The organism is Bacillus cereus group sp. MYBK139-1, from assembly GCF_051916915.1.
Lineage (GTDB): Bacteria > Bacillota > Bacilli > Bacillales > Bacillaceae_G > Bacillus_A > Bacillus_A pacificus.
The window spans coordinates 171,168-632,540 of sequence record NZ_JBQAHO010000003.1 but is presented as its reverse complement, the minus strand read 5'-3'; the positions used below and the strand labels follow the sequence as shown (position 1 = coordinate 632,540).

The window sequence follows — 461,373 nt, the reverse complement described above, 5'->3', positions numbered from 1 at the left end:
TCTCTATTTTGCTTTGTGTGTGGCAGGGAATCGTAGCATTTTCATCGCATATAAGATTATGAGTAGAAACATAATTGCACCTATGAAGAAAATCCAAAAGTAATTTTGATTAAATAAAAGAAATCCACCTATAAGTGGCCCTGTGCCCATACCAAGATAGCGGATGAAGTTGTACATACCGATAGCAGTTGCGCGTTCTTGTATGAATTCTTCCGTTAATAAAGTAGTGTGAGTTGGCATAGAAAGTCCCATACTAAAACCGTACAATGATGTAACGATAATGATAAATGGGATATTGATGCTATATGTGAAAGAGAATAAAGTGACACATATAATATTGAAGAAACTAGTAATGAATAAAGTTTGCTTTGTTGTGAGGCGCTTTTGCAAAAACTTGTAGCAATAACTTCCTAACATAATAGAAAGGGACATCGGTACAAACATAAGACCAATTTCACTTGCAGTTAAGTGAAATAAATTTGTTAAAATGCTCGGTAAAAAAACGAGGAAGCAAAAGTAAATACAAAATTGAATAAAGCCAATAAGAGTAATAGAAAATCCAGTTTTATTTTTTAAGATAAACCAGTAATTCTTTTTTGATTGCGGTTGCTTACTTACAGTTGGTTTTGTTTCTGGAAGTAGTGAAATGTTTATCATTAATAAGAGAATGCCAAGTATAGATAAAAAGAGAAATACGGATACATGGCCGTTTATACTGCCGAGATAACCACCAATGAGGGGGCCAATCGCAGGTGCAAGAGCAAGTAACATTTGATAAAGGCTCATTGCTTCTCCTCGTTCTTTTCCTTCAAACAAATCACCAATAATCGTTGCTGAAACTACAGGTATAGCCGCTATTCCTATAGCTTGAACAGCTCTAAAAAAGAGAAATAAATAAATGTTTGCCGAAAAAGCACATCCGATTGAACCAATTGTACTAATGACTAAACTAGGGATAAGGACAGATTTTCTCCCTTTTGTATCAATTAAAGGTCCATATACGAGCTGCATAATTGCAAGAATGAATGTGAAAAGTGAAACTGTGACATTTACAAGATAAGGAGAAGTATGAAAAGAACCTTGAATCATGGGCAAGATAGGTGTGTAAATATTTTGAGCGAAGGAACCGAGTAAGGCACTAATACAGACAACATATAAAATGAAATGTAGTTTGGATTTTTTCATTGTGTTAACCTCCTTATTTTTAGTTTCCTCGGAAACTAAATTTATTTTAACATGTTTTTCTAACTTGTAAATATGAAAAAAATTTTTTAAAATGGTATATAGTTAAATCGTTTCTTTGGAAACTTAGGGGGCGAATAGATTGGATTATACAACGAAACAAATGGAAATACTTTCGGACATTCGTACACTTTTGCATAAAAGAGAAGAACATTTGAAAGGACAAAATGAGAAGTTTCTTCGTGAGACAGGTGTAAGTGGTATGTCTTTATCTGAGTTACATGTAATCGAGTGTATCGGGAAGAATGGTCTGATGAATGTAACGGCAATTACGATAGAAATGGGAATGACGAAGGGCGCAATCTCTAAAGTTTGTACAAAGTTGTTCCAAAAGAAATTCGTTGAGAAGATGCAAATGTTAGACAATCAAAAAGAAATTTTCTTCCGTTTAACAGAAAGCGGAAATGAAATATATAAAGCTCATGATAAATTGCATAAACAAGCTGAAGAAAAGTGGCTGTTACTCTTAGATAGATATACGAAAGAAGAACAAGATTTTATTCAAAGGTTTATAAAGGATGTCTCCAATCATTTGGAAATATAATTGGAAGAAAAAATTCCGTTTTCTCAAGTCTTTTAAATATAATTTCTGAAAGAACTCATATATAATAGAAACAGATACTTAACATGGTGAATAATTAAAGGGTCAATATATATAGAGGAGAGAGTAACATGCTTGAAAATACAGGGTTAGTATTAGAAGGCGGCGGTATGCGTGGTGTATATACGGGTGGGATATTAGAATACTTTATGGAACAAGATTTATATTTTCCATATGTAATCGGTGTATCAGCTGGTGCTTGTCATGCAGCGTCGTATCTTTCCAGACAAAGAAATAGAAATAAAACAGTAAATATTGATTATGCATCACATCCGAAATATTTATCGTATAAAAACTTATGGAGAAAACGTCAGCTATTTGATATGGATTTTATTTTTCATGAAATTCCAGAAAAGCATGTGCCGTTTGATTTTGAAACATACTTTAATAGCCCCGAGCGTTTCCTTGTAGGAACGACGGATTGTGAAACAGGGCAGTCTGTTTATTTTGAAAAAGAAGGAACGAATGACGATGCACTAAATTTATTACAAGCTTCTAGTTCATTACCTTTCATTGCACCAGTAGTAAATTATCGTGGTAAGCAATTATTAGATGGCGGGATTTCAGATCCAATTCCAGTTCGTAAAGCACAGGAAGATGGATTTAAAAAATCAGTCGTAATTTTAACAAGAAATCACGGTTACGCAAAGAAAAAATCAAGATTTGGGTGGATTGCTGCGAAGGCTTATAAAAAATATCCGAATCTTGTTAACACGATGCTAAATCGCTATGAAGTGTATAATGAAACACTTCACTACATTGAAAAAGAAGAACAAGCGGGTAATTTATTTGTTATTCGTCCAGAAGTACCGCTTCAAGTAGATCGTATGGAAAAAGATACAGCAAAACTACAAAATCTATATGAGCAAGGCTATGAAGATGCAAAGAGACAGTTTGCAGATTTAAAAGCGTTCTTGCAAAAATAAGTATTAGGCTGTGGAGAAGAAATTCTCTGCAGCCTTTTTATTATTGGTTTCAATGCTGAATGTTGGTTATACACGTTTTTAGATTATGGTATAATATGGATAAAAGTATGTGGAGAGGTGATACATATGGAAAATGTATATAAAGGGCTTAGACATACTGGATTTATTATGATGCTTATTTTTGGTGGGGTATTTTTACTGCGCTGGTTCATTCATGATGAAATGCTACTGGATCAGCTTATTGGATTTAGTGTAGGAATGGTAATGGTTGTTTCGTCAGTTTTCATTCAAAAGTATAGTAAAGAATTACAGGTAGAAGAGAAGTATTAAATGGTTATAAGCTCCTTCATATTTTGGAGGGACCGTTATAGTTTGAATGATTGTTATAAAAGAAAAGTAGAGCATCGGATTTCGATGCTCTACTTTTTTAATGTGGTAAGAAAATTAATTGATAAGCGAACAAGATTCCAAATACATACACAAGCGGGTGAACAGCACGGAACTTACCTTTTGCCACTTTCATAAGTGGGTATGAAATAAATCCAAGTGCGATACCTGTTGCGATACTTGATGTAAGTGGCATGCTTAAGATTACTAAGAATGCTGGGAATGCTTCATCAAATGCGTCCCAATCGATGTGGCGAACTGAACCCATCATAAGACTACCAACGATAATTAATGATGGTGCAGTAATAGCTGATACACCAGAAACGGCACTTACTAATGGTCCGAAGAATGCTGCTAGTGCGAATAAAACAGCTACTGTAACAGTTGTTAAACCAGTACGACCACCAGCTGCAACACCAGCAGATGATTCAATGTAAGCTGTTGATGGTGTTGTTCCGAACATAGAACCGATTGTTGCTGAGAATGAGTCAGATAGAAGAGCTCGTCCAGCTTTTGGAAGCTTTCCATCTTTCATAAATCCACCTTGTTGAGCAACGCCAAGTAATGTACCTGTTGTATCGAATAATGTAACAAGGAAGAATGAGAATACAACGCCGTATAATCCGTAGTTAATTACATCAGATACAGCAGTAATTGGATTTGAAACGATAATGCCTTCTGGTAAGCCAGGCATTGATGTAACACCGTTTGAGAATGATAATTGTCCCGTGAAGAAAGCGATAATACCAGTTAATAGCATACCGATAAATAGTGCGCCATTTACATTTAAAGACATAAGGACAATTGTAATTCCAAGTCCAGCTAATGCGAGTAGTACTGGAGCAGAGTGAAGATCACCCAGTCCAACTAAATTTGCTTCATTTTTTGTAACGATACCTGTTAAACGTAAACCGATAAAGGCGATGAAAAGGCCGATACCAGCAGTAATTGCATGTTTTAAGTTTTCAGGAATTGCTTCCATTAATTTTGTACGGAAAGATGTGAATGATAACAAAATTAAAATCATACCTGCTACGAATACAGCAGAGAATGCAATTGCGAAAGTCATGCCTTCATGAGCTTTTACAACAGAGTAAGAGAAGTAAGCATTTAATCCCATACCTGGTGCAATTGCGATTGGTAAGTTTGTAAAGATCGCCATAAATAATGTTCCGACAACAGCAGCGATAATTGTTGCTGTAAATGCTTGTTCAAATGGAACACCTGCATCCCCAAGGATAACTGGGTTTACGACAATGATATATGCCATTGTTAAGAAGGTAATAATACCTGCCATAATTTCAGTTTTAATAGAAGTTTTATGTTTTGAAAGGTTAAACATATAAACATCCTTTCTGTTTACGAATAATTTTCACAACAGTTATATATAATATTCGTTTTTTATCTATTTTGCAATAGTTTTGCATAAAAAGTTTACAACAATTCATATTTTGTGTCTTAAATTCGAATATTAATCGTAACTTGATGTGTGAATTTCAGTTTTTATTATGCACATTATAAGGAAAAGGAGTTGAAAGAAGCTATGCCACAGCAAAAAAACTTTATAACAATGCCAGCGCAACATCAAAATAAACAACCTGGTATTGAATCATTAATGAATCCTCTACCACAGTTTGAAGATCCAAATTATAAAGGTAGCGAAAAGTTAAAAGGAAAGAATGTATTAATTACAGGGGGAGATAGTGGAATTGGACGAGCTGTTTCTATCGCTTTTGCGAAAGAGGGAGCAAATATTGCGATTGCGTATTTAGATGAAGATGGAGATGCAAATGAGACGAAGCAACGTGTAGAACAAGAAGGTGTAAAGTGTGTGTTGTTACCAGGTGATTTAAGTGATGAACAGCATTGTAAAGATATTGTAGAAGAGACCGTCAAGCAGCTAGGGAGTTTACATGTTTTAGTAAATAATGTCGCGCAGCAATATCCGCAGCAAGGATTAGAGTATATTACAGCAGAACAGCTAGAAAAGACTTTTCGTATTAATATTTTTTCTTATTTTCACGTTGCGAAGGCTGCACTTTCTCATTTAAAGCAAGGAGATGTCATTATAAATACAGCGTCTATCGTTGCATACGAAGGAAATGAAACGTTAATTGATTATTCCGCAACGAAAGGGGCAATTGTTGCTTTCACAAGATCACTTTCTCAGTCATTAGTGCAAAAAGGGATTCGTGTAAATGGTGTTGCGCCAGGACCAATTTGGACACCACTTATTCCATCGAGCTTTGATGAGAAAAAAGTATCACAGTTTGGAAGCAATGTTCCGATGCAAAGACCTGGCCAACCATATGAATTAGCACCAGCATACGTATATTTAGCGTCTGATGATTCATCCTATGTTACCGGGCAAATGATACACGTAAATGGGGGCGTTATTGTAAATGGATAGTTTTCATTTATAAGAGCAAAGTAAAGTTAATTCCACTTATTATAGTGGCGCTAGGGGAGGGATATAGATGAAAAAATTATGTTTTGTCATACTATTATTTTTCATCCTACCGGTTAGTGCCTTTGCTAATACAGATCATCTAATATTAGTGAACCTTACGACAAACCAATTATCTTTTTTTGAAAATGGAAATTATACAAAAACATTCCCCGTAACAACTGGAAGAGATCGTACCCCTACACCTGAAGGTAATTTTTGTATTATAACTAAATTTAAAAATAAAGAATACCATCGGAAAAAAATAGCTGGTGGTGCACCGAATAACCCTCTTGGTACGAGATGGCTTGGACTAGATAAAAATGAATATGCGATTCATGGGACAAATCGGGAATGGACAATTGGAAGTAGGGAATCAAATGGCTGTATTCGTATGCATGACAGGGATATACAGTGGTTATATGACCGAGTTCAATTACAGACGAAAGTAATCATTTCTCGGTTTCATACGAGCCCGGAATATGAAGCGAATAAGCTTGGTTATCGTGTTGTGAGCTGGAATGGTCGTAAAGTAGAAGAAGAGCAAATTGGTATGCTTACGTTAGTAGATCGCGTGGATATATATTGGCAAGAACCGAATGGACAGCTAACGAAAGTGAAAATGGTATTGCCAAACGAAAGGTATGCAGTGTACTCAAAACGAAAAGATGGAATATATTATATAGGAAACAATTTGTATATAGTGGATGAAACAGGAGAAAAAATTCGTTATGAGCAAATCCCTTCTTCAGCTTTAAGTAATATATATAAACGGAAATATAATGTTCCGTAATAGGCTACCGTATGATAGACGGTAGCTTATTTCTACTTCGAGTTTAACTGCAACTATTGTATTTTGCTGAATATAATACAGTACAGATAGGGGGCGGTTACATTATGAAAAGTGAATTTGCGTTTAAAGTTTTCTTAGTAACGACCTGTTTATTTATTGTGTATTTATATGCGTTTCTCGTTTTTTCTTTTTATGTTCCATATGTTGATTTAATATTGTTCTTCGGATTTATTTGGGCGTTTGTTAAGGCGAGAGAAGGGGAGAAGAGTATATATCGGCGCATTACCTTATGCGGGACGGCCGTTCTCGTTATTTTATACTTTTTTATTATGCATGATTTTTGGAGGGGGATGTAAAAAAGCATACGATTAATCGTATGCTTTTTATGTTTAATATTTTGGCTTAAATGTATGACAACAAGTCTCTACACTTGTTGCTACAGAACTTTCTAGCGTCTCGTTCGTTAAAACTGCACTTGTATACGATTCATTTTCAGTTTGACCCGTTTCATCCGCATCTGGCTGAACGATAATCGCACTTGCTTGACAAAAGTTGCCTTGTCCCCAAAATGAACAATTGGAAACAGAACATCTTACTTCTGGCATAAAACCCCCTCCTTATACATTAGTTTGGAATTTTACGTCCATTTCATGTGTAGAAGGAGTTTCCTTTTCTCGTTATTTTTTCGTTTGTTCAAACCATTCTTTGAACTTTTCTTTTGATTGTTCTCCGCTAATACGGCTTACTTCTTTACCATCTTTAAAATGAATAATTGTCGGTGTTCCTTGGATATTGTATTTATCCCAAGGCTCGTTTAAATTTTCAATATCAATTACTTTCATATCAACATTTAAATCTTTCGCTAAAGGTACAACAATAGGAGAGACCTTTTGACAATGAACGCAAGAGGTTTGATAAAAATAAATCGTTTGTTCTTTTTTATCTTCTATATTTTTATTGAGATCCTCAAGAGAAATTTTATTTGAGTAGTAATCTTTTTCATTTGTCGATGCGTTTTTCTTTTCCATTTGTGCTACAGCAAACATTGCCGCAAATAAAACGATAATAATACCGCCAAATATAAGTATTTTTTTCATTCTTTCATCTCCTTATTTGTTTTTAATGACAATAAAGCTACAAACAGCGATTGTAATAAAGCCGATAAGTGCTAAAAACGGGATTGTCACAAAGCCGAACCAGTTTATGTATTCTCCCGTACATGGTACACGGCCGCAAGCTGCCCCGGCAGCTGAAAATGCTGCGATCTTTTGAATTGCATAGTGATATAAAGAAATACAAGCACCGATACTTGCGATTGGTAAAGAATAATTTGCGATGCGATAGTCTTTTTTTACTACAGCGATACCGAGCCATAAAACGAATGGATACATAAAAATACGTTGATACCAACAAAGGACACAAGGCTCAAATTTCATGATTTCGGAAAAGTATAGACTCCCTAGTGTAGCAATAAAAGAAGCTCCCCACGCGGTAAATAAAGCATATTCTTGCTTTTTTTCTCGTCCCATATTTTATACCTCTCTTATAATAGTTACATACTAAATTATAGTATGAAGTGGTACAGAAAAGAAAGAAAAAATATGTTTATCAATAAAAGTTTTATAAGGGGAAACTTTTATTGATATGAACATTTTAAAAAAGCGCTATTCTCCAGAAGAGAATAGCGCTATAGTTTACATTTGAATTTGCTCTACTTCTTCTATATGTGACTTTTGGGATGCGTGGTCAATATATTGAAATAGAAGCTGCAATTGTTTATCAACTTCTGGCAGTTCTTTACTGTATTGATAAGCGTGTAAAAAATGCTCAATACGCTTAGAAAATAATTGATCGTTCGTTTGAACCATGAGAACGAGTAATTTATCCCAATTACAGCAATACGTGTAATAGAGAGCTTTATCATAATCGTTATATGTTTGCACTGTGTACCCTCCTTACCGAGAGTTATATATAGTGTGTGATAAGTAAGGAGAAATACACTTGAAAGAATTTGTTAAGAAAAAAAGTGAATGAAAAAAACGAGGTGTGTCCTCGTTTTTTAAGCTTTTGGCATTGGCGTAGGTGTTGGTTTGCCATAGCCTTCTTTGTATTTATTATCGATATAGTTACGAATTTCAAGCGTTGTTTTTCCTTTTTGTTTCATGGAAGCAGATTCAACTGCGATTTCTAGGCAATTGACGCAAGTCGTTGCATGAGAATCCCAAACAACTTCACCATTCTTTTTAATTTCACGAATAAAACAATTTTTATTATTTTTATGTCCTACACTTTCACCGCAACCGCAGTAACATGGAATCCAATCTAATAGCTCTGCATTTTGTCCAGCGACAGTGTAGATGTCTTTCATTTGTGGATCAAGCTTGTCTAGGAATGTAGGAAGTGTGTCGATTCCTTTTGTTTTCTCTTGAATGTCAGCTTGCTGAGTGTGCGATGCGTGGTCATGTTCCTCTTTTTTTGATTCAGAAGATTTTTGGTCATTTGTACCAGTACTTCCGCATCCAGCAAGAATTAAGCTTAGTACTGCAAGTAAAGAAAATACATATTTTTTCATTCGCTTGTCCCCTTTACAAATGTATTAATCAAATTGTATCAGAGATTACGGTGTATCGGTTGAAGATTTTTTCGACTGATTTTTGAAGCGCCATCTTAGCGAATGGAATAGAAATAAAATTGGGATATAAGCGTATACAATATATAAACCAGCTTGAGATAGTACTGTGTTTAATGTGTTTATACTTTCACGGTTTGTGAAAAGTAGAGAAATTGAAAATATGATAAAAATAAAGAACGGTAATGTAAATGTAAACGAAATATGAAAGGAACGCTTCATCGTTTGGCATGATGACCAAATAGTTAAGCAAAGGTTTGGCAAAATAATTAAAAACCAAATAAAAATAATAATGTATTCAAAGCGTTGAATAAAAGGGACCTTAATAATTTTTAACATTGTTAAAGTAGGCCAAATAGTACGGTTTAATTGTCCTTCGCTATAATACATAAAGGATACGATGGCTAAAATTACATAAATTAAAGTGCTAAAAGCAATTCCTGCATGGGCCCATCTCTTTAAAGATTTTCCTTTTTCAATAAATGGATAGAAGATAAGAATTGTTTCAAAGCCGAGAAACTCTAATGCAGATTGTTTTGCAGATATAAGCATGTCAGTAGGTGAATGTGTAAAAATAGGTAAAATATTACGGAAATGAGCGTATTTCATTGGATAGATTAAAAAGAATACAACGAAAATAGGAAGAATGACTCCCCAAAAGCATATTCCAGTCACAGAACGAAATCCACCTTTTATAATGTAGTAAGTCACTAATAAAAACATAAGGGTAAGTTTCCATAATTTAATGGTAGGAAAAATCCAAACTTGTATGACTTCCATATATGTACGAAGAACAGTAAGGCAGAATAATAAGCAATAAAGAGTGAAAATGACAGAAAATATAGAGCCAATCCATTTCCCGAAAGTTGTTGTATGAATGCTAATTAAATCTCCATCTTTTTCTAACATTTTTAACATACAAAACAGCACAATATGAGTTGCAATTCCCGCAATAATAAGAGAAATCCAGGCATCATAGCCAGCATTTTTTAAAATTACACGTTGATATCCTAGAATTCCTATTCCGATTTGAAGAGAATGCAACAAAATAAATGCAAAATATGGAGAGACAGTCTTTGTTTTATTCATTGTATGCATTGCTTATTTCACCTCACTATTCCCCGATTCCAGATTGAACAATGTTAATATCTAAATTTACATCAATGTCTATATTTTGATACATATTTCGAATTTGTTTTATATTCCATTTTCTCGTATGACTTCTAATTTCATCACGTATTCCTAAAGGATCAATTTCCTTTTCTTGAAATTGTTTTATTAACCCTTCACAGTCTTTTTCAACATTTCGCTCAATTTGTTTTTTTATATAATTGATATTTCTTTTTTTTCTTAAATCAATCCAAGTAGGAGAGTTTTTAATTAATCCATCTAATTTTAAATTGATTTTTACTTTTGGTATGTCACCAGTTTGATCTATATCATATTTACTTTTCCCAGCTAAATCTTGTATGACAACCATACCTTTATGTTTATTCTTTTTTATCGCTGCTTCGTAACGTCCATTTTTCGTAGGATTAATAAGTAATTTTGTTAAAACAGAATGTCTTTTATCTGTATACATGACCACTTTATCGTCTTTTAAGAAAGCAAGTCCTTTGACAACGACGGAATGATTAGCGTCCGTTTTAATATATGGGACATAGGCATCACATACAGAAGAATAGTAATTATATAAAAAAACGTTCAATGAGGTTTGTGGAATGTTCTCATTTCGTATATTTTGCTCAAGTAAATCAACAATGGATAATGAACCATTTTGTTTTCCACGATTTAAAAGCTCTTCAGCTGATCCATCTACAATTGCTAGTTGTACATCACGCCCGATATTTGGATCACGTTGTAAGTTAGTAATAATTTCTCCCATTCCTCGTTCTCCTAGAGTTTTTCCGAATAGGACGACACGCATTTGACCTACAACAACATTGTGAGGAGATTTCGCATTTAATCGTGAAGCAATAGTTTCAAGTGAACGGGCAGATGTTGATTGGGTTTCTGGTTTAGACTTCACACCATGTGTATACTCTGGAAATAAGATAGTTCCTTGGAATCTTTTGTTTTTTGTGATGTCAAATCCAGCGACATGAATAATACGCTGCGTATCCACTATATACGTTTGTGTACAGCCAGTTTGTAGAAAAAAGAAGATCATGATAAGGTGCAATAAGAGTTTTTTCATTCACCATCACCATCACGTTTTTGCTTCGCTTTGCTTGGATTATAGCGCCATTTAGATTTTGGCCTAAGAAAAGAAGGTCTTTGTGCCGTTTGACTAAATGGTAATCTAAGAAAACCTTCTGCTGTACCTAAACCACGAAATGGATATAAAGGTAATAAATAAGGTGATCCAAGTGATTTTAATTTAATTAAATGAGCTAAAATAAATACAAATCCAACAATAAGCCCTAATCCTCCGAATGCGCCGGCTAAAAGAATAAGCGGAAAGCGTAACAAACGGATCGTAGAAGACATCTTTACAGTCGGTGTTGTGAAAGATGCAAGGGCAGATAAAGCAACTGCAATTAATAAAATCGTACTCGTTAAAGCTGCCTCAACGGATGCTTGACCAATTACAATTCCACCAACAATTCCAATCGTTTGCCCAACTTTTGTCGGTAAACGTGCTCCCGCTTCACGAAGCAATTCGATTGTAATTTCTAAGAAGAGTGCTTCTAGAATAGGCGGGAAAGGTACGTTCGCTCTCGAAAAAATAATAGGGCCTAATAAGTCGGCAGGAATCATTTGATAATGATAAGTTAAAGCCGCTGTATAAATAGCGGAGGAAAAAAGAGAAAATATAGCTCCGAAAAAACGAATAACACGAAAGAACGATCCAATCATCCACGGTAAATAATAGTCTTCTGGTGAAATGAAAAAATCTAGTAATGTTGTCGGTCCGGATAAAGCATAGGGGGAGCCATCTGTTAAAATTAAAACTTCCCCGCTAATTAATGCAAATATAGCTCGATCTAATCGTTCTGTAGGTAGTAGAACAGGAAAAGGTGAATTGCTATTATCACTAATAAATTGTTCAATCATAGTCGCATCAAATGGGACATCAAAATCAATATTTTCTAGTCTTTGTATTGCGATGTTGATAAATTGTTCATTTGTAACTCCTTCAATATAAGCAACTGCTACCTTCGTTTTTGACATAGATCCAACGATAATTTCTTTGAAAATGAGTTGCTCTGTTACGATATTTCGGCGTAATAAATGTATATTTGTATCAATATTCTCAACGAAACCAACTTTAGGACCGATTACACTATATTCATTTTCTGTATCGTTATATAACCGTTTTCCTAGAACAGTACTCTCTGCACGAATTAAAGCATATTGATCGGGATTCGAATTGTTTTTTAAACGTATTAATATATATCCACCTAATAATTTTTCGCGAATATCATCAATAGAAGGAGAGGTAATGATGTCTTCAATAGAGACAATATTATATAAATCAGAGATATTTTGAATGTGTTCTGCTTTCTTTTTTATAGGAGTTAAAATAAATTGTTTAATAATAAGTGCTTCCACGACAGATTTATAATAAAACAAGCATAATGTTTCATCTTCAAGTACGTTATAAGAGACAAAATCGCTAGATTCTTTCATGGTTTGTATAAATTCTGGAATAGAACAAATTGTTTTTGTATTAGTCTTTTTTGATTTCTTAGATGATAAACCGAACATTTTCTCACCCCTAACATATATCATTTCCTTGTGTTAGTTTTTGGGAAAGACGGGAATTTATACTTGAAAATTGAAAGTTCATAAAGAAAAGGAAGAGTATTGAAAAACTCTTCCTTTTTGGCGTATTAATTTGTTTTCTTTTCCTTAATAGACTTTACTAATTTAATCATTTCTGCTCGTATATCTTCTTTTTTTACGTTTAATTTTTCGGCAATTTGTTTCATATCCATTCCGTCTTTTTTCATTTTTAGCACATCATCAAGGGGAGTATTACTTTTTTGAGAGATGATTGTTAATACCGTGAGCTGACGTAATCCGATATTATATTCTTTCATTTTTTGTTTTAGCCCGTCTGGTGTAGATTTTTGCATATTTGCTAATTCTTGCAGTAGCGCCTTTTTCGTTTCTTTATTCATATGATGCTTTTTCAACTTACTTGGATCTACCCCGAAATGCTCAGCTGTTTTCTCCCAAGATTTATTTTGCTTATAGTAAGCTAAAACGTCCTTAATTTCTTTTTTACTCATTCTTGCAATGTGGGCAGCTCTCCAAATTTCATGTTTGTTATAGCCGAGTTTTTCGAGCGATTGCATTTCTTCTTCTGAAATTGGTTTATGATGATGCAATGTTACTTCTTTTGGCGTAGCAGCGAAAGTTGGGAAGACGGTTGTACCGAATAATAATGCTGCCATAGTCATACTTACTGCGATTTTTTTGTACATATAAACTCCTCCTAGATAGATGATGTGGAAAACTGTACACATATCATTTCCATAAAATGTGAAATACTTGTGAACAAATCAAGTTTTTTTATTCACAGTATGAAATGAAGTTTTTGGGAGTTTTCCAACATAAAACATTGATTAATAGTAAAAAACTAAGGTATAATCGAAATTGAAAATCAATATCAATAATAAACGTATACATATAGATAAAAATAAGGGAGAGAAAAATATGACTACATATACTTCCATCGCAAATGTGATTAAAGAAAGACGTTCTGTTCGTACATTTACAGATAAAGCAGTAGACAAAGAGTTGTTAATTGAACTATTAAACGACGCAACGTGGGCACCGAATCATAAACATCGTGAACCATGGAATTGTAAATTATACATTGGAGAAGGTCGTCAGAAATTAGTGGACGCAGTATTAAACTCTTTCACAGAAGAAGAAAGAGCGAAACGCGGTAAAATTTTATCAGATCGTTTCTTAAGCACACCTGCACAAATCGTTGTGTATATAAATGAAGATCCTCGTCAGATTCAACGCGACGAAGATTACGCTGCAACATGCGCATTTATGCAAAACTTCCAACTTCTTGCTTGGGAACGTGGATTAGGTTGTGTTTGGAAATCAGGCGGATTAAACTACAATCCATTATTTATAGAAGGACTTGGTTTAACAAGAGGTCAACGCATCGTTGGAATTCTTCACCTTGGCTATTTCGATAAAGCACCAGAAGGAAAAGCTCGTACACCGATTACAGAGAAGATGGAGATTATTGAAGGTTAATAGATGAGACATTCTCGTTTTTACGGGGGTGTCTTTTTATTATGCAATCAATCCTCATGAAAGCTTGTTCTCAATCATACACTTTCTTAAGGGAAAGTGTAAGGAGGGAAAATAATGAGAGCAAGTGACGATAAAGCACTGCAATATGCGATTGCGGAAATTACGGAAATTGCGACTGGATTTGGGCTTGATTTTTATCCGATGCGTTATGAAATATGTCCAGCGGAAATTATTTATACATTTGGTGCATATGGGATGCCGACGCGGTTTTCACATTGGAGTTTTGGGAAACAGTTTTTCAGAATGAAATTACAATACGATTTAGGTCTTAGTAAAATATACGAACTCGTTATTAACTCTGATCCATGTTATGCCTTTTTATTAGATACGAACTCGTTAATTCAAAATAAATTAATCGTAGCGCACGTGTTAGCGCACTGTGATTTCTTTAAAAATAATATTCGTTTTTCAAATACGAAGCGAGATATGGTAGAAAGTATGTCAGCGACAGCTGAACGGGTGAAAGCATATGAGCATAAGTACGGAAAAGAAGAGGTAGAAACATTTTTAGATGCCGTACTTGCCATTCAAGAGCATATTGATCCGTCGCTCATGCGTCCAAAACTTGCATGGAGTATTGATGATTTAGAAGAGGAAGAAGTAGAAAAGAAAAAGGTATCGCAATACGATGATTTATGGAATTTAGATGATCGCAATAAAAAGAGGGAACGCTCCAATGTACGTAAAAAGAAGAAAATCCCACCACAACCAGAGAAAGACTTACTCCTCTTTATTGAAGAATATAGCCGTGAGCTAGAAGATTGGCAGCGGGACATATTAACGATGATGCGTGAGGAAATGTTATATTTCTGGCCACAGCTTGAAACGAAGATCATGAACGAAGGCTGGGCATCATACTGGCACCAACGCATACTTCGCGAAATGGACTTAACATCGGATGAAGCAATTGAATTTGCGAAACTAAATGCAGGTGTCGTCCAGCCATCAAAAACGAGTATTAACCCATACTACCTCGGTATTAAAATGTTTGAAGATATTGAGGAGCGCTACAACAACCCTACAGAGGAAATGAAACGACGAGGCGTCAAACCAGGATCTGGTCGAGACAAAATCTTTGAAGTACGCGAAATCGAATGGGACGTATCGTTCTTAAGAAACTACTTAAATAAAGATCTCGTAATGAGAGAAGATATGTACTTATTCCAGCGCCAAGGAAAAGAATATAAGGTAATAGATAAAGAGTGGGAACATGTGCGTGATCAACTCGTAAATATGCGGACAAATGGTGGCTTCCCGTACTTAGTAGTAGAAGACGGGGACTACTTAAAGAATGGAGAATTGTATATTAAACATAGTTACGAAGGAATTGAGCTTGATTTAAAATACTTAGAAAAGGTATTACCATATCTTCATCAGCTATGGGGAAGAACGGTGCATATGGAGTCAATTGTGGAGAGTAAGGGCGTTGTGTTTTCTTATGATGGGAAGATGGTGCATCGGAAGTATGTGTGATGAAAAGACCGGACATAGAATGCTATGTCCGGTCTTTTTTATTTGGAAAAAGGTAAAATATGCTATTCTTAAACAAAAGGGAGTTACATAGAGAAATGGAGCGATTCAAATGAGCAGAATAGGGGTATGCAAGGTGGATATTACGCCGCCTATAGGGATTGATTTTGTCGGATACCATAGAGAGACAGGAATAAATAATATTGAAGAGCATATTTATGGGACGGTTTTTGTATTTGAAAAAGATGAAATGAAAACTGTGTTTATAAGTATTGATAATATTGGGATGTTAGTAGAAGATACGAATATGATTCGTGAGCAAGTAGCGAGTGAACTTCATGTGCCGTTTGAGCGAATAACGGTTGTTTATACTCATACGCATTCCGGTCCAGAGACGGTCGGTGATAATCCGCTCGTACAGTCGTATAAAACGATTTTAGTAAATAATGTGGTGCACGGTGCGGTTACTGCGAATAAAAACTTGGAGCGATGTGAAGTTGGCTGGGGGGTTACGACAGGTGATATTGGAGTAAACCGAAGAGAGAGAACATCTGATGGAAGAGCAAAGATGGGAACAAATATAGATGGTGTTGTAGATAAACGTATTGGCATGTTAGCAATAAGAGATGCTGAAACGAAGGAGTTATCTGGTATTGTAGTATTTTGTACGGCCCATCCGAATGTTTTAAAAGGTGATAGTGATGTATTATCAGCAGATTATCCTGGAATGACGAGAGAGATTCTTGAGAAAATCGTAAACTGCCCTGTTATGATTGTGCAAGGTGCTGCTGGTAATGTGAATGCGAAGTATAGAGGTTCAAAGGAAGCGTTAAAACAAATGGCTTACACGCTTAGTGGACATGTATTAACGATGTTACCAACAGTTACATATAGTCCGATTGTAAATGTAAGAACGATTTCGAGTACGATGCAAATGAAACTGCAGGATATCCCTGAAATTGATGAGATACGAAGCATGGCTCAATTAGCTGAGAAGCAGTGGGGCGTGAATACGGATGAATGGCTTACTATCGTTTTAGAGAAATATAAGCAAGGTATTCGGCAGTTACGTATTGATTTAGAAGTGCAACTGTTTCAAATTAATGATGGTATATTTTCTGGTATACCGATGGAACCTTTTTCAGAGACTGCGTTAGAAATGAAAGAGAGTCTTCAAAATGAACTAGCTTTCTTTGGTGGATATACGAACGGATATATTGGTTACTTACCAACGAAAGAAGAATTCGCATATGGTGGATATGAAGTGGAATTAAGCCCTGTAGTGTATGGACCGGTTACGAATTTATTGATGCCACTGGAGGAAAATACTGCGGAGCTGATTGTGAAGAAGGTTACGGGTTTATGTAATAAAGTAAACCTTTAATGAGACAGATTTTTGAACGCAGAGTAAAGAATATGACTAATTGTGTGATTTTGTTAAGTCAATGTAATTAATAATGATTATCATTATTAATTACATTGACTTCTAAAAAAAGAAAAACTAGAATTTATAAAGGGATCTTCAATTGTTCGCTATCATTTGTATAGGAGGTAAGTTATGTTGGATAGCTTTATTTCTATAAGATGTAGGTTGGCTCTTTATAGTTTTGGTGTTCTTTTTATCTTTTTTTGTACAGTATTTTTGGTGAATCAAAAGGTGTATGCAGAAGATGTACCATGGATATCAGTTTCAAATGAGGGAGAACGTGTACTTTTTCAAGAACACTCTTTGTATAGCAATGATCGAAGGGGAGAAAATCTTGTTTCGCTTTCATTTGAAGGGCGTAAACATGGTGGGGAAGATTGGGGATACTTATTAAGAGACAGTAATTTTAATTATCCATTCTCGTACGGGTGTAACAATAACAGCTACCCATACAGTAGGAAGTAGTTCTTGGAATTCTGGAAACCGGGTGACAGACGATGTTTTTAATAATCTTAAAAAATGGTCTGAATAAATATAATAAGTTTATATGGATTTTATGTTGTATATTGGTCATTATCATAATGTCTAGTTCTATAGCAAATAATGAAAAGAAGTTTAGTAAGATTGTTAATTCTGTAACTTTTCACGTGAAAAATAAAGAAAAACAGCCAATAAAAGATTTTGAAATTATACTTATGAAAGACGAATCACCTGAGCCGAGTAAAGAAATTGGGATTTCAATAGGGAAAACGGATGAAGAAGGGAAAGTTATTTGGAAGAATGTGAGGAAGGGAAATTATATCGTATTTTTACCAAATAGTGAGACGCAAATAGTTAGGGTTAATGATAGAGATGAAACGAGAGTAATAAATATATTATTGTAGAAAACGAATCCATTTTGAAAAAGAATAATCAAAATGGATTCGTTTTTATATGGAGTTTTTGTTTACCAGACAGGTCGTATATTTGATGATAATTTTCCTGTATTTTCTTTCGTAACGAATGTTGTTAAATCTTCTTTGAGCATTTGCATTCGTTCAGCACCTATGTTTTCAATCCATTGTTGCTCTATTTCAGCTACTATTTTTTCTTTTGCCTTCAATACTGACAAACCACGTTCGGTTAAAACAACGATTTTCCCTCTTTTATCAGTAGGATGTGTTTTGCGTGTAACGTAGCCACTCTTCTCAAGAGAATCCACCATTTTACTTACAGCTTGTTTTGAAACCCCTAAATATTCAGCTAGTTCTATACCCGTTGCTCCGTTAGGTAGAATGCGTTTGAACATAAAACCATGTGCTGGCCTAATATCTTCAAATCCCAATTCATTTAATTTGTCATGTAGTTCAGTAATTAATGTGCTAAATGATAATGATAAAAGCGATGTAAGATCTAACTCGTTAAATGTTTGATCCATGTATATAACCTCCGCATTTGTAGTCAATTAAGTTGACTATATATGACACTTATTGTACTATGCATAATATAGTCAATCAAATTGACTATATTACATTGTAGAACAAATAATGATTTATATAATATACAATCAATGGAGGTTTCACATGGTTAATATCGTAAAAATTAGAGGGAGTGTATTTGCACCGTATGCATTGCTGAAGCCTATTAAGGATGCTGCAACAGGAAGAATGTTTGAATACGCTGGAGATGCACGTGAATTTACACCGTACGCTGTAAATACAAAGCGTTCAAGATTGGAACAAGAAGTGATTGTTGATTTTTATAAAAGAGAAATTTTCACATATGCAGATGCTTGCATCGTTACTGTAAAAATTACAAATCCAGATGGCTCAATTGAGTATCAAAAGGGAGAAACAAGTACAGAAAACATCGCATGTACAAATATTGTATGGAGTGAAGATGAAGTTTCATTTGAAATGAGAGCAAGTGCAAGTAATCCGTTAAATGCGGCGGCACCCGCAGCTGATTATTTGTTGGCTATACGAGTTAATAAAAGTGGTACTTTGCATGTTGAAGGTGTACATGATGGTTTCCCTTGCTATGAATTTTATAAACAAGTAGATTTTGGTTTGTTTGAATCAATATATACACATGATTTCAGAGAAACAAATGATACTCCAGCAGCACTAGCTGGAGAAATGGAATATAACTTTAAAACGAAAATATAGCACCATTTTTATGAAGGAAGTAGCCAACATAAAAGAGAAAGGCTTTAATTATGTAGCTGAAATGGTGGATTTTTTATTAAATAATGCAGTATATAAAATTAGAATTATAGAGGTGTTTCTTATGACTAATATCGTAAAAATTAGAGCCAGTGTATTTATTCCAATGTCTTGGACTGAAGCTAAGAAGGATATGGAAACAGGACAAGTAATCCAATTTGAAGGTGATTCACGTGAATTTACACCACATGCGGTAAATACGATGCGCTCTAGAGTGGAGCAAGAGGTAGTAGTTGATTTTTATAAAGAAGAAGTGTTTTCATATGCGAATACGGGTATTACGACAGAGAAGATTACGAATCCAGATGGTTCGGTGAATAAAAGAAATGGAAAAGCGAGTACGGAAAATATTGTGTGTACTGATATCGTATGGAATTCCGGTGGTGTACAATTTAAAATGAGTGCGAGTGCAAGTAATCCATTAAATGTATATGCACCTCCTGTAGATTATGTATTAAATGTCTGTGTGAAAAAGGATGGTACTATCGATGTTCAAGGAGAGCATGATGGATTCCCTTGTTTTGAATTTTATAAGCAAGTAGATTTCGGTTCATTTGAAAAAATATATACACATGATTTTAGAGAAACTGGTGATACAGCTGCAGCACTAGGTGGAGAAATGGATTATAGTTTTAAAAAGAGTTTATAAGAAGTAAGATAATAATGCAGTGTAGTTGAGAAATGCAAAAGCCAATACAATCAGTGGCTTTTGCATTTTTACTATCCATTAGAAAGGTCCAAAAAACAAAACGCTTTACAATATACCCTTAAGGGTATATGATATTATACAAAGTTACAAAGTAATGTATAATATAGTTATAATTACGGAGGTGGTCTATAGTGGAATACAATCAAGATATGAAAAATAGATTAAAACGTATTGAAGGCCAAGTTCGTGGTGTGCTTCGTATGATGGAAGAAGGAAAAGATTGCCGAGAGGTTATTACACAGTTAACGGCATCTCGTTCTGCACTTGATCGTACAATTGGACTTGTTGTTGGAACAAATCTAGAGCAATGTTTACGTGAGCAGTTTGAAAGTGGTAATGGTTCAAATGAAGAGTTAATTAAAGAAGCTGTTCAATTACTTGTAAAAAGCCGATAATCTGTCAAACGTAAGAGTTGACAGATTTTCAAAAACATTTTAATATACCCATACAGGTATATGTATATAAATTGTGGAGGAATCGACTATGAGTATAAAAGTGAATATGAGTTTAGATTGTAAAGGATTGGCTTGTCCGATGCCGATTGTGAAAACAAAGAAGGCGATGAAAGGATTGACGTCAGGGCAGGTGATTGAGATTGAGGCAACAGATAAAGGGTCTACAGTAGACATACAAAGCTGGGCGAATAAAGTAGGACATCAATATATCGGGACGAAACAAGAGGGCGATGTTTTGAGGCATTACGTTAGAAAAGCACATGAACATGAATTGAATGAAGTAGCGAAGTATCCTCATACAATTACGAATACGGAGTTGGAAGAGATATTATTAAGTGATGAAGAGTGTATTATATTAGATGTTCGAGAAGCAGCGGAATTCGCTTTTGGTCATATACCATCGGCTGTTTCCGTGCCGTTAGGAGAGTTAGACAGTGCAGCTTTAGATCAGACGAAGCAAATTTATGTTGTTTGCCGAACTGGTAACCGTAGTGATGTAGCTTGCCACATGTTGAAAGAGAAAGGTTATGTAAATGTGAAGAATGTCATTCCAGGCATGTTAGAGTGGCAAGGGAATATAAAGCATTAAAATTTTTCAAATAAAAATATACCTATGGGGGTAATTAAATGAATGTTAAACCGTTACAAGCGAAAGATGTTGCAGAGAAAGTTTTATTCGGAGAGTTGTTTATTTTAGATGTTCGTAATGAGGCGGATTATGAAGATTGGAAAATTGAAGGAAAAGAAGTTACTTCAATGAATGTGCCGTACTTTGATTTATTAGAGGGTGTAGATCATATTGCAAGTGAATTGCCTAAAGATAAAGATGTTTTAGTAGTATGTGCAAAAGAAGGGTCTTCTATATTTGTGGCAGAGCAGTTAACAGAGGCTGGGTTAGAAAATATTTATTATTTAGCTGGTGGTATGAAGGCTTGGAGTGAATATGTAAAGCCTATAAAAGTTGGAGATTTAAAAAATGGCGGAAGTATGTATCAGTTTAACCGCCTTGGAAAAGGTTGTTTATCTTATATGGTCGTATCAAACGGTGAGGCAGCAGTTATTGATGCAGTAAGAACAGTTGATGCATATGAAGAATTCGCGAAAGAGCATGGCGTTACGATTAAGAATGTAATGGATACGCATTTACATGCAGACCATATTTCTGGAGGACGTAAGCTAGCGGAAAAAGTCGGTGGTACGTATTGGTTACCGCCAAAAGATGCGGAGGAAGTTGTTTTCTCATACGAACCGCTTGTTGAAGGAACTGTTATTACGGTGGGGGGTACTAAAATTGGAATTGATGCATTATACTCACCGGGGCATACGATTGGAAGTACATCATTTATTGTAGATGATTCCTATTTATTATCAGGCGATATTTTATTTGTAGATTCAATCGGGCGTCCAGATCTTGCTGGGAAGGCTGAAGATTGGGTAAGTGATTTACGTAATACTTTGTATAGCCGATATAAAGAGCTATCTCAAAATTTAGTTGTGTTACCAGCTCATTATTCAAAAGTAAGTGAAATGAACGAAAGTGGTATTGTTAGCGCAAAATTAAAAGATTTGTTTGCGAATAATGCAGGGTTAAATATTGAGGATGCGGTAGAGTTCCGTAAAACTGTAACAGAAAACTTACCACCTCAGCCAAATGCATATGAAGAAATCCGTCAAACCAATATGGGTAAAATTCACCCAAGTGTGGATAAAGAGCGTGAAATGGAGATTGGTCCAAATCGTTGTGCAGTGCACGAATAATGAAATAAATAAAAAATGGAGGAATAGATGATGAATGTAAAACAAGTATTAGATGCGACAGGTTTAGCATGTCCAATGCCGATTGTAAGAACGAAGAAAGCGATGGATACTTTACAAACGGGAGAAGTGTTAGAAGTACATGTAACGGATAAAGGGTCTATTAAGGATATTCCAGCATGGGCAAATAAAAGTGGTCATGACATTGTAAAGCATGTAGAAGAAGCCGATGTGCTGAAGTTTTGGATTAAGAAGGCGTAGTAGTTTTATAAATATAGAGAGGTTGGTTATATGAATACAATACTAAGTACGCTTTTCATTTTATTTGCTGTAGTAGTTGTTATGTCGCGTTTTTTACCAGTTAAAGGTGTTCAAAATATAAGTGGAAAACAATTAAAGAATATAGCGGGAAAAAAGGGGAAACAACTTATCGATGTTCGTACAGTAAGTGAATATAGAGGAAATCATATGAAAGGATTTCAAAATATCCCTTTAAATGAGTTAGCTAGTAGAGCAAGTCAGTTAGATAAAAATAAGGAAGTAATCGTTATTTGTCAGAGCGGGATGAGAAGTAAGCAAGCAGCAAAAGTATTAAAGAAATTAGGGTTTCAGCACGTTATCAATGTTTCAGGCGGGATGAATGGTTTGTGAGGAGGAAATGTAAAGTGAAAGAAATGACAGTAAAAGAATTGGAAGAAAAATTGTTACGTAAAGAAGAAGTAAATATCGTGGACGTACGTGAAGTAGAAGAAGTAGTTGAAGGGAAAATTCCAGAAGCGTGTAATATTCCACTAGGGCTGTTAGAATTTCGTATGCATGAGTTGGATAAAAAGAAAGAATATATTATCGTTTGTCGCTCTGGCGGGAGAAGTGCAAGAGCTGTTCAATTTTTAGAAGGTTACGGTTTTCGAGTGATTAATATGGTAGGTGGTATGTTAGCGTGGGAAGGGAAAGTAGAATAGGGTGAAACGATTTTTTATAACAATAAAAATACCCCTATAGGTAATTGGAGGGAAAACAACATGGAACAACAGAAGAAAATAACAATCGTTTTATTTAGCGGAGATTACGATAAAGCGATGGCTGCTTATATTATTGCAAATGGTGCAGCGGCGTATGATCAAGAGGTAACTATATTTCATACTTTTTGGGGATTAAATGCTTTAAGGAAAGATGAGCATGTGAAGGTAAAGAAAACTTTCATCGAAAAAGTATTTGGAAAGATGATGCCACGCGGTGCTGACAAGATGGGATTATCGAAAATGAATTTTGCCGGTATGGGGCCAAAGATGATTAAAGGTATTATGAAAAAACATAATGCGATGCCTTTACCAGATTTAATAGATTTGGCGAAAGAACAGGGGATTAAACTTGTAGCTTGTCAAATGACAGTAGATTTATTAGGGTTAAAAGAGGAAGAGATTATGGAAGGGGTAGAGTTTGCAGGAGTAGGAGCTTATTTAGCAGATGCTTCGGATGGGAATGTGAACTTATTCATTTAAATCACCTTCTTTTTAGAAGGCGGGGGATATAAGGTGAGTTTAGTCGTATTACTTTTTATAATTGGGTTTATAGGATCGTTTATATCAGGAATGGTTGGAATTGGCGGTGCGATTATTAATTATCCGATGATCTTATACATTCCGGTATTGCTAGGATTTACTGGCTATACTGCACATGAAGTAAGTGGTATTACAGCGGTGCAAGTATTCTTTGCAACTTTTGCAGGGGCATGGGCCTATCGGAAAAGTAATGAGATGGATAAAACGCTAGTTGTATATATGGGAGCTAGTATATTAATAGGAAGTTTCATAGGTAGTTTTGGTGCTAACATATTAGAGGAACATACGGTCAATGTTGTTTATGCAGCTTTAGCAACAATAGCTGCTATTATGATGTTCGTACCGAAACGAAATAATGGTGATGAAGTAAAATATAATAAATGGTTAGCAAGTTTATTAGCATTTATTGTAGGCGGAGCATCAGGCATTATAGGTGCTGGAGGTTCGTTCCTTTTAGTTCCGATTATGCTAGTTATTTTAAAATTGCCGATACGTACAACGATAGCAACATCTATTGCTATTACGTTTATTTCTTCAGTAGGGATTACAACTGGAAAAGTAATAACTGGGCAAGTAGTTGTAATTCCAGCTCTTATTGTTGCGATTGCAAGTATCTTTGCTGCACCGCTTGGGGCGCGAGTTGGGAAGAGGATCAATCAAAAAGCACTACAATATATGTTATCGATTTTGATTGTAGGAACTGCTGTTAAGATGTGGATTGATATGATATCGAAATAAAAGGATGGCGCTGCTTACAGCCCATCCTTTTATTTACGCCCAAATTACTTTCATTAAGTTTTTATATTCGTCATTTGCTAATTTATATAGCATTCTCGTATGTTCAAAGACAAGTGCTGGATTAAAGTTTGGTTCTGAGAATGCAAGAGATGTTGAAATGTCAATTGCATTTTGCTTGTTTAATGTGAATTTTGCAAATCGATAAGATGTGTTTAATTCATTAATAACATGCAAAATATCATTTGTTGCTGTTGCATCAGGTACGTGAGCAACATTGAAGCAGTATATATCTACAGTAGGATGTTCGTTTTGGAAAGCGGCGATCAGTTGAATTTTTGCACCAGCTTCTGTTTCTAATCCTACTGAAAAATGAACAGAACCATCATTTTCATCTATATTTTCTTCCATGAATATATCGTTTGACTTTAAGTAGTCTTTAAAATCTGAGATGTTATGTTTTACTGCAGCTTTCATATGTATGAGCCCCCTGATAATTGGAATAGATTGCTACTATTTATTATAATTTAAAAATATTAAAAAAGATAGTTAGAAAGTTCTGATTTTTGATTCTAACGGAATAAAAAGAAGCAGTACTCTACCTCCATAGAGAACTGCTTCTTTATTATTCATTGTCGTTAGACGATGTTTCTGTATCTTCATTGCTATTTTTATTTTTCACTTCATTGTTACTTGATTCGCGTTCACTTGAATTTTCAGACTTAGATTCTTTTGTTTTCTCTGTACTTATTTTTTTCGAATCAGAGTCTGTTTTTGTATATGCAGGTAATCCAAGATGAGTACGAAGATCGTTTGTAACTTTTGCTAATTCTTTTTTATCTGGATTGTAGTAATACGTTCGGCCGCCACCAGCAGATTGGCTACAAGTATCATCACCTTTTGCCATGTAGCAGTCTTCACCTTGAATTTGTAATTTTTCAATTTCTGAATCCGATCCGTACTTATAGAATGAAAGCATATCATCGAATGTTAAGTTTGTAACGAATTGTCCGTTAATATCATCAATGATGTTACCAACTTTTGTTACAGATCCAACGCTTGTTAGTTTCTTTAAAATTGCTTCAATAACGAGCTGTTGACGTTGTCCACGCATTGCATCACTATCGATGTGGCGTGTTCTAGCAAGAGCAAGAGCTTCTTCACTATTTAGCTTTTGAACACCTTTCTTCAGGTGAATTGCATCAGCATTATCATTACTATCTTGTTCCGTAAATTCAACTGGTACGTCAACTTCAATGCCGCCTAAATCGTCGACAATTTTCATAAATGATTTGAAGTTAAACTTTACAAAGTAATCAACAGGAACATTTAGTAATTTTTCAACTGCATCAATACTTGCTTGTGGTCCACCATCTTTTCCGTTTTTAGTAGAACCGTATGCATGAGCGTGTGTAATTTTATCTTTTTTCTTTTCCACTGGAATATACGTATATGTATCTCGTGGAATACTTAATAGTTTTACAGTTTTGCTATCTTTATTAAACGTTGCAAGTAATAGTGCATCCGTTCTTATAGCTTCACCATATTCTTTCCCACGGACATCGCTTTCATCGACACCCATTACTAAGACAGAGACATTGTTTGTAATAGGTTTTACAACTTTATCACGTAAATCAGATTTATCACCGCGTGCTAAATCGTGTGCGGCATTTCGAACAGCAGAAGATGCTTTATTTACTAAAAACCAAGTATAACCGCCACCTACTATTAAAAAGAATAGAATAACGCTTATAATAATTTTTGTTTTTTTCTTACTTTTTTTCGGTTTACTGCGTGTATTTTCTTGCAAAGATGGGTTTTGCTCCATTTCCTGTACTCCTTCATTTGGATTGAAATACGACACTCATATCCACTTATTATAATGAAATTTGACGAAAAAAAACATTACAAAACATTTACATTTCGTAAAAATTCAATTTATTTATAAAAAGTCAGATTTTTTATATTTTATTTTTGAGATGTAGAATAAGTATAAGTTGTTTTAGTGGAAATGAAAATATGTATTGTGAGAAAGTAATAGAGAAGTAAGATTTGTTGAAATATAGCCATGAAGAAATGAGTAGGTTTAATTATTTCTTCTATATAATAAAGAAGAAATTTACGGATAAAGGAGAGGGCATAATGAATCATACATCATTCCGAGCAATCGTTGTGAACGAAACAGAAAATAAGCAGTTTGTAAGAAGCGTTGTAGAGAGAGAAGTAAGTAGTTTACCTGAGGGAGACGTATTAATACAGGTTCATTATTCTTCATTAAATTATAAAGATGCTCTTTCAGCTACAGGTAATAAAGGTGTTACGAGAACATATCCTCATACGCCAGGAATTGATGCAGCAGGAGTGATTGTGAGTAGTGAAGATGCTACCATTAAGGTAGGAGATAAAGTCATTGTAACGGGATATGATTTAGGGATGAATACTTCTGGTGGTTTTGGAGAATATATTCGCGTGCCGGCATCTTGGATTGTCCCTTTACCAGAGGGAATGTCATTAAAGGAAAGTATGATGTACGGGACGGCAGGTTTTACAGCCGCTTTATCAGTATATAAGCTTATTAGAGCAGGAGTAACGCCTAGTATGGGCGATGTTTTAGTAACGGGTGCTACAGGCGGTGTAGGAAGTGTAGCTGTTAGTATTTTAAGTAAGTTAGGGTTTAGCGTAGTAGGAGCGACAGGAAAAATGGAAGAGGAACAGATGCTATTACGTCTAGGAGCGAAAAAAGTGATGCATCGCGCGGAATTGAATGATGAATCAGGAAGACCAATGTTAAAAGGAATATACGCCGGGGTTATCGATACTGTAGGTGGACATATGTTAGAAACAGCTTTAAAAACGGTAAAGTATGGCGGGTGCGTAACGACATGCGGTAATGTGGCAGGCCAGCAAGTACAAACAACGGTATATCCGTTTATTTTACGAGGTATCAGCCTGTTAGGGATAGATTCAGTGCAATGCCCAGTGGATGTGAGAAGAGATGTGTGGACGCTCCTAGCCAATGAATGGGGAAATAAAGAGTTGCGATCTTATACAGAAGAATGTGCATTAGAAGAATTAGATGAGAAGTTTACACTTATATTGCAAGGAAAGTTAAAAGGAAGAACGGTTGTAAATATGAAATGAAAAAAGAGACGCTCACGTTAGCGTCTCTTTCTTATTATAATGATTGTTTTAAATTGATTTTACCTTGTTCACCTAAAACACCATCAGCGATATTTACAGCGTGATCGCCAATACGCTCTAAGTTACTTACCATATCAACGAAGATGATACTTGCATCACCTGAACAGCTACGTTCGTTCAGACGTAATACGTGACGTTTACGAAGAACACGTTCCATTTGATCGATTTTACGTTCTTTTGCAATAACAGTTTGAGCTAGTTCAGTATCGAAGTTTGTTAAAGCTTCAACTGCGTCTTGTAATGTTGAAATCGTTAATTCAAGCATTTCATTTAGTTCAGTTAGTGCCTCGTCTGATAGGGAAACACGGTTTGAGATTTGGAAATCTACAAGTTCTACAAGGTTTTCTACATGATCACCGACACGTTCAATATCTCCAACAACACCTGCTAGAACTGAATGCTTCTCAGAGTCTGTCGGTGAAAGTGGTTTTTCTGATAGTAAAACTAAATACTCGGTAATCTTTTTATCTAAATTGTTAATAGCTCCTTCTAATTGAGTAGCCATGTCAGCGTGTTTTTTATCTTGTGTGTTTAAAAATTGGTTTGCTTCTTTCAATCCATGTAATGAAAACTCAGCCATACGAATAATTTCTTTTTGTGCTTCTGTTAAAGCAATAGCTGGAGATTGTTCAATAAAGATTGGATTTAAATGTTGCGGTTTGAAATCAATAGCAGCATCTTCACCACGAATAATTTTCGTTACAATCCATGCTAATACAGCGATGAATGGGAACTGAATGATTGTATTCGTTACGTTAAATGTTCCGTGTGCAAATGCAATTGTCATTTCTGGATTTAAGTTTAATGACGTTTGGAAATATTGAATTAAATTTGTAAAAGGTATTAATAAAATCGTAAAGATGATTGTACCGACAATATTAAAGATAACGTGAACCAATGCTGCACGTCTTGCAGCAATTGAAGTACCGATTGCTGCTAATACTGCTGTAATTGTTGTACCGATATTATCACCGAATAATACAGGAAGGGCAGCTTGTAAATCGATTGCACCTTGACCGAATAGTTCTTGTAAAATACCGATTGTTGCACTTGAACTTTGTACAATTAAAGTGAAGACTGTACCAACAACAATACCTAAAATTGGATTATCACTCATGCTAACTGTTAATTCTTGGAATGACTCTAAAGAACGAAGAGGCTTCATACCGGTGCTCATTAGTTCTAAACCGAAGAATAACATACCAAAACCGAATATAACTTGACCTAAAGAATGTACTTTTTTATTTTTAAAGAAGAATAGTAAGATAGCTCCAACTGCCATAATTGGAAGAGCATATTCTCCGATTTTAATTCCGATAATAAATGCAGTAACTGTCGTACCGATGTTCGCACCCATAATAACACCGATTGCTTGTCTTAATGTCATAAATCCAGCACTTACGAGTCCGACTGTTAAAGCGGTTGTTCCTGAACTTGATTGGATTAATACAGTAACTAACATACCTGCTAGTACACCCATTAGTGGGTTTGTTGTAAAGCGATCTAGAATATCGCGAAGACGATCTCCAGCAGCTTGTTGCAGTCCATCGCCCATGTATTTAATCCCGAATAAGAAAATACCTAATCCACCAATGAACTGGAAGATCATATCTTGAACATTATATTCCACGCATTCCACTCCTTAAATTTCATGTACGATGTAATTATTAACTGAACCTTGAGGCACTGTAAACGGTTTATCCGTAAAATTTACACTAAATTTACAAAGGGAAGAAAAGTTTACAATTCCTTAAAGAAATGGCTGTATTTTATTGGTTTTTATCTTGTATAAATCTTAATTTTGTAAAGAAATCACACTTTTTAGAATAGTATTGTTCGGTTGAATATGAAGGAAAGCGTCTGCGAGTTCATCGTATATTTTTTGATGAAAGTTAAAAAAATATGTAGGAAAATGCATGTAGTTTTATAACATCAAAAATACGAAAAAAAGCCACTGAAATTATCCAGCAGCTTTTTCTCTGTTTTTATTTCCATGCTTTTGTTTTTTTACACTTGTGATGTAAATGAACAGGAAAGCAATAAGTAGTAGAGAGGAATAACGATATACAGTTGCGTAGTTTGTAAAATGTGCAATGAATCCAAAAATAATTGCGCCAGCACCAATTCCTAGGTCAAATGCTGAGAAGAATGTAGCTGTTGCAACTCCTCGGCGGTGAGGTGCTACTCGGTCGATCATCCATGCTTGTAGAGCAGGTTGAATCGCTCCAAATCCACTTCCGTAGCATGCTGCCGCAATAATTAAACTTGGAATTGTAGTTGTATACGACAATAAAATAATACCTATAAACGTAATAATAACTCCTGGAATAATAACGAATGTATGACCTTTCGCATCATATAATTTTCCAGAAAACGGCCGAGTGACGGCGATTGCAAGTGCATTAAATAAGAAGAAGAGGCTTATATCAGCAATTCCGACTTCCGTAGCAAATAATGTAATAAAGCTCCCGATTCCTCCGTACATTAATGTAATACATAATATTAATAATGAAGGAAGTAAAGCTTTACGTTCAATAAATCCATCAAGGAAGGTACCAGATGTTTGCTGTGGTGATTGCGGCGATTTTTTGATTTGAAGTAGTTTCGTTAATATTAATGAAACAATTGTACAGGAAAGTGCACATAAAAAAAGAATCGTGAAGTTATATGTTTGCATAAGCCAAAGTCCGATAAGTGGACCGAGCGCCATTGCAATCGTTCCAGAAAGACCGAAATATCCCATGCCTTCACCACGGCGAGCTTGCGGAATTAAATCTGAAACGACAGTTCCATATGTAGTCGTTGTAATACCAAAACCAGCTCCGTGTAAAATTCGAACGGCAAGCAATAGGAAAACAGTTGAAGCGAAAAGGTAACTACCCATAGCGAGTAAACAAATAGCAGTACCGATCATTAAAATGATTTTTTTGCTAAATTTTTGCAAGGCATTTCCAGTTAGCGGTCTAACAAAAAGTGCCGCAACAGTAAACATGCCGACAACGAATCCGATATTGGAACTTGTACCTCCAATTTCTTTCACATAAACGGGTAAAGTAGGAATTAACATTTGAAATCCTAAAAACATACATAAGTTTGCTAGAATTAGCGCGACAAATTCTTTCGTCCATAACGGTTCTCGTTTTACGAGTATTGCTTCTCCCATGTATTCATCCCCTATATAAAAAATTTCTCTTTTCTTTCGAGTATATGTATTGGCCAATGTAACAGTCAAGGAAGGTGCCTTGAAAACGTACAACAATTTTCGAGGTAAAAAACTGACAAATTTGTGTAAAAGCTACACAACTATGAAAAAAAGTTGTAAAGTATAGATGTATAGACTTGTAGTTGTTATGAATGATAGAAATTATTTTTTCTTTAAAGAAAGCGGATTCAAAAAGTAGTGAATGAGAAGGGGATATATACTTTTTCACTACATATATTTGAAAAGGTTTACAAAACAATGAAGAAAGAGGCGTGTACATATGAGACGATTAGGTATTTCTATTTATCCAGAACATTCAACAGTAGAGAAAGATAAGGAATATTTAACATTAGCAAGTAAATACGGATTTACACGTGTATTCACATGCTTATTGTCTGTAGATGGAGAAAAAGAGAAAATTATAGAAGAGTTTAAAGAAACGATCTCTCATGCAAATGCATTAGGGTTCCAAGTATTAGTTGATATTAGTCCAGCTGTTTTTGAACAACTAGGTATTTCGTATAATGATTTATCATTCTTCCATGAACTAGGTGCGTACGGTATTCGTTTAGATGTTGGTTTCTCAGGATTAGAAGAATCAATTATGACTTACAATCCGTATGGCTTAAAAATTGAGATTAATATGAGTAACGGTACGAAGTATGTAGATAATATTATGAGCCATAGACCAAATCGTGAAAATTTAATTGGTTGCCATAATTTTTATCCGCATCGTTATTCTGGATTATCATACGATCATTTCATTAAATGCTCGAAACAATTTAAAGATTACGGTATGAGAACGGCTGCTTTTATTTCATCATTTGATGCAACATATGGACCTTGGCCCGTAACAGAAGGATTATGTACGTTAGAACAGCATCGTGAACTACCAATGACAACACAGGCGAAGCATTTATTTGCGACAGAATTAATTGATGATGTTATTATTGCGAACGCTTATGCATCAGAAGAAGAATTACAAGCACTAGGTGCATTAAATAAAGAGAAACAAACGTTTGATATAGAGTTATATGATACAACGACAGAATTAGAAAGAATTATCGTATTAGACGAACCTCATTTTTATCGCGGGGATGTATCTGAATATATGATTCGTTCGACACAAAGCCGTGTCAAATATAAAAAAGAAGAGTTTAAACCTCATAATACACGTGAAATTAAGCGTGGTGATCTTTTAATTGATAATGAGCAATATGGCCAATATAAAGGTGAATTGCAAATTGCATTAAAAGATATGGTGAATACAGGAAAAACAAATGTAGTTGGTCGAATTGTAGAAGAAGAGATTTTCTTACTAGACTATTTACAAGCATGGGATAAATTCGGATTTACATTAAAGAAATAGATAAATTAAAAAAGGAAAAAACTACTGACCTCAGCAGCTTTTTCCTTTTTATATATAAATTGCGAGAGGAAGAGCTATGACAAAGGTGCATCAGCGATTAGTTTCTATTTTAGAGGAGTTTTTAGAAGAGAAATCGATGTTAAATCGAGCTTTTTTAGCGAGCCGTTTACATGTATCAACGAAGACGATTCAAAAAGATATAAAATTATTAAATGATATATTGGAAGAAAACGGAGCGAAAATTGAATCACAGCGAGGAACTGGATACGAACTAGAAATTATACAAACAAAGCAGTTTGAAGAGTTTTGCGTGAGTCTATTTCAAAAACAGACAGAAAAAATCCCAACTTCTTATGAAGAAAGGGTAGCGTACATTCTGCAACGTATTTTAACGACTGAGGGATATGTGAAGCTTTCACAGTTAGCAGAGGAGATTTATGTAAGTAAATCGACTGTAAATTTAATTATGAAAGATGTGACAGATATATGTGGTCGCTATCAATTACAAATTGAAAAGAGACCATATTATGGTATACGTATTGTGGGAGAGGAGTTTCATATTCGTTCTTGTTTATCACAATACGGTTTACCGCGTTATGATCATACTCCGTTTCATGAGCAATTTGAGCAGAATGATACATACTTATCGTTACCTCATATACCGCTTATCCGTTCGGTTATATTAAAGTATATCGAAGGAGGAACGATATATTTATCAGATATAGAAATTGATAATTTAGTCATTCATATTGCAATTGCATTAAAGCGTTGTGAAGATCAACATTATATGAAAGGACTACATGTAGAGCAAGCTGAACTTATAATAAAGAAAGAATATACAATTGCGAAAGAGATTTTAGGGGATTTAGAGAAAGAGTTGCATCTTTCATTTCCAGAAGAAGAAGTTTTATATGTGACGATGCATTTATTAAGTACTGCTGTTACAACGAAAGATCGTTATGAAAATGTGGAAGAACTATTAGGAAAAGATCTATATGCATTCATGCAACATATTCTTTTTAAAGTAGCGGAAGAACGGAATCTTATTTTTTATTATGATGAAGAATTATTATTCGGGTTTGGTGTTCATTTAAAAACGTTATTAAACCGTTTGAAGTATAAGTTAAATACGAGAAATCCTCTTTTGGCAGAAGTGAAAAAGAATTATCCGTATGCTTTTGAAATTGCGGTTCTCGTTGGAGATATAATTGGTGAATACACGGGAGAATCGATTCCGGAAAGTGAAATTGGTTATATTGCGATTCACTTCGGCGGAGCGATGAGTCGTTTACAGGAACAGAATCAAAAGAAAAGATGTTTATTAGTTTGTGCGACTGGTCAAGGAAGTGCTCAACTATTGAAATATAAAATTCTATCACAGTTTCGAGATAAATTAGAGATTGTAGGGATTACAGGTTATTATCAATTGAAAGTAGAAGATCTCTACAAAGAAAAGATAGATTGTATTATTAGTACGATTCATATACCAAGTGGTTTACCTGTGCCCGTTATAAAAGTAAACTCAATATTTGATGATAAAGAGATTAAGTCAATTGGTCAGCAGTTATTTACGCATGTGAATAATAGTGTGCAGCAATATATGAAGGAAGATTTAATCTTTTTAAATCACAGTGCTTCTACAAAGGAAGAGGTTATCCAATTTTTATGTGAGAAAGCTGCTGAGAAAAATTATGTACCAGAAAGCTTTTATGACTCTGTTATGGAAAGAGAGAATACATCCCCTACAGCGGTTGGGAATTTAGTTGCGATTCCACATCCGATGCAGTTATTAAGTGAGAAAACATTTTTGATGTTTTGTACACTTGATAAAGCGGTTGACTGGGGAGATAAGAAAGTACAAGTTATTATTTTATTTAGTGTAAAGCGCAATAATAATGAAGATTTACAAAAGCTTTATGATTTTTTATATGATATTATGTCTAATCAAAATACGATAGAGAAATTAGCTCAGGCTGAAGTGATTGAAGATTTTCAAGAGATATTATTATCGTTATAAGAGAAGTATATAAAAACTTCCGTTACACAACGGAAGTTTTTTATGTTTAATTGTATGCGTTTTCATAATAAGATAACAATATAGAAAAAAGATGGTTTGGGGGAATTTAAAATGACTGATATGCAAACTCCATTTGCGTTAATTTTACATGGTGGCAACGCGAGAAGCGCGTCACTTGAAGCAATTGCTTTTGCAAGACAAGGGGATTTTGAGAATGCGAGTGAAAAGATGACACTTGCTAGGGAAGAAATTTCAGCAGCTCATCGTATTCAAACAGACTTAATTCAAGAAGAAGCAAGAGGAAATCATGCAGAAATCAGTTTACTGTTAGTGCATGCACAAGATCATTTAATGAATGCAATTACAGTGAAAGAACTTGCTGAAGAATTTATCACTCTTCATAAACGAATAGAAGAGAAAGTGACAGTATAAGATGTACATTTTATTATGTTGTGCAGCAGGCATGTCAACGAGTATGGTTGTAAGAAAAATGCAAGAAGAGGCAATGAAACAAGGGAAGGGTTATAAAATTAAAGCAGTTGATTCAGAACTTGTGAAACTGGAAATAAAAAATGCTGATGTTGTTTTAATTGGTCCGCAAGTGAAATATTTATTTCCAGCCGTAGAGTTTCTTGCAAATTCATACAATATACCAGTTGCGATTATAGACCAACGAGATTATGGCATGTGTGATGGTTTGAAAGTACTGAAACAAGCAGAACAATTAGTTTTAGCATAATTATATTTTTTTAAATATAAACATTATAATGTTATAACTTTATTTCATCCTTTCATAGAAAAGAGAAAGAGGAGGGGTTTTGATGAATGGTTTTATGAGTTTTATGGAACAAAAGATTATGCCAACAACACAAAAGATTGCCGGACAGCGACATTTATTAGCAATTCGAAACGGAGTTATTTCTACATTGCCGTTAACGATTGTCGGATCATTTTTCGTTATCTTTTTAAACTTACCAATTGATGCATATATGGAGTGGATTGCACCGTTTCGCCATATTTTAGATATTCCATTCCGATTTACAGTAGGACTAATGGCGTTATACGCAGCATTTGGGGTAGGGGCTTCACTCGCGAACTTTTATCAGCTCAATCAGTTAAGTGCAGGGTTATTATCTGTACTCGCCTTTTTACTAGCATCAGTTGAACCAATTCAAATTACGAAAGCCGTACCAGGTGTTATTGATGCAGGTAGATACATTTCAGTAGGAACATTAAGTGCAACATCTTTATTCGGCGCAATTGTTACAGCTTTAATTGCAGTAGAAATTTATCACTTTATGATTAAGCATAATATCTCGATTAAATTACCAGATAGTGTACCACCAGCAGTTTCAAATTCGTTTGCAGCATTAATTCCAACGTTAGCAGTTATTCTTTTATTCTGGGGCATTCGTTACGGTTTGAAATTTGATGTAAATACAACAATCACATATTTAATCGCGCCACTAAAATCAGTATTAGTAGGAAATAATTTATTCGGCGGTTTATTAACAGTATTCTTAATCGTATTCTTCTGGTCATTCGGTATACATGGGCCTGCGATTTTAGGACCGATCATTCGTCCAATGTGGGATTCAGCAATTCTTGAAAATATGGAAGTATTCACAGCTACAGGAAATGCACATCAATTACCAAACTTATTTACAGAGCAATTTATTCAATGGTTCGTATGGATCGGTGGATCAGGATCAACGTTAGCTTTAGTTATTATGTTTATGTTCTCTAAATCTAAGTTCTTAAAAGAGTTAGGTAGATTATCATTCGTGCCAGGCTTATTCAATATTAATGAACCAATTATTTTCGGGGCACCAATTGTAATGAACCCAATCTTAATTATTCCGTTCGTAATTACACCGTTAGTGACAACGACAGTATCATATTTCGCAGTTGTTTCAGGTATGATTCCGATGATGATGGCGAAATTGCCATTTACGATGTTAGCGCCAATTGCAGCGGTTATTAGTACGGACTGGACAATTATGGCTGGTGTACTTGTACTTGTTAACTTTGTTATCTCATTCGTTATTTACTATCCGTTCTTCAAAATGTATGAGAAACAACAATTAGCAGGAGAGGAGAAAGAAAAATGCTCGGAGCAATTATCATCTTAATTACATTTGTAGCGGGGCAGTGTATTGCACATTATTCAAAATGGGTACAAAGTAAATCTTTATTAGTTTTACTACTAGTATCAATTGTATTTATCGGTAGTTCAATGGGTGCCTATGTAATGCTAAGCTTACAATCACCGTACGTAATTATTGTACCAACGATTTTATGTGCAACATGTTTATCTGCAAAATATAGATTTACGAGCATGGCATTAATACAACGTGTGAAGGAGATGCAAAAGCATGGAGCGTAAATTAGGAATTTCACTTTATCCAGAGCATTCAACGAAGGAAAAAGATATGGCATACATTTCGGCAGCGGCACGCCACGGTTTTTCAAGAATATTCACATGCCTATTGTCTGTGAATCGTCCGAAAGAAGAAATTGTAGCTGAATTTAAAGAAATTATTCATCATGCAAAAGATAATAATATGGAAGTTATTTTAGATGTAGCTCCGGCTGTCTTTGATCAGCTTGGTATTAGTTATAGTGATCTATCATTTTTCGCAGAGTTAGGTGCAGACGGTATTCGATTAGATTTAGGGTTTGACGGATTAACTGAAGCGAAAATGACGAATAACCCGTATGGCTTAAAAATTGAGCTAAACGTAAGTAACGATATTGCGTACTTAGAAAATATTCTTTCGCATCAGGCAAATAAGTCAGCTTTAATTGGTTGTCATAACTTTTATCCGCAAAAATTTACTGGACTTCCATACGAATATTTCATTCGCTGTAGTGAACGCTTTAAAAAACATGGTATTCGCACGGCAGCGTTTATTACGTCACATGCAGCTAACATCGGTCCATGGGATATTAACGACGGATTATGTACATTAGAAGAGCATCGTAACTTACCGATTGAAGTACAAGCGAAACATTTATGGGCGACAGGGCTTATTGATGACGTTATTATCGGAAATGCTTATGCAAGTGAAGAAGAGTTAGAGAAACTAGGAAACTTAAATCGTTACATGTTACAGTTAAAGGTACACTTTGTAGACGAGGCGACTGAAGTAGAGAAGAGAGCCACGCTACAAGAATTACATGTAAGACGCGGCGATATAACAGAATATATGGTACGTTCTACAGAAGTACGTAAGAAATACAAAGACTATGACTTCCCGGTGCGCGAAAGTGTACGACAGGAAAGAGGGCAAGTTGTAATTGGAAACAATTCATTTGGTAAGTATAAAGGTGAACTACAAATCATTCTAAAAGAAATGCCGATAGATGAACGAAAAAATATTGTCGGTACAATTGCAGAAGAAGAGTTATTCTTACTAGATTATGTAGGAGCTTGGACGCAGTTTACTTGTGTGGAATAAGGAAGAGAAGGAGAGGATGCTGTGGCATCCTCTTTTTTCTGTTGAAATAGAATTGGACAGGAGTGAAGAAGAAAAATATGAGAATCATAAAAAAGTCAGCCTCAACAATGAGACTGACTTTTTTATACGAACTAGTTTAATACTTTAACTGTAACTGTTTTACGTCCCCAGCTACTTGATGAACCTTTATCTGGCATTAAAACGTCGATTTTATTACCTTTAATAGCTCCACCAGTATCACCAGCGATTGCTACTCCGTAACCTTCAACCCATACTTTTGAACCTAATGGAATGACACTTGGATCAACTGCAATAAGTTTCATGTTGGGATTAGCTGTTAAGTTATGACCTAAAGCTGATTTTACTTGGTCGCCTGCTTTATAACCATTTTCAAGTGGATCTGCTGTGTAAGCTGTTGCTACAACGCGTAACTCACGAGAAGATGATGGTGCACTTGTTTCAGTTTCTTTTGCAACAGGTTGTTGTGTAGCTGGTTTTTGAGCTTTAGCCGCTGCTTCAGCTTCTGCCTGAGCTTTAGCTGCCTCCTGAGCTTTAACTGCTGCTTGAGCTTTAGCTTCTGCCTGAGCTTTAGCTTCTGCCTGAGCTTTAGCTGCTTCACGAGCTTTAGCCGCTTCCTGAGCTTTAACTGCTGCTTGAGCTTCAGCTTCTGCCTGAGCTTTAGCTGCTTCACGAGCTTTAGCTGCTTCTTGAGCCTTAGCTTCTGCTTGAGCTTCAGCTGCTGCTTGAGCTTTAGCTTCTGCCTGAGCTTTAGCTGCTTCACGAGCTTTAGCTGCCTCTTGAGCTTTAGCCGCTGCTTGAGCTTCAGCTGCTTCGCGAGCTTTAGTTGCTTCCTCCGCTTTAGCTTTTGCTTGAGTTTCAGCTACTTCACGAGCTTTAGTTGTTGCCACGGCTTTAGCTGTATCTTGAACTGTAGTTGTTTTTTCAGCTTTAACTACTGGTTGAACTTTAACTGGAGCTTTACCTGTTAAGTAAGGAACGTGAACATAAGCTGTTTTTCCGTTATATTCAAATTGGATCCAACCATTTTCAACTTGGTGTGTTGTTTCGATTACGTCATCTTGTTTCAATTTACCAAGAATTTCTGAGTCTGTGTTTGCACCAGCACGTACGTTTAATATGTTAGCTGTTACGTAGTAAGTGTCTTTTGTGTAGTCAGCGCTAATGAAAGCCTCTTTACCACTATTTAATTTCACTTTTGACCATCCGTTTTCTGTATGTAAAACGTTAACTTTATATCCATCTAATAATTTTCCTACAACTTTTGATTCAGTAGTTGGGTTTTCTCGTACATTTAGTACATCAGTCGTTACGATTGTTTCTGCTTTAGCAGATGTTGTGAAAATCCCAAGACCAAAAACCGCTGCTGTTGCTATACCCATAAATTTTTTCATAATAGCCTCCATTGCATTTGTTTTCGTTGACCTCATTATAGCAACCATTATTTTCTTATTTGCGAAAAACATAGAATTACAAAGCTTTCGTAACGGCTCATTAATATTCTGTAATAATTCCAGTAATATCCTAAAAGCGCTTTCTTATAGTTTTTAGGGGAGGTTTGAGCATGCGATACATAAAATAAAGAGTATTTCAATTTCTAATAGATTAATATTGTTTCTATAGTGTTACATAGTTGTTTTGTAAACGTTACAAAAACGGCGCATTTTGTTGTTGGAGCAGGTAACTAGTTATGTAAAAATAACTATTTCAGTTGTGGAGAAATAGAAATAAGGTGAAATTTAATAAAAAATCGCTATAATTGTTACAAAATAAGTCGAGGTATGGAAAAAATTACACCTTGATTTTGGTTTATCACATAGTATTTTTGCAATAATAGGATTCTATAATAGCTTTAGTAGGTTGAAATAATTAAAAGTGTTGATAACGTGAAATATATATAATAGAAGAAACACGATTTAATAGATAAGGTGAAACTTTAATCAGTGGGGGGGTTCTTCATCCCCCACTGATTATTAGTTGAATTTTGAGGTGGGGGTCTTACTGCCCATTAAAGCGGGATAAATAAAAAACGCAGGAGTGTAAACTCCTACGTTTTTGTTTATTCATATCGTAAACATTCAATTGGATCCAGTTTTGCAGCTTTGTTAGCTGGCAGTAAACCGAATAGTATACCGATTAACATAGATAGGGCAACGGAGATAAGTCCTAGTTTTAGTGAAACGACAAGTGGCCATCCTGCAAACATTGCGACAATCCATGCGAAGAAGATTCCAAGCATAAATCCGACAAAACCACCTAGTGCTGTTAAAATACAAGCTTCGATTAAGAATTGCATTAATACTTTACCACGTGTTGCACCTAATGCTTTACGAATACCAATTTCACGTGTACGCTCTGTTACAGATACTAGCATAATGTTCATTACACCAATACCACCTACAAGTAAGGAAATAGCAGCAATACCACCGAATACGCTTTTTAATATACCTGTGAAGCTATCGATTTCTTTTAAGAATTCTTGTGGATCTGGTACTTCAAATTTACCTGAATGCTCTGGTTTTTTTGCTTCATTTAATGATTTTACAACTGCTTCTTGAACAGTTTCCTTATCTTGACCAGGAGCAATTTTCACAGTTACAGAGTCGTAGTTGTTTTTCCCGAATAGTACAGGCCAGTTTTCTGCTGAAATGACACCTTCTTTAAATGTCATGCCACCCATCATAGCCTTTACTGAATATACGCCAACTATTTTGTATGGTGTACCTTTTATATCTACATATAAGTTTGGTTCCCATGAAGAATATAATTTATCAAAAGCATCTGTATTTAATACAATTGTATGTTCAGGTCTGTCTAAATCAGCTGCTGTTAAAAATCTGCCGTGCTCAAGTTTGAATTTAGATGTATCTTCAAAATAATCACCTTTTGCACCGGTAATATCAAGATCTAATTCTTTTTTTTCTGCATATACTTTTTCTTTTCCTCTTACATCTGGATAAACATCTTGCACACCAGAAATTTTGGATATACTTTCATACATGCTTGAGGAAATTTTGCCGTCCATATCTGAGTAATCTTCTGTCTTATAATTTACAGAAAACTGATCTTTTTTTTCATTCCCGATTTGTTCGCGGAACTTTGCATTTGTTCCATCCCCAATCGAGATAATGGTAATGATGGCACTAACCCCAATAATAATACCTAACATCGTTAAAATAGAACGCATTTTATGAGCAAAGATAGAGGAAAGGGCCATGCGTATATTTTCACTCGTATTCAAAATTAACCTCTCCAATCTTGGACGATATTTCCGTCACGAATTACAATTTGACGTGCTGCAGCTTCCCCGATTTCACGATCATGGGTAATCATAATGATTGTTGAGCCTTGTTTGTTTAATTCGTAAAAGAGGTCCATAATTTGTGTACTTGTTTTCGTATCAAGTGCTCCCGTCGGTTCATCGGCTAAAATGAATTTTGGGTTATTTACGATTGCACGTGCAACAGCGACACGCTGCTTTTGTCCACCTGATAATTCGTTCGGTAAGTGAGTAGCGCGATCAGCTAAACCTACTTTTGTTAAAGCAGCTAATGAGCGCTCACGCCTTTCCTTTTTATCAACTCCAGCGTAAATAAGAGGTAGCTCTACATTTTGAAGTGCTGTAAGTCTCGGTAATAACATGAAGTTTTGGAATACGAATCCGATCTCCTTATTACGAACGCGTGCAAGTTCTGTTTCAGACATGTTTGAAATGTTTTGCCCAGCTAGTTCGTACGTACCTGTCGTCGGTTTATCTAAGCAACCGATAATGTTCATTAATGTTGATTTACCAGAACCAGAAGGTCCCATAATTGAAGTGAATTCTCCTTGGTTCAATGTTACGTCAATTCCGTGTAATATTTGAACGGACTCTGCACCATTTTGGAAGGATTTCGTGATGCCTTTTAAGTTAATCACTGGGCGACAACCTCCATACCATCTTTTAAGTCTTTTTCAGGTTTAGAGATAATTTCCTCTCCTTTTTTCACTCCAGAAACTTTTGCTTCGCTATCTGTTTCGAATTCAACAGTAACTGCTTGTTCTTTCGCTTTACCGTCTTTTACAACGAAGACAACATTTTTGTCACCTTTTTTCACGATGCTGCTTTTTGGAACAATTGTACCAGTTGCTTCGCCAGATTTACTCATTACATATACATGGAAGCCATTTTGTAATTCTTCACTATTATCTAATGTGACAGTGAATTGATAGTTAGAAACTGTTTTATTTTCATCCATACTCTTTAATGGTGTAGAACCAATTTCTGTTACTTTTCCTGTCCAAGTCTTACCAGCGACCGTTTTTGATGAAACAGTTACTTCTTGCCCAACTTTCATACTAGCAAGCTCATATTCAGAAAGTTGACCTTTTACTTTAAATGGGCCAGCGTGACGAAGTGTAATGCCGCTCATACCTGTTTTTTCATCAGCAATTTTTACGATATCATCAATTACGCCATCGGCAGGGCTCGTTACAGAAAGTGTGTTTACTTTCTCTTTTGCTGCTTTAATCATCTCATCAGCTTTTTCAACTTCAAATTTCTTCATTTCAAGTTGTGATTCTAATTGCTGTACTTCAATTTCTGATGCTTTTAATGCTTCAGCAGGAAGGCCTGCATTTTTATCTTTTTGTAATTTTTGTTTCGCAGCATCAATTTGCTTTTGGAACAATGTTACTTCTTTTTGTGCGATTTTCTTTTGCATTTCTGCTTCTGTTACACCTTGTTTCGCAGTAGGGTCATTATATTTAAAAAGGAGTTGCCCTTTTTTCACTTCATCACCTTTTTTTACAGCTAATTCATACGTACCTTTTGTTGGATCAAATGAAATTGTTTCAATTCCGTTTGGAATGACTTCACCGCCAAATTTTTGCGCGTTTTGGATTTGTTTTTCGGTTACTTTATATCCGCTATATGCCATTGCTACATCTGAACCGCCCCCAGCAAATGCAAAGTATGATCCAGCTGCAATTCCGATTGCTACTACACTAGTAATTAACACTTTATTTTTCTTTTTCATCTATTTATCACCTTTTCGTTCGTTTTAGTATCTACATTAAGTATAGAAGAGGTGAAGAATCTGACAAATCGTTTTAGCTTACAATAACCTTACAGTTTTGTAAGGTATGAATATGTAAATGTAAGGTAGAGCTTGTCCCAGTGTAAGCAAATGAATTGACTCGTCGTTTCTTTCTTACAATAATATTGTATGAAGGAGAGGAGGAAGGAAGATGGAAGCTTATTTTAGTGCGCATCCATTAAAACCGTTTATTCCCTACTCAAGGCAACATGCCATTATATTATTTATTCTGTTGGTGGGAATCGTTTTTTTATATCAATACCAAGATGTATTACGTCAAAATGAGTGGAATATAACGGTTCGATATGTGATTGCATTTTTATTTATAGGGAGTGAAATTGGACTGCATATGTGGGAGTGGAAAGCAGGGATTTTTGAGCTAGCCACTTCATTACCGTTTGAGTTATGTACGATTAGTTTGTTGTTAGCGTCAATTATGATCATAACGAAAAGTTACCGTATATATGAGATTGTATTTTTCACAGGAATTATTGGTGCATCACAAGCCATTTTAACGCCAAACTTGCAGTATGCTTTTCCGCATTTTCGTTTCATTGAATATTTTATCGCGCATATATTGCTCATTTGGGCGCCACTCTTTATGAATTGGGTGGAAGGATATCGTCCGACAGTACAATCTATTAAACGCACAATGATATTTTTAAACATATTGATTCCAATTGTTTCGTTTGTAAATTACAAAACGGGTGGTAATTATATGTTTTTAGCTCATAAGCCAGAAACAGCTTCATTACTTGATATGTTAGGACCACATCCTTACTATATTATTTCATTAGAACTCGCAGCGCTTATTGGATGTTCAATCTTATATATTCTCGTAAGAGTAAAACAGTGGTGAATGTAAAGAGGAAGTAGTCTCCTGATGCTAATAAAAGAATTCCTGGTAAGTTTTCATTGGATTTTTCATAAAAAGAGGAGCTTATTCAAAAAAATATTTTAAGTAATTTATTCTAAAGTGTTTTTTGATATGAAAATATAATTTGTAGTCTCTTTTTCAGTAGTTTTTCTATAACTTATATTATACATATATAATAATGTAAGTTATAGAAATATAGAATCAAGAAAAATGTTGTGAAGCAAATCTCTAAAAGTCTTGTGTAAGATTAATAGTTACTACTGGAATTAATCAAATCTGATTTTAAAAGAAAGAAGGAAAGATGTCTTCTCGGTAAAAAAAGACAGAATTTACAAAAAAAACAGAAAAATAGTTTACATTTTGAGGTTAAAAATGTATATTATTGTCAAAGGGGGTGAAAAAATGTCAAACTTATTAGCAAAATTATTTGGGGTCAATACAGAGCCTGAAAGAATTCCATACGAAGAGGGTTGTCAAAAATATGAACCTTGTACTACAACTAGTGGAATGTACCAACAATATCGCTTACTTCCTACAGGTAAAGTGGTGAGAAGTGGTTGCTGTACTGGAAAATAGAATGAGGATGAGCTAAGGAGTATTTCCTTAGCTCCTTATTTAATTAGAAAGAGTGAAGAGGTCAAATTTGATGAATATATATATATTATTATTTGTTATTTGGATAGTCTTACTAGGGTTATTAATATATAAACTTAATTTGTTAAGGCTTGAAGTATTGCGTTTACCCAAAATTAATCAAAAGAATAAGTATTTTCATCCGTTAATAGATAAAGAAATTAATGAATTTTTAGATGTCCCGGAAAATTATTCTTATTTTGAAGAATCTATCATTATGTTTACATCTGCACAATGTAAAATGTGCCATGATGAGTTAGAAAAAATATTGAAAAATAACCAACACTTAAAAAATAATTTAATACTATATGTTCAATGTGATGAAGAAAAAAAATACATGGATTTTATAAGAGAGTTTTATAAGAAATATAAAGTTAATATTTTACCATTGAGTATTAATCAACAAAAAAAACTTAGAATTAATGTTTTTCCATCATTTATTCAAATAAACTCAGAAGGTATTATACGAAGGGTTTCTCAAATTCATGATAAACCTATCTAATTATAGTGGGGATTTTATATGATATTAAAAAATCTTGCAAAATCGTTTAAATTCATTTGGGATTTTGGTAAGGGTTGGTTGATTTTTTCAGCTTTGTTGTCAATAATTTTAGGTTTAATACCTATAGTTACCATTTGGACAACAAAAGAATTAGTAAATAATGTTGCGAATCTAATTATGGCCAATGAAGTTACAAAAATGTCATATACAGTAACCTTTTCTTTATTAATTTTTCAATTTCTTTTACTTCTCATTGATTCACTAATTAAACATATTCAACAGTATTTAGATGAAAAGATGCGATTGACAATACATGAAGTATTAACAAAAAAAATATCATACCATTCCATTCAGGTTTCTTATTCAAATTTTGATGATCCGAGCTTTTATAATCATTTGAATCGAATTAAATCCAATGCTGGGAGTCACTTTTTATCACCAATTAATTCTATACTAGTAATCTTTCAATCTTTAATCACTATATCTTCTTTATTTTTCTTTTTATTGTCTATACATTGGAGTCTAGCTTTAATAAGTACTATCGGGGTATTGCCAACACTTCTGATTAAGTCTTACTTCGGGAATAAAAGTTTTCAATTAAACAAAAAGTTAATACCGATATTAAGAGAAACTAATTATATTGAGAATTTATTATTAAATAAAGAAACCGCAAAGGAAGTTCGAGTGTTTAATTTAGGAGAGTATTTATTAAATCGATGGCAACAAAAATATAGTGAGAACTGTAAGCATACATTATCTTTTATAAAAATAAAAAGTAAAGTTGAAATTTTTCTTGATGCTATTACGGCTCTTTCTTATTGTGCTGCTGCTGGAATTATTATTTGGTTAATAAAAAAGTCTTCAGTAAAAATTGGAGATTTTGTTTCTATTGGCCAAGCTGTACATAGCACTCAAAGTGCTTTAAATATGATATCTACTAATGTGGCTAAATTGTATGAAGATCAATTATATTTAGTAGACTATTTTAGTTTTTTAGAGAAAGATGATGAACAAAGTGATCATAAAGAGAGGAAATATTTATTCCCCAATAATCTAAAAAAGGGAATTGTATTTGAGAATGTGTCTTTTTCATATAATAACAATAGCAAGAAAATATTAGACGATATTTCGTTTACTGTTAACGTAGGTGAAAAAATCGCTATTGTGGGACATAATGGTTCAGGGAAAACGACTCTTATAAAATGTTTATTGGGATTGTACCCTATTACAAAGGGGAATATATTTTTTGATGATATATCAATAAATAAAATAAAGATAAAATCTCTAAAAGAACATATAACTGTAATTTTCCAAGACTTTGCACAATACTACTTCACTGTAAAGGAGAATATATCATTTGGAAATATAAAAAAGGTCAATGACGATAACCTTGTTAGAGAGGTGGCGATGAAAACCCAAATCGATAGTATGATTCAAAATTTACCTAATACATATGGAACATATTTAGGTAGATTTCTCAGAGAGGGTACAGAACTTTCAGGGGGACAGTGGCAAAAAATCGCTATTTCAAGGGCATTATTTAAAGGAAGTAATATTATGATATTGGATGAACCTACTGCTGCATTGGATCCGTTAGCAGAACAGGAAATATTTGAGCAGTTTAAGTCATTAACTATAGACAAAACTTCATTTTTCATTTCTCATAGGATGTCTGCTGCAAAATTAGCGGATAAAATAGTTGTTTTAGATGAGGGGAAATTAGTGGAGTTTGGGACACATGAGGAATTAATGGCTAAAGAAGGAGTCTATGCAAAGATGTTTATTACACAAGCTGAATTATATGAGGTGCAAGTAAAAGAGGTGATGGTATGAATGAAATTACCCTTTTTATTCGGTTAGTTATCGGTTTAATGCTTATATCATCTGCAATACAAACTATGTTAAATTTTAAAACTCATATTCTATTAGTTGAAAATTATAAGATTATACCTTTGAAATTTGTTAAGTTGTTTTCAATAATTGAATTGATTTTTAAAAGTATTTTTTCAGCCTTACTAATCATGGGTATTTTTCAGAAAGTATCTGCTAGTTTTATTATATTTTTATTGTTCATATATACCTTAGCAATTTTGATTAATTTGCTAAGGAAGCGAAAAAATATTTCTTGTGGATGTGGAGGAATAATTGGAAACCACAATCTTTCATGGTTTTTGATATTGCGCAACTTTATCTTAATAATGCTAACATTTTTTTTAACTTTAAAAAAGACGCCATTAGCTAGTATAGAAGCACTTATTTGGGAACAAAAGAGTTTTACAGAGATATTTAGCCAGACTGCTTTTTTAATAATCGTTATGTCTGTTATATTCATTATTACCATCATGATTGTAAACGCTCTATTTGTTGCTAGAAATTTAATGAATGAATTTTTAAGTATCGTTCAATTGGATCGGAAAGGGGGATAAGATATGTATATTTCAGATTATTTACTTTGGGTTTGTATGATCATTCAAATAGTCGTCTTTCTTATGTTAATTAGAGTGATTGTTGATTTTTTGAACAGGTTTAAAACACAAGTAGGAATTATTGAATTGGTTAAATCCACTGAAGAAGACAAAAAAGAATTATAAAAAGTTATGTTTCATTTTGCTCATCAAACAAATTGTCTGTTGAGTTTTTTTCTTGGGGAGGTGTTATAAATGATAAAGGCTGTTATTAAAAACACTTTGGAAGCTTTAATTCATTTTTTACTAGCTTTGCTTGGAATTATTTGTCTAGGGGCTCTTCCTGAAATGTTTAGAGGCTTAAGAATTGATGTCGGAAACTATTTAGAAGCATTGATTAATTTGATTATAAAATTAGTGCATCCATTATCTTTAACGTATGGCCCCTCTGGAGCTACTAGATCGCTGTTTCCACAAATTCTCATTATGTATAAAAATACAGCGATTATATTTATATGTTCATTTATAGTTTCACTTATTATTAGTTTTATTATTGTGTTTTTTATGCTTCAGTGTGAGTCAAGAGTTAAAGAAAAAATAAAGTCTGTTTTTTTATTTATAGAATCAATCCCAGATATTTTAGTTATTTTAAGTTTGCAAATTTTTGTTGTTTGGGTTTTTAAAATAACTGGAACTTTGGTTGTGAATATTGCAGCAGTTGCAGATAAACCTATTTTTCTATTACCCATCATTTCGCTTAGTATTCCAACCACAATTATGTTTATTAAATTACTGCTACTAAAATTTGAAGGGGAGCTTGAGAAAGATTATGTTTTATTTGCTAAAGCAAAAGGTTTGAACAAATTTCATATCTTAAAAATTCATGTGTTGCGAAATGTAGTCCTTAGTGTTTTATATTTTTCAAAAACAAACATTTGGTTTATGCTATCCAATTTATATATTATTGAGTGGATATATAATGCAATTGGAATTTTTATTTTCACAAAAATTCATTTTACTAATGAAATATTTACAGTAAGTTTAATTTTAATATATATACCGATTTTTATTGCATTTAAATTGTTCCATTATATAATTCCAAATCCGATGAAAGAGAGACTGTAAAATGTGGGATTATTTAAAAAAAGATAAAAAATTTATAATAAGTTTATTGTTCTTATTGTTCTTATTGATTTCTAGTATAGGAAATACTATTTTCAATAATGGTCATATTCGCCAAGTAACATTGCTATATGATGAAAAGGGACAAGTAAGTGCCCCACCATTTTCTCCATCTATTCAATTTTTATTTGGAACTGATCGAAAGGGATATGATCTTTTGAATTTAATTATTGAAGGTGCAAAATGGACTATCGGTGGATCAATTCTTATTGCAGTAATGCGAATTTTTATTGCGTTATTGATTGGTATACTTTTAGGTATGTATATTAAAAAATCTTTTAAAAATCTGGAAGCTTTTTTCGATGGATTCAGTACACTTCCGCTTGTCATGATGGCCTACTTTTTGCTGGAAAATATACTATCTTTTTCAAGTTCTACAAATCCATCTCCCTTTTATCAACGAGTATTATTTGAAATTTTTGTTTTAGTTATTTTAGCGGTTCCTACCTTATCTCTATATATTGCAAATGAAATAAGAAAGGTGCGTACAGAAGAGTTTATTGAAGCAGCGAATGTTTTAGGTGGAAGCAAATGGCATATATTAAAACGGCATATCTTACCTCATTTATACCCAATTGCAATCGTTATTTTTATGCAACAATTTATTCAAACGCTTATTGTATTATTACATTTAGGGCTTTTAGAGCTTTTTTTTGGGGGGACTATTAGGTCTATGGACGATTTTGACTCTGTTTCACATGAATGGTCTGGATTAATAGGAGTATACTTTCGGTCTTTAACTGTTACCCCATGGATACCGTTAATTCCTATACTTTTTTTTGGTTTAACCATTTTGTCTGGAAATCTAATTTTATCTAGTCTTCAAAAATCGATAGAATATTCGAGAATAAAAAGAAATCTGAAAGAAGTGGACTATGAAATAAGGAATGAAGAGAGTGACTTAACAAAAATAAAAAAGAAGGATCAATTTTCTTTTAAATATTTTGAATGATATAGGTGAAATGTTTTTATTTTATTATGCATTAAATTAGTATGGAATAAATATAAAATCATTCATGTAATTAAAACTCTTAAATGTAATACAGCATACAACTAATTGTTCAGAGGGTAATGTTCTTCATTTTAAGTTTTATGGTCAGCTTACACTCGAATATATTATTTAATGGAAAAGTTTATTGAAGTAGTAGTACAAAATAATAAGAGGCGAGCATCAAATTTCATGCTCGCCTCTTATTATTTTGTAGAAACTTCACCTTTAGCTTCTGTTTGCGGAGTATAGTAACCGATTATACCACCGATGATTGCTGGAATAATCCAGCCAATTCCTAAGTTATAAAAAGGAATGGTGTGTACGATATTCGCAATAAAACTTGGTATCATTTCCACATTATCAAGTGCGTGAATACAGCTAATAATGAATGCTGCGATCATTGCTCCGATGTAGACAGAAGGTTTACGTTTCGTATATTTATCAATAAATGATACGAAAATTAAAATGATTGTAATTGGATATAAAATAATTAATACAGGTAATGTAATTTTGATTAATAAACTTAAACCTAAGTTTGAAATCACGAAGCTAAAGATACAAACGTATAGTACAAGCTTTTTGTAAGAAACATTTGTAAGTACTGTTGCGAAATAGTTTGCAAATGCACTTACAACACCAATTGCTGTCGTTAAACAAGCGAAGATAATGGCGATACTTAATAAAACATTACCGCTTGTCCCAAAGAAGTGATACATAACAGTAGCTAATAGTTGACCACCGTTTTCGAATTGCCCTAAGTTTCCGTTTGAAGCTCCGATATAACCGAGTAAGAAGTAAACAATTGTTAAGAATAGAGCAGCGATGCTTCCGCAAATGATTGTATATTTTGCGATAGATTTCTTCTCTTGTATACCGTTTTGACGAATTGCATTTACAACGATTGTTGATAGTACGAGAGCACCGATTGCATCTAACGTTAAAAATCCTTCAAGAAATCCTTTGAAAAATGGAATTTCTTTATAGTCACCAACAGGTTCTGCAAACGTTCCTGGTGAAAGAATTGCTTTTGTTGCCATAATTGCAATAATTCCAAGTAAAATTGGCGTTAATATTTTTCCGATATGATCTACTAATTTTGATGGATTTAATGATAAGAAGTAGACGACTGTAAAGAAAATCGCACTAAAAACTAACATAGAGTACCATTGGTCTGGGAAAAGTGGTGCAATCCCAATTTCGTAAGATACAGATCCAGTTCGTGGAATAACAAATAGTGGGCCGATTGAAAGATAAATAATGATAGCGAATATTGCTGCGAATTTTGGATGAACACGGCTTGCTAACGTGTTAAAACTACCACCGGCAAGGGCAACAGCAACGATAGCTAGTAAAGATAAACCGACGTCTGTAATAATAAATCCTGTAATGGAGATCCACATGTTCTCTCCAGAAGAAAGTCCAAGGAGTGGCGGGAAAATCATATTACCAGCACCGAAGAAAACTGCGAATAGTAATAAACTAATCGAAAGTATTTGCGCTGGTTTTAAAGTTGTACGCATATAAAGAAAATCCTCCTACTGAGTGTTTTTGTCGAAAATTCAAACAATTTGTCGAGTAACTGTTATTATTTTAAAGGTCTGATGACTAGAAAGCAATAGGGAATTTTGAAAAAATTAAAAAATAATGCATTAAATCGAATAAATATACTATTTATATGTTTAATAGGAAGGATTTAACTTATAACGTAAAAAAACACATATCCCTAGGATACGTGTTTTAAAAAAATATTTTTTTATCACGTTCTTCTTTTAAAATTTCAACCGCTTCTCTGAAACGTTGTGAATGGACGATTTCTCGTTCACGTAAGAAGCGTAGGCTGTCATTTATATCTGGATCATCTGATAAGTTAATAAGCCATTGATATGTTGCGCGTGCTTTTTCTTCAGCCGCAATATCCTCGTATAGGTCGGCAATTGGATCGCCTTTAGCTTGTATATAGGTTGCAGTAAATGGAACACCAGCAGCGTTATGGTAGTGGAGTGCACTATCATGATCAGCGTAATGAGGGTCAAGACCAGCAGCTTTCATTTGTTCAGGAGTCGCATCTTTCGTCAGCTTATAAACCATTGTAGCAATCATTTCAAGGTGAGCAAATTCTTCTGTACCAATATCGGTAAGGAGACCAATGACTTTATCAGGAATTGTATAACGTTGATTTAAGTAACGGAGTGCAGCAGCTAATTCCCCATCTGCACCGCCATATTGCTCAATTAATAATTTTGCAAGTGCTGGATTACAAGTTCCTACTTTAACTGGGTATTGTAATTTTTTTTCATAAATCCACATAGTTTCTCTCCTTTATATTTGCCATGGCCAAGGACCTTTGCTCCATTCCCAAGGGGCATTAGAATAGCTGTTTCCAAACTGTTGGAGTGGCCCGTATTTTTCTTCCATCTTTTGTTTTAATACTCTTCGTTTATAGGAAAAGTCATTAAATTGATTAATAGCAGCAGTGTCATCTGGATGTGTATCTAAATAAAGAGTGAGTTCGACTAGTACAAAGTCTAGTTCTTGAAGCTCCAGTAACAGCTGATAATATTCTTCTGGTAGCGATTGAGTCACGTCAGTAGTCACCGCCCTTTTTTATAAGGATTTTCATAATAGTCATAAAAAACAGGCCATAAAGTTCCTTTTTGGAGTGCTTCTTTTGGCGTGAATTGCGGTAAGTTTGGCGGTTGAAAGCCTAAAAATAAATTAGGAGGAGTAGAATAATATTTTTTTCCGATAGGAGGACAAGGATCGAGAGGACTATGATAGGGCACAAATGATCTCATATATTTATTCACGAATAAACCTCCTTACATGTTCATTACTACGTATTGTATTCAGACATAATGAGCATTTATGACACATATAAAAAAGTAATAGGTACGGGGGGAATGAATGTGGAGACTGTGAAACAATTCATTGTATTGGAAGTGAAAAACTTAAAGGAAACGTTGTATTTTTACGAAGGGATTTTAGGAATTAAACCTAGTTTAGAAAGACCGCAATTAGATATAACAGGGGTTTGGTATGATTCTGATTCAAAGAGAATTAGTTTTGTCATGAATCGCGTGTTAGGTGGACGGGAAAAAAGTGTTACAGATTCATGTGAGGATTTAACGTTTACGATTTCTAACATAGAGAAATTGAAAAAGAAGCTAGCGTTTTATGAAATTTTATATACAGAAAATGAATGTGCGAGGAGTATTGTAGTACAAGACCCAGATGGATATAAACTTCAAGTAGTAGAGAAGGGTGAATAAACGGAGGGGATTTAGTGGAGAGAAATTATGAAGAAAGTGCATTGTTTGAGCATCAATTTTGGCTAAAGGTACTTACTGATCATGCGCAGTTTTTACTTGATGCGTTAGCGCCGAAGGAAACAGAGGATATAAAGAAAGCTACTTACTTTGTTGAAACATTTACGAATCTGTTAAATAAAGTTCGGAATGTAAATCTGATGGCATTCTCAAAAGAGGCTGAACAAGCAGCTAAGGAAATACGAATGTTTAAATTAAATATTATACAGAAACAGTTGGAAGGAAAAATTACAATTCATTTTACGCCAACTTTTATCAATCATATGGTAAATGAAGTAGAGGAGTATATAACGGTTTTAGAGTTTTTAAAGAAAGGGGAAGTTCCGCCTGTTTTTCATGAACTGCACTATCATCTCGTTTGGTTAACGGATGCGGCTGGTCATGCGGGTTCTATTTCTGGTGGGCTAGATCTTGTTGAAAAAAGATTAAAAGAGAAAAGTGAAGAATTTACGAAGCATTTTGAACAATTTTACTTAAAGGCGGTTGAGATGACTGGATATTTACGAACGGAGCTTCATCATTTTCCAGCATTAAAGAAGTTTACAAAAGATGTTTCACTTGAATTGAAATTATTTTCACATTTTTTACATGAAGTTGAAGAATTGGAGTTATCAAATGAAGTATTAAGTACATTATCAGCTAGAATGGCAGACCATATGGCAAGAGAGGAATGTTATTACTTATTAAAATTGGCTCAATCGTCTGGACTTGAAATGCCAAAATGTAATCCGCTTTAAAGAAAAAGAGGTCAATTTTATTTGGCCTCTTTTTCTGTTTTATTGTCTCTTTTTATTTTTGCTTGTTCAATACTTGCCTGTAATGTCTCCATAATATTGATGATGTTTGGAGCAGGAGAGATTGTTTCCGTTTTTTCCTGTTGTTCAATTTTATTTTCGATTAATTCGGTAAGAGCTTCTTTATACTCATCTGTATACATTTCTTGTTCAAAAGGATTTGTAAGATGATGGATTAAATTCATTGCTGCGGTGAGTTCTTGTTTTTGAATCGGATAATTTTCGTTACTTGGTAAGTTAGGTGTATTTGTTATATCGCGAATTTCATTAGGGTAGTGAATAGTTTGCAACATAAGTCCATCTTCAAAGTTACGGATAATAGCTAAATGTTGTTTTTTTCTAATAGCAATATGAATAAGCCCAAGTTTATTTGTACGTTCAAGAGCTTCTTTTAATAACAAATATGATTTTTCATGTCCTGGGGTAGGGCCTATAAAATAAGAGCGGTCATAAAGAACAGAATCGATTTCGTCATTTTGGACAAAAGATATAATACGAATGGATCGTGGTTCGTGAGCTTTTTGCAACGCAGCTAATTCTTTTTCATCCATAATAATGTATTTATGAGGTGCATATTCATAGGCTTTTACAATATCTTTATCATCAATGTCTTCATCCGTACAATCAGGAGCGAATTTTTTATATTTAATAGGTGTTAAGCATTCTTTATGGAGACTTAAAAATTTTATATCGTTTTCTTCTACGGCGCTATATAGTTTAATTCCTATATTTAATAGTCCAAGTGAAAGCGCACCTTTCCATACTGTATGCAAATGAAGCCTCTCCTTTCATTCAAAAATGATTATGTATATTATGAGATAGTAAGAAATTTCCTATACGTTTTTTGTTTTTTACGGAAGGGCTTGGGATATAAAATATATTGACAAGCCCTCCAAAATATTTTAATGTGATTGTATAAAATTGTGTATATAAAGGGGAGTAACTTATTACAGTAAAGTCGTCATTACAGGGAGAAACCCTCGGCTTTATTGGCAACGTTTCGTTGTTAGTGAGACCTTTACCAGCAATGGTAAAGGCCCCTTATTGTCTTTTTTAGGACCCTTACCATATTTGGTAGGGGCCTTTTTGTATACAAAGAGAGGAGAAATAAAAATGAAAAAACTGATTAGTAGATTAAGAGTTGTATTTCATGTTCGCCGATTTGTTCCATTCCTATTTGACTTTTTTACTTCAAAAGAGGTTTCAATAAAGAAGAAAATCTTATCCATTGCTTTTTTAGTTGGTTATGCAGCGATGCCGCTTGATTTAATTCCAGACTTCTTACCGTTCATCGGTATTTTAGATGATATTGGGATTGTGTTATTTATTTTGAACCGAATTGTAAAAATGGCCCCAGTTCAATTACAAGAAAAGCATAACGTAAATGTAGGATAGGAGTTAAAATATGGAGCAAATTATTTTAGATATAATCGAGTTTTTAAAGCAGTTTTCTTATTTTGGAGTTGTATTGGCTTTAACGTTTGAATTTATTCCAGCAGAAGTCGTTTTGCCTATGGTTGGATATTGGGTGTACGAGGGTGATATGAATTTTTGGCTAGCTGTATTAGCTGGAACGCTTGGCGGAACGACAGGACCGTTAACATTATATGCACTCGGTTATTACGGTGGTCGTCCTCTATTAATAAAGTACGGGAAATACTTCTTTATTAAAGAAGAACAAATTCAAAAAGCAGATGATTTCTTTGAGAAATATGGACCAGTTGTAGCATTTGTTGGACGCTTTGTACCGGGAGTTCGAACGCTTATTTCTGTTCCTTGTGGTATGGCGAAAATGAACATATGGAAATTTAGTATTTATACATTTGTAGCAATGTTCCCGCTAACGACTTTATATGTCTATTTTGGAATGAAATTAGGTCCGCATTGGGAAAAGGCTGCGGATGTTGTTGGACAATATATGCTACCTATATTAGGAGGCGTTATTCTTATCGTGGCTAGTATCTTTGTCTATAAATATATGAAAAAAAGAAACAAAACGGAATCTATCTAGTCATATGAATATTTTTTGAAAATAGATGAATAGTACAGGCAAAAGACTCTAAAGGACATACACATATAGGGAATAAAAAAGAGAGAGGGGAAACAACTATGTCTTGTGAGTGCTCAGGGGCAGCGTTAACTTGCTGTCCAGATAAAAATTATGTGCAAGATAAAGTGTGTAGTCCGTGGTCAGGAACCGTAGTAGCGACTGCTATTACGAATGTGCTGTATAACAATAATATTAATCAAAATGTAATTGGAACAGGATTTGTTCGATATGATGTAGGACCAGCAGCAATAACATTAACAGTTCTTGACTCAGCTGGTAATACACTTGATACTCAAACATTAAATCCAGGAACTAGTATTGCTTTTACGTATCGTCGTTTTGAAACAATTGAGGTAACTTTACCAGCCGCAACAGCTGGAACATATCAAGGTGAATTTTGTATCACGACGCGTTATCCACTTTCATAGAAGAATAGGAGAGGGCTAAAATGGGGAATTCTAGTTTATCTTGTTGCTCCAATAATACGCTTGTACAAGATCAAGTATGTATAGATTGGTCCGCTACTGGTGCGGTAACGGAAACGGTGTATACGAATAATATTACGCAAGATTTATACGCATCAGGTTATGTGAAATATGATGTAGGTACAGCTCCAATTACGGTGAATTTTTTAGTAGGAGCGACAGTGGTGAATACAATTACTGTACAACCACAAAGTAGTGGATCCTTTACAGTAAGGTACTTTACTACAATTCAAATCGTAACGACAGGAACGGGAGTAAGCCAAGGACAATTATGTTTAACGGTACGTTATCCAATTTCATAAGAAAAAGCATACCAAAATGGTATGCTTTTTCTTATAGTTTGTAAGTTGAGGTCATAAATCATTTTAAAAGCAAAATGAGAATTGACAACAATATTTTCCTTCTATATACCGAATTGGATTATTTGGGAGATTAATAATTGCCACAGATTGTAATGATTGACCTGTATATGACATTGTGTTGCCAGGATAGACAGTGAAAGTATTTGTCACCTGTCCAATAATTTGAACCGTAACCGCTTCAGTACTACTAGTGCTATTATACACAGAAATATTACCCGATATTTTAAGTACACCATCTCCTTCCCATAAGATTAATGTAGAACCTTCAGAAGGCGGTGGAATTTCTTTTGTTATAAAAAAATTACCAGCGAATTCATTGTTGACTAATTCACAAGATGGTGGGTCAGGGGGAGTAGGTGGATCATAGGGAGGGCAAATGATAGATAAAGGGGCATAACAGCCGATATTTTTTTTACAAGCCATTAATAGCTCCTCCCTTCATAGTTTCTTTTTATTACTATTAAATGTTGCAAAACGATAGTTGTGTTAATAAAGGGGCAAAAAATTTCAGGAAAGTTTGTTTAATAGGCGTCCAACTCATAATCATGAATAAGAGTCTGTTAGACAAAAGATGGTTGTATAAGATAATACAAATAATGTTGGATGTTACAGTAAATTGACTGTATATTTACAAAAATTAAATAAATTTTATTTGTAATTTATATGAAGTTAATATGTGTTCAGTACAATAATCATTGTAATTAATTGATTATATGAGGAGGATTCATGTGGAAAGAACAGCTTTACGAAAAGTAAAAGGACTTATTGGATTATTAATGGTTTTTGTATTAGCGTTCGTATCATTTCCGTGGAGTACATCAGTTAAAGCGGAAGAGAAAAAGCAAGAAAAGGCACCGAGTGAGAAGAAGATAGTTTTTCCAGTTGTAAGTGATGTACATATTAAGAATAGTGGAACGGATGATACGTTTCGCTGGAAACGAGCAATCGAGCAACTGAATACACTTGCACCTAAACAAGATGCGTTTGTAATTGTGGGAGATTTTACTGATTCAGGATCGGTACAACAATACGATCGTTTCATGCAAGTGTATAATGAAAATGCAAATAAAGATGCCGTGCGAATGAATTCTCTTGGTAACCATGATTATTGGAACGGTTTATCTGTAGAGGGCGCACAGAAGCGTTTCTTAGAAAAAACAGGAATGGAATCGATTTACTATCACAAAGTGGTGAAAGGTTACCATTTCCTTGTTATGTCTCCGGAAGATGGGACAACTCATGGATATTATTCAGACAAGCAAATTAATTGGTTAAAAGAAGAAATGGCAAAGGCACAAAAAGATGATCCAGAAAAACCAATTTTCGTATTTTTACACCAACATATTAAAGATACAGTATATGGTAGCCAAGAGTGGGGAACAAAAGATAGTGCAAAAATTAACGAGGTGTTGAAAGCATATCCACAGGTTATTACGTTTTCAGGTCATTCACATTATCCGTTAGATGATCCAAGATCGATTCATCAAAAAGACTTTACATCAGTTGGTACATCTTCAGTAAGTTATATGGAAGTTGAAGGTGGTAAAGTACAAGGGAATATCCCACCAGGAGCTAGTACATTAAGCCAAGGGTTATTAGTAGAAGTAGACGATAAAGAGGTAACGATTAATCGCCGTGATTTCCATACAAATTCTTGGACAGGCGAGCCTTGGAAAATTAAATTACCAGCAAAGAAAGAAACATTTACACATGTAGAAGATCGTGATAAAGAAAAGCCTTACTTTGTAAAGGATGCAAAGCTTGCGGTATCAAATGTAACAGAAAATGCAGCAACAGTAACATTCCCACAAGCGCTGGATAACCTTCTTGTTCATTCTTATCGCGTACAAGCTAGAGATAAGCAAACGGGAGAAATAAAGAACAAATTGTTGGCATTCTCAGAGTTTTATCGTGATCCAGTGCCGAAAGAGCTCACATTTACACTGGCAGGGTTAGATGGTGGGAAAACATATACACTTGAAGTAGTTGCGATTGATTCATTTGGCAATGAAAGTGTACAACCATTAACGGCGGAAATTACTACGAAAAAAGATAATATTGACCCGAATGTGAAAGTACCAAAGGCTGATGTTTTCGATGTAAACTTTGCAGATGGTACATTTAAAGACAATTCACCATTTGGTACAAAAGGTGATGTGAAGGGCAATGTGACTATTGAATATGATAAAGCATTGAAAAAGAATGTTATGAAGCTAAACGGAAAAGCAAACACATTTGGATACCTTCCATTTTCAGCAGCACAAAAAGAGAAAGTTGTAAATACGTTTACGTTAGAAACAGTATTTTCAATGAATGAAATTCGCGGACAAGGTATTTTGCAAAATACAGAGAGTGGCGGAATCGGTTTTGAATCTACAGGAAGTGGCTATGTTGAATTATGGGCTCACATTGGTGGCAGTTATAAACGTGTTGGTGTTCAATTAGAAGCAAACAAAACATATCACTTAACAGGAACGTATAACGGAAGTGAAGTAGCTATTTATGTAGATGGTAAAAAAGTAAATAGCCAACCGGCTACAGGAAAAGTGTATCATCCAAATGTACCATTTGCACTTGGAGCGGATCCTGATAGCAATGGAAATGGTGGTATTCCGTTAAATGGACAAATCGCGCTTGCGAAATTATATAGTAAAGCGTTAAGTTCTTCAGAAGTATTAGCAGCTTACAATGAGTTTTCTAACCGTACGAAGTTAGAGCAAGTAAATGCGTTATTTGAAGAACTTGGAAAAGTAAAAGAAGTGTTAGCTGGTACGTATGAGTTTGGGGATAAGCCAGGTCAATATTCAAAGGAAGCATTTCAAGAATTAGAGAAAAGCTATAATAATGCAAAACAAGTGTTTGAAAATGTAGCGAGTACGGGAGAACAAATTGTTCAAGCATATAATGAATTAAAAACTGCAAATCAAACATTTATACAATCTAAAGTAGTAGAACAACCGAAAACATTGAAAGAAAAATTACAAATGAATATTGAATCTGCAAAAGCAGTAGTGAAAAAAGCGCAAGCTGCAAATGTAACGGACGGTTCAGTGAAATCATTGAGTCAAAAAATTACAGTGGCAGAATCTGTGTTAAAAGATGCGAAAGTAAAGGATGCACAGGTAGAAATGATGAATCGTACATTAGAGTATGCGATTTCACTAGTTGAAAAAAGCATAAACAAATAAGAGAGAAGAGAAAGAAGCTTATCATGATAGGCTTCTTTTTTGTTATACTAAAAGTAGCATAGAATGAAGGAGCGAATAATTTGGAAGAGAAAAAGTTAAAAAGAATTCTTGAATATGTATGGATCGCGGTTGTGCTCCTTGTAGGATATTATTTCTTAAAAGAAAAAAGTATATGGGTTTTATTTTTAATGACGTTTTTATTAGCGGGTTTAGGCACGTTATTTATTAATTTCTTCTTTGATAGTTTAAATGCATGGAAGAAGAAAAAGAAGGGAACGAAGTAAAGGAGGGAATATATGCAAAAGTGGAAGCTCATATATCAGGTGATTATTTTCTTAGTGCTTGTAGGTATTGGAATTATTAAATACGCAACGCTAATAGGGAATTGGGCATCGTTTACAGCTTGCATCGGCATATTTTTCATTTTACAATCGTTAACGAAAAAATATAATAGCACAGAAAGATAGCTCGCCGTTTTATTGGCGAGCTATTTTGTTATGCTTTTTTCTGTTCATCGTTTGCTTTTTCAGTAGCTAAATGACTATGTTTTCTAGAGTAGAAGAAATAGAAGCATAAACCGACTATAAGCCAAGCTATAAAGCTAATCCATGTCGTTTTAGATAAATTAGCCATCAAATATAAACAGCAAAGAATCGCGACAACTGGTAGTACAGGTACGAAAGGTGTGCGGAATCCGCGTTTTAAGTCAGGGTGTGTTTTTCGTAAAATAAGTACTGCGCAGCAAACGAATGTGAAGGCTGTTAATGTGCCGATATTTACTAAATTCGCTAATACGTGCAGATCTAAAAGTCCTGCTAATAAAGCGGCAACAACACCAGTAATCCACGTATTTAATAAAGGGATTTTCACTCTTTTATTTACACGTGCTAACGCTTTTGGAAGTAGGCCATCGCGGCTCATCGCATATGAAACGCGAACTTGTCCATACATAACGACTAAGAGAACGGTTGTCATTCCAGTCATCGCTCCAACAGCGAGTAGTCCTGCAATCGTATCTTCCCCAACGAAATGCAAGGCAAACGCAACTGGATCAGAAACATCTAATTGTGTATACGGAACCATACCTGTTAAAACGAAAGATACAATCATGTATAAAACAGTACAAATAAGAAGGGAACCGATAATGCCAATTGGTAAATCACGCTGTGGTTTTTTCGTTTCTTCCGCAGCGGTTGCGATTGCATCAAAGCCTAAGAAGGCGAAGAATACAGTAGCAGCTCCAGTAATAATACCGTCGTATCCGAATGGGATGAATGGTGTCCAATTTTCAGGTTTTACATATTTTGCACCTGCTACGATAAAGGCGATAATAACTGCTAACTTGATCAGAACCATAATATTATTAATGCGTGCGCTTTCACGTATACCAAAACTTAAAAGACCGGTAATGATGAGTAAAATACAAACAGCTGGTAAATCAATGAGACCACCTTTTCCTACGCCAGGTGCCGAGGCGATTATGGCGGGCAGATGGATGTTAAATCCTTGTAGTAAAGACTGTAAATAACCAGACCAACCGACAGCTACTGCTGCGACTGCCAGTAAATATTCGAGCATTAAACACCATCCGACGATGAAGGCGACGACTTCCCCGACTGTCATGTATGCGTAAGTATACACACTTCCTGAGACAGGAATAGAAGAAGCAAATTCGGCATAACAAAAGGCTACACAAGCACAAGTAAATGCAGCAATAAGAAATGATAACATAATACCAGGACCAGAATGTTTCGCTGCAACAATACCTGTTAATACAAAAATCCCTGTGCCAATTACGGCGCCAATTCCTAAAAACGTTAAATCAAGTGCGGTTAATGTTCTTTGTAGTTGTCGTGGTGATTCAGTAGTAATCGCCTTTTTTCGTAATAATGATTTCACTTTGGACTCTCCCCCCCGTTTTTCATTTCCATAACTGCGAATGTAGTATGAGCCCACTAGAAAAGAGTATGTAAGGAAATCGAGGTACAGTTATGGTGCGTAGTTTTTTAAAATTGCTGGATTAATCTTAATATAATTCAGAATATTTTGTCAAATAAAAATATGACAAATAAAATGCGGATGAATAGGAGAAACTACTTGCAGGGATGGACGAGGGTTAACGACCCACTGATTAAAGTTAAAGTAGGAGAAGATGCTATGTTATTTTATTTTGAACTTGTCGTCATTTTACTTTGTACGAAATTAGCTGGTGATATTAGCGTAAGGCTTGGCCAGCCTTCTGTACTTGGTAAATTAATTATCGGTATTATTATCGGTCCAGCTGTACTTGGTATTATAAATAGTTCTGAACTGATTGATGAGCTGAGTGAGATTGGTGTTTTACTCCTTATGTTTATGGCTGGACTTGAAACAGATTTAGAAGAACTAAATCGGAATTTGAAATCATCATTTGCAGTAGCAGCTGGTGGAATTATTTTTCCTTTCATCGGTGGTTATGTAACAGGATTGCTGTTTGGACTAATACAATCTCATGCAATTTTTTTAGGGTTATTACTTTGCGCAACGTCAGTTAGTATTACAGTGCAAACGCTAAGAGATTTAGGAAAAATGAATACGAGAGAAAGTACAACGATTTTAGGTGCTGCCGTATTTGACGATGTGATCGTCGTTATTTTATTAGCGTTTGTTATGAGTTTTTTAGGAACGCAAGATGTGAATATAACACTTGTTATCGTAAAGAAAATTATTTTCTTCGTCAGCATCGTTTTTATCGCATGGAAAGTTGTTCCGTGGATTATGAAAATGCTTGTACCACTTCGTGTAACAGAAGCTCTAATTAGTGCAGCTCTTATTATTTGTTTCTCTTTTTCGTATTATAGTGAAATGATGGGGATTGCAGGTATTATTGGCGCATTTGCAGCCGGAATTGCCATTTCTCAAACAGAGTATAAGCACGAAGTAGAACATAAAATTGAACCGATTGCGTATGCGATATTTGTGCCAGTGTTCTTCGTAAGTATTGGAATGGAAATTACATTTCAAGGTATTGGAAGCCAGCTCTGGTTCATTATCATTATGACGCTTATTGCGATTTTCACAAAGTTAATTGGATCAGGTTTAGGAGCAAGGCTAACAGGATTCAACCTTCAATCTTCTATTAGTATCGGAGCTGGGATGGTATCACGTGGTGAAGTAGCGCTTATCATCGCAGCGAATGGACTTACGGCAAATTTATTAGCGAAAGAAAATTTCACAGCGATTGTTATTGTCGTTATATTGACGACGATTATTACGCCGCCGCTTTTGAAGAAGTATTTCGTATAGTGAGGAAGGGCTTATCTGACGTGGATAAGCTCTTTTTTTATCCCATTAAAGTCCGATTGGTGAGAGCTGATAATCAGTGGGGGATGAAGAAAACCCCCACTGATTAAAGTTTCACTTTATTGGAAAAAGCAATAGTCATATAGCGTGAATGGGTTGTAATTATGGTAAAATCTACGTATATGATAAGTCGAGGGGAGAAAATGTGTGAAGATTACGAAGGAGAAGGTTATCGGTGTAATCGTACTTATTGCCGTATGTATACCATTTACTGCATGGAAAGAATCAAAAGTGAAAGATTTTCCGGTTTCTATTTTCTCGGAAGAAGCAGATGGTGAGTACGACCAGAAGCTGAAATATACTGCTTTTTTACCTGATGTTGCGATTTGGATGAAAGGTTGGGAAAAGAAGTGGACAGAAGGGGAAAGAACTGTTTATCAAAAAGGGAATCGCATTGTAAATGTGTTTCATCCTCCTGGCGATAATGGTTTTTACTTTCTTGAAGCAAGAGAAAATAAGTAAACGCAACCGTAAGAAGTGGAGGTTAAATAGTGAAAGCTTCAACGTTACTATTTAAAATTGAAAGTAATATGGATCAATTTTCACCAGCTGAAAAGAAGGTTGCCATGTACATAACGGAGAATGCAGAGATTGTTCCGAACTTAACGACGAAAGAAGTGTCAACGAATGCAGGCGCAAGTGAGGCGAGTGTTGTTCGCTTTTGTAAGTCGATCGGAATCGGAAGTTTTAAAGCATTTAAAATCGCGCTCGTTCGCGAATTAACGATTGCTGATTATAATATTAACGATTTTTCAGTGATGAATACGGAAGATGGACCGTACGACTTGTTTAATAAAGTTACGTATGTGAATAAAGCTGCAATTGAGGCGAGCGTGACGGCGATAGATAAAAAAGAACTTGAAAAAGCTGCAGATCGTATTGTAAATGCCGATAAAATTATCTTTTACGGAGTAGGCGGATCAGCTACTCCGGCGATGGACGGAGCTTATAAATTTACAAGGCTCGGATTTACAGCGATGATGCTATCTGATTTTCATATGATGTTGCCGCTTGTGACGAATTTAAAAGAAGGCGATATATTTGTGGCAATTTCAACATCTGGTCGTACGAAAGATGTACTTGAAATGGCGCAATATGCGAAGAGACAAGGTGCAACAGTTATTGCGATTACGAAGCTTGATCAATCATCACCGTTATATAAAGAGGCAGACATTCGTCTTTGTATGCCAGATGTAGAACAAGATCATCGTATTGCAAGTATTGCTTCAAGAATGACGCAATTGAACATGATAGATGCTCTATATGTGATTACCTTTAATCGTATTGGTAATAAAGTGCTGGATCAATTTATGGAAACAAGAGAAGAAGCTTTGCGATTACGGAAGCTAAAATGAGAAGATGGGGAAACCCATCTTTTTTTGCATACGGACGGACATAAATTCGTCATGAAAAGAAATTAAATTTCATAAAATAATAAAGTAATATTGATTTTAAATTTCTTAAAGTTATAATTAAATTATGAAATTAAATTTCAAAGTAGGTGGGAATATGTTAGAAAATTTATCGACAGAACACCGTAATGAAAAGACGATGAATTTAGATGAGATGAGCATAAAAGAAATTCTGCAAAGTATGAATGAAGAAGATCGTACTGTTGCGTTAGCAGTTGAAAATGAAATAGAGCAGATTGAAAAAGTTGTGCAGACTGTTATTAAATCTTTCGAAGAAGAGGGCCGATTAATTTACATTGGGGCTGGTACAAGTGGCCGTTTAGGTATTTTGGACGCAGTGGAATGTCCGCCGACATTTGGCACAGATGATAAAATGGTGCAAGGATTTATAGCAGGTGGATTGAAAGCGTTTACCAAAGCGGTAGAAGGTGCAGAAGACCGTGAAGAGTTAGCAGAAGAAGATTTAAAAAGTATTGGATTAAATGAGAAAGATACAGTGATTGGAATTGCAGCAAGTGGTCGAACTCCTTATGTTATTGGTGGCTTGAAGTACGCGAATCGTATAGGAGCGAGTACAGCGAGTATCTCCTGTAATAAAAATGCTGAAATAAGTAAATATGCAAAACTAAATGTGGAAGTAGAAACAGGCGCAGAAATTTTAACAGGCTCAACGCGTTTGAAGGCTGGTACAGCGCAAAAATTAGTACTCAATATGATTTCAACAGCATCTATGATTGGTGTAGGGAAAGTATATAAAAACTTAATGGTAGATGTGCAATCTACAAATGAAAAATTAGTAGAACGATCAAAACGAATTATTGTGGAAGCAACAGGTGTTAGTTATGAAGTAGCAGCGGAGTATTATGAAAAAGCAGAACGTAACGTGAAAGCTGCGATTGTTATGGTGTTGTTGCAGTGTGAGTATGGGGAAGCACTGCAGAAATTAAAAGAAGCGAAAGGGTTTGTGAAAAAGGCACTATAAAATAATAGGGAGGGGGATTCTATTATGAAGAAAGAAGAGAGAATGGCCAGAGAAATTTCAGAGCAACTTGGGGGAGTAAAGAATATTCGTGGCATTGCTCATTGTATGACGAGACTACGGTTAACGCTTCATGATGAAAGTAAAGTGAACATGGACCTTTTGAAAAAAGTTGAAGGGGTTATGGGCGTTATTGAAGATGAGACGCTTCAAGTTGTTGTTGGTCCGGGAACAGTAAATAAAGTAGCAGCTGAGATGGAAGGTTTAACAGGACTCCGAATTGGTGAAGTGGCAGATCATCACCTTGAAGATCTTGGGCAAGAGATGAAGTCAGAGATGAAGAAGAAAAATAATACACCGGTGAAAAACTTTTTAAGAAAAATAGGAAGTATTTTCATTCCATTAATTCCGGGTCTTGTTGCATCAGGTATTATAAACGGGGTCGCTAACTTTGCGAAAAATGCAGGTGCTGATCCGAATGCAACGTGGCTACAAATGTTGCTACTCATTGGCGGCGGTATCTTTACATTCTTAGGCATTTTAGTCGGCTGGAATACAGCGAAAGAGTTTGGCGGGACACCGGTTCTTGGGGCAATTGCTGGTATTTTAATTTTTAACCCGGCGATGGCGACTGTAAAATTATTCGGTGAAGCGCTCGTACCCGGACGGGGTGGATTGTTTGCCGTTATTTTTGCAGCGTGGCTTATGGTTGTAGTGGAAAAACAAGTTCGAAAAGCTGTGCCAAATGCAGTTGATATTATCGTGACACCGCTTATTACTGTGTTAGTCGTAAGTATCGTAACGATGTTAGCCATTCAGCCGGTAGCAGGTTTCTTATCTGAAGGAATTACAAGCGGCATTAATGGTATTTTAAATATTGGCGGCGCGTTTGCGGGAGCAGTGCTTGCTGGAACATTTTTACCGCTCGTTATGGTCGGATTACATCACGGTTTAACACCAATTCATATGGAATTTATTAATCAAACTCATGTAACACCTTTATTACCAGTACTAGCAATGGCAGGTGCTGGGCAAGTAGGAGCAGCGATTGCCATCTATGTAAAAACAAAAAATAAACGACTTCGTAACGTAATTAAAGGTGCATTACCAGTTGGATTTTTAGGAATTGGCGAACCGTTATTATACGGGGTTACATTACCACTTGGAAAACCGTTTCTTACAGCTTGTTTAGGGGCAGCTGTCGGTGGTGCATTCCAAGCAGTTATGAAAACAGCTGCACTCGGAATTGGTGTATCAGGATTATCATTAATTCCGTTAATTGCTGATAATAAATATTTACTATATTTCCTTGGATTAGTAGTGGCATATACTTTCGGATTCATCTTTACGTACTTCTTCGGATTTAAAGAAGAAATGGCAGAAAACATATAGAGAAAGGGATTCCTTTCTCTTTTTCTATTCATGGAAAGGGAGATTCATATGCTAGGAGTATCAATTTATCTTTCAAAAGAGCGAGTAAAGAAACAAGAAGAATGGCTAAAAGTAGCGAAGGAAAACGGGTTTTCATCTATTTTTACATCACTTCATATACCAGAAGATGACCCTGGTACATATAAAGAGCTAATTCAAATACTTGGGAAGCAGGCTCTTGAAAATGAAATGGAGTTAATGGTCGATGTTTCTCCAAAATCGTTACACCATTTAGAAATGACATACGAAAATGTGGAAGAGTTAGTAGAGTGGGGCATTACTGGTTTACGAATGGACTATGGCATCACGCCGAAAGAAATCGCGCGCGTATCCCATAAAATGAAAGTAGCCTTAAATGCGAGTACGATTACAGATTCATTGTGGAAAGAGTTAATCACTGAAAAAATACGGGTAGAGAATGTAGAAGCGTGGCATAATTTTTACCCGCGCCCAGAAACAGGACTAGCAAAGTCCTTCTTACAAAAACAAAATGAATACTTACATGAGTGCGGAATAAAAACGATGGCATTTATTCCAGGGGATGGGGAGAAACGAGGCCCGTTATATGAAGGCTTACCAACGTTAGAAAAGCACCGCAATATGCGCCCGCTTGAAGCGTACTTAGAACTTGTACAAGCTTGTGGTGTCGATAAAGTGTTAATTGGGGATATAAGCGGAAGTGTAGAAAGTGTACAAGAGATAGCGAGTGCGAGTAGAGGGATTATTCCGTTGCGGTACAAATCGTTTATAACTGATAAAGAAGTATTAAAAATGGTAGAGCAAGTGCATACGAATCGATTAGATCCAGCTCGTGATGTCATTCGCTCAGTAGAATCGCGAGAAGAGCATAAAGTGATTTTACAGCCTATGCATACAATTGCAAGAAAGAAAGGCAGCATTACAATTGATAATGAATTGTACGGTAGATATGCTGGAGAGATGCAAGTTGCTATACATGATTTGCCTGCAGATGAGAAAATGAACGTTGTTGGCATGGTTGTAGAAGAGGATATATCTTTATTGCCGTATGTTGGTGCTGGAAAAATGTTTCAACTTTTTTGTGTAATAGAATAAAAGCTTGAATTAGCGCTATTTTGTAAGAAAACATTATCCGTAAAAGGGATAATGTTTTTTGTTTTCTTTAAAAAAGTATTTGACGAATGAAATGAAATACCGTATTGTTTTGACTTGTAAATAAAAGTTCACCATAACAAAACAAAAAGGAGAGAAAAAAATGAATCAATATATTGGGAATTTAATTATTCGTATCGTGTTAGGAGTAACGTTCTTTGCACATGGTTTAGCGAAGTTTCAATCAGGTATCGATAACGTAGCAGGATGGTTTACAAGCATTGGCTTACCAGGCGGTCTTGCATATGGCGTAGCAACAGTTGAATTAGTTGGTGGTATATTATTAATTATCGGTTTAGGCGTACGATATGTAGGATTGCTATTCGCTCTTATTTTAGCTGGAGCTATCGTAAAGGTAAATGGAGCAGCAGGTTTATTAGGAGATGGAAAGAATCCAGGATATGAATTAGATCTTGCATTATTATCAATGGGTGCGTATTTATTCGTTGTAAAAGCAGAAGGATATGTAGATCGTTTCTTAAAAGAGAAAGTAATGAAAACGAAGTAAACTTATTTATAAATTATTGACTTGAATCATTATTGTAACTATAATGATTACAACGCGTAGAGTAAGAATACAACAATTTAAATATTTTTTTACACGCAGTGTAACAGTTGTAGTTACACTGTGTGTAAAAAATAAATAAAACGGGAGGAAGTAACATGCCTAAAGCAAATTTAGAAATTATTCGAAGTACATATGAAGGATCAGCTTCTTCGAATGCAAAACATTTAGCAGAAGCTCTCTCTGAAAAAGTAGAATGGACGGAGGCAGAAGGGTTCCCGTACGGGGGAACTTATATCGGTGTAGAAGCAATAATGGAAAATGTATTTAGCCGATTAGGATCAGAATGGAATGATTATAAAGCGAGTGTAAATATGTACCATGAAGTAAGCGGAAAAGATGTGATTATTGCTGAAGGTATGTATTCAGGAGTTTATAAAGACACGGGAAAATCATTTGAGGCAGAATTTGTTCATGTATGGCAACTTGAGAACGGTAAAATTGTGAAGTTTAAGCAGTATGTAGATAGTCATCTTGTTAGGGAAGCGATGAAGAGTTAATGCTTTTTAAATGGATCGTAAGTATATGCATTACAATTATAGTAATTTTCTCGTCTATAGTTGGCGGAAAGAAATTGCTTGCATATGTGGAAAAAGAAAATAAAAATATTCAAACCCAGCAAGCGGCAAACGAAAAAGAGAAGAAAGTTGCAGAAGAATCTCCACAAGTTAGTGAAGGTGAAATTATTTCTACTATGCACAAAATGGTACACCAAAAGGTAAAATCCTCTGAAAAATGGGGATTTGTAGAAATGACAAACAAGGAAATTTCTAATGTGAAAAGAGATATTGAAAATAGTAAAGGTTTTCAATATAAAATGAAGTTATTTTCTATTATAAATAGATGGGAAAAAGGAGATTTTTCTCAAACTGTTGAGGAGCACAACTTTTTATGGAGCCTTCAAGGTGGAGATACTGGCAAGGCAACAGAACGTTTATCACCAGAAGAGGAAAAGCAGTATATAAAAGAAATGAAGAATAAATAAAAACATCGCCAACTCAGATGACGATGTTTTTTCATTACGAATGTTTTCGTATTAAAGCTCCAGTTGGCTGAACAGTAACTGTTTTGAAATGAGAAAATAAATAACATCCTGTTACAACGATCATTGTCCCTACAATTTGTATCCATGTTAGTTCTTCACCGAGGAACAGGAATGCTAAAATAGCGGTAAAAATTGGATTAAAGTTTAGAAAAATACCAGATGTAGTTGCTCCTAATTTTTGTACGCCAACATTCCAAAATACCATACAAAGAACTGTGGAAATGAGTCCTGTATATAAAAGTGATGTTATAAAAGAAGTGTTGATATTTGTAACAGTGAAGCTTCCAGTGTTAAATGGCAGTAATAAAATAACGCCGAAAATACCAGAGTATAATGTGGCCATGAGTGGTGTCGTTGTTTTTGTTGCCCATTTACTACAAACAGAATAGATTCCCCAAATGCAAACAGCCGCAATCATCCATAAGTCACCACTATTAAAATGTAGTGAAAATAAAAGTGCAAGGTTACCTTTTAATAGGACGAGGATCACCCCGAAGAATGAAAGAATCATAGATAAAATTTGAAGTGTATTTACTTTTTCTTTTAGAAATAAGACAGAAAATAATGCGATTGAAATTGCGTTTAATGTAGAAATAAGCCCTACATTTGTTGCGGATGTTTTTTCTAATGCTAAAAATTGAAAGATGTTAAAAAGAGCGACCCCTGAAATCCCCATGAGTATTAACGGAAGTATCGCCGCGCGTGGTGGAATGATTTTCTTTTCTTTAAACCATACCATCGGTAATAAACAAACAATCGCAATCATCCATCTTAAACTTGTAAGTGTCATTGGAGATGCGTGATCAACGAGTGATTTTCCAACGACAAAGTTTCCTCCCCATAATAAGCTCGTTAGTAATAGTAAAAAGACATAAAAATAAGGCATATTAAAATCCCCTTTGTTGTAATCAATGTGAATTTTAAATAATTTTAGCATTTTTCTTCTGTATGTAATATATTCTTTTGTATAATGAACAAAAGTCGATAAAATATTTTGTTTTAAATAGTGTTTTAGAAATGATGTTCAGTTTTATATAAGTTGTAAGGTGTTTTTTCGAATAATCATCGGTAAGAAAAAGGGGGAATTGTAATGGAGTCGTCAGTTATTAAAGTGTTGGATGATTTGGACGTACAAATTTTAGATATATTGCAGAAGGAGTCACAAGTAAGTAATGCAGAGCTTGCACGACGCGTTAATTTATCACCAGCTGCAATGCATGCAAGAATTAAAAGGTTAGATGGAGAAGGATTCATTGATAAGCAAGTAGCTATTTTAAACCAAGAAAAGCTTGGTTTTGATTTGTTATGCTTCATTTTTATGAGTACGAATATTCATCAATCGGATAAACTTGAAGTGCTGGAAAAAGAATTAGAAGCGATGCCTGAAGTGTTAGAATGTCACTGCTTAACAGGAGAGTATGATTATTTATTAAAGGTTGCAAATCGTGATCGTAAAGAATTAGAGAAGTTTATTAGAAAGCTAAATAAGCTTGGTATTACAAAGATACAGACGAGTTTAGCACTTCGTGAAATTAAATATTCGACCGTATTACCGATACGAAATGAGGGACCGAGCATCGATTAGATCGCTTGGTTTTTTGTTTGTATAAAGTGATTGACGAGACGAAAAGAGAGATGTATTATTATATAAAATTATGTATTAAAATTCACTTTAAGTTATAAATATTAATATCGGGGACAAGGGGATAGAATATGAAAATCTGTAATGCGGTTACGAGTGATGTGAAAGAAATTTATAATCTCATTGAGATTTACGCAAAAGAGGGAGTGGTTTTACCGCGTTCTCTTTTATCTCTCTATCAATATTTACAATGTTTATATGTTATGAAAGAAGAGGGGGAAATCATCGGAGTTGCTGGTTTACATGTATTAGGAGAGGACCTTGCAGAAGTACGATCGTTAGTCGTTTCGCATACATATGCAGGAAAAGGGATTGGACGTATGTTAGTAAACCATGTAATAAATGAGGCAGCGAAAATAAAAGTGAGTAGAGTTATTTCTTTAACATATGAAACGGAATTTTTTCAAAAGTGCGGGTTTGATTTTGTGAATAGAGATGCTTTGCCAGAGAAAGTATGGATTGATTGTAGGCATTGTCCAAAGGTTGATTATTGTGATGAGGTGGCGATGATTCGGTATGTTGGGTGAATTTTTCAGACAGAAAAAATCCCACTATTATTTACGTAATAGTGGGCATCTGTGTTTTAGGGGAAATTAAGAACTTGAATTCGTTTTTCTTACTGCAAACTTAAAAATGGGGTTTTTAAGTTCATAGTTATAAGTAGAACCATCGACAAGCCCTACAACTTTATCGCTATCGTAAAGATCGAGCATAAATTGTGCCATTTGTTTTGCAGTGTGGAATTTCGGTACAACATTATCGTATTGGAATTCATCAATATCAAATGAACGCTTTGCAAATTCTGTTTCAGTTGCAGCTGGAGCTAAAACTTTTGCTTGCAGTTTTGCGCCTTGTTCCCTCAATTCGTGAGACAACCCTTCTGTAAATGCACTTACGTAGAATTTCGTAGCACAGTACGTAACAGCGTTAGCAACAATCGTGTATCCACCGCCCGATGAAACGTTAATAAGCTGTGTTCCATCAACCATGGAATAATCTCGAACGAAAAGAGAAGAAAGTATCGTTAGTGCTTCTATATTGACATGCAACATCTTCTCTATTTTATTTAAATTTTGTTTGGCAATTGAAGCGAAATTACCAAAACCTGCGTTGTTAATCCACGTTTCAATTTGAAAAGTTTGTAGGCTTTCATAAAGCTTATAAACATTTTCTGTGATGGACAAATCCGTTCTTCGAATGACAACATCCAATTCTGGATTCATTTCGTTAATTTTTAATTTTAATCTGTCTAATTCTTCTTGTCTTCTAGCTACAAGTATTAAGTTCTTTCCGCGAGATGCAAAGGCTAAAGCTGCTTCATAACCGATTCCAGAACTTGCACCAGTAATAACAGTGTATTTCATATAAAATCCCCCTAAGTTCAAATGAATTTATTATAGTTAGATTTTATTTGTTAGAGTATACTCTAAGTCAAATGTTTTTTTATAAATTTGATAAGGTCGTAAAATATATGAGGGTAAGTATGTGGAGGGAGTTAGAGTATGTACACAATTAGCGAGGTGGCTAAATTAATAGGAGTAAGCACTCATACATTACGTTATTATGAAAAGGAAAATATATTAATTGCAAATCGTAATACAAATGGAAATAGAGTGTATGATGAATCACATATAACATGGTTGCAGTTTGTAATGAAATTAAAACAAACGCAAATGCCAATAGCGAAAATAAGGGAATACGCCAGGTTATATTTAGAAGGAGAGCATACAACTGAAGCCCGTTTACAGCTCCTAGAAGATCATAGGAAATCTATTCAAGATCAAAGAGAAAACTTAGTAATTACAGAGAAGATGCTTGAGAATAAAATTATTGCATACAAGGCCTCTTTGGAAAATAAATAGAAAACAAAATCCGCTCCTTAGTTATAGGATAAACATGGATTTGATCTCATAGTGTGTTGGCAAATAAAAAAGAGCAGCTAGCAAAAGCTAACTGCTCTATTCAAGGGATCTCTCCAAGGGGGAGTGGAGAAAATATTATGTTACTAGCAGTATTGACAGATTATTAGGAAATATACAAATCTGATGAAAGAAATTTTAAATAAACTTTCGGCATTGACAGTTTTTAAAATATTCATGTACAATATATATGAATGACATTCAGTCATTTCCTGTGAAAGCGTGTAGTTAGTTTGGAAACGGAACAAATATAAATGGTAAATGAGGATGATAGTTGTTTATATAATAGTAGTGATGAAGGAGTATATTTTTTTAAAACAAAAATGACTGATAGTCAGTCATAAGAGGTGAGAGGTATGAAGAATAGAGCTTGGTTATATGTCATATTAACATGCATCTTTGAAATTTTTTGGGTGTTTGGTTTTAATACGGCCGATACTTGGTGGCATTGGATTATTATTTTAGGCGTTATCGCTGTTGATTTTCACTTCCTTTCTAAAGCGTGTGAACATCTTGCAACAGGGACTGTATATGCCATTTTTGCCGGAGCTGGTACGGTAGGTACTTTCTTAATGGATGTATTCCTTTTCGGCGGAAGTTTTAGTGTAGGGAAATTATTCTTTATCGTGATGGTTGTAGCCGGCGTTATCGGTTTAAAACTAGCTGATAATAAAGAAGAAACTATGGAAGGAGCTGCTTAAGGATGGGTTGGTTTTTCGTATTTTGTGCTGCAATTAGTGAAATAGTCGGTGTGATCGGTCTAAAAATGTATAGTAAAGATAAAACGTTAGCAAATGGTGCACTTTATATAGGTGGGTTTGCTACATCCTTCGCATTCTTGTATACATCTTTCTTATTTTTACAAGTAAGTGTCGCGTATGCAGTTTGGATTGGTATCGGAACAGCAGGTGCCGTTTTATTAAACATGTTCTTGTTTGGTGAGTCGAAAAGTAAAGCACGTATCATTAGTGTAGCTCTTATTGTATGTGGAGTGACAGGGTTAAAGGCTCTTTCTTAAAGGTATTTGGTGTTTTTATCTCCTAATTTTTGGTTAGGAGATTTTATTATGAAAAAAATGATTTCCTCGCAAAGTTCACTATCATTGACAGTACAATCGATTATCTTATAAAATGAGTGACAGTCATTCAATACGCGTGTGAAAGGGTTTAGATGATGAATAAAAAAGAGAAAATTGTCTATGCAGCTATTGAAGTGTTTCAGGAAAAGGGCGTTGAAAAAACGAAGATTTCTGATATCGTGAAATTGGCTGGCATTGCACAAGGAACTTTCTATTTATATTTTCCTTCTAAGTTATCTGTTATGCCTGCAATAGCAGAAGTGATGGTTGAGAAGATGATCCTTGCAGTGAAAGAAAAAGTGCAAAATGATGCGCCTTTTTCAAATAAAGTTACGCAAGTAATAGATGCGGTGTTTCACTTCATAGCGGAATATCGTGAAATACAAGCTTTAATGTATGCAGGTCTTGCATCTACGGAACATATAAAAGAATGGGAAGCTGTGTATGAGCCTCTTTATATGTGGCTAAGTGAATTTTTAAGTGGGGCGAAAGAAGCTGGTGAAATTCGTGATTCGGTTCACGCAGAGCGAACAGCGAAGTTATTTATCGCTCTAGTTGAATCAGCAGCAGAACAAGTATATTTATATGATCATAAAGATGATGAGCAAGTTGAGCTACAAAAGGCAGAAGTACTAGATTTTTTAACACATGCATTACATATAAAGAAATAGTGAGATGAACCTGTCTGAGAAGGTAGGTTCATTTTTGAGGAAAACTGAATGATAGTCATTCACCTAATGCGTATGTATGTGTGGAAGGATACAGTGAAATTCTAACGAGTAGGGGCATCTCTACTCATGATTAGCCCACAAATAGCAGGATAAAGAAAAAGCTTCTTGGGCATTATTTTTTTGAGGGGAGCTTACGGGAAGAGGTGTTGAAAGTGAAGAAACCGATAAAAGAACAAAAGATGGTATTGGTCATTCTTTTGAGTAATATATTTATCGCTTTTTTAGGGATTGGATTAATCATTCCGGTTATGCCGTCCTTTATGAATGATATGGGTTTAACAGGTAAGACGATGGGATATCTCGTTGCAGTGTTTGCAATGGCTCAGCTTATTGCTTCACCTATTACAGGCCGATGGGTCGATCTTTACGGTAGGAAGAAAATGATCATCATTGGATTATTTATTTTTGGTGTTTCAGAGCTTCTTTTTGGATTAGGAACAGATGTATGGATGCTATATGCAGCGAGGGTGTTAGGCGGAATTAGTGCTGCGTTTATTATGCCTGGTGTTACTGCATATGTTGCGGATATTACATCTATGCAGGAACGTCCAAAGGCGATGGGATATTTATCTGCTGCTATTAGTACCGGCTTTATTATAGGTCCTGGAATCGGCGGATTTATTGCAGAATACGGTATACGTGTGCCGTTTTTCGTTGCAGCAGCAATTGCTTTTATAGCATGTGTAATTTCGATCTTTATTTTAAAAGAACCGTTAACGAAAGAGGAGCTTGCAGAGATTTCTTCTAATACGAAAGAATCAAGCTTTATTGGTGATTTAAAGAAATCATTACATCCAATGTATGCAATCGCATTTATTATCGTATTTGTACTTGCGTTTGGTTTATCAGCGTATGAAACTGTGTTTAGTCTGTTTTCTGATCATAAGTTTGGATTTACACCGAAAGATATTGCAGCAATTATTACAATTAGTTCAATCTTTGGGGTAGTTGTGCAAGTATTTATGTTTGGTAAATTGGTTGATATATTCGGTGAAAAAGTGTTAATTCAAATATGTTTAATTGTAGGTGCAGTATTAGCGTTCGTTTCAACTGTAGTCTTTAATTATTGGATTGTACTTCTCGTTACGTGCTTCATTTTCCTTGCATTTGATTTACTTCGTCCAGCTTTAACGACGTTTTTATCAAAAGCAGCTGGAAAAGAGCAAGGGTTCGTTGCTGGTATGAATTCGACTTATACGAGCTTAGGAAATATCGCAGGACCAGCGATGGGCGGAATATTATTTGATATGAATATTCATTATCCATATGCCTTTTCAGGAGTTGTTTTAATAGTTGGTCTTGCTATTACATTTATGTGGAGAGAGAAACAGTTGGCTGAAAGTTTTGCGAAGTAATAAAACCCCTTACGACGGTAAGGGGTTTTTGTTTTATAAGCTTAATCCAAACCGTTTTAATTCAATAAATATCCCCTCTAATTGCTTTCCTTTATCCGTTAATGTGTACTCTACACGAGGCGGAACTTCTGGATATACTTTTCTCGTTATAATGCCTTGAGACTCTAATTCTTTTAGTCGAAGCGATAATGTTTTTGGACTAATACCATCCATTGATTTTTGTAAATCACTAAAGCGTAATGTTCCTTCGATAAGAAGATCACGAATGATTAAAAATGTCCATTTCGTACGAATTACATCAAGCGTTTTAGCGATAGGACAAGGTATGCCAGGTAAACCTTTCGTTAATTCAACTGAATCTATATTGTTCATGGAACTAGCCTCCATAAAATTTTTTTGGCTGAATTTTCTTTATAGTATCACATAACTATACTTTTGGTAACTATATGAAAAAAATATCACTACTTCCATAAAGGAAGTTAGTGCATATACAATAGCAATACGAAATACAAAGGGTTTAGATGAGGAGGAGGTGATTTTCATGGGGATAAAAAAGTTGTTTAGATTCCTTAGTTTGTTTGTTGTTTGTATTGTACTTGTAGCATGCGGCGTGGAAGAAAAAACGGAAGTCCAGTTATTAAAAGAAATGCCAAAGCCAAAAGCGATGACAATTGATCCCTCATTAAGTCAAAAGGAGGCGACCGAAATGGTTCATGCAGCGCAGCGTTTTTATGCATTTTGGGATACAGGTAAAGAGGAGCTTATTCCGCAGACTGTTACTGAAAATTTTTTCGATCATACATTGCCGAAAGGGCGACCACAAGGCACGGAAGGATTAAAATTTGCGGCGCAAAATTTTCGTAAAATCGTTCCTAATATACATTGCGAAATTGAAGATTTATTAGTCGTTGGTGATAAAGTAACAGCTCGTCTTTCTTTTACAGGAACGCATAACGATAAAAAAATCGATTTTTTTGCAATTGATATTTTACATGTAAAAGACGGAAAGATTACAGAAGACTGGCATTTAGAAGATAATCTTACGCTGAAACAACAACTTGGGTTAATAGCTGAGGAGTAAATTATATAGGGGAGAGAAAAGTGATGAAAAATATATTTATTATAAATGGACATGAAAAATACGGTACGAAAGAAGGACGATTAAATAAAACGTTAGTTGATTATATGGTAACGGTATTAAGTGAGAAGCATCATGTGAAAACAACAACGATTCAAGATGGCTATAGTATTAAAGAAGAACAAGAGAAGTTTTTATGGGCTGATGTGGTGATTTATCAAACGCCAATTTATTGGTTTAGTGTACCGGGCTTATTTAAAACGTATATGGATGAAGTGTATGAATACGGTTTGTTCTTTAAAGGTGCAGATGAATATGGAACAGGTGGTTTATTAACAGAGAAAGAGTATATGTTCTCTACAACTTGGAATGCACCTGAAAATTCTTTTGGAGATAAGACGAAGTTCTTTGAAGGGGAAAGTCTAGAATCAACGCTTAGTCATTTACACCGCGTGCAGAAGTTTCTTGGTATGAGCCCGTTAAAGAGCTTTGCTTGTTATGATGTGGTGAAGAATCCGGATATTGAGCAGTATTTATTGAACTTGAAAGATCATTTAGATGGAGTAATTAAATAATAGTTTATACTTGTATGTGAAGAAGGTACTACTAAGGATGTAGTACCTTCTCCTTTTATAAAAACTCATACTTTAATACGTAGATGGCTGTATCCATAACTTCGCAAAATTTGCCCAGCCGAATGAATCAATTGTTACATTTTTTAAAGCAGAAGGATATGTTTTTCTTTTTAAAACGTGATAATTAAATAAAATGATTTGTTCTGTTTGTAAAAATTCTTCGATCTCATACATGAGCTCATAGCGCTTCTCTTTATTTTCTTCTAATAAAAAGGTATCAAGTAAGCAGTTAATTTGTTTTTCATAGTGCGGGTCCATGAACCGATTTACGAAGCAACTTTTATTTTTAAATACATTTAAGAATGCAAGTTCATGATCGGCAGCAAATACTTCTCCCATGAAAATAATATCGGCATGTTGATCGATAGAACGGTTCATATAATCTGAAACGAGAAAGGGGTGAAGCTCTACTTGTATACCTAAACTTTCACATCGTTCTTTTAGGAAATATGCATCATTTGCACTATCTTTAAATGCGAAGAAATAAATGTGTATCGTTTCTCCATTATAGGTGCTCTTCTTTAAATACTCTTTCGCTTTTTTTAAAGAGTAGGACCTTGTAGGACTTTTGCGGCTTCTTTCAGGGAAAAAGCTTGATGCAGCAATTGTCCGTCTGCCTTCTATGCTACGAAGTATCGTTTCAACGTCATATAGTTCTCTCCAAGCCTTTCGAAAGTAAATGTCGTGATGAGGACCAGGTTTTGTAAAGTTGAAGCCAGCATAAATACAACCTATTTCTTCTATTTGTATATTGTGTCTTTCATTTTTCTCTTCATTTGGTAGTTCATAATCAGCATCGATTTGTACATGATCAGGAATACCCCAAAATTCAATACGGTCTAATAAAGCGCGCTCTTTAAAATAATGAGTGAACGCTTCGAGCACGATATTATCTTCAGAGTAATGAGCAAGTTTGAAAGGTCCAGTACCTATGTAATGATGATTTTGGATACTCACATCACGCGGTAAAATTGCTAATTGTATGGAACTTACATAGTGTAAGAAAAATAAATTTGGTTTTGCTAAATGAAATCGAATTTGCAGTGGTGATGGCGTTTCAATTTGAACAATTTCTTCTGTTAACCATTCAAAAGGAGAGTGAACTTCTTTTAGTCTTTCAAATGAAAATTGTACATCTTTAGAAGTTAAAACTGTTTCGTTATGAAAATGAATGTCCTTTCGTAAATAAAAAGTCCACGTCAGCCCGTCTTCACTTAATTCCCACGTATGCGCAATGTGTGGCTCCATTTTTTCCGTAACATCGTTATAAACGACTAACGTATCAAAAATTTGACTTGTAAGATGGCTTTCTGTAGTTACAGCCACAAAAGCTGGATCTAAGGGGAATATCTTTCTCGATATAGGAATCTTTAATATGTCGTACATATCATTTGAAGGTTCGTATCCAAAATGATGATGTAGTTTATTTTCTATCTTTTTTTGAAGTGCAAGGGGTAGGGGTTCTTTTAAAAGAAGAAAGATATCTTTTAATTTTTCTTGCGCTAACAGTTCATCTGTATAGGACTCAATCGCTTCTACGAAATTATGTATAAATAGAATTTCCGTTTTATTCCCGCGGCCTCGCCCTGGAGTCCAGCTAATTAATTGCTCCTCGCTCATTTTCTTTAATAAAATCTTTACGTTTTTCGTACTGCAATATAAAGCATCCGCTAATTCTTGTAAGCTATTTCGCATATGCTGTTGATCTTGTGCATGTAGTCTTAGTCTAATGTAATAGTCCATAATTTTCATATATACACTTCCTTCTATCATAAAAGGGGAAACTCTTTAGAATATTCTAACCTTTTTCTTCCTTTTTTTCAAAGTAAAATAAATAAGCATAAGGAGGGGGAAACAATGGGATTTTGGAGTATGCATCGAAATATAAAGATTAGAATTATAACTTCGTTTTTAACACGTACTGTGTCCACGATGATTTTTCCATTTATGGCGATTTATTTTTCAATAAAGTTAGGTAGTGCGATTGCTGGTGCGTTACTACTTATTAATGTCATAGCTTCGTTAGTAATTGGTTTATACGGTGGATATGTTGGAGACCGGCTTGGTCGTAAAAAGGTGATGATTATCGGTCAAAGTATACAAGTCATTTCCATTGCTTGTATGGGAGTTGCGAATTCGGATTATGTAGATTCACCTTGGTTAACATTTATCTTTATGCTAGTGAATAGTTTAGGATCTGGACTTATGAATCCTGCGACAGAGGCGATGTTAATTGATGTGAGTACACCTGAGAATCGAAAAGTGATGTACAGTATTAACTACTGGGCAATTAATTTATCCATTGCGATTGGAGCGATATTTGGAGGGCTATTATTTGAAAACTATAGATTACAATTGTTTATCGTATTAACAGTAGTTGCAATTATTACTTTATATGTGATGGCTGTATATATGGAAGAGGTGTATGTAGCTAGAAAAACAGTAGAAAAGAAAAATGTATTAAAAGATATGGCAGATAGTTATAAAGTCGTAATGAAAGATAGAGCGTTTTTAATTTTTTGTGCAGCAAGTATATGTACGTTATCGTTAGAGTTTCAAGTTAATAATTATTTAGGGGTACGTTTGCAGCAGGAATTTGATACGGTGCACTTTTTCTTTGGGAATGGTGTTACGTTTGATTTAACAGGTATTCGAATGATGAGCTGGATTTCAGCAGAGAATACAATTTTAGTTGTGTTATGTTCGGCGCTTCTTATTAAAATGTTGAAAAGCTTCAACGATTTGAAAATCTTATATGTAGGTTTATTCATTTATACAATTGGATTTACAATACTCGGAACGAGCAATAGTTTATGGATTTTATTAATTGCAGGACTTTTCCAAACGGTAGGCGAGATGATGTATGTGCCAGTGCGTCAATCTATTATGGCAGATATGGTGCCAAATGAGGCGAGAGGTTCATATATGGCGATTAACGGAATGGTCTTTCAAATGGCAAAAATGAACGGGGCATTAGGTGTTATGCTAGGTTCATTTCTTGCATCTTGGGGCATGAGTGCTCTGTACTTTATCGTTGGTATGAGCAGTATTTTATTATTTATGAAAGCGATAGGGAAAGAGAAGTATGAGGGGGAGGTTTCTCAAATTGGATAAAACGATATGAAAAGCGATGCTAGAAATCGCTTTTCATATGGCTTTTAAAACGGATCAACTTCAGCTAAATTTGGAGTGGTGCTCGGTTGTAGTAAAAGATTTTTTAACGTTCCTACTTCAGAAAGAGTGACTAATATGTAGCCACTAATCAGTACAATAAGTCCGATGACACGTAACGTTTGTAAGGTTACTTCATTAGTATTCGTTTCCGTTGGATTTGGGGGCGTTGAAGGTGGATTGTTATTCATAAATAAGGCTCCCATCTTTTGTATTTATATATGTGTAAAAGCATGATTTAACTTATGGATAGGAATGATATAGTCATTTTCACTATATGAGAACTGCCTATGAAAAGTGATTAGAAATTTTGGGACGAAAAAAGGAGGTATCCAAAAGATTATTAAAACTGAACTTTTGGATTCCCTTCTTTTTATGTATCCCGCTATTTGTGGAGGTCGGATTTCCTGTAAACGACCAGTTGGTGAGGGCTGATTAATTATTTTCATGTAAATAAAAGGAGGTTAGTTAACCAAAGTAGCTATCCTAATATACGCAACGATTCTTCAATAAACGCTGGGATATCCTCCGGTTGTCTACTTGTTACTAGCTGATTTTGGCATACGACTACTTCTTTGTCGTGAAAGTTTCCGCCAGCATTTTTCAAATCGACTTCAATAGATGTATATCCAGTTACATCACGTCCTTCAAGTGTTTGTGCAGTGATAAGTAGCTGAGGTCCATGACATATAGCAAAAACAGGTTTTTTCGTATCCATAAATGCTTTGCTAAAGCGAACAAACCGTTCATCTGCACGAAGTATATCTGGGGAAAATCCGCCTGGTATGAAGAGGGCATCAAAGTTCTCTGGAGAAACATCATCGATACCTTTATCAATTACGACTTCAGTTTTTCCTTGTTTACCGTGTACCGTTTTCCCTTTTTCAGTTTCAATAGTTGTTAATTCATATCCCTTTTGTTTAAAAGCTTCTGCTGGCTCTGTATATTCTGTGTCCTCGAAATAATCTGTTATTAAAGTAGCAATTTTTTTACTCATTCTCATTCGCTCCTTACATTATATTGTCGGTTCCAGAATCGTCTTTGAGCAATTCGTCGTATTGTCTATTTCCTTTTAAATTTCTAATCCCCCCAGTTCGTTTCCCTTGTTAATTTAGTACATACCCTTTTTATTAGGACGTAAACATGTATTATCATTTTTTTATGTAAAAATCATAAAAATATCGATTGTGCCGGTGATTCTTGTTTGAGAAGGAAAAATAAAAAAGCTAAGGAGAGAATTTATTCTCTCCTTAGCTTTTAAGATAATTCTTTTCGTTAAAACGAGGAAACGCGTTGCTTCGTTTTTGGTACAATAATAAATTTGATCCAAAGTAACCCGATAATCATAATGATAAGGCTATGTAAAAATTGACCTGTAGCAATGAGTATAACAATTGAAAATACAATGAGTTGAATGCTTAGCAATATAAAGATTAAGTGAAGAAATTGATTCATTCGTTTCTCAGTATCAATTGGATATAATGCTACAATAATATTTCCCGAAAAATATTTCCATAGGGAACGGAGCTGCATAGAGATCATATATAGAACGATATATGCGATAGCGCCTTTTGCGTATATGTTTGGTATAAAATATAAGGCGAAGGCACCAATTAGCCCTAAACGAATATATATACCAAAATAATCATTCCCGCGTAAAAAAGCTAGTGTATGTAAATAGAAGAAAGTTGCTCGTTTTTTATGTAATAAAGGTTCAATCCAAGTTGTAAGCCATTTTCTTTTATTTACTTGCTTATTTAGTTGCGGAACATCGGTGAATATGCTAGCAAATTGATAAAAACGAACGTTCATTTTTTCTTCTTGCACGATTATGTAATCCCACGGTACTCGTTTTGTAGGCTGCTTTTTCGTATATAGAAGCAGGAAAGCAAGCAGTAAAAGTAATCCCCCTAATATGAGAATGTTTGCTGAGTAAAACAGCATGTAAATAATGAGTGCGTTACAAGTAATACGAATGATAAGCCAGATGCTTTTTTCATGACTATCACGCCACATCCAATGTATGTACATATTCCAAGCTTTCGCAATCATTAAAACGATAAAGATTGTACATAAGAAAGGTACAGTTACTTGCAATGATTGCAGCGCAAGTGGAACGAGAATAAGGAACGTAAATAATAATGGGAAAAGCTGAATGATATAATTGTATAGAAGAGATTTTTTGAAATAAGATGTTAATTTCTCTTCTAAGGCAAGCAAATAGACAGCATCAGGTTTTTGAATAAATGTACGGATCGGGCATCTCGTTATAATGAATGTAAGTACAATCGTGATGAGTAGTAAAGATATTCCTTTAGAAGGAGATGCTTTTAGAAACTGAGCATAGTAGTATGCACCAACACATGAAATAAAGATAAAGCTATATAGTAAACCGTTAATCATACGTGCAAAGTATGTAATGATATTTTGCATATGTTGTTGGAAGCGGCTGCTCCATAGTGATTCAATTGACATGTTTTTCACCTCTTTGTTCTATTATATATGTTTTACAAAAGAAAAAACGAGCAAATTGCGTTATGCAACTTGCCCGTTTTTCTTTTCGTTATTTTTTTTCTGATCACGATTCATTAATGGATAGAAGGCAAAGCCGATTACGAATAAACCAATTCCGAGAAGGAATGTTTTTATATCGGCTGCTCCTGTTTTAATAACCCATAGTGCGTAGCAAAGTGCAATCACTGCGACTATACCATCTGTAATTCTTGCCCGCATTTCATTTTTATACGTTTCACCAGTTGCGACTAGTTTTAACTGGAAGATTGGTGAAACGAGATATGGAATGAGGTAGGCCAGTGTTGATACGGTAATAACGAATGTATAAGCTTCCGCAATGGTTCCTGATAATGTTGAGAATAAGAACACTTGCGACATAATATTTGTTAATCGTAATGAGTAAATTGGACTTCCTTTTTTATTTGTTTTTGTGAAGAAGGAAGGGAAGAAGCCTTCTTTTGCTGCTTGATATGGTACTTCTGAGCTTAATAAAATCCAGCCTAAGATAGAACCGAACAGGGAAGTAAGAGCAAGTAATGCCATCAGTTTCCCGCCGCCATGACCCATTGCAGCATTTAGTGCGTCTGCTAAAGGACGTTCAGAAGTTTGTAATTTATCAATGTGAAGTACACCCATTGTTAAAATTGTAATTCCTAAGTAAATCGCAACTGTAATAAGTAATCCAGCAACTGTTGCGCGTTTTACCGTTTTTGGAGAAACAGCACGGTTTGATAAAAGAACCGCTGATTCAATTCCTATAAATGCCCAAAGCGTCGTAAGAGCAGCTAAGTTTACTTGTGAAAGAAGGCCGTGTGATACACCTGATTTATCGATCATCGGTGTGTACCATTGTCCAAACTTAGAAGCTTCGAATGCAAATAACGTAACGACGATGAATAATAGGAATCCAGTTACTTTCGTTGTTGTTGCTAAGAAGTTTAACTTTCCAGCTCCGCTTACACCGTTTGTTAATATAATATGAGTTCCCCAAAGTAAGATGGAACAAATCGTAAATGTAATTAGTTTTCCGACTTCTACATTAAAAGAACCGATTGAAAATAGTAGTCGTGTATCTTTCATAATTGGGAAGAAGAGCGATAAATATCCCGCAAATGATGTAATGATGGCAACGTTACTTGCCCAGTTTGCAACCCAATATCCCCATACCATACTGAAACCAGCCATTTTTTTCTTTTTTGGTGTTGAGAATAAAGCATATGCATGACTTTGTGGTCCTGTCGTTAAATCAGGACGACGAATTGCTAAATTACCGAAAACAAGAGCTAGCATTAAAACACCAAACCCTGTTGTTAACCAAGCTAAAGTGACACCGAGAGGGCTTGCTGTTTGTGCCAACGTACTTGGCACCATGAAAATACCAGCACCAACCATGTTACCGACAACGAAAGCTGTTAGTACCCAAAAGCCCCATTTTTTTTGTTGCATAGAAAATACCTCCAAAGTTAGTATAACCAAGTCAAGCGAGGAGATATGTATGTCTTCCTGAGTCAGGAAGAGAAGTCCCAAACAAAACAAAAAAAGCACGTAATTTGCCGCTACATGCTTTCTATCTTATAAGAAACCCACGACATACCTCTCGATAGCTCTCCACAAACGAAACGTTTGTGACAGTTCTGCACTTATTAAATAGCAGACCCAGCAAGCGTGCATGGTGGACACGGGCTTACTTCGGCAATCATTCCTTTCTCATTCGTTCATCAATGCCACTACATCTCCTGAAATGATACTCTTAATGACTGCAACCTCTACCTCACCGAGATACGAATGAGGATTTAAATATTAATTTAACGTATTTAAGAGTAACAAATGAATTTTTATACGTCAATGGATATAGTAATAATCAGATTATAGAGAAGAGTTTGTGATTAAAAGTAAGAGGGATTATTATGTAATATTGAATTTTCATAATATAATAAATGTTATTAGCGCTAGATGATTGAAAAGGGGATGAAGTATATGTCTGTATGTCATAAACATTCAGCAATAGGTGTGTTAGATTCGGGAGTTGGGGGATTAACAGTTGCGAGCGAAATTATAAGACAATTGCCTAAAGAGAGCATTTATTATATTGGTGATAATGAGCGTTGTCCGTATGGGCCAAGAAGTGTAGAAGAGGTACAATCTTTCGTATTTGAAATGGTTGAGTTCCTCAAACAGTTTCCATTAAAAGCTCTAGTTGTAGCATGTAATACTGCTGCAGCGGCTGCATTGACCGCGCTGCAAGAAGCACTTTCTATTCCGGTTATTGGCGTTATACATCCAGGAGCAAGAGCGGCAATTAAAGTGACAAAGAAAGGGGAAATTGGAGTAATTGGAACTGTAGGTACGATAAAATCTAATATGTACGAAAAAGCATTGCATGAGCTTGATACATATTTGAAAGTGCATAGTCATGCGTGCCCGACTTTAGCTACAGTTGTAGAAAATCAATTAGAAGATACAGCATATGTAACCGAGCAAGTGAAACAAGCTTTACTGCTATTAACGAAAGAAGATATAGATACGCTAATTCTCGGATGTACGCATTATCCACTTTTAGAGTCCTATATTAAAAAGGAACTAGGAGAAGATGTAACGATTATTAGTTCTGCGGAAGAAACAGCGATAGAGTTAAGCACAATTTTGCAGCACAAAGGAATTCTGTCTGACAATTTGAATCCGGAGCATCGATTTTTTACAACAGGCTCTGTTTCATCATTTGAACATATTGCTGAGAGGTGGTTAGGGTATCAAATTTTTGTAGAACGTGTACATTTGCCGATGAAAAATGCGCGTATGTATAATTAGGATGTATTAAATTACTTTTTTAATAAATGAGGTTCGTTTCATAAGAAGGAAAGAATAAGCTTTTAATTGAAGTGTTTAAGGGCAGTTCAATTAAAGGGGAGATTGGATTATGGAATTATCAAGGTCTCAATTATTTGCTTTAGAGTATATTTCAAAATATGCAGAGAACGAAAAACGTGAGGCTAAAGCAACAATTAATCATATACTTAACATGTGTAATATTACAGATGAAATATTTGAAGAAGCTGTCGCTAACTTGAAATCTCATGCAAGGATTGCTTTACACTTTCATCCAGACAGACTCGATTCGAGTATGAAAAGTGTTGCTGAAGCATTGTTTGAACAAGGAATATATAAAAGTCAGTTTGAAACATTGCTATCTAATGGAAGCGTATCTGCTTATCCTGGCGGTGAACGTGACCTTTGGGAACAGAGAATATTTGGAGGAGCATATCAACTTGAAGGTGTAACGAATGATCAACGGCCAAAGTATGGGGCGCTAAATTTGATGTTACATCCAGATGGGCCGGCTCCGCGTTTTGGATCCTGTTATTTTCTCTTATCTCCAAAAGTTTCTAATCGCTCTACATATACGTATTTAGATTCGCATCAAGATCCAAAAGAAAAGGGGACTTATGAGGAGTTTGATATGATTTTAGCTGCTCTTTTGGAAGAGACATTCGTAAGAGAGTGTGCAATTGGTGAAGGGGATTTGACTCCAACAAGATTAGTTAATCATTTACTGGCTAACCTGGAAAGGCCGTTTATAGATTTAGTAAGCAAAGAGCAAGCCCGTAATCTTAATCATTATATTGAAGCGCAAGTTCATGGAGAGATTTCTCTTAAAGAAGACGTGGAAGCTCTTGTTGTAGATCCTTCATTTAAGGGTACGGATGTAGGAAGAACTTTAGAAGAAATTTGCCTGAAGTATGCTATTGATTTGTATTGGCACACAGGTTTTGTACTTATGGTAGACGACGTTCCAATGGATTTTAGAGGTTCAAAAATGCCATCTTTAGCAAGACGCATTGCACGGAATCATTGTATCGATGCAAATATAATCGGTTCTGCTGTAGCGGATTTGAAACGCAATCCATTATCTTGGAGTGATCGTGGAACTTATGAGGAAGTGCTTCAGGAATTAAAATTATTATGGCATGTTTTAGTTCGGTTTGGAAAACCAAATCGGAAGTAGAACGAAATACTCTGTTTTTTGGAAGTATATATAGAAAAGAAGCTGATCTAAAACTAGATCAGCTTCTTTGTATAAGATTAAACTAAGTTTAATACAGTTACTTTTTCACGTGTCATAGACTCAAGGCTCTTACGAATACCTTGTGCGCCCATACCTGAACCTTTTACACCGATGAATGGGAAGTGGTCAGGACCGCGCTCTGTGCGTCCGTTAATTTGAACAGAACCAGTTTCGATTTTGTTAGCAATTGCAAATGCTTTGTTAATGTCTTTAGTGAAGACACTTGCTTGCAGACCGAACTCTGATTTGTTAGCAATTTCAATTGCTTGTTCATCTGAAGAAACACGGATGATTGGAAGGATTGGGCCAAATGGCTCTTCCCAAGCAACTTTCATTTCTTCAGTTACATGGTCGATTAATGTTGGGTAAATTAAGTTACGCTCACGTTTGTTACCGATAACGATCGTTGCACCCTTTTCTACAGCGTCGTCAACTAAACCTTGAACGAAGTCAGCAGACTTGTCATCGATTAATGGAACGATTGTGCTATCTTGTTCTGGAGATCCAACTGATAGTTTAGCTACTTGCGCTTGTAATAAGCCAACAAGCTCGTCTGCTACGTTTTCGTGTACAAGTACACGCTTAATAGCTGTACAACGTTGACCAGAGTAAGAGAATGCACCGCTTACGATATGGTTTGCAGCATCTTGTAAGTCAGCATCTTCACGAACGATACCAGGATCTTTACCACCAAGTTCTAATACAAGTGGAATCATTGCAGCTTTTTTCGCTAAATGTTTACCTGTGTTTGTACCACCTGTGAACGATACCATATTGATGCCTTCGTGTTCTACTAAGTAGTCACCAATTACAGAACCGCGTCCTGTCGCTACATTCACAAGACCTTTTGGAAGGCCAGCTTTATGAAGTGCTTCCACCATTTTAATACCGCTAATTGCACCTTGAGTTGCTGGTTTGAAAATAACAGCGTTACCCATAATTAATGCTGGCGCAAGTTTTGCAGCAGATAAGTTTACTGGGTAGTTAAACGGTGCGATTGCTAATACAACACCAAGTGGTGCACGTTGGATAATCGCAAGTTTAGATTTTGTACCGCCCGGGAAGCTATCGCCCATCATGCTTTCTCCGTGCATATGTAAAGCTTCTTCGATTGTGTAACGAATGAAGTCAGCTGTACGAACAACTTCTTTCTTAGCATCTTTATATCCTTTACCGACTTCTTTCATAATGATATCGGCAATTTCATCTTGCATATTTACGAGCTCATCAGCCCATTTATATAAGTATTTTGCGCGATCTTGTAGAGAAGCTTCCGCCCATGATTTTTGAGCTTCTTTTGCAGATGCAATTGCTTCATCTACTTCTCCGCGAGTAATTGCTTGTACTTGTCCAATTACTTCGTGTAAGTATGGAGATGGAATTTCGATTGTTTCTCCTGAAGAGCTTTCTCTCCATTCTCCGTTTAAATAAAATTTGTACGTATTGCTAGTTGTCATGATTAGTCCTCCTAAAATAGCAACTTGTAAGAGTGAGTATAAGGTGATTGTAGGGGGTTTGATAACATTTTTCAAATGAAATGTTTGTGAAAACGATTTCTTATTTCTTTTTTATTTTGTATGCCCTTTCTTACAGAACATTCCCTTATTTCAAAATGATGTAGCGTATATTTTCGTTCAGTCTGTAAAAAAATAATTGACAGAATACTCAATAAAGTTGTAAGATTATAAATGGAAAATAAATGAAGGGGGTGTGCGTAATGATTGTAATCGTAAATGTAATGGGCTTAGCTCTGTTAAATGGCAGAAAACATTCATATCATTACGCAACCCGTACGGATATATAGGGCATCTTTGTCTTATAAAAAGCGTACGTTGCGTATATCGTAACGTACGCTTTTTATGCATTTTTGTGCATATCGTCAAGCGGCGGTATGCTTTTTTTTGTTTATTTTCCATGTTACTAAATAAAATTTTGGAAGGTGGAAAAATGTGATGAGATTGTATGGGTTACGAAATGTAAATGTGATGGGTCTGGATAGTGGATAAAGAAACGAGAGGTAAACGAGAATGAGAAGGGAGAGGTTATATTGTTTTCAGTATTACTAAAGTTAAGATGGTTTTTTAAAGAACATTGGAAGAGATATAGTATCGCCATTGGTGCACTTTTAATTGTAAATATAGTTGAAGTTATTCCCCCGAAAGTACTCGGGGTTACGATTGATAATATAAAAACAGGAACGTTATCAAACGAAGCTATTATACAGTCTATTCTTATTTTAATAGGGGTCACGATCGTTGGATATGGTCTCACTTTCGTTTGGCAACATCAATTGTTTGGCGGTGCATTCGTACTTGAGAAAACGATGCGCTCTAAATTTATGGGCCATTTACTTAAAATGACGCCGACTTTTTACCAAAAAAATCGTACTGGCGATTTAATGGCGAGAGCGACAAATGATTTAAAAGCAATCGCTATGACAGCTGGTTTCGGCATATTAACGCTCGTGGATTCGAGTTTATATATGCTTACGATTGTCTTTATGATGGGATTTACAATTAGTTGGGAGCTTACATTTGCGGCACTTATACCGCTTCCGATTATGGCATATGCGATGAATATATATGGAAAGAAATTGCATGAAAGATTTACAGTTGCGCAAGATGCATTCGGTGACATGAACGATAAAGTATTAGAATCGATCGCTGGTGTGCGCGTTATTCGCGCGTATGTACAAGAGAACGCAGATCAGGAAAGATTTCATCATTTAGGAGATGACGTCTACGAAAAGAATATGAAGGTAGCAAGAATCGATGCACTATTCCAACCAACTGTGAAAATGCTTGTTGGTCTTAGTTATTTAATTGGTTTAGTGTACGGTGCATATCTTGTATTTCAATCAAAGGTGACGCTTGGGGAACTCGTTTCATTTAACGTGTATTTAGGGATGATGATTTGGCCGATGTTCGCAATTGGTGAATTAATCAATGTTATGCAAAGAGGAAATGCTTCATTAGACCGTGTAAATGAAACGTTAGCTTATGAACCAGATGTAAAGGATCCGAAACATCCAAAGCTTGTACAAGAGCCGGATTATATTCAGTTTGATGATGTTACCTTTTCATATCCTTCATCAACTGAAACAAATTTAAAGAAGGTTTCGTTTACGTTAAAACAAGGAGAAACGCTTGGTGTTGTCGGGAAAACAGGAAGCGGAAAGACGACGCTTGTCCGTCAGCTTCTTCGTCAATATCCACTTGGAGAGGGGGATATTGCAGTCTCTGATGTGACGTTAGATAAAATGACAAATGAAAATGTACTCGGCTGGATTGGATATGTACCGCAGGAACATATTTTATTCTCAAAAACAGCGAGAGAAAATATTTTATTTGGAAATAGGGAAGCGACGGAAGAAGAACTCGAGAAAGCGATTGAAATCGCGGCGTTTAAAAAGGATTTAGAGTTTTTACCAGAAGGGTTAGAAACGCTTGTTGGAGAAAAAGGTGTTTCTTTATCAGGAGGACAAAAACAAAGGATCTCGATTGCGCGAGCTGTCATTCAAAATCCAGAAATTTTAATTTTGGACGATTCTTTATCGGCTGTTGATGCTCGTACGGAAGCAGCGATCATTGACAATATAAGAACAGAAAGAAGCGGAAAGACGACGATTATTACGACGCATCGTTTATCTGCAGTTCAACATGCGGATTGGATTCTCGTTATGGATGACGGGCAAGTAATAGAAGAAGGTACACATGATCAGCTTGTTAAGAGTGGAGGCTGGTATGCTGAGCAGTTTGAAAGACAACAAGGGGAAAGTGAAAGTGCGGATAGTGGGGTGAAAATATGAGCGTTTCAAAACGATTGTTTCAATATGCGATGAAGGTGAAAGGGACGATTTTTGCAGCGATGCTAATGTTATTTATTTTCGTCATCGCAGAGCTTGCGGGTCCTTTCGTCGCGAAAACGATGATTGACGATCATATCGTCGGAATAGAGAAGCCTTGGTATGAAACAGAAAAGAGTGAAGAGGCTGTTTCGTATAATGGCGCCTTTTATAAGCGAAGCGATCGCTTCCAGGAAGGTGAGAAAAAAGGAAAAGAAGTACGCGTGATGCAGGTCGGTTTTCAATATTACTTTGTACCGAATAAAGTAAATCTGGAAGGGTCACGGACTGTAAAAGGTGATATGATTACCGTTCAAAACGGTAAGGCGGTGCAAGTGTATAAAGCGAAAGCATTGACGAAAGAAGAAGTGTTTGCGTTTTATAAACCAGAAATAAACCGTCTATTATTACTTGGTGGTGGATACTTCGCTTTATTAGTAGTCGTATCCTTGTTTGCATACGGAAAGCAGTTTTTCTTACAGAAGGCGGCGAACAAAATTATTCAAATTATGAGGGAAGATGTCTTTTCTCATATTCAAACGTTGCCGATTCGTTATTTTGATCATTTACCAGCAGGGAAAATTGTATCGCGTGTAACGAATGATACAGAAGCCATTCGTGATCTATACGTAACGGTACTTGCGACATTCGTTTCAAGTATCATCTATATTATTGGGATATTTGCCGCGCTATTTTTACTTGATGTAAAATTGGCGACGTTATGTTTACTCATTATCCCGATTTTAATCGTTTGGGCCATTCTTTATAGAAAGTATGCGTCTGTATACAATCATAAAATGCGTTCGCGTTTATCTGATATTAACGGAACAGTGAATGAATCCATTCAAGGAATGCCAATTATTCAAGCGTTTCGTCAAGAGCGTGAAACGAAAAAAGAGTTTGAAGAATTAAATGGCGATTATTTTAAGTATCAAAATAAAATTTTGAATTTAAATGCAGCAACTTCTCATAATTTAGTATCCGTATTAAGAAATATCGCTTTCACAGGTGTGATTTGGTATTTCGGTGGAGCTTCATTAAGTGCTACAGGCGTCATTTCTCTAGGGATACTGTATGCGTTCGTTGATTATTTAACACGATTGTTCTCACCGATTACAAATATGGTGAATCAGCTTGCTAACTTGGAACAATCGCGTGTTGCATCAGAGCGTGTTTTTGAATTGTTAGAGGAAAAAGGAGAAACAGTAGAAGAAGAACGTATGCCTCGCTTACAAGGAAATGTAAAGTTTGATAATGTATCGTTTTCTTATAATGGAAAAGATGAAGTGTTAAAAAATATTTCTTTTGAAGCGAAACAAGGCGAGACGGTAGCACTTGTCGGTCATACTGGATCAGGAAAAAGTTCCATTATGAATGTACTTTTTCAGTTTTACGAGTTTGAAAAAGGAAAGCTTACGATTGATGGTCATGATGTAAAAGAGATGCCGAAACAAGCAACTCGTGAACATATGGGAATTGTACTGCAAGATCCGTTTTTATTTAGCGGAACAGTAGCATCTAATGTAAGTTTAGAAAATGAAAACATTTCAAAAGAGCGCATTGTAAAAGCGTTGCGTGATGTTGGTGCTGAAAGATTTGCGAACAATATAAATGAAGAAATTACGGAGAAAGGAAGTACACTTTCAACCGGAGAACGTCAGCTTATATCGTTTGCTAGAGCACTTGCATTTGATCCAGCCATTTTAATTTTAGATGAAGCGACGTCTAGTATTGATACAGAGACGGAAGCGATGATTCAACAAGCGTTAGAAGTTGTGAAGAAAGGAAGAACGACATTTATTATCGCTCACCGACTTTCAACGATTAAAAGCGCAGATCAAATTATCGTGCTTGATAGAGGGACGATTTTAGAAAAAGGCTCTCATGATGAACTAATGAAAAAGCGCGGGCGTTATTACGATATGTACAAAACGCAAATGGAAGGGAACCAGAGCGCTTAATATGTATGGCGGAGAACTTGTGATTTTCACAAGTTCTTTTTTTAATGAATCAGGGCAGTTAAATAAGAAGTATTATTTTACCTTTCGTACAATAAATGCTATATTAAAAAATGTTACTTATTTTTTGTATGTGGCGTTATTTTTCCCTTTTGTTTGATTATGAAGAAAAAGGATAAACTAAATAAGAACATTTTCATTGAAAAATTGTTCAAGATTGCATACAATCAATATAGTTTTTAAATTCCTATCAGAATACTTGGAGGATTATCATCATGAAAAAATTATTTTCAGTACTTGCAGTAACTACATTAGCAATCGGGATTGTAGCGGGCTGCGGTAAAGAAGAGAAAAAAGATACAGCTAGTCAAGACGCGTTACAAAAGATTAAACAAAGCGGTGAACTTGTAATTGGTACAGAAGGTACATATCCACCATTTACGTTCCACGATTCAAGTAATAAATTAACTGGATTTGACGTTGAATTAGCAGAAGAAGTTGCAAAACGTTTAGGAGTAAAACCTGTATTTAAAGAAACACAATGGGATAGCTTACTTGCTGGTTTAGATGCAAAACGTTTCGATATGGTTGCAAACGAAGTTGGTATTCGTGAAGACCGTCAAAAGAAATATGACTTCTCTAAACCGTATGTCTCATCTTCAGCGGCATTAGTTATTGCAAAAGATAAAGATAAACCTGCTACATTTGCTGATGTAAAAGGATTAAAAGGAGCACAATCTTTAACAAGTAACTATGCAGATATTGCTAAGAAAAATGGTGCGGAAATCGTTGGTGTAGAAGGATTTAGCCAAGCGGCAGAATTATTAGCTTCAGGACGCGTTGATTTTACAATTAATGATAAATTATCAGTGTTAAACTATTTAGAAACGAAAAAAGATGCAAAAATTAAAATTGTAGATACAGAAAAAGAAGCTTCAGAAAGTGGATTTTTATTCCGTAAAGGTAGCACTAAGCTTGTACAAGAAGTAGATAAAGCGTTAGAAGATATGAAAAAAGATGGTACGTATGACAAAATAACGAAAAAATGGTTCGGTGAAAATGTATCTAAGTAGTGCATTGGTTTCAGATCGATTGTCTACTTGGATGGATATTATGCAGTCTTCCTTCATGCCTATGCTGAAGGAAGCTGTTTTTACGACAATTCCATTAACGCTTATTACATTTATTATCGGTCTTATACTTGCGACGTTAACGGCGCTTGCACGTATTTCAGGTAGTCGTATTTTACAATGGATTGCTCGTATCTATGTATCTATCATTCGCGGAACGCCACTTCTTGTACAGTTATTTATTATTTTCTATGGTCTTCCAACTCTTAATGTTGAGGTTGAGCCATATACAGCAGCAGTTATTGGATTTTCATTAAGTGTCGGTGCGTATGCATCTGAAATTATTCGTGCTTCTATCCTTTCGATTCCGAAAGGGCAGTGGGAAGCTGCTTATACAATTGGGATGACATACCCACAAGCGTTAAAACGTGTTATTTTACCGCAAGCAACGCGCGTATCAATCCCGCCGCTTTCGAATACATTTATTAGCTTAGTGAAAGATACTTCATTAGCATCGTTAATTTTAGTAACAGAAATGTTCCGAAAGGCGCAGGAAATTGCGGCAATGAACTACGAATTTTTAATTGTTTATTTCGAAGCAGGTCTTATTTATTGGGTTATTTGTTTCTTATTATCAATCGTACAACAGATGTTAGAAAAGCGTTCAGAACGCTACACATTAAAATAATCCTTTTACAAAAGGAGTTTTTGTTTTTATGATTTCAATTCAGCACTTACAAAAAAGTTTCGGAGATAATACCGTACTAAAGCATATAGATTTAACAGTTGAGAAGGGCGAAGTTGTTGTTATTATCGGGCCGTCTGGATCGGGTAAAACGACATTCTTACGTTGTCTTAACGTGTTAGAAACGCCAAACGCTGGTAATATTCGTATCGGTAATAAAGAGCTTAACTTCTCTCAAAAAGTAACGAAGAAAGATATTGTCAATCTTCGTACGCAAACAGGTATGGTATTCCAGCACCATAATCTATTTCCGCATTTAACAGCACTTCAAAATGTAATGGAAGGGCTCGTTACAGTGAAAAAGATGGGGAAAGAAGAAGCGAAGAAAAAAGCAAACTATTTCCTTGAAAAAGTTGGTCTTGCGGATAAAGTGGATTTATATCCGTTCCAATTATCAGGCGGACAACAACAGCGCGTTGGAATTGCTCGCGCGCTTGCGATGGAGCCGGAAGTGTTACTATTTGATGAGCCGACGTCAGCGCTTGATCCTGAACTCGTTCAAGAAGTCCTGAAAGTAATGAAAGAACTTGCTAAAGAAGGTATGACGATGGTCATTGTAACGCACGAAATGCGTTTTGCACATCAAATTGCGAACCGTGTTATTTTCATGGATGGCGGTGTCGTTGTCGAACAAGGTACACCAGAAGAAGTATTTACAAATCCAAAAGAAGAACGTACGAAGAAGTTTTTACAAATGTTGCAATAAATTAAGGAAGGTCTCAAGGCATATGCCTTGAGACCTTTTTGCCATATATATTTATTTGTGGAATCCGCCAAGGCTTTGCTCAGCCATTGCAACTAGACGTTTTGTAATTTCGCCACCAACAGAACCGTTAGCACGAGCCGTAGAATCTGCTCCTAATTGTACACCAAATTCTTGAGCGATTTCGTACTTCATTTGGTCGATTGCAGCTGTTGCTCCTGGTACTACTAATTGATTTGAAGAATTTTGGTTTGCCATAGGAATATATCCTCCTTAGAGTTATAAAAATTTTTTTGGTTGGACTAGCTGGAGTTGAACCAGATTATCGCCCCGTTTGGCGCTAATCCATCGGTAATTAAGTTTGTACTCATAGTATGGATGTTACCTAGAAAGATATACGAAATAATAATTTGTAAATTTTGTAAAAAAATCTTAGTGATTTCGTAAATTATGAAATAAGAGTAATCGTTTTATTTTTTAGAAAGAAGGTAAAACTAAGAGCGATATGAAATATATTTTTCTTTTTGTATCCTGCTATTTTGAGGAAAATGTAAGTAAGAATGGGGCAAGCTGCTCCTATACGTAGCTAGATACAATTATATGGAGGAATCGTGATGGGAATTTGTCCGCTTTGTAACGCATTAGAATCACAAACATATTCTTGTCAAAATTGCCAAAGTATACTCCAAGATTATGGGAAGGCTGTAGATTACATAGACGATTATAGTGCGTATATGGACCAAGAATTATTGAGTGCAGTAGATGGATTAACACATAATAATTCAAATGAATATTGCAATCATATTTTTTATTGCGGAGTATGTAACGTGGAAACAGAGGTTGTCGTAAAACTTGTGTAAATAGAAAACTTCCACCTTATGAATGAGGTGGAAGTTTTTGTTTTTGTATTTGTGAGTGAATCATAGGGGACGGGATATGCTCGTTGTTTGAGGAAGTCTCTGATTTTATTTGAGACATTTTTTCTTTTGTATCGCGCAAAGAATGTTCAGTTAAGTAGATGGCATATTCGTAAAATAATTGGCGCGTTAGTTCACTCTGTTCTTTTAACTTGGCATCTTGGAATACAGTTCGCCCTGGTTTAGAGTTTGCCTCAAAGAGCCATGGGTTTTCCTGCGTGTCTAAACCGATATCAAAACCGATTTCTCCAATATTTCCGGTTACTTGTTCATCGAGCGCATAACTAATTTGTAAGGCGGTATGTTTTAACTTATTCTCAATTTGAACTTGTTTCGTTGAATCTGGAAAAAGTTCTTGCAGCAATTTCGTATCGCCACCACTATTTACATGTGTTGTTAAGCTACCTTTGCCAGCAATTTTTGCCACGATTGCACTGACCATCCATTGGCCGAAATGATTTTTATTTGTATGAATGCGGAAATCAACAGGTTGCCCATCGAAGCGAAGTAAGGAAATACCTTGTTGTACGATAAACTTTTTTAAATCATGTCCTTTTAGCACATGGTTCAGAAGCGTTTCTAATGATTGGTACTTTCTTAGTTTATTTTCTTCATTTTTGCGATAACGACAGTAGTAGCAATTCTCTGTTTGGGAATAAAATAGTTGATGAATATTTCTACCGAAGCTACCATGAATCGGTTTCATGTAAATGGATTTATACGTTCCGAGAAATCGTTCCACTTGTTCGAAGTGCTGAAATGTTTCTGTGTTTGGTAATAACGGCATAATGGATTCATCTTTCATAAGAAGTTGATGCACTTCCCATTTATTAAAAAAACCTGGATTAAACCATGGAATAGCATAGTCATGCTCTAACTTTCTTTTTGCTCTTACGATTGGTTTATAATTTTCGGCTTTCCGATTTGGTAATCGATCGTAAATGACATTCGGTAAAGGGACTTTTTTCTTTATCCACTTTTCCTCTTGAAAGAAATACCCTTCAATTGTTTCGTCTTCCCAGTCTATATGTTGCACACCAAAAACGAATACAAATGGTCGTAAGGTGAATGGTGGCGTTAGTAACTCCCCAAGAGAAATTGAACGGTTCCCTAAAGGATTAGAAGCCTCATCGTTAAAACCAGTTGTGAAAATCCCGATTAATGGTCCGAAAATAATCGTTTGGTTTTGTGTGAATGCATGGATAGTAGTGGAATGAGGAAGTAAAAGTTTCTCTGCAATTTGTTTTCCAATAATGATTTCGCGAGTAAAGGAATAATGAATTTTTACCTCTTCACTTGCAACATGGCGTAGGCCGAAGGAAAGGGATGTAATTGGTGGTGTGATGGAAAAAATATAAGGTAAAGTAATACTATTTGGATGCTCATCTGAAATATTTAATGTATATATGTGCTCTTTCAAAATAGACTTACCCCCTTTCTTTATGGTGTAAAGCGACTAAATTGTAATGGTCCGTGATATATTTTTTCGGCTAATGAATCACTATGGCGAATGTAATGTTCGTACGGGGGAATCGTGTTGACATACATAAGCCAAATTGCCCCTTTTTGATCCATAATAGTGGAAAGCTCTAGCTCGAATAACGAAGAATAAGATTGATCTAGTGTTTGAAATACTTCATTTATAATGTCTTGTAAAGCGTCCTGTAATAATTGTACACCGGTACTAGATAGTACGTATTTAATTTTTGAAAATGCATGCAGCGAGGAGTCATCGGTTGCCGAAAGTAAAAGTTGATTCGGAAATGAACTCTTTTGTATAAACTGACCGATAACGTTCCACTTCTGTTCTTTATTTTTTTGTAAAATAGTCCGAATATGAAGTGGGTATGTTAATTGATTCGGTGGTTGCAGCATTGTATGGGTGATGTAACGTGCTGATCGTATATGAGATTTGTACCAAGATATAAATTCATCAGTCCGTTTAATTGAAGTAGAATCATGATAGGCGTCATTTATCGTATCAATATGAAATGTTTTATTTTTATAAACGACCCGGTACAGACTTTCATTGGAATGTGCGTTAGTAGGACGTATAATAATATCTTTTGTTTTTAATAACAGTTTGAAAACGTTGTGTATCGTTGCTATTTCAAATTTTGGTATATAAGGTGATAATTTTTTATTCGTGAGAAATACATCATGTAGTTCGCTTAAGTCAATGAGTGTGTTATTTAAAAAGGTAGTGGAAGGACGGTTGTGTAGTGAGTGAATAATTGATTTTGCCTTGTCGAAGTCCGTTTCCTCGTTAAAAGAAGAACGATCATATATATAAGAAGGAATAGGGAATATTTGCTCTTTCCATTTCCCTGTATCTGTATCATAAATCAGACCAGAAATAAGATCTGTTTTAGGATCAATACAAAATGGCGTAAACTGTGCAACGACATTATGATAAAGCCGAGCGCGTTTAGCGATTTCGGTGTAATACGTTTGCTCATAATGAGGCTGAGAAGTTAAAATACCGAGAACCAACGAAATCACTCCTTTACTAACAAAATGTTGACATAATAGGCGAAGCTATATATTGCAAATACGTTTTTATACCATTATACTTTTGTCCGTATGATGATATGCTATAGTTTTGGAGAAGCGAAAGGTTGATTGTAATGAATATATGGTTAAGTATGCTAACGACGACAGGGCTCGGAGCAATTATTGGAGGATTTACAAATCATTTAGCGATAAAAATGTTATTTCGTCCTCATCGCCCTATGTATATTGGGAAGTTTCAAGTCCCATTTACACCAGGATTAATTCCGAAGCGCCGTGATGAGCTTGCTGTTCAATTAGGGAAAATGGTTGTAGAGCATTTGTTAACGCCAGAAGGAATCGGAAAGAAGTTAACGAATGAAGAATTTCAAAAAGGTTTAGTCCACTGGGCACAAGTAGAAGTGGATAAAGTAATGACGAATGAACAATCACTGCGAAATATGTTAGAAAAATGGAACGTAGCGCATGTAGAAAAAGAAGCAACTGAGAAAATCGAACAGGTAATTACAGAAAAGATTCAGGCATTTTTAGAAGAGTACTATACATATACATGGGAACAAGCTTTACCTCATTCTGTTCACGAGAAAATAGAGAGTGCGATTCCAAATGTTTCGGCATTTATTTTAGGGCGAGCAACTCAGTTTTTTGAGAGTGAAGAAGGGAAAACACGTCTTTCAAAAATGATTGATGATTTCTTTGCTTCTCGCGGGACATTGCTTAATTTAGTCGGAATGTTTTTAGGGAATGTAAGTGTAGTGGATCGTGTGCAGCCAGAAGTCATTAAGTTTTTAGGGCAAGATGGCACAAAGCAGCTTTTAACTGATGTATTGCAAAAAGAGTGGGAGAAGTTAAAAGGAAGAGATGTAAAAGAAGTAGAAACGTTTGTAGAAAAAGAAATGATTGTAAGCTCCATATTGTCTGCAGTTAAAGTTGAGGAAACAGTGAGTAAGTTTTTAAATCAATCTGTGCAGCAAGTATGTGAACCGGTTCGAGAAACAATGATAGAAAAGGTAGTCCCGAGTGCAGTAACGAAAGGCTTGAAGTGGGGAGCAGAAAATGTAGAAAGTATACTAAATAACCTTCACTTGGCGGAAATTGTCCAGCAAGAAGTGTCTACATTTTCAACGGAGAGACTAGAAGATTTAGTGTTGTCCATTACAAAAAATGAACTGAAAATGATTACGTATTTAGGTGCCTTATTAGGCGGAATGATTGGAATTGTGCAAGGGTTATTACTGTTGTTTCTTAAATAATAAGATATGTACATACAAATAAAAGTGAAATTTCTTCACATCTCTTGCATAGTTTGATATGGTAAGAAGAGGTGCGTATGTAAATGCACGTAAAAGGCAGTGCGTATGATAAGCGCTAGCCTTCTAAAGGAGGAAAAATAAAATGACAAAAAACATTCATGATGTAGCATATGAATTACAAAAAGCAATCGCTGAAAACGATGACTTCAAAACGTTAAAAGAGAGCTACGCAGCAGTTCAAGCTGATGCTGCTTCAAAGAACTTATTCGATGAGTTCCGTACAATGCAACTTAGCCTACAACAAAAAATGATGCAAGGCCAAGAAATCACTGAAGAAGACAACCAACAAGCACAAGAAGTTGTAGTTCGCATTCAACAAGATGCTAAAATTACAAAGTTAATGGAAACTGAGCAACGTTTAAATACAGTTATCACTGACGTTAACAAAATTATCATGAAGCCACTTGAAGAGTTATATAACGCGCAACAACAAGCGTAATGAGAGAAGACGCCCCTTGGATGGGGCGTCTTTTTTGTTTGTTATTTGTGGAAATACTCCGTTTCAATATTCTTCTCCTTCAAAAACTTTTCAATATCTTTTTGCTTCCTACCATTCACTTTCTCAAAGCGTTTTGTAAAAGAAAAATCAGTCTTGAACAAGTTGCCATCTTCAGCGAGTTTGTCTAATTCTTGCTCTAGTTCTACTGAAAGTGCCGTAGACGATGAAATGTAATCATGAATTTCCTTCGAAGGCTGTTTGTAATCAGCAGGAATCGTATTGTTACTAATAAAATGATGGAAGTTCGCATCGTTTTGTTGCGCTAAATTTATTAGTTGTTTTAATTTCTCCCGATCGGATTCCGTGACTTCTTCGTCAGACATAGTTGACGAAAGTGGAACGATGTTTTTGTCTAACTCTCCGCTATAATCTAAATACGTTTTTATATTTTGTTTCATTTCATCTTCATTAATCGTTTCATTTTTCTTTGAGGAAGTAAATATCGTTTCTGGAATTTTAACCGTAACATCTTTAATAGATTGTACATCGTTTTCTTCCTTAGGTTGCGCACTGTTTGAACAAGCTGATAGAAATAACATTGTAAGTAGCATGAGTGAATATAAAGTATATTTCTTCATTTTAGTCTCCTTTTACATTCATTAGTGTCTTTGTAAAATAGCTATATTCCATTTCAAATACTTTACTAAAAGTGCATATAGATGTTTGATCATTTGATAACTTATGACGGATATGAGTAAACCGACGCAAAAGGCGATAAACACATTATAAACATCGGAGTAACTAATTTGATGAAACCCTTTAAAAAATCCTAACCCTATTAATAAAATAGGTGAAATGATTAATACTGGAGTAGCAATGATAAGTGCTAGAATAATCGGTAATAAAAAGAGTAGTACGAAAAAGGCGATAAAGATAAAGGCAAAATTTAAAACACTTAAGCTCATAACAGAAAATAGTGCAGTTATCATATTTTTGAAGTTGCGTTTCTTGTCAGCATTGCTTATTGCATAGGAAACATTCAATTCTTTGGCGATCGTTTTAGGGTTTCCTAGTTTTCTAGCAATTTCTTCTTCACATTTTCCATCTTGTTTACCACTAATAAAATGAGTTTCGTACTCTAAAATAATATCTTTCTTTTCTGCATTAGGCATATTCCGCAGGGAAGAACTAAGTTGTTCTAAAAATTCACTTTTGTTCATAATAATCACTTTCCTTTATAGAATGATGAATGAAAGCTGAGAATCGTATCTTTTGAAAAGGGGGCTGCGAATTACAATTAATGGGTATTCCATTATTTACAAATATATCATTTAGTATTATTCTTTGCAAGGTACTGATATTTTTTTAATACTGTAATGAGATGGAGGTTTTTTCAGCTTTTTTCGAGGAGATATAAAAATATTATTTTAGGATAAGCAAAGGGTTGTAAGCGCATTCTCTAGTTGTTGTCAAAATAATGTCAAATTCATATTGTTGGAAAAATAATGCATTTGTAATATAATGATAAATGATACTTCACCACGTTAATTAACCAGGTGAAATTAAAAATCTTTATTACACAAATTATGAAACAAAGGAATGATTAGTTTGAGTACAGGTGTAAAAGCAAACGACGTGAAGACAAAAACAAAAGGAGCAGATCTTGTTGTTGATTGTTTAATTAAACAAGGTGTTACACATGTTTTCGGTATTCCAGGAGCGAAGATTGACTCTGTATTTGATGTACTGCAAGAAAGAGGACCAGAGTTAATTGTTTGTCGTCATGAACAAAATGCAGCATTTATGGCAGCTGCGATTGGTAGATTAACAGGAAAACCGGGCGTATGTCTTGTAACTTCAGGACCAGGGACATCAAATTTAGCGACAGGTCTTGTTACTGCGAATGCGGAGAGTGATCCCGTTGTTGCTTTAGCTGGTGCAGTTCCACGTACAGATCGATTAAAACGTACGCACCAATCTATGGATAATGCTGCACTATTCGAACCAATCACAAAATATAGCGTAGAAGTAGAGCATCCTGATAATGTGCCAGAAGCATTATCAAATGCATTCCGAAGTGCAACTTCTACAAATCCAGGAGCTACTCTAGTAAGTCTGCCGCAAGACGTTATGACTGCGGAAACGACTGTAGGGTCTATCGGTGCGCTTTCTAAGCCACAGCTTGGAATCGCTCCCACACATGATATTACATACGTAGTAGAAAAAATAAAAGCAGCGAAATTACCGGTTATTTTACTCGGTATGAGAGCGAGCACAAATGAAGTGACGAAAGCCGTTCGTGAATTAATTGCGGATACAGAACTTCCTGTCGTTGAAACATATCAAGCAGCTGGTGCGATTTCACGTGAGTTAGAAGATCATTTCTTTGGCCGCGTTGGGCTATTCCGTAACCAACCAGGTGATATTTTACTAGAAGAAGCAGACCTTGTTATTTCTATCGGTTATGACCCAATTGAGTATGATCCAAAATTCTGGAATAAACTTGGAGACAGAACAATTATTCATCTTGATGACCATCAAGCAGATATCGACCATGATTACCAACCAGAGCGTGAATTAATTGGTGATATCGCTTTAACGGTAAATAGCATCGCGGAGAAATTACCGAGACTTGTATTAAGTACGAAATCAGAAGCGGTGTTAGAACAATTACGCGCGAAATTATCAGAACAAGCAGAAATTCCAAATCGTCCTTCAGAAGGTGTTACGCATCCACTTCAAGTGATTCGTACACTTCGTTCTTTAATTAGTGACGACACAACCGTTACATGTGACATCGGTTCCCATTCTATTTGGATGGCGAGATGTTTCCGTTCTTATGAACCACGTAGATTATTATTTAGTAACGGCATGCAAACGTTAGGTGTTGCACTTCCTTGGGCAATCGCTGCTACTTTAGTAGAACCAGGTAAAAAAGTAGTTTCCGTATCAGGTGACGGTGGTTTCTTATTCTCAGCGATGGAGTTAGAAACGGCGGTACGTTTAAATTCTCCAATCGTCCATCTTGTTTGGAGAGACGGCACATATGATATGGTTGCGTTCCAACAAATGATGAAATACGGCAGAACATCAGCTACAGAGTTTGGCGATGTTGATCTTGTGAAATATGCGGAAAGTTTCGGGGCGTTAGGTCTTCGTGTTAACACGCCTGATGAATTAGAAGGTGTATTAAAAGAAGCACTAGCAGCAGACGGACCTGTCATTATTGATATTCCAATCGATTACCGTGATAACATTAAATTAAGCGAAAAATTATTACCAAACCAATTAAACTAATGGAGGTAGATTTGAGATGACTGTTGCGCAATTAATCGATATTGATGCAAAAAAAACGAAAATGAGTAACGAAGTATATCAAACATCTACAATGCTTGCGCTATTAGATGGTATATATGATGGTGTGATTAGCTTTGAGGAACTGAAAGAACGTGGTGATTTCGGTATTGGCACATTTGATCAATTAGATGGTGAAATGATTGCGTTTGATAACGAATTTTATCATTTACGTTCAGACGGTTCAGCAGAAAAAGTAGAGCCAGAAGAAACAACACCGTTTGCGACTGTAACGTTTTTTGAAAAAGAAATGAGTTATACGGTAGAGCGTCCGATGAATCGTGAAGAAGTTGAAGCGTTATTACATGAATTAATGCCGAGTAAAAACTTATTTTATGGTATTCGAATGGACGGTACATTCCGCGAAGTAAGAACGAGAACTGTTCCAAAACAAGAAAAACCGTATACACCGCTCGTTGAAGTGACGAAATCACAGCCGATCTTTTCCTTTAAAAATACAGAAGGTACGCTTGCTGGATTTTGGACGCCAGATTATGCGCAAGGTATTGGTGTAGCTGGTTTCCACTTACATTATATTGATGATGAAAGAAGCGGAGGCGGACATGTTTTCGACTATGTTGTTGAAAACTGTACGATCCAAATTTGTCAAAAAGCTCATATGCATTTAGCACTTCCAGAAACAGCTGATTTTATGGCGGCTGAATTATCAAGAGAAAACTTAGAGGATAATATTGCGACTGCGGAAGGTGCGGAGTAAAAAGGGAGAGACTGTTCCATTTTGGAACAGTCTTCTTTTATTTGTCGGTAAGTCGATATCATTTATCCCGCTTTAATGGGCAGTAAGATCCCCACCTCCAAATTCAGCGAAAGCAAAGAAGTTAGGCGGGGGATCAACTGCCCATAAAAGTCCGATTGGTTCAACTAATAATCAGTGGGGGATGAAGACCCCCCACTGATTAAAGTTTCACTTTATTTCTTTGAAACAAATGGATGCCCTTCATAATAAAAACGCCACGGATAATGTACAGCTTCTTCTGCATAGTCAATGTTAATACGAGGTCCGGCTGTTATTTTGTATTGTGAGGACATGTGTTCTTCTTCTCGGACAAGTTCAATATGTAATGTGTCACTTTGTAATGAGACGCCTCGTTCTTCTAAAGTAATGCCGAGTGCACGGCATAGTTTGCCAGGTCCGTTCGTTAAATTTTTATACTGAGCCTTTGTAATGTCGGTTTTGTTGTAGCGCGCTAGTTTTATTTCTTCAATCCCGTCTACCGGTTCCAGGGCTCGAATGAGCACTCCTTGTGGGGTACCAACTGGCGCTGTAATGACGTTAAAACAATGATACATACCATAAATCAAATATACGTAAGCATGTCCCGGTGCACCAAACATGACTTCTGTACGGTCCGTTCGTCTACCTCCGTAACTATGTGCTGCTTTATCATCGGGACCTTTGTATGCTTCTACTTCAACAATGATTCCACTTCGCTTTATTCCGTCTACAATATGAACAAGTTTCTGTCCGAGTAATTTTTTTGCGACTTCTAACGTATCGCCTTCATAAAAGGAAGGAGGTGCCTGCATTGTACTATCTCCTTTACTAAGTGTATATGTATATAGTAAACCAAATTTTCAGTAGAAATTCTAACTCGTTCTATTTGCTACATTTATTTCATAAATTATGGATAGAGTACAACAGCGAAGAGGGGGAGTGCGACATGATTTATCGCTTACTAGCTCTTAACATAGATGGGACACTACTATACAACAACGGAAAAATTGCAAAAGGATTAAGAGAAACAATTGAATTTGTGAAAAGAAAAGACGTATACGTTACATTATTTACGAGCCGAAATTTTCAGTCCGCTCATAAAGTAGCAAAGGCACTAAAAATAGATTCTATATTAGTGACACACGGCGGTGCTTTCGTTTCAGCAACGTTAGATAAGCCGTACGTTCAAAGAAGGTTATCGGAAGAGAAGACGTTTAATATTGTGCAAGTGTTAGAGCACTTTGATTGTAACGTCCGCATTTCTCATGAGAGGTTTTCAATCGGAAATCGTGAGAGAAATACACCCAACTTAATTGCGCGTACTGTGTTATCGAGTGCTGATCCGTTATTTTATCCAGTTCAATTTGTAGATTCGTTAGGTGATGCGCTTCGTGATCATCCAGTCGCGGCTCCAAAAATTGATGTTCTTTTCCAAACGAAAGGTGAAAAAGAAAGAGGACTGAATACATTAAGAAAAGCGTTTCAAGATGTAGAGTATGTTGAATGTGATTCAAAACGAATAGAAATTTTGCCGCAAAATGTATCGAAATTACGCGGATTACAATTACTTGGAGAGCATTTAAATATTTCGCTAAACGAAATGGTTGCCATTGGAGATAGCATGGAAGATTTAGAGGTTATTGAAAATGTGGGTCTTGGGGTAGCGATGGGGAACGCGCCTGTAGAGGTAAAACAAGCGGCCGACTGGATTACACGTTCAAATAGTGAGAACGGCGTAGAGTATATGATTAAAGAGCATTTCCGTAAGCAATTCCCGCTTCCGTTTTTGAAGAATCATAAAAATACGCCGAAACGATAAAGGAAAAACGTAGCTTTTGGCTACGTTTTTTTGTTTAAGCTTCAATAACTTTAAGCATTCGATTTAAAAATGCGGCTGCTTCAGCACGTGTTGCTGTGCCTTTTGGTACGAATTCATTTCGTTCGTTACCTTTTACAATTCCGTATGCATAAACGTTTTGTAATGCTTTTTTGTCGTATGCGAAGTGTTGGTCAGTGAATGGTAATTTCACTTCTTTTCTATAAATCCATTTATATTCTAGTGCACGGTCAATCATAATAACAGCTTCATCACGTGTTATTGTAGCATTGGGATCAAATTTATTATTCCCACGACCATTAATGATACCAGCGCTAGCAGCACGGTTAATTCCGTCTACTAAAGATGGGTGTACTTCGTTTAAGTCTGTAAATTTAGCGTTTCCAGCAGGTAATTTTAAAGCTCTTGACATTAAATTTGCAAACTCAGCTCGTGTTACGAGGCGGTTTGGCCAGTAAGAACCATTTCCATCACCAAACATGATTTTCCTAGCAGCTAACTGACGAATGTCTTGCTCATACCACCCGCCTGTAATGTCGTCTTTTTCATGAGGGACTTCTGGTGGCGGAATAACATCTTTACGATTTTCATTATAGTAAGCGTTCGTGCCTTTTAAGAAAGCATCCCATTGTCCGCGCTGAATCATAAATGCAGGGCAGTTTTTTCCGCTCCAAAATTGATGCTTTTGAACGTGATCTAGAGATATGTTTAATTCATTCATTAAGAAAGCAGCTAACTTGCGCGCATTTTCTACCGCTTTCGTATAATTTCCATCACTATTCACAGCAATTTCAATTCCGATAGATTCATAGTTTCCAGTTTTATCTCCAGCATGCCACCCAACTTCATTTAGCGGAAGATGTTGATAAATTTCTTTGTCATCTACTGTAAAATGCCAAGACGCTGAACGATCAGTATTTCCGCGAGCTTGATTATCTAAGTACTTCGCATGGTTTAAAGCGTTCGCACCTTTACTTGTATTAGCAGTTTCATGAATTGTAATGTATTTCGGTTCCATTGCGTAGCCAGGACGAATGTTTTCATTTCCTTTTGGAACAATCATTTCTTTAAATGTAACACCATAAACGTTATTTGTAGGTAAATTAGGTGGTGTTTTGAAGAAAGTTGCGCTTCTCTTTTCGATAGTACCTGTTTTTTCAAATAATGATGCTTTCGTACCGTCGAATGTAGCTGAAGGAGCATAAATCCATTTCTCAGTTCCGTTCATTTGAATGTTAAACCAATTCCCAGCTTGTTCAGTAGGAGTTACTGTTTGTGGCTGTAATTTCGTTTCTTCTTTAAACGATTGGAAAGGGAAGGAATATACGGATGTTTCTTCTGTTACAATTAGTTTTTGATTCGAAAGTTTATGAATCTCTTGTACTTCTAAACTATTATTTTCCTTATTAACCCAGCCAGCACCAGATGTAGTTTGTATGTAATAGGCATTATTTTTTTTCTTTGTTGCCTTTACTACTGGTTCAGTAATTTCAATATTTGTTTTGGTTTTTAAGTCATTTGAATCGTATAGTGGAAGTTTTGTTGATAAGTGGAGAAGATATTCACCTGAGATTTCAAGGTCGTTTTCTTCGTCATGTCTATGCTGTTTTGCATGTTCTTCAATGCTTTTTAAAGCTTGCTCATCTGTAGACAATTCCGCAGTTTTCTCTATGCTATCCGCGAATGAATGGGTAGGTGCTACAAATGTTTGTAATGCCAAAGATAGTGCTAAAATATTGTAAAACTTTTTTTTCATAGTTGTTTTAACACGTGATAGTCTTTATGTCGTGTTAAGAGTCCTCCTTTATATGTATTTAAATTAGTAGCAAGTACTAATACGTTCTAGATTGTAACAAGAGTATATTCTAATGTCTATACAACTAGAGAAAGTTCATTAAAAATCAATATTCAGTTTGTTTTAAATAGGATATGAAAATAAGGTAAAACCTTCTGTATTGACCTGCAAACGCCCTTCAAGTAAACTAAAGAGAGTTTGCAAATGAAAAGGTGATAATGTTGTTAATTTCAATTAAAACGTTACAAGATGATCGTTTTTTACGTCCGCTACAAAATATTGGCGGCTTATTTTTTGAAGATAGTACGATTGGATTTGAACAAGAGGAAGCAAATCTTATCGTTGATATACACATTGAAGAGAATGTGAAAGCATCAGCTCGTTTAACAGATGTTGCGACTGGAAATGTGTATGAAGAAACATTCGCAAAAGATTTATCTGCTTTTACAGATGAAAAAGAGCGTATGAAGCAAGTGAAGCACGTTGTTTCTTATGTATATCTTTCTGTTCTTCAGCAGTTAACTGGTATTGAACAAAGCTGGGGTATTTTAACTGGAGTTCGTCCAACGAAACTTCTTCATAAAATGCTTCAAAATGGTATGTCAAAAGAAGAAGCACACCAAGAACTTCGTGAAAGTTATTTAATTCATGAAGAGAAAATTGAACTTCTTCAACGTATCGTTGATTGCCAATTAGCGGTAGTTCCGGATTTATATCGTTTGAAAGAGGAAGTAAGTATTTATATCGGTATTCCATTCTGCCCAACAAAATGTGCATATTGTACATTCCCGGCGTATGCAATTAACGGACGCCAAGGCTCTGTTGATTCATTCTTAGGTGGTTTACATTATGAAGTTCGTGAAATTGGTAAGTTTTTAAAAGAAAAAGGTGTAAAAGTTACGACGATTTATTACGGCGGCGGTACACCGACAAGTATTACAGCAGAAGAGATGGATATGCTGTATGAAGAAATGTATGAAGCGTTCCCAGATGTGAAAAATGTGCGTGAAGTAACAGTTGAGGCAGGTCGCCCAGATACAATTACGCCAGCGAAGCTAGAAGTGTTAAATAAATGGAATATTGACCGTATTAGTATTAATCCGCAGTCATACCATCAAGAAACACTAAAAGCGATTGGACGTCACCATACTGTAGAAGAAACAATTGAGAAGTATCATTTAGCTCGTGAAATGGGAATGAACAATATTAATATGGATTTAATTATTGGTCTTCCTGGTGAAGGGCTAGATATTTTCAAGCACACGTTAGATGAAACAGAAAAGTTAATGCCAGAATCATTAACAGTTCATACGTTATCATTCAAACGTGCTTCTGAAATGACGCAAAACAAACGTAAATATAAAGTAGCAGGTCGCGAAGAAATTACAGCGATGATGCACGAAGCAGAAGAGTGGACGCAAAAGCATAATTACGTACCATATTACCTATATCGTCAAAAGAATATTTTAGGTAACTTAGAGAACGTTGGTTATGCAATGCCGACGCAAGAAAGTATTTACAACATTGTCATTATGGAAGAAGTACAATCCATTATCGGACTTGGTTGTGGTGCATCAAGTAAATTTGTTCACCCGAAAACGGGAGCAATTACGCACTTTGCAAATCCGAAAGATCCAAAATCATATAACGATGGCTTCGTAAAATATACAGAAGACAAACTGAAAATTTTAGAAGAGCTATTTGCATAAGAAGAAGGGGCTGTTCCAAATCGGGACAGCTTCTTTTTTATATTGTCAGTTTTTGTCGGTAAGTCGATATATTCGAAAAATCGCTGATATAAATTGAGTTGCGGTCGATATATTTGAAAAATCGCCGATATATTTCAAGTTACGGTCGATATATCTGGAAAATCGCCAATATAATTTCATTTACCGAGAAGTGGATCAAAAACAATTTCATTTGTAAAACTATGTCGATAATAATCAGAAAAATTAGTCAGATCATTAAAGGACAATGTCTACTTATGGACGAAATGATAGATTTATGAAAGAGAAAAGGGGGAAATTGTTGGCATGTACATGACGATAGGGAGAATATTTGATTTATCTGTTGGTAAGTATCCGACTAAAGAGGCATTAGTGGAACCAGAAAAAAATATTCGCTGGACGTATAAAGAGTGGGATGAGCAAATAAATAAAACGGCGCATGCTCTATTAGAAGAAGGGGTAAGAAAGGGAGATACTGTATCTGTTTACTTATATAATTGCCGTGAATTTGTAAACGTTTACTTGGCCTGTGCGAAAATTGGTGCAATCTTTAACCCGATCAATTTCCGCTTAAAAGCAAAAGAAGTATCTTATATTCTCCAGGACGCATCCTCGAAAGTAGTTGTTTTTGAAAAAGCAGTTGAGCCAACCGTGGCTATCGTTGAACGAGATTTTCCGAATTCGTCTTTTTGGTATGTAGAAGACGATACACCTTCTTATGCTAGTTCCTACCATGAAAAAGTAAATGCGGCATCTTCTGAAAAAATAGATATTGAAATAGGTGAAATGGATTATTGTTCTATGCTGTATACGAGCGGTACGACAGGTCATCCGAAAGGTGTATTACATCGGCATCGCGAAATGGCTGAGCATAGTATGATTTGTACGTATTTCTTAAAATATAATCGAGATAGTATTGGGCTTGTTGTAGCACCGTTATATCATTGCGGTGAGTTGAATGCTGGAATTATACCGCGCATTCAAGTTGGTGGAAAGAATGTTATTTTACATCATTTTGACACAGAAACAGTATTACATACAATTCAAGAAGAGAAGATTACGACGTTTTTTGCAGCACCGACGATGTGGAATATGCTGTTGCAAAAAGATTTAACGAAGTACGATTTAACTTCGATGAAGATTGGTATATACGGCGGAGCAGCGATGGCTCCAGCGTTAGTGAAGGAATGTAAAGAACGTCTTTATATTGATCTTGTACAAATTTATGGAATGACAGAAATGGGACCTGTTGTTGCGTTTCTCGTAGAAGAGGACCAAATTACGAAAGCAGGTTCAGCAGGAACACCGTGCTTTAGTCATGAAATTCGAATTGTGAAACCAAGTGAAGATGCACCGGCAGAACCAAATGATGTATTGCCTCCTTATGAAGTAGGAGAGATTATTTTGCGCGGTCCAACTATGATGGCTGGTTATCATAACCGAGAAGAGGCAAATGCAAAATCGATGTATAAAGGGTGGTATCACTCTGGTGATTTAGGTTACTTCGATAAAGACGGCTATTTATTCGTCGCAGACCGCGTGGATGATATGGTGATTAGTGGCGGCGTTAATATTTATCCACGTGAAATTGAAGATTTCCTTCATAGTCATCCTGGTATATTAGATGTTGCCGTGCTTGGTGAGCCGGATGAATTATGGGGAGAACGTGTTGTGGCAGTTGTTGTGAAGAAAGATGAAACAATTACAGAAGCTGATTTAGAAACGTATTGTAAAGAAAGTGATGAATTAGCAGATTATAAACGTCCACGTCATTATTTATTTGTGGATGAACTTCCTCGTAATGCAAGTGGGAAATTACAAAAATTTGTCCTGAGAGAGTCGTTGAAAGGCGCCAAAAAGTAAGCGGTAGAGCGGTTGTCTATACAGATAAAGCTACCTTTTCTAATACGAAAAGGTAGCTTTATTTTTTTTAAAACGATTAAAAAAATGGTATCTATCTTCTAGTTAAATTCTCTTTTATTATTATGTTAAAGTACTTTTTTGTAGCATTAAGCTTTGATTGTAAATGCAAATATCCCGCTTTAAATAAGGGTTTAGTAATTTAATTAGGTGAATTTTATAGATGTTGAAATAATATAATTTTAGTGTGAGTAGAATAAAGGTATTGGAGGAGTATATTTAAAAGATAAAGATAGTCAGTCGTCAGATGACCTTATGAATAAAATGGTCATTCAGTTCGTGAGGTTACTACTATAATAGTAACAAATTAAATGGTGGATGAACAGTCTTGTAATGCACTTTTATAAGGACTAATATTTATTGTTGGCTGCCCAAAAGATAAGTAAAGATAGTTTGATGCTGCAAATAATCTTTATTTTAAAGTGTAATTTAGGGTAGAAAAATGAAGTAACCAAAGATGGAGGGTTTATGAGTACATATTTCAAAAGAATATCGGTAATTTGTTTTATTTTTACTGTTCTTATTGGACAAGTTTTTATGCCTATCATAGGGCATGCTCAAGAACTAAACACAACAGGATTTGTTGATAGTTTTGCATTTGAAAAGACAACATTAAATTATGGGGAAAAGACTAGCATTCATGTAAACTTTAGTGAAAAGCCTGGAAAGAAGATGAAGTCTGGGGATACATTAACGTTAGTGCTACCTCCAGAATTAAAGGGCTATAGTGGAACTATCGCATTAAAAGATGAATCAGGGCGCGTTTTTGGTACGTGCCAGATTAATACAAATAATGTAGTTTGTACATTTAATGATACAGTAGAACAGCTCCAAAATATTCGAGGAAAGTTTAATTTTGCTGTTCAAGGTACGAATGTAGAAGCAGGAAAAACGAAAGATGTACAAACGAATTTAGGAACAAGTTTAGAAAAGCAATCGGTAAGTATTACACATCCAAAAGGGGAAGGTACAGAACCGGGGATGTTTTTCTATAAGTCTGGTGATATTCAGCCAGACAAAAGTAATGAAGTACGTTGGTTTTTAAATATAAATTTAAAGAAACAATATTTACATGACAACATCGTTTTAAAAGATACGTTACAAGAAGGACAAACACTAAATAAAGATAGCTTTACCATCACTATCAATAATAAAGAATATTTGTCTCTTAAACAATTTCAAGACCGAGGTTATGGATACATTAAGCTTATTAGTGATAACTCATTTGAAGTTGTAATTTATAGGCATATGGCGAACGCTACGTCGTTTACCGTTTTCTATACATCAACGATTACTGATAGCGGGAAAAAGTTGAAATATCTACAGAATGACTACAAGCTTGATTATCAAATTTTATATGAGAAACCTAGTACTGAATCTAATAGTGTAAAGGTTGAAAATATATCATTTGGTGGAGAAGCTGAAGGGGTTTTACCTGCGAAAGGAACGCTGCAAATTGTAAAACATATTGAAGGAGACGAGAAAAAGTTTATTCCAGGTGTTTCTTTTAAATTGTTTACAGAGTCAGGACAGCAAATTGGTGATTCCTATACAACAAATCAAGACGGAATAGTTGAAGCACCAAACCTTACTCCAGGTAATTATTACGTACAAGAAATATCTGCTCCGAACTATGTAGAGTTTGATTCACAAGCGAAAATTCCTTTCACAATTAAGACGGATGCTACAAATGGAATAAAACTTATGGTTCCAAATAAGTTAAAAACTACATCTGTTGCAGGAACGAAAACGTGGGAAGGCGATAAAGTAAACGATCGCCCAAAAACGATTAAAGTAGATTTACTGCAAAATGGTAAAGTCATTGCAACGAAAGAAGTTACGGCAGAAAATGATTGGAAATATGAGTTTGGAAAGTTACCAGCAGTTGATAGTGAAGGAAAAGCTCATACGTATGAAGTGAAAGAACAACCAGTATCAGGATATCAATCGAAAGTTAACGGATATAATATTACAAATATAAAAATCCACGAAGTAACAGAAGTAGAAGAACAAGGTAAAGAAGAATCGATAGAAGAACTGGAAGCTCCAACTAACCCAGAAACACCGAAAGTAACAGAAGAGCCGAAAGAGCTAGAGAAACCGGAAGTTACGGAGAAACCGGAAATTCATGTAAAACCAGAAGAAGAGCAAACTAAAGAAGAAACAACAGAAGAAATAAAAGAAGAAAAGCCGGAAGAACCGAAAGTAACAGAAGAGCCGAATGTGCTAGAGAAGCCAGAAGTTACGGAGAAGCCGGAAATTCATGTAAAACCAGAAGAAGAGCAAGTTGAAGAAGGAACAACAGAAGAAATAAAAGAAGAAAAGCCGGAAGAACCGAAAGTAACAGAAGAGAAACTAGAAATACCGAACAAACCAGAGTCTCAAAATAAAGTAGAAGTACAAAACAAATCAGAAGTACCATCTAGTAAAGAAAGTAATAAGCAATCAAAATTACTTCCTCAAACAGGTGGAGCGGCAGTAGAATCTACTTCTATTCTTGCAGGTATGTTCGCATTAATTTTGGGAGCGATGATGTTTAGACGCCAAAAAAATTAATGGATGTGAGAGCATTAAGTTCTTATGTTTTTAGTTTGGGAATAGATGTATAAAAAAAAGCGGAGACGATAAGTCTCCGCTTTTTATATTATTTACGTGAAAATCCTTCTTCATCAAGGTATTCCGCAGCTTCTGGATAAGAGTTGAATGTACCGTCTAAATTTACACCAGCGTACACGTTCCACATATCGTCCTCTGAGATAAGAGTAAGGATATGACCGTCTTCGTTCTGCCATTCTTCTTCTTTTGCAGGTTCTGCAGGAACTACGATTTCTTCTTGTGATAATAGTTCAATTGATTGCTCAATTACTGAGCGTAACTCATCTGCTGAAAATTCACGGATGTTAACCATACCTTTATCATCCGTTTTGTAACCTTTAATCCCACTTGCATATACAAATCCGTTTCCATTTGGATGTAAATGATATACAACGTTCTTTTTATCTAAACGACTTTCTTCAAAGTGAAAGTTCACACGTTTTAATGATACGTTTTTTCTTTCTAATTCTGGGAAAGATTCAATGATCGATAATTTTTCTTCAAAAGTTAGCATAGTGCCTCCAAATATATAATAAAAGATTTAATTTATCCATTATACCATAGTTATAATAGTTTCCAAAGATGCGGTAGGAGCTTACAATTGAATGCGTTTACGTCACGATACTGTAAAAAGTGGACTAACGAATGTATCTATTTAGGTGTACAATGGAAAATGGACTTTATACAAAGGTGGTTATTATATGTTTCAAAAAATAGCAAAGGAATGTTTAGCAGGTTTTACTGTTGCTATTGTTGCATTGCCACTTGCCATTGCATTTGGTATTGCTGCAACGGGAACGTCTGAGGGAGCACTAGTCGGATTGTATGGTGCAATTTTTGCAGGCTTATTTGCGGCGTTATTTGGTGGTACACCTGGGCAGGTTACGGGACCAACTGGACCGATTACGGTTATTGCAACAGGGGTTATTGCGACGCACGGATTAGAGGCGAGTTTTATAGCATTTATGATGGCGGGACTGTTTCAAATTTTATTCGGTGTATGTAAGCTTGGATCTTACGTGCGGTACATTCCGTATCCGGTCGTATCAGGATTTATGAACGGAATCGCATTAATTATTATTTTAGGTGAAATGAAGCATGTGCAAAATAGTTTTCTACTCGTCGTATTAACGATTATTGTCATGATTGTTTCTGGAAAGTGGATTAAGGCTATTCCATCTAGTTTAGTCGCATTAGTAGGTGTGACAGCTATGCTTCCTTTATTTTCTTCTGCGTTAGAAGGGCTTACAGTGAAGTTACCGGTTATCGGAAATTTGTCATTAAATAAGGTAATTGAAAAGATTGGGACGATTCCAGAAGCGATGCCAACGCTTCATATTCCATCTTTAAACGGAGCAGGCGTAGCAGAACTTGTTTTACCAGCGCTTAGTATTGCTTTATTAGGATCGATTGACTCGTTGTTAACATCGGTCGTAATGGATAATGTGACGGGTACGCGTCATAAAAGTAATAAAGAACTGGTCGGACAAGGTATCGGTAATGTGATGAGCGGATTGTTTGGCGGATTAGCAGGCGCAGGTGCGACTGTACGATCTATCGTTAATATAAGAAGTGGCGGTAAAACGGCGCTTTCAGCAAGTATGCATAGTGTTATATTATTTATTTTCATTATGGGACTTGGATCGGTCGTACAATACATTCCACTTGCTGTATTATCAGGTATTTTAATTTTAACTGGTATTGGTATGTTTGATTGGGAAAGCATGAAGAAAATGCATGTAGCGCCAAAAGGTGATGTCGTTGTTATGCTCGTAACGATGATTGTCACAGTGAAGTTTGATTTAATGATTGCTGTTGCGTTCGGTATTATTCTTTCCTTCATTATATACATGGTGAAATGTAAAGAACGTAAAGCTTCTATTATAAAAGAAAAGGAAGCAACATATAAAATTAAGGGCCCACTTTCGTTTTTAACAGTGGATCGTGTTTTTTATGCTTTACAAGACGTAAAATCTCCGGTTGTTTTACGTATGAAAGATGCACGCTATATGGATGTATCAGGAGCTATGGCGTTATTGAATTTCATTGAGCAGTCGGATAAATCAGGATTGAGTGTAACGCTAGAGCAAGTGCCTGCTCATATTAAAAAGACGTTAGTAGCGATGGCGAGTAATGAGCAGAAAGATAAATTACTATTTGTAAAAACGGAAACTATATGAAGAGACACCCTTATATAAGGGTGTTTTTGTTGTTTTTAACATCTGTATATCAAGATGTTATACGTTTGTTGACATTTATTCATCTTAGCAGTATAGTAACATTCTAGATTAGGTATGTGATATTATAGTAATGTATATGAATTTTGAGATTCCTTTTTTGTCAGAAGGAAGAGCTTTAAGCTGGAGGGAATAATTGATGTACAAACAGTTACCACACGGAGTGAAGATTGGGATTACACGCTCAATTGTTGTTTCTTTTGAGAAGTATATGAAAGAAATTGAATGGAACGAAGAAAAGTTTGATATGCAACAATTTGTTGAACAGTGGAAACAGTATTTATACACAAAATCAACTTGGATCAATAAAGTAGATGATGAGTTGAAAGGACATCCAGATTTCCATCAAGCGTTAGCAATGAAAGTAAATGAAAAAATTAATGAGCTTATTAATGAAAAACCGAGCGAAGAACAAGTGGAGCAATTAAAAAGAAATAAAGTGAAGCATGCAGATGAAATGTGCAAATTAGAAGCTGAATATCATATTGAACGTTTATTCGTAACGAAATAAATTTTACATAAAGAAAAAGCCTGTCCAAAGAGGTGTGATGACCATCTTTTTGAACAGGCTTTTTGTATGAAAAAAGTAAGAGAGGCGAGCCTCTCTATGATTAGTCTTGTGGTACAAGTGCTTTCCAAGAAGATAGGTCCATATCTTCTTTTAATATAGATGAAGCAGGGAAGACAAATGACCATGGTTTTGTAGTGTTCGCTTTAATTTCAAGGTTCGGTAATGTGAAAGCGCCTTTAACAACAACTGCACCTGTGGCATCTTCAATATGAAGAGGAAGTTGCTCTAGTTGAATGTTGTCTTTACAACCGTTACGAATAAGCAGCGTTGTATGTAAATCGCCGTTTTCTTTTCGTGCAGCTTGCAGACCTAGGAAGTTAATTTCACCATCATTTGGAGGTGTTAAATTGTCTACGAAATTACGTAAAGCTTCTTTACTTGCTTCAGGTAACTGAGCTTCCCAAGATGGATCTAAATCTAATACATGCTTACTTTCAAGTTCGAACGCTAATTCCCAATCCGTTTGCGATAATTCAGCATCTGTAATGGTTTCTTGCTCAAATGTAAAGATAAACGGCATATTTACATTTGCAGGAATATCTCCTAATGCAGAAAGGTTAAATGTTTTTCGCGCGCATAATTTTTTCTCTTTATTTAGAAGAATTAATGTAACTTCTTCGAAAGAAATTGGTTTCGGAACAGTGCTGCGAATAAATACAGCTACGTCATAACCGTTATCACGCTTTTCAATCTCAATTCCAGATAAAGAAATTTGATATTCTTCTAAACGTGGTAGTTCTTTATGTAAAAATTGATAAATGTATTTTTGTTCTTGTCCTACTGCACCCCAGCTAGGGTGGAAGTAAAGCGTTGGCTTTACAGTTTTATTTTCAGTATTTGTGCTTTCTTGTCCGAATAGTTGATTACTAGAGACAGTCGTATCTTTTCCGTTTTTCTTAGCTTTTTTTAGGAATGATAACATAATCTTTCACCTCGTTATTGTACGTTTTCAGGAACACCTAAATGTCTTGCAACATAGAGGCACATTTCTTTTTCGAAATTACCATATGTGTATAAAAAGATATCTAAAGCTTCTTTTTGATAAAGACGAGTAGGGTCTTCTTGTTGATATTGTCTTAGTCCGATGCCTTCTTTTAAGTGGGTCATTGCATCTAAGTGATTGACCCAGTTCTGATCTAGGAAATGAAGGGCAACATATCGTAGCGACTGTTGTAAATCAGTATGACTATCTAGCTCATTTACGCGCTCTTTGTAAAGAGATAATGTTTCTTTCAAAACGGATTGTAAATCTTCCGGTGAATGTACATTATTCGCTGATAGTGATGGCATGTTTTCTACTGATAAAATTTCGTTTAGACTTGCTGTTAAACTAGCAAAATCCCATTCTTCTGGAAGCATACCTTCTACAAGATATTGCTTAGAAATGACTTCTACAGCATGATCAATCATTGGAATAATAATTTCAATCATATTTGTATCTTCTTGTAATAAGTTATTACGTAATTTATAAATTACGTTACGTTGGTCATTTATTACATCGTCTAACTTTAAATTGTACTCACGCATGGAGAAATGACTACCTTCACAAATTAATTGTGTACGGTTCACAAAGTCATGGACTTTAGAAGTTAGAATAAGTCCTGTTTCATCTGTTTTCAGTGATTTCGTTAATTTCTCGACTTCTTCTTGTGCGAAACGTTTTAGCATTTCATCTTCTAAAGAAAGGAAGAATTGAGAACTACCTGGATCTCCTTGACGACCGGCACGACCTTTTAGCTGATTGTCAACGCGTCTTGATTCATGACGTTCTGTACCAATTACATGTAATCCACCAAGTTCGTGAACACCCTCACCTAGTAAAATATCAGTACCTCGTCCGGCCATATTCGTTGCAATTGTAATTTGCCCTTTTTGTCCAGCTGTTGCGATTAAATCGGCTTCTTGTTCTGCGCTTTTTGCATTTAATAATTGATATGTAATATTTGCTTCATCTAAGTAACGAGCAACGGTTTCTGATTGTAAAATAGACATTGTCCCAATTAAAATCGGGCGTCCTTGTTTATTGTGTTTTAGAACATCTTCACGTACAGCTTTATATTTAGCATCGGCTGTTGCGTATACGACATCCTTTTTGTCTTCACGAATGATCGGACGGTTTGTAGGAATCGGCATAACTTCCATGTTATATACACGGTTAAATTCTTTTTCTTCCGTTTTTGCTGTACCTGTCATACCAGATAGTGCTGGATACATACGGAAGAAGTTTTGAATTGTAATGGATGCTTGTGTTTGATTTTCTTCAGTGATTTCTAAGCCTTCTTTTGCTTCAAGAGCTTGGTGTAAACCGTCACTTAAAGAGCGACCATCCATAACACGACCCGTGAAAATATCTACAAGTAGAATTTTTTCATCGTGTACAATATAGTCAACATCACATTGGAAAGCGACATGAGCTCGTAATGCTTGAATCATATAATGATATAAAGTTTGATGTTCTAAATCATATAGGTTATCGATATCAAATAAATCTTCTATTTTTGTAATACCGTCTTCTGTAAAACTAGCAGATTTCGATTCTGCATCGTATGTGTAATGAAGAGTATCCTGGAATGATTTAATAACTTTTGCGCATAAATAGTGTAAATCAGAGCTACTTGATTTCTTACCAGCGATAATAAGAGGTGTCTTTGCTTCGTCAATTAAAACGCTATCAATCTCATCAATAATAGCAAAATGATAAGGACGTTGTACCTGTTCATTTTTTGAAGAGGCCATATTATCACGTAGATAGTCAAAGCCAAATTCTGTTCCAATACCGTATGTAATATCAGCTTCGTAAGCAAGTTTCTTTTCGGCAGGATCGATTTGAGGAATATTTAATCCAACCTTTAAACCTAGAAATTCATGAACTTGGCCAATTAATTCTTTATCTCGTTTTGCTAAATAGTCGTTTACAGTAATAACGTGAACGCCTTTTCCTTCAAGAGCACGTACGTATGTTGGAAGAGAAGAAACTAATGTTTTTCCTTCACCAGTTGGCATCTCTGCAATATTACCTTCTAATAGTACAAGGCCACCAATTAACTGCACATCGTAGTGGCGTAATCCAAGTACACGTTTTGCTGCTTCACGTACAACAGCGAACGCTTCAACTTTTATATCATCCACTGTTTTTCCGTCACGAAGCATGTTTTTAAATGTGCTCGTTTTATGACGCAATTCTTCATCAGATAAATCAGATATTTTTTCTTCCAGATTATTAATTTCTTGAACAAGTTGTTCATATTTTTTTAGTTTTCTCTTTTGAGAATCTCCTAACAGCTTTTTTACCGAATTCAGCATGTTGTAAACACTCCTCTTACTGACAATAGCTACATTATAGCACATGTTTATCCCGAATAAGTAGAAGTAGTAAATTGAAGAAATAACTGGATATAAATAAGGCGTTATTGTACATACTATATTTAAAACATAGAAAGAAAGAGAGTATTCAATGTATAAGAAATTTGGTATGATAGCTAAATGAGATAAAGTGAATTTTTTCAAAAAAGAGAAGAATATAGCTATCTCGTTTTATGTTGTAATATGTATGGAAATTATATATTGAAAGAAAAGAGCTAGAAGATGAATAATAAGTTTGTGAAAGGCGCTGCGATTTTAACGATTACAACGTTTCTATCGAAAGTGTTGGGAAGTTTTTTTCAAATCCCATTACAAAATATAGCAGGAGATGAAGTACTGGGGATTTTTCGCCTTGTTTTTCCTGTGTATATGATAGCTTTAACTTTATCGGTAGCGGGAGTACCGCTAGCTATATCAAAATTAATCGCTGAACTTCATGAGAAGAATGACGTGAATGGAATTGCCAAACTATTTACTTCAGCATCTATTATTGGAGTAATATTTGGAGTGCTTGGATTTTCAGTTATTATGATTGGATCAAGTATGTTTGCAAATATGCTTGGTGGACAAGATACGAGGCTTCCATTAATTGTCACTTCGTTTGCGTTATTAATCGCACCATATATGGCGGTATATCGAGGATATTTCCAAGGTTTTGGAGATATGATTCCTACCGGGGTGTCACAAGTAATTGAGCAGTTCATTCGTGTTTTCTTTATGTTAGCAATTGCATTTTTATTTGTATATTGGAATAAAGAGAGTGATGTTGTAACAGGCGGCGCAATGATTGGTTCTTGCCTTGGAGTAATTACTTCACTTATTTATTTGAGAATGAAGTATGTAAAAAGTATATATTGTTATAAAAGTAATACATATTCACTACAAGATTTTAAAGATAATGCAAAAAAGATACTTCAGGTCTCGATTCCAATTGCAGTTGGAGCATTATCGATGCCGGTGTTAAATTTAGTTGATTCTGTAACGATTCCACATATGTTGCATGAATCCACTACAACGATTCAAGAACAATTTGGTATATATAGTCGTGGATTTGCGTTTACACAATTAATTGTCGTGTTTGCAAGTGCGATGGTATTTCCGTTAATCCCGTTGTTAACTGCTGCATTAACAAAGAAAGATAGAGCGTTAGCAAAACAAACAATTGAACGGACAAATGAGCTTGCTCATGTTTTAACAACGCCGATAACAATCTGGCTCATGGCACTTACAATCCCGTTAAATGTTGGATTGTTTACAGATGCGAAAGGGAGCGGAATGTTAGCTATTTTAATTGGTAGTTCGTATTTTACGTCACTTATGGTATTATCAATAGGAATTTTGCAAGGAATTAACCGTTCTAAGCAAGCGGCGTGGATAGTTGTTGGAGCGAGTTTTGTAAAAGTCATATTAAATATAGTACTTGTAAGTCAATTTGGCATAACTGGTGCAGCTTATAGTACACTTATCATATATATCATGATTTGTATCGTAAACTATATATACATTCGAAAAGAATTGGCTTATTCGATTCACATGGGGAGATTTTTTGCTGTAATTGGGGTATCTAGTATAGTAGGTATAGGATTATATTTCACATCTACTTTCATAAATGTGGTAGATTCTAGACTTATTGCAATACTATATAGTGGTGTAGCGTTTTGTGTGGCCTTGTTCATATATGGCATATGCGCATTAAAGTTGAACTGGATATCCAAAAAGCAAATCCCATTTTTACGTAAGTAAATGAGTCCATAAATGAGTATGGCTATTTGTATGTTTGTGAAAGAAATCAATTTAAAGTTATCCAACTTTTCTTATTAAAGAGTTGATAGCGATTTGTTGAATGACAAAAAGTTGATTGCGAAATGTTGGAGGAGATTAAGAGTGCGGTTAGTTTTATCAGGATATTATGGTTTTTATAATGTTGGGGACGAAGCAATTTTGCAATCAATTATTAAAGCGCTACATGAAGAGGATCCTACTCTTGAGCTTGTTGTACTTTCGAATGACCCCGACTATACAAGGAAAATGTACGGTGTAGAGGCAGTAAATCGCTGGGATATAAGAGCAATTTATAAAGAAATAAAGAGAAGTAATGGCTTAATTAGCGGAGGGGGAAGCCTCCTTCAAGATAAAACGAGTATTAAAAGTATTTTGTACTATACAGGTATTATGCGAATTGCTCGTTTTTTGAAGAAGCCGTATTATATCTATGCGCAAGGAATTGGTCCAATTACGAAAAGACAAAATCGTTTATTAGTGAAATGGCAAGTATCAAAAGCGGAATATATATCAGTACGTGATGAAGATTCATTTTTGTATTTAAAAGAAATTGGTATTAAGAAGGATATCGAACTAGTTCCAGATCCAGTATTGGCATGTCAACCAGAAGGAATAAAGTCCGAGTGGTTGCAAAAACATTCGATTCAAGGGAAAGTAATTGCAGTTAGTGTGAGGTATTGGGACGCGAAAGAAGATTATATGAAGAAGCTAGCAGATACGCTGAAAAAATTTAAGCGTGATGGATACCATATTTTATTCGTACCAATGCATGGACCATTTGATCAAAATGCATCACGCGATATTATTAATTTAATGGGAGAAGAAGCTCATATGCTTCCGTATAAGCTCGATATTCATGAGAAAATTGCAATTTTGTCGGAATGTTCGCTTCTAATCGGTATGAGACTTCATGCGCTCATACTATCTGCGGTCGCTAATATTCCTATGGTCGGTATTTCATATGATCCAAAGATCGATTCATTTTTACAACAAGTAAATCAGCCGATTATCGGAAATGTAGATGGTGATTGGACGTCTGAAACTTTGCATAATGTCGCAACGAAGCAATTAGAACAAAAAGAATATGTACAAGAAACATTGGAACAAAGAGTAGAAGAATTACGAGAGCAAATTTCAACAGCGTCTCGATACATCATAAGTGACTTGAATTCAAAAGAGTTCAAAAAAAGAGGAATGGGATCTTAATTTAAGAGGACATCCTCTTTTTTATTTTTTGAAAAAAGAAAATGTCGAAAGAAAAAATAAATTTGTAGAAAAATGTCGAATTACGTAAGTGATTGTAAACGTATGCTCATAAAAAAAGAAGTTTGAGAGATAAGATGTATGTTTAAAAATCTTAACATTAATATATATTGAATGTAGGTACTTAGCGTTTTATTTAGTAAATGATAAAAAATAGGTATGGTAATTTTGGAAAATCTGATGGTAATAAAAATGTCGAATCATAGAAAAATAAGTTGTCGATTAATGTCGTAATATCTCTATAGTTAGATGTTGTAATTGGAAAGCTTTTTCTGTTATAGTTGTAAATGGTTATAAGAAGTTTGTTATAAATGTAATTCCGACGCGTTTTTCTATTCGTTTAAAATATTCTGATTTTTAGATCTGGATCCTTTAAAATGAAAGTCGAAAAAACGATCGTTTAGAATTGTGAAAATTCACTTTTTTGTCGAATTTAAGGTTTTAAATTAGATGAAAAGGGTGTATGATTTCTTTATGATTCTGTAATACAGGATATTCTATTATTCTGTAAAAAGAATACTTTAACCACATTTATATCTACTAGTTTCAAAAATAAATAGAATATCTATTTAAAACAGTATGGAACTAGTATTACATTCCTAAGGAGGAAATATATAAAATGGCAAAGACTAACTCTTACAAAAAAGTAATCGCTGGCACAATGACAGCAGCAATGGTAGCAGGTGTTGTTTCTCCAGTAGCAGCAGCAGGTAAAACATTCCCAGACGTTCAACCAGGTTCTTGGAGTGCAGAATACATTGATTATTTAGTAGCAAAAAAAGCAATCGAAGGTAAGCCAGACGGAACATTCGCTCCAACTGAAGCAATCGATCGTGCTTCTGCTGCGAAAATCATGGCAATTACATTAGGTTTAGAAGTTAAAGATGGCGCAAAACCATCTTTCAAAGATGCTCAAGATTCATGGGCTGCTAAATATATCGCAGCTGTTGAAAAAGCTGGTGTAATTCAAGGTGATGGAACTGGTAACTTCAATCCAAGCAATCAAATTAACCGTGCTTCTATGGCATCAATGATTGTAAAAGCATACAAATTAGAAGATAAAGTAAGCGGAGAATTAGAAACTAAATTCTCTGATTTAGAAAAACACTGGGGTAAAAAAGATGCTAACATCTTAGTTGCTCTAGATATCACTAATGGTACTGGTAATGGTTGGGAGCCAGATAAATCTGTAACTCGTGCAGAAGCTGCTAAATTCATTGCTAAGACTGACATGCAGTTCGGACAAAAAGCAGAAGCTAAAGTTGAGTCTATTAAAGAAATCAACGCTAAAGAGATCGAAGTTAAATTTGGTACTGAAGTTAAAGATGTAACTGCTGCAAACTTTGCAGTTGTAGAAGGTTCAAAAGAACTTGATATTGAAAAAGTTGAGTTAAGCAAAGATAAAAAATCAGCAACTATTACATTAAAAAATGCACTTGTAAATAAACAAGCTTATGTTGCACATGTTAAAGATGTTAAATCTGTAGATGGAAAAGACATTCCAAAAGCATTAGAAGTAATCTTCTTTAACGATGAACTAGCTCCAACTGTATCTACAGTATCTACTCCAGACGGAAATGTTAAAGTTGTATTCAGTGAAAAATTAAGCAAAGATGCAGTTACTGTTGTTATTAACGGTAAGGAATTCACAGCTACGCCTGAAGAGAATACTGTTACATTAACAAAAGCTGATGTTGCATCTGTAGTTAAAAACGGTGAAGCATTTAACGTAATCGTAACTGGCGCTAAAGATTTAGTTGGTAACGCAATGGAAATGTACGAAGGTAAAGCTACTTACAAAGTAGAAAAAGATGTTACAGCTCCAGAAGTTAAAGATATTAAAGTGAAAGAACTTGTTGATGGTGTAGCTACATTAGAAGTTACATTCTCAGAAGAGCTTTCTGCACAAGGTAAAGTAGTAGTTAAAAAAGGTGATAAAGTAGTAGAGGGTGCTACAATTGCTCTTGATCAAGATACTACAAAAGCACTTGTTACAGTACCAGGAGCCCTTACGGACAAAGAAACAGCTGCAAACCTTAAAGTTGAATTTGTTGGATACAAAGATGCAGCTAACAACGTAGGTACTAAAGTAACAAAAGAAGTAAAAGTTACAAAAGATGTTGTAGCTCCTAACTTGGTAAAAGTTGTAGCTGATGAAAATAAAGCAGCAACATTTACTTTCGATAAAGAAGTAAATGCACAAGAAGGAAAACTTCGTGTAATTAATTTAGATACAAGTAAAGATGTAACTAAAGAAGTAGCTGTTGCTTCAGTTGAGGATAACAAAAAAGCTATCACTTTAACATTCCAAGAAAAGGGTAACTATAAAGTTGCTGCTACAAAAGGATTTGTAAAAGATACAGCTGGTAATGAATCTGCAGCATTTACTAAAGAAGTAAAAGTTGTAGAGAAAAAAGAAGAAGGTAAAAAAGATGAAGTAGCACCAAAAGCAACTAAAGTTGAGCGTGTTGCTGATAGCAAAACTAAGTTTACAGTAACATTTGATAAAGAAGTAAAAGGTGGCCAAGGCGCTGACTCAGCTTCTAATGTAAACAACTACACTTTAGCTGGTGCTAAATTACCAGAAGGTACTTTAATCGTTGTTAATGCTGATGGAAAATCAGTAACAATTGAATTACCAGAAACATTCACTTTTGAAAAATCAGAAACAGTGAAATTCACAGTAGCTAACGTTGCAAATAAAGACGGAGTAAAAATGGGTACAACAAACTTATTAGTAAATGTTGTAGACACAAAAGCTCCTGAATTCAAATCAGCTAAAATTACAAAAGTTGATGCTAAAGAAATCACTTTAACATTCTCTGAAGCTGTAAACGTTGATGCAACTGACTTTGTAATTGACCTAAACGGTGTAGTATTAACTGCGACAAAAGCTGATGAAACAGCTGAAGCTTCTAAAGAAGTAGTTCTTAAAGTAACAGCTCCAGCAGATGTTAACTTAGCAACTGGTACAGTAACAGTTAAAGCTAAAGAAGTTGAAGGTAAAGTAGTTTTAAATACAACTGACATTGAAAACAACAAACTTGTTGCTTTCAAACCTGTAACAGCAACTCGCTAATTGAAATTTATTTCAATGAAAAGAGTCCACAATGTGTGGGCTCTTTTTTTGTCTAATTTTTTATATAAAAAGAGCTCTGAAAAGTAGAACGTATTTTGCAGATTAATAGTTAGCTTTATTGAGAAACAAAGCGAAAGCGCTTTCGAAAATAGAAGAACACCTCATTAATATGTAAATTATTTGTAAATTGACACCTTTTTTTGTTAAAAAATCATTCGAAAAGAAGAAAATAATGTCGAAATGAAATAGTTTCAGTCGAATATAGTCTGAAAATTGTATTTGTTGTAAAAAATATTTAGGTGATGAAGTGGAAATATGTGCTATAATTCCAATTGTGTATTCGATATGAAAAATATACGAAGCGCAGTGAGAGTGGTTTATAGGAAAACAGTTTATTCATTTCTATATTTAAACATTATCAATATCCTAATAGTACGATTAAAAGACTGAATTATCAGAATGTGTCGAATATTCTTTTGATAAAGTTCTTGATAACGAATGGTTTTGTATAGTATGATGAAATTGTTTCAGGAAATGGTATTTAAACCTTATATTTACATCTAACGGTTTGTATCATTTTTTATGTGAACTACTTTTCATTATAGTGTTTTTGTTTATGTTTTTATTGTTTTATGGCTTTTCTATCTAGCTAGTTTTCAAATTTAATATGATATGAAACTAGTAGCATATTCCTGAAGGAGGAAATTTATAAAATGGCAAAGACTAACTCTTACAAAAAAGTAATCGCAGGTACAATGACAGCAGCAATGGTAGCAGGTGTTGTTTCTCCAGTAGCAGCAGCAGGTAAATCGTTCCCAGACGTTCCAGCTAATCATTGGGGATTAGAATCTATCAATTATTTAGTAGATAAAGGTGCAATCGAAGGTAAGCCAGATGGTACATACGCTCCAGCTGAAGAAATTGATCGTGCTTCTGCTGCGAAAATTATGGCAATTACATTAGGCTTAAAAGTTGAAGAGGGTGCACAACCATCTTTCAAAGATGCTAAAAATCACTGGGCTTCAAAATACATTGCAGCGGTTGAAAAAGCGGGTGTAGTTAGAGGAGATGGAAAAGAAAACTTCTCTCCAGATAAAAAGATTGACCGTGCTTCTTTCGCTTCTATGATCGTAGGTGCTTATAACTTAAAAGATAAAGTTAACGGCGAGTTAGTTACAAAATTTGAAGATTTATTAGATCATTGGGGTGAAGAAAAAGCTAACATCCTAATCCACCTTGGACTTTCTGAAGGAACAGGAGGAAATAAGTGGGAGCCAAATAAATCTGTATCTCGTGCAGAAGCAGCTAAATTTATCGCAGTAGCAGATAAAAAGTATGGCAAAAAAGATAATGCACAAGCGTATGTAACGGATGTGAAAGTTTCAGAGCCAACGAAATTAACATTAACAGGTACTGGTTTAGAAAAACTTTCTGCTGATGATGTAACTCTTGAAGGAGACAAAGCTGTTGCAATCGAAGCAAGTGCTGACGGTACTTCTGCAACTGTAACACTTGGTGGTAAAGTTGCTCCAAATAAAAACCTTACTGTAAAAGTGAAAAATCAATCATTCGTAACGAAATTTGTATACGAAGTGAAAAAATTAGCAGTAGAAAAACTTACATTTGATGATGATCGTGCTGGTCAAGCAGTTGTCTTCAAATTAAATGACGAAAAAGGTAACGCTGATGTTGAATACTTAAACTTAGCAGACCATGATGTCAAATTTGTAGCAAATAACTTAGACGGTTCACCAGCAGAAATTTTTGAGGGTGGAAAGTCAACTTCTTCTACAGGTAAACTTGGTGTTGGCCTTTCGCATGGTGATTATAAAGTAGAGGTTCAAGTTACAAAACGCGGTGGTTTAACTGTTTCTAACACTGGTATTATTACAGTGAAAAACCTTGATACACCAGCTTCTGCAATTAAGAGTACTGTATTTGCGGTAGATGCAGATAAAAACGGTGTAGTATACGGTAATAAATTGACTGGAAAAGACTTCAAACTAAACAGCCAAACGTTAGTAGTTGGCGAAAAAGCACAAATCCATAACGTAGTTGCTACAATTGCTGGAGAAGATAAAGTAGTTGATCCAAACTCAATTAGCATTAAATCTTCAAATCACGGTATTATCTCTGTAGTAAACAACTACATTACAGCTGAAGCTGCTGGTGAAGCTACACTTACTATTAAAGTAGGCGACGTTACAAAAGATGTTAAATTTAAAGTAACGACTGATTCTCGTAAATTAGTATCAGTAAAAGCTAACCCAGATAAATTACAAGTTGTTCAAAACAAAACATTACCTGTTACATTCGTAACAACTGACCAATATGGCGATCCATTTGGTGCTAATACAGCTGCAATTAAAGAAGTTCTTCCGAAAACAGGTGTAGTTGCAGAAGGTGGATTAGATGTAGTAACGACTGACTCTGGTTCAATTGGTACAAAAACTATTGGTGTTACAGGTAAGGAAGTTGGAGAAGGTACAGTTCACTTCCAAAATGCTAATGGTGAAACTCTAGGTTCATTATATGTGAACGTAACAGAAGGTAACGTTGCATTCAAAAACTTCGAACTTGTATCTAAAGTAGGTCAATACGGTGCATCACCTGATACAAAACTTGACCTAAATGTTTCTGACACAGTTGCATATCAATTATCTAAGTACACTTCAGATCGCGTATACTCTGATCCTGAAAACTTAGAAGGTTATGTAGTTGATTCTAAAAATCCAGATGTAGCTGAAGCTAAGATTGTTGGAAATAAAGTTGTTGTTAAAGGCTTAAAACCAGGTAAAGTTGATATCCACTTAACGAAAAATGGTGCAACTGCTGGTAAAGCGACAGTTGAAATCGTTCAAGAGAAAATCGCTATTAAATCTGTAAACTTCAAACCAGTTCAAACAGAAAACTTTGTTGAGAAGAAAATCAACATCGGTACTGTATTAGAGCTTGAGAAGAGTAACCTTGATGATATCGTAAAAGGTATTAACTTAACGAAAGAAACACAACATAAAGTACGTGTTGTAAAATCTGGTGATGATCAAGGAAAACTTTACCTTGATACAAATGGTAATGCTCACTTCGACTTATCTGATCAAGAGCTTGGTTATGTAACAGTATCTCAAACAAGTGATTCTGCACTTCCAAACTTCAAGGCAGACCTTTATGATACTTTAACTACTAAGTACACTGATAAAGGTACATTAGTATTCAAAGTATTAGGTGAGAAAGATGTTCTAACAAGCGAAATCGGTTCACAAGCTGTACACGTGAACGTTCTTAACAACCCAAATCTATAAGTCGATTATAGATAAAGTAAAAAATCAGTGGGGATTCATCCCCGCTGATTTTTTACTAGAAAGAAGGCTCTTGTAAAAATACAACAGCCTTCTTTCTATTTCTTAAACTTAAACATATCCCCGCTCAAATTCGAATCACTATACACAAACAATACCATGTTAATGTTGTTGTCTTGAATGTATTGATATACATCTTTTTCGTGATAGTGACGCAAGTCGAGGATAGATGTGTGTTTGAAACTTTGTGCTAAGTGTGGCACGATTGCGTTTGCGAATGAGTCTTTTAGGATTAAGGCGCGTACTTCGTTTTGTGCATTGTTATTTTCGACGGCGATTTCTGGATAGTCGTCCGTGTAATAACCTGCGTATGATGTTGTATCTTTTTGTTTTTCTACGCCGTATATTTCATCTAAGTTTTGGTGAATAGTACCTTGCACATCTTTTGCGGTTACGCTTGTGAAGTTGAAACCGTCTTTCGGTGTGTAGTAGCACAATTTTTCACCATTGGCATCGATGAGCTGGTATAGCTGGTTGTTGAAGCTTCCGATTAAATGTTTATTTTGCGCACATGTACGAGTGTAGTCTTCTTTTTTTATTTCTTTTCCTTTATATATAGAAGATTGTTGCCCGATTGTGTTCATTATATATTGGTAACCTAAGAAGGCACCGTCCATATTCCAATGATGATCTGTTTTGAAATACATGTCTTGTATTTCTTCGTTTGTATAGTTCTGTTTAAAGTGTTCCATAAGTTTTATTGGCTTTACGTCTGCTGGAAGCTTGTTTAGAAAGTAATTTAAATTTTCCTGTGCATATGTGTGAATATGAGAAGGTAATTTAAATGATAATGCATTCGTTTTTGACGGTGGTAAAGCAAAGTAAAACTCAACGTTTTGTTCTTTTAAAAACTGAGACAAATCGTTTATAGCAGGCATGGATTGGTCAATTTCATTATATTTTTTTGTCCACGCCGGGTTTTTCAGGAGCCATTTATCATCAGTTAAAATAATGTCGTTAATGAGAGATTTGCCCATATTAATTTGAGCAATTGTATAGTTTTTAATAAGCTCATCTCGTCCGATTAGTTGATCATTTGTGTATGTTTCGACATCTTTAAAGAAGCTACCAGTTAGGAGAGCTTCTTTCGTAAGTGCTGGTTTTTGAGCGAGCGGCCGATTTTCAACTGGTGAAATGTCTCGGTCTGTTTTGAGTAACGATAATATGCCAAATGAAAAGATAATGGTGAGAAAACCGATAAACAGGATGAGGTTCCCCAATTTTTTCATAATAACTTTTCCTTCCTACATCAGTTAAAACCTGAAATAAATAAATGGATTATATGTTGAGTTAATCAAGTACATAACCGAAATCATAAATAATGTTAGTAATAATATAGGACGTACAAATTGCATTGTGAACATATACGTTTTTGGTGCAAGTTCTAGTATATTGTTCATTCTTTTTAAAATTGGTGTCGCTGCGATAAAGGCAATGAGAAATACGATAATGTATTCATGTACGTATAACATCGTATTGTCATCGATGAAAGATTGGCCGCTTATGCCGAACATCGCTTTTAAATATTGGAACGAGTAAGCGAAGTTGTCAGCTCGGAAGAAGACCCAACCGATCATAACGATTAGTAATACGTATGCATGTTGCAGCGGCTTCCATAGTTTGTTTAATATTTTTTCGAATCCAGCTTTTTCAATTGAAATAATAAAGCCGTAATATAAGCCCCAGGCGATAAATGTCCAGCTCGCCCCGTGCCATAAACCAGTTAACCCCCATACGATGAAAAGGTTACGATAATTCGCTAGTTTTGAAACGCGGTTTCCGCCGAGCGGGATATATATGTAATCGCGGAACCAAGAGCCGAGTGTAATATGCCATCTTCTCCAAAACTCTGAAATAGATTTAGAGATGTACGGATAGTTGAAGTTTTTCGGGAAATCAAATCCGAACATTTTTCCAAGTCCGATTGCCATATCAGAGTATCCTGAGAAATCGAAATAAATTTGCAGGGTATAGGCGATAATACCAATCCATGCCGTTCCAACACTCATTTCAGATGGTGGTAAGGCAAAGATTTTATCAGCGACAAATCCAACTTGGTTAGCGATTAATATCTTTTTTGCTAGTCCGAGAACGAAAATTTGAATACCTTCTGTGAATCGTTTAAAAGAATGGATGCGCGTTTTAATTTGCTCAGCGACAATATTGTAACGAACAATTGGTCCGGCAATAAGCTGAGGAAAAATAGAGATATATAGCGCTAAGTTAAGTGGGTTTTTTTGAACATCCCCATCTTTACGGTATATATCGATGACATAGGACATCGCTTGGAATGTATAAAATGAAATTCCAATTGGTAGTGGAATAGGTTCCACATGAATAGATAAGTGCAATACGTTGTTTAAAATGTCTGTGAAAAATGAAATATACTTAAAATAAGAAAGTAATAGTATATTTCCGACTACAGCCATAATTAAAAATGTGACTTTCATATTTTTTCGTTTATCATAATGATGCACGAGTAGGCCGAAGCAGTAGTTTAATACGATGGAAAAGAGCATTAAAAGAACGAAACGTGGTTCGCCCCATGCATAGAAAATTAAACTAAATGCAAGTAATACGAAATTACGTAGCTCGGCACGCACTATAAAATAGAGAAATAATACGAGAGGTAAAAAGATAAATAAGAAAATCGAACTACTAAATACCAAAGGACTCTCCTCACTTTTTCGAAATACATTTCGTAAAAAACCGACATATCTATTATATATTCTTTTTTATAATAGCGCCTTTAATATTTTAGCATGTTAATAATTCGATTAAAATAATTATTCCATATAAACGGTTTCTAATTTCATACGTAAAAAAAGCGGACAATTAAGTGTTTTTTTGCTGAATATGGAGGCGATAAAGGGTTGCAATAAGAAAGAAGCAGCATCCAAATAGATGCTGCTTCTTTCTTATTCTATTTCTAAATCAACAATTAAGTAGGCGAGTATAACGATGAAAAAAATGCTAACAGATGGCGCTGTTAATACGTGACCAGACATAAAGCCAATGCCAAGTGATAGGATGAGTGTACTAGTTAATAGCATATATTTTACAGTTATAATTTTCTTAAAGTTTGTGATCATACGGATGAATAGTTTAATACCGAAGTATAGAAGTGGTATTAAGTAAATAAGGAAACCGATAATTCCAAAGGCGAAAAATAGGTCATGGAAGTCCATTTCAATTAATTTAATTTTAACTGTGTAGTTACCAGCGTAACCCATTCCAAAAAGTTTTTGTGAGAGCGGTGCTTCTTTATAGTATTGTTTGTATACTTTTAAGAATTTGTCCCGATCACTATAAATTAAACTCTTCACTTCAGAGTCTGTTAGTTCACCTTTTGCGTGTTTTTTTGCATCCTTTGGATCTTCTTTAATTACTTTTCCTTCTTTTTTATCTTGTTCTTCTTGTACTGATTTTTTGTATTCGTATATTTGCATGTGGATTCCCATATTTTTTGCGATAGGAGTATGCGGTGTAAGAACAATTAAACCTCCTAGTACAACTGCTGCAACGATGGTGTTTACAAGATATGTGAATCCTTTTTTTTCTTTTTTACGGTTTATCATATATTCAATGAACGAGAAGAAAAGTGCTACGCCTAATGTTAGCACAATTGCACCATATCCAACTTTTGTTCCGACCATAATACTTGCATACATCGCAAGTATTGTTGGAATCCAGTAATATATTTTCGAGAAAGAAGTTGTTTTATAAATCGAATATAAGACAACGATTGGGAACATAATCGCAAAGAGAGCACTTAAATCATTTCCAGCAAAGAACCAACCTCTTGAGCCAATTTTTGAGTGAGGATAGCTTGGGAAATCAGTGCCAGTTTGCATTGCGATAATCATTGTGATGCTTAAAATTAAAGTTGCATATAAGAAATATGTAATGATTTTATGAAACACATATTCTTTATTTTTTAGCTCTTTAAAGACGATAATATATCCAAACAGTAGCACAATTGGATATATGCTCTTTAAAATAAATTTAACTTCTTCTCCAAATGAAACTGGAGATTTAACCATCATATTATTTACAAGACCGATTGCCAGTGCAATTCCGAGTAAACATAAATAGAGAATGTACTTTTTCGCGCCTTGTTGTTTATGATGAAGAAGTAGATAACCTAATGCAAGAAGCATAAAGGCGAAACGGACTACGATTCCGACTGTTGCGCTCATGTGTAATACATAGATTGAAAAAGATGTTAATAAATCTAAAATTGGTTGAAACACGATGAATAGCAGTAGGAAATGCGGGAAGTAGTTATCCGTCTGTTTTAACTTAGTAACCATATGTTCCTCCATTTCTTCATTCCTTTATTTCAGCACCCCTCTATATAATAGGAAGGGGAATGAATTTCTATATTTAATTTTTATATCAGACTTAAGAATACACCATTTCATTGTAATGGTAAATAGATGAAGAGCCGGGATAAACCGACTTTAATTTCTATATTTTTCAACGAAATTGTATGTTTTATGCAAGGCGATATACAAATTACGAGATTATTAGACAGAAAATTAAGAAAAAAGAAGGGTTTTTCACATCCTTTCTATAATTATATAAGTATAATCTTTGTGTAGAAAAGAGGGGTATATATAATGGAAGTAACAAGTAAAACAGAATCTGTCATTGTGAAATATGAAGGGCACGTTGCAACGGTTATGGTCAATCGCCCAGAGGTGTTAAATGCATTAGATGAGCCAACGTTAAAAGAGCTATTACAAAAACTGAAAGAAGTAGCGGAGAGTTCTGCACACATTGTTGTATTATGCGGGAATGGCCGTGGTTTTTCTGCGGGTGGAGATATTAAATCGATGCTTTCAAGTAATGATGAAAGCAAGTTTGATGGTATTATGAATACTATTTCTGAAGTCGTTGTGACTTTATATACGATGCCGAAGCTTGTTATTAGTGCTATTCATGGACCAACTGCTGGTCTTGGATTAAGTATTGCACTAACAGCTGACTATGTGATGGCAGATATATCATCAATTATTGCGATGAACTTTATTGGAATCGCTTTAATTCCAGATGGTGGCGGCCATTTCTTCCTTCAAAAACGCGTTGGTGAAAATATGACGAAGCAAATTATTTGGGAAGGAAAGAAATTATCAGCGACAGAAGCGCTTGATATCGGTTTAATTGATGAAGTAATCGGCGAAGATTTCCAAACGGCTGTGAAGCAAAAAATTAGTGAATGGTCACAAAAGCCGATTAAAGCGATGGTTCAAACGAAGCAAATTTTATGTGAAGTAAATCGCTCCAATTTAGAACAAACGCTGCAACTTGAAAAACGCGGCCAATATGCGATGAGACAAACAGCGGATCATAAAGAAGGCATTGCTGCATTTTTAGAAAAACGTTTGCCAGCATTTAAAGGAGAATAAAGTGTAGTGGTAGTTTTACTGCCGGCTAATTTAGGATAAAGGGGAGAAAGTGCTAACACATTTTAGTATAATTGTGTTAGCACTTTTTTTAAGGAGTAATGAATGAAGAAATTGATTGGTGTTATCGTTATTATTTTACTTACATATTATGCTTTGCATAGTACACCATCTCTTGCGGTACGGACTGCACTATTCTTTGAAGGGCATCCAATTGTTGCTTTCTCAGGTGAAGTGGAGAAAGAACGGGATGTGAAAAAAGAAGCGATTCCTGATGAGTACCAAACCTTATATGGAGAGAAGAAAGAAGAACCAGAGCATTATTTCTTTCCGGCAGTAAGGGCGCACGGATCAGGAATTGATATGTTAAGTGCTTGTGTGAAAAAAGAGTGGTTATTTTATAAGGCAGAGCTCGGCTGCTATTAAACATAGGAGGATGAATGATGTCAGCATATAACAAGTTAGTAAGAGATCGTGTTCCAGAGAAAATCTTAATGTCTGGAAAAACATATACAGCACAAAAATTAACAGGACAAGCATACATACAAGCTTTGGCGAAAATTGGAACAGAAGAAATTCGTGAATTTGCTTCTATGAAAGAGCGTGAACATGCGCTTGATTCTCTTGCGGATGCACTGGAAGTAATCATATCATTAGCGCGTGCAGAAGGTGCAACAATTGAAGATGTAGAACGTCTTCGTAAGCAGAAAGAGATAGAGCGCGGTGGGTTTGAAAGAGGTATTTACTTGTTGGACGTTTCAGAAGAATAGATTTGTAGGGAAAGCATAGCGTTACTCATTAACGCTATGCTTTTTTGTTGCAATTAAGCTAATAATGAAGAAGATAGCTGTTAATACCCAGCCAATTGTAATAGAAGTAGTAGTATGAACTGCATAAGAAACTTGTAAACAAAGTAATGATGCTAGAAACCAAATGAGTGCAATGTGTACATATTTTTTTGATATATTCATATTGTATAACTCCTTTTATATACTAAAATGAATTTTACTATAATTTAGAAAATTAAGCTATATGAGTAGAGGATTTATAGTAAATTCGGTATACTAAATAATAGGAAAAATGAGGAGGAAATGATAATGGCACATCATGCGAAAGAAACGATGGAATTGATTAAGGAGCTTGTCTCTATTCCAAGTCCATCTGGAAATACAGAGAAAATTATTCGCTTTATTGAAAACTATGTAAGTGAGTGGAATGTAGAAACGAAGCGTAACAATAAAGGTGCTCTTATTTTAACGGTAAAAGGGAAAAATGATGCACAGCACCGTTTATTAACAGCACACGTTGATACGTTAGGTGCGATGGTAAAAGAAATTAAGCCAGATGGTCGTCTCAGTCTTTCTATGATTGGCGGATTTCGCTGGAACTCTGTAGAAGGAGAATATTGCGAAATTGAAACATCAAGTGGCAAGACGTATACAGGAACGATTTTAATGCATCAAACATCTGTACATGTATATAAAGATGCAGGTGAAGCGAAACGCGATGAGAAAAATATTGAGGTTCGTATTGATGAGCGCGTATTTTCAGCTGATGAAGTACGTGAATTAGGAATTGAAGTAGGAGACTTCGTTTCATTTGATCCACGCGTTCAAATTACAGAGAGTGGATACATAAAATCACGTCATTTAGATGACAAAGTAAGTGTTGCAATCCTATTAAAATTAATTAAGAGATTACAAGACGAAAACGTAACATTACCATATACAACTCATTTCTTAATTTCTAACAATGAAGAGATTGGATACGGTGGTAACTCTAACATTCCAGAAGAAACGGTTGAATATTTAGCGGTTGATATGGGAGCGCTAGGTGATGGACAAGCATCTGACGAGTATACAGTATCTATTTGTGCAAAAGACTCTAGTGGTCCGTATCATTATGCACTACGTAAACATTTAGTAGAGCTTGCGAAAACGAACAATATTGAATATAAAGTAGATATTTATCCGTACTATGGATCGGATGCATCAGCTGCGATTCGCGCTGGATTTGATGTGAAGCATGCATTAATTGGAGCAGGTATTGATTCTTCTCATGCATTTGAGCGTACACATGAAAGTTCGATTGCTCATACAGAAGCACTTGTTTATGCATATGTATTATCAGAGATGATTGCAGAATAAGAAAAGAAATAGGCTACCTCTAGTAGCCTATTTTTTGTTTGCAGAGAAATCGACTTTATTTAACAAAGAGTAAATTAATTGTAATTTATTTTACAATATTAAGAAAGTAGGTTTACTACATAATTCGAGTATTATAAAATAATAGAGGCGCACTAATTTTTTTTGTTCGGATTTTTCGAGATTTATATATTAAGATTACGCGTTATTAAAAGATGATTGTCGAGAGGAGTATTATTTTTTATGAAGTATCGTGCAGTCGCGGCAGGTATTTTAGCCGCAAGTTTATTATCGTCTCCAGTAAGTAGTTTCGCAGCAGCGAAGAAGTTTTCAGATGTTCCTTCATGGGCGCAAGAATCAGTTGATTATTTAGTAGGAAAAAAGGCGCTTGATGGAAAGCCAGATGGAACGTTTTCTCCATCTGAAGCAGTAGATAAAGGGTCAGCTGCAAAAATTTTAGCAGTCGTTCTTGGTTTACCAATTGATCCAAAAGCAAAACCATCTTTTAAAGATGCACAAAATCATTGGGCAGCTCCGTACATTGCTGCGGTGGAAAAAGCAGGTGTAATTAATGGGGATGGTACTGGTAAATTCAATCCATCAAGCCAAATTAACCGTGCATCTATGGCATCTATGTTAGTACAAGCATACTCATTAGATAAGAAAATTATTGGAGAACTTCCAACACAGTTTAAAGATTTGGAACCTCATTGGGGTAAGAAACAAGCTAATATTTTAGTAGCTTTAGAGATTTCTAAAGGTACGGGAAATGGCTGGGAGCCTGAAGGAACTGTAACTCGTGCAGAAGCAGCTCAGTTTATTGCGATGGCTGATCAAAATAAAACAGATACATCAAAAAGAATGTATATGAACAGAAACTTTATTACATATCATCAACCATCATTATCATCTGGTATTACTGATGTTCAGCATAAGCCACAAATGGTTGTAGTGAAAGAACAAAGAGCAGATGGCTGGTTAAAAATTGTAACAAGTAAAGGTGAGAAGTGGACACCTCTAACAGAAAAAACAGAAACGATTAATGAAGGATTTACTACTTATGAAACAGCTTCACATAGTTCTAAAGTGCTAGGTACATATAATGCACAAACAGTAACGGTTATGGAAGAGAGTGGAAGCTGGATTCGTATCCGCGTAGGCGCTGGTTTCCAATGGGTTGATAAAAATCAATTAAACCCAGTAAAACAAGAGAACTTCTTAGAAGGTAAAGCAATTATTATTGATCCAGGTCACGGTGGAATTGACTCGGGTAATGTTGGTTATTATGAGAAAGAAAGTGAAACTGTATTAGATGTATCATTACGATTAAAGAAAATATTTGAGCAAAAAGCACCATTTACTGTTATGTTCACTCGTACAGATAATACACGTCCAGGAGTAGACTCAACAGATTCATTGAAAAAACGAGTAGAGTTTGCACAGGAACATAATGGAGATATTTTTGTAAGTATTCATGCTAATGGCTCTCAATATAAAAATGGACAAGGTACAGAAACATTATATTATCAGTCAGCAAGAGCAAAAGTAACGAATCCGCATGTAGAAGACAGTAAGTTATTAGCACAAAAAATTCAAGATCGTCTTGTAGCAGCACTTGGAACAAAAGATCGTGGTATAAAACATCAGGACTTATACGTAACTAGAGAAAATACAATGCCAGCTGTATTAACAGAATTAGCATTTGTAGATAATAAAAGTGATGCAGATAAAATTGCTACACCAAAACAGAGACAAGCTGCAGCGGAAGCGATTTATCAAGGTATTTTAGATTATTACGAAGCGAAGGGTAATAACGTATCTTCTTTCCGTTAATACATCAAAAGAGATTGCTAATAGGCAGTCTCTTTTATTTATTAACGTTTCTCTTTATTTCAGGCATGTGATATCATTTAATTTTATCCGACTTTAATGGGCAGTAAGACCCCCACCTCAAAATTCAGCGAAAGCAGAGGAGTTAGGTAGGGAATCAACTGCCCATAAAAGTCCGATTGGTGAGGGCTGATTAAAGTTTCACTTTATACGAAACATTATTGTAATTATAACGATATAGAGGATGATAATAGATTGAATAATCATAGTAAAACACCTGCATGTATATACACGTATGCATTTCGCGAGGAGGAGCGTGCTTTATGTTACTTGGAAATGCGCTCGTTCTTTGGAATGGAGTCCCACGTTAATATTTTGAAAAGTGATGTCAAAATTGACCCAAGTAGAAGTGCGTTTATAAAAGAGCGCGTTGAGGTTATGTATGAAGGGGACGACTTAGAAAGTATTTTGAAACAAGTAGAACAAATTGATTTGGCAGGGGCGACATTCAAAGTTATCTTCGTTAAAATTAATGACCTTGTTGGAGAGAATAAAATCGAATATGGGGAAAGACGTCTTATCGAGCGAGATCTCGGCATGCATATTGAAGGAGAAGCGGATGTTCGTAATCCAGAGCGTGTATTCGGGATTGTTCCTCTTGGAGGACGCTGGTACTTCGGGCACTATGTAGAAAGTGAACCAGTTTGGTATCACCACATAAAAAAACCGCATAGCTATTCGACATCTCTTAGTACACGTGTTGCGAGATCGGTTGCAAATATTGCGGTGCCAAATCCAGATGGAGTACGTGCAATTGACCCATGCTGTGGTATTGGAACAGTAGTAGTAGAAGCACTTTCTATGGGGATTAACATCGTTGGTAGAGATATAAATCCACTTGTAGTTCTTGGAACGAGAAAAAATATCGCGCATTTCGGGTTTGAAGGAACAGTAACAAAAGGTCCAATCGAGGAAATTGCTGAGAACTACGACGTTGCAATTATCGATATGCCGTATGACTTATTTACGCACGCAACACCAGAAGACCAGCTCTCCATTCTTTCAAGCGCGCGTCGTATTGCTAAAAAAGTAGTCGTTGTCACAATGGAAACGATGGACGACATGATCCATGAAGCAGGATTTGAAATTATAGATCGCTGCATTACAAGAAAAGGATCATTTACTAGACAAATTCTTGTTTGTGAATAAGGAAGAAAGGTCACCCGTTTGGGTGACCTTTTTTTGCTTTGTATGAATGTGTGATTGGTTGGTGGTGTAGATAGATGAATTGGCGGAATTTGTCGATAAGTCGATATTCCATGTCGAATCGTCGATAAATTTAAAAAATCGCCGATATATTGTGTTGAATCGCTGATATATTCCGAGAATCGCCGATATCGTTACATTAGAATGTTACTGTTCTTTTAATTTCTCTTGTTGTGCAATGAGTAAATTACGTAAGACGTGTCCGCGGTAACTTTCTAGTTTTCTTCCTTCATGATAGCGAACACCTAATTTTTTTAGTTCAGCTACGTACCAGCCTTTTGTTCCGTAATACATGGGATCACTTCCTTTTTGCTTTTGAACAGTATATGTTGGGGATGGAGGTAACTTTCCATTGAAAATAATAAGCCTGGCTGTATCAAGTGTTTCCATAAAATGGATTATGGATTGTGTATAAAAAAATAGACAGTACTGTATGCTTTTTCAAACAATGTATACAAATTTATACCCTATGCGTTGGCATGATATTTGCAATGAAAAGAGTATTAACATATAGGGGAGAGATAGAAATGAAGGTTAGTAAAGTGTATACAACAATTGATGCACACGTAGCTGGGGAACCGCTTCGAATTATTACGGGTGGTGTACCAGAAATAAAAGGAGAAACGCAGCTAGAAAGACGTGCATACTGCATGGAACATTTGGATCATCTTCGCGAAATTCTTATGTATGAACCGAGAGGACATCACGGTATGTACGGTTGTATCATTACTCCGCCTGCAAGTAATCACGCTGATTTTGGTGTGTTATTTATGCACAATGAAGGATGGAGTACGATGTGTGGACACGGCATTATCGCTGTTATTACAGTCGGAATTGAGACAGGTATGTTTGAAGTGACAGGTGAGAAACAAAAGTTCATTATTGATAGCCCTGCTGGGGAAGTCATTGCGTACGCAACATATAACGGGAGCGAAGTAGAGTCCGTATCATTTGAAAATGTTCCTTCATTTGTATACAAAAAAGATGTTCCTATTAAAATAGATGACTATGAATTTCAAGTAGATATCGCGTTTGGCGGAGCATTCTACGCTGTTGTGGATAGTAAAGAATTTGGTTTGAAAGTTGATTTTAAAGACTTAGCTGCTATTCAAACGTGGGGCGGTAAAATTAAGCACTATATCGAGAGCAAAATGGAAGTAAAGCATCCACTTGAAGAAGGATTAAAAGGAATATACGGCGTTATTTTCTCAGATGAACCGAAAGGGGAAGACGCAACGTTACGAAATGTAACAATCTTCGCTGATGGGCAAGTAGACCGTTCTCCTTGCGGCACAGGAACTTCCGCAAGAATCGCAACTCTTTTTGAAAAAGGTATTTTACAAAAGGAAGAAATATTCATCCACGAATGCATTACTGAAGGGAAATTCGAGGGAGAAGTACTGTCGGTAACAGCGGTACATACATATGAAGCTGTCGTTCCGAAAGTAACAGGGCATGCATTTATTACAGGATTTCATCAGTTCGTTATAGATCCGAGAGATGATTTGAATCGAGGATTTTTGTTAGGATAAGAGGAGGAGGTGGGAAGATATGCTAGTCATAAGCGCGAACGAACAACGAAACTTAGTAAATATGAATGAAGTCATTGAATACGCGGCGCTTGCCTTAAAAGAGTTTTCCGCAGAAAGAACAATCACGCCAATTCGCGGTTCATTACCATTTGTGAACGAGCAAAATACGGCATTAATTATGCCGTCAGTCGCAGAAGGGCTTGAGGCACTTGGCTTAAAAGTAGTAACAGTAGTCCCCGAGAACAAAAAGATAGGAAAGAAAACGATAAACGGGATTGTGATGCTATCAGACTTTCAAACGGGAGAACCGCTCGCACTTTTAGAAGGATCCTACTTAACGATGATTCGAACAGGCGCCTTATCAGGAGTAGCGACAAAACATTTAGCTCGTCATAACGCAAAAACGTTATGTATTATCGGGACAGGCGAACAGGCAAAGGGAATTGCTGAAGCTATATTTGCGGTTAGAGATATTGAAAAAGTCATTTTATACAATCGAACAGAAGAAAAAGCGTATGCATTTGCGCAATATATACAAGAGAAATTCAATACACCTGCTTATGTTAAAACAAATGCAAATGAAGCAATAAGCGAAGCAGACATCATCGTCACAACTACGAACGCATCCACACCAGTCTTCTCAGAAAAACTACAAAAAGGCGTCCATTTAAACGCCGTCGGCTCATTCAGGCCAAGCATGCAAGAACTACCATCCCACGCCATCGTAGGCGCTAACAAAGTAGTAGTCGAATCAAAAGAAGCAGCATTAGAAGAAACAGGGGACTTTCAAGTTCCGATACAGGAAGGTTTATTTAAAGCAAGCAATATCCACGCTGAACTTGGTCAAATTATAAGCGGGGAAAAAGCAGGCCGCGAAAGCGATGAAGAGATTACTGTTTTTAAATCGGTTGGTTTGGCGGTAGTGGATATTATTGTTGCGAAGTATTTGTATGAGAGAGCGGTGGAGCGCGGAGTTGGGGAGAGGATTGAGTTTTGAGAGGGACTGCCTTTTGGTGGTCTTTTTAATTTTGGGTTGAGGGGTAATAACATTTGGTCCTTTCCAAGAAAAATAAAGAGTTGCATCAAAGTTATTTTAGGTGTTATGAAGAACTGAGTCATTTATTTCTACAGGTTTCTAAATTTTATAACTGCTGTACAGTATCGCCATAACCACTACTAGCATTTCCATCGTCTTAAAAAAGATTTATAGTTATATTATAAATCTTCTTAAGGAGAGGGTATATTGAATAAGAAAAACAGGATGAATATTGCTATTTTAACAATTTTATTATTAATAATAGGCTACATATCTTATACAATGTACAGCAAAAATATTACGCAAGATAAAGCTTCGAAAGTAGCAATAAATCACATGAAGGATAAAGAAAATATAGATCTTGTAGTTACTAAAGCTGAGATTTTACATGGAGTTCGTGAGGGTTTTATTGATGTAGAAGGTTATTCTAAAAATGATAAGAAGAAGGTAATCCGCGTTACAATAAACAAAACGCAAAACTATTTAGTATCTGGTTGGGGATTTAAGAACCAAAGGTAATAAGTTAGATTACTCCAATAGAACTACCAATGGCATCTGTTTTATGAAGCCATTGGTAGCTAATCCGCTGATTTTCCTATTAAGATTAGGATCTCAAACGGTGTCCTTTGTTAGACCGCCGTGCATTTCATTATTAGAGGTACAGCTTTTTACCATTCCCGCCATTCTTCTGTTATATCTTCTTCGGATTCTAAGCCAGCTATTCGTGCTGCTGCATCGATAAATTCATAGAGATCTTCTCTTTCCGTTGTTTCGATAAAATGGTTATGTTCGATATTTAGTTCATTTAATTTAATAACGACTTCTTTAACAACTTGCATGACTTCGACTTCGGTTGGATTCTCACCTAATTGCTGTAAATTGTTAATGTAAGTGTCAAGAACCTTATTTGTTGCATTTATATTTTCTTCAGTGAAAAATTCCCCGTCTTCATCATACTCAACCCATGATGTTGTTGGTTTGGTTTTTTTCAATTCATCAAATGTCATGATAACCTCCTAAATGTGTTTTTTGTCTTTAATTTTATTCTTCATGTTCGATCATATATAACAATCATTTAAGAGAAATTTTTTAGGCTACTAGTTTTTTAACTTATTTTGCTCTTCGCATCAATATAGTTTATCGCAAGAATGCATGAATAGATTTCAAACTTTCTAGTTTTACAAAAAAGTTTGACTTTATATAGAGGTAGTGGTAATTTAAAACTTATAAGAAAACTCGGGATTAATTCCGAGTTTTCTTATGGGTATAACTAGTTTGAGGGGGCCGAAAGATGAAACGGAAATTATTTGCATTACCATTTGTCCTAATACTACTTATTGCATTAGCGGCTTGTTCTGGAGGAAAAGATTCTTCGAAGCAAGCGGGCACTAGTAAATCAGGGACTCCGAAAGACGGGGGGACGTTAACGGTTGGTGTTAGCGATAACCCAGAGACGATGAATCCGCTTTATGCGAATGATCGTGTGTCGTTAACGGTGCAGCAAGCTTTATATGCACCGCTGTATCATATGGAAGACGGTAAGAAAAAGTTTGTTCTTGCTGAAAGCTTTACGCCTTCAGAAGATCAATTAACGTGGACATTGAAGTTAAAAGATAATTTAAAATGGCATGATGGTAAGAAAATTACATCAGACGACATAGCATTTACATTCCAATCTATTTTAGATGAGAAGCAAAATAGCTCAAGTCGTGAAAACTTTGTTTTTAAAGGAAAACCGCTTGAGGTGAAAAAAGTAGATGAGCTAACGACTCAATTCGTTTTACCACAAGTAAGCGCATCTTTCGAAGGTGTGATGAATGATTTCTTCCCAATTCCGAAACATGTATTTGAAGGGGAAGCAGATTTAGCGAAGAGTAAGAAAAACTTACAACCTGTCGGATCAGGTCCATTTAAGTTTAAAGAGTATAAATCAGATGAGTATGTTGCATTAGATCGATTCGATGATTATGTAGGTGGTAAAGCGAAATTAGACTCTATCGTCTATCGCGTTGTAAAAGACCGTAATACAGCAAATGTTTCACTACAAAATGGTCAAATCAATATGAAGATGATTGAGCCGCAAGACTTTAAGAAATTAGATAGCACTGGGAACTTCTCAATGGTGACATTCCCTGAAGGTAGATTATTCTACTTATCGTATAACCAAAATACAGATCTAATGAAGAAAAAAGAAGTGCGCCAAGCAATTGCGCATGCGTTAGATAAGAAAGAAATGATTAACTCTGCATTCGTTTCTAGTCAATTTGCAGAACCAGCAAATTCAATTTTAACGCCGGATGCTATGTATTATGCAAAAGACATTAAAGATTATAAGTATGATAAAAAGGAAGCGAAAGATTTATTAGCGAAAGCTGGCGTGAAAGATAAAGAAAAAGTACGCGTGATGTATGTAACGAATAATAAAATTATGGAAAGCTTAGCGCTTTATACACAACAAAAATTACAAGAAGTTGGCTTAGAAGTTGAACTGAATGCATTAGATGCTAGTGCAGCAAGTGAAAAAAGCTTAGATAAAGAGAATAAAGAATTCGATATTACATTCGGTGGTTACATAATGGGACCTGAGCCAGATTCATATAAGAGCTTATTCTTAAGTAATGCTGAATACAACTATGCACGTTATAAAAATGCTGATTTTGATAAGTTATGGGAAGAAGCTGCAGTTGAAACAGATAAAACAAAACGAGCAGAACTATACCATAAAATTCAAGAGACAGCTAGAGAAGACTTACCTTATCTACCAATCGCATATCCGAAAGCAGTTATTGCAGTAGATAAAAAGTTTGATGGATTGAAAGAAGCAAAAGCAATTCCAGTTACAATGTTTGAAGATTTATCTAAGATTTATGAAGTGAAATAAGAAACAAACAGTAAAGAAGCTGGTGGAAATCAGCTTCTTTAGCTTGAGGGGGGAAGTTTGTGTATAAAGTAATTGCGAAGAGGCTTTTAAATGCAATTCCGCTTTTATTTGTTATTTCTATTATCTCTTTTTTATTAATAAAACTAGCACCGGGCGATCCTGTTCGAAACTTTGTCACGCCGAATATGAGTCCAATTGATGTTGAGCGTATTCGTACAAGTTTAGGGCTCGATCAACCAATTTATATGCAGTATATTTTATGGTTAAAAAATATTTTAACAGGGAACTTTGGTTATTCACTTCAAAACCATCGTCCAGTTTTAGATCTTATTGTAGAAAGGTTACCTGCGACAATTGGCTTAATGGGATCATCTCTACTCGTCTCATTTGTAATCGCAATCCCGCTTGGACTATTTACAGGTGTGAAAAAGAATTCTATCTTTGATCGCATTGTAAACTTTATCTCTTATGTGGGAATCTCAATGCCAGTCTTTTGGTTCGCTTTACTATTAATCTATTTATTCTCTTTAAAGTTGAACCTTCTTCCAAGTATGGGTATGCGTACAGTCGGTCAAGATTCCGTCTGGGATATTGTGCAGCATGGTATTTTACCTTGCATGGTGCTAGCGTTCCAAAACGTCTCTGTTTATATGAGATATATTCGTTCCAGTACAATTCAACAATTAGAAGAAGACTATGTACAAATTCAATATGCGTACGGTGCTTCGAAGAAAACCGTTTTATTTAATCACGTACTTCGAAATGTATTAATACCAATCATTACAATTTTCGGATTATCTATTCCAAGTTTAGTAGGCGGAGCGTTCATTACGGAAACAGTATTCTCATGGCCGGGTCTTGGTTCACTTGGGGTAAATGCTATTTTTAGATTTGATTATCCAATTATTATGGCAATTACATTACTATCGTCCTTCATGTTAATTCTCGGTAACTTAATTGCTGATATTTTATATGGCGTAGTAGATCCGCGCATTCGAATGAGGGGGTGATTTGGAATGAATAATAGGAGATTTCAAACGATAAAAAGTAGTTTTACGAAAAATAAGTTTGTACTAATGGGAGTTATTATACTGGCAGTTTTAACGATTGCATCGATATTTGCATTTGTATCACCGTATGATCCTAGTAAAATGTCGATTCCAGATCGTTTACAAGAACCGAGTATGAGTCATCCTTTCGGAACGGATGATTACGGAAGGGATTATTTAACGAGGGCGTTATATGGCGGAAGAGTTTCACTTGCGGTCGGTTTTCTAGCGATGGTTGTTTCTATTACAATCGGTACCGCAGTTGGAACAATGAGCGGATATTTTGGCGGAAAGTTAGACAACTTTTTAATGCGAATTGTTGAAGTACTTATGTCAATTCCATCATTTTTCTTAATGCTGTTATTAAATGCTTATTTAAAACCAGGGATTACGACGTTAGTTCTTATTATTGGATTACTAACATGGATGGACACTGCTCGTATTGTAAGGGCAGAAACGCTATCCGTAAAAGAGCGGGAGTATGTTTTATATGCAAAAGTATCAGGACAAAAATCACTTACAATTATTGTAAGACATATCATTCCAAACATTTTATCCACCATTATTATCGCTGCGACATTAACAATTGCGACATCGATTTTAATGGAATCATCACTCAGCTTCTTAGGTTTAGGTATTAGAGAACCAGATTCTTCTTGGGGCAGCATGCTAAACAATGCGCAAGGGTATATTGGCGAAGCTTGGTATTTAACACTCTTCCCAGGGTTCCTTATCCTTTTAACGGTACTTAGTTTTAACGTAATTGGTGAAGCATTGAAGAAAGCTTTCGCGCCAAAAGGAGCTGGAAATGAAAACTAAAGTGTTACGTGAAAGGAGTGAGAAGCGTGTCTGAAAAACTATTAGAAGTGAAAAATTTAAAGACTTCTTTTTTCATAGAAAGCGGCGAAGTAGAAGCTGTTCGAGGCGTTACATTTCGTTTAAATAAAGGGGAAGTAGTTGGTATCGTTGGGGAGTCTGGAAGCGGAAAGAGTGTAATGGCGAAGTCCGTTATGTCGCTCGTTACGTCACCAGGAAAAGTGAAAGAAGGGGAAATTCTTTTTCATAATGAAAATATCCTTTCTAAATCTGAAAAAGAATTACGTTCTATTAGGGGAAATCAAATTTCATTGATCTCCCAAGATCCAATGTCGGCGCTAAATCCAGTTGTGAAAATTGGGAAGCAAATGACGGAAGTAATTATACGGCATCAAAAAGTAAAAAAGAAAGAAGCAGAGAAAATCGCGGTTAACTTGTTAAAACAAGTCGGTCTTTCTTCACCAGAAGAAAGGGTAAAACAATATCCGCATGAACTAAGCGGCGGTATGAAGCAGCGAGTTATGATCGCAATGGCAATGTCTTGTAACCCAGACCTTCTCATTGCGGACGAACCGACGACAGCGCTTGATGTAACGATACAAGCACAAATACTAGATTTAATGAAAAACTTAAAAAACGAAACGAACATGGCGTTACTTCTTATTACGCATGACTTAGGAATAGTCGCACAAAACTGTACACGCGTTATCGTTATGTACGGCGGGCTTATTATGGAAGAAGGACCTGTACTTGATATTTTCCAATCGCCGAACCATCCATATACGAAAGGGCTATTAAACTCTCTGCCGAAAATATCGAACGGCGTAAAAGAAAGACTTGCGCCAATTCAAGGTGTAACGCCAAACTTATTAAACCCGCCGAAAGGTTGCCCATTCGCAGAGCGTTGCCCGCATGCGATGGACATTTGTGAAAAAGAACGTCCACCGTATTTTGAAATCGGAGACGAAAGACGTTCCATGTGCTGGTTAAATGATAGGGCGGTAGGTGATTCCCATGCATGAAGAAAACTTAATTGAAGTTCGGAACTTAAAAAAGTATTTTCCTATTAAAAAAGGACTATTCGGCAGAAAAACAGAGCAGTTAAAAGCAGTTGATGACTTAAGCTTCACAATTAAAAAGGGTGAAACATTCGGATTAGTAGGGGAATCGGGCTGCGGAAAATCAACGACAGGAAGAAGCATCATTCGCTTACACGATGTCACTTCAGGTAACGTGTTATTCGACGGAAAAGACATCGCAGGTTTAAAGGAAAGTGAACTAAAAGAATATCGAAAACGAATGCAAATCATTTTCCAAGATCCATACGCATCATTAAACCCGGCAATGAACGTATTCCAAATTATTAGTGAGCCAATGAACATTCACGGATCTTACGAAAAAGAAGAACAAAAAGAAATCATATTAGACCTGCTCAAAAAGGTAGGCTTAAAAGAAGAACACTTATACCGCTACCCGCACGAATTTAGCGGGGGACAAAGACAGCGCATCAGCATCGCGCGCGCACTATCTGTAAAACCGGACTTCATCTTATGCGACGAACCAATCTCAGCACTAGATGTCTCAGTTCAAGCACAAGTCGTAAACATGCTGCAAGACATTCAAGAAGAAACAGGAGTCACATATTTATTCATCGCACATGACCTATCTATGGTAAGACACATATCAGACCGAATCGGAGTCATGTACTTAGGGAACATAGTAGAAATTGCCGACAGCGAAGACCTATACACAAAACCGGCACATCCATACACACAAGCACTACTCTCATCCATGCCAGAACCAGATCCAACAAACATAGGCAAAGAACGGATCATCCTAGAGGGAGAAGTACCAAGCCCACTCAACTCACCATCCGGCTGCAAATTCAGAACACGCTGCAAATTCGCCACTGAAAAATGTGCCCAAGAAGTACCGAAGATGGTCGAGATTGCGAAGGGACATGAGGTGGCTTGTCATTTGTTTTAGAGTAGGGGGAAAAGCACTGGGGGACCTGGTGCTTTTTTCTTTGTAGGGAGCGTGGGTGCTGGTGTGGGATTGCTTGCTAGTTTTGGCGCTGGTTTTTGCGAAATTTGTCGGTAAGTCGATATGTTGTGTCGAATCGCCGATATATTCGGAGTTGCGGTCGATATAATTGGATAATCGCTGATATATTTTTTGGGGGTGTGGCATTAGTTGGGAGAGTATAAAAAGGCCACCTTTTCCAAAGTGACCTTCCGTGTATTATTTTGAACTAGTACCATTCTTCAAACTATCCCCACCACCAAGCTCCGCCTCAATCTGCGAAGTCTTCGATGACTCATCCATACGCCAATACGTAATAAAGCTTATTGCGATACATCCAGCTACGTAGAAGTAGAATAGTGATTCCATTCCGATACTTTTTAGCCATAAAGCGATGAATTCTGCTGTTCCGCCGAATATCGCAACGGTTAGTGCATATGGTAAACCTACGCCTAGTGCGCGAATTTCAGTTGGAAAGAGTTCTGCTTTTACAATTGCGTTAATCGATGTGTAACCAGTAACGATAATGAGGCCGACCATCATAAGTAAGAACGCCACGATTGGTTCTGTCGTTTTTTCCATGAAGAAGAAGATTGGTGCTGTTAGTAACGTTCCGAGAATACCGAATGCCATTAATAGTGGGCGGCGTCCGATTTTATCGGATAATAGTCCTGCAATTGGTTGAAGCACAACGAATATAAGTAGTGCGACAAAGTTAATCCAGCTTACAACTTCTTTCGGAAGACCGACTGTGTTTACCATGAACTTTTGTAAATATGTTGTGTACGTATAGAATGCGACAGTGCCTCCTAATGTTAAGCCGACTACTGTTAATACTGCTTTCGGATGTTTCATAAGCGCGCGAACGGTTCCTGCGCTTTCGCGTTTTTGTGATTTTATGTTTGAGAACTGCTCCGATTCATCCATTGTGCGGCGAAGCCATAATACAGCTACTGCTCCCATCGCTCCAATAATGAACGGAATACGCCATCCCCAAGCTTTCATATCTGGTTCGCTTAGTAATTGCTGAAGAACAATTTGAACGCCTAACGCAACCATCTGTCCAGCAACGAGCGTTACATATTGGAAGCTTGAATAAAAACCGCGGCGACCACTACTAGCCATTTCAGATAAATACGTTGCGGAAGTGCCGTATTCTCCGCCAAGTGATAACCCTTGAAGTAAACGAGCAAGAACTAAAATAATTGGTGCCATAATACCGATACTTTCGTAACTAGGTGTACAGGCAATAATGAAAGAACCACCGGCCATAACCGTAATCGAAAGTGTTAATGCTGCCCGGCGTCCGTGCCGATCCGCATAGCGTCCCATTAATAAACTTCCGATAGGGCGCATTAAAAACCCAACTGCGAAAATAGCCGCAGTGTTCAGTAACTGACTCGTTGGATCTCCTTTAGGAAAGAACTCTGCTGAGAAGTAAACAGCGAAAGCAGAGTAAACGTACCAGTCGTACCATTCAATTAAATTGCCGACAGAACCTTTGAAAATATTGCCGGCGACTCGGTTTGATTTTACTTGAGCCATAATCATTCCTCCTCTTGCTTATAAATAAAATGATAATTATGAAAGCGTGTTCATTGTAGTTGAATTGTACTGTCTATAGAATGAAATCTCAATATTATGACAATTTTATTCTTTTTGTACTTTATGTACATGGATAGTTTTAATAGTTGCTTCATTTTCAGTTTTGTCATAATAATAGAAAAAGGAGATTGATAGTTTTGAATATTTTATCAAAGGATATGAAGCATGAAGAAATCACGCAAAGTGTCATTACAAACGAAAATAGTAAGCTTAATTATTACGTTAATTTTATTTGTCGTTCTCCTGTTAGCAGGAATATTTGTGTACATTCAGTCCGTTGATACGAAGCGTCAAGTAGAACAGTTAGCACTGCAAACAGCGAAGTCGCTTTCTTTTATGCCCGCTATAAAAGAAGCTTTTCAAAATCATGAGCATAAAAGTACGATCCAATCCATTGCCGAACAAGTTCGTGAGCAAGCTGGTGCCGATACTGTCATTATAGAAGATCGCTATGGGGTTATGTATTCGCATTCTAATTCGGAGTTGATTGGTACAAAGAGTAACAATCCATATAACTATGAAGCACTCACTTTTGGTGGTTATTATACGCTTGAAGGAAATGGTGAAAGTGGTCTAGCTTTAATGGCGAAAGCACCCATTATTGTTCATAACGGAGACTACGATCAGGTAGTAGGTGTTGTGACAGTAGAATTTTTAATAAAAGGTATTGAATCTAACATACTGAGCAGAACGAAAGAAATTATCCTCTTTTCCTTAGCGGTGTTATTAGCCGGCATTGTTGGGGGCATCCTTTTAGCACGTAGCATTCGTAAGGATACACTCGGTTTAGAGCCAAATGAAATCGCAGCGCTATACCGGGAACGAAGCGCAATACTACTATCTATAAAAGAAGGAATTATCGCCATTGATCAAAACGGTTTTATTACGATGATGAACACGTCGGCCGAAGAAATGCTGCATGTACATGATGATTATATGCAGCAGCACATTTCAAAAGTTTTACCGGAATTTCATATGGAGAGAGTACTAGAAAACGATCAAGAAATCGCATTTCAAGATAAAGTGTTTATTTTAAACATGACACCAATACTTGAAAATAATAATACGGTAGGCGTTGTATGTAGTTTTAGAGATAAAACAGAACTGCAAAACCTTGTGAACACAATATCTGAGGTAAGAAAGTATTCTGAGGACTTACGTGCTCAAACACACGAATTTACAAATAAGCTTTTCGTCTTATCGGGATTATTGCAATTAGGGCATTACAAAGAAGCGATTGAATTTATTCAACAAGAATCTAATATTCATCAAAGCCAAAACCATATTTTATTCCATCAAATTCACGATGCGAAAGTACAAGCTATTTTATTAGGAAAAATCGGAACAGCGTCTGAGAAGAAAATTGATTTTCATATTGAAGGAGATAGTGCACTTCATCCGTTACCAGACCATATAAAAGTTTCGCACCTTATTACGATACTTGGAAACATAATCGACAATGCATTTGATGCGGTTAGTGAACGAGAGGAAAAGAGTGTTTCCTTCTTCGTTACGGATATTGGGCACGATATTGTGTTTGAAGTGATAGATAGCGGAGTAGGAATACCAGCTGAAAAAATCACGACCATTTTTCAAAAAGGATTTTCAACGAAAGGAAATAATCGTGGTTACGGACTAGCAAACGTGAAAGAAATGGTAGATCTACTCGAGGGAACAATTGAGATTCAAAATGAGAAAAATGGGGGAGCTATTTTTACAATTTACCTTCCGAAAACATTGAGAGAAAGTATATGACAAACAGGGGGATGGGCATATGTTGAAGGTTGCAATTGCAGAAGATGATTTCCGCGTCGCGCAAATTCAGGAAGAGTTTTTATTAAAAATAAAGGATGTAAAAGTGATTGGAAAAGCATTGAACGCAGAAGAAACGATGGAACTACTACAAAGGGAAGAAATCGATTTACTTCTATTAGATAATTACTTACCAGACGGAATCGGTACAGACTTATTACCGAAAATCCATGCCGACTTTCCAAATGTTGACGTCATTATGGTGACTGCGGCAAATGAAAACCATATGCTAGAAAAAGCAATCCGAAACGGCGTAAGCAACTACCTTATAAAACCGGTTACGTTAGAAAAATTCGTTCGTACAATTGAAGACTATATAAGAAAGAAGCAACTATTACATAGTAACAATGAAGTAAATCAAGCACTCATCGATAACTTCTTCGGCATTTCGCAAACACAAGACATAAAAAACTTACCTACAGGTGTCGATCCGTTAACACTGCAAAAAGTGAAAGGAATTATAAAAGGATTCGAAGAGGGCATTACAATAGAAGAAATGGGAGAGCAAATGGGTGCCTCCCGAACAACCGCAAGAAGATATTTAGAATACTTAGTAGCGACAAACGAATGCACAGTAGAATACACATACGGCATTATCGGACGACCAGAACGAAAATATCGAATAGGACGAGGACTATGAAAAAACGATTATTACTATGTATATGGATCATGACAGGAGTAATAGCTGGTTGTTCCTCAGAAAAATCCCATACGAATAAAGTGAACATCGACAAATTAGAAATCGTTGCGCCGAACGTTCAAGGAGCAGGATGGGACTTAACAGCACGGGCGATGCAAAAAACGCTGACGGAAGAAAAAATCTTCACAAAACCAATCACTGTCACAAACAAAGTAGGTGGCAGTGGTGACGTCGGATGGAAATATACGAAACAAAAAGGCGGTCACGTACTGGCGATTAACTCAAGCTTACTCATAACGAACAACTTACTAGGTCACAGTAAACTAACATATAAAGACTTCACTCCGCTCGCGACACTCGCATCGGACTGGGAAGTCGTTGTCGTATCAAAGGACTCAAACATAGAAAACGCAAAACAACTAATGGAACAACTAAAACAAAACAAGAAAAACTTCAAAATTGGCGTTGCCCCCGGCCTAGGAAACGACGATCACCTATCATTCGTACAAGTAAGCAAAGCATTCGGCATAAACCCAGCCGAACTACAATTCTTCGTCTACGAAAACAAAGAAAAAATCATAAACGCCCTAACGAACAAACAAATAAACGCCGCAACCATGACCCTATCCGAAGCTGAAAAACAATACAAATCCGGCAAAATAAAAATACTAGCCGTATCCGCACCAAAACGCCTAGACCGACTACCAGAAATCCCAACATGGAAAGAACAAGGAATCAACGTCATATTCCAGCACTGGAAAGGGATCATGGGCCCGAAAGATATGACAGAGGAAGAGGTTGCTTATTGGGATGGTGTGATTAAGAAGATGGTGGAGAGTGATAGTTGGAAGGGGATTTTGAGGGAGCGAGGGTGGAATTCTTATTATAAGGATAGTGGGGAGAGTAGAGTGTTTTTGGAGGAGAAAGTAAGGGATATGAGAGGAATGATTAAGAAAAGTGCGGGAATACTTAATTTGTTTCTAAATATGGATAATCGAGCTTAGAGATTAATATTATATATGTAAATTTGATTATAGTTAACCTTCACATGTTTTTAAAAGGAGTCTTTTCGTGTTATTATATTTACTTATTGTAAACATAATAACCAAGGTGCATTTCGTACATAATATAAGAAGTTTTTTAGGATTATATTTAAATTTAATTTCTTCCAGTTATTGATTTTTACACCTATTCGGTGTATGCTGCTGTATAGAAGGAAAAAGTAGAATGTATGTTCTTGAGAGGTATGAATGTAAAGTGAGAAATAATATAGATGGAAATTTAGAAAAAAAGTATAAAATAATTGATTTATTTGCAGGCGCTGGCGGGTTAAGTAATGGTTTTGAGCAAACAGGTAGATTTGAAATAGTTGGAGCTGTAGAAATTAATAAGGAAGCTGTTGAGACCTATATATGTAATCACCAAAATAATAAAGAGATAATAATAAAACCAAAAAATAGTGAAATAAGTGATATAAGTAGCATTGATTTTAATGAGTTTATGATGCAAAAAGGAATTGAGCCATCAGAAACGGTAGTAATTGGTGGACCACCCTGCCAAGGTTTTTCGAATGCTAATAGACAAAAAAATTATTTGATTTCAGGTAATAACCAGCTTGTAAAAGAATATGCACGTGCTATAGATACGGTTAGACCGGTGGCTTTTTTAATGGAGAACGTTAAAACGATGAGTTCCCCTACACATAAGTTTTTTGTGACAGAATATGTAGAAGATTCAATTTGTATGTATAGTTCTGAACAACATTTAAGTGATATAAGTGGTGACGAAGAACCTTTTTGGCAAGAAGATGAATTAATTCTACTTGAAACTGATAAAGTAGAATATGAAAATTTACTTAACCAAATTTTAAATGTTACATGTGTGCAACCATTTATTACAAGTGAAATGGAGCTTTCAAGAATTAGAAGTGTAGTCCGCAAATTGAAGAGGAAAAAGCTTTACAATCCAATTGGCCTTAAAGAGAAGAAAGAATTAAAAGAGATTCAAAAAATTATAAAATCTCTTTCTGAATATAAGTTCGGTGAATTAAAAGATGAAGAACGTCTGGTGAATATAGTTAATGAAACTGTCGAGTCATTTAAGAAACTGATTCAAGGTAATAATACGAGTAATGAAGAAACATTAGCGAGCTTACAGGGATTTGTTGAGATTAATCAACTATTAAGATATTTGAGAGAACTTGAAGAAGAGCGTATTGTAAAATTAGGAGATCCACTTGTATTGGTTGATCAAACATTAAAGGTTATTGTTAAAGTAAAGTCCTATAATATTGTTGTATATTTAGAAAAGTTTTTTAAGCATTTAGGGTATGAAGTAGAGAAAGGGACAGTTCACTCAAATGACTATTTTGTTCCGCAAAAACGTCAAAGATTTATGATTTTAGGAATAAAATCAAGTGCTACACAGTATAAGGAAATTAAATTTCCTGAGAGATATACCCAGATAGATTTTACTGTGAGAGATGCAATTGGCGATCTAGAAGGTATTACTCCTGCTAAAAGTACTGAGTCCCACAGGATTGACTATAATATTGAGCTGAATAAAACTGTAATGCAGCATTATTATCGTTCAGGTATGAACGATAATGTGATTTATAATCATATAAATACAGACAGTGAGCCATTAAGTCAGCAACGTTTTGAAGAGATAAAGAGAACGGATGGTAAAAACTTCCACAGTCTCTCATCTGAGCTTAAGGACGTGTCATATACGGATGCATCTAGAACACAAAATACGGTATATTTGAGATTAAATTATGATACCCCGTCACCAACAGTTATTAATGTTCGAAAGTCAATGTGGCAACATCCGACGAAAGCTATGGCATTAAGTATAAGGGAAGCAGCTAGATTACAATCTTTTAAGGATAATTACATCTTTAAGGGATCTAAAGATAGACAATATCAACAGATTGGTAATGCGGTACCGCCTTTGATGGCTAGAGCGATAGCTGAGAAAATGTTGCATTACTTAGGAGAAGAGCCTAATCAATATTTAAAGGATGATTTCGAATAGGATAAAAACAGCAATTCATTTGTGAATGAATTGCTGTTTTTTTTATATGAATTTGCTAGAATAATGTAAGAGTAAAAAAATGGGTGGTTATTATGGATACAATTTATACAGAACCTTCTGCAACTCCTGTAATTCAGGCTTTGAGAAGTATTGGTTATAATGCAAGAACAGCAATTGCTGATATTGTTGATAACAGCATTGATGCAAAAGCTACATATGTTCATCTTGAATTTGAATATGATATGGGAAATGGGTATATCAGAATAGAAGATAATGGAATTGGTATGACAGATGAAGAATTACAAAAAGCTATGACGATTGGTTCAAAGGATCCTAGGGATAAAAGGGAGAAAGAGGAATTAGGGAGATTTGGGATGGGGTTAAAAACAGCATCTTTTTCCCTAGGAAAAAGATTATGTATTATTACAAAAAAAGATGGAATAGTTTCAGAGCGTTGCTGGGATTTAGACTATGTTAGTGACGAAAATGAATGGCTCTTATTCAAATCAATTCCGGCTGAAGTTAAGGATAAGGTGGGCCATATAGAGGAAGAGAATGGTACTGTTATTTTTATTGATAGATTAGATAGATTTTGTGGATTTGGGACACATAAAATTTTGAAAAAAGAGAGCTATTATTCAAAAATAAAGCGTATACATAAATATTTAGAAATGGTTTTTCATATAAAGCTAGAGCAAGGATTGTTAATCACTATAAATGGAAATAGCTTATATCCTTGGAATCCATTTTTAGAAGGAAACCAGAGGAGGATTGAAGGGGAAGAACAAGTAATAAGGGTAAATAAAAAGTTAGTCAAAATTACCCCATATGTTTTGCCACATCCATCTACATTTAATCAAGTAGATTATAAGTATGCTGGTGGTGTAAAAGGTTGGCGTGATCAGCAAGGATTTTATATATATCGAGAAAATCGATTGGTTAGTTTTGGAGACTGGTTTGGTATGTTTTCGAAGGAAGTACCGTCAGAACTAGTTAGGATAAAAGTAGAATTTTCAAATGAAGCTGACGATGATTGGAAGATCGATGTAAAAAAGTCTGTTGTTTCTGTTCCGGATGAAGCTAAAGAAGATTTAATGGCAATAGCAAAATATTATCGACAGCTATCAAAGGAAATAATGTTATATCGTACAAAGGCTACTCGAACAGGTGAGAAAATAAAGGGTACTTTAAATACATGGGAACTAGCTAGTGATGATGTGAACAGTGTTTATATTTTAAATCGAACACATCCAGTATTAACTGATATTTTAAAAACAGTTAGTGGTGATGTGAGAAGAAAGTTAAACGTATATCTTAAATTGATTGAACTGGGTTCGCCTAATAATCTCTTGAAAACCGCTAATATGGTAAAAAAAGAAGTGCAGCAGATTGATGAAAAATCAAAGAAACTAATTATTGATTATGCTGAAATCTTATTTAGTACAGGTATCCAATTAGATGCTGAAAAGGTTGCGGAAACAATTTCTATGATGGCGGGATTTGAAGGTATAGAGATTTATACAATTAGAACAATTATTGAGAAAGAAGTGGATATAGATGTATCAAGTAATACGTGATGAATATCTAGGCATTGTAGAAAATTTATACATAGCTTTTAAGAATACTGGTATAGATAGACCGTTAGAACTAGCTATGGAAACGGCTAGAAAGAAAATTATCAAATCATATATGAGTTTGGATGCGGATATGTTAGAAAGTATATCTTTAGAAGTCTATTCGAAATATGCTTCAATAAATGTTCAGAAAGCAAGCGTGATGAGAAGTAAAGATAATCATACGTGGTTTAAAGAAACACATCCTAACTATTCTTATTTTTGGCCACGTTATGAAAGATATTTAAAAGAAATTAAAGAATGGTCCCAAGATACAGTTGAAACTATTGATTCAACAACAAATGATATTTTGAAAAGCCTTGGTAATCCGAAAGGTAAAGAAGATTTCGATAAAAGAGGTTTAGTTTTAGGGTATGTACAATCTGGAAAAACAGCAAATTTTACAGGCCTAATTAATAAGGCTTTTGATGTTGGATATAAACTAGTAATTGTTTTAGCTGGTATGCATAATGACTTACGTTCTCAAACACAATTGCGCTTAGAACGTGAAGTGGTTGGAACAGTAGATACAATTACTGGAGAGAAAAAAGGGGTAGCAGTTATTAGAAATGATGGTACACAAATTGAGACTTGGACTACAGTGCAAGATGATATCTCTACTAATAATGCAATTGGTATTAAAAATTTAGATAAACCAATATTACTTGTGGTAAAGAAACAAAAAGATGTACTCCCTAAATTAATTGAACTATTACAACGTAGTATTAATCATTCAGGTATGCAACCACCAGTGTTAATAGTAGATGATGAAGCAGATCAGGCTAGTGTTGATGCTTCGGGGAATAAGGTGGATGATCCTAGTAAGATTAATCAGTTGATTAGACAACTATTAAGTTTGTTTAATAAAAAATCTTATGTTGGGTATACAGCCACACCATTCGCTAATTTACTAATTAAAGCGGATGCAGATCACGCTGAAGTTGGTAAAGATCTATATCCTAAGGATTTTGCAATTGCATTACCTAAACCAGAGGCGTATTGTGGACCAGCAGAATATTTCAATACAACAGGTTATATGGATGACAATAAGCCAATGTTTATTAGACATTTAAGTTTAGAGGATATTTCTATATTAGACAAACTTAGAACAAAAGAGGATGCAGGATTCTTTACTGAGGTTCCTAAATCTATGCAGGAATCCATATTAGCCTTTTTACTTTCTACAGCAATTAGAAACCTAAGAGGTCAGCGTGGCAATCATAATTCAATGTTAATCCATACATCAAGACTTACAGATGTTCAGAATTCTATGTGTGGTGTTATTAAAGACTTCTATAAAAAATTATCAAATGACCTAATATATAATTCGAAAAGTGAATATATAAATGAAATAAAATACCTGTATGAAAATGATTTTTTGGAAATTCAAAATAATTTCGAGTGTTATAACGAATTTCAAGTGTTTACTTGGGGTGAGATTTATAAAGAAATTAAAGATGTAGCAAGAAAGATTGAAGTAATGGAGATTAACGGAGAAAGCGAAGAAGTCCTTGAGTATGATAAATATAAAGAAAATGGATTATATGTAATTGCAATCGGAGGCAATAAATTATCACGTGGTTTGACATTGGAAGGTTTAACTATCTCTTACTATTATCGTGGTAGTTCTATGTATGATACATTAATGCAGATGGGGCGTTGGTTTGGTTTTCGTAATGGGTATATGGATTTATGTCGTATTTATACGAGTAATGAAATTGCTAAAAACTTTGAGTATCTTGCTAGAGTCATGAGGGAATTAAGGGAAGAGTTCGAAAGGTTAGCAAAAGATGGTGCGACGCCTGAAGAGTATGCGATAAAGATGTTAAAACATAAGACAATGAAGGTTACAAGCCCAGCAAAAATGGGAACAGCTGAATCGCTTATTGATTATACAGGAACAATGCAACAAACACGTAGTTTTGAAAAAAATAAAGAGTTCTATATGAATAATATGGAAGCTACATTTCAGTTTATTAATAGTATAGAACAAGAGTTTAAAATATATAGAAAAGATACTAAGTACCATATTGCGAAAGATGTTCCTAGTCAATTTATTATAAGCTTCTTGAAGAATTACAAAACGATTTCTTCAGCAAGAATTGTTAATAGCAAAAAGATTGCTGATTATATTGGCAAAATGAATAAGGAAAGATTGTTAGAGAAATTCAATGTAGCTGTTGTAGATATAACAGAGGCCACATTAAGAAGTCAGAAGACAATCAATTATGGTATTACCCCATGGAAGGTCAATTTAGGAAAGATATCAATAGAAAGTGCAGTTATTCGTAGTGTTAATTATGCAAAGAGTAAAGGGATCGGTACTGTAGACTTAGGAGCCATTGTTGCAGCAAATCAAGAGTTTATTGATATTGAACATAAGACTATAGATAAAAAAAAGAATATAAAGTTAAGAGCAAATGAAAATCCACTTATTTTAATTTATCCATTGCATCCTCAAGTTAAGTCATTTAAAACATTAAATATTGATTTTAATGAAAATCTTGTTCCAATTGGTTTAGCATTTTCATTCCCAGATATAGTATCAGTTACCGATATTGAATCTGGAGAACGAGTTGGAGAAGAGGGCGACTATATTTACAATAATACAGTTGGAAAGGGTGCTTCTAATGATTAATATCTCAGAAAGATTCAAGTTATTAATCGAACAATTAAAAAATGAGGAATCAGATGATGTTTATCGTTTAGAGCCTATTTACTTTCAAAAACCATTTATATTAATTGGGATAGATCTATTAAATCTACAACGAAGAATCTATGTTGATATTACGAATGAAAATTGGGATGAAGAGCAATTACAATCTTTTCCGAAATGGCGGGGTATTGATATAGGACAAGAGTATTTTTCTCAAATTGGCCCATTAAAAGAAAAAAATTTCTTAGTCGTTTCTCAAATTGTAGAGGAAGGCGAAGAAATTTTTGAGCGAGTGCTACAAAATTTAGTAGATCATATTTTAATAGAAGAAGAGTTACCATTATATACAGTAGTATATGAGGTTTTAGATCGTTGGCATAATTTTTTCAAGCGGAAATGGGATTCTAAATTAACTCTTGAAGAAGAAATGGGTTTATTTGGAGAACTTTATTATATTAATAAATGGCTTGAGAATTTCCCGCAAGAGCCTCCATTAATTATTAAAGATTGGAAAGGTCCATTAAAAAATCGAATAGATTTTGTGAGTAAAAATAGTGGTGTAGAAATTAAAACCGTTGCACCTAGAATAAGAGATGAAATTAAAATTTCGAATGAAAAGCAATTAGAGCTTAATCCAGTTACTGATAGATTGTTTTTATATGTATTAAAGATTGAAGTGAATGAGTCAGTAGGTAAGTCTCTTCAAAACATAATTGAAGCGATAGAAAAACAACTTATTGAGCGAGCACCTTCATTAGCAGTAAAATTTAACGATCTACTATTAGAGGTTGGGGTAATGAGCGAAGATTATGATGAAAATTATTTTTTTGTACATGAAGAGTTAGCATATAATGCGAATGCGAGTTTTCCAAAGTTGACTTCGGAAAATTTACCAATAGGTATTACTAATGTTTCATATTCAATAGATCTGTCACATTGTAATAATTTTAAGGTATCGGTAGAAGATATATTTAATTTGAAATAAGGATGAGTTACTATGAATGAAACAAAAAGGAAGTTGGATTTTTTTACTGAGTTTATTGATAAGATCGAACAAGAAGGAAAAATTGTAGGGAGTAGACAAACTCCCTTCTTACAAGAAATGTTGCCATTTATAAATATTGAAGATGAACCAGCAATTATGTATTTTAGTAAGAAGGAAATGAAAGTTCAACTAAATGGGTATATATATCAAGAAGATGTAAATACTCTAAGTTTATATGTAGTAGAGTATGAGCCGTTTTTAGAAGAAAGTGACTTGCCAGTTGCTAACATGACATTATTAAAAGAGTATGCTAATAAAGCAAAGCGCTTTTACACAAATGCCGAACAAATTTTACAATTAGCGGATCGTTCTATGGAATATTATGATGTAGCAAAGATGATCGTGGATAAAAAAGGTGAAATTGAAGAGATAAATATCTATGTAGTCACAAGTAAATTTTACATTTCGAACAAACCTATTGATTTGAATATTCCTAATGTAGAAACTGTTAATGTACATGTTTGGGATATGGATCGAATTTTTAAATTATCAGAGGCTGAACAAGGCATACGAGAATTTGATATACATTTTGAATCAGAATATGGTTCAGCGTTACAAATGATGCATATTCCAAATGAAAATGAGAATGGATTAATAGATTGTTATATTGGTGTTATCCCAGCGAAGCTCTTAGCTGAATTGTATGATGAATGGGGACCAAAACTAGTTGAACGAAATGTCCGTTCTTTTTTACAAGCACGTGGTGGAACAAATAAAGGAATCAGAGATACACTAAAGGATGCAAGGCAGCGTGAATTATTTATTGCTTATAACAATGGTATTTCAAGTGTTGCAAAGGCAGGAGATATTGAAAGAATCGGGGAATCTAATTTATTTAGAATCAAGACACTAACAAGTTGGCAGATCGTTAATGGTGGTCAAACAACGGCTTCTATACATCAAGCGTATAAAAATGATATTGATTTAGAGGGAGTTTATGTACAAACAAAACTTACTATCATCAATGTTCCGCAAGAAATAGAAAATAATGAAGCTCAAATGGATCGACATGTATTTGAGGATGAAATGATATCGAAAATATCTGAATATGCTAATACTCAAAATAAAATTAATAAGTCAGATTTACTTGCGAATACTCGTTTTATGTCTGATATTGAAAAGTTTTCCCGTAATATATGGATCCCGACACAGGATAATCGTAAAGAAGAGTCTAAGTGGTATTTCGAACGTGCACGCGGACAGTATATGGTGGATATTGGGAGACGTTCAAAAGGGAAAGAACAAACTGCTTTCAAGAAAATGTACCCAAAAGAAAACGTCATAACAAAAGTAGAGATGGCGAAATATTTCATGTCTTGGGAAGGCTTCCCATATGTGTCTAGTAAAGGTGGAGAAGAAGCGTTCAAACGTTTTATGGACCTAAATAGCCTATATTGGAAACAAAGTTCTATTACAAATGATGAAGGTGAAGTAATCAAGAGTATTCTAAGTATTGATAATGAATACTATAAAAAGCTTATTGCTAGAAAGATTATTAATGCATTTGTAACTGAAATTGTGGAAAGTATGAAGCTAAAAGGTTATAGAGCAAATGTAATTTATTATACAGTAGCGATGTTGAATTATTTATATGGTAAGGAAATTGATTTAATAGAAGTATGGCAGCATCAGGCTCTTTCAAATAAATGGGAAGATGTTGTAAGAACAATAGCAAATAATGCTTTAAATTACTTAAGAGAATCTGCAGGTGATCAAAACGTAACACAATGGGCGAAGAAAGAAGATTGTTGGAAAGGGTTTATTAAAGAATCAGCAGTTGTATTAAGTTCGCTTATATAACAAAAGGATAGAATAAAAGTTGATTATTATAGGAGAAAGGAATTTCTTGAATGAAACTGAAAGGTTTCAGAAAATTCTGTTCTCCTAATTTTCTAGATAAAATAATTAATTTAGTATAATTATATGTATTCTTGAATACTAATTGGTTTAATGGAAGGAGAATATATGGATACAAGAAGAGGTCTCAGTGATATCAATGCACTAGAAATGTTAGGCGGATATAAAAAAAGTGAAACAATTAAAAGAATACAATTTTTTTATTTAGTGAATCATGAGAAGGTAGTGGTGAAATATTCCAAGATATCTGCTGACGGAAAGAAATATTGGTTTGGAATAACTCCAAATGCAATCAAATTATATAAATCAGAGAAAATTTCGCATATAATCTTCATTTTAGGCTATGAAGGAATAGTTAAGTTACCAATTGAAATTTTATATAGGTATATTCAAAAAGCGAATGTTACAAAGAAAGAAAATGGAGAGATAAAACGGCATCATATTAATATTAGTTTTAGTAGTGATTTATGTTTATATAATTCAATTGATAGCTTTATATTGGATGATTACTATTTTTATAATGAAGAAATTGTAGAAAGTGAGCTTGTTGAGAAGAAAAGAGATATTATATTAGAGGAAGCCAAAAATTTTATAGATTATAAGGAACAGTATGTAAAAATTGGTGATAAAGCAAAACGAAGAAAAGAAAGTAGTGCTCAAAAAAAGAGAATTGCGATATTAGAAGATCATACCTGTCAAGTCTGTGGGTTTAAAGAAGAATACATAAAGGCTAATAATAAAAAAGGTTGGATAATAGAAGTGGATCATATTATTGAGAAATCAAAAGGTGGAGGAGAATCCTTTGATAACCTTTGGGTATTATGTCCTAATTGTCATGCTAAGAAGACAAGAGGAATAATTGAGATTGATTCGTTAAAGAAAGTAGTTAAAGAAAAAGGAGAGAGTATAAGGATTAGGGATAATCATTTAGGTTGGGGGACCTAAGGGTGTTGAGTAAGCATACAGATATGTTCTAAACAGAAGGAGCTTTAGTCGAGATATCTAAAAATATACGAAATAACTGATTAAGAAATTGAAGGATATCTTTTATGAGGAGTAATGTTTCTAATAAAAATTCCACGGTCTTTTCTAATAGGATTTTTGAGAGAGGCCGTGGAATAAAATACGCTTAGTTAATGTCTACTGGCGGGAAAAGATTAGTTTCTGCCAATGTAGTTCCTTAGCTATTGCTCATAGGATATTATCCCATAATCGATGGAAAGCTTATTTTCATCATATTGCCCATATTCCATATGTACCTAAGTAAATTAATTCTTATTTAATTCATTTTTTATTATATCTCTAGTTAATTTCCCTAGTAGCTTTTTTTTATCCTCTGTTACTACATTAAATAGAGAAGTATGAAGGTTATTTTCATTATTAAAAATTAGTGTATTAGAAGTAGTGAGCTGGTTTATATAAACTTCGTTATAAATAATAGCTTTTTTTATTATATCTTTTACATAGTCTTTATGAAATGCATTATAAATTTTCTCTAAATGAAACAATTCGATATTGCCTTTTATTTTATTACCGTAATACTCTTCGTTTTCATCAAAATCAAAAATTATATTAAAATCTTCATTAGCGCCTAATATGGTTCCGACATAATCCTCGCTATTCGAATTACAATTTGAAATAAGTTTTGAAGCTTTTACTATTTCTCTTTTTATTGTTAAACGTTTTTCTATTCCTGTTTCAAATGGTGAATAATGTGTATTTAGATTCACTGCTTTAGTATGCTTTAAATCTGAATTACATATTTTACAAGAAGGAACTAGATTATATAATGAAATTGCTAAAAAAGGATAGGAATCCTGATCAAAAAAATGATCTATAGTAGCTCTGGTTTTTCCTGTTGAACTTTGATAAATAAATGTAAACTGAGAATTACAATAAGGACAGATTATAACTTCAAGTGATTTTAGAAGTTTATAAGCATTCCATGCCTTAGCCTTTTTAAAGTATACATATTCTTTTAAAAAAATGTCTAATTTATTTAATATATACTCTTGATCTATAGTAGTAAGTGGCTTAGTCATTTTTTTATACGCAGTAACTGCTAAATTGAGGATGTCTAAATTTCCAATTACTAACGGCTCTAAATTATCCAAAAGCCATTTGAAAACACGTTTTCTAATAATTTGTTTTTCATTATCAACGAGTTCTTTTAGCTTGCTATACAGCCGTCTGCTATCATTTTTATTTTTCCCAAAAACCATATCCCAGTGGTTTTTAATTATGTCTGGAGTAAATGTAAGTTCAATCATCTTCTACCTCATTAGTTAATTTTTTTAATTCTTTTATCTTTACTTCAAACAATTCAATAAGGTTTACTAAATCTTGCGTTTCAAATAATTTTAATTTACTTTGGTAGATATCGTGAACTTTATTTCGTAAAATAGGCTCTCCAATTAAATCTATAAACTTTAATAATTGTTTCCTTTTTTCAAATACTTCAGAAGGCGAGGCAGTTAATAGCCATCTAATACAGTTATTTATTCTCTCTTTAGCAAATTTTCCTATCAATCCTTCTTTTATAAAGAAAGAATTTGAGAGTAACTCACTGATATTAGCGGCAAACGTTCTTGGGCTACCATCTAGTCCTTCTATAAAATTATGTCCTATTTTAAATTCTCCAGATAGAAAAGTGACATTAGTATTAGGTATATCAGATAAGACGAAAGGCGAATGCGTTGTTAGTATTACTTGAATGCTACCATTAAAAATAACATCAATAATTTTAATAAAATGATACAACCAATCCTTTTGTAACTGTGGATGAAAGTATAAATCTCCTTCATCAATTAATAATAAATAAGAATTATATTTTTGTTTATTACTTATTTGCTCAATGGCATAACAAAATCGAGAGAATAATGTTAAAAAACTAAATTGTCCACTGCTCATTTCTAACCATGAGAATTTTAGGAAATCTGAATGTGAAAATTTTTCGATATATAGATCAATAAAGTTTTTTGAATCAGGTAAAGTGCTATCAATTTCTATATATCCTTCCCAAATATCCTCACCAGTTCTGTAATCGGTTTTGATATATTCATTTAAATTGATTTTTAAATTTATGAAGGAGTTATAAAGCTGTAGATAATCATGTGATAAACTCTTTATTTGATCTAAAAAATCTAGTCTTAAATGCAATTTCGTTGCTAATGTATTTAAGTTATCTTTTAAAATAATAAAGAAATTATTTTCACTTTTAGCCATTTTTATTGATGAATTTATAATTTTTTGTAATTCTTGATCTGTTAGTACAAATTCAGCATCTATAAGTATACTTTTAACTTCTGTAATGTAACTTGCTAGAAAATTGAATTGGAATTTTGTTTTGAAGCCACTACTTTCTCTTAAATTTTTACAATTAAAAATTTTGATTTCGTCATGCTCCAAAAAGTTGGTGAGAATGTTTTGGGAATTTATCGCCTCTTTGTTTTCGATTTTTATTTTTTTAGGTAGTTGAATCACGTGGTTTATATTAAATCTTTTATTATATTTGTTAACCACGAAGATCTGCCTTTGCAATTCTTCATACATAAAATCGGTTGCTTTTTCATGTCTACTTAATAAAGCGTTAGTAGAAAGATTTATAAATTCTTCGCTATCCTCTGAAAATCCACTATTTAGATATCTTACGTCAAATATATTAGAAAAAAGCATTGTTAAATGGTTAGGGTTATAAAAATTCTTTGTTTTAATATTAACATTATCCTTAGTTTGATAATCTATGTATAAATTGTGTTGGAATCTAAAATCTTTATATAGTTTTCCATGTTGAGAATATATTATTATATAATCACTTACATTATCGTCTAACATAAGTTCTACTAAAAAATCTAAAATAGTAGACTTTCCTGACCCATTATCACCAACTATTGCAGAAATATCTAAATTGTATATATTTTTATTTTCAATGCTGTCTTTGAAAAAATCACAGATATAAATATCGTTATTTTTTACCGTTAGTGTATCTTTATTATCGTAATAAAAACTATAATTTCCACCAAGGTTCGCTTGAAAGTTGTTAAGTTTTTTATATTTTTGAAACCAGATAAATAAGATTTGCATAAATATTTCTCCTCCTTCTCTACCATTATACACATAATAATAATTATGAAGGTCATTATAAATCATCTTTTGTCATTTTGCTGCGCTAAGAGCTTGTCACTACAAAATAAGATAAAAAAGGAAACTGTTTGGGTATTAAAATTTTATAGCTTATCATTTTTATGACGTTACTTGTGAATGAGTTTACGACTTTTCTATTCTTTTCAAGGATAAAGTCTTGCTTTATCTATTCTAATAAACTTTAATAACATTGTTATAAAAAATATTTCCCCTTGCACCTCCCCCAACGTCACCCCCTAATCTAAAGAAGACAAATTAAAAAGGGGGGACCAAACCACTCATGAAAACCACCAAAAAAGAAAAAAGAAACACCATCATTATGCTACTACTCTCAGCCGCAATAGGAATCTTTTCACCACTATTCATGTACATCACACTGGCACGTAAAAATGAGGTGTACAAATACCATTGTCGAAAAGCATTTAACTTTCATTTGTTAATCTTTCTTCTATTTAATATTAGTTCACGTATTAGTGATATTTTGTTTTGGATCGTATTTGCCTTTGAGGTCGTTCAAGTGATCTTTGTTGCATGGAAAGTAATACGCGATGAACCATATCGTTATTTCATTCGAATTCCTTTATTTAAAGAAGATAAGTACGCTGTGGAAGGAGAATAGGTGATGAAACAAGAAGTGGAGATAAGGGGAAAGCGAATTTTTATTATGATTGCAGTGTTGTTTATTGCTATTTATATTGTTTTACGAAAAAGAAAGTATGAGTACTTTTATGATGGTATTAGTGAGTATGAAAATTGTTATAGAGGAAATATTCCTTTTTTATTGCTTGTTGTAGGTTTGTTTCAATATTGTCGGCAGAATGAGATGAGTTTTTCTCATATGCTTCAGTATGTGAAAGAGAAGTTAGCGGAGTAGGTGATGATATGGCGTGGATGATTAGTGAGTTTGCAAGTGTTGGGGATGTTACGGTGCGGACGCTTCGTTATTATGACAAGATTAATTTATTAAAGCCGAGCGATTATACGGAGAGTGGGCATCGGTTATATACGAAAGATGATTTGTATGTGCTGCAGCAAATTCAATCGTTTAAGCACCTTGGTTTTTCACTTGGGGAAATTCAAAATATTATATTGCAGCGTGATATAGGGACGGAAGAATTTTTAAGACAAATGCATTTTCAAAGGGAATTGCTTTTGGCGGAGCAAGAAAGAATTGCGAAGGTGCTTTCGCATATGGATGAGATGACGAAGAAGTTTCAAAAGGAAGAACGAGTGGATGTTGCTTTGTTTTCTTCTTTTCTGCAAACTTTCATATGGGAGAAAGAAAATAAAGAATGGTTAGAGGAACATTTTTCAAAAGAGAGTGTTCAAGCTTTTTATAATGATAAGGAATTAAAAGAAAAGTTTGAGCAGCACTTTATGGATGTGATAGGAAAGTTGAAAAAGTATAAGGTAGAAGAGAAGGATCCGAGTCATCATGACGTTCAAGTTACCTTGAAGGAATTTTTCAATGTAATAGAAGAGGTAATGAACTATCTTGATATACCTCAAAGCGATATAGAGGATATAATCCAAAAATCAAACCTCCCACTATCCGAATTCCCAACCCTCTTCACAACCGAAGAAGAAAACTATATAAAAGAAGCAATGAAGCAGTTTAACCCCTAGTTAAACTGCTTTTCCATTATAATAGAAGAAAAACCAAACGGAGGGAAATCCCATGCCGACCTACAACAAACTAATCCGAAACAAAATCCCACAAATAATAGAAGCTAACGGAAAAACCCCCACAACAAGAATCCTACCCGAAGACGAATACATAAAAGAACTCTGCAAAAAAACAGAAGAAGAACTAACCGAATATCTAGAAGCAGACACAAAAGAACATAAACTAGAAGAACTATCCGACCTACTAGAACTAATAAACGCCCTAGCCGAACACGAAGGCACAACACTAGAAGAAATCAACAATATCCGAAAAAAGAAAGCAGAAGAACGAGGTGGCTTTTCAGATCGAGTCTTCCTAATCGAAGTAACCGATAACTAGCCCCTCCTAAGCCCCTTACAAGCCCCTACCAAGTAATAAATCACTAAGAAAAAACATAACAAAACAAAAACAATAACAAACACCGTAGTAGGAGTCGAAAAAAATTTGAAATAACACGCCAAAAAACCGGCCCTCCTTCCTATATATAGTACAAAGAGGAAATTTTTATTTTGAATTAGGACGGGAGGAATTGGGATGGCGGTGTATCGTACTGTGCAGGTGAATTTTTGGCAGGATGATTTTGTTTTGGATTTGACGCCGGAGGAGCGGTATTTTTATGTGTATTTGTTAACTTGTTCGAAGACGACGCAGTGTGGGATTTTTCCTTTTCCGAAGCGGTTAGCTGAGATGGAGACGGGTTATAATCGGGAGACTGTTGATAAGCTTGTGCAGCGCTTCGTTGATTACGGGAAGATTCTTTATGATGCGGAGACGCGGGAGTTATTCGTTTTAAATTGGCTTCGTTATAATCCTGTGACGAATACGAATGTGGAGAAGTGTGTGCTTCGTGAGCTTAAGGGTGTGAAGAATAAGGAGTTTGTACATATGTTTCTTCAGAAGTGTGTAGAGGAGGAAATGAATGTTCCGATGCTTTTAGCGCATTTCGGTATGCCTGGTGATTTGGCTGTGGATGATGTTGAGACAGTTTGTGAAGAGACAGGGGCGGAAGAAGAGGTTATAGAGGAAGAAACGGGAAGTCGTGTGTTTTCTTTTTATGAGCAACATTTCGGTAGTTTGTCTCCGTTTGCAGTAGAGGAACTGAGTGCGTGGATGGAAGATTTGTCAGAGGAGCTTGTGCTGAAGGCTCTTCAAATTGCGTTTGAGAATAATAAGCGGACGATTGCTTATGTGAAGGGGATTTTGAGAGGGTGGCACGGGAAAGGATTTACGAAAGTGTGTGAGGTTGAGGCGGATACGGCGAGTTTTAGGAAGAAGGAGTCGTCTGTTAGTACGGGGGAGACAGAGGAGTTTTTGGCGAGGTGTGAGGAGTGGGAGAAGAATGCGCCGTCTGAGGAAGAGTTGCAGCGCTTTTTAGCGGAGCGCGGGTGGCGTCCATGAGTATTCAAAATGTGGAGGCGGAAAAGACGGTATTAGGTTCTCTATTACTTGATGGAGAGCTTATTAAGGAGTGCCGTTTGACGGAGCAGTATTTTTCGATGCCTGTGCACAAGTCTATATTTCAGTTAATGCGAAAAATGGAAGAAGAGGGGCAACCGATTGACCTTGTGACGTTCACTTCTAGGATAGATCCGAAGTTTTTGAAGGGGATCGGGGGACTGGAGTATTTTATAGGGTTAATGGATGGAGTTCCTACAATTGCCAACTTCTCTTATTATGAGGGGCTTGTTCGAGGTGCCTGGAAAATGTATCAGGCGGGTGTTCTCGGGCACAAGATGGGAGAGCGCCTTATTGCGGAGAAGAGTGAGAAAATTATTGGTGAGACGATTACGGCACTTTGTGAGTTAGAGGAGAAGGACTGTGTATGTGAGTTTGATTTGAAGGATGCGCTAGTTGATTTATATGAAGAGCTTCATCAAGATGCGAAAGAGATTACTGGTATTGAGACTGGATATACATCGCTAAATAAAATGACGTGTGGATTGCAGGAAGGTGATTTTGTCGTCCTTGGTGCACGTCCTTCTATGGGGAAGACTGCGTTTGCGCTAAATGTTGGACTGCATGCGGCGAAGTCTGGAGCGGCGGTTGGATTGTTTTCGTTGGAGATGAGTAGTAAGCAATTGTTAAAAAGGATGGCTTCTTGCGTAGGTGAAGTGTCAGGAGGTAGGCTGAAAAATCCGAAGCATCGTTTTGCGATGGAAGATTGGGAGAAGGTAAGTAAGGCGTTTGCGGAGATTGGTGAGTTGCCACTTGAGATTTACGACAATGCAGGCGTTACGGTGCAAGATATTTGGATGCAAACTCGTAAGTTAAAGAGGAAGCACGGTGATAAAAAGATTTTAATTATTGTAGATTACTTACAGCTTATTACGGGCGAGCCGAAGCATAAGGGCAATCGGTTTCAAGAGATTAGTGAAATTTCGCGTAAGCTTAAGTTATTAGCGCGTGAATTAAATGTTTGTGTAGTAGCATTATCACAATTATCTCGTTCTGTAGAGTCACGGCAAGATAAGCGACCTCTTTTATCTGATTTAAGAGAAACAGGACAAATTGAACAAGATGCGGATGTCATTATGCTTATGTATCGCGAAGATTATTACGATAAGGAAACGAAGCAGAAAGAGATGACGGAGATTCATGTGGCGAAGCATCGGAATGGACCTGTGGGGAGTTTTAAGCTGCGGTTTTTGAAGGAGTATGGGCGGTTTGTGGAGGAGAAATAGTGAAAAGACTGGAGTATTACTTTGCATATAAAATAAAGCATAAGTTTTCTATTGTATTCACTTATGCTTTATTTTTTGAATATGTTTCTTATTTCTCCATAAAGAAAGCTCTTCTCTCTGCAGTAATCCATTGCTCCAAGTCATCTTGGCTACGTCGGACAAGGCGATTTACTAAAACATCATGCCATACATAATCCTCTAATAAGTATATATGAACGGGGTCATCTGTATAAAAAGCAATATTACGCTCTTCAAGTGATGGTCCATAAATCATCTCTTTAGAATCTATCGATAAAATAAACCAATGTTCTGTAGAGAGGGTTTCTGTATAAGCTGTGATACGATGGGATTCTAGATTTTTAATAGGATTTTCAACATGCAGGGTAATACCTTGTACTGTGACTTTATCAGCTACCTCAGCTAGGTCCTCTTTTAACGATTCATACATTTCATCCCACATTGAAATGACAATACGTTGTTCTGCTTTTTTTATTAATGCCTGACAATAGCTAATGATTGTTTTGTTGTCTTTTAAAGTAATTACTCGATTATCCATTTTTTCCTCGGAAGTTTCGAGTTTTTTTAATGAATCACTGATTCCTTCATAAGTAGACTGCCATTCTGATTGAGCTTTCTGTAAAAAGATTTCAACAGGTAGAGGTGAATAGCGAGTGGTGTCATTTATTTCTTCCTTCATGACAATTCCTTTTTCTACAAGGTTACCTAAAATCTCATAAATTCGCGCTCTTGGGACACCCGAATCTTTACTCACTTGGTAGGCTGTGACAGCCCCCTGTTTAACAAGAGATACATAAGATTTAGCTTCATATTCATTAAAACCAATTTTTTTAAGCTGTTGCACTATGTAGTCCACTTTTTTTGTCCTCCGATGTTTGCTGTTATCCCGCTTTAACGGGCACAGTAAGACCCCCACCTCAAAATTCAGCGGAAGCAAAGAAGTTAGGTGGGGATTAACTGTCCGTAAAAGCCCGATTGGTTCAACTAATAATCAGTGGGGATGAACAAAACCCCCCACTGATTAAAGTTTCACTTTATATTTCAACGTTACAATAACTCTTTACATTTAGCAAATTGATAGTTACTATTACAATAGTGACTAAAGGGGAGGCTATTAGTATGGATTTTTATTTAGACCCATCTGTATTAATGATTTTGATTGTTTTTGGGTTTGTGGCTGCATTTATTGATTCAGTTGTAGGCGGTGGTGGATTGATCGCCTTACCAGCTTTATTATTTACAGGATTGAATCCAGCAAGTGCAGTAGCCACGAATAAATTAGCATCAACAATGGGAAGTGCCACTAGTAATATTGTGTTTTATCGTTCTGGTAATCTTGATTTGAAATCGGCGTTTAAATTATTTCCAATCACTTTCATAGGCTCCATAGTAGGGGCATGGACCGTTCATTTAATGAATCCAGAAGTATTGAAGCCATTGATGTTGATCATGCTTGGTGTGATCGCTATTTATACGATATTCAAGAAGGATTGGGGAAGTATTTCTACTCATAAGAAATTATCTGGTCGACACGTCATTATTTTTACCTTTTTTATTTTTGCTATTGGTTTTTATGATGGATTTCTAGGTCCTGGTACAGGTTCATTTTTAATGTTTTCTCTTTTATTTATTGGGTATGATTTTTTAAAAGCAGCAGGTACGGCGAAGTTTCTTAATTTAGGAAGTAACGTTGGTGCATTGTTCATGTTTATGTATGTAGGGCAAGTAAACTATGCGTATGGCTTCATAATGGGAATTGCTCAAATTGCTGGAGGGATTGTTGGCTCCAGGTTTGCTATAAAAAAAGGAAGCGGGTATGTTCGCGCCCTTTTCATTACCGTAACTTGTTTGTTGTTAGCGAAAAATTTGTATGACTATGTGCAGTAAGTAATGTAGAAACGGTGAACTATGCAGGCTACATAAATATAATAATTCCTTTTAACATTTTTTAGATGCTATCTTATTCGAAGATAGCATCTAAAAAAGTCTCATTTACAAGAGAATGAAAATAATAGTAACGAATATTTTCCCGGGGTATGTTTATCTATTCCACATTCTTTTTATAATTAACTCGTAATAAACTCTTAAAATCTACCTCAGCAATCAACACACTTACTAATATAAGTGTCGCCCCTAAGTATCCTTTTCCTGTAAGTGTTTCACCTGTGAAAACGAAAGCAAAGCCTGCGGAAAAGACAGGTTCTAATGAAAAAATAAGTCCGGTATGTGTAGGCGTCGTGTATTGTTGGGCGATAACTTGCACGATGAATGCGACTGCGGTGCAAAATATGCTTAAGGCTAAGATGATGAGCCATGAGTTGATTGTGCTAGGAAGCTTTGGCGTTTCGATAATGAATGAAAAAATAAGACTAAATAGGCCGACGAAACCAAGTTGCACTACTCCAAGTGCAATGGAGTTCACATGTTTCGTTACGCTGCCAGTAATGATGACGTGAATCGCATAAAATAAGGCAGACAGTATGCAAAATATGTCACCGTTACCGATTTTGAATTCACTCGTTAATGTTAATAAGCCGATTCCTATTATCGTTAAAATGATTCCTACTATAACTTTCTGTTCCGGAATATGTTTTAAAAATATAGCTGATAAGATCGGAATGAAGATGACTGTGAGACATAGTAAGAAACCGGCATTAGAAACACTCGTATACTTCGTGCCGAAAGTCGCGAAAATGTAAACGATAAATAAAACAGAAGCGAGTATAAATGCATATTTTACCGTTTTAAAATCGATTTTGAATAAATGTTTGTAAAATATTAAACCTGATAAAAGAAAGGCGATAATAAATCGTAATGCGATTAAGTTGTATTCTTCTATGCCTTCAAGTCCAACCTTTGTAAGTAAGATGGATGCACCCCAAAAGAATGTAACTAGTAGTAGCCCTAAATCCGCTTTTAATTGTAGTTTCATTTCTATTCCCTCATTATGTATAAATTTTATAATCCCATACCCCTATCCCCATTTTTTATTTTAATATTAATTCTGAATATTTGTAACTTAAATTTATCGACGTTTTTTTCTCTATCATGTATGAGAAATTTCTTATATATTTCTCATACATTCATCATTTTCCTTTCATCCACTTCTCACGTCTAAGTTTTACACTCATATGTATTAAAGATAAAGGGAGGTAATACATCTTATACTTCTTTCAAAAACGAACGATAGATGGTGGTGAACAGATGAAAAAGAATAAGCGTAAAAAAATGCGTTGGTTAAAATGGATTTTGGTCCTTCCGTTACTTCTGGCATTCCTATTGTTTGGATTACATAGTATGAAGTTTGATAGGGGGGATCATGAGAAGCATAAACAGGCGGCGTATACTGTTTCTCACGATAAAGAAAGAGAAGCTTTCGTTGCTCAAAAAGAGAAGTCTCATCACTTTGAGCGACAAAATCATCATGAAAAACATTTTGAAAAAGAGTTTGGTGGTTTATTCTTTATACCATTCTTGTTAGCATTTGGATTTGTTCTTTTCGGCTGGTTTATGATTCGTAAGTCTGAAGGGAATATGGTTAAAAAGTGGACAGGCATAGTGCTCCTTGTTATTGGTGTATTACCAGTCCTTCCGATGCTTACATTTGTTGTAGCGATTGTTTGGGCATATAAAAAGTTTAAAGAAAAAAGAGTGGCAACTGATATAGAGTTATACAGTGATTTCCAAGTACAAAAACAGGTAGATATTTTAGATCGATGGGAACGTAATATTCGTAAGGAGGAGAAGTAATAATGGGTATTTTAAAACGTATTAAAAGTATTGTAGTGGCGGATGTGCATGAAACGTTAGATAAACTGGAAAATCCCGTGAGCATGTTGAAGCAGTATCTTCGTGAAACAGAACAGCAAATTACGAAAGCTCAAAAAGCACTCTCTCACCAATATTATTTAGAAAATAAATATAAAGCATTAATTTCAGAGACGGATGCTCTTATCGCGAAGAGAACTCGTCAAGCTGAACTCGCAGTATCACGCGGAGAAGATCATATGGCGCAGTTAGCCCTGCAAGAAAAAATTTCAAATGAGAAAAAAGCAGAACTGTATCGCAAGCAGTATGAAGTAACGAAAGAGCAAACTGCGAAACTGTATGAACAGATTGACAAATTGCAAGAGAAATATGAAGAGCTACAATATAAAGAACTTGTTCTCGTTTCGCGATTAAATGCAGCGAGAGCAATAAAAGAGAGCAATGCAGCAATTGATTCATTCCATACAGAAAGTACAGCGAAAGGATTTGCCCGCATTGAATCGTATGTGCAAAAATTAGAAGCAGAAACAGCTGCTAGTAGCTATTTTTATAATTTGAAGGCTCCTAATCAACAAGAATTGTTAGATCAAAATTTGCAAGAAGAAGTGAAGCGGGAGTTAGAGAAGTTAAAAGAGATTAAAGTTTCGCTTTAGAATCTCATAGCTATATCTCTAGTGTATATTAAGATCTTCATTTATTAGAGTTCCACTATATATGGATGTTTTTTATGAAGAAAGGACACTCATATAAGAGTGTCCTTTCTAATAGTTTGTTAGCAGAAGCAAGAAGCTCCAACGATGATTAATAAAATAAATAATACAACTAATAGAGCAAAGCCTCCAGCAAAACCACAGCCTTCGCCGCAGCTACCACCATATCCCATAAATAGTTCCTCCTTTAGAGTAGAGGACAAAAACAAGGGGGCATTCATGTGTTTTAACGGATTCTATTTACTTTATGTTTTTACGTATGAAGCTGAGCAGGTCCTTTTGAAAATGAAGCGAAGGCTCATGATCGGGCGTTTTTTTTGATTTGTACAATCCTAATTGTAATAATATGAATTTTGATTACAGTCGAGATGTATGTGAAAATGGGGCACAATCTCATTGTTATTTTCGGATAAAGCCTATGGAACTAATAAATTGAAAGGGAAAGAAGAATGGAAATCTCACATATTAAGACATAAAAAAAGACACTCTCAAGAGTGCCTCCCCTTAGCAGCCGAATCCGCCGCCCCAACAGCTAGCGCCAACGATGATTAATAAAATAAACAGTACAACAAGTAAAGCGAAACCGCCGCCGAAACCGCAGCCTCCACCACAACTACCGCCATAGCCCATATTAACTCCTCCTTCCATAAAGACCATTAATTAATGGATTTAATTCACTTTATGTTTTTACGGATAATCTTGAGCAGGTCCTTTTGAAAAATAAAGGTGCTTAGATTTTAAGAGAGTTGACGACCTTATTTTTGTCACCGCTATTCGGCTGATGACATATTGTATTTTATTCTGTGTATTGGGGGAAGGAGGATCTTTATGGCTAATTCTGAAATGATTTTACGTTTACTTACAGATTTAAAGATTGAACAGCAAGCTTTAAAAGAACAGCTGGAGAAAATGCAAACAGCTGTGAATACTCTTGAAGAAAAATCAGTGATTGTGGAAGAAAAACCAAAGACTATTGAAGAAAAACCAGCTGTTGCTGCTGCAAAGCAAAGAGCTCATTCTGGACACCCAACATCTTTTCGTGCTTGGAGAGCATCTGCTCAAAGGAATTCATAAAAATATAAGAAAAGAAGACATCAATTAAGATGTCTTCTTTTGCTTGTACAATCCAAATGCGATAAGAAGGTATATATCCATATTGCTTTAAAACTAAGAAGAAAATAACGATTGTCGACTCCTGTTTTAGTATAACATGTAATAGTAAATTTTTTTATGTATTTTTGCATATATATGGATTATATGATGTTTTATGATATATATTTTAGTTGTCTGTTATTTGTTTTAATTCATTTACTTATATTATTTTTTGAGTGCCCCAGTGATGGGGCCTTTTTTTATAATTGTGTTAAAGTGGAGACCCCTCAAGCATAAGGAGGGGTTCCATAACTAGGGAAATGGTTATTAGTGTTTAATAAGATGAAGCTCAGGATATTGCTTCTGAATTTCTTCTAAATGATTTTCGTTTATCCCTTTTAAAGTTTGATCGAAGAAGCTAGTTACTAGTTTATTAATGAGTGTATAATTTGCGGCTACATCTTCACCGGGTTCGTTAATAATAGGTGAAAATGCTGCTAAATCTGTAAAACTATTATGATTTGTTTTTGGAAGTACAACTGTGTACGCGCCAGGTTTTTCAATGGTTTTATTTCTTAAATAGGATATTTCAAACAATTCATCTTGGATTCCGTCTGTCTTTTGATTCTCCGCTTCTTTCATATACTGAATGGTAGCTTCAGCATTCATCAACATGAATGGTTTTTGAGGGCCGTCTTTAGGCATTGGATCGCCATACAATCCACCATCCATATCAATCGCAGCTTTAAAACGATTATCCTTTACTAACATTTGCGCGGCAGTTGCTCCTCCATAAGAGTGACCAAACATGCCAATTTTGTCATCGTCAATTAAATTTGCAATAGCTGTAAAGTTTTTATCAAAATTGCCTTTTATTACTTCGTTTAAAACAAAAGTAGTATCCTGTTCCCAATTTCGAACCATGTTATTTAAAGCGTTAGGTGTAAATTCAATTGGTACAGAATCTATACGTTTTCCATTAGGGAAAATTGTTGTTGCTGCATATCCTGTGAAATTAAGAGCGATTACTACATAACCTTGACTAGCTAATTCTTCTAACTGGAATGTATTTTGTTGTCCGTATAATTCCATTCCATGTCCGAATAAAAGGAGTGGGAATTTTTCTTTAACTTGAAGTGGCTTAGCATCTTGATAAGAATGTGTTTTTGTCAGACCTAAATGTGTTGTTACGATATATGGAGCACCTTTTGTTACAGCCAATTGTTCAGCGAGGGCGTCTATGTTCTCAAAGTAGGCAGAAGGTTTCCCAGATCCTTTTTCGGCAGGATAGTACACTTGTATCATTATTTCACGATTTCCATGACTACTGGGTACAATAGTTTCTTTTCGATTTGTATCAATTAAATGAAAAGCTTTCGTTCCTACTGTATATTTTCCTGTAGGCTCTGGGAGTGTTATGATCGGGAAAAGTAAAGGTAACGTGAACATTGCGATAGCAGTTACGATAATTCCTACCCCTTTTAAAATTTTCATCACTAACTTTTTAGAAACAGCTGTAGTTTTTGGTTTCAAAAAAACTTGTAATGTTAAAACGAACAATAAGAAATAAGCAGGTATCATACGCCAGTTTGCGCCAATTAATACGATGGTGGCTAATAAGAATATGTAATTTATTATTAAGATGAATACATTCTTTTTCGTCAACCCACGCTTGATAAAGATAAGTTGGATGCTAGACAAAAGTAATACAGCAACAAAAATGATTTCTAACATTTTCAGTTTTTAGCTCCTTTCCTAATCATATAAATGTAGATTGCTAAATTGATAATCTATAATCTTATCGGTTATATAACCGTCATTGATAATTGTATGCATGTAAGTAAGTTTAGAATGGTTTTACATGAAATCTTAAGAAAAAAGTACTCATATGAGTACTTTTTTTCTTAAACCGTGCCCCATAAATGATAAACCATACCGATAACAAAAAATGCTAGTCCTACAAACAAAACAATTAAAGCGAGGATTCCATTTTTATTCTGTTCCATACAGTCAGCTCCTTTTTAGTTATATACAAAAAAGCCTTTAGTCGTAATTATGGCTAAAGGCTTTGGGTATCATACGTGTAAGTTTATAAAAATTTACTTGGTTATGTATCCCGCTATTTGCGGGCTAATAACCAGTGGAGGGTGGACAAAGCCCCGGCTGATTAAAGTTCCACTTTATGGGAGACTTATATCCTGTAATAATGAGAAAAACAATATAAAGATTCTGATGGAAATAGGTTGTATATTTGAACGTAATCTAAAATGAAAGAAGAATTTACGGCGTTACTAAATGTATTAACTTGATAATGATGCTTGATTATTAGAATCGAAAAATTTTATTTTTATTATAATTAATAGAAATGAAAGTAGTATAAATATAAATCCGCTCCAAATAAGCTGGTGAATACCTAAGTTTGAAATAAACCAGCCTCCAATAGTTGTACCTAAAGTAATTCCGAGATTGGAGAATGAAACGAATAGGCTATTACCAAATTCAGGTGCTTCTTTTGCTTCGCTTATTAACCATGTTTGACCAACAATTAATCCGCCGGCATGTATGATTCCCCAAATGAATACCATAAAAATCATTGGAACAAGGTAGGAGCCTAAATAATAAACCAATATGTAAACAATAGAATATAAAATAGGGAACGATATTACTGTATTTACTATACTTTTTTGTAGGAGACCACCAAATAATTGATTGCCTAAAATCATAACTATACCAAATATAAATAGCATAATACTGATGAGCGATCCATTCATAGAAGTTACTTTTGCAAGGTACTCGGCGAAGTAGCTGTATACAGAAAACATGGCGGCAAAAAGGAATGTGACGGTTAAAATATTTAACCATAATCCCGGTTTTCCGAGTATGCGAATTTGTTTGCCAAAGGACATTTTTTCTTTAACAGGCATAGAAGGAAGTGAGATTAATATTCCAATGAATGCAAGAGCGTTAACAAGCGCTCCGAATAAGAAAGCAATTTCTAGTGAAAACTGGTCTGCAAGGTAAGAGGTTAATGGTACACCTAGAGCAAAACCAACTGTAATTCCCATAAAAACTTTTGTAACTGCTTGACCACTTTTTTCAGGGGGGACAAGTTTAGCAGCAGTTACAAGAGCGATTGAAAAGAAGAGTGGGTGAAGAGCTGCTGGTAAAATACGAAAAATAAGCATGATTTCAAATTGTGTTGTATAAGCGTAGATTATATTTGAAATAACAAAAACAAAGATTGCTGTTAATAAAATTATTTTTCGATTAACACTAGAGACGAGCAAAATTAAAAACGGACCAGAAATAGCAACAACTAGCGCGAATATACTTACTAAAAATCCTGCTTGAGCAGTGGAAATACCAAATTTCTGAGTGATTTGTGGTAATACACCGACAATACCCATCTCGGTAGTAATAATTCCGAACACGCCTATTGCTAGTGTCAGAATAAGTAAAGGATTTACTTTTTTCATTTGTAAAACTCCCCATTCTTATCATTATTTTGAAAGTAAAATCGATTCATTAATAAAGAAATGAGCATTTATTGCGAGTATGATTGGATGTCAATTTTATTAGATTTATGTAATGTTAAATACAATAACAGATATCTAAATAACTAGATATGATGTGTTAAAAAAATTTCTCCTTTCTATGTTTCTTGCTTTTATAGGTAGTGCAATTTTATAAAAAAATAATTGGACACCTGTAAAAAAGCAGAAGGTGTAAAAGCTACTAATCAATTGGTAGTTTGATTAGTAGCTTTTACTTTATAATTCGTTTTGGACATATTCAGAAAACGCCCGTATTGTTTCTTCATTTCGACGATAGTATGTCCATTTTCCAATTCGATCAGAGTCTAGTAGCCCTGCCTTTTTCATAGTTAATAAATAACTAGAAATAACCGATTGGGCTAACCCAGTCTTAAGCTGGATATCTCCTACACACACTCCAATCTGAAAATTAATTCCTTGTTCTAAATAAGGTTTTTCGTCGAAATGGTTTTCTGGATTTTTTAACCATGATAAAATTTGACATCTTGTTTCATTTGACAATGCTTTATAAATTAATGAAGGTTCCATAAAGATATTATATCTACTTTTATAGATTTGTAAATAGGTTTTGATGATTTTAAGGGAAGGAGGTATATGTAGATTCTTTTAAATATGAATGAGATGCTATTAATAATAGGGCTTTTTTCTGGGTGTGACTTTATAAAAAAGTTGTACTTCTGTATGAATTTGGAATATGATTATTTAAAGAGTAGGTGATGAGTACATGCAGGAAACAAAACAATTCCCGCTTATATCTGGAAATCTCTCATTAGATTTAGTAAATACAGAGCTAGTTAGGCGTGGACAACGTTATGATTTATTAATAACAGATGAAGATGTATTAGAATGGCTACATGTAATAAAGGTTAATCTGCCTTTTTGGAATGAAAAAACACTTATAGGAATTCAAGAACGAATGGATCAAGTTACATCTAGCATATTAGAGGCAAGAGAAGTACTGAGAAAACAGTTTGAGACAATTGCTGATCAGCACGAAATTTCTAATGATTTTATTACGTATTTAGAAAAACAAATTGAGAAGGCACCATTTACATATAGAGTCATTGAACAGAGTCTAGTACCTATCCCAGTTGGAGAGATTGAGGATGTACTCGTATCGGTAATTGCATTTGATGCTTTAACGTTAATAGCAGAAAATAAGCTTATTTCTCTTAAAAGGTGTTCAAACCCTGACTGTGTTTTATTATTTATAGATAAAAGTGGAAAACGAAAATGGTGTTCTATGAAAATATGTGGGAACCGGAAAAAGGTAGCAAAATTCCAGGATCGAAAATGTGAAGAAGTTTAGGTGATCAACTGATAGCAGTTGATCTTTTTTTATGCATTTTTAAACTAACCCCTAAAATTAATATTGACTGGTTAGTTTGTTTAAAATATAATTGTTGGTAAATAAAGGAGGAGAATGATGGATAATATAGCAGCAGCTAAGCAGAAAGAGGCTCCACCAATAAGTGTACGATATTTTGCAAAAATGAAAGGGAAAGGAAGAAGTCCGTTACAAGTAAATATAAAAGATTCTTTAACGGGATTATTGGGGGGATTTTTAACAATTCTCACCTTAACATATTTAACGAGTATAACTTCTACAGAATTGTTAATGGCTCCATTTGGGGCGAGTTGTGTATTAGCGTTTGGAGTTTGGAATGCACCGTTATCACAGCCGCGTAATATTATTGGAGGACATTTGATTTCAACTTTCATTGGTCTATCAATATATCATTTGTTTGGGAATGAATATTGGACAATTGCTTTAGCAGTTGGGATGTCGATTGCTATTATGATGTTAACAAGAACAACACATCCTCCGGCAGGGGCCAATCCAATTATCGTTATTTTAGGTGCATACAGTTGGAGTTATTTAGTAACACCAGTTTTAATTGGTTCCGTTGTTATTGTAGTTATTGCTTTATTTATTAATAATATGAGTAGTAAAAGGAGTTATCCAACTTTTTGGATATAGTTTGTAAAGCGGAAAACAATGTAAGCAAGTATTTTATTTTTACTATGTTTCATTTTTTGTATAGAAAAAGCCTTTAGTCGTAGTTATGACTAAAGGCTTGAGTTCTCGTATGTTTTAGTTTACAAAGAAAAGACACCCATATAAGAGTGTCTTTTCCGATAGTTTGTTTAGCAGAAGCAAGCAGCTCCAACGATGATTAATAAAATAAACAATACAACTAATAATGCAAATCCTCCAGCAAAACCGCAGCCTCCGCCGCAACTACCACCAAATCCCATAATAGTTCCTCCTTTAATAAGAGGGGAAAACAAAGGGTCACTCGTGTTTTTTAACGGATTCCATTTACTTTATGTTTGACGCCTGAATGTGAGCAGGTCCTTTTGAAAATAAAAAAAAGACACCCTGAGGTGCCTTCTGTCCCATTTATTTCATTAATATTCGTTAGCGTAAAATTCTTTTATTAGCTTTATTTCATTTGTATCTGGGTTAAACTTAAATATTTTAATTTGATCAGATTCATCTTTATAGGCAAATGTATTATCGCCAATTTGGGTCATATTGCTAGTGTTTAAGATAGGGTCACTATCATGATCAGTGATTTCCACAGGTTTCTCACGATCCCAAAATGCAATGACAATGATCAAGATAATAAGGCATATACGTATGTTACGTAGTTCTCTTGCTAGAGGATGCTCCATATGATAGTCTCCTTTTTCATTTGCTAGATTTTGTGTATAAAAGAGATATTTTCTATGAGAATATAAATAAAAAAGACACTGTAAAAAGTGTCTTTTTTATTTGATTTATGCGCATTGCTTAATAAGACGCTAGTTCCTCAAGTTAAATATGAGTAACTATGTAGGGTGATTTCATTATAACATTTTAACCAGTAATGGGTCTATATGGAATTTTTGTAATGATTATGTTTATTTATTTAGAATGATAGATGTAGTGAAAGATAAATGCTACCTGCAGCAATTGTAAAATATAATGATGTTTGCTTTGTAAAAAAATATTCAATAATTCATCATTGCAACCGCTTACTTTTTGTGTATAATGAAGGTAAGTTAATAAGTAAAAGGATTGTTACTGTTCGGCAGGCAAAACCTAAATTGATCTAGAGGCTACGGGTGTAGTGTGGCTTTTGGAATCAGTTTAGGTTTTTTTATTACCTTTTGTGAATTTAAGAAGAAGAAGGCGGAACACTATGAGAATCCATAAAATCTTAAATAACAATGTTGTTTGTACGATGAAGGATAATGAGACAGAAGTTGTACTTATGGGCAGAGGTTTGGGATTTCAGAAAAAAGTAGGCGATACGATTGATGAATCTAAGATAGAAAAGACCTTTGTACTAGAAACAAGGGAATTATCAGAGAAACTTGCTAGGTTGCTAACTGAAATTCCTGTAGAAAATTTAGAGATTACCGAGAGAATTATTCAGTTTGCTAAGACAGTTTTGCCGGGGACTTTAAGTGATTATATTTATCTTACATTAACGGATCACTTAAGTTTCGCCTTAACTCGGCATAAAGAAGGAATGGATCTGAAAAATACTTTGCTTTGGGAGATTAAGAGATTCTATCAGAAAGAGTTTGAAATTGGTCTACAAGCTTTGAACATTATTAAAGAAGAGACTGGCTTTAGACTTTCTGAAGATGAAGCAGGGTCAATTGCCTTGCATTTCGTGAATGCGCAGCAAGGAGAGCCGGCAATGCAGCAAACGGTGGCGATGACGAAAATCGTCCAAGATATTTTAAATGTTGTAAAGTACCACTATAAGATGAACTTAGATGAAAATTCATTTAATTATAGTCGGTTCGTAACGCATTTACGATACTTTGCCCAGCGTTTAATGCAGAAGGAATTGCATTCGGCAGAGGATGATTTTTTATACGAGCAAGTGAAAAGTAAGTATGAAGAGGCATATTGTTGTACAGAAAAAATTGAAGCATACTTACAAAAAGCACATAATAGTCATCTTTCAAAAGATGAAAAAGTGTACTTAACGTTGCACATTCATCGTGTAACGAAACGCAATGAATTATGTAATTGAATAAACGGGATTGTTACTGTTTGGCAGGCAAAACCTAAATTGACTTGTAATGGAGTGATTCGTATGTATCACGTCGTTACGGTTAGTTTAGGTTTTTTCTTTTATAAAAATGATAAAAGGCATGACTGTAGGGAGGGAAAGTTACTATGAAGTATGAAAAATTAGCAAAAGACATACTGAAGAATGTTGGCGGGAGAGAAAATATAAGTAGCGTTGTACATTGTGTCACTCGTTTACGATTTCAGTTGAAAGATGAGGGGAAAGCAAATACAGAAGTACTGAAAAGTATGGAAGACATTGTGACTGTTATGAAAAGTGGCGGACAATATCAAGTTGTAATTGGTAACCATGTATCCGACGTATATAAAGCAGTTATTGCTGTTGGAGGGTTTCAAGAAACAGAGGAAGAAAGTGCGGGTGAGAAGAAAAAGAGTAGTCTTATAGATATTCTTTCTAGCATTTTCACTCCTATTTTAGGAGTGTTAGCTGCAACTGGGATGATTAAAGGATTGAATGCACTATTTGTAGCGTTAGGCTGGTTAAGTATGCAGTCAGGAACGTATCAAATATTAAATGCAGTTGGCGATTCGTTATTTTATTTCTTCCCAATCTTCTTAGGATATACAGCAAGTAAGAAATTTGGAGGATCACCATTCATCGGTATGGCAATAGGGGGAGCGTTAGTGTATCCGGCTTTATCCGGTTTAAAAGCAAGTGAGCCATTATATACGCTATTTGCGGGGACGATGTTTGAATCACCAATTCATATTACGTTTTTAGGAATACCAGTTATTTTAATGAACTACGCATCATCTGTTATTCCAATTATTCTTGCTGCTTATTTTGGAGCGAGAGTTGAACAGTCTTTAAAGAAAGTGATTCCGGATGTTGTGAAAACATTTGTACTACCATTCTTAACGTTACTAATCGTTGTACCAGTTACATTTCTCGTTATTGGTCCAATTGCGACGTGGGCAGGGCAGTTTTTAGGACAGGCGACACTTTGGGTTTATCATTTAAGCCCGTTAGTAGCAGGTTTGTTACTTGGAGCTTTCTGGCAAGTACTCGTTATATTCGGTCTTCATTGGGGAATTATTCCGATTGGTTTTAATAATTTAGCAGTGCACGGTATTGATCCAATACTCGCACTTATATTTGCTGCTTCATTTGCTCAAATAGGTGCTGTGCTTGGCGTTTGGGTGAGAACGAAAGATAAGAAATTAAAAACACTTAGTATTCCAGCTTTTATTTCAGGTATTTTCGGCGTTACAGAGCCGGCGATTTATGGTATTACACTTCCGCTTAAAAAGCCGTTTATTATGAGCTGTATTGCGGGAGGAATTGGTGGCGGAATACTTGGTGTATTCGGTACACAAGGGTATATGACAGGCGGACTTGGTATATTTGCACTTCCGACATTTATTAGTCCGAAAGATGGGATTACTGCTGGATTTTGGGGCGCAATCCTTGCGATGGTTGTTTCTTTACTAGTCGGTTTTATTCTGACTTACTTATTCGGTTTTACGAAAAAACAAACATCTACAGAAACAGAGGACACAAGTAAAAAAATTGCTGCATCAAACGATGATGAAGTAATCTTTAGTCCTTTCCATGGGGCTGTTATGCCGCTTCAAAATATTGACGATGCTGCATTTGCATCAGGTGCACTAGGTGAAGGAGTTGCGATTGAGCCTTCAGAAGGAAAGTTGTTTTCACCCGTTTCAGGTACGATTTCTGCGCTGTTCCCGACAAATCATGCGGTAGGAATTACGGCAGATTCAGGTGCTGAAATTTTAATCCATATTGGGATGGATACTGTGAAATTAAATGGTGAATTTTTCTCCTCTCATATTGAACAAGGAATGAGAGTAGAAAAAGGGGAGTTACTTATTGAGTTTCATATATCTGAAATTCAAAAGGCGGGTTATATTGTGACAACACCAGTTGTTGTTACAAATTATGATAAATATAGCATCAAAAAAACGGAAATAGAAAAGATTCAAGCAGGAGATTCCTTACTAAAGTTAGGAGTTAAATAGTAGTACATTTCATACAGGTTCAAACGAAGAAAGGTATTTTTTGAGAATCGTAATACCTTTCCTCGTTCATTCTTATATAAAGGAGTTTTTCTATATGTCTAAAGTTAATTTTCCAAAAGGATTTTTATGGGGTGGAGCAACTGCAGCCAATCAAGTTGAAGGCGCATATGTAGAAGATGGAAAAGGATTAACGACGGTTGATCTATTACCAACTGGTGAGAAACGTTGGGATATTATGAAAGGAAATATTCATTCCTTTACACCGGTAGAAGGAGAGTTTTACCCGTCACATGAAGCGATTGATTTTTACCATCGTTATAAAGAAGATATTGCGTTGTTTGCAGAGATGGGATTTAAAGCGTTACGCGTATCGATTGCTTGGACACGTATTTTCCCAAATGGTGATGATGAAAAGCCAAATGAGGCAGGGTTACAGTTTTATGATAATTTGTTTGATGAACTGTTAAAGCATGACATTGAACCAGTCGTTACGATGGCTCACTTTGATGTACCTGTTCATTTAGTAGAAAAGTATGGAAGCTGGAGAAGTAGAGAGCTTGTCACTTTCTTTGAGACGTACGCAAAAACGATTTTTAATAGATATAAAGATAAAGTGAAATATTGGATGACATTTAACGAAATTAATATGCTTTTACATTTACCTTTCATGGGAGCAGGATTAGCGTTTAAAGAAGGTGATAATAAAAAACAAATTCAGTATCAAGCAGCGCATCACCAACTTGTCGCAAGTGCGTTAGCTGTAAAAGCGTGTCATGAAATTATTCCAGATGCAAAAATCGGTTGTATGCTTGCTGCTGGTGCGACGTATCCGTACACATGTAATCCAGACGACGTTCAACGCGCGATGGAACAAGACCGTGAATCATTCTTCTTCATTGATGTACAAGCAAGAGGAGCCTATCCTGGATACGCAAAACGCTTCTTTACAGATAATAATGTAACAATTGAAATGGAAAAAGAAGACGAGGAAATTTTAAAAGAGCATACGGTTGATTATATTGGCTTTAGCTACTATGCAAGCCGAGCAACAAGTACAGATCCAGAAGTGTTAAAAAGCATAACGAGCGGAAATGTATTCGGTTCTGTTGAAAATCCATATCTTGAAAAATCAGAGTGGGGATGGACGATTGATCCGAAAGGCTTCCGTATTACAGCGAACCAACTTTACGATCGCTATCAAAAACCGTTATTTGTTGTTGAAAATGGTCTCGGTGCAATCGATCAATTAAATGGTGAAGATGAAGTGAATGATGAATACCGTATTGATTATCTAGAGAAGCATATGATTGAAATGTCCGAAGCCATCCAAGATGGAGTAGATATTATCGGATACACAAGTTGGGGCCCGATTGACCTTGTAAGTGCTTCTACTGGAGAAATGAAAAAACGTTACGGATATATATATGTTGATAAAGATAATGAAGGAAAAGGTTCATTAAAAAGATCGAAGAAGAAAAGCTTCGATTGGTATAAGGAAGTAATTGCGACGAATGGTAAGAGTTTGGAGTCTTAAGTAGGAGAAGGAGACATCTTAATTGATGTCTTCTTTTTTCATTGCGAATAAAATACAGAGCGCTATTCCCTTTACACAAACATAACGGTATAATATAGTTAAGTTAAGTGAACTTAACTATTTGGATAAAACCGAAATAACAGCATGGAGGAAGAGTGCTATGACTAGAACGTATAAAGAAATAATTAATGAAATGAACCGAGCCTACACTGAATTTTACATTTTACTATTTCAAGATTTAAAGGACGAGTATGGTCTTACTGGACAGCAAGAGAGTATGCTATTTCATATTAATTTAAATGAAAACACGACAGCGAATCACATCGCGACTACTTTTAATATATCGAAAAGCGCTGTGAGCCAAGTTTTATCGAAATTGGAAAAGCAGAAGATGATTTCAAAACAAGTAAATCCTAATAATAAAAGGGAGTATTTCCTTACACTTGGTCCGAACGGTAGTAAGTATATGGAGCAGTTGTCTAAGTTAGATGATGTATTAATTGAGAAGTATTTTTCTAAAATCGATATAAATGCTTTAGAACAAATGACGGATACGTTAAAGAAAATAAATAAGGTGATATTGGAAGAAAAACAGAAGGATCTTGATTGTAATGAGTAAGAACTTGAATGAGGTAATGAGTAGAAAGGAGGAGAAGCGTGTGATGAGTTACATACCAAATATGATGACGATAGCGAATTTTATTTGTGGGATATTGGCCATTTATTCTGTTTTCTTTCAAGATATGTATGGTGCAGTCATGTTCATTATTACAGGTATGGTATTTGATTTGTTTGATGGTATGGTGGCTCGGAAACTGGATGCTGTTTCGGAAATTGGCGGAGAGTTAGACTCATTTGCGGATTTAGTTACCTTTGGCGTGGCACCGTCTATTCTCGCCTATAGTGTCGCGTTAAAAGATTTGCAGTCTATTGGGATGATATGTGCGCTTGCTTACAGTATTTGCGGAATGCTTCGGCTTGCGAGATTTAACACGCAGCAAAGCAAACTTCCGACATTTATCGGCATGCCCATTCCATTTGCGGCAATGTGTCTCCTCATTTTATGTCTCTTAAATAAACCAGTTTCCGTAGCATTTGGCACATGCGTACTTGCTTATTTAATGGTGAGCAAAATTAAATTCCCTCATTTTAAAAAAGATATATCGGAAAGCTTGAAGTCCGAAAGATGGGAGTAATAGGAAAGGTAAGGAGCATAACATGATTCGTATGGCATTAAGATCATTTAACATACAAATATATTGTTTGCTAGGCGTGATGTTACTGGGATGGCTGATGACACCTTTTCGAGCACAGTTTGTAGGGATAAGCATTGGCCTTATAGTTAGTATGTACTGCGCCTGGATTTTAGGAAGGCGTATCGAAAAGTTTGGAAATAGCATCGTAAAAAAAGAAAAAGCACCGATGCTTGGCATGATGAATCGGTTTGCAGCCGCCATACTCGGCGCAATTATTATGTATGAAATTGAACACCGTGAGTACATGTGGACATTTGCTGCTGGAATTATGGGTGGGTATTTCTTGGTTATTGTTAATTTGGGGTATTATAGTATGAGGGATGAGAAGGAATAGATTAGTACACTTTAATTAGAAATTAATATCCGCCTCAAGCATGGAAAGATATATTTGAGGCGGATTATTAACACTTACAATAAAATCAATAAAATTCTCCCAAAATAAAACAATGAAAGTAAGTACTCCATTTTGAGTCTGCTCTATAAAACTAGTTCTTCTTATTTTTTATTTTTTTAAACATAAAATTGTAAATTAACCATGTAATAATTATTACCACAGGAGTAATTAATGCACCGTTAAACATTTTTTGATATATGTATAGCATATTTAAAATTAATAAAGAAACTATTGTAATAATCATATTATATTTTGAAAAGGTTTCTACAAATTTAGAATGTGCAAATAACTTTTTGTATATAAAGTAAAAGATTACAAAAAGGATTGTTGTTACTAAACTAAAAACACTAATTTGAAGATAAAATATAACTATTAAATTTGTTACTGCTATTATCATTAACCAAAAAATTAGATAAAACTTCTACACTTACTAATAGAGCTCCTAGCGTTGCAATAAAAGCAGCAATTTTATTTGAGGAATCATCTTTGTTATTAGAAGAATTTTGTCTATTCATGAATAAAAATTAGCTCCAAGTTTCTTTATCCCCTTTAAAATAGATAATCAGAATTTTATTTTGTGTGGAATTGTATTATGTGATTGCTAGGCTCTTTTACCTAGGTACAAGGTGAAAATTTAAGGGGAATTTTATATTTACCCCACTTTTTATTTTAAAAGTTTTTCCTATCCTATTTATTTAAATCACCCTATTATGATAGGAGTGGGAACGAATTGGAATCAGCATACAGGATTCGAAGAAATCATTAAAGGATTTATGGGTACACATAACAAATTTCCTATGTATATGCTATTTGAAACTTATTTATGTAGAGACTTTATTGAAGGATTTTTAGAAGAGAATAAACTTCATTTTGAGCTAGTTTTTACTAATAAGAAAAATGATACGAACTTTTTTAAAGTGTGCATTACCAATAGTGATGATATAACCACACTTATGAAGTATTTCTTCCAATCAGCACAAGATTCTCTCTATACGTTATTAAGCTATTCGGTAGACTGTAAGATTATCAGTAATCGTATTGGTGAGATTGAAATAAAGGCTGACAGTTTCTATCCAAGCTTTTCATTTATGTACGATGCGCAAGAATTATTTATTATTGGTGGAGAAGAAAAATGGTCACATATCGATTATATAAAGAGATTTTTCCATCTTGAGCAGATTACAGATGAGCTAATTATTGATTTAAGAAAATGAGAGACGAGAGAGAATAAATGAAAAAACCCTCAAGTATAGAACGACAGAGGGTTTTTATGTATGAAGAAGGGCCTTGTATCATATATTTTATTCGTCGCTGCATGTAAGTCATTCGGTTTATAAAAACAATGTGTTGAATAAATCAGTAAAGAAGGCTTTTCTATTTTTCCCTAGAATGAACAGTAATGTATAATCTAATTCCTTCATGTAATAAGGAGGCAGTGAAATTTGAACAGGAAAATTTGGTTTGTATTTACTTGTTTTGCTCTTTTAGTATCTAGTTATATTGTTGTCCAATATTTTATTATGGATGGATTTCAAACAGGGCTTGTAAAAGCGAAGCTTATGTATGGATCTAAATTAAGTGAGTTTTGGTATATGATGTTATTTATACATATTATAACTAGTATAGTAGCATTAGTAATTGGTCCTTTTACATTATCCACTAAATTTAGAGAAAGGAATATCAACCGTCATCGAATAGTTGGGAGAATCTATATGGTTGGTATATTATTAGGAGGTGTTTCTGGACTATACCTATCCTTTTATGCTACGGGAGGATTGGTAGCGAAGCTAGGTTTCGGTTTGTTATCCGTATTTTGGTTAACATCAGCATATCAAGCATTACATAGAGTTAAAAATAAAAAAATTAAAGAGCATCGGAATTGGATGATTAGAAATTATGCTTTAACCTTTGCGGCAGTTACATTAAGAATTTGGCTACCTTTGTTTATCGTTCTATTTGGGATAGAACATTTTGAACTTAGTTACGCTATTATTGCTTGGTTAGCATGGGTACCCAATTTAATTGTCGCAGAATTATTCATAAGAAAAAGGCTTAATAAAGGAAAATACGAAGGAAATGAGGATTTACATTTTTAATGTAAATTTGCTGTAATATTGAGGACGAAAATTTTTAAATAGCTGAATTACGTACAAAAATAGGATGGCCAATTGAAACCATCCTATTTGTATTACCAACTAGCAGTTTCCGTACTTTCCTTCAACCACTTCACCCAATCCAACTCATCTACCTTAAGCAAACTAAGTGAAACACCTTTCATATCTAAAGAAGTGAGTAGCGTACCAACCTTTACGAACTTCACATGTAATCCTTCCAGTTCACATAAACGACGAATGTCATTTGCAAAAATGTATTGTTCCATTAATGGGGTTGCACCTAATCCATTAATGAGAATAGCGAAGTTGTCACCTTTTCTCCAGCGATAAATGCTTTTTAATTTGTTCATCAGTTCAATCGCTAATATTTCAGAAGAGGATAGCGCTTCTTTACGGTAACCTTTTTCACCGTGGATACCGACGCCATAAAAGACTTCATCGTCGTTTAACCTGAAAGAAGCTTTTCCTTTCACTGGATTATTGGCAGGTGAAAGAGCGACTCCTAATGTGTGTAAGTTTTCAGTGATAGAACGGCCAAGTGCTGTTAGTTCTTCTAAAGAATGTCCTTCAAGGGCAGCCGCACCAAGTATTTTTTGAACGAAAACAGTGCCAGCGACGCCGCGTCTTCTTTTATTAAAAGAAGCATCATCTTCAATTGAAACGTCGTCATTTACGATGATATGGTCAATTTTTCTTCCTTCTTCTTTGGCAATTTTTTCAGCCTCTAAAAAGTTAGCTACATCATCTTTAAAGTTTTTGATGATGAATAAAATACTCTTATCTTTTGGCATGAGGCGAGTTGCGGCAATAATTTGTTCCACTGTAGGCGGAGTGAAAATACTGCCGTTTACTGCCGCTGTAAGCATACCTTTCCCTACATAACCAATATCAGCAGGTTCATGTCCGCTACCACCGCCGCTTATAATAGCGACGTCTTGCTTCATTTTTCCGATATCTTTTACATAAATGATGTTATTTGTTTCGTCATAATTTACTTTGTCGTTATGTTCAAAATAAAAGCCATGCAGCATATCTTGAACGATATTTTGTACATCATTCATAATCTTTTTCATTGCTTTTGCCACCCTTTAATTACTTTGCTGATTGCTCCAGTAATAGTAGTAATTGATTGTTTATCATATTTTTCATGAGAGAAGACATAATGGAAGGATCTACTTCGCACTTGCTTTCAATCCAATCTTTTATCGTTCCAACGAAGCCGTGACTATAAAAGGAGGCAATCGTATTTTTTGTCTCATCAGAAAGGCTGAATCCACAGCTTACAGATAGTTCATCAATAATCTTCATATATAAGTTTTTCGTATGCTCAAATAAATAGTGATTAAACGAGTTTTGTTCAATGACTTTAAAAGCATTTCGGTAAAATTTTTGATTTTCATAAAAGTAATCAAATAATAAATCGAAAATGTTTTCCCACGTTTCATAGTCGAGAAAGTCGATAATGTTCTCTTTCGTTTCTTCTCTATAAATCCAGCTTAATAGTTCAAATTTATCTTTAAAATGATAATAAAAAGTTTGCCTACGCATTTGACAGTGTAACATAATATCGCTCACTGATATTTTATGAAAAGACTCTGTTTCCATTAAATGTTTCAATGAGTTCGCGATTATCTTTTTAGAAATTATAGAAGAGGTCATCTGAATCATCCCTAGAATGTTAGTAATATGAAAATCCTACCCATAAATGAGAGCGGTGTCTTTAGACAGATTGTCCATTTTGTCCGTTTACTATAAAACGCTTTCATTTTAACATGGATAGTAAGAAGAAGATTTCAAATATATCACAATATATTAAAGGAATTGAGGGAGAAGCACAATGAAAAAGATTATAAACAAACCAGAAACATTAGTAATGGAAATGTGTAACGGAATGGTTATGGCTCATCCAGAGCTTGAACTTTTGAAAAAATATAAAGTCATTAAGAAGAAAGAAATGAACGAAAATAAAGTAACGTTAATTAGTGGCGGCGGTAGTGGTCATGAGCCGGCACATGCAGGGTTAGTCGGAAAAGGAATGTTAGATGCGGCAGTGTGCGGAGATGTGTTTGCTTCGCCTTCACAAATTCAGGTATATCAAGCAATTAAAGAAACAGCTAGTAAAAAAGGTACGTTATTAATTATTAAAAATTACAGCGGCGATATTATGAATTTCAAAAACGGTGCGCATTTAGCAACTGAAGATGGAATTGAAGTCGACTACGTAAAAGTGGACGATGATATCGCGGTAGAAGATAGCCTGTACACAGTAGGACGCCGCGGTGTTGCGGGCGTTATTTTAGTCCATAAAATTGCCGGTGCAGCAGCGGAAGCAGGTATGGATTTAGGAGCGGTGAAAGCTGTCGCAGAAAAAGCAGCTGCTAACGTGCGCACAATCGGTTTAGCGTTAACGTCTTGTACAGTTCCAGCGAGCGGATCACCAACTTTCACACTTGCGGAAGATGAGATGGAATACGGCGTAGGTATTCACGGCGAACCAGGAATTAAACGTGAAAAAATGTTGTCAGCTGATGAATTAGCGAACCGTATGACAAATGATTTAATGAAAGATTTAGGAGTAAAAGCCGGCGAGGAAATCGCACTTTTAGTTAACGGTTTTGGCGGAACACCACTGCAAGAACTTTACCTATTTAACAACGCAGTGACGAGAGAATTAGCTGCTAGAAATATTAAAATTAATAGAGTATTCGTCGGCAACTATATGACGAGTATCGATATGGCAGGTATGTCTTTAACGGTAATGAAATTAGATGATGAGCTAAAAACATTACTATCAAAAGAGTGTAATACACCAGCGTTTAAAGTAGACGGTCCAGTTGAAAGTGTAGAGTACGTGAATGTGCTTGAAGAGACAGAAGAGAAGGAAGTTTCCTTTGAACTAGAAACGGCAGAAGAGCACGCTGTTATTAAAGATAATGTCATTACATTAAACAACATGATTTATCTCGTTGATAAAATGAGCGATATTATTATTAAAAATGAAGTACCGTTCTGTGAGCTAGACACGCATGCTGGTGACGGAGACTTCGGAATGAGTGTGGCAAAAGGATTTAAGCAATTAAAACGTGAGTGGCATTCGATTGTAGAACAAGAAAACGTAACGATTGGATCATTCCTTGACGGTTGTTCGATGATTATTATGGAACATTGCGGCGGCGCGTCTGGCCCAATTTGGGGCGGTGCATTCCGCGCAGCTAGTAAAGCAGCAGGCGAAAAACGTGAGCTAACAGTGAAAGAATTCGCTGAAATGTTGCAAGCAGCACTGCAAGGCATACAATCTATCGGTGAAAGATCATTCGGAAGAGGAGCAGTAGTTGGTGACAAAACACTTGTTGATGCACTTGCTCCATGTGTAGACTCTTGGTTAGCTAGCGCTTCAAGCGAAGAAGACATGAAAACTGCCTTTGAAAAAGGTGCAGAAGCAGCGGTCAAAGGAGCAGAGTATACGAAAGAAATCGTAGCTCGCATGGGCCGCGCTGGTACAGTTGGTGAAAGAAGTTTAGGATATCCAGATGCAGGTGCACATGCACTTGGGGTTATCTTTACGGAGATTGCGGGTAGTTTGAAATAGGAATAATGTTAGTTTGAAAGAATCCCTTTCATGGTAAGTTGTTTACTGTGGAGGGGATTTTTGTAGTTGATATATATAATTTCATTAGATGTTATCTCCACAAAGATATGTATTTTATAAATACTGAGATAAGAATTTTAAAAGAAGTAATAGGAGGCCGTATTTTTTACGATACTTGTTAATCTTTTTCATCATTGGCTTAGTAATACCGAGGGTTATTATAAATATATTAATTACATAATTTGTCCCTATCAAAATGAACGTCTTTTGCATCTAATATATTGTAAATATATTTTATTTTGAAAGGATGTGATGATATGGCTCATAAATCTACTGGAGTGTTTCGAGTTCCAGTTTCTGAAAATGGGATTATTCCAACTGCTCTCAACATTATGTTAAACAATGATTCACGCTGCCATACTAGTAATGTAACGGTAACTGTTAAGAGAAGTCCAAACACTTCTTTCCCAACTCAAAATGAATTAGTTGAAATCTCTCGTACTTTTGTTTCTTTAGAACCGAACAGAACAACTAAGATTGTGTTGTTTACTCCAGAATTCCAAATAGAAGATTTTCTTGATGTTATTATTAGTGGAAATAAAGCTGATGTTAAGGATGTTCTTGTATATTCTTTCTTAGCAGATTCAGCGGGTCACAATTTGTCATCTACTGTTTTCAGAAATGCAGAATACACTTTTGCCTGCTGACAACGTGATGATGTATTCTTTACTATCATATCAAGGTGCCATCCTGCAGCTTGATATGATAGTAATTTTATTGTGTTGTTATTATATAAGAAAAGAAGACATTGATTAAGATGTCTTCTCTTACTTGTACACTTGGTGTTAAGAAGGTATCATATTGCTTAAAAACCATAAAAAATTGTAGAAACTATTACTAAATTAAATCATGTTCTCTATTAACAAATTTTTTAATTTTATTCCCATATAAAACTTTCTTTGGATTTATAATTATAAGTAAAATCGCAACTATGGAATAAAAAATTGCAGTATACATAATTAATTCAATTAATTGTCCATTGATTATGCCAATAAATAAGTTAAAGAAAAAGTGGATGATCATTGGAATAATTAAATTTTGATTTAAATTATAAAATGTTGTCATAATAATTGTAGTAGATATAATTGCAATCATAAAAAACAAAATATATTTGATTAAATTACTGCCTGTAAAACCTGTAGTAAACCATATAGGCAGATGCCAAATTCCCCACCAAAAACCAATAATGATTGAAGATTTTAATGGTGAGTATTTTTTCTGAAGCTCCATTAATGCAAAACCCCGCCACCCTAATTCTTCTCCTAGTGGTCCGGATACAATAGTTTTAACAACATAATAAAGTAATGCGCCCCATGTAGTTCTATTAAAAATAGAGTTTGCTTCACTGTTAGTTGAAATGAGAAACAACATCGTCAAAAATATAATTATTTGAATGATACTTACAGTAAGAACGATAGAGTAATTAAGTTTATTTTTAAATCTATCTTTTACGAATTGAATAAAACTCTGTCCAGGATAAATTCTTTTAAATAGAAATATAAAAGCAAAAGTGGAAGACCAAGCTGATATGCAGAGCATTACATCAAAAATCCAAGTTGGAACATGTAATAATTTTGTAATTCCTACAAGCAGAAAAAGTGGCCAAAAAATAATGTTGGTTAGTAATATAAAACTTACCACGGGCTTTTTCAGTCTTTTATCTTCAGTCATATACAATCCCACCTTAAGCTAAATTTTTAACATACAATAATGTACTTATTCAGCGCGTTGAGATAATAGACTGAATATTCTTTCTGTTATATTTGACATATGTAGATTTCTACAGAGATTTTTCAGTGTATATTTTGGAGTTACTTGATGTTTACGTTATAAGAGATATATACATCTTGGTTAATTTTTAGATGCAATGGGTGTTTCAAGATTTTTTTGCTTCATATGTTAAAGAATATGGAGCAAAAATCAGAAAATGAAATGATTCGTACAGAACTATAGGTATATATAATTTTATACATTTACATAGTTTTTTAATTTTAAACAGTAAACTAATTCTGGATGGTGTCCTTCTTCAATCTCTCCTGTTGGCCTAAAACCCACTTTTTCATAAATCCGCTTTGCGCGTTCATTATCGTGAATAACCGATAAGAATATTTCTTCGCATTTGTACGTCTGAACCATACTATCTATTACTGCTTTTAAAACAGGAACCCCATACCCTATCCCTTGATATTGATGGCCAAGCATCATACTAATTAACTCATATTGCTTCGTTTCATTTCTAAACCCATACGAAGCAAAACCTATTAAAACATCATTATCATATATAGCTTTCGGAGTAAACCCAAACGTTTGGCAAGCTGCAAGAAAGAAAGCATTTGAACCAACCCATCTTTCATATATTTGAATGTGTTTTTCTTGAAGTTTATCTGATTTTAAATTAATAATTTCAAAGAAATTTTCTTCTGTTACATCTATTAATTTTAGATTCATCTTTTCTCCTCTTTCCATTTTTTACATTATCTATTCTAATTCTTCATCGTATTTCTCATTCCTTTATCTTCTTAATGGATGAAACTATTCAATTTAAAAAATAGTCCGAAACCTTAAGTTAATGGATGTGGGGTAGCACTAACGAAATGTTCTTTTTTCTTCAAAGCTTTTATTGCTTCACTTAAATAAACAGTATTCCACATACTAATTTCATTAATTAAGAGGTTTCGTGTACTACTTCTTGGAAGTTGATCTTGTAGCGCTCTTTCTCGTAATTCACTATGTTTTCCAAAGAAAATATTGAAAGGCAAGGCGATGAATACATTTACAAAATGACAAAACTGTAAGAATACAAGAATGTTTGTAAGAAAGTTCGATGTTTTCCTTTTTCTTTTTTTATTATAGTGAAGAAGAACGAAATATTCTCTTATGTAGGAAAGGAAGATAATAATGATTGATTTATTAAATAAATGGATGTTAGAAAGTACAGGGAATTTCAATATTGTTGTAGGACTTACAGCCCTTCTATTTTTTGGTTCAGTAATTGCACTTATTATTATTTACAAAAAAATTGGTAAACCAGATGAAAGAACAAATGCTATTTATTTAAAAATTACTTCTCGTATGTTTACTACTCAAATTCTAATGAATGCTATATTTATTTCTTTAGTTGGTAAAGATATCGAGAATTTCCGTCAAATCTTTATATTGTTTGAAGCTTTTGTATTCTTCGTTGGAGCTATTTATTCGTTTAAATTATATAGACAGGAATACAAATAATTTACTTATAAGAAACAATAAAAAAGAGGTTGCCCAAAAGTAGTTATTCAACTGCTTTTGGGACAACCTCTTTCTAATAGTTTTTTAGCAGAAACAGCTGCATCCGATAATGATTAATAGAATAAATAATACAACTAATAAAGCAAATCCTCCAGCGAAACCGCAGCCTTCTCCGCAACTACCACCATATCCCATAACAATAGTGCCTCCTTTAGATAAAAGGGTAAAACTAGGGTTCATTCCATGGATTTTAACGGGTTCACTTTACCTTATGTTTTAAAGAATGAATTGAGCAGGTCCTTTTGAAAATAAAGAAAAGACGCCATTAGGCGCCTTCCTTTTAGGTAGATAAGACTTTAGTTTTCCAATCTAAAGAAATTTTGTATCAGTTCTTTGTGAGTATATCATAATATCTGGTTGATTTATTATGCATTGTTACATACTTCTCTAAATTCCTCTATTTTTCATTTGATAAAATAAAATCCTAATATTACCAAAAATTAAATAAATATTTCTACATATTCAAGATATTTACATAAATTACAAAAGTGATACATTTAAGTTGTAAGTTATAAAAACTATTAAAGGGGGATTTATTATGTTTAAGAAATTAGTAGTAGGGCTATTAGCAACTGGTATTGCATTAACAGGAGGAATTGGAGCGGCTTCAGCTGACACACAAAAAGATGTGAGCTCTCCGAAGCAAGCAGCATGCTCAATTCCTTATGAGTATTCTAATGGTAAATTTAAAAGAACTCTTTATTACTCAAATGGAGTATATGCTAATAGTTTTAATGAAAATGTTTGTGGCGGGACGATTACATGGTATTTAAAACATGTTCAAAATGGAGTTGCTTTTTACGAAGGTAATTTAAAATAGTAGATTTTTTGAACCTCATTTATCCCGCATTAACGGGCAGTAAGACCCCCACCTAAAAATTCAGTGGAAGCAAAGAAGTTAGGTGGGGGATCAACTGCCCGTAAAAGCCCGATTGGTTCAACTAATAATCAGTGGGGGATGAACAAAACCCCCACTGATTAAAGTCTCACTTTATTGAGGTTCTTTTAGTTTTTAAACTGATTCTCCACAAAAAAAGACACCTAAAGGTGCCTTCCTGTTACTTTTGTAAGTAACTTTTACGAAATTATGATTGTTTTTTATTTTGTATTTCAATCAGTTCATCTGGTAGCGTTTTTGTATAATATTCTTTTTCTGTTAGTTCAAATATAAATAGTGCTTTTGTCCAGTTATAAACAACATCTTCTACATTATGTTGTTTAATCTTTAATAAAAACTGACCTTTTAAATAGAATAGTTCACCTAATAGGTATAAAGTATTTAAATTAATTGCTAATTTTATACCATTATCAAGGTATTTTATTGCCTCTTCATGTTGATATATGGAGTCTAAACATTTTGCTAAATTTAACATGATTTTTAATTTAATTTCTTTATCTCTAGGAAAATCTAACTTATTAAAATTAGTTAAACATCTTTTTAATATATTAATACTTTTTTCGAAATTTTTATTTTCCGCATAAAATATAGCCATTGTTTGCATAATATCTATTTCTCTTTCGGATAAAAAATCAGAATTAGTTAAAGTCAGTTTTAATGCATTATTTAAAAGATCTAAAGCAGTTTTTATTGATCTATCCACTATAAATATAGCAATTGCTTCGTGCCATATTAGAAATTGTTTCTCTTCTTTTGTTTGAAAATTATTTAAGTTTTTCTCTTTTTTTACTATTTCATAAAGGTCTTTATATTGTTTTTGCTTTAAGCAATCTTTCATTACATATTTTACATTTTCTACATATTTTAATCTTTTGTTTTGAGTTAGTGCAAATATATTATTTGGATCAATACCAAGTCTTTCTGATAATTGATATAACAATATACTAGATGGATAAATCATACCTTTTTCGATCTTACTAATTTGACTTTGTGAACATATTCCATGACATAATTCGGATTGTGATATGTTTTTTTTCATTCTAAGTTCTTTAATGGTAATACCCAAATCGTTAAATTCCATTTTTTCACCTACTATCTAGCACTTTATTAGTAAAATAATATTCCTTAAACTTAATGTAATGTAAAAATAATATAGTTGCAATTATTGTTTGTTGTAAAGGCTTATCGTTTTCATAAGATGGTGAGGATTTTAATATGTACAAAAAGACATCCAAAGGCGCCTTCCTGCGACTTGAACCATTTTCATTTTAATAATATGTATTGGACCTCCATCCAAATATTATTTTTCCAAGTTAAATGACTATGTTCATTCTGTCAAAAAAAGGACTAACCTAACGTAAAATATGAATGTTTCATAAATAAAAAGGCGGTTGTTTCCGCAACCACCTTTCAGCAAAACAAAGCACTTTTTCAGAAATAAAATATGGATGATTCCTGAAAATGTTATAGGATATAATTCCATTTTTATAATTCAAGTGACGAGCTTAATTTATAAGAAAGGAATGACTACATTATATGAAAGCTTGTTTAACAAGGTTACAAATAAAAGAAAGGACCCGCTGAAGTTCGGGTCCTTTTAGAAGTGATGATGTTTTCTCGGCTTGGGAAACCGAGAAAATACAAAAATATAACACATCGAGATTTAGAGAATTTCAATACTAAATTAGAGATTACCATGAGGGAGTTATAACGAGTGACTAGTTATATATCTTCTCAAGTAAAACAACATAATATCACCATGAACTTCTATAACAATATGAATTTTTACATATTTCAAAACCTAATATATCCTTCAAAAAATTTTAATAGTATAATATGTTTTGTCATATTCTTTTAGATTTTTCGACAAAAAATAACATAAATAGAAACGATATTGGGAGAAGGAATTATGTACACAAAACTACTAAAATCAATTACATCATTATCACTTATTGGTGGTGCTTTACTGTATACAAACGGCAGTGATGTGAGAGCTGCTGAGACGGGTGTTTTTTCCGATGTGCCTACATCGCATTGGTCATATCCAGCAATTAAAGATTTAGCGGGTAAAAATATTATTTCTGGTTATGGAAATGGGAAGTTTGGTTTCGGTGATGTTGCGACGAGAGAGCAAGTTGCAGCTTTAATTTATCGTGCGTTGTTACCGAATAAGCAAGGTGGTACGTTTAGTAATGATGGTGCTCGTTACGTATTACAAGATGGATCTACTTTAAACAATCCGTATCGAGATATTCGCTCAGGGTCTACATTGTTTCCAGAAGAGGTTTTAACGTTAACGAAATTAGGGATTTTTAACGGGGATGGAAACGGAGGTTTTAGACCGAAAGATTCTGTTAGCCGTGCAGAAATGGCGCAAATTATTAAAAACGCTTTTCAAGTTTCGGCTAAGCAAAAGCATACATTTAATGATGTTCCGGATGGCTTTTGGGCAGAAGGTGCGATTAGTGCGGTGCAGTCAAACGGGATTGCATCTGGTACAGGCGACGGAAAATTTGAACCTTCTAAAACGGTAACACGTGAACAGTATGCACAGTTTTTATATAATGCTTTGCAATATAAAAAGCCTGCGGTTGCGGTGCAAGATACAGGAGATGCGGCATTATTAGCAGCATTCAAAGATGAGGTACAAAAGCGTATTAATGCGTATGAGACGAATATTACACTTTCGTATAAAACGAAAAATAGTAATACAAAAGAAGTGATGAATACACTTTTTAATGCCTATAAAGAAGTGGCAAGTAAAAATGAGTATACGAATTATAATAGATCGAATGTTTCATATGGACTTTCTGGATCACCTGGAAATTATACGTTTACGTTAAAGATTACATACCGTGAAACGAAAGAACAAACGGAATATGTAATGAAGCAAGCAAAAGCAATTGTTTCTTCTATTATACAAGTTGGGATGGATGATCACGAAAAAGTGAAAGCGATTCATGATTATGTCGTAAAACATGTTTCTTATGATACGTCTTATAAAGCTTACACAGCATATGAAGCACTCGTAAATCGTTCTGCGGTTTGCCAAGGTTACGCACTATTAACTTACCAATTATTAAAAGAAGCTGGAATTGAAAATCATTTCGTAACGGGAACTGGTGATGGACAACCTCATGCTTGGAATCTAGTGAAAATCGAAAACAAATGGTATCACCTTGATACAACATTTGATGATCCAGTGCCAGATGAACAAGGCCGCGTAACATATTCTTATTTCAACTTATCAGATGAGCAAATCGCAAGAAATCATGAGTGGAACCGTGGGGAATATCCGCAAGCTACAACAAATTATTATAGTACATTAACAAATAAAATTGCGGCAGGTGGTTCGAAAACTTCTGCATATCAGCAAATTTTAAAAGATACAAAGTTAAATTATTTAGGAAATGAATACATTGCAAATAACTATAATGAATTCAAAAATAAAATGCAGCAACGTTATAATGAAAAGTCACCAAAGATTGAAATCCTTTATAAACAATCAATGGATGGCGCATTGCAAGATGTGAAAAAAGCAATTGGAGAAATTGGTTATCCGCAAGGAGCAAACCGTGTTTCTTATAAAGCGGAGCCGTATAATGCGAAAGAAGGGTATTCTTTAGTAACGATTACATTTATGTAAAAAAATAACCTAGATCCTATGGGATCTAGGTTATTTTTTTTAACTTAATTTGACATATACAGTCTAACTGTATAAAATCAAACTATACAGTTGAACTATATAGTTTAGCTATATATTTATCGTTACATTGGAGGTCTTTATGAATAGAGATAAGAATTTACCATTAACGGAAACAACGTATTACGTTCTCTTAGCGTTATTAGAGCCAGCACATGGTTATTTAATTATGCAAAAGGTGGAGGAACTGAGTAATCATCAAGTAAAAATCGCAGCGGGTACATTGTATGGGGCGGTTGAAAATTTATTAAAACAAGGGTTAATAGAATCGGTAAAAAGTGAAGATAAACGAAGAAAAGTGTATGTCATTACGGAACGCGGGAAAGAAGTATTGCATTTAGACTTTATGAGAATGCAGCACATTATTGAGGTTACAAAAAGTTTATTACACGTATAGTTAGGGGGAAACAATGATGTGGAGATTGAAATTCTTTTTAGACTTTGAGAAAGAGGAGAAATGGTTAGAAGAGATGGCTTGGAAAGGTTATCAACTAGAAAGCAATACATTTGGTTATACATTTAGATATACAGAACCGGAAGATGCGACGATTAGAATAGACCATAGAGTATTTAGTAGAAAAAGTGAATTTATTAATTACTGTACATTATTTGAAGATAGTGGATGGGAGCATATAGCTGGTAATCGGTGGTCAGGTACGCACTATTTTAAAAAGGTAAATGAAGAAAGTGAAGATGACATTTTTTCAGATCCAATGTCACGAGCGGGGAAGTATAAACGTCTATCTAAAACATTTTTAGAATTAGCGATCTGTTATTTGCCGATATTATTCCTATTTATGTTTAATGATACGATTCATTTAGGAGCACTTGTAAATCCGAAAGAACTATATTTGACGCCAGGACTATGGGATAAGCAAGGTTTATCATTTCTATGGTCATTCTTATTTGAAACACCATTTGCATTGATGAGAGGACTTTTTTGGACGTTTATCCCCGTTGCGACATGTATGTTTTTCTTTTGCTCGTATAAAGCAAATCGGTTGTATGAAGAGAGAAGATGATAGGAGGGGTCCCCTTAAAGCTGATGCTTTGAGGGGATTTTTTGCATTTATAAATTGTATTTTTTAAAAATTGGTAAAGGAAATGAGTGCGTATTGGAAGCAAGTTAGTATGATTTTAATTTAGTTGTATAAACATTATATGCTGGAATAATCTTATTTAAATATTCCATAATTAACCTGCAAAGAGTATCTTTATATGTTAATGTTAAAAAGAATATTTACGGTATTTTTTTAATATATTATTTTGAGAATAAGGGGATTCAATTATGAATTTTAAACAATTAATTTTAGCAGGGGCAGTTATTGCATCAACAACACTAACACCTCTAACAAATGTGCAAGCAGAAAATACACTAGGATTTAAAGATGTTCCTGAAAATCACTGGTCTTATCAAGCAATTATGGATTTAAAAGAGAAAAATATTGTGGCTGGTTATGGAAACGGAATGTTTGGTTTTGGTGATAATATTACACGAGGACAAGTAGCTAGACTAATATATGCTTACTTGAAGCCAGTAGATGAACTTAATACACAAAACCCTTTCACAGATATAGAAGAACATATGTTTAAAAAAGAAATTTTAGCTCTTAATAAAGCAGGTATTATGAACGGATTTGGTAATGGGAAATTTGGTCCAGATAACGTTTTAACGCGTGAACAATTAGCTGTTGTATTAACAAAGGCTTTTAACTTCAAAGCAACATCTACTACCACTTTCAAAGATGTAGATAAAAATTACTGGGCAACAAATGCTATCAGTGCATTACAAGAAAATAAAATTACAACGGGCACAGGTGATAATAAGTTTGAACCACAAAGTCTCGTGACTCGTGAGCAGTATGCACTATTCTTATACAATGCAATTAATAAATCGGAAAAAGAGCATGAGTCAAAGCCTACTGCTATCCCACAAGATTTAGCAGACGAGCTCATTTATTATCATGAAGGTTGGATGGATAGCTCTTCGGTATTAAAAAAATCTATATCTAAGGAAGCACAAAATCTTATTACTGAAATTAACGCAAAATATAATGCGGAGCTAAAATATATAGGGATAGGCGGTCCACGTTCAGAGGTCGTGTTATTCTCTCCGGTATTAGAAGGAATTCCAGAATTTAATGGGAATTTCACTGTAGAAGGCGATAATGAAAGTAACTTTACCGTTAATTTTGTAATTGATAGAGGTCAAGGTAAGAAGGCGTTAGTAGAGTTAGGGAAAAAATGGATCAATATGATAAATCCAAACTTAGATTTGAGTACAGAGATTGATAATATAGTGGCTTCTAATACACGCACAGGTAATTTTGATATAAATAAAAACAATCTTAAAATAGAGATAAGCTTAGAGAAGCAAAATTCTAGTAGCGATCTAATGAGTGTTAAAATCCACAAGTAAAAAAGAGGAGTGAAATTTCACTCCTCTTTTAATTATATTATTTTTACTGTTATCCCTCATTTGCCCGTAAATGCTCGAGAGGGTCAATTAATAATCAGTGGGGAAGGGCACTCATCGCTGATTATAGTTTCACTTTATGTTTGGTGAAGCTGTATAATTGAAATTCATAATGGTGTATTTAGGGTTAATTGTTATTTGTATCCTTTTTTATTTGAGTGTGATAAAATTAATAATAATATTCCTTAGGAGGATGATGGTCATTCATACACTTTTAGGTATTATTGGAGCAATTGTTTTACTTGCATTTGTTGTCCACCCCGGTGTGCCAGGCAAACGTGTCCCTCTAAAAAATAAACTCGCAGTAATCCTTCCATTGATTGTTATATCCGGGTTAATTTCATTGTATATATAATTTGAAAAAGTACGTAACTTAATTTAGTAAAAACCTCACTAGAACTACCACTATGGCTACTTCTTCACGATAATTACGTGCTAATTCCTTTTTCTTCTGGTTCCTACGTCATATATAAGATATACAGTATAAATTTTATTGGTATGTTACACCGGCTTAGCATGTGGTTTTACCTTTAATTAATAGCTTGTTCTCTTATTAATCGCTGCATGGATTACTAAAATATCTAATACAGAAGACCGGCATACATAAACTATTGTATTTCTCAATAAACAAAAACAACTTAACATGGTAAAATAATAATTGGATGGGAGTCCAATACATATTATTAAAATTAAGATGGTTCAAGTCGGAGGAAGGCACCTTAGGGTGTCTTTTTCTTTTTTAAAATGACAGTTTTGACTTAAAGAAGATACATTTTCAATGGATGATTCCCATGAATATATAAATAAAGTTTATCCATTGATAACTAAGTTGAAAGTGGAAAATATATTGTAATGACAATTTTACTTCTTCTATTTTCATGAATATGTATAATTACATAAAAATTCAAGGGAAAAGAGAGTATACTTTCTTATTGTGTAATAAAGATAAGGCCTGCCTACGGAAATAGGTGGGCTTTTTTTACATATGAAGAAAAGACACTCACATGAGTGTCTTTTCGATAGTTTTTTAGCAGAAGCAAGCAGCTCCAACGATGATTAATAAAATAAACAATACAACTAATAAAGCAAATCCTCCGGCGAAGCCACAGCCGCCACAACTACCACCAAAGCCCATAACAGTTCCTCCTTTTAATAGGAGGAGAAAAACAAAGGTTCACTCATGTGTTTTAACGGATTCCATTTACTTTATGCTTTTACGAATGAATGGAGCAGGTCCTTTTCAAAATAGATTTATTTATTCTTAGAAAGAGTTCAAGGGCAAAATAGGAGAATCTATATTATTCATTAAGAGGGGATAAGTGGAAAATAAAATATCCAAAAATACAGATGGAAATCCGCTTTTATACCTTTCATTAAAATAATACTAGCATTATATATTATAAGGAATACTTGTCCTTAATTGTAAATGAAAGGGGGAATTGATATGAGTTATGGCTATGGTTATCCTCCTGGAAGATGTCATAAACATCACAATGAAACTTTGTCAACGGGTGTATTACGTAGACATTCCGCTACTTTATTTCTTACTGTGGAAGCTATGAATGTTGATCCAGATGATACTCATACAGTAACTGTTGAAATGTTTGATTGGTCATCGGGTTCTCCGGTATTGTTACCATTAGTAGACCCTTCAACACAAACATTGGCACCTAATCGACGTGTTACTTTTCGTTCAGCAGCTCTTCCTCCAGGAGTTTTTGCTTATGAAGTAAGAATCATTCGTTCGAAAGATAGAGATGTTGTTACGAATGTTTTTGGTCTTAGTGCAATAGTATTTAACCCACAAGAAGGAAATAATGTTTTACAACATGATTTAGCAAAATTAGATCTTAAATAGCTTTTATAAAAGTTTATTTATTGGACAAGATTAAAAAAGAGTAGGATTACATCCTACTTTTTTTAACATCAATTATATTAAAATTTTAAAAGAAATCCTTCATCATTTTCACATCTTTAATATTCACTGTCACACCTTCAACCTTATCCTTCTCCTCATCTTTAGCAATCGTAATTTTCTCCTTATTATCAACCCATACAAGAAATTCTTCTTTTGCGTCATCTTTATATGTAACGGTAATAGTAGAATGTGCCGATTCTCGCTTTTTTTGATCTAAAGTGATTGTTTTAGGCGTGCCTTTTTGAACTGCGGAAACGATAGATTGTATCATTTCTTCGTTGTCTGTTTGAGATTTTGAAACGTTGTTATTTATTGTGCTAAGTATTTCAATGTCTGTAATATTTGCGGATTTTAATTGAAAGGTAGTTTGTGTATGTTCTTGCTTAGCTTGTGAAGCTTTATCTGTAGCCGAGGTGCTTGTACATCCTATTAAAGTGAAAGATAGAGCGGTTAGAGCGCATATAGATATGATTTTTTTCATGGTATCCCTCCTTAAGTTTAATTATAACAATTTTCTGTTAATTAAGGTAGTTATTGTAAGGGGATTTATTCTACTAGTTTTGGGATAGAGAAAATTCACATAACTTTTTTCGAATTTTATGTTTAACATTTCGAAAATGGGTGTACTACATATAATATAACAAATAATTCATTTTAAAGGAGGAAGTTAAAGATGGAAACGAAGTATAGTAAACCTTTTGTATATGAATTTATTACGGAGAAAGAGGTCATGAATGCGGCGAATGATCTAGTGAAGAAAGGAATAGACCAAAAAGATATTTACGTATTAACACACGAGAAAGAGAGGACAGATAGAATCGCAGACAATGCAGACGTAAATACAATTGGTATAAAAGAGGAGGGGCTTGGGACAAGCATTATTAATGTCTTTCAAAAAACGGGAGATCAGTTAAGAAATAAGATGCAGGAGTTAGGGCTTAATGAGGAAGAAGCGAACTTCTACGAAGAAAAGCTAGATGAAGGGAAAATCTTGTTATTCGTTAAGGATTTAGAAAGAGTCGGTGAATGGTTACAAGAAAGAAGATGCACGTATTCTATTTAAATTTGTATCCTATAAATCTATTACGAAAAGGAGATGGGAAATTATGAGTGGCGGACTAAAAGAACAAATTACAGGTAAAGTTGAAAAGACAAAGGGACAAGTAAAAGAAGGAATTGGTGAAGTTACAGAAGATAGAGAGTTGAAAAATGAAGGGAAGTGGGAGAAGACGAAGGGAACTATAAAAGAAAAAGTCGGAAAAGTGAAACAAAAGATAAGTGATGGGTTGGATAATAAAGAATAATACATGTTTATCAAGCTTTGGTTACACACCAAAGCTTGATAAATCCATTATAAAAATAATATGGGAGGCTTAATTATGGGACTTATTATTACATGTATTGTAGGTGGACTTATTGGTGCATTAGCTGGAATGATTACAGGAAAAGACTTTCCTTTAGGTATAGTTGGTAATGTGATTGCTGGTTTAATTGGATCTTGGGTAGGTAGTGCGTTATTTGGTCATTGGGGTCCTGAATGGGGAGGTATTTTCGTTCTTCCAGCGTTATTAGGTGCAATCGTCTTTATTTTAATCGTTACATTCTTCTCTAGAATGCTACGGAAAGCGTAAGTATGATCATGAATAGTAATCTTAAGTTTTTTATATATAGCTATAAGGTTAATAGAGTGATAAATATACATAAAAAAGCATCCAATTAAAATAATTTGGATGCTTTTTTATGTAATCTATATAGGAAAGAGTGGGGGATGAAGAATCCTCCACTCTTTAAAGTTTCACTTTATATTAAACCATCGTTACTTTCTTACAATTATTTATTCTTACGACCTGCCTTGGTTCTATATGAGATAAGTCCTCGTTATTACCTATATCCACTACAATTGTATTCGTTAGTATATTAATAATGGAACCAACTAATTTTGTAGCATGATCGTGTCGATAAGAAAATTGAACAAAATCTCCCTTTTTAAAGTTGTGCTCTTCCATAGATAGATCCCCCTAAAAATAATGTTTATACATTATATATACACAAATTTATAAGGTTTAAACATTTGGTAGTATTTTTTACGTGTTAAGCCGAGAAAGCTGTGGAAAATTTATTTATAATGAAAATAAAAAAATATGTTTAAAACTAATTTTTATGGGTAATTAACATAGTAGTAGTTTGAGATAAGGGGGCGGAAATGATGAATTTGGGAATAAATATTTTGCAAAATGATGTAGGTTATACGGTACAACTTAATGGTGAAATTGATGCATATACAGCATCAGATTTGAAAAATAAGATCATGCCTATTGCAAGCGAAAAAGAGGTTCATATTGTAGTAGATTTTACTGAGGTAGAGTATATGGATAGTACAGGCTTAGGTGTTTTTATAGCGCTATTAAAAGCAGTTAAGAAAAATGATGGAAAACTAGAGTTTATTGGTGTATCTAAAAGGTTAAAAAGATTATTTGATATTACAGGGTTAACAGAAATATTAAATTTGAATTCCGATTTTGAAAAAGTAGAAAGAAGGTGACTAGGGATGATGGAGAGATTTGAAAAGATAGAAATGAAAATTCCTGCAAAGGCAGAATATGTGGCTATTATTCGTTTAACAATGGCTGGTGTTGCGAATCGAATGGGCTTTGCTTATGACGATATAGAAGATATGAAAATTGCTATTAGTGAAGCATGTACAAATATTGTACAACATGCATACAAAGAAGACGTTGGAGAAATTGCAATTGTCTTTGGGCTATATGAAAATCGATTAGAAATTATGGTTGCTGATAATGGGGTTAGCTTTGATTTCAATAACTTAAAAAGGAAAGTTGGTCCGTATGATATTAATAAGCCAGTAGAACATTTGCCGGAAAATGGTTTAGGTTTATATTTAATCAATACGTTAATGGATGATATACAAATTATGCATGATGAGGGCATGACAGTTTTAATGACAAAATATATACAAAGAGAGCAGGTGGAGAATGATGGAAATCCAATCTCAACCTACGAATCTTACTAAAGAAGACGTTATTAAACTAATTGCAGACTTCCAACAAAACCAATGTGATAAAGCGCAGGAAAGGTTAGTTGAGCATTATAAAAATCTCGTCTATTCCATTGCATATCGCTATTCAAAAGGCGGGCCGATGCATGAGGATATTATACAAGTAGGCATGTTAGGGCTCTTAGGCGCAATAAGAAGGTATGATTATTCGATAGGGAATGCTTTTGAGCCGTTTGCAATACCTACGATAGTAGGGGAAATAAAGAAGTATTTGCGTGATAAAACATGGGGCATTCACGTTCCAAGGCGAATTAAAGATCTAGGCGGAAAAATTAAACTTGCGATAGAGGAGCTAACAGATCAACTGCAACGTTCACCGAAGATTATAGAGATTGCAGACCATTTAGGACTATCCGAAGAGGAAGTGCTAGAAATTATGGATGCGAAAAATAATTATCGAGTATCTTCCTTAGATGATGTAGTTGAAAATTCATCTGATGGAAGTTCGGTAGCGAGAATTGAATCTGTAGGTGAAGTAGAGCAAGGATATGAAGAGACAGAAAGGCGTCTCGTTTTAAAGGATATTTTTAACGTATTAAATGAGACAGAAAAGAGTGTTATTCATTATATATTTGGAGAAAATTTAAATCAAAAAGATACAGGGGAACGGTTAGGTATTTCACAAATGCACGTTTCTCGTATTAAAAGACAAGCAATAAGTAAGTTGAAACAAGCCGCATTTTTAGATACATAAAAAATTTAAAATAATGATGTTTAAAACATGAGAAAAGGGGTACTTATTAAGTATAGGAGGAGATATGAAATGTCACACGATGTGAAAGAACTAATCGAAGGTTTGAATGAAGATTTAGCAGGAGAATACTCAGCAATTATTATGTATAACCATAATGCAGCTACAGTTTCTGGTATATATAGACAAGTGTTAAAACCTTTCTTTGAATCTGAAATTAGTGATGAACAAGGACATGCCCTATATTTAGCAGAGAAAATTAAGACGTTAGGTGGTACACCTACTACAATCCCTTTACGAGTGAAACAAGCAGAAGATGTGAGAGAAATGTTAGAATACGCTAGACAATCAGAATATGAAACAATTAAGCGTTATGAAAAGCGAAAAGAACAAGCAGTGAAATTAAATATGACAGAGTTAGTTGTAAAGTTAGAAGATATGATTGCAGATGAAACAAATCATATGGAAGAATTAGATCGTCTTTTAAATGATAAAGCAATGGTGCTAAATTAAAAGTGGAAATAATTTATAGAGTGAAAGAACAAACTCTCATCTCTGGGGGTTTGTTCTTTTGCTGTATAAAAATTATGTTAGAGTAGGAAATTTTCATTTCATAACTGAGTATGTAATACTAGAAAAATAGAAAATGATAATCGATTTACATTTTATATAAGAAAAGGGGAAATAACTTGTGTCCATTTTAATTGTCGATGATAATCCGGTGAACATCTTTGTAATTGAAAAAATTTTGAAACAAGCCGGATATCAGGATCTTGTATCGCTGAATTCTGCACAAGAGCTTTTCGAATACATACAGTTTGGAAAAGATTCTTCCAGGCATAATGAAATAGATTTAATACTATTAGATATCATGATGCCTGAAATTGATGGACTTGAAGTTTGTAGGCGATTACAAAAAGAGGAGAAGTTTAAAGATATTCCTATTATTTTTGTTACAGCTTTAGAAGATGCAAATAAATTAGCTGAAGCTCTTGATATGGGGGCAATGGATTATATTACGAAACCTATAAATAAAGTTGAATTGTTAGCGCGTATGCGTGTAGCATTACGCTTGAAATCGGAATTAAATTGGCATAAAGAACAGGAAGAAAATCTTCGGAATGAACTAGATTTAGCTACGCAAGTACAAAGAAACTTATTAAGTAGTCCATTAAGAGAAGAACACATAAAAATCGAAGCAAGTTACTTACCTTCATTTAAACTAGCTGGAGATATGTATTACTGGTATAAAATCGATGAAAACCGCTACGGTATTATATTATTAGATGTGATGGGACATGGTGTATCAGCTTCATTAGTTTGTATGTTTATTTCGTCTGTATTACGTGAAACGATTAAAAGTTTAATCGATCCAGAACTCGTTATGAAAGACTTAAATAAATATATGACTCTTTTACATAATGAGAATGACAATATTCCATATTATTTTACAGCGATATACTTAGTAGTAGATACAGAAAAGAGAACGATTGAATATGTAAATGCAGGACATCCTTCTGGATATGTTTTAGTTGATGAAACGAATGTAGTGGAACTAAATCGTGGGAGTTGTGCGGTAGGATTTTTTGATGAAATAAAAGTTGAAAAGACAGTTATACCTTTTGAGAAGAACGCTCAAATCGTATTGTTTACAGATGGTGTACTTGAAGCAATAGCAAATGATGAATTTGAGGCTGAAGAGAAATTACGTACTTTTACAGAAAGAAAATGGGGAGAGTTAGAAGAAGAGATAGAAGGGTTTTACAAGGAAGAACAGAAGAAAGCACAATCAGATGATATGTGTCTCATTATGATACAAACGAATGCGAAATAAAAAGCGTATGAAATCCAAACAGAGGATTTCATACGCTTTTATTGTATTTTTTGATAAATTTGTTCGTTCGGATTAAATTGGACATAGTGCGGCATTATATCTGAAAAACGAAGAGTTTCTTTATTCCCTAAACATAGGAATCCGTTGTGACTTAAACTTTCATAAAAGAGTTGCTGTACTTGGTTTTGAAGTTTACTCGTAAAGTAAATTAAAACGTTACGGCAAAGTATAATGTGAAATTCGTTAAAAGATTGATCAGTTACTAAATTATGCTGCGCAAAAATAATGTTTTGTAACAGTGACGGATTAAAATAGGCAAAGCGGCTATCCGTTGAATAATAGTTGGAAAATGCTTGTGTACCTCCAGCTTGTAAATAGTTTTTCGTATAAGTTTGCATTTTATTTAACGGAAGGATGCCTTGTTTTGCTTTTTCTAACACATTTGTATTCATATCTGTTGCGTAAATAACAGCTTTTTCACTTAATCCTTCTTCGTGAAGTAAGATGGACATGGATAATACTTCTTCACCAGTCGCGCATCCAGCGTGCCAAATTCTAATTTCAGAATGCTTTCTTAATTCAGGAATGACATGCTCTCTTAGCGCCTTAAAAAAGATAGGGTTACGGAACATCTCAGTTACATTAATGGAGAAATCATTTAATAACTGTTCTAAAACCCCCTCTTCATGAATTACTTTTTCAATTAATTTTGAAATGGTAGGGATATTAGAAAGCTGCATTCGATTACAAATCCGCCTATAAATAGATGTGCGAGCATATTGGCGAAAATCAAATCCTGATAGTTTAAATACCGCTTCCAATAGTAAGTCAATTTCTAAGTTCGTACGCTTATCCGTATCTACTGATGGATCAAAATTATAATACTTATTTTCCACTGAAACGAAACCTCACTTATTTTATTAACCATACACTCATTACCGAGTAGAGTTGATGTAAATTTAATGGTTTACTTATATAATCTGAAGCGCCAGCAGATAAACATTTTTCCTTATCATTTGGCATTGCTTTCGCAGTTAATGCGATAATAGGTATTTCATGTAACCCTAAGTTCATTCGGATATGTTCCATCGTTTCATAACCGTCCATATTCGGCATCATAATATCCATTAAAATAAGGTCGATATTTGTATTGTTTTTTAGTATTTCTAAACACTCTAGGCCGTTTTGTGCAGTAATGATATTGGCATGTTGTTTTTTTAATGCATTTTGTAACGCAAATATATTTCGATGATCATCATCGACAATTAAAATAGTTTTCTCTTGGAAGACGTTATTAGTTTCTGGAATCACGATAGTTTCCTCAACAACTTCAGCAGGAATAACATCTTCTACCGTTGCTGCGACTTCTAAATTGGATACTTGTATATCATCAGTTAATCCATTTGGAAGGTTAGGAATATATACGGTGAAAGTACTGCCTTCTCCTACATGACTCTCTAACGTAATCCAACCACCTAACAATCTAGCAAACTCTTTACAAATAGATAATCCTAAGCCTGTACCACCATATTTTCGAATCGTTGCGCCATCTGCCTGTTGAAAGGCTTCGAAAATAAGTTGATGCTGCTCTTTAGCAATACCAATACCAGTATCTTTTACCGAAATTGTCATCCAATCATTACTGATAGACTGCATATCATGACTTAAATTAGTTGTTTCTATTGAATCGAAATGTAAAGAGACAGATCCTTTTTCCGTGAATTTAAATGCATTGGATAATAAGTTTTTAATAATTTGTTCAATCCGTTTTGCATCTGTATAAAACAGATTAGGAATCGTGTCACTGTCTTCAACAGTAAATTCTACATTTTTTTGTGCAGCGATATGTAAAAAGTTTTGCTGCATACTTGCTGCCATATCACTTATGTTCGTTGCTTCAAAAATGACATCTAGTTTTCCGGCTTCTACTTTCGATAAATCTAGTATGTCATTAATTAAAGTAAGCAAATCTTTTCCTGATGAATGAATAACGGTTGCCAATTCAATTTCATCATCGGATAGATGATTGTCATGATTTTCTTTTAACATTTCAGATAATAGTAAAATACTATTTAATGGTGTGCGTAATTCATGTGACATATTTGCTAGAAATTCTGATTTATATTTTGAGCTACGTAACAACTCGCTTGCTTTTTCTTCTAATTCTAATTTCGTAATTTGTAAGTCAGCTGTCTTTTGTTCAGCTTCTTCTGTTCTAGACTCTAATTGTTCATTCGTTGTTCGTAATTCTTCGGCTTGCATTTGTAGTTCTTCCGCTTGCGTTTGCAATTCTTCTGATTGAACTTGTAACTCTTCTGTCATTGCTTGTGATTCATGTAAAAGAGTTTGAATTCGCATACGTCCCATAATACTATGGATTGTTAAACCTAGATTATCAACAGTTTGTTGAATGAAATCTTGATGTAAGTCTGAGATCTCAGTTACACTTACTAACTCCATTACTGCAATTACTTCATCTTCAAATAAGACAGGGATGACTAGTATATTTTTAGGACGTATTTCTAATAATCCAGTAGTAACGTAACGAAACTCTTCAGGTATGTCCCTCAGAATAAAACTTTTCTTTTCTAAAGCAGACTGTCCAATGAAACCTTCACCCATTTTAATAGATTGTTTTCCAATATCAGCACCTTGTTCAGCGAAAGAAGCTTTCTTCACATAGTAGACAGTTTCTTCAACTTCTTCACGTACATAAAATGCCCCGCAAGAAGTTTGCGTTTTTTGTATAATGCCACTCAAAATTTTGTTACCTAACATCTCGATAGAGGATACACCTTGATACATTAAAATTAATTCTGCAAGCTCCGTTTGTAACCACTCTCTTTTCGATATTTCGTCCAGTAGGTGATTTGTTGTATGAGCAAGATCTTTTATTTCGTCATGGGTGTTTACATGAATTCTTTCCGTAATTTTTTCTTTCGAAGAAATGGATTTAATAGCTTGAATTACATTTTTAATCGTTTTTGTAATGGAATTCGAAATATAGAGTGAAACGATAATAGAAATACAAGATAGTAAGAACAATAAACTGTATAACCAAAGCTCTAATTTATTATTTTTAGTATCTAATTGTGCAGCTCTTTTTTTCGTTAATTGCTCCTCAGTGCTGCGGAAGTCAGTTAGCTGTGATTGCAATGATTGGATTTCGGTAGTGTCGATTTCTTGTATGTTGTTACTATTATGGTTTGCAATTAACGGGTGAATCTCTTTATTTATCCAACTAGTAATATTTCCGTTAATCTTTTTTAATTTTTCTTGCTGAGATGGGTTATCTTCTAATAAAGAAAAAAGATCATGGTAATGTTTTTCATAATCTTTTTCGGCAGAGTTAAGAGATTGCAGATAGTTCGCGTTATTAGAAGTGATAAAGCCCTTCGCTTTATTTTCAATTGTTAGCAATTCTTTCTCCACTTGATTCGTTAAATTAAGAACTTTAAAATCGTGATCAATAATAAAATTACGAGATTTTTGTAAATTGGAAATCTGATTGTTTAGCATAATGAAAGAAATAAGTAAGAACAAAATGATAACTAAATAACCAGCCATAATTTTGTAGCGAATACTAAATTTTGCTTCCGATTTCATTAAAAATTCCTACCTTCAAGGTTATTAAAAGTTTTCTATTGTAAAGAATGAAAAACGTAATATATATTATATCAGTTTTCATAGGGCCAAACTAGAAATCCCCCTATTGTATTAGGGGGTCTCGTTTTGAATAGAGGAAATCATTTTGAAGTATAAAACGATATATGAAAAGTAACAATTGAGGGAATAGGGGGATAACAAAACTTTTAAGAAGGAAAGAGTGTTCTTAAAGCTTTTTTTGCATCTATTCCTTCAAAGATAAATAATACAAGCTCTTTCTTTTTTACAGTAAGGAAAAATGATACTAATGTGCTTAAGTTTTTAATAGCAGTAAGCGTTCCGTGTTTACTTATAAATACATTCGTTTGAAATGTTGTCATTAAAGCGTAAAAATGATGAATCTGCGTTATTGTAGGTGTTTCGTTATAAAGAATAGTAGTAGAGTGAATGGCATTCATCGTAATATTCCTTTCCATATAATAAGCATAACAATATAAATATACCCGTTTAAAAAAATGTTAAACATATAAATAAGAAAAAATATAATTATAGTTTTTTACGTTTAGAAAGAGTTACGGAGGGTATACATATACTACAAAGAGATTGACCGAAGATGAATTGTAAGGTTTTATACTTTTACTTTAAATAAAAAGGAGACTGTTACATATGGATAAAATGATAACGGATATTACATTTGATTTCATTTACTTGTTAAGTAGTTCTCTTGTAATCCTTTTATTGTTAGCGTTTTTCGTAAATGGGTATGTAAATAAAAAAATTAGTGTATATAAAAACGAAGAATAATAAAGAAGCATTATATAAAACTTTAGGAGGTTAATAGTTATGAATATGGATAGAAAAATAGTAGGTGTTTTTCAAACAATTGATGATGCGGCACTCGTTATTAATGAATTAAAGGAAAAAGGATACTCGGCAGATAACATTTCAGCTATTGCGAAAGATCAAAAGGAAATTGAACATCTGGAAGAAAAATCAGGTGAGAAAGTGAATCATGAAACTGCACATAAAGCAGATATCTTTTCAGCGACAGGGCTTGTAGCAGGAGGAGTAGCAGGTGGACTCGGTGGTTTATTAACAGGTCTTGGTGTACTTGCCGTATCTGGACTGGGTCCAATTGTAGCAGCGGGACCTATCGCAGCAGCTATTGGAGGGGCCGGTATTGGCGGAGGAGCTGGAAGCTTAATAGGGGCATTTATCGGCTTAGGAATCCCTGAAGATCATGCTAAAAAGTATGAAGAATACATTTACGATGGCAATATATTAATTTTAGTAGATGCAAAATTAGATGATAAGTTAGAAATCTATAAAATATTTGATAAGCATCATGCTTATAACTCTGATTTCTTTAAATAAAATGTAAACAAAGTAAATATCGTTTTTTGGTCTTACAACTTTGGCGCGACCGAGGAGTCGTATGACTATAAGAGAGGAAGGGCTTATAGTAAAAGATCAAGTTCTATTACGTTATTTTAAAAGGAAAGAGGTGTCTATTCGTGATTGTAAAAATATTAAAAGATAGTAGTAATAGTTTCCTTTGTACAGTTCAAAATAAAAATGGAGATCAGTATGTGAAGAAATGGTTTCGTAAACATGAAAACAATGAAGAATTAGGACGACCAACTTTTAAAGAAGTAGAACGCGACTGGAAAGAAAATAGGGAATCGTTTATATATCCTAATGTTAAAGCACTTTATTAAACATAATAGGCATTTTATTCTTACAAAACTGTCACATTCCTGTAAGGTAATTCAATAGATTCGTTACTTGTTCCATGTCATAATAAAGACATAAGAAAGCTTATTCAAACTACAACTTATTAGGAGAGTGTCAGTCATGATTGTAACAACAACGTCTGGAATTCAAGGTAAAGAAATTATTGAGTATATCGATATTGTAAATGGTGAAGCTATTATGGGTGCAAATATTGTCCGCGATTTATTCGCTTCTGTTCGTGATGTTGTCGGTGGTCGTGCTGGTTCTTACGAAAGCAAGCTAAAAGAAGCTCGTGATATCGCAATGGATGAAATGAAAGAACTTGCAAAACAAAAAGGTGCGAACGCTATCGTCGGCGTTGACGTAGATTACGAAGTAGTTCGTGATGGAATGTTAATGGTTGCTGTAAGTGGTACAGCTGTACGTATATAAGTAAATAAAAAAACAGGCTCACCCCTTGAAGTTTATGCTTTGAGGGGGTTTTTTTGTTCATAACTAAAGGTAAGAGGGGAAAAAGTTGATTGCTAGCTTACTTATTTCAATTTTAGTATATTATTTCCAAATACGAAAGTGATAGTATGGGAAATTTGTATATATTTAATGAAGATGTTAACTTTATGACAAATAATAAAATTGCTATTTGATGTACGGCCAGAATGAGTGGTATGAATAATTTTAGAGAGTGTATAGTTGATAGAAATAAACGATGGAGCATGTAAAGAGTTATATTACATAAAATTTATTATGAATGGAGGCGGTTACAATATGTTTTGGTTAGGGTGTTTTTTAGGATACATTGTAGGTTCAGTTATTACATGTGCTTTACTTTACTATGGATATAGATCTAGTGAAAATAAAAAAGCGGATATACGAAAGAGGGAGGAGAGGAAAATCAATCAAAAAGGTGTATAGGATGTGGAACGTAAGGTGATTACGTTGATGCCAAAATAAAGGACAGTACATATTGGATATGACGACTATGTACTGTCCTATTTATTCTTTTTGAATTAGGAAAAGTTATTTCCTGTCTTACTATAAATTTCATAGGCGAAATAACCAAATAAATAGCCTATTCCGGCCCCTAAACTAACTGAAAGCAGGGAGAAGTCCGGGAAAAACATGCCGAAAATCAAGCCGATCATACAACCAATAAACATTCCTATTGGTATTAAACTGTCTAATAAAATTTGAGCCTCATTTGATTTTTTCTTACCCAATTTGCCGTGCTTATATTTATGTTCCAATCTTTTTATTACAAATACTACAATTCCCCCGACTATTAGAACAGGCGCGATTGCCGAAATGAACCACATGTTAGAAGCTCCTTTCACCTTTTAATAGAATTATACCATATATTTACAAATTTTCATTCCTAAATGTACTATCTAGTCTATTTAAAAGGTAAATGCAAAAGACTTCTTCTTTTGCATTTAATAACTCGTCAAAAACACTTTCCGATACGATAAACTTAACTAAATCTATACAATTCAATCAAATTTACACAAGTTAGTGCTTCAAAGTGTTCTCGCAGCCCCAAAGGGACGAGGGGTATAACACTCCACACGAGGCAGTATCGTTACCTCCTATTATCAAGCATTTATTTTACCCATCTTGATAAATTTATCGCAGCATTTACATCCCTATCGTGATAGCTATTGCATGAAGCATAACGCCACTCACGAATCTTTAAACTCCACTGTCCTTCTGGTTGAACTGAATGGTCGTATTTAACTCCGCAACATGAACAAATCTTGCTTGAGGCGAACCATTTATCAGCTTTTTCATACGCAATGCCGTACTTCTCGCACTTGTATGACAAACATTGAAAGAAGAAGTTTAATTTTTGAAAGGAAAGTGCCTTCGATAGTTTTTTGTTTTTTAACAGGTTTGAGATAGGTAAGTCTTCCACAACAATCCTCATTGGTTTGGTTTTCACCAATTTAGCTGTTGCTTGACGGATATGGTTATTTCGGATATTCATAATTTTCCTAGATAACCGCAGGTGCTCCGCTTTCGCTTTTTCATATCCGGCAGATTGAATTTTTACACCTTTTTTAAATCTCCTAGACATATCTCTTTGCGCTGACTTTTTCCTTCTCAAAAGTTTTTTAACCTTGGCATCTTTGTTTATATTTCGTTCTTTCATACCATTAGAAGCTACAAAAAGTTCTTTTAAACCAACATCCACACCAATCGATTCATTCGTTAGTTCTTGTGATTCAAAGTCTTCTTGGAATCCTACACTAATCCACCAGTGACGACCATCAAAGGTAACTCTTGGATTGGATGGTTTTTTATTTCTTGGTAGTTGTTGGCTTGTTTTCACTTCTCCAATAGACTGAATGTGAACTACTTTCTTTCCTATAATCAGTCTTTCATAATTAGCATAAAATCCTTGGATTACATCTTTTTTGGATTTATAAGAAGTGTGAGAACCATTTTTGTACTTTTTGAACGAATTTTTTCTCGCCGCATCAAAATCTCTTGAAGCCTGTTTAGGAACTTGTGCATTAATGTCTTTTAACCACTCATATTTCTTTCGCTTCTTGATCTTTGTAAATCGTTTCTGTAAAGCTAACTGTGAAACAGATTTTCCAAATAGCTTATAATATCTATCACTTATTCTTTTACAATAGTTATAAGCAAATCTTGCAGCACCAGCATGGTTTCTAAGCACTTTTTCTTGTTCAGGCGTTGGAATCAGTCTAACTTTCTTCGCCAATATCATCAGAATGTAACTCCTTTAATGAAAGATTTGTTCTTCTGAATCGTAGCGTGTTCCACCAGCATTCTCCTGAGACCACTCGGATGCAAACCTGTTAATTCTGATACTTGACTAACTCGTGAAAATTTCATTATTATTCTCACCTCATCGAACCAAACATAGAACGTACGTCCGATAAAATCAATGAAGTTTGATAGATTCAATCAAATTTATCTTGTTCAACTAAGGGCGCAATTCCTTAGCCAGTTCTCTTATGAACTTCTCATGTTTTCACATGAGCGCAGACTATATGTTTATCTACTTAGAGATAGAGGATTTTTCCACCACCATAGGCTTGTGATGTACTCTCGTCAGTTATACGAGATAGTCGTTGAACGTTCATCTTATCACTTTTGACTTAGATGATTCGAGGCGGAAGACCCATTGTTCTAGTGTTTAGGATTTAACCTTGCACAATCTGATTGATTTTTTCTGCTTTCGCGACATTCACGCTCACTATTTCTAGCCACGTTGTAGTTCAATCAGCTTTAGGGATTGCCCGCAGTTAACCCTCACTACTAGCCAATCACTTGACTAGCAGGGCTTACTGATATATTTAATTAACTTTCGTTATAATTGGTTAAATAAATCGTAACAGTTAGTTACCCTTTCGTTTTCTCAGCAGACTGCACAACATCAACGGCCGCTTTCACATCCGCTAAGTCATACGTAGAATGGACTTTCATAAAATGTAATTGCTCATTTTCTACTAAGCGAATTAAATGACGAAACGTTTCTTGCCATTTATATGGTGAAACTTCATTATTCCAATGTCGTAAATGAAATATGTTCGCGTGCACTTTTGCTTTCGTGACAATCTCTGCCCAGTTCACTTGTATTCCTGATAGAAGGCCGATCGTTAAAAAGTGCCCGTTTGGACGTAAGGAAAAAGCGAGTTCATTTCCATCCGGTCCTCCGATAGAATCAATCGCAGCATCCGCGCCGATCCCGTTTGTTAATGTCATAACGGTTTCATAAAGCGGGGCAGTGGAAGTATCAATTACATATGTAGCACCAAGGCGCAGTAACTCTTCTGTATGCTTATTATTTCTTGTAACAGCAATTAATCGGAAATTTAAAATTTGCGATAACTGCGCAAAAAGATGGCCAATAGCGGATCCACAAGCATTTACTAATAAAACGTCATTTCGTTTTAAGTTTAGCGTTTCTGTACATGTAACCCACGCTGTAAGGGGATTAATATACATTTGTGCCGCTGTGAAATCATCAATGGTATCAGGAATAGGGATTACAAAATCAGCTGATGTTTTCACATATTCTTGCCAAGTACCTTCTCCGCGTAAAGGTAAAACACGTTTGCCGATAAGGTCTCTCGTAACGCCCGCGCCTACACCTTCTACAATACCAACACCCTCATAACCAGGTATGTTAGGTAAAGGAATTCTATGAGCGTACGCTCCCGTTATTGGAATTAAGTCAGATGGATTAATCGGTCTAACTAGCATACGAACTAAAACTTCATTCTCTTTTAATGGTTCTATATTTTTATATTCAACTTGTAGTACATCTTTTGGATTGCCGAACTTGTGAAATTGAATGTGTTTTCCGTGCAAAGTAATGTTCCCCCTTAGTGTGATTGGATTTATTATAGCATTTTTGGTTGGGGAGTTAGTTTATTCGGAATAGATTAGGAAATGAAATAGGAAGGGCAATATGAAGTGACGGAGTATATGGTATATATCGAATCATTTTGTAAAAGGGAAGGATGATATTATGTTGAACAAAAAGGCAGATGATGAAGTGGTAGCTATTGATATAATGCAAATAAAATCAGATTGTACAGTGATAGAAAAAGAAACACGCTTAATTACTAAGAGACCAAAAAACGCGCAGGAATTACGTAAGATGATTGGGACGCGTACGGTTGGTGGGAGACGATTGGTAGATTTATATGAAGAAGATAAATAATTTGTAAAAAATCTCTTGTGAAATAATCTTTATAGGCTTATTTCATAGGAGATTTTTTGTGGGTATTTTTTATAATATAAATTATATCCATAGTTGGATTATTATAATCATTAAATTATAATAATATATAGATTTTAAATTGAGATTTTATAGTCAAATAAATCAAGTATTAGAAGCATGTTATTGAAATATGGAATGAAAATTATTTTATAAAGGATGTGCACAGGTGAATTTTATTAATTCTTTTTTTGAAAAGAACTTTGAACATGTCCAAAGTTTATTTTTTGATGTGAGGTTTTTATTTTTTGGTTTTACTCTTATATCATCTTTAGGGTTTCTCATTATATATAGCTTTTTGTATGGATATTATTTTAGTGGGGAAGAAATTTTTCATAACTCAAATTTTAATATAGTCTCAAATTTAGTCCCCTTTAGTATACAAACTTTAACTGTCACTTCAATATTTTTTATTTGCAGTTATTATATAATTTCAGCATCTATTCCTTTAGTACGTAAAAATAAGGAGAAGAAGGGAGCTATCGTCATTTTATTCGTTTTAATCATATTCTTATTGAATTTGGCTATAACGATGTTTTTTGCTAATGAAATCACATTTAATAGTGTGCTAAGTTTTTCTTTAATATGGGTGTTTATTTTGGGAGTAATTTGCTACTTATATACTATCGTCATCGCAGGGGAATATCCTATTATCATGATAAGAGGAGTTATGTTTCAATTTTTATTATTACCCCTTTTTGCAAAAATATTGAGTGTTATGAAGGTATTAGAAGAAAATAAGTTCCTAGAATTGTCTACTATATTATTTATTCCTTCTCTGTTCATGACAATGATAATCTTTCGTTATTGTCATGAAAACTTTAGTCATTGGCATAATATGAAAGGATTTTATTTTATAAGTAAATTACCTCTTTCTATTATTATTTCTATTCTAGTATGGTTGAGTTTAGTGGGAAATAAAATATTGTCTTTTTCTAAAATGACGACTCTTATTTTAATATTGTTAGCTGTATATATAGTTATAATGATAATTGTAACGTTAGCGAAATTTTCAGGTAAAATACTAAAATCACTAGTAAAATTAGTAAAAGAAAAAAGAAATAAAAAAAAGAAAGCTGAAAATGATAATAGTGAAAATCGTATAGAGGAAATAGAAGCAGAAAAACCGGAACAAATTAAAGAGAAGTCCGTTGAAAAAAGAGGTGTCACATATAAGGTGATTTTTTTGTTTTATAGTATTCTTTCCAATAAAGCGGATAGTGTATCGAAGTTAGGAATTGGTCTTATACTATTATTTTCATTTGTTTTGCTGCCTAGGATTTCTTTATTGAGTGGACAATCAATAAGAATGATAAACCAAGATTATGAAAAGCAAATTGAAATTATTTATGTAAATCAGTCGGGAAAAGAAAGTAATTTAATTGGAAATTATTATATGGAAAATAATTCAACTTTATATATATCAAACCGACATTGGGATTTAGAGGTTATAAAGCCCGTTAATTACCACATTAAGCCGATCGATAAGAAAGGTAAGTAGAATTAGAATCGTGAAAAGAAGGAGCATTTTGTATGAATAAAAAGAAGCTGTATCAAAAATGATACAGCTTCTTTTACATACTATATAAAATATAGCTTTAATTATGTTGTAATAACGAAAATGAATTTTGTACCTATTAAGCCGAAGCTCTCTTCATTCTCTCAAGTAAACTAGATAACACATGCGTACGATACGATTCTAGTTTTTTCCCTTCATAAGTACGGATACCTAATTTTTTAAGTTCTTTTACATACCAACCTTTGCTTCCGAAATACATGTGATCGCTCCCCTTCAACTTTGTTTTATTTGTTCTGATTGCATATGGAGGTACAGGTAATATAATGAAGGAAATGAATTTCGCGCGAAAATGGTTAACTTTGTTGCAAAAGACATATATACTAAAGATAGTATACAACGAGGTGGACAAGACGTGATTATAGAGAAGCACGAAATTCAAATTGACCAAATTACGAGCGGTAAAGTGAATATCTTTACTTTCTATCGAAATAGAAAGCAAATTGATGATCATTTTTTACGATTGCAAGAACCATCGCTTACAGCAAACTACTTCTTCCATTTTCATTTTGATGCAGAGAGCTTGCATCTACTGCAGGAAGAGTTTCCAAGCGTATATCCGTACGACGGTAGTGAAACGATTCACGACTGGACGGAAAAGATGAAAGCAGAATTACAACATCAGATCCAAACAGGAAAATGGAATAAACGCGTACGTATCGGTAATCGCATTCTAGATGTGGTGTTTACGTGGTGTGACGAAGATATAGTAGAGTGAAAAAGAAGCGGATGACGCTTCTTTTTTTAGCGCTGGAATAAAACGAGCTTACCTGCAGTAGATGTGCAGCGATGTGTTTTTTCATACAATCCTTTTTCTCGTAAAAGAGATTCACCTTTTGTTTTCGCTTCTTTTTCAGTTGCCGCCTCGAATGATTCGTCCAATGCTTTTGAACCATCTTTTTCAAAGACTGTTAGAACGTATACTCCCATGAAAATTCCCTCCAATGATAGAAATCAGAATCTTATAACTATTTTGGCATAAATCACTAGAATATGCAAAGAAATATGTGACATTGCGTGTTACAATAAGGTGAAACTTTTGAAACATAGAAAGGATCGTTATTTGTGAAACAAGTGAAGTTTATACATGCGGCTGATTTGCATTTGGATAGTCCGTTTAAAGGGATGGAGATGAATGTACCGCAGTCTGTTTGGGAGAGAATGAAACAAAGTACGTTTGAATCATTCGAATGTATTGTTGATAAAGCGATTCAAGAGCGCGTTGATTTCGTATTGCTAGCCGGGGATTTGTATGATGCGGAGACGAGAAGTTTGAGGGCGCAAGTGTTTGTGCGCGAACAAATGAAGAGACTGTCGCAGTACGATATCCCTATTTTTATTATTCACGGTAACCACGATCATTTAGGGGGAAGCTGGGCAGCAATTGAGTTTCCGGAAAATGTTCATGTGTTTACAGAGCCTTACGTAGAAGAGAAATCATTTTATAAAGATGGTGAGTTGTTAGCTTCTATTTACGGTTTTAGTTATTTGCAACAAGCGGTAACGGATAATATGACAGCACAGTATAAGAAAATGAGTGATGCGCCTTTTCATATTGGCATGCTTCACGGAAGTGTGGAAGGAGATGCAGAGCATAATCGCTATGCGCCGTTTCAACTTCGTGAGCTAAAAGAAAAGCAGTTTGATTATTGGGCTCTTGGCCATATACATAAACGTGAAATTTTATCAGAGGAGCCATATATTATTTATCCGGGTAATATACAAGGTCGCCATCGTAAGGAAACGGGCGAGAAAGGTGCATACCTGATTGAACTTACGAAACAAGGATCACACTGTTCCTTTTTCCATACGGCGGATGTTGTGTGGGATGAGATAGAAGTAAATATTGACGGACTTGAAACTGTTGATGAACTTATGACGAGCGTATCGAGTGCGATGAATGACTGCAGAAGAGAAGAGGAAGGGACGCTTTTAACGGTCGTATTTACAGGGCAGGGGCCACTTTCTCCTTATTTACGCGATGAAAAACGTGTGGAAGAGATTTTTCATATTTTAGCAGCGGGCGAAGAGCGAAAAGATTTCGTATATGCGATGAAGTGGAAAAATGAGACGGTTTCTTTTGCAGAAATCGAGCGTTTGAAAGAAGAAAATCATTTCGTCGGTAGTGTGCTAAAAGAGTTAGAAGCTTTCACCAATATGGACGGCGTGTTGCGCACAATTTGGACATCTCCTGTAGCGCGTAATAGTATTGAATTTTTTACAGAGGAAGAGAAGAAAGAGATTCAGAAGGAAGCGGAAAATATTATTTTAGAACAATTATTCCAGCAAGAGAGGGATAAGAAATGAGAATTGAAAAACTCCATATTTATGGGTACGGAAAATTAGAAAATGTGGAAATGGACCTGCCAATGCTGACTGTTTTATACGGTGAAAATGAAGCGGGGAAATCGACAATTCGCTCGTTTATGAAAAGTATTTTATTCGGTTTTCCGACGAGAGGACAGCGCCGTTATGAACCGAAAGAAGGCGGCAAGTATGGTGGTGCGATGACTGTACAAACAGAGAAGTACGGCCATTTGAAAATTGAACGATTGCCAAAGACAGCCAATGGTGAGGTAACCGTTTATTTTGAAGACGGGAAAGCGGGCGGCGAAGAAATTTTACACGATATATTAACCGGGATGAATGAAAGTTTATTTGAATCTGTCTTTTCATTTGATATGCACGGTCTTCAAAACATTCATCAGCTTGGTGAAGCGGACATCGGCAATTATTTATTTTCAGCAAGCGCAGTCGGAAGTGATGCGTTATTGCAGCTCGATAAAAAGCTAGAAAAAGAAATGGATCAGCGCTTTAAGCCGAGTGGTCGTAAGCCAGAAATTAACGTGTCACTGCAAGAGATGAAGAAGCTGGAAGAGAAGATGAAAGAGTGGCAAGGGAAAATTAGCACATATGAAAAGCAAGTCGAGCAGCTAAAAGAAAGTGAAGAGAAACTAGCTTCTGTTCGCGTGGAAAAAGAGAGCGCAGAAAAACGAAAGCAAGATTATGAAATATTAGCAGCGCTAGAGCCTCTCGTTATTGAAAAGCGTGCGCATGAGAAAGTGTTAGAAAACGAGAGCGGGCAATTTCCGGTAAACGGAATGGCGCGTTATGAAGCGATTAAGGCGAAAATGGAGCCGCTTCAATTACAAGTTGATTCGCTCCATAAAAAAATAGAGACAGTGCAATCGGAAATGGAATCGATTCAAATAGATGAAGAATTTTTACAAAAAGAAAGTTATGTAGAAGAACTTCGCATGCAGCATATGTCTTACGAAAATGCACGCCAAGAAATGCGTGATATAACAGGAACGATTACGAATATAAAAGAAGAGCTTGCAGAACTCGAGCAACAAATTGGTGCTACTTTTGAAAAGGAAGCGGTTCTTGCGTTTGACATGAGTTTGGCAACGAAAGAATTAATTACGCAAACCGTACAAAAAGCGCGTGAATTAGAAACGCAAAAAGCACAGCTTGATGATCGTTTTAAAGTAACGCAAGAGCAATTAGAAGAACAAGAGGAAAACATAAGGCAGATCAAGCAGCAAATGTTAGCGGATGAAGAACGAAATGCGTTAGTTGAGAAAGAAAAATCGTTCCAAGATGCGGCGTTTATCGGTATGGGCGCAGAGAGAATGAAGCGTAAGTATGAGGAAAAAGCAGGAGCGGCTATGCAAAAGAAAAAGCAGTGGCAAAGAGTTTGTCTTCTGTTACTTCTTATTAATACAGGCATTTTATTCACAAGCTTATTTATAGACAATCGCCCGCTCTTATTTATTAGCGTCATCGTTTTTGTAGGGATTGTTCTTGCCCTTGTTTTATATAAGGATCCGTCAAGTGGATTACAAGAAGAACTTCTTACTCTTCAGCAAAGTGCTGGCGGGAGACAAAGTGAAGAAGCAATGTCTGTGCGCTATGAGTTAGAAAAAGATGAAGAGATACGTAAACTATTTGAGCGTGAGTCATATAAGTTACAGCAAATGGAGCGAGCGTATGATAAAGTCGTTTCATCGTATGAGGAATGGGAAAGAGAAATGTTCCGCATGAGCGAACAAGTCAATGCGTATAAAAAGCGCTATACGTTCCCAGAATTTTATACGTATGCGCACATATTGCCGGCGTTTGAGCGTATGGAAAAGATGCAGCAATTATATCGTGATTTAGAGAAGAAAAGTGAGCGCAAATCTTCATTATATGAAATGATTTCCCAATTTGAACATAAACTAGAAACTGTTATCGGTAGTGCGGAGTATAGTAAGCTGCACGAGGCGCAAAGCCGTATGCAAAATGAGAAAGAAAAACGCCAAACTTGTAAGCAGCTAAAAGAGAAACTAGCTGAATGGCAAGAAGAATATGCGTTCATGCAAGAGCAATTAAAGCAACTGTTAGTAGAACGAGACAGTTTATGGCATATCGCAGAGTCTACAAATGAAGAGATGTTTTTAGAAGCAGGTAAACTAGCGGAAAAACGTGAAGATGCGGAGAAGCAAGTTGGGCGTTTATTGCCGCAAATTGATCTGTTAGAACAACGTTTAACGAGTTTATCATTAGCTGAACATTACGAAGCTGACGGGTATGATGAAAAATTAAAGCAAGAACTGACAGTCATGCAAAACTGTCTTACAAAGGAAAAAGAACTGACAGAGCGTATTGCGAAACATCGTATGGAAATTGCGAATTTAGAAGAAGGTAGTACGTACGGTGATTTACTACACGAATGGGAAATGAAAAAAGCGCAAGTGCGTGAACAAGTGAAGAAATGGGCTGCTTATGCGACCGCAAAGACAGTGTTAACGAAAACGAAGCAATATTATCATGAAGTACATCTTCCTCGTATTTTACAAAAATCAGAAGAGTATTTCGTCTATTTAACAGGCGGACGATATAGTAAAATCTTTTCACCGTCAGAGGCGGAGCCGTTTATTGTAGAGCGTAACGACGGTATGCGTTTTTATAGTCATGAACTAAGCCAAGCGACAGCTGAGCAGTTGTATTTATCGCTGAGATTTGCGTTAGCAAAAACATTTGAGCATGATTATTCATTTATTATTGATGATAGTTTCGTGCATTTTGATGCGGTAAGGACGAATCGGACGATTGAACTTATAAAGGAAATTGCAAAGGATAGACAAGTGATCTTCTTTACATGTCATGCGCATTTACTCGCGTATTTTACAGAAAAACAGATTATAAAATTAACGCATAAGCGTAAAGAAAATGAGTTGTAGTGTGCTATACTAAAAGTAACTGATTTGGTGGAGGAATTCGAATGAAAAAGAAAATTGCAGAGTATGAAGTTGGTGAACAAGTCGATATTTTCTTGTTAATTAAAACAGCGACAAAAGGTATCGCAAGCAATGGAAAGCCATTTTTAACAGTAATCTTACAAGATCCAAGTGGAGATATTGAAGCGAAATTGTGGGACGTATCACCAGAAGTTGAGAAACAATATGTAGCGGAAACAATCGTGAAAGTGGCTGGAGATATTTTAAATTACAAAGGACGTATTCAATTACGTGTGAAACAAATTCGTGTTGCGAATGAAAATGAAGTTACGGATATCTCAGACTTCGTAGAAAAAGCACCAGTGAAAAAAGAAGATATGGTTGAGAAAATTACGCAATACATATTTGAAATGAGAAACCCGAACATTCAACGTCTAACAAGACATTTATTAAATAAGCATCAAAACGAATTTTTAGACTATCCAGCAGCGACGAAGAACCATCACGAGTTCGTATCTGGACTAGCTTATCACGTCGTATCGATGCTTGATTTAGCGAAAGCTATCTCAAATCTATATCCATCATTAGATAAAGACTTACTATATGCAGGCGTTATTTTACACGACCTTGGTAAAGTAATCGAATTATCTGGCCCAATTTCTACAACGTATACGTTAGAAGGAAATTTATTAGGCCACATTTCGATTATGGTGAACGAAATTGGGAAAGCAGCAGACGAGCTGCAAATCGATGCAGAAGAAGTATTAATTCTTCAACACATCGTCCTTTCTCATCACGGAAAAGCAGAATGGGGTAGTCCAAAACCACCATTAGTAAAAGAAGCAGAAATTCTGCATTACATCGATAACTTAGATGCAAAAATGAACATGATGGACCGCGCATTAGGACGCACAAAACCAGGCGAATACACAGAGCGTGTCTTTGCTCTTGATAATCGTTCGTTCTATAAACCGTCGTTCCATAATTAATAGTGTGAATAAAGTGGCCTCATTAAGTGTTAGTAGCTTAGTGGGGCTGTTTTTTTATTAAAAATGAAATAGTTAAAAGGAAATAATTGAAGAAGAGTCATTGAAAAGGGTAAGTTCTAAACATGCAAAAAAATGAGTTAGAACAGAAATTATTACAAGAAGAGGTGTCAAAGGACTTATATAGTTTAAAGGGTGGATTACCAAACGAATCGTATTGTTTCAATGAACAGAATGGAGTATGGGAAGTATATTATAGTGAGCAAGGAATAAAGAGTAATCTTAAGACATTTAATTCTGAGACAGAAGCATGTGAATACTTCTATACTAGTTTAATTGAGATGTTAAAAGGCATGGGTGTAATTTAAACCTGAAATAAAAGGGCATTTCCGTTTGGGAATGCCCTTTTATTTTATTAGCTTAATTGCACATAGGTTCTAAGTGCAATTAAGCAGATTTTATTTCACATAAACATTGTTATACTAATCTAAAATTTCTGTATTTACATTTTTTTCTTTTTATCTCATAATTTTAATTGGGGAAAGGGAGGAAAGAAATGGTTCAAATCAAAGTGACACCTGAAATGCTAGAAGAAGTTGCTAATCGTGCAAGTAATACCCGAATCGCATTAGAATCTATACATAATAATTTATGTAATGAAATAGATTATTTGTGTTCCCAATGGATTGGTGCCTCTAATCAACAATTCATTCAAATGTTCAATGATGCGAGACCAAAAGCTTTTACATCTATCAATTCAATTATACAAGTAGAAGAAGATTTGAAACGAATTGCTGAAAAATTCCGTAACACAGATAATCAAGATGTTACAATGGAAGAAGGGGCAATGTGTGGTAAACCTTCTTCAGAGGAAAAAGGATTTGATGGTGGAAAATTAGCCAGGGATATAGCTGGAGAAATAAGTGGTGAGTATGATGTTCGTCGTGTTTGGGATGGTATCGATCCATCTACTGGCGAAAAACTTTCGGGGTGGGAACGTGCTGGGGCAGGTGTCATGGCTGTAGCCGGCCTTACACCATTTGGAAAGATAGCTAAAGTAGGAAAAGGAGTTAAAATGACTGCTAAGGCTACTGAGGCTGTAAATACAGCTAAAAAAGTACCTGTTGGAGGAGCCAATGTAGTTAAGGGTACGGATAAAGGTGTTGCCAAAAAGGTCATTGCAAAAGATGGCTCTGTTACTATTAAAGGTGAAGGGGATATTACTGAAGTTATAGATAATAGACCTTATTTAGAACCAAAAAATAGACCATCCTTTAGAAAGAAAGTACCAGAAATAACTTTTGAGAATGCAAAAGGGCCAGATGGATTGGTACGAGATCCACTTTATCCAGAAAAAATAATCGAGTGGAAACCTGGTCAACCTAGAAAAAATGTTTGGGATATGGGGCACCTTCCAGAACACAAATATTCTGATATGCATAAGAGATATTTAAACGGTGAGTTAACACCAAAAGAGTTCAGGGATTGGTTCAATAATCCAGATAACTATCGTCCTGAATTGCCTAGTACTAATAGAAGCCATAAATTAGAATAATTAAAAGAGGTGTTGACAATAAAAATTGATTTAATTGCAAAATTAAAAAATACAAGTGAATTTATGAAAGCATACAAAGATGGTGATGAAAAAAATGTATTTGATGGAAAAAGTTTGATATTCTTTTCGTTGTCAAATACTGACTTATCTTCACGCTATGAAATCAGTAATTTCTTATTAGATAAAAATATCGATGTGTTATGTAAAAATAAGGAAGATGAGACCGTATTGCATGTTTTATTAGGGCAAAGAAAACATGATATTGAAAAAACTTATAGATTATGTGAAAGACTCATAGAAAAAGGTGTTAATATTAATGAAAAAGATGGAAAGGGTCAAGTTGCGCTAATTTATATAATTCGATTGAACAAATCAGATGAAGAATTAGAACAGTTATATAATTTGTGGTTTTCTCAACCAAACTTAGATTTAACTTCTAAAGATAGTACAGGGTTTTCAGCTATTGAATACGCTAGAAAATTCCCATATAGATCAAGTTTAATTGAAAGGATGGAAAAACATGAATCAAAAAGAGCCTATTGAATTTATTGAAAAAGCTGGGGCCTGTATTGTTTCAAAAAATATAATAAATGAAACAGGAAAATTGAAATGGATATTGAGAGAGCAATCAATAGATGCGGTAGATAATGGTTGGAGATTTTTTTCAGAAATTGATGATGATGATTACATTAATAATCCTGATAATTTAGTAGTATGTGATTTTAATACTGTAGCAAATATTGAACCGGCTATTCTGGGAATATACGAACTACCAATAGGTAGTGATTTACAATTAGTTTCTGAAAATGGAAAAATAAGATTTGTTGATAATTTAACTGGTAAAGAAGTTTGATGAGGATACGAAAATCTAAAGACAACAAGGTAAAATGGTTCGAGGAGATGTAAATTTAACAAGTGTGAGTTCATTAAATATCTTTGAAAAGAATAAGTGAAGTGAAATGAAATGGGAAGATACCCAACGATTACAATAATAAAAGAATTAGGTAATAGCGAATATACGATTTATAGTTTTGGTCCTACTATTGAGATTTGTGAGCAATACCCAGAAATGTATGAAAGATGGCGTTTTAAAATTTTGAAAGATAAAATAAGCTTTGAAGAAGGCTATGTTTTACTTGATGATTTGCCTAAGGAAGATTTTCAATTATTTTACAAGTGCGCCTTTAAGATATATAAGCAAATTGATGAACATGGTGGAATGGAGAATATTAAAAATATTGATTTGCCAAATCAAATTTCATTTATTATTTAAAAGATATAATGGGGTAACCTAACCATGAAATAAAAGGGGTGTTCTATCTGGAGACGCCCTTTTATTTTACTAGCAACCATTTTGCATATATTATTAATACATTTAGAGAACTTTCATATTGAATTTGTAAAAGAAGGCTAGTCATTTTCCACAACTTCAAACTAGAAATCAGGAAATCATTTTCCTCGGACAACTCCAAACATGAAATTCAATATAAATAAAGGGGGCCTTATTTATGGCAATATGTTTATTAATGACTAAAGAATTTGAGAATGAAGAGATAGTTGTTTATCAATACTATACTGCTGAATCACCCACTAAAATAGGTAAGATGCACTATAATAAAAAGGAACGAATGTTTTATGACATAGAGCAAGCTCCAGTGGGATTCATTAAATATGAGAGAACATTATTTTAATTGTGCGTGTATTAGGATTGTGCGATGTCTTAGAAAGAACGAGGAATTTCCAGATAGCATGGCATATCAAGCATAATGAAACGAACATAAAAGAAGCCGCTCAACAGGACAGCTCTTATTTTACTTAACCTCATATCACCAATATCTACGATCAAGGCATTCTTTTATTCCATTAAGTTACCCATTAGGTGTTTCGTAGGGGGAGCAAGCTCCTGATTTGATGATGTTTTGTTTTGGTGATGGCGATGCAACTTTAATCTAGATTGACGGTTCTTTTCTCCACTCATGTTTTTTAAGATTTACTAAACCATTCTCCAGTCCAAAATGTTATGCAATAAAAAAATATCTCGAATTTGAGATAAATCTCTTGCTTTTTAATCACTTGAGGTGTAAAGTGATAGTAACGAAAGCGATTGAGTCATATGAAAAATATACACTCACTTGCTTTCGACTTACAAAACAAAGTAACTTATGCAGTAAAAACTAAGATGAATTTACAAAAACATAATAAGAATAAATTAAAACGCTAAAAACCATATTAGTTGTGGGAAATGTTATTTTTTTATTTATCACTTGACTAGTAAAACGAAACGGAGGAATAAACAATGTATGAAATTAAAGGGCATCATCACATTTCAATGGTTACGAAAAATGCAAATGAAAATAATCACTTTTATAAAAATGTACTTGGCTTACGTCGTGTGAAAATGACAGTAAACCAAGATGATCCGTCCATGTATCACTTATTTTATGGAGATAAAACAGGAAGTCCAGGTACGGAACTATCATTTTTTGAAATTCCTTTAGTAGGAAAAACGTACCGTGGTACGAATGCAATTACGCGAATTGGATTACTCGTTCCGTCAGAGGAAAGTTTACATTACTGGAAAGAACGATTTGAGAAATTTGGTGTGGAACATAGTGAAATAACAACTTACGCAAATCGTCCTGCTTTGCAATTTGAGGATGCGGAAGGTCTTCGTCTCGTACTACTCGTTTCAAACGGAGAAAAAGTAGAGCACTGGGAAACTTGGGAGAAATCAGAAGTTCCTGCACAGCATCAAATTCAAGGAATGGGTTCTGTGGAAATGACAGTGCGTAGACTTGATAAACTGGCGAGTACATTAACAGATATATTTGGTTATACAGAAGTTAGCCGAAGTGACGAAGAAACGATTTACCAGTCTATTAAAGGAGAAGCCTTTGGAGAAATCGTTGTGAAATATTTGGATGGTCCTACTGAAAAGCCGGGCCGCGGTAGCATTCACCATTTAGCAATTCGTGTAAAGAACGATGCAGAGCTCGCTTATTGGGAAGAACAGGTAATAAAAAAAGGTTTCCATTCTTCAGGCATTATCGACCGTTTCTACTTTAAAAGCTTATACTTCCGCGAATCAAACGGAATCCTATTTGAAATTGCGACAGATGGACCAGGATTTACAGTTGATGGAGATGTAGAGCATTTAGGAGAAAAACTTGATTTACCGCCGTTCTTAGAAGATCAGCGAGCAGAAATTGAAGCGAAATTAGCACCTATTGAAGAGAAATAATAGAAGAGAAAATATATAATTTAAAGCCACTGGAGGAATATAAAATGAACCAATTAAAAGGAATTCACCACGTTACAGCGATTACAAGTAGTGCAGAAAAAAACTATGAGTTTTTCACTCACGTTTTAGGAATGCGTTTAGTTAAAAAAACAGTAAACCAAGATGACATTCAAACGTATCATTTATTCTTTGCAGATGATAAAGGTAGTGCAGGAACAGACATGACATTCTTTGACTTCCCAGGTATTCCAAAAGGAGTACACGGTACAAATGAAATTTCAAAAACTTCATTCCGTGTTCCAACTGATGCGGCATTAGAGTATTGGGTAAAACGCTTTGACCGTCTGGACGTGGGACATACAGGAATTAAAGAGCAATTTGGTAAGAAAACTCTTTCTTTCGTTGACTTTGATGATCAACACTATCAATTAATCTCAGATGAACTTGATAAAGGGATCGAATCAGGTACACCTTGGCAAAACGGACCAGTTCCATTAGAATATGCAATTACTGGTTTAGGCCCTGTATTTATCCGCATTGCAAACTTTAGTTTCTTCAAAGAAGTGTTAGAAAAGGTTCTATTATTTAAAGAGGTTGCGCAAGAAGGAGAATTCTATTTATTTGAAGTAAACGAAGGCGGAAACGGTGCATCTGTCATTGTAGAACATAATACGGTTCTTCCAGAAGCACGACAAGGTTTTGGTACAGTGCACCATGCTGCATTCCGCGTAGAAGATCGCGCTGTATTAGAAGAATGGATCGAGAGAATCAGCAGTGTAGGGCTTCCTTCATCTGGTTATGTAGATCGTCACTTCTTCGAGTCATTATACGCAAGAGTTGCACCACAAATCTTATTTGAATTTGCAACAGACGGCCCAGGATTTATGGGAGATGAGCCATACGAAACACTTGGCGAAAAATTATCTTTACCTCCATTCCTAGAGCCAAAACGTGAAGAAATCGAAAAATTAGTTCGTCCAATTGATACAGTGAGAAGTACGAAGGAATTTATTAAAGAGTAAAAGTAGAGGTAATAAGTAGGAGAGCAAGTAGTTTTAGCTGATAGCTGGAACTGCTTGTTTTTTTATTTTCGCTTTATAAGTATTTTGCTAAAATGAATGTAAAACTGATGGAGGAATAGAATGACGAAAATAAGTGGATATACTTGTAGGTGCTGCGGTACATATCATGAAGAAATTCCAAGGAGCTATGGATCATCAGCTCCTGTTTATTATTATGATGCTGAACCTGAAGAGCGAGAAGATAGATTTGAAATGAACGATGATTTATGCGTGATGGATGGAGAACACTTCTTTATGCGAGGGAGTATTGAAATTCCTATCATTGGCACAAATGAACATTTCATATGGGGTGTATGGGTTTCATTAAGTGAAACGAATTTTGATAAGGTGAATGAATTTTGGGATAAACAACAATTATTAGAGCCAATGTTTGGGTGGCTTTCGACGGATTTACCATATGAGTTGGAAACAGTAAGTTTAAAAACGATGGTTCATCTGAGAGCTGATGGCATTCGTCCTTATATTGAATTAGAGCCGACAGACCATCCTCTAGCTGTGGAATTTAGAGAAGGAATAACGATGGAACGGGTACAAGAAATAGCGGAACAACTGTGTGTAAATAACGAGGATGATGAGGAAGGGTGCTGATATTTGTACAGTGCTCTTTTTTCATTATGTGAAAATCAAGAGTGGAAACAAAGTGTACGATTTCATAAACTCGTTTTTACGGTTCTAATTCGGCAGTATTCAGGAAATGCATTTTTGATATACACTCTATTGTTTAACTTGTGCCAAGATAGAATAAGAATAATGAAGCATTGTACTTAAAGTAATCTTAGTTCGGAAATTTGCTGAGCTAAGGTTATTTTTATCCCGCTTTAATGGGCAGGGCAGTAAGACCCCCATCTCAAAATTTAGGGAAAGCAAATAAGTTAGGTGGGGGTCGGGCTGCCCGTTAATGCCCGATTGGTTTAACTAATAATCAGTGGGGGACGGATAAACCCCCACTGATTAAAGTTTCACTTTATTTGTTCTACAAAATTTTCTGAAAAATGTTTCTCGAGTTTTTAAAATAGAAATATTTGGTATAATTCATTTAAATTATAAATTTTCTGACAATTATTTTTCAATACATAGAAAAGAGGTGATAATATACAATTTTGATAATTGTATAAATACCCTAATTTTGTAAGCTTAAGAAAAGGGGATGCGAGTGTATGGGAGCAGATGTAGTAACAAGGGAGCAAATGAAACATTCTTTAGATGATTGGTATCGTGTAATGTTGCAGCAAAATATAGAGAAAGCAACGGAGATGAAGGAAGAGATTGAGAGTGAATTTTCTAATGTAAAAGAGGATGGGGATTTGTGGCTATATTACTCTTTATTAGATTTTAGATATAAAGTGCTGGCGGATGGTTTACAAATTACTAAAAATAGTTTTGATAAAATTGATGAAATTTATAAAACGTCTGAAAATCGTTTGTCATATTACTATTATTTTTTTAAGGCAATGCATGCAACTCTAATATCAAATTACAATGATGCAAGTAGATGTTATGAGAAGGCCAAAACACTAATAAAATATATCCCTGATGAATTAGAATATGGGGAATTCTGTTATCGTCTTTCTGCATTTTTCTACAATACAAGGCAACCAATGAATACAATAAAATATGTAAATAAAGCTAAAGAAATTTTTTCAAAACAAGCAGGACAAGATATGAATATTGCTTTATCTCAGAATCTTTTAGGACTAACTGCCATACAAATAAAGCAATATGAACAAGCAGAAGAGTGTTTAAATTCAGCGATAGATATTCTACAAAAACAGGATAACGCTATATTGCTTTTAAGGGTACGTCATAATTTAGGCTGGCTATACGCAAGTCAAAACCTTTCTGCACTAGCTATTCGACATCTTTCAGAAGTAACAGAGAAATTCCCAGCACATTTCAAAGCGATTTTCCTACAAGCTAGGGAACATTTTAAACTGGGAGAAACAAACATTGCTGAAGAATTAATTGATAGAGGATTAAATATTTGTATGGAGTTAGAAAATGAAGAGTATATACATCATTTTAGTATTTTAAAAGCAGTAAATGGTAATGTTCCTATTAAAGAATTAGAGCAAATTATTCTTAAAGGAATTACTTATTTTGATAAAGAATCTTTATATAGTTACACTCAGGAATATGTTGAAAAACTTGCAATAAAGTTTCGTGAGGATGCTAATTACATGAAAGCAAGTGACTATTTTTACAAAGCATTACAGGCAAAAGAGAAGAAGATAGAGAGAGGAGCATTAAAATAATGTTTAAAAAAATTGGTATGGCTGTAACTGGTATAGTGTTAGTTGGTATTGTATCTGTCGGTTTAAATAGTTCTTTTGTACAACAAGCGGAGCACGGTGATGTTCCAGCACCAGCAAGACCAGACTATGTTAGTTTTAATAAAGGAGATACTGGTGGGGCACCAGTAAAACCAGACTATGCTAGTTTTAATAGAGGAGACACGGGTGGAGCGCCAGCAAGACCAGACTACGTTAACATTGGTGAAACAGGCGGAGCACCAGCAGATAATAGAGGCGATGGAGGAGCACCAGCCAACTTCAATAAAGGTGACGGTGGCGGTATTAGCAAACAAGACTCACATGCTGACCATTTTTAAATTAAATAATAAAGTGAAGGGACCTCACAACGAGGTCCCTTTTCTTTTTGGTCGTAAAAAGAATTGACTTACTTTAAATATGTAACTATAATAGTTACAAAACAACCATCACTAATAGCGGTGAGTAATATTTTTTTAATATAATTGTAACCATTATAGTTACAATTAAAAATAATTATAAAACAACCAAATAATGTAAAAACTTTAAATAGCAACAAGAGAAAGGAGACGGGAATGTTGAAACGGTTTAAGTTTTATATGATTAGCGGTATTGTGCTCGTTTTGCTTATCGTATGTAACTTCGTTGATAAGCCAATCGCGAAGGTTGGAGAAGTAAAAGATACTGTTATGATGAAGATAAATACGAAAGAGAGTATGGCACAAATAGACGGGCAGACGATTTATTTTAAGAAAATTGGTGAGGGAAAGCCTCCTTTACTTATGCTGCATGGGTTTGGTGGTTCATCTGATGGATTTAGTGATATTTATCCGGAACTTGCGAGAGACCATACAATTATTGCAGTTGATATTTTAGGGTTTGGACGTTCTTCTAAACCAATTGATTTTGAGTATTCGTTTCCTGCGCAAGTGAATTTATATTATAAGTTAATGAAGAAGCTTGGATATAATCAATTCGCAGTACTTGGTCATTCGATGGGCGGAGAGATGTCACTGAATTTAGCGTATTTATATCCGGATGCAGTAACGCATCTCATTTTAGCGGATTCTACAGGAATAGAGTCTTTCCAGCAAAAAGAAAGTTATGAAGTGCCGCCGCTATCGACAGACTTACAAACTGTAACTGAGATTACGGATTATAATAAAAATGAAGTGAAAAATAGTCGTGACGATAAACAGCATTATGATCAGCTTACGAAAATGAGAGAGCGCCGCATTGCGATGGAAGCCGATAAAATTAAGGTGCCGACTCTAATTATATGGGGTAGAAATGATAAGAGCGTTTCTTGGAAAAATGGTGAACTGTATCATCAGCTATTTGCGAATAGTACGTTCCATATCATTGAAAAAGGATACCACGCACCGTTTCGCCAGGAACCAATCGAGTTTATGGAATATGTACAAGCGTTCTTTGCGAAAAATCCGCAATAAAAATTAAGCATAAATCTATTTCTTTCCTCATACAGTGAAACTAATAAGGCTTGTCTAAGGAAAGGAATGAAGTAGAGTGGAAACTTTACCATGGTGGGTGTATCTTGTAATCGTTGGGATCGTATTAAGTGGCTACATGGTTTTATATACTTCAAAAAAAGAGCAAGAGATGGATAATGAGTTTATCGAAAAAGAAGGCGAAGTGTATATGAAGCGTTTAGCAGAGGAACGCGAGAAACGTAATCAGGATAGTGATAAGGATTCGGTTTTATTATAATTATGGGAGCGTGGATAACATGTCGTTATCCACTTTTTCATTTTCTGAAATATATCAACGATTTTTCAAATATATCAAACACAACTTGAAATATATCAACGATTTTTTCAATATATCGACGATTCGACATAGGATATCGACTTACCGACACGAAACGACAATATTAAGAAGCACGGTTATTGTTCGGGAAATTATTATAGAAGAAAAATATATGAAACCTACATCGTATAGCCCATGAAATAGCACTATTATAAGCTGTAACGCACAAGTTGCACAGCCAACGCAACGACAACTCGCTTTACTCATCATCATGTATTTGCTCATACTAGAAGTAGATAGGTGAGAAACATAGTATGATTTTTAGTGAACGCTTAAAAGAAGAACGAGAAAAATGAAAGAAATCCCCTACACTAGCTGTTCTTTTCACTTAAATTGTGTACTATAAAGGATAGGACGACATAAAGAAGGGGACATATAGAATGGAATTTCATGAACAAAAGATTTTGCCGGCAGTGAGGCAAATTAAAGATTTGGAAAAGCTATTACATAGCTCGTATGAGTATATCGTTATTTTAGATATTCATGTCGGTCAATTGAAGAGTGTTATATCACTTGCGAAGCAATATTGTAAAAAGGTGTTTTTACATGTGGATTTAATTCATGGTTTGCAGAGTGATGGGCATGCGACGGAATATTTATGTCAGGAGTTTAGACCGTACGGGTTACTTTCAACAAAGGCGAGCGTGATTATGAAGGCGAAGCAAAAAGGTGTTGTGGCAATACAACGCATCTTTTTAATCGATTCGAGTGCGATGGAGAAGAGTTGTAATCTTTTAGATAAGACGAAACCGGATTATATAGAGGTACTTCCTGGAGCATTAACGGACGTTATCGCTGAAGTGAAAGAGCGTACTGGTGTACCGATTTTAGCGGGTGGTTTTATTCGTACAGTGGATGATGTGGAGAAAGCGTTACATGCTGGTGCGACAGCAATTACGACATCAAAACGCGAACTATGGAAACATTACCAAAAAAAGTGACGAAAATGTGAAATAATTCTGTTGACACCGCTTTCATTAACGGTTAACATTATAGACAAGTTAATAAACGTGACGGAGAAAAGAAGAGATCCACATTTCATTGTTTCTATATAAATTTATATAGAAGCGTGCAAAGCTGTGGGTCTTTTTCTTTTGATAAAAACGAATGGCCATTCATTTTACCTCTATCACATTTGAAAGCGTTTAAATTGATTGTGGAGGGATACTATGTCAGCATTTTTAGGAGAGTTAATAGGGACTGCGTTGTTAATCGTACTTGGTGGCGGCGTTTGTGCTGGTGTAAGTTTAAAGAAGTCGTTTGCGAAAGATTCTGGTTGGATTGTAATTACAATGGGCTGGGGCTTAGCGGTAGCGGTTGCAGCATATGCGGTTGGATCAATTAGTGGGGCACATTTGAATCCAGCTTTAACGATAGGATTAGCATTTAAGGGAGCGTTCCCATGGAGTGACGTACCTGGTTATATCGCAGCACAAATGATTGGGGCAATTATCGGGGCAGTTATCGTATATTTACATTACTTACCACACTGGAAAGAAACAGAAGATCCAGGAACAAAGTTAGGCGTATTTGCAACAGGTCCAGCAATTCCGAACACATTTGCAAACCTTTTAAGTGAAATGATTGGGACATTCGTTTTAGTATTTGGTATATTAGCAATTGGTGCAAATAAATTTGCAGATGGATTAAATCCATTTATCGTAGGTTTCTTAATTGTAAGTATTGGTTTATCATTAGGTGGAACGACAGGATACGCAATCAACCCAGCACGTGATTTAGGTCCGCGTATCGCGCACTTCTTCCTTCCGATTGCAGGAAAAGGCGGTTCAAATTGGAAGTATGCATGGATTCCGGTAGTAGGTCCGATTTTAGGTGGATCACTTGCAGGATTATTCCATCAAGTTGTATTTGAAGGAAAACAAAATGCAGCACTTATTTATGTAATTATTGCAACTGTGATTGTACTAGCAATCTCTTATATGACAAGTAAAAAAAGTGGAAGCAATACAAATAGTAGAAAAGTAGCATAAGGGGGAAACCGATATGAAAAAATATATTCTTTCATTAGACCAAGGAACAACTAGCTCACGCGCAATTCTGTTCAATAAAAAAGGTGAAATTGTTCATTCAGCTCAAAAAGAATTTACACAACATTTTCCAAAGCCAGGCTGGGTAGAGCATAACGCGCAAGAAATTTGGGGATCTATTTTAGCAGTTATCGCAACTTGCTTAAGCGAAGCAGATGTAAAACCAGAACAAATCGCTGGTATTGGTATTACGAACCAACGTGAAACAGCGGTTGTATGGGATAAAACAACAGGCAAACCAATTTACAACGCAATCGTATGGCAATCTCGTCAAACAGCTGAAATTTGTGATGAGTTAAAAGAAAAAGGATATAGCGAAATGGTTCGCGAAAAAACAGGTCTTTTAATTGACGCATACTTCTCTGGTACGAAAGTAAAATGGATTTTAGATAACGTTGAAGGTGCAAGAGAAAAAGCAGAAAACGGCGATCTATTATTCGGAACAATTGATACATGGCTTGTATGGAAACTATCTGGTGGTAAGGCGCACGTAACGGATTACTCAAATGCATCACGTACATTAATGTTTAACATTCACGACTTACAGTGGGATGATGAGCTTCTAGACATGTTAACAGTACCAAAGAGCATGCTTCCAGAAGTACGTCCATCATCTGAAGTGTATGGAGAAACAATTGACTATCACTTCTTCGGTCAAAATGTACCGATTGCAGGTGTAGCTGGTGACCAACAAGCAGCATTATTTGGACAAGCTTGTTTCGGTGAAGGTATGGCGAAAAATACTTACGGAACTGGTTGCTTCATGTTAATGAACACTGGTGAAAAAGCAGTAGCTTCTGAGCATGGTCTATTAACAACAATTGCATGGGGAATAGATGGTAAAGTAAACTACGCATTAGAAGGAAGTATTTTCGTAGCAGGTTCTGCAATTCAATGGTTACGTGACGGAATGCGCATGTTTAAAGATGCAAGTGAGAGTGAAGTGTATGCTTCTCGCGTTGAATCAACTGACGGTGTATACGTTGTACCAGCATTCGTAGGTTTAGGTACACCGTACTGGGATAGTGAAGTACGCGGTGCTATGTTTGGTGTAACGCGCGGTACGACGAAAGAGCATTTCATTCGTGCAACACTAGAATCTTTAGCTTACCAAACGAAAGACGTATTATGCGCAATGGAAGCAGATTCAGGTATTGAACTGAAAACATTACGCGTTGATGGCGGAGCAGTTAAAAATAACTTCTTAATGAAGTTCCAAAGTGATATTTTAGACGTTCCTGTAGAGCGTCCGGTAATCAATGAAACGACAGCTTTAGGTGCAGCATACTTAGCTGGTCTTGCGGTTGGATATTGGAAAAACCAAGATGAAATTAAAGAACAGTGGCATATGGACAAACGCTTTGAACCAACGATGGAAGCGGAAACAAGCGAAGAGCTATATGCTGGATGGAAAAAAGCAATTGAAGCAACAAAAGCTTTCAAATAATCATAAACAGTGTTATAATGGTGACAAGTTAATAATTCGGTAGGAGATTTGGAGAGACCACAACACGCTATAGAGGCGAAATCTATAGCGGAGTTTGTGGTCTCTTTTTTCGTTATCAAAGGGAGGAATTACCATGAAATTTTCAAGTAAACAACGTAAAGACGTATTAAACGGAGTAAATAAACAAGAATTAGATGTGATCGTAATTGGTGGAGGTATTACTGGTTCTGGTATTGCATTAGATGGAGCAACACGCGGGTTATCAACAATTGTGTTTGAAATGCAGGACTTTGCAGCAGGTACATCAAGTCGTTCAACGAAGCTTGTACACGGTGGTCTACGTTATTTAAAACAACTTGAAGTGAAAATGGTAGCAGAGGTGGGTAAAGAGCGTGCGATCGTATATGAGAACGGTCCCCATGTAACAACACCAGAGTGGATGTTACTTCCGTTCCATACAGGCGGTACGTTCGGATCATTCAGTACATCAATTGGTCTTCGTGTATACGACTTCTTAGCAGGTGTAAAACGAAGCGAGCGCAGAAAAATGTTTAACCGTGAAGAAACGCTGAAGAAAGAGCCTCTTGTAAAACAAGAAGGATTAAAAGGCGGCGGTTACTACGTAGAATATCGTACAGACGATGCGCGTCTTACAATTGAAGTAATGAAAGAAGCAATTGAGCACGGTGCAAAAGCTGTTAACTATGCAAAAGTAGATAGTTTCTTATATAAAGATGGAAAAGTATGTGGTGTACGTGTAATCGATTTACTAGATGGTGAAGTATACGAAGTTTACGGTAAGAAAATTGTAAACGCAGCTGGTCCTTGGGTAGATACACTTCGTGAAAAAGATAACTCGAAAAAAGGAAAAGTACTTCAGTTATCAAAAGGTGTTCACTTAGTAATTGACCAAAAACGTTTCCCATTAGGGCAAGCAATTTACTTCGATACACCAGATAAACGTATGGTATTCGCGATTCCACGCGGCGGGAAAACTTATGTAGGTACAACAGATACGTTCTATGATAAAGACGCAGCTGTACCACAAATGACAACAGAAGATCGCACATACATCATTAATGCGATTAACTACATGTTCCCAAGCGTAAAAATTACGGAAAAAGACATCGAGTCAAGCTGGGCTGGCGTACGTCCGTTAATTTACGAAGAAGGTAAGAGTGCATCTGAAATTTCTCGTAAAGACGAAATTTGGACTTCTGAATCTGGTTTAATTACAATCGCAGGTGGTAAATTAACTGGATACCGCAAAATGGCTGAAATGGTAGTAGACTACGTAACGAACTTACTACAAAAAGAAGGTCATAGTGCATATCCGAAGAGCACAACGAAACATATGCCAATCTCTGGTGGACATGTAGATGGCTCTAAAGGATTACCAGCATTTATCGCGAAAAAAGCAGGCGAAGGTACGAAATACGGTTTAACGACAGCACAAGCAGAAGAATTCGCGAAATTCTATGGCTCTAACGTTGACGTACTGTTCGAATTAGCGAAAAAACATAAAGACGAAGCGAAAGAATACAACATGCCGCTAGACGTTCTAATCCCACTTGTATACGCAATGGATTACGAAATGACAGCAAAACCAGTCGACTTCTTCGTACGCCGCAGAGGCGCTGTATTCTTCAACATCCACTGGGTATACGAGTGGAAAGAAGCAGTAATCAACTACATGGCTGCAAAACTAGGCTGGAGCAAAGAAGAGCAAATGAAATACACAGCTGAATTAGAGAAAGCATTAACAGACGCTGTCATTCCTGTAGATCAACAAGAGCATGCAGCTGCATTAGCGTAAAATAGAGAAACACCTGAAGAGAAACTCTTTAGGTGTTTTTTATCTTGACTAAAAATAAATAAAATGTGTTACAATGATGGTAGAGTATATAGTATGAATTTTGCATAAAATAAAGAAGACAGAAGCCTGAGAAACTTCTGCCTTTGTAACCTAACTTGCTATTGTGGTGGTAGTAGGTGCGGTTATAAGAAAATTACATTAACGTTTTAGCCGAGAACCGCCCTTACCTTTTCCACGAAGCAGGGTGGTTCTCGCTTTTTTGTATACAGAAATTAGCCACGGACCGACGTATCTTCTACCGATGACAACGCCAGCTCCGGTTAGGATACCGTACATTAATTTCATTACAAACATCGCGATCATATTATCACCTCCCCCTTTTTCGAAATGGAAGAGATGATTGCCACACCTACTAGTTATAGCTTATTAAGTTACAGTTTAATTGTATTATGTTTTAAAATAGGGAACAAGACAAATGGATGAAAAGCCCTAGTTTTAAATGGTTGGGTAGTGTGTAAAGCGTGTTTTGTCATATACAACTTATTTGTGACCGCCTACAAGTTAAGGTTTTCATTCAACCTTGTTAAATAAACAAACATAACTAAAAAATAAGGATAATGATAGCAACGTTCAGATGAAATAAACAACAGAACTAGAAAAGCAGTAGATCAACAATAGCAAGCAGCTGCGTTATGTATAGAAATTCAAATACTATACTTGTATTTTATAACTCGAAAACCTAATATTTAGTTTATTGAGATAAGTGTAATACAAAAAAATAAGATACCGATATGAGGTGTATCATGAAAAAATTAATTACTTACGACCCTGCAATCCAGATGGCATATCTGTATGTAATTCCATTCACTTCAGAAATTGAGATTGAATCAACTGAAGAATTGGAAGAAAATCCGACATTAAATTTAGATATAGATCAATTCGATCGTATAGTGGGGATAGAGTTTTTTGGAGAAAATGCTCGTAAATTAAAAGAATTAACAAATAAGAGTAAAATATATATAAAGAAAACTTCAAATGATAATACATACATATACTCATTTAGACTTTCTCAGGATACTCATTTGCAAAAAGTGTTATTTCATAATATCGTATTTTATTTTTCGGATAAGAAGTATGAAGAATTTATCGGTTTTGATATTATGAAGCCCTCTTTGTATGGCTATGAGATATTAGATTCTTTAAGTGAGTGTTAGGAAGAAGGGGGACCCTGATTAAATGGGTTCTTTTTTATTTAGCGGTTTTTGAAGAAGAATTTCAAAATGAAAGAGCGCCTTGGGAGAAAGACGCTCTTTAGGTGAATGTATTGTAACGACTATTCGGTTTATTATATGTAAGTTGCTGAGGAAGTGTTTTATAAAAAACGTTATTACCCTCTGTATTTTTTTATAAATTTATAAAACTTTTCCATACAGTGCGTCGTCTAATATATGGGAAGGAGGAAATGATGTGGATGAATTAATGATAGAAGCGTTTGAAATAGAAGGTAAGGAACTCCTTATCGATGAAATTATGAACAAGTATGGACAAGAAGTCTTGCAGCTTGTGTATTCATATGTAAACAATAAAGAAATTGCTGAGGATGTAACGCAAGATATATTTATGAAATGCTATAAATCTCTTCATACATACAAAGGGAAGTCGAATGTGAAAACGTGGTTATGGAGAATTGCGATTAATCAATGTAAGGACTATATAAAAAGTTGGTATAACAAAAAGGTGATCGTGACAGAGGATGAATCTGCTTATATGGGGGTTCAAAATGATAGTGTCGAACAAACTGTTATGCAAAATGCGGAGGACCGTGAGCTCGCGTCTGCAGTAATGAATTTACCGATCAAATATCGAGAAGTCATTTATCTATTTTATTATGAAGAATTATCAATTAAAGAGATTGCTACAGTAATAGAGATAAAGGAAAACACGATAAAAACGAGACTGAAAAAAGCGAAGGAGCTTTTGAAGAAAGGATTGGAGGAATAATCAAATGGAAGATCGATTAAAAGGCCTGCGAAAATCAATGGAGAATACAACGTTTAAACATTTGAGTTTTTCTGATCAACATCGAAAGCAGGTGCACGAAAAAATCAATGCTTCGAACGAGAAGGAAGAGGACATCTCGTTAGCGATTTTACAACTCCTCAGTAATGAAAAAACAGGATACGAATTGTCACAGCTGCTACGAGGAAGAGGGATTCGAAAATTCGAAGGAAATGAAGGGTTTTTATATACCGTATTACATCGTCTAGAGCAGAATCGTTTTATTCAATCAAGTTGGGATCATGAAGGAGCCAAATATTATCAATTAAATGATAAAGGAAGAAAGATGCTGCGAAAGGCAGAAAAAAATGCTACGAAGGTACAATTTATACTAAAAGGCTTAGTACAGGAGTGAGGCGGAATTGAATAAAAAAGGGGATCGTTTTGTAAGCGAAGTTACGAATCATATTAAATCAAATGAAGCAAAGAGCTTTGTAGCAACGGAACTAGATTTTCACCTAAAACAGGCGAAGAACACATGGATAGAAAAAGGTTTGAGTGAGGAAGTCGCTGAAAATAAAGCAGTGGAACAAATGGGAAGTCCAATTAAACTAGGGCAAGAACTTAATAAACTTCATAAGCCAAAGGTGGATTGGTTTTTACTTATTTTATTAGTGGCTGCTATGGGATTAGGTTTTTTACCAATAATCGCTTTTGGGCATACGAACGATTTATTAATGAACAAAGTAATTTTTGTAATTCTCGGCATTGCAACAGCTATTGGGATGATGCTGATTGATTACCGAAAATTAGAAAGACTCGGATGGCTGTTTTATACAATTGGAATACTTATCTTGTTAGCTATAAAATGTTTTCCGACGGATTACGTGATTGGGGAAGCGATAATAAAAATTGGCCCCATCAAAATTGACTGTCTAATGACGATACCATTCTTCTTTCTAGCTTGGGCTTCTTTTTTCAATAATAGTAGGTTAAAGTTTATGCATCTTCTCATGTTGTACGTATTTTCTTTATATTTATTTTCAACTACATCAATTCTTTTACCAATTTTCATCTATATTACGATGGTATTCGTTATGCTTTGGTGGAGTAAGTTAGGAAAGAAAACGGCATGGCTCATTACGATTTTACCTATTGTACCATTGATTATTAGGGATCTACTTTCCTGGTCTGCTGTAAAAGAATACCGTATGGCCAGAATTTTAGGATTTTTAAACTCAGAGCATGATCAATGGTATTTACGTTTACAAGAGGCGATGTCATCGGCGGGTTGGTTTGGTACATATGGAAATATAAAGTCTATCCCTGCTGCCCATACTGATTTTGTATTCGCGAGTTTGACTTACTATTATGGATATGTGCTTGCGCTAGTTCTTGTCATTATTCTTTCTCTTTTTGCAGTAAGAATAATGAACATAGCTTATAAAATCAATGATGGCTATGGTAAATTGCTTCTCGTTGGCGGAGTGACTCTTTTTGTAATCCATTTTATTTGTAACGTTGGCATGATCCTCGGCATATTACCACGTTTTTCTATATCATTACCTTTTATTAGCTACGGATTGATACCAACTCTATTTCATGCATTTATAATGGGAATTGTGCTGAGTGTATATCGACGTAAAGATATGTCGTTTAGAATGAGAAAAACACCTTGATACTTATTATAAGTTGCATATAAAGGTATTTATTATTATGATCAAGTACAAACGTAAATAGATAGCAAAAGGGGGTTATGATAAATAACCCTCTTTTCGTGTTTAAATAAGTGCACTTGCTTTTATAGAAGTACATAATTCAGAATGAGAAATTGATTCAGCTAGTTGTTGTAAATAGGCGTATTCTTCCGCATCTTTTTCGGAAGTGTTAGGATCTAGTAAAGGTGAGGATAGAAGTACGTCAATCGTAAGAATGTCTGCATCGTGAGAAGTGATGTGATAACCTGCAAAAACAGGTCATTTTAAGAAATTTAAGTAAGTGCTTGTTTGCATGCGTATCACTATTTTATGTACAATAAAAGAAAAGAAAAGAAAAGAAAAGAAAAGCCTCTTATGAGATGGGGAGAGAACATTTCATGTCCAGCCAACAATTAGTGAATTTACGCATTGGTTTTGCTTTTAAACAATTATTTGGCACAAGTGGAAATGAAGATATTTTAATTGCTTTTTTAAATGCGATGTTACAGGATTCTTTAGAATCACCCATTGTTTCGTTACAATTCGCAAATCCACATTTACACAGGGAACATGAAGAAGATAAGTTATCTATCTTAGATATTTCAGCTACATTAGACACAGGAACAAAAGTCAATGTAGAAATACAACTCAATAATAATCATGATATGATTAAACGCAGTTTATATTATTGGGGAAGGTTATACACAGCTCAACTTCAAAAGGGAATGCCATACAGCTCTCTTCATAAAACAATTACAATCAATTGGTTAAATTTCGTTATGTTTCCTGAATACGAGGCATTCCATACAACAGGAGTTTTATGGAATCGCCAACAACATAAAATGTTGAGTAGTCATATCGAAGTTCACATCGTAGAGATTTCGAAACTTATGCAACAGTGGCGGAATGAACAAGTAAATCCTTGGGAAGATTTGTTTGTTCGTTGGTTATTATTACTTCCGGCAAACGAGGATGAACAACTAACCCAAACATTGGAGGACATTGCGATGAACCAAGATCCGATTTTACAAAAAGCGATGAATAAATGGGAGCGTATGAGTCAAGATTCTTCTTTCCGACAAGCATATGAATATGAGGCAAGAGAGAAAGCTTTGATGGATGAAGCCGCAAAGTTCGCTCATGCTCGTAATGAAGGAAAGAAAGAGGGGATTGAAGAAGGTAAGATTCAATTAATTCGTGGAATGCATAAAAATGGAATGACAATCGAAGATATTGCAAAGTTTACAAATTTACGTTTAGAAGAAATACTAAGCATTTTACAAGTCTAAATGATAAAAAGAACACCTCCATTGAATTTGCATACTTAATATGCGAATTCGGGAGGTGTTTTAATATGTGTCCCGTTTTCGGGGTTCACTTCAATTATCAAGGTGTTTTCATTATAAGCTCAAAACTCTCCGCATCAGCCCCAAGTATAAAAGGACTAACCTCGCCAACGCTATAAAGTTGCAATTCATGCATCGCGCGTGTACAAGCAGTATAGAACAATCTACGAACGCTCTCATCGCTGTATACATCTTTAGAAGCATCGTAAATAATAACAGCATCAAATTCGATACCTTTCGCTAAGTAAGCAGGGATCACGACGATGCCTTGCTCATACTCGGCTGAGTTACTCTTCACGAGTTTAATATTCTCGATATGATTAAGCGCTTCGTAAGCAGCGGCACTTTCGGCTGCAGATTTACATATAATTGCGATCGTATTGTGCTGCTCTTTTTGTAGTTCAGCAACTTTGGCAGTAATATGTTTGTGCAGTTCGCTATCATTTGATACTTTCGTCACTGTAGGTTTCTCACCGTCACGTTCAAAGGCGTGAATGTTCTTGCCTTCCGGTACGAGAGCACGTGTAAATTCAATGATTGGTTTTGTTGAGCGATAGCTACGAGTTAAGTTAATGCCGTTTGTTTCGTCTGGCCCGTATAAATTCGTAAGTGTATCGAAATTCACTGTTTCACTCGCATGGGCAAATATCGCTTGGTTAAAGTCTCCGAGTACCGTCATTCTCGCAGCAGGGAAGAGACGTTTTAAAAACTCGAACTGGAACGGTGAATAATCTTGCGCTTCGTCAACGAGTACGTGTTTAATCGATCTGTTCGTTTGGAAGCCTTCAATTAATTCTTTTAAAAGTAAAAATGGAGTCGCATCCTCGTAATATAACTTTCCTTCATCGAGCATGTTCACCGTTAAGGAGCAAATGTCATCCCATTCTTTCGGTTTTTCTCCCATAACCCATGATGCATCTGTGAAAAGTTGTTTATATATGCCTGTGAAATTGATAAAGCGCAATGTTTGAACACCTTTGCGAAGTGGTTTCAATTTTTTACGGACAATCATACGTCCAAGTACTTTCGCTTCTTTCTCAAAATCGTTAAAGGAGTTGTCGTCGAACTCACCTTTTTTCTGTAAATATTTATAAGCCTTTTGATATTCATCTTTACTAAGTAATTCAATTTCCTCTTCTACCCAAGGCTTTTTCAGTTCTGTTTTTTCAATTTCATCTATTTGTTTATTTAGCCAATCCGTTAACTTTTCAATTCGATTATGGAAACGGAGGGAGGAGTCGGTATTGTAAAATTGCTCTGTAATTTCTTTAGCAGAAACAATTAGCTTTCCTTTAAATTTCATTCCTCTAAATAGCATGCCTGAAGATTCAAGAGATTGTCTGTACGCTCGAATCATCTCGAAAAATTGAGTAGATGCCTTAAATCGGATGCTCGCATTTCTCGTTTTATAGGTAGGGCTATTCGTTTCAGTTAGCATATATTCTAATTGCTCATAAGGATCTTCAACATAAAATGACTTGCTTAGTCTATGGTTTAAATATTCTTGGAATGTCACTTGCTGCATATTTTCTTCGCCGAGTTCAGGTAGTACGTTAGATACGTAGCTATTGAACATAGAGTTAGGGGAGAAGAGAATAATTTGATCCGCTTTTAGCCATTCGCGATATTTATATAGTAAGTAGGCGATTCGTTGCAGGGCAGCTGACGTTTTACCGCTACCAGCAGCTCCTTGCACGATAAGAAGTCGGCCTTCATCGTGACGAATAATTTCATTTTGTTCGCGCTGAATTGTAGCGACGATACTTTGCATATGTTTGTTTGTACCTTTTCCGAGCGCTTGTTGCAAGATCTCATCACCAATTGTAAGGCTCGTATCGAACATAGAATCAATCTCGCCATTTTGAATAATGTATTGTAATTTTTTCTCCACATTGCCGTGAATTACGCCTCCTGGTGTACTGTATTCAGCTGGTCCTGGTGGATAATCGTAGTACACACTTGAAATGGGTGCGCGCCAGTCATATATAAGAAAGTTTTCTCCGCTTGCATCAGTAAGCGTGGCTACACCGATATAAATTTGCTCCGCAGCAGATTCTCCTTCTTCTTTAAAATCAATTCTTCCGAAATAAGGTGCTTTATGCATGCGTCTTAATGCGGCAAGTCGATTAAAGGTGTGCTTATGAGTAATTTGTGTGACAGCTAGTGACTGAGCTTGTTGCCTTAAGTTGATAACTGTTTCCAGATAATCATCAAAAGTATCCGTGTTCACTTTCACATCATCCCAAAAGTGTTTACGAATATTGATTACTTCTGCCCGGCGTCTGCCAGTTTCGTTTTCCAGTTTATCAATTTGCTCCGTAATCGTTTCTATTACGGTATCCAATCGTTTTTGCTCTAAATCAAGTTTTTTGTTCATACGGTAAGCACTCCTTTAAAAGTGAAAAATAGGGGTTGACTGAAGATGTGTTTTGGTGTACAATTAAGATACGGATAAATACGTTCTTTGTATTTTATAAAATGTGTTTCTGTACTAATTTAACATAGTTTTTTAATTTAATCAATGATAATAAGATAAACCTTGGTTCCATGCTACGTGGATCATGGTTTTTTTGTGTTTTAAGAGGGGTTCGCGGTTATTGTCGGTAAGTCGATATAATTGAAAAATCGCTGATATAATTTATTCAAAGGACCAACTATATAATTTCATTTATCGAATCCGGACGTAACGTACCGCAAAAGAGGGAAAATAAAAAAGCTCGGGCTAATCCCGAGCTCTTCATTATTTCTTTTCGTCTTTCTTAGCGTCAGCTTTTTGCTCTTTGAAAAGATCTTTCAAATCTTTATCGTCAACTTTTACGTCAGCTTTTTTGATTTCTTTCATCATAAGGTCGTTCATGAATTCGCCATCTTGTGCTTTCTTTTGAACGATTTCTTTTTTGATGTCAGCTTTAGATTGTTCGAATGATTTTTCTGGCTCTTTAATGTCTGTTACTTTAATGATATGGTAACCGAATTGTGATTTCACAGGTTCGCTTACTTCATCTTTTTTCAGTTTATAAGCAGCCTCTTCGAATTCTTTAACCATTTTGCCAGGTCCGAAGAATCCTAAGTCTCCACCTTTTTCTTTTGAACCAGTATCTTCAGAGTATTGTTTTGCTAACTCTTCGAAAGATTTACCTTGTCCAAGTTCTTCTTTTACCTTTTTCGCAGTTGCTTCATCTTTTACAAGAATGTGGCTTGCTTTAATTTCAGGCTTGTAGTTATCTTTCAATTCTTTATCAGTGATTGTTTTCTCAATAGCTTTTTCTTGCGCTAATTGAGCACGCACACCAGTTTTTAACGTTTCTTCTTTAATACCTTGTTGTTTTAATAGTGTATCGAATTGATCACCGTATTGTTTTTTCATTTCATCGAACTTTTTGTCTACTTCTTTGTCTTCAACTTTGTAGTTTTTAATAAGTACTTTTTCCATAACCATGTTATTTAGTACTTGTTTACCAGCTTGTGTCTTCATTTGCTCGTAGAATTCTTCTTTTGTAATGTCACCAGCTTTAGATGTAACGATTTTGTCTGATGATGATGTTCCACATGCTGATAATGCGATTACACTTGTTGCGGCTAAGGCAAGCATAGCTTTCTTCATTCGATAAACACTCCTACTATTATGTATTTTTAATTTATCCTATACCAATGAATTTTAGTTCATCAGAGCCCGATTAAGTCTCACTGATACTTTTGCTTTTTTGTTGGTAAAGCGCGCTTAACAGGGCTTACCGAGGCTTTAGGATAAAGTTAAGATGCGTGTCATTTATTTCATAGTATAAGCAATATGTACAAAATTTAATATATCATATTTCGACGTGTTTTCATATTGATAAAGAAAAATTAACCAGTACGTGTCAGATTTTGAAGGTGTACCATATTGGGCGTATGCCGCATATACAGAATAGAGGAGGGGATGGGGATGAATTCTCAACTTATTTTATTACTTGTACTGTTTATTTTATTGGTTATAGTAGGTATAATTTGCTTATAGAGGAAAAAAGTGAGGAAGGGGCTTTCCTTCCTCACTTTCCATGAAATATAATTTCTATATAACTAGAAATTAATAAAATTGTTATACATACATTAATAACCCGAAAGACACCGGGTTGGCGGCTCGCAGATATTTGTTTTCGTTCACACAGTGTATGTGTCATGAAATTCGTGTAAAATATAACAAGAAGTGCGAATGCGACAAAAACAACTGTTATAAGTGTCATGAGGCGAGACCTCCTTTTGGCTAAAATACATATACTTTATATATTGTATCATACGATATTTTGTTCGTGTTATAAAATTCAGAAATAGAAGACTTTGTGTTAGAAAGTGAGGGAGAAAATGGACGTTGTTAGAAGATTAGAACAAGCTGAATACTACGTAGACCTACTATTTAAAATGATTGATGAAGAAAAGTGTCCATTTTATTCTTTGATCATAAAGAAAAAAGCTCGTAAAAAAGATGTTGAACGTATACTACATCTTTGTGAAAAGCTGAACGAACAATATGTAGCGGAGAAAGCAGAAGGACTTCTTTTGTTCGATGCGCTGTTAGATCAATTTGAAAAAGCGCTTCCACATCAGCTCGAAGTACACGAAACTGCGGAAGCGCTAGCAAAACAAGGTTTATTCAAACCGCTTATGAATGAATTCTTAAGCATGATTGCGAAAAAGTAAATAGATTACTTCTTAACTAACTTTTGATCGGATTCTGTAAAGTTCTCTTCAATATCTTCTAATGATTTCTCAAAAATATCGATGAAGTCTTGTCCGTAAATGTTACGCAAGATAGCAATCAGTTCGATATTTTCTGGGAACTTCCCATAAAAATTACGAAGTGCAAGAGCCCCATTAAACACTGAATTATTTTCAGGGTCATACTCCTCCATTAAGCGAAGTAGTAATTCTTCCCCTTTGTCTGTAATTTCAATGTACGTATTTCGTTTATCATCTTCTTTTTTCGAGAATACAAGATAGCCACGTTCTTCCAACTTTTTCGAGAAGTTAAACGCAGTTGATACGTGCATAACTCCAAACTTAGCAATCTCAGAAATAGAAGCCCCTTTTAAATGATAAGCGATTGTTAAAATATGATGCTCATTAATGTTTAAATCATAAGGTTTAATCCACATCTGCCAATCTTTCTCTACACATTTCCATAACGCTTTCGATAATTGAGCAATGCGTTGGCTGAAAATCATCGCTTCTTTTACCGAGTAATCTTTTTCTCCACTTTTCATATACTCACCCACTTTAACATTCTTTTTCATTACTATCTATTATGCCAGTAAAATAAAAATTAATAAAGTCTTTTTGTGAGAATTGTGAAAATTTTTTAAAAAAATGACATTCTATACAAATCATGCATAACTATGGAAGCGGTTTATAAGTCGTGAATACATGTGTTGTCCATACATGTTAAGTGATAACATATATTGTAAATGCATAAAAACACGGCATATCTATGTGATATGCCGTGTTAAGGTCAATTTATATAAAAAATATTTGTTATATGCAAAAAACTAAGCAGGAATTTGTTTACGCTTTTTCCGGAACAGCTTCTTGTAGTTTCTCAATTGATTTTTGAATGTCCAAAATCTCTTGCTCAATATGTCGTTTGTTTTGAGAAATATCTTGCTTCCAGTTAGAAAGTGTATCGTGCATGTCGTCTTTTAATTCTTGGAACACTTCTTTACCTTCTGAAGCAGTTTCAACGATTTGACGTTTTAATAATTTTGTATCAGCTGTAATATCAGCTAAAGTCTTTTTAATATCATTTCCTTTTTCTTTTAACTTACCGCGCATGTCTTTGCCAGAAGAAGGAGTTGAGAAAAGAACAGCTAGTCCAGCAACTGCTCCGCCGCAAATGACACCTGTAATAAAGGATTTAGCTTTTGACATAAAAGGAGACCTCCTTATTTTTTGTTCGTATTCATGATGTGAAAAAATATGCATATCTTTAAGACGAGGGAAAGGAAAGTGTGCAGTCCCTGGCATCTTAAGTGGAGAAACAAGCCGTGCCATATTTAATCACTTTAGGAAAGTGGCTTGTTATGTATGACTACTTATTATAGTGTCACTATTTCACGCTATTTGCAATTGTACTTGCGATGTTTTGTAAATTTTCCATTGTGTATTCATTTTGATGTGATTTCCAAACAGCACCGAAACCATCGTTTTCACCGTAGCGTGGAATTAAATGAAGGTGGAAGTGGAACACAGTTTGTCCAGCTTTTTCACCGTTGTTGTTAAGTAGGTTAAAGCCAACTGGATTAAACTCTGCTTTAATCGCATTTGCGATTTTTGGAACGACAGAAAAAATGTGTGATGCGATTTCTGGCGTTAACGCAAAAATGTCTTGTTTGTGAACTTTTGGAATAACAAGAGTATGTCCTTTTGTTACTTGACTAATATCTAAAAATGCAAGCACATGTTCATCTTCGTATACCTTTGAGCAAGGGATTTGCCCATCAATAATTTTACAAAAAATACAATTGTCCGCTGTATGATTCATTGATCTCATCCTTTCAAATATCCTTAGCCGTATTTTACCATAATTACATAAGAGAACAAACACGAAAAACAGGAAGCTGACTCAGCTTCCTGTTTTCTGAAGAGGGATTGAAAAAGCATTATCGTAATTTACGTTTCGCAGACACCTCATTTATTTAAGAAATGCACGGTAAATCGGCTAAAGTTTCTGCCGTAGACACCCCATTTTCAAGTGAAATGAATTGCAATCTTTTATAAAATGAAATTGTTTATTTTTTAAAACAGTATATGCTCTTTCAGAGACACCCCGTTTCGAAAATGAAACAAATGATCTGGTTATGTGTAAATTTCTTTGTCCAACATGGACACCCCATTTCATGATGACTTCACTATGTTGTTGTACTCATCAATAGGTGGTCGCTTTTTCAATGTGTTCCTTCTTCAATAATTATGATGTCCGCTTTCGTAATAATATATGCGAACAAATTTAAATTTTTTTTGAACACATCGATACTATGTAGTACAGCGTAATTTTTGGTAAGATAAATATAGAACGAATATAAATGAAGAAAGTGGTGTCGTATGAGCGAGTTATTGCGTGTAGAAAATGTTACAGGAGGATATACGAAACGACCTGTATTAAAAGATGTTTCGTTCTCTGTGAATAAAGGCGAACTTGTCGGCTTAATCGGTTTAAATGGAGCGGGTAAAAGTACGACGATTAAACATATTATCGGTTTAATGGAACCGAAAAAAGGAACTGTCACAATTAATGGGAAAACAATTCGTGATGATATGACAGCGTACCGTTCTAGTTTTTCGTTCATCCCAGAAACACCAGTATTATATGATGAGCTAACGCTAGAAGAACATTTGAAGTTAACAGCGATGGCTTACGGCGTTGATGAAAAACAATATGAAGAACGTGTAGGACAATTATTACAAGAATTTCGTATGAAAAATCGTTTGAAATGGTTTCCGTCTCATTTCTCAAAAGGGATGAAACAAAAAGTAATGATTATGAGTGCATTTTTAGTGGAGCCATCTCTTTACATTGTGGACGAACCGTTCGTTGGGCTTGATCCGTTAGCGATTCAATCACTCCTTCAAATGATGGATCAAATGAAAAAGAGCGGTGCAGGTATTTTAATGAGTACACATATTTTAGCGACGGCAGAGCGTTATTGTGATTCGTTCATAATTTTGCATCAAGGCGAAGTAAGAGCGAAGGGAACATTATCTGAGCTGCAATCACAGTTTCATATGCCAGGTGCAACGCTAGATGATATTTATATTGCATTAACGAAGGAAGAAGATTATGAATAGCACAGCGTTATGGAAAGAACGATTTCGTCACTTTCTACAAGAAGTTCGTACATATAGTAAATACGTATTTAATGATCATTTAAAATTTATTTTCGTATTCATCATCGGCGCAGGAGCGTATTATTACCAGCAATGGTTACAAACGTTAACACCTTCGTTTCCGACTGCGCTCGTTATGGCAGTGTTACTTGGATTCGTATTAACGGCCGGATCTATTCAAACGTTATTAAAAGAAGCGGATCTCGTTTACTTACTGCCAGTTGAAGAAAAGTTAAAACCATATTTTACAAAGGCGTTTCTTTTTACGTTTATGATTCAGTTGTACATAATCGCAATTGTAGCGGCAGCGCTTGCTCCGTTATACTTCCAGCAAATGAAGCAAACAGGAGCGGCTTACATATGGGTTGTAATCGCGTTTATCATTGTAAAAGCGTGGAATTTATTTGTAGCGTGGGAAAAGTCATTTTTAACAGATCAAAATATACAAAGAGCCGATTGGTTCATTCGCTTTATTTTAAACGCCTTATTTGTGTATTTCCTTGTAGAACGTACTTCCGTTATGTTTATTGGTGGAATCGTCCTTCTCATGGTGTTATACCTTGCGATTATGTATCAAATGGTGAAGGGAAAACCACTAAACTGGGAGTATTTAATTTCTGAAGAAGGTAAGAAGATGATGCTGCTGTACCGCATCGCGAATATGTTCGTTGATGTACCAGCATTAAAAGAGAGAGTAGCACGTAGAAAATGGCTTGATTTTATTCTTTCAATGATCGGCGAAAAGCGTACATATTTATACTTATATACGAGAACTTTCTTAAGATCTGGTAACTATTTCGGCTTATATGTACGCCTGCTCGTTCTTGGAGGAGTTATTCTTTACTTCATTCCGTTTTTATATGGACGATTTATCGTAAGCCTTATCTTCCTATACTTAATCGGTTATCAGCTATTAACTTTATGGAAACATCACCGCATGAAAATTTGGCTTGATTTGTACCCAGTAGGCGGAGAAGAGAAGAAGAAAGATTTCCTTGCTTTATTAAATGCAATTCTTATTACAGGTAGTATTATCTTTACAATCATATTTGCACTTGCGACGAAAGATTTCATAATGACGGGAATTTTATTAGTCGTAAGCATAGTATTTAGTATCGGTTTCGTTTACCAATACGGGGCAAAACGTATTGAGCGTTTAAATTGAAGGGAATGAACCTATGATTACATATGAAGAAAAGGTTATAAAAGAACTGGAGCAGTGGAAAGCTACATTCATGAAAGATTCTTCTATGATGACACGGTTCTCAAAGAAAGTGCAGACGAAAGTACAACAGCTTATTCCGGCGAAAGTACAAAAAGTATTAACGGAAACGATTCGGATGATGGTGCAAACGATTAGCGCCGGATCAAACTTTATAAAGCCGAAATTAAAAGAGACGAACTGGTCATTGCAAAGACGAGACGATGAAGTACGTAAAAAAATGGATGAGTACAAAAAAATAGCAGCGGCAGAAGGAGCAGGGACGGGAGCAGGCGGTATTCTCCTTGGCCTTGCTGACTTTCCGCTTCTACTCGGTATTAAAATTAAATTTTTATTCGATGCAGCAACATTGTACGGATTTGATACGAGCGATAAAGAAGAGCGCCTTTTTATCCTTCACGTTTTCCAGCTTGCCTTTTCAAGTGATGAACACCGAAAAGAAATATGGAAAGCAATCGAAACGTGGGATACAGCAGAAGAAAATCATATGGACTGGGAAAAGTTCCAAACAGAGTACCGAGACTATATCGATTTAGCAAAAATGCTTCAGCTCGTACCAATAATCGGTGCCCCAGTCGGCGCATATGCAAACTATCAATTACTGCAACGACTTGGAGAAGTAACGATGAATTGTTATCGTATGCGATTATTGAATAAGGATTAAAAAGAAAGCATCCTAAATGTGTGATTTAGGATGCTTTTTTGTTTAAATGATTAATGCTTCAAAAGAAGAAGGTATAATTCGGATTGTCTTTTTAGCGTTTTAGGCTGAAATTAGTGGTGGAGGTAGTTGACATGTAATAAGGTAATTATGACTCTAGATGATCTAATCCCCATCCAACAACTGAATAATTTTGCCGTTTACTAATTGAAACAAAGAATTTTCTGTGTTTCTGGTCTTTTATATGACCAGAAACTCGAATCATACCACCACTAACGGCAGGCCTGATATCAACTTTAGTCACTATAACATCAATATTTTCTTTTTTCTTAATATGTTCTATGGCAGCTGTAGCAGCTTTTTCTTTTGTTATATTTCTATCGTGAATAAAGGATGTAGTACAATCTATGGCTAAAAATATAATTGCTAAAATGATTAAAATTATAACCCTTTTCTTTTTTGATTGATCCATATGTATCTCCTTAAATTTCTTTATATTATTTTTTATAAAGAAATAATATAAAACGAATCGTTAACTAATCGTGTTTTAGTTCAAAATTTTTCGTGGTTGAAATGGTACTGATATGATAGTTATTAGCGTATTCAACTGCAACACTAAATTCTTTGTTTTTGTCATCCGTTACATAACCAGATATAAAAATTGTTTGCAGATCATTTGGAGTGAATTTATGTTTAGTAATAGTTACATCTACGTTTTCCTCCTCCTTGAAGTATTTAATAGTTTCTTCTTTAGCTTTATTAATGATTTGTTGTTCCTCATTCTTTTGATCTATCGTACATCCACCTAAAAGGATAAGTGTAAAGATAAAGAATAACCTTATACTATGTTTTTTCACGAATAATCACTCCGTTAATAGTGCGTTATATTCCTCTACAATAAATTTTTATTTTCACTGAACATTGTGTGGTGAAGTATAAAGAAAAGTCACTCTAAAGTGCCCAGATTATTAGTTTTTAAGCTCTAAATTTTTGGTGGTCGAAATAGCGCCGATATGATAATTATTAGCGTATTCAACTGAAGCAGTAAATTCTTTCGTTTTATCATTAGTCACATAGCCTGATATAGAGATAGTTTGAAAATCTTTTGGTCCAAATTTATGATCAGTGATTGTTACATCTAAGTCCTCTGTTTCTTTAAAATATTTAATCGTTACCTCTTCTGCCTTTGTTACTATTTCTTTTTCTTCATTTGTTTTATTATTCATACTGCATCCACCTAAAAGGATAAGTGTAAAGATAAAGAATAATCTTATAGCATGTTTTTTCACGAATAATCACTCCGTTAATAGTGCGTTATATTCCTCTACAATAAATTTTTATCTTCACTGAACATTGTGTGGTGAAGTATAAAGAAAAGCCACTCTAAAGTGCCCAGATTATTAGTTTTTAAGCTCTAAATTTTTGGAGTGAGACATAGAACTTATATGATATTCTCCTCCATCATATTCTTCGTCCATAGAAAAAATCTTATTTTTGTTATCTTTAACATGTCCGTTTATAAAAACTATTTAAAAATCCTTGGGAGCATATAGGAATGATTTAGATGAAAATTATGGGAAGTTAGTATTTTAATTTTAAACTTTTACTTTTAGAAATTGAACCTATCGTGTATTTATCTCCGCTATATTGAATAGTTATATTAAATGTTTTGTCTTTATCATCTTTGACATGCCCAGAGATATAAATGGATTGTAGGTCTTTAGGACCAAACTCATGCCCAGTAATTACTACGTCCAAATCTTGCTTTTCCTTAAAGTATGTAATGGTTGTCGCTTTTGCTTCTTTTACTACTTTTTCTTCATTGTTTTTTTGATCCATAGTACATCCTCCTAAAGTACTTAAAATAAGTATAAATAATAAACAAAAACTAAATTTTTTAATAGTAATATCCATATTTATCCTCCATAAATGTTATCTTAATTATAAGAATATATCAAATGTTGTAGGAGGGAAATGTTTTGAGTAATAAAAATGAAGTTTTAGATTCTACTTTCTATCAATTAGCAGACACTGCGTATAAATCTGATAAAGATATTGATGAAGAAGTTGTTATTACCAATAAAGATGGTCGAAGTTTACAAACATGGGAAAAGGGAGAAACATTCCACGACAAACAAACCGGAATGGACGCAGTAGTCTTTGAACGAGATGTCGATGGGAAAAAGCAAGTTATGGTAGCTTTCCGAGGAACAGAAGGGGATAAAATTATAGAGAAAAACTCTTTAGGCATTCCGATGAAACCAGGGGAAGGCATGAAGGATTTAAAAACGGATACAAATCATTTTGTATTACGAGAAGGTGTTCATGAACCAGCCGCACCTCCAGTAGCAGGGACTGAGAATGAAGGTTCAAAGAAATATTGGAATGAAGAGAATCAGCGCTGGGAAACACATAATCAATTTGAACAAGCTGAAAGGGTCATGAAACAAGTAACGGATACATATAAGGGCAGGGATGATGTAGAGATATATACGACGGGTCATTCATTAGGGGGAGCTTTAGCGGAATATGCAGCGGCATCTAATGACAATGTAAGATGTATGTCATGGAATGCGCCAAGTGCAAAACATTTGTTACCGCCTGATTTACAAGAAAGAGCTAATAATGGAGAATTTAGAGGTAGAATTGTTTCGATTGTTCACGGATCAGATTCAATCGGTTATGGTCCTTTTGGTCCATATGATGGTCATATAGGTTCAACTTATGCTGTTACACCACCTGTTACGAAAGAAGACCTTTCTAAATTACCATTGGAACAAAGATTATTGTTTGAAGCTAATCGCTTTTTGGACTCCGTAAAAGATAAGCCTGGATTTCATTATCAAAATGATAAGTATTTCAAGATAGGTAAAGATGGAAATTTATCAAGTTCCTATCTTTTGAATTTAGATACAGGAGAAAGAGTATATGATTCACCTGGTAAGTTATTAGGTGGGGGAGAGATTCGTGTAGTTGTAGAGAATTTGGAAAAAGCCGTAAGAGATATGAAGCGAAACGCACAAGAATTTCAAGATAGAGTACCAAGGTTAATTTCTAATATGATGACATTATTAGAAACGGCTGAAAGTAGACGGGTAGAAGCTAAAGTAAATAATATACGCGCACATGTAGAGCATTTAAGTTTTTGGTACATACGAACAGCGACGGAAATTTCAGAGTTTATTGAGAAGAAAGCCGATGATTATAAGAAGACGGATCAACAATATTAAGGGAGAAGATTAGGATGCCGAGAATTTACTTAAATGAAGAAGTATTGAGCCAAGCTTTACAACAATTTGACCAGATGATTCAAGATTTAAACCATAATAAAAGGGTTGTAAGTAATGTACATAATTTACTCTTATCAAGCTGGTCTCAACTTGGGGTAGGAAAAAAAGCCATTAGCGATTTAGAATCTTTTAAAAAAGATATCGAAAGAAGAATGGAAGAATTAGAGTCTGATAAAAGAGAGTTAAAGGGTGCGATTGATTTATTAAAAGCGCTGGACCAAAGCTATGATTATATGGGGCCTAAATATTAAATTACAAGAAGCACTCACAAAGGTGCTTTTTGTAGTTTAACTGGATTCAAGATTATTGTAGTCATTATTAAGGAATATGATCCTAGATCCGTAATGTAGATTGAAAAAGTAATATACAGGTTTGAATCAAACTTGCAAATGATTATTTTTTATTTTACAATTTATTTACCGACCGGTAAGTAAAAATAAGTGAGGTACAGTATGACAAAGAATTTACAAACATCGCAAAACATTGTAGAGGCGTCATTTAAACTTATGGCAGAGCACGGCATTGAGAAGATGAGCCTTTCCATGATTGCGAAAGAGGTAGGTATTTCAAAACCGGCTATTTATTATCATTTTTCTTCTAAAGAAGCGTTAGTGGACTTTTTATTTGAAGAAATTTTTTCTGGGTATCATTTCGTGAGTTATTTTGATAAAGAGCAATATACGAAAGAAAATTTTGCAGAAAAGTTAATCACAGATGGTTTACATATGCTCTCTGAGTATGAAGGACAAGAAGGAGTACTGCGCGTTATAAATGAATTTATCGTAACTGCGGCGCGAAATGAAAAGTATCAGAAACGCTTATTTGAAATACAAGAAGAGTTTTTAAATGGTTTCCATGATTTATTGAAGAAAGGTGTGGAACTTGACGTTGTGTCACAACAGGCAACGGAAGAAAATGCTCATACGTTAGCGCTCGTGATAGATAATATGAGCAACTACATGCTCATGGGATTCCAGTTAAAGTATAAAGAAATTTGGATTCGGAATGTGAAAAACGTCATGAAGGAGGAGTAAAGATGAAAATGCAAAAAAACTGGTGGCTCGGTTTTCTTGGGTTTATTGGGGTGTATAAAATTCCAGGCATGATAGAAGCTTTTCAAGCGGATGGAAATTGGATGAAGTTAATCGGTTTCATTTGGCTACTTTGGTTCGGGTATTTTATTCCTGAGAAGAAAGAGGATAAATAATAAAATTTCAATTTTATGTAAAGTTATGTAAAATATAGATTGAGAGTATTCATATATTAGATTACTAGATTTGGAGTGGTTACATGGAGCCATTGAAAAATGAAATTCACCCTGACATGGTCAAGGTGTGGAAAGTTCGTGCTGTAATTGAAGAAGGGATCGGTATTCTTGTCATGTTAGCTTACCTTTTCCTCATGATAAAGTTTGATTGGTGGGCGTGGATTTTGTATGTGATGATTGGGCTAACAGTTGTGTTCGCACCATTTTCGTACTTTTTATTCCCGCAACTACGCCAACGTTATTACAGTTATCAATTAAATGAAGAAGAACTTGAAATTCAGCACGGTCTTTTCGTCGTAAAGCGCGTATTAGTACCGATGATTCGTGTACAGCACGTGACGATTGAACAAGGGCCGATTATGAGAAAATACGGTTTAGCAGAATTACACATTTCAACAGCAGCAACTTCTCACAGCATTCCAGGTTTAACGATGTATGAAGCAGAAATGTTGAAAACGAAAATCGCAGAATTAGCGAAAGTGAGTGATGAGGATGTATAAGAGACAGCATCCGATCACGATGTTATTAGAATTAAAAATAACAGACTTTATCCCACTCATTATTTTCATGTTTAGTTTAAACGGGAAATTTCCGTTTTGGTATTTAATTCCCGCTGCATTCGGTTTACTCACCGTTTTTTCAGCGTTTGAAAAATGGTATTACACAACGTATTGGGTTGAAAATAACGTATTACATGTGAAACAAGGTCTTTTCGTGAAGAAAGAGAGCTACTTAAATAAAGAACGTGTTCAAACGATTAATACAAGTTCTAACGTGCTATATCAAATGCTTGGCTTAAAGAAAATTCAAATCGAAACAGCTGGCGGAGGCGATGATGCGGAAGTAAGCTTAGCTGGAATTAAGGAAGATGAGGCGAAGGAGCTTATTTCCTTACTCAATGAGCCAACTCCAGAAGTGAAAGCAGAAGAAACGATAGACGAAGCAATAGAAAATACAGTAGAAAAAGAAATCGTTACAGAAGAAAAACAAACGACAGAATATAAATTGACTTGGAAGGAAATTTTATTAGCCTCTGTTACATCGGGTCAGTTTGGGCTATTATTCTGGTTAATCTTTTTCGTGTATCACCAAGTAGATGAGTATATTCCGAAATGGATAGAGAATAGCGTAAAGTCGTATGTAATGAAACATGATATATATGGCTGGATTTTCATGGTAGCTATTTTGCTTGTCCTTTCGTGGATTATATCTACAATCGGGTATGCGCTAAAACATGGAGATTTCACAGTAAATCGAAGAAATGACGAAGTCCGTATTTCACAAGGATTACTTGAGAAAAAAGAACTTGTCCTAAAGTTACATCGTATTCAAGGGATTACGATAAAAGAAAGTATTTTACGTCAGCCATTCGGCTATTGTGCTGTGCAAGTAGAAGTTATTCAAAGTAAGGGAACGGATGATGAAAAAGAAAAAGTTACACTGCATCCAATCATTCGAAAAGACCGAGTACAACAGTTACTCGCGCATTTACAACTACCATACGAACTGAATACAAATATTATTTCATTACCAAAAGCAGCATTACGCCGCTATCTCATTGATAGCTTCATCTTCTTCGCAATGATAGCTATCCCGCTTATTGGAATAAGTATATACTTTGAAAAGCACTTCATTATGTGGGCATTAATTCCGCTCGCGATCCTCATCTTTACACTTGGATACGCAACATTTAAAACAAATGGTTACAGTGTAGATGGAGAGCAAATTACACTTGTATATCGCAGCGTCGGAAAATATACCGGACTTGTCAGAAGAAGACACGTCCAATCAATGGAGAAGACGCAATCCTATTTCCAGCGCCGCGCGGATTTATGTACGTATAAGTTCTCCAGTGCATCATCGAGTTATAAATTAGAGCATACGAGAGTAGAGGATGCGGAGAGAATGCAGGATTGGTATAAGAAGAGAATAAGTGAAAATTAAGTGGAATGCTCGTCTTTTGCGGAAGGCGGGCTGTTTTTTATGTGAAAATAATGAATAATATATTTTGACGATATAGCTGATTCCTTTTATGGAGTTATTAAAAAACAGTATAGTTTCTAGGGAGTTAACATAGGATTTGAAGTGATTTAAAGATGATGGAACAAAATAAAGTGAAACTTTAATCAGTGTGGGTTTTCTTCATCCCCACTGATTATTAGTTGAACTAATCGGACTTTTATGGGCAGTTGATCCCCACCTAAATTCTTTGCTCTCGCTGAATTTTGAGATGGGGGTCTTACTGCCCATTAAAGTAGGATAAAACAAATTGAACAAAAAAACTTGCAAAACTAAAAGAGCAGTTGTATATTAATTGATGCATCAAATATTGATATATCAATTAATATTTTAATAAGTAAGAAGGAGGAATTTTCGAAAACGTGTTATTCAGACGATGTCGGAATTGTATATAAGCTATAAGGTTAAAGCGAAGATAGAGGGGGCACAATACTGTGGAAATAATCGCAGTTATTTTAGTCGGGATCGTAGCATTAGAACATTTATTTATCATGATCCTCGAAATGTTTTTTATGAATTCAAAAGTGGCAAAACGTGCTTTTAAATTACCTGAGCATTTAGAAGGAGATCGAAACGTAGCCATTATGTTTGCAAACCAAGGTTTATATAATGGATTTTTAGCCGTTGGTCTCATTTGGGGACTTATACTTGGTTTCAATTCAATTGGTTATATGGTTCAATTATTCTTTGTAATGTGTGTAGTAGTAGCAGCTCTGTTCGGCGGTTTCACATCTAATAAATCAATTATTGTGAAACAAGGGCTTCCAGCTATATTAGCGTTGATTGCCCTTTTAATTGTGATATAGAACTAAAGCGTTTGTATAAAAGAACTCATTTTTGAAAAATACGTTATTCTTTCCTCCTGTAGGTTCATAGGAAAGAATAGCGTATTTTTTCTTTTTAAGGGGGTATATCCTTCAATTTAATCAAAAATGTAAATTCTTTTTTTAGCGCGATTGTTATGAAAATACGTATTACATTAAGGATTGGAACCGGATTAACGCTTTAAAATATAGAAAGTGGGGAAAATAATGTAAAAAAAACTATTGTATGTTTAAAAACCCTGTGTTACATTTGTGTTACAGAATAGTTACAAACTGTAACTTATATTGCGGTTTGTTTTCTTTTGTTTTTCGATATGTTACAAAATGAAGTGCGTATCGAATCGTCAGAAGATATATGAAGTTTAAAAAATAAAAATAGTTTTTCTATGTGTATAAGAGTGTGTGTAGTAAAGAGCCTGGTGAGAACTTTGCGCACATTATTAAAATTCCTTTCTGTCTTTAAAAGAAGAAGAAAACCAACTACCAACTATTTAGGAGTTTTAAGTAATGATAGTAAATGAAATGTACTTCCTTTCCCACACACAAAGTACATCTTTACTTTCAGTCTAATTACTACACAGACTTTTATACATATAAAGCTAGTGTTTTAGGGGATATATAGGAGGAGAAAAAATGAAAAAGTTATTAATGGTAATTGGACTTACATTTTTAATGTTAGCTGGATGTAGTAATGGGAATTTTGACAAAGCAATGGATGAAGGAAAGACCGCGTTAACGAATAAGGAGTATAAAAATGCCTTATCATCATTTGAAAAAGCGCTAGATGAGAAAAAAGATGATTCAGATGCAAAGATGCTTGTAGAACAAACGAAAGTAATGATTGAAGCTGTGAAGTTAAAAGAAGAAACAAAGGTAGAAGAATCAATCAAGTCATTTGAAAAAGTAGAGAACATGAAGAATGGAAATACTACGCTTGTAAAACAAGCGAAGGAAGAACGAACAGCATTATTAGCTATCGTCGAACAAAAAAAGAAGTATAGCGAGCAACTGGTGAAAAGTGAAGAGTTAATAAATAAGAAAAATTACGCAGAAGCGAAAGATATATTAAATAAGCTAGTTTCAGAAACAAAAGATAACAAAAATCTTGAAGAATATAATAAAAAGGCTTCAGGATTAATTACTAAAATTGGTGAAGCAGAAAAGAATGCAACGGTAGCGAAGGCAGAAAAAACTAATGTAGCAACGAATCAAAAGGTAACAACAGAGAAGCCTCAAAAAGTAGAGACAGAAAAGAACCAAAAGCTAACGACAGAGAAGCCTCAAAAGGTAGAAGTAGAAAAGAACCAAAAGGTAACGGCAGAGAAGCCTCAAAAAGTAGAAACAGAAAAGAACCAGAAGGTAACGACAGAAAAGAACCAAAAAGTAGAGACAGGAAAGACTCAAGATGCATTTACTTTTGAGAAAGCGAAAAAATATATTAAAAATGAATATAAAGAAGACTATGATTATACGCTAGAAAATACGCAAGTAGAGAATGGAAAGAAATATTATCAAATTAGAGTGCGTACGACATATAAAATAGAAGGCGCAGCTGGATCAGGATTTACTGGCGTATTTAAAGTATTTGAAGATGGTACAATTGTTGAAGTGCACTAAATTAATGGAAAGGTATCCTCAAAGTGTTTGAGGATACCTTTTTAGCATAAAAAAAGGCATCTAGCAAAAGTACTAGATGCAAATAAAAACACAAGGGAAGACAAAATTCTTCCCTTTTCCCGTAAGTAATTATATCAAAAAATTTATAAAAAACTAGCTTTATTTTTAATATAATTGATGTGTGAAGCTATGAAAGTATAAGATTACACTATTTTTATAGTGTTTTGTTGGGAAAGGAGCCACGTATATGATTAATTTTAAACCAGAAAATTTGAACCAACTATTAAAAGTGATGCTCATTAGTGCGAATAAGTCTTATGATGCGATTCAAGAGTATGAATATACGGGAGAAGCAGTCGTATTCCGTGTAGACTTCGAATATATTGACGTTTCTCTTATGATTGTAGATATGCTAGGAAGATCAGCGGCGAGATTTAACATTTTGCCATTTGCTAAACCAAATACGAATGAGATAGATTACATTCAGTTTCAAGTGCATTCCATTAATGAAGGGAATTTTAAAGAACTAATCGATACGATGTAAAAAACTATAAAGTGAAACTTTAATCAGTGGGAGACTCATCCCCACTGATTATTAGTTGAACCAATCGGACGTTTACGGGCAGTTGATCGTCCCTCTAACTTCTTTGCTCCAGCTGAAATTTTTGGGGGAGTTCTACTGCCCGTTAACGCGGGATAATTTTACAAATATGTATATGCCAACTAATATATAAGTAATAAATTCATATAATTGGAGTGATGAAATGCAGCCGTTAGAAAGGGAGATTCATTCTAATATGCTGAAAGTGTGGCGAATTCACGCTTTAATTGGGGCGGCAGTTATACTAGCAGTCGTAATTGCGTATTTCTTTTTTATGATCAATTTTAATTGGTGGGGTTGGTTGTTTGGCTTGTTAGTAACAGGCGCTATTTTATTTATCCCGCTTGATTATTTTGTGTTTCCAAATTTACGTCAGCGCTATTATAGTTACAGATTAAATGAAGAAGAGATTGAGATTCAAAAGGGAATGTTCATTGTAAAACGCGTACTCATTCCGATGATGCGTGTGCAGCACGTTACGATTGAACAAGGACCGATTATGAGAAAGTATAATTTAGCAGAATTACATATTTCAACAGCAGCAACTTCTCATAGTATTCCAGGTTTAACGAAAGAAGAAGCAGAGCAGCTGAAAAGACAAATTGGAGAACTTGCGAAAGTGAGTGATGAGGATGTATAAGAGGCAACATCCGATTACGATATTGTTAGGTATTCGAATTGCAACTTTGTTGCCTTTTATTTTGCTTGTTTTATTTCGATCAGATGGCCAAGTAAAACCTTGGTATCTCTTACATCTTGTTCTCTTGGCCATATTCTTCATTATGGCTATTTTCTCAGCTATAAAATGGTATTTCAAAGTGTACTGGGTTGAAAGTAATATTTTACATATAAAGCATGGTGTGTTCGTTAAGAAAGAAAGTTACTTAAATAAAGAACGTGTGCAAAATATTAGTACGTCTTCTAACATCATTTATCAAGTGCTCGGACTGACGAAATTAAATATTGAAGTGGCAGGCGGCGGTACTGAGCCAGAAGTGATGTTGGCGGGTATTAGAGAAGATGAAGCGAAGGAACTCATTGCTTTATTACATAAAGAAAGAAGTGTTGTGAGTGAAGAAGCGCCTGCGGAAGAAGGAAGTAAGACGGTATATCAGTTAACAACGAAAGAGATTTTAGCAGCATCTATTACATCTGGTAGATTCGGATTAGTGTTTTCTATGTTAGTCATCCTTTACACAGAGTTTAATCAATTTCTACCAAAATGGCTTATCAATAAAGTAGAAGCGTATGTGATGGATAACGGTGTATATGAATTAATCGTTATGGCGGCGATTTTAATGGCAGTTTCGTGGGTCATTTCAACAGCAGGTTATGCATTAAAATATGCGAACTTTAAAATTGAGCGAAACGGAAATGAAGTTCGTATCGTGCAAGGTTTATTTGATAAGAAAGAGTTTGTTTTAAAATTACACCGTATTCAAGCGATTACGGTGAAAGAAGGCATTCTCCGCCAGCCTTTCGGATATTGCTCTGTCGAAGTAGAAGTCATTCAAAGTATAGAAGCGGCAGGAAATGAAGTGATGTTACATCCTTTTATGAAGAAAAAAGATGTGCAGCAGTTACTCGCATATTTACAGTTGCCGTATGAAATGGAAGCGGAAATCGTTCATTTACCGAAAGCAGCATTACGTCGTTATGTCATCATGGGCTGGATTACAAGTGCCGTACTCGCTGTGCCAATCATAGGTGCGAGTATATATTTTAAACAAAATATCGCGTTATTCACTCTCATACCACTATGTATTATATTTACGTTACTTGCATACGCGCGGTATACAAGTAGTGGTTATATGATACGAGACAATCAGTTAGTCATGGTGTACCGAGGACTCGCGAAATATACAGGAATCATGCGAAGAAGGCATGTGCAAGCAGTCGGATACAGTCAATCGTATTTTCAAAAGAAAGACGAGCTATGTACAGCTACCGTATCAGTAGCGGGGCATCCTTACAAAGTGAAGCATATGCAAAAAGAAGATGCGCTTTGTATATATAATTGGTACAAAGAAAAAAGAAACACCGGCGTGTAACGGTGTTTCTTTTTTTATGTCGTCATTTGTCGATAAGTCGATATTCTTTGTCGAATCGTCGATATATTGTAAGTTACGGTCGATATATTCGAAAAATCGCTGATATATGCTGAGTTGTGATCAATATAATTTCACATACCGCCAACTCCAAACTCCGAAAACTAAACTAACACATCAAAAGTAGTCACAAATGACGGACGAGAGAAGATACTTTTCTGCTGTTCCGCATGTGGATGTGCCGGAGTTTTTCCTTCTGCTTGGGCAGGACGTTTTTTATGAGCATTTTCGAATGAACGTGATTCTGTCCAGTCTTTAAAGTTTTGCTCTGTTTCCCACATCGTTAAGATGACATATGTATCGTTACTTAATGGGCGTAGAACGCGGATCGCTTGGAATCCGGGTTCGTTTTCAATAAGGCCTGCTCGGTTTTTAAAACGGTTTTCAAATACAGGGCGACCTTCGTCTGTTACAGAAATGTTGTTACAAACGATATAGCCAGGTTGTCCTTTAAATTCTCCAACAGCGTCTAGTACATCATACCTAAGAGATCCTTCTACAGATTCTTCTGTATTTTCTTTATAAAACATATTTTTTTCATCATTTTTTGCAGTGAAATGTGCTTGTTCTAGAGGTGTTTCGTATGAAATAATAGCCTTCATTTTAATGCCCCCTTATTTATTTGTTTCTATTATATCAACTCTCTTAAAAAACTTCGAAGATTATATACATAAAGATACCTCTTTTTCAAATAATAAATGTACCATCATTTGGAAAGAAGGCCGATGTATGAAGAAAGTAAAGTGGACTTTATTAGGTGGGTTAGCAACGCTACTATTAGCGATTGTCCTTTATAAACTAATTGTGTTAGCTGGTGGCTATATGATGGATGAAAAGCAGCTCGTTTTCCACTCTTCATCACGTATCGTTGACCAGAAAGGGAAAGAAATTACGAAATTATACGTAGAAAATAGAGACTTGGTGCCAATCGAGCAAATTCCGAAATATGTGCAGCAGGCGTTCGTTGCGGTGGAAGATTCTCGTTTTTATGAGCATCAAGGAATTGATTATCCGTCTATATTTCGGGCCCTTTATAAAGATACGTTAGCAGGAGAGAAGGTCGAAGGCGGTAGCACGATTACGCAGCAACTTGCTAAAAACGTCTTTTTAACTCGTGAAAAAACATTTACGCGTAAGTTGAAGGAAGTTGCAATTTCCCTTCAATTAGAGCAAAAATATACGAAGCAACAAATTCTTGAAATGTATATGAATCATATTTATTTTGGCCATGGAGCTTACGGTATTCAAGCTGCAGCAAAGTTATATTTTAATAAAAATGTAGAAGATTTAACAGTAGAAGAGGGCGCAATGCTTGCAGGTCTTCCGAAGTCGCCAAACGGTTATTCACCTTATTTTTCTCCAGAGAAGAGTAAAGAACGCCGTGATCTCGTATTGTCACTTATGCATAAACAAGGCTATTTGACTGCCGAAGAAAGCGTACGTTATCAAGGAAAGACAATCGCTCTATATAAAAACTTAGATGAGAATGAGCTCGCATATATGCCGTATATTGATATGGTCATAGATGAAGCAGCACGTTTATACGGATTGTCTCATCAAGAAGTACTTCGCGGAGGGTATACGTTTGTTGTACCGATGGATGAAAAGATTCAAAAGGTAGCGTATAACCAGTTTCAAGATGCAAGGAATTTCCCTGGGAAAGAAGAGGGCGCGCAAGGTGCTTTTTTATTAATGGATAATCGTACAGGCGGAATTAAAGCGGCGATTGGCGGAAGAAAGTACGTCCCGAGAGGATTTAATCGTGTTTTTGCAAAAAGACAGCCCGGTTCTGTGCTAAAACCACTTATCGTTTATGCGCCAGCACTCGAAACGAAAAAGTATAATCCGTATTCTTTATTGACGAATGAAAGACATTCTTTTGAAGGTTATGAGCCTCGGAACTATAACCGTGAATATTCGAAGGAAATAACGATGTACGATGCGATTTTAGAGTCAGCAAATGTACCGGCAGTTTCTTTATTAAATGAGTTAGGGGTAGAAGAAGGAAAGCAATATTTAGAGAAAGGAAATGTTCATATTGCCGATGCTGGCTTAAGTACAGCGCTTGGCGGATTGAAAAATGGTGTTTCAACATTTGATCTTGTGAAAATGTACCGTGCGTTTTTAGCAAATGGTGATATTATTGAGCCGCACGTTATTGATAAAGTGTTAAATAGACACGGTGCAGTCATTGGAGAGTCGCCAAAAGTAGAAACGAAAATTTTCTCGAAACAAACGGCTTGGTATATGACGAAAATGCTTGAAGGAGTTGTGAAAGAAGGGACAGCGAAAGCCGGTGTATATAACGGGGCGTTAGCTGGAAAAACAGGTACAACTTCACTGCCAAATGACGATAATGGAGCGAGAGACATGTGGTTCGTTGGCTATACGCCAAATTTAGTAGGCGCTGTTTGGATTGGTTATGACCGCATAGATAAAGAGCATCAGTTGCAAGGAGAAAGTGCGTCAGCAACAAAATTGTTTAAGAAAATTTTAACGAAAGCAAATGTAGAACAGAAAGAGAAATTTAGGAAGCCAGAAGGTGTGGAAACAATCGGTGCTCCGATTCGTCTGCGCAAGATTGAAGATGTGAAAATGAAATTAGCATTTAGTCCTTTCGGTTTATTTAAAGCGAAATTAAGCTGGACACCACTTCCAGATGAAAGAATTATGTATCGTATTTATAGAGTGGAAAATGGAATTCATACGCATGTAGGTACTGTAAACGGTGCCGGGGAATATGAGGAAAAGTTTGTTAACATCTTTTCAAAACCGAGTTTTTACGTTGTGCCATATAACACACAAACGAATCGTGAAGGAGAAAAGTCAAAAGTAGCTAAACCATAGTTTTTCTCTGTGTTATAATAAGAATGTTGTGAAAATAGTAAGCGTTTTTAAGAATGTTTGTGTCAATTTAATGAACAACGTACATAATATTATGCATTTTGTTTTTACAAGCTGTATAGTAAAAAAAGATAAATATCGAACGTATTCGAAGCATTGTGGTAAGGAAGGGAGCTAGGGTCTTGGTAAGAACTATAAATGAGACATTTTTAAAAGCATGTAGGGGGGAACGTACTGATTATGTACCAGCATGGTATATGCGTCAAGCAGGTCGTTCGCAGCCGGAATATAGAAAGATAAAAGAAAAGTATTCTTTATTTGAAATTACACATAATCCAGAGTTATGTGCTTACGTTACAAAACTGCCAGTTGATCAATATAACGTAGACGCAGCAATTCTATATAAAGATATTATGTCACCACTACCTGCAATTGGTGTGGATGTAGAAATTAAATCAGGTATTGGCCCAGTTATTGATAATCCAATCCGTTCTTTACAAGACGTAGAAAAACTAGGGGAAATCAATCCAGAAGATGACGTGCCGTACATATTAGATACAATTCGTTTATTAACGACAGAAATGTTAGACGTACCGTTAATCGGTTTTTCAGGAGCTCCATTTACGTTAGCGAGCTATATGATTGAAGGCGGTCCATCTCGTAACTACCATAATACGAAAGCGTTTATGTATGCAGAGCCGAAAGCTTGGTTCGCATTAATGGATAAACTAGCAGATATGGTTATTACATATTTAAAAGCGCAAATTAACGCAGGAGCAAAAGCAGTTCAAATTTTCGATTCTTGGGTTGGAACAGTAAACGTAGCAGATTACCGTGTATTTATTAAACCAGCAATGGAGCGTATTTTTGCAGAAGTTCGCACGATGGGTGTACCGATGATTATGCACGGCGTAGGAGCTGCGCATTTAGTAAATGAATGGCATGACTTACCGCTTGATGTAGTAGGATTAGATTGGCGTTTACCGATCGAAGAGGCACGTGCACGCGGCGTTCATAAGGCGGTACAAGGTAATATGGATCCTTCGTTCTTACTTGCACCATGGTCTGTTATTGAAGAACATGTAAAAGGTATTTTAGATCAAGGGATGAAGCAGCCAGGTTATATCTTTAACTTAGGTCACGGTGTATTCCCAGAAGTAAATCCAGATACATTAAAACGTTTAACTACATTTATTCATGAATACTCTAAAGGGCAGTTAGCGAAGTAAAGGAGCATTGCTGTATGAAAAAGAAAATTGGTTTGCTTGTAATGGCATACGGAACGCCATATAAAGAAGAAGATATTGAACGTTACTATACACATATTCGCAGAGGAAGAAAGCCAAGTCCTGAAATGCTAGAAGATTTAACAGAGCGTTACCGTGCAATTGGTGGTATTTCTCCTTTAGCTACTATTACATTAGAGCAAGCTAAAAAGTTAGAGAAGCGTTTAAATGAAGTACAAGATGAAGTAGAGTACCATATGTATCTTGGCTTAAAACATATTGAACCGTTTATTGAAGACGCAGTGAAAGATATGCATAACGACGGTATACAAGATGCAATCGCACTTGTTCTTGCGCCGCACTATTCTACGTTTAGCGTAAAATCATACGTTGGACGAGCACAAGAAGAAGCTGAGAAACTTGGAAACTTAACAATTCATGGCATCGATAGCTGGTATAAAGAACCGAAATTTATCCAGTACTGGGTTGATGCAGTGAAAGGTATATATAACGGTATGTCAGACGCAGAACGCGAAAAAGCAGTATTAATCGTATCAGCTCACAGCTTACCAGAAAAGATTATTGCAATGGGCGATCCATATCCAGATCAATTAAATGAAACAGCGGACTATATTGCAAGAGGTGCTGAAGTAGCAAACTATGCAGTAGGCTGGCAAAGTGCAGGAAATACACCAGATCCTTGGATTGGTCCAGATGTACAAGATTTAACGAGAGAACTAAATGAAAAGCACGGTTATACTTCATTTGTATACGCACCAGTTGGATTTGTTGCGGAACATTTAGAAGTTTTATATGACAACGACTTTGAGTGTAAAGTTGTAACGGATGAAATTGGCGCGAAATATTATCGTCCAGAAATGCCAAATGCAGCGGACTCATTTATTGATTGTTTAACAGATGTTGTATTAAAGAAAAAAGAATCTGTACTGTAAGAAGAAAGGGGGAGCCTGCTTGAGGAAAAAAGTTGTAATCATCGGCGGTGGCATCACAGGATTAACAACGATGTATAATTTACAAAAAGATATTTGTGACAACAACTTGCCGATCGATACATTACTGATAGAAGCATCGGGTAAACTTGGCGGAAAAATTCAAACCGTTCGAAAAGATGGATTTACAATTGAGCGCGGACCGGATTCTTTCTTAGCACGAAAAGAAAGTGCAGCTAGATTAGTGAAAGAATTAGGTCTTGGCGATGAACTTGTAAATAATCAGGCCGGTCAATCATTTATCCTCGTAAACAATCGGTTACATAAAATGCCGAATGGATCAATGATGGGAATTCCAACGCAAATTACGCCGTTTCTATTCTCCGGGCTGTTCTCCCCAATTGGTAAACTAAGAGCTGGTTTTGATCTATTAATGCCGAGGTCAAAGCCAGTATCTGACCAATCACTCGGACAATTTTTCAGACATCGTCTTGGAAACGAAGTGGTTGAAAACTTAATAGAGCCGTTACTATCGGGTATTTATGCAGGAGATATTGATGAAATGAGCTTAATGTCAACATTCCCGCAAATGTATCAAATTGAGCAGAAACATCGTAGTATTTCACTCGGTATGCGTACGCTCGCTCCGAAAGAAGAGAAAGCTGAACCGAAAAAAGGAATCTTCCAAACAGTGAAAACAGGTTTAGAATCTATTGTAGAATCTCTCGAAGCAAAGATGCATGAAGGTACGATAATAAAGGGAACTCGCATTGAAAAAGTTGCAAAACAGGGTGATGGCTATACGATTACTCTTAGTAACGGAAAAGAAATAGAAGCGGACGCGGTCGTAGTGGCAAGTTCACATAAAGTATTGCCATCTATGTTTGCACAGTACAAGCAGTTTCGTTTCTTCCGCAACATTCCGTCCACATCAGTTGCGAATGTAGCAATGGCTTTCCCGAAATCAGCCATTCAGCGCGATATTGATGGTACAGGATTTGTTGTTTCTCGAAATAGTGATTACACAATTACAGCATGTACGTGGACGCATAAAAAGTGGCCACATACAACGCCAGAAGGAAAAACGCTTCTTCGATGTTACGTTGGACGACCTGGTGATGAAGCAGTTGTAGAACAAACAGAAGAGGAACTCGTTCAGCTCGTACTAGAAGACTTACGAAAGACGATGGATATTACAGAGGATCCAGAGTTTACAGTCGTAAGCCGCTGGAAAGAAGCGATGCCCCAATATACAGTAGGCCATAACGAGCGAATGAAGAAACTCACAACATTTATGGAGAAAGAGTTGCCAGGTATATACTTGGCAGGTAGTTCCTACGCTGGTTCTGGTCTGCCGGACTGTATTGATCAAGGTGAGAAAGCAGCAAAGCGTGTGCTAGCTCATTTGGAGAAAGTAATGGATACGGAATTAATCGCACAGTAAAGAGAAACGCCTTCAATCACATTGAAGGCGTTTTGTTACTTATTCACCAATAAACATGTATAAGTTATTTGGCTTTATAACGGCATCTCCTGCATAAATAACCCATTCTGTTAAGTCATCAAAATCTAAATGATAACTATTTCCTTCACTCATATCTTTTATAAAATATGGTTCGTTAATGAGTATTCCTTGAATGAATTCTTCCGTAATGTTTTGCATTTCAAACCACATATGTTCACTTTTTCCCTCTTCGTAGGAAACACCAAACTTAGCGAGAAAACGAAACTCTTCATTTGATTGTTCAATTTGAAAAATGTTGCTGAAATACCCGAAAGTATTCTTCGCATTGTAAGCCATACGAGCCGTTTCACTATTTGTTTTATAAAACATGAGCCCTGTAGCTTCCTCGTGTTCTTTGAAAAAGCTTTCGATACATTCTTCTGAAGTATCAAATTTGAACAAGAGAACAGATGGCGATTGATGGTATTCATCTCGGTCATCCATCCCGCCTAAGAATGTGTTTTGTGCATCTATAGGTTGTAGTTTCACTTCTTCATTCTCAATTGAAGATAATTGATCCATACTCGTTTTATGCCCAATATAAGATAATCCTTTTTCCCACGGAACAGCTACTGTATGTATAGAACCTTGCTGACTATGCGCGATAACGATAGGCTCATTCATAGGGACTTGTCCATTCTCAACGGCATTATTCGCAAATGTTTGAAAGAGGTCACCAATGCCGTAGTAGGAAGAAATACGATTTGGAATAATTAATTCTATTTCTGTTACGCCCGCTCTTAAAAGGCCGTGTGTATGAAACCAATATTGCGTAGGCTCGCCTTCTTTATCGTCTTCATAAACGGAATGAATAACGTATAAGTCAGGAATGTCAGGTAATAATTCATTTTCAACATGATATTCAATATAGCTTCTAGATATCACTTTCATTGCGGCACTTGAATCAATTACAAATAACAAATCCGGGGCGAGGTTCCATAAAAACTGTATTTGCTGGAAAAAGCAGTCTAGCACATCGCCTACAAATAGCGTACGGGTGAAAATTTCAGTACCGAAAGCCGCATCTTCAAAATGACGATCTACGATTGTAGAATCTTGTCTATTGTACAGTTTATATTCTTCTTGGTCATTCGCCTCATCAATATGCAGTTCATACGGTATGACTTTTTCATCCATATGTAACTCAACGATAAGGCTTGTCTCATCACTATAAACAATTTTTAACTCATCAACTTTAGTAGCGATAGTTTCTAGCCGCTGTTTTAATTGCTCAATTGTAATTCTAGTTGGTATAACAGCGATCATATCTGAAAAATGACGTTCTAATGTTCCATTCATAGCTGCGCGGTATGTTTCTGTTTGCACTTCCATCCAATCACTCCTATTCAAATGAATCCATTTTACATGCCAATTAAATTTCGATATTTCTGTTTTTTCTCTTTCATATTATAAAACGCATTCGTCGAAGGTGTAAAATTATTATTTTGTATTATAGTTTGAAAACGAGTAAATTAGATTAATTTTTTGTAAAACTTGTCGAAATATCATTCTATATAACGAATCATTTGATATGATAGAAATGCTGAGAAAATATGAAATAGGGAGAGGGAAATGGCTGTGAAGAAATTGTTAAGTGTCTTTTTATCATTCATACTATTGCTTTCATTTACTGGAACTTTAGTACAAGCAGAAGAAACTACTTCTATGTCAGTAGAAAAAGCAATTCAAGTATTTAAGCAGCAAGGGAAAACGAAGGGGACAGTGGAAGGATATATCGTTGGATATACGCAAAGCCCTTCTAAGTACACGAAGGATCCGGCTAAGTTTGACGACACAAATGTTGCAATTGCCGATTCGCCAAATGAAACGAATCCAGACAAAATCATGCCTGTTCAGTTGCCAAAAGGCGATGTGAGAGCGGCAGTAAACGTAAAAGATCATCCTGAAAATATTGGGAAGAAAGTTAGTTTAACAGGGACGCTTGAATTATATTTTAGTAGCCCAGGTTTAAAATCAGTAACAGCTCATAAGTTTCAAGGAGAAGGACAAAACCGTGTTAGCGATGTAGTAGCTTCACCTAGTGGCGGAGAAGTTGCGAAAGGAACAGCGGTAACGTTAACAACGAATACAGAAGGAGCAACAATCTATTACACGTTAGATGGTTCTAACCCTACAAATAAAAGTGTTCGTTATAATGGACAAATTATAGTGAATGAAAATAGTGTAGTGAAAGCAATTGCTGAAAAAGAAGGGCTTACTTCTTCAGCAGTTTCAACATTTTCATTTATTATCGTAAACAATGAGCCAGTTCGTATTCATGATATTCAAGGAAAATCACATATTTCTCCTTACAACGGGAAGAAAGTATACAATGTGGAAGGCGTTGTAACAGCACTTGATAAAAATGGTTTTTATATAGAAGACAATCAACCAGATAATGATCCAGCTACTTCAGAAGGTATGTACGTATACAAAAAAGATGCAAATGTAGCAGTAGGAGATCTTATTCAAGTTGATGGAGTAGTAGAAGAATATGTTGGACCTGGATATGCAGAAAGGTTTGAAACAGACTTAACGACGACGGAAATTAAAGCGAGCCGCGTTGCTGTAATCGCAAAAGATCAAGCTTTACCAGCACCGATTGTACTTGGAGAAAACGGTGTGAAAATTCCTGATCAAATTATCGATAATGATGCATTTGGTTTATTTGATCCAAATGAAGATGCAATCGACTTTTATGAAAGTATAGAAGGTATGCGCGTTACGATGCCAACGCCAAAAATTATTGCCCCTCAGAAAAACGGAAATTTATATGTAACAGTGAAAAATGGTGGGAATAAAGTCGTAACAAAATATGGCACACCTGTATTAGATGAAAATCAATTAAATCCAGAGCGTCTTTCTGTAAAAGTACCTCGTGATTATGTAGCGAAAGTAGGCGATACTTTCACTGGAGATATAACAGGAGTAGTCGGATATGATTATGGTGCGTTCCGCATTTCGCCAATAACGGAATTACCATCTGTAGTAGACGGCGGATTTAAGCAAGTAGGGGCGAATATTCAGCCGCGTCTTGATAAGTTAACAGTTGCTACATATAACATTGAAAACTTCTCGGCGAATAAAAAAGAAACAACAGATGAAAAAGTAAAGGCGTTAGCGTATTCTATTAAATACAATTTAAAAATGCCAGATATTATCGGGGTAGAGGAAATGCAAGATAATAATGGAACGATTAATGACGGTACAACAGATGCTTCATTAAGCGCAAAACGTATTATTGATGCGGTGCTAGAAATTCGCGGGCCAAAGTATGAGTATGTAGAAATTGCTCCGCATAATAATCTAGACGGTGGAGCGCCAGGAGCGAATATTCGCGTCGGTTTCTTCTACAACCCATCACGCGTGAAATTAGCAGCGGTACCGAAGTTACTTGATAAAAATGTCGTTCGCATTGGAGACGAAAACCCATTGTTTGAAAGTACACGTAAACCACTTGCGGCAGAATTTACATTCCAAGGACAAAACGTTGTCGTCGTTGCAAATCACTTAAACTCAAAACTAGGAGATGCAACGCCATTTGGAAAAGTACAACCGCTCGTATTAAAAAGTGAAGAAAAACGAGTTCAATTAGCACAAGAAGTAAACAATTTCGTACAAGGTATTCAGAAAAAAAACACGAATGCACCAGTTGTTGTGTTAGGGGATATGAACGATTTTGAGTTCGCTAAACCACTAAAAACACTAGAAGGAACAGTCTTAAAAAATATGTTAAACACAGTGCCGAAAGAAAATCGCTACACGTACATTCATGAAGGAAATGCACAAGTGTTAGATCATATTTTAGTAACAAACAACATCGCACCACACACAATTGTAGATCCAGTACACTTAAACTCAAACATTATGAAAGAACACGGACGTGTAAGTGACCACGACCCAGTACTTGCTCAAATTGATTTGAAGAAAGCTTCTTAAATAATTGTAAAAGAACGCTTAGAAATATACTGAGCGTTCTTTTTCATTATTAGGAATTTTTATGCTAAAATAGATTGAATATTCACTTTTTAACACTAGGGGGTGTAGACATATGGTAGCCCAACTAAATGGGAAACTAATGAACCAACTAGCGATTTTTTTTAGCATGTTCATAATAATTAAGTTTCTAGCCGATGTAACAGGTCTTACGCAACCACTAGGTATGTATTATTTAGGCACGCTTAGTACAAATATCGCTTATATAGCATTCGGTCTAGCCGTAATTTTTACTATATTGGGTATTAAAAAGGAATTAAGTAAATATGCCATTATTTCAGTATGTTCGGCGGTAGGAATTCAAATAATCTATATGGTTGTTTTTGTAGTTTTATGGATGTTGGCAGGTACGCCGTAAAGGGGAGATGATTATATGAGTATTGAAAATATACGATTGATAAATGTAAATAACAATAATCTCTATGTAAAAATGTTAGGAGAAGGCGAACCAATCATATTTCTTCATGGAGGACCTGGAAGTGAACACCGCTTTTTTCTTCCCTATATGGCTCCACTAGCAGAAAAATTCCAACTAGTTTTTTATGATCAAACAGGTTGTGGAGAATCGGAAGAACCAAAGAATAATCAATATTCTATGAGGGATGAGGTTGCAAACTTAGAAGCAATGCGTGTGCAATTAGGGTTTGAAAAGATAAATATATTAGGTGAATCATGGGGATCGATGCTTGCATTATTGTATGCAACTACATACCCCGAACGAGTGAATAAGTTACTTTTAACAGCTGCGATAGGAGTTAATGTAAAAGGATTGGAAATGTTTGGTGAAGAACTGCAGAAGAGGTTAACGGAAGAAGATAAAGTAATCATTTCTGAAGTAAGCGAGAAGATTAAAATAGGAGAGGCTTCTATATACGATATGTTACAAGTATTAGATCCATATTATGTGTTTTCTAAGGAAACTTTAACTTATAAACAGAAAACGACTTTTAGTAATGAAGTTAACACAATACTAGGTGCAGATATGGTAAAAAATTATGATGTGACTAAACAAATAGAAAAGCTTTCGGAAACTCCAATATTAATTGCGCAAGGAAGTCATGATATTTTAACTCTTGCCACTATAAAAGAACATTTTACAGAATACATACCTCATATAGAGTTTGTAGAGATTGCGAATTGTGGACATTGGACGGTAGTAGAGCAGCCAAAGCAAATGTGTAATATCGCATATAGTTTTTTTGAGAACTAAGAATAAGAGCGTAATTCCCATATAACTCAGGGAATTACGCTCTTATTCGTTCAATGATTTAGTCTGAAATTACTTGAAACGCTTTTCTACATCGATCTCTTTTTTGCAGTCTTCTTTTATATTTTTTTCTATCTCGCTTTACTCCTTGTATATACATAAGTAAGCTAACGAGAAGGAAGAAAGCACATTGCATCGTTAAAATGTACGGTGACATGCCTTGCAATGGTTGCTTTGGATCATATAAATGAATAGGTGCTCCACCTATTGTAGGGAATATTGTATTTAGTAGGACGTACGGAATGGAGTTAACTGCAAATGGAAATAGAATGGCCATATAGTCTTTTTGTGACCATGCAGATGCAGCAAGTCCTAAGAGGGCCATTAAACCTGCAAATAAAAAATTAATTCCAATATATACCGTAATGTAAGTGAGAGGCGCATCGAAGTATAGGTTTGCGAACATTCCATCCTCATTTATGATGCCAGAACCAATCGTAGGTGTTCCGTCTGGAATTGTTAATTTGCAAAATAATAACGATAAGATGAATGGAAATGTATAAAGAAATCCTCCGCAAAAAAACGTAACGATATATTTCGTTACTGAATAAGGAAATAAAGAAATTCCTTTGCTCACGAACGGTTTAAAACCATCTGACTTATCGGAATTGTAACTTGTACTAAAGGGGAAACTCGCAATAACTGGCATTAATAATAAATAAACATCCATTTCATTATCACGAAATCCAATCCATTTTATATCTGTTGATATAGGTCCGCTCGCAGCGTCTCCTAAATAACGAATGACATAATAATAATGATAAATACAAATAAGAACGAATCCACTAAACATAATAATTAAAGAAACACGATTACAAAAAGCTTGCTTTATATTTAAACGAAGTGCACGCATCATGACTGAAAAAGCCTCCACTATTTTGATAAAGTGAAACTTTAATCAGTAGGGGGTTTTCATCCCCACTGATTATTAGTTGAACCAATCGGACTTTTATGGACAGCCCGATCCCCACCTAAATTCTTTGCTTTCGCTGAATTTTGAGGTGGGGGTCTTACTGCCCATTAAAGTCGGATAAACTTGTCTATTTTCTATATTACTATTAAATGTAAAGATTTTCTTGTTTTTTTATTTGATTATTTAAAAAAAGAGAAATTTGTTGTTGGGAAGTAAGGTTTATTTGAAATTAGTTTTTTCTAAAATATGGTTGACAATTAAGTATTACATTTGTAATCTTAGTTATAGATTACAAATGTAATACGAAGGAGTGAAATATATTATGACAAATCAATTACCTAAAATATCTGAAGCAGAATTAGAAATTATGAAAGTACTTTGGTCTAATTCTCCACAAACAGCGAATGAAATTATAGAAGAACTGGAAGATGCAATGGAATGGAAACCGAAAACGATCCGCACATTAATTAATCGATTAGTACAAAAGGAAGCCGTTGCTTATCATCAAGATAAAGGGCGTATGTACGCTTATTATCCATTAGTATCACAAGATAATTATTTACAAGTGGAAACGAAATCTTTACTAAAGCGTTTTTGCGGCGCGGCGTTTAAACCATTACTTGTCAATTTCTTAAAAGAGGAAAAATTGTCTTCAGAAGATATTAACGAACTAAAACGCATTTTAGACGAGAAGACCGAGGAGAATAAGAGGAAGGATTGATAAAAATGATAGACATGCTTATAAATGTATACCTTCCTTATTTTTTTGATTGGCTTATAGAAACGTCTCTTATGGCTAGTATATTAGTAGGATTTATTTTATGTATAAAAATACTATTTAGAAATAAATTAACCCCCCGGTGGCAATATATGCTGTGGATTGTATTAATGATTAGACTCCTTTTACCATGGTCACCAGATAGCTCTTATAACATTTATTCATTACTTTCTTATCGTTCTAGCGTATCGGAAGTTATTCCTAAAAATATGCCGTCTACTGAGAGTATAGTGAATATAGAAAGCGACCGTACAGTGGAATCAAATTCTAAAATGGTGACAAAAACTAGCGAACCGGAAGTAGAAGTCAGTTCGGAACAACAGACTACATTTTCTTTATACAAAATTGCTTTGTATGTGTGGCTAGCTGGGGTCATCGTATTAGCATTTATTACGTTTCTTACAAATAGATGGTTATATTCGTACATAAAGAAACAATCGGATATTACGGATGAACAGGTCGTTACGGTGTTTAATCGCTGTAAGCAGTCTATGAAAATGAAGAAGGTAGTTTCATTACGTTTAGCAGGAAAGATTGCGAGTCCAACTGTGTTTAGTTTCTTTCGCCCAAAAGTATTACTATCAAAAAAACATATGAAAGTATTAAACGAGCAACAATTACAACATGTTTTTTACCATGAGTTAGCTCATATTAAAAGAAACGATGTAGCTGTAAATTGGATTATGTATAGCTTAATTCTATTAAATTGGTTCAATCCGATTCTTTGGTACGCCTATTTTTGTATGCGAGAAGATCAAGAGTTAGCCTGTGATGCATATGCACTTACGTTTATAGATAAAGAGGAGCAAATTGCATACGGTCATACAATTATTACCCTCCTAGAACATTATTCCTATCAAGTACCAAGCCTAGCAAGTTTAAGTAGAAATAAACGAACACTAAAAAGGAGAATCGTTATGATTAAAAAGTTCCAGAAGAAATCGTATCGTCTTTCTTTACTCGGAGTGATTGTCATAGTTGCTATAGCATCTCTTTCTTTATTTAATGCACGTACAACGGAAGGAAAGGAAAAGCAAGAGGATAAAGTAGAGCAGTCAAAGGATGCTTTCCAAAATGCTGTAGATATGCTGTATGGTACAGAAGAAAATGCGAAAAAAGAATATCATTATTCAGCAAGAGTGTATGAAGAAAAGACAGATTACTTATATTTAGCTGAAAAAGCTTTAACAAAAGATGAATTCCAGCAGTACATAAAATTATCTAAAAAAATTATTAATATACAGAAAAAAGGTGCTCCGAGAGATTCTGACTACGAGTCAATAGTTTTTAGAGAAGAGCGTTTATCAAAAGCGGATCGTGACAAATTATATGCACTTTATGATCAAGCAAAACCATTTGATGACAAAGTATACGAATCTTTAAATTACACGGTAAAGGAAGCGCAACAACATGTTGATTTTCAAATTAAGAAGCCAACGTACACAATTGAAGGATACAATCTGAAGGACGAAAATGTAGGTTATTTTATTAAGAGAAGACCTGAATTAATTATTGAATTAGAGTATACAAACGGAAAAGGAAACTATACAACTTATCAATCGCAAGTATTTGGAGAAAGTAAAGATCCGTTTCATGCTTTATTTGGTGTAGAAGAAAACATTGAACAGTACGAATTAGAAGGTAATCAAATATTCTACGCGACTCATAACTCGGATAGTAATTTACAAGGTATGAAGATGATTGTTCCAGCAAAAGGGAAAAATAGTGCATACCAAGTTGTTATTATTAATCATAGTTTAGAGCGTCAAGGAGAAGCAGTATTTGATAAAAATGTAAATAAGGAAGAGTTAGAGAAGATTATGATTTCTATGTTGAAATAATAAAAAGGTGTTCTAGAGATGTATATCTTAAGGACACCTTTTCCTTTTCTCTTTTCTTCTGATAAACTATGGACAGTATGATATAACTTGACTGGAATTTTTTATACTGGAAATAATAAAAAAGAGAACTTGTATACAATGTAAGCGTGTGGTAATATCAAAGATGTACTGATTGACTATATTATCCAATTGGTCATTTTTGGAGGTGAAGATGTGGCGATAGATCGAAAACGTTCTATTATTGAAGCTGCAACAAAGTCTTTTTCAGCATTCGGTTATAAAGCAACAACGATGGATCAAGTAGCAAAATTAGCGAATGTAGGAAAAGGAACGATTTATACTTTTTTCAAAAATAAAGAAGAGCTATTTGGTGAAATTATTTCTAATTTAATTACAGAAATGAAGCAAGTTGCAGAAAATGCAATTCGTTCAGATGTTTCATTTTTTGAAAATGTACATAGAGCATTATATAGCATATTAGAATTCAGAAAAGAACATCAGCTCATGATTAAATTAATTCAAGAAGAGCGCGATATGGGAACGAAAGAAGTACAAGAAGTGATGCAACAAGTAGATGTGGAAATCGTTTCTGTCATTCAATCGTATTTAAAGATTGCGATTGATAAAGGTGAAATTAGCAAATGTGATCCAGAAATTACAGCATTTATTATGCTTCGCTTATACGTATCGCTTATTTTTGATTGGGAAAAAAATCATGAACCGTTAGAAAAAGAAAAAATTGCGGAATTATTCGAACTTTATTTGTTAAAAGGATTGTCAAACTAAGATAATCCTTTTATTCTTATAAAAAGTGACCAATTGAACAAAATGGTCATACATTTATTTTAGGAGGGATAATAAAAATATTCACTTCATAGTAAAGAACAGTTGCATAGTATAAATTCGGGGATAAGGCATATGTATGAATAAGTATAGCCTTTTTGTTTGGGTAAAAATGACTAATTGAACATTTTAGTCATTTTAAAAAGGGGGGAGAAATAATGAAAGGAAATCAGTTACTTCGTAAAGAGTTCACACAAATTATAAAAAGTAAAAAAATATTAATTCCAATTATCGCGGTTTTATTCGTACCGATTTTATATGCAGGTATGTTTTTATGGGCCTTCTGGGATCCGTATAAACAGTTAGATGATTTACCAGTTGCGGTAGTCAATTTAGATAAAGGGGCAGTATTTGATGGGAAACCAATTGAGGTCGGAAAAGGGCTCGTTGATAATTTAAAAGATAATACAAGTTTCAAATGGGAATTTGTAAGTGAAAAAGAAGCGAAAAAAGGAATGGAAGGCAGAAAGTATTACATGTTAGTACGCATTCCAGATGACTTCTCAAGTAACGCTACAACGTTATTAAAAGACGATCCGAAGCCATTAAACTTAGAATATATTCCAAACGAAAGCTTAAACTTCCTATCTTCACAAATTGGCGGAACAGCCATTGAAAAAATTAAAGGTGAAGTATCAAGTACGTTAACGAAAACATATGCAGAGAAAATGTTTGATTCCATTCAAGACGTCTCAAAAGGATTAGCAGATGGGGCGGAAGGAGCAAATAAACTACACGACGGATCAAGTGAGCTGCATGATGGTTCAAGTAAAGTGACGGACGGCCTTCATACACTTCAAGGGAAGTCTGGAGAGATGAAGGATGGGGTTCAGAAATTAGCAGATGGATCTAATAAGTTAAAAGATGGCTCCGGAAAAGTGACAGCAGGTTTAAATAGGTTAAATGACAAAACGGGTATAGGGAAATTAGTAGATGGATCTGGAAAAGTAACAGCAGGTTTAAATACGCTAAATGGCAAAACAGGTGAATTGCAGACAGGTATAGGGAAATTAGTAGATGGATCCGGAAAAGTAACAGCAGGTTTAAATACGTTAAATAGTAAAATGGGTGAATTGCGTGATGGATCTGAGAAAGTGACTGGTGGGTTGAACAAACTAGTAAGTAAATCCGGTGAATTACAAACTGGAACAACTGATCTATCAAATGGTATGGGAAAACTTGCTGAAGGGCAAAGTCAATTAGAAAAAGGGTCTCAAGAAATTCAAAAGGGATTGCAAGATTTAAATAGTAACGTACAAAAGTCTGCTGGAGCTTTAGAGGAAATGCAGTTGAAAGTTCCTTCTATATTGAATACAGTAAATGAGAAAATAACTGGAGCTGGAGAGAATGTAAATCAGTTAAATGAACTTACGCAATCAACAGCAGGAGATGCAAAAAATGCAGCGCAAGAGGTAGCGAATTTACAAAAGCAAATTGAAAGTTTACCGAAAGAATATCAAGAGCAGTTACAACCATTCATAACAAGTGCCGTAAAAAGTACAACGACAGTTCAGCAAAAAGCTGCCGGAGTAGCAGGTGGAACAAATAGATTAAATGAAGAAGTAAAACAATTAAAAGGTGAAATCGGTGAAAAGACAAGTGGGATGCAAAGCAAAATGCCGAATCCGGAAGATGTAGGAAATTTAACGAGTGGTATTAAAAAATTAGCGAATGCACAAAACGAATTTGTAAGTAAGTTCCATGGATTAGGTGAAGGATTAGGTAATGCAAAAATAGGTGCCGATAAATTAAAAGATGGATCAGTTCAATTAATTGATGGAGTAACGCAATTACAAAGTGGCTCTGGAAAAGTGACAGCAGGATTAGGTCAATTATCTGAAGGAGCAAATCAATTAGCAGATGGCTCAAGCCAAGTAACAGGTGGTTTAGGTACATTATCTGTAGGAGCAAACCAAATGGCAGGTGGAATAAACCAATTAGCAGACGGTTCAAGTCAAGTAACAGGCGGTTTAGGCACATTATCTGTAGGAGTAACCAAATTAGCAGATGGCTCAAATCAAGTAACAACAGGTCTGGGCGATCTAAATGGTGGCCTAAACAAAATGTCAACTGGCTCAACTCAGCTAATCGACGGCGTAAATAAACTAGCAGACGGATCAGGAAAAGTAACAGATGGCCTCGTAAAAGTAAACGACGGTTCAGGTGAACTTGCTGAGAAACTTGGCGAAGGGGCAGAGAAAACTGGTGAAGTAAAAGGAACCGATAAAACGTATGATATGTTTGCAAGTCCTGTAAAAGTGAAGACAGAGAAAATGGCAGAAGTTCCTAACTATGGAACTGGATTTACACCGTATTTCTTATCACTCGGTTTATTTGTTGGGGCATTATTATTATCTATCGTATATCCATTACGTGACACAGTTGGTGTTCCAAAATCAGGGTTTAGCTGGTTTATTAGTAAGTTCGGCGTATTACTATCAGTCGGTATTATTCAAGCAGTAGTAGCTGATGTCATATTACTGTTCGGATTAGGTGTAGAAGTACAAAGCGTTCCATATTTCATACTCTTTAGCATCGTTACAAGCTTATCGTTTATCGCATTAATTCAATGTTTAGTAACAGCATTTGGTGATGCAGGGCGTTTCATCGCCATCATCACATTAATTATTCAGCTTACAACAAGTGCCGGAACATTCCCGCTAGAATTGATTCCGAAGTTTTTACAACCATTCAATGCTTGGTTACCGATGACATACTCTGTATCAGGATTGAAAGCAGTCGTATCAAGCGGAGACTTTAACTTCATGTGGCAAAACATAGGAGTACTCATGATTTTTATCGTTGTGTTATCACTTGGAACAATTGCTTCATTAACTTGGATGCATAAACGACAGTTTAAAAATATTGCTGAAAATCAATCGGTTGAAGCGTAGAAAAAAGCACCTTTTCGGTGCTTTTTTATTGTAATACAGGGCATCTTTTTTGTAGTTCGGATATGAATCTTTCTAAAAACTATAGAAACGAAAGAAAAGGAATTACAACAATTTACAGAGAAACATAGAGTAGAGGAGCTGATATGATGAAAGGAAATCTTACTTATTATTTTATCTTAAATCCGCTAATCATCTTTCTTGTTTACGCCCTTTCACCTATCTTGTTTCATAAAGAAAAATATATAAATATGAAAGATGCACTAGGAATACTTGCAGTTTATTATGTGCTAATTAGCGGGTATTACTTTATGGATGTTGTAAGTAAAAGAATGAAGAAAAATAATAAGGACAAACAATAAAGTTATATTATTTAAAAAGCGATGGAGGATAACAAAATGAGTGAAAGTGAAAGGAAATTTCGTGATACAACCATTCGTAACTTTTTCGATAAAGAGGACCGTCTAAAATCGATTCCAGGTCAAAAGAAGAAAAAACTAGTATTGTTAGAGCATTTAATTAGCAAGTTAAATGCGGAGAATCAGTATACGGAAAAAGAAATCAATGCATTCATCAAACAATATCATGACGATTTTTGTACGATTAGACGCGAGTTTATTGTGCAGGGGTTTATGGACAGAGAGGATAATATGTACCGTATAAATGGGAGAGAAGTGTGGACGAAGTGGGAGGAGCTATGAGTGTAATGAGGAAGGGGTATTTTCTTGCAAGCTAGTAGTCTCATACATGAAGAGATTTCAGGGAAACCATCAATTTTGGGGATGTTTACTTCACCAACACTGCAATTCAAAAGGATGAAGAATCAAAGAAATATATTTTTACCACTCGCTCTTTTAATGGTTCTTATTATTATTTCAAGTGCTTTAATGTCTTGGAATGCTTTAAATAATCCTGCGCTTAGTATGTTTCATGATAAAACGGGATTTACTGTACCAAAATACATAACTTTCTTTACCACATTTGGGATTTCTACAGTCAGTGGAATCGTAGCTTTATTTTTTGCGCCTATATTCTATAAAAATATTATGATTTTTTTCGGGGTGGATATTACCTATAAAGAAACCTTTCCTATCATTATTTATGCTTCGTTTGTATTACGATTAGGGATGATGTTAAATGGATTCATTGCATTGTCTCTAAATGGATATGAGATATCTTATACAAGTTTAGGGGCAATAGCAACGGATAATATGGTTTTACATACAATCGCTCAAAGAATAGATATATTTAATATTTGGTATTACATTTTATTAGGCATAGGTTTAAAAACGATTACGAATTTAAATAAGGATAAACTTATTCCTCTTATTATTGTACTTTTCATTTTTACTAGTTTATTAGCGAGTATAGCTGGATTTATGCAGGAAATATCAAAGCCGTAAAGATAGAAATAAAAAGGTGGTTTGGAAATAGACCAAACCACCTTTTTTCCATTTTTTACACTAAAACTTTTGTCTCCAATCTTTCTTTCTGACGAAGATGATGAGCAAAATGCATAGAAATAAGTTGGAACCATTCTGCTGCATGTAAGTAACCAAGCCCAGGATGTTCGACTTTACAATCACTTGGAATAGAAGAAAGTGTTGGCTCAATGTCTTTAACAACTGTAATTAATTCTAGCATACGTTTTTGTATTTCTTCTTTATTAGAGGGATTTTCAGGTGTATATCCGGGATGATTTGGTACTTTGATTTGTATATCCGGGAAAGCACCAAGTTTATATACTTTTTCACCCATGTCCGTTTTCTTGTTAGTTGCTGATGGTGTTTCAGTTTTACATTTCGCAATTGCATCTAACTGCATATATGTAGAAGCAATTAAATGATTATACATTTGACCGAGGGACCATTCCTCAGCAGAAGGTTTGATCCTAAATTGTTCTATCGAATATTTTTCTAATTCCTCCATGTAATACGTAGCTAATTCTTCAAATTTCTTCATAGCGTTAACTCCTTTTTATCAAAAATGTATTTGTTAATACCTAATATAAAGGATGGCTACTGACAACATTATGTCAGTAGTGAAATTAAAGTTTTAACATTTTTTTTGCTTCATCACGGATTTTTTCAGATAGAACGTTTGGCTCAAGTACTTGCACTTGGCTTCCCCAGCTCAATACCCATTGAAACACTTCGTCTATGTTTCTTGATTTCAAAAAGACGTGAAAATCGTTATCTCTATGTTCATATGAATCTATAAAAAAATATCGTGATTCAATAATTTTATGTGCAATATGAGATGGAAACAATAAATGGATTGAAACAGTACGATTGCTTTCAGGCTTATAGTTTTGTAAAGAAAAGTCTTTCGGTTTTGTGAAAAATTGTTGTTCTTGCTGTAATGTATCCATACGATCTAAACGAAAATTGCGTATTTGTTTTCGAAGTAAGCAATGTGCAACGATGTACCAAATTCCCGAAATATTGACTAAGCCGTAAGGATGAACAGTCCGCTGCATTTTTGTATTTTCCCTCGGTTTACGATAAGAAAAAGAGACAGCTTGTTCTTTTTGAATAGATTCTTGCAATAAGAGAAGTTGATTTTCTAGCTTTTCTTGTTCAGATTGCTGATGTGAAAATATAGGAGAAAGAAAACGGAAAGTTCCTCGTAATTCCTGGGCTTTCTTTTGTTGATCAGCAGGGAGAACAATTTCAAGTTTCTCTTTTGCTGATCGTGCATGTACAGAAAAAGAAGAAGTGAACGTTTTCTCGATATAATCACCTCCTAATAAAAGAGTAACAGCCTCTTCAGGCGTAAGTTGAATGGGGGGCAAGAAATAACCATCCATTAATGAATAACCGTGGCCGGGCATGGCGAAAAGTGGGACGCCAGATTCACTAAGTGCATCCATGTCTCGATAAATCGTTCTTATACTTGTTTCGAATTTTTCAGCTAATCTTTGTGCTGTAACAGTTTGTCTTCTTTGTAATTCAATTAATATGGCTAATAAACGATCTGTCCGATTCATGAAATATCACCTTCAAATTTTTATAAATATGCTTACTATAAACTTCTAAAAGCAGTATGTTTTCCCCTCCCATTAACATACTTTTCCCTATGTATAATATTAATATAGTAAAATCATAACAACCCATGTTGCAGTTTCCAATAATATACTATATAATCAATTTAAGAAAACGTTTTCATGCAAAGGGGGAGAATTTCGTGTCGACTATAGAGGACGTGGCGAAATTAGCGGGGTTATCAAGGACAACGGTTTCTAGGGTGATTAATAATCATCCATATGTTTCAGATGAGAAGAAAAAAAGGGTTCAATTAGCAATGAAGCATCTAGGCTTCGTTCCTAATTCTGCGGCGAGAAGGCTTCGTAAACAAAAAACAGAAACAATTGCGGTGCTAGTTCCAAGGATTACAAATCCTTTCTTCAGTAGATTTATTGAAGCAATCGAGATTGCTGCTTCTGAGCATAAATATAAACTGATTATTTGTCAAACAAGATATTTACCGGAAAAAGAGATGGAGTATTTACAATTATTATCTACGAAGCAAGTAGATGGGATTATTCTATGTTCACTAGAAAATCCGTGGGAAGATGTAGAGCCATACTTACAACACGGTCCAATCGTGTTATGTAATGAATATATTGAGGAAGCAAATATTCCAACAGTGAAGTTTGATCATGCGCAAGGAGCATACATAGCTGCTAAGCATGTGTTAGAACAAGGATATCGTAATCTTATTTTTTGCCGTGGTAACGAAACCAAAGTGGTTAGCCAACAGCGAAAAATGGGCTTTTTACGTGCGATAACAGAGAAGAGCCGCCAAGTAGAAGCGATTGATTTTCTTGAAAACGCTTTCTCTTGGGAGGATGGAAAACGAATATTCCATGAAGTATTAAAGGACAAAAAAAATCCTACCGCGATTTTGGCAGGAGGCGATGAGGTAGCAGCTGGAATTATCTCAGAGGCGAAGCGCCATGACTGGAGTATTCCAGATGATCTCGCTGTTATCGGTTTTGATAATCAAATTTTATCACAGATTACAGAGCCAGGTATTACGACAATTGAACAGCCAATCGATGAGATGGCCCGAAAAGTTGTCGACCTGATGATGGATAAAATCCATACGAAAAATTATCGAAAAAAAGAATTGTATGAGTTTGAACTGGAGCTCTTGGTGAAAGGTTCAACGATGAAGGATACGATGTTATTAGCCTAGTAGACTATGTCTGCTAGGTTTTTTTATGTTCACAAACTACTATTCTTCGTGAACGCAGTCATCACATTTGTTATGGTATGCTTCGTGCTGCTCATCAATTTCTTTCCCGCAGTGCGCACAAGTTTTCGTCGGTAAATTTCTGAAAAACTCCATTGGTTGATCGATCATGTCAATCCCTCCATTTCCATTTCTTACTATCATTGTATTAGTACAAATGAGGAAAGTCAACAACTGTTTTATAACAAAATTGAAAATTAATGAAAAAGTTTAGGAAATGGATTATAGTTAACAATGTAGGATGTAAGTAAAACATGCATTTCTACTCGGTTTTAGAAAGGATGGATACATATGAAAATGACTGTTGTCGGCTTTTGGGGCGGCTTTCCAGAAGCGGGAGAAGCAACGTCGGGGTATTTGTTTGAACACGATGGTTTTCGTTTACTTGTAGACTGTGGTAGTGGTGTACTAGCACAGCTTCAAAAATATATAACACCGTCTCATATAGATGCAGTTGTACTGTCGCACTACCATCACGATCATGTTGCAGATATTGGGGTATTGCAATATGCGAGATTAATTACGAGCGCGACAAAGGGACAACTACCAGAACTACCAATATACGGTCATACGTTTGACGAGAATGGATTCAACTCTTTAACGCATGAACCGCATACGAAAGGAATCGCGTACAATCCAGAAGAAACACTTCAAGTTGGACCGTTCTCGATCTCATTCTTAAAAACTGTTCATCCTGTTACATGCTTTGCGATGCGTATTACAGCAGGTAATGACGCTGTAGTATATAGCGCAGATTCCAGTTATATTCCTGAATTTATTCCATTCACGAAAGATGCTGATCTTTTCATTTGTGAGTGTAATATGTATGCACATCAAGAGGCTGCAAAAGCAGGGCATATGAATAGTACAGAAGTAGCAAGTATTGCGAAAGATGCGAATGTAAAAGAACTTTTATTAACGCACTTACCGCATACAGGCAATCCAGCTGATTTAGTAACAGAAGCAAAACAAATTTTCAGTGGCCATATTACGCTAGCGCATAGTGGCTACGTATGGAACTCATGAGGTGATACGATGTTATTTATTGATAATAAAGGAATTACAGATCCTAGAATAAACTTAGCAATTGAAGAATATTGTGTGAAGAATTTAGATATTAACGAAACGTATTTACTGTTCTACATTAACGAACCTTCTATTATCATTGGTAAAAACCAAAATACAGTAGAAGAAATTAATGCTGATTACGTAAAAGAAAAAGGGATTCATGTCGTTCGTCGTCTATCAGGCGGAGGCGCAGTATATCATGATTTAGGAAACTTAAACTTCAGCTTTATTACGAAAGATGATGGAGACAGTTTCAGCAACTTCAAAAAATTCACAGAGCCTGTAACGAAAGCACTTGGTAAATTAGGTGTAAATGCAGAACTAAGTGGTCGTAACGACATTTTAGCTGAAGGTAGAAAAATTTCAGGTAACGCGCAGTTCTCAACGAAAGGTCGTATGTTCAGTCATGGTACGTTACTATTTGACTCTGAAATCGATCACGTTGTATCAGCGTTAAAAGTAAAAATGGATAAAATCCAATCAAAAGGCATTAAATCAATCCGTAGCCGCGTTGCGAATATTACAGAGTTCCTGAACGAAGAAATGACGACAGAAGAGTTTAGACAACTTCTTCTAGAAACAATTTTCGAAGGGGAAACAGAAATTCCAACGTATGAATTAACAGAAGAAGATTGGAAAGAAATCCATAAACTTTCTGAAGAGCGTTACCAAAATTGGGATTGGAACTACGGAAAATCTCCGAAGTTCAACTTACAACATTCACACCGCTTCCCAGTTGGACAAGTTGATGTTCGTCTTGAAGTGAAAAAAGGAACAGTAACAGAATGCAAAATTTACGGTGACTTCTTCGGTTCACTAGATGTGCATGATATTGAAGAACGTCTAACAGGCGTACAATTCGATAAAGATGCATTTACTGCAGCTTTAGAAGGTGTAGATATCGCACGCTACTTCGGTAATATTACAACAGAAGATTTCTTACATTTGTTCTTCTAAAAATAAGGGAGGCTGTCGTAACGAGCAGCCTCTTTTTTTTGCGTAGATTGTTGCGTTTTGTCGGTAAGTCGATATATTTTAAAAATCGCTGATATATTTCGAGTTACGGTCGATATATTTGGAAAATCGCTGATATATTTCAAGTTACGGTCGATATATTCGAAAAATCGCCGATATAATTTCATATACCATAAAATCACAAGACATTTGCCCCTCATAAAGGAATATATATTTAAAAGGAGGCGGATTGAAATGAAGAGGGTAATGTACGTTGTATTATTACTTAGCTTTGTCATTGGAATGACAGCTTGTAACGATGAAACGTCCTCAAGTCGCACACTTTTAGCTATTGGAAAGCCAGCGAAAGATAATGTTATATATTTTACGCATACAGATAACAGACGGAAGATACAGGAAATACAAGACATGTTTCAAAATAAGAAGTGGAAAAGAAATGAAACATTCAGCACTGTGAATAAGACACCAGATGTCGTCTTTTCAATAGATGAAGACAATGCAGGGTTACCAACATTATATGTTACGGTGTATTTTCATGAAGATGGAGCGGACGTTCTTAACTTGTACGGGGAGTATACGAGTTTAAATAAACAAGAACTTGCAATGCTGAGAGAAAAGATGAGTGCATATTATCCTAAAATGATTTCTGGTCTAGTTTCATAAATTACTTGCAAACAAAATTCCCTTATCCTTCCAAAGTAAATGAAGAGAAAGTGATCTGTCTATATGCAGTTAATGGAATAACACTTGCCACTTTAATTTTCTTTTAATATAATTAATTTAGAATTTTTAAATATTCTAAATTTTATAAAGGTGGGGTTTGTGTGAATCTCGTTCAATCTTTGGCTGAAACGGCGAAAAAGAAGGGGGATAAACCGGCTTATATATTTATGGATCAGTCGGTCTCATATGACCAATTAAACAAAATGGTCACAAGGTTTTCTAGCAATTTAGCAGAAATGGGCATTGGAAAAGGGGACAATGTTGCATTAGTTGTTGGAAATTCACCACATTTTTTGGTCGGTTTATACGGAACAATGAAAGCGGGAGCAACTGTTATTCCAGTTAATCCAATTTATACAGCAGACGAAATGCATTACATTTTACAAAATGGAGATGTAAAAACAATCATCGTACTCGACGTCCTTCTACCTGTTATACAATCTCTTACAACAAGACTTCCTTCATTAGAAAACATCATCATATGCGAAACCTCATCAGATTTTAACCATACAGAAACCGAAAAAATGAAAACGTTTACTAGAATGATAGGGGCTGGAGATTTAACTTACGAAGGCCCTGAGCTAGATGAAGAAGATGTAGCGGTTATTCTATACACTTCAGGCACGACTGGAAAACCGAAAGGCGCTATGTTAACTCATAAAAATTTATATAGTAATGCGAGCGATGTGGCGTCGTATTTACAATATACGGCTAATGATCGCGTCGTTGCGGCACTGCCGATGTTCCATGTATTTTGTTTAACGGTGGCGGTCAATGCACCGATTGTGAACGGAGCAACGATTTTAATGTTACCGAAATTTAGTCCGAAAGAAGTATTCCGTATTTGTCGTACGTACGAACCGACGATTTTTGCTGGTGTACCGACGATGTACAATTATTTATATTTATTCGAAGAAGCGAGCGCGGAAGATGTGAAGACACTTCGTCTTTGTATTTCAGGTGGTGCTTCAATGCCAGTTGCTCTTCTGCAAAACTTTGAAAAACGTTTTGACGTTATCGTTTCAGAAGGATACGGTTTATCAGAAGCATCACCAGTTACTTGTTTTAATCCGCTTGATCGTCCGCGTAAACCAGGATCGATCGGTACAAATATTTGGCATGTAGAAAATAAAATTGTAAATGAACTTGGGGAAGAAGTACCTGTCGGAGCAGTCGGTGAATTAATTGTTCGCGGACCTAACGTTATGAAAGGATATTATAACGCGCCAGAAGATACAGCTGCGACATTAAAGGACGGCTGGTTGTATACAGGGGACTTAGCGAAAATGGATGAAGAAGGTTACTTCTATATCGTTGATCGTAAAAAGGATATCGTCCTAGTTGGCGGTTATAACGTATACCCTCGTGAAGTAGAGGAAGTATTGTATACACACGAATCTGTAGCAGAAGTGGTCGTAATCGGCGTTCCTGATGAAAACTTAGGAGAAGCAGTGCGAGCTTACGTCGTTCTGAAACAAACGAACGTAACAGAAGAAGAACTGATGCATTACTGTGCGTTACATTTAGCGAAATATAAAGTGCCAAAGAGTATTGAATTTTTAACAGAATTGCCGAAGAACACGACAGGTAAATTGCTGAGAAGAGCTTTGAGAGAAAAAGCGATGCAAGTTTAAAAATAGGGGCAACCATCTTTATGAAGATGGTTGCCTTTCTACTTTTTAGCATTGGTTAAGCTATGGTGCCATATATTTAAACCGTAATATGACTAATAAGGAGGAGATATAAGTGGAACAGAAGGAATTACGTTTGCGGCGAGTTCAATACCTTATTTGTGAAATTATGGATGAAATGAACGCGGAGAGTGAGAAGAAAAACTTAGAAACTTTACAGCAAGTCATTGATCATCTTTCAGGAGCAATAGGTGATTTAGTGGATCCATCAAGCTCGTATTCTATTGATTATTTAGAGAGGAAAGTTCATACGGCACATTATTTACTTTTTAATAACGAGCGGAAGGCGTACTTATGTAGGAAATAATATTATCATTTTTATTTGACATTGATAATCATTATCAATATGATGGTTATGTTGGATATATTTATATAAAGGGAGATGTCATATTGATAATGATTAAGAAAAAATATGTAAATGCATTCGTTATAGCAGCAACGTTAGTAGTTCCATTTAGCGGTATTATGGCACCAATCGCGAAAGCTGAAGCAGCGGTTGAAATGAAAGCAAATAGTAGACTAGCAGATGGCACGTATGACGTTATTTTAAAGACTTATAAAGATCAAACGAATGATACATCGGTTGCTTCTACATATTTAAAAAATGCAAAAGTAACCGTTCAAGGTGATAAAAAAATCGTTACGTTAACAGTTCAAGATAGTAGCTATTTCCAGTATCTTAGAGTAGAAGATACGAATAAAGTAGGGACATTCCATGATGTAAAAGTAATTTCCGAAGATAAAGCGAATAACGGTACGAAAGTTGTTCAATTTGAAATTGATGAGTTTTCGAAAAAATATAATATGCAAATGCATATATTAATTCCAGCAATTAAATATGATCATAAATATCAAGTACAGTTTGAAATTGATGCGAGTGCAATTGAACAGAAGCCTAAATTCTCTGACGTACCAGCATGGGCACAAGAGTCAGTTCAATATTTAGTAGATAAAGAAGCAGTGCACGGTAAGCCAGATGGTACATTTGCACCGGCTGAAAATATCGATCGTAGTTCCGCTGCAAAAATATTAGCAACTGTTTTAGGTTTAGAAATTAAGAAAGATGCAAAGCCGTCATTCCCTGATGCACAAAATCACTGGGCAACGCCGTATATCGCAGCAGTTGAAAAAGCAGGTATTGTAAAAGGTGATGAGAGGGGGAACTTTAATCCGAGCGGGTTAATTAACCGTGCATCAATGGCTTCTATGCTAGTAAATGCATATAAATTAGAAAGAAATGAAAATATAAAACTACCGAAAGAATTTGCTGACTTAAACAATCATTGGGGTGCGAAGTATGCCAATATTTTAATCCAAGAAAACATTTCAATTGGAACAGATAATGGCTGGGCTCCAGATAAAGCGGTAAGCCGTGCGGAAGCAGCACAATTTATTGCGAAGGCGGATAAGTTGAAGAAATAAAGTGAACGAAAAGTCAGTGAGGGAAAATCATCACTGACTTTTCGTTATTAAAAAAACAAATTCCAAGTTGACACATGCGAATTACAGAATTAAAATAAAAAGAAATCGAATACATTAGAAGCTAATCAGATAAACTGAAGGCGCACAATGTTCACGTTTGTGAATATATTGTGTGCCTTTTTCTATTGTATAAACTAAGGGGGATTTAACGATGAAACAGTGGGGGAAGGCAGCGTTTATGAAAAGTACAGGTGTTTTATTATCAGCAGTTGTACTTTTATCAGGGTGTGGTTCAGCAACATCCACTAATAATTCTGAAGGAAATGGAGATAAAAATACAGTTGAGCTTTTAAATGTTTCGTATGATCCAACTAGGGAGTTATATCAAGACTTCAATAAAGATTTTGCGAAGTACTGGAAAGAGAAGCATGGGCAAACAGTAAATGTAAAACAATCGCACGGAGGATCTGGAAGTCAGGCGCGTTCTATTATTGATGGCTTAGAAGCAGACGTTGTTACGCTAGCGCTAGCTTATGATATTGATGCGATTAGCAAGAAGAAACAACTAGCAGAAGATTGGCAGAAGCGACTTGCGGATAATTCCACTCCGTACACATCAACAATTGTATTTCTTGTACGAAAAGGAAACCCGAAAGGAATTAAAGATTGGGATGATTTAACGAAAAAAGGTGTGTCTGTCATTACGCCTAATCCGAAAACATCAGGCGGAGCACGTTGGAACTATTTAGGGGCATGGGGATATGCGCTGAAAAAATATAACAATAGTGAAGATAAAGCGAAAGAGTTTGTCGGTCAAATTTATAAAAACGTGGAAGTACTAGATTCAGGGGCACGCGGAGCAACGACAACTTTCGTTGAAAAAGGAATTGGTGACGTATTAATCGCGTGGGAAAATGAAGCATTACTATCACAAAAAGAGCTCGGAAAAGATAAATTTGAAATTGTAACACCTCCAATTAGTATACTAGCGGAACCACCAGTAGCTGTTGTGGATAAAGTAGTTGATAAAAAAGGAACGAGAAAAGTGGCAGAAGGATATCTTGAATATTTGTATTCAGAAAAGGGGCAAGAAATTGCAGCGAAAAACTTCTATCGCCCTCGTAACGAAAAGGTAGCAGAAAAATATGCATCTCAATTTCCAAAAGTTCAATTATTTACAGTAGATGAACTATTTGGCGGTTGGAAAAAAGCGCAGGAAAAACATTTTAATGATGGCGGTGTATTCGATCAAATTTATAAAAAATAAGGGGGGATGAGGTGAAAGAAGATGAGGAAAAAACGTGTTTTACCGGGGTTTGGATTATCTCTTGGATTTACAATGCTATATATGAGTTTATTCGTACTTATACCACTTTCTATCGTATTTATTCAAACTTCACAGTTAGGTTGGAAGAAATTTGCTGAAGTTGTAACGAGCGAGCGTGTGCTGCATTCTTATCAAGTGAGTTTAACGACTTCACTTGCAGCAGCGGTTGTAAATGCCATTTTTGGCTTATTAATTGCTTGGGTACTCGTTCGTTATACATTTCCAGGGAAACGATTGTTAGATGGATTAATAGATTTACCTTTCGCTCTTCCGACTGCTGTAGCTGGTATTACACTGACAACGCTATATGCCGAAAATGGCTGGGTGGGGAAAATATTTAGTATGTTTCATATAAAAGTAGCTTTTACGCCGCTCGGAATTATTGTTGCACTTACGTTTATTGGGTTACCGTTTGTCGTTCGAATGGTGCAACCAGTACTTCAAAATATTGATAAAGAAGTAGAAGAGGCGGCTTCTAGTTTAGGGGCGTCACGCTTCCAAATATTTGTGAAAATCATTTTGCCAGAAATATTCCCAGCTTTACTTGCTGGCTTTTCACTCGCATTTGCACGGGCATTAGGAGAATACGGATCTGTCGTTTTCATCGCAGGTAATATGCCCATGAAAACAGAAATCGCACCGCTTATGATTATGACGAAACTCGAACAATATGATTATGCAGGAGCAACAGCAGTAGCAGCTGTTATGCTTATCATTTCGCTTCTTTTCCTTCTTCTTATTAACATGATTCAAAGCTGGAGTAGAAGGCATGAATTAAAAAGTGAATAGGAGGAGAGAAAGTGGAGCCAACATTATTAGAAAAGAAAATAATAAAAAAAGTGTCAGCTAAAAAAGAATCTAAACTTGTACCAAGCATATTAATTGCGATTACAGTTTTATTTTTATCTCTCTTTCTATTACTCCCGCTCGTAACAATTTTTTTGAAAGCTTTTGAAAAAGGATTTGATGTATACTTTGCTGCTATCACTGATCAAGAAGCATTTTCAGCAATTAGGTTAACGCTTCTCGTTGCGTTAATCGTTGTACCGCTGAATACGGTATTCGGAATTGCAGCGGCATGGCTTATTACAAAGTTTCAGTTTAAAGGAAAACAGGTATTATTATCTCTTATTGAACTGCCGTTTGCCGTGTCACCAGTTATCGCAGGATTAGTGTTCGTTTTACTCTTCACACCGAGGGGGGCTCTTGGTGAATGGCTACTCGAACATGGAGTGAAACTCATTTTCTCTGTTCCTGGCATTATTATCGCAACAATCTTTGTAACTTTCCCGTTCGTTGCACGGGAATTAATTCCGATTATGCAGGCGCAAGGGAAAAGTGAAGAAGAGGCGGCTTTATCACTTGGCGCAAGCGGCTGGAAAATGTTTTGGCGCGTTACGCTTCCTAATATAAAATGGGGCCTTTTATACGGGATGATCCTATGTAATGCCCGTGCTATCGGTGAGTTCGGAGCAGTTTCTGTTGTATCAGGTCACGTGCGCGGCGTTACGAATACGATGCCGCTTCACATTGAAATTTTGTACAATGAATATCAATTTTCAGCAGCGTTCGCTGTGGCGACTTTAATGTCACTCATCGCTGTTCTTACGCTCGTTATAAAAAACTGGATTGAATGGAGAATGGAAAAACGACAATAAGGGGGGATTATGGTGAGTATTCAAATTCAAAATGTATCAAAACGATATGGTACATTTCAGGCGCTAACAGATATTCATTTGGATATTCCAAAAGGCGAACTTGTCGCTTTATTAGGCCCGTCAGGTTCTGGGAAAACGACGTTATTACGAATTATTGCAGGATTAGAAGAAGCGGATGAAGGCTCTATTTCATTTGAAGGGGAAGATCTAACAGACATTCACGTAAAAAATCGGCAAGTCGGTTTCGTCTTCCAACACTATGCGCTTTTTAAACATATGAATGTATTTGAAAATGTCGCTTTCGGTTTAAAGGTAAGAAAGAAAAGCTTAAGACCGTCAGCAGAAGTGATAGAAGAAAAAGTAACAGAACTATTGAAACTAGTAAAAATGGATGGTTTCGCCAAACGTTACCCAGCACAACTATCTGGCGGACAACGACAGCGTATCGCACTAGCTCGAGCACTTGCAGTCGAACCGAAAATTTTATTACTTGATGAACCGTTCGGTGCACTTGATGCAAAGGTAAGAAAAGAATTACGAAGATGGCTCCGGAAACTACATGACGAATTTCAAATTACGAGTGTATTCGTAACACATGACCAAGAAGAAGCGTTAGACGTTGCAGACCGCATCGTTGTAATGAATGAAGGTCGCATTGAACAAATGGGAACGCCGGAGGAAGTATATGAAAACCCAGCAACCCCGTTCGTGTACGACTTTTTAGGAAATGTAAATTTATTTCACGGCCGCGTCAATAAAGGTAAGCTAAATGTAGGATCGGTAGAACTAGAAGCACCAGAGCATAAACACGTTTCAAACGTAGACGGAGTAGCTTACGTAAGGCCACATCACTTATCTATCTCTCGTACAAAACAAAGCGTAGATGCAATCCCGGCGAAAGTATCATATTCTCACGCAGTTGGACCTGTCGTATATGTAGAATTAAAACGAGACGGAACAGATGAGTATTTAGAAGCAGAAATTAGTAAAGAACAGTTCAAACAGCTAAGCATTCAAGCGGGTGATGTTGTATACGTACAGCCGAAAGAAGTGAAGGTGTTTATTCCGGAGGATTTTGTGATTTAAGAGTGAACACTCTTAAATTACAAAATCTATTAATAAGAAAAGGTCTCCTAAAAGATATTTTAGGAGACCTTTTCTTTGTTTGTCGTAATAACTTTTTCTCATATGAAATGTAGTAGGAAGTTTGTATATATAATAGCGGAGTGTGTTCAAATAACTATTGGATACAAGTAGTAATGAAGATATTTCTCTTACTTTCTTAAACACAGTTATTACAATTAGAAGACCCACATTTACGCTATTCCAATGAAACTCAATGTATTAGCTTCATTGCACAAACTGATGTCGGCCGCGGAAAATGGGCCCAGTTCAATGTAACGAATACAGTGAAGGCATGGGTAGATGGCGCGAGACCAAACAACGGTTTTAAACTACATGCAATATGGTGGTTCAGATGTAGGCTACGGTGCGCATATACATTTAAACCAACAAAAGGCAGAAACAATTACATTAACAGGAATGTCTAAATCTCAAAATGTAGAAAATACCGCACCAGATAAGCTCTCAAGAGATTACTCTATTTGGGCAGATGTGTATTATCAAGATGGTAGTGGGGCTAATTACCAAACGAAATTCCCAAGTGGGACAAATGATTGGAATCGTAGTGCAGTTGTGATTCCAGCAACAAAACCAATTAAACGTATGGAAATCTATCTTCTCTTTAGAAATAATAACAAAGGGAAAGTTTGGTTTGATAACATCGGTTTACTAGAAGGTAACGCTCTTATTAAAAACGAGTACGACAACGATGGCAATGTTGTTGCGACGTATGATGAAGAAGGACAGAAGAATACATTCACATACGATGCATCTGGAAATAAAAAGAGCGAAACAGATGAAAAAGGAAATACAAAACTATATGATTATAACAAGGATAATCTATTAATGAAGGTTACATTGAAAAATGGTACCTCTGTAAATTATCGTTATGATTATAATGGAAACACAACAGAAAAATCTGTCATGTTTGGTGGGAAAACACAAACACACAAATATGAATATGATGTAGATAATAAAAATACAGTGTATATCGATGCGTTAAACCGTCGTATTGAAAATACGTACGATGAAAATGCAAACAAGATTAAAACAAAAATGCCAAATGGTTCTATCTTAGAGTCTGTATATGATACAGCAGATCGCCTCGTTGGTGAAAAGCGTAATGGAAAAGATTCATTTACATTCGAACGTGACCAAAATGGACAAGTTACGAAAGTAAAAGATCATGTCAACGGGGTAGAACGCACGAAAACATACGACAAGGCTGACCGTGTCACAAACGCAACAGATAGCCGAGGCGGAAAAATTGACTGGGCATATCATGACAAAGCAAACAGTAAGACAGAAAAACTAAAAGAACAAACAGTAACGCAAGGCGGATACACAAATAAAGTATCGTATGACTACAATACGTTAGATCAAAACATTCGTGTGACAGACGGATCGAATACGTATCGATTTGACTATGATGATCAAGGAAACGTTCGTACGTATACAGCTGGTAATGGTTCAGGTTCGACGTTTAACTATGACCACGCGAACAAAATTAAAGACCTAGTAGTAGGTACATCAAACAGTATTCTACTTTCTGAACGATATGAATATGACCAATCGGGTAACCGTACGAAGATTAAACATGAAGGTGCCGGCGGAAAAGTAACAGAAACAAACTTTGTATATGACCCGATTAACCAATTATTAAATGAAGCATTGCCAAACGGAACAAGTAAATCTTACACATTGGAATCACAAGTTTTTATAGGTTTAGGCAAGCTGATAACATAAGAGTCTGTTTGCATGTTCTATCTTTTTTTATGTACAATAAGGATAAGAAATGATATAGACAGGGAGAGAAAATCCATGTCCACTAAATTAGTAAATTTACGGATTGATTTTGCTTTTAAACAGTTATTTGGAACGAAAGGAAATGAGGAAATTTTAGCAGGTTTCTTAAATGCAATTTTAGAGGAATCTTTAGATGCACCTATTACATCGTTACAACTAGACGATCCACATCTCCATAAATCTTATGAAGATGATAAGCTATCAATTTTAGACTTATTAGCAACGCTAGGTAATGGAACGCAAGTGAATATCGAAATTCAGCTTAGGAATACACATGATATGGTAAAGCGATCTTTATATTACTGGAGTAAACTTTATACATCCCAGATGCAAGAAGGAATGCCATATCGTTCACTTCGAAAAACCATTACTATTAACTTATTAGATTTTATTTTATTTTCTCAGGATGATGCATTTCATACTATCGGACAATTATGGAATACTAAAATGCAGCAACTCTTAAGTGACGACATTGAAATTCATTTTGTAGAAATACCAAAATTGGTAAAACAATGGCGTGAAGAAAAAGTAAACCCGTGGGAAAATACATTTGTTCGTTGGATGTTATTATTACCAGCACATGAAGATGAACGTTTAACTCAAACATTGGAGGAGATTGCGATGAATCAAGATCCAATTTTACAAAAGGCAATAAATAAATGGGAAAATATGAGTCATGATTCTTCTTTCCGAACAGCATATGAAGCTCGAGAGAAATTACTTTTAGATGAACAAGCTAAGTTAGCTCATGCAGAACAAGAGGGCATGGAAAAAGGCATTGAACAAGGTAAGATGCAGATGATTCGAGGGATGTATGAAATTGGTGTATCGCTTGAAACTATTGCAAAAGCAAGTAAGTTGAGTGTGGAGGAAATAGAACGTATCTTGAAATTAAAGTAAATATATGAACCTAAGGTACTCATGAATAAAAGAAAATAGATGCTTATTATTATGATACGTTTAATAGAAAAGCAGTGCTGAAAATTTTGGCAGTGCTTTTTCTTAATTAATTTTTTGGTGTTTTTCATTCCTCTCACATTGCTTTAAACACTTCAGAAACGACGTTATTGTTATATGTTATATCGAAAATTAAACAACTATCTTAACCCTGTCCTAAAGTTTCACAACACCAATTGAATTAAGTACTACTTCGTATTAATCAAAGACACAGAAAATATTTAGGTTGGAAAACTACCCCACACAGCGTTCCGGGAGAAATTGTCGCACTTAGATTGACAAGCTGTCTATGTAAAGAATGTCTAATCATACAAACTTCCATGCAGAGCGCTTAAGTTTGTTCTGTAGTATTGAAAGGTTTATTTTAATGTGAAGTGAAAGAGTTTGTAATTTAAATAAAAACCGAACCACCATCTAAATGGCCGTTCGGTTTTCTTTATCTATTTTTCTCTACTAATTTTTTATTCTTCCAATCTAATGTAAACGATTTATTAAATGTTTTTTGATCAACATCTTTTACGTTGTTTCCAACCCAGTTTGCAGTTCCGAATGTGAAGCCTGGACGAAGTTGGTAGTCGTCGGCATGTTTTGTATAAGCGACTTGTAGGTTAGATTGGTCTGTATTTTTTTCAGAGATAACAACAGCAATCATCCCAGGAGAGAAACCGCTATTTGTTAATGCTGGAAGTTGATCCATCGGTATTAAATTACCTTTTGCATCGGATTCATATAGGTATGTGCGAGAGTACATGAACAGTTGGTTTCCGTATAAAGAATGGTAGGAGTCACGTGTGTAAATGCCCCAGTTTTGATTGTTATATCCGTTAAAGAATACGTTCCACTTTACGTTTTTATTTGTTTGGTCAATTAAGTTTGTTTTATAACTAGTTTGTTTATAGCTTACAGAGTCAGACCAAGTTATTTGACCAGTTGCACCTGCTTCAGCACTAGGGCCATTTGGCGTTGCAGAAGCTTTAACAGAACCACCAAGTTGATAAGATACGCTAGATGTTACAGTCGTTTCTTCTACAGCATTTGTAGGTGCTACGTTAAAGAAGCGAGCGCTGTTATCTTGAAGATTAAATGCAATATCATATTGTGAAGGATAGCGTAATGTTGCACTAGCGCCAGGGATTGGGTAGTTATCAACAGGGGCACTATTTATAGTAGGATTTGCTTTTAGGAAACTACCAGTTGTATTAATAACGGCAATCTGTTTATCGGCGCTTGGATCATCAATAAAAGTTACCTTTAAAGACATTGTCATATTATCAGTTTGATCATTATTAAATGTATTATAGCTTGTATGTGTTTTTGCATTTTGCCCGATATCTGTTACAACTTGTGAAGTTGTTTGAGCGTAAGCAGCAGGTGTTGAAAGAGTTAAAGCGCTACTAGCAAAAACAGCGGATAATGCTAAACATTTTAAATATGTTTTAGAACGTTTCATGCAATCACTTCCTTTTATTTTTTTGTCGATATATGTCGTATTTCGTTTATATCGTAACATGAAAATAAAACGGAAGGGATGGTTATGCATAATTGCATAGGTGAGTTTTGTATAATGAAATTTTATGAATCCTTCTCAAGGAAATCATCGCTGTATTGTTTATATATTCCTCCTCATCAACTCCCCAACTTGCGTCGCAACAAACGCAACATCACTATCAATTTCGTCTAACACGTAAGATTCCAAAATGCCCATGACAGCCGTTCCTAAAAATTTTAAAATGATGTGTTTATCGATGTTTTTATTTATTGATGTGTTTGTGTTTAACTTTTTCTCTATTTCGCCCATGATGAAAGTTAATAATTTTTTTTGAAATGATAATGTGCTGTTACTGTTAAATAACGCCGCGAAAAATGGTTTGTGTTCTTTGAAGTATTCAAACCATATGATCGTTCCTTCTATAAACCCTTTGTTTTGTTTCTCATAGCATATTTCTTTTAATTGGTCTAAATGATCGTCCACAATTTTATCTAATAAATTGTACTTATCTAGATAGTGTAAGTAAAAAGTTTTTCGCCCGATGTTTGCTTTTTCGGTAATGTTTTTTACTGTAATTTCGTCGAAACCATCTGTAATTAACATTTCTATAAATGCCGATTGAATGGCGTTTTGTGATTTTATAATTCTTCGATCGATTTTCTCCATATGGTGTTCCTCCGTTGTTGATACACATATTTCTGTATGTGTGTATTATCACCCAAATGCGTAAATGTGGTCATTGAAACAAGTGGTTGCTCGCTTTATTATAAATATACACGTGAGTAATAACTCTCACAAGTGTAAAATTAAAAATGAGATAAAGGTGGTTTTATATATGGCAGTTACGAAGAAAAATGTACGATTTTATGCAAGAGGTTTACAAGTTGCAGGTATTTTGAACATTCCTGAAGGTGCTGAGGAAAAGAAACAAAATGCAGCGATTGTTTGTGTGCATCCAGGTAGTAGCTGTAAAGATCAAACAGCAGGATTGTATGCGGAAAAGTTAGCAGAACAAGGGTATGTAACGCTTGCGTTTGATGCATCGTATCAAGGGGAAAGTGAAGGTGCACCGAGATATATAGAAGAGCCAGCTGCGCGAGTTGAGGATATTCGCTCAGCAGTAGATTATGTAACTACCCTACCTTATATAGATGAAGAACGTATCGGTGTGTTAGGGGTTTGTGCAGGCGGTGGTTATGCGGTAAATGCTGCGATGACAGAGCGCCGTATTAAAGCGGTTGGTACAGTTGTTGGTGCAAATATCGGTCGTTTAAATCGTGAGTCTAACCCGATTGGTGTGTTAGAGGCAATTGGTAAACAACGCACTGCTGAAGCGCGCGGAGCAGAAGAAATGATTACAAATTGGATTCCTAAAAATCAGGAAGAGTTAGAGGCAGCAGGTATGACGGATATAGATATTGTAGAAGCAGTTGAGTATTATACAACACAGCGAGGGCAAAGTGTGAACTCTCCAAACAAATTAAACTTTACAAGTATGGGATCGGTAATTGGTTTTGATGCGTTCCATTTAGCAGATACGTTATTAACGCAGCCGCTGCAAATTGTTGTCGGCAGCAAGCAAGGTGCATTCGGTTCTTATAAAGATGGTCATGAGCTTTATGAGAAAGCAGCTTCAGAGAAGAAAGACTTACTTGTTGTGGAAGGTGCGAGTCACTACGATTTATATGATCAACCAGAACCAGTAAAAATTGCGGTTGAAAAATTAACAAGTTTCTATAACGAAAATCTGTAAAAGGAATGTTGTTTTGAATTGCACCTCTAATTGTTAGATTTGCGTCTAGCAATTAGGGGTTTTTATTGTGAAGATTGCAGTGCTTAATATTTACGTTTAACGTGCATAACAAGATATAATAGAAGAAATACATAAGGAGGCACGCTGTGAAGAATCGTCGTTATTTCAATATATTTACTATGTTACTTGTATACACACTACTTATGTTTTACATCGGCTGGAACGGATGGGTTTGGCTTCATGCGGTATTTGGCTGGGAGTCTTGGGGATATTACGCTTTCGTTGTTGGCTTCATTTCATATGCGTACATTCTCGTGCAAGTGTTTAAGTTTTTGCCATTTCTACGAACGATAGGTTCGATTTGGTTTGCGGTTATACAATACGCGCTTATGCTATTGCCTTTAGCTAATATTATGGTCTTTCTTTTACAGTTTTCAGTGGAGAAAGAAGCGGCAATTATTTGGACAGGGGCGGCTGTGTTAGCTGCATTTATTTTAATCTTTGCGTACGGAGTATTCAACGCATATAGCCCGGTAGTAAGAAAATACGAGGTGCACATACCGAAAAAAGTAGAGGGACGTAAAAGCTTACGCATTGCGATGGCTTCTGATATGCATTTTGGTAAACTATCTGGCGTTTCGCATTTAAAAAGACTTGTCCATCATGTAAATGAAATGGAGCCTGATATTATTTTACTGCCAGGAGATATTATCGATGATCATCCAGGTGTGTTCATTCAAAAAAATATGGGGCACATTATGAAACAAATGAAAGCTCCACTAGGCGTATATGGTGTGTTAGGAAACCACGAATATTACGGGCGAGCAGTTCCAGAATTTTTACAAGAGATGGATAAGATCGATATTCGTATTTTGTTAGATGAAGTGATCACAATTGAAGATGACTTCTATCTTGTTGGAAGAAGAGATAAAACAGAGCGAGATCGCCAAAGTTTTGAAAATCTTATGAGTACGGTAGATAAAACGATGCCAGTTATCGCAATGGATCATCAACCATTCGAGTTAAAACAAGCAGCGGATGCTGGCGTAGATTTACTATTATCCGGTCATACGCACCGCGGACAAATGGCACCAAATCATATTGTAACGAGAAGAATGTACGAACTAGACTGGGGCTACGCACAAAAAGGTGCATTCCACGCAATTGTTTCTTCTGGTTTCGGATTTTGGGGACCGCCGCTTAGACTTGGAAGTAGATCTGAGGTTGTACAGGTGGAGGTTACGTTTGAATAAGTGTATGTAATAGAGAGCTAATGGCTCTCTATTCTTACAAATAAAAAAAGGCTCCGTATAAGGAGCACTCAATAAAAACAAATGAATTAAAACAAATAACAGACATGTATAATATACAACATTTTTAATTTAATATCAATATATTAGGATTTAAAAATTTTATTGGTGTTGATTTTATAAAAGAGGTACGATTATAAGAGGCGGCTAAGATAGAGGGGGATTATAAGTGATCATATCAGATATACTATACGGAGAATTTAAAGTGGATCCAGTAGTAGAAGAATTAATCTTAAGTAAGTCTGTGCAAAGACTAAAAGGTATTCATCAAACTGGCGCAAGTTATTTAGTGAACAAGGAATGGAATGTAACGCGCTTTGATCATTCAGTTGGTGTTATGTTGTTAGTTAAAAAGCTAGGTGGTTCAGTAGAAGAGCAAATTGCAGGTTTACTGCACGACGTATCGCATACTGCTTTTTCTCATGTGATTGATTACGTTTTTGATAATAGAAATGAAAGTTATCATGAAGAGATATTTAGTTCTGTTGTGAAAAACTCAGAAATTCCAGCGATTCTTGCGAAGTATGGCTATAACTATGAAGAAATTTTGTTAGATGATTCGAAGTGGACGTTATTGGAAAGGTCAGCGCCCGAATTATGCGCAGATCGAGTGGATTATACGTTACGAGATATGTATACATATGGGTATATTTCTTTAGAAGAAGCTCACAGTTTTTTAGAAGATGTAATTGAAGTAAACGGAAAAATGGTCCTTCAAAACATCGAAATGGCAGAGTGGTTTACAGAAACGTATTACAAAGAAGTCATCGATTTCTTTATGCAACCAATGAATAGTTACGGAAATGATATGTTAGCAAAAACGCTAAAGTTAGCTCTACACAAAAAGGTTATTCATACACATGATTTTCTTCTTGAAGATGATGAGCTAATTTCGAAATTGCAGCAATGTAGTGATCCGGAAGTACATGCTTTAGTAAGAAAAGTTCATCCGAATGTAAAAGTAAAAGAAGATAGAAATGATTATGATTTATATCAGAACAATAAAGTCCGCCTTATTGATCCGCCGTTACTTCGTGCAGGTGAAGTTATTCACTCGTCTGTTGTGTCAGAAAACATAAGGAAGATGAGTGAAATCGCTTATGAAAAAGCGGTGAGAGGGATGTATGTGAAGGTGGTTTCGGATTAAAAAAGTAGAGCATCACCCCTAGATGCTCTACTTTTCCTACATCACTGATTAAACCAATTCCAAACCTCAATATCTCCAAGAGTCGCATAACGAACGTGAGGCGAGTTTTGTAATTTTAATAACTCTTTCGACGGTCCGGTAATGACGATTCCGTATACTTTTACACCGTTCTCTTTTACATACTCATAGCGTTTATCTAAGTTTAGTTCTTTTTCAGGAGTCCGAGTAGTTTTACTTACAGTTTCTTTATGTGTAGAAAGAATGCGCATCATTTCGATTACTTCATCTTCTTTTGTCTTCGGTCGTTCTACTTCACTATCAGGGAGGTTTATATGTTCTGGAAATCCGATAACCTCTCCGCCATGTAGGATGAAATCTTCTTCATCTATTCTTTCTTGCCCTGTGTCTAAAGCGTACCATACAGGAGTGGGCGGCATTTCTTGTGCTTCAAATACGCTATATAAAAGGGATTCTACTTCCTGTAATGTGTAAGGTTTGTCAAAAGATATTGCTACTTCTGCAACGGTGCCCTCATGTATCTTTCCAAGTGTATCCCAAACTTTTTTAGATATTTCTTTCAAATGATCATCTTGCTTGATTTTTGGGTGAACAAAGGAAAGTTTTTTGGAATAGGGTTTGTTTTCCCATGATTTATTTTTGACAGTTACAGATGATAAGAAGCTACGCGTTGTTACTGTACCAATTGGAATTTCTTTTTTGCCGACCGTTTTAACTAAATTCATTTCATTTTCTGTACGGAAAAAGGGTTTAATCTTTGTACGGCCTCCAGCGGAACGACTATTTGGAATTGTTGCTTCTAGTGCGAGTGCTGGAATTTCATCTACTTCGACTAACTTTTTCATATTATAGAAGTAAAGAGAAGACGAAAAATGGCCGACAAAATAGATTGCAATACAAACAGCAAGGACAAAACTAACGGTTTGCCAACGTTGTTTCCATTTTATTTTCCAAAACGGGACTTTCAGATTTTGTGGTGGTAGTTTTTTCTTTATTGGTTCACTCTTCAAAAGCAACTCATCTAAGTAAGCTTCACACTCTTCACATGTTTCAATATGACTTTCTAACAGTTCTTGTTCATCATACGTGAGCGTTCCATTTTCGTACTTCTCCCATAGTTTTTTAAATGCTGCACAACCCATCTGTATCACTCCTCTATGTTTCTTGCTTCTTTCCGTCCGCGGTGTAATTCAATTTTCACTTTCGCTAATGAGAGACCGGTCATTTCTGCTATTTCCTTATACGAGAATCCGTAGTAATCTCGTAGTAACAGAACATTTCGTCTTTCAAGCGGAAGAGCGGATAAAATGTCTAACCAACTAGCAATCTCATGTTTTATAAAATAAGAGTGCTCTGTACTTGGCACGTTTGGTAAATGGAATTCTTCCACTGTAGTTGTTTTATATTTTTTCTCTTTTCGATACCAATCGATAAAGGCGTTGTAGGCAATTGTAAATAACCACGGTCTAATTTCTTCGCCTTTGTAATAGTCAATATGGACGAGCATGCGGTAAAAGGTTTCTTGCATGAGATCTTCAGCAAAATGAGAATCTCCGGTGAGGGAGAGAAGATAGCGAAATAAATCATGCATATGCTCTGAATAAATGTCTTCTAATGATTGTTTGCGTTTCACTAATTTCCCTCCCTTCATACATAACAACGAAATACATATAAAAAAGTTACATTTTTTTAAAAAATTATAGTAAAAAACGTCAAGAATTGGATAAGATTCTCTTTTATCATAATACATATAAGGCGGGTGAACAGAGATGGAAAGCTATGAAACACAAATTCAAAGGTCCATTGATTATATTGAGGAAGATGTAATGGAAAAACAGACGCTGCGTAATTTAGCGCGTATTGCAGGTTTTTCTGAGTCGCATTTTCATCGTGTATTCCAGGCGTTAGTAGGTGATACGGTAATGGAGTATGTTCGAAAGAGGAGGTTAGCCCGGGCAGCTTATCAACTTTCTCATACGGATGAAAAAGTTATTGATATCGCATTTGAGCATGGCTTTCAATCTCACGAAACGTTCACGAGAGCCTTTAAAAAATTATTTCAAATGACACCAAGTGAATATCGAAAACAAGAAATTGAAACACCGATATATTACAGCGTGAATGTAAAGCAAAGAAAATTAAATCCGTATTTAGGAGGCATACAAATGGAATATCGTATTGTAAATAAACCAGAATTTTTAGTGGCGGGTTATGAACTGAAGACGACGAGTAAAGAAGGAAAAAACCATCAAGACATTCCAGCATTTTGGCAAGAATATTTACAAAAAGATCTTGGAACGACAATTCCGAATCGTAAAGATACGAGCCAATGGGTAGAGCTTGGATTATGTACTGATTTTAATTTAGAAACTGGGGACTTCACGTATATTATTGGAATGGAAGTTACAGACTTTGAAAATGTACCAAATGAAATTGCAAAGCGTACGTTCCCAGAAGCAACATATGCAGTATTTACAACGCCGAAAGTTCCTCATGAAGAAATGGTATCGTCTATTCACCAAACGTGGAATGCTGTATTCTCAGAATGGTTCCCGCATTCAGGCTATGAACATTGCGGCGTTACAGAGTTTGAACTATACGATGAGCGTTGCCACGAAGATAAAAGTGAGTTCGCTCAAGTAGAGCTTTGGATACCGGTGAAGAAAAAATAATAGAGTGAGGGTGAGTCATTGAGAAATGGCTCGCTTTTTTATGGGTGGATTGTTAAATTTGTATTGCCTCATCTGTAATACATTTAAAAATGATAAAATAAAGTAGCAATTAAATATTGCGGGTGGAAGGTTATGCCCTTTCTTCATTTTGTGGAGAAAGGAGGTGTAATCGTATGGAATTTCTTTTGCAAATTTTGTTGGAAATCACAAAAACTATAGCTAGAGAAGGTATAGTTATGGGATTTAAGAAATTAACGGCAAAAAAGCGCAAAAAGAAGACCACCCGTCTGCCTGCGAAGCGTGGGAAGTCTTCTAAGCGCAAATAAGCTTTAGTTGCAACCTTCCACCTTGCGGTAATTAGTTGCATTGACGGGGTGTTGGAAGCACCTCGTCTACTTTATTTTATGCAAAACTTAGTTAGTTTATACTTCTATTTATAGTATAACAGTTTAGAAATGTATTTGTTAATAGTTTTATTTTATATAGTAGGGGGAAGTAGGTTATTGTTGTCGATTTTTGTCGGTAAGTCGATATATTCAAAAAATCGCCGATATAATTCGAGTTGCGCCGATATATTCGCAAAATCGCCGATATAATTTCATATACCGCTGAAACAACTCATAAAGATGGCCTACATTATTTCATATACCGCTGAACTCTCCCAAAATAGAAAAAAGAAAAGACGCTACATAGCGCCTTTTCTATGAACGAAACGGAAACACAAGTATAATCGTTGTTCCTTTTCCTAGTTCGCTATCGATGGAAATCGTTCCGTTATGAGCATGAACGAGCTGCTTTGTAATAGCGAGACCAAGTCCCGTTCCGATGTTGCTTTCTTCTGTATTTGTTCCTCTGTAATATCGCTCAAATAGAAGCTCTTTCGTTTTATCATCCATTCCTTTTCCGTTATCGGAAATAGATAGTGTAAATGAAGTAGCGTTTTGCGAAAGTTTTACGATGACGTTTGTCGTTTCGTTATTATGTTTTACCGCGTTTACGAGTAAGTTTTCGATAATACGCTGGAACCATTTTTCTTCAATAAAATATTGAATTTTGTTTGAGCTTGGTACAAATTCAATATTTTGATTTTGAAGTGTCGGATTATTAATGAATTGTAATAATACTTTTTGAACGAATTGATTCATTTCAATATTTACGTGTTGCGCAGGAAGACTGTTATTTTTTAATTGATACGTTAAGCTTAAATCATCAATTAATGTCGTCATATATTGAGATTTCTCTTTCATAACACTACCGAATTGTTGAATGTCACGATCAGTCCAGTTGTATTGCTTTGATTCTAGTAATAAAGCATAGCCATATATAGAGCTTAGTGGTGTTTTTAAATCATGTGTGAGACCGGTAATCCATTCCTCACGTGTTTGCTGCAGTACTTGCCTCATCGCATCATTTTTTTGGAGTGTAATAGAAAGGTGCTCTAGAGAATTTGTAACATCACTAAATAAGCGGAATGACCATTTTTCTTTACCAGATCGCCGGAACCTGACAGGTTTTCCTTTTTTATTAACGGGTTCTTCGTACTTTCCGCCAGCTATGTTTTTAAGCCAGCGCATCGCATGTAATAACGGTTTTCCAAATTTATTACCGTACCAAATAGAAAGAATAACTAAATAAACAAATACGATAAGAAGGATTAATCCGCATCCAATTAGAAACTTTTTAGCAAATACATCGTCTATTTCATCATCTGGGTAGTAGTGCTCATTTTTTGCAGTTATAACGAGAAGATGATTGCTATTTGTATCGTAAAAACTAGACGTGTTTTCTTTATGATTCCACGGTTCTTTTGCGTTAAGAGCAGCTTGTATGTCAGAAAACGTTTTTTTCTTTTCATTCGGATAGGAGAATACTTCTTCGCCGCCACTATTAAAGATTTGAAGAGTAGCCTTTTCTTTAGAAAGTAACTGTTTTTCTTCTTCTGTTAATGTGAACGTATCCGTAGATACAGAAGGGTGCTCTTTTTGGATTGATTTCAGTAATACATTGCTTTTTACCGTACTACCGTAAATAACAAGTACGTTCTTTTCTTCTAATTCAATTTCCCAATATGTAAACGTATAAGGGCTTTCTATGTGATTCTGTATATAAGAGAATAATGATGTTTCCGTATAAGATGTTGGCACGTCACTAGGAGTATTAAAGTGATAGAGAACTTTTCCGTTTTCCTCTACAACTTGAATCCAATCATTTTTCTCTTTAATTAAGTCTTTTACTTCAGCCTTTAACGAAATTTCGCCATCTTCTGAAGAGATATATCTGGAAATCGTAAAACTATCAGCATCTGGAATGTTCGGTTCGTATGAAGTACTCGTAACAAGAAAAAATAAATAAGTGAAAGCCGCTACTACAGCAATTAGTAATGTAACTAAAACAAATACGTGTTGCATGATAAACTGGATAATAAGTCGTTTATTAAAGTTCATATCGTCACCCTACTTTGTAATGAACTTATAGCCAAGCCCGCGAACAGTTTTTATATATTCTGGTTTACTTGGGTCTTGTTCAATTTTTTCACGTAGTTTTCGAATGTGGACCATAACGGTATTATCATCGCCATTATAGGCAGGTGCTCCCCAAACTTTCTCGTATATTTCTTCTTTCGAAAATACATAGTTCGGATTCTCGCAAAAGAAGAGTAATAGCTGAAATAGCTGGGCGGAACATTCGACAACATGTCCATTTACTGTAAGCTCTGCGGAATAGCGATCAATTTCAAATCTGCCAAATGAACTGGATTGTGCTTTTTGTTCGTGTGTCATTACTTGCTTCATATGTCTTCGGAGTTGTGCTTTCATACGAGCTACTACTTCAAGTGGATTAAATGGCTTCGTAATATAATCATCTGCACCGTGTGAAAATCCAGATATTTTATCTAAATCAGATGTTTTAGCTGTGAGGAAGAAGATAGGGCAATCTGTTTTCTGTCGAATGATGGGACAAATATCAAAACCAGATTGTCCAGGAAGCATGACATCTAAAATAATTAAGTCGTAATCGTTTTGCTGAGTGAGAGATAAAGCTATTTCAGCTGATGTTGCAGTTGTAATATGAGAAAAACCTTCTTTTTCAAGAATGGTAGTTAGTAATTGTAAAATTGCTGTTTCATCATCAACGAGCAAAATATTTGCTTCATACATAAAAAATCCCTCCTAATTTCCTCGAATATCATATCATCTTTCGGTAACTTATGGAATTTTTAAGGAAATTTTAAGGTTTTCTTTCTCAAAAAATTAAGAATCAAATGATATGATAAAAGTAACATAGGGGAGGAGATGAGTGTGAATCCGTTTCAAACGATGCGAGCTAGATATTTTTTAATTGTATTTGCACTATTAACTGTAGTTGCAAGAGCCAGTAATGAATTGATAGAAAATACATTTCATATGCAAAATTCTACTTTTATAAATATTCTTATATTCTATATTCTGCCGATTACGTGGATTTTTTTTGAGTATAAAAAACACCGTGTTGCATTTTCATTATTTATTAATAGAAATGAAACATTTAACCTGGTGCAAGTTTTATACATTACGATCATGTTATGCGTGTTTAGTTATGGATATCTTATTTTGTACATGTATAGCTTTGCGTGGATTACACCGACATTTATTATGAACGCATTACGTGAACCGATTATGGATAGCACTGGAGGATATGTTTATCAAGTTATTATGGTCGTATTCATCGCACCAATTATTGGGGAATTTGTTTTTCGCGGATTTTTACTGCAACGCTTCGCAGCAAAATGGGGAACGAGTATAGCGATCATTGTTGTAGCAATATTGTTTGCATTGTTACACGTTGATTTCCTAGGTGCAATTGTATTTAGCGTTGTACTATCAATCGTATATATTCGTACGAATAGTTTACTCATGCCAATCGCTATTCACATGTTAAACAATGCATTTGTAATCGGTGCTTCTTTTTTAATAAATAAAGAAGAGATAATGAGTTTTGCAGATTTCTCAAATTATACGACGTTCTTTCCAGGACTTATTATTTTTATAACAGGATTAAACCTAGTACTCATCTTTTTATTTGTTAACCGCAAATATTGGAGTAAAGAAATGCCAGCTATATATGTAGAGCAGGAAAAAAGCTTTTCAGACGTCGTGGGGAGTAAATGAGATGAAGAAGACGATTGAAAAAATATTGAAAGACATTATAGATTCTACGTCTATTACAGATATGTGTGATAAAAGCGTTTGTTATTGGCTGCAACCTGTAGTAGATACGATTGTGTTTCCGGAGTATTTCTCTTCTTATTGTGTTAGGGGTTTTACTACTATTTGGTCTAATTGTAGAAGAAATGATGAAGCGCATCTTCAGAAAAAATGAAGAGAAGTATATGTGGGTTCATAAAGTATTCGAGAAAGTAATAGTGGCTTTCCTTTTCCTTTATAGCTTTGAAACATCATTCATTCTAAATTTGAAAGGGATGTATAAAATTATATGAATGAAACAATATCATCAAATAAGTTTTTTTATTTGATTGTGCTTAGTATAGTGCTAATAACGACAGTCAACGTTATTCTTCGCTGGGAGGAAGCTTATTTCTTTATGTATTTAGCACTTCATTTGCTAGGGATTTTATGTATTAGTGGCGGTGTAGTTGCTGAAAAAAAGAGTGAAGAAAGCGTTAATTATATGTGTGTGACCGGTCTTATTTTACTTTTAGCTGTACAAGGTATTATGAAATATAGTTCTTTTTCTTTACAAGATTTTAGCTTATTAATGGATGTACTTCCTTAAGGAGACACGTTATGTTATCTAAGAAGCAAATAGGATATGTACTAGTTTTAATTGGATTTTTTACGCTTATTGTAACGACTTTATTTTTTCAAGACTATGAATATATACGCTATATAAAAGGCGTTGGTTTAATATGCTGGGTTGTAAGTACGTTTCTTATCCCAGAGTATGAACCGAAGAAAGCGTCTAAAGGTAGGTAAAACTCTTCTTTATGTAGAAGAGTTTTTTTATGTAAATAAAAGGATCTCGAGCAATTCGCGTAATAAGCTTGTTCTAATTTAGCATGTACGAACTTACAATAATAATAGACAGGCAGCATAGAGGAGGGAATAGCGTGAGGAAGGTTATCGGGTGGTCGCTTTTTTTGTACGTTGGGTTTGCGTTATTTATATATTGGTATTTATTTGGATGGAATCATGAACTAATTCCTGACATGTACAAAGGAACGAGTGCAGATCCAGAAACGTTTATGAATGCAAGAGAGCTTACGCTAAGCCAAGATTATTCGCGCGTGAAAAATTTACTGTATTTTTTAGCGACGCCTCTTGAATGGATTATTTTATTATTTGTACTTGTGCTCGGTATTTCAAAAAAGTTTGAGAAATGGTCGAAGGAAACGACGAAAATAAGTGTCCTGCAAGTTGCGATTTATTTCTTTTATTTATCATTACTTACAACAGTTCTTGCCTTGCCGATGCAATGGATTAGCCGAAAAGTTTCCGTTGATTACGGCATTTCAACGCAAAGTACACAAAGCTGGATAAAAGATCATGTTATCGGTTTTTGGGAAAGTTATGCAACTATGTTAATTGTAGTTACGGTTCTTCTATGGCTTATTCGCAAATTCCCGAAGAGATGGTGGTTAGCAGGGTGGGCACTCTCTGTTCCATTTACAATCTTTTTAACATTCATACAGCCTGTCGTGATTGATCCACTGTATAACGACTTCTCGACGCTAAAAGATAAAGAATTAGAAACGAAAATTTTAGCGATGGCAGACAAAGCTGATATTCCAGCAAAACATGTATATGAAGTAAATATGTCGGAAAAAACGAATGCATTAAATGCCTACGTAACAGGAATAGGACTTAACTCGCGTATTGTAATGTGGGATACGACGCTTAAGCAATTAAAAGATAAAGAAATTTTATTTATAATGGCCCATGAAATGGGGCATTATGTTATGAAACATATATATTGGGGCGTTGCGAGTTATGTGTTGCTATCGTTTATAGGGATGTACCTCATTAGTCGTATTATCAATATGTGTATTCGAAAATGGGGAGATACGCTGCAAATTTCAAAAGCAGCATGTTTCTCAATTTTACCTTTATTTTTCTTAATTTCTTCTGTCCTCTCTTTTGTATCACAGCCAGCAACAAACTACGTTTCTCGTATAGAAGAACGAGCAGCAGATCAATATGCTTTAGACATGACGAAGGACGGGAAATCTGGTGTAAAAACGTTTCAATATTTATCAAAAACGAGTTTAAGCCAAGTAAATCCTCCTGCGTTAGTGAAGTTTTTCTTATACACACATCCACCAATTTTCGAAAGAATTCATACGTTTGAACAATATGAAAAGGAAAAGAAGCGGTAGTGTACTGCTTCTTTTTTTATGCGTTATTCGAGTTTTGGAAAATTATAGTGTATAATATATGGAATATTCAGTGAAATTTTTAGGAGGTTAATATTTTGTTTCATTCAAAATCAATGCCGGCTATAAAAATGATCCTTTCGATGTCTATTTTCGGATCAATTGGATTTTTCTCTGTTCAAACAGGTTTACCGTCTTTTGAATTAGTATTCGTTCGTTGTATTTGTGCGACTATATTTTTAGCATTATGTTGGCTCGTAACAGGACAATATAAAAGTGAGCAATGGAATAAAAAAGAAGTCATGCAAATATTAGCATGCGGTATATTTCTCGTTTTTAACTGGGTATTTCTATTTAAAGCATTTGAAGTTATGTCGATTACAATTGCGATTTCAGTTTATCATCTAGCACCCATTATCGTATTAATGATTGGTAGTATCGTATTTAAAGAGAGACTTACAATGTTTGCTGTTTTGTCCATTGTCATTTGTTTTATCGGTACAGTGTTAGTGGCTGGAGTAGATGGAAGTCTATCACTTGAAAAACTTATGTCATCTGGCATGGTATGGGCACTACTTGCGGCACTATTTTATGCTTTTACTACTTTACTAGGAAAAGGAATTCAGCATACGAGCGCATATGCGATGACATTTTTACAAACATTTTTAGGTATATTTTTATTGCTACCATTCGTAGACTTTGGCAAGTTTCAAGGGTTAACAGAGATGAATTGGATGATGATTACAGCGACAGGTCTTATACATACTGGATTTGTATATTACTTATTTTTTGATAGTTTAAGAGATTTATCTACTAGAATGATTTCTGTATTAGTATTTTTAGATCCTGCGGTTGCAATACTATTAGATACCGTCTTTACTGGGTTTAGACCGACTAGTATGCAAATAGTAGGAATTGTTCTTATATTTGTAGGAATGGCATTTACTTTTCGAAAAACGAAGGATGAAAAAATAATAGTAGAAGAAAAATTCTATTCTTAATTGTAAACAATTAGGTTTAATTACATTTATAATTTTCAGATTTCTTGTATAATATAATTTGCAGGGAAATAAAGGAAAAGGTAGATGAGAGAGATGAAAAAGCTAGTAAAGATTGCGACATCACTAACTTTAATGGGGGGAATATTTGTAAGTGCAAATGGTGTGTCTGCAAATACAGATGTTATCAAAAAATCTAGTCCTAATATTATGATAAAGTTTGATGATGTAACAACAGATCATTGGGCATATGATGAAATTACAAATTTAGTATATCATCGCATTATGTATGGTTATGGAAATGGTAAGTTTGGGACGGAAGATAATATAACACGTGAACAAGCGGCAGCAGTATTGTACCGCGCACTTCATGTAAAAAGAAGTGCGACTATTGGAAATCCATATGGAGATATTAGTGGGAAATCAACCATGTTCCCTTACGAAATTTTACGCTTAACACAGCTTGGTATTTTTAAAGGAGACGAAAATGGGAATTTCCGTCCGAAAGATACATTGACTCGTGCAGAATTAGCACAAATTTTAACGAAAGCATATGAGTTGAAAACAAAGAGTCCACATACATTTACAGATATACCAGAAAATCATTGGGCAAGGGATGCAATTAGCGCATTGCAGTCTAATAAAGTAGCGGTAGGAACGGGAGATGGCAAGTTCCAGCCTGAAATGCTCGTTACACGTGGGCAATTTGCAAAGTTTTTACAACGATCAATTGATAATTCTCCAGGGAAAATGGAATAGATAAAGAGAAAGCTCATAATTTGTGGAAGAGGTATCTTTCGCTCATTATGAGCTTTTGTTAATAGAGAGGTTACTATTGTCGTATGTTGTAGTTAAGTCGATATAATTGCATTTTTTGTCTAGAAAATGAACTCTTAAAACGTGAAGGATTTCTTTAAAAAAAAGTAGAATATTTATATTATAGAAACACCTTTACATGAATACAGGAAAGAAAATTAGTTTGCGTACAATTCGGTATAAAAGTTGAAATTGAGAGCGAATTGGCTCTCCTTTAGTAGTGATTTTCACAATAATAGATTTTTTAAATGTAATATATTGCATAAATGGTGCAAAGGCAACATATGTAATATTGGAAAGGATTTCAGTCTATTATTTTCCGTTTTTTCAAATGGAGGTAAAGGGGAGAGGGCAATGAAGAAGAATATGTTACGTATAATGGCAACGGTAACTATTATGGGTGGTTTGTTTGTAAGTACGAATGTTCCAAACGTAAAAGCAGAAGAATATCCAGAAATGATTGTGTTTGATGATGTTCCAGTAAACTACTGGGCATATGACGATATAATGGATGTAGTATACAATAAAGTAATGTTAGGGTATGGAAATGGTAAGTTTGGTGTAGGTGATAATGTAACAAGAGAACAAGTAGCAGCAGTGCTGTATCGTACATTGAATTTGAAAAAGGAAGGACCTTTAAAAAATCCATATAAAGATATTTCTGAGAGAGCAACAATGTTTTTAGATGAAATTTTAGTATTAACAGAGCATGGTATTTTTAAAGGTGATGAAAAAGGAAACTTTAGACCAACTGCACCAGTAACACGCGCAGAAATGGCACAAATTCTTACGAATGCATTTACATTTGAGGTGAAGAAGAACCATACATTTAAAGATGTACCAAATAATCATTGGGCAAAAAATGCGATTAGTGCACTACAGTCTAATCATGTCATAGTTGGAACAGGAAATGGGAAATTTGAACCGAATAAAGTTGTAACACGTGAGCAATATGCAACGTTTTTAAATAGAGCTGTTTTTTATTTTCCAGTAAAAGATGAAGATTATGAATGAAAGTTAAAATATAAGGATGTTTAAGTTATATTAATATAATATATATCAAGAAAAAAGCGTGGGAATTCCACGCTTTTTTCTTATTTAAAATTATTTGTAATTATATCGATTTTCTATTCGTAATTTAGTTTTTCGAATTTAGTGGATAAGAAGAGATTGAATAAAGTAACTTTTTATTGTTTAAATATACGGTTTAGTAACTTTATTGTTAATAAAGTGTAAATAAAAGTATGTGAAATATAGTTCATAAATTAGACAAAAATTACATGGGAATTATATTGTTACGCTTCCATTAATTCTTTATATTAGAAAAAAATATGTTTTTAGGGAGAGAATACTTTGAAGAAAAAGTTTTTAAAAGTAGCAACAGCTTTAACAATTATGGGTGGAGTAGCATTTAGTGCTGAAGGGACAACAGCAAAAGCTGAATTAGCTGCAAAGCCACAACAAGCAAGTCAGGCAATCTTTAAAGATGTACCAGCAGGACATTGGTCTTATGAAGCAATTCAAACTTTAGCAGAACACGAGATTATGCTTGGTTATGGAAATGGGATGTTTGGTTTTGGACATAATGTAACTCGTGAACAAGTAGCTGCTTTAATTTATCGTGCGCTGGATCTTGATGAAGAATTTGGTGAAGATGAGGAATTAGAAAGCCCGTATAATGATATTGTTGATGATAACTCAACGATGTTTTCTTTCGAAGTGTTAGCAGTAACAGAATTAGGTATTTTTACAGGTGACGAGAAAGGAAACTTCAGACCAAAAGATACGTTAACACGTGCAGAAATGGCGCAAGTTCTTACGAGAGCATTTGGACTACAAGTAAAAGGATCAGCAGGATTTAAAGATGTACCAAAAGGACATTGGGCAGAAAACGCGATTAATGCAGTAGGTTCAAATGGTATTTCAGTAGGAGATGGTAAGGGGAATTTCGCTCCGAACATGAAAGTAACACGTGAACAATATGCGCAATTCTTATTTAGAGCGCTTTAATAAAAAGGGGTCAGTGTTGTATAACACTGGCCTTTTTTTTTGTGTAATGCAGGTGGAAGAATACAGTTTTATAAAAAATCAATTAAATTTTCAAAAAAAACTTCCTTTTCTGAAGATTTGTTATATAATATAAAACATAAAATCAAATCTGTTATAAAACAGTTTAAGAAGGGGATGCTAATATGTCGACGCAAACTTCACGGGTTACACTCGTGGGAGAAATGTTACCAGCGTACAACGAAATATTGACACCTGAGGCGCTTAGTTTTTTAAAGGAACTACATGAAAATTTCAATGAGCGCCGCATAGAACTTTTACAAAAGCGTGCGGAGAAACAAAAGAGAATTGATGCAGGGGAGTTTCCGAAGTTTTTAGAAGAAACGAAGCACATACGTGAAGCGGATTGGACAATTGCTAAATTGCCAAAGGATTTAGAGGATCGTCGCGTAGAGATTACTGGTCCAGTAGATAGAAAGATGGTTATTAACGCTTTAAATTCAGGAGCGCATCTTTTTATGGCGGATTTTGAAGATTCGAATTCACCAACTTGGGAAAATGCAATTGAAGGTCAAATAAACTTACGAGATGCAGTAAAGGGAACGATTTCACATAAAAATGAAAACGGAAAAGAATATCGTTTAAATAGTAAAACAGCAGTATTAATTGTGCGCCCAAGAGGATGGCATTTAGAAGAAAAACATATGCAAGTTGACGGGAAGAATATGTCTGGTAGCTTAGTAGATTTTGGACTTTATTTTTTCCATAATGCGAAAGCTCTTTTAGCAAAAGGAAGCGGTCCATACTTTTACTTACCGAAAATGGAAAGCTATTTAGAAGCAAGGCTATGGAATGATGTTTTCGTATTTGCTCAAAAATATATCGGTATTCCAAACGGAACGATTAAAGCAACAGTATTATTGGAAACGATTCACGCTTCGTTTGAAATGGATGAAATTTTGTATGAGCTTAAAGATCATTCTGCTGGATTAAATTGCGGAAGATGGGATTATATTTTTAGTTTTCTAAAGGGTTTCCGTAATCATAATGAATTTTTACTTCCAGATAGAGCGCAAGTCACGATGACGGCGCCGTTTATGCGCGCGTATTCTTTGAAAGTCATTCAAACATGTCACCGTCGTAATGCACCAGCTATTGGAGGAATGGCAGCACAAATTCCGATTAAAAACAATCGAGAAGCAAATGAAGCAGCTTTTGAAAAAGTACGTGCGGATAAGGAGCGCGAAGCTTTAGACGGTCATGACGGGACTTGGGTTGCCCACCCGGGACTTGTACCAGTCGCGATGGAAGTATTTAATCACATTATGAAAACGCCGAATCAAATTTTTAGAAAACGTGAAGAAATACATGTTACAGAAAAGGATTTATTAGAAGTACCAGTGGGAACGATTACAGAAGAGGGTCTTCGTCTGAATATTAGCGTAGGTATTCAATATATTGCATCTTGGTTAAGCGGCCGGGGAGCAGCACCAATTTATAACTTAATGGAAGATGCAGCAACAGCGGAAATTTCTAGGGCACAAGTATGGCAATGGATTCGCCATGAAGGTGGAAAATTAAATGATGGCCGTAATATTACACTTGAATTAATGGAAGAGCTAAAAGAAGAAGAGTTAGCAAAAATAGAAAGAGAGATTGGTAAAGAAACCTTTAAGAAAGGGAGATTCCAAGAGGCGACAACGTTATTTACAAATCTCGTTCGGAATGATGAATTCGTACCATTTTTAACATTACCGGGTTATGAAATTTTATAAAAAGTGAAAAGGGGATGGAACAAATGAAAAACGAAAGAATCGAGAAATTACAAGAGAGCTGGGAACTAGATACGCGTTGGAAAGGGATCACACGTCCATATTCAGCAGAAGATGTAATTCGCCTGCGCGGGTCAATTGATATTGAACATACGTTAGCGCGCCGCGGTGCTGAAAAGCTTTGGGCGTCGCTTCATACGGAAGATTATATTAACGCACTTGGTGCATTAACAGGAAACCAAGCGATGCAACAAGTAAAAGCTGGGTTAAAAGCGATTTATTTAAGTGGCTGGCAGGTAGCAGCAGATGCAAACCTTTCTGGACATATGTATCCAGACCAAAGTTTATATCCAGCAAATAGCGTACCTGCTGTAGTAAAACGAATTAATCAAACGCTTCAACGTGCGGATCAAATTCAGCATATGGAAGGAAGCGGTGATACAGATTATTTCGTACCAATTGTAGCAGATGCAGAAGCTGGATTTGGCGGACAATTAAACGTATTTGAACTAATGAAAGGTATGATTGAAGCGGGTGCATCAGGTGTGCACTTTGAAGATCAATTATCTTCAGAGAAAAAATGCGGTCATTTAGGCGGAAAAGTATTACTACCAACGCAAACAGCGGTGCGTAATTTAATTTCGGCACGCCTTGCGGCAGACGTAATGGGAGTACCGACAATTATCGTTGCAAGAACTGATGCGGATGCAGCAGATTTAATTACGAGCGATATCGATCCTGTTGATAAAGCGTTTATTACAGGAGAAAGAACACCAGAAGGATTTTACCGTACGAAAGCAGGTCTTGACCAAGCGATTGCACGTGGTTTAGCATACGCTCCTTACGCAGACCTCGTTTGGTGTGAAACATCTGAACCAAATTTAGAAGATGCAAAACGATTTGCGGACGCAATTCATAAAGAGCATCCAGGGAAATTGCTTGCATACAACTGTTCACCTTCATTTAACTGGAAACAAAAACTAGATGAGAAAACAATTGCGAGCTTCCAAAAAGAAATCGCATCTTACGGTTATAAGTTCCAGTTCGTAACACTTGCTGGATTCCACTCATTAAACTACGGCATGTTCGAATTAGCACGCGGCTATAAAGAGCGCGGCATGGCAGCGTACTCTGAACTACAACAAGCAGAATTCGCAGCAGAAAAACACGGCTACTCTGCAACTCGCCATCAACGAGAAGTAGGAACAGGTTACTTTGATGAAGTAGCACAGGTGATTACAGGTGGTACTTCATCAACGACAGCATTAAAAGGATCTACAGAAGAAGCACAATTTACGAAATAAAAGGAAGGGGCCCCTTTTTGAAGGATGCCCCTTATTATTTTTCGCACGATTCGAGAGTAAATGAAAATATATCGACGATTTTTTCGATATATCTATCATAACTTAAAATATATCAACGATTTTTCAAATATATCGACGATTCGACAAAGAATATCGACTTACCGACAAAAAAAGACAATATGATCAAATCCACTCAGCTCCATGATCACGAATAAACTTCATATCTTTTTCATAATGCTCTAAATGTCCTTCATCAATCATTCTTTGGAAATTCAAGTCGCCTTCTTGCGCTTTTCTTTTCATATACGTACATAACGCTTCTAGGCGTAGTAGTATCATTCCTAAGTAATCTTCGTCCATACTTTTCCCGTAGGACTGAACAAACAATTGCACTCTTTCTTTTATACGATCAGCATGTTGTGTTGATTCATAACGAATTGCCTCGCCTGATTCCGTATAATACACTCTACTTAAAGGAACACAAGTATACAGTGTATAAGCGATATCCCAAATTCTTGGTCCGGGAGCAGTAACATCGAAATCAATAATACCTACTGGTTTCTCGTTATTAAATATAATGTTATATATAGCAAAATCATTGTGGCATAAAACCTCAATGTTATTTGGGGTATGGTCCATAGGTTTCCAATCATCTAATAATAGAAAGTCACTTACAGCATCATGATAAAGGCGAAGCATCTTTGCTATTTCTTTTAACACATCATTAGATCGCATATATTCTTTTAAAGGATAATTCCCAGCCTCTCCTTCAATAAAAGATAAAATCTCTCTATTTTTCTCATCTATACCTAAAAACTTTGGTGCGTAATGAAAACCTTTGTTTTCTAAATGCTGTAATAACTTATGAACTTTTGCACTGTCTGGCTTCAATTCTCGTCGAACAGTATTTTTAGAACGATATACGTTTGAGACGTTTCCCCCTGTAAGCTTTTCTTCTTTGGCGTAGTTTGACATTACATCCCCTCCATTAAAGTGTTGTCAGATTACAGTTTAACACTTAGAAAGAAGACTGTAATCGCATTCAAATAAGATATTTATAATTATATACGAAACTTAACTTGTCAGTTATTTTCAAAAAAGATTGTACATTTCATTTTAAGTATGCTATGATAATGTCAGTTGAATAGTTAAATTAAGCAATCCATATATTATCAAGTGCTGGAAACGAACGAGAAAAAGTATGTGAGAACTAGTTTATGTTTCGTATTTGATAATGTGTGGATTCTTTTTTTAGATAGGAAAACTAAAAATTTAAAAAAATGTATTTTCTTAGGAGGAAATAATTATGGCAGTAACAGGACAAGTAAAATGGTTTAACAACGAAAAAGGCTTCGGTTTCATCGAAGTTCCAGGCGAAAACGACGTATTCGTACATTTCTCTGCAATCGAAACTGATGGTTTCAAATCTCTAGAAGAAGGTCAAAAAGTTAGCTTCGAAATCGAAGATGGTAACCGTGGACCTCAAGCTAAAAACGTAATCAAACTATAATTTTATAGTTTATTATGGAAAAAGGATGGCAGCTGCCATCCTTTTTTTGTTGTGGAGAAAGTCTTTCCATCTTAAAATTCGGCGGGAGACCAACTCCCTGTTAACGCCCAATTGTTGAGGGCTGATTAAAGTTTCACTTTATTTGTTGTTTTGTCTACATCTGAAATGGGTAAATCTGCGCCATATAGGCTTTGATTCATATCTTTTTTGTTAGAATTTTGTTCGTCTTGAGATGATGTTTCTAACATTTGTTCTTGCTCCTTACTAGGGGTATTCAGAGCATCTGATGGGACGCTATTAATCTGTTGTCTTAATAGACTTTTTTTCTCCATATTATACAGCTCCTTTTTGGAATTAGATAAAAAACGAATGTAATCATAAATAATCACTTATATATTTTGTGTTTTGAAGTGGAATTATATACAAAACTTATATTGCAGATTTAACGAGTTAAAAAGTTGCTAGTGATGTATAAAGTTGAAGTTCTTAATAAAAAATAAAAATGGGTAACATGTGCAAGTATTTTTTAACGTAGTGGATAATTTTTTAATATGTAATAATATTAGAAAATAAAGGGGATACAGGGACACTCGGAAGAAAATATGAAAAAGAGTAAAAGGCTTTCCAAAATGGAAAGCCTTTTACTCTTCTTTTTCAACCTTTTTCTTCTCGCGTTTCTTACATTCAGAGCATTTCGATTTACGGAAAGGTTTTGCAAAGAATAGTAGTATGAAAAATAAGCCGAATATAATACTAGCTGAGTTTTTCACGATCACAATGCTACTATTTTTCATTTGAATCGTTGGTTGCATTTCTTTTTCTTCCATAGCGGACCTCCATATATTGGATTTTTATTTTAATTATAGCAAAGTTAATTGTCTTAATGATGCGAAATGAGGAAGTAGTTGTAAATATTTATAGGTAGTATAAATAGATTTTGTATAGGTTTATTATTACAAAAACAATATATTTTTATTTTATAATTTAAAAGGTATTTGACAAATAATAAAGTATTGTAAAAAAGCGGAATCTGTAAGCCATTTCCTTTTCATAGATGCTAAAATTATACATGCAGCTGCTAATATAAATAGAAAAAAGGAGATAGTGGAATATGGAGAATAAAGTGGAACGCTACGTCGAAAACTATGTTGTAAATAAAAATACAATGGCCTTACTTCCTGTAATTCTCAGTGAAAAGAAAATTGTTACGCGAGTTGTTGAAGTGCAAGACTCTTTTTTCGTATTTCAAAAACCTCTAGATATTATAGAAAGAAGTTGTCGCAAGCATGGTTCTAGTTTCTTAGGCAGAAAAGAAGGAACGAAAGAGCTAACTCACATTACACATAAAGCACCAATTGCGATTAGTCCGACCGATCAACTTTATTTTTTCCCTACCTATTCGTATTCTAGAAAAGAGTGCGCGTGGTTATCTCATTTTTATATTGAAAGCAATAAAGAATTAAAAGATGGAAACCTTATTATTAGATTTATAAATGGTTTTGCGGTGAAGTTAGAGATATCGAAAACTAGTTTTGAAAATCAACAAAATCGTACTGCGAAATTGCGAACGGAGTATGAAGATCGTAGGAAAAAACAAGGGAATCCTTGTTTTAAAGAGGTTGATCAAAGGGATGAATCAACATTAAGACCAGCTTATGAGAAAGTGTATTTTGTTAGAGAAGAGGATGTATGAGAGGAAAAGGATGGGGTGACTCATCCTTTTTGATTTCATTATATATCCAGTTTACGTTGTAAGATTTATAAACAAAACGAGAGAAATGTACAAACTTTTTGTTCTCTAAGGGCTTACGATAATATAAAATTACAATATAATGGTAATTCCTCTGTGTACTTAATATAGTGTGAACATATATCATGTTACATTTGTGAAGTACATAATATTTTTTTCATACTGTATAAAAAGGAGATGGTATGTTGAAAAGGACTATGTTATTTTAGGCGCAATATATTCTTGTTGTGCCTATATTATTGCTTACCTTTATGTTTACTGGTTTTGTTGGCAGTCAGTTAATGATAGGGGCTGACAAACGACATTTTATATTTACGCCTCAAAATGCTACAGAATATAGTCAAATTAGTGAAATTGATAAATTACTATTTTCTTTTTCAATTCAACCAGTTGTCACCATAGTATTTCTTCTATCGATTGTGTACGTACTGACACTGCTTGTTTTTCAAATTATTGAATGCAAGAAGCAAAGAAAGATATTGCATAGTTTGCAATATATGATTCTTATATCAATTTTTATTTACTTATGGTTAGGGATAACACAATTTTCCGCAGTTAGTTTAACTTGGATAGATAATTGGAAAGATTATCTTATGTTTACTCCTGCAACTATAACGAATGAGCAAGATATATATATGATTGATAAGTTTCTATACAAATTTCGAATGTTACCTATTCGGAGTACAGTATTAATACTATCTTTTATATATTTGTTAATACTTACTGTGATTGACAGTGTACGTTTGCTAAAAAGATTGCTTGTAAGAAATAGCCAATAGAAAAGGGGAATTGTTTGAAGGTAAAATAATTATCCGCTGCTACCTATTTTCGTATAGGTAGAAATAACCTTACTTGCAGTAGGGTTATTCTTATGAAAAAGACTCATTATTACTTTCTGTATCTTCTTCTTTTTTATAATAACCATTGAGTGATAATCTGGGTACGTTGTCTAAATTAACTTCATATCCTGTCGAATATTGATGGATTATCATAGTTAAATAATGAAGGAATTCTAATGAAAGGTATGGAAACTTAATAATTACATCTCCATATGTCGTATCTACCATTTCCTCTTTCATATAGGCAATGATACAGTAGAGGTAGTACTTAGAGTAAAGGGGTAAAGTGTAGAATGGATTTTCAGACAATCAAAGAGTATTTTTCACCAGAAAATATGGATCATATTGTTGAAAGTTATAAAGCGTTCGGACCACTTCTTGGTATTGGGCTACCGATGATAGAGGCGCTAATTCCAGCATTGCCACTTATCGTATTTGTACTGGCGAATGCTGTTGCATTTGGATTTTGGCTCGGTTTTCTTTATTCTTGGCTTGGATCAGTAATGGGTGCCTTACTTGTTTTTTTCATAATCCGCCATTTTGGCCGAAGTCGTTTCTTTTCTTTTGTGAATAAGCATGAGAAAGTACGAAAGGCAATGGGATGGATTGAAAGGAAAGGGTTCGCGCCGATTTTCGTCATCTTTTGTTTTCCGTTTACACCGTCTGCGCTTATAAATGTTGTCGCTGGTCTATCACGTATTAGTGTAAAACAGTTTGGCCTTGCGCTCGCGTTCGGAAAGCTTGTGATGATTTTTATTTTAACGTATATCGGTCATGATTTAATGTCATTTATTCATAATCCGGTGAAATCAGTCATTGTAGCGATTGGTATTTTTATTTTATGGTATGTCGGCAAGAAAATTGAAGTAAAGTTAGAACTGCATTAAGAATAGTCTTCTTTGTAAAGGAAAGCTTCATTATTAAAGGATAAGGGGAGAAGCGGATGAAGAAAACTTTGAAAAAAGAAGGCATAGAGTGGATACGAACAATTTTAATTGGTGTATTATTAGCTGTATTTTTTCGAACGTTTTTCTTTTCAACGTATGTTGTAGAGGGGAAGTCAATGATGCCGACATTGCAAGATGGCAATATGCTCGTTGTAAATAAGGTGAGTTATCAAGTGGGGGACTTGAATAGGTTTGATGTTGTTGTATTTCATGCGAATAAAAAAGAAGACTACGTAAAACGAATTATCGGTTTACCTGGAGATCAAATTGAATATAAGCATGATAAACTATATATAAACGGACAATTCGTAGATGAACCTTATCTAGAGAAGTATAAGAAAGAGATAAATGGACGACAACTAACAGGTGACTTTACGCTAGAAGAGTTAACGAAGGAAAAAACGGTGCCGCCTGGATATATTTTTGTAGTAGGTGATAACCGCCTCGGGAGCTGGGATAGTAGACATTTTGGTTTTGTAAAAGCTGATACAGTTGTCGGTAAAGTTGATTTACGATATTGGCCAATTCAAGAGGTGCAAACGAATTTTTCAAAAGGTTGATATAATAGGTAGAAGTATAGAAAAAGACAAACTACTCCGTTTGTCTTTTTTCGTGTCCTATAATACAATTATAGTAGCAAACTAACGTTCGTTATGTAAGTGAAAGGTGGGGTTACATGTCACTTCGATTTGTGATTGGTAGAGCGGGAAGTGGAAAAAGTACACTTTGTTTACACGAAGTGCAAGAAGAGTTAAAGCAGCGCCCAAGAGGGGAAACAATATTATATCTTGTGCCAGAACAGATGACATTCCAAACGCAGCAGGCATTAATTGGTAGTGAGGATGTTAGAGGTTCTATTCGGGCACAAGTTTTTAGTTTTTCACGATTAGCGTGGAAAGTATTGCAAGAAGTTGGCGGAGCGAGTCGTCTTCACATTGATGAAGCGGGCGTACATATGTTACTTCGTAAAATTGTAGAGTCTCGTAAAGATGGATTATCGGTATTCCAAAAAGCAGCGGAGCAAAATGGTTTCTTTGAACATCTTGGCAGTATGATTGCGGAGTTTAAACGATATAACGTGACGCCATCAAACGTATATGAAATGTGGCAACAATTAGATGCGCATAGTAGCAGTGCCGAACAAAAGCTATTAGCGAATAAAGTGTATGATTTACAGTTATTATATGATGATTTTGAACGTGCTTTAATCGGAAAGTACTTAGATTCAGAAGACTATCTGCAATTGCTAGTGGAAAAGCTTCCGCAGTCTGAATATGTAAAGGGAGCTGAAATTTATATAGATGGCTTCCATTCGTTTTCACCGCAAGAACTAGAAATTGTAAGACAACTTATGATTTGCGGAGCGAGAGTGACAATCACGTTAACGCTAGATGAAAAAACGTTAGCACAACCAGTAAATGAACTAGATTTATTTTATGAAACGACGTTAACGTATGAAAAAATAAAACAAGTAGCACGTGAAGAGAAGATAGAAATTGAAAAAACGATTCCACTTATGGAACAGCCGCGTTTTCATTCTCCGGCGTTAGCGCATTTAGAAACACACTATGAAGCACGTCCAAATGAAAAGTTTCACGGGGAAGCAAGTGTAACGATTCATACAGCCGCGAATTTACGAGCGGAAGTAGAAGGCGTTGCACGTGAAATTCGTAGACTTGTGGCAGATGAAGACTATCGTTACCGAGATATTGCAGTTCTTCTTCGTAACGGAGAAAGTTATTACGATGTAATGCGGACTCTATTTACAGATTATAATATCCCACACTTTATCGATGAAAAACGCCCGATGTCACATCATCCGTTAGTAGAATGCATTCGTTCTGCACTCGAGATTATTAGCGGGAATTGGCGTTATGATGCAGTATTTCGCTGCGTGAAAACAGAGCTTTTATATCCATTAGATGTAAGAAAAGAAACGATGCGCGAAGAGATGGATGAGTTTGAAAACTACTGTTTAGCGTACGGTGTACAAGGGAAAAGATGGACTTCTGAAGATCCGTGGATGTATCGCCGCTATCGTTCTCTTGACGATACGAACGGGATGATTACAGACAGTGAACGTGAAATGGAAGAGAAAATAAATCGATTGCGTGACGTTGTAAGAACGCCCGTTATTCGTATGCAAAAAAGACTGAAGCGTGCGGGAACGGTTATGCAAATGTGCGAAGCTGTTTACTTATTTTTAGAAGAGCTTGACGTTCCGAAAAAATTAGAAGCATTACGTATTCGTGCAGAAGAGAGCGGAGATTTCTTATTTGCGACAGATCATGAACAAGTATGGGAAGAAGTAATGAGTCTTCTTGATACGTTTGTTGAGATGCTTGGCGAAGAAAAAATGTCGCTTTCTATGTTCACAGACGTTATGTCGACAGGTCTTGAGGCGCTTCAATTCGCAAACATTCCGCCGTCATTAGACCAAGTGTTAATTGCGAATATTGATCGTTCTAGATTATCAAATGTGAAAGCAACATTCGTCATTGGAGTGAATGAAGGTGTGATTCCAGCAGCACCGATGGATGAAGGTATGCTTTCTGATGAAGAAAGAGATGTTCTTAGCGCTGCAGGTATTGAACTCGCACCAACGACGAGACAAACTTTATTAGAAGAACAGTTTGTTATGTACCAAATGGTAACGAGAGCAACTGAGAAATTATATATTTCATGCCCGCTTGCAGATGAGGAAGGAAAGACGTTACTTGCATCTAGCTTTATTAAGAAAATAAAAAGAATGTTCCCTGATGTGAAAGATACATTTATTACGAACGACGTAAATGATTTATCACGTTCGGAACAAATTTCATATGTAGCAACACCAGAAGTAACGTTGTCATATGTTATGCAGCAACTTCAAACGTGGAAGCGATATGGATTTGAAGGCAACTTAGACTTTTGGTGGGATGTATATAATTTCTACGTTACTTCAGATGAATGGAAGCAAAAAAGTAGCCGCGTATTATCAAGCTTATTCTACCGAAATCGTGCGCAAAAGCTAAGTACAGCTGTAAGTAGAGATTTATACGGAGACAAAATAAAAGGAAGCGTTTCTCGTATGGAATTATTTAACCGTTGTGCGTACGCTCATTTTGCGCAGCACGGTTTATCGTTAAGAGAGCGTGATATTTTCAAACTGGATGCGCCAGATATTGGAGAGCTCTTCCATGCAGCGCTGAAGAGAATTGCAGATAGGCTATTACGTGAAAATCGTACTTGGGCGGATTTATCAATAAAAGAGTGTGAGCATCTTTCTGCTGTAGTAATAGAAGAGATTGCACCGTTATTACAAAGACAAATTTTATTAAGTTCAAACCGTCATTTCTATTTAAAACAAAAACTACAACAAATCATTTTCCGTACGTCAATCATTCTTCGTGAGCACGCGAAATCGAGTGGTTTCGTACCAGTTGATTTAGAAGTACCATTCGGTATGGGCGGTACAGGATCGCTTCCGCCAATGGAATTCTCGTTACCTAATGGTGTGAAGATGGAAGTAGTTGGCCGTATTGACCGTGTTGATAAGGCAGAAGATGAAAATGGAACATTCCTACGTATTATTGACTATAAATCAAGCTCAAAAGCGTTAGATTTAACGGAAGTGTATTACGGATTAGCACTTCAAATGTTAACGTATTTAGATGTTGTTACTTCAAATGCGCATACGTGGATGAAAAAAGGCGGTACAGTATCACCAGCTGGTGTATTGTATTTCCACATTCATAACCCAATTGTGGAGGTAAAAGGTGACGCATCTGAAGCAGAAATTGAGAAAGAAATTTTAAAGAAATTCAAAATGAAAGGTCTCGTACTAGGAGATGCTGACGTTGTTCGTTTAATGGATAATAAACTTTCAACAGGAAGCTCTGATATTATTTCTGCTGGTCTGAAAAAAGACGGTAGCTTTAGTGCGCGTTCAAGTATTGCAAGTGAACAAGAGTTTAACGTCCTGCAAAAATATGTACACCATACGTTTGAAAATATCGGAAAAGACATTACGGAAGGCGTTATCGATATTGCTCCTTACAAAAAGGGGAATAAAGCGGCGTGTACGTTCTGTAACTTCAAATCGGTTTGTCAGTTCGATGAATCACTTGAAGATAACCAATTCCGTACGCTAAAAGATATGAAAGATAGCGAAGCGATGGAGAAAATTAGAGAGGAGGTTGGCGGAGAATGATAGAAAATTGGCCTAAAAAACCAGAAGGTAGTCAATGGACAGATGACCAGTGGAAAGCCGTTGTAGCGAACGGGCGTGATATTTTAGTCGCGGCAGCAGCTGGTTCAGGGAAAACAGCAGTATTAGTTGAACGTATTATTAAAAAGATTATAAATGAAGAAAACCCAGTCGATGTCGACCGCCTGCTCGTTGTAACATTTACGAATGCAGCGGCGCAAGAGATGAAAAACAGAATTGGGGAAGCGTTAGAAAAAGTATTAATTGATGAACCAGGCTCGCAGCACATTCGAAAGCAGCTGAGCTTATTAAATAAAGCTTCCATTTCAACGATCCATTCATTTTGTTTACAAGTTATTAGAGGATACTATTACATGCTTGATGTTGATCCTCGTTTCCGCATTGCGAATCAAACCGAAAATGAATTGTTAAAAGAAGAAGTGCTAGATGACATATTAGAAGAAGAGTATGGGATAGAAGATAATACAATATTCTTTGAACTCGTTGATCGCTATACGAGTGACCGTAGTGACGATGATTTACAACGTATGATTTTAGCGCTTCATACAGAATCAAGAGCACATCCAAATCCGGAAAAATGGCTTGATAAATTAGTAGAAGCATACGATGTCGAAGGAAAGACAATTGAAGATTTAGTGTACGCTTCCTACTTATTAGAAGATGTGAAATTCCAACTTGAAACAGCGGAACAGCATATTCGGAAAGCAACGGAACTCGCAATGCTTCCTGACGGTCCAGCGCCTCGTGTTGAAACACTGCAAGCGGATTTAGCTTTACTTGGAACGTTATCATCAGCTGCTCGTGAGTCATGGACAAGCGTGTATGAAGCGATGCAAAACGTATCGTGGCAAACGTTAAAGCGTATTAAGAAAAGCGATTACAACGAGGATATTGTCAAACAAGTAGACTCTCTTCGTAATAAAGCGAAAGATGAAGTGAAGAAATTACAAGAAGAGCTATTTAGTCGCAAACCTGAAAGTTTCTTACGAGATTTTCAAGATATGCATCCTGTATTAGAAAAACTAGTACAGCTTGTAAAAGTATTTACAGAGCGTTTCCAAGCGATGAAGCGAGATAAAGGAATGGTCGATTTCACAGATTTAGAGCATTTCTGTTTACAAATTTTAAGCGAACAAAGTGAAGAAGGTGAAATGAAGCCATCAGCTGTAGCACTTCAATATCGTAATAAATTTGCTGAAGTATTAGTCGATGAATATCAAGATACGAACTTCGTACAAGAATCGATTATTAAATTCGTAACGAAAGATTCTGAGAGTGAAGGAAACTTGTTCATGGTAGGTGACGTGAAGCAGTCGATATATCGTTTCCGACTAGCAGAACCAGGATTATTCTTAGGAAAGTATAAACGCTTCACGCAAGAAGGATTAGGCGGCGGAATGAAGATTGATTTAGCGAAAAACTTCCGTAGTCGTCATGAAGTGTTAGCGGGTACGAACTTTATTTTTAAACAAATTATGGGCGAAGAAGTTGGGGAAATTGATTACGATGCTGACGCTGAATTAAAGTTAGGTGCTACCTATCCAGAAGGTGAAGATGTAGCGGCTGAACTACTATGTATTCAGCAAACAGAAGAAGAAGTGTTAGACGGTGAAGAAGGTGCGGAAGTAGAAAAAGCACAGCTTGAAGCTCGACTTATGGCGCAGCGTATTAAAGCGATGGTTGATTCAGGTTATGAAGTGTATGACCGTAAAACGGATAGTATGCGCCCTGTACAATATCGTGACTTCGTTATTTTACTGCGCTCTATGCCGTGGGCGCCACAAATTATGGAAGAGTTAAAGCTGCAAGGAATTCCAGTATACGCTGATCTTGCGACTGGTTACTTTGAAGCGACAGAAGTAAATATAATGATGAACGTATTCCGCGTTATTGATAATCCGATGCAAGATATTCCGCTTGCAGCAGTACTTCGTTCACCAATCGTTGGATTAAATGATGAAGAACTTGCAACGCTTCGTGCTCATGGGAAGAAAGGCTCGTTTTATGAAGTAATGAGCTCCTTCTTAAAAGGGGCACCGCTTGAAGAAGAAAAAGAACTACATGACAAATTAGAATGGTTCTACAACTTACTGCAAGGATGGCGTGAATTCGCGCGCCAACAGTCACTTTCTGATTTAATTTGGAAAGTGTACGGTGAGACAGGTTATTACGATTTCGTTGGCGGTTTACCAGCTGGAAAGCAAAGGCAGGCAAACTTACGCGTACTATATGACCGCGCAAGACAATATGAAGCAACATCGTTTAGAGGACTATTCCGCTTCTTACGCTTTATTGAGCGTATTTTAGAACGCGGTGATGATATGGGTACGGCGAGAGCTTTAGGTGAACAAGAAGATGTCGTTCGCATTATGACAATTCATAAAAGTAAAGGACTTGAGTTCCCAGTCGTATTCGTAGCTGGACTAGGTCGCCGCTTTAATACACAAGACTTAATGAAGCGTTTCTTACTGCATAAAGACTTCGGTTTTGGTTCGCAATTTATCGATCCTCGTAAACGAATTAAATATACGACATTATCGCAACTTGCGATTAAGCGTAAAATGAAAATGGAATTAATCGCGGAAGAAATGCGTGTATTATACGTAGCGTTAACACGTGCAAAAGAGAAGTTAATTTTAATTGGAACGGTTAAGGATGCAAATAAAGAAATGGAAAAATGGCTTGATGCGAGGGAGCATAGTGAATGGTTATTACCAGATCATATACGTGCCGGAGCGTCTTGTTATTTAGACTGGATTGCACCTTCCTTATATAGACATCGTGATAGTGAAATACTTCTTGAATTAGGACAAGGGAGCATTCCAGATGAAATTTATGGATACGACACGAGCTGGAAAGTAGAAGTTGTTGACGGTAACACGTTACTCGCGCCAGAACCCGTTCAAGAAGAGAAACAAGAATTGTTAGAAGCACTTCGTGAGAAAAAAGCTGTTCCCCTGCAAAGTGAACGAAAAGATGAAGTGTACGACAGATTAATGTGGAAGTACGGATATGAGGAAGCAACATCTCATCGTGCGAAACAGTCTGTTACAGAAATAAAGAGAAATTATCAATCTGAAGAAGGTAGCGATAATGCCTTTATTAAAAAATTACGTGCACCAATTCAAACACGTCCTCGTTTTATGGAGAAAAAGGGATTAACATACGCAGAGCGCGGAACAGCAGTACATGCTGTTATGCAGCATGTTGATTTGAAGAAGCCGATTACAGAAGAAGTGATTCGGGAGCAAATTGCTGGAATGGTAAATAAAGAATTATTAACATTCGAGCAGGCGGAAGAAATTGCAATTGAAAAAGTGATTTCATTCTTTGACAGTGACCTAGGTAAAAGGGTATTAGCGGCGAAAAGTGTTGAGCGTGAAGTACCATTTACGATGATGCTTGCAGCGGAAGAAGCATATCAAGATTGGCAAGGGAAGAGTGGGGAATCCATTCTTGTCCAAGGGGTTATTGACTGCATGATCGAAGAGGAAGATGGTATTACGTTAATCGACTTCAAAACGGATACGATTGCAGGAAAATTCCCAGGCGGATTTGATCAAGCGAAACCAATTTTAGAAGAGCGATATAAAGTGCAGCTTTCGTTATATGCAAAAGCGCTCGAGAAAAGCTTACAACACCCTGTGAAAGAGAAATGTTTATACTTCTTTGATGGTAATCATGTTGTAAAAATCGAAGAATAGAGGAACTTGAAAATGGCAACAGAAAAAACGTTAAGAACGTGTGAAAAAGGACATGAATACTACAAAAGTAGCGATTGTCCAACTTGCCCAACCTGTGAGAACGGGAGAGCGCCGAAAGAAGGTTTTCTCGCTCTTCTTTCAGCACCAGCAAGACGGGCACTAGAACATCATGGAATTCACACTGTAGAAGAACTCTCAAAGTATAGTGAGAAAGAAATTTTAAAACTGCATGGTATGGGACCTGCGTCGATGCCAAAGCTTAGAAAAGCTTTGGAGGAACAAGAATTATCATTTAAATAAAAAGAGTATTATGCTCTTCTAGACGAAATAGAAAAGAGTCCATCATGTTAGATGGACTCTTTTGCTATCTATCTATAAGGGGTAATTACAGGGTAGCTGTTTGATTAAGCTGTTCCAATCTGATCTTGATCAGCCACATCAGAATCAAACGTATTTGTTGCACTAACACCGTTAAACGTATTCACGACAAATCCAACATTGGAAGCTCCGGATCCATTATAAGCTTTCGTATTTTCTTTCGGAGACACGTTATAAAAATCCCCTAAATTAAAAGAACCATTACTGTTTTGAACGACGAGATTTCCAACAACAGAAGGCATACCATCCACCTACTTTACTAAGCTTTTTAATTACTATATGAATTATTGAGTGGAAGGTTCATCCGTAATATATTGACGGATTTGCATAATACGAGAGTTATTAAAAACATAATCAACATTTCCAATTTGAAAGCAGCCAGAATTTAAAAGTGTTCGTAATTCAACGTCATTCACTTCAATAAAAGGGCATTCATTTACAATGTTTAATTTTACGTCTGTCGTTCGTTTTGGGATTGTGATGTGTTCATCTGTAAAGATTTCAAATGCGTCTAAGCGACCTTCGTCTTTTATATAACAAGGAATCCCCCTGTGGACGGCAAGAGCTCTACTTTTTAATTCTATTTGATTGGCATCTCCAACTTGAAATACGGCAGAAATCCCTAAAGAAATAATAGAAACATTTTGAACAACAGACACATGATGTAACATAATTTATCAGTCTCCTTAACCTGGAGTAGGAGGGACATCTGTGACTAATGGTACAAATGGCCCCTCTGTAACAGTTTCGAATGGTGTATCAAGAATAGAAGATAGTATGAGGAAATTTGCATCCCCAATTAAAAAGAGTGCGGACGAAGATACACCGTTCATTTTAATCTGTCCGACTTTTAATTCACGATTTACAACGTTAACATTCATACATACTTACTCCTTTCGGAAATTGCCCGGTATGTGTTGAATAAAAGAGAGGAATGCCTTGTCGATATCATGTTTCATAGCTTGAATAATGATATCTCGTAAATAATCTGGATCTGTTGAAATTCCTTCATGTGATTGCGCTTGTGATAAATAATAAGGGAGTCTATGCTCCATCTGTTTTTTTATGTCGTCAACCATCATTTGTCGATACATTTCATCGAGTGGCGTTCTCTCTTCCTGTTCAAAATGGAGAATTCGATTATATGCTTCTTCATCTAAGTAGCGATGCATTTCCTGAAGAATGCCTTGGTAAAAATCTGGATTTGTGTCAGTTTCAGGATTAACCTTCAAAGTTTCTGTATCTACTTGAAAATCTTCAATTTGTTGTCCTTTTGCTGAAAACGGATTTAAACCAATATTTAAAGTGCCATTTAAATTTTCTACTTTTAATTGATCGAATTTGTATTCCACTTTTCCTACAGAAGAGGAGGGGCGATTTTTTAATTCGTTAAGCTCTTCTTGTAATAGACGTACTTGATCTTCTAAATTCAGGATGGCTGTTTGTTGTGCTTGAAGAGCTTGTTGAAGTTGGTGTAAGTAAGTATATATATCTTGATTCATTTTGTGAAACCTCCTTTTCAATAGGGAGGGTAAATATATTCCTGCTATATATTTATGACAAGGATGTCTTAAGAAGAACTAGTTGATGGTTTGATAGAAATAATTTGTCCTTTCGCCTGTAATGGGCGAAGGGGCTCTGTAAATCCGCCAGTATTTGAGAATTTAGATAGGGCTTTAATACTTCCAGCAGTACCAATTTGGAATACAGAAGAGGTTGTAATGCTATCAATTTTAATGCTGTTAATGATGATACTTTGGTTTACATAAAAATTCAATACAATCGCCTCCTCTAAGTTGAACCAATTATCGCTTGATCAATGACATCTGAATCATTGACAGTCGTTGCGCTTTGATAATTGTAGACAGAAACGTTATCCCCAACATTAAAAGAGCCGGCCCCAGCGAAAGCACGTGAATAACTAATAGGCCTAATCGCAAATACATCTCCAATATGAAAAATACCACTTGATCCAATATTAACGATACGAATATGTCCGACCATAGCTGGCATACAAAACACCTTTCGTTTTTAAAGTTTTCTTTTCTACTATTGTATGGGCGTTTTCAATAAAATGTGTGTTTTTTTGAAATAAAAGAAACACACACGTTATTGCGTGTGTGTTTCGAGTGTTTGATTAGGGTGAAAATCCGTATGTACATGCCAAATTACATTTAAGAGCCTGTCCAGTTCTTGGCTACAATCCACTGTTTTTTGAGAAGTCATTCCGTAGCGTTCAGCAAAATAAATCATTTTTTCACGTTTTTTTTCAATCGCTTGCTCAAACATTGAAATCGGCTCCATCTCTAAATGAAATTTTTAGTATATATGTAGTACATATTATACAAAAACTCCATAAAAAAGAAACAGCTTCGCTAAAAAAAGTAAAATTTCTACATTTTATGCCAAATAATAAAGGAGTAACGAATCGGATATGAGAAGAATATTGTAAAAATTAGCGTGTATGAGAAGGTTTTTTTCTTGCGGATGCGAATACAATTAAAGTGTATGAGTTTTAGGATGGAGAGTGGAAATATTGCGTTTGGTAACGGCGAAAAAAGATGAAAAGGTATTTGTAGGTATTGTGGATGAAGAGGAAGAAAAGGTATTGCATGTAAGAGAAGCGCAAAGACAAAAAGGGGAAAAGGTTACGATTCCAATTACAATGTTAGAGTGTATTGAAAGAGGAACCGAATGTGTTGAAAAAATGTGTGATATTGTCAATTGGGCGAGGGAAAATGAAGGAACGGCGTATTACTCGTTAACTGAGGTGAAAATATTAGCACCAATTCCAAGGCCAAGGAAGAATATTCTTTGCGTTGGAAAAAATTATCGTGAGCATGCGATGGAAATGGGCGGCGTAGAGTCAATTCCAGAAAATATAATGATCTTTACGAAAGCACCAACGACAGTTATTGGAATGGATGAAAAAATTAATAGTCATCCCCACGCAACAAATGAACTAGACTACGAAGGAGAACTAGCTATCGTCATTGGTAAGCGAGGGAAACAAATAAAAAAAGAAAAAGCGCTTGAGCATGTTTTTGGTTATACCATTATAAATGATATAACTGCTCGCGACATTCAAAGGAAGCATAAACAATTTTTCCTTGGAAAAAGTTTCGATACATTTTGTCCGATGGGACCGTATTTAATTCATAAATCGATGATTAGTGCGCCAAATGCGTTACACATTGAAACGGTAGTAAATGGGGAAGTAAGACAAACTTCAAATACAAATAAAATGATTTTTTCAATAGAAGAAATCATTTCAACGATAAGTAAAGGAATGACATTAGAACCAGGAGATATTATCGCAACAGGAACCCCGGCTGGTGTTGGAAAAGGTTTCACACCACCGAAGTTTTTGCATGCCGGTGATGAAGTGGTCATTACAGTAGAAGGAATTGGTACTTTGCGAAATGTGGTGAAGTGAAGAAAAGAGCTATCTTATTAATAGATAGCTCTTTTCTATGGTCTTGGGTGATAGAGGTAATCGATAACGGAAAAAGTGTAAAGACCAATGACTGCAAGTGTACAAATGCCAAATAGTATAACCGTAAGTGCGCTTTTTTCGCTTCCAAAACCAATGATAGTAAGAATAACAGTAGTCCAAAATGATGCTTTCAGTAGTGTGAATGAGGTGGGAGTTGAGTAGTGACTAAGCGATGTTACGGAAAGTAGGAATCCAAAGAATGTAACTAAAAGAAAAGTTGTAGCTAAATAGTTAATATGTTTGCCGTATCTTAATAACATATCGCACCTCCTTTGTGATTTTAAAATACAGAAAATTACAATTTTATTTTAGTATAAATCAATATAAAATGAAAGAGGTTGTCCCAACATGTAGGACAACCTCTCTATTATTACGATAATACAGCTTTAATTTTTTGGAATGCCCACTCTAAATCTTCTTCAGAGATTACTAGAGGTGGTGCGATACGAATTACATTCTCATGTGTTTCTTTACATAATAGACCCGCTGCTTTTAGTTGTTCACAGTAAGGACGAGCTGGCTCGTTTAATTCGATACCGATAAATAAACCTTTACCGCGAACTTCAGTAATCATTGGGTTATCAATTTCTTTTAATTGTCCAACTAATTTTTCACCTAATTGAAGAGAACGCTCTGTTAATTTTTCTTCTTCTAACACTTCAAGAGCTGCGATAGAAACAGCACATGCAAGTGGATTACCACCGAATGTAGAACCGTGAGAACCTGGCTCAAATACCCCTAAAATGTCGCGGTTTGCTGCAACGCAAGAGATTGGGAATACGCCGCCGCCAAGTGCTTTACCAAGTATGTACATGTCAGGAGTTACACCGTCCCAGTCACAAGCAAATACTTTACCAGTACGGCCCAAGCCAGTTTGGATTTCATCTGCTACGAATAAAACGTTTTCTTTTTTACATACTTCAAGAGCTTCTTTTAAGAAACCAGCTGGTGGGATGTTAATTCCTGCTTCACCTTGGATGGGCTCTAAAATGAATGCAGCTGTGTTTGGTGTAATAGCAGCTTTTAATGCTTCTAAATCACCGTAAGGAATTACAACGATACCAGGAAGCATTGGACCGAATCCACGCTTGTACTCTTCGTTTGAAGACATAGAAACAGCACCCATCGTACGTCCGTGGAAGTTATCTTCACAAACGATAATTTCAGCACGGTTTGCTTCTACTTTCTTCACATCATAAGCCCATCGGCGAGCTGTTTTAATTGCAGTTTCAACAGCTTCTGCACCTGTATTCATTGGAAGTACCATTTCTTTATTAGTTAGTTTCGCAACTTTTTCGTACCAAGGACCTAATTGATCGCTATGGAAAGCACGAGAAGTTAACGTAACACGATTAGCTTGGTCAATTAAAGCGTTAATAATTTTTGGGTGACGATGACCTTGGTTTACTGCAGAATATGCACTTAATAAGTCCATATAGCGGTTTCCTTCAGGATCTTCTACCCAAACGCCTTCTGCTTTAGAAATAACGATTGGAAGTGGGTGATAGTTATTTGCACCGTATGTGTCTGTAAGTTCGATAATATCCTTAGTTTGAATCATGATTGTTCCCCCTTTTGTTATTACAAGAAGTTTGTAAATACTCTAAATATTATAGCATTTAAATGTAAAAAAGCGAAACATTTCCTGAAAATAAATGAACATGTTATCATATAGAGTGAAAAAGTGTGAAAAGAGGAGGGAAGGGATACGATGGTACATATGCATATTACAGCATGGGCGTTAGGTTTAATTTTATTCTTCGTTGCGTATTCACTTTATTCAGCAGGAAGAAAAGGTAAAGGTGTACATATGGGGCTTCGCCTAATGTATATCTTCATTATTGTGACAGGATTCATGTTGTACATGAGTATTGTGAAAACAGCAACAGGTAGCATGCACATGTGGTACGGTTTAAAAATGTTAGCTGGTATATTAGTAATCGGTGGAATGGAAATGGTTCTTGTAAAAATGAGCAAAAACAAACCAACAGGGGCGGTTTGGGGCTTATTTATTGTCGCGCTAGTAGCGGTAATTTATCTAGGACTGAAATTACCGATTGGTTGGAAAGTATTCTAATAAAGAAAATAAAACCACCTTATAATCTCAAAGACTTGGGAGATAAGGTGGTTTTTTATTTTATGTCGCATCGATATGCAACTCTTCTCCGTTCACTTTTGTAAAACGAAACATATTTTTATTTGATGTAGCGTGACGAACGAAATGGTGCTGTAGTGTACAAATCATCTCTTCGTTATCAAACAAAAGAATATTTACTCCTTCGCATGCTTCATCTTTCGGTAAAAAGGATAAATAATTATGACAATACATGCAATCATATAAAGAGTAATGAAGTGATTGCAATGCCTCTGTTAATAAGGCAAAGACAGAGTCAGGTAATTCCTCAAGCCATTCCGTATAGCTAAGGAGTAATTTTTTACGAATGCGTATCATTTCCCCATTTTGCAAATGGTGCTGTTCGTTGGCGATTTGTAATATATCTTGTTCATAGAAACGAGCTGGTAGCCAGTTGTTGTTATATAAAATTTCAAAGCCATCACCGGCAATATCTTCTAATAAAAATGCTTCCTCATTTTCATCATCAAAGAATACCCATTCATTGTTTATATATTCTACATTACCGACTGTATGAGCGCGAGGCTGGTTATATAAAATATGGTTACGTTGTATCATACGCGATTTCTCCTTTATGAAAAGTAGTTATTTCTGTTATAGACAGTTCATGCGTTCTTTATAACTAGACACATCTACACATAGGTGGGCATACAATAAAACACGTTTTACTGAGTGAAGATGCTATTCCATATGTGGATAGTAGGTTATCGGCAATTTTTTCATTTTTAAATCCGCACTCTTAGGGTGGGGATTACTGCACGTTCAAGAAAAGAAATAAGATGGAAGGATGATTTATATGTGCGGGATTACAGGATGGGTGGATTATAAACGCTCATTAGAAGGAGAACGGGACGTCGTTACGAAGATGGCTGAGACGTTAGCGAAGCGTGGCCCAGATGATAATAAAGTTTGGATTAAAGGAAATGTTGCATTTGGACATAAACGGTTAATCGTTGTTGATCCTGAAGGTGGTAAACAGCCGATGACTTGTTTAAAGGACGAAGCAAATTATGCAATTTGTTATAACGGTGAACTGTATAACACGGAAGATATTCGAAAGGAACTATTAAGAAGAGGATATACGTTCAAAGGTCATTCTGATACGGAAGTACTATTAGCATCGTATATGGAATGGAAAGAAGAATGTGTCGATCATTTAAACGGTATATATGCGTTTGCCGTATGGGATGAAAAGAAAGAACAAGTGTTTATCACGCGTGATCGATTAGGTGTAAAACCACTATTTTATAAATATGATAGTGGGCGATTACTATTTGGTTCAGAGTTAAAAGCGATATTGGCGCATCCAGATGTGAAGGCGGAAGTGACGTTAGAAGGATTATCCGAAATATTCGGCCTTGGACCATCTAGAACGCCTGGTCACGGTATATATGCTGGTATAAAAGAATTACGTCCAGGTCATGCGATGACATTTTCAAAGAACGGTTTATGTATATGGAGATATTGGAATGTAGAAAGTAAAAAGCACGAAGACTCCTTTGAAGAAACAGTAGAGAAAACACGCTTTTTATTACAAGATGCGATTACAAGGCAGCTCGTTTCTGATGTACCACTGTGTACTTTTCTATCAGGTGGTGTAGATTCGAGCGCGATTACAGCAATTGCTGCGAAAGAATACGAAAGATCAAGAAAAGGGCAATTACACACATATTCGATTGATTACGAAGATAATGACAAATATTTTAAAGCGAATGCATTCCAGCCAAATTCAGATGCACCATTTATTCATTTGATGACGGAGACGTTTCAAACAATTCATCATCGATGCGTCATTTCAAATGAACAATTAGCGCAGTATTTAACAGAAGCTGTACTCGTTCGTGATTTGCCTGGTATGGCAGATATTGATTCGTCATTATTATGGTTTTGTCGTGAAATTAAACAAGATTTTGTCGTCGGTTTATCTGGGGAATGTGCAGATGAAATATTTGGTGGTTATCCGTGGTTTTATAGAGAAGATGATTTACAATCGAGTGCATTTCCGTGGATGCGTTCTACAGAAGCACGTGAACAATTGCTAAAGAAAGAATGGAGAAATAAATTAAATTTACAACAATATGTACAAAGGCGCTATGAAGAGTCCATTCAAGAAGTTCCTATTTTAGAGGGAGAAAGCCCAATTGAAGCAAAGAGACGACAATTATTTTATTTAAATATGGTATGGTTTATGACAACATTATTAGACAGAAAAGACCGTATGAGTATGGGCGCAAGCTTAGAAGTACGCGTTCCATTTGCGGATCACCGACTTGTCGAATATGCGTGGAATATTCCTTGGGAAATGAAAATGTATAAAAATCGCGAAAAAGGTCTATTGCGTAAAGCACTAGAAGGATTACTTCCAAATGACATCTTATATAGAAAGAAGAGCCCGTATCCGAAAACGCATAATCCGCACTATACGAAAGCAGTAACGGTGTGGCTACAAGATTTATTAACGGATAAAGGCTCGATTTTACACGAACTATTTGATAAAGAACAGCTGAGCGGATTAATTGAGTCAGGCGGCAGCGCATTTCAAACACCTTGGTTCGGTCAATTAATGACTGGGCCTCAGCTTTTAGCTCATTTAGCGCAAATTCATGTTTGGTTTAAAGAATACGGGGTAAATATTAAAGAATAGAAGAAAAGCGACTTACTTTATATGTAAGTCGCTTTTTATTAAAAAAATTGTCATCTAAAATTTAAAATTATATTAGAAAAAATACTTATTTATAATAATTATTTTGACGTACTTATTATTAGTTGTTATAATTGGAAACAAATGTTCTTGAAAAAGATTCTCATTTATAAAATTGAGGTGTTATATAGATGACAAAGAAAAAAATAGGTTTACTCGTAATGGCATATGGAACGCCAGAATCATTAGAGGATGTAGAAGCGTACTACACACATATTCGCCACGGGCGCAAACCTTCTGAAGAAGCACTCCAAGATTTAATTGGGCGCTATAAAGCGATTGGCGGAATTTCACCACTTGCAAAAATTACGAAAGAGCAAGCGCATAAATTAACAGATTCAATGAATAATATATTTACAGAGTATGAATTTAATTGTTACTTAGGATTAAAACATATAGCTCCATTTATAGAAGATGCAGTAGAAGAGATGAAGAGTGATGGGATTGAGCAGGCGATTAGTATTGTATTAGCGCCGCATTATTCTACCTTTAGCATTAAAGCGTATAATGACCGTGCTATTCGTCTTTCCGAAGAAATTGGTGGTCCTGTTATTGAACCGATTGAACAATGGTATGATGAACCGAAATTTATTTCGTATTGGGCAGATCAAATAAAAGAAACATTTACAAAGATTGAAGATAAAGAGAAAGCAGTTGTAATTTTTTCTGCGCATAGTTTACCAGAGAAAATTATTGCGGCGGGTGATCCTTATGTGAAGCAATTGCAGCATACGGCGGATTTAATCGCAGCAGCTGCAAACATTCAAAATTATACAATAGGTTGGCAAAGTGCCGGAAATACACCTGATCCATGGATTGGACCGGATGTGCAAGATTTAACGAGAGATTTATTTGAGGAGCATAGATATGAATCTTTCATATATTGTCCAGTTGGCTTTGTCGCAGAGCATTTAGAAGTTTTATATGACAACGATTACGAGTGTAGAGTTGTAACGGATGAAATCAATGCTGCGTATTTTAGGCCGAATATGCCAAATTCACAATCTATATTTATCGATTGCTTAACTGAAATTGTTTCCAAAAAAATGAAAGAAGTAGTTGACAAAGATTTAGTTTTGAATAATAATTAGATTATAATAATTTTAAATAAATAATAATTACTACGAAAGAAAGAGGAGGATCCCCCTAGATGAATCCAAATAATCGTTTAACAACAAACCAAGGTGCTCCGGTTGGAGACAACCAAAATTCTCGTACAGCTGGTCGACGTGGACCGGTATTATTAGAAGACTATCATTTAGTAGAAAAATTGGCTCACTTTGATCGTGAACGTATTCCAGAGCGTGTTGTGCACGCACGTGGTGCAGGTGCTCATGGTGTATTCGTTACGAAAAATAGCATGAAGCAATATACGAAAGCAGCATTTTTACAAAATGAAGGAACTGAAACGCCTGTATTTGTTCGTTTTTCAACGGTTATTCATGGTCAAGGTTCTCCAGAAACAGCTCGTGATCCACGTGGGTTCGCTGTTAAATTTTATACAGAAGAAGGAAACTATGATATCGTAGGTAATCATTTACCAGTCTTCTTCATTCGTGATGCAATTAAATTCCCTGATATGGTGCATTCTTTAAAACCAGCACCTGATACAAATATTCAAACACCAGATCGTTACTGGGATTTCATGACGTTAAGTCCAGAATCTACACATATGATGACATGGGTATTTTCTGATTACGGTACACCAGCAAGCTATCGCGAAATGGAAGGGTTCGGTGTACATTCATTTAAATGGATTAATGCAGAAGGTAAAATTGTCTACATTAAATATCACTGGAAACCACAGCAAGGTGTACGTAACTTAAGTGCAAAAGAAGTGCAAGAAGTACAAGGAAAAGACTTCAACCATGCAACTCGTGACTTATTCGATGCAATCGAAAAAGGAAATTATCCGAAGTGGGATTTACACGTACAAGTGATGCAACTAGAAGAAACGGATTCTTTAGATTTCGATCCGTTAGATCCAACGAAAGTTTGGCCAGAAGATCGTTTTCCATTAATGGAAGTAGGGACAATGACGTTAAATCGTAACCCGAAAAACTTCTTTGCTGAAGTAGAACAAGTGGCGTTCTCTCCAAGTGCAACAGTAAATGGTATTGAACCATCTGAAGATAAATTATTACAAGGTCGTTTATTCTCTTATCCGGATACACAGCGTTATCGCCTTGGTGCAAACTACTTACAAATTCCTGTAAACTGCCCATATGCAGCTGTTCATAACCAACAACGTGATGGTGCGATGCAAATCAATCAAAACCCATCTACAATCAACTACGAGCCGAGCCGTCATGCTGAAAATCCAGTTGAAGACCCAGCTTACCGTGATTCAACTATGAAAGTAGAAGGCTATGTATCTCGTGAGAAAATTGACAAACCAAATGACTTCAAACAAGCTGGTGAGCGTTACCGTTCATTCTCTAAAGAAGAGCAAGACAACTTAATTGCAAACTTAACAAATGACTTAAAAGACGTAAATGAACGCACGAAATTACTAGCTGTTTGTAACTTCTTCCGTGCAGATCAAGAGTACGGTATGCGTTTAGCGCAATCATTAAATGTTGATATTACGCAATATGTAGGAAATGCTCCGAAATAAATTGGAAAAGACGACTGTTAAACGGTCGTCTTTTTTGTGTAAAAGATATTTTACATGATGGGTAAAAGGTGTTATACTCTTGTCAAATAAGTTTTACATATAAGAGGTGTATTTTGATGGATGGTTTGATTTTTATCCGACTTTAATGGGCAGTAAGACCCCCACCTCAAAATTCAGCGAAAGCAAAGAAGTTAGGTGGGGGATCAACTGCCCATAAAAGTCCGATTGGTTCAACTAATAATCAGTGGGGCATGAAGAACCCCCCACTGATTAAAGTTTCACTTTATTATTGCGTTAAGTGTCTTTTTATTTGTAGTGTTTGCTATTATAAAAATGTTTATAGCGATTGGGAAACAAGGTGATGAGCGTGCTGTATTTATAAAAAATAAAGCGATGGCTGAGACGTTTCAAATTGCAATGGGGCTAATGGTACTTGAGATGATCCCTTTTATTTATCATCGCTTTAATGAAACGGTAGGAACACCGTTTAATCCAGTTCGTTTTTTAGCTGTAATAGCGATTGCATTTCTTATTATATTAAGTTTGAATAAAAGTAAGTATGGTGATTCGTGAGTGACACGGGGGTATTTTACGTTTAAGTCATGTCGAAATTTGCTGGTAAATCGATATCCTGTGTCGAAACGTCGATATATTGAAATAATCGCTGATATATTTGAAAAATCGTCGATATATCCGAAGAATCGCCGATATATTCTACCAAATACTAGATGGGGTATTTCAAGATGCGAATATAAACATTATGTAACGGTTCCCCTACATTCAATAAAGCTAAGCAGCCTGAGTTCTACAATAGATAGGAACTCAGGCCTTTTTATGCGAAAAATTTATGAAATCTTTTTGGGACAAAACTTAGGACGAGGAAAAGTGCGATTTCACCTAAAATAGCGACAATGATATTAAATAAGAAGGTGCGAAAATTTGTAGTGATATGATTAAGAATTGCGTATTTCCAATAGGATAAGCTCATGAAAATCACTCCCTGAGGCATTTTTTATAGTATATAAAATTTGTTTCGTAAAAGTGCATGTCTTAGTTTGTGATTTGTAAAAAAACAAAACGAATTCTCAATATAATCTCAATAATTGAGCAAGAATAATGTGGAATATATTACCTGTATACTTGCATAAGAATAGAAAAGTTCACAAAACCTTTTTCTGAATTAACATAAAATTTGCAAAAAACTAATAAATTGTTGAAATAATGCAAATGAAAATATATACTCGATATATACTTTTTACAAAAAAAGGATGTGACAAAATGGATTACACGTTTACTTAGCTTGGATAGGATTGATTCATTTTACAGACTCAAAAATAATGAAGTGAGGAGAAATGTACATGTTTCGATTTATGAAATCACCAATCGGTATAGCTGTTGGGGTAGCAGCAGTTATATTGGCGTCACCGAAAGCGAGAACGGGGTTAAGAAAATTAGCGGTAAAAACAGTATCTGCTTTTCTCGGTGCAAAAGAACAAATGAAAAGTGCTGGTTCAGAAATGGAAGAAGCTCTGCCGAAAGTTAAAGAAGCGGCACGAAAAGCGGCGGTAAAAACAGTATCACCAATTATCGGAGCAGTAGAAGCAGTGCCGATTACAATTTCTAAATTCCAGGAAAAATGGGCATCTCGTGTAAATGCATATCATTCGAATGAGAGTGTAGATTATGAAAGCCTACCTGTTACTCCTTAAATAGTAAGTGATGTTATTTCATTTACAAGAATAAGGAGGATGATGATGCAGAGTAAATCATTGAAAACGAGATTTATACGATCGTTACCTGGAAGAATTCGAATTGAAATATATAAACTGAAATACAATACAAATATGGCGAACTTGATAGTAGAACGTTTTCGTGACGTGGAAGGTATTTATCAAGTAAGTCCCTCTATTTCTACAGGAAGAGCCCTTATTACTTACGATATCAACAAGACCTCTCTACATACAATTTGTGAAATAATTAAACTCCTAGAAGAACAAATTACAAAGAATAATAACCTTAATAATATGGAAGAAACGAAGAAAGTAGAAGATTCTTCATCTAGTGTAATTTCTTACGAGAAAAAAGGTGAAGGTGTCCCGTTACCGTTAACGCTTTCTGTCGCTGGATTAGGTGCATTTGGTATAAAGCAATTATTTATGGGGAGGTCAGCTTTAGCTAGAAGTCCAGGGCTTTTTTATGTATCGGGTGCTTTATCCGTTGTAACAGGATATCCGTTTCTTAAACGAGGATTCAAAAAAATAGTTGCTAGCAAAAAAGTGAATTCTGATTTAGTGCTTGGCATAGGAACGCTAGCGTTAGCACTTGCGCGAGAAAATATTGTCGTATTAGCGGGACTTAGTCTATTAAACTATTTAAATTGGAAGCGTAGTCAGGCGAATATAAATGAAGAAACAGATTCGTACAAAGAAAGGATTTTATCCCCGGAGATTAAAGCATACAGTGAAAGACAATCGAAATGGGGCATGCTTTTTGGCGGAGCAACATGGGCATTTACGAGAAATCCGTTACGCGGAATGGCGGTTTTATTAGCTGCGAATCCAAAACCTGCTGTTTCGTCTGCTGAGTATGCGTGGCGACAAGGGGATCTCGTTGCGCGAGAAAGAGGATACGTTATTCCAAATGAAGGGTCATTATCTCAATTGTCTCGAACGAGAACGGTCGTATTTGACGATGTGTCTCGTATATTCCGTAATGAAGAAGCGGGGATTAGCTGCGTTTCAGAAGATGAAGGGCAAGTTTTGTGCACGGCAGCTTCGTTACTAGAGAAGAGTGAGCATGATTGGAAAGATGAGGTTGTGCAACGAGCGAAGCAAACAAGAAGAACGTTAAGGAAAGCTTTTGAAGTTGAAGCTGATGGTGAAGGGATAAAAGGTGAAATACAAGGTATGCCATCTTTTGTCGGTAGTAAAGAATTTGCAGAACGAAATGGTGTAGATATAAGCCTATATGAGTTAGAAGCGAAGAGATTGAGCAAAGAAGGATTTAACGTTCAGTTTGTGGCAAAGGGTCAAAAATGCCTCGGATTGTTAGTTGGATCAAAAATAACAATTGTTCCTGAGTTTGCAAATATCTTTCATAAGTTAAACGAAAATAAATGGGCAATAGCTGTTATGGGAAATAGTTTAAATATAAATGAGGATGTTATTACGCAATACGGTATGGATACAAGCTGGCAACATAGCGATGTTGTAGAACGTGTAGAGCGTATCCGTTTGAATGGGGAAGAAGTGTTATTTGTATGTGAGGAAAAGAATGAATTTCCGTCAGTATCTCGCTATGAAATGAAAAATATTTTCCAATCAATAGCGCATGCAAAACGAATAGATATGCTAGTGAAAGAACATTTTCGAGTAGCAAAAATGTGGAATATTGCTGGAGAGATGTTGGCTGTTTGGTCTATATTTACTGCACCTGTCATCGCTTTAATGGCGAATGCTCTATCTTTAACATTTTTATCTAGAGCGAAGCGGGTGAGTGAGAAGATTTTTTCTAATAAAGAGATAGTAAATAAGAACGACTCGTCAGTGAGAGAGCCTTCTACTAAATGGTATACACTCTCGCAAGATGATGTAATAAATGATTTACAAGTGGAGAAACAGCGAGGATTAAGTGAGCAAGAAGTGCAAGTGCGACAAGAAAAGTATGGGGTGAATACAATTGAACCGAAGCAGTCTGTTCCTTGGATTGTTTCATTTATGGGCCAATTTAAAGAGTTTACATCGCTTATTTTATTTGGAGCAGCTGGATTGTCTGTGTTATCAGGCGGTGTGTTTGACGGATTAGCAATGGGCATAATCCTCGTTGTCAATGCGGTAATTGGAACTCTTCAAGAGCGGAAGGCCGAAAAAGTAGTGGAAGCTTTAAATCAATTCCGTGCGCCGAATTGTATAGTACTTCGAGAAGGGGAAGAAGTAGAAATAGCAAGTAGTGAGCTTGTTCCCGGTGATATTGTTTGCCTGCAGGCTGGAGACCGTGTACCTGCTGATCTTCGTACTATACATTCTTGGAATTTGGAAGTGAATGAAGCGATGTTAACGGGGGAGTCTCTACCTGTTGAGAAGAAAGTGGATGCTATAGGAGAAGAATGTTCGTTAGCGGAGCGGAATAATATGCTCTTTATGGGTACGTCTGTAACGCGCGGTAAAGCGAGAGCTATAGTAGTAGAAACAGGGATGAGTACAGAAATGGGCTATATGATTTCCTTGATGAAAGGAGAAGAAACAGAGCCTACACCACTCCAGCAAAAGGTGACGTCTATTAGTAAAACATTTATTAAAGGGGCTTTTGTAGCTGGTGGTATTGTACTTGTAGCGGGATTACTACGTGGTTTACCAATTACGCAAATGATTACAACATCGGTTGCCCTTACAGCATCAGCTGTTCCAGAAGGTTTGCCGATTATGATTACAATCGCTTTAAGCGCAGGGATATTCCGTATGCAGAAGCAAAATGCGCTCGTTCGGAAGCTCTCCAGTTTAGAAACGTTGGGTAGAACAACGGTTATTTGCTCTGATAAAACAGGTACTCTTACGAAGAACGAAATGACGGTTAAAGTGATCGCTACGCCAAATCGTGTATGGAGTGTATCTGGTGACGGATATGAACCAGTTGGTAAGATTTCGGATGTAACGTCATCTAAAGTCGCTGCTGCTGTAGAGATGGAAGTAGAAGAAGTGACTTATCATGAAAGTGAAAATACACCATTAGAACATCCAGATTTAGTTCGCGTTCTGCAAATTAGTGTTCTTTGTAATAATAGTAAATTAGAACAAGAGGAGGATCAGTGGATTGTGAAAGGTGACCCGACTGAAGGAGCTTTGTTAAGTTTGGCCTCTAAAGTGGGGGTTTCACATGAAGATATGAAATCATTTGAACGACATCATGAAGAACCGTTTGACTCTGAGACGAAAATTATGAGTGTCGTTTGTAAGGAAAATGAATCAATCTATAAGTTTTCGAAAGGATCTGTAGAGGCGATTCTTACTAGATGTAAATGGTATCAACATAATGGCGAAATCTATCCGTTATGTGATGAGGAAAAAGAAGTGATTTTACAACAAAATGAAGGTTTTGCAGAACAGGCGCTGCGAGTATTAGGGTTTGCGTATAGTAATGGTGAAAATGATGACCTTATTTTTGTTGGATTAGTTGGTATGATTGATCCGCCGAAACCTGAAGTGGAAGAGAGTATTCGTGAAGCGATTGAACTTGGTGTAAAACCAGTCATGATTACTGGGGATCATCCGACTACCGCGATCTCTATTGCGAAGCAGACTGGCATTTGGAATCGTGATGATCGTGTTTTAACAGGGATAGAAATTGATAATTTAACAGATGAAGAGTTGGAAAATATCGTGAAAAACACGTCTGTGTTTGCGCGAGTAACACCAGCCCATAAATTACGCATAGTAACTGCATATCAAGCTGACGGTCAAATTGTTGCGATGACTGGAGATGGTGTGAATGATACGCCTGCTATAAAGAAAGCGAACATCGGTATTGCAATGGGGCAAACGGGAACAGAAGTAACGAAAGAGGCTGCCGATCTTATATTGAAAAAAGATCATTTCGGTTCCATTGTGGAAGGGGTAAAAGAAGGTAGAACGATCATTGGTAATATTCGAAAAGCGGTTGGGTGTTTATTAACGGGAAATTTAGCTGAAGTATTAGTGACAAGTGCAGCAGTTATTGCGGGAATGCCCATTCCGTTAGTGCCAATTCAAATTTTATTAATGAATCTTATTACAGATGCTTTACCAGCGATGATTTTAGCTGTAAATCCTGGAAACAAAACGAAGCAAACGAAACGTCAAGATATTGTTGATAAAGAGCTATACAAAAAGGTTGTAACGCGAGGCATACTGCTTGGAGCGGGTTCACTTGCTTTATTCGGTATGAGCTTAGCAGCTGGCGTGCCTCTTGCGGTAGCGCAAACATCAGCATTTGCTGCATTAGTTGCAGGTCAACTTATTCAAACATTTTCTTGGAGACAAGAAGGGTCAGACGAAACGATGCGTGATTGGTCAAAAGATCGTTTCTTTGTAACAGCATTAGGAACGTCTTGGCTTGTATTATTATCAGCTATATATGTTCCGCCGTTTGCTCGTATATTCCATACCGTTCCATTGACATTTATGCAATGGGTACCTGTTCTTTTTGTAGCGGGCACAGTATCTCAAATTTCAAAACCTATTATTAATTTAGTTTCATATAAGAATAATGATTCAAAAAAGTTGGCAGTTAATGAACTAGCATTATTAAAAACAGTGTAAAGGAGTAATGAAGATGATACGAAAAATTGTTATTGGGTCTACTTTAGCGTTAGCGAGTGCCGCTTTATTACCTGTTGTAAGAAATACACTTCGTCCACTTGCTGAATCAGGTACAAAAGTTGTGAAATCTACTTTTGAAACAATTAAAGAAGAAGTAGAAGATATTATTGTAGAAGCGAAAATGGATAGAATGCAAAAACAATTTGAGAAAGAACTTTCTTATGTTGAAGATGATCATGCTGAAGAGCAAGAGGTAATAGAAGCGGCTGCAAAGGTTGAGGAAAAGGAGGAAGTAAGAAATGACGCATAAAGTTGTTGAACAAAATGTAGATTACCATTTAGAAAAAGCGTTAGAGCATTTTGAACAGGCGTTAGACTTGAGTGTAAAGGTAGCATCAGAAAATAAAGAGATGCAAAAAGAGATTGCTACTAAAATGGGGTCTTTTACAGGAGAAATTTTTCAATCTGTTCGTGAAAAAGGAAAGGTGAATCGCATGAATATAATGAAGTGGTTCACGCTACCACGTTTGTAAACAGGGCCGTTAATTGGAAGGGATATAGGGAGTTTTGTCTCCCTTATCCATATTCCGTACTATGTATGTCACGTTAGTTTCCGGAATGTTCAACAATATGAAGGGGTGAACGAAATGGCAGCATGGATAATGGTATTGGCATTAACATTTTCATCAAGTATCGATAACTTAGGAGTAGGAATTTCTTACGGCATTCGAAATATAAAAATTAGTCATCTATCAAACTTTATTATTTCGATAATTTGTTTTTTATTTAGTGTAGTAGGAATATATTTTGGCTTATGGCTGTCAAAAATTTTACCTGGGATTATGCCTATTGTAATCGGTTCGTTCTTATTAGTGATAATTGGTCTCCGAATTATTTTACTAGCAATTCCTCGTAAAGTTCCGGTGCAAGAGACTGAGGGAGAAGTGGCAAGTACAGAAATAAATGGTTTAACGAAAAATATCGGTAAATCTGGTGAAATCGGTTTTGTAGAATCTATTTTTCTTGGGATTGGTTTGTCTGCGAATGCACTAACGAATGGTTTAGGCGCAGGGTTATTTGGTTTGAATCCAATTGCGATTTGTATTGCAGCCGCGGTTGGTAGTTTTATTACAGTATGGGGCGGAGTTGCGTTAGGGAGAAAGATTGCTCACGTTCGTATCGGTAAGTTCACCTTAGGTCAGTTTGGTACATTGATTAGTGGAACATTATTATTAGTTATTGCGTTTGCTGCATTTTTTGATTAATTCATAGAAGGTGAGTGAAATTGAGATTACTGTATAAAAGGCTAAAATATTCGGAGTTAGAGTCGGAGTTGCAATTAGTTGAAAGTGTTTTAACTTCAGGATACTTTATTTTATTAGATTTGCTCTTTGTGTCTTTCTTATTGATGATACTAACCTTTTCTCTACATCATTCATTTTTTATGGCCATCGTCATATTCGTGAGTTCTTACATAATTTGCGGTAGTGTATTTGTATTATTACGGAAATGGTTAAAATAATTTTAAAAAGCTATCTTGAATATAAGATAGCTTTTTTGTTTGCAAAATATAAACAGATAAAGGGACTTCTATCTTGTAAATGGTCAGAAAAATTTGTTAATATAAAATGTATAGTGATGTAGTTATTTTTCATATAATAACTATGGTTATTCTCGTGAATAAAGGGGAATGAGATATGTCTCAAGATCATGAAAAAAGTAATCTTGGATTGTTGTTGAAAAAATTGCTTAAGGAAAAGTCTTTATCGATGCGAAAACTTAGTGCGCTCACTAATATTGATACCGCTACAATTTCAATGATTGTAAATGGTAAGCGAAAGGCGAATCCAAAGCATTTGCAAAAGTTTGCAGAGAGCCTTGATGTTCCGGTAGGTGATTTGTTTGTAGCGGCAGGTTATTCTATTGACACGAAACAGGAGGAGCAATCTGATATTCACGTTTCTATTAATAATATTGAACACTTACTTGAATCTGCTCAGCTATATGATCAAAAGTTTAGTATATCGAATGTAGAGCAGCAGTTAGCGAATTATGAACAATATTCGCAAACAGAAGAAGGGAAAGAAACAATTGAAAAGGGGTTTCTTGAAAAGATTCAAAAGGTAAGCAGTATTGGCCCATTTATTAATGATTTGAAAGAATTGTACGAGAGATTTTCGAAGAAGAAAGGAACGACTGCAGAACTTGCTTTAATGGGAAGTGCGCTCATTTACTTTATATTATCGGTCGATGTAATCCCAGATTATATATTTCCAATCGGCTATTTAGATGATGCGGTTGCGGTACAACTCGTTTTAAATGCACTAATGAAAAGATAAGATGTTTATATGAATAGATAGATGAAGATATTTATATACCAATAGTTTGGGATAATTGTATCGTTATGAATATACGAAAAAGGTGTACCCTGTGTTAGAACGGAGTACACCTTTTTCGTTTTAATTAGCCGATTTTTCTACATACTCATAAGCTTTCTCCCCATGCATTGAAATATCAAGTCCCATATGTTCCTCGTGCTCATCTACCCGGACAGGGAGGAAGAAGTTAATTGCTTTAATAATCGCGTACGTCATTATAATTGTGAACGCATATGTTGCGCCGATTGCTACAAGTTGTTTGAATAGTAACGCGGCGTTTCCGTAAAATAATCCGTTAGCGCCATCGCTGTTTACGGTGGTAGTTGCAAATAGTCCTGTCGCAATGCCGCCCCAAGTTCCGCCGATGCCGTGACATCCAAATGCATCGAGTGTATCGTCGTATCCAAATTTTGTTTTTAAGAAAAAGACCGCTCCGAAGCATAATACGCCCCCAACTGCTCCGATAAGAAGAGCTGAGAAAGGTGTAACGAACCCGCAAGCTGGTGTGATAGCGACTAGACCGGAAACGGCGCCACAAGCAGCTCCCATCGCGGTCGGTTTTGATTGGAAGAACCACTCTGAAAGCATCCAAGTTAATGCGGAGGCAGCGGCAGCTATATTTGTATTAATAAATGCAGTTAAAGCTACATCATTTAAAGATAATGCGCTTCCGACGTTAAAACCGAACCAGCCGAACCATAGCAGCCCAGCGCCTAACATCGTAAATGGTAAATGATGAGGAGACGAACCGTTTATGTTTTTTCGTTTTCCAAGGAAAATAGCTAATACGAGGCCGGCCACGCCAGATGTAATATGAACGACATTACCGCCAGCGAAGTCTAATGCACCAAGTTCTCTTAGCCATCCGCCAACGCCCCATACCCAATGAGCGACAGGATTGTAAACGATTGTTGTCCATAGAAGGATGAAAATAAGGAAAGCTGAAAATCGCATTCTTTCGGCAAATGCTCCTGAAATTAGAGCGGGGGTTAGAATAGCAAACATGAGTTGAAACATCATAAATAAATTGTGAGGAATAGTAGATGAGTAGTCTGGATTTGGTGCGTAGGTAACTCCGTTTAAACCGAACCAATCGAATGTGCCGATAAGTCCGTGCCAATCTGGTCCGAATGATAAAGAATAACCAATTACAATCCATTGAATCGAAACGATAGCCATTGCGCTATAACTATGCATTGTCGTACTGAGTACGTTTTTACTGCGAACCATACCTCCATAAAAAAGTGCTAATCCTGGTGTCATTAACATGACCATTACTGTCGCTACAAACATAAAAACCGTATCTCCTGTATTCATTCTCTCTCCTCCTGTAATGTTAGAAAAAATAACATCGATTTGTTATGTTTCATATCATATTCGAAATAAAGAGAAAAATCAACTAAAAATTCAGAAAGCTTTATACGTAATGTTAGAAAAACTAACATGGAGTAATTTAATAAGAATGAAATCAACGTATGCGATTCGTTTGGATAATTGGTATAATATTCTTACAATTAAAATACATGGGGGATGCGTGTGGGGAAAATACATACTAGGAAACTATTCATTTGTTTTTGTTTAGCTGTCGTTTTGCTTGTACCAATACATACATTTGCAGACGAAAAAAGAGAGTGGCAAGACGAAGTTATATATTCCATTATGATTGATCGTTTTAATAATGGGGAACCGAAAAATGACAAACAGTTAGAAGTTGGCAATTTAGAAGGATATCAGGGCGGAGATATAAGAGGTATTATAAAAAGGCTGGATTACATAAAAGAAATGGGATTTACTACTGTTATGCTTTCGCCGCTTTTTGAAAGTGTAAAATACGATGGGTTAGACGTGCGCAATTTTCAGAAGGTAAATGAACATTTCGGAACAGAAAATGATGTGAAAGAACTTGTGCAAGAAGCTCATGCAAAAGGAATGAAAGTTGTATTTCAATTTCCACTTGGAGAAAACGAACAACAAGTAATCGACTCGATGAAATGGTGGATTAAAGAAGTTGATTTAGATGCAAGTTATGTAATATATAGTGAAAAAAAGTCGCCTGCTTTTTGGGATGATGTGCAAAAAGATATGCAAGTGATAAAGAAAGATTTTCGAGTTATGACAAAAGAAGATAGTGAATACAACGAAAAAATAGTAGATGCGTTTTCCAAAGCGGACGTATCGGTGAAACCTTTATATGATGTGAGTAAAAAAGACGGAGTAGCCGCTACATTTTTAGATAATCAAGATACAAAAAGATTTGCTCGTATTGCAAAAGAGAATATGAATTATCCACCATCTCGTTTGAAACTAGCTCTTACATATTTATTAACAACACCAGGTATTCCGAATTTTTATTACGGAACTGAAATTGCATTGGATGGAGGAGGTACGCCAGATAATAGACGATTAATGGACTTCAAATCAGATGAAAAGTTTATGCAACACATAACGAAACTCGGTGAGCTTAGACAAGCGAGACCATCTTTACGCCGCGGTACGTTTGAGCTTCTATATGATAAAGATGGAATGAGTGTACTAAAGAGAAAGTATAAAGATGAAGTGACAGTAGTAGCGATTAATAATACGAAAGAAACACAAAAAGTTGCTTTACCTGCAAGTGCGATTGGTGAAAAACAAGAGCTAAGGGGGTTGTTAGAAGATGAAATTATAAGAGAAGAAAACGGAAAATTTTATCTCGTTTTAAAGCGTGAGGAATCAAATGTGTATAAAGTTAACGGGGAAACAGGTGTGAATTGGCTATTTATTTCTTTAATCATCGGTGTGAACGTATTGTTTATTGCTTTTTTAATTGTGGTTAAAAAGAGACGGAAATAAGGGGATATTCTCTTTTGTGTTCAATTAAAAGTGCGTGATGAGGTGAGATGTTTGAGTCTTCTTATCGTATTCGTAATTCTGTATTTTGGGGATAACAGTGACGATGGGGAATTTGTTCGGTGGGACAGGCTAAGGAGAAAACTTTCTCCCTAGCCTGTTTTTCTTTGAAGTAAGACTCTCACCTCGAAATGCAACTGAGCAAAGGAGTAAAAAAATCGATAGAAGCAACAATAATTGAAAATATACTAATTTTACATTACATTAAAGGGTGAAAAGTATTTTGTTACTCATTGAGGGCTATATTTGAGGAGGAAAAATGGAATTTTACGATTTGGGTATTACCATTAAAGATCTTAGAATGAAAAAGAATATATCACAATCTGAATTGTGTCATGGAATATGTTCGCAAAGTCAAATTAGCAAAATAGAAAAAGGTATGATTTATCCATCTAGCATATTGTTATATCAATTATCTGAAAGACTTGGTATTGATCCAAATCATATTTTCGCACTAACTCAAAACAAAAAACTAAAATATGTAGAAAATGTAAAATGTGTAATGAGAGATTGTACAAAACAAAAACAATATAATGAACTTTATGAAATAGTGAAACAAGAGAAAACCGAAAATAATTTCAAGTTAAAAGAAGATAAACAATTTCTAATATGGCATGAAGCGATTGCTATATTTTATGTGGATAAATCAATAAAAACTGCTTTAAATCTTTTAAATAATGCACTAAAACTAACTGTAACGAATGGTGATTTTTTATCAGAAAGAGAAATAGATATTATGCAGTCGATGGCTATATTTCATTGGGCAAATAAAGAATATGAAAAGAGTATTACTATATTAAGAAGATGTTTAACTAATTTTAATAAGTTAGATTTCCCTAGAGATAAAGAGGTTAAATTAAAAATCATTTTTAATTTAGGGAAAATGTTAGGTCATGCAAATCAACATGAAGAGGCAATAAAATACAATGATATGGGTATTAAATTAGCTATTAATCTAAATACTTTATATTTATTAGGCGAATTATACTATGGAAAAGCTTGGAACATGCTAAAGCTGAAACAATGTAATGAAGAAGATGTAGCTGATAATATGAAAAAAGCATTATTTATCTTTGAACTAACAGAAAAAGAAGATCTGATAAAAATAGTTAAAGAAAAATATTTTGAACAACAAAATAAAAAAATCACTCATAATTTCTGATGAACATCTTATTATTCTCTATAAAAAAAGCACCTTATGGTGTCTTTTTTATGACTTATATCATCAATTATTACAGTTCGTAGGTTTCTTATACCAAGCTTTGTTGATATATTTACAATTCGCAGGTGTTGAAGTTTTAGATGTATCCCCAGGTGTAGTTATATTATTAGAACACCCTGCAATATATAGACAGAATGTAGTTAATAAAAAACATAGTATTAATTTCTTCAAATAACCACTTCTAACTCTTTTTAATTAACATTTTTCATAAAATAAATTCCTTACTAATTTTACATTACGGGAAAGGGTGGAAAATATTCTTATACTCATAATTTGTTACATTTGATTGGGGAGGGAGGTTTTTTGTTCCGATTTTTAAAAGGGTCTTCTTCATTTATGCATAAAATTTATCCGATTGCCCGTAAGCTTAGACTTTTACACGCTAAAAAGAAAAACATCCTCTACATAGAGGATGTTTTTCTTTTTAGCGGTAGTTAATAAATTGTACGTCAATCGGTAAATCAGCGCTGCGAACTGCTGCGATAACTGCTTGTAAGTCATCACGGCTTTTCGCTGTAACACGTACTTGATCATCTTGTACTTGTGTTTTTACTTTTAATTTCATTTCTTTAATGATGTTGTTAATTTTTTTCGCGTTATCTTTATCGATACCTTGTTGGAGTGTTGCACGTTGGCGAACAGTGTTACCAGCTGCCGCTTCAACTTTGCTGTAATCTAAGTTCTTAATTGGAACGTTACGCTTTACAAGTTTAGAAATAAGAACGTCTTTTACTTGCTCTAATTTGAACTCGTCGTCAGAAGTTAAAACAAGTACTTCTTTTTCAAGTTTAATATCACTTTTACTTCCTTTAAAGTCATATCGGTTTTGGATTTCCTTTAATGCGATATTAATTGCGTTTGTTACTTCAGGTAATTCTACTTTCGAAACGATGTCAAAAGAACTATCTTTTGCCATAGTTAGCACCTCCAAATAAATTTCTAATCTTTTTATGTACTGTACATACTAAAGTATAGCTGAAAACGAGCTTAGACTTAAGTGTTTTCATACTTATAATGATGTAGCCTCATTTTATTATAGTGAATTTTGGGCAGTTGGACAAATAAAGAGAAAATCGTGTTATAATTAACTTTTGTTTGGAATGATAAAAATATAAAAAGTTAAAAAAGTTCATTTTATATATATAGAAGGGAATTAAAAAAATATGTATTTACAAATAGGATCGATTGAACAGGTAACTGTTTTACGCGAAACGGAAATCGGATATATGGTTGGGAATGAAGAAGAAGAAATTTTCCTACATAAAAATGAAGTAGCTGGAGAAATTGAAGAAGGCGATACGATTGACGTATTCTTATACCTTGATCACCAAAATCGTATTTCAGCAACAATGAAGGAGCCAATTATTACAACGTATGATTGGAATTGGGTAAAGGTTGTAGAAGTTATTCCGAGTTTAGGTGTGTTTGTTGATATTGGTGTATCAAAAGATATACTAATTCCAGCTGATGAATTCCCAATTTATATGCCAGTATGGCCAGAAGTTGGAGACGAATTATATTGTACGTTAAAATTAACGAATCGTGATCGTTTAATTGCTCTTCCAGCAAGGGATAGTGATATGCAAGAAATCGTTGTAGATGCGACACCATCTATGCGTAATAAAAACGTAAACGGACGTGTGTATCGTTCACTTCAAGTTGGTTCGTTCGTATTAACAGATGAGCATTTCCGTGCATTTTTACATCATACAGAAAGAAAAGAACAAGTTCGCATCGGTCAACGTGTAACGGGACGAATTATTGATGTAAAAGATGACGGTACAATTAACATCTCCCTTCTTCCTCGTAAAGAAGAAGGAATGGAAGATGATGCTGCAGTGATTTATGCATATATGGAAGAACGAGGCGGAGCAATGCCGTTTTGGGATAAGAGCTATCCAGAAGACATTAAAGAACGTTTCAATATGAGTAAAGCTGCATTTAAGCGTGCACTTGGTAAGTTGATGAAAGAAGAAAAGGTTTACCAAGAAGAAGGTTGGACGTACTTTAAGAAATAAAGGAAATAAAAAGCACCACCTTATATTTTACCTATAAGGTGGTGCTTTTTTAATTCCCTTGCTCATGTACAAGAGTGAACGTATCTTTCAATTCACTATCATTTATTTTAATATTTGCTTTTTTTAATTCATTTTGCAATAGTTTTTTGCCGAATATAGGGTCAGAGATACGTTCTTCTTCTAAGTTTTTGCGAATAGAGTCTTTCACTTCAACATAAGGCTTTAAAGCTTTTTTATCAGTTAATTTAATAATATGATAACCGTTTGGTGATGCAACTGGATTGCTAATTTGTCCGACCTTTAGTTTATAGGCAGCAGTTTCAAATTCAGGTGCCATTCTACCTGAATTGAAGTATCCAAGGTCTCCGCCTTTCTCTTTTGACAGTAGGTCTTGCGATTCTTGTTTTGCTAGTTCTTCAAATGAAGCACCAGCATCTAATTTTTTCTTTATTTCTTTCGCTTCATTTTCGTCACTTACTAAAATATGGCTTGCTTTAATTTCTGGTTTATAGTGGTCTTTCACGTCTTTTTCTGTAATACTTTTCTTAATCGCTTCATTCATAGCAAGTTTGAACTTAATTTGATTTTTGAAATCAGCTTCATCTTTTAAACCATTGTTTTTCAATACGTTTTTAAATTGGTCTCCGTATTGATTTTTCGCTTTTTGTAATTCTTTATCTACATCATCGTCAGATACTTTATATTTTTTCGTGATAACGTCTTGCGCCATCATTTCGTACAGCATGTCTTTTCCGTAACGATCTTTCAACTGTTTTTCGAAGTCGCTCTTCGTAATGGTTGAGTCTGTTGCTGTAGCGACTGTATCTGAGTCGTTTTTTTGTCCGCAAGCAGATAGCATTAATATACTTAGTAGTGCAGTAATAATGAAAATGTGTTTCCCTCTCATGCTAACACCTCATCCGAATATGTTATCGCTATTGTAGAATATAGAAGTGAACATGAAGTGAATTTTTAATGTTTTTTCCCTGTAAACTGTAAAAAAAGTACACCAACAATATTGTTGGTGTACGATGGAATCAAAGGTGATCGGTCTTTTTAGAATAGGCACGCTTACCTTGCTCTATATTCTTTTGTTCTTGCTCATTTTTTTGCGCGCGTTTTGCATTATTATCGCGTGCTTTTTTGTCGTTATCACTCGTATGTGGCATATGTATCAACTCCATTTCTAAACGTTGTACGTTTATCATTTCCTTTTTCGTAAAGACTATGTATAGCAGTGTATTCATGAATAATGAAGGTGGATTGGAAATGGATTTGAAGTTGAATTATACCGAACTTATAAAGAAGTTAATCGTTGTAATCGTCGCAGGTTTGTTAAATGCGATTGGAATGAATTTATTTTTAACGCCAGCGAAAGTGTATGCAAGTGGCTTTGCTGGATTGTCTCAATTGCTATCACAAATATTAGGTGATTTTTTATCTATTCACATATCAACCGGGGTATTATTTAGCTTGTTTAACATTCCAGTCGTTATTTTAGCCTGGAAAAAGGTTGGAAAGGCCTTTACTTTCTTTAGTTTTCTTTGCGTTATCTTTATGACTATGTTTTTAGAAATTATCCCAGTTAGAGCAGTTTCAAACGACATCATATTAAATGCGATTTTTGGTGGGCTTATTTCAGCAATCGGGGTAGGGATTGCGTTGAAGTGGGGGGCTTCTACAGGTGGTTTAGATATAATCGCCATGATTTTATCAAAGATTAAAGACAAGCCTGTCGGTACGTATTTTTTCTTCTTTAATGCACTGATCATTATCGCTGCCGGCTATGTGTATGGATGGGAAAAAGCATTATATACTTTAGTGACTTTGTATGTGTCAACGCGAATCATCGATGCAATTCATACGCGTCATGTGAAGATTACGGCGTTAATTGTTACGAAGAATGGGGCGGATGTACGAAAGGCGATTCACTCACGCTTAGTGAGGGGGATTACAACTATACCAGCAACTGGTGCTTATACGAATGAAAATAAGGAAATGTTAATGATTGTTATTACCCGTTACGAACTGTACGAATTAGAGAGGGTTATTAAACAAGTGGACCCAGGTGCATTTACAAACGTACTGCAAACGGTTGGGGTATTCGGATTGTTTCGAAAAGATTAAAGAGGACCAAAGCTGGTCCTCTTTTTTAATGTGCATTCGTAATGTTTTGCAACTGCTCTTGCATTTCATGTAGCTGAATTTTTTCAGCTGTTGAAGAGTTTGCGTAAGCAGAGTGCAAAGCGTTTTTTGCTCTATATACGAGATCTTGTTGCTCGGCGCCGCTTGAACAAGATACGGCATTTGCAACAGCATCTCTAGCTTGTTGAAATAGTAAGTTCCCCATTTAGACCCCTCCAAAAGAAGAGTTACTTCTCGCTTTTTCTGCCTCAGCTAATGTACCTCTGTACGGGAATCTTGCATCATGCTTCATAACAGCATCGGCTCCTTGTTGGATAAAACGTTTTGATTTATTCTTTTTACCCATTCGAAAAACCCCCTTTATTTAGCTGAAAACAATCGACGCGCTAACTTTTGCGTCTAATGATAGTATGAGCGTTTGGCGAGAAACTATAAGCAGGGAATTTTTAGATTACAACCCAAGAACCTCTTCTAAATATAGTGCAATGCCATCTTCTTCGTTCGTTAGCGTCGTATGGTTTGCGAGTGATTTTAATTCAGGGATGGCATTTCCCATTGCGATGCCGTGACCAGCAAATTCAATCATTTCAAAGTCGTTATCTTCATCACCGAAAGCGATAATTCGCTCTTGTGGAATGTTGTAATGACTAGAAATTTTTTGTAGTCCAACAGCTTTATTTAATCCGCTTTTTACAATTTCAATAATCGGCCAAGGTGCGCCCCATTTTCTATGGTCAATTACTTCAGCATGCATATCAGTTAAATGTTGACGAATTGCACTGGAATGTTCGTCATGTGCGTCAATTAATAAGCAAGTTGGATGATCGTTTAAAATATTTAATAAGTCTCCTGTAAAAATGTTTGGAGAACCGAATTCAAAAATATGTTTTTTATCTTCATCAATTTCACGAACATACACATCGTCCATTACTTCAGCGTATATATTTTTTACGCCAAAATCAAAGCAAGCTCGGACGATTTCTTGTGCTGTTGCTAGCTCAAGAGGAGAGTGATGTGTGCCCCACTTTGAATCAAGAGGGTGATGTACGTAAGCGCCATTAAAGTTTACGATTGGTGTATTCAGACCAAGTTCTTTATAGTAATCATAACTAGCGCGGAATGGACGTCCTGTTGAAATAACGACAATATGTCCTTGTTCCTTTGCTTTTGCAATTGTATGTTTCGTTCGAGTGGAAATTATTTTGTTGTCTGTTAATAAAGTGCCGTCTAAGTCTAGTGCGATTAAATGCTGTTTGTTCATAATTTCACCTCTTATAATAATTTATTTTTGTTTCGATCTGTATTTCCGTTTTAATATGCAGAAATAAGAGGTTAAGCTGGGTGAGACCACCAAAGATGGAAACTTCACTATATATCCATCTTACGTCGCAAAGTGTTGCGGTGTCTACTATTTCTCGCTGGAAATTAAGAAAAGTCAACATCTTTTTAGAAAGTTCAAACAATGTTTCTTTCATTATGGACAAATTGTGAAAAGGGTTACATTGGTCGTAGGATGAGGCTTATAATGAACATGTAATCTTCTCGTATATGTTTGACTCTCCTTTGAAACTGGCCTATAGTAGGTTGGTTTCTTTTTTTTCTACAAATCGGAAAGAAATCCCTGCTTTAAGCTTGTGTCATTCATGTATATGTACAAGAATGAAATGTAGTACTTGTTTCCTAAACATGACAGACAAGCTTTCTTTTAAAATGGATATACTAATGAGGCAAAGACGTCATGGAAGGAGAATGGAAATGGGACAAAATCACAGGTTTCGTTCTGGACAAAAAGCGCCAAATGATGGTATTTACGTAGAAATTGGTGAAACGGGAAGTATGGTGAAAGACCCGCAAATGGTAAAACTAACTGCTGGTGAAAAGTTTCCAGATAACACAAATCATAACCGCCAGTGGACATATAAAAGAAAACCGTAATAGAAGCCGCAATTATTATTGCGGCTTTTTTGTTGTTATCCATTTTAATTTCATTTACCGTATATTTTTCAGTCGTATCATGCATGCTCCCTTTTTCTTTTTCCAATAATAAGTTTGAAATACATAAGCAAAATTATTGTATAAAAAAGTCAGTTGGCGTATAATCAAATCAAAGGTCAAAGAAAGTCAAACATTTGGAGGACTGTAAAGATGGACTTAAATCAAATGACAACAAAAACACAAGAGGCGATTATGAGTGCTCAATCTTTAGCGGTATCTCATCATCATCAAGAAGTAGATACTGTTCATCTCTTGTTTACATTATTAGAAGAGCAAGATGGGTTAGCAGTACGTATTTTTCAAAAAATGAACGTCGATATAGAAGCATTAAAACAAGGCGCCGAAAATTTAATTAAGAAAAAGCCTTCCGTAACAGGAAGCGGTGCAGAAGCAGGTAAATTATATATAACAGGTGCCTTGCAACAATTACTTGTAAGAGCAGGAAAAGAAGCAGAAAAATTGCAAGATGATTACATTTCAGTTGAACATGTATTACTTGCTTTTACTGAAGAAAAAGGCGATATAAACCAATTATTTACAAGATTTCATATTACGAAAGATAACTTATTACAGTCTTTAATGACAGTTCGGGGGAATCAAAGAGTGACTAGTCAAAATCCAGAAGCAACTTATGAAGCGTTAGAAAAATATGGTCGTGATTTAGTGGCGGAAGTAAGAGCGGGGAAAATTGACCCTGTTATCGGCCGCGATAGTGAAATTCGCCGCGTAATCCGCATTCTTTCACGTAAAACGAAAAACAACCCAGTTTTAATTGGTGAACCAGGTGTTGGTAAAACAGCAATTGTTGAGGGGTTAGCACAGCGTATTGTGAAGAAGGATGTACCTGAAGGCTTAAAAGATAGAACAATCTTTGCATTAGATATGAGTGCGCTTGTAGCTGGAGCAAAATTCCGTGGTGAATTTGAAGAGCGTCTGCAAGCTGTATTAAATGAAATTAAAAAGAGTGAAGGACGCATTTTATTATTCATTGATGAACTTCATACAATCGTCGGAGCTGGTAAAACAGAAGGTGCGATGGACGCAGGGAATATGTTAAAACCGATGCTTGCTCGCGGTGAACTACACTGTATTGGGGCGACAACGTTAGATGAATATCGTAAATATATTGAGAAAGACCCGGCGTTAGAAAGACGTTTCCAACAAGTATTAGCAGAAGAACCAACTGTTGAAGATACAATTTCCATTTTACGTGGTTTAAAAGAGCGGTTTGAAATTTATCATGGTGTAAATATTCATGACCGCGCGATTGTAGCAGCATCCGTTTTATCAGATCGATATATTTCGGATCGTTTCTTACCGGATAAAGCAATTGATCTTGTTGACGAAGCGTGCGCAACAATTCGTACAGAAATCGATTCTATGCCGACAGAATTAGATGAAGTAACGCGCCGCATTATGCAGCTGGAAATTGAAGAAGCGGCTCTTGGAAAAGAAAAGGACTTTGGTAGCCAAGAACGTCTAAAAACGTTGCAACGTGAATTATCGGATTTAAAAGAAGTTGCAAGTGGTATGAGAGCGAAATGGGAGAAAGAAAAAGAAGATATTCACAAAGTTCGTGACTTACGTGAACATTTAGAGCGTCTGCGCCGTGAATTAGAAGAAGCAGAAGGGAATTACGATCTAAATAAAGCAGCGGAACTTCGCCACGGAAAAATTCCTGCAATTGAAAAAGAGTTAAAAGAAGCAGAAGAAATGGGCGCGCATAATAAACAAGAAAATCGTTTATTACGTGAGGAAGTAAGTGAAGAAGAAATTGCTGATATTGTTTCACGTTGGACTGGTATTCCTGTTGCAAAACTCGTTGAAGGTGAACGCGAGAAATTACTACGTTTAGAGCAAATTTTATCAGAGCGTGTCATCGGACAAGAGGAAGCAGTAAGCTTAGTATCAGACGCAGTTCTTCGTGCACGCGCAGGTATTAAAGACCCGAACCGTCCGATTGGTTCCTTCATCTTCTTAGGACCAACTGGTGTTGGTAAAACAGAACTTGCAAAAACGTTAGCGCAGTCATTATTCGATAGTGAAGAACAAATGATTCGTATTGATATGTCTGAGTATATGGAGAAACACGCTGTGTCACGCTTAATTGGTGCGCCTCCTGGATATGTTGGATATGAAGAGGGCGGTCAATTAACAGAAGCGGTAAGACGTAAACCGTATTCCGTTATTTTATTAGACGAAATCGAAAAAGCACATCCAGAAGTATTCAACATTTTATTACAAATGTTAGATGACGGTCGCATTACAGATTCGCAAGGACGTACAGTAGACTTTAAAAACACGGTTATTATTATGACTTCAAATATTGGATCTGCTCATTTATTAGATGGATTAGGAGAAGATGGCTCCATTAAAGAAGAATCAAGAGAACTTGTAATGGGACAATTAAGAGGTCATTTCCGACCAGAGTTTTTAAACCGTGTCGACGAAATTATTTTATTCAAACCTCTTACAACGAATGAAATTAAAGGCATTGTTGATAAAATTGTAAAAGAATTACAAGGTCGTTTAGCTGACCGTCACATTACAGTAGAATTAACAGACGCAGCGAAAGAGTTTGTTGTCGAAGCTGGCTTCGATCCGATGTACGGAGCCCGTCCATTAAAACGATACGTACAGCGTCAAGTTGAGACGAAATTAGCGAGAGAATTAATTGCAGGTACGATTACTGACAATAGTCATGTAGTGGTTGATGTAGAAAATAACGAGTTAGTTGTTCATGTGAAGTAAAATAAAAAAGAGTTCGGATAAAATCCGGACTCTTTTTTTTAGTGTTGTTCTACTGGCTCGTTTGGAATGGCAGCTGAAATTGCTAGTACTAATACCGCAAGAACAACTGAGAAAATAGACGCTTGGTTAAAATCGTATGTACCGCCAGTCATAGAGCCGATTACGTAGCTCATCATATGTACAAGCAAGAACGACCAAATTAATGCCCAAATGAAACGCATATTTTACACCTCTATTCGTTCAATCTGTCCTTATTGTAACACAATTGAAAAAAGAATATAGAAAAATATTTGTAGATTTTTCAACGCAAATTTGCATTCCGTTCATACATTATAAAAGAGTACTTTTATACGTTTAGAAAATAAGGCGGGGGAAAAATGAGTATTACGGAACGTTTTTTTTACTTAGAAAAAGAACCATGCGTTATTTATTTACCAGAGAAGCCAAATGGATTTTCTGTCATGCTTCTTGGTGATTACAACTACTTTATTGAGAATGGTACAAGTTTATGGACACAGCATGCAGGTAGATCCTATTTTTTACATGGCCTTATTGAGGAAGGCTATACGGTCTTTTCTTCTAATTTATACGGAAGACATTGGGGAAATGACCAATCTGTTCGTCTAGCGAAACGCCTATATGACGTTGTGTTGAGAAAAGAGACATTAAATGCAAAAATGCACATTATGGCAGATGGTATGGGGGCACTTGTTGCGCTTGAAATGATGAACAAATACCCTGAATGTATACGTTCTGTCATTATGTTAAATCCGTGTTTAGATTTACCAGAATATGTGGATTTTGAGAAAGAGCATAAATTTTTTTACAAGAGACTCTTGAAGGAATTAAGTTTGGCGTATGATGCTAAAGAAGAAGAATTAGAAGCGAAAATAAATAAGAAATCATTTACGCTTCTTCCGTCTTGTGTACCTGTTAAAATTTTTGTATCAACACAAGAAAAAAGAGGAAGAAAACAGCTGCTACGTAAATACGAGAAAATGAGGCAATTGAACCAATGCGATACTTCTGTCTTATTCCATCTGCAAGATGTGAAATATAAAATGGTTAGGCAAACGACTGATTTCTTTAAAAAATATGAAGAAGAATTGTGAAGCTCCCATATACATAAATGAGGAGCTATTTGTTTCAAGGGGAAAGGGTTGGTGGTATGGAACGCGTGCTAATTATAGGTGCACTTACGTTTGTAGGTTATCACCTTGTGAATAAAATGATTGCAGAAGAAGTAGAAGTATATGGCCTTGATTTTGATGAATTTGATAGTATGACAAAAATTAATGAAGAGAAGTTATTGTTAATTGGGCGAAATGCGTTATTTACGTATTATTCGATAAGAGATGAAGACGGATGGAGATCCGTAGAGGAAGAGAAATTTGATGCGGTTTACTTTTGTCTGTATGAGCCTAACCAACAAAGGGGCTTTCGAAATGAAAGAGTTATATTACAGTATTTAAAGCGAATTATAAGACTGTGTGAAGAACATAAAGTGAAGTTAAATCTAATTTCTTCTATTGAAGTAGGAAACGCAGATGAGTCCGAAAATAAACGTTTATTTTCGAAAGTGGAAGAAGGATTGAAAAAAGGAGAGGTACAATATAGTGTATTTCGAGTTCCTACATTATATGGTCCATGGCAACCATCTTTTATGATGTATCATCAGCTCATTTTATCAGAACTGGGTGAGAAAGAGTGCCATTATGCGAGTGAGGAAAACGGAAGTGATCTACTGTACGTTGAAGATGTATGTGAATACTTATGGGAAAATGGAATGAACGAGGAGCATCTCGGTATATATAATTTACTTAGTGGCAAAAAATCATTATGGAAAAAAGGTATGAACCTTTTACGCGCAGAGGATAAAGTGAATAAAGAGAATGCGGAAGAAAGAGATGGAGCGGCCGAGGATATTTCAATAAAAAGAAATACTCCGTTAGAATACGGTTTAAATAAACAATTGGCACATATGAAAAAATATAAAGAGTTATACGAAGGATAGCGAGCGTGTTACACTATGTATGTGAAAGTTTTAATGGAGAGGAAGAACATAATATGAATGAGAAAAGCATGCAATTTTTACAAATCGCAATGAAGCACTTACCAGAAGCAAAGGCCATTTTAGATGATAATGGAATTGCGCTTGATATGGAGAAAGCTCAACCAGTATTAGAGTTATTGATGAAAGTTATGAACGAAGCATATGAGCTTGGGAAAGCAGAAAAAGAATAAAAAGCATCTTTTTAGATGGAAGAGAGGTCCGAACCGTGGATAGAAGCGGTCAGGGCCTTTTTTATTCTCGCCTGGGGGAAACCAGAGATATGAAGAGGTTAAAGGGAAATGTAGTGAGGAGAACAGCCGAGTTTAGAAGGGAAAGCAGATAAAGAATAAAAGCATCTTTTTAGATGGAAGAGAGGCCCAAACCGTAAGTAGAAGCGGTTCGGGTCTTTTTATATTTCGAAAGAACAGGGAAAGGTATGTTTCCGTTTCTTTTCATAAACAATAAGGTGAATAATGCGCTAGCTTTATGTTTTAGCTGAAATATATTCTAGACAAAAATACATTTATGTTTTAAAATTAGTACCAAGTCATAATAATTGATATAAAACGGAGGGCTGCGATGTGAACGTGGGCATTTTAGGGATCGGAAGATATGTGCCGGAAAAAGTAGTCACAAATCACGATTTAGAGAAAATAATGGATACATCCGATGAATGGATTCGTACGAGAACAGGTATTGCGGAAAGACGCATTGCCGATGATACAATAGATACTTCATATATGGCCGTAGAGGCTTCTAAAAAAGCACTTGAAGATGCAGGGATTAGCGGAGAGGATATCGATCTTATTTTAGTAGCAACAGTAACGCCAGATCGTGCTTTTCCAGCAGTAGCTTGTGTTATTCAAGAAGCGATTGGCGCAAAACATGCAGCTGCAATGGATTTAAGTGCAGCGTGTGCTGGTTTTATGTACGGAATGATTACAGCGCAGCAATTTATTCAAACGGGAACTTATAAAAATATACTAGTAGTTGGTAGTGATAAACTATCTAAAATTGTAGACTGGAACGATCGAAATACAGCAGTACTATTTGGAGACGGAGCCGGTGCGATCGTAATGGGAGCTGTTTCAGAAGGTAAAGGTGTTCTATCTTTCGAATTAGGAGCGGACGGAAGTGGCGGTAAGCATCTTTATCAAGACGAGTATGTTATGATGAATGGCAGAGAAGTCTTTAAATTTGCCGTTCGTCAACTTGGGGATTCTTGTCTTCGCGTTTTAGATAAAGCTGGTCTTACGAAAGAAGATGTGGATTTCTTAGTACCGCATCAAGCGAACATTCGTATTATGGAATCTGCAAGAGAGAGATTAAATTTACCACAAGAAAAAATGAGTATGACAATTGAGAAGTTCGGTAATACATCAGCTTCTTCCATTCCGATTGCGATGGTAGAGGAATTGCAAAACGGACGTATTCAAGATGGTGATTTAATTATACTTGTTGGTTTTGGCGGCGGATTAACATGGGGAGCAGTCGCTCTTCGTTGGGGTAAATAAGGACTGAGAGAAAAAAAGGAGTGTATTTTGTATGGAAAAAAAGAGGGTCGTAATTACAGGATTAGGAGCTGTTACACCGGTCGGTACAGATGTTGAAACAGCGTGGGAAAACATAAAAAAAGGTGTATCTGGAATCGGACGACTTACAAGAATTGATCCGGAACTATTTCCAGCAAAAGTAGCAGCAGAAATTAACGACTTTGAAGTCGAGAAATATATTGATAAAAAAGAAGCGCGCCGTATGGATCGCTTTACACAATATGCAGTAGCAGCAGCGAAAATGGCAGTTGCAGATGCAAAGCTTGAGATTACAGAAGAAAACGGACCTCGAATTGGTGTATGGATTGGTTCTGGTATTGGTGGTATGGAAACATACGAAGAACAATTTAAAATTTTTACTGAGAAAGGCCCGCGCCGCGTGAGTCCATTCTTCGTACCGATGATGATTCCAGATATGGCAGCAGGCCAAGTATCAATCGCAACAGGAGCAAAAGGAATTAACACTTGTTCTGTAACGGCTTGTGCATCTGGTGCAAACTCAATTGGTGATGCGTTTAAAGCGATTCAGCGCGGTGATGCTGATGCAATGATTACAGGCGGAGCAGAGGCGCCGTTAACAAGTATGGCATTCGCAGGATTTAGCTCAGCGAAAGCATTAACATTCAATGAAGATCCAGCAACAGCTTGCCGTCCATTCGATAAAAACCGTAGCGGTTTCGTAATGGGTGAAGGTTCAGGTATTTTAATTCTTGAAGAATTAGAGCACGCATTAGCTCGTGGTGCTCACATTTATGCGGAAATCGCTGGTTACGGTGCAACTGGTGATGCATTCCATATTACAATGCCGGCTCCTGGCGGTGAAGGCGGCGTGCGCGCAATGCGTCAAGCTTTAGCAGATGCAGGTCTACAGCCAGAAGATATTGATTACATTAATGCGCATGGTACAAGTACGGATGCGAATGAAAAGTATGAAACGATGGCAATTAAAGAAACGTTCGGTGAGCATGCGTATAAAGTAGCGATCAGCTCAACGAAATCAATGACAGGTCACTTATTAGGGGCAGCTGGTGCTGTTGAAGCGATTTTCTCTATTAAATCAATTACAGATGGAGTAATTCCTCCAACAATTAACTATGAGACACCAGATCCAGAATGTGACTTAGATTACGTACCGAATAATGCGAGACATCAAGAAGTAAACGCGGTGTTAAGTAATTCATTAGGATTCGGTGGTCATAACGCAGTATTAGTATTTAAAGCGTATAAATAATAGATGAAATAAGGAGTTTTTTCGTAACATATTGCGAAAAAACTCCTTATTTATTTTTACGTCTTTTTCTTCTTTTGCATATACATAAGAAAAAGGAGGGATAAAGATGGGGATTGTTGAAACTGCTGAGTGGTTACATCTATATTATGGACGGCCAGAAAAGCTATGTGAGAAGTTTACGAAGTATATCCCGCTGCCAAAAGAAAGATTGTATCGCTTTTTAATTTCTAAAGGTATGTATCGCCCCGTTATGCGAGGAGAACAAGAAATTAAAGAGTTAGAGAAAAAGGAAGTTTGGAAAGAGTTACGCGCGGAGTATGAGAAGCTGAAAGATTGGCTAAAAGGTCCAGATGTCCCTGTCTTTATTTTATTATCAGATTCCTATAATCGAACGGTACAAGAAGAGTATAACGGCAGAGCTGGATTATCTATGCGTCACGTTATTTTCTTATTTGTATGTGGACGGAATTCGGTGGAAGAATTAAAAGTGTTACTAGCGCATGAATATCATCACATATGCAGGTTACATCAAATTGAGACGAAAGAAACGGAATATACATTACTTGATACGATGATTATGGAAGGTTTGGCTGAGCAAGCGGTAACGGAAAGATATTCAGAAAAAAACAATGCACCGTGGACGACGTATCTTTCAAAAGAAGAGGCTATATATTATTGGAAAAATGTTGTACATGAAAGAATAAGTATAAAGCGAGGAACAAGGGAGCACGACATCTTATTAAATGGATTTCATTCTTATCCAAAGATGCTTGGCTATGCGCTTGGATTTCATATTGTCAAAGATTGTGTAACTTTGGAAGGAGAAGATACACTTTCTTTATTGCCTATAGATGCGAAAGAAATATTGAATAAAGCAAATACATTTCATATATAAAAAAACAGGAGCTCTCTTTCCTGTTTTTTTAGTATTAATAGAAGAAAAAATAATAATTAGAATATATTTCCTTAGGTGGAATAAAGTTAAGAAAAATTGAACATAATGATGGATACAAACAGTAGTGAAGTGAGGGGTAGTGAATGTTATATCTACATGATGTATGGGTAAATTGGTTTGAAGGTGAAGAAAATGGGTATAACGTTTGTCATTTTTACGAATGGCGGAAAGATGATACGATTGAGCTATTAGATCAAGTGCCATTATTAAAAGTAGATGCCACATTATATCATTACATCGAGAACGAATTGTTAGAGCTTCCGCAAAAAATGTTGGAAGACGTACATCATAAGGCTTATATTCGTAAAAATCATGAACGTTTGCAGCAAGAGTATTGCTTTGTAGTTACAGATGGAAAAGGAATTATTGCGATTGACACAATTGGTTACAATGTACCGATTCGAAAAAGTAGACTTATACCGCGCCAAGAGCAGATGGTATATGAGATGGTAGAAAACGTACAAGCAGAAAAGTATGAGTTCCAAGTAGAAGAAATAGAAAAAGAACATCATATTTTATCACCATCACCATTCATTATGAATGGCTTGACTCGTAAAGAAAGACAGCTTAAACAATTATTATTTATGGCATTAGATCAATTACATACAACGAAAAACACAGCAGAAATTCGCTATTGGTTCACAGAGTGGGATCCATCAGCATACGGAATGGTTCAACATATGGAATTTGAAGATATTTGGGCTAAGCTGTATGAGGAAGCGAAAACAGGTTGGTCTGAGAAGCACGAACAATTATGCGAGCGTCTCGTAAAAGGACAACCATTTTTTGAAAAGTTATGGGAAATGGAAAACGAGCAAAAGGTAAATTAAAAAAACCGCCAATCGGCGGTTTTTTTAATTTGGTGTAACTTATCTTTAGCAGCAAGCTCTTCGTGTCTAAGAACTGAACGAGCTGCCTCCGCTTTTATATGAAATCCAGCTCTGGCTCCTAGCCCTTCGCGTCTAAGAACCTTCCCCACGAGAAGGTAAAAAGCACCTTCTGTGAGAAAGAACCTTAGCCGTCAGGGCTAAACAGTCGCCTCCGCTTTATATGAAATCCAGCTCCAGCGGCAAGAATGTTCGGTGGCTTCGCGCCTTCCTGCGAGGCAAAAAACACCTCTACGTCAGGAGCTCCATCCCCCTCACATTCTAAACGAGCCGCTTCCGCTTTATAAGTTACCTACGTTTTCTACTTAGTCCCATTGCGTTTTCTACTTTGCGTAGTTGTTTGAATGCAACGCGATTTGCTTTTTCGGCACCTTTGTCTAGAATTTCGTCTAGTTCTGGTGAGTTGATTAGTTCGTTATATTTGTCTTGGATTGGACGAATCGCTTCTACGACTACTTGTGCTAGGTCGCCTTTGAAGTCGCCATATCCTTTTCCTTCGTACATTGCTTCGATTTCTTCAACTGTTTTTCCAGAGAATGAAGAGTAGATTGTTAATAAGTTAGAGATGCCAGGTTTGTTTTCTTTATCGAATTTCACGATACCTTCAGAGTCAGTTACAGCACTCTTAATTTTCTTTTCAATTGTTTTTGGTTCATCAAGCATGCTGATCATTGATTTTGGATTCGGATCAGATTTACTCATTTTTTTCGTAGGCTCTGTTAGTGACATAACGCGAGCTCCTACTTTTGGAATGCGAATTTCAGGAATTGTGAATACTTCACGGAAGCGTTTGTTGAAACGCTCTGCTAGGTCACGTGTTAATTCCATATGTTGCTTTTGGTCATCACCAACAGGCACGATTTCAGTGTTGTAAAGTAAAATATCAGCAGCCATTAATGGTGGATAAGTTAGTAATCCAGCTGGAACTGAATCTCTACCTGATGCTTTATCTTTATATTGCGTCATACGCTCTAATTCTCCAACGTAAGCAACTGATTGCATAATCCATCCTAGTTGAGCGTGTGCCGGTACTTCTGACTGTACAAATAACGTAGCTTTTTCAGGATCGATACCGCATGCTACATAAAGTGCAGCAAGACTGCGGATGTTTTTACGAAGCCCCACGGGATCTTGAGGCACTGTAATCGCATGTTGATTTACAATACAGAAATAACAGTCGTGTTCATTTTGAAGCTCTGTAAATTGCTTCATAGCTCCTAAATAGTTTCCAAGTGTAATCGTTCCACTTGGCTGAATACCAGAAAAGATAACTGACATAAGTAATTCCTCCTAAATTTGAATGCGTGATGGGGAAGAGAAGGCAAACAAAAAAGCCCATTCATCCCAAAAAACTATAGGGACGAATGGACCGCGGTACCACCCTAATTATTTCACTACTGTGAAATCTCTCTAATCCATAATAACGTTTGGATATAACGCCAAAGCCTACTACTTTCGGTTCGGTTTGGAGCTCAAAAGCCCATTCCATACTGTACAATTACTTGTTCACACCAGCCACAAGCTCTCTGAAATTGCCTCAATATGTACTCTTCTTTATCATCGCATACATATAAATTTATTTATTGTTACCTGAGCTCTTTAAATATGAAAGAACTAAAGTTTTATAACAAAATGTTTTGCTGATTATTATATCATATGGGATAGTGTTTGCAAACTACATCAAAATAGTAAAGCTAATGAAGGTCGAGAACAACCCAAGAACGATACCGGTAATGCAAATTGGATACGTCCATTTGAATGAATATGTTTTATAAATACGTTCTTTCTTATCGACAGGTTCCTCTACTTCTTCAATTAAAGAGTCCACTTTTTTGTTCGTACCAAATACTCTCTGGAAGGCGTAAATTGTTACGTTAAAAAATCCATTTTGAAATATGAATAAAAAACCGCCTATGAGAATAAAAAATAGTGCAACATAAAACGATATATTGACAAAATTCAACAAAAATTGCGATGAAACGAGGAATGCGCCAATACTAGAAGCGATTATCGCTATGAAAATTAGTATACAAGTATGAAAAAAAACTTTATTCAAAATGTTCCCCTCCGTCAAAATATTACTAGAATTATTATACTATAAAAGCTATAATATGTACTAGAACTAATTTTTTGAAAATTATACGCAATTAAAGGTCTGATTGCAAGATGATGGTAGCAATGTTAACGTATCCCTTTACAAAAAAATAAAAAAATAAACATTTTATTAAAAATTTTAACAAAAAAACAAAAAACTATATTCACAATTGTTATATTATATGTATAATGAAAATTGTAGAAACTTGGAGATTATTCTTTCAATTCTACTTTTTTACAAGTGAGGGTACAGGAAGTGCAATTAGGGGAGGCAACACAACATGAAGAAAAAGATACCGTTATTACTTGCATCGACGTTGACTGTCAGTATGTTAGGAGCTTGTAGTTACCAAAAAGAGGATAATAAAGCAGGCGCGAAAGAAAAATCCTCAAACAAGCAAGTGTTAAATCTAACTGAGACAGCTGAAATCCCAACTATGGATACGACGTTATCAACAGATGCAACATCTTCTAACATCATGAATAACACAATGGAAGGGTTATATCGTCTGGGGAAAGATGATAAACTTGTTCCGGGTGTCGCTAAATCTTATGAGAAATCAGAGGATGGCAAAAAGTATGTGTTTAAGTTACGTGAAGATGCGAAATGGTCTAATGGTGAACCTGTAACAGCGAAGGACTTCGTTTATTCTTGGCGAAGAGCTGTAGATTCAAACACGGGTGCCAAGTTTGCTTACATACTATTTGATGTTAAAAATGCGGAGAAAGTTAACAAAAAAGAGTTACCAGTTGAAGAACTTGGTGTAAAGGCAATTGATGATCATACACTTGAAGTGGAATTAGATAACCCTGTTCCTTATTTTGTAAGTTTAACAGTCTATCCAACATTGTATCCTTTGAATGAGAAGTTTGTAACAGAACAAGGAGCAAAATTTGGATTAGAATCCAATACGACACTTTATAATGGTCCATTCGTATTAAATGAATGGAAGCATGAACAAAGTTTCCAACTTAAGAAGAATCCAACGTATTGGGAAAATAAAGAAGTAAAACTTGAGGAAATAAACTTCAATATTGTTAAGGATCGTTCAACTGCTATAAATCTATATGAAACGAAAGCAATTGATCGTGTAGTCTTAACATCAGAGTTTGTAGATAAATACAAATCAGATGCTGACTTTAAAACGATTAAGAGACCATCTACACAATTTATTCGCTTAAATGAAAAGAATAAATTTTTAGCAAATAAAAATATCCGAAAAGCAATTGCAATGTCCTTTGAACGTGAAAACATCGGAAAAGTGATCTTAAACGATGGTTCAGAGGGTATATATGGTTTTGTTCCGAAAGGCTTAGCAAAAGGTCCGAATGGAAAAGACTTCCGTGAAGAAAACGGAAAGCTTATAAAAGAGGATATGAAAGAAGCACAAAAATACTGGGAAGCTGGTAAAAAAGAACTTGGTGTAGACAAAGTAGAGTTAGAGCTATTAAACTTTGATACTGATGATGCTAAAAAAATCGGAGAGTATTTAAAAGGCCAATTTGAAAAGAACTTACCAGGTTTAACAGTTCCAACAAAAATGCAGCCATTTGCACAAAAATTAAAACTTGAAGCAAGTGGAGATTATGCAATGTCATATGCGGGATGGAGTCCGGATTATATGGATCCTATGTCATTCCTTGAGATGTATACGACAGGTAATGCGCAAAACAAAGTACATTACGCAAACCCAGCGTATGATGATTTAATTAAAAAAGCAAAAACAGAAGTTGATGTACAAGCTCGTTGGGATGCATTATTACAAGCAGAAAAACAACTGCTTGAAGATGCAGCAATTGCTCCAGTATATCAACCTGGAAAAGCATATTTACAACGCCAATCTATTACTGGCCTATTAGAACATAAATATGGCGGGGAATTTAGCTATAAGTGGGTTGAACTCAAAAACTAAAAATGGTTTCCATCATGAATAAGGGTATATGCCTATGATGGGCATGTACTCTTATTTTAAAAAAATAAAAGTAAGAATATTTAAAACTATCTTATTGCTTTTGAGAAAAACGGGGAGGTGCTTGACTATGGGACGTTATGTATTAAAACGTTTCGTGTACATGGCTTTGACATTATTTTTAATTACTACACTGACTTTCTTTTTAATGAAATTACTTCCGGGTTCTCCGCTTAAAAATCAGGAGAAGTTATCACCGGCACAAAAAGAAATCATTCTTGAAAAATATGGTTTAAATGATCCAGTACCAGTTCAATATGCACGTTACTTAGGTAACTTAGCAAAAGGTGATTTAGGGGTATCATTCCAATATGATAACCGTCCAGTAACAGATATGATTGTGGATCGCATTGGACCATCAGCACAACTTGGTTTACAAGCGATTATATTAGGAACATTTATCGGTTTAATTTTAGGAATCGTTGCGGCACTTCGTAACAATACGTGGGTCGATTATGGAGCGACAATTATTTCCGTACTCGGGATGTCGGTACCATCGTTCGTATTTGCCGCATTACTACAATATTTCGTAGGAGTAAAACTTGGATGGTTCCCAGTAGCATTCTGGAAAGGACCAGAGTTTACAGTAATGCCTACAATCGCTTTATCGATGGCAGTTATCGCAACAATCGCACGTTTCGCTCGTGCAGAGTTAATTGAAGTTATGCAAGCTGACTACATTTTAACAGCGAAAGCGAAAGGAATTAGCCAAGGCGTTATCATTATCAAACACGCCCTTCGTAACGCGTTAATTCCAGTTGTAACAATTTTAGGACCAATGGTTGCAGGGTTAATTACAGGTACATTAGTTATTGAGCAAATTTATGCTGTACCAGGACTAGGGGAACAGTTCGTTAAATCTATTACAGTGAATGACTATACAGTTATTATGGGAACTACAATTTTCTATAGTGCGATCTTCATCTTAGTTATTTTCATTGTTGATATTTTATACGGAATTATTGATCCTCGTATTCGTTTAGCGGGAGGGAAAAAATGATGAAAGATGTACAAAAATTATCTCCAGACTTATTTCAACAAGCTAATCAAAATAATGTGGATAATGAAGTCATTGCCCGTCCAAGCTTAACGTTTTGGCAAGATGTAAGAAGACGTTTGTTCCAACATAAAGGAGCAATGTTCGGTTTCGTTTTATTAACGCTTATTATCTTACTAGCAATCTTCGGACCGATGGTAAGTAAGCACTCGTATAAAGAGCAAGATTTAGGACGTGCGAAATTACCACCGAAAATTCCGGTTATTGAAAATGTTCATTGGTTACCATTTGACGGTACAGATCAATATGGTGTTGACCAATATGAAAAACGTGATATTAAAGAGTATTTCTGGTTTGGTACAGATGATCTTGGACGCGATTTATGGACAAGAACATGGGAAGGTACACGCGTATCATTATATATTGCTCTTTTAGCAGCAGCAATTGACTTAATAATTGGGGTTGCATATGGAGGTATTTCAGCGTTCTATGGCGGTAGAGTAGATAATATTATGCAACGTATTATGGAGATTATTAACGGTATTCCATACTTAATCATCGTTATTTTAATGGTAATCATTATGGGATCTGGTATATGGTCAATTACACTTGCAATGGCGATTACAGGTTGGATAGGGATGTCGCGTATCGTTCGTGGACAAATCCTAAAATTAAAAAATCAAGAATACGTATTAGCATCTCGTACATTAGGTGCAACAAATACACAGTTAATTGTAAAACACTTAATCCCGAACGTAATGGGACCAATTATCGTAATGACAATGTTTACAATTCCAACAGCGGTGTTTGGTGAGGCGTTCTTAAGCTTTATCGGTTTAGGTATTCAGCCACCATTCGCATCACTTGGTTCTCTTGTAAATGACGGTTATAAATCAATTCAAACGTATCCGCATATGATGTTCATTCCTGCGGTTGTCATCAGTATATTAATTTTAGCGTTTAACTTAATGGCAGACGGATTACGCGATGCGTTAGATCCAAAAATGCGTAAGTAAAAGAGGGGAGAGGCAAAGATGAAAACATTGTTAGAGGTAAAAGATTTACAAGTCTCCTTTGATACACATGCAGGTGAAGTACAAGCTGTACGCGGCGTTACTTTTGATTTGAAAAAAGGGGAAACATTAGCGATTGTAGGAGAATCTGGTTCTGGGAAATCAGTTACTTCTAAAGCGTTAATGGGATTAATTCCGAATCCTCCTGGACGCATTAAAAATGGTGAAATCGTATTTGAAGGTCGTGACTTAACGAAATTAACAGAAAAAGAAATGCAGCAAGTACGTGGTAAAGATATCGCGATGATTTTCCAAGATCCAATGACATCATTAAACCCAACGATGACAATTGGAAATCAAATTATGGAAGGCCTTATTAAACACCAAGGGATGAGTAAAGCAGACGCACGTAAAGTTGCGTTGGAATTAATCGACCTTGTAGGTATTCCAAATCCAGAAGCTCGTTTAAAACAATATCCGCACCAATTCTCTGGTGGTATGAGGCAGCGTGTAGTTATTGCGATGGCGTTAGCTTGTAACCCGAAATTATTGATTGCGGATGAGCCGACAACAGCGCTAGACGTTACAATTCAGGCGCAAATTTTAGAGCTTATGAAGGACATTCAGCAAAAAACAGAAGCAGCAATCATTTTCATTACGCATGACTTAGGTGTAGTGGCAAATGTTGCGGACCGCGTAGCAGTTATGTACGCTGGTAAAGTTGTTGAAATCGGAACTGTAGATGAAATTTTCTACAACCCAAAACATCCATATACTTGGGGCTTAATCGCATCTATGCCAAGTTTAGATGGTTCAGAAGAAGAGTTATATGCAATCCCTGGAACGCCTCCAGATTTATTGAAGCCGCCAAAGGGAGATGCTTTTGCACCACGTAATCCACAGGCATTAAAAATTGATTTTGAAATGGACCCACCTTTATTTAAAGTAAGTGAAACACACTATGCGGCAACTTGGTTACTTCATGAGCAAGCTCCAGAAGTAAAACCGCCGGCAGTCGTTGAAAAACGCATTCTTCAAATGAAAGCAGGTGAACAACATGACTAAACAACGTGAGAAATTAATTGAAGTAAAAAATGTAAAGCAGCACTTCGACGTGAGTGGTGGTGTTGTTAAAGCGGTTAATGATATTTCATTTGATATTTACCGCGGAGAAACATTTGGTCTTGTAGGAGAATCAGGTTGTGGTAAATCAACAACTGGAAGAACGATTATTCGTTTATATGATGCAACTGCTGGTGAAGTATTGTTTGATGGTGAGAATGTACATGGTAAAAAATCACGCGCAGAACTGAAGAAATTCAACCGTAAAATGCAAATGATTTTCCAAGATCCATATGCATCATTAAACCCGCGTATGACAGTAGGGGATATTATTGCAGAAGGTATTGATATTCACGGATTAGCGAAAAACAAAAAAGATCGTATGGACCGTGTTCATGAATTATTAAACACAGTTGGTTTAAATAAAGAGCACGCAAACCGTTTCCCGCATGAATTCTCAGGTGGACAACGTCAACGTATCGGTATCGCTCGTGCACTTGCTGTAGAACCTGAATTTATTATTGCCGATGAGCCAATCTCAGCACTTGACGTATCAATTCAGGCACAAGTTGTAAACTTACTGAAAAAGTTACAAAAAGAAAAAGGTTTAACATACTTATTCATTGCCCATGATTTATCAATGGTAAAATACATTAGTGACCGCATTGGCGTAATGTATCGTGGTCAAATCGTTGAATTAACAACAAGTGATGAGTTATATGCAAATCCAATTCATCCATATACAAAATCACTATTATCAGCAATTCCACTTCCAGATCCAGATTATGAGCGCAATCGTAAACGTATCGTATACGATCCATCTCAGCACAATTATGGTAGTGAAGAACCGACAATGCGTGAAATTCGCCCAGGACATTTCGTATTATGTTCTGAAGCGGAGTATAAGAAATATAAAGAGATTTATCAATAATAAAAAATCCATTCTTCTATCACGGAAGAATGGATTTTTTACTATATAAAAGAGTTGTCAATATTTCTCGGTAAGTCGATATATTTAAAGAATCACAGATATAAGTTGTCTTTACTAAAGACTACGCTTTAATTAAACGAGTATTATTGCGCCTGAACAGAAACAATCTCCTCTTGTTCTTCAGGTTTAACAAGTGCATAACGTTCCCATGCTCTACTTTTCCAGCGGAAGAACATAATAATCGCACGTGTCCATTCATCAATAGCAATTGCTAGCCAAATACCAACGAGCCCCATATCTAAATGGAAGGCAAAAAAGTAACCGAGTGGTAAACTCATTAACACCATAGAGAATGCGCCGATTAAAACTGGGTACTTTGCGTCACCAGCTGCGCGAAGTGAATTGATGATGACGATGTTCATCGTACGCCCTGTTTCAAGTAGTACACTTAGTAAAAGAACGCTTGCACCTAACGCAATAATGTGCGGATTATCTGTAAATAGTCCCATTAATTGTGTGCGGAATGTAATAACGAGAGCAACCATACATAAAGTGACACCAATCGCCCACTTTACACTTTTCCATACACGTTCATACGCTTCATCTTTTTCACCACCGCCAACGAGGCGCCCAATAATAATTGCAGTTCCCATACCGATTGCAATAGCGAATAAATAAGTGAACATGGAAATGTTCGTAGCGTATTGTCTAGCCGCTAACGATTCCGTTCCTAAATATGTTGCATAGTATAAGAAGACAATTTGGCAAGCTTGATACATAACCTGCTCAAATGCAGATGGAATCCCGATCTTTAAAATTTTCCCGATATATTCTTTTGATAAGGTGAAGTAGTATTGTAATTTCACACGGTACTCCATAACACGGTACAGTAACCAGAAGAAAACGATAAGCGCTATTAGCCTGCTGGCAGCAGAAGAAATAGCAGCCCCTTGTACACCAAGCTCTGGAAAACCAAATTTCCCGAAAATGAGTACGTAGTTTCCAGCGATATGAATAATATTCATTCCAAGTGAAATAAACATCGCTTGCTTTGTGAAGCCATGTACGCGGATAATTGCGGCTAATGAATTAATAATAGCTTGAAGGAAAATAGCTCCTCCGACGATGGATAAATAGCTCTGTGCATACATAAGTACATCGCCTTGTAAGTTCATCGCCATCATCATATGTTTTGAAAATAAAAGAAAACCAGCACTTATAACGAGTCCGACCACTAAATTTAATGTGACGGCTAAAGCTGATATTTTAGATGCTTCCATAAAACGTTTGGAACCGAGGTATTGAGATACGACGATAGCTGCGCCGTTCCCGATGACTTCTAGTACCAAAATAGCGATATGGAGATATTGATTCGCTGCACCAACCCCAGATACAGCATCGTCTGATAATGCACTTAACATGAAAGTATCAGCGATCCCCATTAACATAAATAGAAAAACTTCTAGAAAAATAGGCCATGTTAATAAGAATAAACTTAATTTCTCGGTAGGCCCGTTTTTTGCCTGAATTGCTGTCATGTCCGTCCCCTCTTTACCGATATCTATTTTTAGCAAAGTGTATCGTAACATACTTTCTTAACCTTTGCACTCATTTTAACCTACATATCTTTATTATGAAGGGAGCGCTATTTTATGATAAAAACAGAAGGATAATTATGCAGAAAGTATTATAGAATATAAAATTTGTTTTTATCTAATAATTTAGAAAAATATAAAAATAATTATTTCTGACACTTCAGTAAGGGAAAACAGCAATATGAAACGTTTACAAAGGTTTATTTTTTTAACAGAAAATTTTAATGAAATAGAAATATAAATATACAAAAAATATATTTGTGTGTATAATATGAATTATTGGAACATATATATATTTCTATTTGTTTGAAAATGAAAGGGCTAACATTTTTGTGGAGGGTGGAAATATGAAAAAAAAGATGCCAGTTTTTGTAGTATCAACAGTAGCGATGAGCATGATGTTAGGGGCATGTAGCTACCAAAAAGATGAACCGCAAGCGAACGCAAAAGGGGATAGCGGGAAAAGCGGTGCGAAGCAAGTTATTAACTTAATTGAAACACAAGAGATTCCAACGATGGATCCAGCGTTATCAGCTGATGCAGTTTCTTCAAGAGTAATGACTAATACGATGGAAGGCTTATACAGTTTAGGAAAAGATGATAAGCTAGTTCCTGGTGTAGCGAAGGAATTCAAAAAGTCAGAAGACGGTAAAAAATATACATTTAAATTACGTGAAGACGCAAAATGGTCAAATGGTGAGCCTGTGACAGCGAAAGATTTCGTATACGCATGGCAAAGAGCGATTAACCCAGATACAGCTGCGAAATCAGCGTACATTATGTATGATATAAAAAATGCAGAGAAAATTAATAAAAAAGAGATGAGTCCGGATCAATTAGGGGTAAAGGCAATTGATGATTATACATTAGAAGTGGAATTAGATAATTCAATTCCATACCTTGTAGATTTAATGGTATATCCAATCTTCTATCCTGTGAATGAAAAGTTTGTGAAAGAGCAAGGTACGAAGTTTGGTTTGGAAGCGAATACAACGCTTTATAACGGACCATTTACATTAAGCGATTGGCAACATGAACGCAGTTTTAAAATGACAAAGAGCACGTCATATTGGGACAATAAAGAAGTGAAAATTGAGGAAGTAAACTTTAATATTGTAAAAGATACGTCTACGCCAATTAATTTATATGAAACAAATGCAATCGATCGAGCGACGTTATTAGCAGAGTTCATCGATAAATATAAAGGAAAACCAGATTTCCAAACAGTAGAAGATACATCTGTATTCTTCCTTCGTTTAAATCAAAAAGATCCAGCGTTAGCAAATAAAAACATTCGTAAAGCAATTTCACTTGCTTTTGAACGTAAGCCGTTCGTTGATACATTATTAAATAACGGTTCTAAGCCAGCGACAGGATTAATTCCTGATAACTTCATTAAAGGACCGGATAAAAAGGACTTCCGTGCTGTAAATGGAGATATTGTAAAACCAAACGTGAAAGAAGCAAAGAAATATTGGGAAGCTGGTAAAAAAGAGCTTGGTAAAAATGAAATCGAATTAGAGCTATTAAATGAAGACGTTGAATTATCGAAGAAAACTGGTGAATATTTAAAAGGTGAATTAGAAAAGAATTTACCAGGTTTAACAGTGAAAATTAAACAGCAACCATTTGCACAAAAACTAAAACTAGAAGATGCGGGCGATTTCGTCATGTCATTCTCTGGATGGAGTGCAGACTTCCCAGATCCAATTACATATCTTGATATGTTTGTAACTGATGGATCACAAAATAAAATGAAATATTCTAATCCGAAATATGATGAGATCATCATGAAAGCGAAAAAAGATGGAAGCGATGTAAATGCTCGTTGGAAAAGCTTACTAGAAGCAGAGAAAATGTTACTTGATGACGCTGCGATTGTACCGGTATATCAACGTGGTAGAGCATACTTACAAAGAGAATCAATTAAAAATATGTACAACCATAAATATGGCGGCGATTTAAGCTTTAAATGGGCGTCAGTGGAGAAATAAGAAAAAAGCAGGCTAACCGCCTGCTTTTTTTAATACGTACGTTTCTTATAAATCCCTTTCCCGCCGACCTCGTTCCAGCCGGATTGCACATCCAAACTTTTATTAACAAACTTCATCTTTTCTTTTCCGCCAAAGAGTTTTTCACCAATGCTATTTGTAATGACACCAATCAATGCTGTTATTCCGATGATGAGGGCAGCAACAGTGACAAAATCAATAAAAAAAGCAATCATTTGCAAATTCCCCCTTTGCCTGTCTGTATTTTTATTGTATGAGATAAAAGATGAAAAAGAAAGAAATGTCAGAAAAATATTTAATATATTTTAGAAATCGTATAGACATGAACGAGAATGTTTGTTAAAATAAGAACAAACGTTCTTTTGATTCTCACTTATATAGTCTTACATTTCTTAATTGATTTATCAAAAAAAGGTAAGAAAACGTTCTCTTTTTCATAGAAAAGATTATGAGGAAATAACTATAAATCATATGAAAAATCTATGAAAAGCAAGCGTTAAGAGGGTTGAAGATTATTGTTAAAGAACAGATGAAGTAAGTGCGATTATGTTACATAGCAGTGAAATACACGGAAGAGTTTTCTCAATTAGAAGGAAATTTACTGTATATTTCTTGCAAAATCTATTGTATAATGATTATAGAAGTTACTTATTAAAAGTAATTGTTGTTTACTAAAAGTTGTTGCTTACATGAAAAGCAATTTTTGCACTTTGTTTTAAGACAAGGTATCGCGAAAAATTGCTGAATTAAGAAATTTAAACTGTAATTAGTACAGAATTTGTACTCTTTAAGGAGAGTGAGCTTTGTATGGTAACATTATATAGTTCTCCAAGCTGTACGTCTTGTAGAAAGGCGAAATTATGGCTAGAGGAAAATCATATTCCTTATACAGAACGTAATATTTTCTCAGACCCGTTAACGATTGAGGAAATTAAAGAGATTTTACGTATGACAGAAAGCGGAACGGATGAGATTATTTCTACTCGTTCGAAAGTTTTCCAAGAATTAAATGTAAACTTAGAGTCTTTACCACTTCAAGATTTATATAAGATGATTCGTGACTATCCAGGGATTTTACGTCGTCCAATTATGATTGACGAGAAACGCCTTCAAGTAGGTTACAATGAAGACGAAATCCGCCGTTTCTTACCACGTACAGTAAGAACGTTCCAATTACGTGAAGCACAGCGTCTTGTAAATTAATTATAATAATATGAAAACCTTCTACCTATTATATAGTAGAAGGTTTTTTTTAATGTTTCACATTTCGTAATCGAACTCGTTGAACGATAAAGCCGATGCATAAGATGGTGAAAATAAATAAGTAAGGAATGCCTGCAGTGAAACTTGGGTTGTTATGAAAAAAGGTTGCCAGTCTGTCTTCATGTGTGACCATTTTTCCTGCTGTATAAGCGAGAATTGCTGCCCCGCAATAAATGAGGAATGGAAAGCGTTCCATAAGTATTAAAATGAGTTTGCTGCCCCAAATAATAATCGGGATAGAAATGAGTAAACCGATTATTACGAGTAAAAATCTTCCGTGAGCTGCCCCTGCAATGGCGATAACGTTGTCAAATCCCATAACAAGGTCCGCGAATACAATTGTACGCACAGCTTGAAATAAAGTTGTTTTTCCTTGAATAGAAGAAAGATCGTTGCTATTATCAGTTAGTAAATTTACTGCAATTAATGTAAGTAAAATGCCCCCGATAAGCTGCAGAAATGGAATGTCGAGCAAATAGACAGCTAGTATAGTAAGGATAATTCTTAGTACGATTGCTAAAAGAGTACCGATCAAAATAGCTTTATTTCGTTTCGATTCAGGTAAATTTCGGCTAGCTAGTGCGATGACAATTGCGTTGTCACCACCTAATACAACATCGATACCGACAATCATTAGTACAGATGTTAAAAACTCTAAGTCCATTCGTCTGCCTCCATTATGATGTTTTAATAAGCGAACTATATGTATGTGGTGAAAAGAGACTAAAGTATCTTCTCTAATAAAAGTTTCACTTTATTACAGTGTACGGGGGAAGATGGAAATGTATGTCCAAATTTTTTATAAGTGAGAAATCGCCATAATGATATATTTGTGTATAACATCGAATGAAGATAGGTATATAACTATTTTTGTAAAATAAATCGATTTTATTTCCATTCTGGAGAATCTTATCATAAAATGAGAGTACAAGAATCTATTGATTTGTCATATGAGTGGGGAATCCCTTCATAACAATTCTAAGCAGGAAGGGAGAGTTGTATTTTGGATATTGAAAGAATTAATGATCATACAATGAAATTTTTTATTACGTACATTGATATAGAGGACAGAGGCTTTAATCGTGAGGAAATTTGGTATGACCGCGAAAGAAGCGAAGAGCTCTTTTGGGAAATGATGGACGAAGCTCGTGATCATGACGATTTCTTTATTGATGGGCCGTTATGGATTCAAGTGCAAGCAGTCGATAAAGGTATTGAAGTACTTGTAACGAAAGCAGAACTTTCAAAGGATGGACAAAAGCTAGAACTACCAATAGGTGTAGATAAAATTATAGACATTCCTCTAGATGAAGGTATTGAATCATTATTCCAGCAAGAATTAGTGGAAGAGGTAGAGGAACAAGCAGGTACAAACTTTAACGAAGATGGTACGTTTGGCTTTTTAATTAAGTTTAATGATTTTGAAGATGTCATTTCATTAAGCCATCGTCTTATCTTTGAAGATATAAAAGATGAGCTGTATTCATTTGAGGACCGCTATTATGTATATGTGGAATTCGATGAAGTGCTACATGATGAAGAAGAAATTGATCGCATTTTAAGCATTGTTTTAGAATACGGGGAAGAATCAACTTTAACAATTCATCGTGTAAGTGAGTATGGGAAACAAATTGTGAAAGAGCATGCGCTTGAAACAATTCGCAATAATTTTCCTGCTAAAACGTAGGCCGATTTCTGTAGTATGAAATCGGCTTTTTATATGAAGAATAGGAAAGCTTTCTTAGTAAGGAGGTAAGAGATGAAAAATACGTTAAAGTTGATTTTCTTCGTGTTACTATTGTTTGCATTATTTGTGTCATTACGTATGTTTATTGATGTAGCATTTTATTCGGATGTAATTGGGATAAAAGATGTTTCGATTTTAGGTATTATTAGTATTTTATTTACGGTATCTGCATTTTTAATTGGCTGCGTTATTTTCTTAGAGAACCGTCATCCATCAAAAACACTTACATGGCTCATTGTGTTAGGGATTTTTCCGGTATTTGGATTCTTCGCTTATTTATTATTCGGACAGAACTTTCGGAGGAAGAGAATGTTCCAAAAGAAGGCGTTGCTCGATGAACAAGCGTTTTTACAATATAAGGGGCATGAAGATTACGAAGAACGGATTTTGCGCAATCATAAGCATCAAGAGCTGTTATTTCGTTTAGCGGATCGCTTAGGCGCTTTAAATATTTCATTTCAAACTGAAACGAGAACATTAACAAATGGAGATGAAACGTTTCAGGCTATTTTAGATGGATTAAAACGAGCGAAACATCATATTCATATGGAATATTACATTGTGCGTGATGATAAGCTTGGAACAGAAATTAAAGATATTTTAATACAAAAATCAAAAGAAGGCGTAGTCGTTCGTTTTTTATATGATGCGGTTGGAAGTTTTAAATTATCAAAATCATATATTGAAGAATTAAACGACGCAGGTGTTGAAATGATTCCGTTCTTCCCTGTGCGCTTTCCGATTTTAAACGATAAGATTAATTATCGAAACCACCGAAAAATCGTTATTATTGATGGAAATGAAGGATTTGTAGGTGGATTAAATATTGGTGATGAATATTTAGGGAAGGATAAGTACTTCGGCTTTTGGCGAGACACACATTTATATTTGCGTGGTGAAGCTGTGCAAAGTTTGCAGCTTATTTTCCTTCAAGATTGGTTTTATATGACTGGTGAGGCTGTGCTAGCCCCTGAATATTTACAAGCGAAAGCAGTTGAGGGGGAGCATTGGGGAGGAGTGCAGCTCGTTGCAGGTGGACCGGATAATAAATGGGAAACAATTAAACATTTATATTTTGCCATGATTGCTTCTGCGCGGAAATCCATTTGGATTGCAACGCCGTATTTCATCCCGGATGATGATATTTTGTCCGCATTAAAAGTAGCGGCACTTGCTGGTATCGATGTTCGTTTGTTAATGCCGAGTAAGCCTGATAAGCGCACTGTCTTTTACGCATCGAGATCGTACTTCCCAGAGCTTTTAGATGCAGGGGTAAAGATATATGAATACGAGAAAGGTTTTCTCCATAGTAAAGTTGTCATTGTCGATTCTGATTTAGCTTCAATTGGGACAGCTAATATGGATATGAGAAGTTTTCATTTGAACTTTGAAGTAAATGCCTTTTTATATGATACAGATAGCATTCGAAAACTTGTTCAAGATTTTAAAGATGATTTAGAAGAATCAAGTGAAATTCATGTCGATCGTTTTCATAAAAGGCGCCTTCATAGACGAATTGTTGAATCAACGTACCGGTTATTATCGCCTTTATTATAAAAAGAGATGTCCGAAATTGGGACATCTCTTTTTTAAAAGGAATTTGTAATAAATTGTAGAATATAAGGAGCTGAAAGGATGTGATTCCGATGTTTATTGCTAAAAGAGAAAACGGAGAAAAAATTCATCTACTCTATCATCATGATGAAGAGCTTTTACACCGTATGCGTAAAAGGGAGAGTTTCTTTTGCACAGCTTGCGGGAAGGAAGTACTAATGAGATTAGGGAAACAAAAAAAGTGGCATTTTGCTCATAAGAAAGTGGATTCATGTTTAGCCTTTTATGAAGCAGAATCTATGTATCATAGGCACGGTAAAGAATTGTTATATAGATGGTTCAAACGTCAAAACTTTCATGTAGATATAGAACATTATTTACCAGAGATTCAGCAGCGACCGGATATTTTCATAGAGAGAGCAGGGAGAAAAGTGGCGATTGAATACCAGTGCGCGAATCTCTCTATAGAACAGCTGTACAAACGAACCTATTCGTATTGGCGAGCTGGTATACAGGTCATTTGGATTATTGGTGGAAATCAATTGAAAAAGCACTCTGCCTATTGGATGAACTTCTCCTCCCTTATGGCTTTCTCCTTACAATCTTACCCTCAACCACTTCTTATTTTCTTCTGCTCGAAACAAAAATCATTTATGAAATGCGCGTTTCTCACTTCGTTTTCTACAAGCGTCTCTTTCTCACATATTATATATTTACCAGCTGAAACGACTACTTTTGAAATGCTCTTTTCTTCTGTTCCTTTTCAAAAGGAGATATTAGAACGAGAATGGAAGAAGCGAAAGGACTATTTTCGAAAAAATGCTTTGCCTATTTGGAATTATAATCATAAGTCACTATTACGCCTCTTATATCAATGTAAATGTACCCCAGCAAATTTCCCTTCTGAAATTGGTGTGCCGCTTCCGGCCTCATTTGCTTTTCAAACAAATCCATTTATATGGCAAGCTTTTTTATATATGAAGTGTATAGGCGAGCTTGCGGTAGGGGATTATATTTCCCTTCCATACGTGTGGAGTTATATAAAAAAGTATACGAAAAGGCGTATGCTCCCGTACTTTTCACAGCATATATGGAAAGTAGCAGTTACTGAGTATATGACATTTTTATGCTATACAGGTGTATTACGTAAAGTAGGGACTTATAAGTACCAGAAAATACGGGGGATAGTTATGGTAAAAACAGAGGAGGAAGTTATGAAATATGATGAAAGTAGTTTAGCGTATGCCTTATCTTTATTTGAGGCAAAGTACAACATGAGAGAAGGAAAAGCGGATATAATAAAGACTGATCGTGAAGGAATTACATAAGAAAAATCGAATTGTATGTAAGTAGAGATATTTAAAGGAGGGCTTAAAGCATGTCTGAACAAAACACAGCAAAAACATTACCGGATCGTAACGAGATTGAAGAATCAAGTACGTGGCGATTAGAAGATATTTTCCAAACAGATGCAGAATGGGAACAAGAATTCCAAGCTATTAAAGAGCTATTACCGAAGTTAACTGAATTTAAAGGGAAACTTGGTGACTCTGCGAACAATTTACTTGAAGCATTGCAATATGAAGATGAAATTTCAATGCGATTAGGTAAGCTATATACATATGCACATATGCGTTACGATCAAGATACAACAAACTCTGTGTATCAAGCGTTAAATGATCGCGCAACAAACTTATATTCACAAGTATCTAGTAGCACAGCATATATTGTGCCTGAAATTTTATCGATTTCAGAAGATACACTGCAAACATTCTTGAAAGAAAATAGAGACTTAAGTGTATATGAACATGCGTTAGAAGAAATTACGCGTCAACGCCCTCACGTATTGTCTGAAGCGGAAGAGGCTTTATTAGCAGAAGCATCTGAAGTAATGAGTGCGTCAAGTAATACATTTGGTATGTTGAATAATGCGGATTTGAAATTCCCATCTATTAAAGGTGAGGATGGAGAAGAAGTAGAAATTACACATGGCCGTTACATTCAGTTTTTAGAAAGTGATGATCGTCGTGTGCGCGAAGATGCGTTCAAAGCTGTATATGAAACGTACGGAAAATATAAGAACACATTTGCAAGTACGTTAAGCGGAGCTGTAAAGCGTAATAATTTTAATGCACGCGTTCGTAAATATGACTCTGCACGTCAAGCAGCATTAAGTAATAATAATATTCCTGAAGCGGTGTACGATCAACTCGTTGAATCTGTAAATGATAATTTACACTTGCTACATCGTTACATTGATATTCGTAAGCGTGCACTAGGGCTTGATGAGCTTCATATGTATGATTTATATACACCACTTGTACCAGAAGTGAAAATGAATGTGAAGTATGAAGAAGCGCAAGACATGTTATTAAAGTCTTTACATGTACTTGGTGATGAGTATGTTGATATTTTGAAAGAAGCATATGAAAATCGCTGGGTAGATGTGTATGAGAATAAAGGAAAACGAAGCGGAGCATATTCATCTGGTGCATATGGAACAAATCCTTATATTTTAATGAACTGGCATGATAATGTAAATAATTTATTTACACTTGCTCATGAATTTGGCCATTCTGTCCATAGTTACTACACAAGAAAAACGCAGCCGCACGTATACGGTGATTATTCAATCTTCGTTGCGGAAGTAGCATCAACTTGTAATGAAGCGCTTCTAAACGATTATTTATTAAAAACGACAGAAGATAAGAAAGAGCGTCTATACTTATTAAATCATTATTTAGAAGGATTCCGTGGTACTGTATTCCGTCAAACGATGTTCGCAGAGTTTGAGCATATTATTCATAAGAAAGTACAAGAGGGACATGCGGTAACGCCAGACATGTTAACGGAGATCTACTATGATTTAAATAAGAAATATTTCGGTGATGCTTTAGTAATTGATGAAGAAATTGGTTTAGAGTGGTCTCGTATTCCGCACTTCTACTACAACTATTACGTATACCAATACGCAACAGGATTTAGTGCAGCAACGGCTCTATCTAAACAAATTTTAGAAGAAGGGCAACCAGCAGTAGAACGTTACATTAATGAGTTCTTAAAAGCAGGAAGCTCAGATTATCCAATTGAAGTGCTGAAAAAAGCTGGAGTAGATATGGCATCTCCAGAACCAGTAAAAGAAGCATTGCAAGTATTTGAAGAGAAATTAAATGAATTAGAAGCATTATTATTTGAAGAGAAGTAATAGAAAAGACGAGGAATTTGCCTCGTCTTTTTCTTGATGTCGTTTTGTCGATATTTGTCGAGAAAATAAAGTGAATTGTCTTCTTTTTTCTAAATTAGAAGGCAGTTTTACAGTTCATTAAAACCCTTTAAATCGTTTTTTATGGTTGAAATAAGAGAGAGCGATGACAATGACTCCAAATAAAAGAGGGAAGGCAATCATTTTAGGAAAAGCTTGTAGTAGAGAGAGGATGTACAAGAAAAAAGAAACGATGACGGCTAGAATGATAAGTAAAATATACGTTTTTTTCATACAAAACACCTCCAAAATAGCTTTTTTATAGCTTATTCAAAAATGAAAACGTTTAGAATGTGACAAAAGTGTGAAATTCGACAAAAGGGGTTGTCATCTGACGTCGAATCTTGTAATATAATAAGCGTGAACGAATTCACATACAAACATATACCCCTTTGTTTGAACGTGAAAATTTCTCCCATCCCCTTTAATATTTTTATAAGCCGTAAAGAAAAAGACCTGGTGTTTACACCAGGTCTTTTTCTTTTGCTATCCATTTCCAATAACGCTCACATTTTACGTCAATCATTTGTACTTTTCGTTTCAGTTGTAATTTTTTTAGTTCACGTTCAATTTCTTGCTTCGAGCAGTCATATATAAATGCTACTTCTTTTGAAGAGATAAATTGCGTCGCTTCTAGTAATACTTCTAAAGGTGGTAATGGTTCTGGCTCGATTTCACATTTTACAAGTTCTTTCAATAATTGTACGTAGACATCGTAGGAATACGTTCCAGCGATTTTAATACCTTCTTCATCTGAATTTGCATGAAAAAATACGAGAGAAGGTATTTCTGTAATATGCATCTCATTTGTGAATTTTAAGTCACATTGGAAAGCTTTTTTTGCGCTAGCGGAATATAGGTCTTTTTTAAATTCTTCTACATCAATATTGCTATCTTTTGCGCATGCAAGTAATAATTCGCAGTTAGGATTTGATACATTTTCAAGGAAAATGTATTCTTGGAGTTTTCGCAAAAACTTCGAACCTGCTTTTCGGCCCTGCAACTCCGCTGCTTTAATTGCCATCGAAACTAAATATGGTGTTGACGATGCTTCTTGCATATGTACCTTTCCATCACATGAAAAACCTTGTAAACTTGTTGTCTTTTCCCACACAAATCGAATATTAGCAGGTTTATTCCATTTGTGTGAGGAAGCGTTCGTTCCGTCCACTTTTCCTGTTACGATATGACGAATAGAGAAGTATTTCCCGTACTCAAGCCATAGTTTAATAATAAAGGGCTCAATTTCCCAGCAATCTTTACAAAGTGGATCAATAAATAAATATGCTTCTACAGACTTATGCTCACATGCGGAAGGAGATGGCATATTGATATGCTTTGCTTCCTGTTTATCCATTATATTTCACCTGTTTCGTTTGGAGTATTAACCATATGCTGAGCAGTTAATGCTAAACGTTCAAAAACGAACTCTCTTATATGACCGTGCACTCCTGTGTCATCCATTGCTTGCTCCATGCACGATAGCCAAGCCTCTGCTCGTTTTGGAGTAATCTCAAACGGGAGATGGCGTGCTCTTAACATAGGATGACCATGTTCTTCAGTGTATAAATTAGGACCACCTAAATATTGTGTTAAAAATTGTTTCTGCTTCCTAGCTGTTTCTGTTAAATCATCCGGGAAGATGGGAGATAGGTCAGGGTGTTTACTGACATAGGAATAAAATGTGTCTACTAATATTGCAATGCATTGTTCACCGCCAATTGCTTCAAATGGTGTCATCGGTTGCTTGCTCATCCTTTTAAACTCCTTTTTCCATGAAATGTATATCTATTGTAGCAATGGAATGTTAGGGAGGGCAAATAAACAGCCTTCATAACGTTCTTTGCTTATTCTACAGATGTAAAAGAATCTTTTCTTTTTCAAAAAGTGAGATGTATCCACTAGTAGAACGTATTCACTAGTGGAATTTTCACTTTAGCGTGCTTTGTTTTGTTTGGCAAGGAAAAAGCGTTTTACTTTATTATTTGTATGACGGATTGGTATGTCGTGTTGCTTTAACAAATGAATAAATGCAGCTTTGCCTGCTTCTTCATCTTGCACTTCAAATTCAATTTCATAATCATCGTGATTGTAATAGAAACTATGATCAAAGACAAGCGTTCCGCCTTCAAATAGTGTTTCGGCTCTTTCAGTTGTTAAACTACCCATATAAGTTAAAGCAGAAACAGGAATTTGTAATGTGTGTAGTTGATCTACTACAGCGCCTTGAATAATTGTATTTGTTTTCATCATCAATCTTGCTTCATCTGCTGTTATAACTTGATGCGTTTCTAACAAGCCGACTTCTGCAGGTTGTTTCAATGTTAATGTATAAGTTTCTCCTTTATGACGAATACGAAGTGCAGAGCCAGCTTCTTTTAATGAGAAGCTCGGTGTTTCAAAGTAGTGATTCACCTGTTTCGTAAATCCTTCAATAGAGAATGATTTACATAATGTATTGAATTCTTCTTCTGTAACAATATTTTTAAATTCAATTTCAATTTCTTGTGTCATTGTATGCGCGCTCCTTTTGAAAAATAATTCTTTACACATTATCGCTTTTTCACAAATTTGGTTCAATGTTTTATTTGTTTGCGTCCATGTTATGATACAATAATACTGTTAAGTAAGACAGGAAGTTGAGATGGAGGAGTTAGAGCATGCAAAATAAAATCCAAGTTAAGAGCGTAGAAAAGAGAGAGAATGCTCTTATTTTTTGTGCGGAAAATAGTGAAATAGAGGTAAAGGAGTTAAGTGCGCGTAATCACGTACTTGTAGACTCAGATAATTTATCATTTTTATATATCTTAGAAAACGAATCATCTTTCATTTATGTAAGTATTCCACATACATGCTGGGAAGCAATGCATGAAGCGATGAATAACGACGTGGTTATGTTCGTTCGCGTGAATGACATTGAAATGGAATTAGAAGGTTTAAAAGAAGAAGTAGAATATTTAGTTGAAAATATTGAAGGTAATGCAAATTACGGAGAAGAACTAGTAACTGCTGTAGAAAAAGTATTTCTATAAGCAAATGGATTGATTTTGGTGGTGGTTGAAATGAATCGAAATTGGGAAGAATTTTTAGCACCTTACCACCAAGCGGTGGCAGAGCTGAAAGTGAAACTAAAAGGAATGCGTACTCAATTTGCAATGTTAACAGAGCATTCTCCAATTGAGTTTGTAACAGGAAGGGTAAAGTCGGTTGCAAGTATTATTGATAAAGCGGAGAAGAGAAATGTACCGTTAGACAGGCTAAGAGAAGATATGCAAGACATCGCGGGCCTTCGAATGATGTGTCAATTTGTTGATGAGATTAAGCCTGTTGTAGAATATCTTCGAAAGCGAAATGACTTTGAAATCGTGGAAGAACGTGATTACGTCACGCAGAAGAAAGATAGCGGTTATCGTTCTTATCACGTTGTCATTAGTTACCCAGTTCAAACGATTCAAGGTGAACAAAAAGTATTGGTAGAAATCCAAATACGTACGCTAGCAATGAACTTTTGGGCAACAATTGAGCATTCTTTAAATTATAAATATAGTGGACGTTTTCCTGAAGATATTAAAATACGCTTGCAACGTGCAGCGGAAGCAGCATTTTTATTAGATGAAGAAATGTCTTCTATCCGTCTTGAAATTCAAGAAGCGCAGAAAGCTTTTTCAAGAAAGCAAGAAACGAAAGATTCCGAATCATAAACTAAAGGGTGTTGGGCGATGAAATTTACAATTATGTCAAAGGGAGATCAATCATCAGATGCACTGGCAAGCACGATGAAAGAATACTTGCTAGATTTTGGATTTATAATGGATGAACAGGAACCCGATATTGTAATTTCTGTTGGGGGAGATGGAACGCTTTTATATGCGTTTCATCGTTATTATAATCGATTGGATGAAACAGCATTTGTTGGTGTACATACAGGGCATTTAGGTTTCTATGCAGATTGGTTACCGACAGAAGTAGAGAAATTAGTAATTGCAATTGCTAAAACACCATTCCAAGTGGTGGAATATCCGCTTTTAGAAGTGATTATTCGCTATGTGAATGGGAGCAAAGAGTCACAGTATTTAGCGATGAATGAAGCGACTGTGAAAAGTGCAGAAGGTACATTAGTAACAGAAGTGGAAATACGCGGAGAGTACTTTGAAACGTTCCGCGGGGATGGTCTTTGTATTTCTACTCCTTCGGGAAGTACTGCGTATAATAAGGCGCTTGGCGGAGCAATTATTCACCCTTCTATTGAAGCGATCCAAATTGCAGAAATGGCATCTATTAATAACCGTGTGTTTCGTACGGTAGGTTCGCCGCTCGTATTGCCGAAACATCATACATGCGTGCTGAAGCCGACTGCAGGAATGAACTTACAAATTACGGTGGACCATTTAACGATGGTTCATCAAGATGTGAAATCAATTCAGTATCGCGTGGCAAACGAGAAAGTACGATTTGTTCGTTTCCGTCCATTTCCGTTCTGGAAACGAGTTCGTGACTCGTTTGTTGCAGATAAATAGAAAGGGTTTATATATTTGAACAGATTTACATTGAAATGGGATATAGAATCGGCCCAAGAGGGAACTTTAGTTAGAGAATTTCTAAAAACAAAGGGGATTTCTAAAGCCGCATTAACGGATATAAAGTTTCATGGCGGATCTATAGAAGTAAATGGTCAACATGCGAGCGTTCGTCATCAGTTGCAAGCTGGTGAAGAATTACGTGTCTTTTTTCCCGTGGAGGAAAGAAGTGAAGGGATGATTGCAGAAGATATCCCTTTATGTATTGTATATGAAGATGATGCAGTTCTTGTCATAAATAAAGAGGCGAACATGTCAACGATTCCGTCTAGAGAACACCCGGCTGGAAGTGTTGCAAATGCGCTTTTATCTCATTATGATAAGCAACATCTTGCAAGTACGGTGCACATCGTAACGAGGTTAGATCGTGATACTTCAGGGCTTATGCTTATTGCAAAAAATCGTTTCGTACATCATCTTTTATCGAAACAGCATCAACAAAAAGCTGTGAAAAGAACGTATGAAGCGATCGTTCACGGTGAGATGGTAGAAAGAGAAGGGACGATTGACGCACCGATTGGACGAAAATCGGATAGCATTATTGAGCGAATCGTTTGTGAGGAGGGGCAAAGAGCCGTTACTCATTTTAGAGTGATCGATAGCGCCAATCATAAGACGCATGTATCACTTGAGCTCGATACAGGGAGAACGCATCAAATTCGTGTACATATGGCGCACATAGGACATCCGCTACTTGGCGATAATTTATATGGTGGAAAAAGAGATGAAATGAAGCGACAAGCGCTTCACAGTACATCCTTGACGTTTTATCATCCTATTTTAGAGAAAGAAATGTCTTTCACTACACCGATTCCAAGCGATATGCAAGCGGTATTAAGACATACTTAAAAAGGGAACAAAATTCTTATGTAACGAAGAATTTTGTTCCCTTTTTTCTTAGCGGAATAATATTAAAATTTGATTGTCGCCCGTGCGCTTTATAACGAAAAAGCCACTTTCAGATTTTGTAGCAATGCCATCGTTATTTGGACGACAATATCCATGCGTTTCGCAAGTACCGTCATCACGTACTAACATTTGTCCAATTAATCCGACAGGAAGCCACTCGTTACGGTCTTTTCTTGCTATATATTTGCAAGCTGGATCCCATTCTGTATTTAAAAGAGGTTGTATGTCTTGCGATTCCGTACGTACATATTGACGTTTTCCAAAGCTATCTGTTTTATAGCGTTTTTGCCAACTTAAAGCGCCGCTATTTCCTATAAGAGCGGGGGTGGCGCTAGATATTCCTAAGATGAATGAATCGTTTGAAGTAGCGATTCGAATTTTTTCTTCGCTACTAAATGTAACGAAATAACCTACATCAATAAAAGTATTGTCTACTGTTTCGAACATTTGCGCAAAATCAGTTCCGCTTGCATTGTAAGAAGCACCCTCAATGTACATTTCTCCATTATGAGCAAGCCACTTTGCACCGATATTATGATCGGTTTCATTTGTGCCGTTTGCAATAAACCAAGAATAAGATTCATCTGCTGTGCCGAAGCGCCCCATAATATGGCTACCTGCAAAATGAGCTGTTGATGTATGATTACCTTCCGCATGAGAAGAGAATCCGTTAGCGATAGTCGCGGTTCCTTCTGCATGTGCTGCTTCGCCTAAAGCGATTGTATGTTTACCTTCCGCATGAGAATAGGAGCCACCTGCTGTCGTTTCACTTCCTTCACTATGGGAACTATGTCCAGTTGCTTTCGTTTTTGATCCTTCTGCATGAGAGAAAGAACCTTTTGCATGTGTCAGAAGTCCTTCTGCATGTGAAGCTGTACCCTCTGCATGAGAGTGAAGACCCTCTGCATATGCATACCGTCCATCTTTTTTTACTTTTGTATTTTCAGATGTAGGGGTCTGAATGATAATCGTTTTTTCTGTTTGTATATCACCTGATGGTACTAATGCTTCTTTAATTTTTTTCACTTGATTTATAATAGCAGCTGGAATTTCTGCTTCCACTTTTTTATTTATTGCTACAGGGCTGTTTTCTTCTGTATTCTTCTCTACTTGCTCAGAAGGCACAATCTGTTCAGTATGAGTAGAGAGAGGTTTATTTTTTTGCTGCATCTTTGCTTTTCTATTATCAATTATGCGGCTCATTACAGCATTCTGTAATGAGACATATTTTGGTCTATCTTTGTTTTTTGTGGAAGCCTCTTGTTCTTCCAGTTCTTCTACAGCAGCAGCTCGAATGCTGCACCAGTTGTTAATTCCGTACATGGGCAGATAAAAAGGCGGGCATTTTCTTTTTTGTTTAGAAGATTTTTTCTTCATTCTGTCACCTCCTGCGACAGTATATGCCGTGTCATTAAAAAAAGATGCACTTTATTGCATCTTTTTTTAATGACTTTACCCAGTTTTTATATGAGAGACGCCTAAATGATACGGTAATCCTTACATATGGGTTATGAAATTGGGCGGAATTTCTCAGGGACAAAAGGCAGGGAGGAAGGAACGGAAACAGTCTCCATTTCAGGATAACGTAGTCCAGTTAGTTTGCCACCAAATACAGCACCAGTGTCAATGTTGACTGTATGATTTACAAAGCGAGGTTCTTTTACGGGTGTATGTCCATATACAACCCAAGTTGTTCCTTTATACTCCTTCGCCCAGTCGCGACGGACAGGAGAGCCGTCAGCATGTTTTTCTCCTGTAATATCGCCGTATAATACAAAGGTTTGTACTTTTTTATCTTGTCTTCCTATGTAATCTTGCCGAATGCCGGCGTGACACACAATTAACCTTTTTTCATCGAGTACATGATATAAAGGGGATTGCTCGTAAAGTGTGATGAATTTTTCTTTTATCATGTTTTGTTGATGAGAAGGCAGTGCTTCATATTCGGCAACAGTTGTTTCGAGTCCATGAGCGATTGTCACATTACGTCCAAGGAAAAATCGGTATAGCTTATTGCAGTGATTTCCAGGAGCGTAATACGCCACTTTTTTATTTATGACAAGTTCCCATATAATTTCAATCATACGTAATGAATGAGGACCGCGATCTGTGATATCGCCAACAAAAGCAAGTTTGCGTTGATCAGGGTGAATCGGCAAGTCACTATTCCAGTTATATCCGAGTTTTTTCGTTAAATCTTGAAACTCTTGGAAGCATCCATGAATATCCCCTATAATGTCATATTTCATATTTAAACCTCCATCATATTTTTCATTAGTATATCTAAAAAAGGATAGAGATAAAAATATACCGTTTTTGTGCTTCAGTTGAACATAAAGATTTTCGTTCTTGAGCGGACGTTTAAAACAAATCCAATCGCTATCATGTATGTGAGTAAGGAGCTTCCTCCGTAGCTCATAAGGGGTAGTGTGATGCCTGTAATAGGTAGTAATCCGATTGTCATCCCGATATTTTGAAATACTTGAAAAGTAAACATTCCGATTGTACCAGCGCAGATGTAACTACCGAAAGGGTCATTACTTTCTATAGCGATATGAATCATGCGGAAAATAAGTAGGAAAAAAAGTGCAATAATGACGCTTGCGCCTAAAAATCCGAATTGCTCAGCGACATTCGTGAAAATAAAATCTGTATGTGGTTCTGGAAAGTATACTTGTCCATTTTCCCAACCTTTTCCTTGCATTTCTCCTGATCCGGTAGCTAAGAAAGCTTGTCTTAATTGATAGCCTTGCGCATCATATTTGTATGGCGCTAACCAGCCGTAGAAGCGATTTAGTTGATATTCTTGTAAAATGTGTGCTTTAAAGAATTTTGTATGAGTGAAAAAAATATACGTTAATGTAAAGCCAGCTACAAAGATACCGGAAACTAACCCGAAAATAAAACGCCAACGTATACCAGAAACTAATATCATTGCTGCAAGCATAGCTGAAATTACCATTGTGTTTCCTAAATCAGGTTCCTTTGCAATCAGTAGTAATGGCGGCAAACTTGTTGCGCATATTTTTCCGAGTAATAGAAAATCATCGTGTATTGTTCGGTAAAAATATTTCTCATTATGATTAGCTATAATTCGTCCGATGACGATAATTAAAAACAATTTCATAATTTCGGAAGGCTGGAAATTTCCGATGCCTGGGAGCCTGTACCAAGCGGTCGCACCTTTAATTGTAACGGCACCTGGTACTTGAAATTCTAGTCCAATAAGTAGTACCAATGCAAAGCTATATAAATACCAAGCAATTTTTTGATAACGATCGAAATCGATAATCATAATCATACCAATGGCAATGAATCCAATGAAGTACCACTGGATTTGCTTTAATACAAAATTTACATTTTGCAAAAATGGTGGTAAAGAGGCTTGTGCACTTGCAATTGCAAAGCAACTAACAATCCCAATGGCAAATAAAATGAATAGCAATACGTAGTCTATTTGATATTGAGAATTTGAATCTTTCAATGTGTGTATTCCTTTCTATCGCCTAGTAAGTATATGGATCATGTCATGATAAAAATAATATACAAGCAGACTATGCATACATTTATTCCACTATTTGTGGGAAGTCATACATCACACGGAAGGAGTAGTGCCTGCCGTGTGATGGACTATATGGCACGGAGTTCTTTTGTAATGATATTTAAACAATGGGAGAGACGGGCATGTGTATCGGAAGTTGGAATGAGATTTGGGAATAATTTGTAAAAATTCGCGGCATCATCGTGCCATTTGCAAGCTTTTAACAGACTCGATTTATAATGGGTGCTATCTTGTAAGAAACCATATTTTTTGGAGGTTAAAACGAGATGTGAAAAATCTTCACAACCTTCAAGGAATTTGTGATGTACTTGCTGTCCCTTATGAAGGCGGAATGAACTTAAGGGCTCAGTTATATACATCGCATCACCTTTTGACAGTAAACTGATCCAAGAGGCCATATCAACACTACAACCATATTTTCTACCATTTAAAGTGCCGAAAGGTTCTGCTAATAGATGTTTTCGAAAGAGTACCGTCGTAGGTTCACCAATAATGTTTTGTCCCAGTATAAGCATATGGTTTCCAAAATCTTCCCCGTTTAATAAAGTATCTTCATCATATAATTTTTTCATGGAGGGATGTTGTTCAATTATCTCTCCATCATCATTAATCCAAGTACGATAAGATGTAATAAGTGCGAGATTTTGATCTAAGTCTTTTTGGAAATAAAACATCATTTTTTCAATTTTATTATTATAAAATATATCATCGTCCATTAAGAAATTTATGTACTCTCCATTTGATTGTTCTAAAAGCATAAGGGCGTTATGAAATTGTCCTAAAGTAGAGGGGTTTCGAATGTACGTTATATGTTTATGCTTATGTAAATAATCTCTGTATATTAATTTTTCTGTTTCATTATTTGTGCTATCGTCTCCTACAATAATTTCAATATTTGAATACGTTTGTGCTAATGCACTTTCTAGAGCAATTTTAAAATAATGTGGCCGATTATAGGTAGGAATAAGGATGGAAACGAGAGGTACATTTTTTATATTTTCCATATACAACTACCTTTCAGAAATTTTCTGTGTAAGAATCATATCTTGATAACTTGTGTGTTCAGTTCTGCCACACCATGAACCATAATGAGGAGGAGTCTGCATTTCTAGCCCATATTTATTTAATAGAGTACGAATATCTTCCTCAGGATAGGCAACTGCGAAATTCGGGATATCTTTATTTAGAACATAACAATTGTCAATTTGATGGTAAAAACCTAACGGACTTAGTCCTGCATTTAAGTAATAAGAAGATTCAGGATTAATTAAAAAGAAAGTAATAAAACATCTCCCATCTTTTTTCAGAACTCGTGCAATCTCGCGTACGTAATGTTCTAATTCTTTCGGAAGGAGATGGGTAAATACAGACGTTAAAAAAATAAAATCGAATGATTCATCTTCATATGGAAACTTGTATTGGGAAGCATCTTCTTTTCCATCGGGATTGTAGAATTGGTTATATATATCGACATGTTCAAAATGGAAATTGTTACGGCGTGTTGAAATGTTATTTTTGCACCATGTAATTCCCTTATTAAATAAGTCAAATCCATAATAAGTACCATCATCGCTTAAATAGTTCATTAATGGAACCGCCATCCGGCCGATACCACAGCCTACATCTAACACTGTTTCATTTGATTTTAAATTGCCAATTTCAATAAAATACTGCAAAAATTCTTTTCCAACTTCTTCAAAGTCACCACCTACATATTGAACGAGTTCTGGGGGGGGAATTAATGTGATTTTTTTCTCATTTTCGTTCATACCTTCACTCCGTCCTTGTAGTAAAGTAAGAGATTTTTATTGCATATATAAGTTAAACATTTATAGTGAGGGGAACTTTACACGATTGCTTCTTATGAATCAGTAGTGTGATAGAACCCCCAAAAAAGAATAAAATTGTATTCTATTCTTTTCGCCAATAAATACCGAAATCATCAATTTGAGTCATAGGAGTTTTTATGTTTCTTTCACTTCTGAAATCTGTTACAGCTTCTGCGCATGTTATCAATCCATAATCATCAATAATAATAAAGCCACCTGTTGAAACTTTATCGTATAAATTTACAAGGCTATCCATCGTTGATTCATACATATCACCATCAAGGCGAGCAATTGCAATTTTTTCTACCGGTGCTGAAGGCAATGTATCTTTAAACCACCCCTTTAAAAACTTCACCTGATCATTTAATAAATCATATTTTCTAAAGTTTTCTTGCACTGTTTCTAAAGAAACTCGTAAGTAATCGAATGTGTGTAAATAATCACCGTAATCTTTCGGATATTGTTCTAAGTTAGGTGCGGGCAGACCTTCAAACGAATCGGCAACCCATACAGTACGATCCTTAATGTTGTTTGCTTGTAAAAACCCATTCATAAAAATACATGATCCTCCGCGCCATACACCAGTTTCAATAAAATCGCCTTCTATATTTTCCCTGACTACAGTTTCCATCGCTTCTTGTAATTGATTCATACGTTTTCGACCAACCATACTGTGTGCAGCTCTTGGCCAATCCTTGCCACCTTGACGCTCATTGTTTGAAACATTAGGATTAACGATTTTTAAATTGTGATTTTCTACATACTGCTTAAGAAATAAAGGAAGTGGAACCGTAACTGGTTCATATGATAGTTCTTTAGATATATGTAACGAAGCAGGTAAGTATGGTTCGTATTCTAACCATATTTCAAATAAAATTGTTTTCTTTAATAACTCAAGATAAAGCTGGACAGCCGATTTATTTTCCATATAAGTGCCTCCTGAAGAATGTCATACAACATTATGACTATGTAGAAAAGAAGGATTTAATGATTGAATTTACCAATGAAAAAGCAGTAAAACTGATATCAGTTTTACTGCTAAGTAAAAAAATTAAGCGATTTTTTCAATAATAATAGATGCATTTGTACCAAGAGCTAATGATAGCCCAAGCCCTGTAACGATTACTTCAACTAATGATGGAGTTGTCGTAATTTGCGTAATTGCTTGAACAACGATAGGTGCTCCAACTGAGATTAAAGTAGCCCCAGTACCTGGTACAGGTAATCCATTCACTTGAATTGTAAGGCCACCTAATACACTTACTGCTGCAGTATATACGATAACAGTAATTTTATAGAATCCAGTTTCACTAATTACGAAAGTATCAGGATCTAATTGAGAAATTGCTGTACCAAACTGAGATCCGACAGTATTAAATGGTACTGGAGCATTAAGTCCAAGATCCAAAGAAATCCCAGCGGAGTTAAATGCATACAATCCTGCTGGAAGTCCTAGCCCTGATGGTCCAGTCGGTCCAGTTGGCCCAGTCGGTCCGGTAGCCCCAGTCGGTCCAGTAGCACCAGTGTCACCAGTTGGCCCAGTCGATCCAGTAGCACCAGTGTCACCAGTTGGCCCAGTCGTACCAGTTGTACCAGTTGTACCAGTTGGCCCAGTTGGTCCAGTCGTACCAGTTGTACCAGTTGGCCCAGTCGGTCCAGTAGCACCAGTGTCACCAGTTGGTCCAGTTGTACCAGTTGTACCAGTTGGCCCAGTCGGTCCAGTCGGTCCAGTTGGCCCAGTTGGCCCAGTTGGCCCAGTTGGTACAGTTGGCCCAGTCGGCCCAGTTGGTCCAGTCGGTCCAGTTGGCCCAGTCGGAAGGGTAAACGGTGGTATTGGTGGTAATGTTGGTCCTACAAGATTAGGGTCAAATGCACTAGCTGATAAAGATTCATCGGGATTCAATCCATCTGAATAATTATTATTTGACATAAATTCACCTCCATAAAGCGTTCATTATATAGTAGATGCAAAACCGAAAGAAAATGACACGGACATTTGAATTATTGAAAAGAAATCTTAAACTGCTTGTGCAAGTTAAAAAAGTGGAAAGTTTATTGTATGTATAACATATGATTGATTTGGAAGAGGGTGATTATGTTGAACAAGCAAGGAATTACAATTAGTTTATGTATGATTGTTCGAGATGAGGAAGATACAATAGGTCGATGTTTAGATGCAGTCGAAAAAATTGTTGATGAAATTATTATAGTTGATACAGGTTCCATTGATCGAACGAAAGAAATTGTAGCTCAATATACCTCTAACATATATGACTTTCCATGGATTAATGATTTTGCAGCAGCAAGAAATTTTTCTTTTTCAAAAGCAACGCAAGAGTATATATTGTGGCTAGATGCAGATGACGTATTATTAGAAGATGCTCAAGAAGCATTGAAACTTTTAAAAAGAGAATTAGATCCTAAAATTGATGCTGTTTCGATGCCTTATCATCTTGCATTGGATTCTAGCGGGAAACCTTTATATTGTACAAAAAGAAATCGACTTGTAAAGCGTGAAAAACAATTTCAATGGTTTGGAAAGGTTCATGAGTATTTAGCTATTTCTGGTGAAACTTTTAGTAGTAATGTTGCTATTACACATAAAAAAGAAAAAAAGGTAACAAATCGTAATTTGAAAATTTTTCAAAATGCTGTAGCTGCAGGAGAAGAATTGAGTCCGAGAGATTTATTTTATTACGCTAATGAATCTATGGATAACCAAAAATATGATGATGCAGTTATGCTATATGAAACATTTCTTAATCAAGATGAAGGATGGTATGAAGAGAAAATTTATGCATGTGGTAAGTTAGGAGATTGCTATGCAAAGCTTGGATCATGGGAAAAGGCAATTGAATCTTGCGTGAAGTCGTTTCGATATGATGTTCCTAGAGGGGAGAATTGTACAAGAATAGGATATATATATATGGAACAACAAAAATATAACGAAGCGATATTTTGGTTTAAACTTGCAACGGAAGTACCAATGGCGACGGAGAGTCCGTTTCATAGTCCAGCGAGCTACACATGGCTTCCCTATTTACAAATGTGTATTTGTTATAGCAAGTTAGGAGATCAAGACAAAGCTTATTATTACAACGAATTAGCGGCTGCTTATGTTCCAAATAATGCTGCAATCGAATATAACCGCAAATATTTTCGGAGTGTTTTTGATAAACAATATAAATCGTTATAGGCAGCTTTTTTTAGAAATGGCTCATCGCGATTCTAACTCTAATAGATTGGCTATATAGTAAAGTATCGGCAATGTAACTAGTACAGGTTACATTTATAGACTTTAAATGAGATTTATATTTCAAATTCAATTTGCATAAGGAGTGTGTAAAATGAATTCCCCAAAAAATTCTTTATACGAAGAAAAGTCTGGGCATTATTATAATGCAGTGAATCCGAATGTATTAAAGCATATAAAAAAGGAATGGAAAGAAGTTCTTGATATCGGTTGCTCGAGTGGTGCATTGGGAGCTGCCATAAAAGAAAATGGCACACGTGTATCTGGAATTGAGGCATTCCCAGAGGCGGCAGAACAAGCAAAAGAAAAACTAGATCATGTCGTTTTAGGCGATATAGAAACAATGGATATGCCGTACGAGGAGGAGCAATTTGATTGCGTTATATTTGGTGACGTATTAGAGCATTTATTTGATCCTTGGGCCGTAATAGAAAAAGTAAAGCCATATATAAAAGAAAATGGTGTGATTTTAGCAAGTATACCAAACGTTGCTCACATTTCAGTATTAGCGCCGTTACTTGCTGGAAATTGGACGTATACAGAATATGGCTTATTAGATAAAACACATATTCGTTTCTTTACATTTAATGAAATGCTCCGAATGTTTTTAAAAGCAGGCTATTCGATTAGTAAAGTAGATCGTGTATATATTGATCATAAATTGTACGAACCACTTATTGAGGAATTATATGGAATTTGTAAGAAATATCGTCTTGGAAGTGGCTTCATGGCTGAGACGGTCGTATTTCAGTATATTATTGAAGCAGAAAAATCACAGTTATGAGTGCTGCTGAAAAAACAATATTATTTGTTACATGTATGAATGATCGGAAAATGTATGCACAGTGCGTACGACATATATTGAGCTTAGCGGTGCCTCCAGGGTATACTGTACAATTTATGCCAATTCGGAATGCGAAAAGTATGACGAGCGGATATAATCAAGCGATTTCGCATCCAGCGAAATATAAAGTATATATACACCAAGATGTTTTCATTATGAATGTGGCATTTTTATACGGATTACTTCAATTATTTAACGAACATGAACATCTTGGAATGATTGGAATGATTGGAGCCCAATATGTTCCTCCAAACGGGATATGGAATGAAGGCAAGGGGGTTGTTGGGAAAGTAATTGGTTATATGAACGATTTATTTTATATGGCAACTCAAGAACAGCCGTACCATGATTCAAAAACATTTATGCCGGTGGAATGTATTGATGGTTTATTGATGGCCACGCAGTATGATATTCCGTGGCGAGAAGACTTGTTTGATGGATTTGACTATTATGATGTATCTCAGTCATTTGAATTTAGAAAAGCTGGCTATACAGTTGGGGTTCCTGTACAGCGTGATGCGTGGTGCATTCACTATCACATTGATGTGAATATGACCAATTATGACAAGTATAGAAAGATATTTGTGGAGAACTATATGTCAGATGTAAATCAAGACGAATAGAGGGGCTACAAAATGAAGGATCGTACAATATTAGTTGTTGTTTGTGTAAATAATGAAGAGCTATTTGAACAATGCGAGAGACAAATAAGAAATCTTTTTGTTCCCCCTGATTATGTCGTACAAATTTTTCCGATACGAGATGCGAAGAGTATGGCGAGTGCATATAACCGAGCACTTTCATATCCAGCGAAGTATAAGGTTTATATACATCAGGACACTTATCTTATTAATCGAGAGATGTTTTATACACTTATTTCCCTTTTTAAAGATAATGAAAAGCTCGGCTTAATTGGAGTAGCTGGAGCACAATTTTTACCGAGTAACGGGATATGGTGGGAAGGGAAAAATTTAGTAGGGAAAGTGATTGAGTATAGAAGACGGAATTATCAATTATTAAATTTGGATCAGGAATTTTATGGAAGACAATCTTTTATGTCGGTGCAGGCAATTGATGGCTTATTCATGGCAACGCAATATGATATTCCGTGGCGAGAAGATTTGTTTCAAGGGTTCCACTTTTATGATGTGTCGCAGTCTTTAGAATTTCAAAGGGCTGGTTATTTAATTGGTATCCCTAATCAAGCAAATTTATGGTGTATTCACTACAACGGGGATGAGTTTGATGCGGATACATATGAGAAGGATCGGAAAGTGTTTGTAGAACATTACAAAGATATATTATCTCCATCATAAGGGAGAGATGCAGGGTGAAAGGAATTATTTTAGCAGGTGGAACTGGGTCGAGATTATATCCCATAACGAAAGTAACGAATAAACATTTGCTTCCTGTTGGACGTTATCCAATGATTTATCATGCGGTATATAAGCTAAAACAATGCGAGATTACAGATATTATGATTATTACAGGTAAAGAGCATATGGGAGATGTTGTTAGCTTTTTAGGAAGCGGTCAAGAGTTTGGCGTGTCCTTTACGTATCGTGTGCAAGATAAGGCTGGCGGAATTGCACAAGCATTAGGGCTTTGTGAAGATTTCGTTGGGAATGATCGCATGGTAGTTATATTAGGAGATAATATCTTTTCTGATGATATTCGTTCGTATGTTGAAGAGTTTGCAAATCAAAAAGAGGGTGCGAAAGTACTGCTGCAATCTGTAGATGATCCGGAGAGATTTGGCGTAGCGCATATTCAAAACGACAAAATAATTGAAATTGAAGAAAAGCCGAAAGAGCCGAAAAGTTCCTATGCAGTCACAGGAATTTATTTGTATGATCCGAAAGTCTTTTCTTATATAAAAGAATTAAAACCTTCCGCAAGGGGAGAACTTGAAATTACAGATATTAATAATTGGTATTTAAAACGAGGGGTACTTACTTATAATGAAATGAGCGGTTGGTGGACTGATGCAGGAACTCATGCTTCTCTTCAAAGGGCGAATACGTTAGCACGGGATATAAACTTTGGTAAACAGTTTAACGGAGAATAGGTGAGAAGATGAAAGTTATAGAAACAAACTTTACCGACGCAAAATTGTTAGAACCGAGGTTATTTGGAGATGGGCGTGGATTTTTTACTGAAAGTTATAATAAGAAGGTGCTAGAAACATTAGGGATTATGTATTCATTTGTACAGGATAATGTTTCATATTCAGCGGAAGCGGGAACGATTCGGGGATTACACTTTCAAAAAAATCCGAAGGCACAAACGAAACTTATTCAAGTTATGCAAGGGGCAATCTATGACGTTATCGTCGATTTGCGAAAAGATTCCCCAACGTTTAAACAATGGAGAGGATATATTTTAAGCGCGGATAATCATCGGCAATTATTAGTGCCAAAAGGATTTGCGCACGGTTTTTGTACACTTGTCCCGCATACGATTGTTATGTATAAAGTAGATGAGTATTATAGTGCTAATCATGACTCAGGGGTACTTTGGAATGATAAAGACTTAGCAATTCCATGGCCGGTAACAAGCCCTATTTTGTCTGATAAAGATCGAATATTACCATCGCTTCAGGAATGTGAAGATAGTTTTTGAGTAGGAGAGTTGTGTATGAATATATTAGTAACAGGTGGGGCCGGATTTATTGGAAGTAATTTTGTGCGTTATATGTTACAAAGCTATGAAACATATAAAATTATTAATTTCGATGCATTAACATATAGTGGAAACTTAAATAATGTAAAGTCTATTCAAGATCATCCGAATTACTATTTTGTAAAAGGTGAAATTCAAAATGGAGAGCTGCTGGAGCATGTTATTCAGGAACGTGATGTGCAAGTAATTGTCAATTTCGCAGCTGAATCACATGTGGACCGTAGTATTGAAAATCCGATCCCTTTTTATGATACAAATATAATTGGGACAGTCACCTTATTAGAATTAGTAAAAAAATATCCGCATATTAAACTCGTGCAAGTATCAACGGATGAGGTGTATGGCTCTTTAGGAAAAACAGGGCGATTTACCGAGGAAACCCCGTTAGCTCCAAATAGTCCATATTCTTCAAGCAAAGCGAGCGCCGATATGATAGCTTTATCTTATTATAAAACATATCAATTACCAGTTATCGTAACGCGTTGTTCCAATAACTACGGGCCGTATCAATATCCTGAAAAATTAATTCCGTTAATGGTTACGAATGCGCTGGAAGGAAAAAAATTACCGTTATATGGTGATGGATTAAATGTAAGAGATTGGTTACATGTAACGGATCATTGTAGTGCGATTGATGTTGTATTGCATAAGGGACGTATAGGAGAAGTATATAATATAGGTGGAAATAATGAAAAAACAAATGTAGATGTTGTGGAACAAATTATTACTCTCTTAGGAAAAACGGAAAAGGATATTGAATATGTGACAGACCGTTTAGGACACGACCGCCGTTATGCGATTGATGCAGAGAAAATGAAGAATGAATTTGATTGGGAACCGAAGTATACGTTTGAGCAAGGGTTACAAGAAACGGTGCAATGGTATGAGAAGAATGAGGAATGGTGGAAACCATTAAAAAAGTAAGGGGCATATAAATGAGAGAACGGATTATCATAACAGGAGCAAATGGTCAATTGGGAAAGCAACTACAAGAAGAGTTAAATCCTGAAGAATATGACATATATCCATTTGATAAAAAGTTACTAGATATAACAAATATATCCAAAGTGCAGCAAGTAGTACAAGAAATAAGGCCACATATCATTATTCATTGTGCAGCGTATACGAAGGTTGATCAAGCTGAGAAAGAACGAGATCTTGCTTATAGAATAAATGCAATAGGGGCTCGAAATGTAGCAGTTGCCTCACAATTAGTGGGAGCGAAGTTAGTTTATATTAGTACGGATTATGTATTTCAAGGTGATAGACCGGAAGGGTACGATGAATTTCATAATCCGGCGCCGATAAATATATACGGGGCTTCTAAATATGCGGGAGAGCAGTTCGTCAAAGAGTTACATAATAAATACTTTATCGTTCGTACATCGTGGTTATATGGTAAGTATGGAAATAATTTTGTGAAAACGATGATGCGATTAGGGAAAGAAAGAGAAGAAGTATCTGTTGTAGCGGATCAAATCGGTTCTCCTACGTATGTGGCGGATTTAAATGTAATGATTAATAAGCTCATTCATACTTCTGTATACGGTACGTATCACGTATCGAATAGAGGATCATGTTCTTGGTTTGAATTTGCAAAGAAAATATTTTCGTATGCAAATATGAAAGTGGATGTATTACCGGTGTCAACTGAAGAATTTGGAGCGGCGGCAGCGAGACCAAAATATTCTATTTTCCAACATAACATGCTACGATTAAATGGTTTTTTACAAATGCCTTCTTGGGAAGAAGGATTAGAGCGTTTTTTTATAGAAACAAAAAGTCATTAACATTTTAAGTTAATGACTTTTTTGTTTGCCTTTAAGAGGTTTTATGTTACTATAATTATAGTATCAGGTACTAATAACAAGTATAAGTATTTCTGGGAGGATATATCATGGAACTATTACAAGGGAAAACATTTGTTGTTATGGGCGTTGCGAACCAAAGAAGTATTGCATGGGGAATTGCTCGCTCTTTGCATAATGCAGGTGCAAAATTAATCTTCACATATGCAGGAGAACGTTTAGAGAGAAACGTTCGTGAATTAGCGGATACATTAGAAGGACAAGAATCACTTGTATTACCTTGTGATGTAACAAATGATGAAGAACTTACAGCTTGTTTTGAAACAATCAAGCAAGAAGTTGGTACAATTCACGGTGTAGCGCACTGTATTGCTTTTGCAAATCGTGACGACTTAAAAGGTGAATTTGTAGATACTTCTCGCGACGGATTTTTACTTGCACAAAATATTAGTGCATTCTCTTTAACAGCTGTAGCAAGAGAAGCGAAGAAAGTAATGACAGAAGGCGGAAATATTTTAACGTTAACATATCTTGGCGGCGAGCGCGTTGTGAAAAACTATAACGTTATGGGTGTTGCGAAAGCTTCATTAGAAGCGAGCGTGAAATATTTAGCGAACGATTTAGGTCAACATGGCATTCGCGTTAACGCTATTTCTGCAGGTCCAATTCGTACGTTATCTGCAAAAGGTGTAGGCGACTTTAACTCAATCTTAAGAGAAATTGAGGAGCGCGCACCACTTCGTCGTACAACAACTCCAGAAGAAGTTGGGGATACGGCAGTATTCTTATTCAGTGATTTAGCACGCGGCGTAACAGGAGAAAACATTCACGTTGATTCAGGGTATCATATCCTAGGATAATTATAATATTAAATGTTAAAGGACAATCTCTACATGTTGAGATTGTCCTTTTTATTTGTTCTTGGAAAGAACGATTTTTAACGAAAGTTCTTACCATGTGATGAATATAACTATAGTAGTACACGATTTATCCAGCTACGTATGGAAGTGGGAGGGACGAGTGTGAAGAATAAAAATAAAAGTTCAACAGTTGGAAAACCGTTGTTATATATTGCGCAAGTAAGTTTGGAACTTGCTGCACCGAAAATAAAAAGAATTATTTTAACAAACTTTGAAAATGAGGATCGAAAAGAGGAAAGTAATAGAAACGAAAATGTTGTAAGTAGTGCTGTGGAAGAGGTCATAGAACAAGAACAGGAACAACAAGAGGAGCAGCAAGTGGAAGGGAAAATAGAAGAAGAGGAACAAGTACAAGAACAGCAAGAGCCAGTGAGAACTGTTCCATATAATAAATCATTTAAGGATATGAATAACGAAGAGAGAATTCATTTTTTATTAAATCGCCCTCATTATATTCCGAAAGTAAGGTGCAGAATAAAAACAGCTACAGTTTCATATGTTGGATCAATCATATCGTATCGTAATGGAATTGTAGCGATTATGCCACCAAATAGCATGCGAGATATTAAGTTGTCTATAGATGATATACAATCAATTAGTATGGCTGGCTTTTAAATATGTAAAGGTGGTAGAAATCTTCTACCACCCCAATAGTTTTTTAGTTTACTTCACTTATTAGATAGAAACGTCGCGTAAGCACTGGATAGCACAGAAACAGCTTAAATCAACAGTAAGGCAAGTGTTAGTTGATACTAATCTTGCATTTGGTACAGCTAAAAACGTACAAATTGGATTATCACCAGGTGGTACAGGAGAACCGTCACCTAATACAACAGTTAATACACGTAGCACAGCACAGCTATCATCATCTACACTTTCCACACGGAAAATTGGAGATTGGCAGCTAACAAGGCTTGCAGATGGTGCAAATGCTTCAAATGCTGTTCCAGCTTTTGTGTATAAAATAAAAGGGCGTGTATTTGCTACTGAAGCACTATTGTGTGCCCCTAAAAATGGGATTTCACAACCAGATCCACACGTTGTTGTAGAACAATCTTGTAATTCATTGATGAATTTTACAACGTCAACTACACAATGAGAAGAGCCATGGTGTTTATTTTCGTTACAACTCATTAATGTCACTCCTTATCTTCTTGTTTGTATTTACATTAATAAGATATTGGAGTCGAGGAGATTTGGTCACAATCTCAAGACCTTTTTTTTTAAATAGGCGAAAGAAGATAAGGGAAGGTGGAATCATGCTGTTTACAAGTTGGCTTTTATTTTTTATTTTCGCGTTAGCGGCTTTTAGGCTCACCCGTTTAATTGTTTATGATAAAATTACAGCTTTTTTGCGAAGACCGTTTATTGACGAATTAGAGATTACAGAGCCGGATGGAAGTGTATCAACTTTTACAAAAGTAAAAGGTAAAGGATTAAGAAAGTGGATTGGCGAATTATTAAGCTGTTATTGGTGTACAGGTGTATGGGTTAGTGCTTTTTTATTAGTGTTATATAATTGGATCCCTATCGTTGCAGAACCGTTACTTGCGTTATTAGCTATTGCAGGAGCAGCAGCAATCATTGAAACGATTACAGGATATTTTATGGGAGAATAATATATTTTCATACTAAGAGAAAAAGCGGAGTTTAAAAGAATGAGGGAACGGAAATAAAGAGTTGTTCATATAGTAAATAGACAGAATTGACAGTAGAGGAGATGTTTGCTGTGAGCAATAATCCAAGGCAAAATTCATATGACCTGCAGCAATGGTATAACATACAGCAACAGCACTATGCACAACAACAGGCATATCAAGAACAATTGCAACAACAAGGATTTGTGAAGAAAAAAGGATGCAATTGTGGGAAAAAGAAGAATACAATAAAACACTATGAAGAATGAAACACTCATGCTACTGTGAGTGTTTTTTATTATACATATAAAAAGCGGTATTTCAATGAAGAAATACCGCTTTTTACTAACCAATTTGTGAAACTGTTAATGCTGCAGCACGGATGTCTACAGTTCCAATTAACTCAACTGGTACAATTTGAATTAAGTCACCAGGGTTTAAGTTAATAAGAATAACACCACTGGATACGTCTACTTCACCAGTACCAATAACGTTAGAACGAACCGCTGTACCTGATCCAGGAATAATGTTAGCCGGTGTACCTAATGATAAGAAGAAACGACCAGCTTCTGGTGCAGTAGGTACATTATCAAGACTAATTGTTAATGTATAACTGATTTGATAAATACCAGCTCGTAGAATTCGAATGCCATCTCCGACACTTACTGTATCATTTATTACAGGAACAGGAATATTTGGGTTTGGACTTACGCTAGGTAATAGTAGTGGTGTAAATAATGAAGCGAACTGAGGTGCAGACGCGTTGAAAGCAAAACCGAAGGCAGGTAGTGTACTAGCTGGTTTCGCCTCACAATCGATTTTTGTAAATTCGCAATCAGAAGAGAACATGTTTTTCACTCCTTTATCTGTTTCTACTTTCAGTTAATGAAAAGGACAGGTTCTATGTTCTAGACAAGTTCCCAATTTTAAGAAATTTACATAATAATACTCGTTAAGCATGGATTGGGTGGCAGATAATTCTGCCACCCAATCCATGCTTAACTCATTATTTAGTTTTAAATCGTAACATCACGTAAGCATTGAATAGCACAGAAGCAACTTAAATCAACAGTAAGACAAGTGTTGGTCGATATTAATCTTGCATTTGGTACAGCCAAGAACGTACAGATTGGATCGTCACCAGGTGGTACAGGAGAAGTATCACCTAATACTACAGTTAATACACGCAATACAGCGCAATCATCATCATCTATACTCTCGACACGGAAAATTGGAGATTGGCAGCTAGAAAGGCTTGCAGATGGCGCGAATGCTTCAAATGGTGTTCCGGCTTTTGTGTATAAAATAAAAGGACGTGTATTTGCTACTGATGCGCTATTATGTGCTCCTAGAAAGGGGACTTCACAACCAGATCCGCATGTTGTTGTTGCACATTCTTGTAGTTCATGTATAAAACGAACGACATTAGATACACAGTTGAAATCAAAATCATGTTGATGATCTTCGTTACAATTGCAGCTCATTATGTTCACTCCTTCTCGTGAGTTCTGACATACACTATTACAATATGAGTGGGATATGGCTGATATTACGTTAATTCTTATGATAAAAAGAGGGAATTTATATAGGAGGGATGTACATATTGCAATATAAAAAAAGACATCCTTATTTCGTGGATGTCTTTTCAGGTAAATCTTTTCGAACAGTATACAAAAAGCGAGATATATCTAATTTTTTTCCTCTAAAAAATTGCGGAGAGGAAATGTACAATTCTTCTTTCGCACGTGTAATTGCGACATAAAGTAGTCGGCGTTCTTCTTCTAAAGCTTCAGAAGTCTCTGTAACACGATCATTTGCATCTTTTAAAGAAGAAGTATGGGGCAGAATACCATCGCTCGCTCCGAGTAAAAAGACACATGGAAATTCAAGGCCTTTTGCGTTATGAATAGACATAAGTGAAACAGCATCTTTTTGCGGCATTGTTTTTAATGCTTCCATTTCTTTTTGCCCTTGAATGGCTTCATCAATAAATTGTAAATAAGCTGGAATGTCGGTGAAGCGATTTGCCGACTCCATTAATTCTTCTAACATTTCTTCTTGTATATCTTTGTGCATCGTAAAGGAAGAACGATCGTTACTTTGTAAGTACTCTAAATACTTTCCTTTACCATGAATAATTTCTTTTAATGCTTTTTTCGGTTCTAATTCTTTTATAAATTTAATAAAATCGATACGCTCATTTACCTTTTTCACTTGAAAAGGTTTTAAGCTCGGATTTAATAATAAGAAATGAAGAAGAGAAGGGAAACGGCCTTCACCATATTTCCATTGTTCACGTTCAATAAATGAAATACAATCATCACGCCCGATATACATCGTTGGTAATATGTTTGAAAGTGATTCTAATCGAAATGGTTCAATTACGAGTCGTAAATGATCCAATACAGGCTTAATTAAAGAATGTTCATAAAATGACTGACTCGCACCGTGCTTAATAAACGGGATTTTATGAATGGTAAGCTGATCAAGTAACGAACGGCTTACAGAATGTGTGCGATACAGCAAACAAAAATCTTTATAATTTCGTTCACCACTATCTACTTTTTCTTGAATGAGCTGCAAAATTTGATTTGCTTCATCAAGAGTCGTAGCCGGTCTTGCATAAAAAGGTTGTACACCTTCTTCACGAACAGAATATAGCTCTTTATCAAACCGTTCTTGATTTAGTTTGATAACTTCATTTCCAAGTCCGACAATAAAAGGATTGGATCGATAATTCGTATTAAGGGCGATAATCGTAGTGTTATCAAATTCTTTTGGGAAAGATAAAATAATTTGGTGACTTGCTCCTCGCCAACCGTATATAGCTTGATCGTCATCACCTGCGATAAATAAATTATTTCTTGGCGAAGCTAACAATTTTACAATTTCATATTGAGCATACGATGTATCTTGGAACTCATCTACTTCAATATAGTGGAAACGTTGTTGTAATTGGGTAAGCAAAGGAGCGTTATTTTCTAACATATAATATGTTTCTAATAAGATGTCATCGAAATCGATATAATTATATCGTTGTTTCACTTCTTCAAAACGCTCGTATACTTCTTTAAATTCTTGTTCAACGGGTGTTTTTGCTTTTACATCTTTCGGACGATTCAACTTGTTTTTCTCAAGTGAAATCATCGCGAGCATCGTTTCAGCATCATAATCGTCTTTTAAACGCAATTCTTTTAAAATTTTCTTTATCATAATTTGTTTATGTTTTTCGTTTGCTAAAATTTGCTGATTATATCCTTGACTACGAAGCAATTTTAAAAAGACAGAGTGGAACGTACCGGCAACAACGTAGCTACTTGCTGCATGATTCATACCTGGTAAATTCGCTACACGATTTCGGATTTCTTCAGCCGCTTTTTGTGTAAATGTAAGTAATAAAATATTTCTCGGATGAACTTGTTTTACATTTACTAAATAACCGACGCGAGTTGTTAAAACAGATGTTTTCCCGCTTCCGGCACCAGCTAATGTAAGAACAGGGCCTTCTGTCGTTCGTACGGCCTCTAATTGTTTTTCGTTTAAAAATACATTTTGCTGTTCGAGAGCGCGGAAATACGCCGCATCTGCATCTTCTTCCATAATTAAATGGGTAGATGTTTTCGGAATATGATATGTTGCACGTGGAATATCAGCGTGCGTTAATGATTTTTGTGAAAATTTTTCTTGTGTCATATATTCACCTTCAAAACTATAGCATCAACATTTAACTTTAGCGGAAGAAAAAGAAAATAGCAATGTAAAAAAACAGGAGGGGATACCTCCTGTTTTCAAATTACAATTCTTTTATCATAACGATGTGAGGAATATTTGCTTCCATAAATACATCAGAATTCGTTACATATCCAAGTTTTTTATAGAAATCTTCAGCATGTGTTTGGGCATGCAGCTTCAATTTTGGTAGCGAATTTTCTTTCGCATATGCTTCAAGTGCATCCATAACAATTTTTCCAATGCCTTTTTTACGATGGGAAGCTAGTACGCAAATGCGTTCCATTTTTCCTATTCCATCAATGGTACGAAAACGTCCAGCACCAACGGGAACATCATTATCATATATAACAACGTGTATGGAAGTTTCTTCAAACTCATCATACTCTTCTTCGGCAGAAACTTGTTGTTCCTTCACAAATACTTGCTTACGTACAGAGAATGCATCTCTTAGTTGTTCGTCCGTTTGTACGATCTGTGCATGCAAATTAGTTGTTCCCCTTTCCAAGGCGGAATGTTTCGTGTACAGTCCATGTTCCGTTTTCTAGTTGATATAGAAGGTGGAAGCGGTCAATTGGTTGTTCGTAATAGAAATCTTTCATACGTAATCGACCTAGTACATCAGCATGCTCTGCATCTGATAAGCCTTGTCCAATTGTTAAATGAGGTACAAAAGCGTATTCGCGTTCTTGTGTAAAGAATCCGCTATGCATTTCCTCATTTAAGAAAGTAAGTTCAGGTGTTTTTTCTACTTTAAAATAAAGAACATTATTAACAGGTGCGAATGAACCAACTTTTCCAACATGAAGGGTAAAAGGGTTCGTTTTACTTGCGATTGTATGTAACTCGTTTACAATCGATTCTAATTGTTCATCTTGCGTCTCAAAGGGTGTTTTCAATGTAATATGTGGCGGAACTAATGCGTAGTGCGGATCATAACGTTTACGCAATCCGTTCGCTTTATCTTGAATCATTTTAGATGGAAAAATTACAATGCCTAATTTCATGTTCCAATTCCTCCCTTTGTAAGTCTAGTTAGATTTTGAGAAAATAACTCTCTTAATCTATTATATCAAATTATTCTGAATACTGCTCTCTATTATTTCATTGATAGCATATGAGAGAAAGCTTTGGGTAAATCAGTTTGCCAATATTTCCACGTATGATTACCTTCAAACTCCTCGTAATGTGTAATGAAATTTCGATCTGTCAGAAGCGTATTAAGTTCACGGTTCGGCCCTACGAAATCAGATACTTGTCCATCCGTGCGCTTTACAGCTGTTTCTTCTGTCCCAATAACGTGATAAAGCTCTAGCGCCTCCGGATTTTTGAAGTCTTTTGCTAAGTTCATTACTGTTTCATCCACAAATGGTGATTGCATAACAACTTTACCGAATGTATGCGGATACATAAGTGCGGTCATAAAGGAAACTGTTCCGCCAAGAGAATCCCCAATTAACACACGACCTTTCCCCATTTGGTACGTTGGATAATTTTCATCGATATATGGTGCAAGTTCATGAGCAAGGAAACGAATATACGCAGCGTTTTTTACTTCATTTGGGAAATATTTTTCTTTACGATCGTGTACATTTTTATATGGAATACCGACAATAATTGTACGGTCAATTTCTTCAGTTTCACGAAGGCGCTCAATTACACGGTGTGCTTTCCCAAGCTGAAAATAATCTCTGCCATCTTGTGCAATTACAACTGTATGTTTGTGCAGCGGTGTGTAATTTACCGGTAAGTAAACGAGAAGTGTAACATCTTCTTGAAGTGATGCACTATAAAATGAAATCTCTTCAATTCTCCCAATTGTTTGATTCATGTAGATCCCCCTAAATAAAAATTTACTGTAATAATTGTAAGAGCGACGCTTGTAGTGAAAAAGAAAGAAATATTCACTAATAGGTGCTTTCGTTTCTATTTTACCATAATGGTACGAAGAATCTAAAAAATTAGTATTTAAGTTAGGAAAGAAAACGGATATAATGAAGTGGGATTTTTGACAGGTGAGAGGGGAGACGGAATTTGAAACAAGAAAGATCAATCGCACTACCATTAGCCATTTCCATTATAGCCATTTCATTCGCAGCAGTTTTTGTAAAGATGTCCTCAGCACCATCTTCTATATTAAGTATGTATCGATTATGGATTATCGTACTTATTATGCTGCCTATTGTTTGGAAAAAACGGGAAGAGTTTAGTAAGATTCAAATAAAAGATTGGGGATTTTTAATTGGATCTGGTTTCTTTTTAGCACTTCATTTTCTTTTATGGTTTGAATCTTTAAAGCATACAACAGTTGCGAGTTCGACGATTATTTTAGCGCTTCAACCAATCGTATCTTTAGTTGGAGGTTTTTTCTTATTTAAAGAAAGAACAACATACTCAGCCATTGCGACAATGGGAATTGCGATACTAGGTGTAGTGTGTATTGGTTGGGGAGATTTAGGACTAAGTGAACAAGCAATTTATGGAGATATATTATCCTTTTTAAGTGTAATAGCAGTTGTCGGTTATTTATTTATCGGCCAAACGACAGTAAAGAAAGTATCACACTGGATTTACAGCTTTACTGTTTTTGCATTCGCAGGTATTTTTATGGGGATTTATAATATAGTATTGCAAGTTCCTTTTACAGGTTATACAAAGTGGGATTGGACCATTTTTCTTTTACTTGCGGTCGTGCCGACAGTGTCACACGTCATTAATAACTGGTTATTAAACTACGTAAATGCAACAACAATTTCGATGAGTATTTTAGGGGAACCAGTTGGAGCATCTATACTAGCGTTCTTCTTACTTGGGGAAAGATTAAATGCAATGCAAATGATCGGTAGCATGCTCGTATTGTTTGGTGTATCTGTTTTCTTATTACAGCAACAAAAACGAACAGCAAAAAATGTCGTAAACGAGCCTGTTTATACACAGGAATTATAATGTTAGAGGGGAAAAGAGAAGTTGTAATACTTCTCTTTTTGTTTTACAGAAATATAGGGGAGGAAGGGGGAGGGAAATGGAAGAAATATTAAAGAAGTATATGCAGAACCTTACAACACTAAGTGAAGAAGAGCAGCACATGATTCTCAGTGAATTACAAATTGGAGAATATAAAAAAGGAACAGTGCTCTTAAGGCAAGGAGATGTCCCTTCGAAATGTTATTTTGTATTACAGGGATGTATTAGGCAACATTGTATAGATGAAACAGGGAAAGAGGTTACATCAAATTTCTATACAGAAGAACAAGCAATCGTAAATTTTAATCACCATAAACAAGATAAAGCATCCCCGCATACGTTAACGTGTTTAGAAGATTGTCTAGTTGTAGTTGGCGACCTGCACAGTGAAAAGGACATGTATAAGAAATATTCACAATTAGAAGAAATGACACGCCAAATGATTGAATACAATTTCGGTGAGGTACAAGAAGAACTTTCATTATTTATTGCATCGACACCAGAAGAGCGTTACAAATCATTATTACAAAAACGACCGCATTTAATCAATCGTGTTCCTCAATATCAATTGGCAAGTTATCTAGGTATTACGCCAGAATCATTAAGCAGAATTAAGAAACGACTCAAACAGTAGTGTTTTTTCCACCTTTAATCAATAGCCATATACTAAATCCGAGTTCACCTGCGATCATCGGTAGTTGAAAGACAACATTAAGAATGGAAATCATCGCATCATATTGTGAAAACATTGTATTCATGACGTGAATTACGATATAACCGATAGAAGCCAAGAATAGTAGTATACTAATACATTTCGGTATATGTTTACATAGAAAAGCTACATAACCTAAAACGAAAAGATGTAAGCCGAAAATGATTAACCCTACAGACCAAATGTATTCGAATGCACTGAGAGACAACATCACATATGTTTCTGGATTCGCAATCATACTTTTTGAAAGTAGCAATGCCAATATTAAATTGAATATGGCAATTCCAAGTATTGCTGTATACATAAGACGAAGCAAGGCAGCTAGTAATGAGAGGCTAGTATGAATTGGTTTTAGAAAGAAATAAAGAGCCCACGCGGCGACAATATCAGTAATGAAAATGATAATCCAACCAAAGATTTCCGCTTTGAAAAGTGAATTTGAAGTTTGGATATTATGGAATGTCACGCTCGCGTTTTCTTGTACAACGAGATTTCCATGAACAAAACCGTAAGAAAAAAATGCAATGAATGCCATAACAAGAAGAGAAGAGCCAGCAAGTAATGCATACTTTCGTTCAGTCATAATACGTCCTCCTATCCTAATGGTGTTTTCATTGTAATAGAGAAGAAGAGGAGGTTCATTGACTTAAATCAAGAGAGGAGAAGTTTAGTGGAATTTCCATCAAAAAAAGATGCATGGCTATATCCGATTTTTTTCGTTGTCATTGGAGCGTGTTTTGCTCCAATATTTGCAGGAAGAGAATATTTTCTTTTGTTTTTCACAATCCCATTAGTTATCTTATTGATGTGGAGTTGGTTTTCAACAAAATATATTGTTGGAGAAGAAACAATTACTATTAGATCAGGTTTCGTGAAAAAGCGCATATTTATACGAGATATAAAACAAATTTCAAATACGAAAAATCCAGTAGCAGCCTACGCCTTATCGTTTGATCGACTTGAAATTGTTTACGGCACACATCAAACAGAAATTATTTCTCCTAAAGATAAAGAGCAATTTATCAATCTTGTTACAAGTAAAAATCCACACATTGAAATAAAGTAAAAGAGTGGCTTCATAGCCACTCTTTTACTTTGGGTTTGTCATATAAGGTTGTACATGAATGATACATAGGTCCCTGAACTTTCCTTCAGTAGTTGTAACAATTACGACTGCTCTACCTGCACTTTTTCCGGTAATCGTTACCGTATCACCTTTTGGATACAGTGTGATAACATCAGCATTCATATTGGTCCAAATAAGTTCTTGATTCGTTGCATGCACTGGCAAAACAGAAGCTGATAACTCAGTGCTTTGTCCCGTTCTTACTTTTAACTTATTTTTTTCCATATGAACACCAATGACTGAAATAACAGAAGGAGCAATTGAAATTTTGGGTGGATTAGGTTGTATGTTTAAACAAGACGTAGAAGTATTTGTGATAGGTGAAAATTTTCGTGTTTGTTGTTGCTGGAAAGCTGCTAACATGTTGGAGTCCCCTTTCTGTATAAGTGCTGATAGTACTACTATAAAGGAGTAGTGTTACGTTTAATTTAATGAAACATAAAGAAATTGTTAAATTCGAGCAGAAGATTGTCGAACTTTGAGAAAAAAGAAAACTCTGCTGATACGATAACAGCAGAGCTTTTCCTTTATAGATTATGACTATGTTGCTTTTCAAAAGTCTCAAAGTGCTCTTCAACTTCTTTTGAAGATTGTGTTAGTAAACTAACAATTACGATTACTAGTAAACTAATAGTAAAACCAGGAATCATTTCATATAAGAATTCTTTTAAGAATTTGAATTGCGTCCAAATAATTACTGTAGCGGCACCAGAAATCATACCAGCAAGTGCGCCCCACTTCGTCATACGTTTCCAATATAAGCTTAATAAAATAGCAGGTCCGAATGAAGAGCCAAATCCAGCCCAAGCGTATCCAACAAGAGCTAAAATCGTATCATTTTGTTTAAACGCTAATGCACACCCAACTAATGCAATAACAAGAACAGCCATACGGCCGACAAATACAAGCTCTTTATCAGAAGCAGAACGTTTAAAGAAAGTACGATATAAGTCTTCCGTTACAGCACTAGAAGTAACGAGTAACTGAGATGAGATTGTACTCATAATTGCTGCTAAAATAGCGGCTAATAAAAATCCAGTAATCAGTGGGTGGAATAAAATTTTTCCAAGTTCAAGGAAAATTGTCTCTGGATTGGATAGTGTTAATCCTTTGTCTGAGTAGTACGCAATACCGATAAGACCAGTAAACATAGCTCCGACAACAGAGAAAATCATCCAGCTCATACCAATTCGTCGCGCACTTTTAATCTCTTTTACAGAAGAAATTGCCATAAAGCGTACGATAATATGAGGTTGTCCAACATAACCAAGGCCCCATGCGAATAATGAAATAATACCTAATACAGAAGTACCTTTAAAAATATCTAATAATGTTGGATCAATTGATTTAATTGTGCTAAATGCTGGACCAAGTCCATTTACATTCATAATTGTAACAGTAGGAACAAGAATAAGAGCAATTACCATAATGATTCCTTGCACGAAGTCTGTCCAACTTACTGCTAAGAAACCACCAAATAATGTGTAAGCAACAACAACGCCAGCTACAATGAATAATCCAACGTGGTAGTTCATACCAAATGAATTTTCAAATAATACAGCACCTGAAACGAGTCCTGAAGCTACATAAAAAGTAAAGAAAATCATAATAACAAGTCCAGATACTAAGCGTAGCATGTGAGATTTGTCGTGGAAACGGTGTTCCAAAAATTCTGGGATAGTAATAGAGTTGTTTGCAATTTCAGAGTAGGTACGTAAGCGAGGAGCGACATATAGCCAGTTTGCGTATGCGCCTAGTGTCAGGCCGATCGCAATCCAACTACTACTTAATCCAACGCTAAACATTGCACCGGGTAAGCCCATTAAAAGCCACCCACTCATATCGGATGCTCCAGCACTTAATGCTGTTACTGCGGGGCCTAGTGTACGCCCGCCAAGCATATAATCTGTTAAGTTGGACGTTCGTTTATAGGCGAAATAGCCAATGACTAACATCCCGAGCATGTAAATAGAGATTGAAGTTAAAGTTAACATCTGCGTACTCATGAAGTTCCCCTTCCTTTTGTCATGTCTTTTGATGCGTTATGCATATTTATAATCTATCATGATTATTCTGAAAAATCCATACAGAAATATGAATTTTCAGAAATGTAAGCGTTTTTCGATGTCATTTTACTTTTTTAATATATAATATTCATACAAAAAACCTTATTTTTAATAGAGTATTTATTATATTTACATAAAAAGAGGTTGTTTTGTCAATATAATATTGAAAGGAAAGAAAAATAAAATTTTTAAAAAAGTATTGACTTGTGAAAAAAGTCAGGTCTATAATGAGTGCAACTTAAAAAAATGCAAGCTTTGATGAAGAAGAGTACACATGATGAACATGTCAGAGAGCTGATGGTTGGTGCGAATCAGTATGGAATTGATGTGGAATGGGCTTCGGAGCTTCCAAACCGAAACGAAAGAAGTAGGCTTTGGCGACATGATCTCATCGATACAAGAGACACGTATTGTTTTTGATACGGTAAAGTGCGTTACATTCGTAACGAATTAAGGTGGCACCACGGGAGTACCCGTCCTTTCTATAGGATGAGTACTCCCTTTTTGTGTATAAAAAATTAAATAAATGAAATCGTTTAAGTAAGAAGAGTACGTATATTGGAGACGTTACAGAGAGCCGGGAATAGGTGGGAGCCTGGTGCGGTACCATATACGGAATGGGCTTACGAGAGGTATGCTGAACAATTATTTTCAGTAGGCAACCCGGGTTCCGCCGTTACAAGGATAAGGTATAAATTTTGTACCTGAATAAAGCGGGATGCTTTTGCGTCCAACATGAGGTGGTACCACGGTAAATTTATCGTCCTCTACATATTTTCGATATGTAGGGGACTTTTTTATTTTTCAGATTGAGGTGAAAGGCATGATGACAAAAGAGAAATTTATGAAACAAAAAGAACAAGGAAGAACATTTTTAGTAATTGCTGAAGAAGAAGGAGATAGCATTACGCCAATTTCTTTATATAGACGTATGAAGGGAAAGAAAAAGTTTTTATTAGAAAGTTCACAGCTTCATCAAGATAAAGGACGCTATTCCTACTTAGGGTGTAATCCGTATGGGGAAGTGAAAAGTATCGGTACGGAAGTGGAACGAACGATTTTCGGTCAAACAGAAAAGTTACAAGGTAACGTACTACAAGTGTTAGAAGAAGTGATTGCGTCAGCTCAAGTAGACAGCCCATTTCCGTTTTGCGGAGGAGCAGTTGGTTATATTGGCTATGACGTTATTCGGCAATATGAAAACATTGGAGCAAATTTACACGATCCATTGAATATTCCAGAGGTACACCTTTTACTGTACCGTGAGTTTATCGTGTATGACCACTTACGCCAAAAGTTGTCGTTTGTATATGTATGCAGGGAAGATGATGCAGCAGATTATGAAGAAGTATACGAAAGGCTGCGAGTATACAAAGAGGAAGTGCTACAGGGAGAAGAAGCGGAAGTAACTGAAATAAGATCAACATTATCATTCACTTCTTCTATAACGGAAAAAGAATTTTGCGCGATGGTAGAAACGGCGAAAGAATACATCGGGGCCGGGGACATATTTCAAGTTGTATTATCTCAGCGTTTGCAAAGTGAATGTATTGGTGATCCATTCGCGTTATACCGAAAACTACGAATTGCCAATCCATCACCATATATGTTTTATATCGATTTTCAAGATTATGTTGTGCTCGGTTCTTCGCCAGAAAGTTTGCTATCAGTAAGAGAGGATAAAGTGATGACAAATCCAATTGCTGGTACGAGGCCGAGAGGGAAGACAAAGCAGGAAGATACGGAAATTGAAAAAGAGCTGTTAGAAAATGAGAAAGAGCGAGCAGAGCATATGATGCTTGTAGATCTTGGGCGAAATGATATTGGTAGAGTGAGTGAAATCGGCTCAGTTACGATAGATAAATATATGAAAGTAGAAAAATATTCTCACGTTATGCACATTGTATCTGAAGTTTACGGAACATTGCGAAAACAAATGAGCGGATTTGATGCATTAGCGTATTGCTTACCGGCGGGTACGGTATCAGGTGCTCCGAAAATTAGAGCGATGGAAATTATAAATGAGCTAGAGAATGAAAAAAGAAATATATACGCAGGTGCGGTTGGATACGTTAGTTTTTCAGGGAATCTTGATATGGCGCTCGCCATTCGAACGATGGTCGTAAAAGATGAGAAAGCATACGTTCAGGCAGGAGCGGGGATCGTCTACGATTCAGACCCAGTTGCTGAATATGAAGAAACGTTAAATAAAGCGAGAGCGCTTTTGGAGGTAATGAAATGATTGTACTGATTGATAATTACGATTCATTCACATATAACTTGTATCAACTGTTAGGTGAATACCAAGAAGATATTGTTGTCGTAAGAAATAATCAAATAACGATAGAACAATTAGAAGAAATGAAGCCGAAAGGAATTGTACTTTCACCAGGACCAGGAAAACCAGAGGATGCTGGAATTTGTATGAAAGTGATTCGTCATTTTTATAAGAACGTTCCCATATTAGGGATTTGTCTTGGCCACCAAGCGATTATAGCTGCATTTGGAGGAGACATTGTAAGAGCAGAACGTATTAAACACGGAAAAACATCGCGTGTGAAACATAACGGAACGTCAATCTTTTCATACGCTACACAGCCGCTAACGGCAATGCGCTATCATTCCCTTGTTGCAGAGCAAACGAGCTTGCCAGAGTGTTTTGACATATTAGCGACAGCGATGGACGACGGAGAAATAATGGCAGTCCGTCACAATTATTATCCGCTCTTTGGATTACAGTTTCATCCGGAATCAATCGCAACAGAAGAAGGCGGAAAGTTAATACGTGCCTTTTTAACAGAGGTAAAAGAGGAGGAAAGGGTATGAATAACTATCTTCGTAAATTAGTGGAGGGTCAACATTTAACAGAAGAGGAAATGTATAAAGCAGGGCTTCTTTTATTAAATGAAAACATATTGGAAAGTGAAATTGCAGCTTTCTTAGTCTTACTGAAAGCGAAAGGTGAAACTGCAGAAGAAATATACGGTCTCGTCCGAGCTCTTCGTGAAAAGGCATTACCGTTTTCGAATCATATACAAGGAGCGATGGACAACTGCGGGACAGGTGGTGACGGTGCCCAAACGTTTAATATTAGTACAACATCGGCATTTGTACTGGCAGGAGCTGGTGTAAAGGTTGCAAAACATGGTAACCGTGCTGTTTCTAGTAAAACAGGAAGTGCAGATTTATTAGAAGAACTCGGTGTAAATATTAGCAGTACGCCAAACGAAATTGATTATTTATTAGAGCATGTCGGAATCGCATTTTTATTCGCACCAGCGATGCACCCAGCATTAAGACGCATTATGAAAATAAGAAAAGAATTAAACGTGCCGACAATCTTTAACTTAATTGGCCCTTTAACAAATCCGGTGAATTTAGAAACACAATTTGTCGGCATTTATAAAAGAGATATGTTACTACCAGTTGCGCAAGTATTACAAAAGTTAGGCCGGAAACAAGCGCTTGTCGTAAACGGAAGTGGTTTTTTAGATGAAGCGTCATTACAAGGGGAAAATCACGTAGTCCTTTTAAAAGATAATGAAATAGTAGAAATGAGTATTGATCCAGAAAAGTATGGTTTTTCAAGAGTGAAAAATGAAGAAATTAGAGGGGGGAATTCAAAAGAAAATGCAAAGATTACGCTCGGCGTATTGAGCGGAGAAAAGAGTGTTTATCGCGATACAGTTTTATTCAATGCAGGTTTAGCTCTTTTCGCAAATGGAAAAACGGAAACGATTGAAGAAGGAATTAAACTCGCAGCATATAGCATTGACTCTGGAAAAGCATTAGCGAAACTAAATTTATTAATTGCAGCAAGTAACGAAAAATTAGAAAGGGTGAATTAAAATGGGGACGATTTTAGATGAAATTGTAGAACAGAAGAAAAAGGAAGTTGCGGCATTATATGAAACATATACACCAATAAAAGAAAGTAGAAAGACACATTCACTCGTAGAATCATTACATCAGTTTACTGTTATTGCAGAAGTAAAGCGAGCATCACCATCAAAAGGAGATATCAATTTACACGTTGATGTACGAAAACAAGTGAAAACATATGAAGAATGCGGCGCAGGAGCAGTTTCTGTTTTAACAGACGGTCAATTTTTTAAAGGATCTTTTTATGATTTACAAACAGCACGAGAAGAAAGTAACATTCCGCTTTTATGTAAAGATTTCATAATTGATAAGATTCAAATTGATAGAGCATATGAAGCTGGCGCAGATATTATTTTATTAATTGTAGCAGCGTTACCGAAAGAGAAGTTAAAAGAGCTGTATAGCTACGTACTAGAAAAAGGGTTAGAAGCAATTGTTGAAATTCATGATGAAGAGGAATTAGAAATTGCAATCGAATTAAATCCGCACGTTATCGGTATTAACAACCGTAATTTAAAAACATTCGAAGTCGATTTAGGCCAAACAGAAAAGCTTGGAAAACGATTAAATGAGGAGAAATTACTTTGGATTAGTGAGAGCGGAATTCATTCAAAAGAAGATATGATCCGCGTCAAGCGAGCTGGAGCAAAAGGTGTATTAGTTGGGGAAGCACTTATGACATCATCTTCTATTCGCACCTTTTTTGAAGATTGTAAGGTGAATATATGAAAGTGAAAATTTGCGGTATCACTGATATGGAAACAGCAAAACGTGCTTGCGAATACGGAGCAGATGCACTCGGATTTGTTTTTGCAGAAAGTAAGCGAAAAATTACTCCAGGGCTAGCGAAAGAAATCATTCAGGAGCTTCCAGCCAACGTGTTAAAAATCGGTGTTTTCGTAAATGAATCAGTAGAAGTGATCCAGAAAATTGCAGATGAATGTGGATTAACACACGTGCAATTACATGGTGATGAAGATAATCATCAAATTAGAAGATTGAATATTGCGTCTATAAAATCACTCGGAGTAACTTCAGAGACCGATATGAAAAATGCTCAAGCATATGAAACGGATTATATATTGTTTGATAGCCCGAAAGAAAAATTTCATGGAGGAAATGGAAAGAAATTTTCATGGGAACTACTTGCACATATGTCAAAAGAGTTGCGAGAGAAAACGATATTAGCTGGTGGATTAAACGCTCTTAATATAGAAGAAGCAATTCGAACTGTTCGGCCATATATGGTCGATGTGAGCAGCGGAGTAGAGACAGAAGGAAAGAAAGATGTAGAGAAAATAAAACAATTTATTATAAAAGCGAAGGAGTGTTCCGAATGAACTACGCATATCCAGATGAAAAAGGACATTACGGTATATACGGAGGACGATACGTTCCAGAAACGTTAATGCAATCTGTACTAGAACTAGAAGAAGCATATAAAGAAGCGATGCAAGATGAAGCATTTCAAAAGGAATTAAATCATTATTTAAAAACGTACGTCGGAAGAGAAACACCGCTATATTATGCTGAAAATATGACGAAGTATTGCGGTGGTGCAAAGATTTATTTAAAACGTGAAGATTTGAACCATACAGGAGCTCACAAAATTAATAATACAATCGGTCAGGCACTACTTGCAGTACGAATGGGCAAGAAAAAAGTTGTCGCTGAAACAGGAGCTGGGCAACACGGAGTGGCAACAGCTACTGTATGTGCTCTACTCGGATTAGAATGCGTCATCTTTATGGGAGAAGAAGATGTGAGACGTCAAAAATTAAATGTGTTCCGAATGGAATTGCTCGGAGCGAAAGTGGAAAGTGTAGCGGCAGGTAGCGGCACATTAAAAGATGCGGTGAACGAGGCGCTTCGCTACTGGGTTTCACACGTGCATGATACACATTACATTATGGGATCTGTTCTCGGACCGCATCCATTCCCGCAAATTGTTCGTGATTTCCAAAGTGTAATTGGGAAAGAAACAAAAAAACAATATGAAGCGTTAGAAGGGAAGTTACCAGAAGCTGTCGTTGCTTGTATTGGAGGCGGTAGTAATGCGATGGGCATGTTTTATCCGTTCGTGCACGATGAAGAAGTTGCTCTTTACGGCGTAGAAGCAGCTGGAAAAGGCGTTCATACAGAAAGGCATGCAGCTACTTTAACGAAAGGAAGCGTTGGCGTTCTCCACGGATCGATGATGTACCTTCTGCAAAATGAAGAAGGACAAATTCAAGAAGCTCACTCTATTTCAGCTGGACTTGATTACCCGGGGGTTGGTCCAGAACATAGTTTACTAAAAGATATTGGCCGCGTTTCTTATCATTCCATTACAGATGATGAAGCGTTAGAAGCATTTCAATTATTAACGAAAAAAGAAGGAATTATCCCGGCGTTAGAAAGCTCGCATGCTGTCGCATATGCATTAAAATTAGCGGCGCAAATGAAGAAAGACGAAGGGCTTGTCATTTGTTTATCTGGCCGTGGTGATAAAGATGTAGAGAGTATAAAACGTTATATGGAAGAGGTGTAAAAGATGGGAGTAGAAAAAATTAAAGCAGCATTTGAAAATGGTAAGAAAGCATTTATTCCGTACGTAATGGGCGGAGATGGTGGCCTTGAAAAGTTAAAAGAAAGAATTCGTTTTCTAGATGAAGCAGGAGCAAGCATCGTTGAAATTGGTATCCCGTTTTCAGATCCAGTTGCAGATGGCCCAACAATTCAAAGAGCAGGAAAACGAGCACTAGATAGCGGTGTAACAGTAAAAGGCATTTTTCAAGCATTAATAGAGGTAAGGAAAGAAGTACAAATTCCGTTTGTACTTATGACATATTTAAATCCAGTACTTGCATTCGGAAAAGAACAATTCATCGAAAATTGTATAGAAGCAGGGGTAGACGGTATTATTGTTCCAGATTTACCGTATGAAGAACAAGACATTATTGTACGGCTTCTCCGAAATGAAAATATCGCTTTAATCCCACTCGTTACCGTTACGAGCCCAATTGAGCGAATCGAGAAAATTACGAGTGAATCAGAAGGATTTGTTTACGCTGTTACAGTAGCGGGCGTAACGGGAGTACGTCAAAATTTTAAAGATGAGATTCATAGTTATTTAGAAAAAGTAAAATCACATACGCATTTACCGGTAGTGGCAGGGTTCGGTATTTCAACAAAGGAACATGTAGAAGAGATGATTACAATATGTGACGGCGTTGTCGTTGGAAGTAAAGTGATTGAGCTGTTAGAAAATGAAAAACGAGAAGAAATATGTGAATTAATACAGGCAACAAAACAAAAAGAAGAGGCATAAGTCTCTTCTTTTTGTTTTACGAAATAAATGTTAAAATATACAGAAAATACATATAATTTAGAGGGTGAGAAAGCATGCTAAGACGGAAACTACTATATCTTCTTTTAACTGTACCACTATACGCTTGGCTCATTAGCATGACGCAAATAGAGTTGATGGCTCTATTTTTAGGATATGTATTCATCTTTTCCAACTTAAATCGTATTCAAGAGCAATCTATTTTAGAAATATGTATATTTTCGATTAGTATAGAACTATTTAGTATCGTTTCGATTGTATTATTAAATGAAGTATTCCGATGGATCTATTCATTTGAATTCATGAAATTTGGAAATGTTGTATTGCAAGTCATATGTGCTTATATTGTGTTTGTTCTGTTAGACAAAATGGTCGGACAGCAGACGGTTTTTCAGGATAAAAGAAAATGGGGGTGAATGAAAAAGGTGCCGTTTGGCTCCTTTTTTAAATCTGTTGCAAAAACAATTGAAATTTATGGTATCTGTTATATAATAGTTAAAAATTGTATTTTTAATGAAAAGAGATGATAACATGGCCATATTGTTGGCACTTATCCCAATTATGATGATTTTCATTTGTTTATTTTTATTTAAACAAACGTCATTAAGGTCCTCGTTAATTTCTTATGCGGTGTCTGTTGGAATCGTTTTACTCTCGCCAACGTTTCAACTAGGGATAAGTAAAACTGTGCACGCAACGATTAAAGGTTGGTTAATTTGTTTTATTGTCGGATACGTTTTATTTTTCGGTATTTTTTTATTTCACCTCATGAACAAAATGGGGTACATCGATCAAGTAGCACGTTTTCTAGAAGAAGTGACACACGATCGTTTATTACAAATGCTTCTTATGTGTTTTGGTATTTGCCCACTAATTGAATCAGTAAGTGGATTTGGAATTGGCTTTATGGTTGCAGCACCTATTTTTCTATCATTAGGCTATAAACCGTTTCAAGCTGTACTACTTTCATTTATTGGTTTACTAGCTAGTTCATGGGGGGCAATGGCAACTGGTACGATTATCGGTTCGCAGCTTATAAACATGCCCCTTACAACACTTGGCACAAATACAGCACTACTAAGCATTCCGATGTTTGCTTATTTTGTCATTCTTTCCTTACATGTTGTAGGTGGCTGGCAGGCGGTGATTGAAAAGTGGAAGGAAGGATTCGGTTTCTTTTTATTATTTTCTCTCGGAATCTACCTTTCTAACGCATATGTAAGTGTTGAACTCGCAGGTATATTAAGTTCTATCGTTACCATTACATTTGGCTTTCTTATCGTTAAATTAAAAGGAAAAAACGAACAAAACCTAATAACAGAACATGCTGCGACAACGGAAAGAGAAGTATCTATTATAAAAATTATTAGCCCTTATATATTCTTAACTGTTTGTATATTGCTTTCTCGCCTCGTGCCAGCATTACATGATTTGTTCAGATCATATGCAGTCCTTGATTTAAAATCATACTCTTACAAGCTAGAAATGCTATATTCACCAGGATTTTGGCTCGGTATGACTTGTTTATTTACGATTGTTTTCTTCCGCATTCCATCTCATATTATTAAACAATCAATCTCGCAAACGATAAAACAATGGATTCCATTTGCAATTACGACGACAATGTTTATCGCCATTTCAGAACTAATGGGTGCATCTGGCATGCATGCATTACTTGCAAAAACGGCTGGTGAAACATTTGGAACTTTTTTCGTTTTCGTTGCTCCGTTCATCGGAGCAATAGGTGGATTCTTAACAGGTAGTAACGCAGGATCAAATGCGATGTTTATAAAACTACAAATGCAAACTGCGCAAAATGTAGCACTCCCGTGGCAATACGTTACAACGCTTCAAAATACAGCGTCATCAGTAGCGACAATCGCTTGCCCGTCACGAATTACACTTGGCGCTTACTTATGTAACATACCATATCGTGAAAATGAACTATTGAAGAAAACGACGTTAATGATTTTTGGTGCGGTGTTGCTTGTAGTGGTAGAGGTTATTGTTTGGTATATGTTGAGAAATTAAAAATCCTCCTGACATAGGAGGATTTTTTGTACGATTGGATAATGTTTTAAACATGAATAGCTTCTATTAAATGAATAGGAGATGAAATGTATGCCCCTAAAAAACTACGGCGTGTTAAAAGGTACAATTATACAATCTAAAATCGGAAAAGGGAAAACTCCACATTATCAAGTTCATTTACAAGGTGAAGCAGAAGTAGATTATCGTATTGCAATTAATGTAAAGTCGCAAAGTTATCCGTCAGAAGTTTTATATTTTGCGAGCGACAATACTCGGTCAGAAGCGATTCATATTTTACCAACATTACCATTTGGTTTTACAGAAATAAAAAACAATGAACCGAAAGTAGCTTTAGACTACGTAAGAGGTAATTTATTTGATTCAAAGCAAATGGTTCCTTTACCTGCTGAAAAAGCAGGAGTAGACAATGATTTAAATGAAAAAATAGAACATTATATAAAACGAGCGATAGAAGAAAAAGCAATTATTTACGCGTTCGGTGAAAGATGGGGACCAGAAGAAAATACACCCGATTCTTACTTTCATTTCGAACCAGGAAACGGGATACATGATATTCACATGAATCAAGGGAATGTAGAGAAATGGAAAGGTGATAATGGTATATGGCAAGACGGAGGAATACTCATTCATTTTGAAAAGGAAGAAAAATGGATTGGTATCTTTCTTGCCTTCCAATCACAGTCATGGTGTACGGATGAAGAGGGACATGCTCGTGTGCCGGTTGAGCATTGTGATTATACAAGTAAGAGATAGTTTAGTATACAGGGAAAGGCCATTGCAAGTTAGATGGTCCTTTTTTGTGTGATACAATTATTTACAATTTTGTTCACCTTGATATAATTGAATAGTCAGAAAAAAAGGGGAGGGTGAAAATGAAAGGAAATAAACCGAAAGTTCTAATACTGGGATCGTGTCATATGAGTGAGCATGAAGAATTATTATCGGAAAAGAGGCAAGCCGAAATTAGAGAGCTTGTTTCTATCATACAGAAATTCCAGCCAACAAAAATTGCAGTTGAAAGTATTACAGATAAGCAGGATAAATTAAATGAGGATTTTAAACAGTACAAGATAGGTGCATACGAATTAGCATTAAATGAAATAGATCAAATTGGTTTTAGAATGGCAGCAAACTTAAAGCATAAACAGGTATATGCAATTGATTGGATGGGTGGAAATGAAGTTACTGATGTTTGGGATGTACATAAATGGGTGAAAGAAAATCAACCAGATTTATTTGAAGAAATATTTAGTTCGGTACCAGAAATAAATTTAGCGGATACTAAAAGTGTTCTTGAGTTTTACCAAGAAATGAATAATCAAGAAGTATTTAATCAGCTACATAAGTTATATGTGAATATGGCACGCATTGGTGATTTTGGTCAATATGTTGGGATGGAATGGTTAACATGGTGGTATAAAAGAAATTTAATTATGTATTCAAATATTGTTCGTTTAATTGAATCAACTGAGGAGCGTATTTTATTTATAGTTGGTGTGTCACATTGTTCGATTGTTGCTAGATTCCTTGAAGAAGGAGAGAATTGTGAGGTCGTATTAGCAGACAAATATCTGTATGAAGAACATGCATTTAAATAAAAGGGTATCCAGTTGTAATTGGATACCCTTTTATTTAAATAGAACGCCCTCCTCTTATTTTATAAAACCCAAAACTAACAAGTGTAGAAAGACAAGAGAACAATAGTGCCACGCTAGAAAATGCAATGAGATACATATTATACTTCATCACTTTGCCAATTAAATGGTTACTGTCGTACTGAAACAGTCCTGCGATTATGTTGAATAAAAATAACATGATAAACATGACGATGACACCGTCTATTGATCCTTTAATATCTGGTTTACTTAAAGCGATATGTGCAGAAATACAAATGGCGATAAATAAAAATAACCAAAAAGAAGGATTTAATAAATTACTTATTGTAAATAAGCTTTTCAATAATACAAACGTCGACAAGAGCATGTTTTGAACCATTTCTATATTAATAGAAGTAGCAGCGATTGTTTTTTCGAGAGTTGCATTAAATAAGAAATATGAATTTGGTACGAAATAGCGCATTAACAGGATTAATGCAGTAATACCCGAAATAATAGGACCAATTCCAATGAAGAAGTTCCCAATTCGTTGATATACACTTTTATGATTGTATTGATGTTGTACGTAGCCTAAAGCGCCTTGACTTGTATCTGTTGGGAAGAACTGCGTTGCTACAATTTTATGACGAAATAGTACACACATAATGGCATGTCCAAGTTCGTGAATAGGAACTCCAATCCACGCCGTTAAAAGAAATCCTTTTCTTCCGAAAGCTCTCGACCAATACATTCGTGTGAGAGATTCTAAATAGCCTAATAGAAATCCAATTACAATGATAACGCCAATTAAAGAAAATAATTGGATTACGCTTGTAAGGAGTATTTGAAAAATTGAGTTTACCAATTCCATTGTCTTTCATCCAATCTGTTAGAAACATTATTTATCCGACTTTAATGTGCAGTAAGACCCCCACCTCAAAATTCAGCGAAAGCAAAGAAGTTAGGTAGGGGATCAACTGCCCATAAAAGTCCGATTGGTTCAACTAATAATCAGTGGGGGATGAAGAAAACCCCCACTGATTAAAGTTTCACTTTATTCTGTTTCATAATAGCATTTTTTTTCAAGATTGCTAGCACATATATTTCTTTTGAAAGAAGGATTTCATAATCTTTTTCTTGTAGTCATGTTTTATGTACAAAGTCATATATTGAATTTGTAACACCCTATACGGTATATGGTTAAGGAGGGATGAGAGAATGAAATGTCCGGCGTGTCACACAGAAAATGCAACAGAGGCAAAGTTTTGCGGGAATTGTGGACATTCGTTAACGGAGGGAGCAGTAGCGAGTAGTGCACAGGGAGAAGGTGAGCAACAGGCACGCGTAGCACAACAAGCAAAGGAAACTCGACCAAATGAAACGGTAGAGCAAGCAAAGCGGTTTGCGAGCGGCTATTTTCAGTTTTTTAAACACGCATTACAAGCACCGACAGCTATTATGAAAAGCGGCAAGATTGAAATACGAAATGGAATTGTAAGTCTTGTTCTTATTTGTTTTTTAGGGGCATGTATTTTTTATAGAATGATGAGTGCTGGGGCAGCACTTACGAGAACGTTAGCGCCAGATTTATCTACTCCTTCTTTCTTTGGAGACTCTATAACAGTCTTTTTATTTTTACTCATTTTAACTTTATTTGTCGGATTTATTATTTTTGTCAGTGGGAAGATGATGAAATCATCTTTTTCGTTTCTTGAAGTATTTGGTATATGGGGAACGATAGCGACGCCAGCTATTGCTATATTAGTTCTTTCTTTTCTGTTTAGCTTTTTATTAATCTTTTTCTTACCAATCTTATTAGGGCTGGCCACAACGTATATGTCAATTAGTATAATTGTCGCTATAGTAAAGCTAGATAACGGCGGATTAGACCCTATTTATACACTTCTTATTGCAAATGTTTTAATCGGAATTGCAACATTTATTGTGCTGTGGTCTTACATTAGCACGATAATTCAAACCTTTACACAGGGAATAACTGGCCTCTAAAGAAAAGGTGGATGAATGTATGTACAAAGTGTGTGATTCAGTTTGAAGATTGAATCTTATAATGTTGAACTGAATAAATCAAGAGAATAGAACATATGAAAAAGGTACAGTGCACAACTGTACCTTTTTTATGGTTTTTTAGCTGGACCAGGTTCTCTTGAGAAAAAGATATGAAAGAGGAATGTGACTTTGCTTGCTCCTCCTGATGTACTGGCTTGCACATCAGATAAAGAACTAGATGTTAAAGCCGCTTCGGAACGAGGCGGGACGACTATTTTGAGAGTATCATCTGATTCTGAGGATATAGTAACTGTTATTGTATCATCAGAAAAATTTATAATTTTCACAGTACCAACTGGGAAGATTGATTTATTGGCGTGTGATGCAGAAGAGAAGCGAGTGGCTTTCCAAATAGTTTGTGGGAAAGTGTCATTGTCAGATAACCAAGCGCGAGCGCTGTATAAAGTTGCACTAACGGTAAACTCTTGTTCAAGTGGAAGGGCGGGTTTTGGTTCTCTCGGTTCTTCTGGGAGCTGGACGAGAAGGCCGGCGCACATGTATGTTTCACCTACTTTCGGTAGTTACAGTTATAGCATATTAAACATGTTGTTTATAAGACACGACGGTTACCTATTTAGGCATAGGTTTGTGCACAAAATTTGAAGATGAAATTCTCTTTCTTTACAATGGAAGTAGGTGTTATTTCTATAAAATATGGAAAACGTAAAGAGTATGTAAAAAAGAAGGAGTGGTAAAGTGAACTATGTCATTATTGGCGGAGATGCAGCTGGTATGAGTGCAGCGATGCAAATTGTTAGAAACGATGAAAATGCAAATGTTGTGACGTTAGAAAAAGGTGAAATTTATTCTTACGCGCAGTGTGGGTTACCGTATGTCATTAGTGGTGCTATTGCTTCAACGGAAAAGTTAATCGCCCGTAATGTAAAGACGTTTCGTGATAAATATGGAATTGATGCGAAAGTACGACATGAAGTAACGAAAGTAGATACGGAAAAGAAAATAGTATACGCAGAGCATACGAAGACGAAAGATGTCTTTGAATTTTCGTATGATCGATTATTAATTGCGACCGGAGTACGTCCTGTTATGCCAGAATGGGAAGGCCGAGATTTACAAGGTGTTCATCTTTTAAAAACAATTCCGGATGCTGAGCGCATATTAAAAACGCTAGAAACGAATAAAGTTGAAGATGTAACCATTATTGGCGGAGGTGCAATTGGACTTGAGATGGCAGAAACTTTCGTCGAACTTGGTAAGAAAGTAAGAATGATTGAGAGAAATGATCATATCGGTACAATTTATGATGCAGATATGGCGGAATATATACATAAAGAAGCAGATAAACATCATATTGAAATTTTAACGAATGAAAATGTAAAAGCGTTCAAAGGGAATGAACGAGTAGAAGCAGTTGAAACAGATAAAGGTACATATAAAGCGGATCTTGTTTTAGTATCTGTCGGAGTGAAGCCAAATACTGATTTTCTTGAAGGAACAAATATACGTACAAATCATAAAGGGGCAATTGAAGTAAATGCATATATGCAAACGAATGTGCAAGACGTATATGCAGCTGGTGATTGCGCAACACATTACCACGTTATAAAGGAAATTCATGATCATATCCCGCTCGGAACGACTGCCAATAAACAAGGGCGACTTGCAGGACTGAACATGCTGGATAAACGAAGAGCCTTTAAAGGTATGTTAGGTACAGGTATTATTAAATTTATGGATTTGACGCTTGCAAGAACAGGCTTAAATGAAAAAGAAGCAAAAGGACTACATATCCCGTTTAAAACAGTCAAAGTAGATTCGACTAATATGGCGGGCTATTATCCAAATGCGAAACCACTTTACTTGAAATTACTATACCGTTCTGACACGAAACAATTATTAGGCGGACAAGTAATTGGAGAGGAAGGTGTAGATAAACGGATTGATGTGATTGCAATGGCACTTTTCAATAAAATGAGCATTCACGATCTAGAAGATGTCGACTTAAGTTACGCACCACCATATAACAGCGTTTGGGATCCAATTCAGCAAGCGGCAAGGAGAGCAGAATAGCACTTTTTAAGTGCTATTTTTTTGTTAAAGGGTAATCATCATTTTTGTCGAATGAAGAGGATTGGGAAATAGCTACATATGGGGAAGGGGATTATTAAAAATGTTTGTAACACTGCAAACCGTTCAAGAATCAGAAAAAGAAATATTACGTAATTTGTATGCACTATATCTGCATGATCTCTCTAAGTTCACACCCAATATAACAATTGAAGCAAATGGATTTTTTGAATACGAAGATTTATATATGTTTTGGGTAAATGATGGAATCACTCCGTATTTTATTAAAAGTCATAATGAGATTGTAGGATTTTTATTACTACTGGAACGTCCATTTTTGAAGAAGGAAAACGATTTTGGTATAAATGACATTTTCATATTGAATCAGTACAAAGGAAAAGGAATCGGTAAACAAGTTATTGAGAGTTTGCTAAAAGAGAAACGAGGAAAATATTTCGTTATCGAACTTGTGAAAAATGTACCGGCTGTTTCTTTTTGGAAGAAAGTATACAGGGAGCTAAACATCGAATTTGATGAGAAAATACAGTTAATCGATGATGAAGAATGTCTCGTTCAAACGTTTGAAATATAATGAAATGGATTCTTTTAGTATATTACTTTGAAATTTAACTTTATTTTGAATATATCTTTCACCCTTGAAAACATAGTATGTATCGCTTATATTGTCATATAGTATTTACTTTAAAATAAAGCAATGAACGAACCAGGGGGCACAGTATGGCAATTAATATGAAAACAATCGAAGAATGGATTGCTGAATCAAACACAAGACATGAAGAAGACTTTGGACACGTTATTGAAGAGATGAAAGAAGTATGCGTCGGACTTGATAATGCGACATTAATTTATACGAAAAATGTATTTTGTTTCGGTAAGAAAGTAGAAGTATTGTTCTTCTTCCAAGACCATGTCGTGATCGGACAAGAAAAAGACGAATATGTTGAAATTGAAAAATTAAAGTATGATGCCATTACAAATAGTAACTTAAAAACAAACGATAAAAATACAACGCTAGAATTAAAGTTTGCTAACGGACAAACTATCAATTTAGATAGTTTAAATGATAACTATGGTACGAAAAACTGGTTATTTGCGAGACAAATAAAGAGCATTTTCAAATTAATCTAGTGAAAAAGCACGCCGATAGCCGGCGTGCTTCTAAATACGCAAATCCCCTTTTAACCAATTCCGCGCCCGATAAGCCCCAACGGGAATTTGAATGAGAGACGTTTCATTCCCAGTATCTATCCCGTACAACTGATCACATGAATTTGTATCAAAACTAAGTAAAGGATGCCCGCCCATCCCCATCGCGGTCGCTGCAAAAACGAGTTTATGAACGAGTATACCTGCTTCCATTTGGTGAATGCGGTATCCTCTATAGCCTAATGCACGTGTATAATAATCTTTCTTTCCGACTACATGCAAGCAAAGCGGTACTTGAAAAAGGTTTACGTTATCCATCGTCATACTAGATTGAAGGGGATAACGAAGGTCCCCATATCGAAGTGGTTGTATGGAATGCGTTTTACTATTATAAGCGTAAGCCCCGTTTTTTATATCTTTTACGTTATAGAAACACCCATATAATGCGACGCGTGCATTTTCATTTATATACTTACTGTCAAGGTCGTTGTAATAAGGGAAGGAGAGGCTCGCTTCTTGTAGTAAAGTAGCGAGCTCGGCTGCATCCAATTTCGTTAAAGTAAAGTCAGCATCAGGGGAATACCGTTTTCTGCAAAGTTGTAAGAAATCATAAGATAAATGCTCTACTTTCGGCAGTTGTATAGCGTGCTCATGATGTTGATAGTGCTCTTCATGAGTTAGTGTTTGAAACTGTGCTGTCGATTCGATCATAGAAGCTTCATTTATTTTTGTTATCATCGGATACTCATTTACATGCTTTGAGTGAACGAAATGTTCATGTGCGAGCGGCGGAATTTGTTGTAACAACTTATGAGAAGTAACTGTTTTATTTTCACGGTAATCATTGTGAAACCAATCAGTTTGTGGCTCTGTACTAAAAGGAACAACAGCATACACGCTTTCTTCGCCTTCTGGCAGTCCGAGTAAATGATTGATTGCACGATCTAAAAACTGAAAATATACGCCATTTGTGTAACCGAACTGTTTGGCACATTCAAGTAATTGTCCGATGAGAACACCACTATCTAACCCTTGAAGCCGATACGAAAAGTTATTGTATTTAAAGTAGTTTTTCCAAAACATAGTGGATACGAATGCAGCACCAAAACAAGACTGTAAGTTACAACGATTGCCGAGTGCTTCTGAAAGATAAGAATCGAAATTTCCTTCGCGTAGTAAGATAAGTCGGTGATGCGCGGCATCGTAATGGTAAATACCGTCTGGATAATCGTCAATCTTTAAATATATATACAATTCATTTGGATATAAAGCACCGCCGGAAGGGATAGATCTTCGGAATAAAATTTTCTCGCTATTTAGCTGACATAACTGGGTTAAACCAAATGAGCACCAAAGGTAATGACCAATCTCATTCAAAGTAGGTGTAGTAGAAGAGTTGGGTAAAGATAATGGGATTTCTAAAGAGAGAGGAATGATAGGTACATTTCGATATAATTTATAAGGAAGCGGTGCATCTTCCCAGTCCACTTCATGATTCGGCATAATTTCGTCTATAGAAAAATGGAGATGATGTAAAAAAGTATCCAGCTGCATAGAATCCCTCCTTTACTATGGAAACGGATGCGGATGTGGATTTAATTGTTCATTTGTTAAAGGCTCAGCGCTATATCCAAGCGTCATCGGTACGGTATACACTCTATCCAGTCCTGTAACCCGAGTAAGATGGTGACCGAACGTCATCGGTAGCATGCCTGGAATAATGACTTTTACACAATGTAATCCGTTTTTTTCTATAAGAGGTACGGTTTGATCTACAATGATTACTTCAAGTCCAGATTGCCCTAGACGGTTTAAAAGTTGATGAAGATCGGATGTTAAATCAAGATCAAATGATTGTAACCTGTTCATTTCTTGGAACGTTTGCATCGGGGCATCGTTACGCAGAAGAAAGTGAAGACGTTCTTCCGCTTCTTTCAATCCGTACAACATACTATGGTCTCCCATTTGGCTAACGAGATAAGGGTCTTGTAAGCAGTTTTCGTAGTGCTCTCTTTTTTGTTCAAGCTCATCGTCTGTTATAAGTAACATGCCTGCTATTTCGTGAATGGCACTCTTTAAAGCGCGGACGGGATCCAAATGAGAGCCTCCAGCACAAACAACGTTCATTCCATGTTCACGCGTATTTTTCGCAATTACCCATAAGCTTGGAATACCATGTTCCATCGTTGCGTTAAAAGCATATAACTCATACCCAGTAATCGTGTACAGCCGCTGGATCATTAATTGTAATTCTGTATCGTTTGCTGAACTAAGATCAAGGCGCGGAAGAGGTAACTCAGCATACCAAGTGAGCAAAAAGGCGTCACGCTCTACAACTTCTAAAATACCGTGAAAAATTGCTTCTTCTAAGCTACCACCAATGGCACAGCCATTTGATGTTTCATATACGTAAGCATCTCGATGACCGAGGCTATAATAAGCGATTGATTCAGGAACTAAAATTGGCCGGTTTTGTGACAATGAATATCCCCATACCCAGTTTTGTTCATAGTCAGGGTCAAACGGTTTAAATGGAAAACCATCACGATTATAGTGTTCATTTGTATGTACACCGAGCGTAAGGGGATTTAGTGCATAATCCTCTAAATCATGAAAACTACCATGCACATTTGTCTTTTTTCCTCGAGGTGACATACCACAATATCGTTCTAAACCTTCTAAAATGGCAGTTGCTTCACTTATTGAAAATGAAAGAGTTCGGCCTGCAACCCCTTCATTTCCAAACATTAATGGCATGTTTATAATAACGTCAGCAAATGGTAATAAAGAATGCTGCATTTTTCCGTTCAACATACCGACTCGGTAATCTAAATAGTCCTTCGTTAAAAATGTGTTTAGTTCATGAATGGAACGACAGCGATATGTTGCATCACTTGTTTTTAAGCTCGGTTGTAATGAAATCGCTGCTGCATCTGCCGTGTCATCAGGCAAATTACTACATACAGGACAGAGCGGATCTGGAAGAAAAGAATGCCGCGTACATTGCAGTGTTTGTAAGTTTAGTAAAATGAGTTCATTTTCTAAAGAAGAATGAGTATGAGTTAATATTTTCTCTGTTTCTGCGCAAATAAGATGGCACATTTGCAGAATGCCATTTTGGGTGGCACGTACATCACGCCTCGTTACGTTTTCTTCTTTTACCGCATATTTTCGTTGTAACTCCCACATTTCTTTTTGATCAAATCCAGCGATAAAGCGTCGTCCATCGGCACAATGAGTACATCCCGCTGCAAGAGGATGAATATAAGGACCGATAATACCTTCACCAAATGAAGTAAAACCACGTAGCCACGGAATATGATTTGACCGGAAAGTTAGCTCAGCGTCATGATGAATCGTAGAAGGAGAGCCGTCATGTAATACGAGAGCGAGGTCGATATTTTCAGGGAGTTCGTCTGCGATTGTATGTTGGCGCATGATGGAGTATTGTTTGCATAACTGATCATGTACATAGTCTGCAAGAAGGCCATCTCCTATAAGTAATATATTTTGAGTCATAGACTATCCTCCTTTGCAATTAAAACCCCGTACACACCATCTAAGTTTTCTTTCAAAAATGATTCAATTGCCAAATCAAATACAAATGGATAGAAATTATGTTCTTCTAAATGTTGTAAGGCGAGCTGTACAGATTGCGTACTTGGAATTTCTTCTTCCTCTTGTATTTCTAATCTAAAAGAATCAGTATCATATAAAATGATAGAGGATTCAGGCAAAATATTAGTTCTGTAAGGAGTCTCTTCATTTTGACTATGAAGAAGTGATAGTTGTAGTGCGTTTCGTAAGGCTAACGTCATATTAATATTAGATGCACCATACCATCGATCATTTATATCGACCCAAACGACTGGAAAGCTGAGAATATCTTCACCCATTGCGATTTTAGGTGTTTCATGAATTGTAGCGAGGGCATCGTAATAAAATCTACAATGTTTATCATGAATTTCGGTTAAGTCGATCGTCGTAATTTCTTCTAGCATATGTGATTGTCGTTCATACAGTTTGTGATTTAAATGTTGTTGTAATGCCCGGTATACACCCTCTGTCATCGTTTCTCCAGCGCCAATACCGATATCGGTATGTTCAGGGATAAGGCGGTGCATAATTTCTGCTACGTATGTTTCAATTCCTACTAAACCAGCTTCTCGGCGCGCTTCATTGTGAGTTAAACCAGCGCAAGTCATAAGAGGGAGGAGGGAAGCTGGGCCATCTGATAGAGGTGTAGCTACTTGAATATTGCATTGTGATAATGGTAATTGATATAAATCTTCTTCATCCCATACATGGAATATACCAGCTTCTTTAGAAGTTAATGAATCGAAAAAACGGAATAAATCAGTTGAAGTATGCTGGATAGACCGATGCTCAAGTTGTTCAGAAAGATTTTCTATCGTATCAATTGTAAAACTTTCATCAGTTGCGAGAGGATGTTTTATAAAGGGATGCCATGTTCCTTCGAGTGTTTCATAATTTAATAAAAAGAATTGAGGTTCTTTTTCTCGGTAAGAATCATTAGCAACGTGCTTAAATAATTCAAAAACGATTATATTTGCTAGCATTGCAGATGTAATAGGGGAGAAGGCGGCTGATGAATTTTCATTTTGTAAAGTCGTTTCATGTAGCCGATGCCATGCGGATTCCCAGCATTCTTCACGATTAGCCATTACGACAGGACCAGCTATACCAAGTGTTGATAAACAGACGGCTGGTATGAAGTTCTTTCCTACTTCTTTGCAAATCGTGTGAGCTGCTCTTAGGCCATCAATATCTCCATTTTGAGAAACGTACAAAATCCAGTCGAAAGGCTCGAACACTTCATGCAGAGGACGATCAATTGTCGTATCTATTTCTTGAACAAGTACAGTATCATCCACTTCATGTGCAAGTTCTATTAGCTCATGAATGCGGTCGTAATTCGTTTCTTCATAATCTGTCACAAGGTAATGAAAGGTAGGTAATCCGGATTCTAATAAAGAAGAAACTAAGGAAGTAAGCATATCTCCAGAACCAATTATAAGGACATTCGCTTTGCGGTACGTTTCGAATTTTAATGCGCCTGAGTGAGAATCTGCTTCTAGAAATTCAATTTGTGAAGCGTATCTATCAAGTAATGCGCTGTTTAATTCGTGAGGTGCGTCTTGACTTACATCACGGACAAATCCATTTGTATATAAAATCTCTCCAATTTCAAGTACACGATTTTGATAGGGAAGAGGGAGCCCATCCGTTATTTCTGCTAAAGAATAATTACCGTTAAACATCGGCATTAATTTTTCAATCCAATTATAAATTCCATCACCGTCCATCCGAAATGAACTGGCGTTATTTCGAAAATAGACACCCCCGTTTGAGTCGGGGAGGAAGAAGGTATCCTTATTTGCTTTCAATTTTGCATGAATTGGAAGGTTACTCATTTTAATCCTCCTTACGTTATAGGCATACATTATTAGCTTATGTCATGCGATTTGTCCCGTATGAACGCAAAAAAGGCTGTAGAATGATTATTCTACAGCCTTTATATAATAGATTATTAATCTATCAACCTTCTAATAATAATGATTTTGGATCTTCAAGCATATCTTTAACAGCAACAAGGAAGCTAACTGCTTCTTTACCATCAACAATACGGTGATCGTAAGATAAAGCGATGTACATCATTGGACGGTTTTCCATACGTTCTGCATCAATTGCAACAGGACGTACTTGGATTTTGTGCATTCCTAAAATACCAACTTGTGGACTGTTTAGGATCGGTGTTGACATTAGAGAACCGAACACACCACCGTTTGTAATTGTGAATGTACCACCTTGTAGTTCTTTTAATGAAAGTTTGTTGTCACGTGCTTTTTTACCTAATTCACGAATTTCGCTTTCGATTTCAGCGAAGTTTAATTGGTTCGCATCGCGTACAACTGGAACAACTAATCCATCTGGAGCTGCTACTGCAATACCGATATCATAGAATTTTTTAATGATAAGCTCGTCACCTTGAATTTCAGCATTTAATAATGGGAATTGTTTTAATGCTGCAACAACTGCTTTTGTGAAGAATGACATGAAACCAAGACGTACATCATGTTTTTTCTCGAAAGCATCTTTACGCTCTTTACGTAATTCCATGATTGCAGTCATATCAACTTCGTTAAATGTTGTTAACATTGCAGATGTTTGTTGAACTTCTACAAGGCGTTTTGCAATTGTTTGACGGCGGCGGGACATTTTCACGCGCTCAACTGGTTTTTCAAATTCAGTTTTTGCAACTGGAGCAGGAGCTGGACTTTTTGGAGCAGCTGGTGCTTCTTTTGGTGCTGCAGCATGAGCTTGTACATCGTGTGGTCTCACACGTCCAAGTGGATCTGTGCTACGTACGTCGTTTAAGTCGATTCCTAATTCACGAGCCATTTTTCTAGCAGCTGGTGATGCGATAGGACGGTTTGTATTTGGTAAACCTTGTAGAGTTGCAGTTTGTTCAGCACTTGGTGCCGCAGCTTTTGGTGCTTCAGCTGTTTCTTGTTTTGGTTGCTCAGCAGCCGGTGCAGGTGTACTTACTGCAACTGGTGCTCCGTTTGCATCTAAAATTGCGATAGTTGCGCCAACTTCAACTGTATCCCCAGGTTCGCCTAGTAACTTCGATACAATACCTGAATCTTCTGCAATGATTTCTACATTGACTTTATCAGTTTCAAGCTCAACAACGCTGCCACCTTTCTCAACTTTGTCGCCTACGTTGATAAGCCATTGTGAAATAGTTCCTTCTGTAATAGATTCTGCAAGCTCAGGTACTTTAATTTCGATCATTTTAAATGTCCTCCCCTTATTTGCCTAACGGTGTGTTTTTTCTTCTTTTGTCTTCGGTAATCTCCATTTGTTAGCCGCCCCCCTGGGCAGATATTCTGCCCAGGGGAACAAGCTAGAAACCTTCATTGTTACTTTTTAGTTGCTGAAAACTTCAATTTCTAGTTTATCTTGACGGAAGTTATACTTCACATCTAAAGCGTGAGCAACAATTAGTTCTTGCTCAGCTTTGTGAGCGAATGGATCGCCACCAGATGGACTAGAGCGATCTGGGCGTCCAATGTAACCCGTTTTCACTTTATCTCCAGCTAGTTCGAACAGAATTGGAGCCATGTAATGCCATGCGCCCATATTACGAGGTTCTTCTTGAACCCAAATAATTTCTTCTAAGTTTTTAAAGCGTTTAATAATAGATTGAACTTTCTCAGCAGGGAATGGGTACAACTGCTCAATGCGAACGATATGAACTTCATCTAAGTTGTACTCATGTTTACCAGACTCGATTTCTGCTGCTAAGTC

472 protein-coding genes, 9 pseudogenes, 1 riboswitch and 3 other annotated features (1 of these 485 cut by a window edge) are annotated in these 461,373 nt (G+C 35.6%); of the genes and pseudogenes, 318 read left to right on the top strand and 163 right to left on the bottom strand.

Features of this window, described 5'->3' with window-relative positions; genetic code table 11:
* Positions 1-3 precede the first annotated feature (3 nt).
* Complete coding sequence (locus ACTFRS_RS20325; protein WP_139869002.1) at positions 4-1,185, bottom strand: MFS transporter; 1,182 nt, start codon at positions 1,183-1,185, stop codon at positions 4-6.
* A gap of 139 nt (positions 1,186-1,324) precedes the next feature.
* On the opposite strand from ACTFRS_RS20325, the gene ACTFRS_RS20320 reads away from it, so the two are divergent.
* The 3 genes from ACTFRS_RS20320 (at position 1,325) to ACTFRS_RS20310 (ending at position 3,099) form a co-directional block, all read left to right on the top strand.
* Positions 1,325-1,786 carry a MarR family transcriptional regulator gene (locus ACTFRS_RS20320; protein WP_139869001.1) on the top strand — a complete coding sequence of 154 codons (462 nt, stop codon included), beginning with the start codon at positions 1,325-1,327 and terminating at the stop codon, positions 1,784-1,786.
* 128 nt (positions 1,787-1,914) lie between these two features.
* Positions 1,915-2,769, top strand: coding sequence for a patatin-like phospholipase family protein (locus ACTFRS_RS20315; RefSeq protein ID WP_000892678.1), 855 nt, complete (start codon positions 1,915-1,917; stop codon positions 2,767-2,769).
* Between the two features lie 126 nt (positions 2,770-2,895).
* A complete protein-coding gene (locus ACTFRS_RS20310) occupies positions 2,896-3,099 on the top strand; it encodes a hypothetical protein (RefSeq protein WP_000432811.1) in 204 nt (67 codons plus the stop codon).
* A gap of 97 nt (positions 3,100-3,196) precedes the next feature.
* On the opposite strand, the gene ACTFRS_RS20305 is transcribed toward ACTFRS_RS20310, so the two are convergent.
* Entirely contained in the window at positions 3,197-4,498 is a 1,302-nt protein-coding gene (locus tag ACTFRS_RS20305; RefSeq protein ID WP_000482726.1) for an NCS2 family permease, read from the bottom strand.
* 201 nt (positions 4,499-4,699) lie between these two features.
* Here ACTFRS_RS20305 and ACTFRS_RS20300 point away from each other — a divergent pair, with 201 nt between their 5' ends.
* The 3 genes from ACTFRS_RS20300 to ACTFRS_RS20290 all read left to right on the top strand — a co-directional run bounded on the left by ACTFRS_RS20300 (position 4,700) and on the right by ACTFRS_RS20290 (position 6,751).
* Entirely contained in the window at positions 4,700-5,566 is an 867-nt protein-coding gene (locus ACTFRS_RS20300; protein WP_242294081.1) for an SDR family oxidoreductase, read from the top strand.
* 67 nt (positions 5,567-5,633) lie between these two features.
* Positions 5,634-6,395: a L,D-transpeptidase gene (locus ACTFRS_RS20295; protein ID WP_000732021.1), complete on the top strand. Its 762-nt coding sequence runs from the start codon at positions 5,634-5,636 to the stop codon at positions 6,393-6,395.
* Positions 6,396-6,499: 104 nt separating this feature from the next.
* A complete protein-coding gene (locus tag ACTFRS_RS20290) occupies positions 6,500-6,751 on the top strand; it encodes a hypothetical protein (RefSeq protein WP_000834195.1) in 252 nt (83 codons plus the stop codon).
* Between the two features lie 33 nt (positions 6,752-6,784).
* On the opposite strand, the gene ACTFRS_RS20285 is transcribed toward ACTFRS_RS20290, so the two are convergent.
* The 9 genes from ACTFRS_RS20285 to ACTFRS_RS20245 all read right to left on the bottom strand — a co-directional run bounded on the left by ACTFRS_RS20285 (position 6,785) and on the right by ACTFRS_RS20245 (position 13,457).
* Positions 6,785-7,000, bottom strand: a complete 216-nt coding sequence (locus ACTFRS_RS20285) for a DUF1540 domain-containing protein (protein WP_001115486.1) — start codon at positions 6,998-7,000, stop codon at positions 6,785-6,787.
* A gap of 72 nt (positions 7,001-7,072) precedes the next feature.
* On the bottom strand, positions 7,073-7,492 hold the full coding sequence (locus ACTFRS_RS20280; RefSeq protein ID WP_000721875.1) for a thioredoxin family protein: 420 nt from the start codon (positions 7,490-7,492) through the stop codon (positions 7,073-7,075).
* 12 nt (positions 7,493-7,504) lie between these two features.
* On the bottom strand, positions 7,505-7,924 hold the full coding sequence (locus ACTFRS_RS20275; protein ID WP_000532254.1) for a disulfide formation protein C: 420 nt from the start codon (positions 7,922-7,924) through the stop codon (positions 7,505-7,507).
* A 165-nt stretch (positions 7,925-8,089) separates the two neighbouring features.
* On the bottom strand, positions 8,090-8,338 hold the full coding sequence (locus ACTFRS_RS20270; RefSeq protein ID WP_001195458.1) for a YhdB family protein: 249 nt from the start codon (positions 8,336-8,338) through the stop codon (positions 8,090-8,092).
* Positions 8,339-8,454: 116 nt separating this feature from the next.
* Positions 8,455-8,967 (bottom strand): PCYCGC domain-containing protein, encoded by a 513-nt coding sequence (locus ACTFRS_RS20265; RefSeq protein WP_000761024.1) that lies wholly within the window; start codon positions 8,965-8,967, stop codon positions 8,455-8,457.
* Positions 8,968-9,012: 45 nt separating this feature from the next.
* Positions 9,013-10,122 carry a GerAB/ArcD/ProY family transporter gene (locus ACTFRS_RS20260; protein ID WP_000557314.1) on the bottom strand — a complete coding sequence of 370 codons (1,110 nt, stop codon included), beginning with the start codon at positions 10,120-10,122 and terminating at the stop codon, positions 9,013-9,015.
* A 16-nt stretch (positions 10,123-10,138) separates the two neighbouring features.
* Positions 10,139-11,221, bottom strand: a complete 1,083-nt coding sequence (locus ACTFRS_RS20255) for a Ger(x)C family spore germination protein (protein ID WP_000734944.1) — start codon at positions 11,219-11,221, stop codon at positions 10,139-10,141.
* On the bottom strand, positions 11,218-12,735 hold the full coding sequence (locus ACTFRS_RS20250; protein ID WP_439195587.1) for a spore germination protein: 1,518 nt from the start codon (positions 12,733-12,735) through the stop codon (positions 11,218-11,220). Before ACTFRS_RS20250 ends, ACTFRS_RS20255 begins: the two co-directional genes overlap by 4 nt.
* A 125-nt stretch (positions 12,736-12,860) precedes the next feature.
* On the bottom strand, positions 12,861-13,457 hold the full coding sequence (locus ACTFRS_RS20245) for a hypothetical protein (protein ID WP_000276995.1): 597 nt from the start codon (positions 13,455-13,457) through the stop codon (positions 12,861-12,863).
* Between the two features lie 232 nt (positions 13,458-13,689).
* On the opposite strand from ACTFRS_RS20245, the gene ACTFRS_RS20240 reads away from it, so the two are divergent.
* From ACTFRS_RS20240 to ACTFRS_RS20220, 5 genes and pseudogenes are all read left to right on the top strand, one after another.
* Positions 13,690-14,250, top strand: a complete 561-nt coding sequence (locus ACTFRS_RS20240; protein ID WP_000214810.1) for a nitroreductase family protein — start codon at positions 13,690-13,692, stop codon at positions 14,248-14,250.
* Between the two features lie 114 nt (positions 14,251-14,364).
* Positions 14,365-15,783: a stage V sporulation protein SpoVR gene (spoVR, locus tag ACTFRS_RS20235; RefSeq protein WP_139868998.1), complete on the top strand. Its 1,419-nt coding sequence runs from the start codon at positions 14,365-14,367 to the stop codon at positions 15,781-15,783.
* Positions 15,784-15,892: 109 nt separating this feature from the next.
* Positions 15,893-17,164: a neutral/alkaline non-lysosomal ceramidase N-terminal domain-containing protein gene (locus ACTFRS_RS20230; RefSeq protein WP_439195588.1), complete on the top strand. Its 1,272-nt coding sequence runs from the start codon at positions 15,893-15,895 to the stop codon at positions 17,162-17,164.
* A gap of 174 nt (positions 17,165-17,338) precedes the next feature.
* Positions 17,339-17,623, top strand: a pseudogene (locus tag ACTFRS_RS20225) (trypsin-like serine peptidase); the annotation flags it as partial.
* 80 nt (positions 17,624-17,703) lie between these two features.
* A complete protein-coding gene (locus ACTFRS_RS20220; protein ID WP_000478580.1) occupies positions 17,704-18,090 on the top strand; it encodes a DUF2606 family protein in 387 nt (128 codons plus the stop codon).
* Between the two features lie 62 nt (positions 18,091-18,152).
* Here the strand turns inward: ACTFRS_RS20220 and ACTFRS_RS20215 are convergent, their stop codons facing one another.
* Entirely contained in the window at positions 18,153-18,623 is a 471-nt protein-coding gene (locus ACTFRS_RS20215; RefSeq protein ID WP_431085241.1) for a MarR family winged helix-turn-helix transcriptional regulator, read from the bottom strand.
* Positions 18,624-18,768: 145 nt separating this feature from the next.
* Between ACTFRS_RS20215 and ACTFRS_RS20210 the strand changes: the two genes are divergently transcribed.
* The 10 genes from ACTFRS_RS20210 to ACTFRS_RS20165 all read left to right on the top strand — a co-directional run bounded on the left by ACTFRS_RS20210 (position 18,769) and on the right by ACTFRS_RS20165 (position 24,629).
* Complete coding sequence (locus tag ACTFRS_RS20210; protein ID WP_431085240.1) at positions 18,769-19,353, top strand: DUF3238 domain-containing protein; 585 nt, start codon at positions 18,769-18,771, stop codon at positions 19,351-19,353.
* Between the two features lie 121 nt (positions 19,354-19,474).
* The gene (locus ACTFRS_RS20205) at positions 19,475-20,059 is read left to right on the top strand and encodes a DUF3238 domain-containing protein (RefSeq protein WP_439195590.1); all 585 of its coding nucleotides are present in this window, start codon (positions 19,475-19,477) and stop codon (positions 20,057-20,059) included.
* 191 nt (positions 20,060-20,250) lie between these two features.
* Positions 20,251-20,514: a metal-sensitive transcriptional regulator gene (locus tag ACTFRS_RS20200; protein WP_000456206.1), complete on the top strand. Its 264-nt coding sequence runs from the start codon at positions 20,251-20,253 to the stop codon at positions 20,512-20,514.
* A gap of 88 nt (positions 20,515-20,602) precedes the next feature.
* Entirely contained in the window at positions 20,603-21,163 is a 561-nt protein-coding gene (locus tag ACTFRS_RS20195) for a sulfurtransferase TusA family protein (RefSeq protein ID WP_439195591.1), read from the top strand.
* Between the two features lie 38 nt (positions 21,164-21,201).
* Positions 21,202-22,332: an MBL fold metallo-hydrolase gene (locus ACTFRS_RS20190; RefSeq protein WP_439195592.1), complete on the top strand. Its 1,131-nt coding sequence runs from the start codon at positions 21,202-21,204 to the stop codon at positions 22,330-22,332.
* 27 nt (positions 22,333-22,359) lie between these two features.
* Positions 22,360-22,590, top strand: coding sequence for a sulfurtransferase TusA family protein (locus ACTFRS_RS20185; RefSeq protein ID WP_139868991.1), 231 nt, complete (start codon positions 22,360-22,362; stop codon positions 22,588-22,590).
* A 30-nt stretch (positions 22,591-22,620) separates the two neighbouring features.
* On the top strand, positions 22,621-22,980 hold the full coding sequence (locus ACTFRS_RS20180) for a rhodanese-like domain-containing protein (protein WP_242294070.1): 360 nt from the start codon (positions 22,621-22,623) through the stop codon (positions 22,978-22,980).
* Between the two features lie 14 nt (positions 22,981-22,994).
* The gene (locus tag ACTFRS_RS20175; protein ID WP_139868989.1) at positions 22,995-23,291 is read left to right on the top strand and encodes a rhodanese-like domain-containing protein; all 297 of its coding nucleotides are present in this window, start codon (positions 22,995-22,997) and stop codon (positions 23,289-23,291) included.
* Between the two features lie 60 nt (positions 23,292-23,351).
* Positions 23,352-23,831, top strand: a complete 480-nt coding sequence (locus tag ACTFRS_RS20170; RefSeq protein ID WP_440025646.1) for a DsrE/DsrF/DrsH-like family protein — start codon at positions 23,352-23,354, stop codon at positions 23,829-23,831.
* A gap of 33 nt (positions 23,832-23,864) precedes the next feature.
* Positions 23,865-24,629: a sulfite exporter TauE/SafE family protein gene (locus tag ACTFRS_RS20165; protein WP_139868988.1), complete on the top strand. Its 765-nt coding sequence runs from the start codon at positions 23,865-23,867 to the stop codon at positions 24,627-24,629.
* 33 nt (positions 24,630-24,662) lie between these two features.
* Here the strand turns inward: ACTFRS_RS20165 and ACTFRS_RS20160 are convergent, their stop codons facing one another.
* Both ACTFRS_RS20160 and ACTFRS_RS20155 read right to left on the bottom strand, forming a co-directional pair.
* Positions 24,663-25,103 carry a YbjN domain-containing protein gene (locus ACTFRS_RS20160; protein WP_101168581.1) on the bottom strand — a complete coding sequence of 147 codons (441 nt, stop codon included), beginning with the start codon at positions 25,101-25,103 and terminating at the stop codon, positions 24,663-24,665.
* A 148-nt stretch (positions 25,104-25,251) separates the two neighbouring features.
* Positions 25,252-26,454, bottom strand: coding sequence for an LCP family protein (locus tag ACTFRS_RS20155; protein WP_439195593.1), 1,203 nt, complete (start codon positions 26,452-26,454; stop codon positions 25,252-25,254).
* 314 nt (positions 26,455-26,768) lie between these two features.
* Here ACTFRS_RS20155 and ACTFRS_RS20150 point away from each other — a divergent pair, with 314 nt between their 5' ends.
* On the top strand, positions 26,769-27,767 hold the full coding sequence (locus ACTFRS_RS20150) for a YhdH/YhfP family quinone oxidoreductase (protein ID WP_439195594.1): 999 nt from the start codon (positions 26,769-26,771) through the stop codon (positions 27,765-27,767).
* Positions 27,768-27,801: 34 nt separating this feature from the next.
* Here ACTFRS_RS20150 and ACTFRS_RS20145 read toward each other — a convergent pair whose 3' ends face one another.
* On the bottom strand, positions 27,802-29,457 hold the full coding sequence (locus tag ACTFRS_RS20145) for a Na/Pi cotransporter family protein (protein ID WP_242269653.1): 1,656 nt from the start codon (positions 29,455-29,457) through the stop codon (positions 27,802-27,804).
* Positions 29,458-29,787: 330 nt separating this feature from the next.
* Positions 29,788-30,990: an MFS transporter gene (locus ACTFRS_RS20140; protein ID WP_016716534.1), complete on the bottom strand. Its 1,203-nt coding sequence runs from the start codon at positions 30,988-30,990 to the stop codon at positions 29,788-29,790.
* Positions 30,991-31,309: 319 nt separating this feature from the next.
* Here ACTFRS_RS20140 and ACTFRS_RS20135 point away from each other — a divergent pair, with 319 nt between their 5' ends.
* The 7 genes from ACTFRS_RS20135 (at position 31,310) to ACTFRS_RS20105 (ending at position 37,876) form a co-directional block, all read left to right on the top strand.
* Complete coding sequence (locus tag ACTFRS_RS20135) at positions 31,310-32,398, top strand: DUF871 domain-containing protein (RefSeq protein WP_440025649.1); 1,089 nt, start codon at positions 31,310-31,312, stop codon at positions 32,396-32,398.
* A gap of 76 nt (positions 32,399-32,474) precedes the next feature.
* Positions 32,475-34,415: a BglG family transcription antiterminator gene (locus tag ACTFRS_RS20130; RefSeq protein WP_440025651.1), complete on the top strand. Its 1,941-nt coding sequence runs from the start codon at positions 32,475-32,477 to the stop codon at positions 34,413-34,415.
* Positions 34,416-34,526: 111 nt separating this feature from the next.
* Positions 34,527-34,847: a PTS lactose/cellobiose transporter subunit IIA gene (locus ACTFRS_RS20125; protein ID WP_000131336.1), complete on the top strand. Its 321-nt coding sequence runs from the start codon at positions 34,527-34,529 to the stop codon at positions 34,845-34,847.
* A gap of 1 nt (position 34,848) precedes the next feature.
* Entirely contained in the window at positions 34,849-35,154 is a 306-nt protein-coding gene (locus tag ACTFRS_RS20120; protein ID WP_139868983.1) for a PTS sugar transporter subunit IIB, read from the top strand.
* Between the two features lie 82 nt (positions 35,155-35,236).
* Positions 35,237-36,547 (top strand): PTS sugar transporter subunit IIC, encoded by a 1,311-nt coding sequence (locus tag ACTFRS_RS20115; protein WP_001013055.1) that lies wholly within the window; start codon positions 35,237-35,239, stop codon positions 36,545-36,547.
* Positions 36,523-36,801, top strand: a complete 279-nt coding sequence (locus tag ACTFRS_RS20110) for a hypothetical protein (RefSeq protein ID WP_000900037.1) — start codon at positions 36,523-36,525, stop codon at positions 36,799-36,801. Before ACTFRS_RS20115 ends, ACTFRS_RS20110 begins: the two co-directional genes overlap by 25 nt.
* Positions 36,791-37,876, top strand: a complete 1,086-nt coding sequence (locus ACTFRS_RS20105) for a DUF871 domain-containing protein (protein WP_016716537.1) — start codon at positions 36,791-36,793, stop codon at positions 37,874-37,876. Before ACTFRS_RS20110 ends, ACTFRS_RS20105 begins: the two co-directional genes overlap by 11 nt.
* Before the next feature lie 131 nt (positions 37,877-38,007).
* Here ACTFRS_RS20105 and entC read toward each other — a convergent pair whose 3' ends face one another.
* The 4 genes from entC to ACTFRS_RS20085 form a co-directional block, all read right to left on the bottom strand.
* A complete protein-coding gene (gene entC / locus ACTFRS_RS20100) occupies positions 38,008-39,411 on the bottom strand; it encodes a cell wall-binding protein EntC (RefSeq protein WP_440025689.1) in 1,404 nt (467 codons plus the stop codon).
* 542 nt (positions 39,412-39,953) lie between these two features.
* Positions 39,954-41,111 carry an ABC transporter permease gene (locus ACTFRS_RS20095; RefSeq protein WP_440025691.1) on the bottom strand — a complete coding sequence of 386 codons (1,158 nt, stop codon included), beginning with the start codon at positions 41,109-41,111 and terminating at the stop codon, positions 39,954-39,956.
* A 26-nt stretch (positions 41,112-41,137) separates the two neighbouring features.
* Positions 41,138-41,812, bottom strand: coding sequence for an ABC transporter ATP-binding protein (locus ACTFRS_RS20090; RefSeq protein WP_000609103.1), 675 nt, complete (start codon positions 41,810-41,812; stop codon positions 41,138-41,140).
* Positions 41,809-42,912 (bottom strand): efflux RND transporter periplasmic adaptor subunit, encoded by a 1,104-nt coding sequence (locus ACTFRS_RS20085; protein WP_229136122.1) that lies wholly within the window; start codon positions 42,910-42,912, stop codon positions 41,809-41,811. The genes ACTFRS_RS20090 and ACTFRS_RS20085 overlap by 4 nt, the downstream gene beginning before the upstream one ends.
* Before the next feature lie 211 nt (positions 42,913-43,123).
* Between ACTFRS_RS20085 and ACTFRS_RS20080 the strand changes: the two genes are divergently transcribed.
* From ACTFRS_RS20080 to ACTFRS_RS20045, 8 genes are all read left to right on the top strand, one after another.
* A complete protein-coding gene (locus ACTFRS_RS20080; protein WP_440025655.1) occupies positions 43,124-43,831 on the top strand; it encodes a YwaF family protein in 708 nt (235 codons plus the stop codon).
* 420 nt (positions 43,832-44,251) lie between these two features.
* On the top strand, positions 44,252-44,425 hold the full coding sequence (locus ACTFRS_RS20075) for a hypothetical protein (protein ID WP_167496975.1): 174 nt from the start codon (positions 44,252-44,254) through the stop codon (positions 44,423-44,425).
* Between the two features lie 70 nt (positions 44,426-44,495).
* Positions 44,496-44,984, top strand: coding sequence for a hypothetical protein (locus ACTFRS_RS20070; RefSeq protein WP_097851201.1), 489 nt, complete (start codon positions 44,496-44,498; stop codon positions 44,982-44,984).
* Positions 44,985-45,002: 18 nt separating this feature from the next.
* Positions 45,003-46,817: an ABC transporter ATP-binding protein gene (locus ACTFRS_RS20065; RefSeq protein ID WP_139868978.1), complete on the top strand. Its 1,815-nt coding sequence runs from the start codon at positions 45,003-45,005 to the stop codon at positions 46,815-46,817.
* Positions 46,814-47,410, top strand: coding sequence for a MauE/DoxX family redox-associated membrane protein (locus ACTFRS_RS20060; RefSeq protein WP_097851199.1), 597 nt, complete (start codon positions 46,814-46,816; stop codon positions 47,408-47,410). Before ACTFRS_RS20065 ends, ACTFRS_RS20060 begins: the two co-directional genes overlap by 4 nt.
* A 3-nt stretch (positions 47,411-47,413) precedes the next feature.
* Complete coding sequence (locus ACTFRS_RS20055) at positions 47,414-47,575, top strand: hypothetical protein (RefSeq protein WP_167496974.1); 162 nt, start codon at positions 47,414-47,416, stop codon at positions 47,573-47,575.
* Positions 47,576-47,644: 69 nt separating this feature from the next.
* Positions 47,645-48,514, top strand: a complete 870-nt coding sequence (locus ACTFRS_RS20050) for an ABC transporter permease subunit (protein WP_097851198.1) — start codon at positions 47,645-47,647, stop codon at positions 48,512-48,514.
* A 1-nt stretch (position 48,515) separates the two neighbouring features.
* Positions 48,516-49,523 carry an ABC transporter permease gene (locus tag ACTFRS_RS20045; RefSeq protein ID WP_097851197.1) on the top strand — a complete coding sequence of 336 codons (1,008 nt, stop codon included), beginning with the start codon at positions 48,516-48,518 and terminating at the stop codon, positions 49,521-49,523.
* 242 nt (positions 49,524-49,765) lie between these two features.
* Here the strand turns inward: ACTFRS_RS20045 and brnQ2 are convergent, their stop codons facing one another.
* The 4 genes from brnQ2 to ACTFRS_RS20025 all read right to left on the bottom strand — a co-directional run bounded on the left by brnQ2 (position 49,766) and on the right by ACTFRS_RS20025 (position 52,369).
* Positions 49,766-51,082, bottom strand: coding sequence for a branched-chain amino acid transport system II carrier protein BrnQ2 (gene brnQ2, locus ACTFRS_RS20040; RefSeq protein WP_139868977.1), 1,317 nt, complete (start codon positions 51,080-51,082; stop codon positions 49,766-49,768).
* A gap of 217 nt (positions 51,083-51,299) precedes the next feature.
* A complete protein-coding gene (cotJC, locus tag ACTFRS_RS20035) occupies positions 51,300-51,869 on the bottom strand; it encodes a spore coat protein CotJC (protein ID WP_000265273.1) in 570 nt (189 codons plus the stop codon).
* A 12-nt stretch (positions 51,870-51,881) separates the two neighbouring features.
* A complete protein-coding gene (locus ACTFRS_RS20030) occupies positions 51,882-52,145 on the bottom strand; it encodes a spore coat protein CotJB (RefSeq protein WP_000194492.1) in 264 nt (87 codons plus the stop codon).
* Positions 52,146-52,153: 8 nt separating this feature from the next.
* Entirely contained in the window at positions 52,154-52,369 is a 216-nt protein-coding gene (locus ACTFRS_RS20025; RefSeq protein ID WP_001046257.1) for a spore coat associated protein CotJA, read from the bottom strand.
* A 33-nt stretch (positions 52,370-52,402) separates the two neighbouring features.
* Here ACTFRS_RS20025 and ACTFRS_RS20020 point away from each other — a divergent pair, with 33 nt between their 5' ends.
* Together ACTFRS_RS20020 and ACTFRS_RS20015 are read left to right on the top strand one after the other, a co-directional pair.
* Positions 52,403-52,831 carry a VOC family protein gene (locus tag ACTFRS_RS20020; protein ID WP_116733372.1) on the top strand — a complete coding sequence of 143 codons (429 nt, stop codon included), beginning with the start codon at positions 52,403-52,405 and terminating at the stop codon, positions 52,829-52,831.
* 14 nt (positions 52,832-52,845) lie between these two features.
* The gene (locus ACTFRS_RS20015; RefSeq protein WP_000440981.1) at positions 52,846-53,625 is read left to right on the top strand and encodes a DUF2935 domain-containing protein; all 780 of its coding nucleotides are present in this window, start codon (positions 52,846-52,848) and stop codon (positions 53,623-53,625) included.
* A 17-nt stretch (positions 53,626-53,642) separates the two neighbouring features.
* Here the strand turns inward: ACTFRS_RS20015 and ku are convergent, their stop codons facing one another.
* On the bottom strand, positions 53,643-54,455 hold the full coding sequence (gene ku, locus ACTFRS_RS20010; RefSeq protein ID WP_000557725.1) for a non-homologous end joining protein Ku: 813 nt from the start codon (positions 54,453-54,455) through the stop codon (positions 53,643-53,645).
* Positions 54,456-54,795: 340 nt separating this feature from the next.
* Here ku and ACTFRS_RS20005 point away from each other — a divergent pair, with 340 nt between their 5' ends.
* The 4 genes from ACTFRS_RS20005 to ACTFRS_RS19990 all read left to right on the top strand — a co-directional run bounded on the left by ACTFRS_RS20005 (position 54,796) and on the right by ACTFRS_RS19990 (position 56,519).
* Positions 54,796-55,077 carry a YkvA family protein gene (locus ACTFRS_RS20005; RefSeq protein ID WP_440025660.1) on the top strand — a complete coding sequence of 94 codons (282 nt, stop codon included), beginning with the start codon at positions 54,796-54,798 and terminating at the stop codon, positions 55,075-55,077.
* Between the two features lie 10 nt (positions 55,078-55,087).
* Positions 55,088-55,693, top strand: a complete 606-nt coding sequence (locus ACTFRS_RS20000) for a DedA family protein (protein ID WP_000435017.1) — start codon at positions 55,088-55,090, stop codon at positions 55,691-55,693.
* A gap of 98 nt (positions 55,694-55,791) precedes the next feature.
* Positions 55,792-56,160, top strand: a complete 369-nt coding sequence (locus ACTFRS_RS19995; RefSeq protein WP_001277532.1) for a DUF3992 domain-containing protein — start codon at positions 55,792-55,794, stop codon at positions 56,158-56,160.
* 20 nt (positions 56,161-56,180) lie between these two features.
* On the top strand, positions 56,181-56,519 hold the full coding sequence (locus tag ACTFRS_RS19990; RefSeq protein WP_000528442.1) for a DUF3992 domain-containing protein: 339 nt from the start codon (positions 56,181-56,183) through the stop codon (positions 56,517-56,519).
* Between the two features lie 63 nt (positions 56,520-56,582).
* Here the strand turns inward: ACTFRS_RS19990 and ACTFRS_RS19985 are convergent, their stop codons facing one another.
* Entirely contained in the window at positions 56,583-57,002 is a 420-nt protein-coding gene (locus ACTFRS_RS19985; protein ID WP_016716547.1) for an S-Ena type endospore appendage, read from the bottom strand.
* A 305-nt stretch (positions 57,003-57,307) separates the two neighbouring features.
* On the opposite strand from ACTFRS_RS19985, the gene ACTFRS_RS19980 reads away from it, so the two are divergent.
* The 3 genes from ACTFRS_RS19980 (at position 57,308) to ACTFRS_RS19970 (ending at position 60,234) form a co-directional block, all read left to right on the top strand.
* Positions 57,308-59,767, top strand: a complete 2,460-nt coding sequence (locus tag ACTFRS_RS19980; RefSeq protein ID WP_440025663.1) for a LamG-like jellyroll fold domain-containing protein — start codon at positions 57,308-57,310, stop codon at positions 59,765-59,767.
* An 80-nt stretch (positions 59,768-59,847) separates the two neighbouring features.
* Entirely contained in the window at positions 59,848-60,051 is a 204-nt protein-coding gene (locus tag ACTFRS_RS19975) for a hypothetical protein (protein WP_000391504.1), read from the top strand.
* Positions 60,052-60,063: 12 nt separating this feature from the next.
* Positions 60,064-60,234: a hypothetical protein gene (locus ACTFRS_RS19970; protein ID WP_001174849.1), complete on the top strand. Its 171-nt coding sequence runs from the start codon at positions 60,064-60,066 to the stop codon at positions 60,232-60,234.
* A 28-nt stretch (positions 60,235-60,262) separates the two neighbouring features.
* Here the strand turns inward: ACTFRS_RS19970 and ACTFRS_RS19965 are convergent, their stop codons facing one another.
* Positions 60,263-61,666, bottom strand: a complete 1,404-nt coding sequence (locus ACTFRS_RS19965; protein WP_000838699.1) for an amino acid permease — start codon at positions 61,664-61,666, stop codon at positions 60,263-60,265.
* A 162-nt stretch (positions 61,667-61,828) separates the two neighbouring features.
* On the opposite strand from ACTFRS_RS19965, the gene ACTFRS_RS19960 reads away from it, so the two are divergent.
* From ACTFRS_RS19960 to ACTFRS_RS19920, 9 genes are all read left to right on the top strand, one after another.
* On the top strand, positions 61,829-63,052 hold the full coding sequence (locus ACTFRS_RS19960) for a cation:proton antiporter (RefSeq protein WP_373696334.1): 1,224 nt from the start codon (positions 61,829-61,831) through the stop codon (positions 63,050-63,052).
* Positions 63,053-63,256: 204 nt separating this feature from the next.
* Positions 63,257-63,571 carry an outer surface protein gene (locus ACTFRS_RS19955; protein WP_440025666.1) on the top strand — a complete coding sequence of 105 codons (315 nt, stop codon included), beginning with the start codon at positions 63,257-63,259 and terminating at the stop codon, positions 63,569-63,571.
* 29 nt (positions 63,572-63,600) lie between these two features.
* A complete protein-coding gene (locus ACTFRS_RS19950; RefSeq protein WP_000648180.1) occupies positions 63,601-64,464 on the top strand; it encodes a MurR/RpiR family transcriptional regulator in 864 nt (287 codons plus the stop codon).
* A gap of 154 nt (positions 64,465-64,618) precedes the next feature.
* Positions 64,619-65,503 carry an N-acetylmuramic acid 6-phosphate etherase gene (gene murQ / locus ACTFRS_RS19945; protein ID WP_440025668.1) on the top strand — a complete coding sequence of 295 codons (885 nt, stop codon included), beginning with the start codon at positions 64,619-64,621 and terminating at the stop codon, positions 65,501-65,503.
* A 24-nt stretch (positions 65,504-65,527) separates the two neighbouring features.
* Positions 65,528-66,892: a PTS transporter subunit EIIC gene (locus ACTFRS_RS19940; protein ID WP_431085227.1), complete on the top strand. Its 1,365-nt coding sequence runs from the start codon at positions 65,528-65,530 to the stop codon at positions 66,890-66,892.
* A gap of 48 nt (positions 66,893-66,940) precedes the next feature.
* Positions 66,941-68,005, top strand: coding sequence for a DUF871 domain-containing protein (locus tag ACTFRS_RS19935; RefSeq protein WP_440025670.1), 1,065 nt, complete (start codon positions 66,941-66,943; stop codon positions 68,003-68,005).
* 160 nt (positions 68,006-68,165) lie between these two features.
* Entirely contained in the window at positions 68,166-68,570 is a 405-nt protein-coding gene (locus ACTFRS_RS19930) for a DoxX family protein (protein WP_001077751.1), read from the top strand.
* Between the two features lie 155 nt (positions 68,571-68,725).
* A complete protein-coding gene (locus ACTFRS_RS19925) occupies positions 68,726-69,127 on the top strand; it encodes a nuclear transport factor 2 family protein (RefSeq protein ID WP_001123573.1) in 402 nt (133 codons plus the stop codon).
* On the top strand, positions 69,127-69,612 hold the full coding sequence (locus ACTFRS_RS19920) for a PRK06770 family protein (RefSeq protein WP_000898004.1): 486 nt from the start codon (positions 69,127-69,129) through the stop codon (positions 69,610-69,612). The genes ACTFRS_RS19925 and ACTFRS_RS19920 overlap by 1 nt, the downstream gene beginning before the upstream one ends.
* Positions 69,613-69,646: 34 nt before the next feature.
* Here ACTFRS_RS19920 and ACTFRS_RS19915 read toward each other — a convergent pair whose 3' ends face one another.
* Positions 69,647-70,558, bottom strand: a complete 912-nt coding sequence (locus ACTFRS_RS19915; protein ID WP_001146281.1) for a DMT family transporter — start codon at positions 70,556-70,558, stop codon at positions 69,647-69,649.
* Positions 70,559-70,762: 204 nt separating this feature from the next.
* Here ACTFRS_RS19915 and ACTFRS_RS19910 point away from each other — a divergent pair, with 204 nt between their 5' ends.
* Together ACTFRS_RS19910 and ACTFRS_RS19905 are read left to right on the top strand one after the other, a co-directional pair.
* Positions 70,763-71,257, top strand: coding sequence for an Lrp/AsnC family transcriptional regulator (locus ACTFRS_RS19910; protein ID WP_242293458.1), 495 nt, complete (start codon positions 70,763-70,765; stop codon positions 71,255-71,257).
* Positions 71,258-71,385: 128 nt separating this feature from the next.
* Positions 71,386-71,841, top strand: a complete 456-nt coding sequence (locus ACTFRS_RS19905; RefSeq protein ID WP_029437582.1) for an N-acetyltransferase — start codon at positions 71,386-71,388, stop codon at positions 71,839-71,841.
* A 66-nt stretch (positions 71,842-71,907) separates the two neighbouring features.
* Here ACTFRS_RS19905 and ACTFRS_RS19900 read toward each other — a convergent pair whose 3' ends face one another.
* Positions 71,908-72,678 carry an SDR family NAD(P)-dependent oxidoreductase gene (locus ACTFRS_RS19900; protein WP_000878069.1) on the bottom strand — a complete coding sequence of 257 codons (771 nt, stop codon included), beginning with the start codon at positions 72,676-72,678 and terminating at the stop codon, positions 71,908-71,910.
* Positions 72,679-72,816: 138 nt separating this feature from the next.
* Here ACTFRS_RS19900 and ACTFRS_RS19895 point away from each other — a divergent pair, with 138 nt between their 5' ends.
* The 5 genes from ACTFRS_RS19895 to ACTFRS_RS19875 all read left to right on the top strand — a co-directional run bounded on the left by ACTFRS_RS19895 (position 72,817) and on the right by ACTFRS_RS19875 (position 76,397).
* Positions 72,817-73,176, top strand: coding sequence for a MerR family transcriptional regulator (locus ACTFRS_RS19895; RefSeq protein ID WP_000288057.1), 360 nt, complete (start codon positions 72,817-72,819; stop codon positions 73,174-73,176).
* 413 nt (positions 73,177-73,589) lie between these two features.
* Positions 73,590-73,934 (top strand): DMT family transporter, encoded by a 345-nt coding sequence (locus ACTFRS_RS19890; protein WP_000796013.1) that lies wholly within the window; start codon positions 73,590-73,592, stop codon positions 73,932-73,934.
* A gap of 2 nt (positions 73,935-73,936) precedes the next feature.
* The gene (locus tag ACTFRS_RS19885) at positions 73,937-74,251 is read left to right on the top strand and encodes a DMT family transporter (RefSeq protein WP_000539674.1); all 315 of its coding nucleotides are present in this window, start codon (positions 73,937-73,939) and stop codon (positions 74,249-74,251) included.
* 152 nt (positions 74,252-74,403) lie between these two features.
* Positions 74,404-74,982 carry a TetR family transcriptional regulator gene (locus ACTFRS_RS19880; RefSeq protein ID WP_041184468.1) on the top strand — a complete coding sequence of 193 codons (579 nt, stop codon included), beginning with the start codon at positions 74,404-74,406 and terminating at the stop codon, positions 74,980-74,982.
* Positions 74,983-75,194: 212 nt separating this feature from the next.
* Positions 75,195-76,397 (top strand): MFS transporter, encoded by a 1,203-nt coding sequence (locus ACTFRS_RS19875; protein ID WP_048554199.1) that lies wholly within the window; start codon positions 75,195-75,197, stop codon positions 76,395-76,397.
* Between the two features lie 33 nt (positions 76,398-76,430).
* On the opposite strand, the gene ACTFRS_RS19870 is transcribed toward ACTFRS_RS19875, so the two are convergent.
* Positions 76,431-76,769, bottom strand: a complete 339-nt coding sequence (locus ACTFRS_RS19870; RefSeq protein ID WP_001059476.1) for a winged helix-turn-helix transcriptional regulator — start codon at positions 76,767-76,769, stop codon at positions 76,431-76,433.
* Positions 76,770-76,938: 169 nt separating this feature from the next.
* On the opposite strand from ACTFRS_RS19870, the gene ACTFRS_RS19865 reads away from it, so the two are divergent.
* Positions 76,939-77,478: an ester cyclase gene (locus ACTFRS_RS19865; protein ID WP_000511567.1), complete on the top strand. Its 540-nt coding sequence runs from the start codon at positions 76,939-76,941 to the stop codon at positions 77,476-77,478.
* Positions 77,479-77,501: 23 nt separating this feature from the next.
* Complete coding sequence (locus ACTFRS_RS19860) at positions 77,502-78,050, top strand: NAD(P)H-dependent oxidoreductase (protein ID WP_011040036.1); 549 nt, start codon at positions 77,502-77,504, stop codon at positions 78,048-78,050.
* A gap of 72 nt (positions 78,051-78,122) precedes the next feature.
* Here ACTFRS_RS19860 and ACTFRS_RS19855 read toward each other — a convergent pair whose 3' ends face one another.
* Positions 78,123-79,883, bottom strand: coding sequence for an SgrR family transcriptional regulator (locus tag ACTFRS_RS19855; protein WP_242293456.1), 1,761 nt, complete (start codon positions 79,881-79,883; stop codon positions 78,123-78,125).
* Positions 79,884-79,967: 84 nt separating this feature from the next.
* Here ACTFRS_RS19855 and ACTFRS_RS19850 point away from each other — a divergent pair, with 84 nt between their 5' ends.
* Positions 79,968-81,224 (top strand): MDR family MFS transporter, encoded by a 1,257-nt coding sequence (locus ACTFRS_RS19850; RefSeq protein WP_139868968.1) that lies wholly within the window; start codon positions 79,968-79,970, stop codon positions 81,222-81,224.
* A 44-nt stretch (positions 81,225-81,268) separates the two neighbouring features.
* Here the strand turns inward: ACTFRS_RS19850 and ACTFRS_RS19845 are convergent, their stop codons facing one another.
* The 4 genes from ACTFRS_RS19845 to ACTFRS_RS19830 form a co-directional block, all read right to left on the bottom strand.
* On the bottom strand, positions 81,269-81,472 hold the full coding sequence (locus ACTFRS_RS19845; protein WP_001063869.1) for a hypothetical protein: 204 nt from the start codon (positions 81,470-81,472) through the stop codon (positions 81,269-81,271).
* Between the two features lie 290 nt (positions 81,473-81,762).
* The gene (locus ACTFRS_RS19840) at positions 81,763-82,278 is read right to left on the bottom strand and encodes a type 1 glutamine amidotransferase domain-containing protein (protein ID WP_139868967.1); all 516 of its coding nucleotides are present in this window, start codon (positions 82,276-82,278) and stop codon (positions 81,763-81,765) included.
* Positions 82,279-82,556: 278 nt separating this feature from the next.
* The gene (locus ACTFRS_RS19835; protein WP_242293455.1) at positions 82,557-83,756 is read right to left on the bottom strand and encodes an ABC transporter permease; all 1,200 of its coding nucleotides are present in this window, start codon (positions 83,754-83,756) and stop codon (positions 82,557-82,559) included.
* Between the two features lie 60 nt (positions 83,757-83,816).
* The gene (locus ACTFRS_RS19830; protein WP_001186313.1) at positions 83,817-85,241 is read right to left on the bottom strand and encodes an amino acid permease; all 1,425 of its coding nucleotides are present in this window, start codon (positions 85,239-85,241) and stop codon (positions 83,817-83,819) included.
* 147 nt (positions 85,242-85,388) lie between these two features.
* A riboswitch (Lysine riboswitch) is annotated at positions 85,389-85,572 on the bottom strand.
* 200 nt (positions 85,573-85,772) lie between these two features.
* Here ACTFRS_RS19830 and racE point away from each other — a divergent pair.
* Together racE and ACTFRS_RS19820 are read left to right on the top strand one after the other, a co-directional pair.
* The gene (gene racE / locus ACTFRS_RS19825; protein WP_439195607.1) at positions 85,773-86,603 is read left to right on the top strand and encodes a glutamate racemase; all 831 of its coding nucleotides are present in this window, start codon (positions 85,773-85,775) and stop codon (positions 86,601-86,603) included.
* 109 nt (positions 86,604-86,712) lie between these two features.
* On the top strand, positions 86,713-87,798 hold the full coding sequence (locus ACTFRS_RS19820; protein WP_439195608.1) for a DUF3626 domain-containing protein: 1,086 nt from the start codon (positions 86,713-86,715) through the stop codon (positions 87,796-87,798).
* A gap of 77 nt (positions 87,799-87,875) precedes the next feature.
* On the opposite strand, the gene gapN is transcribed toward ACTFRS_RS19820, so the two are convergent.
* A complete protein-coding gene (gapN, locus tag ACTFRS_RS19815; RefSeq protein ID WP_440025679.1) occupies positions 87,876-89,315 on the bottom strand; it encodes an NADP-dependent glyceraldehyde-3-phosphate dehydrogenase in 1,440 nt (479 codons plus the stop codon).
* Positions 89,316-89,905: 590 nt separating this feature from the next.
* On the opposite strand from gapN, the gene ACTFRS_RS19810 reads away from it, so the two are divergent.
* The 5 genes from ACTFRS_RS19810 to ACTFRS_RS19790 all read left to right on the top strand — a co-directional run bounded on the left by ACTFRS_RS19810 (position 89,906) and on the right by ACTFRS_RS19790 (position 96,181).
* On the top strand, positions 89,906-91,666 hold the full coding sequence (locus tag ACTFRS_RS19810) for an ABC transporter ATP-binding protein (RefSeq protein ID WP_139868962.1): 1,761 nt from the start codon (positions 89,906-89,908) through the stop codon (positions 91,664-91,666).
* The gene (locus tag ACTFRS_RS19805) at positions 91,663-93,663 is read left to right on the top strand and encodes an ABC transporter ATP-binding protein (RefSeq protein ID WP_000116628.1); all 2,001 of its coding nucleotides are present in this window, start codon (positions 91,663-91,665) and stop codon (positions 93,661-93,663) included. Before ACTFRS_RS19810 ends, ACTFRS_RS19805 begins: the two co-directional genes overlap by 4 nt.
* Before the next feature lie 272 nt (positions 93,664-93,935).
* Positions 93,936-94,733: an amino acid ABC transporter substrate-binding protein gene (locus ACTFRS_RS19800; protein ID WP_000732846.1), complete on the top strand. Its 798-nt coding sequence runs from the start codon at positions 93,936-93,938 to the stop codon at positions 94,731-94,733.
* Positions 94,720-95,418 (top strand): amino acid ABC transporter permease, encoded by a 699-nt coding sequence (locus tag ACTFRS_RS19795; protein WP_139868961.1) that lies wholly within the window; start codon positions 94,720-94,722, stop codon positions 95,416-95,418. The genes ACTFRS_RS19800 and ACTFRS_RS19795 overlap by 14 nt, the downstream gene beginning before the upstream one ends.
* A 28-nt stretch (positions 95,419-95,446) precedes the next feature.
* Positions 95,447-96,181 carry an amino acid ABC transporter ATP-binding protein gene (locus ACTFRS_RS19790; RefSeq protein WP_000623610.1) on the top strand — a complete coding sequence of 245 codons (735 nt, stop codon included), beginning with the start codon at positions 95,447-95,449 and terminating at the stop codon, positions 96,179-96,181.
* A gap of 51 nt (positions 96,182-96,232) precedes the next feature.
* Here ACTFRS_RS19790 and sasP read toward each other — a convergent pair whose 3' ends face one another.
* A complete protein-coding gene (gene sasP, locus ACTFRS_RS19785; protein ID WP_000013338.1) occupies positions 96,233-96,436 on the bottom strand; it encodes a small acid-soluble spore protein, SasP family in 204 nt (67 codons plus the stop codon).
* A 356-nt stretch (positions 96,437-96,792) separates the two neighbouring features.
* On the opposite strand from sasP, the gene ACTFRS_RS19780 reads away from it, so the two are divergent.
* Positions 96,793-97,038 carry a hypothetical protein gene (locus ACTFRS_RS19780; RefSeq protein ID WP_000510468.1) on the top strand — a complete coding sequence of 82 codons (246 nt, stop codon included), beginning with the start codon at positions 96,793-96,795 and terminating at the stop codon, positions 97,036-97,038.
* Between the two features lie 16 nt (positions 97,039-97,054).
* On the opposite strand, the gene ACTFRS_RS19775 is transcribed toward ACTFRS_RS19780, so the two are convergent.
* Complete coding sequence (locus tag ACTFRS_RS19775) at positions 97,055-98,515, bottom strand: YheC/YheD family endospore coat-associated protein (protein WP_139868960.1); 1,461 nt, start codon at positions 98,513-98,515, stop codon at positions 97,055-97,057.
* A 20-nt stretch (positions 98,516-98,535) separates the two neighbouring features.
* Positions 98,536-99,588 (bottom strand): YheC/YheD family protein, encoded by a 1,053-nt coding sequence (locus ACTFRS_RS19770; RefSeq protein WP_139868959.1) that lies wholly within the window; start codon positions 99,586-99,588, stop codon positions 98,536-98,538.
* A gap of 134 nt (positions 99,589-99,722) precedes the next feature.
* Here ACTFRS_RS19770 and ACTFRS_RS19765 point away from each other — a divergent pair, with 134 nt between their 5' ends.
* Together ACTFRS_RS19765 and ACTFRS_RS19760 are read left to right on the top strand one after the other, a co-directional pair.
* The gene (locus tag ACTFRS_RS19765) at positions 99,723-100,859 is read left to right on the top strand and encodes a DUF445 domain-containing protein (protein WP_139868958.1); all 1,137 of its coding nucleotides are present in this window, start codon (positions 99,723-99,725) and stop codon (positions 100,857-100,859) included.
* A gap of 142 nt (positions 100,860-101,001) precedes the next feature.
* On the top strand, positions 101,002-101,358 hold the full coding sequence (locus ACTFRS_RS19760; RefSeq protein WP_060629704.1) for a YlbF/YmcA family competence regulator: 357 nt from the start codon (positions 101,002-101,004) through the stop codon (positions 101,356-101,358).
* Positions 101,359-101,399: 41 nt separating this feature from the next.
* Here the strand turns inward: ACTFRS_RS19760 and ACTFRS_RS19755 are convergent, their stop codons facing one another.
* Both ACTFRS_RS19755 and ACTFRS_RS19750 read right to left on the bottom strand, forming a co-directional pair.
* Positions 101,400-101,996 carry an NDxxF motif lipoprotein gene (locus tag ACTFRS_RS19755; RefSeq protein WP_139868957.1) on the bottom strand — a complete coding sequence of 199 codons (597 nt, stop codon included), beginning with the start codon at positions 101,994-101,996 and terminating at the stop codon, positions 101,400-101,402.
* A gap of 21 nt (positions 101,997-102,017) precedes the next feature.
* Complete coding sequence (locus ACTFRS_RS19750; protein WP_139868956.1) at positions 102,018-102,578, bottom strand: HAAS signaling domain-containing protein; 561 nt, start codon at positions 102,576-102,578, stop codon at positions 102,018-102,020.
* 388 nt (positions 102,579-102,966) lie between these two features.
* On the opposite strand from ACTFRS_RS19750, the gene alsS reads away from it, so the two are divergent.
* Positions 102,967-104,655 carry an acetolactate synthase AlsS gene (gene alsS / locus ACTFRS_RS19745; RefSeq protein WP_139868955.1) on the top strand — a complete coding sequence of 563 codons (1,689 nt, stop codon included), beginning with the start codon at positions 102,967-102,969 and terminating at the stop codon, positions 104,653-104,655.
* A 16-nt stretch (positions 104,656-104,671) separates the two neighbouring features.
* Positions 104,672-105,430 carry an alpha-acetolactate decarboxylase gene (alsD, locus tag ACTFRS_RS19740; protein WP_139868954.1) on the top strand — a complete coding sequence of 253 codons (759 nt, stop codon included), beginning with the start codon at positions 104,672-104,674 and terminating at the stop codon, positions 105,428-105,430.
* A 212-nt stretch (positions 105,431-105,642) separates the two neighbouring features.
* Here the strand turns inward: alsD and ACTFRS_RS19735 are convergent, their stop codons facing one another.
* Positions 105,643-106,260, bottom strand: a complete 618-nt coding sequence (locus ACTFRS_RS19735; RefSeq protein ID WP_139868953.1) for a DNA-3-methyladenine glycosylase — start codon at positions 106,258-106,260, stop codon at positions 105,643-105,645.
* 134 nt (positions 106,261-106,394) lie between these two features.
* Between ACTFRS_RS19735 and ACTFRS_RS19730 the strand changes: the two genes are divergently transcribed.
* Positions 106,395-107,267 carry a Cof-type HAD-IIB family hydrolase gene (locus ACTFRS_RS19730; RefSeq protein ID WP_139868952.1) on the top strand — a complete coding sequence of 291 codons (873 nt, stop codon included), beginning with the start codon at positions 106,395-106,397 and terminating at the stop codon, positions 107,265-107,267.
* Positions 107,268-107,301: 34 nt separating this feature from the next.
* On the opposite strand, the gene ACTFRS_RS19725 is transcribed toward ACTFRS_RS19730, so the two are convergent.
* Positions 107,302-109,041, bottom strand: a complete 1,740-nt coding sequence (locus tag ACTFRS_RS19725; RefSeq protein ID WP_440025685.1) for an S-layer homology domain-containing protein — start codon at positions 109,039-109,041, stop codon at positions 107,302-107,304.
* Positions 109,042-109,298: 257 nt separating this feature from the next.
* Here ACTFRS_RS19725 and ACTFRS_RS19720 point away from each other — a divergent pair, with 257 nt between their 5' ends.
* The 3 genes from ACTFRS_RS19720 (at position 109,299) to ACTFRS_RS19710 (ending at position 115,283) form a co-directional block, all read left to right on the top strand.
* Entirely contained in the window at positions 109,299-110,789 is a 1,491-nt protein-coding gene (locus ACTFRS_RS19720; protein WP_001998823.1) for a coproporphyrinogen III oxidase, read from the top strand.
* A 324-nt stretch (positions 110,790-111,113) separates the two neighbouring features.
* Complete coding sequence (locus tag ACTFRS_RS19715; protein ID WP_000282007.1) at positions 111,114-112,670, top strand: fatty acid--CoA ligase; 1,557 nt, start codon at positions 111,114-111,116, stop codon at positions 112,668-112,670.
* Between the two features lie 525 nt (positions 112,671-113,195).
* Positions 113,196-115,283, top strand: a complete 2,088-nt coding sequence (locus tag ACTFRS_RS19710; protein WP_440048717.1) for a Cna B-type domain-containing protein — start codon at positions 113,196-113,198, stop codon at positions 115,281-115,283.
* A gap of 88 nt (positions 115,284-115,371) precedes the next feature.
* Here ACTFRS_RS19710 and ACTFRS_RS19705 read toward each other — a convergent pair whose 3' ends face one another.
* Positions 115,372-115,836, bottom strand: a complete 465-nt coding sequence (locus ACTFRS_RS19705; RefSeq protein ID WP_000955012.1) for a hypothetical protein — start codon at positions 115,834-115,836, stop codon at positions 115,372-115,374.
* 187 nt (positions 115,837-116,023) lie between these two features.
* Between ACTFRS_RS19705 and ACTFRS_RS19700 the strand changes: the two genes are divergently transcribed.
* Entirely contained in the window at positions 116,024-117,502 is a 1,479-nt protein-coding gene (locus ACTFRS_RS19700; RefSeq protein ID WP_439195491.1) for a SulP family inorganic anion transporter, read from the top strand.
* Between the two features lie 196 nt (positions 117,503-117,698).
* Complete coding sequence (locus tag ACTFRS_RS19695; protein WP_000278023.1) at positions 117,699-118,070, top strand: hypothetical protein; 372 nt, start codon at positions 117,699-117,701, stop codon at positions 118,068-118,070.
* Positions 118,071-118,170: 100 nt separating this feature from the next.
* Here ACTFRS_RS19695 and ACTFRS_RS19690 read toward each other — a convergent pair whose 3' ends face one another.
* Positions 118,171-119,052 (bottom strand): accessory Sec system S-layer assembly protein, encoded by an 882-nt coding sequence (locus ACTFRS_RS19690; RefSeq protein WP_000948199.1) that lies wholly within the window; start codon positions 119,050-119,052, stop codon positions 118,171-118,173.
* A gap of 14 nt (positions 119,053-119,066) precedes the next feature.
* A complete protein-coding gene (gene secA2, locus ACTFRS_RS19685) occupies positions 119,067-121,433 on the bottom strand; it encodes an accessory Sec system translocase SecA2 (RefSeq protein WP_440023335.1) in 2,367 nt (788 codons plus the stop codon).
* Positions 121,434-121,715: 282 nt separating this feature from the next.
* On the opposite strand from secA2, the gene ACTFRS_RS19680 reads away from it, so the two are divergent.
* The 4 genes from ACTFRS_RS19680 (at position 121,716) to ACTFRS_RS19665 (ending at position 130,919) form a co-directional block, all read left to right on the top strand.
* Positions 121,716-123,236: a putative polysaccharide biosynthesis protein gene (locus tag ACTFRS_RS19680; protein ID WP_440023337.1), complete on the top strand. Its 1,521-nt coding sequence runs from the start codon at positions 121,716-121,718 to the stop codon at positions 123,234-123,236.
* Positions 123,237-123,377: 141 nt separating this feature from the next.
* Positions 123,378-124,481: a polysaccharide pyruvyl transferase CsaB gene (csaB, locus tag ACTFRS_RS19675; RefSeq protein WP_098229159.1), complete on the top strand. Its 1,104-nt coding sequence runs from the start codon at positions 123,378-123,380 to the stop codon at positions 124,479-124,481.
* Positions 124,482-125,157: 676 nt separating this feature from the next.
* Positions 125,158-127,617, top strand: a complete 2,460-nt coding sequence (locus ACTFRS_RS19670; protein ID WP_440023339.1) for an S-layer homology domain-containing protein — start codon at positions 125,158-125,160, stop codon at positions 127,615-127,617.
* A gap of 713 nt (positions 127,618-128,330) precedes the next feature.
* Complete coding sequence (locus ACTFRS_RS19665) at positions 128,331-130,919, top strand: S-layer homology domain-containing protein (RefSeq protein ID WP_440023340.1); 2,589 nt, start codon at positions 128,331-128,333, stop codon at positions 130,917-130,919.
* A gap of 95 nt (positions 130,920-131,014) precedes the next feature.
* Here the strand turns inward: ACTFRS_RS19665 and patB1 are convergent, their stop codons facing one another.
* The 3 genes from patB1 to ACTFRS_RS19650 all read right to left on the bottom strand — a co-directional run bounded on the left by patB1 (position 131,015) and on the right by ACTFRS_RS19650 (position 135,289).
* Positions 131,015-132,205: a secondary cell wall polysaccharide O-acetyltransferase PatB1 gene (gene patB1 / locus ACTFRS_RS19660; protein ID WP_440023342.1), complete on the bottom strand. Its 1,191-nt coding sequence runs from the start codon at positions 132,203-132,205 to the stop codon at positions 131,015-131,017.
* A gap of 24 nt (positions 132,206-132,229) precedes the next feature.
* Entirely contained in the window at positions 132,230-133,645 is a 1,416-nt protein-coding gene (locus ACTFRS_RS19655) for an MBOAT family O-acyltransferase (protein ID WP_440023344.1), read from the bottom strand.
* 249 nt (positions 133,646-133,894) lie between these two features.
* Positions 133,895-135,289, bottom strand: coding sequence for an O-antigen ligase family protein (locus ACTFRS_RS19650; RefSeq protein ID WP_318160812.1), 1,395 nt, complete (start codon positions 135,287-135,289; stop codon positions 133,895-133,897).
* Positions 135,290-135,598: 309 nt separating this feature from the next.
* On the opposite strand from ACTFRS_RS19650, the gene ACTFRS_RS19645 reads away from it, so the two are divergent.
* From ACTFRS_RS19645 to ACTFRS_RS19635, 3 genes are all read left to right on the top strand, one after another.
* Positions 135,599-136,387 (top strand): enoyl-CoA hydratase, encoded by a 789-nt coding sequence (locus ACTFRS_RS19645; protein WP_098667804.1) that lies wholly within the window; start codon positions 135,599-135,601, stop codon positions 136,385-136,387.
* A 102-nt stretch (positions 136,388-136,489) separates the two neighbouring features.
* Positions 136,490-136,810, top strand: a complete 321-nt coding sequence (locus tag ACTFRS_RS19640) for a hypothetical protein (RefSeq protein ID WP_076874481.1) — start codon at positions 136,490-136,492, stop codon at positions 136,808-136,810.
* Between the two features lie 17 nt (positions 136,811-136,827).
* Complete coding sequence (locus tag ACTFRS_RS19635) at positions 136,828-137,154, top strand: nucleoside triphosphate pyrophosphohydrolase (protein ID WP_001277353.1); 327 nt, start codon at positions 136,828-136,830, stop codon at positions 137,152-137,154.
* Positions 137,155-137,175: 21 nt separating this feature from the next.
* Here the strand turns inward: ACTFRS_RS19635 and ACTFRS_RS19630 are convergent, their stop codons facing one another.
* Positions 137,176-137,355, bottom strand: coding sequence for a hypothetical protein (locus ACTFRS_RS19630; RefSeq protein ID WP_001995412.1), 180 nt, complete (start codon positions 137,353-137,355; stop codon positions 137,176-137,178).
* 126 nt (positions 137,356-137,481) lie between these two features.
* On the opposite strand from ACTFRS_RS19630, the gene ACTFRS_RS19625 reads away from it, so the two are divergent.
* The 3 genes from ACTFRS_RS19625 to ACTFRS_RS19615 all read left to right on the top strand — a co-directional run bounded on the left by ACTFRS_RS19625 (position 137,482) and on the right by ACTFRS_RS19615 (position 141,567).
* Positions 137,482-138,531: a M42 family metallopeptidase gene (locus tag ACTFRS_RS19625; RefSeq protein WP_000930036.1), complete on the top strand. Its 1,050-nt coding sequence runs from the start codon at positions 137,482-137,484 to the stop codon at positions 138,529-138,531.
* A 240-nt stretch (positions 138,532-138,771) separates the two neighbouring features.
* The gene (locus tag ACTFRS_RS19620; protein ID WP_431085281.1) at positions 138,772-140,361 is read left to right on the top strand and encodes an N-acetylmuramoyl-L-alanine amidase; all 1,590 of its coding nucleotides are present in this window, start codon (positions 138,772-138,774) and stop codon (positions 140,359-140,361) included.
* Positions 140,362-140,613: 252 nt separating this feature from the next.
* Positions 140,614-141,567 carry a TRM11 family SAM-dependent methyltransferase gene (locus ACTFRS_RS19615; RefSeq protein WP_440023347.1) on the top strand — a complete coding sequence of 318 codons (954 nt, stop codon included), beginning with the start codon at positions 140,614-140,616 and terminating at the stop codon, positions 141,565-141,567.
* 204 nt (positions 141,568-141,771) lie between these two features.
* Here the strand turns inward: ACTFRS_RS19615 and ACTFRS_RS19610 are convergent, their stop codons facing one another.
* Positions 141,772-142,014 (bottom strand): YflJ family protein, encoded by a 243-nt coding sequence (locus ACTFRS_RS19610; RefSeq protein WP_440023349.1) that lies wholly within the window; start codon positions 142,012-142,014, stop codon positions 141,772-141,774.
* Between the two features lie 89 nt (positions 142,015-142,103).
* On the opposite strand from ACTFRS_RS19610, the gene ACTFRS_RS19605 reads away from it, so the two are divergent.
* The 3 genes from ACTFRS_RS19605 (at position 142,104) to ACTFRS_RS19595 (ending at position 144,711) form a co-directional block, all read left to right on the top strand.
* On the top strand, positions 142,104-143,156 hold the full coding sequence (locus ACTFRS_RS19605; protein WP_440023350.1) for a proline racemase family protein: 1,053 nt from the start codon (positions 142,104-142,106) through the stop codon (positions 143,154-143,156).
* Positions 143,157-143,175: 19 nt separating this feature from the next.
* Positions 143,176-144,153, top strand: coding sequence for an ornithine cyclodeaminase family protein (locus ACTFRS_RS19600; RefSeq protein ID WP_440023352.1), 978 nt, complete (start codon positions 143,176-143,178; stop codon positions 144,151-144,153).
* A gap of 264 nt (positions 144,154-144,417) precedes the next feature.
* Positions 144,418-144,711 carry a hypothetical protein gene (locus ACTFRS_RS19595; protein ID WP_373925900.1) on the top strand — a complete coding sequence of 98 codons (294 nt, stop codon included), beginning with the start codon at positions 144,418-144,420 and terminating at the stop codon, positions 144,709-144,711.
* 149 nt (positions 144,712-144,860) lie between these two features.
* Here ACTFRS_RS19595 and ACTFRS_RS19590 read toward each other — a convergent pair whose 3' ends face one another.
* Positions 144,861-145,199 (bottom strand): hypothetical protein, encoded by a 339-nt coding sequence (locus ACTFRS_RS19590; RefSeq protein WP_440023353.1) that lies wholly within the window; start codon positions 145,197-145,199, stop codon positions 144,861-144,863.
* Between the two features lie 284 nt (positions 145,200-145,483).
* On the opposite strand from ACTFRS_RS19590, the gene ACTFRS_RS19585 reads away from it, so the two are divergent.
* Genes ACTFRS_RS19585 through ACTFRS_RS19565 form a run of 5 tightly spaced genes read left to right on the top strand, consistent with a single transcriptional unit; the run spans position 145,484 to position 150,924 of the window.
* Positions 145,484-147,073 (top strand): ABC transporter substrate-binding protein, encoded by a 1,590-nt coding sequence (locus ACTFRS_RS19585; RefSeq protein WP_440023355.1) that lies wholly within the window; start codon positions 145,484-145,486, stop codon positions 147,071-147,073.
* Between the two features lie 59 nt (positions 147,074-147,132).
* Complete coding sequence (locus tag ACTFRS_RS19580) at positions 147,133-148,083, top strand: ABC transporter permease (protein ID WP_440023356.1); 951 nt, start codon at positions 147,133-147,135, stop codon at positions 148,081-148,083.
* 6 nt (positions 148,084-148,089) lie between these two features.
* On the top strand, positions 148,090-148,941 hold the full coding sequence (locus tag ACTFRS_RS19575) for an ABC transporter permease (RefSeq protein ID WP_440023358.1): 852 nt from the start codon (positions 148,090-148,092) through the stop codon (positions 148,939-148,941).
* A gap of 26 nt (positions 148,942-148,967) precedes the next feature.
* Positions 148,968-149,960 carry an ABC transporter ATP-binding protein gene (locus ACTFRS_RS19570; protein ID WP_336564871.1) on the top strand — a complete coding sequence of 331 codons (993 nt, stop codon included), beginning with the start codon at positions 148,968-148,970 and terminating at the stop codon, positions 149,958-149,960.
* Positions 149,953-150,924 carry an ABC transporter ATP-binding protein gene (locus tag ACTFRS_RS19565; RefSeq protein ID WP_440023359.1) on the top strand — a complete coding sequence of 324 codons (972 nt, stop codon included), beginning with the start codon at positions 149,953-149,955 and terminating at the stop codon, positions 150,922-150,924. The genes ACTFRS_RS19570 and ACTFRS_RS19565 overlap by 8 nt, the downstream gene beginning before the upstream one ends.
* 255 nt (positions 150,925-151,179) lie before the next feature.
* Here the strand turns inward: ACTFRS_RS19565 and ACTFRS_RS19560 are convergent, their stop codons facing one another.
* Positions 151,180-152,505 carry an MFS transporter gene (locus ACTFRS_RS19560; protein ID WP_440023361.1) on the bottom strand — a complete coding sequence of 442 codons (1,326 nt, stop codon included), beginning with the start codon at positions 152,503-152,505 and terminating at the stop codon, positions 151,180-151,182.
* Positions 152,506-152,730: 225 nt separating this feature from the next.
* Here ACTFRS_RS19560 and ACTFRS_RS19555 point away from each other — a divergent pair, with 225 nt between their 5' ends.
* From ACTFRS_RS19555 to ACTFRS_RS19515, 9 genes are all read left to right on the top strand, one after another.
* On the top strand, positions 152,731-154,320 hold the full coding sequence (locus tag ACTFRS_RS19555) for an ATP-binding protein (RefSeq protein ID WP_440023362.1): 1,590 nt from the start codon (positions 152,731-152,733) through the stop codon (positions 154,318-154,320).
* A gap of 19 nt (positions 154,321-154,339) precedes the next feature.
* Positions 154,340-155,017, top strand: coding sequence for a response regulator (locus ACTFRS_RS19550; protein ID WP_440023364.1), 678 nt, complete (start codon positions 154,340-154,342; stop codon positions 155,015-155,017).
* Positions 155,014-156,021, top strand: coding sequence for a tripartite tricarboxylate transporter substrate binding protein (locus tag ACTFRS_RS19545; RefSeq protein WP_440023366.1), 1,008 nt, complete (start codon positions 155,014-155,016; stop codon positions 156,019-156,021). Before ACTFRS_RS19550 ends, ACTFRS_RS19545 begins: the two co-directional genes overlap by 4 nt.
* Before the next feature lie 223 nt (positions 156,022-156,244).
* Entirely contained in the window at positions 156,245-158,053 is a 1,809-nt protein-coding gene (locus ACTFRS_RS19540) for a DNA cytosine methyltransferase (protein ID WP_440023367.1), read from the top strand.
* 92 nt (positions 158,054-158,145) lie between these two features.
* Positions 158,146-159,630, top strand: coding sequence for an ATP-binding protein (locus ACTFRS_RS19535; RefSeq protein WP_098110528.1), 1,485 nt, complete (start codon positions 158,146-158,148; stop codon positions 159,628-159,630).
* Entirely contained in the window at positions 159,611-162,304 is a 2,694-nt protein-coding gene (locus ACTFRS_RS19530) for a Z1 domain-containing protein (RefSeq protein WP_440023369.1), read from the top strand. Before ACTFRS_RS19535 ends, ACTFRS_RS19530 begins: the two co-directional genes overlap by 20 nt.
* Positions 162,297-163,307, top strand: coding sequence for a PD-(D/E)XK motif protein (locus ACTFRS_RS19525; RefSeq protein ID WP_151618703.1), 1,011 nt, complete (start codon positions 162,297-162,299; stop codon positions 163,305-163,307). Before ACTFRS_RS19530 ends, ACTFRS_RS19525 begins: the two co-directional genes overlap by 8 nt.
* A gap of 12 nt (positions 163,308-163,319) precedes the next feature.
* Positions 163,320-165,167 (top strand): AIPR family protein, encoded by a 1,848-nt coding sequence (locus ACTFRS_RS19520; RefSeq protein ID WP_098110525.1) that lies wholly within the window; start codon positions 163,320-163,322, stop codon positions 165,165-165,167.
* 165 nt (positions 165,168-165,332) lie between these two features.
* Entirely contained in the window at positions 165,333-166,169 is an 837-nt protein-coding gene (locus ACTFRS_RS19515; RefSeq protein ID WP_440023372.1) for an HNH endonuclease, read from the top strand.
* A 323-nt stretch (positions 166,170-166,492) separates the two neighbouring features.
* On the opposite strand, the gene ACTFRS_RS19510 is transcribed toward ACTFRS_RS19515, so the two are convergent.
* Positions 166,493-167,494 carry a hypothetical protein gene (locus ACTFRS_RS19510; RefSeq protein ID WP_440023374.1) on the bottom strand — a complete coding sequence of 334 codons (1,002 nt, stop codon included), beginning with the start codon at positions 167,492-167,494 and terminating at the stop codon, positions 166,493-166,495.
* Positions 167,487-169,307 (bottom strand): AAA family ATPase, encoded by a 1,821-nt coding sequence (locus tag ACTFRS_RS19505; RefSeq protein WP_440023376.1) that lies wholly within the window; start codon positions 169,305-169,307, stop codon positions 167,487-167,489. Before ACTFRS_RS19505 ends, ACTFRS_RS19510 begins: the two co-directional genes overlap by 8 nt.
* A gap of 340 nt (positions 169,308-169,647) precedes the next feature.
* Here ACTFRS_RS19505 and ACTFRS_RS19500 point away from each other — a divergent pair, with 340 nt between their 5' ends.
* From ACTFRS_RS19500 to dnaB, 6 genes are all read left to right on the top strand, one after another.
* Positions 169,648-169,986 (top strand): DUF4870 domain-containing protein, encoded by a 339-nt coding sequence (locus tag ACTFRS_RS19500; protein ID WP_440023378.1) that lies wholly within the window; start codon positions 169,648-169,650, stop codon positions 169,984-169,986.
* Positions 169,987-169,989: 3 nt separating this feature from the next.
* Positions 169,990-170,241 (top strand): hypothetical protein, encoded by a 252-nt coding sequence (locus ACTFRS_RS19495; protein ID WP_139868927.1) that lies wholly within the window; start codon positions 169,990-169,992, stop codon positions 170,239-170,241.
* An 8-nt stretch (positions 170,242-170,249) separates the two neighbouring features.
* A complete protein-coding gene (locus tag ACTFRS_RS19490) occupies positions 170,250-170,993 on the top strand; it encodes a MerR family transcriptional regulator (RefSeq protein WP_440023380.1) in 744 nt (247 codons plus the stop codon).
* A gap of 52 nt (positions 170,994-171,045) precedes the next feature.
* A complete protein-coding gene (locus ACTFRS_RS19485; protein ID WP_440023381.1) occupies positions 171,046-171,372 on the top strand; it encodes a nucleoside triphosphate pyrophosphohydrolase in 327 nt (108 codons plus the stop codon).
* 195 nt (positions 171,373-171,567) lie between these two features.
* Positions 171,568-172,431: a DnaD domain-containing protein gene (locus ACTFRS_RS19480; RefSeq protein WP_440023383.1), complete on the top strand. Its 864-nt coding sequence runs from the start codon at positions 171,568-171,570 to the stop codon at positions 172,429-172,431.
* A complete protein-coding gene (dnaB, locus tag ACTFRS_RS19475) occupies positions 172,428-173,714 on the top strand; it encodes a replicative DNA helicase (protein ID WP_318160836.1) in 1,287 nt (428 codons plus the stop codon). Before ACTFRS_RS19480 ends, dnaB begins: the two co-directional genes overlap by 4 nt.
* 88 nt (positions 173,715-173,802) lie before the next feature.
* Here dnaB and ACTFRS_RS19470 read toward each other — a convergent pair whose 3' ends face one another.
* Positions 173,803-174,588 (bottom strand): TrmB family transcriptional regulator, encoded by a 786-nt coding sequence (locus ACTFRS_RS19470; RefSeq protein ID WP_440023385.1) that lies wholly within the window; start codon positions 174,586-174,588, stop codon positions 173,803-173,805.
* Between the two features lie 263 nt (positions 174,589-174,851).
* Here ACTFRS_RS19470 and ACTFRS_RS19465 point away from each other — a divergent pair, with 263 nt between their 5' ends.
* On the top strand, positions 174,852-175,619 hold the full coding sequence (locus ACTFRS_RS19465) for a TSUP family transporter (RefSeq protein WP_440023386.1): 768 nt from the start codon (positions 174,852-174,854) through the stop codon (positions 175,617-175,619).
* A gap of 157 nt (positions 175,620-175,776) precedes the next feature.
* On the opposite strand, the gene ACTFRS_RS19460 is transcribed toward ACTFRS_RS19465, so the two are convergent.
* Complete coding sequence (locus tag ACTFRS_RS19460; RefSeq protein ID WP_139869023.1) at positions 175,777-176,664, bottom strand: DMT family transporter; 888 nt, start codon at positions 176,662-176,664, stop codon at positions 175,777-175,779.
* A gap of 272 nt (positions 176,665-176,936) precedes the next feature.
* Here ACTFRS_RS19460 and ACTFRS_RS19455 point away from each other — a divergent pair, with 272 nt between their 5' ends.
* Together ACTFRS_RS19455 and ACTFRS_RS19450 are read left to right on the top strand one after the other, a co-directional pair.
* Positions 176,937-177,482 carry a hypothetical protein gene (locus tag ACTFRS_RS19455; protein WP_440023388.1) on the top strand — a complete coding sequence of 182 codons (546 nt, stop codon included), beginning with the start codon at positions 176,937-176,939 and terminating at the stop codon, positions 177,480-177,482.
* A gap of 2 nt (positions 177,483-177,484) precedes the next feature.
* Entirely contained in the window at positions 177,485-178,153 is a 669-nt protein-coding gene (locus ACTFRS_RS19450) for a PspA/IM30 family protein (protein ID WP_440023389.1), read from the top strand.
* A gap of 119 nt (positions 178,154-178,272) precedes the next feature.
* Here the strand turns inward: ACTFRS_RS19450 and ACTFRS_RS19445 are convergent, their stop codons facing one another.
* Positions 178,273-178,383 (bottom strand): YjcZ family sporulation protein, encoded by a 111-nt coding sequence (locus ACTFRS_RS19445; protein ID WP_000540373.1) that lies wholly within the window; start codon positions 178,381-178,383, stop codon positions 178,273-178,275.
* A 331-nt stretch (positions 178,384-178,714) separates the two neighbouring features.
* On the bottom strand, positions 178,715-178,840 hold the full coding sequence (locus ACTFRS_RS19440; RefSeq protein ID WP_000540377.1) for a YjcZ family sporulation protein: 126 nt from the start codon (positions 178,838-178,840) through the stop codon (positions 178,715-178,717).
* Between the two features lie 198 nt (positions 178,841-179,038).
* Between ACTFRS_RS19440 and ACTFRS_RS19435 the strand changes: the two genes are divergently transcribed.
* The gene (locus ACTFRS_RS19435) at positions 179,039-179,284 is read left to right on the top strand and encodes a hypothetical protein (protein ID WP_000013681.1); all 246 of its coding nucleotides are present in this window, start codon (positions 179,039-179,041) and stop codon (positions 179,282-179,284) included.
* Positions 179,285-179,629: 345 nt separating this feature from the next.
* Here ACTFRS_RS19435 and ACTFRS_RS19430 read toward each other — a convergent pair whose 3' ends face one another.
* The 3 genes from ACTFRS_RS19430 to ACTFRS_RS19420 all read right to left on the bottom strand — a co-directional run bounded on the left by ACTFRS_RS19430 (position 179,630) and on the right by ACTFRS_RS19420 (position 183,384).
* Entirely contained in the window at positions 179,630-181,036 is a 1,407-nt protein-coding gene (locus ACTFRS_RS19430; RefSeq protein ID WP_318160840.1) for an alpha/beta hydrolase family protein, read from the bottom strand.
* A gap of 566 nt (positions 181,037-181,602) precedes the next feature.
* Complete coding sequence (locus tag ACTFRS_RS19425; protein WP_088326353.1) at positions 181,603-182,778, bottom strand: MFS transporter; 1,176 nt, start codon at positions 182,776-182,778, stop codon at positions 181,603-181,605.
* 294 nt (positions 182,779-183,072) lie between these two features.
* Positions 183,073-183,384: an ArsR/SmtB family transcription factor gene (locus ACTFRS_RS19420; protein WP_060629779.1), complete on the bottom strand. Its 312-nt coding sequence runs from the start codon at positions 183,382-183,384 to the stop codon at positions 183,073-183,075.
* Positions 183,385-183,580: 196 nt separating this feature from the next.
* Between ACTFRS_RS19420 and ACTFRS_RS19415 the strand changes: the two genes are divergently transcribed.
* On the top strand, positions 183,581-184,165 hold the full coding sequence (locus ACTFRS_RS19415) for a CGNR zinc finger domain-containing protein (RefSeq protein WP_440023392.1): 585 nt from the start codon (positions 183,581-183,583) through the stop codon (positions 184,163-184,165).
* A gap of 117 nt (positions 184,166-184,282) precedes the next feature.
* Positions 184,283-184,837, top strand: coding sequence for an HPP family protein (locus tag ACTFRS_RS19410; RefSeq protein ID WP_439195418.1), 555 nt, complete (start codon positions 184,283-184,285; stop codon positions 184,835-184,837).
* A 167-nt stretch (positions 184,838-185,004) separates the two neighbouring features.
* Here the strand turns inward: ACTFRS_RS19410 and ACTFRS_RS19405 are convergent, their stop codons facing one another.
* Both ACTFRS_RS19405 and ACTFRS_RS19400 read right to left on the bottom strand, forming a co-directional pair.
* Positions 185,005-185,115 (bottom strand): YjcZ family sporulation protein, encoded by a 111-nt coding sequence (locus ACTFRS_RS19405; protein ID WP_000505679.1) that lies wholly within the window; start codon positions 185,113-185,115, stop codon positions 185,005-185,007.
* A gap of 153 nt (positions 185,116-185,268) precedes the next feature.
* Positions 185,269-185,535, bottom strand: a complete 267-nt coding sequence (locus ACTFRS_RS19400; protein WP_440023394.1) for a YmzC family protein — start codon at positions 185,533-185,535, stop codon at positions 185,269-185,271.
* A gap of 509 nt (positions 185,536-186,044) precedes the next feature.
* Here ACTFRS_RS19400 and licT point away from each other — a divergent pair.
* From licT to ACTFRS_RS19370, 6 genes are all read left to right on the top strand, one after another.
* On the top strand, positions 186,045-186,893 hold the full coding sequence (gene licT, locus ACTFRS_RS19395) for a BglG family transcription antiterminator LicT (protein ID WP_139868913.1): 849 nt from the start codon (positions 186,045-186,047) through the stop codon (positions 186,891-186,893).
* A 146-nt stretch (positions 186,894-187,039) separates the two neighbouring features.
* Positions 187,040-188,932 carry a beta-glucoside-specific PTS transporter subunit IIABC gene (locus ACTFRS_RS19390; protein WP_139868912.1) on the top strand — a complete coding sequence of 631 codons (1,893 nt, stop codon included), beginning with the start codon at positions 187,040-187,042 and terminating at the stop codon, positions 188,930-188,932.
* A 94-nt stretch (positions 188,933-189,026) separates the two neighbouring features.
* Positions 189,027-190,466: a 6-phospho-beta-glucosidase gene (locus ACTFRS_RS19385; RefSeq protein WP_139868911.1), complete on the top strand. Its 1,440-nt coding sequence runs from the start codon at positions 189,027-189,029 to the stop codon at positions 190,464-190,466.
* A gap of 160 nt (positions 190,467-190,626) precedes the next feature.
* Positions 190,627-191,085, top strand: coding sequence for a MarR family winged helix-turn-helix transcriptional regulator (locus ACTFRS_RS19380; protein ID WP_000198938.1), 459 nt, complete (start codon positions 190,627-190,629; stop codon positions 191,083-191,085).
* Positions 191,078-191,662, top strand: a complete 585-nt coding sequence (gene pssA / locus ACTFRS_RS19375) for a CDP-diacylglycerol--serine O-phosphatidyltransferase (protein WP_000042045.1) — start codon at positions 191,078-191,080, stop codon at positions 191,660-191,662. Before ACTFRS_RS19380 ends, pssA begins: the two co-directional genes overlap by 8 nt.
* A 22-nt stretch (positions 191,663-191,684) precedes the next feature.
* Positions 191,685-192,056, top strand: coding sequence for an ATP synthase subunit I (locus ACTFRS_RS19370; RefSeq protein WP_074615227.1), 372 nt, complete (start codon positions 191,685-191,687; stop codon positions 192,054-192,056).
* Positions 192,057-192,207: 151 nt separating this feature from the next.
* Here ACTFRS_RS19370 and ACTFRS_RS19365 read toward each other — a convergent pair.
* Positions 192,208-192,631: pseudogene (locus ACTFRS_RS19365) on the bottom strand (hypothetical protein).
* A gap of 168 nt (positions 192,632-192,799) precedes the next feature.
* On the opposite strand from ACTFRS_RS19365, the pseudogene ACTFRS_RS19360 reads away from it, so the two are divergent.
* Both ACTFRS_RS19360 and ACTFRS_RS19355 read left to right on the top strand, forming a co-directional pair.
* A pseudogene (locus tag ACTFRS_RS19360) lies at positions 192,800-193,330 on the top strand (hypothetical protein); the annotation flags it as partial.
* 228 nt (positions 193,331-193,558) lie between these two features.
* On the top strand, positions 193,559-194,212 hold the full coding sequence (locus ACTFRS_RS19355; protein ID WP_440023396.1) for a DUF2306 domain-containing protein: 654 nt from the start codon (positions 193,559-193,561) through the stop codon (positions 194,210-194,212).
* A 92-nt stretch (positions 194,213-194,304) separates the two neighbouring features.
* On the opposite strand, the gene dhaQ is transcribed toward ACTFRS_RS19355, so the two are convergent.
* On the bottom strand, positions 194,305-195,303 hold the full coding sequence (gene dhaQ, locus ACTFRS_RS19350; protein WP_440023397.1) for a DhaKLM operon coactivator DhaQ: 999 nt from the start codon (positions 195,301-195,303) through the stop codon (positions 194,305-194,307).
* 19 nt (positions 195,304-195,322) lie between these two features.
* Positions 195,323-195,889: a dihydroxyacetone kinase transcriptional activator DhaS gene (gene dhaS / locus ACTFRS_RS19345; protein ID WP_000204205.1), complete on the bottom strand. Its 567-nt coding sequence runs from the start codon at positions 195,887-195,889 to the stop codon at positions 195,323-195,325.
* 178 nt (positions 195,890-196,067) lie between these two features.
* On the opposite strand from dhaS, the gene dhaK reads away from it, so the two are divergent.
* Together dhaK and ACTFRS_RS19335 are read left to right on the top strand one after the other, a co-directional pair.
* A complete protein-coding gene (gene dhaK, locus ACTFRS_RS19340) occupies positions 196,068-197,819 on the top strand; it encodes a dihydroxyacetone kinase subunit DhaK (RefSeq protein WP_139868906.1) in 1,752 nt (583 codons plus the stop codon).
* Between the two features lie 317 nt (positions 197,820-198,136).
* Positions 198,137-198,526, top strand: a complete 390-nt coding sequence (locus ACTFRS_RS19335) for a hypothetical protein (protein WP_139868905.1) — start codon at positions 198,137-198,139, stop codon at positions 198,524-198,526.
* A gap of 190 nt (positions 198,527-198,716) precedes the next feature.
* Here ACTFRS_RS19335 and ACTFRS_RS19330 read toward each other — a convergent pair whose 3' ends face one another.
* From ACTFRS_RS19330 to ACTFRS_RS19320, 3 genes and pseudogenes are all read right to left on the bottom strand, one after another.
* Entirely contained in the window at positions 198,717-199,550 is an 834-nt protein-coding gene (locus ACTFRS_RS19330; RefSeq protein ID WP_431085253.1) for a lysostaphin resistance A-like protein, read from the bottom strand.
* Positions 199,551-199,844: 294 nt separating this feature from the next.
* A complete protein-coding gene (locus ACTFRS_RS19325; RefSeq protein ID WP_001049722.1) occupies positions 199,845-200,327 on the bottom strand; it encodes a GNAT family N-acetyltransferase in 483 nt (160 codons plus the stop codon).
* Positions 200,328-200,470: 143 nt separating this feature from the next.
* Positions 200,471-200,641 (bottom strand): annotated as a pseudogene (locus tag ACTFRS_RS19320) (Tn3 family transposase); the annotation flags it as partial.
* A 136-nt stretch (positions 200,642-200,777) separates the two neighbouring features.
* Between ACTFRS_RS19320 and ACTFRS_RS19315 the strand changes: the two are divergent.
* Positions 200,778-201,107, top strand: coding sequence for a 6-aminohexanoate hydrolase (locus ACTFRS_RS19315; protein ID WP_139868902.1), 330 nt, complete (start codon positions 200,778-200,780; stop codon positions 201,105-201,107).
* Between the two features lie 84 nt (positions 201,108-201,191).
* Here ACTFRS_RS19315 and ACTFRS_RS19310 read toward each other — a convergent pair whose 3' ends face one another.
* Positions 201,192-201,302 carry a YjcZ family sporulation protein gene (locus tag ACTFRS_RS19310; protein ID WP_000540371.1) on the bottom strand — a complete coding sequence of 37 codons (111 nt, stop codon included), beginning with the start codon at positions 201,300-201,302 and terminating at the stop codon, positions 201,192-201,194.
* Positions 201,303-201,705: 403 nt separating this feature from the next.
* On the opposite strand from ACTFRS_RS19310, the gene ACTFRS_RS19305 reads away from it, so the two are divergent.
* A complete protein-coding gene (locus tag ACTFRS_RS19305) occupies positions 201,706-201,987 on the top strand; it encodes an LCI fold-containing protein (RefSeq protein WP_000473839.1) in 282 nt (93 codons plus the stop codon).
* A gap of 265 nt (positions 201,988-202,252) precedes the next feature.
* Here ACTFRS_RS19305 and ACTFRS_RS19300 read toward each other — a convergent pair whose 3' ends face one another.
* Positions 202,253-203,146, bottom strand: a complete 894-nt coding sequence (locus tag ACTFRS_RS19300; protein WP_431085252.1) for a helix-turn-helix domain-containing protein — start codon at positions 203,144-203,146, stop codon at positions 202,253-202,255.
* An 828-nt stretch (positions 203,147-203,974) separates the two neighbouring features.
* Here ACTFRS_RS19300 and ACTFRS_RS19295 point away from each other — a divergent pair.
* From ACTFRS_RS19295 to ACTFRS_RS19275, 5 genes are all read left to right on the top strand, one after another.
* Positions 203,975-205,711: an S-layer homology domain-containing protein gene (locus tag ACTFRS_RS19295; RefSeq protein WP_431085251.1), complete on the top strand. Its 1,737-nt coding sequence runs from the start codon at positions 203,975-203,977 to the stop codon at positions 205,709-205,711.
* 139 nt (positions 205,712-205,850) lie between these two features.
* The gene (locus ACTFRS_RS19290) at positions 205,851-206,165 is read left to right on the top strand and encodes a PadR family transcriptional regulator (protein ID WP_001078066.1); all 315 of its coding nucleotides are present in this window, start codon (positions 205,851-205,853) and stop codon (positions 206,163-206,165) included.
* Positions 206,166-206,178: 13 nt separating this feature from the next.
* Positions 206,179-206,790 carry a DUF2812 domain-containing protein gene (locus ACTFRS_RS19285; RefSeq protein ID WP_242294295.1) on the top strand — a complete coding sequence of 204 codons (612 nt, stop codon included), beginning with the start codon at positions 206,179-206,181 and terminating at the stop codon, positions 206,788-206,790.
* Between the two features lie 266 nt (positions 206,791-207,056).
* Positions 207,057-208,187: an S-layer homology domain-containing protein gene (locus ACTFRS_RS19280; RefSeq protein ID WP_048551426.1), complete on the top strand. Its 1,131-nt coding sequence runs from the start codon at positions 207,057-207,059 to the stop codon at positions 208,185-208,187.
* A gap of 250 nt (positions 208,188-208,437) precedes the next feature.
* Positions 208,438-208,599: a hypothetical protein gene (locus ACTFRS_RS19275; protein ID WP_431085250.1), complete on the top strand. Its 162-nt coding sequence runs from the start codon at positions 208,438-208,440 to the stop codon at positions 208,597-208,599.
* Between the two features lie 672 nt (positions 208,600-209,271).
* On the opposite strand, the gene ACTFRS_RS19270 is transcribed toward ACTFRS_RS19275, so the two are convergent.
* A complete protein-coding gene (locus tag ACTFRS_RS19270; RefSeq protein ID WP_000505670.1) occupies positions 209,272-209,379 on the bottom strand; it encodes a YjcZ family sporulation protein in 108 nt (35 codons plus the stop codon).
* Positions 209,380-209,688: 309 nt separating this feature from the next.
* On the opposite strand from ACTFRS_RS19270, the gene ACTFRS_RS19265 reads away from it, so the two are divergent.
* On the top strand, positions 209,689-210,102 hold the full coding sequence (locus tag ACTFRS_RS19265) for a BtaA family protein (protein WP_242294293.1): 414 nt from the start codon (positions 209,689-209,691) through the stop codon (positions 210,100-210,102).
* A gap of 85 nt (positions 210,103-210,187) precedes the next feature.
* On the opposite strand, the gene ACTFRS_RS19260 is transcribed toward ACTFRS_RS19265, so the two are convergent.
* Positions 210,188-210,643 (bottom strand): hypothetical protein, encoded by a 456-nt coding sequence (locus ACTFRS_RS19260; protein WP_242294292.1) that lies wholly within the window; start codon positions 210,641-210,643, stop codon positions 210,188-210,190.
* A 192-nt stretch (positions 210,644-210,835) separates the two neighbouring features.
* On the opposite strand from ACTFRS_RS19260, the gene ACTFRS_RS19255 reads away from it, so the two are divergent.
* From ACTFRS_RS19255 to ACTFRS_RS19245, 3 genes are all read left to right on the top strand, one after another.
* Positions 210,836-211,225, top strand: coding sequence for a general stress protein (locus ACTFRS_RS19255; protein WP_000448809.1), 390 nt, complete (start codon positions 210,836-210,838; stop codon positions 211,223-211,225).
* A 40-nt stretch (positions 211,226-211,265) separates the two neighbouring features.
* Positions 211,266-211,466, top strand: a complete 201-nt coding sequence (locus ACTFRS_RS19250) for a CsbD family protein (protein ID WP_431085289.1) — start codon at positions 211,266-211,268, stop codon at positions 211,464-211,466.
* A 75-nt stretch (positions 211,467-211,541) separates the two neighbouring features.
* Positions 211,542-211,793, top strand: coding sequence for a GlsB/YeaQ/YmgE family stress response membrane protein (locus tag ACTFRS_RS19245; RefSeq protein WP_000522903.1), 252 nt, complete (start codon positions 211,542-211,544; stop codon positions 211,791-211,793).
* A gap of 174 nt (positions 211,794-211,967) precedes the next feature.
* On the opposite strand, the gene ACTFRS_RS19240 is transcribed toward ACTFRS_RS19245, so the two are convergent.
* On the bottom strand, positions 211,968-212,168 hold the full coding sequence (locus ACTFRS_RS19240; protein WP_000390995.1) for a hypothetical protein: 201 nt from the start codon (positions 212,166-212,168) through the stop codon (positions 211,968-211,970).
* 197 nt (positions 212,169-212,365) lie between these two features.
* Between ACTFRS_RS19240 and rsbV the strand changes: the two genes are divergently transcribed.
* The 5 genes from rsbV (at position 212,366) to ACTFRS_RS19215 (ending at position 215,763) form a co-directional block, all read left to right on the top strand.
* Positions 212,366-212,704 (top strand): anti sigma b factor antagonist RsbV, encoded by a 339-nt coding sequence (rsbV, locus tag ACTFRS_RS19235; protein ID WP_002020655.1) that lies wholly within the window; start codon positions 212,366-212,368, stop codon positions 212,702-212,704.
* Between the two features lie 6 nt (positions 212,705-212,710).
* Entirely contained in the window at positions 212,711-213,193 is a 483-nt protein-coding gene (rsbW, locus tag ACTFRS_RS19230) for an anti-sigma B factor RsbW (protein WP_139868890.1), read from the top strand.
* The gene (gene sigB / locus ACTFRS_RS19225; protein WP_139868888.1) at positions 213,156-213,932 is read left to right on the top strand and encodes an RNA polymerase sigma factor SigB; all 777 of its coding nucleotides are present in this window, start codon (positions 213,156-213,158) and stop codon (positions 213,930-213,932) included. The genes rsbW and sigB overlap by 38 nt, the downstream gene beginning before the upstream one ends.
* A 69-nt stretch (positions 213,933-214,001) precedes the next feature.
* Complete coding sequence (locus tag ACTFRS_RS19220; RefSeq protein WP_242294291.1) at positions 214,002-214,442, top strand: ferritin-like domain-containing protein; 441 nt, start codon at positions 214,002-214,004, stop codon at positions 214,440-214,442.
* A gap of 178 nt (positions 214,443-214,620) precedes the next feature.
* On the top strand, positions 214,621-215,763 hold the full coding sequence (locus tag ACTFRS_RS19215) for a fused response regulator/phosphatase (protein ID WP_139868886.1): 1,143 nt from the start codon (positions 214,621-214,623) through the stop codon (positions 215,761-215,763).
* A gap of 38 nt (positions 215,764-215,801) precedes the next feature.
* Here ACTFRS_RS19215 and ACTFRS_RS19210 read toward each other — a convergent pair whose 3' ends face one another.
* From ACTFRS_RS19210 to ACTFRS_RS19200, 3 genes are all read right to left on the bottom strand, one after another.
* A complete protein-coding gene (locus ACTFRS_RS19210) occupies positions 215,802-216,659 on the bottom strand; it encodes a CheR family methyltransferase (RefSeq protein WP_242294290.1) in 858 nt (285 codons plus the stop codon).
* 16 nt (positions 216,660-216,675) lie between these two features.
* The gene (locus ACTFRS_RS19205) at positions 216,676-219,369 is read right to left on the bottom strand and encodes a response regulator (protein ID WP_431085249.1); all 2,694 of its coding nucleotides are present in this window, start codon (positions 219,367-219,369) and stop codon (positions 216,676-216,678) included.
* Positions 219,370-219,575: 206 nt separating this feature from the next.
* Positions 219,576-219,827 (bottom strand): hypothetical protein, encoded by a 252-nt coding sequence (locus ACTFRS_RS19200; RefSeq protein WP_431085288.1) that lies wholly within the window; start codon positions 219,825-219,827, stop codon positions 219,576-219,578.
* A gap of 208 nt (positions 219,828-220,035) precedes the next feature.
* On the opposite strand from ACTFRS_RS19200, the gene ACTFRS_RS19195 reads away from it, so the two are divergent.
* The 4 genes from ACTFRS_RS19195 to ACTFRS_RS19180 all read left to right on the top strand — a co-directional run bounded on the left by ACTFRS_RS19195 (position 220,036) and on the right by ACTFRS_RS19180 (position 221,535).
* A complete protein-coding gene (locus tag ACTFRS_RS19195; protein ID WP_000359813.1) occupies positions 220,036-220,173 on the top strand; it encodes a hypothetical protein in 138 nt (45 codons plus the stop codon).
* Positions 220,174-220,212: 39 nt separating this feature from the next.
* The gene (locus ACTFRS_RS19190) at positions 220,213-220,743 is read left to right on the top strand and encodes a general stress protein (RefSeq protein ID WP_001055608.1); all 531 of its coding nucleotides are present in this window, start codon (positions 220,213-220,215) and stop codon (positions 220,741-220,743) included.
* Between the two features lie 140 nt (positions 220,744-220,883).
* Positions 220,884-221,087, top strand: a complete 204-nt coding sequence (locus tag ACTFRS_RS19185; protein ID WP_001970570.1) for a DUF4028 family protein — start codon at positions 220,884-220,886, stop codon at positions 221,085-221,087.
* Positions 221,088-221,223: 136 nt separating this feature from the next.
* Positions 221,224-221,535 (top strand): YbjQ family protein, encoded by a 312-nt coding sequence (locus tag ACTFRS_RS19180; RefSeq protein ID WP_000637511.1) that lies wholly within the window; start codon positions 221,224-221,226, stop codon positions 221,533-221,535.
* Positions 221,536-222,110: 575 nt separating this feature from the next.
* Here ACTFRS_RS19180 and ACTFRS_RS19175 read toward each other — a convergent pair.
* The 4 genes from ACTFRS_RS19175 to ACTFRS_RS19160 form a co-directional block, all read right to left on the bottom strand.
* Entirely contained in the window at positions 222,111-222,416 is a 306-nt protein-coding gene (locus tag ACTFRS_RS19175) for a hypothetical protein (RefSeq protein ID WP_103625462.1), read from the bottom strand.
* Positions 222,417-222,700: 284 nt separating this feature from the next.
* Entirely contained in the window at positions 222,701-223,831 is a 1,131-nt protein-coding gene (locus tag ACTFRS_RS19170; RefSeq protein ID WP_440023405.1) for an RNA-guided endonuclease InsQ/TnpB family protein, read from the bottom strand.
* A complete protein-coding gene (locus ACTFRS_RS19165) occupies positions 223,831-223,959 on the bottom strand; it encodes a hypothetical protein (protein ID WP_000672782.1) in 129 nt (42 codons plus the stop codon). The genes ACTFRS_RS19170 and ACTFRS_RS19165 overlap by 1 nt, the downstream gene beginning before the upstream one ends.
* 510 nt (positions 223,960-224,469) lie before the next feature.
* A complete protein-coding gene (locus tag ACTFRS_RS19160) occupies positions 224,470-225,441 on the bottom strand; it encodes a zinc-dependent alcohol dehydrogenase family protein (RefSeq protein ID WP_139868874.1) in 972 nt (323 codons plus the stop codon).
* Positions 225,442-225,601: 160 nt separating this feature from the next.
* On the opposite strand from ACTFRS_RS19160, the gene ACTFRS_RS19155 reads away from it, so the two are divergent.
* Together ACTFRS_RS19155 and ACTFRS_RS19150 are read left to right on the top strand one after the other, a co-directional pair.
* Positions 225,602-225,796, top strand: a complete 195-nt coding sequence (locus ACTFRS_RS19155) for a hypothetical protein (protein WP_074602446.1) — start codon at positions 225,602-225,604, stop codon at positions 225,794-225,796.
* Positions 225,797-226,022: 226 nt separating this feature from the next.
* Positions 226,023-227,354, top strand: coding sequence for a hypothetical protein (locus tag ACTFRS_RS19150; RefSeq protein ID WP_139868872.1), 1,332 nt, complete (start codon positions 226,023-226,025; stop codon positions 227,352-227,354).
* 136 nt (positions 227,355-227,490) lie between these two features.
* Here ACTFRS_RS19150 and ACTFRS_RS19145 read toward each other — a convergent pair whose 3' ends face one another.
* Positions 227,491-227,631 carry a YflJ family protein gene (locus ACTFRS_RS19145; RefSeq protein ID WP_000273537.1) on the bottom strand — a complete coding sequence of 47 codons (141 nt, stop codon included), beginning with the start codon at positions 227,629-227,631 and terminating at the stop codon, positions 227,491-227,493.
* A gap of 153 nt (positions 227,632-227,784) precedes the next feature.
* On the opposite strand from ACTFRS_RS19145, the gene ACTFRS_RS19140 reads away from it, so the two are divergent.
* Positions 227,785-228,147, top strand: a complete 363-nt coding sequence (locus ACTFRS_RS19140) for a hypothetical protein (RefSeq protein ID WP_029437729.1) — start codon at positions 227,785-227,787, stop codon at positions 228,145-228,147.
* A 26-nt stretch (positions 228,148-228,173) separates the two neighbouring features.
* On the opposite strand, the gene ACTFRS_RS19135 is transcribed toward ACTFRS_RS19140, so the two are convergent.
* Complete coding sequence (locus ACTFRS_RS19135; protein ID WP_139868870.1) at positions 228,174-228,359, bottom strand: YhzD family protein; 186 nt, start codon at positions 228,357-228,359, stop codon at positions 228,174-228,176.
* A 135-nt stretch (positions 228,360-228,494) separates the two neighbouring features.
* Between ACTFRS_RS19135 and ACTFRS_RS19130 the strand changes: the two genes are divergently transcribed.
* The 20 genes and pseudogenes from ACTFRS_RS19130 to glpD all read left to right on the top strand — a co-directional run bounded on the left by ACTFRS_RS19130 (position 228,495) and on the right by glpD (position 248,923).
* Positions 228,495-229,736 carry a metallophosphoesterase family protein gene (locus ACTFRS_RS19130; protein ID WP_139868868.1) on the top strand — a complete coding sequence of 414 codons (1,242 nt, stop codon included), beginning with the start codon at positions 228,495-228,497 and terminating at the stop codon, positions 229,734-229,736.
* Positions 229,733-232,657 (top strand): ATP-binding protein, encoded by a 2,925-nt coding sequence (locus ACTFRS_RS19125; RefSeq protein WP_139868866.1) that lies wholly within the window; start codon positions 229,733-229,735, stop codon positions 232,655-232,657. Before ACTFRS_RS19130 ends, ACTFRS_RS19125 begins: the two co-directional genes overlap by 4 nt.
* 41 nt (positions 232,658-232,698) lie before the next feature.
* Positions 232,699-233,643, top strand: coding sequence for a 3'-5' exoribonuclease YhaM (gene yhaM, locus ACTFRS_RS19120; protein ID WP_000726638.1), 945 nt, complete (start codon positions 232,699-232,701; stop codon positions 233,641-233,643).
* A 122-nt stretch (positions 233,644-233,765) separates the two neighbouring features.
* Positions 233,766-234,008 (top strand): hypothetical protein, encoded by a 243-nt coding sequence (locus tag ACTFRS_RS19115; RefSeq protein WP_061403262.1) that lies wholly within the window; start codon positions 233,766-233,768, stop codon positions 234,006-234,008.
* A 188-nt stretch (positions 234,009-234,196) separates the two neighbouring features.
* A complete protein-coding gene (locus ACTFRS_RS19110) occupies positions 234,197-235,195 on the top strand; it encodes a WXG100 family type VII secretion target (RefSeq protein WP_000249945.1) in 999 nt (332 codons plus the stop codon).
* Positions 235,196-235,204: 9 nt separating this feature from the next.
* The gene (locus tag ACTFRS_RS19105; RefSeq protein WP_439195378.1) at positions 235,205-235,738 is read left to right on the top strand and encodes an ankyrin repeat domain-containing protein; all 534 of its coding nucleotides are present in this window, start codon (positions 235,205-235,207) and stop codon (positions 235,736-235,738) included.
* Positions 235,716-236,048 (top strand): DUF2185 domain-containing protein, encoded by a 333-nt coding sequence (locus ACTFRS_RS19100; protein ID WP_001072112.1) that lies wholly within the window; start codon positions 235,716-235,718, stop codon positions 236,046-236,048. Before ACTFRS_RS19105 ends, ACTFRS_RS19100 begins: the two co-directional genes overlap by 23 nt.
* Positions 236,049-236,159: 111 nt before the next feature.
* Positions 236,160-236,468: a hypothetical protein gene (locus ACTFRS_RS19095; protein ID WP_000534162.1), complete on the top strand. Its 309-nt coding sequence runs from the start codon at positions 236,160-236,162 to the stop codon at positions 236,466-236,468.
* A gap of 235 nt (positions 236,469-236,703) precedes the next feature.
* A pseudogene (locus tag ACTFRS_RS19090) lies at positions 236,704-236,962 on the top strand (hypothetical protein).
* 529 nt (positions 236,963-237,491) lie between these two features.
* Positions 237,492-238,436, top strand: coding sequence for a ring-cleaving dioxygenase (locus ACTFRS_RS19085; RefSeq protein WP_439195376.1), 945 nt, complete (start codon positions 237,492-237,494; stop codon positions 238,434-238,436).
* Between the two features lie 44 nt (positions 238,437-238,480).
* Entirely contained in the window at positions 238,481-239,458 is a 978-nt protein-coding gene (locus ACTFRS_RS19080; protein ID WP_439195374.1) for a ring-cleaving dioxygenase, read from the top strand.
* 120 nt (positions 239,459-239,578) lie between these two features.
* A complete protein-coding gene (locus tag ACTFRS_RS19075; RefSeq protein ID WP_139868858.1) occupies positions 239,579-240,106 on the top strand; it encodes a DUF2199 domain-containing protein in 528 nt (175 codons plus the stop codon).
* A 569-nt stretch (positions 240,107-240,675) separates the two neighbouring features.
* Positions 240,676-241,770 carry a tetratricopeptide repeat protein gene (locus ACTFRS_RS19070; protein WP_071741428.1) on the top strand — a complete coding sequence of 365 codons (1,095 nt, stop codon included), beginning with the start codon at positions 240,676-240,678 and terminating at the stop codon, positions 241,768-241,770.
* Positions 241,770-242,126 carry a Phr family secreted Rap phosphatase inhibitor gene (locus tag ACTFRS_RS19065; RefSeq protein ID WP_000473356.1) on the top strand — a complete coding sequence of 119 codons (357 nt, stop codon included), beginning with the start codon at positions 241,770-241,772 and terminating at the stop codon, positions 242,124-242,126. The genes ACTFRS_RS19070 and ACTFRS_RS19065 overlap by 1 nt, the downstream gene beginning before the upstream one ends.
* Positions 242,127-242,363: 237 nt before the next feature.
* Positions 242,364-243,236, top strand: a complete 873-nt coding sequence (locus ACTFRS_RS19060) for an alpha/beta fold hydrolase (protein WP_440024579.1) — start codon at positions 242,364-242,366, stop codon at positions 243,234-243,236.
* Positions 243,237-243,312: 76 nt separating this feature from the next.
* Positions 243,313-243,513 (top strand): sporulation YhaL family protein, encoded by a 201-nt coding sequence (locus ACTFRS_RS19055; RefSeq protein ID WP_000449227.1) that lies wholly within the window; start codon positions 243,313-243,315, stop codon positions 243,511-243,513.
* Positions 243,514-243,992: 479 nt separating this feature from the next.
* A complete protein-coding gene (gene glpP, locus ACTFRS_RS19050) occupies positions 243,993-244,553 on the top strand; it encodes a glycerol uptake operon antiterminator GlpP (RefSeq protein WP_071716665.1) in 561 nt (186 codons plus the stop codon).
* 228 nt (positions 244,554-244,781) lie between these two features.
* On the top strand, positions 244,782-245,603 hold the full coding sequence (gene glpF / locus ACTFRS_RS19045) for a glycerol uptake facilitator protein GlpF (RefSeq protein WP_001272193.1): 822 nt from the start codon (positions 244,782-244,784) through the stop codon (positions 245,601-245,603).
* A 13-nt stretch (positions 245,604-245,616) separates the two neighbouring features.
* On the top strand, positions 245,617-247,107 hold the full coding sequence (glpK, locus tag ACTFRS_RS19040) for a glycerol kinase GlpK (protein ID WP_000759995.1): 1,491 nt from the start codon (positions 245,617-245,619) through the stop codon (positions 247,105-247,107).
* A gap of 133 nt (positions 247,108-247,240) precedes the next feature.
* Positions 247,241-248,923, top strand: a complete 1,683-nt coding sequence (glpD, locus tag ACTFRS_RS19035) for an aerobic glycerol-3-phosphate dehydrogenase (RefSeq protein ID WP_000672816.1) — start codon at positions 247,241-247,243, stop codon at positions 248,921-248,923.
* Between the two features lie 198 nt (positions 248,924-249,121).
* Here glpD and ACTFRS_RS19030 read toward each other — a convergent pair whose 3' ends face one another.
* Positions 249,122-249,286 carry a hypothetical protein gene (locus ACTFRS_RS19030; protein WP_000561155.1) on the bottom strand — a complete coding sequence of 55 codons (165 nt, stop codon included), beginning with the start codon at positions 249,284-249,286 and terminating at the stop codon, positions 249,122-249,124.
* A 440-nt stretch (positions 249,287-249,726) separates the two neighbouring features.
* On the opposite strand from ACTFRS_RS19030, the gene ACTFRS_RS19025 reads away from it, so the two are divergent.
* The 4 genes from ACTFRS_RS19025 (at position 249,727) to ACTFRS_RS19010 (ending at position 252,600) form a co-directional block, all read left to right on the top strand.
* A complete protein-coding gene (locus ACTFRS_RS19025) occupies positions 249,727-250,137 on the top strand; it encodes a DUF2283 domain-containing protein (protein WP_070805415.1) in 411 nt (136 codons plus the stop codon).
* 253 nt (positions 250,138-250,390) lie between these two features.
* Entirely contained in the window at positions 250,391-250,924 is a 534-nt protein-coding gene (locus tag ACTFRS_RS19020) for a sigma-70 family RNA polymerase sigma factor (RefSeq protein ID WP_440023410.1), read from the top strand.
* A 4-nt stretch (positions 250,925-250,928) separates the two neighbouring features.
* Positions 250,929-251,336, top strand: coding sequence for a PadR family transcriptional regulator (locus ACTFRS_RS19015; protein WP_270822072.1), 408 nt, complete (start codon positions 250,929-250,931; stop codon positions 251,334-251,336).
* Between the two features lie 7 nt (positions 251,337-251,343).
* Entirely contained in the window at positions 251,344-252,600 is a 1,257-nt protein-coding gene (locus ACTFRS_RS19010) for an FtsW/RodA/SpoVE family cell cycle protein (RefSeq protein WP_440023411.1), read from the top strand.
* Positions 252,601-252,702: 102 nt separating this feature from the next.
* On the opposite strand, the pseudogene ACTFRS_RS19005 reads toward ACTFRS_RS19010, so the two are convergent.
* Positions 252,703-252,897: pseudogene (locus tag ACTFRS_RS19005) on the bottom strand (hypothetical protein); the annotation flags it as partial.
* A gap of 119 nt (positions 252,898-253,016) precedes the next feature.
* Here ACTFRS_RS19005 and ACTFRS_RS19000 point away from each other — a divergent pair.
* The gene (locus tag ACTFRS_RS19000; protein ID WP_440023413.1) at positions 253,017-253,907 is read left to right on the top strand and encodes an Rpn family recombination-promoting nuclease/putative transposase; all 891 of its coding nucleotides are present in this window, start codon (positions 253,017-253,019) and stop codon (positions 253,905-253,907) included.
* Between the two features lie 97 nt (positions 253,908-254,004).
* Here the strand turns inward: ACTFRS_RS19000 and helD are convergent, their stop codons facing one another.
* The 3 genes from helD to ACTFRS_RS18985 form a co-directional block, all read right to left on the bottom strand.
* Positions 254,005-256,341 carry an RNA polymerase recycling motor HelD gene (gene helD, locus ACTFRS_RS18995; RefSeq protein WP_440023415.1) on the bottom strand — a complete coding sequence of 779 codons (2,337 nt, stop codon included), beginning with the start codon at positions 256,339-256,341 and terminating at the stop codon, positions 254,005-254,007.
* Between the two features lie 363 nt (positions 256,342-256,704).
* The gene (gene prsA, locus ACTFRS_RS18990) at positions 256,705-257,568 is read right to left on the bottom strand and encodes a peptidylprolyl isomerase PrsA (protein WP_000710071.1); all 864 of its coding nucleotides are present in this window, start codon (positions 257,566-257,568) and stop codon (positions 256,705-256,707) included.
* Positions 257,569-257,992: 424 nt separating this feature from the next.
* Entirely contained in the window at positions 257,993-258,187 is a 195-nt protein-coding gene (locus ACTFRS_RS18985; RefSeq protein WP_000172692.1) for a hypothetical protein, read from the bottom strand.
* Between the two features lie 118 nt (positions 258,188-258,305).
* On the opposite strand from ACTFRS_RS18985, the gene ACTFRS_RS18980 reads away from it, so the two are divergent.
* Positions 258,306-258,641, top strand: a complete 336-nt coding sequence (locus tag ACTFRS_RS18980) for a DUF1878 family protein (protein WP_000383660.1) — start codon at positions 258,306-258,308, stop codon at positions 258,639-258,641.
* Positions 258,642-258,646: 5 nt separating this feature from the next.
* On the opposite strand, the gene ACTFRS_RS18975 is transcribed toward ACTFRS_RS18980, so the two are convergent.
* From ACTFRS_RS18975 to ACTFRS_RS18965, 3 genes are all read right to left on the bottom strand, one after another.
* A complete protein-coding gene (locus ACTFRS_RS18975) occupies positions 258,647-259,204 on the bottom strand; it encodes an HTH-type transcriptional regulator Hpr (RefSeq protein WP_000834918.1) in 558 nt (185 codons plus the stop codon).
* A gap of 298 nt (positions 259,205-259,502) precedes the next feature.
* On the bottom strand, positions 259,503-259,865 hold the full coding sequence (locus tag ACTFRS_RS18970) for a YtxH domain-containing protein (protein ID WP_000030301.1): 363 nt from the start codon (positions 259,863-259,865) through the stop codon (positions 259,503-259,505).
* 178 nt (positions 259,866-260,043) lie between these two features.
* Positions 260,044-260,478: an HIT family protein gene (locus tag ACTFRS_RS18965; RefSeq protein WP_001016840.1), complete on the bottom strand. Its 435-nt coding sequence runs from the start codon at positions 260,476-260,478 to the stop codon at positions 260,044-260,046.
* A gap of 560 nt (positions 260,479-261,038) precedes the next feature.
* On the opposite strand from ACTFRS_RS18965, the gene ecsA reads away from it, so the two are divergent.
* The 3 genes from ecsA to ecsC are packed head-to-tail and all read left to right on the top strand — an operon-like array spanning position 261,039 to position 263,707.
* Positions 261,039-261,782: an ABC transporter ATP-binding protein EcsA gene (gene ecsA / locus ACTFRS_RS18960; RefSeq protein WP_001292602.1), complete on the top strand. Its 744-nt coding sequence runs from the start codon at positions 261,039-261,041 to the stop codon at positions 261,780-261,782.
* A complete protein-coding gene (gene ecsB, locus ACTFRS_RS18955) occupies positions 261,775-262,986 on the top strand; it encodes an ABC transporter permease EcsB (RefSeq protein ID WP_139868848.1) in 1,212 nt (403 codons plus the stop codon). The genes ecsA and ecsB overlap by 8 nt, the downstream gene beginning before the upstream one ends.
* A gap of 13 nt (positions 262,987-262,999) precedes the next feature.
* The gene (ecsC, locus tag ACTFRS_RS18950; protein WP_113742585.1) at positions 263,000-263,707 is read left to right on the top strand and encodes an ecs operon protein EcsC; all 708 of its coding nucleotides are present in this window, start codon (positions 263,000-263,002) and stop codon (positions 263,705-263,707) included.
* Between the two features lie 145 nt (positions 263,708-263,852).
* Here the strand turns inward: ecsC and ACTFRS_RS18945 are convergent, their stop codons facing one another.
* From ACTFRS_RS18945 to ACTFRS_RS18930, 4 genes are all read right to left on the bottom strand, one after another.
* Entirely contained in the window at positions 263,853-264,176 is a 324-nt protein-coding gene (locus ACTFRS_RS18945; protein WP_440023417.1) for a hypothetical protein, read from the bottom strand.
* Between the two features lie 64 nt (positions 264,177-264,240).
* Positions 264,241-264,561, bottom strand: coding sequence for a DUF1433 domain-containing protein (locus ACTFRS_RS18940; protein WP_440023418.1), 321 nt, complete (start codon positions 264,559-264,561; stop codon positions 264,241-264,243).
* A gap of 111 nt (positions 264,562-264,672) precedes the next feature.
* The gene (locus ACTFRS_RS18935; protein WP_440023420.1) at positions 264,673-264,930 is read right to left on the bottom strand and encodes a DUF1433 domain-containing protein; all 258 of its coding nucleotides are present in this window, start codon (positions 264,928-264,930) and stop codon (positions 264,673-264,675) included.
* A 355-nt stretch (positions 264,931-265,285) separates the two neighbouring features.
* Positions 265,286-265,543: a hypothetical protein gene (locus tag ACTFRS_RS18930; RefSeq protein WP_000372301.1), complete on the bottom strand. Its 258-nt coding sequence runs from the start codon at positions 265,541-265,543 to the stop codon at positions 265,286-265,288.
* 140 nt (positions 265,544-265,683) lie between these two features.
* Between ACTFRS_RS18930 and ACTFRS_RS18925 the strand changes: the two genes are divergently transcribed.
* The 11 genes from ACTFRS_RS18925 (at position 265,684) to ACTFRS_RS18875 (ending at position 275,373) form a co-directional block, all read left to right on the top strand.
* On the top strand, positions 265,684-266,934 hold the full coding sequence (locus ACTFRS_RS18925) for a lipase family protein (RefSeq protein ID WP_440023422.1): 1,251 nt from the start codon (positions 265,684-265,686) through the stop codon (positions 266,932-266,934).
* A 14-nt stretch (positions 266,935-266,948) separates the two neighbouring features.
* Positions 266,949-267,245: a hypothetical protein gene (locus ACTFRS_RS18920; protein ID WP_001137439.1), complete on the top strand. Its 297-nt coding sequence runs from the start codon at positions 266,949-266,951 to the stop codon at positions 267,243-267,245.
* 201 nt (positions 267,246-267,446) lie between these two features.
* Positions 267,447-268,028 (top strand): TetR/AcrR family transcriptional regulator, encoded by a 582-nt coding sequence (locus ACTFRS_RS18915; protein ID WP_139868844.1) that lies wholly within the window; start codon positions 267,447-267,449, stop codon positions 268,026-268,028.
* Positions 268,029-268,030: 2 nt separating this feature from the next.
* Positions 268,031-268,201: a hypothetical protein gene (locus tag ACTFRS_RS18910; RefSeq protein WP_176364518.1), complete on the top strand. Its 171-nt coding sequence runs from the start codon at positions 268,031-268,033 to the stop codon at positions 268,199-268,201.
* A gap of 83 nt (positions 268,202-268,284) precedes the next feature.
* A complete protein-coding gene (locus ACTFRS_RS18905) occupies positions 268,285-268,761 on the top strand; it encodes a PH domain-containing protein (protein WP_440023423.1) in 477 nt (158 codons plus the stop codon).
* Entirely contained in the window at positions 268,754-270,205 is a 1,452-nt protein-coding gene (locus ACTFRS_RS18900; RefSeq protein ID WP_242294426.1) for a PH domain-containing protein, read from the top strand. The genes ACTFRS_RS18905 and ACTFRS_RS18900 overlap by 8 nt, the downstream gene beginning before the upstream one ends.
* Positions 270,206-270,714: 509 nt before the next feature.
* The gene (locus ACTFRS_RS18895) at positions 270,715-271,086 is read left to right on the top strand and encodes a DUF1304 domain-containing protein (RefSeq protein WP_139868840.1); all 372 of its coding nucleotides are present in this window, start codon (positions 270,715-270,717) and stop codon (positions 271,084-271,086) included.
* Positions 271,087-271,737: 651 nt separating this feature from the next.
* Positions 271,738-272,721, top strand: coding sequence for a hypothetical protein (locus tag ACTFRS_RS18890; RefSeq protein WP_440023426.1), 984 nt, complete (start codon positions 271,738-271,740; stop codon positions 272,719-272,721).
* A gap of 247 nt (positions 272,722-272,968) precedes the next feature.
* Entirely contained in the window at positions 272,969-273,265 is a 297-nt protein-coding gene (locus ACTFRS_RS18885; RefSeq protein ID WP_242294688.1) for a protoporphyrinogen oxidase, read from the top strand.
* A gap of 220 nt (positions 273,266-273,485) precedes the next feature.
* Positions 273,486-273,962, top strand: a complete 477-nt coding sequence (locus ACTFRS_RS18880; RefSeq protein ID WP_139868834.1) for a PH domain-containing protein — start codon at positions 273,486-273,488, stop codon at positions 273,960-273,962.
* Positions 273,955-275,373 carry a PH domain-containing protein gene (locus tag ACTFRS_RS18875; protein ID WP_439195346.1) on the top strand — a complete coding sequence of 473 codons (1,419 nt, stop codon included), beginning with the start codon at positions 273,955-273,957 and terminating at the stop codon, positions 275,371-275,373. Before ACTFRS_RS18880 ends, ACTFRS_RS18875 begins: the two co-directional genes overlap by 8 nt.
* Positions 275,374-275,534: 161 nt before the next feature.
* Here ACTFRS_RS18875 and hmoB read toward each other — a convergent pair whose 3' ends face one another.
* A complete protein-coding gene (hmoB, locus tag ACTFRS_RS18870; protein WP_139868830.1) occupies positions 275,535-276,032 on the bottom strand; it encodes a heme-degrading monooxygenase HmoB in 498 nt (165 codons plus the stop codon).
* Positions 276,033-276,159: 127 nt separating this feature from the next.
* Here hmoB and ACTFRS_RS18865 point away from each other — a divergent pair, with 127 nt between their 5' ends.
* From ACTFRS_RS18865 to hemY, 4 genes are all read left to right on the top strand, one after another.
* Positions 276,160-278,277, top strand: coding sequence for a transglycosylase domain-containing protein (locus ACTFRS_RS18865; protein ID WP_139868828.1), 2,118 nt, complete (start codon positions 276,160-276,162; stop codon positions 278,275-278,277).
* Between the two features lie 179 nt (positions 278,278-278,456).
* Entirely contained in the window at positions 278,457-279,503 is a 1,047-nt protein-coding gene (gene hemE, locus ACTFRS_RS18860) for a uroporphyrinogen decarboxylase (protein WP_000252614.1), read from the top strand.
* A gap of 14 nt (positions 279,504-279,517) precedes the next feature.
* Positions 279,518-280,453 carry a ferrochelatase gene (hemH, locus tag ACTFRS_RS18855; RefSeq protein WP_139868827.1) on the top strand — a complete coding sequence of 312 codons (936 nt, stop codon included), beginning with the start codon at positions 279,518-279,520 and terminating at the stop codon, positions 280,451-280,453.
* A gap of 19 nt (positions 280,454-280,472) precedes the next feature.
* A complete protein-coding gene (gene hemY / locus ACTFRS_RS18850; protein ID WP_139868825.1) occupies positions 280,473-281,894 on the top strand; it encodes a protoporphyrinogen oxidase in 1,422 nt (473 codons plus the stop codon).
* Positions 281,895-281,933: 39 nt separating this feature from the next.
* Here hemY and ACTFRS_RS18845 read toward each other — a convergent pair whose 3' ends face one another.
* On the bottom strand, positions 281,934-283,286 hold the full coding sequence (locus tag ACTFRS_RS18845; protein ID WP_431084944.1) for a DUF4026 domain-containing protein: 1,353 nt from the start codon (positions 283,284-283,286) through the stop codon (positions 281,934-281,936).
* 240 nt (positions 283,287-283,526) lie between these two features.
* Here ACTFRS_RS18845 and ACTFRS_RS18840 point away from each other — a divergent pair, with 240 nt between their 5' ends.
* From ACTFRS_RS18840 to ACTFRS_RS18830, 3 genes are all read left to right on the top strand, one after another.
* Complete coding sequence (locus ACTFRS_RS18840) at positions 283,527-285,893, top strand: DUF6359 domain-containing protein (protein WP_440023429.1); 2,367 nt, start codon at positions 283,527-283,529, stop codon at positions 285,891-285,893.
* A gap of 112 nt (positions 285,894-286,005) precedes the next feature.
* Entirely contained in the window at positions 286,006-286,308 is a 303-nt protein-coding gene (locus ACTFRS_RS18835; protein ID WP_139868816.1) for a hypothetical protein, read from the top strand.
* 15 nt (positions 286,309-286,323) lie between these two features.
* Positions 286,324-287,160, top strand: a complete 837-nt coding sequence (locus ACTFRS_RS18830) for an alpha/beta fold hydrolase (protein ID WP_440023431.1) — start codon at positions 286,324-286,326, stop codon at positions 287,158-287,160.
* A gap of 58 nt (positions 287,161-287,218) precedes the next feature.
* On the opposite strand, the gene ACTFRS_RS18825 is transcribed toward ACTFRS_RS18830, so the two are convergent.
* Positions 287,219-288,073 (bottom strand): hypothetical protein, encoded by an 855-nt coding sequence (locus ACTFRS_RS18825; RefSeq protein WP_242269599.1) that lies wholly within the window; start codon positions 288,071-288,073, stop codon positions 287,219-287,221.
* Between the two features lie 379 nt (positions 288,074-288,452).
* On the opposite strand from ACTFRS_RS18825, the gene ACTFRS_RS18820 reads away from it, so the two are divergent.
* From ACTFRS_RS18820 to ACTFRS_RS18790, 7 genes are all read left to right on the top strand, one after another.
* Entirely contained in the window at positions 288,453-288,851 is a 399-nt protein-coding gene (locus tag ACTFRS_RS18820) for a BlaI/MecI/CopY family transcriptional regulator (protein WP_242294677.1), read from the top strand.
* A 5-nt stretch (positions 288,852-288,856) separates the two neighbouring features.
* Positions 288,857-290,749 carry a M56 family metallopeptidase gene (locus ACTFRS_RS18815; protein ID WP_440023433.1) on the top strand — a complete coding sequence of 631 codons (1,893 nt, stop codon included), beginning with the start codon at positions 288,857-288,859 and terminating at the stop codon, positions 290,747-290,749.
* A gap of 213 nt (positions 290,750-290,962) precedes the next feature.
* On the top strand, positions 290,963-291,535 hold the full coding sequence (locus ACTFRS_RS18810) for a TetR/AcrR family transcriptional regulator (protein ID WP_000963375.1): 573 nt from the start codon (positions 290,963-290,965) through the stop codon (positions 291,533-291,535).
* Between the two features lie 215 nt (positions 291,536-291,750).
* On the top strand, positions 291,751-294,486 hold the full coding sequence (locus ACTFRS_RS18805) for a YhgE/Pip family protein (RefSeq protein WP_440023435.1): 2,736 nt from the start codon (positions 291,751-291,753) through the stop codon (positions 294,484-294,486).
* 143 nt (positions 294,487-294,629) lie between these two features.
* Complete coding sequence (locus ACTFRS_RS18800; RefSeq protein ID WP_139868808.1) at positions 294,630-294,845, top strand: hypothetical protein; 216 nt, start codon at positions 294,630-294,632, stop codon at positions 294,843-294,845.
* A 36-nt stretch (positions 294,846-294,881) separates the two neighbouring features.
* Positions 294,882-295,184, top strand: coding sequence for a DUF2087 domain-containing protein (locus ACTFRS_RS18795; RefSeq protein WP_139868806.1), 303 nt, complete (start codon positions 294,882-294,884; stop codon positions 295,182-295,184).
* Positions 295,185-295,208: 24 nt separating this feature from the next.
* Complete coding sequence (locus tag ACTFRS_RS18790) at positions 295,209-295,886, top strand: Yip1 family protein (protein WP_440023437.1); 678 nt, start codon at positions 295,209-295,211, stop codon at positions 295,884-295,886.
* A gap of 55 nt (positions 295,887-295,941) precedes the next feature.
* On the opposite strand, the gene ACTFRS_RS18785 is transcribed toward ACTFRS_RS18790, so the two are convergent.
* Positions 295,942-296,445 carry a DinB family protein gene (locus ACTFRS_RS18785; RefSeq protein WP_440023439.1) on the bottom strand — a complete coding sequence of 168 codons (504 nt, stop codon included), beginning with the start codon at positions 296,443-296,445 and terminating at the stop codon, positions 295,942-295,944.
* Between the two features lie 85 nt (positions 296,446-296,530).
* Positions 296,531-297,472, bottom strand: coding sequence for a helix-turn-helix transcriptional regulator (locus ACTFRS_RS18780; RefSeq protein WP_431084952.1), 942 nt, complete (start codon positions 297,470-297,472; stop codon positions 296,531-296,533).
* Between the two features lie 197 nt (positions 297,473-297,669).
* On the opposite strand from ACTFRS_RS18780, the gene ACTFRS_RS18775 reads away from it, so the two are divergent.
* On the top strand, positions 297,670-298,683 hold the full coding sequence (locus tag ACTFRS_RS18775; RefSeq protein ID WP_000103718.1) for a LacI family DNA-binding transcriptional regulator: 1,014 nt from the start codon (positions 297,670-297,672) through the stop codon (positions 298,681-298,683).
* 39 nt (positions 298,684-298,722) lie between these two features.
* Here ACTFRS_RS18775 and yhfH read toward each other — a convergent pair whose 3' ends face one another.
* Positions 298,723-298,851 carry a protein YhfH gene (gene yhfH / locus ACTFRS_RS18770; protein WP_000567010.1) on the bottom strand — a complete coding sequence of 43 codons (129 nt, stop codon included), beginning with the start codon at positions 298,849-298,851 and terminating at the stop codon, positions 298,723-298,725.
* 180 nt (positions 298,852-299,031) lie between these two features.
* Here yhfH and ACTFRS_RS18765 point away from each other — a divergent pair, with 180 nt between their 5' ends.
* The 13 genes and pseudogenes from ACTFRS_RS18765 (at position 299,032) to ACTFRS_RS18705 (ending at position 311,432) form a co-directional block, all read left to right on the top strand.
* Complete coding sequence (locus ACTFRS_RS18765; RefSeq protein ID WP_139868797.1) at positions 299,032-299,766, top strand: MBL fold metallo-hydrolase; 735 nt, start codon at positions 299,032-299,034, stop codon at positions 299,764-299,766.
* 9 nt (positions 299,767-299,775) lie between these two features.
* The gene (locus ACTFRS_RS18760; RefSeq protein ID WP_000897255.1) at positions 299,776-300,765 is read left to right on the top strand and encodes a lipoate--protein ligase; all 990 of its coding nucleotides are present in this window, start codon (positions 299,776-299,778) and stop codon (positions 300,763-300,765) included.
* Positions 300,766-301,017: 252 nt separating this feature from the next.
* Positions 301,018-301,446, top strand: coding sequence for a hypothetical protein (locus tag ACTFRS_RS18755; protein ID WP_139869020.1), 429 nt, complete (start codon positions 301,018-301,020; stop codon positions 301,444-301,446).
* A 161-nt stretch (positions 301,447-301,607) separates the two neighbouring features.
* Positions 301,608-303,140, top strand: a complete 1,533-nt coding sequence (locus tag ACTFRS_RS18750) for a fatty acid--CoA ligase family protein (RefSeq protein WP_242294665.1) — start codon at positions 301,608-301,610, stop codon at positions 303,138-303,140.
* A 112-nt stretch (positions 303,141-303,252) separates the two neighbouring features.
* Positions 303,253-303,504, top strand: coding sequence for a hypothetical protein (locus ACTFRS_RS18745; RefSeq protein ID WP_440023442.1), 252 nt, complete (start codon positions 303,253-303,255; stop codon positions 303,502-303,504).
* Between the two features lie 89 nt (positions 303,505-303,593).
* On the top strand, positions 303,594-304,619 hold the full coding sequence (locus ACTFRS_RS18740; protein WP_440024581.1) for an NEAT domain-containing protein: 1,026 nt from the start codon (positions 303,594-303,596) through the stop codon (positions 304,617-304,619).
* A gap of 211 nt (positions 304,620-304,830) precedes the next feature.
* Positions 304,831-305,886 (top strand): sulfate ABC transporter substrate-binding protein, encoded by a 1,056-nt coding sequence (locus ACTFRS_RS18735; protein WP_440023444.1) that lies wholly within the window; start codon positions 304,831-304,833, stop codon positions 305,884-305,886.
* 21 nt (positions 305,887-305,907) lie between these two features.
* Positions 305,908-306,735 (top strand): sulfate ABC transporter permease subunit CysT, encoded by an 828-nt coding sequence (cysT, locus tag ACTFRS_RS18730; RefSeq protein WP_139868791.1) that lies wholly within the window; start codon positions 305,908-305,910, stop codon positions 306,733-306,735.
* 11 nt (positions 306,736-306,746) lie between these two features.
* A complete protein-coding gene (cysW, locus tag ACTFRS_RS18725; RefSeq protein ID WP_139868789.1) occupies positions 306,747-307,604 on the top strand; it encodes a sulfate ABC transporter permease subunit CysW in 858 nt (285 codons plus the stop codon).
* A 12-nt stretch (positions 307,605-307,616) separates the two neighbouring features.
* Positions 307,617-308,690, top strand: a complete 1,074-nt coding sequence (locus tag ACTFRS_RS18720; protein WP_242294663.1) for a sulfate/molybdate ABC transporter ATP-binding protein — start codon at positions 307,617-307,619, stop codon at positions 308,688-308,690.
* A 257-nt stretch (positions 308,691-308,947) separates the two neighbouring features.
* Positions 308,948-309,016 (top strand): annotated as a pseudogene (locus ACTFRS_RS18715) (hypothetical protein); the annotation flags it as partial.
* A gap of 34 nt (positions 309,017-309,050) precedes the next feature.
* A pseudogene (locus tag ACTFRS_RS18710) lies at positions 309,051-310,433 on the top strand (wall-associated protein); the annotation flags it as partial.
* Between the two features lie 114 nt (positions 310,434-310,547).
* Complete coding sequence (locus ACTFRS_RS18705; protein WP_062822700.1) at positions 310,548-311,432, top strand: Rpn family recombination-promoting nuclease/putative transposase; 885 nt, start codon at positions 310,548-310,550, stop codon at positions 311,430-311,432.
* Between the two features lie 493 nt (positions 311,433-311,925).
* Here the strand turns inward: ACTFRS_RS18705 and cytK2 are convergent, their stop codons facing one another.
* Together cytK2 and ACTFRS_RS18695 are read right to left on the bottom strand one after the other, a co-directional pair.
* Positions 311,926-312,939 carry a beta-channel forming cytolysin CytK2 gene (gene cytK2, locus ACTFRS_RS18700; protein ID WP_440023447.1) on the bottom strand — a complete coding sequence of 338 codons (1,014 nt, stop codon included), beginning with the start codon at positions 312,937-312,939 and terminating at the stop codon, positions 311,926-311,928.
* A 159-nt stretch (positions 312,940-313,098) separates the two neighbouring features.
* Complete coding sequence (locus ACTFRS_RS18695) at positions 313,099-313,644, bottom strand: TetR/AcrR family transcriptional regulator (RefSeq protein ID WP_139868775.1); 546 nt, start codon at positions 313,642-313,644, stop codon at positions 313,099-313,101.
* A gap of 169 nt (positions 313,645-313,813) precedes the next feature.
* On the opposite strand from ACTFRS_RS18695, the gene ACTFRS_RS18690 reads away from it, so the two are divergent.
* The 3 genes from ACTFRS_RS18690 (at position 313,814) to ACTFRS_RS18680 (ending at position 317,188) form a co-directional block, all read left to right on the top strand.
* Positions 313,814-314,731: an alpha/beta hydrolase gene (locus tag ACTFRS_RS18690; protein ID WP_242294661.1), complete on the top strand. Its 918-nt coding sequence runs from the start codon at positions 313,814-313,816 to the stop codon at positions 314,729-314,731.
* 146 nt (positions 314,732-314,877) lie between these two features.
* The gene (locus ACTFRS_RS18685) at positions 314,878-315,984 is read left to right on the top strand and encodes a metallophosphoesterase (protein ID WP_242294660.1); all 1,107 of its coding nucleotides are present in this window, start codon (positions 314,878-314,880) and stop codon (positions 315,982-315,984) included.
* A 226-nt stretch (positions 315,985-316,210) separates the two neighbouring features.
* Complete coding sequence (locus tag ACTFRS_RS18680; RefSeq protein WP_440023450.1) at positions 316,211-317,188, top strand: HD domain-containing protein; 978 nt, start codon at positions 316,211-316,213, stop codon at positions 317,186-317,188.
* 41 nt (positions 317,189-317,229) lie between these two features.
* Here the strand turns inward: ACTFRS_RS18680 and ACTFRS_RS18675 are convergent, their stop codons facing one another.
* The gene (locus ACTFRS_RS18675) at positions 317,230-318,348 is read right to left on the bottom strand and encodes an anti-sigma factor (protein WP_440023451.1); all 1,119 of its coding nucleotides are present in this window, start codon (positions 318,346-318,348) and stop codon (positions 317,230-317,232) included.
* Positions 318,349-318,353: 5 nt separating this feature from the next.
* Entirely contained in the window at positions 318,354-318,857 is a 504-nt protein-coding gene (locus tag ACTFRS_RS18670) for an RNA polymerase sigma factor (RefSeq protein WP_440023453.1), read from the bottom strand.
* A gap of 118 nt (positions 318,858-318,975) precedes the next feature.
* Here ACTFRS_RS18670 and ACTFRS_RS18665 point away from each other — a divergent pair, with 118 nt between their 5' ends.
* Both ACTFRS_RS18665 and ACTFRS_RS18660 read left to right on the top strand, forming a co-directional pair.
* On the top strand, positions 318,976-319,878 hold the full coding sequence (locus ACTFRS_RS18665; protein WP_242294652.1) for an AraC family transcriptional regulator: 903 nt from the start codon (positions 318,976-318,978) through the stop codon (positions 319,876-319,878).
* A 173-nt stretch (positions 319,879-320,051) separates the two neighbouring features.
* Positions 320,052-320,204 (top strand): hypothetical protein, encoded by a 153-nt coding sequence (locus ACTFRS_RS18660; protein WP_000394950.1) that lies wholly within the window; start codon positions 320,052-320,054, stop codon positions 320,202-320,204.
* A 375-nt stretch (positions 320,205-320,579) separates the two neighbouring features.
* Here ACTFRS_RS18660 and ACTFRS_RS18655 read toward each other — a convergent pair whose 3' ends face one another.
* Positions 320,580-322,322 (bottom strand): sensor histidine kinase, encoded by a 1,743-nt coding sequence (locus tag ACTFRS_RS18655; RefSeq protein WP_318160854.1) that lies wholly within the window; start codon positions 322,320-322,322, stop codon positions 320,580-320,582.
* Between the two features lie 9 nt (positions 322,323-322,331).
* The gene (locus tag ACTFRS_RS18650; RefSeq protein ID WP_139868757.1) at positions 322,332-323,036 is read right to left on the bottom strand and encodes a response regulator transcription factor; all 705 of its coding nucleotides are present in this window, start codon (positions 323,034-323,036) and stop codon (positions 322,332-322,334) included.
* A gap of 141 nt (positions 323,037-323,177) precedes the next feature.
* On the opposite strand from ACTFRS_RS18650, the gene ACTFRS_RS18645 reads away from it, so the two are divergent.
* The 11 genes and pseudogenes from ACTFRS_RS18645 to aceA all read left to right on the top strand — a co-directional run bounded on the left by ACTFRS_RS18645 (position 323,178) and on the right by aceA (position 333,145).
* Complete coding sequence (locus ACTFRS_RS18645) at positions 323,178-324,026, top strand: CPBP family intramembrane glutamic endopeptidase (RefSeq protein WP_016716773.1); 849 nt, start codon at positions 323,178-323,180, stop codon at positions 324,024-324,026.
* A 1-nt stretch (position 324,027) separates the two neighbouring features.
* Positions 324,028-324,355 (top strand): annotated as a pseudogene (locus ACTFRS_RS18640) (hypothetical protein).
* Positions 324,352-324,651 (top strand): hypothetical protein, encoded by a 300-nt coding sequence (locus ACTFRS_RS18635; RefSeq protein ID WP_001006054.1) that lies wholly within the window; start codon positions 324,352-324,354, stop codon positions 324,649-324,651. Before ACTFRS_RS18640 ends, ACTFRS_RS18635 begins: the two are co-directional and overlap by 4 nt.
* Before the next feature lie 11 nt (positions 324,652-324,662).
* On the top strand, positions 324,663-324,851 hold the full coding sequence (locus ACTFRS_RS18630) for a hypothetical protein (protein ID WP_074615152.1): 189 nt from the start codon (positions 324,663-324,665) through the stop codon (positions 324,849-324,851).
* Between the two features lie 134 nt (positions 324,852-324,985).
* Positions 324,986-326,251, top strand: a complete 1,266-nt coding sequence (locus ACTFRS_RS18625) for a M48 family metallopeptidase (protein WP_139868753.1) — start codon at positions 324,986-324,988, stop codon at positions 326,249-326,251.
* A gap of 95 nt (positions 326,252-326,346) precedes the next feature.
* Complete coding sequence (locus ACTFRS_RS18620) at positions 326,347-327,249, top strand: DMT family transporter (RefSeq protein ID WP_139868751.1); 903 nt, start codon at positions 326,347-326,349, stop codon at positions 327,247-327,249.
* A gap of 84 nt (positions 327,250-327,333) precedes the next feature.
* Positions 327,334-328,005, top strand: coding sequence for an S-layer homology domain-containing protein (locus ACTFRS_RS18615; protein WP_440023456.1), 672 nt, complete (start codon positions 327,334-327,336; stop codon positions 328,003-328,005).
* A gap of 411 nt (positions 328,006-328,416) precedes the next feature.
* Positions 328,417-329,076, top strand: a complete 660-nt coding sequence (locus ACTFRS_RS18610; protein ID WP_087951633.1) for an S-layer homology domain-containing protein — start codon at positions 328,417-328,419, stop codon at positions 329,074-329,076.
* 339 nt (positions 329,077-329,415) lie between these two features.
* Positions 329,416-330,072: an S-layer homology domain-containing protein gene (locus ACTFRS_RS18605; protein ID WP_440023458.1), complete on the top strand. Its 657-nt coding sequence runs from the start codon at positions 329,416-329,418 to the stop codon at positions 330,070-330,072.
* 182 nt (positions 330,073-330,254) lie between these two features.
* The gene (gene aceB, locus ACTFRS_RS18600; RefSeq protein WP_139868745.1) at positions 330,255-331,844 is read left to right on the top strand and encodes a malate synthase A; all 1,590 of its coding nucleotides are present in this window, start codon (positions 330,255-330,257) and stop codon (positions 331,842-331,844) included.
* 23 nt (positions 331,845-331,867) lie between these two features.
* Positions 331,868-333,145 (top strand): isocitrate lyase, encoded by a 1,278-nt coding sequence (gene aceA, locus ACTFRS_RS18595; protein WP_000787354.1) that lies wholly within the window; start codon positions 331,868-331,870, stop codon positions 333,143-333,145.
* Between the two features lie 183 nt (positions 333,146-333,328).
* Here the strand turns inward: aceA and ACTFRS_RS18590 are convergent, their stop codons facing one another.
* Positions 333,329-334,120 (bottom strand): phosphotransferase, encoded by a 792-nt coding sequence (locus ACTFRS_RS18590; RefSeq protein ID WP_440023461.1) that lies wholly within the window; start codon positions 334,118-334,120, stop codon positions 333,329-333,331.
* 331 nt (positions 334,121-334,451) lie between these two features.
* Between ACTFRS_RS18590 and cspA the strand changes: the two genes are divergently transcribed.
* Positions 334,452-334,655 carry an RNA chaperone/antiterminator CspA gene (gene cspA, locus ACTFRS_RS18585; protein ID WP_000301518.1) on the top strand — a complete coding sequence of 68 codons (204 nt, stop codon included), beginning with the start codon at positions 334,452-334,454 and terminating at the stop codon, positions 334,653-334,655.
* A gap of 125 nt (positions 334,656-334,780) precedes the next feature.
* On the opposite strand, the gene ACTFRS_RS18580 is transcribed toward cspA, so the two are convergent.
* Both ACTFRS_RS18580 and ACTFRS_RS18575 read right to left on the bottom strand, forming a co-directional pair.
* Positions 334,781-334,987, bottom strand: a complete 207-nt coding sequence (locus ACTFRS_RS18580; protein WP_139868741.1) for a hypothetical protein — start codon at positions 334,985-334,987, stop codon at positions 334,781-334,783.
* 309 nt (positions 334,988-335,296) lie between these two features.
* Complete coding sequence (locus ACTFRS_RS18575; protein ID WP_139868739.1) at positions 335,297-335,482, bottom strand: hypothetical protein; 186 nt, start codon at positions 335,480-335,482, stop codon at positions 335,297-335,299.
* Between the two features lie 284 nt (positions 335,483-335,766).
* Between ACTFRS_RS18575 and ACTFRS_RS18570 the strand changes: the two genes are divergently transcribed.
* Complete coding sequence (locus ACTFRS_RS18570; RefSeq protein ID WP_242294490.1) at positions 335,767-336,348, top strand: competence protein ComK; 582 nt, start codon at positions 335,767-335,769, stop codon at positions 336,346-336,348.
* A gap of 308 nt (positions 336,349-336,656) precedes the next feature.
* The gene (locus ACTFRS_RS18565; protein WP_440024583.1) at positions 336,657-337,184 is read left to right on the top strand and encodes a DUF4306 domain-containing protein; all 528 of its coding nucleotides are present in this window, start codon (positions 336,657-336,659) and stop codon (positions 337,182-337,184) included.
* Between the two features lie 90 nt (positions 337,185-337,274).
* On the opposite strand, the gene ACTFRS_RS18560 is transcribed toward ACTFRS_RS18565, so the two are convergent.
* The gene (locus ACTFRS_RS18560; RefSeq protein ID WP_242294488.1) at positions 337,275-337,472 is read right to left on the bottom strand and encodes a hypothetical protein; all 198 of its coding nucleotides are present in this window, start codon (positions 337,470-337,472) and stop codon (positions 337,275-337,277) included.
* Positions 337,473-337,537: 65 nt separating this feature from the next.
* Between ACTFRS_RS18560 and ACTFRS_RS18555 the strand changes: the two genes are divergently transcribed.
* The 5 genes from ACTFRS_RS18555 to ACTFRS_RS18535 all read left to right on the top strand — a co-directional run bounded on the left by ACTFRS_RS18555 (position 337,538) and on the right by ACTFRS_RS18535 (position 346,405).
* Entirely contained in the window at positions 337,538-338,131 is a 594-nt protein-coding gene (locus ACTFRS_RS18555) for a TVP38/TMEM64 family protein (protein WP_000347516.1), read from the top strand.
* Positions 338,132-338,187: 56 nt separating this feature from the next.
* Positions 338,188-338,751, top strand: coding sequence for a signal peptidase I (lepB, locus tag ACTFRS_RS18550; protein ID WP_048526650.1), 564 nt, complete (start codon positions 338,188-338,190; stop codon positions 338,749-338,751).
* 116 nt (positions 338,752-338,867) lie between these two features.
* Positions 338,868-342,383: a helicase-exonuclease AddAB subunit AddB gene (gene addB, locus ACTFRS_RS18545; protein WP_440023464.1), complete on the top strand. Its 3,516-nt coding sequence runs from the start codon at positions 338,868-338,870 to the stop codon at positions 342,381-342,383.
* Complete coding sequence (gene addA, locus ACTFRS_RS18540; protein ID WP_440023466.1) at positions 342,380-346,105, top strand: helicase-exonuclease AddAB subunit AddA; 3,726 nt, start codon at positions 342,380-342,382, stop codon at positions 346,103-346,105. Before addB ends, addA begins: the two co-directional genes overlap by 4 nt.
* Before the next feature lie 12 nt (positions 346,106-346,117).
* Positions 346,118-346,405: an RNA polymerase alpha subunit C-terminal domain-containing protein gene (locus tag ACTFRS_RS18535; RefSeq protein WP_139868728.1), complete on the top strand. Its 288-nt coding sequence runs from the start codon at positions 346,118-346,120 to the stop codon at positions 346,403-346,405.
* Positions 346,406-346,509: 104 nt separating this feature from the next.
* Here the strand turns inward: ACTFRS_RS18535 and gerPF are convergent, their stop codons facing one another.
* The 7 genes from gerPF to ACTFRS_RS18500 form a co-directional block, all read right to left on the bottom strand.
* On the bottom strand, positions 346,510-346,725 hold the full coding sequence (gene gerPF, locus ACTFRS_RS18530) for a spore germination protein GerPF (RefSeq protein WP_001141566.1): 216 nt from the start codon (positions 346,723-346,725) through the stop codon (positions 346,510-346,512).
* 42 nt (positions 346,726-346,767) lie between these two features.
* Positions 346,768-347,154: a spore germination protein GerPE gene (locus ACTFRS_RS18525; RefSeq protein WP_440023467.1), complete on the bottom strand. Its 387-nt coding sequence runs from the start codon at positions 347,152-347,154 to the stop codon at positions 346,768-346,770.
* A 15-nt stretch (positions 347,155-347,169) separates the two neighbouring features.
* Positions 347,170-347,364 carry a spore germination protein GerPD gene (gene gerPD, locus ACTFRS_RS18520; protein ID WP_001102341.1) on the bottom strand — a complete coding sequence of 65 codons (195 nt, stop codon included), beginning with the start codon at positions 347,362-347,364 and terminating at the stop codon, positions 347,170-347,172.
* A 6-nt stretch (positions 347,365-347,370) separates the two neighbouring features.
* Complete coding sequence (gene gerPC, locus ACTFRS_RS18515) at positions 347,371-347,985, bottom strand: spore germination protein GerPC (RefSeq protein WP_001070749.1); 615 nt, start codon at positions 347,983-347,985, stop codon at positions 347,371-347,373.
* 68 nt (positions 347,986-348,053) lie between these two features.
* Positions 348,054-348,260 carry a spore germination protein GerPB gene (gene gerPB / locus ACTFRS_RS18510; RefSeq protein ID WP_001012508.1) on the bottom strand — a complete coding sequence of 69 codons (207 nt, stop codon included), beginning with the start codon at positions 348,258-348,260 and terminating at the stop codon, positions 348,054-348,056.
* Between the two features lie 14 nt (positions 348,261-348,274).
* On the bottom strand, positions 348,275-348,496 hold the full coding sequence (gene gerPA, locus ACTFRS_RS18505) for a spore germination protein GerPA (protein ID WP_001111187.1): 222 nt from the start codon (positions 348,494-348,496) through the stop codon (positions 348,275-348,277).
* 96 nt (positions 348,497-348,592) lie between these two features.
* Positions 348,593-348,772 carry an aspartyl-phosphate phosphatase Spo0E family protein gene (locus ACTFRS_RS18500; RefSeq protein WP_000462846.1) on the bottom strand — a complete coding sequence of 60 codons (180 nt, stop codon included), beginning with the start codon at positions 348,770-348,772 and terminating at the stop codon, positions 348,593-348,595.
* A gap of 247 nt (positions 348,773-349,019) precedes the next feature.
* Between ACTFRS_RS18500 and ACTFRS_RS18495 the strand changes: the two genes are divergently transcribed.
* Positions 349,020-349,919: a fumarylacetoacetate hydrolase family protein gene (locus ACTFRS_RS18495; RefSeq protein ID WP_205689063.1), complete on the top strand. Its 900-nt coding sequence runs from the start codon at positions 349,020-349,022 to the stop codon at positions 349,917-349,919.
* Between the two features lie 35 nt (positions 349,920-349,954).
* Here the strand turns inward: ACTFRS_RS18495 and ACTFRS_RS18490 are convergent, their stop codons facing one another.
* Complete coding sequence (locus ACTFRS_RS18490; RefSeq protein ID WP_440023470.1) at positions 349,955-350,239, bottom strand: hypothetical protein; 285 nt, start codon at positions 350,237-350,239, stop codon at positions 349,955-349,957.
* Positions 350,240-350,349: 110 nt separating this feature from the next.
* Complete coding sequence (rocD, locus tag ACTFRS_RS18485; protein ID WP_000616655.1) at positions 350,350-351,540, bottom strand: ornithine aminotransferase; 1,191 nt, start codon at positions 351,538-351,540, stop codon at positions 350,350-350,352.
* Positions 351,541-351,690: 150 nt separating this feature from the next.
* Here rocD and ACTFRS_RS18480 point away from each other — a divergent pair, with 150 nt between their 5' ends.
* Positions 351,691-352,056, top strand: coding sequence for a YisL family protein (locus ACTFRS_RS18480; RefSeq protein WP_000233489.1), 366 nt, complete (start codon positions 351,691-351,693; stop codon positions 352,054-352,056).
* A 60-nt stretch (positions 352,057-352,116) separates the two neighbouring features.
* Here ACTFRS_RS18480 and ACTFRS_RS18475 read toward each other — a convergent pair whose 3' ends face one another.
* A complete protein-coding gene (locus tag ACTFRS_RS18475) occupies positions 352,117-352,671 on the bottom strand; it encodes a DUF2777 domain-containing protein (protein WP_139868722.1) in 555 nt (184 codons plus the stop codon).
* Between the two features lie 238 nt (positions 352,672-352,909).
* On the opposite strand from ACTFRS_RS18475, the gene asnB reads away from it, so the two are divergent.
* The 11 genes from asnB (at position 352,910) to ACTFRS_RS18420 (ending at position 366,063) form a co-directional block, all read left to right on the top strand.
* On the top strand, positions 352,910-354,757 hold the full coding sequence (asnB, locus tag ACTFRS_RS18470; protein WP_440023472.1) for an asparagine synthase (glutamine-hydrolyzing): 1,848 nt from the start codon (positions 352,910-352,912) through the stop codon (positions 354,755-354,757).
* Positions 354,758-354,945: 188 nt separating this feature from the next.
* The gene (gene hemH / locus ACTFRS_RS18465) at positions 354,946-355,905 is read left to right on the top strand and encodes a ferrochelatase (RefSeq protein ID WP_139868718.1); all 960 of its coding nucleotides are present in this window, start codon (positions 354,946-354,948) and stop codon (positions 355,903-355,905) included.
* A gap of 59 nt (positions 355,906-355,964) precedes the next feature.
* Positions 355,965-357,431, top strand: coding sequence for a catalase KatB (gene katB / locus ACTFRS_RS18460; protein WP_001069174.1), 1,467 nt, complete (start codon positions 355,965-355,967; stop codon positions 357,429-357,431).
* A gap of 333 nt (positions 357,432-357,764) precedes the next feature.
* The gene (locus tag ACTFRS_RS18455) at positions 357,765-358,004 is read left to right on the top strand and encodes a hypothetical protein (RefSeq protein WP_242294876.1); all 240 of its coding nucleotides are present in this window, start codon (positions 357,765-357,767) and stop codon (positions 358,002-358,004) included.
* 785 nt (positions 358,005-358,789) lie between these two features.
* Positions 358,790-359,140 (top strand): YtxH domain-containing protein, encoded by a 351-nt coding sequence (locus tag ACTFRS_RS18450; RefSeq protein WP_049113328.1) that lies wholly within the window; start codon positions 358,790-358,792, stop codon positions 359,138-359,140.
* A gap of 45 nt (positions 359,141-359,185) precedes the next feature.
* Positions 359,186-363,724 (top strand): HAD-IC family P-type ATPase, encoded by a 4,539-nt coding sequence (locus ACTFRS_RS18445; protein WP_440023474.1) that lies wholly within the window; start codon positions 359,186-359,188, stop codon positions 363,722-363,724.
* A gap of 13 nt (positions 363,725-363,737) precedes the next feature.
* Positions 363,738-364,034, top strand: coding sequence for a hypothetical protein (locus ACTFRS_RS18440; protein ID WP_242294632.1), 297 nt, complete (start codon positions 363,738-363,740; stop codon positions 364,032-364,034).
* A complete protein-coding gene (locus ACTFRS_RS18435; RefSeq protein ID WP_139868712.1) occupies positions 364,024-364,257 on the top strand; it encodes a hypothetical protein in 234 nt (77 codons plus the stop codon). The genes ACTFRS_RS18440 and ACTFRS_RS18435 overlap by 11 nt, the downstream gene beginning before the upstream one ends.
* A gap of 51 nt (positions 364,258-364,308) precedes the next feature.
* Positions 364,309-364,989, top strand: a complete 681-nt coding sequence (gene ytaF / locus ACTFRS_RS18430) for a sporulation membrane protein YtaF (RefSeq protein ID WP_240795813.1) — start codon at positions 364,309-364,311, stop codon at positions 364,987-364,989.
* A 20-nt stretch (positions 364,990-365,009) separates the two neighbouring features.
* A complete protein-coding gene (locus tag ACTFRS_RS18425; protein ID WP_074585542.1) occupies positions 365,010-365,246 on the top strand; it encodes a hypothetical protein in 237 nt (78 codons plus the stop codon).
* 175 nt (positions 365,247-365,421) lie between these two features.
* Positions 365,422-366,063 (top strand): helix-turn-helix domain-containing protein, encoded by a 642-nt coding sequence (locus tag ACTFRS_RS18420; protein ID WP_087951651.1) that lies wholly within the window; start codon positions 365,422-365,424, stop codon positions 366,061-366,063.
* Positions 366,064-366,183: 120 nt separating this feature from the next.
* On the opposite strand, the gene ACTFRS_RS18415 is transcribed toward ACTFRS_RS18420, so the two are convergent.
* Positions 366,184-367,419, bottom strand: coding sequence for an ammonium transporter (locus tag ACTFRS_RS18415; RefSeq protein ID WP_139868708.1), 1,236 nt, complete (start codon positions 367,417-367,419; stop codon positions 366,184-366,186).
* Between the two features lie 213 nt (positions 367,420-367,632).
* Between ACTFRS_RS18415 and ACTFRS_RS18410 the strand changes: the two genes are divergently transcribed.
* Both ACTFRS_RS18410 and ACTFRS_RS18405 read left to right on the top strand, forming a co-directional pair.
* Positions 367,633-368,934, top strand: coding sequence for an alpha-amylase family glycosyl hydrolase (locus ACTFRS_RS18410; RefSeq protein ID WP_440023478.1), 1,302 nt, complete (start codon positions 367,633-367,635; stop codon positions 368,932-368,934).
* Between the two features lie 316 nt (positions 368,935-369,250).
* Positions 369,251-370,153, top strand: coding sequence for a helix-turn-helix domain-containing protein (locus ACTFRS_RS18405; RefSeq protein ID WP_440023479.1), 903 nt, complete (start codon positions 369,251-369,253; stop codon positions 370,151-370,153).
* Positions 370,154-370,637: 484 nt separating this feature from the next.
* On the opposite strand, the gene ACTFRS_RS18400 is transcribed toward ACTFRS_RS18405, so the two are convergent.
* Entirely contained in the window at positions 370,638-371,129 is a 492-nt protein-coding gene (locus tag ACTFRS_RS18400; protein ID WP_001040152.1) for a YajQ family cyclic di-GMP-binding protein, read from the bottom strand.
* A 247-nt stretch (positions 371,130-371,376) separates the two neighbouring features.
* On the opposite strand from ACTFRS_RS18400, the gene ACTFRS_RS18395 reads away from it, so the two are divergent.
* A complete protein-coding gene (locus tag ACTFRS_RS18395) occupies positions 371,377-372,231 on the top strand; it encodes a CvfB family protein (RefSeq protein WP_000281266.1) in 855 nt (284 codons plus the stop codon).
* 49 nt (positions 372,232-372,280) lie between these two features.
* On the opposite strand, the gene prsA (ACTFRS_RS18390) is transcribed toward ACTFRS_RS18395, so the two are convergent.
* Positions 372,281-373,138, bottom strand: a complete 858-nt coding sequence (prsA, locus tag ACTFRS_RS18390) for a peptidylprolyl isomerase PrsA (RefSeq protein ID WP_139868700.1) — start codon at positions 373,136-373,138, stop codon at positions 372,281-372,283.
* Between the two features lie 130 nt (positions 373,139-373,268).
* A complete protein-coding gene (locus ACTFRS_RS18385) occupies positions 373,269-373,400 on the bottom strand; it encodes a DUF3941 domain-containing protein (RefSeq protein ID WP_001120845.1) in 132 nt (43 codons plus the stop codon).
* A gap of 100 nt (positions 373,401-373,500) precedes the next feature.
* Between ACTFRS_RS18385 and ACTFRS_RS18380 the strand changes: the two genes are divergently transcribed.
* Positions 373,501-374,358: a YitT family protein gene (locus tag ACTFRS_RS18380; RefSeq protein WP_000364453.1), complete on the top strand. Its 858-nt coding sequence runs from the start codon at positions 373,501-373,503 to the stop codon at positions 374,356-374,358.
* Positions 374,359-374,383: 25 nt separating this feature from the next.
* On the opposite strand, the gene ACTFRS_RS18375 is transcribed toward ACTFRS_RS18380, so the two are convergent.
* The 3 genes from ACTFRS_RS18375 to ACTFRS_RS18365 form a co-directional block, all read right to left on the bottom strand.
* The gene (locus ACTFRS_RS18375) at positions 374,384-374,581 is read right to left on the bottom strand and encodes a DUF3813 domain-containing protein (protein WP_440023482.1); all 198 of its coding nucleotides are present in this window, start codon (positions 374,579-374,581) and stop codon (positions 374,384-374,386) included.
* A complete protein-coding gene (locus ACTFRS_RS18370) occupies positions 374,582-374,722 on the bottom strand; it encodes a hypothetical protein (RefSeq protein WP_000516816.1) in 141 nt (46 codons plus the stop codon).
* A 105-nt stretch (positions 374,723-374,827) separates the two neighbouring features.
* The gene (locus tag ACTFRS_RS18365; RefSeq protein WP_001041235.1) at positions 374,828-375,637 is read right to left on the bottom strand and encodes a Cof-type HAD-IIB family hydrolase; all 810 of its coding nucleotides are present in this window, start codon (positions 375,635-375,637) and stop codon (positions 374,828-374,830) included.
* A gap of 494 nt (positions 375,638-376,131) precedes the next feature.
* Between ACTFRS_RS18365 and ACTFRS_RS18360 the strand changes: the two genes are divergently transcribed.
* Both ACTFRS_RS18360 and clpB read left to right on the top strand, forming a co-directional pair.
* On the top strand, positions 376,132-376,311 hold the full coding sequence (locus tag ACTFRS_RS18360) for a YjzC family protein (RefSeq protein WP_139868696.1): 180 nt from the start codon (positions 376,132-376,134) through the stop codon (positions 376,309-376,311).
* Positions 376,312-376,521: 210 nt separating this feature from the next.
* Positions 376,522-379,122 (top strand): ATP-dependent chaperone ClpB, encoded by a 2,601-nt coding sequence (gene clpB / locus ACTFRS_RS18355; RefSeq protein WP_139868694.1) that lies wholly within the window; start codon positions 376,522-376,524, stop codon positions 379,120-379,122.
* Positions 379,123-379,160: 38 nt separating this feature from the next.
* Here the strand turns inward: clpB and ACTFRS_RS18350 are convergent, their stop codons facing one another.
* Positions 379,161-379,343, bottom strand: coding sequence for a YjzD family protein (locus ACTFRS_RS18350; protein ID WP_001211116.1), 183 nt, complete (start codon positions 379,341-379,343; stop codon positions 379,161-379,163).
* Positions 379,344-379,499: 156 nt separating this feature from the next.
* Here ACTFRS_RS18350 and ACTFRS_RS18345 point away from each other — a divergent pair, with 156 nt between their 5' ends.
* The 7 genes from ACTFRS_RS18345 (at position 379,500) to ACTFRS_RS18315 (ending at position 385,744) form a co-directional block, all read left to right on the top strand.
* The gene (locus tag ACTFRS_RS18345) at positions 379,500-380,234 is read left to right on the top strand and encodes an alpha/beta hydrolase (protein ID WP_139868692.1); all 735 of its coding nucleotides are present in this window, start codon (positions 379,500-379,502) and stop codon (positions 380,232-380,234) included.
* 29 nt (positions 380,235-380,263) lie between these two features.
* Positions 380,264-381,136 (top strand): NAD-dependent epimerase/dehydratase family protein, encoded by an 873-nt coding sequence (locus ACTFRS_RS18340; RefSeq protein ID WP_242294628.1) that lies wholly within the window; start codon positions 380,264-380,266, stop codon positions 381,134-381,136.
* A 53-nt stretch (positions 381,137-381,189) separates the two neighbouring features.
* Entirely contained in the window at positions 381,190-381,366 is a 177-nt protein-coding gene (locus tag ACTFRS_RS18335) for a ComZ family protein (RefSeq protein ID WP_048527481.1), read from the top strand.
* 390 nt (positions 381,367-381,756) lie between these two features.
* Entirely contained in the window at positions 381,757-382,689 is a 933-nt protein-coding gene (fabH, locus tag ACTFRS_RS18330; protein WP_001100536.1) for a beta-ketoacyl-ACP synthase III, read from the top strand.
* Between the two features lie 31 nt (positions 382,690-382,720).
* Positions 382,721-383,959: a beta-ketoacyl-ACP synthase II gene (gene fabF, locus ACTFRS_RS18325; protein WP_000412651.1), complete on the top strand. Its 1,239-nt coding sequence runs from the start codon at positions 382,721-382,723 to the stop codon at positions 383,957-383,959.
* A gap of 106 nt (positions 383,960-384,065) precedes the next feature.
* A complete protein-coding gene (locus tag ACTFRS_RS18320; RefSeq protein WP_139868688.1) occupies positions 384,066-384,854 on the top strand; it encodes a DUF2268 domain-containing protein in 789 nt (262 codons plus the stop codon).
* A gap of 143 nt (positions 384,855-384,997) precedes the next feature.
* Positions 384,998-385,744, top strand: a complete 747-nt coding sequence (locus tag ACTFRS_RS18315; protein ID WP_000966125.1) for a YjbA family protein — start codon at positions 384,998-385,000, stop codon at positions 385,742-385,744.
* Positions 385,745-386,089: 345 nt separating this feature from the next.
* Here ACTFRS_RS18315 and trpS read toward each other — a convergent pair whose 3' ends face one another.
* Both trpS and ACTFRS_RS18305 read right to left on the bottom strand, forming a co-directional pair.
* A complete protein-coding gene (trpS, locus tag ACTFRS_RS18310; protein WP_000110985.1) occupies positions 386,090-387,079 on the bottom strand; it encodes a tryptophan--tRNA ligase in 990 nt (329 codons plus the stop codon).
* Positions 387,080-387,154: 75 nt separating this feature from the next.
* Positions 387,155-387,371, bottom strand: a binding site (T-box leader).
* A gap of 105 nt (positions 387,372-387,476) precedes the next feature.
* Positions 387,477-387,857, bottom strand: coding sequence for a DUF3899 domain-containing protein (locus ACTFRS_RS18305; protein ID WP_139868686.1), 381 nt, complete (start codon positions 387,855-387,857; stop codon positions 387,477-387,479).
* Between the two features lie 319 nt (positions 387,858-388,176).
* Here ACTFRS_RS18305 and ACTFRS_RS18300 point away from each other — a divergent pair, with 319 nt between their 5' ends.
* From ACTFRS_RS18300 to ACTFRS_RS18280, 5 genes are all read left to right on the top strand, one after another.
* Positions 388,177-389,808, top strand: a complete 1,632-nt coding sequence (locus tag ACTFRS_RS18300) for a peptide ABC transporter substrate-binding protein (protein ID WP_000727235.1) — start codon at positions 388,177-388,179, stop codon at positions 389,806-389,808.
* A 127-nt stretch (positions 389,809-389,935) separates the two neighbouring features.
* Complete coding sequence (gene opp3b / locus ACTFRS_RS18295) at positions 389,936-390,865, top strand: oligopeptide ABC transporter permease (protein ID WP_000534165.1); 930 nt, start codon at positions 389,936-389,938, stop codon at positions 390,863-390,865.
* On the top strand, positions 390,862-391,878 hold the full coding sequence (gene opp3C / locus ACTFRS_RS18290; RefSeq protein WP_431084968.1) for an oligopeptide ABC transporter permease: 1,017 nt from the start codon (positions 390,862-390,864) through the stop codon (positions 391,876-391,878). Before opp3b ends, opp3C begins: the two co-directional genes overlap by 4 nt.
* Positions 391,879-391,896: 18 nt before the next feature.
* Complete coding sequence (locus tag ACTFRS_RS18285) at positions 391,897-392,940, top strand: ABC transporter ATP-binding protein (RefSeq protein WP_139868684.1); 1,044 nt, start codon at positions 391,897-391,899, stop codon at positions 392,938-392,940.
* Positions 392,933-393,868, top strand: a complete 936-nt coding sequence (locus ACTFRS_RS18280) for an ABC transporter ATP-binding protein (RefSeq protein ID WP_000166342.1) — start codon at positions 392,933-392,935, stop codon at positions 393,866-393,868. The genes ACTFRS_RS18285 and ACTFRS_RS18280 overlap by 8 nt, the downstream gene beginning before the upstream one ends.
* Positions 393,869-394,011: 143 nt before the next feature.
* On the opposite strand, the gene ACTFRS_RS18275 is transcribed toward ACTFRS_RS18280, so the two are convergent.
* A complete protein-coding gene (locus tag ACTFRS_RS18275) occupies positions 394,012-395,457 on the bottom strand; it encodes an MATE family efflux transporter (protein ID WP_328005616.1) in 1,446 nt (481 codons plus the stop codon).
* Between the two features lie 353 nt (positions 395,458-395,810).
* Here ACTFRS_RS18275 and ACTFRS_RS18270 point away from each other — a divergent pair, with 353 nt between their 5' ends.
* Positions 395,811-397,457: a peptide ABC transporter substrate-binding protein gene (locus tag ACTFRS_RS18270; RefSeq protein WP_242294650.1), complete on the top strand. Its 1,647-nt coding sequence runs from the start codon at positions 395,811-395,813 to the stop codon at positions 397,455-397,457.
* 29 nt (positions 397,458-397,486) lie between these two features.
* On the opposite strand, the gene ACTFRS_RS18265 is transcribed toward ACTFRS_RS18270, so the two are convergent.
* Positions 397,487-397,690: a hypothetical protein gene (locus tag ACTFRS_RS18265; protein WP_000559976.1), complete on the bottom strand. Its 204-nt coding sequence runs from the start codon at positions 397,688-397,690 to the stop codon at positions 397,487-397,489.
* A gap of 592 nt (positions 397,691-398,282) precedes the next feature.
* On the opposite strand from ACTFRS_RS18265, the gene spx reads away from it, so the two are divergent.
* Positions 398,283-398,678, top strand: coding sequence for a transcriptional regulator Spx (gene spx, locus ACTFRS_RS18260; RefSeq protein ID WP_000258267.1), 396 nt, complete (start codon positions 398,283-398,285; stop codon positions 398,676-398,678).
* Between the two features lie 49 nt (positions 398,679-398,727).
* On the opposite strand, the gene ACTFRS_RS18255 is transcribed toward spx, so the two are convergent.
* Positions 398,728-399,402, bottom strand: coding sequence for a TerC family protein (locus ACTFRS_RS18255; RefSeq protein ID WP_048553954.1), 675 nt, complete (start codon positions 399,400-399,402; stop codon positions 398,728-398,730).
* Between the two features lie 339 nt (positions 399,403-399,741).
* On the opposite strand from ACTFRS_RS18255, the gene mecA reads away from it, so the two are divergent.
* From mecA to pepF, 4 genes are all read left to right on the top strand, one after another.
* Positions 399,742-400,425, top strand: a complete 684-nt coding sequence (gene mecA, locus ACTFRS_RS18250; RefSeq protein ID WP_000350710.1) for an adaptor protein MecA — start codon at positions 399,742-399,744, stop codon at positions 400,423-400,425.
* 72 nt (positions 400,426-400,497) lie between these two features.
* Entirely contained in the window at positions 400,498-402,042 is a 1,545-nt protein-coding gene (locus ACTFRS_RS18245) for a cardiolipin synthase (RefSeq protein ID WP_000799204.1), read from the top strand.
* Between the two features lie 80 nt (positions 402,043-402,122).
* Positions 402,123-403,367, top strand: a complete 1,245-nt coding sequence (locus ACTFRS_RS18240) for a competence protein CoiA (RefSeq protein WP_139868679.1) — start codon at positions 402,123-402,125, stop codon at positions 403,365-403,367.
* A gap of 50 nt (positions 403,368-403,417) precedes the next feature.
* A complete protein-coding gene (gene pepF / locus ACTFRS_RS18235) occupies positions 403,418-405,244 on the top strand; it encodes an oligoendopeptidase F (RefSeq protein WP_048553950.1) in 1,827 nt (608 codons plus the stop codon).
* 117 nt (positions 405,245-405,361) lie between these two features.
* Here the strand turns inward: pepF and ACTFRS_RS18230 are convergent, their stop codons facing one another.
* The 4 genes from ACTFRS_RS18230 to ACTFRS_RS18215 form a co-directional block, all read right to left on the bottom strand.
* Complete coding sequence (locus tag ACTFRS_RS18230) at positions 405,362-405,535, bottom strand: hypothetical protein (RefSeq protein ID WP_000754593.1); 174 nt, start codon at positions 405,533-405,535, stop codon at positions 405,362-405,364.
* A 229-nt stretch (positions 405,536-405,764) separates the two neighbouring features.
* Positions 405,765-406,658: a ClpXP adapter SpxH family protein gene (locus ACTFRS_RS18225; RefSeq protein WP_139868677.1), complete on the bottom strand. Its 894-nt coding sequence runs from the start codon at positions 406,656-406,658 to the stop codon at positions 405,765-405,767.
* Positions 406,658-407,056, bottom strand: coding sequence for a globin domain-containing protein (locus tag ACTFRS_RS18220; protein ID WP_000043381.1), 399 nt, complete (start codon positions 407,054-407,056; stop codon positions 406,658-406,660). The genes ACTFRS_RS18225 and ACTFRS_RS18220 overlap by 1 nt, the downstream gene beginning before the upstream one ends.
* Positions 407,057-407,236: 180 nt before the next feature.
* Positions 407,237-407,815 carry a CYTH domain-containing protein gene (locus ACTFRS_RS18215; protein ID WP_139868675.1) on the bottom strand — a complete coding sequence of 193 codons (579 nt, stop codon included), beginning with the start codon at positions 407,813-407,815 and terminating at the stop codon, positions 407,237-407,239.
* 146 nt (positions 407,816-407,961) lie between these two features.
* Between ACTFRS_RS18215 and ACTFRS_RS18210 the strand changes: the two genes are divergently transcribed.
* From ACTFRS_RS18210 to ACTFRS_RS18195, 4 genes are read left to right on the top strand one after another with little or no spacing between them, the layout of a single operon-like run.
* A complete protein-coding gene (locus tag ACTFRS_RS18210) occupies positions 407,962-408,333 on the top strand; it encodes a hypothetical protein (protein WP_001180003.1) in 372 nt (123 codons plus the stop codon).
* Between the two features lie 30 nt (positions 408,334-408,363).
* A complete protein-coding gene (locus ACTFRS_RS18205; RefSeq protein ID WP_001081482.1) occupies positions 408,364-409,002 on the top strand; it encodes a GTP pyrophosphokinase in 639 nt (212 codons plus the stop codon).
* Between the two features lie 18 nt (positions 409,003-409,020).
* Complete coding sequence (locus tag ACTFRS_RS18200; protein ID WP_000673185.1) at positions 409,021-409,818, top strand: NAD kinase; 798 nt, start codon at positions 409,021-409,023, stop codon at positions 409,816-409,818.
* Positions 409,819-409,833: 15 nt separating this feature from the next.
* Positions 409,834-410,727 carry an RluA family pseudouridine synthase gene (locus ACTFRS_RS18195; RefSeq protein ID WP_440023490.1) on the top strand — a complete coding sequence of 298 codons (894 nt, stop codon included), beginning with the start codon at positions 409,834-409,836 and terminating at the stop codon, positions 410,725-410,727.
* Positions 410,728-410,775: 48 nt separating this feature from the next.
* Here the strand turns inward: ACTFRS_RS18195 and ACTFRS_RS18190 are convergent, their stop codons facing one another.
* The 7 genes from ACTFRS_RS18190 to ACTFRS_RS18160 form a co-directional block, all read right to left on the bottom strand.
* On the bottom strand, positions 410,776-412,164 hold the full coding sequence (locus ACTFRS_RS18190; RefSeq protein WP_139868671.1) for a peptidase G2 autoproteolytic cleavage domain-containing protein: 1,389 nt from the start codon (positions 412,162-412,164) through the stop codon (positions 410,776-410,778).
* A gap of 131 nt (positions 412,165-412,295) precedes the next feature.
* Positions 412,296-413,036: a bis(5'-nucleosyl)-tetraphosphatase PrpE gene (gene prpE / locus ACTFRS_RS18185; protein WP_139868669.1), complete on the bottom strand. Its 741-nt coding sequence runs from the start codon at positions 413,034-413,036 to the stop codon at positions 412,296-412,298.
* Between the two features lie 74 nt (positions 413,037-413,110).
* Complete coding sequence (locus tag ACTFRS_RS18180) at positions 413,111-414,271, bottom strand: FtsW/RodA/SpoVE family cell cycle protein (protein WP_139868667.1); 1,161 nt, start codon at positions 414,269-414,271, stop codon at positions 413,111-413,113.
* A 146-nt stretch (positions 414,272-414,417) separates the two neighbouring features.
* Positions 414,418-415,353, bottom strand: a complete 936-nt coding sequence (locus ACTFRS_RS18175; protein WP_439195278.1) for a glycosyltransferase family 2 protein — start codon at positions 415,351-415,353, stop codon at positions 414,418-414,420.
* A gap of 6 nt (positions 415,354-415,359) precedes the next feature.
* Positions 415,360-416,118 (bottom strand): class I SAM-dependent methyltransferase, encoded by a 759-nt coding sequence (locus ACTFRS_RS18170; RefSeq protein WP_139868663.1) that lies wholly within the window; start codon positions 416,116-416,118, stop codon positions 415,360-415,362.
* 142 nt (positions 416,119-416,260) lie between these two features.
* Positions 416,261-417,106, bottom strand: a complete 846-nt coding sequence (locus ACTFRS_RS18165; RefSeq protein ID WP_000428859.1) for a TylF/MycF family methyltransferase — start codon at positions 417,104-417,106, stop codon at positions 416,261-416,263.
* Between the two features lie 123 nt (positions 417,107-417,229).
* Positions 417,230-418,108, bottom strand: a complete 879-nt coding sequence (locus ACTFRS_RS18160; protein WP_440023492.1) for a BclA C-terminal domain-containing protein — start codon at positions 418,106-418,108, stop codon at positions 417,230-417,232.
* 165 nt (positions 418,109-418,273) lie between these two features.
* Between ACTFRS_RS18160 and ACTFRS_RS18155 the strand changes: the two genes are divergently transcribed.
* From ACTFRS_RS18155 to ACTFRS_RS18110, 10 genes are all read left to right on the top strand, one after another.
* Positions 418,274-419,374 carry a glycosyltransferase gene (locus tag ACTFRS_RS18155; protein WP_000932900.1) on the top strand — a complete coding sequence of 367 codons (1,101 nt, stop codon included), beginning with the start codon at positions 418,274-418,276 and terminating at the stop codon, positions 419,372-419,374.
* A gap of 151 nt (positions 419,375-419,525) precedes the next feature.
* Positions 419,526-420,215, top strand: a complete 690-nt coding sequence (locus ACTFRS_RS18150; protein WP_242269969.1) for a class I SAM-dependent methyltransferase — start codon at positions 419,526-419,528, stop codon at positions 420,213-420,215.
* A complete protein-coding gene (locus ACTFRS_RS18145; protein ID WP_139869776.1) occupies positions 420,212-420,898 on the top strand; it encodes a glycosyltransferase family protein in 687 nt (228 codons plus the stop codon). The genes ACTFRS_RS18150 and ACTFRS_RS18145 overlap by 4 nt, the downstream gene beginning before the upstream one ends.
* Positions 420,899-420,910: 12 nt before the next feature.
* On the top strand, positions 420,911-421,591 hold the full coding sequence (locus tag ACTFRS_RS18140) for a glycosyltransferase family protein (protein ID WP_139869775.1): 681 nt from the start codon (positions 420,911-420,913) through the stop codon (positions 421,589-421,591).
* 14 nt (positions 421,592-421,605) lie between these two features.
* Positions 421,606-422,343: a sugar phosphate nucleotidyltransferase gene (locus tag ACTFRS_RS18135; RefSeq protein WP_139869774.1), complete on the top strand. Its 738-nt coding sequence runs from the start codon at positions 421,606-421,608 to the stop codon at positions 422,341-422,343.
* Positions 422,344-422,351: 8 nt separating this feature from the next.
* Positions 422,352-422,897, top strand: a complete 546-nt coding sequence (gene rfbC, locus ACTFRS_RS18130; protein WP_139869773.1) for a dTDP-4-dehydrorhamnose 3,5-epimerase — start codon at positions 422,352-422,354, stop codon at positions 422,895-422,897.
* A 15-nt stretch (positions 422,898-422,912) separates the two neighbouring features.
* Positions 422,913-423,881 carry a dTDP-glucose 4,6-dehydratase gene (gene rfbB, locus ACTFRS_RS18125; RefSeq protein WP_139869772.1) on the top strand — a complete coding sequence of 323 codons (969 nt, stop codon included), beginning with the start codon at positions 422,913-422,915 and terminating at the stop codon, positions 423,879-423,881.
* An 11-nt stretch (positions 423,882-423,892) separates the two neighbouring features.
* Complete coding sequence (gene rfbD / locus ACTFRS_RS18120) at positions 423,893-424,747, top strand: dTDP-4-dehydrorhamnose reductase (RefSeq protein WP_016716883.1); 855 nt, start codon at positions 423,893-423,895, stop codon at positions 424,745-424,747.
* A 107-nt stretch (positions 424,748-424,854) separates the two neighbouring features.
* The gene (fabI, locus tag ACTFRS_RS18115; protein ID WP_000421885.1) at positions 424,855-425,625 is read left to right on the top strand and encodes an enoyl-ACP reductase FabI; all 771 of its coding nucleotides are present in this window, start codon (positions 424,855-424,857) and stop codon (positions 425,623-425,625) included.
* A 141-nt stretch (positions 425,626-425,766) separates the two neighbouring features.
* The gene (locus ACTFRS_RS18110) at positions 425,767-426,300 is read left to right on the top strand and encodes a spore coat CotO family protein (RefSeq protein WP_074614861.1); all 534 of its coding nucleotides are present in this window, start codon (positions 425,767-425,769) and stop codon (positions 426,298-426,300) included.
* 60 nt (positions 426,301-426,360) lie between these two features.
* Here the strand turns inward: ACTFRS_RS18110 and exsY are convergent, their stop codons facing one another.
* Positions 426,361-426,819: an exosporium assembly protein ExsY gene (exsY, locus tag ACTFRS_RS18105; RefSeq protein WP_001277726.1), complete on the bottom strand. Its 459-nt coding sequence runs from the start codon at positions 426,817-426,819 to the stop codon at positions 426,361-426,363.
* A gap of 125 nt (positions 426,820-426,944) precedes the next feature.
* On the opposite strand from exsY, the gene ACTFRS_RS18100 reads away from it, so the two are divergent.
* Entirely contained in the window at positions 426,945-427,304 is a 360-nt protein-coding gene (locus ACTFRS_RS18100; RefSeq protein ID WP_000899662.1) for a DUF1360 domain-containing protein, read from the top strand.
* 101 nt (positions 427,305-427,405) lie between these two features.
* On the top strand, positions 427,406-427,591 hold the full coding sequence (locus ACTFRS_RS18095) for a hypothetical protein (RefSeq protein WP_002194706.1): 186 nt from the start codon (positions 427,406-427,408) through the stop codon (positions 427,589-427,591).
* Positions 427,592-427,667: 76 nt separating this feature from the next.
* On the opposite strand, the gene exsF is transcribed toward ACTFRS_RS18095, so the two are convergent.
* The 6 genes from exsF to ACTFRS_RS18065 form a co-directional block, all read right to left on the bottom strand.
* Positions 427,668-428,171 carry an exosporium protein ExsF gene (gene exsF, locus ACTFRS_RS18090; protein WP_000492932.1) on the bottom strand — a complete coding sequence of 168 codons (504 nt, stop codon included), beginning with the start codon at positions 428,169-428,171 and terminating at the stop codon, positions 427,668-427,670.
* A gap of 167 nt (positions 428,172-428,338) precedes the next feature.
* Positions 428,339-428,806: a spore coat protein CotY gene (gene cotY / locus ACTFRS_RS18085; RefSeq protein WP_001277715.1), complete on the bottom strand. Its 468-nt coding sequence runs from the start codon at positions 428,804-428,806 to the stop codon at positions 428,339-428,341.
* A gap of 142 nt (positions 428,807-428,948) precedes the next feature.
* On the bottom strand, positions 428,949-431,015 hold the full coding sequence (locus ACTFRS_RS18080; protein ID WP_000191176.1) for an ATP-dependent helicase: 2,067 nt from the start codon (positions 431,013-431,015) through the stop codon (positions 428,949-428,951).
* 100 nt (positions 431,016-431,115) lie between these two features.
* Complete coding sequence (locus ACTFRS_RS18075; RefSeq protein ID WP_000543274.1) at positions 431,116-431,538, bottom strand: GNAT family N-acetyltransferase; 423 nt, start codon at positions 431,536-431,538, stop codon at positions 431,116-431,118.
* Between the two features lies 1 nt (position 431,539).
* Positions 431,540-432,058: a YjcG family protein gene (locus ACTFRS_RS18070; protein WP_000765878.1), complete on the bottom strand. Its 519-nt coding sequence runs from the start codon at positions 432,056-432,058 to the stop codon at positions 431,540-431,542.
* Between the two features lie 92 nt (positions 432,059-432,150).
* Positions 432,151-432,882, bottom strand: coding sequence for an alpha/beta hydrolase (locus tag ACTFRS_RS18065; protein WP_001076848.1), 732 nt, complete (start codon positions 432,880-432,882; stop codon positions 432,151-432,153).
* Positions 432,883-433,085: 203 nt separating this feature from the next.
* Here ACTFRS_RS18065 and ACTFRS_RS18060 point away from each other — a divergent pair, with 203 nt between their 5' ends.
* Entirely contained in the window at positions 433,086-433,997 is a 912-nt protein-coding gene (locus ACTFRS_RS18060) for a DMT family transporter (protein ID WP_440023497.1), read from the top strand.
* A gap of 76 nt (positions 433,998-434,073) precedes the next feature.
* Positions 434,074-434,649 (top strand): Crp/Fnr family transcriptional regulator, encoded by a 576-nt coding sequence (locus tag ACTFRS_RS18055; RefSeq protein WP_087951690.1) that lies wholly within the window; start codon positions 434,074-434,076, stop codon positions 434,647-434,649.
* Here the strand turns inward: ACTFRS_RS18055 and ACTFRS_RS18050 are convergent.
* Positions 434,639-435,310: a DUF4386 domain-containing protein gene (locus ACTFRS_RS18050; protein ID WP_139869768.1), complete on the bottom strand. Its 672-nt coding sequence runs from the start codon at positions 435,308-435,310 to the stop codon at positions 434,639-434,641. The genes ACTFRS_RS18055 and ACTFRS_RS18050 overlap by 11 nt on opposite strands.
* An 87-nt stretch (positions 435,311-435,397) precedes the next feature.
* On the opposite strand from ACTFRS_RS18050, the gene ACTFRS_RS18045 reads away from it, so the two are divergent.
* On the top strand, positions 435,398-435,793 hold the full coding sequence (locus tag ACTFRS_RS18045; RefSeq protein WP_139869767.1) for a PH domain-containing protein: 396 nt from the start codon (positions 435,398-435,400) through the stop codon (positions 435,791-435,793).
* Positions 435,794-435,817: 24 nt separating this feature from the next.
* On the opposite strand, the gene ACTFRS_RS18040 is transcribed toward ACTFRS_RS18045, so the two are convergent.
* Both ACTFRS_RS18040 and putP read right to left on the bottom strand, forming a co-directional pair.
* Positions 435,818-436,216, bottom strand: coding sequence for an Ig-like domain-containing protein (locus tag ACTFRS_RS18040; RefSeq protein ID WP_139869766.1), 399 nt, complete (start codon positions 436,214-436,216; stop codon positions 435,818-435,820).
* Between the two features lie 164 nt (positions 436,217-436,380).
* Positions 436,381-437,859: a sodium/proline symporter PutP gene (gene putP / locus ACTFRS_RS18035; protein ID WP_139869765.1), complete on the bottom strand. Its 1,479-nt coding sequence runs from the start codon at positions 437,857-437,859 to the stop codon at positions 436,381-436,383.
* Between the two features lie 306 nt (positions 437,860-438,165).
* Positions 438,166-438,403, top strand: a binding site (T-box leader).
* A 42-nt stretch (positions 438,404-438,445) separates the two neighbouring features.
* Positions 438,446-438,690: a binding site (T-box leader), on the top strand.
* A 52-nt stretch (positions 438,691-438,742) separates the two neighbouring features.
* Here putP and trpE point away from each other — a divergent pair.
* From trpE to ACTFRS_RS17980, 11 genes are all read left to right on the top strand, one after another.
* The gene (trpE, locus tag ACTFRS_RS18030; protein WP_439195499.1) at positions 438,743-440,161 is read left to right on the top strand and encodes an anthranilate synthase component I; all 1,419 of its coding nucleotides are present in this window, start codon (positions 438,743-438,745) and stop codon (positions 440,159-440,161) included.
* The gene (locus tag ACTFRS_RS18025; RefSeq protein WP_439195266.1) at positions 440,158-440,745 is read left to right on the top strand and encodes an aminodeoxychorismate/anthranilate synthase component II; all 588 of its coding nucleotides are present in this window, start codon (positions 440,158-440,160) and stop codon (positions 440,743-440,745) included. Before trpE ends, ACTFRS_RS18025 begins: the two co-directional genes overlap by 4 nt.
* Positions 440,742-441,767, top strand: a complete 1,026-nt coding sequence (gene trpD, locus ACTFRS_RS18020; protein WP_061183185.1) for an anthranilate phosphoribosyltransferase — start codon at positions 440,742-440,744, stop codon at positions 441,765-441,767. Before ACTFRS_RS18025 ends, trpD begins: the two co-directional genes overlap by 4 nt.
* Position 441,768: 1 nt before the next feature.
* The gene (trpC, locus tag ACTFRS_RS18015) at positions 441,769-442,530 is read left to right on the top strand and encodes an indole-3-glycerol phosphate synthase TrpC (RefSeq protein WP_139869761.1); all 762 of its coding nucleotides are present in this window, start codon (positions 441,769-441,771) and stop codon (positions 442,528-442,530) included.
* On the top strand, positions 442,527-443,141 hold the full coding sequence (gene trpF / locus ACTFRS_RS18010; RefSeq protein WP_440023501.1) for an N-(5'phosphoribosyl)anthranilate isomerase: 615 nt from the start codon (positions 442,527-442,529) through the stop codon (positions 443,139-443,141). Before trpC ends, trpF begins: the two co-directional genes overlap by 4 nt.
* Positions 443,138-444,331, top strand: a complete 1,194-nt coding sequence (trpB, locus tag ACTFRS_RS18005; protein WP_139869759.1) for a tryptophan synthase subunit beta — start codon at positions 443,138-443,140, stop codon at positions 444,329-444,331. Before trpF ends, trpB begins: the two co-directional genes overlap by 4 nt.
* A gap of 3 nt (positions 444,332-444,334) precedes the next feature.
* Positions 444,335-445,111, top strand: coding sequence for a tryptophan synthase subunit alpha (gene trpA / locus ACTFRS_RS18000; protein ID WP_139869758.1), 777 nt, complete (start codon positions 444,335-444,337; stop codon positions 445,109-445,111).
* Between the two features lie 74 nt (positions 445,112-445,185).
* The gene (locus ACTFRS_RS17995) at positions 445,186-445,545 is read left to right on the top strand and encodes a DUF4029 domain-containing protein (protein ID WP_242293873.1); all 360 of its coding nucleotides are present in this window, start codon (positions 445,186-445,188) and stop codon (positions 445,543-445,545) included.
* 115 nt (positions 445,546-445,660) lie between these two features.
* Entirely contained in the window at positions 445,661-447,160 is a 1,500-nt protein-coding gene (locus tag ACTFRS_RS17990) for an L-lactate permease (RefSeq protein WP_440023504.1), read from the top strand.
* Between the two features lie 90 nt (positions 447,161-447,250).
* Entirely contained in the window at positions 447,251-447,934 is a 684-nt protein-coding gene (locus ACTFRS_RS17985) for a YukJ family protein (protein ID WP_318160883.1), read from the top strand.
* A 119-nt stretch (positions 447,935-448,053) separates the two neighbouring features.
* Positions 448,054-448,779 (top strand): DUF5694 domain-containing protein, encoded by a 726-nt coding sequence (locus ACTFRS_RS17980; protein WP_139869752.1) that lies wholly within the window; start codon positions 448,054-448,056, stop codon positions 448,777-448,779.
* A 34-nt stretch (positions 448,780-448,813) separates the two neighbouring features.
* Here ACTFRS_RS17980 and ACTFRS_RS17975 read toward each other — a convergent pair whose 3' ends face one another.
* Positions 448,814-449,647 (bottom strand): hypothetical protein, encoded by an 834-nt coding sequence (locus ACTFRS_RS17975; RefSeq protein WP_139869750.1) that lies wholly within the window; start codon positions 449,645-449,647, stop codon positions 448,814-448,816.
* 347 nt (positions 449,648-449,994) lie between these two features.
* On the opposite strand from ACTFRS_RS17975, the gene ACTFRS_RS17970 reads away from it, so the two are divergent.
* Complete coding sequence (locus tag ACTFRS_RS17970) at positions 449,995-450,783, top strand: zinc ribbon domain-containing protein (RefSeq protein WP_139869748.1); 789 nt, start codon at positions 449,995-449,997, stop codon at positions 450,781-450,783.
* A gap of 128 nt (positions 450,784-450,911) precedes the next feature.
* On the opposite strand, the gene ACTFRS_RS17965 is transcribed toward ACTFRS_RS17970, so the two are convergent.
* Positions 450,912-451,340, bottom strand: a complete 429-nt coding sequence (locus tag ACTFRS_RS17965) for a hypothetical protein (RefSeq protein WP_074567599.1) — start codon at positions 451,338-451,340, stop codon at positions 450,912-450,914.
* 199 nt (positions 451,341-451,539) lie between these two features.
* On the opposite strand from ACTFRS_RS17965, the gene ACTFRS_RS17960 reads away from it, so the two are divergent.
* The 3 genes from ACTFRS_RS17960 to ACTFRS_RS17950 all read left to right on the top strand — a co-directional run bounded on the left by ACTFRS_RS17960 (position 451,540) and on the right by ACTFRS_RS17950 (position 454,020).
* Positions 451,540-452,874 (top strand): FAD-dependent oxidoreductase, encoded by a 1,335-nt coding sequence (locus ACTFRS_RS17960; RefSeq protein WP_440023507.1) that lies wholly within the window; start codon positions 451,540-451,542, stop codon positions 452,872-452,874.
* A 100-nt stretch (positions 452,875-452,974) separates the two neighbouring features.
* The gene (locus ACTFRS_RS17955) at positions 452,975-453,463 is read left to right on the top strand and encodes a GNAT family N-acetyltransferase (RefSeq protein WP_440023509.1); all 489 of its coding nucleotides are present in this window, start codon (positions 452,975-452,977) and stop codon (positions 453,461-453,463) included.
* 146 nt (positions 453,464-453,609) lie between these two features.
* Positions 453,610-454,020 (top strand): DUF3908 family protein, encoded by a 411-nt coding sequence (locus tag ACTFRS_RS17950; RefSeq protein WP_071715902.1) that lies wholly within the window; start codon positions 453,610-453,612, stop codon positions 454,018-454,020.
* 30 nt (positions 454,021-454,050) lie between these two features.
* Here the strand turns inward: ACTFRS_RS17950 and ACTFRS_RS17945 are convergent, their stop codons facing one another.
* The 5 genes from ACTFRS_RS17945 to odhA form a co-directional block, all read right to left on the bottom strand.
* Positions 454,051-455,592, bottom strand: a complete 1,542-nt coding sequence (locus ACTFRS_RS17945; protein WP_440023512.1) for a SagB family peptide dehydrogenase — start codon at positions 455,590-455,592, stop codon at positions 454,051-454,053.
* A gap of 15 nt (positions 455,593-455,607) precedes the next feature.
* On the bottom strand, positions 455,608-457,557 hold the full coding sequence (locus ACTFRS_RS17940) for a TOMM precursor leader peptide-binding protein (protein ID WP_139869739.1): 1,950 nt from the start codon (positions 457,555-457,557) through the stop codon (positions 455,608-455,610).
* Entirely contained in the window at positions 457,554-459,473 is a 1,920-nt protein-coding gene (locus tag ACTFRS_RS17935) for a putative thiazole-containing bacteriocin maturation protein (protein ID WP_440023514.1), read from the bottom strand. The genes ACTFRS_RS17940 and ACTFRS_RS17935 overlap by 4 nt, the downstream gene beginning before the upstream one ends.
* 124 nt (positions 459,474-459,597) lie before the next feature.
* Positions 459,598-460,857, bottom strand: a complete 1,260-nt coding sequence (gene odhB, locus ACTFRS_RS17930; protein ID WP_000569897.1) for a 2-oxoglutarate dehydrogenase complex dihydrolipoyllysine-residue succinyltransferase — start codon at positions 460,855-460,857, stop codon at positions 459,598-459,600.
* 135 nt (positions 460,858-460,992) lie between these two features.
* Positions 460,993-461,373: the 3' portion of a 2-oxoglutarate dehydrogenase E1 component gene (odhA, locus tag ACTFRS_RS17925; RefSeq protein ID WP_440023516.1), read on the bottom strand. Its footprint extends 2,487 nt past the window's final position; only the last 381 of its 2,868 coding nucleotides appear in the window; its start codon lies off the right edge, out of view — the gene reads right to left on this strand; it ends in the stop codon at positions 460,993-460,995.

Excerpts from the sequence above, each read along its gene's own strand:
- ACTFRS_RS18265 (WP_000559976.1), bottom strand. The coding sequence starts at position 397,690 with ATGATTGCTTTTTTTATTGATTTTGTCACTGTTGCTGCCCTCATCATC.
- ACTFRS_RS18110 (WP_074614861.1), top strand. The coding sequence starts at position 425,767 with ATGGAAGTGGGAGGGACGAGTGTGAAGAATAAAAATAAAAGTTCAACA.
- ACTFRS_RS18070 (WP_000765878.1), bottom strand. The coding sequence starts at position 432,058 with ATGAAATTAGGCATTGTAATTTTTCCATCTAAAATGATTCAAGATAAA.
- ACTFRS_RS17985 (WP_318160883.1), top strand. The coding sequence starts at position 447,251 with ATGCCCCTAAAAAACTACGGCGTGTTAAAAGGTACAATTATACAATCT.
- ACTFRS_RS19095 (WP_000534162.1), top strand. The coding sequence starts at position 236,160 with ATGGGAAGATACCCAACGATTACAATAATAAAAGAATTAGGTAATAGC.
- gerPC (WP_001070749.1), bottom strand. The coding sequence starts at position 347,985 with ATGAATCAAGATATATATACTTACTTACACCAACTTCAACAAGCTCTT.
- ACTFRS_RS20285 (WP_001115486.1), bottom strand. The coding sequence starts at position 7,000 with ATGCCAGAAGTAAGATGTTCTGTTTCCAATTGTTCATTTTGGGGACAA.
- ACTFRS_RS18615 (WP_440023456.1), top strand. The coding sequence starts at position 327,334 with ATGAGAGAGATGAAAAAGCTAGTAAAGATTGCGACATCACTAACTTTA.
- helD (WP_440023415.1), bottom strand. The coding sequence starts at position 256,341 with ATGAACAAAAAACTTGATTTAGAGCAAAAACGATTGGATACCGTAATA.
- ACTFRS_RS18215 (WP_139868675.1), bottom strand. The coding sequence starts at position 407,815 with ATGACACAAGAAATTGAAATTGAATTTAAAAATATTGTTACAGAAGAA.
- ACTFRS_RS19700 (WP_439195491.1), top strand. The coding sequence starts at position 116,024 with ATGTTTCAAAAAATAGCAAAGGAATGTTTAGCAGGTTTTACTGTTGCT.
- ACTFRS_RS18150 (WP_242269969.1), top strand. The coding sequence starts at position 419,526 with ATGAATTCCCCAAAAAATTCTTTATACGAAGAAAAGTCTGGGCATTAT.
- ACTFRS_RS18040 (WP_139869766.1), bottom strand. The coding sequence starts at position 436,216 with ATGTTAGCAGCTTTCCAGCAACAACAAACACGAAAATTTTCACCTATC.
- ACTFRS_RS20180 (WP_242294070.1), top strand. The coding sequence starts at position 22,621 with ATGAATACAATACTAAGTACGCTTTTCATTTTATTTGCTGTAGTAGTT.
- ACTFRS_RS19420 (WP_060629779.1), bottom strand. The coding sequence starts at position 183,384 with ATGGAACCTTCATTAATTTATAAAGCATTGTCAAATGAAACAAGATGT.
- ACTFRS_RS20130 (WP_440025651.1), top strand. The coding sequence starts at position 32,475 with ATGACAAAGGTGCATCAGCGATTAGTTTCTATTTTAGAGGAGTTTTTA.
- ACTFRS_RS18555 (WP_000347516.1), top strand. The coding sequence starts at position 337,538 with ATGGATTTTCAGACAATCAAAGAGTATTTTTCACCAGAAAATATGGAT.
- ACTFRS_RS19550 (WP_440023364.1), top strand. The coding sequence starts at position 154,340 with ATGTTGAAGGTTGCAATTGCAGAAGATGATTTCCGCGTCGCGCAAATT.
- ACTFRS_RS19415 (WP_440023392.1), top strand. The coding sequence starts at position 183,581 with ATGCAGGAAACAAAACAATTCCCGCTTATATCTGGAAATCTCTCATTA.
- ACTFRS_RS19115 (WP_061403262.1), top strand. The coding sequence starts at position 233,766 with ATGCAAAAAAATGAGTTAGAACAGAAATTATTACAAGAAGAGGTGTCA.
- ACTFRS_RS18490 (WP_440023470.1), bottom strand. The coding sequence starts at position 350,239 with ATGTTATTAAGATACGGCAAACATATTAACTATTTAGCTACAACTTTT.
- ACTFRS_RS18820 (WP_242294677.1), top strand. The coding sequence starts at position 288,453 with ATGACAAATCAATTACCTAAAATATCTGAAGCAGAATTAGAAATTATG.
- ACTFRS_RS19100 (WP_001072112.1), top strand. The coding sequence starts at position 235,716 with ATGAATCAAAAAGAGCCTATTGAATTTATTGAAAAAGCTGGGGCCTGT.
- ACTFRS_RS19725 (WP_440025685.1), bottom strand. The coding sequence starts at position 109,041 with ATGAAAAAAAAGTTTTACAATATTTTAGCACTATCTTTGGCATTACAA.
- ACTFRS_RS19310 (WP_000540371.1), bottom strand. The coding sequence starts at position 201,302 with ATGGGATATGGTGGTAGTTGCGGAGAAGGCTGCGGTTTCGCTGGAGGA.
- rfbB (WP_139869772.1), top strand. The coding sequence starts at position 422,913 with ATGAATATATTAGTAACAGGTGGGGCCGGATTTATTGGAAGTAATTTT.
- clpB (WP_139868694.1), top strand. The coding sequence starts at position 376,522 with ATGGACTTAAATCAAATGACAACAAAAACACAAGAGGCGATTATGAGT.
- ACTFRS_RS19730 (WP_139868952.1), top strand. The coding sequence starts at position 106,395 with ATGATTTATCGCTTACTAGCTCTTAACATAGATGGGACACTACTATAC.
- ACTFRS_RS17980 (WP_139869752.1), top strand. The coding sequence starts at position 448,054 with ATGAAAGGAAATAAACCGAAAGTTCTAATACTGGGATCGTGTCATATG.
- ACTFRS_RS19585 (WP_440023355.1), top strand. The coding sequence starts at position 145,484 with ATGAAACGGAAATTATTTGCATTACCATTTGTCCTAATACTACTTATT.
- ACTFRS_RS18145 (WP_139869776.1), top strand. The coding sequence starts at position 420,212 with ATGAGTGCTGCTGAAAAAACAATATTATTTGTTACATGTATGAATGAT.
- exsY (WP_001277726.1), bottom strand. The coding sequence starts at position 426,819 with ATGAGTTGTAACGAAAATAAACACCATGGCTCTTCTCATTGTGTAGTT.
- ACTFRS_RS19765 (WP_139868958.1), top strand. The coding sequence starts at position 99,723 with ATGAATATATGGTTAAGTATGCTAACGACGACAGGGCTCGGAGCAATT.
- ACTFRS_RS19760 (WP_060629704.1), top strand. The coding sequence starts at position 101,002 with ATGACAAAAAACATTCATGATGTAGCATATGAATTACAAAAAGCAATC.
- gerPF (WP_001141566.1), bottom strand. The coding sequence starts at position 346,725 with ATGCCTTCTGTTGTTGGAAATCTCGTCGTTCAAAACAGTAATGGTTCT.
- ACTFRS_RS19410 (WP_439195418.1), top strand. The coding sequence starts at position 184,283 with ATGGATAATATAGCAGCAGCTAAGCAGAAAGAGGCTCCACCAATAAGT.
- ACTFRS_RS19995 (WP_001277532.1), top strand. The coding sequence starts at position 55,792 with ATGTCTTGTGAGTGCTCAGGGGCAGCGTTAACTTGCTGTCCAGATAAA.
- ACTFRS_RS19015 (WP_270822072.1), top strand. The coding sequence starts at position 250,929 with ATGGAAGATCGATTAAAAGGCCTGCGAAAATCAATGGAGAATACAACG.
- ACTFRS_RS19865 (WP_000511567.1), top strand. The coding sequence starts at position 76,939 with ATGGGGATAAAAAAGTTGTTTAGATTCCTTAGTTTGTTTGTTGTTTGT.
- ACTFRS_RS19275 (WP_431085250.1), top strand. The coding sequence starts at position 208,438 with ATGATGGTCATTCATACACTTTTAGGTATTATTGGAGCAATTGTTTTA.
- ACTFRS_RS18920 (WP_001137439.1), top strand. The coding sequence starts at position 266,949 with ATGCCGAGAATTTACTTAAATGAAGAAGTATTGAGCCAAGCTTTACAA.
- ACTFRS_RS18345 (WP_139868692.1), top strand. The coding sequence starts at position 379,500 with ATGAGTATTACGGAACGTTTTTTTTACTTAGAAAAAGAACCATGCGTT.
- pssA (WP_000042045.1), top strand. The coding sequence starts at position 191,078 with ATGAGTAAGAACTTGAATGAGGTAATGAGTAGAAAGGAGGAGAAGCGT.
- ACTFRS_RS20135 (WP_440025649.1), top strand. The coding sequence starts at position 31,310 with ATGAGACGATTAGGTATTTCTATTTATCCAGAACATTCAACAGTAGAG.
- rfbD (WP_016716883.1), top strand. The coding sequence starts at position 423,893 with ATGAGAGAACGGATTATCATAACAGGAGCAAATGGTCAATTGGGAAAG.
- ACTFRS_RS19460 (WP_139869023.1), bottom strand. The coding sequence starts at position 176,664 with ATGAAACTACAATTAAAAGCGGATTTAGGGCTACTACTAGTTACATTC.
- ACTFRS_RS18270 (WP_242294650.1), top strand. The coding sequence starts at position 395,811 with ATGAAAAAAAAGATGCCAGTTTTTGTAGTATCAACAGTAGCGATGAGC.
- ACTFRS_RS20215 (WP_431085241.1), bottom strand. The coding sequence starts at position 18,623 with ATGGATCAAACATTTAACGAGTTAGATCTTACATCGCTTTTATCATTA.
- ACTFRS_RS18765 (WP_139868797.1), top strand. The coding sequence starts at position 299,032 with ATGAAAATGACTGTTGTCGGCTTTTGGGGCGGCTTTCCAGAAGCGGGA.
- ACTFRS_RS18200 (WP_000673185.1), top strand. The coding sequence starts at position 409,021 with ATGAAATTTACAATTATGTCAAAGGGAGATCAATCATCAGATGCACTG.
- ACTFRS_RS18155 (WP_000932900.1), top strand. The coding sequence starts at position 418,274 with ATGTTGAACAAGCAAGGAATTACAATTAGTTTATGTATGATTGTTCGA.
- ACTFRS_RS18450 (WP_049113328.1), top strand. The coding sequence starts at position 358,790 with ATGTTTCGATTTATGAAATCACCAATCGGTATAGCTGTTGGGGTAGCA.
- ACTFRS_RS19720 (WP_001998823.1), top strand. The coding sequence starts at position 109,299 with ATGTTGTTAATTTCAATTAAAACGTTACAAGATGATCGTTTTTTACGT.
- trpE (WP_439195499.1), top strand. The coding sequence starts at position 438,743 with ATGATGACAAAAGAGAAATTTATGAAACAAAAAGAACAAGGAAGAACA.
- ACTFRS_RS18825 (WP_242269599.1), bottom strand. The coding sequence starts at position 288,073 with ATGATGCGTGCACTTCGTTTAAATATAAAGCAAGCTTTTTGTAATCGT.
- ACTFRS_RS19860 (WP_011040036.1), top strand. The coding sequence starts at position 77,502 with ATGAAAAATATATTTATTATAAATGGACATGAAAAATACGGTACGAAA.
- ACTFRS_RS18930 (WP_000372301.1), bottom strand. The coding sequence starts at position 265,543 with ATGGATCAAAAAAACAATGAAGAAAAAGTAGTAAAAGAAGCAAAAGCG.
- yhaM (WP_000726638.1), top strand. The coding sequence starts at position 232,699 with ATGAAAAAGAAAATTGCAGAGTATGAAGTTGGTGAACAAGTCGATATT.
- ACTFRS_RS18315 (WP_000966125.1), top strand. The coding sequence starts at position 384,998 with ATGTTATATCTACATGATGTATGGGTAAATTGGTTTGAAGGTGAAGAA.
- ACTFRS_RS18190 (WP_139868671.1), bottom strand. The coding sequence starts at position 412,164 with ATGAAGAAAAAATCTTCTAAACAAAAAAGAAAATGCCCGCCTTTTTAT.
- gerPD (WP_001102341.1), bottom strand. The coding sequence starts at position 347,364 with ATGAATGTTAACGTTGTAAATCGTGAATTAAAAGTCGGACAGATTAAA.
- ACTFRS_RS19155 (WP_074602446.1), top strand. The coding sequence starts at position 225,602 with ATGTTGAACAAAAAGGCAGATGATGAAGTGGTAGCTATTGATATAATG.
- dhaK (WP_139868906.1), top strand. The coding sequence starts at position 196,068 with ATGAAAAAGATTATAAACAAACCAGAAACATTAGTAATGGAAATGTGT.
- ACTFRS_RS19480 (WP_440023383.1), top strand. The coding sequence starts at position 171,568 with ATGGCGGTGTATCGTACTGTGCAGGTGAATTTTTGGCAGGATGATTTT.
- brnQ2 (WP_139868977.1), bottom strand. The coding sequence starts at position 51,082 with ATGCGTACAACTTTAAAACCAGCGCAAATACTTTCGATTAGTTTATTA.
- ACTFRS_RS19845 (WP_001063869.1), bottom strand. The coding sequence starts at position 81,472 with ATGAATAACAATCCACCTTCAACGCCCCCAAATCCAACGGAAACGAAT.
- ACTFRS_RS20295 (WP_000732021.1), top strand. The coding sequence starts at position 5,634 with ATGAAAAAATTATGTTTTGTCATACTATTATTTTTCATCCTACCGGTT.
- ACTFRS_RS18400 (WP_001040152.1), bottom strand. The coding sequence starts at position 371,129 with ATGGCAAAAGATAGTTCTTTTGACATCGTTTCGAAAGTAGAATTACCT.
- alsD (WP_139868954.1), top strand. The coding sequence starts at position 104,672 with ATGACTGTTGCGCAATTAATCGATATTGATGCAAAAAAAACGAAAATG.
- ACTFRS_RS19315 (WP_139868902.1), top strand. The coding sequence starts at position 200,778 with ATGATTGATTTATTAAATAAATGGATGTTAGAAAGTACAGGGAATTTC.
- trpF (WP_440023501.1), top strand. The coding sequence starts at position 442,527 with ATGAAAGTGAAAATTTGCGGTATCACTGATATGGAAACAGCAAAACGT.
- ACTFRS_RS19930 (WP_001077751.1), top strand. The coding sequence starts at position 68,166 with ATGAATCAATATATTGGGAATTTAATTATTCGTATCGTGTTAGGAGTA.
- ACTFRS_RS19280 (WP_048551426.1), top strand. The coding sequence starts at position 207,057 with ATGAATTTTAAACAATTAATTTTAGCAGGGGCAGTTATTGCATCAACA.
- ACTFRS_RS19330 (WP_431085253.1), bottom strand. The coding sequence starts at position 199,550 with ATGACTGAAGATAAAAGACTGAAAAAGCCCGTGGTAAGTTTTATATTA.
- ACTFRS_RS18875 (WP_439195346.1), top strand. The coding sequence starts at position 273,955 with ATGTATAAGAGGCAACATCCGATTACGATATTGTTAGGTATTCGAATT.
- ACTFRS_RS18690 (WP_242294661.1), top strand. The coding sequence starts at position 313,814 with ATGGCAGTTACGAAGAAAAATGTACGATTTTATGCAAGAGGTTTACAA.
- ACTFRS_RS18025 (WP_439195266.1), top strand. The coding sequence starts at position 440,158 with ATGATTGTACTGATTGATAATTACGATTCATTCACATATAACTTGTAT.
- ACTFRS_RS19970 (WP_001174849.1), top strand. The coding sequence starts at position 60,064 with ATGCAAAAGTGGAAGCTCATATATCAGGTGATTATTTTCTTAGTGCTT.
- spx (WP_000258267.1), top strand. The coding sequence starts at position 398,283 with ATGGTAACATTATATAGTTCTCCAAGCTGTACGTCTTGTAGAAAGGCG.
- ACTFRS_RS19125 (WP_139868866.1), top strand. The coding sequence starts at position 229,733 with ATGAGAATTGAAAAACTCCATATTTATGGGTACGGAAAATTAGAAAAT.
- ACTFRS_RS20085 (WP_229136122.1), bottom strand. The coding sequence starts at position 42,912 with ATGAAAAAGAAAAATAAAGTGTTAATTACTAGTGTAGTAGCAATCGGA.
- ACTFRS_RS18970 (WP_000030301.1), bottom strand. The coding sequence starts at position 259,865 with ATGTCAAAAGCTAAATCCTTTATTACAGGTGTCATTTGCGGCGGAGCA.
- ACTFRS_RS18675 (WP_440023451.1), bottom strand. The coding sequence starts at position 318,348 with ATGGGTTGTGCAGCATTTAAAAAACTATGGGAGAAGTACGAAAATGGA.
- ACTFRS_RS19620 (WP_431085281.1), top strand. The coding sequence starts at position 138,772 with ATGAAGTATCGTGCAGTCGCGGCAGGTATTTTAGCCGCAAGTTTATTA.
- ACTFRS_RS20170 (WP_440025646.1), top strand. The coding sequence starts at position 23,352 with ATGGAACAACAGAAGAAAATAACAATCGTTTTATTTAGCGGAGATTAC.
- ACTFRS_RS20255 (WP_000734944.1), bottom strand. The coding sequence starts at position 11,221 with ATGAAAAAACTCTTATTGCACCTTATCATGATCTTCTTTTTTCTACAA.
- secA2 (WP_440023335.1), bottom strand. The coding sequence starts at position 121,433 with ATGCTGAATTCGGTAAAAAAGCTGTTAGGAGATTCTCAAAAGAGAAAA.
- ACTFRS_RS18705 (WP_062822700.1), top strand. The coding sequence starts at position 310,548 with ATGTCCACTAAATTAGTAAATTTACGGATTGATTTTGCTTTTAAACAG.
- ACTFRS_RS19795 (WP_139868961.1), top strand. The coding sequence starts at position 94,720 with ATGTATCTAAGTAGTGCATTGGTTTCAGATCGATTGTCTACTTGGATG.
- ACTFRS_RS18565 (WP_440024583.1), top strand. The coding sequence starts at position 336,657 with ATGTTTACTGGTTTTGTTGGCAGTCAGTTAATGATAGGGGCTGACAAA.
- ACTFRS_RS18695 (WP_139868775.1), bottom strand. The coding sequence starts at position 313,644 with ATGGAGAAAATCGATCGAAGAATTATAAAATCACAAAACGCCATTCAA.
- ACTFRS_RS18420 (WP_087951651.1), top strand. The coding sequence starts at position 365,422 with ATGTCTCAAGATCATGAAAAAAGTAATCTTGGATTGTTGTTGAAAAAA.
- katB (WP_001069174.1), top strand. The coding sequence starts at position 355,965 with ATGAATCCAAATAATCGTTTAACAACAAACCAAGGTGCTCCGGTTGGA.
- ACTFRS_RS19630 (WP_001995412.1), bottom strand. The coding sequence starts at position 137,355 with ATGAATATATCAAAAAAATATGTACACATTGCACTCATTTGGTTTCTA.
- ACTFRS_RS19910 (WP_242293458.1), top strand. The coding sequence starts at position 70,763 with ATGGAGTCGTCAGTTATTAAAGTGTTGGATGATTTGGACGTACAAATT.
- ACTFRS_RS19705 (WP_000955012.1), bottom strand. The coding sequence starts at position 115,836 with ATGCTAACTTTTGAAGAAAAATTATCGATCATTGAATCTTTCCCAGAA.
- ACTFRS_RS19575 (WP_440023358.1), top strand. The coding sequence starts at position 148,090 with ATGAATAATAGGAGATTTCAAACGATAAAAAGTAGTTTTACGAAAAAT.
- ACTFRS_RS20265 (WP_000761024.1), bottom strand. The coding sequence starts at position 8,967 with ATGAAAAAATATGTATTTTCTTTACTTGCAGTACTAAGCTTAATTCTT.
- ACTFRS_RS19710 (WP_440048717.1), top strand. The coding sequence starts at position 113,196 with ATGAGTACATATTTCAAAAGAATATCGGTAATTTGTTTTATTTTTACT.
- lepB (WP_048526650.1), top strand. The coding sequence starts at position 338,188 with ATGAAGAAAACTTTGAAAAAAGAAGGCATAGAGTGGATACGAACAATT.
- rsbV (WP_002020655.1), top strand. The coding sequence starts at position 212,366 with ATGATGAATTTGGGAATAAATATTTTGCAAAATGATGTAGGTTATACG.
- ACTFRS_RS20205 (WP_439195590.1), top strand. The coding sequence starts at position 19,475 with ATGACTAATATCGTAAAAATTAGAGCCAGTGTATTTATTCCAATGTCT.
- ACTFRS_RS18905 (WP_440023423.1), top strand. The coding sequence starts at position 268,285 with ATGGAGCCATTGAAAAATGAAATTCACCCTGACATGGTCAAGGTGTGG.
- ACTFRS_RS18365 (WP_001041235.1), bottom strand. The coding sequence starts at position 375,637 with ATGAACAAACAGCATTTAATCGCACTAGACTTAGACGGCACTTTATTA.
- ACTFRS_RS19560 (WP_440023361.1), bottom strand. The coding sequence starts at position 152,505 with ATGGCTCAAGTAAAATCAAACCGAGTCGCCGGCAATATTTTCAAAGGT.
- ACTFRS_RS19835 (WP_242293455.1), bottom strand. The coding sequence starts at position 83,756 with ATGTCAATTGAATCACTATGGAGCAGCCGCTTCCAACAACATATGCAA.
- ACTFRS_RS19780 (WP_000510468.1), top strand. The coding sequence starts at position 96,793 with ATGGGAATTTGTCCGCTTTGTAACGCATTAGAATCACAAACATATTCT.
- ACTFRS_RS19515 (WP_440023372.1), top strand. The coding sequence starts at position 165,333 with ATGGATACAAGAAGAGGTCTCAGTGATATCAATGCACTAGAAATGTTA.
- ACTFRS_RS18435 (WP_139868712.1), top strand. The coding sequence starts at position 364,024 with ATGACGCATAAAGTTGTTGAACAAAATGTAGATTACCATTTAGAAAAA.
- ACTFRS_RS18375 (WP_440023482.1), bottom strand. The coding sequence starts at position 374,581 with ATGGGGAACTTACTATTTCAACAAGCTAGAGATGCTGTTGCAAATGCC.
- ACTFRS_RS20325 (WP_139869002.1), bottom strand. The coding sequence starts at position 1,185 with ATGAAAAAATCCAAACTACATTTCATTTTATATGTTGTCTGTATTAGT.
- prsA (WP_139868700.1), bottom strand. The coding sequence starts at position 373,138 with ATGAGAGGGAAACACATTTTCATTATTACTGCACTACTAAGTATATTA.
- ACTFRS_RS20110 (WP_000900037.1), top strand. The coding sequence starts at position 36,523 with ATGCTCGGAGCAATTATCATCTTAATTACATTTGTAGCGGGGCAGTGT.
- ACTFRS_RS19080 (WP_439195374.1), top strand. The coding sequence starts at position 238,481 with ATGAACCAATTAAAAGGAATTCACCACGTTACAGCGATTACAAGTAGT.
- ACTFRS_RS19270 (WP_000505670.1), bottom strand. The coding sequence starts at position 209,379 with ATGGGCTTTGGTGGTAGTTGTGGCGGCTGTGGCTTCGCCGGAGGATTT.
- ACTFRS_RS18245 (WP_000799204.1), top strand. The coding sequence starts at position 400,498 with ATGAAAAATACGTTAAAGTTGATTTTCTTCGTGTTACTATTGTTTGCA.
- ACTFRS_RS18835 (WP_139868816.1), top strand. The coding sequence starts at position 286,006 with ATGGTAGCCCAACTAAATGGGAAACTAATGAACCAACTAGCGATTTTT.
- ACTFRS_RS18480 (WP_000233489.1), top strand. The coding sequence starts at position 351,691 with ATGGTACATATGCATATTACAGCATGGGCGTTAGGTTTAATTTTATTC.
- ACTFRS_RS18815 (WP_440023433.1), top strand. The coding sequence starts at position 288,857 with ATGATAGACATGCTTATAAATGTATACCTTCCTTATTTTTTTGATTGG.
- ACTFRS_RS18525 (WP_440023467.1), bottom strand. The coding sequence starts at position 347,154 with ATGTTACATCATGTGTCTGTTGTTCAAAATGTTTCTATTATTTCTTTA.
- ACTFRS_RS18570 (WP_242294490.1), top strand. The coding sequence starts at position 335,767 with ATGGAGAATAAAGTGGAACGCTACGTCGAAAACTATGTTGTAAATAAA.
- cytK2 (WP_440023447.1), bottom strand. The coding sequence starts at position 312,939 with ATGAAACGTTCTAAAACATATTTAAAATGTTTAGCATTATCCGCTGTT.
- ACTFRS_RS18665 (WP_242294652.1), top strand. The coding sequence starts at position 318,976 with ATGGAAAGCTATGAAACACAAATTCAAAGGTCCATTGATTATATTGAG.
- ACTFRS_RS18900 (WP_242294426.1), top strand. The coding sequence starts at position 268,754 with ATGTATAAGAGACAGCATCCGATCACGATGTTATTAGAATTAAAAATA.
- ACTFRS_RS19205 (WP_431085249.1), bottom strand. The coding sequence starts at position 219,369 with ATGAAATCGGAAGCAAAATTTAGTATTCGCTACAAAATTATGGCTGGT.
- ecsB (WP_139868848.1), top strand. The coding sequence starts at position 261,775 with ATGAATAGCACAGCGTTATGGAAAGAACGATTTCGTCACTTTCTACAA.
- ACTFRS_RS18445 (WP_440023474.1), top strand. The coding sequence starts at position 359,186 with ATGCAGAGTAAATCATTGAAAACGAGATTTATACGATCGTTACCTGGA.
- ACTFRS_RS19085 (WP_439195376.1), top strand. The coding sequence starts at position 237,492 with ATGTATGAAATTAAAGGGCATCATCACATTTCAATGGTTACGAAAAAT.
- ACTFRS_RS20290 (WP_000834195.1), top strand. The coding sequence starts at position 6,500 with ATGAAAAGTGAATTTGCGTTTAAAGTTTTCTTAGTAACGACCTGTTTA.
- ACTFRS_RS18335 (WP_048527481.1), top strand. The coding sequence starts at position 381,190 with ATGAATGAGAAAAGCATGCAATTTTTACAAATCGCAATGAAGCACTTA.
- ACTFRS_RS18935 (WP_440023420.1), bottom strand. The coding sequence starts at position 264,930 with ATGAATAATAAAACAAATGAAGAAAAAGAAATAGTAACAAAGGCAGAA.
- ACTFRS_RS19425 (WP_088326353.1), bottom strand. The coding sequence starts at position 182,778 with ATGAAAAAAGTAAATCCTTTACTTATTCTGACACTAGCAATAGGCGTG.
- ACTFRS_RS18975 (WP_000834918.1), bottom strand. The coding sequence starts at position 259,204 with ATGAAAAGTGGAGAAAAAGATTACTCGGTAAAAGAAGCGATGATTTTC.
- ACTFRS_RS19540 (WP_440023367.1), top strand. The coding sequence starts at position 156,245 with ATGTATGTTCTTGAGAGGTATGAATGTAAAGTGAGAAATAATATAGAT.
- ACTFRS_RS20115 (WP_001013055.1), top strand. The coding sequence starts at position 35,237 with ATGAATGGTTTTATGAGTTTTATGGAACAAAAGATTATGCCAACAACA.
- ACTFRS_RS19070 (WP_071741428.1), top strand. The coding sequence starts at position 240,676 with ATGGGAGCAGATGTAGTAACAAGGGAGCAAATGAAACATTCTTTAGAT.
- glpD (WP_000672816.1), top strand. The coding sequence starts at position 247,241 with ATGAAATTTTCAAGTAAACAACGTAAAGACGTATTAAACGGAGTAAAT.
- ACTFRS_RS19175 (WP_103625462.1), bottom strand. The coding sequence starts at position 222,416 with ATGTGGTTCATTTCGGCAATCGCGCCTGTTCTAATAGTCGGGGGAATT.
- gapN (WP_440025679.1), bottom strand. The coding sequence starts at position 89,315 with ATGACAACTAGCAATACGTACAAATTTTATTTAAACGGAGAATGGAGA.
- ACTFRS_RS19455 (WP_440023388.1), top strand. The coding sequence starts at position 176,937 with ATGAAAAAGAATAAGCGTAAAAAAATGCGTTGGTTAAAATGGATTTTG.
- ACTFRS_RS18440 (WP_242294632.1), top strand. The coding sequence starts at position 363,738 with ATGATACGAAAAATTGTTATTGGGTCTACTTTAGCGTTAGCGAGTGCC.
- ACTFRS_RS19905 (WP_029437582.1), top strand. The coding sequence starts at position 71,386 with ATGAAAATCTGTAATGCGGTTACGAGTGATGTGAAAGAAATTTATAAT.
- ACTFRS_RS19820 (WP_439195608.1), top strand. The coding sequence starts at position 86,713 with ATGGAATTATCAAGGTCTCAATTATTTGCTTTAGAGTATATTTCAAAA.
- ACTFRS_RS19200 (WP_431085288.1), bottom strand. The coding sequence starts at position 219,827 with ATGAATGCCATTCACTCTACTACTATTCTTTATAACGAAACACCTACA.
- fabI (WP_000421885.1), top strand. The coding sequence starts at position 424,855 with ATGGAACTATTACAAGGGAAAACATTTGTTGTTATGGGCGTTGCGAAC.
- ACTFRS_RS19920 (WP_000898004.1), top strand. The coding sequence starts at position 69,127 with ATGCTTTTTAAATGGATCGTAAGTATATGCATTACAATTATAGTAATT.
- murQ (WP_440025668.1), top strand. The coding sequence starts at position 64,619 with ATGTTAGAAAATTTATCGACAGAACACCGTAATGAAAAGACGATGAAT.
- ACTFRS_RS20315 (WP_000892678.1), top strand. The coding sequence starts at position 1,915 with ATGCTTGAAAATACAGGGTTAGTATTAGAAGGCGGCGGTATGCGTGGT.
- ACTFRS_RS19265 (WP_242294293.1), top strand. The coding sequence starts at position 209,689 with ATGAGTTATGGCTATGGTTATCCTCCTGGAAGATGTCATAAACATCAC.
- ACTFRS_RS18655 (WP_318160854.1), bottom strand. The coding sequence starts at position 322,322 with ATGAACTTTAATAAACGACTTATTATCCAGTTTATCATGCAACACGTA.
- ACTFRS_RS19590 (WP_440023353.1), bottom strand. The coding sequence starts at position 145,199 with ATGACATTTGATGAATTGAAAAAAACCAAACCAACAACATCATGGGTT.
- ACTFRS_RS19260 (WP_242294292.1), bottom strand. The coding sequence starts at position 210,643 with ATGAAAAAAATCATATCTATATGCGCTCTAACCGCTCTATCTTTCACT.
- rocD (WP_000616655.1), bottom strand. The coding sequence starts at position 351,540 with ATGATTCAAACTAAGGATATTATCGAACTTACAGACACATACGGTGCA.
- ACTFRS_RS20125 (WP_000131336.1), top strand. The coding sequence starts at position 34,527 with ATGACTGATATGCAAACTCCATTTGCGTTAATTTTACATGGTGGCAAC.
- ACTFRS_RS19880 (WP_041184468.1), top strand. The coding sequence starts at position 74,404 with ATGATGAATAAAAAAGAGAAAATTGTCTATGCAGCTATTGAAGTGTTT.
- ACTFRS_RS18210 (WP_001180003.1), top strand. The coding sequence starts at position 407,962 with ATGCAAAATAAAATCCAAGTTAAGAGCGTAGAAAAGAGAGAGAATGCT.
- ACTFRS_RS19935 (WP_440025670.1), top strand. The coding sequence starts at position 66,941 with ATGCTAGGAGTATCAATTTATCTTTCAAAAGAGCGAGTAAAGAAACAA.
- trpB (WP_139869759.1), top strand. The coding sequence starts at position 443,138 with ATGAACTACGCATATCCAGATGAAAAAGGACATTACGGTATATACGGA.
- ACTFRS_RS18660 (WP_000394950.1), top strand. The coding sequence starts at position 320,052 with ATGGAATTTCTTTTGCAAATTTTGTTGGAAATCACAAAAACTATAGCT.
- ACTFRS_RS19900 (WP_000878069.1), bottom strand. The coding sequence starts at position 72,678 with ATGAAATACACTGTTATTACTGGTGCAAGTTCTGGAATCGGTTATGAA.
- ACTFRS_RS17935 (WP_440023514.1), bottom strand. The coding sequence starts at position 459,473 with ATGAGTAACCTTCCAATTCATGCAAAATTGAAAGCAAATAAGGATACC.
- glpK (WP_000759995.1), top strand. The coding sequence starts at position 245,617 with ATGAAAAAATATATTCTTTCATTAGACCAAGGAACAACTAGCTCACGC.
- ACTFRS_RS19325 (WP_001049722.1), bottom strand. The coding sequence starts at position 200,327 with ATGAATCTAAAATTAATAGATGTAACAGAAGAAAATTTCTTTGAAATT.
- ACTFRS_RS20065 (WP_139868978.1), top strand. The coding sequence starts at position 45,003 with ATGATATTAAAAAATCTTGCAAAATCGTTTAAATTCATTTGGGATTTT.
- ACTFRS_RS17940 (WP_139869739.1), bottom strand. The coding sequence starts at position 457,557 with ATGACTCAAAATATATTACTTATAGGAGATGGCCTTCTTGCAGACTAT.
- ACTFRS_RS19750 (WP_139868956.1), bottom strand. The coding sequence starts at position 102,578 with ATGAACAAAAGTGAATTTTTAGAACAACTTAGTTCTTCCCTGCGGAAT.
- prpE (WP_139868669.1), bottom strand. The coding sequence starts at position 413,036 with ATGAAATATGACATTATAGGGGATATTCATGGATGCTTCCAAGAGTTT.
- ACTFRS_RS20000 (WP_000435017.1), top strand. The coding sequence starts at position 55,088 with ATGGAGCAAATTATTTTAGATATAATCGAGTTTTTAAAGCAGTTTTCT.
- ACTFRS_RS18840 (WP_440023429.1), top strand. The coding sequence starts at position 283,527 with ATGGCTGTGAAGAAATTGTTAAGTGTCTTTTTATCATTCATACTATTG.
- ACTFRS_RS18405 (WP_440023479.1), top strand. The coding sequence starts at position 369,251 with ATGGAATTTTACGATTTGGGTATTACCATTAAAGATCTTAGAATGAAA.
- ACTFRS_RS19960 (WP_373696334.1), top strand. The coding sequence starts at position 61,829 with ATGACAAATAAAATGCGGATGAATAGGAGAAACTACTTGCAGGGATGG.
- ACTFRS_RS18175 (WP_439195278.1), bottom strand. The coding sequence starts at position 415,353 with ATGGAAAATATAAAAAATGTACCTCTCGTTTCCATCCTTATTCCTACC.
- ACTFRS_RS19290 (WP_001078066.1), top strand. The coding sequence starts at position 205,851 with ATGAATAGAGATAAGAATTTACCATTAACGGAAACAACGTATTACGTT.
- glpP (WP_071716665.1), top strand. The coding sequence starts at position 243,993 with ATGGAATTTCATGAACAAAAGATTTTGCCGGCAGTGAGGCAAATTAAA.
- ACTFRS_RS18320 (WP_139868688.1), top strand. The coding sequence starts at position 384,066 with ATGGGGATTGTTGAAACTGCTGAGTGGTTACATCTATATTATGGACGG.
- ACTFRS_RS19165 (WP_000672782.1), bottom strand. The coding sequence starts at position 223,959 with ATGAAATTTTCACGAGTTAGTCAAGTATCAGAATTAACAGGTTTGCAT.
- ACTFRS_RS18865 (WP_139868828.1), top strand. The coding sequence starts at position 276,160 with ATGAAGAAAGTAAAGTGGACTTTATTAGGTGGGTTAGCAACGCTACTA.
- ACTFRS_RS19850 (WP_139868968.1), top strand. The coding sequence starts at position 79,968 with ATGGGATTTTGGAGTATGCATCGAAATATAAAGATTAGAATTATAACT.
- ACTFRS_RS19555 (WP_440023362.1), top strand. The coding sequence starts at position 152,731 with ATGAAGAAATCACGCAAAGTGTCATTACAAACGAAAATAGTAAGCTTA.
- ACTFRS_RS20050 (WP_097851198.1), top strand. The coding sequence starts at position 47,645 with ATGATAAAGGCTGTTATTAAAAACACTTTGGAAGCTTTAATTCATTTT.
- ACTFRS_RS19535 (WP_098110528.1), top strand. The coding sequence starts at position 158,146 with ATGGATACAATTTATACAGAACCTTCTGCAACTCCTGTAATTCAGGCT.
- ACTFRS_RS20305 (WP_000482726.1), bottom strand. The coding sequence starts at position 4,498 with ATGTTTAACCTTTCAAAACATAAAACTTCTATTAAAACTGAAATTATG.
- opp3C (WP_431084968.1), top strand. The coding sequence starts at position 390,862 with ATGATGAAAGATGTACAAAAATTATCTCCAGACTTATTTCAACAAGCT.
- ACTFRS_RS18380 (WP_000364453.1), top strand. The coding sequence starts at position 373,501 with ATGGATTTGAAGTTGAATTATACCGAACTTATAAAGAAGTTAATCGTT.
- ACTFRS_RS19650 (WP_318160812.1), bottom strand. The coding sequence starts at position 135,289 with ATGGTTACTAAGTTAAAACAGACGGATAACTACTTCCCGCATTTCCTA.
- ACTFRS_RS20120 (WP_139868983.1), top strand. The coding sequence starts at position 34,849 with ATGTACATTTTATTATGTTGTGCAGCAGGCATGTCAACGAGTATGGTT.
- ACTFRS_RS19800 (WP_000732846.1), top strand. The coding sequence starts at position 93,936 with ATGAAAAAATTATTTTCAGTACTTGCAGTAACTACATTAGCAATCGGG.
- ACTFRS_RS18395 (WP_000281266.1), top strand. The coding sequence starts at position 371,377 with ATGTATTTACAAATAGGATCGATTGAACAGGTAACTGTTTTACGCGAA.
- ACTFRS_RS19595 (WP_373925900.1), top strand. The coding sequence starts at position 144,418 with ATGAATATTGCTATTTTAACAATTTTATTATTAATAATAGGCTACATA.
- trpC (WP_139869761.1), top strand. The coding sequence starts at position 441,769 with ATGGGGACGATTTTAGATGAAATTGTAGAACAGAAGAAAAAGGAAGTT.
- ACTFRS_RS18205 (WP_001081482.1), top strand. The coding sequence starts at position 408,364 with ATGAATCGAAATTGGGAAGAATTTTTAGCACCTTACCACCAAGCGGTG.
- ACTFRS_RS19530 (WP_440023369.1), top strand. The coding sequence starts at position 159,611 with ATGTATCAAGTAATACGTGATGAATATCTAGGCATTGTAGAAAATTTA.
- ACTFRS_RS19505 (WP_440023376.1), bottom strand. The coding sequence starts at position 169,307 with ATGCAAATCTTATTTATCTGGTTTCAAAAATATAAAAAACTTAACAAC.
- ACTFRS_RS20195 (WP_439195591.1), top strand. The coding sequence starts at position 20,603 with ATGAGTATAAAAGTGAATATGAGTTTAGATTGTAAAGGATTGGCTTGT.
- ACTFRS_RS20150 (WP_439195594.1), top strand. The coding sequence starts at position 26,769 with ATGAATCATACATCATTCCGAGCAATCGTTGTGAACGAAACAGAAAAT.
- ACTFRS_RS19940 (WP_431085227.1), top strand. The coding sequence starts at position 65,528 with ATGAAGAAAGAAGAGAGAATGGCCAGAGAAATTTCAGAGCAACTTGGG.
- ACTFRS_RS18275 (WP_328005616.1), bottom strand. The coding sequence starts at position 395,457 with ATGTTACGATACACTTTGCTAAAAATAGATATCGGTAAAGAGGGGACG.
- ACTFRS_RS19500 (WP_440023378.1), top strand. The coding sequence starts at position 169,648 with ATGAAAACCACCAAAAAAGAAAAAAGAAACACCATCATTATGCTACTA.
- ACTFRS_RS18890 (WP_440023426.1), top strand. The coding sequence starts at position 271,738 with ATGAAAAAGTTATTAATGGTAATTGGACTTACATTTTTAATGTTAGCT.
- ACTFRS_RS19300 (WP_431085252.1), bottom strand. The coding sequence starts at position 203,146 with ATGGAATTTAACGATTTGGGTATTACCATTAAAGAACTTAGAATGAAA.
- trpA (WP_139869758.1), top strand. The coding sequence starts at position 444,335 with ATGGGAGTAGAAAAAATTAAAGCAGCATTTGAAAATGGTAAGAAAGCA.
- licT (WP_139868913.1), top strand. The coding sequence starts at position 186,045 with ATGAGAATCCATAAAATCTTAAATAACAATGTTGTTTGTACGATGAAG.
- asnB (WP_440023472.1), top strand. The coding sequence starts at position 352,910 with ATGTGCGGGATTACAGGATGGGTGGATTATAAACGCTCATTAGAAGGA.
- ACTFRS_RS19170 (WP_440023405.1), bottom strand. The coding sequence starts at position 223,831 with ATGATATTGGCGAAGAAAGTTAGACTGATTCCAACGCCTGAACAAGAA.
- ACTFRS_RS19735 (WP_139868953.1), bottom strand. The coding sequence starts at position 106,260 with ATGCAGGCACCTCCTTCCTTTTATGAAGGCGATACGTTAGAAGTCGCA.
- ACTFRS_RS19380 (WP_000198938.1), top strand. The coding sequence starts at position 190,627 with ATGACTAGAACGTATAAAGAAATAATTAATGAAATGAACCGAGCCTAC.
- ACTFRS_RS18140 (WP_139869775.1), top strand. The coding sequence starts at position 420,911 with ATGAAGGATCGTACAATATTAGTTGTTGTTTGTGTAAATAATGAAGAG.
- odhB (WP_000569897.1), bottom strand. The coding sequence starts at position 460,857 with ATGATCGAAATTAAAGTACCTGAGCTTGCAGAATCTATTACAGAAGGA.
- ecsC (WP_113742585.1), top strand. The coding sequence starts at position 263,000 with ATGATTACATATGAAGAAAAGGTTATAAAAGAACTGGAGCAGTGGAAA.
- ACTFRS_RS20185 (WP_139868991.1), top strand. The coding sequence starts at position 22,360 with ATGATGAATGTAAAACAAGTATTAGATGCGACAGGTTTAGCATGTCCA.
- ACTFRS_RS17990 (WP_440023504.1), top strand. The coding sequence starts at position 445,661 with ATGGCCATATTGTTGGCACTTATCCCAATTATGATGATTTTCATTTGT.
- cysT (WP_139868791.1), top strand. The coding sequence starts at position 305,908 with ATGAGGAAAAAACGTGTTTTACCGGGGTTTGGATTATCTCTTGGATTT.
- ACTFRS_RS19525 (WP_151618703.1), top strand. The coding sequence starts at position 162,297 with ATGATTAATATCTCAGAAAGATTCAAGTTATTAATCGAACAATTAAAA.
- ACTFRS_RS18065 (WP_001076848.1), bottom strand. The coding sequence starts at position 432,882 with ATGAATCAAACAATTGGGAGAATTGAAGAGATTTCATTTTATAGTGCA.
- ACTFRS_RS19145 (WP_000273537.1), bottom strand. The coding sequence starts at position 227,631 with ATGTATTTCGGAAGCAAAGGTTGGTATGTAAAAGAACTTAAAAAATTA.
- ACTFRS_RS19645 (WP_098667804.1), top strand. The coding sequence starts at position 135,599 with ATGGAAGTAACAAGTAAAACAGAATCTGTCATTGTGAAATATGAAGGG.
- ACTFRS_RS19805 (WP_000116628.1), top strand. The coding sequence starts at position 91,663 with ATGAGCGTTTCAAAACGATTGTTTCAATATGCGATGAAGGTGAAAGGG.
- ACTFRS_RS20070 (WP_097851201.1), top strand. The coding sequence starts at position 44,496 with ATGAATATATATATATTATTATTTGTTATTTGGATAGTCTTACTAGGG.
- ACTFRS_RS19030 (WP_000561155.1), bottom strand. The coding sequence starts at position 249,286 with ATGATCGCGATGTTTGTAATGAAATTAATGTACGGTATCCTAACCGGA.
- ACTFRS_RS18800 (WP_139868808.1), top strand. The coding sequence starts at position 294,630 with ATGATGAAAGGAAATCTTACTTATTATTTTATCTTAAATCCGCTAATC.
- ACTFRS_RS18410 (WP_440023478.1), top strand. The coding sequence starts at position 367,633 with ATGCGTGTGGGGAAAATACATACTAGGAAACTATTCATTTGTTTTTGT.
- ACTFRS_RS20060 (WP_097851199.1), top strand. The coding sequence starts at position 46,814 with ATGAATGAAATTACCCTTTTTATTCGGTTAGTTATCGGTTTAATGCTT.
- ACTFRS_RS18560 (WP_242294488.1), bottom strand. The coding sequence starts at position 337,472 with ATGGTAGATACGACATATGGAGATGTAATTATTAAGTTTCCATACCTT.
- ACTFRS_RS19565 (WP_440023359.1), top strand. The coding sequence starts at position 149,953 with ATGCATGAAGAAAACTTAATTGAAGTTCGGAACTTAAAAAAGTATTTT.
- ACTFRS_RS18360 (WP_139868696.1), top strand. The coding sequence starts at position 376,132 with ATGGGACAAAATCACAGGTTTCGTTCTGGACAAAAAGCGCCAAATGAT.
- ACTFRS_RS17965 (WP_074567599.1), bottom strand. The coding sequence starts at position 451,340 with ATGTGCGCCGGCCTTCTCGTCCAGCTCCCAGAAGAACCGAGAGAACCA.
- ACTFRS_RS20105 (WP_016716537.1), top strand. The coding sequence starts at position 36,791 with ATGGAGCGTAAATTAGGAATTTCACTTTATCCAGAGCATTCAACGAAG.
- yhfH (WP_000567010.1), bottom strand. The coding sequence starts at position 298,851 with ATGATCGATCAACCAATGGAGTTTTTCAGAAATTTACCGACGAAAACT.
- ACTFRS_RS19665 (WP_440023340.1), top strand. The coding sequence starts at position 128,331 with ATGGCAAAGACTAACTCTTACAAAAAAGTAATCGCAGGTACAATGACA.
- trpS (WP_000110985.1), bottom strand. The coding sequence starts at position 387,079 with ATGTCAGTTATCTTTTCTGGTATTCAGCCAAGTGGAACGATTACACTT.
- glpF (WP_001272193.1), top strand. The coding sequence starts at position 244,782 with ATGTCAGCATTTTTAGGAGAGTTAATAGGGACTGCGTTGTTAATCGTA.
- ACTFRS_RS20075 (WP_167496975.1), top strand. The coding sequence starts at position 44,252 with ATGTCAAACTTATTAGCAAAATTATTTGGGGTCAATACAGAGCCTGAA.
- ACTFRS_RS18755 (WP_139869020.1), top strand. The coding sequence starts at position 301,018 with ATGAAGAGGGTAATGTACGTTGTATTATTACTTAGCTTTGTCATTGGA.
- ACTFRS_RS17950 (WP_071715902.1), top strand. The coding sequence starts at position 453,610 with ATGGCAATTAATATGAAAACAATCGAAGAATGGATTGCTGAATCAAAC.
- ACTFRS_RS18780 (WP_431084952.1), bottom strand. The coding sequence starts at position 297,472 with ATGAATCGGACAGATCGTTTATTAGCCATATTAATTGAATTACAAAGA.
- ACTFRS_RS18370 (WP_000516816.1), bottom strand. The coding sequence starts at position 374,722 with ATGGGTAAAAAGAATAAATCAAAACGTTTTATCCAACAAGGAGCCGAT.
- ACTFRS_RS20210 (WP_431085240.1), top strand. The coding sequence starts at position 18,769 with ATGGTTAATATCGTAAAAATTAGAGGGAGTGTATTTGCACCGTATGCA.
- cotJC (WP_000265273.1), bottom strand. The coding sequence starts at position 51,869 with ATGTGGATTTATGAAAAAAAATTACAATACCCAGTTAAAGTAGGAACT.
- ACTFRS_RS20155 (WP_439195593.1), bottom strand. The coding sequence starts at position 26,454 with ATGGAGCAAAACCCATCTTTGCAAGAAAATACACGCAGTAAACCGAAA.
- ACTFRS_RS18220 (WP_000043381.1), bottom strand. The coding sequence starts at position 407,056 with ATGAGCAAGCAACCGATGACACCATTTGAAGCAATTGGCGGTGAACAA.
- ACTFRS_RS19255 (WP_000448809.1), top strand. The coding sequence starts at position 210,836 with ATGGAAACGAAGTATAGTAAACCTTTTGTATATGAATTTATTACGGAG.
- hemH (WP_139868827.1), top strand. The coding sequence starts at position 279,518 with ATGAAAAAGAAAATTGGTTTGCTTGTAATGGCATACGGAACGCCATAT.
- ecsA (WP_001292602.1), top strand. The coding sequence starts at position 261,039 with ATGAGCGAGTTATTGCGTGTAGAAAATGTTACAGGAGGATATACGAAA.
- ACTFRS_RS20300 (WP_242294081.1), top strand. The coding sequence starts at position 4,700 with ATGCCACAGCAAAAAAACTTTATAACAATGCCAGCGCAACATCAAAAT.
- ACTFRS_RS18785 (WP_440023439.1), bottom strand. The coding sequence starts at position 296,445 with ATGAAGAAATTTGAAGAATTAGCTACGTATTACATGGAGGAATTAGAA.
- ACTFRS_RS19680 (WP_440023337.1), top strand. The coding sequence starts at position 121,716 with ATGAATAATAAGTTTGTGAAAGGCGCTGCGATTTTAACGATTACAACG.
- ACTFRS_RS19335 (WP_139868905.1), top strand. The coding sequence starts at position 198,137 with ATGGCTCATAAATCTACTGGAGTGTTTCGAGTTCCAGTTTCTGAAAAT.
- ACTFRS_RS19600 (WP_440023352.1), top strand. The coding sequence starts at position 143,176 with ATGCTAGTCATAAGCGCGAACGAACAACGAAACTTAGTAAATATGAAT.
- fabF (WP_000412651.1), top strand. The coding sequence starts at position 382,721 with ATGGAAAAAAAGAGGGTCGTAATTACAGGATTAGGAGCTGTTACACCG.
- ACTFRS_RS19830 (WP_001186313.1), bottom strand. The coding sequence starts at position 85,241 with ATGCAACAAAAAAAATGGGGCTTTTGGGTACTAACAGCTTTCGTTGTC.
- cotY (WP_001277715.1), bottom strand. The coding sequence starts at position 428,806 with ATGAGCTGCAATTGTAACGAAGATCATCAACATGATTTTGATTTCAAC.
- ACTFRS_RS19605 (WP_440023350.1), top strand. The coding sequence starts at position 142,104 with ATGATATTTGCAATGAAAAGAGTATTAACATATAGGGGAGAGATAGAA.
- ACTFRS_RS19240 (WP_000390995.1), bottom strand. The coding sequence starts at position 212,168 with ATGGAAGAGCACAACTTTAAAAAGGGAGATTTTGTTCAATTTTCTTAT.
- ACTFRS_RS18255 (WP_048553954.1), bottom strand. The coding sequence starts at position 399,402 with ATGGACTTAGAGTTTTTAACATCTGTACTAATGATTGTCGGTATCGAT.
- ACTFRS_RS17995 (WP_242293873.1), top strand. The coding sequence starts at position 445,186 with ATGCTAAGACGGAAACTACTATATCTTCTTTTAACTGTACCACTATAC.
- ACTFRS_RS19640 (WP_076874481.1), top strand. The coding sequence starts at position 136,490 with ATGAAGAAATTGATTGGTGTTATCGTTATTATTTTACTTACATATTAT.
- sasP (WP_000013338.1), bottom strand. The coding sequence starts at position 96,436 with ATGGCAAACCAAAATTCTTCAAATCAATTAGTAGTACCAGGAGCAACA.
- prsA (WP_000710071.1), bottom strand. The coding sequence starts at position 257,568 with ATGAAGAAAGCTATGCTTGCCTTAGCCGCAACAAGTGTAATCGCATTA.
- ACTFRS_RS18650 (WP_139868757.1), bottom strand. The coding sequence starts at position 323,036 with ATGTATGAAGCAAATATTTTGCTCGTTGATGATGAAACAGCAATTTTA.
- cspA (WP_000301518.1), top strand. The coding sequence starts at position 334,452 with ATGGCAGTAACAGGACAAGTAAAATGGTTTAACAACGAAAAAGGCTTC.
- ACTFRS_RS19295 (WP_431085251.1), top strand. The coding sequence starts at position 203,975 with ATGTACACAAAACTACTAAAATCAATTACATCATTATCACTTATTGGT.
- ACTFRS_RS19495 (WP_139868927.1), top strand. The coding sequence starts at position 169,990 with ATGAAACAAGAAGTGGAGATAAGGGGAAAGCGAATTTTTATTATGATT.
- ACTFRS_RS19695 (WP_000278023.1), top strand. The coding sequence starts at position 117,699 with ATGTACAAACAGTTACCACACGGAGTGAAGATTGGGATTACACGCTCA.
- ACTFRS_RS19670 (WP_440023339.1), top strand. The coding sequence starts at position 125,158 with ATGGCAAAGACTAACTCTTACAAAAAAGTAATCGCTGGCACAATGACA.
- ACTFRS_RS19465 (WP_440023386.1), top strand. The coding sequence starts at position 174,852 with ATGGATTTTTATTTAGACCCATCTGTATTAATGATTTTGATTGTTTTT.
- ACTFRS_RS20080 (WP_440025655.1), top strand. The coding sequence starts at position 43,124 with ATGGAAGCTTATTTTAGTGCGCATCCATTAAAACCGTTTATTCCCTAC.
- ACTFRS_RS19430 (WP_318160840.1), bottom strand. The coding sequence starts at position 181,036 with ATGTTAGAAATCATTTTTGTTGCTGTATTACTTTTGTCTAGCATCCAA.
- ACTFRS_RS18635 (WP_001006054.1), top strand. The coding sequence starts at position 324,352 with ATGAATGAAACAATATCATCAAATAAGTTTTTTTATTTGATTGTGCTT.
- ACTFRS_RS19195 (WP_000359813.1), top strand. The coding sequence starts at position 220,036 with ATGGATAAAATGATAACGGATATTACATTTGATTTCATTTACTTGTTA.
- ACTFRS_RS19510 (WP_440023374.1), bottom strand. The coding sequence starts at position 167,494 with ATGATTGAACTTACATTTACTCCAGACATAATTAAAAACCACTGGGAT.
- dhaQ (WP_440023397.1), bottom strand. The coding sequence starts at position 195,303 with ATGAAAAAGATTATGAATGATGTACAAAATATCGTTCAAGATATGCTG.
- ACTFRS_RS18160 (WP_440023492.1), bottom strand. The coding sequence starts at position 418,108 with ATGTCAAATAATAATTATTCAGATGGATTGAATCCCGATGAATCTTTA.
- ACTFRS_RS18945 (WP_440023417.1), bottom strand. The coding sequence starts at position 264,176 with ATGGATCAATCAAAAAAGAAAAGGGTTATAATTTTAATCATTTTAGCA.
- ACTFRS_RS19025 (WP_070805415.1), top strand. The coding sequence starts at position 249,727 with ATGAAAAAATTAATTACTTACGACCCTGCAATCCAGATGGCATATCTG.
- ACTFRS_RS19855 (WP_242293456.1), bottom strand. The coding sequence starts at position 79,883 with ATGATAGAAGGAAGTGTATATATGAAAATTATGGACTATTACATTAGA.
- ACTFRS_RS19915 (WP_001146281.1), bottom strand. The coding sequence starts at position 70,558 with ATGCCTTATTTTTATGTCTTTTTACTATTACTAACGAGCTTATTATGG.
- ACTFRS_RS19370 (WP_074615227.1), top strand. The coding sequence starts at position 191,685 with ATGATTCGTATGGCATTAAGATCATTTAACATACAAATATATTGTTTG.
- ACTFRS_RS18910 (WP_176364518.1), top strand. The coding sequence starts at position 268,031 with ATGAAAATGCAAAAAAACTGGTGGCTCGGTTTTCTTGGGTTTATTGGG.
- ACTFRS_RS18415 (WP_139868708.1), bottom strand. The coding sequence starts at position 367,419 with ATGAATACAGGAGATACGGTTTTTATGTTTGTAGCGACAGTAATGGTC.
- ACTFRS_RS17970 (WP_139869748.1), top strand. The coding sequence starts at position 449,995 with ATGAAATGTCCGGCGTGTCACACAGAAAATGCAACAGAGGCAAAGTTT.
- ACTFRS_RS19075 (WP_139868858.1), top strand. The coding sequence starts at position 239,579 with ATGACGAAAATAAGTGGATATACTTGTAGGTGCTGCGGTACATATCAT.
- ACTFRS_RS19755 (WP_139868957.1), bottom strand. The coding sequence starts at position 101,996 with ATGAAGAAATATACTTTATATTCACTCATGCTACTTACAATGTTATTT.
- ACTFRS_RS18225 (WP_139868677.1), bottom strand. The coding sequence starts at position 406,658 with ATGGATAAACAGGAAGCAAAGCATATCAATATGCCATCTCCTTCCGCA.
- ACTFRS_RS19895 (WP_000288057.1), top strand. The coding sequence starts at position 72,817 with ATGTACACAATTAGCGAGGTGGCTAAATTAATAGGAGTAAGCACTCAT.
- ACTFRS_RS18350 (WP_001211116.1), bottom strand. The coding sequence starts at position 379,343 with ATGCGTTTCATTTGGGCATTAATTTGGTCGTTCTTGCTTGTACATATG.
- ACTFRS_RS18475 (WP_139868722.1), bottom strand. The coding sequence starts at position 352,671 with ATGATACAACGTAACCATATTTTATATAACCAGCCTCGCGCTCATACA.
- ACTFRS_RS18760 (WP_000897255.1), top strand. The coding sequence starts at position 299,776 with ATGTTATTTATTGATAATAAAGGAATTACAGATCCTAGAATAAACTTA.
- ACTFRS_RS19545 (WP_440023366.1), top strand. The coding sequence starts at position 155,014 with ATGAAAAAACGATTATTACTATGTATATGGATCATGACAGGAGTAATA.
- putP (WP_139869765.1), bottom strand. The coding sequence starts at position 437,859 with ATGAGTACGCAGATGTTAACTTTAACTTCAATCTCTATTTACATGCTC.
- ACTFRS_RS19885 (WP_000539674.1), top strand. The coding sequence starts at position 73,937 with ATGGGTTGGTTTTTCGTATTTTGTGCTGCAATTAGTGAAATAGTCGGT.
- ACTFRS_RS18230 (WP_000754593.1), bottom strand. The coding sequence starts at position 405,535 with ATGAAAAAAACGTATATTTTACTTATCATTCTAGCCGTCATCGTTTCT.
- ACTFRS_RS20095 (WP_440025691.1), bottom strand. The coding sequence starts at position 41,111 with ATGGCCCTTTCCTCTATCTTTGCTCATAAAATGCGTTCTATTTTAACG.
- ACTFRS_RS18100 (WP_000899662.1), top strand. The coding sequence starts at position 426,945 with ATGCTGTTTACAAGTTGGCTTTTATTTTTTATTTTCGCGTTAGCGGCT.
- ACTFRS_RS18455 (WP_242294876.1), top strand. The coding sequence starts at position 357,765 with ATGTTTATAGCGATTGGGAAACAAGGTGATGAGCGTGCTGTATTTATA.
- sigB (WP_139868888.1), top strand. The coding sequence starts at position 213,156 with ATGATGGAAATCCAATCTCAACCTACGAATCTTACTAAAGAAGACGTT.
- ACTFRS_RS19220 (WP_242294291.1), top strand. The coding sequence starts at position 214,002 with ATGTCACACGATGTGAAAGAACTAATCGAAGGTTTGAATGAAGATTTA.
- ACTFRS_RS18610 (WP_087951633.1), top strand. The coding sequence starts at position 328,417 with ATGAAGAAGAATATGTTACGTATAATGGCAACGGTAACTATTATGGGT.
- ACTFRS_RS19635 (WP_001277353.1), top strand. The coding sequence starts at position 136,828 with ATGTCAGCATATAACAAGTTAGTAAGAGATCGTGTTCCAGAGAAAATC.
- ACTFRS_RS19440 (WP_000540377.1), bottom strand. The coding sequence starts at position 178,840 with ATGGGCTATGGCGGTAGTTGTGGTGGAGGCTGCGGTTTCGGCGGCGGT.
- ACTFRS_RS19520 (WP_098110525.1), top strand. The coding sequence starts at position 163,320 with ATGAATGAAACAAAAAGGAAGTTGGATTTTTTTACTGAGTTTATTGAT.
- ACTFRS_RS19450 (WP_440023389.1), top strand. The coding sequence starts at position 177,485 with ATGGGTATTTTAAAACGTATTAAAAGTATTGTAGTGGCGGATGTGCAT.
- ACTFRS_RS18590 (WP_440023461.1), bottom strand. The coding sequence starts at position 334,120 with ATGTCAAACTACGCCAAAGAAGAAAAGCTTACAGGGGGAAACGTCTCA.
- ACTFRS_RS19990 (WP_000528442.1), top strand. The coding sequence starts at position 56,181 with ATGGGGAATTCTAGTTTATCTTGTTGCTCCAATAATACGCTTGTACAA.
- ACTFRS_RS20245 (WP_000276995.1), bottom strand. The coding sequence starts at position 13,457 with ATGTACAAAAAAATCGCAGTAAGTATGACTATGGCAGCATTATTATTC.
- ACTFRS_RS20055 (WP_167496974.1), top strand. The coding sequence starts at position 47,414 with ATGTATATTTCAGATTATTTACTTTGGGTTTGTATGATCATTCAAATA.
- ACTFRS_RS18670 (WP_440023453.1), bottom strand. The coding sequence starts at position 318,857 with ATGAAGGGAGGGAAATTAGTGAAACGCAAACAATCATTAGAAGACATT.
- ACTFRS_RS19840 (WP_139868967.1), bottom strand. The coding sequence starts at position 82,278 with ATGAGTAAAAAAATTGCTACTTTAATAACAGATTATTTCGAGGACACA.
- ACTFRS_RS19485 (WP_440023381.1), top strand. The coding sequence starts at position 171,046 with ATGCCGACCTACAACAAACTAATCCGAAACAAAATCCCACAAATAATA.
- ACTFRS_RS19305 (WP_000473839.1), top strand. The coding sequence starts at position 201,706 with ATGTTTAAGAAATTAGTAGTAGGGCTATTAGCAACTGGTATTGCATTA.
- rfbC (WP_139869773.1), top strand. The coding sequence starts at position 422,352 with ATGAAAGTTATAGAAACAAACTTTACCGACGCAAAATTGTTAGAACCG.
- ACTFRS_RS18575 (WP_139868739.1), bottom strand. The coding sequence starts at position 335,482 with ATGGAAGAAAAAGAAATGCAACCAACGATTCAAATGAAAAATAGTAGC.
- aceB (WP_139868745.1), top strand. The coding sequence starts at position 330,255 with ATGTCGACGCAAACTTCACGGGTTACACTCGTGGGAGAAATGTTACCA.
- ACTFRS_RS19445 (WP_000540373.1), bottom strand. The coding sequence starts at position 178,383 with ATGGGATATGGTGGTAGCTGCGGCGAAGGCTGTGGTTTTGCTGGAGGC.
- gerPA (WP_001111187.1), bottom strand. The coding sequence starts at position 348,496 with ATGCCAGCTATGGTCGGACATATTCGTATCGTTAATATTGGATCAAGT.
- ACTFRS_RS19405 (WP_000505679.1), bottom strand. The coding sequence starts at position 185,115 with ATGGGATTTGGTGGTAGTTGCGGCGGAGGCTGCGGTTTTGCTGGAGGA.
- ACTFRS_RS18055 (WP_087951690.1), top strand. The coding sequence starts at position 434,074 with ATGGAAGAAATATTAAAGAAGTATATGCAGAACCTTACAACACTAAGT.
- ACTFRS_RS17975 (WP_139869750.1), bottom strand. The coding sequence starts at position 449,647 with ATGGAATTGGTAAACTCAATTTTTCAAATACTCCTTACAAGCGTAATC.
- opp3b (WP_000534165.1), top strand. The coding sequence starts at position 389,936 with ATGGGACGTTATGTATTAAAACGTTTCGTGTACATGGCTTTGACATTA.
- ACTFRS_RS20230 (WP_439195588.1), top strand. The coding sequence starts at position 15,893 with ATGAGCAGAATAGGGGTATGCAAGGTGGATATTACGCCGCCTATAGGG.
- ACTFRS_RS18735 (WP_440023444.1), top strand. The coding sequence starts at position 304,831 with ATGAAACAGTGGGGGAAGGCAGCGTTTATGAAAAGTACAGGTGTTTTA.
- ACTFRS_RS20045 (WP_097851197.1), top strand. The coding sequence starts at position 48,516 with ATGTGGGATTATTTAAAAAAAGATAAAAAATTTATAATAAGTTTATTG.
- ACTFRS_RS20280 (WP_000721875.1), bottom strand. The coding sequence starts at position 7,492 with ATGAAAAAAATACTTATATTTGGCGGTATTATTATCGTTTTATTTGCG.
- ACTFRS_RS19790 (WP_000623610.1), top strand. The coding sequence starts at position 95,447 with ATGATTTCAATTCAGCACTTACAAAAAAGTTTCGGAGATAATACCGTA.
- pepF (WP_048553950.1), top strand. The coding sequence starts at position 403,418 with ATGTCTGAACAAAACACAGCAAAAACATTACCGGATCGTAACGAGATT.
- addA (WP_440023466.1), top strand. The coding sequence starts at position 342,380 with ATGATAGAAAATTGGCCTAAAAAACCAGAAGGTAGTCAATGGACAGAT.
- hemH (WP_139868718.1), top strand. The coding sequence starts at position 354,946 with ATGACAAAGAAAAAAATAGGTTTACTCGTAATGGCATATGGAACGCCA.
- ACTFRS_RS18285 (WP_139868684.1), top strand. The coding sequence starts at position 391,897 with ATGAAAACATTGTTAGAGGTAAAAGATTTACAAGTCTCCTTTGATACA.
- ACTFRS_RS19985 (WP_016716547.1), bottom strand. The coding sequence starts at position 57,002 with ATGGCTTGTAAAAAAAATATCGGCTGTTATGCCCCTTTATCTATCATT.
- ACTFRS_RS18580 (WP_139868741.1), bottom strand. The coding sequence starts at position 334,987 with ATGGAGAAAAAAAGTCTATTAAGACAACAGATTAATAGCGTCCCATCA.
- ACTFRS_RS20160 (WP_101168581.1), bottom strand. The coding sequence starts at position 25,103 with ATGAAAGCTGCAGTAAAACATAACATCTCAGATTTTAAAGACTACTTA.
- ACTFRS_RS19180 (WP_000637511.1), top strand. The coding sequence starts at position 221,224 with ATGATTGTAACAACAACGTCTGGAATTCAAGGTAAAGAAATTATTGAG.
- ACTFRS_RS18880 (WP_139868834.1), top strand. The coding sequence starts at position 273,486 with ATGCAGCCGTTAGAAAGGGAGATTCATTCTAATATGCTGAAAGTGTGG.
- ACTFRS_RS18300 (WP_000727235.1), top strand. The coding sequence starts at position 388,177 with ATGAAGAAAAAGATACCGTTATTACTTGCATCGACGTTGACTGTCAGT.
- ACTFRS_RS19390 (WP_139868912.1), top strand. The coding sequence starts at position 187,040 with ATGAAGTATGAAAAATTAGCAAAAGACATACTGAAGAATGTTGGCGGG.
- rsbW (WP_139868890.1), top strand. The coding sequence starts at position 212,711 with ATGATGGAGAGATTTGAAAAGATAGAAATGAAAATTCCTGCAAAGGCA.
- ACTFRS_RS19000 (WP_440023413.1), top strand. The coding sequence starts at position 253,017 with ATGTCCAGCCAACAATTAGTGAATTTACGCATTGGTTTTGCTTTTAAA.
- ACTFRS_RS18630 (WP_074615152.1), top strand. The coding sequence starts at position 324,663 with ATGTTATCTAAGAAGCAAATAGGATATGTACTAGTTTTAATTGGATTT.
- ACTFRS_RS20260 (WP_000557314.1), bottom strand. The coding sequence starts at position 10,122 with ATGCATACAATGAATAAAACAAAGACTGTCTCTCCATATTTTGCATTT.
- ACTFRS_RS19400 (WP_440023394.1), bottom strand. The coding sequence starts at position 185,535 with ATGGAGCATCCTCTAGCAAGAGAACTACGTAACATACGTATATGCCTT.
- ACTFRS_RS18535 (WP_139868728.1), top strand. The coding sequence starts at position 346,118 with ATGGCAACAGAAAAAACGTTAAGAACGTGTGAAAAAGGACATGAATAC.
- ACTFRS_RS20190 (WP_439195592.1), top strand. The coding sequence starts at position 21,202 with ATGAATGTTAAACCGTTACAAGCGAAAGATGTTGCAGAGAAAGTTTTA.
- trpD (WP_061183185.1), top strand. The coding sequence starts at position 440,742 with ATGAATAACTATCTTCGTAAATTAGTGGAGGGTCAACATTTAACAGAA.
- ACTFRS_RS18080 (WP_000191176.1), bottom strand. The coding sequence starts at position 431,015 with ATGACACAAGAAAAATTTTCACAAAAATCATTAACGCACGCTGATATT.
- ACTFRS_RS19870 (WP_001059476.1), bottom strand. The coding sequence starts at position 76,769 with ATGAACAATATAGATTCAGTTGAATTAACGAAAGGTTTACCTGGCATA.
- hmoB (WP_139868830.1), bottom strand. The coding sequence starts at position 276,032 with ATGAAGGCTATTATTTCATACGAAACACCTCTAGAACAAGCACATTTC.
- ACTFRS_RS19110 (WP_000249945.1), top strand. The coding sequence starts at position 234,197 with ATGGTTCAAATCAAAGTGACACCTGAAATGCTAGAAGAAGTTGCTAAT.
- ACTFRS_RS20005 (WP_440025660.1), top strand. The coding sequence starts at position 54,796 with ATGAAAAAACTGATTAGTAGATTAAGAGTTGTATTTCATGTTCGCCGA.
- spoVR (WP_139868998.1), top strand. The coding sequence starts at position 14,365 with ATGAGAGCAAGTGACGATAAAGCACTGCAATATGCGATTGCGGAAATT.
- ACTFRS_RS19625 (WP_000930036.1), top strand. The coding sequence starts at position 137,482 with ATGGCACATCATGCGAAAGAAACGATGGAATTGATTAAGGAGCTTGTC.
- ACTFRS_RS18965 (WP_001016840.1), bottom strand. The coding sequence starts at position 260,478 with ATGAATCATACAGCGGACAATTGTATTTTTTGTAAAATTATTGATGGG.
- ACTFRS_RS18885 (WP_242294688.1), top strand. The coding sequence starts at position 272,969 with ATGATTAATTTTAAACCAGAAAATTTGAACCAACTATTAAAAGTGATG.
- ACTFRS_RS18280 (WP_000166342.1), top strand. The coding sequence starts at position 392,933 with ATGACTAAACAACGTGAGAAATTAATTGAAGTAAAAAATGTAAAGCAG.
- ACTFRS_RS18740 (WP_440024581.1), top strand. The coding sequence starts at position 303,594 with ATGATTAAGAAAAAATATGTAAATGCATTCGTTATAGCAGCAACGTTA.
- ACTFRS_RS19925 (WP_001123573.1), top strand. The coding sequence starts at position 68,726 with ATGCCTAAAGCAAATTTAGAAATTATTCGAAGTACATATGAAGGATCA.
- ACTFRS_RS19245 (WP_000522903.1), top strand. The coding sequence starts at position 211,542 with ATGGGACTTATTATTACATGTATTGTAGGTGGACTTATTGGTGCATTA.
- exsF (WP_000492932.1), bottom strand. The coding sequence starts at position 428,171 with ATGTTCTCTTCTGATTGCGAATTTACAAAAATCGATTGTGAGGCGAAA.
- ACTFRS_RS18095 (WP_002194706.1), top strand. The coding sequence starts at position 427,406 with ATGTTTGCTGTGAGCAATAATCCAAGGCAAAATTCATATGACCTGCAG.
- ACTFRS_RS19285 (WP_242294295.1), top strand. The coding sequence starts at position 206,179 with ATGATGTGGAGATTGAAATTCTTTTTAGACTTTGAGAAAGAGGAGAAA.
- ACTFRS_RS18830 (WP_440023431.1), top strand. The coding sequence starts at position 286,324 with ATGAGTATTGAAAATATACGATTGATAAATGTAAATAACAATAATCTC.
- ACTFRS_RS19610 (WP_440023349.1), bottom strand. The coding sequence starts at position 142,014 with ATGGAAACACTTGATACAGCCAGGCTTATTATTTTCAATGGAAAGTTA.
- patB1 (WP_440023342.1), bottom strand. The coding sequence starts at position 132,205 with ATGAAAAAATTGGGGAACCTCATCCTGTTTATCGGTTTTCTCACCATT.
- ACTFRS_RS18500 (WP_000462846.1), bottom strand. The coding sequence starts at position 348,772 with ATGTTTGAGCAAGCGATTGAAAAAAAACGTGAAAAAATGATTTATTTT.
- ACTFRS_RS17955 (WP_440023509.1), top strand. The coding sequence starts at position 452,975 with ATGTTTGTAACACTGCAAACCGTTCAAGAATCAGAAAAAGAAATATTA.
- ACTFRS_RS19690 (WP_000948199.1), bottom strand. The coding sequence starts at position 119,052 with ATGTTATCATTCCTAAAAAAAGCTAAGAAAAACGGAAAAGATACGACT.
- dhaS (WP_000204205.1), bottom strand. The coding sequence starts at position 195,889 with ATGACCTCTTCTATAATTTCTAAAAAGATAATCGCGAACTCATTGAAA.
- ACTFRS_RS18165 (WP_000428859.1), bottom strand. The coding sequence starts at position 417,106 with ATGGAAAATAAATCGGCTGTCCAGCTTTATCTTGAGTTATTAAAGAAA.
- racE (WP_439195607.1), top strand. The coding sequence starts at position 85,773 with ATGTCTGTATGTCATAAACATTCAGCAATAGGTGTGTTAGATTCGGGA.
- ACTFRS_RS19385 (WP_139868911.1), top strand. The coding sequence starts at position 189,027 with ATGTCTAAAGTTAATTTTCCAAAAGGATTTTTATGGGGTGGAGCAACT.
- dnaB (WP_318160836.1), top strand. The coding sequence starts at position 172,428 with ATGAGTATTCAAAATGTGGAGGCGGAAAAGACGGTATTAGGTTCTCTA.
- ACTFRS_RS19065 (WP_000473356.1), top strand. The coding sequence starts at position 241,770 with ATGTTTAAAAAAATTGGTATGGCTGTAACTGGTATAGTGTTAGTTGGT.
- ACTFRS_RS20310 (WP_000432811.1), top strand. The coding sequence starts at position 2,896 with ATGGAAAATGTATATAAAGGGCTTAGACATACTGGATTTATTATGATG.
- ACTFRS_RS19435 (WP_000013681.1), top strand. The coding sequence starts at position 179,039 with ATGGCTAATTCTGAAATGATTTTACGTTTACTTACAGATTTAAAGATT.
- ACTFRS_RS18385 (WP_001120845.1), bottom strand. The coding sequence starts at position 373,400 with ATGCCACATACGAGTGATAACGACAAAAAAGCACGCGATAATAATGCA.
- ACTFRS_RS17945 (WP_440023512.1), bottom strand. The coding sequence starts at position 455,592 with ATGCAGCTGGATACTTTTTTACATCATCTCCATTTTTCTATAGACGAA.
- ACTFRS_RS19135 (WP_139868870.1), bottom strand. The coding sequence starts at position 228,359 with ATGGGAGTATACGTTCTAACAGTCTTTGAAAAAGATGGTTCAAAAGCA.
- ACTFRS_RS20220 (WP_000478580.1), top strand. The coding sequence starts at position 17,704 with ATGTTTTTAATAATCTTAAAAAATGGTCTGAATAAATATAATAAGTTT.
- ACTFRS_RS20240 (WP_000214810.1), top strand. The coding sequence starts at position 13,690 with ATGACTACATATACTTCCATCGCAAATGTGATTAAAGAAAGACGTTCT.
- ACTFRS_RS19190 (WP_001055608.1), top strand. The coding sequence starts at position 220,213 with ATGAATATGGATAGAAAAATAGTAGGTGTTTTTCAAACAATTGATGAT.
- ACTFRS_RS20250 (WP_439195587.1), bottom strand. The coding sequence starts at position 12,735 with ATGTTCGGTTTATCATCTAAGAAATCAAAAAAGACTAATACAAAAACA.
- ACTFRS_RS18805 (WP_440023435.1), top strand. The coding sequence starts at position 291,751 with ATGAAAGGAAATCAGTTACTTCGTAAAGAGTTCACACAAATTATAAAA.
- ACTFRS_RS19490 (WP_440023380.1), top strand. The coding sequence starts at position 170,250 with ATGGCGTGGATGATTAGTGAGTTTGCAAGTGTTGGGGATGTTACGGTG.
- ACTFRS_RS18050 (WP_139869768.1), bottom strand. The coding sequence starts at position 435,310 with ATGACTGAACGAAAGTATGCATTACTTGCTGGCTCTTCTCTTCTTGTT.
- ACTFRS_RS18980 (WP_000383660.1), top strand. The coding sequence starts at position 258,306 with ATGGACGTTGTTAGAAGATTAGAACAAGCTGAATACTACGTAGACCTA.
- ACTFRS_RS18985 (WP_000172692.1), bottom strand. The coding sequence starts at position 258,187 with ATGACACTTATAACAGTTGTTTTTGTCGCATTCGCACTTCTTGTTATA.
- ACTFRS_RS20275 (WP_000532254.1), bottom strand. The coding sequence starts at position 7,924 with ATGGGACGAGAAAAAAAGCAAGAATATGCTTTATTTACCGCGTGGGGA.
- aceA (WP_000787354.1), top strand. The coding sequence starts at position 331,868 with ATGAAAAACGAAAGAATCGAGAAATTACAAGAGAGCTGGGAACTAGAT.
- ACTFRS_RS18915 (WP_139868844.1), top strand. The coding sequence starts at position 267,447 with ATGACAAAGAATTTACAAACATCGCAAAACATTGTAGAGGCGTCATTT.
- addB (WP_440023464.1), top strand. The coding sequence starts at position 338,868 with ATGTCACTTCGATTTGTGATTGGTAGAGCGGGAAGTGGAAAAAGTACA.
- ACTFRS_RS18845 (WP_431084944.1), bottom strand. The coding sequence starts at position 283,286 with ATGGAAGTGCAAACAGAAACATACCGCGCAGCTATGAATGGAACATTA.
- ACTFRS_RS18795 (WP_139868806.1), top strand. The coding sequence starts at position 294,882 with ATGAGTGAAAGTGAAAGGAAATTTCGTGATACAACCATTCGTAACTTT.
- ACTFRS_RS20140 (WP_016716534.1), bottom strand. The coding sequence starts at position 30,990 with ATGGGAGAAGCAATACTCGTAAAACGAGAACCGTTATGGACGAAAGAA.
- ACTFRS_RS19715 (WP_000282007.1), top strand. The coding sequence starts at position 111,114 with ATGTACATGACGATAGGGAGAATATTTGATTTATCTGTTGGTAAGTAT.
- ACTFRS_RS18170 (WP_139868663.1), bottom strand. The coding sequence starts at position 416,118 with ATGAACGAAAATGAGAAAAAAATCACATTAATTCCCCCCCCAGAACTC.
- ACTFRS_RS19890 (WP_000796013.1), top strand. The coding sequence starts at position 73,590 with ATGAAGAATAGAGCTTGGTTATATGTCATATTAACATGCATCTTTGAA.